A 450,040-nucleotide genomic window follows, 5' to 3' on the forward strand; every position below is an offset into this window, starting at 1 on the left:
GGCAGGAAGTAGTAGACGCCGAGGCAGAATGCCATCAGGCCCCATTTGATCCGGCGGAAAGTACCGGAGACGCTCTGGGGATAGACCTTTTTGCGGGCCGCATAGAGCGGCCCGACGTCGTCCGCGGGCTTCAGTTCGTTCGGATTGACGGTCTTGTTCATCGCCTCGAGCTTCTTCAAAGGTGCGATTGAACCTAGACCCGGCACCGCCGCGCAGGTTGATCCAACGCAAACGGGGGCGCTTTTCTTCACCCCCGCCGGAAGTCGTCGGTCGCGGATCGGCCTATTTGCCGCCGCCGAGCGAGTGGACGTAGACCGCCATCGCCTTGATGGTGGCGGGATCGAGCCGGCCTTCCCAGGCCGGCATCACGCCGGCGCGGCCCTGGCCGATGGTCTCGATCAGGCTCGCCTCGTCGGAGCCGTAGAGCCAGATCTTGTCGGTCAGATCAGGTGCGCCCATCTCCTGGTTGCCCTTGCCGGCGTCGCCGTGGCAGGCGGCGCAATTCTCCGCGAAGATCTTCTGGCCCTTGGCGGCGTCATAGCCGTTGCGGGTCGACAGGCCCGACAGCGACCGCACGTAATTGGCGGCGGTGACGATCTCGTCGCCCTTCAGCACGCCATCCTTGCCGAAGGCGAGCATCTGCCCCTCATGGGTCTTGGCATGGCCCGACCGCACGCCGAACTGGATGGTCTGCATGATCTGGTCGAGCGAGCCGCCCCACAGCCATTCGTCGTCGTTCAGGTTGGGATAGCCCTTGGACCCCGTCGCACCCGTGCCGTGGCACGGCGCGCAATTGTCGCCGAACACCGTCTTGCCCTTGGCGCGCGCAAGCGCGAGCAGAGCCGGATCCTTCTGGATGTCGGCGAGCGAGGCCGTGCCCAGCGCCGCCATCTTGTCACCCCGGATCTTTTCGAGGTTGGCGAGCTCGACCGCGACGTCGGCGCGCGAGGAATAGCCGAACAGGCCGGTGGTGTTGCTTTGGATCAGCGGCCAGGCCGGATAGACGATCCAGTAGCCGATCGACCAGACGATGGTGAGATAGAAGGTGATCACCCACCACCGCGGCAGCGGCGTGTTGAGCTCCTTGATGCCGTCCCACTCGTGTCCGGTCGTGGACTTGCCGGAGACGGAATCGATGTCGCTAGAATGATCGGTCATGGTTTCTCACTCCTCCCGCAAGGGCAGGTGCGCTGCCTTGTCGAACGCAGCCTTGTTACGGGGCCAAAATGCGTAGGCGATGATCGCGAGAAAGATCGCGACGAACACCGGTGTCCAGATCGTCGTCACGAGATCGGACGCAAGATTATGGACGGTCAGGATGGCTTTCATCGTTCATGCCTTCTCAGCGAAGATTGGCTTTCTCGTTGTAGATCTTGAAGTCGACCAGCGTACCGAGCATCTGCAGGTACGCGACCAGCGCGTCCATCTCGGTCGGCGTGCCGGTCTTTCCGTCGAAATTGCGTACGACGGCCTTGGCGTAGCGCTTGGTGAAGGCGTCGGTGCCGGCATTGTCCGGATCGGCCTGGGCCTTCAGGTCGGCGGCGGCATTGGCGAGTTGCTCGTCGCTATAGGGGACGCCGACGGTCCTGAGGGTGCGCATGTCGCCGGCGATCGCATCCGGGTCGATCTCGGCCTTGCTGAGAAACGGATAGCCGGGCATCACGGACTGCGGCACGATCGCGCGCGGGTTGGCCAGATGGGTGACGTGCCACTCGTCGGAATATTTGGCGCCGACACGGGCGAGATCCGGGCCTGTGCGCTTGGAGCCCCACTGGAACGGGTGATCGTACATGCTCTCGGCGGCGAGCGAGAAATGGCCGTAGCGCTCGACCTCGTCGCGCAAGGGCCGGACCATCTGCGAATGGCAGAGATAGCAGCCCTCGCGGACATAGACATTGCGCCCCGCCAGCTCCAGCGGCGTGTAGGGCCTGACCCCATCGACCTTCTCGATCGTGCTCTTGAGGTAGAACAGCGGAGTGATCTCAACGAGACCACCGACCGCGACCACCAGCAGGATGCCGACAATCAGGATGATCGAGTTCTTTTCGAAGATTTGGTGACGTGTCCAGAACGACATTGCTTGAGCTCCTCATTCCGCCGGCTGAAGAGCGACGGGCATCTGGACTTCCTGTTCGCCGACGCGAACCGTCATCCAGAGATTGTAGGCCATGATCAGCGAGCCGATCAGGAACAGGCCGCCGCCTGCGGCGCGGATGATGTAGAAGGGATGCATCGCCTCGACGGTCTCGATGAAGGAATATTCGAGGAAGCCGAGCGAGGTGTAGGCGCGCCACATCAGGCCTTGCAGGATGCCGGAGACCCACATCGCCGAGATGTAGAGGACGATGCCAAGGGTGGCGACCCAGAAGTGCCAGTTGACGAGCTTGAGGCTGTAGAGGCCCTTGCGATTCCAGGCCCACGGCACCAGGCAGTACAGCGCGCCGAAGGAGACGAAGCCGACCCAGCCGAGCGCGCCGGAATGCACGTGGCCGATGGTCCAGTCGGTGTAGTGGCTGAGCGAATTGACCACCTTGATCGACATCATCGGGCCTTCGAAGGTTGACATGCCGTAGAAGGCGACGGAGACCACGAGCATGCGCAGCACGGGATCGGTGCGCAGCTTGTCCCAGGCGCCCGACAGCGTCATCAGGCCGTTGATCATGCCGCCCCAGGAGGGCATCCACAGCATGATCGAGAAGGTCATGCCGAGCGTCTGCGTCCAGTCCGGCAGCGCCGTGTAGTGCAGATGGTGGGGACCTGCCCAGATGTAGAGGAAGATCAGCGCCCAGAAGTGGATGATCGAGAGCCGGTAGGAATAGATCGGCCGCTCGGCACGCTTCGGGATGAAGTAGTACATGATGGCGAGGAAGCCGGCGGTCAGGAAGAAGCCGACCGCGTTGTGGCCGTACCACCACTGGAACATGGCGTCCTGGATGCCGCCCCAGGCGACGTAGGACTTCGAACCGAACACCGAAACGGGCAGCGCCGGGTTGTTGCCGAGATGCAGCACCGCGATCGTCACGATGAAGGCGAGATAGAACCAGTTCGCAACGAAGATGTGCGGCTCCTTGCGCTTGAAGATGGTGGCAAGGAAGACGAGCAGATAGACGACCCAGACGATCGTCAGCCACAGATCGGCGTACCATTCCGGCTCGGCATATTCCTTCGACTGGGTGACGCCGAGCAGATAGCCGGTGCCGGCGATCAGGATGAAGAAGTTGTAGCCGAGCACGACGAACCACGGCGCGAGGTCACCGGCAAGGCGCGCGCGGCAGGACTTCTGCACGACATAGAACGAGGTTGCGATCAAGACGTTGCCGCCGAAGGCGAAGATCACGGCGGAGGTGTGCAGCGGACGCAGGCGGCCGAAGCTGATCCAGGGCAGATCGAAGTTCAGCGCGGGCCAGGCCAGCTGCGAGGCGATGATGAGGCCGACGAGGAATCCGGCAATGCCCCAGAACATCGCCATGAAGGCCGAGAACTTGATCGGCCCCATGCTGTAGTTCGGGCGGCCGTTGATCTCCTGGGCCGGCAGCGCCGCCGGCCGCTCGAAGTAGCGGTTGACGATGAAGAACACCGCAGCGAGGCTCGCCGCCGCGCTGAGCGCAGCGTGGAACGCGAAGGGCGCATCGAGCGCCTTGGCCGAGGCGATCACGCAGAGGAAAGCGGTGACTGCGAATACGACAGCCAAGCCGCTTTCACCGAAGGTCATGGATTTTGAGATGGAGGGCTGGCTCATGCGGATTCTCTCTGAAAGAACACGCTGCCAGAAACCACATCCACCCTCGCGGCGAATTGATTGAAATCAAGATAGATGGATTTCTGTTAATGTGAGCCGATGCAGTGCCAGTTGAAATGCCCTCTCCCCTTGTGGGAGAGGGCAGCGAGAAAGGTGCGGCAAACTCACTTGGGTGAGGGGTTGGTTCCGCACGAAAAGTTTTTTCGTTGAAGCGGACCCCTCATTCGGCGCTTCGCGCCACCTTCTCCCGCAAGGGGAAGAAAGATAGATAACCTCCGTGAAATCACGGAGGTTGGAACAGAAGGATCCAGACGTCACTCCCGCGCCGTCGCCTTGAGCGCCGCAATGACGTCCTCGCGCGCGATGATGCCGGCGAGCTTCTGCGCGCCGTCGAGCACGATGATGCTCCTGATGCGGTGCTCGACCATGATCTGGAGCACGCGCGTCAGCCGCGTGTCGGGGCTGACATAGATGAACTCGGGCGTCATGACGTCGCCGATCTTGCGGCTCATCAGGTCGTCGTAGCGCGGCAACATCTGGCTCGGCGTAAAGGCGAAGCACTTCAGGATGTCGAACTTGGTCACGATGCCGACCACCTGCCCGTCGTCTTCGACCGGATAGGAATTGAAATCGTCGGTCTCGAACATCTCGCTGAGCTGGAACAAATCGAGGCCGCGCTGCACCGTCTTGACGTTGCGCGTCATGTAGCCGTCGACGGTCTGTTCAAGAAATTGGTACACGGCGCGTCCTCCTCGATTCCTCCAACTGGCCAGCCGATGGTCAGTGCGACAGCAGCACGCTGCGGACGGTTTGCGTCACCAGATATTGGGTGACGCCTCCGAGGATCAGTTCGCGAAATCTCGAATGACCATAGGCGCCCGCGACGATCAGGCCCGCGCCGGTGTCGCCGGCGACTTTCTCCAACCGCGCAGCAGGGGTTTCGTTTCCTGCGGCCTCGAGAACCCGCGCAGTCGCGGTGATGCCGTGGCGGCCGAGCCAGGCGGCAACGTCGCTGACACCGGCCATCACGGCCGAACGTTCGTCGCCCCGCTCCGGGATTTCCACGATGGTGACGTCCTTCGCCTTGTGCAGCATCGGCAGCGCGCCCGCCACCGCCCGCCGCGCTTCCGGCGTGTCCTTCCACGCCACCAGCACGCTGCGCAGGTCGAGCCAGTTGGCCCGGTCGGGAACGACGAGCAGCGGGCGGCCGGTCTGCATCACCAGGTCCTTGGGACTCGCCAGCGAGAAAGCATCGGAGAAGGCCGGGCTCTGCCCGCCGCTGACGACGATGTCGGCGCAACGCGCCTGCGCCGTGACGAAGCGGGCCGGATAATCCATCGCGCTGCGCCACTCCGCATGCCCACCGCGATTCTTCACGGCGGCGCGGAATTGCGCTTCGAGCCCGGCCAGCCGCCGCTTGATCGAAGCTTCGCCCTCGTCGATCAGCGCTTGCGCCTCTGCGCCGTCGGTGAAATAGAGCGGCGGGACGAACTGCGCCGCAGCGACCCCGACGATGGCCGCCTCGAATCGTTCGGCGAGCTCGCCTGCGACCTGAAGACGCGCTTCGTTGGGCTGATCGAGCGCCAGGCTGACCATGACGGTGGCGTATGTCATCGGGGATCTCCAGCATTACAGAATTTTTTGAATCCTAGACCTGCTGCCGCGCAACAGGCTGAGCTAGATCAAATCGAGGTCTCTGGCTGCCCACTCTCCCGGAATGGGGAGTCCGGCAGTGGATTCAACGTCCACGCTTGCCTCCGGCCGAGCCTTGGGCGACATTGCCGAAGCGGTAACGGCATCCTGCCGGTCCGCCGAGAATAGGAGCAGAACCTTGGCGCCGACCCGCGGGAACCATCCGGCAGACGATGGTCGGGGCGAGCATTTCCGAGTCCGCATCGAGGGATTCGGGGTCGGCACCTGGGACCTCGACCTGCAGACTCGCGAGCTCGACTGGTCGGACACGGCCAGGCGACTGTTCGGCCTGCAGCCGGACCGGGCCGTCAGCTACGATCTCTTTCTTTCCCTGTTGGAGCCGGGCGATCGGGACCACCTCCTGAAGGCGATCGGGCGCACATCGGAAGGTGGCGGGGGCCTCGACTTGTCCTTCAAGGTCAGCGGCGCGTCCGGAAACGGCCAATGGATCCGGGCCAGGGCCGGCGTGATCCGGGACGATGCGGGCATGCCGCGTCATCTCAGCGGGATATTCCTGGACATCAACGAGGAGAAGCAGCTCGAAGAGGCCCTGCGGTCCCAGGAGAATCATCTTCGCTCGATTCTCGAAACGGTGCCCGATGCCATGATCGTCATCGATTCACGCGGCATCATGCAGCTCTTCAGCAGCGCGGCGGAGCGGCTGTTCGGCTACAGCAAGCAGGAAGCGATCGGCCGGAACGTGAGCATTCTCATGCCGGAGCCCGATCAGTCGCGTCACGACAGCTATCTCACGCGCTATCTCAGGACCAATGATCCGCACATCATCGGCATCGGCCGGATCGTGACGGGCAAACGCCGCGACGGCACGACCTTCCCGATGCACCTGTCCGTCGGGAAGACGCAACGCGCGGGCGAGCCCCATTTCACCGGCTTCGTCCGCGACCTCACCGAGCACCAGCAGACCCAGGCGCGGCTCCAGGAGCTGCAATCCGAGCTCGTGCACGTGTCGCGGCTGACCGCGATGGGCGAGATGGCTTCCGCGCTCGCCCACGAGCTCAACCAGCCGCTGGCGGCGATCAGCAATTACATGAAGGGATCGCGGCGCCTCCTCGCCGGCAGCACCGATCCCAACATGCCGAAGGTCGAAAGCGCGCTGGACCGCGCGGCGGAACAGGCATTGCGCGCCGGCCAGATCATCCGCCGCCTGCGCGACTTCGTCTCCCGCGGCGAATCCGAGAAGCGGGTCGAGAGCCTGTCCAAGCTTATCGAGGAAGCCGGCGCGCTCGGGCTCGCCGGCGCGCGCGAGCAGAACGTGCAGCTCCGCTTCAGCCTCGATCCCGACGCCGACCTCGTTCTCGCCGACCGGGTGCAGATTCAGCAGGTGCTGGTCAACCTGTTTCGCAACGCGCTCGAGGCGATGGCGCAGTCGCAGCGGCGCGAGCTCGTTGTCGCCAACACCCGTGTCGCCGACGGCATGATCGAGGTGGAGGTCTCCGACACCGGCATCGGCTTCCGGGAAGACATCATTCCAAACCTGTTCCAGACCTTCTTCACCACCAAGGACACCGGCATGGGCGTGGGACTCTCCATCAGCCGCTCGATCATCGAGGCCCATGGCGGCCGCATGTGGGCCGAGAGCAACGCAGCGGGCGGAGCGACGTTCCGCTTCACCCTGCCGGCAACCGACGAGAGCTGATCCATGACGACCAAGGGAAATGTTTACGTCATCGACGACGACGCGGCGATGCGGGACTCGCTGAACTTCCTGCTGGATTCCGCCGGCTTCGCCGTCACTTTGTTCGACGACGCGCTCGCCTTTCTCGAAGCCCTGCCCGGCCTCGGTTTCGGCTGCATCGTCTCCGACGTGCGCATGCCCGGCCTCGACGGCATCGAGCTCTTGAAGCGGATGAAGGCGCAGCAAAGCCCGTTTCCGATCGTGATCATGACCGGTCACGGCGACGTGCCGCTGGCGGTCGAGGCGATGAAGCTCGGGGCGGTCGACTTCCTGGAAAAACCATTCGATGACGACCGTCTCACTGCCATGATCGAGTCGGCGCTCCGCCAGGCCGAGCCCGCCGCCAGGAACGAAGCCGTCGCGCAGGACATCGCTGCCCGCGTCGCATCCTTGAGCCCGCGGGAGCGCCAGGTCATGGAGGGGCTGGTCGCGGGCCTCTCCAATAAGCTGATCGCCCGCGAATACGACATCAGCCCGCGGACCATCGAAGTCTACCGGGCCAACGTCATGACCAAGATGCAGGCGAGCAGCCTTTCGGAACTGGTTCGCCTCGCGATGCGCGCCGGCATGCTCAACGATTGAGGCAGGTCAAGGCGGCTTCACGGGGCCATGCTAGCCAGACAGCATGGTTGATGTCAGCCCACATGGTGCGCGGCCATCGTCCTCCCCACAACCCACCGTCTTTGTGGTCGATGATGATGCCGCAGTCCTCGGATCCCTGCGTTTTCTGTTGGAAACCGACGGCTTCGCCGTGCGGACCTTCAGGAGCGGCACGGCGCTGCTCAATCTTGGCGCCGCCCCCGGGCCGGACTGCTACGTCATCGACTACAAGATGCCCGACATCAACGGCATCGATTTGACCGGCCGGCTTCGCAAATCCCACCGCGACGCGCCCGTGATCCTGATCACCGGCTATCCCGACGAGAACATCTCGGCCCGGGCCGCGATGGCGGGCATCAAGGACGTGGTTTTGAAGCCGCTTCTGGATGAAAACCTCGTCAAGTGCATCCGCCACGCGATCAAGGACCGCCCCCGCGCCTGACCTACGGGATTCTACGTAAGGCACCCCCCTTAAGATATCTCGCTAAATTTTCGAGGCACCCGATACCACGTAGGAAAGCGTCATCACAACGGAGATGGCGCAGATGCTGACCCAGACGCTCAACACCCCGGCGATCAACACCCAAATCGGTGGCAAGATTGCCCCTGCCCACCCTGTTACCGACCAGTTCGGCGCGATCGTGGGCCATGTCGGTCTGGTCGCCACCGAGTTCTCCTACGGCAAGGACGAGGAGATCTATGGCGAGGAGGAGGCGGCCGAATATGTCTATCAGGTCGTCACCGGCGCAGTACGCAGCTACAAGCTTCTCTCCGACGGCCGCCGCCAGATCGGCGCCTTCCATCTTCCCGGCGACGTCTTCGGCCTCGAATCCGGTCCCGCTCACCGCCTCGCCGCTGAAGCCATCATCGACACCAGCGTTCGCCTCGTGAAGCGCGCCAGCCTGGAAAAGGCCGCCGGCACCGACGTGCAGGTCGCCCGCAAGCTCTGGGCCATGACCGCCGGCGAGCTGCGCCACGCTGAGGACCACATGCTGCTGCTGGGCCGCAAGACTGCGATGGAGCGCGTCGCGACCTTCCTGCTCGAAATGGACCGCCGCCTCGCCGTCGCCGGCATGATGGCGCTGCCGATGTGCCGCCGCGACATCGGCGACTATCTCGGCCTCACGCTGGAGACCGTGTCGCGCGCGCTGTCGCAGCTTCACGCTCAGGGCATCCTCGGTTTCTCCGGTGCCCGCCAGATCGTGCTGCGCAACCGCCAGCGCCTGCACAATCTCGACGCCTGATGCTTCTTCCTCCCCCCACTTTGGCCGGCTGAATTCGTTTCAGTCGGCCACTTCTTTGGTGGCGGTCAGACCCGTGCGCCGCGTCTCCGGCATCACAAAGAAGATCAGCAGGAGCCCCGCTGCGGCAACGCCGGACAGCCCGATGAATGCGGTGGCATTGCCGAACTTGTCGCTGACATAGCCGCCAAGCACCGTGCTCAGCGACGCGCCGACGCCCGTTGCGGTGCCGACGATCCCCTGCGCCAGGTTGAAATGCCCGCTGCCGAACGCGACGTCGGCGACGATCAGCGGGATCATCACCGCGAAGACCGCCGCGGTGATGCCGTCGAACACCTGCACCAGCACCAACAGATACGGATCGCGCACGGTCGCAAACAACAGGCCGCGAATCGCCAGAGCACCGAATCCGATCAGCAGCAGCGGGCGCCGGCCCCACGCTTGCGCCTTGCGCCCCACCGTCGGCGACAGCAGCGCCACGATCGCTTGCGGAACGACGATGCAAAAGGCGACGAGCACGGTCGCCCATTGGCTCGATCGCGCCGTCACCGCGCTCGCCATCAGCGGCATCATCGCGGCGTTCGCGAGCTGCAGCAGCAGCACGCTGAGCGCGAACACGATGAGCGGGCGCTGCCGGATCAGGTGCCAGATATTGGGATCGCCGCGGTCGGCGGCTTCAGGCGGCAGCTCGCCGTGACAGCGCCTGATGTCGACCTCGTTCTCGCGGATGCGCGACAGAGCGATCAGGGTTGGAATCACGAGCAGGAAGGTGACCAGGAAGACCGAGCGGCTCGATAACAGGTAGCCCGCGGTGCCCATCACCGCCGCCGCGACGCCGTTGCCGAGCGAGGCGAAGCGCGCGTTGCGCCCGAGCCGCTCGCCGATCGCGAGCGGACCGACGAGGCCGAGGCTGATCGCGGCGATCGCCGGCCCGAGCACGCAGCTCGCCATCGCATGCAGCGTGGCGGCGGTCACCACGACGGCGAAGATCGGCATCGCCGCATAGGCCAGCGCGCAGGCGCCGATGGTCGCGATCGCGAGGGCAGCGACGAGGCGCTCCGATTTCGCGGCATCGATGATCGCGCCGCCCGGCATCTGGCCGATCAGGGCGACGATGCCGCCGATCGACAGCACGAACCCGATCTCGACCTGGGTCCATTTCTGCGTCGTCAGATAGACCGCGATGAAGGGACCGAATCCGGTCTGCACGTCGGCGAGGAAGAAGATGAACCAGTCGAGGCCGCGCAGGCTCTGGCGCGACGGCGCCGGAATGCCCGCAGCCGCCGGCTCCGCGACGTTGTCCTGCTCGACGACGCCGCCGCGATCTGCATGATTCGGCTTCCTCGACAACAGCACGGGCGGTCAGCCCTCCCTGCACCTCACTGAATCGCTTGCAGCGGCTGAAGGCTGCCGGACGCGCCGAGCACGACGATCGGCGTGTCCTCCTTGTATTCCGGTGCGGCCGCGACCTGCGCCTTGGTCAATTCCAGCGTGATGCTGTCCTTCTTGTTGGCGATCTTGCCGAAGCGCAGCGCGTTCCAGTCGACGACGATCTTGCGGCTGCCGACGCCGAGGAAGCCGCCGAAATCGATCGCCGCAGCGCGGACATGGCCGGTGCGATCGACGATGACGTCGACGATGCGACCCATGTCCTCGCCGGCGGCGCTGCGAACGTCGCGGCCGAGAACGCCGTGGGCCTCGCTCGCGCCGATGATGGTCACCGATGGCGGCGGCGCGGCGTCCTTGGGCGTGACGGGCACCGTGGAAGCCGGCGGTTGCACATTTGCCGGTGCCTTTGCCTCGCTCGGGGATGCAGGCGGCTCCTCGGCCGCGCGCGATTCGGCGACCGTCAAGCCCGCGACGATCGCCACGCCCAAGACCAACCTTCCGATCGCACGCATGACCTCCTCCTCGCGCCTCTAGCGCGCCAGCACGATCGAGACCTGGATCTGACCGCGCGTGCGCAACACTTCCAGCGCCACGTCGTCGCCGTGACGGCTGACGCGAAGATCGACGCTGGATTCGCCAAGGCGCAGATCGCGCAGGATCACCTCGTTGAGGAACGCCGGCAGATGCGGGTTGCGCAGGCGAATCTCGCCGCGCGCGACGTCGAACTCGAGGCCGAGCGCCGCCTCCAGCAACGTGAACGGCGTCGCGCTGGCCCAGGCCTGCGGCGCGCAGGCGACCGGGTACAGCGTCGGCCCGCGCCGCTTCTCGCGCCGGAAGCCGCAGAACAATTCGGGCAGCCGGCGCAAATCCATGTAGGTCGCGGCGTCGAACAGCCCCTTGAAGACATGCGCCACCGAATGCTTGAGGCCGTAGCGCGCCAGCCCCAGCGCGATCAGCGCGTTGTCGTGCGGCCAGATCGATCCGTCATGGTAGGACATCGGGTTGTAGCGCACCTCGCCTTGCGCGACGGTGCGGATGCCCCAGCCCGAGAAGAAATGCGGCCGCATCAGATCGGCGGCGATGAGACGCGCGCGGTCCTCGCGGACCATGCCGCTGAACAGGATCTGCCCGGCATTCGAGGTCCTGACCTTGCAGGGCCGCTTCTTGCCGTCGAGCGCGAGCGCATAGGTGCCGAGCTCCTCGCACCAGAACGCCTGCTCGAAGCGCTCGGCGAGCGCCCTGGCTTCGGCCTCGAGCTTGCGCACGCGGTCCGGCTTGCCGAGCCGCAGCGCGCAACGCGCCGCGAGCTGCTTAGCGGCAAAGACGTAGCCCTGGACCTCCGCGAGCGCGATATTGCCCTCGGCAAGTCGGCCGTCGGCATGGAAGATCGCGTCATAGGAATCCTTCCAGCCCTGGTTCGCCAGCCCTTTCTCGGTCGCGCGCTGGTATTCGACGAAGCCGTCCTGATCGGGATCGCCCGGACCGTCGATCCAGGCGAGCCCCGCCTCGATCGCGGGCCACAGCTCGATCAACGTGGCCTCGTCGCCGGTGCGCTCGAAATAGCTGCCTGCGAGCAGCACGAACAGCGCGGTCGAATCGACGCTGCCGTAGTAATGCGCGAACGGGACTTCCCCGAGCGCCGCCATCTCGCCGCCGCGCATCTCGTGCAGGATCTTGCCGGGCGCGGCGTCCGCGAGCGGATCGACCGCCGCGGCCTGGAAATGCGCGAGCCGGCGCAGGACGCCCTTGGCAATGCGCGGATCGACCCAGAGCATCTGCAGCGCGGTGATGAGGCCGTCGCGCCCGAACGTCGTCGAGTACCAGGGAATGCCGGCATAGGGATAGCGTCCCTGCGGCGTCTCGGTCATCAGCATGTTGAGGTCGGCCATGGCCTGGCACAGCACCTCGTTGAAGATGTTGTTGGAGGTCTCGATGCTGGCCGCGCCCATGGTCGACTGCCGCATCTCGCGGCGGTGCGCCAGCAGACCCGGGAAGAACCGCACCGGCTTCTCCGTCAGCGGCCGGTTGCAGGACACGGCCACGAACAGCGATTTGGCCTGGTGCGGCTCCAGGTCGAGCTCCCAGGTCGCAGCGTTGACCGAGAGCCGCGTCGGACGCGGATCGAAATGCAGGCCGGTGGTCCGCTCGGCGTCGTCAAGGCCGCGATACTCGAACAGGACGTCGGTCGGCCCGAGCAGCCGGCCGGTTCCGACGCCGCGGCGCGGCCGCCGCTCGCCGCGGACCTCGAACAGATCGGCGAAGTCGTTGCCGAACAGCAGCGTCAGCTCGAAGCTGGTGCGCCGGTCGCCATGGTTCTGCACGCCGATGCGCTGGTAGGCGGTGCCGCGCCACAGGAAGATGGTGCGCACGACGTGCAACAGGTCCTTTTGCAGAACGAGGTTGCCCTGCCGGTAGATGTCCGGATTGGTGAGATCGACGGTCAACGCCGAATTGTCGTCGCGCAGATTCGAGCCGAGCAGCAGCGGCTGGAGATCGTCGAGCACGAGCTCCAGCCGCGCAAGATAGCGCGTGTCGTGATGGAACAGCCCGTCCGGCCCGCCAGCGGACGCGCCGATGTCGCCGTGGCTGTCGAGCACGATGAAGGTGTCGTCGTGCTTGAGCGAACGCCGCGGCCGGGCCGAGGGCCCGGTCATCGGAATGTAGAAGGGCTGTTCCGCGACCTGTTCCGGGGTCCGCGTCACGGAGACGAACTGGGTTACGGCTTCTGCCGACATGAGCTGCTCCCCTGCGCTTGATTCGAAACGCGACCGACTCGAGAACGCGACTGTTGGTTTACGCGGCGGCTTGCGCGAGCCGGCTCATTTCCTGCGTGACCAGCTCACGATACGGCCCGTGACCCTGCATCAGGCGCTCGGGCGAGCCGTCCTCGATGATCTTACCATTCCTCAACACCACGACACGATCGAAATTGCGCAGCGTCGCAAGGCGATGAGCGATCGCGATCACGGTGCGGCCGCGCATCAGGCGGGACAGCGCCTCGCGGATCGCCTCCTCGGATTCGCTGTCGAGCGCGGCGGTCGCCTCGTCCAGCAGCAGGATCGGCGCGTCCTTCAGGAAGGCGCGCGCGATCGCGATGCGCTGGCGCTGGCCGCCCGACATCTTGACGCCGCGGTCGCCGACCATGGTGTCGAGGCCCTCGGGCAGGGTCTCGACGAAGTCGCAGCGCGCTGCGATCGCCGCGCGCAGCACCTCGTCGTCGGTCGCGTTCGGCCGGCCATAGCGGATGTTCTCGCGAATGGAGCGATGAAACAAGGAAATGTCCTGCGGCACGACGGAAATCGCCTCGCGCAGGCTCAGCTGCGTCACCTTCGAGATGTCCTGGCCGTCAATGGTGATATTGCCCTCGTCGACGTCGTAGAAGCGCTGCAGCAGCGTGAACAGCGTCGACTTGCCGCCGCCGGACTGGCCGACCAGTCCGACGCGCTGGCCGGGCTGGAGGCGCAGGCTGAAGCGCTCGAAGATCTTGTCGCTGCCGGGATAGCCGAAGGTGACGTTGTTGTACGCGATGGCCGCACCGCTCTTGACCAGGGGCTCGGCCTCGGGATGATCGCGGAGCTCGTGCGGCACCAGCAGCGTGGCGATCGCCTCTGTCAGACGCGCGACGTGCTGGGTGACGTCGACCAGCGCCACCGCGAGATCGCGCGTCGCGCTCAGGATCGAGATGCCGAGCGTACAGACCAGCACGACGTCGCCGGTCGTCGCTTGGCCCTTCTGCCAGAGCGAGATCGCCCAGGCCATCAGCGCAATGGTCAGAAGCACGGTGATGACGGCATGCAACAGCCGCAGCTTCTCCAGATAACGCAGGCTGCGGCTGCGCGCGGTCAGCTCCTGGTTCACGGTCGCGTCGAACCGCTCATGCTCGTGGCTGATGCCGCAGAAGGCGCGCACCAGCGGCATGTTGCTGATGACGTCGATCATCTCGCCGTCGACCAATGCGGCCTTGTCGGCGAAATCGTCATGCAGCGGCTTGCCGGCCGCGGCCAGACGAAACATCGCAACCACCATGCCGCCCGCGATCGCGATCAGGCCGAGTGCCATGTAGGGACTGACGGTTCCAATCAGGATGATTGCCGCAATTGTGGCAATGCACGGCGGCAACACATTCCAGACGAACATGTTCTCGACGGTGAACACCGCGTTCGAGGTCGCGGTGATGCGGCTCGTCAGCATGCCGGGCATCCGGTCCGAGAAGTAGCTCGGGGCGTGCCCGGTCAGATGACGAAATATGTCACGCCGTAAATCGCCCGTGACCCGGACGAAGGTGAAGCTCGCCGTCCAGCTTGCGATCCGCCACAGGAAGTTGTCGGCGGCAATCAGTGACATGAGCAGAATGAATGCCAGCCATACGCCACCGCCATACGAGGGACCGGCCGACAAGGCGTCAACCAGAGCTTTGACGCCATACTGGGTGCCTACGGAGCAGGCAACGGCCCCCACGACCGCGGTCAGGATCACCAAATGCGACGCGAGACGACGCCGGAGATAGCGCAGGACAAAGGCAAATGGCCTACGCGCGTACCCAGAAAGCTGATCCATATGGCTGTCGCCCCGTTATGCTGATTTTTCGTTTCGTTACTGGTCGAGTGAACATCGACCGCTTCGCCTCGGTTCCCGGGCAATCCCATCACGACATGCGGATGCGGACGATGTGCGAAGATGTAGTGGCAGCATCGCGACGCTCCGCCGACGTGTCGAATATGTAACGTTCGGGGGAAGGAACTTCGCAGGTGCGGGAACGTTCCCTCGTCTGGCATTGCCGGTGCCGTTAAGGCGGGGGTTTCAACTTCATGATCGCAGAGGAGATGGTGAGATGCGCATCGCGCAGGTAGCTCCGTTGACGGAGGCTGTTCCACCCAAGCTGTATGGCGGCACCGAGCGGGTGGTGCATTGGTTGACGGAAGAGCTGGTGGCCCTGGGCCATGACGTGACGCTTTTCGCCAGCGGCGACTCGCGGACATCGGCCAAGCTCGATGCATTATGGCCGCGGGCGCTTCGGCTCGACGGTTCCGTGCGCGATCCCAACGCGCTGCACATGGTGCTACTGGAGCGGGTGCGGCAAAAATGTGACGACGAGGAGTTCGATTTCCTCCACTTCCATCTCGACTATTATCCCTGGTCGTTGTTCCACCGCCAGCCGACCCCGTTCGTGACGACGTTGCACGGCCGGCTCGATCTTCCGGAGCATCAGCCGGTCTTCAACACCTTCACCAAGATGCCGGTCATCTCGATCTCCAATGCGCAGCGGCGGCCGGTGCCGCAGGCGAACTGGGTGACGACGATCCACCACGGCCTGCCGGAGAAGCTGCTCACGCCGAAGCCGGCGAAACAGGAATACCTCGCCGTGCTCGGCCGCATCGCGCCCGAGAAGGGCGTCGATCGCGCCATCAAGATCGCGACCCATTGCGGCATTCCGCTCAAGATCGCGGCCAAGGTCGACCGTGCCGATCAGGATTATTACGACGAGTTGATCCGGCCGATGATCGAGAACAATCCGTTGGTCGATTTCATCGGCGAGATCAGCGATCACGAGAAATCGGATTTCCTCAGCGGCGCGCTCGGCCTCTTGCTGCCGATCGACTGGCCGGAGCCGTTCGGCCTCGTCATGATTGAGGCCATGGCGTGCGGAACGCCGGTCGTCGCCTTCAACCGCGGCTCGGTGCCGGAGATCATCGACGAGGGCCTCACCGGCTTCATCGTCGAGGACGTCATCAGCGCCGCGGGCGTGGTGAACCGGCTTCCGCAACTCGACCGCGCCGCGATCCGCAAGCAGTTCGAAACGCGCTTCACCGCGCGGCGCATGGCCCTGGACTACCTCGCCGCATATCGCAGCCTGACCGAGGCGCAAGCACCGCGGATCAAGCTGGTGAGCAGCGCAGAGTAGACTTTCTACATCGCTGCCGGTCTCTTCCCTTCTCTCCTTGTGGGAGAAGGTGGCGCGAAGCGCCGGATGAGGGGTATGTCTCCGCTCGCAGAACTGTTCGTGAGGAGAGAAACCCCTCACCCGGCTTCGCTTCGCGAAGCCACCCTCTCCCACAAGGGGAGAGGGTACACCTGTCGCACCGCTACATCCCCAATAGCCGCGGCAGCCACAGCGACAGGCCCGGCCAATAGGTCACCACCACGAGGAAGCCCAGCATCGTCAGCAGCCACGGCCACACTGCGACCGTGAGCTCGGTGATCCCCATCTTGGCGATGCCCGAGGCGACGTAGAGATTGAGGCCGACCGGCGGATGGCAAAGGCCGACCTCCATGTTGACCGTCATCAGGATGCCGAAATGGATCGGGTCGATGCCGAGCTTGACCGCGACCGGAAACAGGATCGGCGCCATGATCAGGATGATCGAGGACGGCTCCATCACATTGCCTGCGAGCAGCAGCAGGATGTTGACGAGCAGCAGGAAACCGATCCAGCCCAGGCCCTGGTCGATCATCCATTGCGCCAGCGCCTGCGGCACGTTCTCGTAGGTCATCAGGAACGAGAACAGCACGGCGTTGGTGATGATGTAGAGCAGCATCGCCGAGAGGTTGGCCGACGACAGCAGCACGCGCGGCACGTCGCGCAGCTTCAGATCCTTGTAGATGAACACGGCGACGATGAAGGCGTAGACCGCGCTGACGGCCGCAGCTTCAGTCGGCGTGAACAGGCCGCTGTAGATGCCGCCGATCACGATCACGATCAGGAGGATGCCCCAGATCGACTTGCGGAACGCATCGAGACGCTCCATGAAGGTCGCCTTCGGCATCCGCGGGTAGTCGTTGCGCCAGGCGCGATAGAACGTCGTCATGCCGAGCAGCGTGGCGAGCGCTAGCCCCGGCACGATGCCGGCGATGAAGAGCTTGCCCACCGAGCTGTTAGTGGAGACGGCGTAGAGCACCATCGGGATCGATGGCGGAATCAGAATGCCGAGCGAGCCCGACGTCGTGATCACGCCGGCGCCGAACCGCTTCGGAAAGCCTTGCGCGACCATCGCGGGCAGGATCACTGAGCCGATCGCCACCACGGTCGCCGGCGAGGAGCCGGAGATCGCGGCGAACAGCGCGCAGGCGACCACGCCCGACAGCGCGAGCCCGCCGTACCAATGGCCGACCAGCGAGGTTGCGAAGGTGATCATCCGCCGCGCCACACCGCCATGGGTCAGGAAGTTGCCGGCGAGGATAAAGAACGGGATCGCCATGATCTCGAAATTCTCGATGCCGGTGAACAGCTTCAGCGCCACCGATTCGGTTCGCACGTCGGTCAGCGTGAACATGAAGCTGAGCACGGTCAGACCCAGCGCGATCGAGATCGGCATGCCCGTCAGCATCAGCGAGAGCAGCAGCGCGAACACGATGAAGACGCGCAGGCCCTGCGGCAAGGTGATGACATGGGCCGCATGCGCGAAGCACAGCGCGACGATCAGGACCGGCAGCAGCATCAGGATCCAGCCGAGCGGGCTGCGCTCGTCCCGGACCACCTGGGTGGGCGTGACCGGCGCCGGATGCACCGGATCCGCCTCGACGCCCTCGACGCCCGCCATATCGTGATGCGGCAGCTCGCCGGTGCGGTAGAACGACCAGGCGACCTGCAGGAAGCGGAAGCACATCAGGCCGGAGCCGATCGGAATGGTGAGATACACCACCCACATCGGCGCCTCGAGGTCGTTGGACTGTTGGCCGCTGTGCCACATGTGGCTAACGAAGGCGGCTCCGAAATAGCCCACGATGGCGGTGAACAGCGCGCCGCACAGGAGGCCGAAGGTGATGATGCGGCGGCGCGAGCCGCCCGGCAGGATGTTGACCAGCACGTCGACGCCGACATGGATGCCGGTCCGCACGCCATAGGCGGCGCCGAACTTCGCCATCCAGATGAACATGTAGATGCAGAGCTCCTGCGCCCATGACAAATCGAGGGCGGCAAGCCAGGCGAACGTCGCGCGCGCGGGCACGGCGAGGACGGTGAGGTTGCGGGCTTCCGCCCATTTGGCGAGGTCGATCGACAGCCCGGCGCCGTAACGGTGCACCACCGCGACGAAGATGAGCGACGTCGCAGCCGCGATCATCGTCGCGATCAGCCATTCCTCGAGATGATCGAGAAAACGATTCAGCACACGCAGCAACTTGGTCCCCCCGGATTGGATCATTCAAGCGCAACGGCCGGGAGCGCAATTGCCCCCGACCGTTGGTATTGTTGTTATTGGGCCGCAGCCGTCGGTAACAACGAGAGCTAAGCGCTGCCAAGCTAACGTGATGACCGCCGGATGCGCAAGCCGGCATCCGCGCGAGTCCAAGGCAACGCGTGCTATGCCGCATTGCGGCAGCGCCATCAGCCTTTCCGTTGCGCGACCATGAAGAGGCGCCGGAACGGGAACAGCGTCTGCCCCGCCGCATTCTTCGGATAGGCGCTCGCGACGCGCATCCCGTAGGCGGCTTCGAACGCGGCCTTCTCCTCGCCTTGGAGCACGTCGAGATAGCGCGTCAGCCAGGTGCCCTTGGTCCATTCCTTCACGGGATTGTCGCCTTCGAGCACCTGCAGATATTCGGTCTCCCAGATGTCGATGTTGGCCGACATCGGCGCGAGCAGATCGTGATAGAAGCCCGGCCCTTCCACCGGCGGCGGGGTGACGAGATGCTCCACCTTGGAGCGCCATGGGCCGTCGAGCGCAGTCTCGCCGATCAGCACATGCGAAGGCGCGAGGAAATTGCGCGGCATCTGCACCGCGAGCACGCCCCCGGGCGTCACCTTCTCCATCAACGACGGAAACAGTGCCGCATGATTGGGCAGCCAATGCAGTGCGGCATTGGAATAGATCAAGTCGTACTGCCCAGCGGGACTCCAATGGCCGAGATCCTCATGTGACCATTCCACGTCAGGCGCGGCCTTGCGTCCTGCCGCGACCATCTCCGTCGAGCCCTCGACCCCGGTCACGCGTGCCTCCGGCCAGCGCTCCCTGATCAATTTGGTGACGTTGCCGGCGCCGGCGCCGAGATCGGCGATCGCGCGTGGGGCAAAATCGGGAATCCGCATCAACAGGTCGACGGCGGGCCGGAGCCGATGGCCGGAGAACTTCAGATATTGCTGCGGATCCCAGACCATCCTTCGACGCCTTTTGTTTTTCGTATTTCCTTCGCCAAGGCTTTTGTCCTTAAACAAGGCTCTTGTCCTTCGGCAAGCCTCTTGGTTACCACTGCTCGTCCCGGTCGGGCAATTCGCAAGCCCGCGGGACAGAGCGGCAAACGAACAACAAAAAGCAGGCAGGACCAAGGGAGCGTGCGACCATGGACCTCGGGCTCAAATCGAAAACCGCTGTCATCACCGGCGCGAGCATCGGCATCGGCCGCGCCATCGCCAGGGGCCTCGCCGCCGAAGGCGTGCGCGTCATCGGCGTGGCGCGCCGTACCGATCTCCTCGCCGAGCTGGTGAAGGAGATTGCTACAAGGCAAGTGCACTCCCTCTCCCGCTTGTGAGAGAGGGCTGGGGAATGTTTCCGCAATGGGATAGCCCCGAGAGGAGAAAGCCCTGACCCGCGCCGGAGCCTGTCGTCGGGCGCGCCGTGGGCGCGAGCCGGTGGCGTGACCTCTCCCGCATCCGCCTTCGCCAAGGCTTCGGCTGACAAGAGCGGGAGAGGTTGCACCGAGCCCGTGGCAATCGATTCAACCTAAAGCCATTCCGCTCTAACTGCGCATCCGACAGCCTCATTGTCGCCGGACCTCACGGTTTGACGTAGCTCCAGCCCTGTTCCTGCAGCTCCATGACGCGGACGACACCCGATTTGACCACCGTCGCCTGCGGAATCAGATTGATGTCCTTGTTCTCCGCCTTCCGCATATTTTCCTGGGTGTTGCCGCAGGCTTTGAAGGAGATTTCGGGATTGCTCATCGCGAGCACCTCGATGCGTGGCTTTACCGGCGAGGTATCATCGCGCAGCATATGAAGACCGGGACCAAAGGTGACAATCTCGATTGAGACTGGTTCACCGAGATCGCGGTAATATTGCGCGACATTGGTGGCATTGTTGAGCGTGAGGTTCATCATCGCAGGTTCGTTGGAATTGACCTGCAATATTAGCTGGTGCGGCTTTTTGACGATATCGGGTTTTGTCGCCTGAGCCATCGCCGCCCGTGTCGCAGCGGTTTGCTTGCTCGTGTGAGTCTGCCCCGGCTTGCTCACGTGCATCCGTCTAGTCGGTTGCTTCGGATCGCGTGCCTGATTCTTCTCGCTCATCTGCGGGATCAACTGGTTGTCCTGTTGCGCCTGCGCGCTTGGTTCGACCAGAAGCACCATCGCCAGGCCGCCGATGATTGCTATCGTCAACTTCGGATTGATCATCTCGTGTCTCCCGTTCCTTGACCATCACCTTCCCGGTCTGGCGACGCTATGTGGCCATTTGCATGCAGCCGCCATTCTCTTGCGCACGTTCTCGAATCCGCTGAGCAGGAACTGTCCGTCTTGCACCTGACCAGTGCGGGCGAAAAGGCGCACGACGATGTGACCCTCGTCGGGTAGCGCGTTCAGCAACTTTACGACGTCGCCCCCGAAAGCGACGCCGGAGCCGAATGACGGCGACGCCGCCGCGAGTTGCATCGGCGTGTCCGCATTCAGCCGAAAGGAGATGACGTATTCGTTGGCGCTCCGTGACAGCGCCGGTCCGGCGACCGTGACTTCCGTTCGGCCTTTGCGGCAGTGGATTGCGAGTTGCATCGTGGCTCCATCCGAGCCGCCAACCGAAAAGGTGGTGGCGGTGACGACGGGTGAATAGTCGACCGGCGAGGTGGTCTCGCTGATCAGCCAGCCGCCGTCTGACGCCCGCCGCCCGGGCGGCGGAATCTTACGTGACAGTTCTTGCAGGCATTCCAGCCGGCCCCGCCCTTCCATCGCCGAACAAGCCCGAAGTGATTCGACGGCATCGCCCGTGTCTTGCGCGTAAGCGATTCCGCAGGCTACGTTCAAGGCGACGGCGAACGGAGGAACGGCACTCTTCATGGCCTCGCCTGTACGCTGCGTGCCTTGCGATCCAGCCATTCCTGCGCAGCCGGGAAGCGGGTGAGCCCGGGGACGGACGCCGCGAGATTGATGGACTGCCATTTCGGATCGAAGCCTGGTGCCTGCAGGCGGTCAATCCGCGAGAACAGGTACTCGACGAGGCGCGCCACGCGTTGATAGCGGTTTGAGCGTGGCGGCCAGTTGAATGCAACGAGAGCCGTCGGCACGGCAAGAGTCGAAACCCGCTCACCCTGTTTGATCAGATTGGGATACTCGTTGGCGTTCAAGGTCGCCGGCAGATAATAGTCCTCGAACTTCCTGTCGTAATGGACCGGCAGGAACTTGAATCCAGCTTCCCAGCGGCCTCGCACGAAGGCGTCCACGGGTTTCGACGTGATGAACACGACGGCCGACATCTCCCCCTTGCGCATCTGTTCCAGGGCAAGCTGATGCGGAATGAACGTCTTGTCGACGTCGATGCCGAGGCGGCTGAAGATCAGCGGTCCGGAATAGGCGGCTGCGGTGCCCTGGGTATTGAAGTTCACCTTCTTGCCGGCAAGGTCCTGCAGGCTCGTGATCTCCGGCCGCACGAAGATGTGCAACTCGGACGGAAACAGATTGAGCAGATAAGTGATGCGGCTTTGGATCTGCGGAACCTGAAGCTTGTACTCCTCGAGCGCGTCGGAATTGATGATCGCGGTATCGACACCACGCAGATAGAGCAGCGCATTCAGATTGTCGGTGGCGCCCCGGGTGACGATCGGCAGGAGATGCAGCTCTGCTCCGTCGTCGACGACACGGGCCATTTCTGCCGCGAGGCGGATCGGCGCGCCCTCGAGCAGGCCGCCCGCGAGCCCGACGGTCCAGGCGTTCATCCGGCCCTTTTCGCTCTCCTGAGGGAGCGGCCGTCGGAGCATTTGTGCATCGGCCTTGGCGGATCTTGCGGTTTGTGCTTCCAGGCAAGTCGTTTGAAGCAGCACGGCAATCGGCACCAGCGCGGCGAGCACGAGCGACGAGAGCGACCTTGGCAGCTTGTTCATGTCGTTCCTTTCCGGATTGCCCACCGTCACCACTCTTCCCGGCATGAATGCAAAGCCCACTCTCAGTGATGCAATGCATCCAGTCGTTCCTTGGCTCCGCGGATGCCGCTCCTGTGTGCCTTCGCGTAGAGCTCGCGCGCCTTGGCCGCCTCGCCGCGCGTTCCATAGGCACCCCAAGCCGACAGAACCGCCGGATCATATGTCTCCGCGAGCATGAAGGTCGCCTGCGCACTGTTCTTCTCAGCCGCAAGCTCGAGCACAATCCGCGCTGCACCGATATGGCCCTGATCGAGCAACGCTCTGGCACGCGGGATCAATCGGGCCTCCACCTCGTCCTGGCCTGGATTCGTCGGCGGCTCCGTTGCGGTCACGTTCTGCGCCGTCGACAAGGTCGGGCCGCCGTTTCTTTGCGCCGCCGGGGCGTGCTGATCGATAAGGCGCGATACCGAGGCGATCTCGCTCTCCCTGGCTTCAGTCCTGCTCCGCTCCCGCTCCAGCGACTGTCGCAGTTCGGCGATCTCCCGGTTCGCTGCCTGTCTCTGCTGCGAGGCTGCATCGTTCGCCTCGCGCAGATGCCCGTTCAGCGATTCGATGACGCCGCGCGTTTGCGCAAGCTTGCTCTCCAGCGCGGCAGCATGAGCCTGGGCCTCTTCGAGGGCACGGCGTTGTTGCTCGGCGTTCGCCGTTGCCGACCGCGCGGCGTCCTCTTGTTGCGCGAGGGCTGCGTTCCTTTCGCGCTCCTGCTGCAAGGACTGCCGCAATTCCGCGATCTCCCCGCCCACCGCCTCGCTTTGCTCCGCCGTCGCACCGTCGGCCGTAGCCGATCCGCCAGTCATGCCGGCAAGCTCGCTCGCGAGGGCGGCGGCGCGTGACTGCGCCTCGTAGCGTTCTTGCTCAGCGCTTGCCGCTATCGCCTGCGCGGCGCTCACTCGCTTCGCCAGGACGGCGCTCTTTTCCCGCTCCTGCTGCAGGGACTGCCGCAGTTCAGCGATCTCCCACGCCGCCGCATCCCTCTGCTGTGCGGCCACCTCGTCCGCCTCGCGCGCCTGCGCGATACGAGCCTCTACTTCGCGGCGGGTTCCGGCAAGTTCGTCCGCGAAGGCGGCGCTGCGGGCTCGCTCATTTTGAAGAGACTGCCGCAGCTCCTCCGTGGCAGTTTCCGCTGCATGCGTGCGCTGGACCGCCTCTTCGAGCTCCCTGCGCGCGCCGGCCAGTTCACCGGAGAGCGCGTCACTGCGCCCGTCGGCGTCGAGCCGTGGTGGCGGGCCCGCCGCGCTTGCGGAGACCGCCTGAATCGGGGCCTCGGACATTTCGCTCTGAAGGAGTGCTGGCGATCCGGTCGCGAAGTCAGGCCGCTGGTCGAGGCCGGCGGCGCTCCCGCCGTCTATTCGAGTTGTTTCGGCAGTCGGTTGTGCGTTGAACGGGTCGAAAGCACCGAGCAGGGTCACCCCAGCGAAAATAAGGGCGACCAGAACGACAGCTGCAATGAGCGAACTACCCGTCTCCTCCGGATCGATATCCTCGGTCTCACCCCACCCATGGGTCCGTGAAGAGCGGAGCGCTGAGCCGTCCTTTGCGCCCCATCTGCCCGTCTCGGGCGACCCGTGACCGAGCTCCTCCGCCGCATCTTCTATTCGGGTGCTTTCTCGGTCCCTGGGTGCAGTATCGATTGATTGGCGCATGCATCACGCCTCTCTCAAGAGCAACTCCAATGGAGCGATCGCCCAGCCTGTTCGCATGGTTTCGGCACCCGATCAGAACACGCGTAGATATAATGTGTTGCGGCGCGGCGACACGCCCAAATTAAATATAGCAATTAACTCAAATACATATAATTTTGACCATATTCAAAAGTCAAATTAAATATGCTCGTCGGATACCTCATACATCGCATGGAATATAGGGCTGGCGCCCCGAATCTGCGTATCTGACCATGTTCTCGTCGCGTCTAGGCATGGAGGAATGACCATGCGCATTGCATTGCCGTATTTGGGAATTGGCGTCTGTTTGTCTGTTGCCAGCTGGTTGGTGCTCGGGCTTGTGCTCTAGCAGCGGTTTTCCGTAAGAACTCGGAATCGAACTGGGGTGGTCGCGCAAAATCACCGATCCAACGGCGCTTTGATCTTTGGCATGTTCCGATCGCGGTCGGCGACGTCCCTGCCGCGCGTGTCAATTAAATTTCATGAACCTTTGCTATGGTCATCAACACCCATAGGTTTAAGTCCATTCTGTTTCTTGGCCCAGCTGTTCATTTCCTGACAGTCATAGTTTAGGGCGCGTCATGAGTACTCGTGGTCAGTGCGACCGTATTGCGATTCTGCGTCAACGTGTTTTGTCGCTCAGCTCTCAACTGACGGAGCTTCAGAACCTTCGTACCCGCCTGGAAAAGGCTGAGGAACGACGAATGCGCAAACGTTCAAAAGTTACTGGTAGCTTGGCGATGCGACGCCGATCTTGGCAGTAGGCGAGTCGACAGCCCAAGCCCGCGTTGGGAGCGCCTCAAATTTCGAGGATCGTAACTCCCGGATGCGGGTCCTTCACTTGCCTCATCGCGCCCATGCCCGTTACACACCCAGGCGTGTCCCTTCAGTTGTTCTCGTGCCACCACAGCTGGCTCGAGATCGCCGAAACGGCCCGGCTTGACCGCATGAGTGCGTGCGCTCGTAGTGTTTTGGGCCTCGCGGGTGCGATACATCACGGGAGCGGTGATCCCGGTGGATGGGGGGCTTGCGGCGGTATCAGTTCTAGGAATTCATGCGATGCGTTCGACATTGAAGAGCGTGAGGGTTGGGGTCGGCCTCTTGATGCTCGTTGCCGCAGTTCACTTGACCTCCGCCGCGTTCGGCGAGGACAAGCAGAGCGCCGGCAGTCGAGATGACGCCGCCGCGTTCGATCCCATTCGGTTTGGAGGCAGAACGGATTTCCAGGTCTCAGCCCTCGCCGAAGTCCCGCGGCAGGTGGCGCGCGCGGCACAACGCGAAAACTGCGACGTCGAAAAAGGCATGAAACAGATTCCGCTTCGCTTCTTGGTCGAGAGAGAGCGCCGTCTCGTCCTCGTTTATTGTCAGTGGATCTTGGGAAGTCATCTCGTCTTCGACCTCAAGGACGCGCGCCACCCGAAGCTCGTCGTGTTTCCATTCCTCGCACAGAACACCGGGTTCGGCACCACGCCGCGGCCGGGCCTCATCACCTGGCGAAAGGAGGCCGGTGAGTTCGAGGCTGAGACCGGAACAGACATGTGTCCGAGCTCTCGCCTTCGTCACGTCTACCGCCTTGGAAGGACCGAAGGCGTTACCAGTGGCACCAGCAGCTTCGTGCTCGTCCGCGTGGATGTCACGGCGCGCGGCTGTGGGGGTAACCAGCCGTGGTCGACCGTGTGGCAAGCACCGAACTGGCCGGAGTCGATGATCGTGCGGTGAGGACGAACGTGAGGGATGGCCAGGGTTATCGCACATGACTTGGCCGGTGCGCACGCCTCGTCCTTCGAGACGGCGCTTACGCGCCTCCTCAGAGCTCTCAGGATGAGGCTAATCGGCGTCAGTGTCTCCCGAGACTGCAGCCACACACTCCCTGCTCAGGAGCCCGCCTAAGCGGGCGTCGCGAAGGATGACCACAGGAAAAGGCTATCGGCCCTTCGGTGGATGGCGGGTTGCGGTATCAGGTCCAGGAGCGATGGCTCTCGTCCCAAGGATTGCTGCGCCGCGGAATAGTCGAGGTTACGGCAACGTTGATTTGCGTCAAGCGAGTGGTCGAGTCGTTGCCAGATCGTCGCGCGCTATCGGCGAGCCGACACGTGACTGCAGATATCCGTGTTGATCGTCTGTTGACCGGCGATCGCTTCGCATGGCGACCGGCCTTTGGAGTGCGCGCGGTGAACGTTTGGACGCGTTGGGTGCCCGGGATCGATACGCTTCGGTCCTACGAAGCGGCCTGGCTTCGGCATGATGTCTTCGCAGGTCTCGTGCTGGCGACCATGCTTGTCCCGGTCGGAATTGCCTATGCCGTGGCGTCCGGTCTGCCGGGCATCCACGGCCTCTACGCGACCATCGTCCCGCTTCTGGCCTACGCGATGTTCGGTCCGAGCCGCATCATCGTGCTCGGACCGGACTCGGCGCTGGCAGCTGTCATCCTCGGCGTCATCGTCCCCCTGTCCGGCGGCGATCCGGTCCGCGCCGCAATGCTTGCCGCCATGATGGCGCTCGTTTCGGGAACGGTGCTCATTGTGGCCGGCATCGCACGGTTAGGGTTCGTGACGGAGCTGCTGTCCAAGCCGATACGGTACGGCTACATGAACGGGATCGCGCTGACCGTTTTGATCAGCCAGTTGCCAAAGCTGCTCGGCTTCTCGATCGAAAGCGAAGGACCGCTGAGAGACCTATGGGCGATCGCCGTTGGGATCGGTGATGGCAAGATCAATTGGGCCGCATTCGCAGTCGGACTTGGTACGTTGATCGTCATCCTGCTGCTCAAGGACAGCAAGCGACTGCCGGGAATCCTGATTGCCGTCGTCGGAGCGACCCTTGTCGTCTCACTCCTTGATCTGGGAACTGGTTATGGTGTGAAAGTCTTGGGGCCACTTCCACAAGGTCTGCCGGCCTTCTCCATTCCCAGGATCGGCTATGGCGATCTGATCCCCGTGCTGGCCGGCGGCTGCGCCATCGCTCTGGTCTCGTTCGCCGATACCAGCGTGTTGTCGCGAACCTATGCTGCTCGTCTGGGCGACAAGGTCGATCCGAACCAGGAGATGGTGGGCCTCGGCGCGGCCAATTTGGCGACCGGCTTTTTCCAGGGCTTCCCGATCAGCAGCAGTTCCTCGCGCACGCCCGTTGCCGAAGCCGCCGGCGCCCGCACCCAGCTCACATGTGTCGTCGGCGCGTTTGCGATCGCGTTCCTTCTGTTGGCTGCGCCAAACCTGTTGCAGCACCTACCGAATGCCGCATTGGCCGCCGTGGTGATCGCAGCCGCAATCGGCCTGATCGAGATCAGTGATCTCAAACGAATCTACCGGATCCAGCGCTGGGAATTCTGGTTGACCGTGCTGTGCTTCGTGGGCGTAGCCGTGCTCGGCGCAATTCCCGGAATCGGCCTCGCCATCGCGGTCGCCATTGCCGAGTTTCTGTGGGACGGCTGGCGTCCGCACTCCGCAATTCTCGGGCGGGCGCAGGGCGTCAAGGGCTATCACGACATCACGAGATATCCCGATGCCCGCCTGATACCCGGACTGGTGCTGTTCCGCTGGGACGCGCCGCTGTTCTTCGCCAATGCCGAGTTCTTCAAGGAACGTATTCTGGCCGCGGTCGAGCAATCGCCGACACCCGTGCGCTGGCTGGTCGTCGCCGCCGAACCGGTCACGAGCGTCGACGTCACCGCCTGCGACACAATTGCCGAACTGGACGAGGCGCTCCACGTCAGGGGCATCGAACTTTGCTTTGCCGAGCTGAAGGATCCCGTGAAGGACAAGCTGAAGCGGTTCGGGTTGTATGCGCAGGTCGGCGAAGCGCAGTTCTTTCCGACCATCGGCTCGGCCGTCTCGAGCTACCTCCACATCAACAATGTCGAATGGGAGGACTGGGAGGATCAGGTCGAGGTCGGTCGTCACGTCGGGTCGTGACGAGCCGGCCAGCGCGACAACCAGCGCAGGGCCGCACCTGCGGCCATTTTCGGCGAGCATGGCGGCCAACCGCCAGACCGCCGCCGGCAATAAGCGAGTCATTGCTGAACCGCGGGCGCGCACTTCGTGCCCGGCTTCGGGGAACATGGGCCCAATCCAATCGTTGCCTCCGCTCCACTGGAGGAAAGTTCATGCCCAAGAAATCGCTCGCCGAAATCTCAAAGGAAATGGCCGGCATCGACATCGCCATTCTCTCGACGCACACCGAGAACGGCGAGATTGCCAACCGTCCGATGAGCAACAACGGCGACGTCGCCTACGACGGCACCTCGTACTACTTCACCTACGAACAGGCGCGAACGGTGTCGGACATCCAACGAAATCCCAAGGTAGCGCTCGGATTCTCATCGGAGGCGGGCCTATTCTCGAAGGGAATCTACCTCGCGGTCGAAGGGACTGCCGAGCTGATCCGCGACAAGGCCGCCTTCCAACAGCATTGGACCAGCGACCTCGACAAGTGGTTCGACAACGGAATCGATACGCCGGGCATCGTCCTGATCAAGGTCAAAGCCAAGCGCATCACTTATTGGACGGGCCGCGAAGAGGGTGAGGTCGTGATCTGACCGACGCGGTGATCGTGCGCCGATTCCTCGATTGGTTCTTCAGGAGCCGCGAAACCGGTGCCATCACCATCGCGCAATGGCCCAACCTCATCCTATGGATCGTGATCGTCGCGGGCCTTCTGCTTTGGATCTGGCCTTCCGCGGGAAGAGCCAGCGTCGCCCTGACAATCGTCTTGAAAGGCGGACTGATGATTTGGGGCGCCGACGAGATCATCCGCGGCGTGAATCCTTGGCGGCGCTGTCTCGGCGCTGCGGTCGTCGTCTACGAGCTCAGCACGTTTGTGCCGTAAGGTGGGTTCGACGAAGCACGCCTAACCTTCGTGGTTTGCTGATCCCTGCGCATCGCGCCGCCATGCACCCGGGCTGACGCCGACGATCGCGGCCTGGAGCCGACATTTTCTCGTACGACCAATAGCCTGCCGGAGCGAGATCGAGGGGCACCGAACTTCACCCCTGCCCCGCCGGCGGGACCACGTACAGCGTCAGCGCGAACACGGCATAGATGAAGATCAGCAGGGCGCCGACGAACCAGGCCGAGCGCCCGCTGGCCGTGATGAAGGCCGACGTCACCGTCGCGATCATCATCATGGTGACCGCGCCCGGCCAGAACTGCAGGTCCATCGGCTTCGGCCCCACGACATAGCTGAGCAGCACCAAAGCGGGTGCGACGAACAACGCGATCTGCGAGGCGCTGCCGAGCGCAATGCTGACGGCCATGTCGAGCCGGTCCTTGCGTGCCGCGGCGAAGGCCACCGCGAATTCCGCGGCGGCGCCGACCAGCGAGACGACGATGAAGCCGACGAAGGCCGGGCTCATTCCGAAGGTTTCCGCCGCCTTCTGCACCGATTCCACGAAGATCTCGCTGACCAGCGCGACCAGCACGGTGACGACCAGCAGCGTGCCGACGGCCGTTCCGATCGGCCAGTGCGCCTCCTTGTCGTCATCGCCGTGACCGGCGCTTGCGAACAATTCCTTGTGCGTTCGAAGCGAGAACAACAGGCCGAGCCCGTAAGCTGCGATGAGCAGGACCGAAATGCCGAGGCTGAGCTTGTTGAGGATGCCCCCGCCCTGCGGCAGGTGGTCGAGATCGGCGACCGCCGAAGGCGCAAGCAGCGCGACGGTCGCCATCAGCAACAGGCCGGACGAGAGCCGCGCACCGGCGCGGTTATATTCCTGCACATGATAGCGCAGGCCGCCCAGCAACAGGCAGGCGCCCAGCATGAACACCGCGTTGGTGACGATCGCGCCCGCAATCGAGGCCTTCACCAGCATGTACTGGCCGGCGCGCAGCGCCGTGATGGCGATGATCAGCTCGGTCAGATTGCCGAGCGTTGCATTGAGCAACCCGCCCACGGCATCGCCAGTCTTGGCGGCGACCGCCTCGGTGGCGTGGCTGAGCAGCGCCGCCAGCGGAACGATGGCCAGCACCGCGAGCACGAACAGCAGCGTATGGGAATGTGGCGCCACCGCCTCGGCCACCAGCACGATGGGCACGAAGGCCAGCATCCAGAGCAAAGGGGTATTCCGGATTTCCCTGAGCAAAGTCTGCATGTGGCCGCCCTTCCATCGATGCGCTGATGGGAAGGTCGGGCGGCCGCGCAGGTCGAGTGTTGATCTGTCTCAACGTCGGCGTGGTGGAGGCGGCGCGCGCAGGACGCGCATGCGGCCTGCTCCCGGCCTGATCGCTGCCACGCTGGCATCCTGCCAGTGTTTTGCCCGACGGGTCAACTTGATCACGGCTGCGACCGCCGTTTGCGACACGGCGGGAAAATGCCTTGTCGATCAAAGGGCCTCCTACTGTGCATGGGGTTGTTTTTCGACTTTTCTTTTGGCCTCGCCCTTGCGCCCGCAGCGCAAGCGCGTCGCCCGACCTTCGCGCATACACAGCATGCAAGCTTGCGCCTGTGGAAGCCGGCGCCTCCGTAGTACATGCCGAACGTCCCCCATGGCTACGCCGCCGGAGCAGCGCGCCAACAAAAATGACGATCACGTTACCTGCCGCCGCGCGCGAGCCCGACCATCCCACCGCCGACGGTCTTCCGTCGACGCAGCGGCGCTGGGCGGTTGCCGCGATCTTCACTGCGCTCGCGATGGCCTCGCTCGACACTGCCATTGCCAACATCGCCCTGCCGGCCATCGCCGCCGACCTGCACGTCACGCCGGAGCAGTCGGTCTGGGTCGTCAACGTCTACCAGATCGCGCTGGTGGCGACGCTCTTGCCGCTGGGAGCGCTCGGCGAGATCGTCGGGCACCAGCGCATCTATCTCGGCGGACTGATCCTGTTCACCATTGCCTCGATGTTCTGCGCGGTGGCATGGTCGCTCGACAGCCTGTTGCTGGCGCGCACGCTGCAAGGGCTGGGGGCGAGCGGCATCATGAGCGTCAACACGGCGCTGGTGCGCTTCGCCTATCCCGGCCGCATGCTCGGCCGCGGCTTCGGTCACAACGCGCTGGTGGTCGCGACCGCCTTCACCGTCGGGCCCTCGATCGCCTCCGCCATCCTCGCCTTCGGCCCGTGGCCGTGGCTGTTCGCCGTCAACATCCCCTTCGGCCTCATCGCCATCGGCATCGGCTTTGCCATGCTGCCGAAGACCCCGCGCGCCGATCACGGCTTCGACTTGCTCGGCGCGATCCTGGCCACCGCCTGCCTCGGCCTGTTCATCACCGGCATCGGCAGCGCCGCGCACAATCTGTCGCCATTCGTGGTCGGCATCGAGCTGGTCACAGCCCTCGTGCTCGGCGTGATCCTGACCCGCCGCCACGCCGATCATCCCGCGCCGATGCTGCCGATCGACCTGTTCGCCAGGCCGATGTTCGCGCTGTCGGCGGCAACGGCGGTGTGCTCCTTCGCCGTCCAGGGCCTCGCCTTCGTCTCGCTGCCGTTCTATTTCGAGGATGTGCTCGGCCGCTCGCAGGTCGAGACCGGCTTCTTCATGACGCCCTGGCCGCTGGTGGTCGGCATCATGGCGCCGATCGCAGGCCGCCTCTCCGACCGCCATGCCGTCGGGCTGCTCGGCGGCATCGGCCTCGTCCTGCTGGGTCTCGGCATGGCGCTGCTCGCGACACTGCCGCCCAATCCCGCCATTGCCGACATCATCTGGCGGATGGTGATCTGCGGCATGGGCTTCGGCTTCTTCCAGGCGCCGAACATGAAGGCGGTGATGGCAAGCGCGCCGCCGCACCGCAGCGGCAGCGCCTCCGGCATCGTCGCGACCGCGCGCCTAACTGGGCAGACCACTGGCGCGGCGCTCGCCGCCGCCTGCTTCGCACTCGCTGGCCACGAGGGCGCGACGCTGGCGCTGGCGCTCGGCGCGGGCTTTGCCGCGCTCGGCAGCGTGATGAGCTTCCTGCGGCTCGCCGTGAAGTAAGCTGTCAGGCCGCCGTCACGCCGACAGCCACCGGAGCGACGGTCTCGTTGTCCAGCGCGGCCAGGCGCTCGTCGATCGCCGCGATGACCTTGCGGGAGTACGGGCCGAGATGTGCGTAGGCCGCGATCATCTGCACGGCGATGCGCGCCGATGACGTGTCGCGCTTGGCGCAGTTCAGGAAGGTCTGCCAGAGCGGCCCCCGCGCCTCAGGAAGCGTGGACACCACCTTGTGCACAGTCTCCATGGCTCCGAGCTTGGAGCGGATATCGCCTTCGGCAAGCTCGGAACGCTGCCTCGACCGGTCGAGCAGCGTCATCAGGCGGTCGACACGTGCTGCATAGGCCGCCGGGCTGTAGATGTGTTCCAGCACCCGCTTGTAGTCCGTCAGAATGTCGCGCAACGGGCGGACCGGATCGAAATTGATGCCCGCCGTGCACTGATCGGCGCCAATCGTCGGCGCCACGTCGTGCCCGGAATGCAGCCGGCCTTCGCGCTCCAGCCGGCGCGTGAGCTGCGTGTTGGGCAAGGCATAGAGCAGGCCGACCATGGCGACGGGGATTGCCGCCTCCTCGATGAAGTCGATCATCGCCTCCGCCATCGAGACCTTCTCGTTGTCGAAGCCAACGATGAAGCCCGCGGTGACGAGCATGCCGGCGGCGTAGATCTTGTGGATGCTCTCGGCGATGTTGCGCCGCGTGTTCTGCTTCTTGCGCATCGCGACCAGCGTCGCCGGGTCCGGACTTTCGATGCCGACGAAGATGCCGAAGAAATTGGCCGCACCCATCAGCTCCAACAGCTCCGGGTCGTCGGCGAGATTGACCGAGGCTTCCGTGGAGAATTCGAACGGATAGCCGTGCGTGCGCTGCCATTCGGCGAGCTTCGGCAGGAACTGCCGTAGCGACTTCTTGTTGCCGATGAAATTGTCGTCGACGAAGTCGAGATGACCGCGATAGCCCATCTTGTAGAGCGTCTCGAGCTCGACGAACATCTGCTCGATCGTCTTGGTCCGCGGCACGCGCCCGTAGAGCTCGATGATGTCGCAGAACTCGCAGGTGAAGGGACAGCCGCGCGAATATTGCACACCGAGATAGAGATAGTCCTCGAACTTGAGCAGGTCGAAACGCGGCACCGGCGTCTTGGTGACGTCGGCCTGGAACTTCGGTGCGGTGAAGAGGCCGGATCGCGCGCCGCTCTCCCAGGCCGCGATGAATTCGTTCATGACGCTCTCGGCCTCGCCGAGCACCCGGAAATCGGCCCGTTCATAGATATGGGGGCTCGAGGTGGGGTCGGGTCCGCCGACCACGACCGGCTTGCCGGCAGCGCGGCAGAGCTCGATCAGACGCAAGGTGTCGGCCTGCTGGGGCAACATTCCGCCGGTGAACACGACGTCGGCCCAGGCGAGATCCTCCTCCCCGAACGGCGCGGTGTTGCAATCGATCAGCCGGACGGTCCAGCTCTCGGGCAGCATCGCGGCGACGGTGATCAGGCCCAGGGGGGCGGCCGGGCGCTTGACGCCCAGCACTTTGCAGGATTCGCCGAAGGTCCAGAAGGACTCTGCCGAGAACAGCGGGTAGAGCATCAGTACGTTGCAGGGACTCGGCACGTTCATGGAACTCCTTTTGCGTCGGCGCAGTGTACCAAAGCGCCCGCGACTTGCACCCCGGCAATAGGGACAAACTGTCGCCGCAGCGCAAGCCGCGCGGGGCCCTGGAACCGGCATTCACAGCCGGACGTCGCCTCAAGCCGCGGATTGGCGCCCTCGGAACAAGGCCTCAACCCGAATCGATTGCGAAGGGATGAGCCAAAACGGCGTCCCGGTCCATACCCAGAGCGGGGGCCAAGCGCCCTGGTCGCGCTCGGTTTGTTGATTTGAACCTCGGACTGTTGATTTGAACCGTTCCAGTTTGCCGCACACATTGCGCCCCTGAGTTCAATCGGTGGATTGGGCCAATCAGGGGACTTGCGATGGCAAACCTAACAATCAACGGAAAACCCTTCACGCTCGACGTCGAGCCGGATACGCCGCTGCTTTGGGCAATCCGCGAGAATGCCGGCCTGACCGGCACCAAATACGGTTGCGGCATTGCACAATGCGGTGCCTGCACGGTTCACCTCGATGGCGTTGCGATGCGCTCCTGCGGCATCTCGGTCAGCGAGGCCGAGGGCAAGCAGATCACCACCATCGAGGGGCTCGCCTCGGGCAATACGCTGCACAAGGTGCAGGAGGCCTGGATCGCCCAGGACGTGCCGCAATGCGGCTATTGCCAGAGCGGCATGATCATGGCGGTGGCCGCGCTCTTGAACGAGAAGCCGAAGCCGACCGACGCCGACATCGACGAGGCCATCACGAATATCTGCCGCTGCGGCACCTTCCAGCAGGTGCGCGAGGCGATCCACACGATCGCGAGCGCGTAAGGAAATCCCCACATGAACAAGCATATATCGCCGCGGCTCAACCGCCGCGCCTTCGTCATCGGCACCGCTGCGGTCGGTGCCGGCCTTGCCATCGGCCTCGACCTGCCCTTCGGCGGCCCCGCCGTGGTCCGCGCCGCCGACGGCTCGCCGGAGATCGGCGCCTGGGTCGTGGTCAGGCCCGACGACACCGTGGTGATCCGCATCGCCCGCTCGGAGATGGGTCAGGGCTCGCTGACCGGCCTCGCCCAGCTCGTTGCCGAGGAGCTCGAATGCGACTGGACCAAGGTCACGACCGAATATCCGACCCCCGGCCAGAGCGTCGCCCGCAAGCGTGTCTGGGGCGATTTCTCGACCGGCGGCAGCCGCGGCATCCGCTCCTCGCAGGACTATGTGCGCAAGGGCGGCGCCACCGCGCGCGTGATGTTGATCCAGGCCGCAGCCGACGCATGGAAAGTGCCGGCCTCCGAATGCAGGGCCCAGAACAGCGTCATCACCCATACGCCCTCGGGCCGGACCACGACCTATGGCAAGGTCGCCGAAGCTGCGGCGAAGCTGACGCCGCCGGCGGACGTCAAGCTGAAGGATCCGAAGGACTGGAAGCTGATCGGCAAGGGCGTCAATCGGCTCGACACGGTCGACAAGACCACCGGCGCGATGATCTACGGCGTCGACGTCAAGCTGCCGGGCATGCTGAACGCTGCGATCAAGGACTGCCCGGTGTTCGGCGGCAAGCTGAAGAGCTTTGACGAAGCCAAGATCGCCAACATGAAAGGCGTCAAGAAGGTCGTCAGGGTCGGCGACACCGCCGTCGCGGTCGTCGCCGACACCTGGTGGCACGCCAAGACCGCGCTGGAAGCACTGCCGATCGTCTGGGACGAAGGCGACAACGCAAAAGTCTCCAGCGAGTCGATTGCGAAATGGCTGGCCGAGGGCCTCGACAATGCGCAGCCGGCCTATGTCGGCAACAAGAACGGCGACGCGAAGGCCGCGATTGCCGGCGCCGCCAAGAAGGTCGAGGCCGTCTACTCCTATCCCTACCAGAACCACGCCACGATGGAGCCGATGAATGCCACCGCGCTCTACACGGCCGACAGATGCGAGGTCTGGTGCGGGACGCAGAACGGCGAGGCGGCGTTTGCAGCGGTGCTGGAAGCGTCCGGCCTGCCGGCCGAGAAGTGCGACGTGCACAAGGTGATGTTAGGGGGCGGCTTCGGCCGGCGCGGCCAGACCGACTATGTCCGCCAGGCCGTCATGATCGCCAAGCAGATGCCGGGCACGCCGATCAAGCTGCTGTGGTCGCGCGAAGAGGACATGGCGCACGGCAGGTATCACCCGATCACCCAGTGCAAGATGACCGGCGCGTTCGATGCCAACAACAACCTGATCGCGCTGCACTACCGCCTGTCCGGGCAATCGATCCTGTTCTCGCTCCGCCCCGAAGCGTTGCAGAACGGCATGGATCCCGCGGCATTCCAGGGCGTCGCCCAATCCGGCGAAGCCGCATTCGGCTATTCGGTGCCGAACCTTCTGGTCGAGCATGCGATGCGCAACCCGCACGTCCCGCCCGGCTTCTGGCGCGGCGTCAACGTCAACCACAACGCGATCTACATGGAATGCTTCATGGACGAGCTCGCCCATGCCGCAGGCCAGGACCCCCTCGAATTCCGTCGCAAGCTGATGGGCAACCACCCCAAGCACCTCGCGGTGCTCAATGCGGTGGCCGAGAAGATCGGCTGGACCACGCCGGCGCCGCAAGGCGTCTATCGCGGCATCGCGCAGGTGATGGGCTATGGCAGCTATGTCGCCGGCGCCGCCGAGATCTCGGTGACAGAGGGCAGCAAGATAAAGGTGCATCGCATCGTCGCCTCCACCGATCCGGGCTACGTCGTCAATCCGGCGCAAGTGGAACGGCAGGTCGCCGGCTCCTTCGTCTATGGCCTCTCCGCGCTGTTCTACGGCGGCTGCACGGTCAAGGGAGGCAAGATCGAGGAGACCAACTTCGACACCTACAATTCGATGCGCATCAACGAGATGCCGAAGGTGGAGGCGGTGATGGTGCCGAGCGGCGGGTTCTGGGGCGGCGTCGGCGAGCCGACCATCGGCGTGGCGGCGCCGGCCGTGCTGAATGCGTACTTCGCCGCGACCGGCAAGCGCATTCGCCATGTGCCGCTGCGCGACCAGAACATCACGTTCGCGTAAAGCATGATCCGGAGAAGTGTGGAGCGGGTTTCCGAAAAGATCATGCTCAAAGGACAAATCGCGGCGGCCGTATCGGCCGCCGCAGCATTTTCCGGACAGGTCTCATGAATGCGCCGGTGACGCGGCGGAATGCCGTCCTCGGCATCGCCGTCGCAGCCACATCGCTCGCCGCCCCTTCGATCCTGCGCGCACAATCGGCGGGCCGCGTCGTCGTGGTCGGCGGCGGCTTTGGCGGCGCCGCTTGCGCCCGCGCGCTCAAGCGCGCCGATGCTAAATTGCAGGTCACCCTGATTGAGCCGAACAAGACTTACATCTCCTGTCCCTTCAGCAACGAGGTGATCGCGGGCCTGCGCGAGATCGAGGCGCAGCAGTTCGCCTATGACAAGCTTGCCGCCGGGGGCATCAGCATCGTCACACAGGCTGCGACGAACATCGACACGCAAACACGTCGTGTGACGACGGGCGATGGCACCACGTTCGGCTATGACCGCCTCGTGCTCTCGCCCGGCATCGACTTCCATTTCGAAGCCCTGCCCGGCTACGACGACGCCGCATCGGAGACGATGCCGCACGGCTGGAAGGCCGGCGCGCAAACGCTTTTGCTGCGCCGGCAATTGGAAGCGATGGCGGACGGCGGCACGATCGCCATTGCAATCCCGGCCAATCCTTCCCGGTGCCCGCCAGCGCCCTACGAGCGCGCGAGCCTGATCGCGCATTACCTGAAGTCGAGAAAGCCGCGGTCGAAAGTTCTGATCCTCGATGCCAAGGACGCGTTCTCTCAGCAGCGGCTGTTCGAGAAAGCGTGGAAGGAGCTCTATGGCGACATGATCGAGCGCGTCGCACTGTCGCAAGGCGGCCGCGTCACCTCGGTCGATCCGACGATGCGAACCATCGTCACGGAGTTCGGCAACTACACCCCTGACGTCGCCAACGTCATCCCGCCGCAGCGCGCGGGGCGCATCGCCGCCATCGCGGGCGCTGCGGACGCGACGGGCTGGTGCCCGATCGATCCCGTCACGTTCGAGTCCAAGCTCGTTCCGAACGTCCACGTCGTCGGCGACGCCTGCCTCGGCGGCGGCATTCCCAAATCAGCATCCGCTGCGAGCGCGCAAGGCAGGGCCTGTGCTGGCGCGATCGTGAATCTCTTTGCTGGCCGCGCGCCGGAGACGCCACGCCTGACAGGCGTCTGCTACAACGTCGTCGCGCCCGGTTACGGCTTTTCGCTGGCCGGCAATTACGAGCCCAGGGGCGACATCTTCGCCGAGGTCGAGGGCGGCGCCACCAGCCCGGTCGACGCGCCGCGCGAATTGCGCGCCCGCGAGGCGGACGAGGCCGAGCGCTGGTTTGAAACCATCACGGCGGACACCTTTGGCTAGAGCACCGATCCATATCGCAGCGCTGATCTCTGCCAGCCTCGCCTGCAGCGCGAGCGCGGACGAGCTCGTGCCCTACACAATCGTCGGCGACGGCATTCCCGCCTCGCTCACCGGCTCGACCAGCGATGCCACGCGTGGGCGCGCGCTGGTGCTCGCACGCACGACGACCTGTATGCTCTGCCATTCCGGCCCATTTCCGGAAACGCGGTTCCAGGGCGACCTCGCGCCTGATCTTGCCGGTGCCGGGAACCGGTGGTCCGCGAGCCAGTTGCGGCTTCGACTGGTTGATGCCTCGCGCTTCAATCCGGACACCATCATGCCGTCCTATTATCGCAACGACGGCCTCGTCCGCGTCGGACGCAACTTCGCCGGCAAGCCGATCCTGTCGGCTGCGGAGATCGAGGACATCGTGGCTTTTCTTGCAACGCTTCGGGACTAGGTTTCATGCCAACCACGCGACGACAATTCTTGAACCTCGCCGGAGGCGTGACAGTCGCCGGCACGGTCCCGATCGTGACGCTGCGGCCGCTTCAAGCGACGCCCGCGATGCTCAACGCTGCGATCCGTAACCTCGTCGGCGAAGCCCAGCTTCGCAACGGCAGGATCAGGCTCGACATTCCGCCGCTGGTCGAGAACGGCAATACGGTGCCGATGACGGTCAGCGTTGCAAACCCGATGACGGCGGACGATTACGTCAAGAGCATCCACGTCTTCAACGAGAAGAACCCGCAGCCGAACATCGGCAATTTCTATCTTGGTCCTTCCTCCGGCCGCGCCCAGGTCTCGACCCGGATCCGGCTCGCCGACACCCAGAAGGTGGTCGCGATCGCGCGCCTGTCCGACGACACGTTCTGGCAGGTTGCCGCCGATGTCGTCGTGACGCTGGCGGCCTGCACCGAGGAGATGAACTGATGGCTGCCCTCATCAACGTTCCCTCGAAAGCCAAACGCGGCGAGATCATCGAGATCCGCACGCTGACCTCGCACATCATGGAAACGGGATTCCGCCACACCGCGGACGGCAAGCTCGTGCCGCGCGACATCATCACGAGCTTCATCTGCCGCTACAACGGGGCCGAGGTCTTTCGCGCCGACCTGTTTCCGGCGATCGCGGCGAACCCATATTTATCGTTCTTCACGGTGGCCAAGGAGAGCGGCAAGTTCGAGTTCGAGTGGATCGGCGACAACGGCTATTCGTCCACCGCATCGGCATCGATCACGGTCGAATGATTGTTTGGCGCGCGATAGCGGCGGCGATATTCCTCGTCACGGGCCCAGCCCTGCTCGCCGCAGAGATCCCGCCCGATGCGCGCCGCTCCGGCTATGCCTTCATGGGCCCGGACACCCGGGCGATGCAGGACGACGACACCGCCAATCCCGGCATGCTGTTCGTGCTCGACGGCGAGCAGCTGTGGAAGAAGAAGACCGGCAGCGCCGACAGGGCATGCGCCGATTGTCATGGCGATGCGCGCACCAGCATGAAGGGCGTCGCGGCGCGTTATCCTGCCTTCGACAAGGCCCTCGGCCGTCCCGTCACGCTCGACCAGCGCATCAATCTCTGCCGGGCCATTCATCAGCAGGCGACGCCGCTACCTTACGAGACCCGCGACCTGCTCGCATTGTCCGCCTTCGTCGCCCACCAGTCGCGTGGCAATCCGATCACGGCCGGCGACGATCCGCAACTCAAGCCGTTTGTCGACCAGGGCCGCGACCTCTTCATGCAGCGCGAAGGCCAGCTCAACCTTGCCTGCACCAACTGCCATGACGACAATTTCGACAAGCGCCTCGCGGGCGCTCCGATCACGCAAGGACAGCCGACCGGCTATCCGCTGTATCGACTGGAATGGCAGACGCTGGGCTCGCTGGAGCGACGGCTGCGCAGCTGCATGAGCGGTGTCCGCGCCCAGGCCTATGATTACGGCTCACCCGAGTTGGTCGCACTCGAACTGTACCTGATGTCGCGGGCGCGCGGCCTGCCGATGGAAACGCCGGCGGTACGGCCCTGAAACAGCAACGGCCGGACCATCCGCCCGGCCGTTCCGCAACAATGAAGCCGGGCCTACTCCGCCGGTGCGGCCGACATCTCCGGATGCGCGGCATAGTGTTCGCTGGCGCCGAGCTTGCTGGCCGCGAACAGGCCGGCGGCCATCACGGCGTAGGCCAGCGCGACCGCGGGGGTCACGCCAAAGCCGCCGCCGATGCCGACGGCCTCGCCATGCATGAAGCCGAAATAGGTCAGGATCGCCCCGACCAGCGCAAAGGCGGAGGCCTTCTCGAAATCGCGCTCGATGATGAAGACACCGATAGCGCCGAGGATGAGGCCGCCGAGGATGGAGCCGCCGCCCATGACTTCGAGGCCGTGATAGAACACGCCCTGCTGCGGCAGCGCCGCCACCGCTGCGGTCTTGACCGCGTCGGCCTTGTCGGCCGCCATCCCGCCGACAGTTGCTGCCGCAGTCATGGTCGAGGCCAGCATCGTATCGATCTGGAGCTTGGCCCAGGCGGCAAGGTGCGGGGTCAGTGCCAGCACGATCGCAGGCGCGTGCTTGACCGGCGTGGTCTGGAACGCCTGCGCGCCGATCAGCATGCCGATGTAGAGCAGGATCGGAGAGATCGCGACCACGGGCACCAGCGCCAGCAGCACCGAGATGATGCCGAACCAGGACAGCACCACCACCATGATGCCGGTCGCAGCCGAATAGCCGATTCGGCCGCCCATCGCCTTCCAGCCGGGATGGCCGATATAGACCGCGTTGATGAAAGGATTGCCCATCAGGCAGCCGATCAGGCTGACGACGCCGTCGGCGGTGAGCACGCGCGTGGTCGGATAGTCGTCGCCGGCCGCTTCCGCGCTCTCGACATTGTCCATGGCCTCGACGAGGTCGTAGATGCCGAACGGAATGGCGGTGACCAAGATGATGCCGAGGAATTCGAAGCCGGAGAAGACGTAGCCAAGCGCCGGGATCGGCACCGAGAAGCCGAAATTGGCGAAGGCCGCACCGACGCCCGCGATGCTCAGGCCGCCGAGGCCGAGCCCGAACAGGTTCGAGCCCCAGGCGATGATCATGCCGGCCGCGATTGCGACGAGGCCCGCGGGAATGCCGCGCCAATACTTCACGCCGCCGAACCAGCTCACCAGGATGATGGCGAAGCAGACGAGACCGATCTGCGGCGTCATGTACATCTCTAACGCTGGCCGCATCGAGATGAAGGTGACGGAGACCCCTGCGAGCGTGCCGAGCAGCGCCGCGCGCGGCGTGATCTTGCGGATGAACGGCGCGATGAAGCCGCCGATCATCAGGATGAAGCTCTGGAAGAATACCCAGACGAGGCCCGCCGACCACCCCTTGAGCGGATCGCCGGTCTTGAGCGTGATCGGCAGCATGATCACGAAGGTCACGATGAACATGTGCGGCACGCTGACGCCCGACGGCAGCGCGCAGACGTCGTTGCGGCCGGTCTTCTGGGCCAGGCGATAGGCGAGATAGGCGTAATAGAAGGTGGAGAGACACATCATCAGCCCGAGCGCGGGCAGGATGCGGCCGAACACGAGGCTGTCGGGCATCTTCAGCACGAAGCGCAACAGGCCCGTGAGCACCAAGATGTTGACGAGGATGTTGGTGCCGAAGCCGAACAACGCGTTCCAATCGCCCGACGTCCATAGCGCCGGCTTGAAGTCGGACTTGTTCAGATCAGAACTGCCGGCCGCCCCCGTCAATGTGCTCATGATAGTACCCCTATGTGGTCGAAACCGTCATTGCCTCCAGAACTGCGGCTGAATCCGCGACCCAGCCGAAGATGCCGCCCTGGGCCTTGATCATCTTCAGGCCCATCTCGTGAAACTCGGGGAAGTAGGACGCGCAGCCGTCGGCGATGACGACGCAGCGATAGCCGCGGTCGTTGGCCTCGCGCACCGTGGTGTTGACGCACACTTCCGTGGTGACGCCGCACACGAGCAAATTCTCGATGCCGTATTTCTCCAAGACCTCGCCGAGCTCGGTCGCGTAGAACGCCCCCTTGCCGGGCTTGTCGATGACGATTTCGCTGTCGAGCGGATAGAGCTCGGGAATGATGTCGTGGCCGGCCTCGCCGCGAATGAGGATGCGCCCCATCGGACCGGGATCGCCGATGCGAAGGCTCGGCGCGCCGCGCTCGACCTTGGCCGGCGGCGCGTCGGAGAGATCGGGCAGATGCCCCTCGCGCGTGTGAATGACCAGCATGCCGCTGTCGCGCGCGGCCGTCAGCACCGCGCCGATCGGCTTCACCGCACGCCCGAGCTGGCTGACGTCGTTGCCCAGGGTCTCGCCGAAACCGCCGGGCTCCATGAAGTCGCGCTGCATGTCGATGATGAGAAGCGCGGTGGCGGACCAGTCGAGCGTGATCGGCTCGGGCTCGGCGCTGACGACGCCCTTGGTCGGCTTGGCTGAGTTCAACATGACGGCCCCGCGAGAACTCTCCTGGCCGGGAGTTCTGCAAGCGCCGTGCCATTGTGTACAATTGCGGTTGAGCGCGGGTAGCGAGGGAATTTGTCGTCTGGTCAGAAGGTTACGCCGGCGATCGGCGTCTGCTTATTCCCTGTGCGACGGCTTCGCGCCGTGCATTTGCCTAAGAGATAAGCGGCTTCCTCCGTCATTCCGGGGCGACGCGCCAGCGTCGAGCCCGGAATCCATCGGGCCGCGGTACGCGAGGTGAAATGGATTCCGGGTTCGCGCTACGCGCGCCCCGGAATGACGAGCAGAGGCTACCGCCCCGCCCCATACAACTGCCGATGCTCTTCCTCATACGGGGCGTAAGACTCCTTCAGCGTCGCCATGTTCAGCAGCATGGCCGCCACCATCGCGCCCGCCTTGTCGAACACGCGCGTCTTGACCCAGGCGCTTTCGGTGCGGCGGCTGCCGGAGAGCGCGACGACTTCGCGCTCGACCTCGTATTCCTCGCCCTCGAGGAGCGGACCCTTCAGCAGGCGGATCTCCTGGTCGGCGAACAGGCCGACGGCCGGGCCCTTGGCCGGCAGCGGATCGTCCTTGGAGCGGTACTGGAACAGCACGCTCAGCATCTCCATGGGGATGATGGGCTTGCCCCACGGATTATCCGCGCCCGAATAGTACGGCGAGCTTTCGGTGATGACGGCGAGCTTCTGCCTCAGCGAGAACGGATAGAGGTCGCCCATGTTCTGGTCGAACGCCATGCGCACCGACTGCCGCTTGCTGGTCTGCGCCACCTTCACATCGCGCAAGATCACGGGATCAGTGAGCGGCTTGAGCTCGCCAAGGCGCGCCTCGAGCGCCGTTGCAACCGGCAAATCGCCGACTGATGCCGTGCCGCGCAGCACCTCAGTGCCGTCGCGCTTGACCATCTGGATCTGGCACTGGCGGGTGCCGGGCAATGGCTTCGCCAGGATCGCCTGCACCTCTTCGCCCTCATAGCAGACGCTGCGGTAATGTGCTGAAAGGCAGCCTATCTCGAACCAAGCCTGCCCCCACAGCCGCTCGCCGAGCGGAGCGAACTGGCTGAAATGCGTCGGGCCCTCGATCGTGCCGCCCTTGAAGCCGAGCTTCTGCGCGGTGGCGTCGTCATGGATCGAGGCGTGCGCGTCATAGGTCTGCGCCTGCAGCATCTGGCGTGGCTGACGCCACGGCCCGATCAGGGCCTCGGCCGTCTCCGTGATCTCGGTGTCGAATGCGTTTGCAGTCATGGCGCTCTCCGCGTGCAAGCCATGACTAGCAGGAGCGCCACGGATGCGGCCAGCGATATTGACTTCGCTGGCCCATCCTTTTGACTGTCACAATTCGCATCGCGCAGCCGCGATTCCTCCCGCAGCGCAAACCTCCCGCCGGACGAAAGACGAGGACTTCCGAATGACGCTGTTGCAGGTCGAGCTGGACGACAAATACCGGCTCGAATCGAAGCGGATCTTCCTCTCCGGCACGCAGGCCCTGGTCCGCCTGCCCATGTTGCAGCGCGAACGCGACCGGCTTCAGGGCCTCAACACCGGCGGCTTCATCTCGGGCTATCGCGGTTCCCCGCTCGGCATGTACGACCACGCGTTGTGGCGGGCGAAGTCGCACCTTCAGCAGCACGACATCGCTTTCGTCCCTGGTTTGAACGAGGACCTCGCCGCAACTGCGGTCTGGGGCAGCCAGCAGGTCGGCCTGTTTCCCGGCGCCAAGGTCGATGGCGTGTTCGGCATCTGGTACGGCAAGGGCCCGGGCGTCGACCGCTCGGTCGATGCGCTCAAGCATGCCAATGCCGCCGGCACCTCGCTCAATGGCGGCGTGCTGGCGCTCGCCGGGGACGACCACGGCTGCCAATCCTCGACGCTGGCGCATCAGAGCGAGCAGGTGTTCGCGGCGGCGCTGATTCCCGTGATCAATCCCGCCACGCTGCAGGACTATCTCGATCTCGGCCTCTACGGCTTTGCGCTGTCGCGCTTCTCCGGCTGCTGGGTCGGCTTCAAGGCGATCAGCGAGACGGTGGAGAGCTCGGCCTCGATCTATAGCGACCCCGAACGCATCAAGATCGTGGTGCCCGACGATTTCGAGATGCCGCCCGGCGGCCTCAACATCCGCTGGCCCGATCCGCCGCTGGAGGCGGAGAAGCGCCTGTTCGGACCGAAGATGGCGGCGGTGCAGGCCTTCGCCCGCGCCAATCAGCTCGACCGCATCGTGCTCGATTCCAAGCCCGCGCGGCTCGGCATCGTCGCGACCGGCAAGGCCTATCTCGATCTGCGCCAAGCGCTCGCCGACCTCGGCATCACCGACAAGGACGCGCAGGACCTGGGCCTTCGCATCTACAAGGTTGCCTTGACCTGGCCGCTGGAGGAAAGCGGCGCGAAACGTTTCGCTGAAGGTCTTCAGGACGTGCTGGTGGTCGAGGAGAAGCGCGGCTTCATCGAAGACCAGCTGATGCGGATCCTCTACAACGTCGATGCCTCAAAGCGCCCGACCGTCACCGGCAAGCGCGATGAGCGCGGCGCACCGCTGTTGCCGAGCGAGGGCGAGCTGACGCCGACCATCGTCGCTGGCGCGCTGGTGGCGCGCTTGCGCAAGCTCGGCCATCACAGTCCCGTGCTGGAGCAGCGCCTCGCCAGGCTCGAGGCTTTCGACAACCCGGTGACGACCAGCACGCCGATCAAGCTCGCACGCACGCCGTTCTTCTGCTCGGGCTGCCCGCACAACACCTCGACGCGGGTGCCCGAGGGCAGCCGCGCCATGGCCGGCATCGGCTGCCACGGCATGGCGCTGAGCATGCCGACCCGCCGCACGGATCTGATCTCGCATATGGGCGCCGAGGGCGTGAACTGGATCGGCCAGTCGCCCTTCACGAACGAGAATCACATCTTCCAGAATCTCGGCGACGGCACCTACACGCATTCCGGCCTGCTCGCCCTTCGTGCGGCTTCGGCCGCCGGCATCAACATCACCTACAAGATCCTCTACAACGACGCCGTGGCGATGACCGGCGGCCAGCCCGCCGAAGGCGCCTTCAACGTCGCGCAGATCGCCCATCAAGTCTGGGCCGAAGGCGTCAAGCGGCTTGCGATCGTCTCCGACGATCCCACAAAGTATCCGCAAGGCGGATACTTCCCGCAAGGCGCGACCATCCACCACCGCCGCGAGCTCGATGCCGTGCAGCGCGAGCTGCGCGATATCAAGGGCCTAACGGTCATCATCTACGACCAGACCTGCGCCGCCGAGAAGCGCCGCCGCCGTAAGCGCGGGCTCTATCCCGATCCCGCCAAGCGCGCCTTCATCAACGAGCTCGTTTGCGAAGGTTGCGGCGATTGCTCGCAGGCCTCGAACTGCGTCTCGGTGCAGCCGCTGGAGACCGAATTCGGCCGCAAGCGCCAGATCGACCAGTCGAACTGCAACAAGGACTTTTCCTGCGTCGAGGGCTTTTGCCCGAGCTTCGTCACCGTCCATGGCGGCTCGCTGAAGCGGATGAAGACCTCGGCTGTGGATTCCGGCCAGCTGTTCGCGGATCTGCCGCTGCCGCCGGCGCGTGAGCTGGACGGGCCCTACAACATCCTCGTCACCGGCATCGGCGGCACCGGCGTCATCACCATCGGAGCCCTGCTCGGCATGGCTGCCCATGTCGACGGCCGCGGCTGCTCGGCGCTCGACTTCACCGGCCTGTCGCAGAAGAACGGCGCGGTGATGAGCCATGTCCGCATCGCACGGACGCCGGAAGACATCTCCGCGGTTCGCATCACCACGGGCGGCGCCGACGTCATCCTCGGCTGCGACATGATCGTCTCCGCGGGCCCGACGGCGCTGAGCCGCGCCGAGCGCGGCGTGACCAAGGCCTACATCAACGCCGATCTGCAGCCGACCGCGAGCTTCGTGCAAAACCCCGATCTCGATTTCGAGATGGGCGCAATGCAGACCGTGCTCCGCGACGCTATCGGCGACAACAACCTCGACATCATCGACGCGACAGGCATTGCCGCGGCACTGATGGGCGATTCCATCGCGACCAACCCCTTCATGCTCGGCTTTGCGTTCCAGAAGGGCGCGATCCCGCTGTCGCTGGAAGCCCTGCTTCGCGCCATCGAGATCAACGGCGCCGCGATCGAGATGAACAAGCTCGCCTTCACCTGGGGCCGGCTCGCTGCCCACGACATGTCGCGCGTGCGCAGCGTGCTCCAGTTCAAGGCAATAGCGTCCGCGCCTGCGAAATCGCTCGACGATATCATCGCGACGCGCGCCGAATTCCTGACCTTCTATCAGGACAAGGCCTATGCCGACCGCTACCTCGCAGCCGTCGCGAAGGTGCGCAAGGCGGAGAGCGCGGCTTTGCCCGGGTCAACCGAGCTCACCGAAGCGGTCGCAAAGAACCTGTTCAAGCTGATGTCCTACAAGGACGAATATGAGGTCGCCCGGCTCTACACCGACGGCAGCTTCGCCAAGAAAGTGTCTGAGAAGTTCGACGGCGATTTCACGCTGAAGTACCATTTGGCGCCGCCGATCTTCGCCAAGCGCGACAAGACGACCGGACACCTGCAGAAGCAGGAGTTCGGGAGCTGGATGTTCCACGCCTTCCGCCTGCTCGCCAGGCTCAAGTTCCTGCGCGGCAGCGTGTTCGATCCGTTCGGCCGCACCGAGGAGCGCCGGACTGAGCGGAAATTGATCGCGGATTATCTGGCGATGATCGACCAGCGGATCACAGGGCTGAAGCCGGATCAAATCCCGCTGCTGGCAAGGCTTGCGCGCGTGCCGGAGACCATCCGCGGCTTCGGCCACGTCAAGGAGGCCAACATCAGGCTGGCGGCGGCCGAGACGGCGCGGCTGGAAGCGGAGCTGGAGAACAGCCGCTTTGCCGCCGCGGCGGAGTAGAGGCTAGGCGCCAGCCTCTCTCCGCGTCAGGCACATACACGCTGTCATCGCCAGGTTCAGCGCGCCGGCTTGCGCTCGATCGGGTCGATATCGATCGCCCGGAGGCGGCCGAGGCGCAGCACGTCCATGGCGAGCCGGCGGCCGATCCGGTCGCGGTCGAGCACGCGGATCAGATCGTCGACGCCATTGATCTCGACGCCGTCGAGCCTGATCACGACGTCGCCGGGCAACAGGCCTGCCTTCGCCGCTGGTCCATCCGGCTCGATCTGCATCAGAAGCGCGCCCATCTTGTTCTCGACGCCGGCCAGCACCGCGTGCCGCCGCGGGACCGGCGCGGTCTGCCCGGCGACACCGATATAGGCGCGGCGGACATAGCCGTGGCGGATGATCTCCGACAGCACGAATTGCGCGGTGTTGCTGGCGACCGCAAAACAGATTCCTTGCGCGCCATTGATGATCGCGGTGTTGATGCCGATCACCTCGGCATGCGACGACACCAGCGGCCCGCCGGAATTGCCGGGATTGAGGGCGGCATCGGTCTGGATCACGTCCTCGATGGTGCGCCCGCTCACCGAGCGGATCGAGCGGCCGAGCGCCGAGACCACGCCGGCCGTCACGGTCGATTCGAAGCCGAGCGGATTGCCGATCGCGATCACGAGCTGGCCGCGCCGCAGGCTCTTGGAATTGCCGAGCGCGGCATAGGGCAAGTGCCGCACGCCATTGGCACGCAGCAGCGCCAGATCCGTATCGGGATCAACGCCGAGCACCTGGGCGTCGCCGACATGGCCTTCGACGTCGCGCAGCCGGATCTCCTTCGACGTGCCGACCACATGACTGTTGGTGAGCACGAGCCCATCCGGCGAGATCACGATGCCGGAGCCGAGCCCGCCGCGCTCGCGACCGTTCGACACCTTGGGGCCGGTCTCGACGCGCACGACCGCAGGGCCGACGCGATCGGTGACGTCGATCACAGCATTGGAATAGGCGTCCAGCAGCGCCCGGTCATCGGCCGGGCCAGGCGCCGTCGTCCGCGATGACGGTGCGTCATCGGCGATATCTGAGGTGAAGTCCAACATGGCAAGAGTCCTCGAAGGCTCACACAGATGGTGGCCTGCTCCCGGAGGCGCAAGTGGCCCGCCTGGAGCGCAGCGCCGGGCTGCCCAGATGGCTAGGGCGGGCGCCTCAGCGAGCCACCTCTTGCCTTAACCGGATCGAGCAGCGACCAGTCCCCCTCTGGGAGCACATGGCCCTTGGGGAAAGGCGCGCGCAGCTCGAGCCCCAGCGAGCTCAGTACGCGGTCATTGCGGTAATAGCATTGCAGCACGACACGGACGAGGGTTGCGGCGGCAACGCCGCCGTTCTTCCGAAACTCGTGCACCACCGCGTCGCGTCTGGCGGCATCGAGCTCGGCAAGCGGGCCCCGGGCGAGCCGCGCCAGGTGATCCAGCGCCGCCGCCACCAATTTGGTATCGCGACCGAGCGTTGCCAGCATGTCGGCCTGGATCGCGGGATCGTCGGCGCCCGGCACCTTGTACTCGTCGCTGGCCGGAATGATCATCGCGGCGATGGCGCGGAGATCGTCGCGTTGCCTGCGTGTCAGTTGGTTGTCTGCGGACATCACAGCCTCAATCGAACAAATTGGCGAGGCGCTGCTTCATCTGGTCGGCGATGTAGAGCGCGAGGGCCTGGATGGTGGAGGTCGGGTTCACGCCGCCCGAGGTGACGAAGATGCTGCCGTCGACGATGAAGAGGTTCTTCACGTCGTGCGCGCGGCCCCATTCGTTGACGACGGAACGCTCGGGGTCGGTGCCCATGCGCGCGGTGCCGAGCAGGTGCCAGCCGCCCCAGGGAATCGGCGAGTTGACGCAGATGTCGCTCGCGCCGGCCGTCTCGAGAAACTCGCGGCCGCGCGCCAGCGCGTGCTCCATCATCTTCCGGCTGTTCTCGCTGATGGTGTAGTCGACCTTCGGCGCGGGAATGCCGTGACTGTCCTTCAGCACCGGATCGAGCGTGACACGATTGTGCTCCTCCGGCAGATCCTCACAAATCGCGGAGAAACCTAAGCGATGGCCGTTGAGCTTGCGGAACACGCGGTGGTGATCCTCGCCCCACGGCAAGATGCCCTTTTGCTCGCTCACGACCGCTTCGAACACCGGCCCGGCCCCGCGCACGAACTGAACGCCATAGCCGCGCACGAAACCGCGCGACAGGTCGGTGTCATACCATTGCTTGCTCCACAGGCAGGTCGGCGGCGCGCGGTTGGAGTCAGTCGGCTCCTTCACATAGCCGTAGATCTGCGCATAGGGATGGAACATCAGGTTCTTGCCGACGAGGCCCGACGAATTGGCGAGACCGTTGGGGAAGCGGCCCGATGCCGAGTTGAGCAGCAGCCGCGGCGTGCCGACGCCGTTGCAGGCGATGACGACGACATGCGCGGGCTGAAACTGCTCGATGCCGTCTTTGTCGTAATAGACCACGCCCGAGGCCATGCCGTTCTCATCGGTGGTGATCTCGCGCACCCGGCAATGCGTGCGCAGCTCGACGCCGGCACGGATCGCATGCGGCCAATAGGTGATGTCGGTGGAGGATTTTGCGCCTTGCGCGCAGGCCGGCGTGCAATGGCCGAGATTAATGCAGCGCGCCCGGCCCTCGTAGTCCATCGTCGCGACCGTGGTGTCCGACGGCCACCAGTGCCAGCCGAGCTTGTTCATGGCCTTGGAGATGATGGCGCCGGACAGGCCCATCGGCTGCTGCGGCATCGGCGGATGCGTCAGCGGCGACAGCGGATCGCCTGACAGGCCCGACGTGCCCATCATGCGGTCGTTCTCTTCGAAGAACGGAGTCAATGCCTCGTAGTCGATCGGCCAGTCGTCGGCGACGCCGTCGAGCGTCTTCACCTTGAAATCGGAGGGATGCAGCCGCGGCCAGTGCGCGGTGTACATCACGGTCGAGCCGCCGACCGCGTTGTAGTTCACGACCTTGATCGGAGAGTTGTCGTCGTTGATCGGGTAGTCCTCGGGCCGGCCGCGCACGTTCGGGCTCGACGACCATTCGCCGTAGAACTTGGCCTCCCAGTCGCGGCCCGTGCTGGGATATTCCGCCGGGTTCATCCAGCCGCCCTGCTCCAGGCAGAGGATGTGCATCTTGGTCTCGGCCAGCGACCACGCCACCGCCGCGCCCGAAGCGCCGGCGCCGATGATCAGGACATCCACCGGGTCTTTCATCGCAACCTTGTCCTCCCCCTCGCCGCTTACCGGGCGATTCGGCCTTGCGCGGTCAGCGAGGCCGGCGAAACGATACGGGCAGAGCGCCGGCGGAGTAAAGCGGCGGGGCCGGAATGTCGCACTTCGCGAGGCGCAGACCATTGGTCTCGCCACATCCGGATGCTAGGAACGGGGCGCACGAGCCATCGATAGCGAGACCGTATGTCCTTCCAGAAAATCTTTGCAGCCGCCCGCGCTTTTGCGCTCGTTTCGTTTCTCGCCTTGTCCGGATTTCTGGCCTCGTCCGGACCAGTTTCCGCGCTGACCGGCGCCGCGACGGCCCGTGACGGCAACTCGGTCCAGCTCGGCGACGTCACCTACCGGCTCGACGGCGTCGACGCGCCGGAGCTCGACCAGGTCTGCATCGACAATAAAGCCGATGCCTGGACCTGCGGCATCGAGGCCCGCGACCAGCTCGCGAAGCTCATCAACAAACGAACGGTGCGCTGCGACGATGTCGGGCCCGAGAAGAGCTTTGGCAAGCGGCACCGCGCCATCTGCACGGCCGAAGGCGACAAGGCCAGCCTGAACGAGCAGCTGATCAAGCTCGGCTTTGCCCTCGCACGCGAGCCGATGAAGGCCAACGTCAAGCCGGCAGCCACCGAGGCCAAGACGACGGCGGCGGGGATCTGGAAGGGCTGTTTTGTTGCACCGCAAGATTTCCGCAGCGGCAAGAAGGACGGCGCGCTGCTGGGCACCGCCTGCCGCCCGGACCGCGACAAGGAAATCCGCGCCGTGCTGTTTCCGGAGGAGCTGACCATGCCCCCCAACTGCAGCATCAAGGGCAAGCTCGCGGTGCGCGCCCGCGTCACCGGCAATATCGGCATCTACCATCTGCGGGGATGCCCGAGCTATCCCGCGACCACGACACCGGATCGCTGGTTCTGCTCGGAGGACGACGCCCAGGCGGCCGGCTTCCGCAAGGCCTACAATTGCCGCCGGCCAAGGTGAGCAAGCTCCCTCACGCACCCGTGAGTGGTAATCCGAGACCGTATTGATCCGGAATTGAACTTCGTCGGCGGTTGCTGCATTTGTATGCCAACGCAAGCGCCCTTGCGCGAGCGTTTCCTTGGCAGCAATCCGGCTCCGGCCGATTGTCTTTGCTTGGGCGTTTCCTCCCTAGACTTGGGCCGCTTGTCACAAGCAAGCGGCTCTCTCTTTTTGCGCGGCTGTCACTGCATCCGCATGATCTGGTCCATCGGCGGCATGTTGGCGTTGAGATTCGCCATGATCCAGACCGTGCCGCCGACCACCAGGAACACCACCAGCAGCCCGAAGGCGAGCGCCAGCACGTTGTTGGTGTTATCGGGGCCGGTGGTGATGTGCAGGAAGAACACCAGATGCACGCCCATCTGTGCGATCGCGAGCACGATCAGCGCGACGGGAATCGAGGGCTGCCAGACCAGGTCCGTGCCGGCGATGAAGAACGACGTCGCCGTGAGCAGCAGCGCGAGCACGAGCCCGACGACGTAACCGAGGATCCTTGCGCCGACGCTATGCTCTTCTTCCTCGCCCGGCGCGAGGTCGCGTTTGACCATCCCATGCGTCTGCTCACTCATGGCGCGCTCCCGAGCAGGTACACGACGGAGAACACTGCGACCCAGACGATGTCGAGCGCGTGCCAGAACAGCGCAAAGCACGTCATCCGGCGCAAGATGTCTGCGCGAAAGCCCTTGGCGAACACCTGGGCCATCATGGTGAGAAGCCACAGCACGCCGGCGGAGACGTGAAGGCCATGGCAGCCGACCAGCGAGAAGAACGCGGTCAGGAACGCACTGCGTGACGGGCCATAGCCGCGCGCGATGAGGTCGGCAAATTCGCGAAACTCGAGAACGAGGAATATCAGCCCGAGCACGCAGGTCACGGTCATGCTAAGATAAAACCAGAACCGGTTGCGCACGTCGGCGGCGATGCTGGCCATGCCGCAGGTGAAGCTCGACAACAGCAGGCAGACCGTCTCGATCGCCACGTTCCTCTGCTCGAAGATCTCCGCGCCCTTGGGGCCGCCGGCGGTCTGGCCTGACAGCACCGCATAGGCCGCGAAGAAGCAGGAGAACATCACGATGTCGGAGAGCAGGAAGATCCAGAAGCCGTAGGCGGTCACGATCCGCTTCGGCGCGGGGCCGGGATGCTCGATGACGAGGCCGATATGATGGGGATCGGCATGCGCGTGGCCTGCGGTCGCGGTCATCGCCATCAGACTGCTCCCGCCATGCTGACGAGGTTGCGCCGTTCCTCGATGTTGCTGCGGTCGATGCGGGCGACCTCCTCGGCCGGGATGACGTATTCGTCATGGTCGCGCCAGGCGAACACGACGAAGGTCGCCCAAGCGCCCAAGCCGCCCAGGATCACCATCCACCAGATGTGCCAGATCAGCGCGAATCCCATGATGGTGGCGAAGAAGGCACAGACGAATCCGGTCGGGGAATTCCGGGGCATCTCGATGTCCTGATAATCCGGCGTCTCATGCGCGAGCGATTGCTGCCTCGCGCGCGCCTTCATATCCCAATAGGCGTCCTCGCCGCGCACATCGGGATTGAAGGCGAAGTTGAACACCGGCGGCGGCGACGAGGTTGCCCATTCCAGCGAGCGCCCGTCCCAGGGATCGCCGGTGCGGTCGCGCAACGCCTCGCGATTGCGGATGCTGACGACGAGCTGCACGATCTGACAGATCACCCCGATCGTCAGCACCGCCACGCCGACCGCCGCAACGATCATCCAGGGCCGCCAGGCCGCGACGTCGTAGTGCTGCATGCGCCGGGTCATGCCGAGCATGCCGGCAATGTAGAGCGGCATGAAGGTTATGAAGAAACCGATGAAGGTGAACCAGAACGCGGCCTTGCCCCAGCGTTCGTCGAGACGGAAGCCGAACGCCTTCGGGAACCAGTACTCGAAGCCGGCAAAAACGCCGAACAGCACGCCGCCGATGATCACGTTGTGGAAGTGCGCCACCAGGAACATGCTGTTGTGGAGGATGAAGTCGGCCGGCGGCACCGCGAGCAGCACGCCGGTCAGTCCGCCGATGAGGAACGTCACCATGAAGCCGACCGACCACAACATTGGTGTCGCAAAACGGATGCGGCCGCCATACATCGTGAACAGCCAATTGTAGATCTTCACGCCGGTCGGTATCGCAATGATCATGCTGGCGATGCCGAAGATGGCATTGACGTTGGGACCTGCGCCCATCGTGAAGAAGTGGTGCAGCCAGACCATGAAGGAGACGACACAGATCGCCATGGTCGCGAGCACCATGGAGCGGTAGCCGAACAGCGCCTTGCCGGAGAAGGTCGAGACCACCTCGGAGAAGATGCCGAAGGCCGGCAGCACCAGGATGTAGACCTCGGGATGGCCCCAGGCCCAGATCAGGTTCATGAACATCATGACGTTGCCGCCGGCCTCGTTGGTGAAGAAGTGAAAGCCGAGATAGCGGTCAAGCAGCAGCATCGCGAGCGTCGCGGTGAGGATCGGGAACGCCGCGACGATGAGGAGGTTCGAGGCCAGCGTGGTCCAGCAGAACATCGGCATGCGCAGGTAGTTCATGCCCTTGGTGCGCAGCTTCAGCACGGTGGTGACCAGATTGATGCCGGCCACCAGCGTGCCGACGCCGGAGATCTGCAGCGACCATGCGTAATAGTCGACGCCGACGCCGGGCGAATAGGACAGTTCCGACAGCGGCGGAAAGGCGAGCCATCCGGTGCGCGCGAATTCGCCGACCACGAGCGAGATATTGACCAAGAGCGCGCCGGTCGCCGTCAGCCAGAAGCCGACCGAATTGAGCGTCGGGAAGGCGACGTCGCGCACGCCGAGCTGGAGCGGTACGATGAGGTTCATCAGCCCGATCACGAACGGCATCGCCACGAAGAAGATCATGATGGTGCCGTGCGCGGAGAATATCTGATTGTAGTGCTCCGGCGGCAGATAGCCCTGCGATTGATACGCCACAGCCTGCTGGATCCGCATCATGATGGCGTCGCTGCCGCCGCGCAGCAGCATGACCGAGGCGAGCAGGATGTACATGACACCGATGCGCTTGTGGTCGACGCTGGTGATCCATTCGTGCCAGAGATAGGGCAGATGTCCCTTCACCACGACCCAGCCCAGCACGCCGAGGATCGCGACCAGCACCACCGCGCCGGCCACGAGCGGAATCGGCTGGTCGAGCGGGATGGCCGACCAATCGAGCTTACCGAGCATCATGGCCTCCACTGTGCGATCGGCCTGCTTCGGACGCGAGGGCCGGCCCGGGCCCCGGCGGAATGTGCTGGGTCGCGATCAAATCGAACAGGCGCGGATCGTCGAGGCGGTAGACCGGCCTGCCCTTCTCAATGCCCTGCTGCATCAGCTTCTTGTAGCTGTCCTCGTTCAGCACCGCGTCCGTCTTCGCCGTATTCGCCACCCAGTCCGGGAAGGCGAGCGGCGAGATCACGTTGACGTCGAACATCATGTCCGGGAAACCGTCGCCGGAGAAATGCGCGGACAGGCCCTGAAGCTTGCCTTCGTTGTCGGCGCGCAGGTTCAGCTTCGTCACCATGCCGTTCATGGTGTAGATCATGCTGCCGAGCTGCGGGATGAAGAACGTGTTCATCACGCTCGATGACGTCAGCTGGAAATTCAGCTCGGCGCCGGCCGGCACCGTCAGCGTGTTGACGGTGGCGATGCGCTGGTCCGGATAGATGAACAGCCATTTCCAGTCGAGCGAGACCGCCTGGATCCGCACTGGGCTGCCGGTGCCCGGCACGGGCGCGGCGGGATCGAGCTGGTGCGAGCCGATCCAGGCGACGCCGCCGAGCAGGATCACGGTGAGCGCCGGAATCGACCACACCACCATCTCGACGCGGCCGGAATAGACGAACTCCGGCTGGTAGCGTGCTCTCGGATTCGAGGCGCGAAACCAGAACGCGAAAGCCAGAATCGCGAAAATGGTCGGCACCACGATCACGAGCATGATGAAGACCGAATCGACCAAAATAGTTCTATTGGCCGCAGCCACGGGCCCTTGCGGATCGAGCAGATTCATCGGCAAGCCACTGGTGGTTGGGACGCCCCGAGACTGAGCCTAGCGCGGGAAAGGCTCCGCGACAAACGCTGCGAGGCCGGAACGGTTCCTGGACCGCAACGTCCAGCCATGCGCGATGGACCGGCTGCCACATGCAATTCCGTGCGATGTCAATGACATGAACGCGGAAAGCGCGCTCTTCTCTCCCAGGAGCGCGATTGCTAGTCTGCACGAAAATAATGACAAGGACGGGAGTGAACCGAGATGCGCTTGAAGGACAAGGTCGCGATCGTCGTCGGAGCCGGGCAAAGCCCCGGCGAAGGCATGGGCAACGGCCGCGCCACCGCGCTCACCTTCGCGCGCGAGGGCGCCAAGGTCTTGTGTGTCGACCACCATCTGGAATCGGCGCAGGAGACGGTCACGATGATCACCGCGAAAGGCGGCACGGCGGCGGCCTTCAAGGCGGACGTGACCAAGGCTGCGGACATCAAGGCGATGGTTGCGGACGCGCAATCGCGCTGGGAACGTATCGACGTGCTGCACAACAATGTCGGCGTCAGCCTCGCTGGTGGCGATGCCGAGCTGCTGCAAATAACCGAGGAGGCATTCGATCGCATCGTCGCCATCAATCTGAAGAGCTGCATCCTCGCCGCGAAGGAAGTGATCCCGATCATGCGCGCGCAGAGAAGCGGCGCCATCATCAACATCTCGTCGATGGCCGCGATCACCACCTATCCTTACGTCGCCTACAAGGCGACGAAGTCGGCGATGATCGCCTTCACCGAACAGCTCGCCTACCAGAACGCCGAATACGGCATCCGCGCCAACGTCATCCTGCCCGGCCTGATGAACACGCCGATGGCCGTCGACACCCGCGCCCGCGAATGGCACAAGACCCGCGCCGAGGTCGAAGCCGAACGCGACAGCAAGGTGCCGCTGCGCAGAAAGATGGGTACGGGCTGGGACGTCGCCAACGCCGCGCTGTTCCTGGCGAGCGACGAGGCGAATTTCATCACGGGCGTGACGCTGCCGGTGGATGGCGGTGCGAGCGTGAGGCGAGGATGAGGTGCTCTTCTTCCTTCTCCCCTTGTGGGAGAAGGTGGCGCAAAGCGCCGGATGAGGGGTTCTCTCTACACCTGAGACTGCTCGTGACGATAGATACCCCTCACCCGGCTTCGCGTTCGCGAAGCCACCCTCTCCCACAAGGGGAGAGGGTGCAGCGTCACCGCGGCGCGCTTGTCACCCGCCAGATCGTGCCGTTGCCATCTTCCGAGATCAGCAGCGATCCATCCTTCGCCACCGCCACTCCCACCGGCCTGCCCCACACTTCCGTATCGTTCACGACGAACCCCGTCACGAAATCCTCGTACTCGCCGGTCGGCTTGCCGTCCTTCATGCGGATGCGGATCACCTTGTAGCCGGTGCGTTTCGACCTATTCCAGGAGCCGTGCTGGGCGGCGAAGGCGTCGCCCTGGTATTCGGGCGGAAACTGCGCGCCCTGGTAGAAGGTCATGCCGAGTGAGGCCGAGTGCGGCTGGATCAGCACATCGGGCACCGTCACCTTGTCCTTGAGATCCGGCCGCGCGCCGGCATGGCGCGGGTCTTCATTGCCACCGATATAGAACCACGGCCAGCCGTAGAACGCGCCTTCCTTCACGCTCGTGACGTAATCGGGCACGAGGTCGTCGCCGAGACCGTCGCGCTCATTGGTCGAGCACCAGGGCAGACCGGTCTGCGGCTGGATCGCGAGGCCGACGCAGTTGCGGATACCGGTGGCATGGATCTTTCGCTCCCTGCCGTCAGGGTTGAAGGCCAGCACCGCGCCGCGCTCGAGCTCGCTGGCCCATGTGGCGCCGAGCGGCTGCGTCTTCGCCCACGCCTCCATCCCGCCGGGCGGCGTGCCCATGCCTTCGGCGACGTTGCTGAGCGAACCCACCGACACCAGCATACGCTTGTTGTCGGGCGTGAAGACGATATCGCGGGTGGAATGGCCCCCATCCGGCAGGCTTGCGACAACCGTCTCCGCTTTGCCGCGCGCCTTCACATCGCCGGCCTTGTAGGGAAAGCGAACGACGCTGTCGGTGTTGGCGACATAGACCCATTGCGGATTGTCGCCGTTCGGAAAGAAAGCGATGCCGAACGGCTGCCGCAGGCCGCTGGCGAAGATCTCGTTGGTCGCGACCTTGCCGCCCTCGCCCGCGCGCAGCACCCGAACGGTGCCGGCGCGTGTTTCCGCGACGAACACATCGCCATTCGGCGCCGCGCGGATGATGCGCGGCGCACGCAGGCCTTCGGCGAACAGCTCGATCTTGAAGCCGGCCGGCACCTGGAGCTGGGCTTCCGGCGGACGCGGCACCACGCGCGACGAGCTCGCAACCGATCGCGTGGCGCCGGGCCTGACCAGATCCTGCGGCCGGATCAGCCTGACCGTGCCGGGCTTGTCGGCGCGCCAATCGCCATAGGCGTCCTTGCCCTGCAACACGGGCTCGGCGTGTGCGCCGGCCGCCGCAGCAGCAGCCAGCAGCGCTGCGAGCATCGCCACGAACGTTATCCTGTCGCTCAATTCGTCGTCCTCCGCCTTGGGCGTGTCGTGCGTCAACGCCGATCACCCGCAAAAGGTCTCTCGGCGAGTTTGGCGCCTGCCGAATCCCACGTCAGTTCATGCCCGCACGATGTGCATCAGCCGCAGTCCATCATACTGGAAAATGCGGTTGAACGGTGCGACACATTGTGAGGGCGGCGATCGCCGGTTACGGTCATGGAGGCTGCGGCATCCAGGTCGCGCCGGATGAGGAGATCATGTGGGGATCCGTCATATCAGAATGGGCGAGCCTGCTGCTGCGCTGGCTGCACGTGGTGGCCGCAATCGCCTGGATCGGCAGTTCCTTCTATTTCATCGCCCTCGATCTCAGCCTGAAGCCGAAGGCCGACCTGCCGGGCGGCGTGCAGGGCGAGGCCTGGCAGGTCCATGGCGGCGGCTTCTACAGGATCATGAAGTACCTGGTCGCGCCCAGCCAGATGCCGGACGAGCTGACCTGGTTCAAATGGGAGGCCTACACCACCTGGCTGTCCGGCTTCGCGCTGATGGTGGTGGTGTATTATCTCGAGGCCGACCTGTTCCTGGTCGACAAGTCGATCCTCGACCTCACATCATTCCAGGCCGGACTGTTCAGCTTCTGCAGCCTGGCGCTGGCGTGGCTGCTCTATGAGGCCGCCTGCCGCACCGGGCTCGCCCAGCGCGAACTGCCCTTCGCCATCGGCGGCTATCTGTTCCTGGTCGCACTCACTTACGCCTTCACCCATGTGCTGAGCGGACGCGGCGCCTTCAACCAGATCGGCGCGATCATCGGCACCATCATGGTGGCCAACGTCTTCACGCTGATCATCCCGAACCAGAAGAAGATCGTGGCCAGCCTGATCGCCGGACAGGCGCCTGACCCCAAGCTCGGCAAGGCCAGCAAGGAACGCTCGGTCCACAACAATTACCTGACGCTTCCCGTCGTCGTGCTGATGATCAGCAACCACTATCCCCTGCTCTACGCCACGCGCTTCAACTGGATCATCGTCGCGATCGTCCTGGCGCTCGGGCCGGTGATCCGCCACTTCTTCAACGAGCGTCATGCCGGGCGCCAATCGCCCTGGTGGGTGTGGGGCGTGGCCGCGGCCGGCGTGATTGCGATTCTCCTCCTCTCCGCCGCCGGACCGCGCGAGGTGAAGACGGGCGCATTGTCGGCGCCGGTCACGGCCGCCAATGTCGAGGAGATCGTGATGTCCCGCTGCAGCATGTGCCACGCGGCCGAGCCGGTCTGGGCCGGCATCGTCACCGCACCGAAGGGCATTGTGCTCGACACGCCCGAGCACATCCATCGCAACATTCGCCTGATCGGGCGGGTTGCAGCCTGGTCCAATTCCATGCCGCCCGGCAACATCACCGAGATGACCGGCGAGGAGCGCGCCGTCCTCGCGGCTTACCTCGAGCAGGCGCGCTGAAGCGCGTCGGAGGATGCATCGCGCGGAATGAAATTCCGCATCTCTCGCCGAACTGAAAATGACTTGACGGCCCATCCGGCGTAGACATGGCCGACAGCCGCCGGCGCGGCGCAAAATCAGCTTGCAATCGGGGAATAGCAACAGTGGCCCTCAAGAACGTCATCGGTATCGACCACGCCGTCGTCATGGTGAAGGACCTCGACAAGGCCGCCGAGAACTACAGACAACTCGGCTTCACGGTCTCGCCGCGCGGCACCCACAGCGCGCATATGGGCACCGGCAATTACACCATCATGTTCGACCCCGACTACATGGAGCTGCTCGGCGTGCTCGTGGCAACCGAGCACAATGCGCCGGCCCGCGCCTTCGTCGAGCGGCATGGCGAAGGCATCGAGCGCATCGCTTTCACCGCAGTCGATAGCGCTGCCGGCGCCGAGGAGATCCGTGCACGGGGCCTGGAGCCGATCGGCCCGACCGATTTCGAACGCCCCGTCACGCTGCCAGACGGCACGATCTCGGCGGCGAAATTCCGCACGTTCATGTGGCCGACGGCTGAAGCGCCGGGCGGCGTGCGCATCTTCGCCTGCCAGCACAAGACCCGCGAGACCGTGTGGATCCCCGAGCTGATGACCCACGCCAATGCGGCCAAGCGGATCAAGCAGACGCTGATCGCAACGCCAGAGCCCGCCAAGGAGGCCGCGCATCTCGCCCGCCTGATCGACCGCGAGGCGAAGGCCGACGCGGACGGCGCCGTCATCGTGCCTTCCGGCGGCGATCGCGCCGACTTCGTCTATTTGACGCTGGACCAACTCGCCAAGCGCTATCCCGGCGTGTCGCTGAATGGCCTCTCAGAGCGCGGTGGCGCCGCGCTGGTGCTGGTCAGCGGTGATCTCGCGGCGACCGAGAAGGCGTTGGGGCCAGCCGCGGTGCGGAGCGGAGCTGCGATCTGCGTGCCGCCGGCCAAGGCCAACGGCACCCTGCTCGCCTTCATTGCCGGCTGATTTGAGCCAATTCTTTAACGGGCGTTTACCCGGCGGCTGTAGACTTCCCGGCCATCAAGCCACCGGGGCCAAACGCATGTTCAAAGAGGGATCGCCGATCGCCTATGACGCGCCGGCCGAGCTGAAGAAATGGCCGTCGCTGAAGGGCGAGCGGCAGAAGGATCGCGGGCCGCCCTATCTCGTCTACAACGGCACGCTCGCCGAATGCGTCCGCGAGCTCATGGGCAAGCCGATCAAGGGCATCTCGCTCTACGACATCATGACGACGCCGCAGGCCGCCTTCGATCAAAACGTGCTGTCGCCCGGCGACGCCGCGGAGATCGCGATGCGCAAGGATTTTCCGAAGGACTAGTTCGCGGCACGCTTCGCAGCGGGCGTGCCCTGCCGCTTCGATGAGGATTCCGTCGGCGCATCGAGGAAGACGACGGGCATGCCGCGCTTCACGTTCTCGCCGAGCACACGCGCGTCCCAATTGGTGAGCCGAACGCAGCCGTGCGACGCCGACTTGCTGACCTTGTCGGGCTCTGCCGTTCCGTGGATGCCGTAGCCCTGCGCCGACAGGCCGATCCAGTATGCGCCCACCGGATTGTTCGGACCCGGCTTGATATCGAACGGTCTCTTGGACTTGACGCTCTTGAACTTGTAGTCGGGATTGTAGCGGTAGGTCGGCAGCTCGTGGCCGGCGGTGACCTTCAGCGTTCCCGTTGGCGTCGGGCGATCCGGACTGCCGACTGACGCCGGATAGAACGCCAGCAGAGCGCCGCTTGCGTCGAACGCTTTCAAGGTCCCGTTGGTCTTATCGACTTCGAGCCGGGCAATGCGCGGCAGCTCGCGCCGCGCCGGAACATTGGCAACCACGATCGTCTCTCCGGCCTTGTCGAACGCCTTGCCCGGATTGAGCGCCTTGAGCAGATCCGCGCTCATGTGGAATTTCTCGGCAAGTCCTTCGAGCGGGCTGGTGTAGCTCAGCGCGTCCAGCGACTTCATGTCATCGAGCTTGGCCGGCAGCTTCTTTAAGAACGGTCCCTTCACGTCGGCGTCGGTGATCTTGTAGTCGACGAGGATCGGGCCCTCGCTCGCCGCGGTCAGCTTGTCCCAGAGCTCCGGCGCCACAACCTTGTCGGATGCGATGCCGTTCTGCTCCGCGAACGCCTTGAGCGCCTTCTGCGCGTTCTCGCCGAGCTTGCCGTCAATCTCGCCGGGCGAATAATGCGCGCGATCGAGCAGCACCTGAAGCTTCACCACGGCTGCATTCAGCTTGTCGGTGGCCGGTGGCTTCGCAGGACGCGCAGCGTCATTCACCGCAGCAGGCTCGAGATTGCCTGCGAGCGCCGGAGCGACGAGCCACAGCGACATCACCGCGCCTAGTATCCATCGCATCGTCATCGCGCATCCCACTCGCAAACGGCCCGCAAAAACCGCAGATGGTTTCGCTTCGGGAACACCGTAGTAACACCGAAGGAACCGACGAGATCGCAGCTTTGCCGCAATCGGACGGTTAAGAACTTCCTATCGCCGGCGCATCGCTGGCCGTTCATCCCACAGTTCGAGGTTCTCCCAGCAAATGCGATTTGTCGTCGCGGCTTGCGCCGCGTTTCTGCTTCTGATGTGCGATCTCGATCCGTCGGCATCCCGCCAAGCATCACGTTTCGACACCACTGTTCTCAAGAACAATCATGCCTCGTCACTTGTTCCGGTGGTCGAGCTCTTCGTCGCCAGCGTGCAAGCGATCGAGCTTGCCAACGCGCACGCGGCTTACGAGCAGGTGATCGAGCCACCGCGCGCGGTCGAGCCGTTGGTGCAGGCGGAGCCCTCGCCAACCGAACGATTTTGTCACGCGCTGCGCGAGGCCGCCGAATCCAGCGGCATTCCGGTGCCGTTCTTCGCGCGTCTGATCTGGCAGGAGAGCCGCTTCAAGTCCAACGAGGTCAGCCATGCTGGCGCGCAGGGCGTCGCGCAGTTCATGCCGGGGACGGCCGCCGAGGTCGGGCTCGACGATCCCTTCGATCCGATGAAGGCGCTGCCGGCGTCGGCAAAATTCCTGCGCAAGCTGCGCGACGATTTCGGCAATCTCGGCCTTGCTGCCGCCGCCTACAATGCCGGTCCCGGCCGCATCCAGAAATGGCTTGCCAGGCAGAGCGAGCTGCCGCGCGAAACGCGTGACTATGTCCGGATCATCACCGGCACCAAGGCCGAAGACTGGACCGAACGGTCGGAGGCACTCGCGATCCGCATCGACCTGCCGCGCGAAGCGCCATGCGAAGGCATTGGCAGTCTTTCGAAGGCCAAGGACGTCGCCTGGGTTCCGGTGAACCTGACGCCTTCGGTTGCGAACATCATTCGCAAGGCGGAGCAAGTCGCGGCGCGCGTGACGACGAAGGGCGCCCGCAAGCGGCTCGCCACACTGTTGCGGAAGAATGTCACGGCTCCCGGCAAGGCCCGCAGCATGATCGCGGCACGCGCGGCCGGAAAGAGCGCGAAGGCTCGCGCCGTTCGTCTCGCATCGCGCGAACGGACGTCAGGCTAACGATCGGAGCCGCTCGCTTGCGGCGGCTCCGACCTAAATCGACCTAGTCGATCTCCTCGATCACCCGCCGCTCGCGCGGCTCGATGACATAGGTCCGGGTGTCGCGGTGGATGTAGCGATATTCACGCAAGCCCGGCGCATCGCGGTAGACCGTGGTCGGGAACTCCTCGACCTCGACGCTCTCGGGAAGACGGTCACCGACGCGGACCTCACTGCGCGCCGTGCTGCCGGTGGTCCGCACTTCCTTGCGCCCCTCGGTACGGGTTTTCGCATGCTTGCGGATCACCTCGCGATCGCGATCCGAGAACTTGCTGGCGCTGCGCTCGCGCGTCGTCGTCGTTGTCGCCGTGGACTGGCCTGAGTACGGCAGCACCGTCACGATCTTGTAGGTCGCCGGATCGACCACGACGATCTGATCTTTCACCAGCGCAAAGCTGTAGCCGCGATATTGCGGCACGATCTCGACCACGTCGGGCGGCAGCGTCGAGAGGTGCACGTCGCGCGGCACCACCGTGCCGACGTTCAGCGCGAAATTGACGTTGGTCAGCGGCCGCACGTTGAGGTGCGAGATCGACGCGCTGATCTTGGTCTCCTGCTGCTTGTTGAGGTTGACGTCGGCCTGGGCGGCCGCCTGGTTGCTCGTCGGCGCAGTCGGTGCCTGCTGGGCCTGGTTGGTTCCAGATGCGGCCGGTGCCTGCTGGGCTTGATTGCTGGCCGGCGGCGGATTGGACCGGTCCTGTGCCTGGTTGGTGTTCGCAGCTGGCGGGTTGGCGCTCTGCTGCGTTGCAGGCTGGTTGCCGGCTGCATTGGAATTTGTCGCACCGCTCTGCGACTGCGCAGTCGAGCCCGTATTGGCGGTGCCGGAGCCGGACGATGGTGGGTTGGCCTGCGTGGTCTGGGCCGGCGTTCCCGACGACGGGGATTGCTGCGGTTGCGATGTGGTCTGCTGCTTGTCGGTCGCGCTCGACGGCGAGCTCGTGGATGGCGCGGTGGAGTTCGACTGGGACTGCGGCGTCTGCTGAGACGGCGGATTCGTGCTGGGCGATTGCGCAAACGCGGCGCTCGCCAGCACCACCCCCAATGCGGTGGTTGCCAACAGGCGGATCATGGTTCACTCCCTTTCATCAAATGAACATTGGCTACTAACCTGCGCTAGGACGCGCAGTTCCACTTTTTCCCGAGGGAAGGCCGCGGCTCTTTTTCTGCGGAACCTGCAATGCCATCGAAGAGTGCCGGGATCATCGCCTATCGCAAGCGTGGGAACATCGAGGTGCTCCTGGTCCATCCCGGAGGGCCGTTCTGGCGCAACAAGGATCTCGGCGCATGGTCGATTCCGAAGGGGGAGTACGCGGACGGAGACGACGCAGAGATCGCGGCGCGACGTGAGTTCGCCGAGGAGCTGGGACTGAAGCTTTCCCTGCCGCTGACCCCGCTCGGCCAGGTCAGGCAGCGCGGGGGCAAGCTCGTCACCGCGTTCGCGGCCGAGCTCGATCTCGACGTGCGCAGCATTTGCAGCAACACGTTCGAGATGGAATGGCCGCCGCGCAGCGGCAAGCGGCAGGCCTTTCCGGAAGTCGACCGCGCCGAATGGTTCACGCTCGACGCGGCGCAGGAGAAAATCAATGCAGGACAGCGTCCGCTGCTCGGCCGGCTTACGCTGCTGATCGGCGGATAGCGCGTCGCGCCCTATTCCGCCTTGATGTTCGCGGCCGCGACCACCTCCGCGAGCTCCTTGGTCTCCTTGGCGATCTTCGCGGCGTAGTCGGCCGGGCTGAGCACACTGACGACGCCCTGCGAGCCGAGCTTCTCCTCGGCCGCGGGATCCTTGGCGGCGGCGACGATTTCCCGGTGCAGCGTTTCCAGGATCGGCGCGGGCGTTGCCTTCGGCATGAAGAAGCCGACCCAGAACGAGATGTCGAATCCGGGATAGCCGGCTTCCGCCACGGTCGGCACGTCGGGCAGCGCCGGCAGCCGCTCGGCCGAGGACACCGCCAGCGCGCGCAGCTTGCCGGCCTTGACCAGCGGCACGGCGGAGAGCGGATCGAACACTGCCAGCACCTCCTGCGCGAGAATGCCGACCTCGGCGGCCGAGCCGCCGCGATAGGGCACATGGATCAGCTTGATGCCGGCCTTCTGGCTGAGCAGCTCCATGGCGAGATGGGCGAGATTGCCGTTGCCGCCCGAGCCGTAGGCGAGCGCGCCGGGCGCGGCCTTCGCCGCAGCGACGAGATCGGCCACCGACTTGACGTTCGCCGTCTTGGGATTCTCGGGATTGACGACGAGGACGAGCGGCGCCGAGACCACTGTGGTGAGCGGCGCAAAATCGACTTGCGGATCGTAGCGGATGTCCTTGAACAGCGTCTTGTTCAGCGTGATCGTCGACGAGTTGCAGGCGAGCATGGTGTAGCCGTCCGCATCGGCGCGCGCGACGCCTTCGGCCGCGATCATGCCGTTGGCGCCGGCGCGGTTCTCGACGACGAAGGGCTGGCCGAGCTTGTTGCTCAAGCGGTCGCCAATGATGCGCGCGACGACGTCGACCGGGCCGCCCGCACTGAAGCCGACCATGATCTTGACCGGCCGCGACGGATATTTCTGCGCGAGAGCCTCTGTCGCCGGCGCCAGGGCGCATAGACCTGCGATGACTGCCAGCAGGCGGGCGGTTCGTTGCATTCGTTCTCTCCCAGACCCTCTTGGCGCCGCTTGTGCATGCTTGTTGGTACTGCGCCGTAGAGGTCATGAATAGCGGCCGTGCCGGATTTCGCAATCGCGTTTGAGCGCCAGCATTCCGCCGCGCGGCACGTGCGCGCCGATTCCAATACAAAAGTGCGAAAACAACCCCATGCACAGTAGACCCCCCCCTTTCAGAACAAAGGCTTGCGCAGGGCCGAGGAAATTTTTCGGATTTACGAAATAAATTCTGTCGCGTCGGGCAAAACAGTGCCATAATGCCATCATCGCAACAGTCGCGAGCGTCACGGCCTGCCGGTCCGGACCCGTGCCGACGCGGTTGCGTCTAAACCCTTCATCGACATTCCGAAATCCGCATTCGCGCGCAGCGGCGAACGGCCGTTCGCGCTTGCGCGCTCAAAGGACACATGCCCATGACGACAGCTCTCGAACGCCACATCCCCTCGCCGCTCGCGGCATCCGATCGCAGCGTCCCCGCCGCGACCCCGCGCGTAAAACTCTACAAGCGGCGCATTGCGATCCGCCATCCCGACCCGCACACCGGCGAGCGGCTGCTGGCCGAGGCGCTCGGCGCTGCCGACCGCGACGCGATGCACGGCATATTGAGGCAATTGGTCAAGGCCAGCGTGGTCGGGCAGAAGCCGGATGAGGCCAATCTCGCCTTCATGATCTCGACCATCAGGAGCATCGCGCCGAAGGATTCCATCGAGGCCTTGCTGGTCTCCCAGATGGTGTCGGTGCACATGGCGGCGATGCGCTGTGCCTGCCGTCTCGCCTGCACCGACGATCTGACGCAGCAGGAGGGCATCGCCCGCGCCTTGACCCGGCTCTCCCGCACCTTCGCCGCCCAGGTCGAAGCGCTGAACCGCCACCGCAACAGCGACGAGCGCGCGATCACGGTGCAGAATTTGTCGGTGCAGGACGGCGGACGGGCGATCGTGGGCAACGTCACGCAGCATGCCAGCATGATCATTGCGGAGGCTGGCGCAATGGAGACGACTTCGAATGCAGAAACGGGCGCAGGCCGCGAGGTCCATACGAGTGGCGCCTGCGTATGACCGGCGATCACATCCGTCATACCGATGCAATGCAGTCGAGCCCGCGCTGCGGGGCGCAGACGCGCCGCGGTCTCGCGTGCCGCGCGCCAGCCGTGCACGGCAAGCGCCGCTGCCGCATGCATGGCGGCGCGCCAAGATCGGGCGCTCCGAAGGGCAACCGGAATGCATATCAACATGGAATGTGCACACCGGACGCCCGCGCCGAGCGACACCGGATGAAGGCCTTGCTGGAGGACGCTTGGAAGCTGCTGATCGAGTTGAAATAGATTGCGGCCCAGGAGCGACGCGGATGACGCCATTCCGGCGCGAGACATGACCTCAAGAAAACGAAGCTCTGATGGAGCCTTAAGCCAGAAAGCTCGGTGCCGCAGCCATAGAACTAGGGCCGTGTGCTCGCCGGAGCCACAGGGACAATCTGCAGCCCAGCTGCGTTCAGCGCTTCAGTGATTTGCTTGGCCAGCAGCTTGGCTTCCTCAGTGCCGATTTGAGCGTCGGGAAGCCGCTCGAAGAACGCACAAAGCGTCGTCGCTATGATGGTACTGACCTGGTGCGCATCAACCATTTGCTGCACGCGACATTAAGAATGACTTCACCGGCGCGGCGGTCGCCTGCCGGGCCGTGGCGGGTCATCGCAAGCCGAAGAACGAAAGAATGACGGCGATCACAACGATGAGCCCTATGAGGTAGATCAGACTGTTCATCGCAATTCTCCTTTCCCACGTGATGGGTTGGATTCATTCGAGGGTCGTCGCTGCGTCCCTGGCACTACCTTGCTGAACGGCCAGCTTTTCGAGCTCCACTTCCTTCTCGATGGCCGCCAGAGAGTTGCCGATCTTGTCGACGATCCTGACCAGATCGGCATTGGAGATGCGAAGCCGCCTGCGGACCGACTTGACCTGCTCAGCGTTCGCAAGATCGAGCGTCGTGCGAATGGGCCGTGGCGGTCTTGAGGACAGCATGATCAGGTCTCCCTAACCTAGGTAAGAGAGACGATGTCTCCTTTGTTCCTACGTTCGCCAACGGAAGCTCCCAAGAGCGAAGATGATGCAACCGTCGCGCGCACCGCGGAGACGCCCACAACACTTTATCCCCGCGGCGCAACGCCATGACTCCCTACCAGGCTGAGTGCCGTCTCGAAGGTGGTGCGTTGCAATGCGGCTAGCCTCTCGGCAATGGCATTGCTCGAGAGGTCGAGTACCAGCCCGAGGTCACATTCCGGCATGAGGGGGGCGCGCTGCCGCCATTGGCACCCGCCCCCTCAATCCTGTAACCCACCCTAAAACCTTCTCGGGACGGGACGCTCATGACCAATGCCGACGACGACGCGGGCACCGCCACCCGCGCGCTGATCTTCGCGCTGGTCGCGCTCGCCTGCGGCCACATGCTGTCGACCTTGCTGCGCACCATACCGGCGGTGAGCCTCGACCTGATGGCGGCGGATTTCCACATCGAGCCGCAGGCGCTGGCGAGCCTCACGTCGGTCTACCACTTTGCCTTTGCAGCCTCGCAGATCCCGGTCGGCGCGGCGATGGACCGGTTCGGCGTGCGGCCGGTGTCGCTCGCCCTGCTGGCGGGAACCGTGTTCGGCGCGATGGCCTCGGGGTTTGCGACGGGGCCCGAGAGCTTCGCCGTCGGGCAACTGCTGCTCGGCGTCGCCACCTCGGGCATGCTGATGTGCCCGATGACGCTCGCAGCCAAGCAATTGTCGGCGGCGCGATTCGGATTGTGGTCGGGCGCCATCCTCTCGATCGGCAATATCGGCATGCTGCTGTCGGCGAGCCCGCTCGCTTTCGTGATCGATACTTACGGCTGGCGCGCCGGGTTCTGGATCTCCGCAATCGGCGGCATCCTCGTCGCGCTGGCGGTGTTCGTACTGGTGCCGCACCAGCCGGCCGAGCACAAGGACGAGTCCTCGCCGCTGTCGCAGATGATCGATGTGGTCAGGCTCGGCCTGTCACGGCCGCTGCGCGGCGTGATCGCGCTGGCGATGGTGTCGCTGGCGAGCACGCTGGTGCTGCGCGGCCTGTGGGGAGGACCCTGGCTGATGGAGATCAAGGGCCTGACGCGGATCGAGGCCGGCAACCAGCTCGGCGCGTTCACGCTGGCGATGATCGCAGGCCCGCTGCTCGTCGGCATGATCGACCGCAGGCTCGGCCGCCGCCGCGAGCTGGTCGCCGGCACGCATGCGATCGCGGCGCTACTGCTCGCGCTGATGGCGCTGGGAGCGCCGCACTTTGCCGTTGCATGGCTGTTCGGCGTGAACGTCATGCCGCCCTCCTACGATCTGGCATTGTTCGTGCTCATCGGGCTCTTCACCTCGGCGCAGCCGCTGCTGTTCGGCATGTCCAGGCAACTCGTCGATGCGCAGGTCGCCGGCAAGGCGCTTGCGGCCGTCAATCTCGCCTTCTTTCTCGGCACTGCGCTGATGCAATCCGTCACCGGCGCGGTGGCCGCACTCGCGGGGCTGCCGGCGGTGCTGCTGTTCATGGCGGCGGCACTGGCGGTCGGCGTGCTGATTTTCTTGATCTACACGCAGCGCGTCTGAGCCCCTTGCGAAATGCGGAAGCGCAGGAGATGCTGCGTCGCCATCCGCATCAGGGGAATTCGAGTCCATGCCTGTCGACACCAAAGCCGCCACCGATCGTCTCATGCGCTTCCTCACTGTCGAGGGCGTCACCGGGCAGGAGGCGGCGATCGGGCGGGAGCTCACGGCTGCGCTGAAGGAGAGCGGTGTGCCGGCGAAGGCGATCCGGCTCGATGACGCCAACACGCGCATTCCGGTGCCGACCGAGACCGGCAACCTCATCGTCGACCTGCCCGGCCGCGGCGCGCTGCACAACCATCCACGCATCATGTTCATGACCCACATGGACACGGTGCCGCTGTGCGCCGGTGCGAAGCCAAAGCTGTCCGGGCGCAAGATCGTCAACGACGCCAGGACCGCGCTCGGCGGCGACAATCGCTGCGGCTGCGGCGTGCTGGTGACGCTGGCCGCCGAGCTCCAAAAGCAGAAGCTCGATCATCCGCCGATCACGCTGTTGTTCTGCGTGCGCGAGGAGAGCGGGCTCTATGGCGCGCGGCACGTCAAGCTCGACGAGCTCGGCAAGCCCGTGATGGCGTTCAACTATGACGGCGGCTCGGCCTCTAACGTCGTGATCGGGGCCGTCGGCGCCGACCGCTGGACCGTCGAGATCTTCGGCCGCGCCTCGCATGCCGGCGTCGCACCCGAGCGCGGCATCTCCTCGACCATGATCATGGCGCTGGCGCTTGCGGACGTGAAGGCCGGCGGCTGGTTCGGCAAGGTCGTGAAGGGCAAGAGGCAAGGCACCAGCAATGTCGGCCCGGTCACCGGCGGCGAAGGCCGCCCCGCGGGCGATGCAACCAATGTCGTCACCGACTACGTGCATGTGCGCGGCGAGAGCCGCAGCCACGACGGAAAATTCTTCAAGGAGATCACCAAGGCCTACAAGGCCGCGTTCGAGAAGGCGGCCAAGAAGGTCACCAACGCGCAAGGCAAGTCCGGCAAGGTCAAATTCAAGGCCGAGACCGACTATTATCCGTTCCGCATGAAGGAGAACCTGCCGGTGGTCAAACGCGCGATCGAGGCGGTGTCTGCCGTGGGCGGAACGGCGAACGTGCGCGCCGCCAATGGCGGCCTGGACGCCAACTGGATGGTCCGCCACGGCGTTCCGACCGTGACCTTCGGTGCCGGCCAGAACGAGGCGCACACGGTCGACGAATGGATCAATCTCGACGAATACGACCGCGCCTGCGCGCTGGCGGTGCAGCTCGCGACGATGCGGTGAGATGGCAAACGGCACGTCATAGCGCTTTAACACGGCTCTGATCTAACGGGTCGATCGCGGTTTCCGTGAAGTCCGCACCTGTCCCGTGCTGCCATCGATGGCGAGCACCGTCACGCGGTTCCTCGGCCGCAATCAAACCGAGTCAGGAGCAAACCTCCGCCATCAACTCCAAGTAGATTCAGATCCAAGCGTGACCGCAGTGCGTCTCGCCGAGACCTCCGCTGTTTTCAGAGTCACGCGACTGACATGAAATGGGAGTGATGCGCCATGCGCACGATGCCGAACGACACCCTGATCCTCACCTTTCCGGACTTCAGCCAAACCGCGACCATCGTCGGAGATCCCAACTTCCCGATCGACGGCTGGGGCGGGAACGACACGGTGACGGCAACCATCCTCAACGCGGACGTGTTCGTTACGCTGATCGGCGAAGACACGGTCATGCAGGGCAATTCCCACGGCGGCAACGACACGCTCACGGCGAACGTGGATTATCCCTTCAGCGGCGCCACCATTATGGGCGACGCCGAGACCATGTTGGGCAATGCTGCAGGCGGCAGCGACACGCTCACCGCCGACGCCGGCGGCAATTTCCGCTCCAACATCTCCATTTACGGAGATGCCGGAGGCGACATGTCGGGCAACACGCAAGGCGGCAATGACACGCTGACAGGCGTGACCGGTGGGCGCGCCTTCGAGAACGTGTTCAGCGGCGATGCCGGGGGATCCATGAGCGACAACGCGCATGGCGGCAACGACACGCTGAACGTATTCGAATATGCATACGAAAGCACGGCGACCCTCAGTGGGGATGCCATCGGTGCCATGACCGGCAATACAATCGGTGGCAACGACGACCTCACGCTCGGCATCAGCAGCGGCATGGCGATCGGAGGTGGAACGCTGGCCGGCGATTCGCTCACGTCATTGACCGACAATGCCCAGGGTGGCAACGATACCCTAACCTTCGTGACGAATGGCGGCGAGCCGCCGCCGGCCGTCTACGGCTCCCAGCTGATTGGCGACGCCATGAACATGTCCGGCAGTGCGCGTGGCGGCAATGACATCCTCAATGGCGGAGAGTTCACTGATCATCTCTACGGCGATGCGCGGACTTATGCGCCATCTACCCCTGGCTCTATCACCGGCGGCACGGACACGCTGAACGGCGGCGCGGGTAATGATCAGCTGTGGGGCGGACCGAACAACGATGTTTTCGTCTTCACGGCCGGCTCCGGCAACGACGTCATCAACGACTTCAATCAAGGCAACATCGCGGTCGGCAGCACCGCGGGGGAACTCGACGTGATCAACCTGCACGACTACGGTTTTGCCGACTGGGCGACCCTGTCCGGCCTCATCAGCGATGACAGCTCGGGCAATGCGGTGATTCAGCTCACTGCCAATGATACCATCACCCTGAGCGGAGTGCATGCGGCCTCGCTGGAGGCGACTGACTTCATAGTCTAGCGTAAGGTGGGTTAGCCCCGCGGATTGCGCGAAGCGCAAACCGCTAGGCGTAACCCACCACTGTTCGTATCCGCAGAGACAGAAGAGGTGGGTTACGCCAGCGGACTGCGCTTCGCGCATCCGCTAGCTAACGCACCCTACGAAGAAGAAGAACCAAAGACAGGGAGGCACCATGCCACGCATCGCAAACATCGAGACCGGGCTCTACCGGATCCCCCTCCCCATCACGCTGTCGGACTCCACGCATGGCGACATGACGGCGTTCGAGCTGATCACCTGCCGCATCCGCGATGCCGATGGCGCCGAGGGCGTCGGCTACACCTATACGGTCGGGCGCAACGGCGGGGCTGTGGCCGACATTCTCAAGCGCGAGATCCCGCCGCTGGTCGAAGGACGCGAGGCCGACGATACCGAGGCGATCTGGCATCATGTCTGGTGGGGGCTGCATTATGGCGGGCGCGGCGGGCCGGCGGTGCTGGCGCTCTCGGCACTCGACATCGCGCTGTGGGATCTGAAGGCGCGGCGCGCCAAGCTGCCGCTGTACCGCCTGCTCGGCGGCTTCGATGCGCACGTGCCGTGCTACGCCGGCGGCATCGACCTCGATCTCTCCGTCGATGCGCTGCTCAAGCAGACCGATGGCAACCTCGCCAAGGGTTTTCGCGCCATCAAGATGAAGGTCGGCCGGCCCGACCTCAAGTCCGATGTCGCGCGCATCTCCGCGATGCGGCAGCATCTCGGCGACGGCTTTCCGCTAATGGCGGATGCCAACATGAAATGGACGGTCGAGGAGGCGATCCGCGCCGCGCGCGCCTTCGTGCCGTATGACCTGACCTGGCTGGAGGAGCCGATCATCCCCGACGACGTCGCCGGCCATCTGCGTATCATGCAGGCGGGCGGCGTGCCGATCGCGGCGGGCGAGAATCTGCGCTCGCTGTGGGAGTTCAAGAACTACATCGCCAGTGGCGCGGTGTCCTATCCCGAGCCCGACGTCACCAATTGCGGCGGCGTTTCCGCCTTCATGAAGATCGCGCGGCTGGCGGAGGCGTTCAACCTGCCCGTCACCAGCCATGGCGCGCATGACATCACCGTGCACCTGCTCGCGGCCTGCCCGAACCGATCCTATCTGGAGGCGCACGGCTTCGGGCTCGACAAGTATATCGAGCATCCGCTGGTGCTGAAGGACGGGCTGGCGCTGGCGCCCGATCGGCCGGGTCATGGGATCGGGTTTGACTGGAAGGGGCTGGCGAAGCTGGCGTAACACCCATTGCTCGTCATTCCGGGGCGCGACGAAGTCGCGAACCCGGAATCTATTGGGCCGCGGAGCTCGCTGCACGATTGATTCCGGGTTCGCGCCAAGAGGCGCGCCCCGGAATGACGGAAAAAGCGCACATTGCTGCACGCGAGGCATTCCAAGGCGCAGGGTGCATGGCGGTGATAATCCTTTATGCTGACGGCAACCGACACCTTGCGAAAGACCCCTGCCTTGTCCCCCGAACTGCACCAGAAACTGACCGTGTGGCGCCGGCATCTGCATGCCCACCCGGAGCTGTCGCTCCAGGAGAAAGAGACCTCTGCCTTCGTGCAGGACAAGCTCACAGAGCTCGGCATTCCCTTCGAGGCTGGCATCGGCGGCCACGGCATCGTCGCGACCTTGAGGCGCGGCCACGCGCAGAGGCGGGTCGGCCTGCGTGCCGACATGGATGCGCTGCCGATCACCGAGGATACCGGCCTGCCCTATGCTTCGAAGACATCGGGCGTGATGCATGCGTGCGGCCATGACGGCCATACCGCCGCGCTGCTGGGCGCCGCAGCGCTGCTCGCCACTGATACCGATTGGAGCGGCACGGTCGACTTCATCTTCCAGCCGGCCGAGGAAGGCTTTGGCGGCTCGCGCGCGATGGTCGCGGCCGGGCTGTTCGACCGGTTTCCGATGGAGCGGATATTCGGCTTCCACAACTGGCCGGGCCTTGCCGCCGGCACCATCGCCGTGCACGACGGCGTGGTCATGGCCTCCGGCGGGCGCATCACCATCACGATCGAGGGCCACCCCGGGCACGCCGGCATGCCGCATCTGACGCGTGATCCCGTGGTGGCGGCCGGGCACCTCATCGTCGCGCTGCAATCGGTCACCTCGCGCGGCGTCGATCCGCTCGACACCGCCGTGCTGTCGCTGTGTACGATCGAAGGCGGCACCGCGCCGAACCAGATCGCCGGACGCGTCACCATCCGCGGCACGCTGCGCTACCACCGCGAAGTGGTCAAGGACGTCATCCTCGATGGCATCACGCGTACCTGCGCCGGGATCGCGACCAGCTTCGGCGTCAAGGTCACGCCCGAGATCGTCTGGGGCGTTGGCGTGGTGATCAACACGCCTGATGAGGCCGACCTCGCGCGCATCGCCGCGGAGAAGGTGCAGGCACCGGTACGGCGCGATCTCGCGCCCAGCATGGCCGGCGAGGATTTCGCCCATTATCTGCAGCAGCGGCCCGGCGCCTTCGTCTGGATCGGCAATGGCGAGTTGCGCGACGGCGCCGAGCTGCACGGCCCGCGCTACGATTTCAACGACGCGATCCTGCCCGTGGCTTCACGCTGGATGGCGGAAGTGGCCAAGGCGGCGCTGGCGACGAACTGACTTAGGAGATCTCGCGCGGCAGCTTCCAGTCCGGCCGCGGCGCGAACGTCTCCTCCGTCTCTTCGATGCGCTCGACGTGATAGCCGGCCGGCAGAATGTGGCCGCCCTCCTCGTCCGCAATGGGGACGTCCGTGACGAGGCCCTCGATCAAGGCAGCTTCCCACACTTCCTTCTCGGTCGGAAAGGGATTGCCGATCTGCTTGTTGCCTTCGAACAGCGCGTACATCGGTTCCGGTCCTCGCGTTCACGCTCACGAGAAACGTATCGGCCGCACGGACGTTCCCTCCGGCAAATGGCAACGGATGGTACGTAAAACATGGCGCGCGTTCTGATCGGAACTTCGGGCTGGCACTACGCTTCCTGGCGCGGCCCGTTCTTCCCCGAGGGCGTGACGCTGAAGCAGCAGCTCAGCTACTATGCCGGGCAGTTCGACACCACGGAGCTGAACGGGGTGTTCTACCGCACGCCAACGCCGGAGGCGGTGACGGGATGGCGGGAGCAGACCGGCCGCGATTTCGTGTTCGCCTGGAAGGCGTCGAAATTCATCACGCATTGGAAGCGCCTGTCGGAGCGCTCCGTCAACAGCCTCGAGCTGCTGGAGGACCGCATCTCCAGGCTCGGCGGCAAGGCCGGCCCGATCCTGTTCCAGCTGCCGCCGCAATTCGAGGCGAATGCGGACCGGCTCGCCTCGTTCTTCAAGCTGCTGTCGCGAAAGCGGCGTTACAGTTTCGAATTCCGCCATCCGAGCTGGTATCAGCCGCGCATCCTGCGGATGCTGGCTGAGGAGAACATCTCGCTGTGCCTGTCCGATCATCACGACGCGCCGGCGCCGTGGAAGCGCACGGCGGATTTCGTCTATGTGCGCGGACACGGGCCAAGCGGGCGCTATCACGGGCACTATACCAAGGCCACGCTGGCGCAATGGGCCAAGCGCATCAAGTCGTGGAAGCGGCAGGGCTGCGACGTCTACGTCTATTTCGACAACGACCAGAAGAGCGCCGCACCGGCCGATGCCAAGGCGTTGAAGCAGCTGCTGTGATCTAGATGATGCCCTCTCGCCGAAGCGCCGCGATCTCGTTTGCACCGTAGCCGAGATCGGCGAGGACGCGGTCGGTGTGCTCGCCGAGCGTCGGCGGACGGTGCGCGATCTCGCCCGGCGTTTCCGACAGTCGCACCGCGGCGCGGGCGACCGGCGCCTGCTTCGGCAAGCCCGGATAGTCGACGTCCTGCATGAAGCCGGCGGCGCGGATGTGCGGATGATCCAGCGCCTGTTGCGGCGAGAGCACGGGGCCGGTCGGAATCATCGCGTCGCCTAGCGTGTCGACGGCCTCCTGCGTGGTGCGCTCGGCACACCAGCGCGCCATCCGCTCGCTGATGATGCGGCCATTATTGCCGCGGCTGATGTCGTCGGCAAAGCGCGGATCGTTCAGCCACACCTCCTCCTCGCCCATCAGCCTCGCCCAGCGCTTGAACAGCGGATGACCGGTGACCTGGCACAGCACCCAGCCGTCCTTGGTGCGGTAGATGTCGGCGGGCGCCGCGGTCTGGCCGAGATTGCCCGTCGGCACGCGGTTGACGTCGATGACGGCCTGCTCGATCAGCGTGGCATTGGTAAAGGACAAAGCTGTTGCGAGCAGCGCGCCCTCGACGATCTGGCCGCGGCCGGACTTGCCGCGCTCGATCAGGGCGGCGAGCGTGCCGAACGCGCAGTGCAGCGCAGTGCCGAAATCGACCCAGTTCACCGCGGCGCGGTACGGCGGATCTCCGCTGCCGGTCATGTACACCGAGCCCGACATCACCTGGCCGACGCCGTCGAAGCCGACGCGGTCGGACCACGGGCCCGGCCCGCCGAACGCAGTCGCCGTGGTCAGGATGATGTCCGGCTTGATCGCCTTCAGCGAGTCGTAGTCGAGCTTCATCGCGCGCAGGGTCTGCGGCGGCAGGTTGGCGACCACGACGTCCGCGGTCGCGATCAGGCGGCGCATCACCTCCTGGCCTTCCGCCTTCATCGGATCGAGCGTGATGCCCTTCTTGTTGCGGTTGATCTGGAGGAACAGCGCGCCCTCGCCGCCTTCACCCACCGGCGCGACGAACCGATCCTCGCTGCCGTCGCGCTTCTCGACGCGGATGACCTCGGCCCCGAACTCGGCCAGCAATGTCGCGCAATAGGGCCCGGCGATATAGCGCCCGAAATCGAGCACGCGCACGCCCTCCAAGACTCCTCCCATCGCACCCTTCCCTGTTTTTTTTGCAGATTACAGGGACTGGCCGCCAGGGCAAGTTGGGAAGCGCGCATGCGATTTTCATCGTCACATCGCGAACGCCCCGATGAAGCCGCAGTTCGTGTACCCGCCTTGAGGTTCCCGCTCGCTATTGCTGCGGGGCGGAGCCCTTGCTCCTGTGCATGAACGCCATCATCTCCTCGAAAGTGAGCTTGCCGTCCTTGTCGCGATCCATTGCCTTGAAAATGCGTTCATGGGCGACCTGAAACTCGGGCAGCGAGACGTTCCCGTCTCCATCAGCATCCATCAGCGCGTAGACGATGCGGAAGACGACCGGCGGCTCCATGGCGGCACCGCCCATCGCGCCATGCCCTTTCATTCCTTGTCCCATCATTCCTTGTCCCATCATCCCGCGCCCCATCATTCCCATCATGTCTCCACCGCGCATCGGGCTCTGCCGCTCGGCGGATGGGTTGGCAGGAGAACTCGACTGCGGGGATGCCGGCGTCTGCTCCTGTCCGGGATGATGACCTTGATGGTCCGCTGGCGATTGAGCCAGAGCTGGCTGGCCCAGGATGGCGAGCAGCAACGCTGCAGCAACGGTTCGACCTAGCATGACGCTTCCTCCGGCCTTGATGTCGGTCCGACGAGCTTGCCGAACGTCATCGGAATTATCTTGAGCCAAGTCAAAAAGGCGGCTGGTGGGCCAGGTTTTTCACCCCGCCCCGTGCGGAGGAAGCGGCGCGGTCACCGACGGAAACTCGACGGCCGGAAACTATGCTCTAAGATGCACCGGTTCGTCCCCCAGCGAGAAGTGCACACCCATGCCGCAGCAATTCGATCGGTCCGCAGAAGATCTCGGCAACGCCATCCATTTCGAGCACGTCAACATCCAGGTCCCGGACCAGCGCCTCGCCACGCTGTTCTACGTCGCCGGGCTCGGGCTCACCCGCGATCCCTATCTGATGGTGTCCGACACCAACATGTGGATCAATGCCGGGCGGAGCCAGTTTCATCTGCCGAGCGGCCGGCCGCAGGTGCTGCGCGGACATATTGGCCTCGTCATCGAAGGCCGCGAGGCGCTGCTGGCGCGGCTTGCAACGGTCGCGAAGAAACTCGAGGGCACCGCGTTCGCGTTCAGGGAGCACAACGACCATGTCGAGGCGGTTTGCCCCTGGGGCAACCGCGTGCGCTGCTACGAGCCCGACGCGGCGCGGTTCGGCCGGATCGCGCTCGGCATTCCCTATGTCGAGCTCGACGTGCCGATGGGATCGGCAGCCGGCATCTGCGCCTTCTACCCTGAAGTCATGGGCATGCCCGCGAGCTTGCGGAACGGCGATGGCACTGTGGCCGCCGTGAAGACGGGCCGCAACCAGCATCTGCTGTTTCGCGAGACCGACCGGCCGCAAGCCGACTATGACGGTCACCACGTGCAGATGTACATCACGGACTTCTCCGGCCCCTACCGCAAGCTGCTTGCGCGCAAGCTGATCTCGCGCGAGGACAATCAATACCAGTACCGGTTCTGCGACATCGTCGACCTCGACAGCGGCAAGAAGCTGTTCACGGTCGAGCACGAGGTGCGCTCAGCGACCCATCCGATGTTCATGCGTCCGATGGTCAATCGCAATCCGGCGCTCAACAACCGCAATTACGCGGTCGGCCACGACGAGTCGTCCTGGGCGATGGGGCCGGATCAGTACGAGGGGTAGTCCTCGCGCGGCGCTTCCGTGCGCTTCACGCTACGGCAGATTGTCCCGCAGGAAAATGTCGATGCGGATGCGCTCCTGGTCGGGGCTGATCGGCTCGCCCGAACAATGCGCGAGCAGGACTCGCGCCGCAGACCGCGCCTCATGGCCGGCATCCTGGTTGATGACGGCGTCGAGCGTGCCGCGCACCAGGAACCGCCTGGTGTGCTCGGTCAGCTCATGGGTGATCCAGACCACCTCGCGCGCGCGGCCCGAGGCCTCGAGCGCATCGGCGATGCCGCGGTTTCCGGCGCCGCAGCAATAGATGCCGCGGAGGTCGGCATGGCGGGCGAGCAGCGCGGCCGTGAGGTCCCGGGTGCGGTCGCTGTCGTCGCGCCCCTCGATGACAGGCAGTGCGGACAGGCTCGCATACTCGCTCGACAGGATCTGGTGGAAGCCGAACTGCCGTTCGGTGTGATCGCGCAGCGACAACGATCCCGCAATCACGGCGACGGTGCCCTCGCGTCCGGCAAGGAAGCGTCCCATCAGGGTGGCGGCGGTGCGGCCCGCGGCCGGATTGTCGATCCCGACATAATGCACCCGGGACGAACTCGGCGCGTCCGACACCAGGGTGACCACGGCAACCCCGCGCGCGACGAGCTCGTCGATCGCGGCGCGCACCCGGGGATGATCGAGCGCGATGACGGCGACGCCCCGATAGGCCGGCGAGAGGTTCTCCAGCGCTCGGGCAAGGACATCGGGGTCGAACACGTCGACATGGTGGATGTCGATGAAGCCGCGATGGCCGGCGAGCCAGTCCGCGGTGCGCGCGACCTGCTCGCCGAGGTTGGTCATGAAGCTGTTGCTGCCGGTCGGCAGCACGAAAGCGAAGCGGAAGGTCTGCCCGCGGGCGAGCCGCGCCGCGGCAACATCGGCGCGATAGCCGAGCTTTGCCACCGCGGCCTCGACACGCGCGACGGTCTTGGCGCGGACACCCTCGCGCCGGTTGACGACGCGATCGACGGTGGCGAGCGAAACGCCCGCCGCGCGCGCAACGTCCTCGAGCGTGGCCCGAAGCACCGGCTGGGTCGCGCCTTCAGTCATTCGCGCGCGGCCCACAGCATGCCGCGGGTCATCAACGTCCGGATCTCCGGCACGTCGAGCTCGTAGGCGCGGTGGCCCAGCGAGGAATAGAATACCCTCCCCGCGCCATAGCGCTTCTTCCACACCACCGGCATCACCACGCCCTCGATCCAGGGCGCGTGCTCACCGGTGAAGGTCGTCGTTGCCAGGACCTCGATGGCGGGATCGACATGCATGTAATATTGCTCGGACCGATGCTCGAAGCTCTTCAGACCCGTCATGATCGGATCGTCCGGTTTCGTCAAGTCGACCTTGTAGTCGATGATGTTGCCGGGATGGGCGACCCATTGCCCGCCGCACAGGAACTGGTAATCGACCGATTCGCGGAAGGCATCGCACATGCCGCCATGATGGCCGGCAAGCCCGACGCCGCTGCGCACCGCATCGCAGAGGTTGAGCGCTTCCGCCTTCTCGATCTTGGACATCGTGTAGATCGGTATGATGAGCGACAGATCGTGGATCGCGGGATCGGCAAAGGCTGCCGTCGTGGTTTCGATCCGCACCTCGAAGCCTTCGGCCTTCAGCCAGCCACGGATCATCGACGCGCAGAGATCGGGATCGTGCCCCGGCCACCCACCCCATACAATCATTGCCTTGCGCATGGTCATTCCCTCAATCGATCTGTCCGGTTTCGCGTCCCGCCGGCAGCATCGCCGGGCGCTCGACGCGGCTCTCGATCCCGACGCGGCGGCCCTCGTCGGCGGAAGTCTGGAACGCCTCCATCACCTCCAGCACGTGGAGGGCGAGCGCGCCGCTGGCGCGATGCGGTCGGTCGTTCAGGATCGCGCCAGCCATGTCGGCGACGCCGATCGAGCGGAACTCGCCCTCGACGTGGCCGTGCGTCAGCGGCATCACCTCCCATTCGCCGCCGGTTTTGGCCACCTGAACCTCGCCGCCGAAGCGATTTGGATCCGGCACCAGCATGCTGCCCTTGTCGCCGTAGATCTCGATCGGCGCATGCCGATGTTTCGGCACGTCGAAGCTCATCGTGATCGACACGACCGCCCCGCTTTCGAACTCCAGCGTCCCCGCGACATGGGTCGCGACCTCGACCGGAATCAGCGCGCCGTTCATCGGCTGGCTGGTAACGAGGCGCTCGGTTTTGGGGCGCGCGGTCGAGCCCATCACGCCGGCGACCGGGCCGAGCAATTGCACGAGATCGGTGATGTAGTACGGCCCCATGTCGAGCATCGGCCCGCCGCCGCGCAGGTAATAGAAGCCGGGCGCCGGGTGCCAGCGCTCGTGGCCGGGGCAGCCGAAGAAAACGCTGCCCGCGACGGGCGTGCCGATCGCGCCGTCGTCGATCAGCTTGCGCGCGGTCTGATGGCCGCCGCCAAGGAACGTGTCGGGCGCGCAGCCGACGCGCAGGTTCTTCTGCGCGGCGAGCTCCATGACCTTGCGCGCCTCAGCGACATTGATGCCGAGCGGCTTCTCCGAGTGGACGTGCTTGCCGGCATTCAGCACCGCGAGGCTGACATCGGTGTGGGCGAGCGGCACCGTGAGATTGACGATTATTTCGACGTCGTCGCGCTTCAACAATTGGTCGACCCGCATTCCCGGCAAGCCGAAGGCCGCGCCCTGGCGTTCCGCAATCTCGCTGCGCATGTCGGCGAGCGCCCTGACCTCCATGACCGGAAAGCGCTGGGCCGCCTTGAGATAGGCGGTGCTGATCACCCCGCAGCCGATGATTCCGATGCCGACTTTTCTCATGTTATCTCCTCAGAATACGGCTCATCCCTTGACCGCGCCCGCGGTGAGGCCGGCCACGATGTGCTTCTGCGCCAGCAGGAACAGAATGATCGTGGGCAGGATGGTGAGCGTGATGAAGGCCAGGATCAGGTGCCATTCGGACGAGTATTCGCCCTGATAGACCATGATGCCGAGCGGCCAGGGATACAGCGCGTCGGTGTTCAGCATCACCAGCGGCAGCAGGTAGGCGTTCCAGCTGTTGACGAAGGTGATGGTGCCGACGGTCGCCAGGATCGGACGCGACAAGGGCAGCGTCACATAGCGGAAGAATTTGATGTAGCTGCAGCCGTCGACCAGCGCCGCCTCGAGCAGCTCGTACGGAATGTCCTTGAAGAAACGGCGTAGCAGCAGCACGCTCATGGCGAGGCTGAACGCCACCTGCGGCAGCGCGACGCCGAAATAGGTATCGAGCAGGCCGAGATCGCGCACCTTGATGAACAGAGGCAGCACGGCGGTCGCGGCGGGAAACAGCAGGCCCAGCGTCAGATAGCTGAGTAGCATCGATGAGCCGAAGAACCTGACATGGGCGAAGGTGAACGCGGCCATCGAAGCCGTGATCAGGGTCAGCGCCACCGCCAGCGTCGAGATGACAAGCGAATTGCGCAGGAGCTGCCAGTAGCGCGCCGAGAACAGGATGTCGGCGTAGTTCTGCCATTCCCATTGTGCGGGCAGGCCGAACGGATTGACACGGAGCTCGCCGAGCGACTTGAAGCCGCCGAGCAGGGTCGCGAGCAACGGCACCAGGACGAAGATCGCGACCAGGCCGAGGAACAGCGCCTTGAACAGCGCTGCGGGATCGAACGCGTTTCTGGCCCCGGCACTATTCATCGCGCATGAACCATCGCTTGTAGGTGAAGGCAAAAGTCACGCAGATCGCGAACAGGATGACGCCGATGGCGCTGCCATAGCCGACGCGCATGCGCGAGATGCCATTGTTGTAGAGAAAGCTCACCAACGTGTTGGAGGAATCGGCCGGTCCGCCGCGCGTCAGCGGCATGACGAGATCGAACAGCTGCAGCGATCCGATGATGGCGAAGAACACCGACAGGCGGATCGTCGGATAAAGCAAGGGGATCACGACGTGGCGCAGCGTCTGCGTCCGCGTCGCGCCGTCGATACGGGCGGCCTCGACCAGGTTTTTGTCGAGGCTCTGGAGCGCGGCGATGAACAGCATCATGTGGAAGCCGAAATATTTCCAAACCACCACGATCAGCACCGCCAGCATCGCCGTGTCGGTCGAGGCCAGGAGATGCGGAGGCTCGGCGCCGAACGTGCGCCAGATCGAGGCGACGAGGCCGTAATCGCCGTCATAGACGAAGCTGAAGATCAGCCCGGTTGCGATCTCGGCGAGGATATAGGGCATGAAGAACAGCATGCGCAGCGCCACGGCGCCACGAAACTTTTCGGCCAGCATGAGGGCGAGCGTCAGCGCAAGCGGCAGCTGGATGGCGAGCGAAACGGCGATGATCAGCCCGTTGTTGCGCAGCGCGAGCCAGAAGGCCCGCGTCTCCAGCACGAAGCGGTAATTGTCGAAGCCGATCCAGTTCGTCGGCCTGCCGAACCCGTTCCAGTTGAAGCCCGAGTACCAGGCGGCCTCGCCGATCGGCAGCACCACGAACAGCGTGAACAGCAGCAGCGCGGGCGGCAGGAACAGAATCAGGACAGTGAAGCGGCCATCCCAGCCTGGGCCACGAACCGCGCCACGAGTCCCGACCTGGGGGGCCGCCTCACCGGCAACGCCGATCGGCGACGACATCGCGATCCGTCGCGCCACCGGTCAGTTACCCTGCTTGTACGCCGCTTCGATGGCTTTCGCAGCGTTCTGCGGGCTCATGCTGCCGCCGGCGATCTCCGCGGTGACGTCGTTGACGACGCGACCGACCGACGGGCCGAGGCTCTGGTCATAGAAGTTCTGGTGATAGTTGGACTTGGCCAGATTGGCCGCGATCTGCTTCATGAAGGCGCTGTTGAGGCCGGCCTCGCCGCCCTTGACGACGGGAACGATGAAGTTGCCGGCGGCAAGCCGCGCCTGCACGTCCTTGGAGATAAAGAATTTCAGGAAGTCGGTGGCTTCCTTGGGCGCCCCCTTGGTGATCAACCAGCCGGTGATGCCACCGAGCGTGTCTGACGGCTCACCCTTGCCGCCGGGTACGACCGGAAAATCGAACCAGCCAAGCTTGTCGTCGCTGAGACCAACCTTGTCGGCGGCAAGCGCGCGCTGGGTGTGATAGAAGGACGAGATGGCCAGGATCATCGCGGCCTTGCCGTCGCCGAAATAGCCGACGGCCTGCGGATTCTTGAAGCCGAGGAAGCCGTTCTGGAAGGGCTGCAGATCGACCAGCTGCTTGAACAGCTCACCTGATTTCTGGAAGGTCTCGCCGGCGAACCCGCCATTCTCGCCCTTCAGTGCTGCATCGAAGCCCGGCTTGCCGCCGATGCGCACTGCGAGATGCGTCCAGTAAAAATGCAGCGGCCATTTATCGGCACCGCCAACCACAATCGGCGTCACGCCCGCGGCCCTCAGCGTTTTCACTGCGCCGAGCAGATCGTCCCATGTCTTGATCTTGCTCGCGTCGACATTACCCTTGGCCATCAAGTCCTTGTTGTAGAGGAAGCCGACCTGCGAGAGCGCGGTCGGCAGGCCATAGACCTTGCCGTTGCTGGTGAAAGCCGCGAGCGCTGCCGGTGCGATCGTGTCGCTGTAGCCGCCGCTTTTCACGGAATCGGTGATGTCTGCCAGGACGTCGGCCTCGATCTGGGTCTTCAGCACTCCGCCGGCCCAGCTATAGATGATGTGCGGCCGATCCTTCGATTGCAGGATGGTCGGCAGCTTGGCCTTGTAGGCCTCGTTCTCGAGGAACTGCATCTCGACCTTCACACCTGGGTGCGACGCCTCATAGCTGCGTGCGACCTCCTCCCAGATCTTCACCTGGGCCGGATTGACCTCGATGTGCAGCCATTTGACCGTGGTGTCGGCTGACGCGGAACTGGCCCAAAGCAGGCATGCGGCAGCGGCGAGTCCCAGTTTCCCGAGCAATCTCATCACATCCTCCCGACCGTCTTTTATTCTTTGACGCAATCCTGCCCTCAATTTTTGAGGTGCGCAACACAATTTCTGATCTATGCACCTCACCAATGGAATGGCTATGGTTCGCGAAAGAGTCGACGCGGCCTGCCGCGCCGGCCGCAACAAACGAGGTGCCCATGGCTGCGATCTATTCCGACCTCGCCGGCAAGGTCGTGCTCGTCACCGGTGGCGCAGCCGGAATCGGCGCGGCGATCGTGCGGCGCTTTGCGGAGCAGAAATCCAAGGTGGTGTTCTTCGACATCAAGGTCGAGGAGGGACAGCGCCTGGCGCGCGAGCTATCCGAGCAGGGATTGGCCGCGCATTTCCAGCATGTCGATCTCACCGACATCCCTGCGCTGCGTGCCGGCGTCGTCGCGGCACGCAAGGCTCATGGCCCGATCAACATCCTGATCAACAATGCCGCGCATGACGAGCGGCACAACACCGAGGAGATGACGCCGGACTATTGGGACGACCGCATCGCGGTGAACCTGAAGCACCAGTTCTTCGCATCTCAGGCCGTGTTGCCGGACATGAAGGCGGCCAATGCCGGCGCCATCATCAATTTCGGCTCGGTATCGTGGATCGCAGGACAAGGCGGCATGGCCGCCTACACCGCCAGCAAGTCAGGCGTGATCGGGCTGACGCGCTCGCTGGCGCGCGACTACGGCCCCTACAACATCCGAGTCAATGCGATCGCGCCAGGCTGGATCATGACCGAGCGGCAGCTCGAGAAATGGATGACGCCGGCCGGCGAGATCGAGTTGCAGCAGCGACAATGCCTGAAGCGCCGACTCATGCCGGACGAGGTTGCGAAGTTCACCGTCTTCCTCGCCTCCGACGAGGCGTCCGCCTGCACCGCCCAGCACTATATCGTCGATGGTGGCTGGGTCTGAGATGCCTTGAGGATCCAGTCGGAAAATCTGACCCGGGCGCGGCTGCGCGAAGCTCACGAAGTCAAGGACGCAATGGATCAGGCTGGTTGTGACCGGCTGGCGCCGTGGTCGCGCGTGGCCGACCGATGCCCTCGCTCAAGGTCTTGCCGCTGGCGACATTGACGAAGTGCAGCGAGGCGCAAGCGGGACACCGGACCGGGACGTGCGTGTCCGCGGCGTCGGAGCCTGTGCCGGAAATCCAGTGCTGCACGTTCACGCCCGTGCGGGGGCATTTGAAGATGACGTTGCGCTCCATGCTGGAGATATGCGCCCGTCGCGGCGACCTGGAAATTGCGGGCCAATACTTACGCAGATGTCCTGAACGGATTGACGCGAGCAGCGGTGAAGACATCGCGCAGCGCTTGTAAGCAGGTTGCCGATTGAGAAGCGTTCGGTCGAATACCGCCGCCTCCTTTGAGCTGGATCAAGACATGTTTGCGACGCCGGCGATAGTCTTGTGTCGGCATCGGGAACGCTTTTTCTAGGTCCCCTTTGCCGGAGCGAGCGACGTTTGGATTTCGAGGCCTTCCCGGCGCCGCTTTCACGGAGAGTGCAGAAGACCGCGAACATGGAGTCGGCCGGAGAGCGGCTCCGCCGGAGAGTTCGATGGAACGAAGATCGGCAGCGCGGGTTTGCTGGACGAGTTCAGACCCTGGATGGAAGAGCCACGCGAACAATCGGCCTCGGCGCTCCCATCGAGCCCGAGGCCGATTTTCGTCGAAGCCAGTGCATGGTCTGGACAAGGGAGGATGCCGATCAGGAGAACCGACATGCTTGCCGACATTGACACCGACGATCTCACCGAGGTCGTGCGCTACGCCCTGGAGACGACCCGCGCGACGACGGCCTGCCCGTTCCATCGGGACGTGATCGTCCGCATCGGCGATGACGCCGCCGAGAGTCACGCCTTCGAGCGCGCCAAGCGAATCGTCAGATGCGACGGCGCCGAATGGAACAAGGAGGCTCTCAGGGCCGAGCTCGGCCGCCAGCTCGGCGCAGCCGCCGACGGCCGCTGCCCGAAGTGCGATCCGACCGCCTCGTGCACCTAGCGCGCCGCGATTTGCAAAATGTTGCGGCGCCACGCGTCGGCGACGAGCCATGCAGATCGACCCGCTCCGGCGACTTAACTTGTGTGAAGGCCGCAGATGGAATTGGCACCTAGCCTGAACGACGCGCGTCGTGCATCAGAGGTCAGACTTCCCGTGAAAGTGACAAAGCCGATCGCCTCGATCATGCGCGGGAGTTCCAAGACGGATCCTCCGTCGCCGGACGGGAACGACGAATGTCAGCTGCCGCCATCGGCCGAGAGGCGTCAGGTCGTCGATGAGTACGCCGAAAACTTGCGCAAGATCATCCGAAGACTGCTTGGAAGGCTGAACTGACAGCGCTTGCGGTCGTCCTTGAGCGCTTTGCGGCAAGGGATCAACTTGTCCGGCCCTTTGGCGTGCGATCGTGCTGCCGGTTCGCCTTTCCGGGCGAGCGCTACGGCCAAACCCCGCCGCCCCGACGGGGCAAGGGTGATACGAGCTTGCCCATTGTCTCGATGACAAGGAAGCCGCATGCCTCAGTGCACCCCAACACCGAGCAGGCGCTCGACCATTTTGGGGTCGTCGCGCAAGTGCGAGCATTCACCACTCCAGACCGCTTTGCCGCGTTCAACCACCATGACATGATCGGCAAAGCGCAGCGCTCGTTCGATCTGCTGCTCGACCAAAACGATGGTCATCTCACCAGAACTCGCCAGCGCGGTGATGATTTCCATGATCTGATCGCAGATCACCGGCGCGAGCCCCTCGAGCGGCTCATCCAAGAGGAGAACTGAAGGCCTTCCCAGCAGCGTCCTGGCGAGCGAGAGCATCTGCTGCTCGCCGCCCGATAATTGCGTTCCGAAATGGCGTCGACGTTCGGCCAACCTCGGAAACATCACGTAGACCTCTTCAAGTGCCTCTCGACCTCGATCCTTGAGACCCGCGACCAGGTTTTCCTCCACCGTCAGCGACCGAAATATGTCGCGTGTCTGCGGTACGTAACCGAGACCTCGTTGAGCGCGTATCGATGCCTTGGTATCCGTGAGATCAGCCTCGCCCAGGAATACTTTTCCCCCATGATGGGTCGTCAGACCCATCAGCGATGCGAGCAAAGTCGTCTTGCCGACTCCGTTTCGACCAAGGATGCTGAGACGACCTCCGGGCAACACCTCGAAAGACATCTGATCGATGATACGGGTGGGACCATACCCGGCACTGAGACCTTTGACTTCAAGACGCGTGGCGGGCATCTGCGTAGCTACCTAGATAAGCTCGACGGACTTCCTGATGGTGCGTGACTTCTGCCGGATCGCCCTGGAAGATCAGCTTTCCGTTGGCGAGAACGAGCACACGGCGGGCAAATTTGAACACCAGGTCCATGTCATGCTCGATCATCAAGACCGCGATATCAGATGGCAATCTGTCGATCGCCTCGATGATCTTGGAGGACTCCTCCGACGGAACCCCTGCCGCGGGCTCGTCCAGGAGCAGGACCTTCGGCTCGAGAGCAAGCCCGATTGCCAGGTCAAGAAGGCGCTGCTGACCGTACGCCAGTTGCGAGACCTGCCTGTCGGCCAGATGGGCGATACCGAGCGTTCCAAGGGCCCGCTCCCACTCCCGACGAACGTCCGGCCGATCCATCGGGCAGGAAAACATGCTTCTCGTGAGCCCCTTTCGTTGCATCACGGCGAGCGCGACGTTTTGTGCGACCGTCAGGCTCTTGAAGAGCCTCGTGATCTGAAATGTCCGGATCAAGCCGGCGTCGACGCGATCGGAAATCGGTAGCGCGGTGACATCAACACCAGCGAGGTGGACGGCACCCTGTGAAGGGGTCAAGTCACCGGAGATGACGTTGACGAGCGTGGTTTTGCCCGCGCCGTTCGGGCCAATCAACGCGACCCTTTCTCCCTTCCCGATACTGAAGGAAATATCATCGTTGACCCGCATCCCGCCGAAGGACATCGAAACGTTTCGCAGTTCGAGCAGCGGCCGGCTCACGGGCGCCTCCTCATCACCGAGGCGGTGCGACCAGCAAGCAAGCCTCCAAGGGACACCAGGCCTTTCGGGGCGAACAAAACGACCGCGATCAGCAACGCACCGACCATGGTCATCCAATGGAATGGATTCGCAGCCGAGACGTAGTGCTCGAACACTTGAAAGACGATGGATCCGATCAGCGCGCCCCAGAGACTGCCTGCGCCACCCAGGACCAGCATGACGAGAGCTTCAGCCGACCGCTCAAATCCGATGCTATCCAGTCCCACGACGCCCGTATTGATGGCATTGAGAGCACCACCAATTCCGCCAACAACCCCCGACACGCCATACATCAGCACGAGCCGGGGATACACGCGGGCACCGATCATCCGAGCTCGCAGGCTGTCATCCTTGATTGCCTGACAAAGCAGGCCGAACGGAGAGTGCACGATTCGAAGCAGCACCACGAACACGACCATAAGCACCGCAACGGAGAACACATAGCCGGTGCGACCATACATGTCGAACGCATAGACCCCGAAGACTCGTCCAGGCGAAATGCCGGACAATCCGTCGCTTCCGCCCGTCAGGCTGGACAGTTTGTTGGCCAGCGCCGCGACGAGCTGTCCGACGGCAATGGATAGCACGAGCTGGGGGAGACCCTTGAACCTCGTGACAAGGACGCCTGAGACCAGCCCCATCACGGCACCGGCCACCGCCCCCACGAGCAACAACAGCAGGGGGTCGGAATGTCCGGCAAGGCATGCGTTACCCACGACGTAGGCGCTCACACCGTAGATCGCAGCATGTCCAAGGGTGGCGACACCGCAATACCCCGTGACCAGATCGAGCGACAGCACCAGAAGCGTGATGCTGATCAGTCGCGTCAGAAACGCGAGGTCATCCGGAAAAAGCGTGTAACCGAGCACTCCGAGCGCCAGCGTGATTGCGACAGCGCGCAGCTCAAGCGGCACGGAAAAACGCGGCGGGCTCACGCCATCGACCATGGCTCGATCGGTCACGTCAGTGCCTCCTGCCCAAAAGGCCGTTCGGGAACAGAAACACGACCAGAATGACCGCAAGATAGAAGAAGAACTCACCATATTCGGGTGCAAGATACTTGCCGGTCGTGTCCGCGAGGCCAAGCAATATCGATGCCGCCACGGCGCCCGGGATCGATCCTGCCCCGCCGACCGAGACGACGACAAGGAACGTCACCATATATCTGAGCGCGTAAAAAGGTTCGACGGGCAACAGTTCGGCGCCCACCACGCCCCCGAACGCCGCCAGGCCGACCGCAAGCGCGAAGGTCGCGGAAAAAAGGATCTGCGTCTTGATTCCGAGCGACTCGGCCATGTCACCGTTGTCGACCGCGGCACGCAGCCGGATCCCAAACTCGGTGCGGTCGATCAGTAGCCAGAGCAAGCCCGCGGTGCACACTCCGCAAATCGTCACGAAAATCCGATGAGCCGGGATCATTCGGAAGCCGAGATCGACGGGACCGCTCAGCAGCGGAGGCAGCGGAATGGATTTGGTTGTCGGGCCAAGAATGTAGTTGGCAACGCCAATGATGACGAACGCGATGCCGATCGTGAGCAATATCTGGGTCAGCTCATCGGACTTGCGATAAATCCGGCGGTAGAGAAGAAACTCGAGCGGAAAGGCGATCGCGATGGTGCCGAGGACCGCCAGGACAATCGCGAGTGGATATCCCGCGTTCTTGAGCGCAAAAGACGCGAGATATCCCCCGATCATCGCAAATGCGCCATGAGCGAGGTTCACTACCCTCATCAGGCCCATCATAATGGATAGGCCGATGGAGATGATGAAAAGCACCATGCCGTACGAGAGGGCATCTAGCCCGATGCTGAGACCCGTCCACGCCATTAGTTGAATGCTTCCGCGGCTTTTCGGATCTGGAGCCGCTCGGCAGCCAGCCCGAACAGGTGGATGTGCGCGTCCGTCAAGCCGGGTATCATCCGGTCGCTGGCATCGCGATAGATGCGACCGTTGACGAAGCGAATAGACTGCGACCGACCACTCATTCCGGGCCCTTCTCCGACACGATGAAGAGATCGCTCGCGAGATCTACATCGCGAGCGATCCGCTCTAATTCTTCGCCAGGCCCCAGTCCGGCTGCGCATCGAACGTTTGCAGTTCCTTGTTGAGGAGCTTGCCGTCCTGCTTCACGACTTCGCGCAGATAAACGTTCTGACGAATATGCCGGGTATCCGGGTCGATCGACACGGGGCCACGCGGACTGACCCATTTCATGCCCTTCACGGCCGCAAGGGCTTTGTCCGGGTCCTTTTGGCCGTTGGTGGCCTCAACCATCTTGTAGATGAGCCGAGCACCGTCATAGGCCGCGACCGACGCCATGGTGATGTCGTCAGCCTTGGCGCCAGCCTTGATCAGATCGGCCAGGAAGGCTTTGTTCTCTGAAGACTCATGCGAGACCGCGTAGTGGTAAGTCGACAGGATGCCTACGCCGCTGTCACCGATAGTCGGAAGATCGGGCTCGGTCACGACATCACCCGTGGACAACAACTTCACGCCAGACGCTTTCAGCCCGTTGTCGATATAGGCCTTGACGAACCCCAGGGTTGGTGGACCGGCCGGCAAGAATGTGAAGATCATGTCTGCGCCGGAATCCTTGATCCTTTGCATGATCGGGCCGAAGTCGGTCGTATTGAGCGGCATCCTGATCGATTGGACGATGGTGCCTCCATCTGCCTCGAACGTCTTTTTGAAGGCCGATTCGGCATCGATGCCGGGGCCGTAATCGCTGACGGCGATCGCCACCTTCTTGGCCGCTCTGGCCTTCGCCACCTTCGCCGCGGGGACCGTGTTCTGCCACATCGTAAAGGACGTCCGCACGATGTAGGGGCTCTTCTCGACGATCGCGGACGTCGCGGCGTTCATGACGATCATAGGCACCTTCGCTTCCTCGAGAAGCGGAGCGACGGCCAGGGCGTCCGGAGTGAAGTACAGTCCCGCGATGTACTGAACCTTCTCCTTGACGATCAACTCCTGAGCCAATGATTTCGACTTGGCGGGGTTCGGCGATTCTTCGTCGCGATAGACAAACTCGATCTGATGATCGCCCACTTTCGATCCATGCTTGGCCACCCAGGCGTCAATGCCGTACTTGAAGTTCTGGCCGAACAAGGCATACGGACCGGACATGGTGCCGATGATCCCCACCTTGATGGTGTCGCACTGCGCCGGCGACATCCAGGCAGTGGCAATCGCGACGGCCCCAACAAGTCCAAACCTCAAGCTCATATCTCTCTTCTCCCGCTTCGGTGATGCTGTTTCAGAACATTTCGAAATATTCTCGCTGCTCCCACTCGGTGACCGTCGATTGGAAGCGCTCGATTTCCGCGTTCTTGATGAAAACGTAGTAGTCGACGAATTTCTCTCCCAGAGCCTCGCGGAAGAAGGGGTCATCGCGCAACGCGAACACCGCCTCGCGCAAGGACGTCGGCAGGAGGTTCGCCTTGGTCTCGTAGGGAGTGTCCGCCGACGGACCGGGATCGAGCTGGCGATCAATGCCGTTGAGGCCGGCCAGAATCTGCGACGCCATGTAAAGATAGGGGTTTGCGGCCGGCTCGCCGATCCTGTTTTCGAGCCGGGTGGCTTTATCGTCGGGACCGCCCAGCACGCGGATCATGACGCCCCTGTTGTCGCGTCCCCAGATCGCCCGATCCGGAGCCAGCGAATAGGAACGGTAGCGTTTGTAGCCATTGATCGTCGGCGTCGAGAAGACCGCGGATGCCCTGGCATGCTCCAGCAGCCCGGCCATATAGTGCTTGCCAAGGTTCGACAGGCCGGCCGGTTCGCTGGTCATGAACGCGTTGACGCCGTCTGTTCGGGAGACCAGCGATTGGTGAAGGTGCCACCCCGATGACATCACGTTCGGTATCCGCGGCCGGCACATGAAGGTCGCGTGATAGCCGTGGCGGTTGCAGATCTGCTTCACTGCCGTACGAAACAGCACCATGGTGTCCGCCGGCTCAATGCCGACGGTGGGCTGGAACACGAACTCGCACTGGCTCGGGCCGTATTCCAACTCGATCGACCGAAGCGGCAAGCCCAGCGCCACGATGTTTTGCCTGATCAGCTCGAGCGCAGGCTCCATCTGGTCGTAACGTTGCTCCGTCAGGTGCTGATAGCCCTGCGAAAGCAGGCTGACCTCCGGAGGCTCACCCGGTTGGCCGGGACTGCCGGCGTCCCAAGGCGCCAGTCGGGGATTCTCGACTCTGAAGATGTGGCATTCGACCTCGAGGCCCGCTTTGAAATCATAGCCCCGGTCTTTGAGCTGCCCCAGCACGGATTGATACAGGCCCCTGGAGGCGAAGGGCACGGGTCGTCCATCGGAGAAGTAGAGGTCGCAAAGCACCCACCCGGTTTTTGATGCCCAGGGGAGAAGCTTGAAGGTGGTGGGATCAGCGACCATCAAGATGTCGCCTCCCCCCTGCATCTCGTGCATCCCGAACCCGCCGCCGGCGGTGAAGACGGGAAACACCGTGCGGTGAGAGGTATCTTTCGCGAGCAATGTCGTCGTTATCGAGCAGCCACTCTCGATCGACGAGAGCGCCTCGGAAGCGACCAGCGCCTTGCCGCGCAAGATGCCGTGCTGGTCCGGAAAGGAGAGCCGGATCGTATGCAACTCCTGCTCCTCCGCCATCCGCCGCATGCGGATGGCAGCCTCCTTCTGTTCGGCCGACCAGAGACCGTGCTTTTCGACGAAACTCAACGACATCTCCTTTGCTGAGCTGGGCGGCCTGGCTTATTCGGCGGCGGTCAGGTGAGGCACCTTCTTGGCGAGCTCGGCGGGCACCGGCGCGGCCCAGGGAGCGCCCCGACGACGCTTGACGTCCACTTCCATCCAGTAGGTTTCCCAGCCCTTCGTCGGACCGATGCCGTCCATTGTGGCCGGCCCCTGGATGCTGCGCGCGCTGGCAGCGTCGAGGAACAACAGCGGCTTGCCCCCGGAGGCCACCTTCTCGATCTCCTGGCGAAGCAGCCGGCGGTACTGAATGATCGCCTTGTCGGATTGCCCGAGATGCTCACGCGTCCGGTCCTGAATAGCGCCCATCGACTCGACGGCCCACTGGTCGTGGACGTTGATGTCCGCGCCCATGCCGGTGTAAGTCTCGGTCGCCTGCTCGTGCGGGTCGAAGCCGTAGTCGTTCGACTTGTTCTTCCGCGAGCGGTATTCCGGCAATTCGTAAAGCTCGAGGCGCTGCGCGCGCATTTTCGCCTTGTCGACGGGCGCGGCGTAGCTGGTGAAAATCGCATACCAATAGCAATTCACGTCGTCGACGGGCACGTGCCACTGGGTAATCGTCATCTCCGTGCTCATCGGAATGACGAACGCATGCGGGAATAGCTGGTTGGTGACGCGAACGTGGGTGCGCTGCTCGTCGATTTCTCGCAAGGCGATGAGCCGCAGGCCGTATTCGGTGTGCTCGACGTTGATGATCGGCCGGTCGTACTCGCGCAGGACCTTCGTCATGGGCATTTCCGAGTCGGCCGACGCACCGCGAAACTGCTTGCCATAGGCCGCCGATGTATCCTCATCCTCGAAGAACCGGTGAAGGAACGATGCGTGAGCCGGGTCGATGCCGACTTCCAGCGCCTGCAGCCAATTGCATTCGATCAGGCCCTTGAAGGCGAAGGTGTATTCGTCCGGCGCCGCGAAGCAGTCGATCTCCGGAAACGCGGGCGGCTCGCCTTCACCCAAATACGCCCACAGGATTCCACCCTTCTCCACGACGGGGTAGGACCGCTGCTTGATATTTTTGCAGAGCGAGGAGTTTGCAGGCTCGGCGGGCGTCTCGAGACACTGTCCCGTGACGTCGAACAGCCACCCGTGGAAGGCGCAGCGCAGGCCACCGTTCTCGAGCCGGCCGAAGGCAAGGTCGGCGCCCCGATGCGGGCAGTCGCGATCGAGCAGGCCATAGCGCCCCGTTTCGTCCTTGAACAGAACGAAGTTCTCGCCGAGAAGCTTGACGGCCTTGATGGGGCGCCCCTCCGCGAGTTCGTCGACGAGCGCAGCAGGCTGCCAATACATCCGCATCAGCTTTCCCGCAGGCGCCTTCGGTCCGACGCGGGTAATGAGGTCGTTCTGCTCTTGGCTCATCATGACTTGGATCTCCTCTCTCGGCTTCGAGATGCGTCCTCATGCTATCGGGACGCAGACTAACGCTGAAACACGATCTTGCCGCCGACGATCGTCAGGTCGGCTTTGATGTCTTTGATCTGCTCCTCGGGGACCGTCATGAGGTCCGCCGACAACACGGTCAGGTCCGCGAGTTTTCCGGCCTCGATCGTCCCCTTCTCGTTCTCTTCGAACATATAGTGCGATGCCGCGCTGGTGTAGAGGCGCAGCGCCTGCTCGCGGCTGACGGCTTCGTTCGCTCCATAAACGCGTCCGGCGAGATCCTTGCGGGTTACCATGACGTAGATGTTGATGAAGGGATTGATCGTGTTCACCGGAAAGTCGGTGCCTGCGCCGAGGCTGTTCAGCCCCACCTTCTCGATGAGAGTTTTCGTGGGCACGGCCCGATTGGCGACCGCCGCACCCAGGAAGCGCTCGACGGTGGCCGCCTTGTCCCACATGAAAACGTTCTGGAGGTCGACTCTGACACCGAGGCGTTTCGCGCGCTCCATTTGCTCGGGCACTATCAAGCTTCCATGGATCAGGACGAAACGCCGATCCTTGATCGATTTCTCCTTGTCGGCCGCTTCGAATGCATCAAGGACGTGGTCGATGCCCTTGTCGCCGACGGCATGGACACCCACGCGCCAATTGTGGCGATTGCAAATGGACACCAGATCCTTGAGGCGTTGCGGCGATTGCTGGGCAATGCCGTGGTAGCCATCATGCGAGTCTGGATAGGCCTCGCGCATGAGCGCCGTCTTGAGCGTCATGCCGCCATCGTAAAGGATCTTGATTCCGGCGAACTTCAGCCAGTCATCGCCAAAGCCGGAGGAGGCGCCGTTGCCTCGCATGATGGCCTCCCAGGCCGCGTTCTCGGCGGGGGGTTCCGGGCGCCACATGAGACCGACCCGTAGCGTTGCTTCACCGGCCTGCGCCACGCGCTGCAGGGCCGCGATGTCCCTGGGCGAGGTGGCCCCTTCTACGGCGCTGGTGATCCCGAACGAGTTCAGCACACCTTCCGCGAGCTTGAATTGGCGAAACTCGTCGTCCGCCGTCCACTCCGGAACGGTCTTTTCGACCTGATCGATCGCCGTCTCGACCAGAACGCCGGTCAGGTCACCGGCACTGTCGCGCTCAAACGATCCGCCGCTTGGGTTTGGCGTGGCCTTGGTTACGCCGGCCTTCTCGAGCGCCATCGAATTGGCCATCGAGAAGTGGCCAACGGTCCGGAGATAGACCGGATTGTTCGGCGCGACGCCGTCGATTTCCTGGCGTGTCAGGTAACGCTTTTCCGCGAGCTGTGACGGGGGATGCCAGGCGCTTCCGATGATCCACTCGCCGGGCTTTTTCTTCGCCACGAACTGCTTGATGCTTGCGAGGGCATCCGCAACAGTCTTGGCGCCGCTCATGTTGACGACGTAGTCGGACAGACCGGCAGCCTTGAAATGCGCGTGCGTGTCGATCAGCCCGGGAACGACAGTCTTGCCCTGCAAGTCGATCGTGCGGGTGCGATTTCCGGCCAACGCCTTGATCGTCGCCGCGTCTGCTACGGCCAAGATTCTTCCGTCGCGAACGGCAAGCGCTTCCGCAACCTTTGACTGACCGTCCATGGTGAGAATCTTGCCGTTGATCAAGGCAAGCGAGGGAGCATTGGCCTCCTGCTGCTGGGCAAACGCCGCGCCTGATGTCAGCACCACTCCCACGATCGCTGTCGTCAGCTTCATTGCATCCTGCCCTTTCGTTCGGTAGTCGAACATTAGTTCGATATCGTTCAGAATGACTCCAATGTGACGCGCAAGCAAGCAAAATATTTCCGCATAACTTGCCTAATGGAACCGCAGCGGCGGCCAACAGGTCGGGATTGAGGGTCCGCCAGAACTGCTGTAACCGTTTAACGAACTTTTGTTCTCATATCGAACAAACTTAGGAAACGGAGGTCGGATGCCGCGAGTGAGATTTGTCCAGCAGGACGGCAGCGGAAAATCCATCGAGGTCGGACGCGACGTGAGCGTGATGCTCGCGGCCGTCCGCAACGGTATTCACGGCATCGACGGCGAATGCCTCGATTGCGCGACCTGTCACGTCTACGTCGATGAAGAACAAGCAAGCTCTCTCCCTCAGCCGAGCGAAGAAGAGCTCGAGTTGCTGTCCGCCGTCTCGGGAGAGCGAAAGCCGAACAGTCGGCTGAGTTGCCAGTTGAAGGTGCCCGCCCCTCTCGACGAGCTGGTGGTCCATGTGCCGGCGAGGCAATCATGACAGGGCTGGTCGTCATCGGCGCATCATATGCCGGGGTTCAAGCCGCTCTCACGGCTCGTGACGCCGGCTATTCTCAGCCCATCACCATTGTGTGCGACGAAGAGTGGCTGCCCTATCAGAGGCCGCCGCTATCCAAGGACTTCCTTCTCGGGCGCATCAGCGAGCAAAATCTGATCTTGCGCGACGAGACTTTCTTCGAAGGCAAGCAGATCAATCTCGTTCTTGGGCAGCGCGCCACGCTGCTCGATTTGCACGCGCGACAGGTCACTCTGGCCGGCGGCAACGCTTTGAAGTTTGAAAAACTCCTCTTCGCCACGGGCTCGCGCGCGCGGCGCATCGCGGTTGAGGGCGCGGACTTCGATGGAATTTTCTATCTGCGTTCGGTGACCGATGCGATCGACCTGAAGGCAGGTCTGGCCAATGCTGCGGAGATTGTCATCGTCGGCGGCGGCTTCATAGGGCTGGAAGTTGCGGCCTCCGCGGCAAAGCTGGGCAAGAAGGTCACCGTCGTGGAAGCGAGCAGCCGCCTGCTTGAACGTGCCGTCTCGCCGGTCTTGTCGACCTTTCTTCTTGATACGCATTTGCGGGCTGGCGTCGACGTGATGCTCGACGAAACGGTTGCTTCCTTCAAAGGAAACAATCGAAAAGTTTCCGCTGTCGTGCTGGGCAACGGTGCCGTTGTCCACGCCGACCTGGTGCTGGTGGGGATTGGTGGTGTCGCCAATGACGAGATCGCGCGCTCGGCGGGGCTTAGATGCACGAATGGAATTGTCGTTGACGCGCACGGACAATGCGAAACATCGGACATTTTCGCGGCCGGTGACTGCACCAACCACTTCAACCGCTTTTGCGAAAGCTGGGTGAGATTGGAATCGGTGCAAAACGCCCAGGATCAAGCGAAGGCCGCTGGACTGGCGATCGCCGGCGCTCGAGCGCCCTATGAGAATGTGCCGAGGTTCTGGTCCGACCAATATGACGTCAAGCTGCAGATCGTCGGGCTGGCCGGACGATATGATCGGCAGGCGGTCCGAGGTTCGGTCGACGACGGAAGATTCTCGGTCTTCTACTATCGCCAGGGCCGATTGGTCGCGGTGGACAGCGTCCACCGGCCAGGCGAGCAAATGGCAGCCCGACGCCTGATTGCGGCGGGAATCTCCCCTGCACCGGAGCAAGCCGCAGACCCTTCCTTTGACCTCAAATCCCTGGTGACAGCCGGAGACAAGGCTGGCGCCTAGCGCGCGGATTTGTGATGGTTCTCGCTTTCGAGAGGCCACTGAGAGGGACCGCCCAATAGAATGCCGAGGCTGAAGCGTACGGAAGAAGAGGAAAAGGCGCGGGAGGGCAGCGAGTTCATCGAGACCCTGGATCGGGGTCTTCGCGTGATACAGTCGTTCGGTATCGATCGCCGTCCAATGACCCTCAGCGACCTCTCCAAGAGCGCGAATCTTCCGCGGGCGACGGTGCGCCGGATTCTGATGACCCTCGTAAAATCCGGATTCGTCGCGGGCAACGAGCGGTTGTTTTCGCTAACGCCCAGAGTGCTGCTTTTGGCTTCGGCCTATTTGACGTCGAACCAAATCAGCACCGTGATGCAGCCGTTGATGGACGAGGTCGCCGGCAAGGCCAGGGAGGTCTGCTCCCTTGCGGTCCTGGATGGCGAAGAGGTCGTTTTCATCGCCCGCTCGAGTCCGGCGCGGGTATTTTCGACCGGACTGGACATAGGATATCGGCTGCCGGCTTTCTGCACGTCGGTGGGACGCGTTCTGCTGGGCAGATTGGCAAACGACGAGCTGACGAGAACGGTCGACGGCATGAAGCTGGCGGCTCTGACCCAGTCGACGCTGGTCGACAAATCGGCAGTGATTGCGACGATCATTGCCGACCGCACCAAAGGGTATAGCCTTGTCGATCAGGAAGCCGAAGAGGGCTTTCGGTCGATATCGGTGCCAATTCGCCGCTACGATGGCGCCGTCATCGCGGCCGCAAATATCGGCGCTCATGTCGATCGCATCACGACCGGTGAGATGATCGATCGTTTCCTGCCTCTCCTCAAGGAGATGTCCCTCGCCGCGCAGCCCCTGCTCGTCTGAGAAGCTGCCGCCTTTTGGCGAGCACCCGTCATTTTAGCCGTTTCTTGTAGGCGACCGGGTCCATGTCACGGACATCCACGCTTATGCTGGCCACATCCGGGCATCGCTCTGTCATCGTCCGTCGAAGGCTCGTACTCAGCTCAACCTTCTGGTCGGGCGATCGACCTTCGAGCAAATAGACAGACAGATGCACGAAGCTGTCACGCTTCCCGGCAACCAGGAAATCGTTGTAGACGCACGCCCGCACCTTGACGTCCTCCGCCTTCATGATGCCCGTTCGCCAAGCGGCTTCAAAGAGCGCTTCCATCAAGCCTGCTACGTCGTCGCGAGCGAGCGCCCCTTCCGAATATTCGATCACCAAGTGCGGCATGACGTTGTTCTCGTTTTTAGGTGGCGTTCATGAGATGACCTCACCGTCGTAGACCGTTCGCCCCTCAACGTCGCCATCTTTGTCGCGGCGGGTCATGGTTCGCATGGGGAAGGCCCGGTCGGCGGAATCTTTGCCGAGAAACACCCTGTGCAGCGCAGAGCTGCGCAGCAGCTCCCCAGCCAGGCCGGTTTCGTGGGTGATTTCAGGCGGGGCGGGAGATCTGGCTGGGGCGGGAGGGATCGAACCTCCGAATGGCGGAATCAAAATCCGCTGCCTTACCGCTTGGCTACGCCCCAACAGACGACGAACGGAACGGGCAGAACCGGCACCCGCAGATTCCCGTCGGTCGCAGCCGGTCTATAGGGAGCGGCGCGGCATTTCAACCGCCTGGAGGGGCAAAAAGGGCCCGGCGGCCGACACTCTATGCTGGGCCCCGACGGCCTGCCCGTTCCGGCCAGGCCATCCGGCGTCCCGGCAGTTGAGACCGCTCCCGTTTCATGGGAATACGGCGCCAATATCTGTTCTCGGGGAGTGAGCCATGACCTACCGCGCGCCGATTTCTGACATGCTGCTGTCGCTCAACCATGGCGCGGGCCTCAAGGCCGCCCTGGAGGCCGGCCATTACGGCGATTTCGATGCCGACCTCGCGGCCGCCGTGCTGGAGGAAGCCGGCAAGTTCGCATCCGACGTGCTGGCGCCGCTCAACAAGATCGGCGACGAGCACGGCATCAAGCTCGAGGATGGCAAGGTCACGACCGCGCCGGGCTGGCCTGACGCCTACAAGCGCTGGACCGAGGGCGGCTGGAATGCGGTGTCCGGCCCGGAAGATTTCGGCGGCCAGGGCCTGCCGCTCGCGATCAATGCCGCCTGCACAGAGATCTGGAGCGCGGCCAACGTCGCCTTCGGCCTCTGCCCGCTGCTGACGGCATCGGCGATCGAGGCGCTGGACGCGCATGGTAGCGACGAGCTGAAGACAATCTATCTCGAAAAGCTCGTCTCCGGCGAATGGACCGGAACGATGCAGCTGACCGAGCCGCAGGCCGGCTCAGACGTCGGCGCGCTGCGCACCCGCGCCGAAAAGCAGGCGGACGGCACCTATCGCATCAAGGGGACGAAGATCTTCATCACGTATGGCGAGCACGACATGACCGACAACATCGTGCATTTCGTGCTCGCGCGTCTGCCCGATGCGCCCGCCGGCACCAAAGGCATTTCGCTGTTCCTCGTTCCCAAGTTCATGGTCAACGCGGACGGCTCGCTGGGGCCGCGCAACGACATCTATGCGAGCGGCGTCGAGCACAAGCTCGGCATGCATGCTTCGCCGACCTGCACCATGACCATGGGCGATCATGGCGGCGCGATCGGCTTTTTGATCGGCGAAGAGAACCAGGGCATGCGCTGCATGTTCACGATGATGAACCAGGCCCGCCTCGGCGTCGGCCTGGAGGGCGTCGGCGTCGCCGACCGCGCCTACCAGCAGGCCCTGTCGTATGCGCAGGAGCGCCGCCAAGGCCGCGCGGTAGGCAAGAAAGGCGACGGCTCGGATCCGATCTTCGTGCATCCCGACGTCAAGCGCATGCTGATGCGGATGCGGGCCCAGACCGCGGCCGCCCGCACCATCTGCTATGCGACGGCTGTTGCGATCGACGTCTCGACCCGCGCCAAGTATCCGACGGTGCGCGCTGAAGCCGCCGCACGCGCGGCGCTGCTAACGCCGATGGCCAAGGCCTATTCCACCGATATCGGCAACGAGGTCGCCTATCTCGGCGTGCAGGTGCATGGCGGCATGGGCTTCATCGAGGAGACCGGCGCGGCCCAGCACTACCGCGATGCCCGCATCACCGCGATCTACGAGGGCACCAACGGCATCCAGGCGATCGATCTCGTCACGCGCAAGTTAGCTGCCAATGGCGGCGCATCGGTGTGGGCGCTGCTCGACGAGCTCTCGGCAACGGTCAAGCAGGTGGAGGCCTCCAACGATCCCGCTTTCGGCACCACCGGCACCAAGCTGCGCGAGGCGCTGGAGGCGCTCACGCGCACCAGCAAATGGCTGCTGGAGCGCGTTGCCTCCGCGCCGAACGACGCGCTTGCGGGGGCGACGCCCTATCTGCAGCAATTCGGCTCCACGCTCGGCGGCTGCCTGCTCGCCTCCGAGGCGCTCGCCGCCAAGGCCGAAGGCCTTGGCGACGCGCCACGCTACGTCGCGCTGGCGCGCTTCTTCGCCGAGAACATCGCGGTGCAGGCGGGCGCGCTCGAGCGCACCGTGACCGAGAGCGCAGAATCGGTCGCAGCGGCGGATGCGGCGCTGCTGGGGTAAGGTGAGCGCCGCAAACGCGACATCGTAGCCCGGATGGAGCGTAGCGAAATCCGGGAAAGTCTCACCGCGGATACAGCGGTCCCGGATTGCGCTGCGCTCCATCCGGGCTACAAAGCTGCGACCTGAGCCCTTCTCCCCGGCCGCCACAGCACCACGCCCGCCGCGGCGAGATCGAGCACCACGCAGATCGCAAACGCCGTCGTGTAATTGCCCGTAACGCTCCGCACGAGACCGACGACACCGGGGCCGAAGGCGCTGACGATGCCGCTGATCGAGGTGCCCAAGCCCACCGCGGTCGCGAAGGCCGAAGCACCGATCTCGCGCTGGATGATCAAGGGCGGGAACGTGATCATGTTCCCCATCGAGAAGCCGTAGACGGCGCAGCAGGCCAGCAGCACGGTCGGGCTCGTGCTTTGCAGAGCCACGAACAGCGCAGCCGCCTGGCTCGTCATCGAAACCGCACAGGCGAGCCGGGCATCGAGCCGGTCGACGAACAGGCCGAGCGAGAGGCGCCCGACGATCGCCATCGCCGCCATGATCGTGACGGCAAGCCCTGCGGCGGAGCGGCCGATCAGCGGCTCGAGAAACGTCACCTGGTGGACGATGAAACCCATCTGCGCCAGCAGCGCGAACGCGATCGGCAGCACCATGGTCCAGAACGCCGCGTTGGCGAGCACCGCCTTGCGCGAGCGAACCGGCGCTGAGGAGCCGGAGGAACGTCCGCCCGCTGCAGGCGCCATGCCTGCGGGCCAGCCGATGAAGGTCACGACCGCCGGCAGCACCAGCACCATCATCGCGAGGGTCGCCGCCAGCATCGCGGAACGGAAGCCGATGCTGCCGGTCAGCGACAGCAGCAGCGGGACGAGAATGATGCCGCCGCAAGTCGCGCCGTTGAAGGCAAGGCTGAGCGCAAGCCCGCGCCGCTGCTCGAACCAGGAATTCAGCACGGTCGCGATCACCACCGTGCCCATGCCGGTCCAGCCGACCGACATCAGCGCATAGGCGAGATAAAGCTGCCAGGGCGTCTGCACCAGCGCCAGCAGCACGGTCGAAGCGCCGAGCGCCGACACGCCGCACAGGATCAGCGCGCGCAGCCCGATGCGCTCGAGCAGGTCATCGGTGAAGATGACGAGCACGGAGGTCAGGAGAAACGAGAAGGTGCTGGCCGCGGAGATCAGCGTGCCCGGCCAGCCGTGAGCGCGCTGCAACTCGGCGAGATAGACGCCTTGGCCGTAGAGGCCGAAGCCGAACATGAAGAAGGCCATCAGGAAGCACGCCAGCACGACCCGCCAGCCGCGATAATACGGTGAGGATTCGTCGATCCGGGGGGCGGCAATCATGAATCTGACGGTCTGTCTGAAGCGAACGGGGCCGGATCGTGCCCCACAACCAGCGGTTTTTCAAATGAAACATTGTAGCTAATTGTTGCGGCACGTAGCGGACCTGGCATTCATCGAGCGGCATGGCTCGTGCGATGATGGGATTGTCGGGGGAACGACGCTGCGCGTGCCTCAAAAATGACGACAACAACCTTCGTGAAATCTTCGCGCCGAACGAATAGTCTAACTCCATGCGACATCTTCTCCGCCTGGCTTGCTTCGTCCTCGCTCTCACCGGCACCCTCCCCGCTGCGGCCCAGAGCGCAGCCCCCGTCGAGCTGCGCATTCTCGCGATCAACGATTTCCATGGCCATCTGCGGCCGCCGCCGGGCGGCATCCGCATCAACGACCCCGAGGACAAGTCCAAGAAGGTGACGGTGGCGGCCGGCGGCGCCGAGTACATGGCGACGCTGCTGAAGCAGCTGCGCGAAGGACACAAGAACGCCATCTTCGTCGCCGCAGGCGACCTGATCGGCGCGAGCCCGTTTCTGTCGGCGATGTTTCACGACGAGCCCTCGATCGAGGCGCTCTCGATGATGGGCCTTGCGATCAGCTCGGTCGGCAATCACGAATTCGACGAGGGCAACACCGAGCTTCTGCGCATGCAGAACGGCGGCTGTCATCCCGTCGACGGCTGCCAGGGGCCGCATCCCTTCACGGGCGCCGAATTCCGTTATCTCGCGGCCTCCACCGTCGAGACCGCGACCGGCAAGAGCGTGCTGCCGCCCTACGAGATCAGGGAGTTCGACGGCATCCCCGTCGGCTTCATCGGCCTGACGTTGAAGGAGACCGCCGGCATCGTCTCGCCAGCGGGCATCGCCGGGCTCGAATTCCGCGACGAGGCCGAGACGGTGAACGCGCTGGTGCCGCAGCTGAAGTCGCGCGGCGTCGAAGCGATAGTGGTGCTGATCCACCAGGGCGGCGAGCCCGCCGGCGACTACAATGAATGCCCTGCCATCACGGGACCGATCGTCGACATAGTCAGGAAGTTCAATCCTGCCGTCGACGTCGTCGTCAGCGGCCACACCCATCGCGCCTACATCTGCAATATCGACGGGCGGCTCGTCACTAGCGGCGACAAATACGGCACACTCGTCACCGCGATCGACCTCAAGCTCGATCCTGTGACTCGCGATATCGTCGCCGCCAAGGCCGAGAACGTCATCGTCGCCAATGCTTCGCTGGCCAGGGATCCCGAGCAGACCGCGTTGATCGACGCCTACGACAAGCTCTCCGCGCCGATCGCCAACCGGCCCGCCGGCTCAGTGACGCAGACATTGTCGCGCGTGCCGAACGAGGCCGGCGAAAGCGCGCTCGGCGATATCATCGCCGACGCGCAATTGCTCGCAACGCGCGATGCGAAGGATGGCAGCGCTGTCATCGCGCTCACCAATCCCGGCGGCATCCGCACCGACATCGTTCCGAAGGAGAATGGCGCGATCACGTTCGGCGACGTCTTCGCCAGCCAGCCGTTCCGCAATCGTCTTGTCACCATGACGCTGACGGGCAGCCAGCTCAAGGACTTGCTCGAGCAGCAATGGCTGGACCCGAAGCGGCCGCGGATTCTCCAGGTGTCGAACGGCTTCAGCTATACCTGGGATGCTTCAAAACCGTTCGGCGAGCGCGTCAGCCTGGAGAAGATGACACTCAACGGCAGGCCGATCGAGCCAGGAAGCGGCTACCGCGTCACGCTCAACGATTACCTCGCCGTCGGCGGAGACGGGTTTACCGTCGCCAAACAGGGCACCGCGCCACAATACGGCGGTTACGATGCGGACGCGCTGTTCGCGTTCTTCCGGGCGCACGGGCCGGTCGGTCCGCTGCCGCCCCGGCGCATCCTGCGGGTGAATTGATCCGGATCAAGCGGGCAGCCCTTTGCCATTCCCGGCCAAGCGCTTAGATTGGATTTTGCATTGCGTTTTGGCGCCGGATGCGCCAACGACGGCAAAAGCCCGTTTTCCGTGAGGCCGACCTGATGAGCACGCTTCTCCTTTCCCACAAGGCCTGCCTCGACCATGTCACGCCGCCGGGACACCCTGAGAGGCCGGATCGCCTGCGCGCGGTGGAGGAAGCGTTGTCGCATGAGCGCTTCCAGTTCCTGGCGCGCGAGGAGGCGCCTGAGGGCGATCTCGATCTCGTCACGCTCTGCCACAACGAGCATTACGTCACCGAGCTGCGCCACATCGCGCCCACCAGCGGTCAGGTCTACATCGACGGCGACACCTCGATGTCCCCCGGCACGTGGGAGGCGGTGATGCGCGGCGTCGGCGGCGCGGTTGCGGCGACCGAAGCGGTGATGGCCGGCGAGCATCGCAACGCCTTCGTCGCGGTCCGCCCGCCCGGACATCACGCCGAGATCGGCAAGCCGATGGGCTTCTGCTTCTTCGACAACGTCGCGATCGCCGCGCGCCACGCCCAGCGCAAATACGGCATCAAGCGCGCGGCCATCGTCGACTTCGACGTGCATCACGGCAACGGCACGCAGGACATCTTCTGGTCGGACCCGACCGTGATGTACTGCTCGACGCACCAGATGCCGCTGTTTCCGGGCACCGGCGCCAAAAGCGAGCGCGGCGATCACGACACCATCGTCAATGCGCCGCTCGCCTCCGAGGACGGCGGCCCGGAATTCCGCGTCGCGTTCGAGAATCTGATCCTGCCGCAGCTCGAGAAATTCAGCCCGGAGCTCTTGATCATCTCGGCCGGCTTCGACGCGCATTATCGCGATCCCCTGGCTTCGCTCAACCTGCGCGCGGAGGACTATGCCTGGGTGACGCGCAAGCTGATGGATCTCGCCGACAAGACCGCCGGCGGCCGCATTGTTTCGGTGCTCGAGGGCGGCTATGACCTGCAGGGACTGAAAGAATCTGTTACGGCGCATGTCGGCGCCCTGATGGGCGCTTGACCCACCCGCCACATTACGCCCGTAAAACTCTGCTTTCTCAAAGGTGAAGCGAATCGGGCAATCGGAAACGGATATGGCCGAAAACACTCAAGTCGACGTCTCCAGGCTCACCTTCGAGCGCGCGATCGAGGAACTCGAAACGATCGTGAAGCGGCTCGAGGACGGCAAGGTGCCGCTCGAGGAATCCGTGACGATCTACGAGCGCGGCGAGGCCCTGAAGCGGCGCTGCGAGGAATTGTTGCGCCAGGCCGAGGCGCGCGTCGACAAGATCACCACCGATGCCAGCGGCCAGGCCACCGGCACTGCGCCGCTCGACGTCCAGTAATAAGAGTGCTCTCCCGCTCAGTCTTCTGCCCCCGCAGGGCCGCGCAAGACCGCGACGCAGGTCCGCGTAGAATGTCTTCGCGGTAAGCGTGGCCGCTGCGTCCCTTATCGCAGTGCGCAGCTCCCGGCCGGCATGCGGTTCCCTGGCGGTGGATACGTCCCTGCCTTCGAATCGGGTCGTTGAGAGCTAGAAAAGCCCATACTCGGGCCAAAAAGCCTGCCAAGAACCGAGCAAGGCCGGAACCCCTTACCCCGCCCCGAGGTTAACCACTTCTGGTCCGCGAGTTGCACCTGCATACCCCTAATCGGCCCAGCGGGTTGGCTTCGGCCTAAGCTTTGGTGTAAAGCTGCGCGGAGTGTGGCTTTTTGTAAGCCTTGCGTGGGCACCGATTACCGACGACAAGTGCTTCAAACTGCTGATGAAATTGGCTTGGGACGGACGAAGCCGAACTAAGTGACAGGGATCACAGAGACTGAACCGGAGCACACTTAAGCTTACCTAAGCTTGAAGGCGGGGCCTTGCCCCGTGCAGGTGGCTCCGACGGTTATAGGACTCGCGCTGCGCCGATATTGTGCAAACCCATCGCGCACCGGAATGACCTTCCGGTGCTGACAAATTGGAAATCGCCGTGAACGCATACAGTAAGACGCCGCTTCTCGACACCATCCGGACGCCGGAAGATCTGCGCAAGCTCAAGGTCGAGCAGGTTCGCCAGGTTGCCGACGAGCTGCGGCAGGAGACCATCGATGCCGTCTCGGTGACCGGCGGTCACTTCGGCGCGGGCCTCGGCGTGGTCGAGCTCACCACCGCGATCCATTACGTCTTCGATACGCCGCGCGACCGGCTGATCTGGGACGTCGGCCACCAGGCCTATCCGCACAAGATCCTCACCGGCCGGCGCGACCGCATCCGCACGCTGCGCACCGGCGGCGGCCTGTCCGGCTTCACCAAGCGCAGCGAGAGCGACTACGATCCGTTCGGCGCGGCGCATTCCTCGACCTCGATCTCCGCCGGCCTCGGCATGGCCGTGGCGCGCGACCTCTCCGGCGGCAAGAACAACGTTATCGCCGTGATCGGTGACGGCGCGATGTCGGCCGGCATGGCCTATGAGGCCATGAACAATGCGGGGGCGATGAACTCGCGCCTGATCGTCATTCTCAACGACAACGACATGTCGATCGCGCCGCCGGTCGGCGCCATGAGCGCTTATCTGTCGCGCCTCTATTCCGGCAAGACCTATCGCACGCTGCGCGATGCGGCCAAGCAGATCAACAAGCGCCTGCCCAAGATCCTCGCCAACCGCGCCAATCGCGTCGAGGAATATTCCCGCGGCTTCATGATGGACGGCGGCACGCTGTTCGAGGAGCTCGGCTTCTACTATGTCGGCCCGATCGACGGCCACAACCTCGACCATCTCCTGCCCGTGCTGAAGAACGTCCGCGACATGGAGACCGGTCCGATCCTGGTCCACGTCGTGACGCAGAAGGGCAAGGGCTACGGCCCGGCGGAAGCCTCCGCCGACAAGTATCACGCCGTCGTCAAGTTCGACGTCGCGACCGGTACGCAGGCCAAGGCCAAGCCGAACGCGCCGGCCTATCAGAACGTGTTCGGCCAGAGCCTCGTCAAGGAAGCGCAGAAGGACGACAAGATCGTCGCCATCACCGCGGCGATGCCGTCCGGCACCGGTGTCGACATCTTCAACAAGGCCTTCCCCGACCGCACCTTCGACGTCGGCATCGCCGAGCAGCACGCGGTGACCTTTGCCGCGGGCCTTGCGACCGAAGGCTACAAGCCGTTCTGCGCGATCTACTCGACCTTCCTGCAGCGCGGCTACGACCAGATCGTCCACGACGTCGCGATCCAGAGCCTGCCCGTCCGCTTCGCCATCGATCGCGCCGGCCTCGTCGGCGCCGACGGTGCGACCCATGCCGGCTCGTTCGACAACGCCTATCTCGGCTGCCTGCCCAACATGGTGATCATGGCGGCGGCGGATGAAGCCGAGCTGGTGCACATGGTGGCGACCCAGGTTGCGATCGACGACCGTCCGAGCTCGCTGCGCTATCCGCGCGGCGAAGGCCGCGGCATCGAGATGCCCGAGGTCGGCATTCCGCTCGAGATCGGCAAGGGCCGCGTGATCCGCCAGGGCAGCAAGATCGCGCTGCTCTCCTTCGGCACCCGTCTCGCCGAATGCGAGAAGGCCGCCGACGAGCTCGCCGCCCACGGCCTGTCGACCACGATCGCCGATGCGCGCTTCATGAAGCCGCTCGACACCGAGCTGGTCCTCAAGCTCGCGCGCGACCACGAGATCCTGATCACGATCGAGGAAGGCTCGATCGGCGGCTTCGGCTCGCATGTCGCGCAATACCTGACCGATCAGGGCGTGCTCGACACCGGCATGGTCAAGTTCCGCTCGATGGTGCTGCCCGACGTGTTCCAGGATCACGACACCCCGGCCGCCATGTACGCCCGCGCCGGCCTCGACGCCAAGGGCATCGTCGCCAAGGTGTTCGAGGCGCTCGGCAAGGATGTGAAGACCGAGACGGTCAAGCTGGCTTGATTGTCGCGGCAGACGCTGAACCCCACCTCTCCCGTAGGGAGAGGTCGGATTGCTCCTGGCGATGCGAAGCATCGTCCAGTGCAATCCGGGTGAGGGGCTCAGATCCCACGTGAGAACGTAACCCCTCACCCGCGCCTTCGGCGCGACTTCTCCCCTTGGGAGAGGTTTTGCACCGCCAACGTCGCGGCAACTCCGATGCCTTCTCAATCGGTCGTGCGATGAAAATCTATCTGGCAGGCCCCGACGTGTTCCTGCCGGATGCCGTCGAGATCGGCCGGCGCAAGGTCGATATCTGCGCCGCTCATGGCCTCGCCGGCCTTTACCCCCTCGACAATGCGATCGACCTCACCGCGCGCGACGCTTCGCGGCAGATTTTCTGCGGCAACGAGGCGATGATGGACGATGCCGACGCGATCATCGCCAACCTCACCCCGTTCCGGGGCGCCGGCGCCGATCCCGGCACCGTCTACGAGCTCGGCTACATGGCCGGCCGCCGCAAATTCTGCCTGGCTTATTCCAACGATGGCGCCGTCTATGCCGACCGCCTCAGTCGCTTCATGGACGTCGTGTCCGAGGATGGTCGGCTGGTCGATGCCCAGGGGCTGGCGGTCGAAGATTTCGGCCTCGTCGACAACCTCATGATGATCCATGCGCTGGAGCTGCACGGCTGCCCGCTGGTAACGCCGGCCACTATGCCGACCGACGTCTGGCACGATCTCACCGCGTTCGAGACTTGCGTCCGGATGGCGGCCGCGCGATTGATCGCTACATAAGCTTTTTAGTCGTCCGTCGGAGATCCGATGCCCCCTGCCCGCAAGCGCGCGGATGTATTGCTGGTCGAGCGCGGCCTGTTCGAGAGCCGGGCGCGGGCCCGCGCGGCGATCGAGGCCGGCCTCGTCACGGCCGACGACAAGCAGGTCGCAAAGCCGTCGGAGACGATTGCCGAGGACGCGGTGATCCAGGCCGAGCCGGCGCACCCTTACGTCTCCCGCGGCGGCGTCAAGCTCGCCGGGGCGCTGGAGCGGTACAGAATCGAGATCGAGGACCATGTCTGCCTCGACGTCGGCGCATCCACCGGCGGCTTCACCGAGGTGCTGCTGGCGAACGGCGCGAGCCTGGTGTTCGCCATCGATGTCGGAACCAGCCAGCTGCATCCCTCGCTGCGCGATCATCCCAAGATCGTGTCGATGGAGGAGACCGACATCCGCAGCTATGAGGGCAAGCGCCTGCCGGCGCGGCCCGATGTCGTCGTCATCGACGTCAGCTTCATCTCGCTGAAATCAGTGCTGCCGGTAGCTCTGTCGCTGGCAGCCGCGCCGATGAGCCTGCTGGCGCTGATCAAGCCGCAATTCGAGGCGGAGCGGAAGCACAACAAGAAGGGCATCATCCGCGATGCCGCCGTGCACCGGGAGATCTGCGACGACATCGCAGCCTTCGCGGCTTCGCTCGGCTGCACCGAGATCGAGATATTCCCCTCGCCGATCACGGGCGGCGACGGCAACATCGAATTCTTCCTGGGCGCGCGCCGTGGTTGAGCGCATCACGATCGATCATGTCGGCCATCGCGGCGACGGCGTCTGCCTCGACGCCGGCGAAGCAATCTACGTGCCTTACACGCTCGGCGGCGAGACCGTCGAGGTCGATCACGTCGCAGGCCATCATCCCGACCGCCGCAAGCTGCTGGCAGTTGAAGTCGCCAGCCCGGAACGCGTCGAGCCGTTCTGTCCGCATTTCGGCGTGTGTGGCGGCTGCGCCATCCAGCATTGGGCGAACGAGCCGTATCGGGCCTGGAAGCGCAACATCGTGATCGAAACACTGACTCAGGCCGGCATCGATTGCGAGGTGGCGCCGCTGGTCGACGCCCACGGCGCCGGGCGTCGACGCATCACGCTGCACGGCCGGTTCGGCACGCACGATATCCTCAAGGTCGGCTTTTCGGCTGCGAGCTCGCACGACGTCATCCCGATCCATCGTTGTCCGATCCTCGATCCCGCGCTCGAGGGCGCACTCGATGCCGCCTGGGCACTCGCCGAGCCGCTGACGTCCAAGATGCCGGTGACCAAGCCATTGGACATCCAGGTCACCGCGACCGCCAACGGGCTCGATGTCGACGTGCGCGGCTCGGGCCCGCTGCCGACGGCGCTGGTCACCGCACTGTCGCGCGTCGCCGAGCAGCACCGTCTGGCGCGGCTGACACGGCATGGCGAGCTGGTGCTGCAACGCCTGCCGCCGACGGTGAGGATGGGCCGCGCCGAGGTGACGCTGCCGCCGGGCTCGTTCCTGCAGGCGACGGTGGCGGGCGAGGAGACGCTTGCGGCACTCGTCGCAGAGCGCATCGGCAAGGCCAAGGAGGTGCTCGACCTCTTCTGCGGCGTCGGTCCGTTTGCGCTCAGGCTCGCGGAGAAGGCGCGCGTTGCAGCCTATGACAGCGACGCCGGCGCCATCGCGGCGCTGGCGAAAGCTGCGCGCACGCCTGGCCTGAAGCCGATCAAGTGCGAGCCGCGCGATCTGTTCCGCCGCCCGCTGGTGCCGCAGGAGCTGCGGGACTTCGACGCCGTGGTATTCGACCCGCCGCGCCAGGGCGCGCAGGCGCAGGCTCTGAAGCTTGCGGCGAGCAAGGTGCCGGTCGTGATCGCCGTGTCCTGCAACGCCGCGACCTTTGCCCGCGACGCACGGCTCTTGATCGACGGCGGCTATCGGCTGGAGTCCGTGGTACCGGTCGACCAGTTCCGCCACACGCCGCATGTCGAGCTGGTGGCGCGGTTCAGCCGCTGACGCGGGCTACGCCGAAGCCTCGAATTGCGGCTGCCATCGCAAGAGGTAGGACTGCAGCGAACGCACCGCGATCGCCAGCAGGATGCCGACGAACATCATGACGAAGATGGCCACCATCATCTCGCTGGCATTGGCCCGCGCCTCGGCTTCGATGATGAGCTTGCCGAGACCGCGTTCGGCACCGATGAACTCGCCGACAATGACGCCGATCAGCGCGAAAGAAACGGCCGGCAGGAGCGAGGCAAACACCCAGGCGAGCGCGGACGGGATCACGACCGTGCGCAGCACCGTGAATTCGCTGGCGCCGAGCAGGCGGGCGGCAGCGATCTGGTCACGGTCGACCGCACGCGTTCCTTCGAAGGTATTGAAGAACACCACGAAGAACACGACGAGCCAGGCGGTTGCGATCTTGGAGAGGTCACCGAGGCCAAAGATCAGGATGACGAGCGGGACCAGCGCAATGCGCGGTATGGAGTTGAGCGCCACGATGTAGGGGCTGAACACGCGAGAGAGGAAATCGGAACGGCCGAGCACCAGGCCGGCCGCGATCCCGCTCGCCGAGCCGAACAGAAAGCCCCACCAGGTGTTCTTCAACGTGACGAGTGTGGCAAGCCATAGATTGTTGTCGCTGCCCTTGATACAGGCGGTAAAGCCGGTCGCGTCTGCGAAGCAGCCAAGCCGCAAGAAACTCTGCCAGATCAGCGACGGCTTGGCGACGAAATAGGGATCGAGGATTTTCGGCACGTAGGCCTTCGGCAGCAGCGTCTTGCTCCATTCGAAGCCCCATTGCCAGACGACGAGAACCACTGCGAGAATGGCCAATTGCCAGAACAGGATGACGGTGCGGCTGTTGGACATGATCAGTCGGCCCTGGTGCGGCGGAATTCTTCGCCGAGGGAATGCCAGATGTGGGAATAGAGCCGGGCGAACTCGGCCGTCTCGCGCACGGCCACGGGATCGCGCGGACGCGGAATGGCGACGTCGAAGTCTTCCTTGAGACGCCCGGGGCGCGCCGAGAGCAGGATGATGCGGCTCGCCAGCGTCAAGGCTTCGCCGAGATCGTGCGTCACGAACAGAACGGTCTGCCGCTCGCGTTCCCAGATCTCCAGCAGCGTCTTGTGCATCTCGAGCTTGGTGTGGGTGTCGAGCGCACCGAACGGCTCGTCCATCAGCAGGATCTCCGGCTCCAGGATCAGCGTGCGCATCAAGGCGACACGCTGGCGCATGCCGCCGGACAGCATGCGCGGGAAGCTCTGCGCAAAGCCTGCAAGGCCGGCCTTCTCGACGGCCGTGGCAACGCGCCCGGTGCGCTCGCTCTTTGGCACTCCCGCGATCTCCAGCCCATAGCCGATGTTCTGCTCCACGGTCCGCCACGGAAACAGCGTATCGCGCTGGAAGACGTAGCCGACCCTGGGGTTGACCTCGCCGGTCTCGACCGTGTCCCCGTCAATCAGGATGCGTCCGCCGGAGCGCGGCAACAGCCCCGCGACCATATTGAGAATGGTGCTTTTGCCGCAGCCGGATGGACCGAGCAGCGCGACGAACTCGCCCTGCTTGACCTCGAAGGAAACGTCATCCACCGCCACGAACTCGCGTCCGGACGCGTTGAAGCGCTTGGCAAGACCCTGTACGGCGATGCGCGTGCGCGCAGCCGCTGCTCGACCCTCGTCGCGCGCGAGCGCGAGGCTCTGGCTTGGCGCGGCGATCATTTGTATTTCGCCCTGGCCGCCTGAAGGAAGCTCATGTCGACCGCATCCTCGTACCTGGTCTCGGGAATGTCCGTGCCCTTGCGGTACCAGGGCTTGGCGCCGCGCTCGAACGACGCCTTGTCGATGACGCCGTCATAGGCCCAGGTCGACTTGTCGAAGCCGAGCTCGGCGCTGACGGCATCGGGATCTATCCCTGAAAAATACTTCGGCGTGACCAGCGCCTGCACCTCCGCGAGCGGCGCCGCCTTCACAAAAGCCATCGCCCGGTAGATCGCGTTGATGTAGGCCTGCACCATCGCCTTGTCCTGCTGGACCGTGCCCTGGAGCGTGTAGATCACCAGCACGGGCAACGTCCCGCCGAAATCCTTCTCGAACACGCCAGGCTTCGACGTGTCGTAGATCGTCCGGCCAAAACCCTTCTTCTCGACCTCGACGATCCAGCTCGGCGGCGCCACGATGGCGTCGAACTGCTTGGTCTGCAGCGATGGGAACATCGTGTTGGGCCCGCCGCCCGCAACCCAGTTCACCTTGTTGCCGAGCCCACGCGCTTCGAACACATAGGTGCCGTACACCCAGGTGCCTGACCCGATGGCGGTCGCGGCAACGATCGGCTTGGCGTCGTCGGGGCGCTTGTAATCCGCGAGCTTCTCGACCGAATTGATGCCGCTCTCGTAGAGGTCCTGCCGGACCACGATGTTCGCGTAGGAGCATACCATCTCGGTCGCGAGCAGCATCTTGCAGGGCTTGCCGCGCGCACCGAGCTGGAGCGGATGGCTGGCATCGCCATGCGCGAACAGCGCCTGCCCCGCCGCCAATGTCTGCCGGCCGAACGTACCGGCATTGCCGGTAACGAGCTTGGAATCGAGTCCTTCGTCCTTGAAGTACCCCTTCAGCTCCGCGATCATGCCGATGGCGTAAACCGGCGACACCGGCCCGAAAGCGAGCGAGACCTGCTTGGCCTCCGCACGCAATGGCCCCGGCAGCAGTGACGCGCCGGCCCATGCAGACCCCGCGAACAGCGCCTGGCGTCTCGAAATGCTCATGTGATCCTCCTCCCTTGGTTCTTGTTCAATCGCGCGGTCCGTCAGGACGGCGGGACCTTGATTGTCCCTGCTTGTCGCAGCTGTTCGATCTCATCCGGCGACATCCCGATCTCGCGCAGGATGTCGCCGCTGTGCTCGCCGATACCGGGTGGATCGTAGCGGTTGGACAGCCGCTTTCCGTCCATGGCAATCGGCAACAGCGGTGTCTTGACCTCATTACCGTCAGGCAAACGGATGTCGGTCAGGCCGCCGGATTGGTTGAGATGCGGATCATCGAAGAGATCGCCGGGCTTGTTCACCGGTGCGTAGGGCAGATCGAGCTGCTCGAGCCGCGCGGCGAGATCGGCCTTGTCCCATTGCTTGAAGATATTCGCGATTTCCGGGATCAACCAGCCGCGATGATCGACCCGGCCATTGCTGGTCGCAAAGCGTGGATCGGAGAGCCAGGCTTCGCGATCGAAGGCGCGACAGAACGCTTCCCATTGCTCTTCACCGACGATGGTGACGAACAGTTTTGAGCCATCCCTGGTGTCGAAGAGGTCGTAGACGGGCCACGGGCTGTCCTTGATCGAATAGGGGATCGATGGCTGCCCGCTGACCACCTCGCACATCATCGCCTGGGCCATCAGGAACACGTTGTTCTCATACAGCGCACTCTGGATGTAGCGGCCCCGGCCGGTACGCTGCCGCTCGGCGAGCGCGGCCTGGATCGCGATCACACCGAACATGCCGCCCATGACGTCATTGACCGAGGCGCCAGCGCGCATCGGCCTGTCGGGCAAGCCGGTCATGTAGGCGAGGCCGCCCATCATCTGCACGACTTCGTCGAGCGCCAGGCGGTTCTCGTAAGGACCAGGCAGATAGCCCTTGAGCGAGCAATAGATCAGGCGCGGTGCGAAAGCCGCGACGCTCTCGTAGTCGAGACCAATCCGCTTCAACAGGCCCGGCCGGAAGTTCTCGATCAGCACGTCGCTGTGCTCGAGCAGTCTGCGTGCGATGTCCTGGCCCTGCGCTGTCGACGTGTCCAGAGCGATGCTGCGCTTGTTGCGGCTGTAGGTCGCAAAGAAGCCGGCGGCAGGTCCCTTGAAGGCGCGGGTACGGTCACCCTTGGGCGGCTCGACCTTGATCACGTCGGCACCGAGATCGGCCAGGATCAAGCCGCAGCTCGGCCCCATCACCATCTGACTGAACTCGATGACCCGAAGGCCTGCCAAAGGACGAAGCTCAGATCCCGTCTCACGCACAGCCATGGTCATGCCGCGCTCCGCAGGAGCTTGGGAATTCCGGCCTCGTGCAGATGCCCGGTCAGATGGTCTGCGGGGATGTGGCGGGCGAGAATCTCGCGGGTCTGCATCAGGCGGTCGAGGTCGATGCCGGTGGAGAGCCCCATGCGCTCCAGCATGAACACCAGATCCTCGGTGACGATGTTACCGCGTGCGCCCGGAGCGAAGGGACATCCGCCGAGGCCGGATACGGCGGCATCGAAACGGCGAATGCCCGCTTCAAGGCCGGCGACGGCATTGGCCAGGCCGGCGCCGAGCGTATCGTGCAGATGCAGCCGCAGCGTCATTTGCGACCCGAGCTCGCGCTGCACCGCCCCGACGATCTGCCGGATCGATTTCGGCGTCGCATAACCGACGGTGTCGGCAAGCCCGATCTCGTCGGCACGCGCTTCGGCAAAAGCGCGCGCAACCCGGCACACCGCCGCTTCGCTCACCTCCCCTTCCAGCGAGCAGCCGAAGGAGGTGGAGATCGCCCCCATCAAGCGCGGCCGCTGCCCCAACGGCTGGGCGTCGATCGCAGCGCGGACTGCGCGAAACCCCTCGACCTGCTCGTCGACCGAGCGGCGCACGTTTGCGCGGTTGTGCGTCTCGCTGGCCGAGATGACGAAATAGACGGCGTCGACGCCGGCGCCGATGGCGCGCTCGGCGCCCTTCGGGTTCGGCACCAGCGCACCGATGAGAGTCGATTTGTGCATGAGCGCATGCGCCATCACCGCATCAACGTCGGCGAATTGCGGCACGACCTTCGGCGGGACGAACGACCCGGCATCGATCTCGCGTATGCCCGCGGCGGCGATCATGTCGATCAACGCGCATTTGGCCTCGGTCGGAACGAAGATGTCCAGGTTCTGAAGACCATCGCGGGGCGCGACCTCGCAAATGTGGACATCGGGCTCGCGGGCCATGTGGGTCTCCCTGGGGACGATTGTATATCGTTGCATAAAAGAACAATCCATGAGACAGTCTGTCAAGCCCTAAAACTTGCGTGCACTGCAATGAGCGCCACCGACAGTTCCCGACCGCGCAGCGACAAGAACGGTTCCGAGCGGGCCGAGCAGCTCGCCGGCCTGATCATGGCGCTAGCCCGCCGCGAAGGCATGAAGGCCGGAGACCGCTTGGTCGAACAAAGGCTTGCGGATGCGCTGGATCTTTCACGCGCGCCGATCCGGCTCGGCCTGAAGGCCCTGGAAGCGGCGGGGCTGGCGCGCGGCGAGCCGCATCGCGGCTTCGTGCTGGCGAAGAATCCGACCAGCGGCGCCGCCCAACCGGCGCTCGCGGCCGTCAGGCGCGGCGAGCAGGTTTATACGGCCATCGCAGGGGACGTGCTCGCGAGCCGACTCCCAGCCGACGTCACGGAGGCGGAGCTCTTGCGCCGCTATGATCTGAGCCGCGCGGAGTTGCAGCGGCTGCTGGACCGTATCGCCGCCGAGGGCTGGATCGCACGCCTGCCCGGCTATGGCTGGCGTTTCGCGGAGACGGTCTCGAGCCCCGAAGCGCAGGCGCAGGCCAAGGCGTTTCGCGCGGTGATCGAGCCGGCGGCGATCGCACAGCCCGGCTTTGCGCTGCCCCAGGAGGTGATCACACGCCTGCGTGAGCGCCAACAGCGGGTCTTCGACGGCGAAATCGAGAAGATGACGATTGGCGAGATCTTTCACTCCGGCTGCGAATTCCACGAGGAGATCATCCGCGGAACAGGCAATCCATTCTTCCTCGAAGCGCTCAAGCGTGTGAACTCGATCAGGCGCCTGTTCGCCTATCGCAGCTTCGCCGATCGTGACGGCATGAGGCGGCACGTGCGCGAGCATCTGCGCCTGCTCGACGTTCTGGAAGCGCGGCGCTACAGCGAAGCCGCCGACCTGATGGCCCGCCACCTGCAGCGTCCGCTGGTCGCCGGCGTATCGTGATCCTGCCGACCTTGATTCCGGTCAATCTTCTCGGCGCCGCCTGGCGCTAAGAATGCCTCATCATGGGGTGTGGAGCGGAAGTCCGTGGCCAACCGGCGACAATTCATCACGACCGCGCTCGGGCTTTCTGCGGCAGCGATCGGCAGCCCTTCCGCCGCGCTGGCGGCGATGACCTATGACGAGGCCGTCAGCTCGTCACGGGCTTCGCTGCGACCAGCCCCCAGGGATCGCGAGCTGGTCCGGTTTGCGACGCTTGCGGCCAACAGCCACAACACCCAGCCGTGGATCTTCGCCGTCCGCGGCAATGTCATCACGATTGCGCCTGACGTCGCGCGGCGCTGTCCGGCCGTCGATCCCGACGATCATCATCTCTTCGTCAGTCTCGGCTGTGCCGCCGAAAACCTCATCCTCGCCGCGGCCACGCTGGGCTGGCGCGCCGATCCGGTCGTCGACGGCGATCGCATCGTGATCACGCTCGACGAGGCCGCTCCTGCCGCATCGGCCCTGGCCGATGCAATTCCCGTCAGGCAATGCACCCGCGCGGCCTTCGCCGGCAAGCCTGCCGCGCCCGAGATGCTGCGCCAGCTCGAGAACGCCTGCCGGCAACCCGGCGTCGCTGCGATCCTGATCACCGAGCGTGCCGGGATGGCTGAGGTCGCCGACTATGTGCTCGAAGGCAATTCGGCGCAGATGCGCGACAAGGCCTTCATGCGCGAGCTCGTCGACTGGATCCGCTTCAACGAGGCAGAGGCGGTCGCGACCATGGACGGGTTGTTCGCGCCCGCATCGGGAAATCCTGCGCTGCCGTCCTGGATAGCCCGGCCGCTTCTGAAGCTGTTCTTCACCGAAAGCGGAGAAAACAAGAAATACCGCGAGCAGCTCGACAGCTCGGCCGGTGTCGTCGTGCTTGCTGCCGATCGCAGCGACACCTCGCACTGGATCGCGGTCGGCCGCGCCTGCCAGCGCTTCGGCTTGCAGGCGACCGCACTGGGACTGAAATATTCCTTCGTCAACCAGCCGGTCGAGGTCGCAGCACTGAGGCAGCAATTCGCGACCCGGCTCGGCCTCGGCGAACGACGCCCCGACATCGTAATGCGCTTCGGCACCGGCCCAAGCCTGCCGAAATCGCTGCGGCGTCCACCGGAGCTGGTGATGCGATCTTAGCGTCGCAGGCCGCTCAGCGCCGGCGATTCGCCGGGCAGCATGTTCGATCTGATATCGCTGTCCATGCGGCCCGAATCCTGCTGGGTGTAGCCGACGCCGAACGACAGGCTGACATTTGAGGTCGGCTTGAATTCGACACCCGCAAACCCGCCATAGCCGGGCGCGGCGGTGGAGGTGAGCGGCGCCAGCGAGCTGCCGATGCCGTTGCCGTATTTCAGCGTGTCGAAGCCGGCGAAAAAGGTGACGGGCATGCCGCCGCCGGTCTTCATCTGATAGCCGAATTGCGTGCTGTCATAAGAAAGCGCGCTGAAATTGCCGAGCGAGCCCGCCTGGTTGAAGCCGCTCAATCCGAGATTGCCGCGTTCGCGACCGATGAAGAAGCCGTTCGCAGAGCTCGTACGCCAATCGGCCTCTCCGGCGTTGAAGCCCGCAAAGTTGCCATAGCTGTCGGAGCTCAGGCCGGCAGCGCCGCCAAGGCCGAAAGGCCCGCCGGGAATCCAATATCGCAGCGGCGCCACTTGCGCGTGAACCGGCGCTCCGTCGAGGCAGAACACGGCGAGAGCTGCAAGAGCGCATGAGCGTGCAAGGTCGAACATTCTGGCTACCGTCTGAAACACTGCAAAACTATACTCCTCGACCATCCTCAATGCCAGCGGAGCGACCGCGCCGGCCCTCGCGGCCGCAAGTCTTTCGGGGAACCGCACCTGATGCCGGACGATCCGCTGCTCACCCGCCTAGCATCCGTTGTTGCCGATGTACCTGGCGTTCAAGCTGTTGTGCTCGGCGGCTCTCGCGCGCGGGGCCGCGCGCACGCGGCCTCGGACTACGATATCGGACTCTATTTCAAGTCAGCGCTGGACACCGGACGGTTGCTGGCCGCCGCGAAGACGATCGCGGACGATCCCGCCGCCACGACGGTGACGCCCGTCGGAGAATGGGGGCCCAGGATCGTCGGTGGCGCCTGGCTTTCGGTGGAAGGCCGCAAGGTCGACCTGCTCTACCGCGACGCCGACGCGGTCGAGGCCGTCATGAAATCCTGCGGCGCCGGCGCGGTCACCATGGACTACCAGCCCGGCCATCCGCATGGCTTCTGCTCGGCGATCTGGATGGGCGAGATCGCATATTGTCAGCCGCTGCACGATCCGACCGGCCTGATTGCCCGGCTCAAGTCGATCGCGCTTCCCTATCCGGAGCCACTGCGCAGCGCCCTGATCCGGCGCTTCCAATGGGAAGTCCTGTTCAGTATCGAAAATGCCGAGCTCGCGGCCGCACGCAACGAAAGGACCCATGTCGCGGGCTGCCTCTACAGATCGCTCGCCTGCGTCGCGCAGGTGCTGTTCGCACTGAACGAGCGCTATCTGATCAACGAGAAGGGGGCGCTGCAGGAGGCAGCCAGCTTGCCGCTGACGATTCCGCACCTGGTGGAGCAGTCCGACCGGATCTGGCAACTCGTCGCTGATGGCGGTTTCGCGCAGGCCTGCGCAATCCTGCGGCAGGTCGACCGAGAATTGAAGGCGCTGGCTCACCCCGGCGGAACAGCGCTGTAAAGGGTTATGCGGTCTTGTCGACCGAAGACGACGAATCCGCCGGCGGATATTTCGTCACCGGCACCATGAAGGATTTGGTGCCGACCTGGTAGATGATCTTGCCGTTCTGCCCGTCGTCGCTTGCGATCTGCGTCTGTCCGAACATGATGACGTTCTTGTAGACGAAGCCGGTGCCCTTGCGGGTGACGCCGTCGGTGGTGACGCTGACCTCGGCCTCCTTGCCATTGACGGACAGCACCTTGAAGCTCGCGCTCTTGCCGTTCTCGCTGGAATAGCCGCCCCAGCTTCCCATCAGGCGGCTGTCGGACGCGGGCGGGTCCTGCTTTTGCAGATTTGCAGTCTGCTTGCCGACGCCCCCGAACGAGAACAGCATCACCATGTTCTTGCCGTCCTTGGTGCCGACCGTGACCCCGCCGAAGGTGATGAGCGTGCCCTGAACCTCGCCGAAGCCGCGCTCGGTGCGTCCGTTGTGGGTGTACTCGACCTGCGCCCGGGCGCCGCGGATGTTGACGACCTTGAAGCCGACGGGCTGGTTGTTGCCCACCCAATTGCCCTTCCAGTCACCGAGCAGAGCGCTCTGGCGATACAGCCGCTCGTTGGCGGGCGAAATCTGGCTGGTGCTCGATGTGACGATGGCCATTGGATTGCTCGGACGGGCCTGACAAACCCGCTTTCGCTGGCTTGGGCAGGTCAGGATGCCGGCGGGAACGAACAGTAACGATGCGATTAGGGCCACGCACCCGTTAACGAGCCGTTAAGCGCGCGCGTCGGCCGGGCGGGCAAAAGATCTCAGCCGGAACTGGCGTGATGCCACCGGAGAAAACCGCCCCCTCACCGCCCCCAGCGATCGGACCAGATCTTCTCGCCGATGAGGCAATTGACGCGCGGCTCCTTGTCGGCAACCGGCATCACGGGCCGCTCCGGGGTGCGGCCGGCGATTTCCATCAGCAGCTTGGTGCGGATCGCTTCCTTGAACTTGTCGCGCTCCTTGATCGTGATGACGAAGGACCCCGGCCCTCCGATGACGCAGTCCTCGTAATAAAGATCGAGATTGTCGATATCCATGGTCGAATAGGACGGCTCCTTGACCATGATCGGCAGGCCGTTGATGACGATGCCTTTCTCCAGCGCGGCGTCACGCGCCATCGTGACCGGGCCGCCATTGTTGTTCGGACCGTCGCCGGAAATGTCGATGACGCGGCGCAGGCCGCGATAGGGATCCTCGTCGAACAGCGGCATCGCGAAGTTGATCGCGCCTGATATCGAGGTGCGCGAAGCGCGCCGGATCGGCGTCTTCATGATCTCGGCGGCAACCGCGTCCGCCGTCTCCGGACCATCGATCAGCCGCCAGGGAATGATGATCTTCTGGTCGCTGGAGGCGGCCCACTCGAAATAGGTCACTGCGATGCGGCCGTTCGGGCCGAGCTTCAGCGCCTGCAGGAACTCCTTCGACTGGATCGCCTGTGCATAGCCCTCGCGCTGGATCGCGAGCTCGTCCATGTCCATCGAGTAGGACACGTCGACCGCGAGGATCAGCTCGACATCGACGCTCTGCGCGTCCTTGTCGGCCGCAAGCCGCTGCGGTTGAGTTCTGGGCGATTCGAATTTGGGTCCTGGTGCCGCGATGCCCGCGACGTCCCCTCCGGCGAACATGCCGGCCACCAGCACAGCCCCGATCGAGAACAGCAAACGCATCGCAGTCTCCCGTCGTATGACGCGATGGTGACATGCAATCGGCTTGCCGCAAAGGCCGAAGATCGCTTGTGCTTCACATTCGAGTTAGGAATTCACACGTTACGCAAGTCTGCCGCCATGTTGCCGCGCTTGCGTCGGGAACAGGGGCGATCTCAAGAGCCGTCGTTCCGGGACTCGCGAAGCGAGGGCCCGGAATCCAGCTCCCGGCGGAGGCACGCGACCCCGCCCACTTGTCCGGCACGATTTCCATGCTAGGTTGGTCGCAGATGGGGATGGAGTCCCCCGACAACCGCCCGGCGATCGATGACCTCATGGGCTGATGACTCCTGCTCGAGGAGAGGCAATCTTGGGCCTCTGCCTTTGGCGGGAGCATGGACACACCCGCCGATGGCGGGTTTTTTGTTGCCTGCTGGCGGCCGGCAGGCGAATGCGAGGGGACCACGAAGACGTGACGATGACGACACCGAATGCCGTACGTACCACACTGCCCAGAGGGATCTGGGTGCTCGGCTTTGTCTCGATGTTCATGGACATCTCCTCCGAGATGATCCACGCGCTGCTGCCGGTCTATCTCGTCACCGTGCTCGGCGCCTCCACCCTCACCGTCGGCTTCATCGAGGGCATTGCCGAGGCGACCGCCTCGATCACCAAGATCTTCTCCGGTGCGCTGTCGGACTGGCTCGGCCGCCGCAAGCTGCTCGCCGCGCTCGGCTATGGGCTGGCCGCCTTCACCAAGCCGCTGTTCCCGCTCGCGCCCAGCGTCGGATGGCTGGTAGCGGCGCGCTTCATCGATCGAGTCGGCAAGGGCATTCGCGGCGCGCCGCGCGATGCGCTGATCGCCGATATCGCCCCGGTCGGCCTGCGCGGCGCGAGCTTTGGCCTGCGGCAATCGCTCGACACGATCGGCGCCTTCGTCGGGCCGCTCGTGGCCATCGGCCTGATGTGGTGGACGGCCGACAATTTTACCCTCGTGTTCTGGGTGGCGGTGCTGCCGGCCTTCCTGTCCTTCGGGCTGATCGCGTTCGCGGTGAAGGAGCCGGAGCCCGATCCGAGCCGGAAACGTGCGGAAAATCCGCTCAATCTCGCCGCAATGCGCCAGCTCGGAGCGGTCTATTGGCGCGTCGTCGCCGTGGGCGTCGTGTTCACGCTCGCGCGCTTCAGCGAGGCCTTCCTAATCTTGCGCGCACAGAACATCGGGCTCGACGTGATGTGGGTGCCGGCTGTACTGGTGCTGATGAACGTCGCCTATGCACTGTCGGCCTATCCGGCCGGCGTGCTGTCGGACCGGATCAACCGGACCGGCCTGCTCGCGCTCGGCCTGGTCTTCCTCGCCGCGGCCGACCTCGCGCTGGCGCTGCTCCCGAGCCTTGCGGGCCTCGCGCTCGGAGTCGTGCTGTGGGGACTCCATATGGGACTGACGCAGGGCCTGCTCTCGGCCATGGTCGCCGATGCCGCCCCGCCAAGCCTGCGCGGCACCGCCTTCGGCTATTTCAACCTGTTCACCGGGCTTGCCTTGCTGGCTGCGAGCGTGATCGCGGGTGCGCTGTGGGACGCCTATGGACCGGCGGGAACGTTTCTTGCCGGGCTTGGATTCGCGCTGGTTTCGCTGGTGGGGCTGCTCGCCGTCGGCAAAGGTCTGGCCACCGAGGGCAAGTGAAGCAAATGGCGAAGTGGGGAACGAGACATTGAACATTCAATACATCCTCGCCGTTGCCGGCGGCGGAGCGCTCGGCGCGGTCATACGCTATCTCGTTGCGATCGGGTCGGGCCGCGCGTTCGGTACGGATTTTCCGTGGGGCACGCTGATCGTCAACGTCACCGGATCGTTCCTGATCGGCATTTTTACCGCGCTGTTCGCGACCAAATGGAACCTGCCGCAGGCCGCGCGGATGTTTCTGACGGTCGGAGTTTGTGGCGGATACACGACGTTCTCGACGTTCTCGCTGGATGCCTGGTATCTGATCGAGCGCGGCCAGACATGGGCATCTGCCGCCTACATGATTGCGTCGGTCGTGCTGTCGGTGGGCGCTCTGATCGCCGCATTACAGCTCGTTCGCGCACTTCCGTAACTCGCGCAGGCGCAAGTCGTGCATTCCTGCCCAGCCGCGACGGCATAGTGGCGAGCGGCCGCATATCTTGGAGCGCTCCCCGCTCCTGCGGTATGATGGCTGGTGGCTCATTCGAGCCAGGGCGTTTCGGGACACGATGAACGACACCGTCACCAAACCGAAAACCAGGACCAGGACCAAGGTCGAGCGGCCGAAGCTCCACAAGGTCATCCTGATCAACGACGACTACACGCCGCGTGAATTCGTCACCATGGTGCTGAAGGCCGAATTCCGCATGACCGAGGATCAGGCCTACAAGGTGATGATCACCGCGCACAAGCTGGGCGCCTGCGTGGTGGCCGTATTCACCAAGGACGTCGCCGAAACCAAGGCAACGCGCGCCACCGACGCCGGCCGCGCCAAGGGCTATCCGCTATTGTTCACGACGGAGCCGGAGGAATAGGCTTCATCCTGCGACGATGAATGGCCTTCAGCTCAGTGCACATCGCGCCATCACCACCGGCGTCTCCTCCGCCAGCCCGTAGACGCGCTGCGCCTTGGAAAATCCTGCGATCGGAAACTCGCCGAGCTGGTGCCAATCATGGCGGCAGACATTGGCAAAACCTTCCGAGGCGACGACGGTCCGCCCCAGGCGCCCCGCGATCTTCTCCAGCCTTGCCGCGAGATTGACCGCCGGGCCGATGCAGGTGAAGTCGAGGCGGTTGCCGCCGCCGATATTGCCGTAAAGGATGTTGCCGACATGCAGCGCGACGCCGAAGCGGAAGCGCTCGACGGCCTCGCCCACCGGAAAGGCGAGCGCCTCGACGCTGGCGCGCGAGTCGCGCGCCGCCTCCAGCACCTGCGCGCAGACATGAGCGGCATCGCCGACATATTCGTCGATCGGGAACACGGCGAGCAGGCCGTCGCCCATGAACTTCAGCACCTCGCCGCCATGGTCTCGGATCGCCGTGACTTGGCAGTCGAAATAATGATTGAGGATCTGGACAACCGTCTCGGGCGGCAGCCGGTCCGACAGCGCGGTGAAGCCGCGCAGGTCCGACAGCCAGATCGCCGCCTGCATGGTGTCGTTGTGACCGCGGCGGATCTGGCCGCCGAGGATGCGCGCGCCGGCGCGATTACCGACATAGGTGTCGAGCAGCATCTCGGCGGTGCGGCGCATAGTGATGATCTCGCTGATGCGTGCGAGAGGCGCTATGAGAGCTCGGATGGCTGCGATGTCGTCGTCGCTGAAGCCGCCGGGCTGCCGCGTGATCCAGCTCGTCGCGTGAATGGAGCCGTCGAGAAAAGGCACCGGCACCGCGATATAATCGGTCGCGCCTTCGGCGTGCATGTCCTCGAGGAACGGAAATCGCTTGCTGTCGGGGTCGCCTGCGCGGCCCCTGACCTCGATGCCCTGCTCGAAAACCACGCGAAGCGGGCTGTGGGCGAATTGGGGCGTGTCCAGGATCTCAAAATCGACGCTGCCGATTTCAACTCCCTCGCCCTGCCGCCAGATGAAGTTGCGGCCGAAGACTTCGGGATGCAGCGTGCGGATGAAGATGCCGAACCGCCACAGCGGCAGGCCCGCCGCGATCAGACGTTCGCAGAAATCGGCAATCCCTACGGCCGGCTCCTGAGCCGCCCAAGTGCCGTCGATCAGCCAGTTGGTGATGCGCTGAAGCTCGGAGCTGTTCATGGCCGCATTTGCGGACGAAGTTGCGGGGCCGTCAAGCTGCGCGGTGGACTAGTACCGCGAGTTCAACGCCCGACCTGTCCGCGATCGCGCAGGAAGTGATCGGCCAGCACGCAGGCCATCATGGCCTCGCCGACGGGGACGGCGCGAATGCCGACGCAGGGATCGTGGCGGCCCTTGGTGAATATCTCGGTCTCGGTGCCTTGCCGATCGACGGTGAGACGCGGCTGCAGGATCGACGAGGTCGGCTTCACCGCGAAACGTACCACCACGGGCTGCCCGGTGGAGATACCGCCCAGCACGCCGCCGGCGTGGTTGGAGAGGAAGCGCGTGCCGTCATTGCCGGAGCGCATCTCGTCGGCGTTCTGTTCGCCCGTCAGTTCTGCCGCACCAAAACCGGCGCCGATCTCGACGCCCTTCACCGCGTTGATGGTCATCATCGCGCCCGCCAGATCGGAATCGAGCTTGGCGTAGATCGGCGCGCCGAGACCTGCCGGCACGCCCTCGGCGACGACCTCGATCACGGCGCCGATCGAGGAGCCGCTTTTGCGGATGCCATCGAGATAGGTCTCGAAGAACGCGGCCTTGTCCTTGTCGGGACAGAAGAAGGGATTCTTGGCGACCTCGTCCCAGTCCCACTTGTCGCGGTCGATCTTGTGCGGGCCGATCTGCACCAGGGCGCCTCGCACCTTCACATCCGGCAGCACTTTCCGCGCGATGGCGCCTGCGGCAACGCGCATCGCGGTCTCGCGCGCCGAGGAGCGCCCGCCGCCGCGATAATCGCGCAGGCCGTACTTCGCCTCATAGGTGAAGTCGGCATGACCGGGACGAAACTTGTCCTTGATCTCGGAATAATCCTTCGAGCGCTGGTCGGTGTTCTCGATCAGAAGGCCGATTGGCGTGCCCGTCGTCACCTGAGCGCCGGTCTCGGGATGGGCCATCACGCCGGACAGGATCTTCACCTGGTCCGGCTCCTGGCGCTGGGTGGTGAAGCGCGACTGGCCGGGACGGCGCCGGTCGAGATCCCGCTGGATGTCGGCCTCGGTGAGCGGGATCATCGGCGGGCAGCCGTCAACCACGCAGCCGATCGCCACCCCATGACTCTCGCCGAAGGTTGTGACGCGGAACATGTGGCCGAAAGTGTTGAAGGACATCCGTATCTGGCTCGTAAGTCAGTTCTGACTTGTGTCGTAACTGTCGTAACGCGCCCTGAAATGAGGGTCAAATGCCCGCCACAGTCGTCATGGCCGCGCTTGTCCCGGCCATCCACGTTCTCGTCCGCCGCGAGCGCAAAAGTCCGTGGATGCCCGGGACGAGCCCGGGCATGACGGCGAGGGTGGGGCAACGCGCCGCCCTTAACTGAACTTCTCCAGCCGCCCGTCGCGGAACACGTAGACGGCGCCCTGCTCGATATAGAGCTCGGCGGCGCCGGCGGGGGTCTCTAGCCCCAGGGACACCATCAGGGCCCGGCAGGTCCCGCCATGGGCGACCGCGACGGTGTCGGTCCGGAGCTCGTCGTACCAGGCGCGCACGCGGACCTGCACGTCGGCGTAGGTCTCCCCACCCGCAGGCCCCACGGTCCATTTGTCGGCGAGGCGCCTCGCATAGATGTCCGGATCCTTCGCCTCGCTCTCGGCCAGCGTCAGCCCCTCCCAGGTGCCGTAGCCGATCTCGCGCAGACGATCGTCGAGCGCGTAATCGGCAGGCGGCAGTTCGAGCTTGCCGCGCGCGAGCTCCATGGTCTGGCGCGCACGGCCGAGCGGGCTCGACACGTAAGCCAGCGCGGCCTTGTCGCGCCCGTCGCGCTTGAACAGGTCGGCGAGAATGCCGCCGGCCTGCACGGCCTGGCTGCGGCCGCGCGCGTTCAACGGAATGTCCCTGGTGCCCTGAAGCCTGCCGAGCGCATTCCACTCGGTCTCGCCGTGGCGAAGATAGTAGATCGTAGGCCTGGGCATTTCAGTTAGAGGCTAGTCCTTCCCGCCAAGCGAGATATCAGGCGCATCCGGCCGCTTCATGCCGAGCACGTGATAGCCGGAATCGACGTGGTGCACCTCGCCGGTGACGCCGCGCGAGAGGTCGGAGAGGAAATACAGCGCGCTGCCGCCGACGTCTTCGGTGGAGACGTTGCGCCGCATCGGCGCATTGGTCTCGTTCCACTTCAGGATATAGCGGAAGTCGCCGATGCCGGACGCCGCCAGCGTCTTGATGGGACCTGCCGAGATCGCGTTGACGCGAATGTTCTTCTCGCCGAGATCGGCGGCGAGATAGCGCACGCTGGCTTCCAGCGCCGCCTTGGCCACGCCCATGACGTTGTAGTGCGGCATCCACTTCTCGGCGCCGTAATAGGAGAGCGTGATCAGCGAGCCGCCATCCGTCATCAGCTTCTCGGCGCGCTGCGCCACCGCCGTGAACGAATAGCAGGAGATCAGCATCGACTTCGAAAAATTCTCCTGCGTGGTGTCGACGTAGCGGCCGTCGAGCTGCTCGCCATAGGCGATCGCATGCACGAGGAAGTCGATCTTGCCCCATTTCTCCTTCAGCACAGCGAAGACGGCATCGATGGTCGCGGCATCGGTGACGTCGCAATGGCCGAGCACGAGGCCGCCGATCTCGGCGGCGAGCGGCTCGACGCGCTTCTTCAGCGCATCGCCCTGATAGGTGAAGGCGAGCTCGGCGCCAGCGGCGTGGCATGCCTTGGCGATTCCCCAGGCGATCGAGCGGTTGTTGGCGACGCCGAGGATGACCCCGCGCTTTCCTTGCATCAGACCCGAATTCTGCGCCATTTTTGCACGTCCCGTCGAACTCTCGTTGAGGTCTGGAGGTACACCAGCCCTCCCTCGCGGTACAGCCCTAATCCGCAGCATTAACGCTGTTTCGAGTGCCGGAATAGCCGTTCCGCTTGGGTGTTATGATCGCTATAGGCGCGCGTCGAACGCCAGGGATGTCAGGACCGCAATGAGTGCGTTTCGCCAGAGTGTGGAAGCCATGATCCCGGCGTTGCGCCGCTACGCCCGCGCGCTCACACGCGATGCGGATGCGGCCGACGATCTGGTCCAGGATACGTTGGTACGCGCGCTGCGTTCGGAGCGGCTGTTTCTCGGAGGCGACGTCAGGAGCTGGCTCTATACGATCCTGACCAACCTCAACAAGAACCGGCGGCGCTCGCTGGCAAGGCGGCCGCAATTCATGCCGCTGACGGACAACAACCCCGATGCCAGCGGGACCGAGGCCGAAGGACGCGACATCGAGAAGGCACTGGCTACTCTCGTCGAGGAGCAGCGTTCGGTGCTGCTGCTGGTGATGCTGGAAGGCATGAGCTACCGCGAGGTTGCCGACATCCAGGGCGTGCCGATCGGCACCGTGATGTCGCGCCTGGCGCGCGCAAGAGCCCACGTCAAAGCCTCGCTGGAGGGCGAGCGTACGGCGCTCAGGCGGGTGAAATGATGGCCGGGTCGATGCATCGAACGATCTCCGCCCGCAGCCGGATAGTGAGCTGCGCGAAGCTAACTCGCAGAAGACATTTTGGGCCGCAGAGCCAGAGACGACCGATATGAACGACCGCAAGATTCCAGTAACCGAGGACGAACTGCACGCCTATGTCGACGGCGAGTTGCCGGCCGAGCGACGCGCCGACGTCGAGGCCTTTCTTGCCGCCCACCCCGAGGACGCCGAGCGGGTGCAATCCTGGCGGACGATGGCCGAGATGCTGCACGCCCGTTACGATGCGATTGCCCATGAACGGGTGCCCGCACGGCTCGAGCTCGAGAGGCTGGAGCGCCGCCCGCGGCAATGGTTTTATGGCGCCGCCGCGGCCGTGCTGGTCGCCTTCGTCGCCGGCGGCACCGCCGGTTGGGTGGCGCATGGCGCCGCCAACGCGCCTTCGACCTTCCGGAGCTTTACGGCGGACGCACTCGACGCCCACCGCCTCTATGTCGTCGAGGTCCGCCACCCCGTTGAGGTCGGCGGCAACGAGCGCGATCACTTGCAGGCCTGGCTGACCCGGCGCTGCGGCTGGACCGTGTTCGCGCCGAACCTGGAGGCGAGCGGGCTGAAGCTGGTCGGCGGCCGGCTTCTGCCGGGACCGAACGGTCCGGCGTCGTTCCTGATGTACGAGGGCGCTTCGGGCGAACGGTACACCATCTACAGCGCCAAGACCGAGAATGGTGCAACGCAAATGCGCTACGCCAAGACGGACAAGGACGGCGCGTTGTTCTGGTCCGAGCGCGGCGTCGGCTACGTCGTCAGCGGCAGCAGCGATCGCGAGCGGCTGACCAAGGTGGCGCAGGCCGTCTACGACCAAGCAGAGAAAAACGGCACCTAGACAACCGCGCAAGGCCAGTGCCCAGATTCCGTCATCGAAAATTTGGAATCAGGACATCGACACGTCTCATTATCGCACCGGGTGCTCACGCGATTATGAGTGGCGTTCGATCCGCCGATCGACGCGGGCGGCCTCGATTGGGGTTTTTGGTACCGCGCTGGTCCCCCTCTCGAGGCCGCACCTTTTTATCGGCTGCCCCGCCGGACAGCCGACACGTCGAGACCATGAAGCGCTACCACGCCTCAGGCGTATGATGGGCATCATCTCCAGGACGATGCCGTGGTCCTTTAGGAGAACCCCTTCAGTTCGCTCTCGCCCTAAAGCGCGATGGCTCGCGCTTTAGCTCTTTGTTTGCGCATGATCTTTCCGGAAAACCGCTCCACACTTTTCCGGACATGCTTTAGCCGACACCGCCACGTGGATTGTAGGGGTGTTGGTCCCGCCACTTCTCCATCAATGCTTCAAGCTCGGCGTCGTTCCCGTCCGGTAGCATAATCCTGATGATGACGAAGAGATCTCCGGTTCCGCCGGCTTTCGGCAGGCCCTTGCCCTTGAGGCGGAAGGTCCGGCCGCTGGACGTGTTCTTGGGGACCGAGAGCTCCACGGCATTGCCGAGGGTCGGCACGCGGACCTTGCCGCCGAGCACCGCCTCGTAGAGCGTGACCGGCAGGTCGATCCTGAGGTCTGCGCCCTCGACCTTGAAGAACGGGTGCGGTGCAATGTTGATGGTGATCAGGAGATCGCCGGGCGGATGGCCCTGCGCACTTTCTCCCTGCCCCCGCAGCCTGATCTGCTGGCCCTCGGTGACCCCGGCCGGAATCTTGACGTTGAGCTCCTTGCCAGTCGGCAGCCGCACACGCTTCTCGCCGCCCTTGACCGCCTCTTCCAGCGAGACGCTCATGGCGACGTTGACGTCGAGATCGAGCCCGATGCCGCCAGTGTCGAACTCGAACTGGGCGCCGCCGCCTGCTCCGGGCCGTGCGCCGCGCATCCCGCCGCCGAACATGCTGTTGAGGATGTCCTCGAACGCACCGCCGCCCGGGCCGCCCGCACCGCCGCTTCGGAACGTATAGCTTTCGAACCCGCCAGGGCCCGCGCGGCCGCGAGGACCGCCGCCGCCCGGAAAACCCTGGAAGCGCGGCTTGCCCTCGGCGTCGATCTCGCCCCGGTCAAACTGCTTGCGCTTGTCCTCGTCGCCGAGGATCTCGTTGGCCGAGTTGATCTCGGCGAAGCGTTCGGCAGCCTTCGGATCACCCTTGTTGCTGTCAGGATGGTGCTTCTTGGCCAGCTTGCGATAGGCGCTTTTGATCGCGGCAGCGCTGGCGCTCCGCGGCACCCCCAAGACCTCATAGGGGTCGCGCATTCGTCACGTCTCCTTCAAGAAATCGAATTGTTCAAAGGGCTCCCCGCCCCACCTGCGGGTGATGTGGGAAGAGAGTGGCATTTTTGCAACTAGGAACGCGAGCTGAAGCTCTATCTTTGGAGCATGGTCTGATCGGAAAACCGGTTCCCACGTTTCCGGATCATGCTCAGCTCCGCCACGGCTTTAGCGTATGAATCTCCCAACGGCCACGACCGCTTTGGCAGCCGGCGCCCTGGAGCCAGCTTTCGGTATTGCCGTTGACGTAGCTCGCAAGGAAGTCGCGGCATTTGCGCCCGTCCTCGGCGGCATAGGACTGGGCGATGGGCGTCACCGAGCCGCGCGCCCCTGTCTCCGGATTCTCCCAATGCTGGCTGGAATCCTTGTCGCCCTTGCTGAGGACGTCAGAGGCGGCGTTGCGGGTGAAGGCGAGATCGGTCTCGGTCGGGGGAGCGTCCTTCGCCGGCCGCGCGATCGAGCCGGTGAGGTCGCTGTCCTCGGCCTTGGCATAGGCGCTGCCGTCGTTGCGGGAAAAGCTGCAGCCGCCGGCACCAAGCCCGATCAGAATCATCGTCATGACGAAGCCGGACGGCCGGATCGCCGATAGGCCAACGCGTCCCCATGCCCTATATAGGGCGGTAGCGGACAACAACGCGTTTTGGGCCGCGGGACGCAACTCGGACTCCGGACATGACCGACACGACCTCGATGAAACACCAGACACCCTTAACATCCGGTGATTTCACCGCTGCCGACGAGCCATTTGCGTTGTTCGAGGCCTGGCTGAACGAAGCGGTCAAGAGCGAGCCGAACGATCCGAACGCCATGGCGCTCGCAACGGTCGATCCCGACGGGCTGCCTGATGTGCGCATGGTGCTGATGAAGGGCTTCGATACCGAGGGTTTCGTCTTCTACAGCCACATCGCCAGCCAGAAGGGCCGCGAACTCGCCGCAAATCCTAAGGCAGCGTTACTTTTTCACTGGAAGTCGTTGCGCCGTCAGGTGCGCATCCGCGGCAACGTGACGCCGGTGACCGACGCGGAGGCCGACGCCTATTTCGCGACGCGACCGAAGCAGGCCCAGATCGGCGCCTGGGCGAGCAAGCAATCGCAAGAGCTGGAGAGCCGCTTCGCGTTCGAGCAGGCCATCGCCAAGGTCGCGGCCAAATACGTCATCGGCGAAGTGCCGCGGCCGCCGGGCTGGAGCGGCTGGCGCATCACGCCGGTGCGGATCGAGTTCTGGCACGACCGCCCGTTCCGCCTGCACGACCGCATTGAATTTCGCCGTGACGCGGCCGGCCAACCGTGGTCCAAGACGCGAATGTATCCGTAAGCTTTGGGCCGACCTGAAAGATGTCCATGCCGCATTCGTCCAATGCGCCGCGCCGTACGCTGCTCCTGACCGGAGCCAGCCGCGGCATCGGCCACGCCACCGTGATCCGTTTCTCCTCGGCGGGCTGGCGCGTCATCACCTGCTCGCGGCATCCTTTCCCGGAGGACTGCCCCTGGGACGCAGGGCCGGAGGACCACATCCAGGTCGACCTCGGCGATCCCAAGGACACCGCGCGCGCGATCTCGGAGATCCGCAACCGGCTCGAGGGCGGCACGCTGCATGCGCTGGTCAACAACGCCGCGATCTCGCCGAAGGGCGCCGGCGGCTCGCGGTTGGGCTCGGTCGACACCGACCTCGATACCTGGACCCACGTTTTCCATGTCAACTTTTTCGCGCCGATTATGATGGCGCGGGGGCTGATCGAGGAATTGAAGGCCGCCAAGGGGTCGGTCGTGAACGTCACCTCGATCGCGGGCTCGCGCGTGCACCCCTTCGCAGGCGCGGCCTACGCCACCTCGAAGGCCGCGCTCGCAGCGCTGACGCGCGAGATGGCCTCCGACTTCGGCCGCATCGGCGTCCGCGTCAACGCGATCGCCCCGGGCGAGATCGACACCTCGATCCTGTCGCCGGGCACCGAGAAGATCGTCGAGCAGCAGATCCCGATGCACCGCCTCGGCACGCCCGACGAAGTGGCAAAGATCATCTACGTGCTGTGCACGGACACCAGCTCCTACGTCAACGGCGCCGAGATCCACATCAACGGCGGCCAGCACGTGTAGGCGGGCACTGTCATTGCGAGCGAAAGCGAAGCAATCCAGACTGCCTCCGCAAAGACAGTCTGGATTGCTTCGTCGCGGAGCCTGTCATCCGGCCCGCCGGAGGCGGGACCGGGTGGCTCCTCGCAATGACGGAAGTGGAAATGGCCGCTCAGGGAAGCAAGGCGATCCAGACAACGCCGCCGCAAGACCTGGATCGCCCTTACCTTCCGTTCCTCAATCGAGTCGAATCCGACGTGAGCGCTCGCGCGGCCGCGGAGCGGCCGTGCTGAATGCAGTCGAGCAGTCGTCGTCGTTCTCACCATCGAGCAGCGGAGCACCACAGTGCCGGCACATGCGTGCCGACATCGACGGCGCCTTGCCGCTCGCCAGAACCTGACGGTAGTTCGCCAGATCGATGACGTTGCGGGGCGACGTTATGTGTTTCTCAACCATGGCTGTTCCTCGCGGCTACGCCCTGCTTATCGCAGACAAGTTTCGCGCAAACGTTCAGCCCACCGCTCAAATTTTACCGGAGGAATTGCGGCATGACACACGCGTCACCGCGTCGCCGCAATCCCGATCGATTCTGCGACACGATTCATCGTGTCTATGCGAGCGGCGTAAGGTCTCGGTAGGTATCTTTGCTCGCGCACGATCCTACAGCCACTTCTTCCACTTGAAGATCCAGTAGGGAACGATGGCGGCGATCAGCATCATCACCAGCGCCATCGGGTAACCGTGCACCCATTCGAGTTCCGGCATCACCTTGAAGTTCATGCCGTAGATCGAGGCGATCAGGGTCGGCGGCATCAGGACAACGGCCATGACCGAAAACAGCTTGATGATGTTGTTCTGCTCGAGATTGACGACGCCGAGCATGGCGTCGAGCACGAAGGTGATCTTGCTGGAGAGATAGGAGGCGTGATCGGTCAGCGAGGCGACGTCGCGCTGCATGGTCTTGAGCTGCTCGCGCATGTCCTTCGACCACTTCACGCCCTCGACCACGGCGGACAGGAACGTCACGACGCGGCCGATCGACACCAGGCTCTCGCGAACCTTCGAGGTCAAGTCGCCCTTGCGGCCGATCGAGATCAGAATCTGGGAATATCGCTTTGCGTGGCCGTGGCGCTCGCTCTCCGGCTCGAAGATCTCGTGGGAGACCTGGTCGATCTCCGCGCCGCAGCGCTCCAGAATGTCGGCGCAGCGGTCGATCACGGCGTCCAGGAGCTCCATCAGCACCATCTCGCCGGTGATCGAGGGCGTGCAGGAGCGGGCGAGCTTGGCCTCGACCAGCGCAAAGGGCTTGGGCAGGTCGTAGCGGACCGTCACCAGGCGGTGGTCGCCAAGGATGAAGGTCACCGCGGTGGTCCGGGGCATGTCGGTATCGGAGTGGCACATCAGCGTCGCGGTCATGTAGCGCGCGCCGTTCTCCATATAGAGGCGACTGGAGATCTCGATCTCCTGCATGTCTTCCCGGGTCGGGATGGCGATGCCCGCCAGCCGCTCGACCGCCTTGTCCTCGGCAGCCGAGGGGTTGACGAGGTCGATCCAGACTGCGTTCTCCGGCAGCGCTGTGAGATCCTCGACAACCGCCTTCTTGAGGGAGGTCTCGGAGAGAACGAACACCGAAAACATCAAAAGCTCCAGAGATCCTGCGACAGAACGACAGCCCTTAGCGCGATTCTGACAGGTTCACGATGACAACAACATTAACGGAGCGTTTGCATCTGCGGCGGCCCTAGGGCTCAACTGTGGCGCCGGAGGAACAGTCTGGCGCGTCTTACCAAAAAAACCCGCACGACACCCCCAAATTTGCGGCAGAAAAGCCACAGCTGGGGTCTTACAGCCCTGGAAAACGGCTTCAGCGCTGGAATTGTGGCAGATTTCAACCATAATGGGCTTAACGGAGTCGAGGAACTTGGGCGCTACGCTCAGGTCACTTCCGCACGGTATTGTTTTGATTGGAACCAAACCATGTCGTCGCTGAAAATTATGTTTGGGATTTTGGCCGCTGGCCTGATGCTGTCGGGCTGCATGCAGGCCACGACGCGTTACGAGGCGACGGACACCAAGGCGTTCAAGCCCAAGGACAAAGAACTCCTTGCCAAGGTGAAATACGAGAATACCGCGGTCGCAGAACCGTTCCGCCGCGCCATTGTCGAATTCCACCGCAAGGAAGCGCCGGGCTCGATCGTGGTCGATTCCGACAACCATTACCTCTATTACGTGCTGGAGGGCGGCAAAGCGATCCGCTATGGCATCACTGTCGGCGAAGAGGCCATGGCCTGGTCGGGCATCGCCAAGGTGGCCAGCAAGACCGAGTGGCCAGCCTGGCACCCCACCCCCGGCGAAATCTCGCGCTTGGGCGTGCCGACCTATGTCGCACCCGGACCGGACAATCCGATGGGCTCCCGCGCGCTGTACCTCCATTCTGGGGGCAAGGACACGCTGTTCCGCATCCACGGCACCAACCAGCCGGAATATATCGGCGCCTCGATCTCGTCAGGCTGCATCCGCCTGACCAACGAGGACGCGATCGATCTCTATGATCGCGTCAAACTCGGCACCCTCGTCGTGGTGCTCGAGCCGAAGCACGGCGATTCGCCCTACAAGCCGCGCCTCGCGCTCCAGGGTGGTTCCAGCTCACCCTACTAAGCAGGCCTTGCCCGAGGCTTTTCAAAAGCGCCGGTTTCACCGGCGCTTTTTTGTTGCCGGCTGGTGCGATCGGGCTTTGTTGCCATCCGCCGCCGGCTTGTCCGTAGGTGCAGCAGGCTTTTCCGTCTCACCGCCGTCGGCGCCCTCCTTTGCCTCGGGCTTGGCCGCGACCTCGCGCGGCGGTGCCTCCTCGGGACGCTCCGCCGGCAGCAGCGGTGCGACCTGAGGCAGCGGATCCCACACGTTCCATTGGCAAATCCGGTAGTCGTTGCGTCGCTGCGCGAGATCGAGATGGATGTGGTCCTCGTGGTACCAGTCCGAACCCGGGCCTAGCACGGTGGAAAAGCGAGTGCAGACCGAGTGCAGCACGCGCTCGCGCACCTCGCGCGAGGTGGTGCGGTCGGTCAGGCCGATCGACTGCCCATTGGCGAGCTTGACGGCGCGGATGTCGATGGCATTGGCCTTGCCGTGCTCGGACAGCATCGCGCCGGCCACGCGGTTGCGGCCGCGGCACTCGAAGCTGTCGAAATTGTCGAGCTCGCTGACGGCGGAGCCGAGGCTGGTCGCCAGCGGCGTCATGTCCTTGCGCACCCAATCGGCGAGCGCGGACGCCATGGTGCAGCGGAGGATCGCCGCCGGCTTGACCGTCACCTTGCGCTTGTCCGGCAGCACGATGGCCTCCAGCCGCACCAGATCCTCGCCGCCGCAGGCACCCGGACCGCGGATATCCGGAATGGACGGCGCGATCGCGATCTCCTCGGTCAGCGCCAGCCGACAGGCCGAGGCCTGCTTCTCGGGCGGCGGCGCGGCCTCGGCGGGCTTGTCCGCACTTGGCTTGTCGGGGGACGGCTTGCCGTCTGCCTGCGCCGCCCCCTCATCCGACGCTTTGGGGGCCTCCTCGGGACGCGGCTTCGGCAGCGGAATCCTGGCGGCGCGAACGGTTGCGCGGGGCTTCGGTGCTCCAAGGTTGAAGATATCGAGCGGCGCAGGATATTTCCGCGCCTCTGCCCTTTCGGCGATCAGCAACAGCCCCGCCGCAGCGGTAACCATTGCCGCCCCGGCGGACATATAGCCGCGACAAGACCATTTGCGACGAAAGTCCGGCAGGCTAAAACTCATGGCAATTCTTTGGCCCAACGCTGAGAGCGATAACGCGCCCAGCGACTTCTCGGAGGAACGTCGGAATGCTTGGTTTGATGCAAGATTGGCCCCTGCTCTGCCACCGGATCATCGAACACGCCGCCAGGATTCATGGCAAGCAGGAGGTGGTCACACGCTCGGTCGAGGGACCGATCCATCGCACCAACTACGCCGAGATCCACAAGCGCGCGCTCAAGGTCTCGCAGATGCTGGAGCGCGACGGCATCAAGCTCGGCGATCGCGTCGCAACGATCGCCTGGAACACCTGGCGCCATCTGGAGGTCTGGTACGGCATCATGGGGATCGGCGCCATCTGCCATACCGTCAATCCGCGCCTTTTCCCCGAACAGATCGCCTGGATCATCAATCATGCGCAGGATCGCGTCGTGATGACCGATCTCACCTTCATTCCGATCCTGGAGAAGATCGCGGACAAGCTGCCCAGCGTGGAGCGCTACATCGTGCTCACCGACAAGGCTCACATGCCGGAGACCACGCTGAAGAACGCGGTCGCCTACGAGGACTGGATTGCGCAGGCCGACGGCAAATTCAAATGGAAGGACTTTGACGAGAACACGGCGGCGGCGATGTGCTACACCTCCGGCACGACCGGCGATCCCAAAGGTGTGCTGTATTCGCATCGCTCCAACGTGCTGCACGCGCTGATGGCCAACAACGTCGACGCGCTCGGCACCAGTGCGTCCGAGACAATGCTGCCGGTGGTTCCGCTGTTCCATGCCAACAGCTGGGGCATCGCCTTCTCCGCGCCCTCGCAGGGCACCAAGCTGGTGATGCCGGGCGCCAAGCTCGACGGCGCCTCGGTCTACGAACTGCTCTCGACCGAGAAGGTGACGCACACCGCCGGCGTGCCGACGGTGTGGCTGATGCTGCTCCAGCACATGACCGCCAACAATCTCAAGCTGCCGGATCTGAAGATGGTGATCTGCGGCGGCTCGGCAATGCCGCGCTCGATGATCAAGGCCTTCCTCGACATGGGCTCGAACGTCCGCCACGCCTGGGGCATGACCGAGATGAGCCCGATCGGCACCGTCGCGGCGCTGAAGCCGCCGTTCCAGAATGCGACCGGCGATGCCAGGCTCGACGTGCTGCAGATGCAGGGTTATGCGCCGTTCGCCGTGCAGATGAAGATCACCGACGATGCCGGCAAGGAGCTGCCCTGGGACGGCAAGACCTTTGGCCGCCTCAAGGTCTCCGGGCCCGCCGTCGCCAAGGCCTATTACCGCGTCGATAGCAACATCCTCGACGAGGACGGCTTCTTCGACACCGGCGACGTCTCGACCATCGACGAGGACGGCTATATGCGGATCACCGACCGCTCCAAGGATGTGATCAAGTCCGGCGGCGAGTGGATCTCCTCGATCGACCTCGAAAACCTCGCGGTGGGCCACCCCGCCGTGGCGGAAGCCGCCGTGATCGGCGTGTTCCACCCCAAATGGGACGAGCGGCCGCTGCTGATCGTGCAGCTCAAGCAGGGCCAGCAGGCCACGCGCGAGGACATCCTGAAGTTCATGGAGGGCAAGATCGCCAAATGGTGGATGCCCGACGACGTCGCTTTCGTCGACGGCATTCCGCACACCGCCACCGGCAAGATCCTGAAGACGGCGCTGCGCGACCAGTTTAAGGATTACCGGTTCCCGAACGCGGCGGCGTGACGGGCTGGGTGCGCTCGTCCTTGGAGGGGCGTCCGCGTCCGACTTGTTGAAGCCTCCACGACGTCATGGCCGGGCTTGTCCCGGCCATCCACGCCTTGCCCCACGGTGCAGTGAACGTGGATGGCCGGGACAAGCCCGGGCATGACGGCTTGGGCGTAGCCGGAACCCTTGAATTTGCTCCCGCGCCGTGGTCTCAACGGCGCATCGTCGCGCCAAATCGGCCGGCATCGCCAACCCCGGCAGAGCTCACCCGATGGCCCGCAGGTTTTCCGCTCCCTACCAGTCGGAGCCCGTGTCCAGCCTCGCGAGCTGGGCGCGCAATCTGGCCGTGTTCGCGGTTTTGGCGGTGGTGGTGTCGATCATCGTCGTCCGTTTCGATTTCCTGGAGCCCAAGCCGGCGCTGGCGACGTTCATCGGCGGGCTCGCGATCGCCGGCCTCTCGATCCTGTTCGGGCTCGCCGGCTTTGCCGCAATCTGGCAGAACGGCTCGCGCGGCATGGCGCGCATCCTGCTCGCCTTCCTGATCGACGGGGCGATCCTCGCCTATCCCGCCTATCTGGCCTTTCAATATCGCAAGCTGCCGTCGATCTACGACATCACCACCAATCCGATTGATCCGCCGCGCTTCGATGCGCTGGCGCGCCTGCGCACCGGCGAGGGCACCAACACCGCGGTCTATGCCGGCCTCTATTCGGCGGAGCAGCAGCGCCATTTCTATCCCGAGATCGAGCCCGTCGAGCTCGAGATCTCGGCCGACCGCGCCTATGCGATCGCGCTTCAGCTCGTCCACAAGCGCAAATGGATCGTGATCGACGAGCGCGCACCGCAGCCGCCGCGCCGCATCGGCCGCATCGAGGCGGTGGCGCGCACGCCGATCATGGGTTTCCGCGAGGACGTTTCGATCAGGGTCGTGCCGGATGGCGATGATTCCCGCGTCGATATCCGCTCTGCGTCGCGCAATTTCGACAGCGATCTCGGCAGCAATGCCGCACGCGTCAAGACGTTCATCGACGACCTCAACACCGCCGCCGATGCCGATGCACTCAAGCCGGTGAAGAAGACGCCGGTGACGCCGCCCAAGGCGCCGGCGAAGACGGTGAAGAAGTGACTTGGCGAATGGGGAGTAGCGAATAGCGAATGGAGCCGCCCATTCGCTATTCCCCATTCGCTATTCGCCCCCTAGGCCATCCGATAGGTCCCGCCGATCACGGGATCGCCATCCGTCGCCACCACGCCGCGGGCGACCAGATCTTCCAAATGCGCCAGCACGGAATAGCCGGCAGCTGTCGTCAGGCGCGGATCGATACCGATATAGATCGCGCGGACCATGGTCGGGATGTCGGTCTCGCCCTTGGCGAGGCGGTGCAGGATCGAGGCCTCGCGTGCCTTGCGGTGGCGGATCAGGAAGCGCACGAAGCGCTGGCCCTCGGGAATCTCGGGGCCATGGCCCGAGAAATAGAGATCCTCCTCGCGGGTGGCGAGCCGGTCGAGCGAATCCATGTAGTCGATCATCGAGCCGTCCGGCGGCGCCACGATCGAGGTCGACCAGCCCATCACGTGATCGCCGACGAAGTTGAACTTCCGCTCCGGCCAGGCGAATGCCAGATGGTTGGCCGTGTGGCCGGGCGTCGCGACGGCTTCGAGCCGCCAGCCGTCACCTTCCACGACGTCGCCGTGCGCGAGATTGACGTCCGGGGCAAAATCGCGGTCGGCGCCGGATTCCGGATTGTGCTTCTCGCTCTCGAATCGCGGCCGCGAGGCGCGATGCGGGCCTTCGGCATAGACCGGCGCCGCCGTCGCCTGCTTGATCCGCGCGGTGTTCGGCGAATGGTCGCGATGGGTGTGGGTGACGAAGATGTGCGTCACGGTCTCGCCGCGCACGGCATCGAGCAGCGCCGCCGCATGCGCCGCATCGTCTGGACCGGGATCGATGATCGCGACATTGCCCTTGCCGACGATGTAGCTGACCGTGCCCGTGAAGGTGAACGGGCTCGGATTGTTGCAGAGCACGCGCCGCACGCCGGGGCGGACCTCCTCGACGATGCCGGGCTTCAGCGGAAAGTTGCGGTTGAACGGGATGTCGTCGTTGTCGGACATGGGACTTCCTGTGCCACACTCTCTGCCGTCATACCCCGCGAAGGCGGGGTATCCAGTACGCCGCAGCGCCAGTGACAAAAGCGAAGTCTCTGGGATACTGGATCGCCCGCCTGCGCGGGCGATGACAGTTGAGCAAGCTAGCCGCGGCGGAAAAACACAGTGACTAGAAAAACGCCTGAATGCCCGTGATCGCGCGGCCCAGGATCAGGGCGTGGACGTCGTGGGTGCCCTCGTAGGTGTTGACCGTCTCGAGGTTATGGACGTGGCGCATCACGTGATACTCGATAGAGATGCCGTTGCCGCCGTGCATGTCGCGGGCGGTGCGGGCGATGTCGAGGGCCTTGCCGCAATTGTTGCGCTTCATGATCGAGATCATCTCGGGCGCGAACTTGCCCTCGTCCATCAGGCGGCCGACGCGAAGCGAGCCCTGCAGGCCGAGGGCGATCTCGGTCTCCATGTCGGCGAGCTTCTTCTGCACCAGCTGGGTCGCGGCGAGCGGCTTGCCGAACTGCTTGCGATCGAGCGTGTATTGACGGGCGCGGTGCATGCAGTCCTCGGCGGCGCCAAGCGCACCCCAGGAGATGCCGTAGCGGGCGCGGTTGAGGCAGCCGAACGGGCCCTTGAGGCCGGAGACGTTGGGCAGCAGGGCGTCCTCCGGGACCACGACGCCGTCCATCACGACCTCACCGGTTATGGAGGCGCGCAGCGAGAGCTTGCCGCCGATCTTCGGCGCGGACAGGCCCTTCATGCCCTTCTCCAGCACGAAGCCGCGGATCTGGTTGTCGTGCGCGGCCGACTTGGCCCAGACCACGAAGACGTCGGCGATCGGCGCGTTCGAGATCCACATCTTGCTGCCGGTGAGGCGATAGCCGTCCGACACCTTCTCGGCGCGGGTCTTCATGCCGGCCGGATCGGAGCCGGCATCGGGCTCGGTCAGGCCGAAGCAGCCGACCCACTCGCCGCTGGCGAGCTTGGGCAGGTACTTCTTGCGCTGGTTCTCGTCGCCATAGGCGTAGATCGGGTACATCACCAGCGAGGACTGCACCGAGTTCATCGAGCGATAGCCGGAATCGACCCGCTCGATCTCGCGCGCGACGAGGCCATAGGCGACGTAGCTCGCATTGGCGCAGCCATATTCTTCCGGCAGCGTGATGCCGATCAGGCCGAGCTCGCCCATCTCGTTGAAGATCTCGCGGTCGGTCTTCTCCTCGAGATAGGCCTTGGAGACGCGCGGCAGCAGCTTGTCCTGCGCATAGGCGCGGGCGGTGTCGCGAACCATGCGCTCGTCTTCGGTGAGCTGCTCGTCGAGCAGGAACGGATCGTCCCACTGGAAAGAAGCCGCAGCCGGCTTGTCCTTGGCCTGAGGGCGCACGCTCATGAAACGTCCTTTCGCGTCTGGTTCCGTCGATAATTGCCCGACAAAGTAAAGCGCCGCGGCAACAAGTTCAATTGCATCCTGGCTTGGTCGTTCGGGGTGGCGCTTTCAGCGCGACCGGGAGAAAGACAATGCGTGTCAGCTTTCGAGCTGCTCGTTGGCGACGATCTCGATGCCGAAGCCCGATAGGCCCTTGTAGTCGTGCACCGACGAGGTGAGATGCCGGATCGAAGTCACGCCGAGGTCGCGCAGGATCTGCGCGCCGACGCCGACCTCGCGCCACTGGCGGTTGCGGTCGGCCTCCGTCGACGTCTCGTCCGGCAGCGGCGAAACGGGCACGCCGGCCGCGCCGTCGCGCAGGTAGACCAGCACGCCGCGGCCGGTCTTCTTGAAATGCTCGAGCACGGCGGCCATGCGCTTGTGGCCGGTGAAGGTGTCCTTGACGATGTTCGGCTTGTGAAAGCGCGTCAGCACGTTCTTGCCGTCGCCGACCCCGTTATAGACGAAGGCGACGTGGGCGATGGAATCGAACGGCGAGCGGTAGGCATAGCCCTGCAAGGGACCGATCGGGCTGTCGGTGACGAAGGTCGAGACCCGCTCGATCAGCTTCTCGCGCGCCTGGCGGTAGGCGATCATGTCCGCGATGGTGACGTGCTTGAGCTTGTGCCTGACCGCGAATTGCGCGACCTGCTCGCCCTTCATCACGCTGCCGTCGTCGTTCATGAGCTCGCTGATGACGCCGACCGGCGGCAGGCCGGAAAGCTTGCAGAGGTCGACCGCGGCCTCGGTGTGGCCGGAGCGAAGCAGCACGCCGCCGTCCTTGGCGATCAGCGGGAAGATGTGGCCGGGCCGGGCGAAGTCGTTGGCGCCGACATTGGGATTGGCGAGCGCGCGGCAGCACGAGGCGCGCTCCTCGGCGGAGATGCCGGTGCCGCCGTCGGGCTTGTAGTCGATCGAGACCGTGAACGCGGTGGTGTGCGCGGAATCGTTGTGGGCGACCATCGGATCGAGCCGCAGCCGGCGCGCGTCCTCGGTCGTCACGGGCGCACAGACGATGCCGGAGGTATGGCGGATGATGAAGGCCATCTTCTCGGCGGTGCACAGCGAGGCGGCGACGATCAGATCGCCCTCGCCCTCGCGGTCCTCGTCGTCGGTGACGACCACGAGCTCACCCCGAGCAAAGGCCTGCAAGACTTCCTGAACGCTATCGGGCATTTCCCAATCTCTATCGGTTATGGCCGGGAGGCTTAGCCGGACTTGGGTCGGGGCGCTAGTCTCCCCAGCGCAACCACATATGTCCGAGGGCGGGCCTGCCGATGGGTTTCAGGCTTGCACCGGGCATACCAGCGATATAGGCGCAGATTGCCCGCAAGGAAGGCGGCAAGGTAGGCGGCCCAACGCCGTCAGGGCAGCACCTCGCGGCGCTCGCCGAGGCGCTGATCGAGCTCGGCGCGCTTGTCCGCGAGCAGGCCGGCCTGGGCGGCTTCGATCACGGTAAACAGCTCATGTGCATCGCTGAGCCGGGTCACGGTGACATAGCTGGCGCCGGCCTCGTAGAGCGCGCCGACGTCGGCCAACAGGTCGGCCGTGGCGACGATCAGGGCGGTCGGATTGAGCGCGCGGACGTGACGGACCAGCTTCTCGTTGGTGGCGCCCTTCAGCAGCGAATCCGGCACGCTGAGGATGATCATCTCGGACTTGCCGACGCCGGCATGGAGCAGCGTGTCGGCGCTGCTGATGTCGCCATAGATCACGTGCAGACCACGTGAAAGCAGGGTCTGGTACACATTGGGGTTGAAATCGACCACGGTGATCTGCTCCAGCAGCACCGGTGCCTGCCGTTCGATCTCGGCCAGCAGCGCACTCGCCGCACGGAAAAAGCCGAGGATGACGATGCGGCGGGCCTCGCCATGGCCGCCCCCGTGGCCCTCCTCGGCATGGCCGTTGCCATGGTCGAGATCGCGCAGGCCGATCCGCTTCAAGGGGCCGATCGCCCAACGGGTGATCTCGTCGCTGCGGGTCATCACGAAGGTCGAGAGCACCGCCAGCACCACGAAGGCGAACGAAGCCGCATTCGCCGTCTCGGCTGCGATGTGGCGGTCCGCGACGCCGGTCTGGATCACGACCAGCGAGAACTCGGAGATTTGCGCGAGGTTGAGCGCCGGCAACAGGCTGGCGCGCAGGCCCTGCTTCATCAGATAGAGCGGGGTGAAGGTGGTGACGAGGCGGCTCACCACCGTGAACGCCGCGATCATCAAGGCGAGGCTGATCACCGAGAGGCCGGGCACGGGAATGGTCATGCCGAGCGCGACGAAGAACAGCGTGATGAAGAAGTCGCGCAGCGTGGTGACCTTGGCGGTGACATCGAGCGCATAGGGGAAGGTCGAGAGCGAGACGCCGGCGATCAGCGCACCCATCTCGCGCGACAGCGACAGTTGATAGGCGGTCTCGGCGACGAGAAAGCACCAGGCGAGCGCACCGAGCAGGATCAGCTCGGGCCGCCGGGCGATCTGGTGGAACACGCGCGGCAGCACGTAGCGGCTGACCAGAAGCGCGGCCGTGACCAGCACCGCGACGCGGCCGATCGAGAGCAGGATGACGCTGACCTGCAGATTGGCGAGACTCGGCTGCACCGCCAGGAACAGGATGGCAAAGATGTCCTGGAGCACCAGCACGCCGAGCGTGATGCGGCCCGGCAGCGTATCGAGCTCGCGCTTCTCGTAGAGCACCTTGACGATGATGACCGTGCTCGACAGCGCGCAGGCGACGCAGAGATAGACCGCATCGAAATGCCCACCGCCGAGCGACAGGCCGATGCCGACGAAGAACAGAAGCCCGAGCAGACAGCCGCCCAGCAGCTGGCTGCCCGCCGCGAACAGGATCACCCGCCCGGCCCGAACGATCTTCTTCAGGTCGATCTCGAGCCCGATCATGAACAGCATGAAGATCAGGCCAAGCTCGGAGATGACGCTGATCGATTCCTGCGAATGGACCCAGCCGGCGCCGAATGGACCTATGCAGAAGCCGGCGATAAGGTAGGCCAGGATCAGCGGTTGCCGGGAGAAATGGGCGAGAAGCCCCAGCATCCAGGCGAACAGAATAGAGAGTGTGATATCGCGAATGAGCTCATGCATGCCAAATTGGTCCGTTTTGCCGCACCCTAGAGGTGGGTTGCGGTGCGGCAAGCGAGCAATTCGTCACATGCGGAATGGGCTCTTCGCAGCCATGCTGCTCGCTCCCCTCGCCTTTGCCGTGCCCGCCGCCGCGCAATCCAAGGTCAGTATCGAACAAAACTTTGCCGATTCGCTCACCACGCCGCTGAAGGAGGACCTCGCCGTATCCGGCGGTTTCTACGTGCCCGCCTATTCCAGCGTCGCGATGAGCCAGGGCAAGCTGCGTGTCGACTTCTCGGTGACGCTGAGCGTACACAACGCCTCCGAGACCCAGCCGCTGGTCATCAAACGCATCGCCTATTTCGACACCGCAGGCAAGCAGGTCGAGAGCTATCTGAAGACGCCGGTGGCGTTGAGGCCGCTCGCCACCGTCTCGATCTTCATTCCGACCGACGACGTGCGCGGCGGGACCGGCGCCAATTTTCTGGTCGACTGGGCCGCCACGGGCGAGATCGCAGAACCCGTGGTCGAAGCCTTAATGGTTGGCGGCATCGCCAACACGCATTACGCTTTCATCAGTCAGGGCCGTCCGACCAGGACGGCCGGCAAGAAGTAAGGCGGCCGGTGCAAAGCCGAGCTCAACAAGAACAAAACGAGGAACGCTCCCATGACGTCCAGCTTCGATTTCGCGCCCCTGTTTCCAGCAGGGCTGCCGGCCCCGTCTGCGCGCTGGACGGGCCTTGCCAAATACAGCTTCGTCGGCGGCAACAACGATTCCGAACAGGTGCCGCTCGACGAGCTGATCGAAGCGGCCGACACGGTGCTGCGGCGCGAGGGCCGCTCGCTCGCCACCTACGGTCTGGCGCATGGTCCGCAGGGCTACCTGCCGTTGCGCGAATTCCTGGTGACGAAACTCAAGCGCGACGCCGGCATCAGCTGCACGGTCGACGACCTCCTGATCGTCTCCGGCTCGCTGCAGGCGCTCGACCTCGTCAACGCCACCCTATTGACGCGCGGCGACACCGTGATTTTCGAGCAGGAGAGCTATCAGGGCTCCCTGACACGGCTGGCGCGGCTCGGCGTCAACGTCGTCGGCATTCCCCTCGACCAGGACGGCATGCGCATGGATCTGCTGGCCTCCGCGCTGGCCGACCTGAAGCGCCGCGGCATCCGACCGAAATACATCTACACCATTCCGACGGTGCAGAACCCGACCGGCAGCATCATGCCCGAGAGCCGCCGCACCGAGCTGGTGCGGCTCGCGACCGAGTATGGCGTGCCCATCTTCGAGGACGATTGCTATGCCGACCTCATCTGGTCGGGGCAGCGGCCGCCCGCGATCTACGCGATGAGCGAGAGCGGCGGCGTGATTCATATCGGCTCGTTCTCCAAGTCGATCGCGCCGGCGCTGCGCGTCGGCTTCGTCGTGGCGCCCTGGGAGGTGATGTCGCGGATGCTGGCGCTGAAGACGGATGCTGGCTCCGGTGCGCTGGAGCAGATGGTGCTCGCCACCTATTGCAAGCCGCATTTTTCAACTCACGTGCCGGCCCTGACCAAGGCGCTGCGCACCAAGCTCGACACGCTCATGGAAGCGCTCAACGAGCAGTTCGGGACCGCCGCTGAGTTCGAGGAGCCCAAGGGCGGCATCTTCCTTTGGGTGAAGCTGCCCGACCAGGTCGATACGCTGAAGCTGTATCAGGCCGCGCTCGCCGCCGGCGTCTCGATCAATCCGGGGCCGGAATGGTCGACCAGCAAGGGCCATTCCGCTTCGCGGCTGCGGCTGTGCTTTGCCAGCCCCACGCACCAGCAGATCCGCGATGGCGTCGCCGTGCTAGCCGAAGTCTGCCGCAAGGAGTTTGGCGTGCCCGCCCGCAGCGCCAATGTGGAGAAGCGAGCCTGAGGCCCAGTCCGGACGTCTCCTCACGCCGCCTGTGGCTGACTGCCGTGAATCGCGGAAGCCAGCCGCAGCAACAGGACGATGGAGACGTTGCCTTTGCCGGCCTCGATCTGGGCGATGTAGCGCTCGGAAATCCCCGAGCGCCGGGCGAGCTCCCGGCGCGACAGATCGCAGCGCATGCGTGAGGACCGTAACCGATCGCCCAGCTCGCTCAGAAACGCGGCCTCGGAATAAGGCGGTACGGCACAGCTCCCCGGCAGTACTTCGCCCGCAAAATCCATGACTTGATTCAGCATTGCTCTATCCACGTTCGCCTTCGGGAAACGCCATCTTATCTTCGAACCGCCCCGCCTCATTGACGCGGATCAAATTCGCGGGCGATCGGCAGCCGCCGTGGCAGGGCCGCGCGCGGGATGCTAAACTTTGGAATTGTTCGAGGCGGGGTTTTTCAGGACATGATGCGTTGTTCGGGCCGCTGGATCGCGGCTGCGGTGCTGTGGGTCGCGTTCACCCCCACGGCTGGTGCCGAGACGCTGGCCGTGACCGTGGAGCAATGGGGCCTGCTCGGCTCCTGGGCGGTCGATTGCTCGGGTAGGCCCGACCGCGACCAGGGCGCGCGCTTGACTTACGAAATCCGGAAAGACGGCCGTGTGATGTACCGGCGCGATTTCGGCGAGGCCAGGGACGAGAACGAGGTGGTGTCCGCCACGGTCAATGCCGAGGGCCTGCTCAATGTCATGGTGTACTTCCCCTCGCTGCATCAGGCCCGCGAGTTCGGGTTGCTGTTGCAGAAGGACGGCAGCCTGCGCGCGATCTACAATCGCAGCGAGCGCGGCGAGTACACGATCAGGAACGGCAAATACGTCGCCAGCGGTGCGCCGACGCCCGCGCAGCAGCGCTGCGATTAGCACGCCTTCGTCTGAACATCCGTTCAGAATTCTCTTCCCGCTCCTCCGGAACGTTCGCGCAAATCTGCGGTTTAGATGTGCATTCGTTTGGAGGAGGACATCATGAAGAAGCTTGGTTATGTGGTTGCGGCTCTCGGTGCGCTCGTGATCGCGGCGCCAACGCTCGCAAGTGCGGAGACGGTGGTGATCAAGCGCAGCGGCGGTTATCATCATCATCATCACCACGGCCCGTACGGCGCCCGCGCCGAATTCCGCGGACATCGTCATCATGGCTGGCATCGCCACCATCGCGGCGACAAGGTCGTCGTGATCAAGCGCAGCCATCGCCATCACCACTGGGACTAATGCGCAACGCGACAAGGAAATGGCCCCTCACGGGGCTATTTCTATTGTGTTCTTTTCCTTCTCCCCTTGTGGGAGAAGGTGGCATAGGCGGCCTTCGGCCGCCGTTCTTGAGAACGCCGATAATGCGCATCGGCTATTGCGCCGGATGCGGGGTTGCGTCAGCAAGTGCGAAAGTGAAAGACTCATGCGCGGAGAGAGACCCCTCACCCGTCTCGCCGCTTTGCGGCGAGCCACCCTCTCCCACAGGGGGAGAGGGTACAGAGCGCCTAATCCCATGCTGGCGCGAAGCCTGGATTGACGCAGCGTCTGTCCTTCGCCAGCGCGGCGATCTTCTCGCGATCGGCATCGTCGAGCGTGATCTTCAGCGCGTCGAGATTGGCCTGCTGGCTCTCGCGCCGCGAGGCCTTGGGGATCGCGGCGACGCCGTCCTGGTCGAGCAGCCATTTCAACGCGACCTGCGCGGCGGTGGCATTGTGCCGGGCGCCGATGTCGGCCAGCACCGGATCGCTCGCGAAACGCCCTTGCGCCAGCGGACAATAGGCAACCAGCGGGATCGACCTCGGCTGGAGATAGGCAAGCACCTTCGATTGATCGAGCATGGCGTGATATTCGACCTGGTTGCAGGCGATTGGCGCCTTGATCTCCTCGACCGCGACCTTGAGCAGCGCGGTGGTGAAATTGGCAACGCCGATGGCGCGCGTGCGCCCCTCCTCCTTGAGCGTCATCAGCGTTTCGAACACCGCCCCCCAGTTCGCGGCCTTCGACGGCCAATGCACGAGATAGAGGTCGACATGGTCGAGCCGGAGCTTCTTGAGGCTGGCTTCGAAAGCGCGGCGGATCGCATCGGAGCTGAGGTTCTCGTGCCAGACTTTCGTGGTGACGTGCAACTCGCCACGCGACACGCCGGACGCGGCGATGGCCGCGCCGATCGCCTCCTCGTTGGCGTACATCTCGGCGGTATCGATGTGGCGATAGCCGATCGAAAGCGCGCTCTCGACCGCGGCACGGCAGGCATCGCCCTGCATGCGGAAGGTGCCGAGGCCGAGCTTGGGCATGCTGATGCCCTGTGTTTTCAGATGATCCATGCAACAGGCTCCTGAGCAATTCAGCCCACCGGATCGCGCGGCGATGCCGCGTGAGCAGACTTTTCGGTGATGGAAAAGAAGTGGCGGGACCCCTCACCCTAGCGCGGGAGGAGCACAGCGGCCAATCAAGATCGGGTTAGCAATGCCTCTCCATCGTCATGGCCGGCTTGTCCCGGTCATCCACGCATTGCCACGCGGCACGAAGAACGTGGATGCCCCGGACAAGCCCGGGCATGACGACTGGCGCGCCGCAACCTCACCAATGCTGCGCCACGACCGCGGGTTGCACCTGCGGCTGCGGCACGATGTCGACCGACCAGAGGTCGCGATTGTCGACGTCCTTCAGGGTCACCGTCATCACGCCGCTGTGGCCATCGATGTCGACCCGCCCGAAGAACTGCAAGCCGAAGCAGGGCGCGAGATTCTCGCCTTGCGCAGCGCTGCAGCCATGCTGGTACATCGCGACCGGGCCGAAGGTGTCGTCGAGCTCGCCCGGTCCCCAGCTGCCGGCATGCAGCGGGCCGGAGACGAACTCCCAGAACGGCTCGAAATCCTTAAATTGCGCCTTCTTCGGATCGTAGTAGTGCGCGGCGGTGTAATGCATGTCGGCGGTGAGCCAGACGATGTTGCGGATACCGGCGCGCGTGATGAATGCGAGCAGATCGGCGATCTCGTGCTCACGCCGGTCGGGCGGCCCATCGCCGAGCGCAACGGCATCCAGGCTGATCAGGCCAATCGGCAAGTCGGCCGCGATCACCTTCCAGGTCGCGCGCGAAGCGGCGAGCTCGCGCTTGAGCCAGGCGAGCTGCTCGGCGCCCAGGATCCAGCCGCGGTGATCATCGCCCTTGTTCCAGCTCTCGTCGCGGTAGCTGCGCATGTCGATCATGAAGACGTCGAGCAGCGGGCCATAGGCGATCTTGCGATAGACGCGGCCGTGCCGCGCGCCGATGTCGCGGATTGGCATGAAGTCGAAGAAGGCCCGGCGGGCTCGCGCGACCAGGCGCGGGGTGCCGTCGTCCTCGTGTCCGGACTCGTCATAGGTCCCGATCGGCGACCAGTCGTTGGTCACCTCGTGATCGTCCCATTGCGCGAACATCGGCACCTGCGCATGGAAGGCGCGAAAGTGTTCGTCGAGGTGGTTGTATTTGTAGTTGCCGCGGAACTGCGCCAGGGTGTGCGCCACCTCCGACTTCTCTTCGGTGACGAGGTTGCGCCAGGTCTCGCCGTTCGGCAGCTTCTGTTCGGAAGGGATCGTGCAGTCCGCGTAGATGTGATCGCCACAGTGGATGAAGAAATCCGGATTGTTATCGAGCATGGTGCGATAGCTGCGATAGCCGCCGCGGGAGACGTCGATGCCCCAGCCCTGGCCCGCGGTGTCACCGGACCACAGAAACGAGATCGACTGGCGCGCTGCCGGCGCGGTGCGGAAATGGCCGACGCGGCTTTCGCCGACGAGTCCGGTGGCGATGTCGTCGAAGCGGACGCGGTAGAAGATGTCCTGCCCGGGCGGCAGATCCGCCAGCAGGAGTTTTGCAGTGAGATCGGCAGCGGGCAGCGCATCGCCCGAGGCCGAGGCGATGATGGTCTTGAAGCTCTCGACCGTGGAGCATTCCACCTGCATCCGCGCGGGACGGTCGGCGCGCGCCCAGATCACCGCGGAGCCGCCGGAGACATCGCCGGACTGGATGCCGCCTGCGATCGGCGGCCGATCGGCGGCGCGGCTCAAATGAGGCTTCGCGAGCGCGGCGATGGCGAGACTGGAAGCGGAGCGGACCAGGAACTGCCGCCGGGTCCAGGCGCGCGAGGCGCGGAGCGTTGCCATTCAGGAGACCTTCGTCGAATCGCGACGGAAGGTGCCTGCGCTCCTTGACTGCCAGCTTACGGTTTCTTGACTCCGCGCCTACGGTTTTGCGACGCGGGGATGACGGCTGTGATCACCGCTTCCAGTTGCAAATGCCGCCAGAGCGGCATGGCCAGGTCTGGATGCGGGTGTCCATCGCCTGCGCATCGAGCGGGTTGCCGCGGCGTGCTAGCTTGGCGCGGGCCGCCCCGCGCGACGGTGCGCTTCTGGCATGCGCGCTCTTCGGCTCGGCCACACGAACACGTTCGGCGGCAACCTTCTTCGGCACATCGACCGGCTCAGCACGCGCCTGCGCTTCGTTCGCGCCACGCGCTTCGAGCGGGACCGGCGCGAAGTGCGTCTCCGGCCCGAGACGTTTCGGCGACAGCACCGCCTTGGAGAGATCGAGACCAAGATATTCGCCGGGCTTGTAGTCGTCGGCGCGCGCAACACCGGCCCCTGCGACCACGAGGGCGAAGGCAATTGCGAAGGGAACGCTTTTCAGGACCATGGACGCCTCCTGAAATCGATTTATGAAAGGGGCAATTTACCCCTATCTAGGAGGCGCCGCGCGTAATTCCAGCGGTCAGATGCCGCCGTGGTTAAGAAGTTTGACGGTGTCAGGCGACCTTTCGCGCAGCGTCCGTCCCGTCCAGGAACCCCAGCAGGCGGCTGCGGATGATGGTTTCAGCCTCGCCCATGATGCGATCGATCAGCTCCTTGCAGGACGGGATGTCGTGGATCAGGCCCGCGACCATGCCGCAGCTCCAGGCGCCGGCATCCATCTGGCCGTCCAGCATGATCTTGGGATAGACGCCCGCGACCTGGTCGTGGATGTCGTCGATCGTGAGCTTGGCGCCCTTTTCGCGCTCGATCTCGAGCAGGCGGTCGACATTGGCGTTCTTCAGGACGCGCTCGGTATTGCGCAACGCCCGCATGATCAGGCGGGTATCGAGCTCGGTGGCTGCGACGAGAGCATTCTTGACGTTCTGGTGCACCGGCGCTTCCTTGGTGGCGATGAAGCGCGTGCCCATGTTCATGCCCGCCGCGCCCAGCGAGAGCGCCGCGACCAGGCTGCGACCATCGGCCATGCCGCCGGAGGCGACGAACGGGATCTTCAGCTCTTCCGCCGCACGCGGCAGCAGGATCATGTTGGGAATGTCGTCCTCGCCGGGATGGCCGCCGCACTCAAAGCCGTCGACGCTGACGGCGTCGCAGCCGATGCGCTCGGCCTTCAGCGAGTGACGCACCGATGTGCATTTGTGGATGACCTTGATGCCGGCGGCCTTCAGCGCCGGCATGTAGGCTTCCGGGCTGCGGCCCGCGGTCTCCACCGCCTTGATGCCGCCCTCGACGATGGCTGCGATATATTCCGGATAAGGCGGCGCCGAGAAGGCCGGCAGGAAGGTGAGGTTGACGCCGAACGGCTTGTCCGTCATGTCGCGGCAGCGCGCGATCTCCTTGGCGAGCAGCTCGGGCGTCTTCTGCGTGAGACCGGTGATGATGCCGAGCCCGCCGGCATTGGAGACGGCAGCGGCCAGCTCGGCGAAGCCGACGAAATGCATGCCGCCTTGGATGATCGGGTGCTCGATGCCGAACAGTTCGGTGATCGCGGTCTTCACTGAAAATCCTCCCGGTTTTGCTTGATGTTGAGCTCAGTCTAGCCGGACTTTCTCGCGGCGGTCACCATTTCTCTCCGAAGGGGCGGATCTCCATCTCGAAGGTCCAGGCGCTCTTCGGCTGCTGGTAGAGCTGCCAATAGGCGCTCGCGACCGATGACGGCGGCATCAGGAGATCGGGATTATCGAGCGCATTCGGCCCGAGCGCCTCGAGCCGGCGCTGGCGCACCCATTCGGTGTCGACGCCGGAATCGATGATGAGGTGGGCGACGTGGATGTTCTTCGGCCCGAGCTCGCGCGCCATCGCCTGCGCAACCGCGCGCAGGCCGAACTTGGCGCTGGCGAAGGCGGCATACCCGCTGCCGCCGCGCAGGCTTGCAGTCGCACCCGTGAAAAAGATGTTGCCGCCGCCGCGCGGCAGCATCAGCCGCGCCGCCTCACGGCCCGCGAGGAAGCCGGAATAGCAGGCCATCTCCCACACTTTCCGAAACACGCGCTCGGTGGTGTCGAGGATCGGAAAATTGACGTTGGCGCCGACGTTGAAGATGCAGACTTCGAGCGGTGCATGCTTGTCGGCGTCGTTCAGGAAGGCGATGACCTCATCTTCCTTCCGCGCGTCGAGCGAGCGCGCGTGGATGTCACCACCGGCAGCTTCGATCTCTTGCACCAGCGGCGCCAGCTTATCGCCATTGCGGCGGCCGGCGAAAATCGAGAACCCTTCGGCGGCAAACTTCTTGGCGATCTCGGCGCCGATGAAATCGCCGGCTCCGATGACGGCCGCAGTGGCGTTTCGCTTGGACAAGACCGCCTCCTCCCATGGGCCGCGCTGCGAGCGCGCGGCATTTATGTGCCGGAGGCTATAGTTCAAAAATAGAACTGTCAAACTGAGCGGCTGAATGTTAGCTTCTAGTGAAAATCTCTCTGATCGATCAACTTAGTTCCTTTTTCAGACTGACGACTTGCAGGAACCGCATCATGAAATGGGACACGCTGGAGGAAGAGCCCTGCTCGCTCGCGCGCACCGTCGCCGCGATTGGCGACCGCTGGACGCTGCTGATCCTGCGCGAGTGCTTCCTGCGGGTACGGCGGTTCGAGGCGTTTCAGTCCTCGCTGCAGATCACACGCCATCTGCTCTCGGAGCGGCTGAAGAAGCTGGTCCGCTTCGGCATCCTGCGCCGCGTCCCCTATTCCGAAGCACCGAAGCGTTACGAATACATTCTCACCCAGAAGGGGCTCGACCTCTACCCGATCATCATGGCGATGGTGCATTGGGGCGACGCCCATATGGGCGACGAGCGCGGCCGCCCGCTGCTGCACGAGCACAAGAGCTGCGGCAAGCTGTTCGATCCCGTAATGGTGTGCTCGGAATGCGGCGAGGTGCTGCATGCCAAGCAGGTGCATGTGCATGCGGGCCCGGGGCGGAGAGAAGCGGCGGAGTGAGTGAGGCGCCGCGCCTCTCAAAGCTCAAGCGAAGGGAACACCGTAATAGGAGTTGATGCCGCGCACGGCGGCGTCGTCGCTCCAGTTCCAGTCGGTCTTCTCACCGTATTTCGGCGCGCCTTCCAGATCCTTGGCGGTGATCGCAGTCACGTAACCGCCGAGCTCGGTGTCGTACTTCAGCGACTGCCAGGGCAACGGATAGTGATCATTGCCGAGGCCGAGAAAGCCGCCGAAACCAAGCACCGCATATGAGACCTTGCCGCTGATCTTGTCGATCATGACCCGTTCGATTGAACCGATCTTGTTGCGATCGGCACCGTAGACCGCGGTTCCCTCGACCTTGTCGCTTCCGATCAGCCGGCCCATCTCGTTACGGTCCAGTTCGCTCTGATTGAGCATCGTTATTCTCCACTCGGCCATTTGTGAATCAACCGAAAGGGGTGCGCGATCGTTCCGGCGCGTGTTCCGGAAATGCTTGGGAACATCGCCACAAAGAACCGGTTCTCTGAGGCTATCGAGGCCGCAACAGAGAAAGCCGCCCGCAATGTCCCAGACCGTCTCCGACTTCATCATTCAGCGCCTGCACCTATGGGGCGTGCGCCACATCTTTGGCTATCCGGGCGACGGCATCAACGGCGTGTTCGGTGCGATGAACCGGGCCGACGGCAAGATCGGCTTCGTGCAGGCGCGGCACGAGGAAATGGCGGCATTCATGGCAACCGCCTACGCAAAATTCTCAGGTCAGCTCGGCGTCTGCATTGCGACCTCCGGTCCCGGCGCCTCGCATCTCGTCACCGGGTTGTACGATGCGCTGCTCGATCACCAGCCGGTGCTGGGGATCGTCGGCCAGCAGTCGCGCAACGCCCTCGGCGGTCAATATCAGCAGGAACTCGACCTCCTCTCGATGTTCAAGGACGTCGCCGGCGCCTATGTCATGCAGGCCTCCTCGCCTGCGCAGGTGCGGCACCTGATTGATCGGTCGGTGCGGATCGCACTGGCGCGGCGGACTCCCACCGTCATCATCTTGCCCAACGACTTGCAGGAGGAGAATTACGAGGACCCGCCCCGTGCGCACGGCACGCTGCATTCCGGCGTCGGGTACAGCCCACCTAAAGTCGTCCCTCGTGATGCCGATCTCGACCGCGCCGCGGAGATCCTCAATGCCGGCAAGAAGGTCGCGATGCTCGTCGGCGCCGGAGCGCTCGGTGCAACCGACGAAGTCATCGCGGTCGCCGACCGGCTGTCGGCCGGCTGCGCCAAGGCGCTGCTGGGCAAGGCGGCGCTACCCGACGACCTGCCATGGGTCACCGGCTCGATCGGCCTGCTCGGCACCGAGCCCAGCTACAACATGATGATGGAATGCGACACGCTGCTGATGGTGGGCTCGGCCTTTCCTTACGCCGAATTCCTGCCGAAGGAAGGCAGCGCGCGCGGCGTCCAGATCGACATCGACGCCGGCATGATGTCGATCCGCTTTCCCATGGAGGTCGGCCTCATCGGAGATGCCGCCGAGACGCTGCGCGCATTGCTGCCGCGGCTGAAGCCCAAGAGCGACGGCGCCTGGCGCCAGGGCATTCAGGACGACCTTGCGACCTGGTGGAAGACTTTGGATGGCCGCGCGCATCAGCCCGCCGCGCCAGTCAATCCGCAGCTCGTCGCCTGGGAATTGTCGCCGCGCCTGCCCGACCGCGCCATCATCACCAGCGATTCCGGCTCATGCGCCAACTGGTTCGCCCGCGACCTGAAGATGCGGCGCGGCATGACGGCCTCGCTCTCCGGCGGGCTCGCCTCGATGGGCGCTGCGGTGCCTTACGCGCTCGCGGCCAAATACGCCCAGCCCGACCGCCCCGTGATTGCACTCGTCGGCGATGGCGCCATGCAGATGAACAACATGGCCGAGCTGATCACCGCGGCGAAGTATTGGCGCGACTGGAACGACCCGCGCTTCATCGTCTGCGTCTTCAACAACGAGGACCTCAACCAAGTCACCTGGGAGCAACGCATCATCAACGGTGATCCCAAGTTCGAGGCGTCACAGCGCATTCCCGACGTCTCCTATTCGCGCTTCGCCGAATTGATCGGCCTGCGCGGCATCTTCGTCGACAGCCCACAGCTGCTCGGCTCGGCCTGGGAACAGGCGCTAACAAGCGAGATGCCCGTCGTGCTGGAAGTGAAAACCGATCCCGAGGTGCCGCCGCTGCCGCCGCACATCACCTTGCAGCAGGCGAAGAACTTCTCGCTCGCCCTGATGAAGGGCGACCCGAACGAGAGCGGGATGATCAAGGGAGCAGCGCGGCAGGTGCTGGAATCGATCCTGCCAGGAAAGCAATGAGGCGAGCCATGAGTGATTTCCGCGACATCCGGCACGGCGTCAACGATCCGGTCGACGGTCTCGACGTCAAGCGCCGGATCAGTGACAACCCCACCTCCCACGAGCAGGCGCAGCACCACGCGGACGTACGGGCTGACGCGACCGCCACGGCGGCCGAACCGTTCCTGCCCGAACGGCTTCGACGCAAGCCGACAGATCCCATCAATCCGCGCACCGGACGGAATCGCGCGGATTAGCCGTTAGGAACCTCGGCCCCGGCGGCGTGTTGGTCGCCGCACGTCGCCGGCAAGCGGCCACGCGACCTTTTCGGAAGGATTTGACCATGAAACGCACAATCATCGCTCTTGCCTGCATGATTCTCGCAGGCCCTGCCCTCGCCCAGTCGCTGGGCGAAAAGACCGGCGTGAATTCGGCGCTCGGCGTTGCGCCTGCGACCGCGGACTTCGTGACGCAGGTCGCGATCAGCGACATGTTTGAGATCGAATCGAGCAAGCTCGCCCAGCAGAAGGGCAACGCGGAAGAGAAAGCCTTCGCGCAGCAGATGATCACCGATCACACCAAGACGAGCAACGAGCTCAAGGGACTGGTCGGCAATGGCAAGGTGCAGGCCAAGCTGCCGACGGCGCTCGACAGCTCGCATCAGAGCAAGATCGACAAGCTCAAGAATGCGAGCGGCAAGGATTTCAGCTCGGACTACAATTCCTATCAGGTCAGCGCGCATGAAGATGCCGTGTCGCTGTTCGAGCGCTACGCCAAGGGCGGCGACAATGCCGAGCTCAAGGATTGGGCCGGCAAGACGCTCCCGGCGTTGAAGCACCACCTCGAGATGGCCAAGAACCTCGGCAGGGCGCCGAGCGTCGGCCAATCCAGCAAGTAACGCATTGCTGAAAGGACGCCGGCCCTCCGGCGTCCTTCCTGACGCGCGATGAGAACGTCATCGCGCTGCCGCTGGGCGGTGCCTGCCGGTTGAGCCAGGAACCTTCTTTGTTTCCAGGCTTTACAAAACTGTCATGGAGGAACAGTCGCCGACGGACCGATGGCCCTTGTAACAGTCAAACCCACCCGGATCGATACGGCGATCGCCAACGAGATCGCGCACAATACCAAATCGGGGCTCGAGCATGCCGCCCAGGCCATGACGTGGGCCGCCGACGAGCATGTCCTGGTTGCGCTCGCGGCAGCAGGATGGCTCTACACCCGCTTCCGGCACCCGCAGCAGCGCCCCGTTGCCGATCACGTCCTGATCGTGTCGCTGGCGACGGCCGTGTTACCACATGTCTTGAAATCCGTGTTCGATCAGACGAGGCCCGACCGGCTGACGGTGAGCGGCCATGGGCGCGGTGTTCCCTTTTCGGGACGCGCGCGCGATGCATTTCCCTCAGGTCACGCCGTGCATATGGGCGCCCTTGCCTCGGCCGCGGGCCTGTTGCCGCCGGCCCCGCGCAACCTGGCGCGCTCCTTTGCGGTAGCGCTGTCCCTGACGCGTGTCGCGCTGCTCGCGCACTGGGTCAGCGATGTAGTGGCAGGTTTCATGCTGGGCATCGTTGTCGAGCGCCTGTTCCGGCCGTTCACGATGGCGAAGTCACGGCAGCGGCAGCGCAAGGGCTCGGGGGGACAGCCATGACTGAATATCTCGTGCGCTTCGTCGCCGGCGGCCTGATCGTATCCGTCTTCGCGATCCTCGGTGACATGCTGCGGCCGAAGAGCTTTGCCGGGCTGCTCGGCGCCGCACCGTCGGTGGCGCTTGCCACCCTCGCCATCGCAGTGGTCCAGCACGGCCCGCAATATGCTGCGGCCCAGAGCTGGACGATGATCTATGGCGCCGTCGCGCTCGCCTGCTACAGCGTCGTCGTCTGCCACCTCCTGATGAGGTTCCGTTTCGGCGCGCTTCCAGCCACGATCCTCGCCTTTGCCGCATGGCTCGTTGTCGCCTTCGGCCTGCTCGCCGGTCTGGGAGGTGCCGCCTGATGCTGGTGAAGCTATCGACATCGGCGCTGAAACAGACGCGGTGGTACGAATACGCCATTCGCTTCGTGCTCGGCGGCGGTGCGACGGTGCTCGCGGGCGTTATCGGCTCGAAGTTCGGCCCGTCCGTCGGCGGGCTCTTTCTTGCTCTTCCGGCCATCTTCTGCGCCAGCGCGACGCTGATCGAAAGCCACGAGCGTCACGCCAAGGAGAAGGCCGGCCTGAGCGGGCGGCGTCGCGGACAGAAGGCCGCGGCGCTCGATGCTGCCGGCGCCGCGCTCGGTAGCATCGGCCTCGCCGCGTTCGCCGCTATCTTCCATTTGATCGTCGGGGCAAGCGTCGCGCTCGCTTTTTTCGCCGCGATGACGGTCTGGGCCATCGTGTCCGTGTCGGCCTGGTGGCTCAGGCGCAAGCTTCGCAGTGTCTCCCACAAATCGCGCCGATCAGGCCATTCGCCGTCGGCAACGGGCTCTCGCTTCGCAAAGCCTTAAAGCGCGATGAGATTTGGACGTCATCGCGCTTTAGATTGTTGTTTACGCATGATCTTTGCGGAAAACCGCTTCACACTTTTCCGGATCATGCCCTAGCTCGCTTTCGCTCCCGTCGAAGGCTGCGATTGCGGCGGCTGAAGGCCCGGGCTGTTGGCCCAGCGCTCGACCTCATCAATGATCTTCTGCTGGCTTGGCCGCACCGGCTCGGGCGCTGCGGGTTCTTCGGAAAGCTTGCGAGGTAACCTGACTTCGTCCGTCATGGTTTCTCTCCCTTCCGGGAACAATGCCTTACGGCGGCATGCGTTTCAATAAATTATTGATTTCATTTGATTTCCTACTCACTTGCGGACTTCGTCGGCTTTCGCGGAACTCTCATCAAGTTGGTTCGTTGAGTAAGCTACTCAACCTACTCAATTTGCGTGATCGCCATGAACGACCTTCGCGCCGAGCGCCTTCAGGTCATGCTCTCGCCGGAAGAGTTGGCCGCCATTGACGATTTCCGGTTCAAGCACCGCATGCCGACGCGGGCGGCAGCAGTCCGCGAACTCCTGAAGTTCGGACTGGCCGCTGTGGGCGTCGATGCCGCTGCCGGCGTGAAGTCAAGCAGCTTCGGCGTATTCGGCCGCGGGCCTGAAGGACATACTCAGGGGGATCCGGAGAGCGGCGCCGAATGACGCACGGAAAGCCCCCACCAAAAGCAAACGACCCCGGCACGGTGGGTGCCAGGGCCGTCCTTGGAGATTGCTTCCGGCGCACCGGGGGCATGACTGCCGGAAGCAATCCGTCGACACTTCCCACGGAAATTCGTTCCTGGTGAGAGCTAGCCCGTGGCGTCGCTCGAGCCGTCCGGCATGGCGCCGGACCCCGGCGTCTTGATGTTGTCGTTCAGCTTGGGATCGCGCGTCGCTTCACGCGAGGGGGAGCCTTTCGGATCCGCCTTGTGCACGGATTGCGCACGTTCCTTGTCGCGGGGCTGCACCTCCCCACGCTTGTCCTTGACGATGCCTTGGTCGGAATGGGCCATGATGCGCTCTCGCTTCTGCTGATGTGTCGGAGCGCTTACGCATTGCGGCGTCGAATGTTCCGCTGCCGCAATCAGCTGCGCACAGCATGGACGGCAGATGCGCTCTCGAGATGCACCTGTCGCACCGTCGTCACCGTCGCGAACGCGACGGAGACGTCAAAGGCGAGAATGAGGGAGAGAAGAGCCAGACGTGGAGCCATCGCCAAACCTCCTTCTGCAATTGGAAATCTCCGCGATCGACGTTCCCGGATGATCCCAAATCAGTTGTGCGCCTTCCGTGAGCGGTCTCACATGCAGATTTTTGAAGACGAGCTCACCCGTTCCGCTTTGGAGCTGCATGGACGGGAACGGGCGAAATTTCGCCGTCGAGCCAATCCTGCTCGTTGGCGAGTGCCGTCCAGGCGTCGGCCATGCGCGAATAGCGCTTATGGGCGGGCTGTCCGTCAGCGCGCTCGGCAAGCTGAAGACAATTGTCGGCGTTGTCTCTGAAGACGTCAGACTGTTTCATCTAGAGGACGTGGGGACGGAACTCTTGCGCCGCAACCCGCTTACCGGATCGTAATGGTCGGGGAACTTTCGCATGCGGTTCGTCATTGAAGATCGATGCGAGTTGTCGCCGCAATCATTCTGGCATTGATCAGCGCCTCGGCGCTTGCCGACAGCCTTGACGAACGAAAGCCCGGCGCACGGGCGCCCTCCGCGATCGAGGTGATCAGCGGTGCCTACAATTTCAGCCGGTTTCAACAGGGGCTGCTCGAGAACACCGACCTCAAGGGCAACGCCGAGGTCAAGAACCTCGCCGCCCTGCGCGCCGAGGAAGCGGCTAAGCGCGACAAGAGGCTGAAAGAGGTCCAGGAGGCCATCGGCGCGGAATTGCATGTTGGCAGGGCGACATCCTCGAGCGCGAGCCTCGTCGAGCCCGAAATGTCGGATGGTCCGGCCTACGTCAGAAGTTTCTATGCCGCGCAGATTCCCGAGTATGAATCGATCATCAGCCTGCTCGAACGCTATCTGACGGCGCCCGACAATGCAGCGCTCGCAGCGTTCGCGCGCGAACAGCTTCCGCTGCTGCGCGCGCAGGTCAGGGACGCCGAGCGCACCATGGCGGACAAATAACTCTACTTGGCGTTCGGATGTTGCTGGCTCTGCGGCCGCACGGTGCGGTCGCTCTCCGGCATCTTGTCGCGACCCGCATCGCCGTTGTCGTCCTTGCCGCCGGACGAGGACGTGCCGCTTCCGCTTGGATTCGAGCGGGTGGCCGCTCCGGTGGTCGGCGTGTCCGCCTGCGGGTTGGCGGAGCTTGCGGCGGGGTCGCCCGTCACGGAGCCGCGCCCGCTTGGCGCACCGCCCTGCGCCAGAGCCGACCCCGCGGCAAGCGCCGTGATGGCGATGGCGAAAATTGCTGCCTTCATGTCCGTTCTCCCTGTCTGCACTGGCTAACCGTCAGGCTCGGCGCTCCGTTCCGAAGCAGGGCTGCGGACGTCGGAGGCGTTGACGACCCGCCCCTGCGGCCTTTTTCCTTTCGAGGGGTATGGAACAAACCGGTCGGTCCGTTGTTAACTCGGTCGGGCTGAGCAAAGCGGGTTCCATTTCCTTGCGCCGTACGTTGGCGCTTGATTTCGAATTTGGCTGACGCTCTTATTTCGTCGAACGCGTCTTGCCTCAGATTCGGCCGACGCCTGCGGGGGAAACAGTATGAGCGACCTCGATTCCGGAACTGCATCACGCTCCGGTCGTCGCGTCCCAAAGCCAAAAATCAACGGTACGTCCGAGTCAGATTCCCGAGCGGAACTGCTGCTCGCCCTCCAAGCGATGCGCAGCGGTGACTTTTCGGTGCGCATGAGCGGCGACTATCTCGGTATCGACGGCAAGATCGCCGACACTTTTAACGAAATTATCGCCGCGAACCAGCGCATGGCACAGCAGCTCGAGCTGGTGGGCCAGGTGGTGGGACGCGAAGGCAAGACCCGCCAGCGCGTGAAATTCGGCCTTGCGTCGGGCTCCTGGGCCGACATGGAAGGTTCGGTCAACACGCTGATCGACGACTTGTTGTGGCCGACGCGCGAGGTGACACGCGCGGTTGCCGCTGTCGCCCAGGGCGACCTGCTGCAGACCGTCAAGCTCGACGTCGACGGCCGTCCGCTCCGCGGCGAGTTCTTGCAGTCGGCGACGATCGTCAACACCATGATCAAGCAGCTCGGCGTGTTCACCTCGGAGGTGACGCGCGTGGCGCGCGAGGTCGGCACCGAAGGCAAGCTCGGCGGCCAGGCCCAGGTGCCGGAGGTGACCGGCGTCTGGAAGGACCTCACCGAGAGCGTCAACTCGATGGCGAACAACCTGACCAACCAGGTTCGCAACATCGCCGAGGTGACGATCGCGGTCGCCAACGGCGACCTCTCCAAGAAGATCACGGTCGACGTCCGCGGCGAGATCCTCCAGCTCAAGGAAGCCATCAATACGATGGTGGACCAGCTGCGCTCCTTCGCCTCCGAAGTGACGCGCGTGGCGCGCGAGGTCGGCACCGACGGCAAGCTCGGCGGCCAGGCCATCGTGCCCGGCGTCGCCGGCACCTGGAAGGACCTGACCGACTCCGTCAACGCGATGTGCGGCAACCTGACCGCACAGGTCCGCAACATCGCCAACGTCACCACCGCCGTGGCGCGCGGCGACCTCTCGCGCAAGATCACCGTGGACGTGCGCGGCGAGATCCTGGAGCTGAAGGACACCATCAACACCATGGTGGACCAGCTCAACTCGTTCGCCTCGGAGGTCACGCGCGTCGCGCGCGAGGTTGGCACCGAGGGCAAGCTCGGCGGTCAGGCCCAGGTGCCCGGCGTGGCCGGCACCTGGAAAGACCTCACCGACAACGTCAACTTCATGGCCTCCAACCTGACCGCGCAGGTCCGCAACATCGCCGACGTCGCGACCGCCATCGCGAGCGGCGACTTGTCGAAGAAGATCACGGTGAACGTCTCGGGCGAGATCCTTCAGCTGAAGGAAACGCTCAACACCATGGTCGACCAGCTCAACGCCTTCGCCGGCGAAGTCACGCGCGTCGCCCGCGAGGTCGGCACCGAGGGCCGGCTCGGCGGCCAGGCCAACGTGCTCGGCGTCGCCGGCACCTGGAAGGACCTCACCGAGAGCGTCAACTCGATGGCCTCGAACCTGACCGCGCAGGTCCGCAACATCGCCGAGGTGACCACCGCGGTCGCCGGCGGCGATCTCTCGAAGAAGATCACCGTGGACGTGCGCGGCGAGATCCTCGAGCTGAAGGACACCATCAACACGATGGTGGACCAGCTCAACGCCTTCGCCGGCGAAGTCACGCGCGTGGCGCGCGAGGTCGGCACCGAAGGCAAGCTCGGCGGTCAGGCGGTGGTGCGCGGCGTCGGCGGCACGTGGAAGGACCTCACCGACAGCGTCAACTCGATGGCCTCGAACCTCACGGGCCAGGTCCGCAACATCGCCGAGGTCGCAACCGCGGTGGCGAAGGGCGACTTGTCCAAGAAGATCACGGTGAACGTCTCGGGCGAAATCCTTCAGCTGAAGGAAACGCTCAACACCATGGTCGACCAGCTCAACGCCTTCGCCGGCGAAGTCACGCGCGTGGCGCGCGAGGTCGGCACCGACGGCAAGCTCGGCGGCCAGGCCGACGTGCCCGGCGTCGCCGGCACCTGGAAGGACCTGACCGACTCCGTGAACTCGATGGCGGGCAACCTCACGGCGCAGGTCCGCAACATCGCGGAAGTTGCCACCGCCATCGCCGGCGGCGACCTGTCGCGCAAGATCACCGTGGACGTGCGCGGCGAGATCCTTCAGCTCAAGGACACGCTGAACACCATGGTCGACCAGCTCAACCGCTTCGCGGGCGAGGTGACGCGCGTGGCGCGCGAGGTCGGCACCGAAGGCCGCCTCGGCGGTCAGGCCAACGTGCCCGGCGTCGCCGGCACCTGGAAGGATCTCACCGACAGCGTCAACTCGATGGCGGGTAACCTCACCGCCCAGGTCCGCAACATCGCCGAGGTGACGACCGCGGTGGCGCGCGGCGACCTCTCGCGCAAGATCACCGTCGACGTGAAGGGCGAAATCCTCGAGCTGAAGAACACCATCAACACCATGGTGGACCAGCTCAACGGCTTTGCCGGCGAAGTGACGCGCGTGGCGCGCGAGGTCGGCACCGAAGGCAAGCTCGGCGGCCAGGCCGAGGTGCCCGGCGTCGCCGGCACCTGGAAGGACCTCACCGACAACGTCAACTTCATGGCCTCCAACCTGACGGCGCAGGTCCGCAACATCGCCGAGGTCGCAACCGCCATCGCCGGCGGCGACCTGTCGAAGAAGATCACGGTGGACGTACGCGGCGAGATCCTTCTCCTGAAGGACACGCTGAACACCATGGTCGAGCAGCTCCGCTCCTTCGCCGCCGAAGTCACGCGCGTGGCGCGCGAGGTCGGCACCGAGGGCCGGCTCGGCGGTCAGGCCGTGGTGCCCGGCGTCGGCGGCACCTGGAAGGATCTCACGGACAACGTCAACCTCTTGGCTGCGAACCTCACCACCCAGGTCCGCAACATCGCCGAAGTCACCACGGCGGTCGCGCGCGGCGACCTCTCGCGCAAGATCACCGTCGACGTGAAGGGCGAAATCCTGGAGCTGAAGAACACCATCAACACCATGGTGGACCAGCTCAACGCCTTCGCCGGCGAAGTGACGCGCGTCGCGCGCGAGGTGGGCACGGAAGGAAAGCTGGGCGGCCAGGCGCAAGTGCCCGGCGTCGCCGGCACCTGGAAGGATCTCACCGACACCGTCAACTTCATGGCGGCGAACCTGACCGAGCAGGTGCGCGGCATCGTCAAGGTGGTGACCGCAGTCGCCAACGGCGATCTGAAGCAGAACCTCACGGTGAAGTCGAAGGGCGAGGTCGCGGCGCTCGCCGACACCATCAACAACATGACCGAGACGCTCGCGACCTTTGCCGATCAGGTGACGTCGGTGGCGCGCGAGGTCGGCGTCGAAGGCCGGCTCGGCGGCCAGGCCAACGTGCCCGGCGCTGCCGGCACCTGGAAGGATCTCACCGGCAACGTCAACCTGCTCGCGGCCAACCTGACCTCGCAGGTGCGCGCGATCGCGGAAGTCGCAACTGCGGTGACCAAGGGCGACCTGACGCGGTCAATCCAGGTCGACGCCCGCGGCGAAGTGGCGGAGCTGAAGGACAACATCAACACGATGATCACCAACCTCCGTCTCACGACGGACGTGAATACCGAGCAGGACTGGCTCAAGACCAACCTCGCCAAGTTCACCAACATGCTCCAGGGACAGCGCGATCTCACCACGGTCGGCCGATTGCTGCTCACCGAATTGTCGCCGCTGGTGAACGCCCATACGGGCGTGATCTACCAGGTCGAGAACGAGAACGATCCCCAGCTCCTGCTGCTCGCCTCCTACGCCAGCGACGGCGTCTACCCCTATCAGCCGGTGCTGCAGTTCGGCGAAGGCCTGATCGGCCAATGCGCCTTCGACAAGCGGCCGCGCGTCGTCTCCGACATTCCCTCGGACGTGGTGCCGATCAACTCGGCGCTGTTCCGCGTCGCCCCGAAGAACCTCGTCGTGCTTCCGGTGCTGTTCGAAGGCCAGGTCAAGGCCGTGATCGAGCTCGCCTCGCTGGTCTCCTTCACGACCTCGCAGATGACGTTCCTGGAGCAGCTCACCGACTCCATCGGCATCGTGCTCAATTCGATCGAGGCCACGATGCAGACCGAAGGCCTGCTCAAGCAGTCGCAGCAGCTCGCCGGCGAGCTGCAGACCCAGCAGCGCGAATTGCAGCAGACCAACGACCAGCTCGAGCAGAAGGCGCAGCAGCTCGCCGAGCGCAACGTCGAGGTCGAACGCAAGAACCAGGAAATCGAGCAGGCCCGCCGCGCGCTCGAGGAGAAGGCGACCGAGCTCGCGCTGACGTCGAAGTACAAGTCCGAATTCCTCGCCAATATGAGCCACGAGCTGCGTACGCCGCTGAACTCGATCCTGATCCTCGGACAGCAGCTTAGCGACAATCCCGATGGCAACCTCTCGGCCAAGCAGGTCGAGTTCGCCCGCACCATCCATGGTGCCGGCACCGACCTGCTCAACCTCATCAGCGACATTCTCGATCTCTCCAAGATCGAGTCCGGCACCGTGACGGTCGACGCCGAGGAAATCCTGACGGCGAACCTGCTCGAGACCGTCGGCCGGCCGTTCCGGCACGAGGCGGACAACCGCAACCTGTCGTTCAAGATCGACGTCGATCCGAACCTGCCGCGCAGCATCGTGACCGACTCCAAGCGGCTGCAACAGGTTCTGAAGAATCTGCTCTCCAACGCCTTCAAGTTCACCGCCGACGGCGAAGTGCGCCTGAAAGTCGCCGGCGCAATCGGCGGCTGGGGGTCGGATCATCCGGTGCTGAACTCGGCGCCGGCCGTGATCGCCTTCGAAGTGTCCGACACCGGCATCGGCATTCCCCTGGAGAAGCAGAAGCTGATCTTCGAGGCGTTCCAGCAGGCCGATGCCGGCACCAGCCGCAAATATGGCGGCACCGGCCTCGGCCTTGCGATCAGCCGCGAGCTTGCCAGCCTGCTCGGCGGCGAGATCCACCTGCGCAGCGCGCCGGGCAAGGGCTCGACCTTCACGCTCTATCTGCCCTTGAAATATTCCGGCCCGACCCTCGCGCCGCGGGCGCCGGCGTCACAGCAATACGGCCAGCCGCCGGCGCTGCAGCCTGCCGCGCCTGACCAGCAGCGCGTTATCGAGCAGCTGCCCGACGACCGCCTCAACCTCGAGCCCGGCGACACCATTCTCCTGATCGTCGAGGACGACCCGCATTATGCCCGCGTGCTGGTCGATCTGGCCCGCGACAAGGGCTTCAAGGTCCTGGTCGCCGCGCGCGGCGCCGAGGCCCTCGAGCTCGCCAAGCAATACCAGCCGACGGCCGTCTCGCTCGACGTGTTCCTGCCCGACATGCTCGGCTGGACCGTGCTGAGCCAGCTCAAGCACAATCCGCTCACCCGCCACATCCCGGTCCAGATCATCACGCTCGACGAGGACCGCCAGCATGCGCTGGCGCGCGGCGCCTTCTCCTTCGTCAACAAGCCGACGACGACCGAGGGCGTCTCGGCCGCGCTGACGCAGATCAAGGAATATGCGCGGCCGCGGCGCAAGCGGCTCTTGATCGTCGAGGACAACGAGGCCGAGCGGCTCTCGATCCGCGAGCTGCTGCACCACGACGACATCGAGATCCTGGCCACGGATACCGGGGCAGGCGCGCTCACGACGTTGCGCGAGCAACCCTGCGATTGCGTGGTGCTCGACCTCAGGCTGCCCGACATGAGCGGCTTCGAGGTGCTCGATCAGATCCGCAACGACGAGGCGCTGTCGAACATCCCCGTCGTGGTGTTCACCGGCCGCGAGCTCTCGGCCGAGGAGGATGCGGAACTCCACACCATGGCACGCAGCATCGTGGTCAAGGGCGTGGAATCGCCCGAGCGCCTGCTCGACGAGACCGCGTTGTTCCTGCACCGCGTGATCACGGAGTTGCCGCTCGAGAAGCAGCGCATGCTGGAGAAGCTGAACAGTTCCGACGAGGACCTGATCGGCAAGACCGCCCTGCTCGTCGACGACGATGCCCGCAATATCTTCGCGCTCTCGAGCGTGCTGGAACGACGCGGCATGAAGGTGCTGACGGCCACGACCGGCAGCGAGGCGGTGACCTTGGTCGAATCCAATCCGGAGATCGCGATCGTGCTGATGGACATCATGATGCCGCAGATGGATGGCTACCAGACCATCGGCGTGATCCGCGAGAACCCGGCCTTCGCCCGTCTGCCGATCATCGCGTTGACCGCCAAGGCGATGAAGGGCGACCGGGAGAAATGCCTCGAAGCCGGCGCGTCCGACTACCTCGCCAAACCGGTCAACACCGACCAATTGCTGCTTGCAATCCGCATGTGGCTGCATCGCTGAGTTGGACATGCGTATGGACCAGGAAAAGGTCAACATCCTGCTCGTCGACGACCAGCCGGCCAAGCTGCTCGCCTATGAGGTGATCCTGAAGGATCTCGGCGAGAACCTCGTCATCGCCTCCTCGGGCCGCGAGGCGTTGGAGGTGCTGCTCAAGACCGAGATCGCGGTGATCCTGGTCGACGTCTGCATGCCCGAGCTCGACGGCTTCGAGCTCGCCGCGATGATCCGCGAGCATCCGCGTTTCCAGAAGACCGCCATGATCTTCATCTCGGCGATCCAGGTCAGCGACATCGACCGGCTGCGCGGCTACGAGATGGGCGCGGTCGATTACGTGCCGGTTCCGGTCGTGCCGGAGGTACTGCGCGCCAAGATCAAGGTGTTTGCCGAGCTCTACCGCAAGACGCGCGAGCTCGAACGGCTGAACCACGAGCTCGAGGATCGCGTCCGCGCCCGCACCGCGGAACTGGAGGCTTCCACCGCGAAGCTGCGCGAGAGCGAGCAGCGGCGCAGCATGGCGATCGCGGCAGGCAAGATGGGGTCCTGGGACTGGGACTGGATCAGCGGCGATTGGATGTGGGACGAGGGGCAATACAATATCTTCGGCGTCAGCCCCGACAATTTCGAGATCAATCCGGCCAACGTTCAGGCCCTGCTGCACCCCGACGACGTCGACCAGTTGCGCAAGGCGATCGCCGAGTTCAACAAGGGCACACGCGCCTATGAGACGGAGTTCCGCATCATCCGGCCCGACGGCGAGGTGCGCTGGTGCGTCGGCACGGCGGCCGCAACCACGGACGAGAGCGGGCGCGTGGTGCGCGTCAGCGGCGTGACCGTCGACATCACCGAGCGCAAGCGCGCCGAGGAGCGGCAGAACCTGCTGGCGCGGGAAGTCGATCATCGCGCGAAGAACGCGCTGGCGCTGGCGCAGTCGATCGTGCGCCTCACCCGGGCCGACGAGGTCAAGGCCTATGTCAACGCCGTCGAGGGGCGCATCAATGCGCTGGCGCGCGTGCACACCATCCTGTCGCTGTCGAGCTGGCAAGGCGCCGAGCTCTCCAGGCTGATCGACGAGGAGCTTGCGCCCTACTCGCTGGGCGACCAGATCAAATTGGCAGGGCCCGAAGTTCAGTTGCTGCCGGCGACGGCCCAGACGCTGGCGCTCGCACTGCACGAGCTCTTCACCAACTCGGCAAAGTACGGCGCGCTATCCACGCGAGCGGGGCGGCTCGCGATCGATTGGCAGGTCGACGAGGAGCTGCTCACGCTGAGCTGGGAGGAATCCGGCGGTCCCCTGGTCAAGACCCCGAAATCGCGCGGCTTCGGCACGCGAAGCCTGCTTGCGAGCATCGAGTCCCAGCTTGGCGGACAGGCGCAGTTCGATTGGCGCGCCGAGGGCCTGCTGTGCCGTCTTGAGGTGCCGTTGACACGCAAGACCGCGGCGGCTGCACCAAGCAAGTTCGACACCGCCGGCGCTGCCGAATTGCAACGCGCATCCGGTTAACCTGACGCTGCGCTGCTCATGCGCTGCGCCGTGCGCGGTTCGCGCGCGACGCGCCCTTCGAGCCAGGCTTCCGTTCGGGCGAGATCGCGCAGCGCCCTCGCGTAGCGGCGGGCCGCGCTCCGCTCCGCGCCAAGCGGAAGCTTGCGCGCCTTGCGCAGGATGTCCGCGGCCGCGTTGCGATAGGCCAGCGAGCGGTAAAGAAAGACGACCTTACCCATATCGATGTTCCCGTTTTGCTGGCGCCCATCTTGGCAAGCCCGGCATGAACGCCGGATGAAACGGGCGGTAACAATTCCTTCAGCGGAACGGAACCCGGCGATCACATGCGCGTTGGCGTGGCAGTTCGGGATGCCGTCCCATGCGCACCAAGAAGTCGTCTGAGCTGATCTCTGCCAGCGGCCTTATCAAGCTGATGACGCATGCAATGATGGGCGCAGCGCTCGGCCTCATTTTCAGCCTCACGCTCGTCCTGTCCAATCCAGCCGTCGCCAACCTGCTGAACAATGGCGGAAGCCAGGCCGCGATGGTCTTCGCTCTCACCTTGGTGACGACCTTTGCGATCGGCGCGACGCTCACCGGCGCCGTGTTCATCCTGGCCGAGGACAAGCAAACTTGAAGCGTGCGTGACGCACGGAAGATACTTCGCCGGGAACTCCTGCCGCGACGCGCGGTTTTGCTGCCTGCGTCAATTTAACTCAGGGAGTTCCCCCGCATGAAGACGACCAAGCTCGCTCTCGCCGTAATATTGGCAACCGGCCTTGCCGCCGCGCCGTTTGCCGCCCAGGCCAAATCGCACAAGGCCAAGCATGAATCCTCGATGTCGTCGGCACAGACCACCGGCGCCAACACCAAGTCCTCCAAGGGCGCTGATCCTTCCGGCCAAGGCGGCGCCGGTCCCGGCTCCGATCAGGGCGGCACCATGACCAACACGGGCGGCCTGACCAACACCAAATAGGCGCTCCCAGGAATCATGAAGGGCTCCGCATTGCGGAGCCCTTTGTCTTCTATCTTTGGGTTCGGCACTCGGCGGGTTCGGCACTCGGCCTTCAGTACCCGGCGCCAAGGATCTCAGCGGCGCTCGGCTGCGCGCGCGGAGTTGCCGCCTGTCTTCACGGCACGAAGCCGCACCCGGTCGCGGACGTTCGGCAGTACGTCGCTGCCGCCGGCAGCCTTCCATTCGGCGATCAAGAGATTGATCTTCCGGCGCAGGTCCATCTGCGCCAGGGCCCTTTCCGTGCAGTCGTGATCGCGCTCGACGAGGTCGCGCACCGACGCCTCGACGTCGGCCATCTCAAGCCTCAAGGCTCTGATTTTACGTCGAATTTCATTAATTCTGTTGTCCATGCCTTGTTAGAACAAAATAAGAACATATAGTCAAGTCACGATTTCAGGACGGAGACGCCAGATGCAGGTTCAAGGTAAATACGACGCCAGATTTTTCCTGGGCGAGCAGATGACGCGGGCGCAGGGCCTCAAGCTGAAGCGGCTCAGCGAAGAGGCCTATCAGCCCGGCCAATATGCGCGGGATCTGTCCTTCACCGAGGCCGCCCGGCGCATCCAGGTGCTGGAAGCGGAGATCGAGCTGGCAAACTCCTTCTAGAGCATCGCATCGCGCTTTAGGCCTGCGCCGTTCCACGCTCCCGGAACCATGGCTGTGCAGAATGGTTCTCCCCGCCGAGGGAGAATATGCATGGCACGCAAGGCAAAAAAGCGCCGCTACTCACGCAGCTCGGGAAGCGATGTCGCCACCGAGATGCGGCGTTACAAGAAGGGCACCGCGAAGAGCGGCCGTGGCGGGCGCGGCGGCCGCGTCAAGAACCGCAAGCAGGCCATCGCGATCGGACTGTCGAAGGCACGCAAGAAGGGCAAGAAGGTCCCGAAGAAGGCTTCGAAGCGCAAGAGCGCCAAGAAGACGTCCAAGAAAGCATCCAAGAAAACGTCCGGGACGTCGTCCAAGAAATCGTCGAACAAGAAATCATCGAAGCGCAAATCCAAGCGGTCGCGCTGACCCGCCTCAGATCATGCTCCCCGGCATGAAGCAGCGGATCGAAATCCCGAACGCAGTCTTGACCGGCCACACCATCGTGCGGCCGGCCCGGTTGGGCTCGGTGATGACGGCCTCATCCGGCACATCGATCCACTGTCCGTCGATGCGGACACGGTAGCGCCCGTTGTGCGACTCCCAGTCGAGATCGGCAAGGGCGAAACCGTCCGCGTCCGAGCAGCACGGACCGAGATGGCTGCGCAAACTGTCGAACCATGGCTTCAGAGGAGAATTCGCGTAGCGGCCGTCGTCGCGCCCGAGCGCGTTTCCCCCCGAGAGCACCAATGGCGCCACGAGCAGCGCACTCCTGAGCGAGAGCTTCAATCGATCCATGTCGGCACCGATCACTTGTGAACCACCGGCGAGTTCCACAAAGCGCCGGGAGGCTCGAAGTTCCACGCTTGCAACCCCTCTCAGCGGCGACGTTGGCGCAGAGCACCGAGGCGCCCTGCGAGTGTGATCAGCGAACACGGCTTTTTCGGACGCACCAGGTCATCATCCCTGCCGTTAACGAGAATGTGACCGGCCTGGTGCGGACGTGACGTGTGTGCAAAAGGCGGCCCGAAGGCCGCCTTCCTGGATTGGTAAGGGTCGAGTTGACGTTATGCGAGTGGCACCGCAACGAAGCGGGTGGCCTCCGCGCTTCTGACCTGAAGCAGCACGCTGCGCTTGCCCGACGATTTGGCCTGCGCCAGCTCGGAGCGCACCTCGCCGACATTGCTGACAGCCTTGCCGCCGACATTGAGGATGACGTCGCCGGTCCGGATGCCGCGTTGCGCGGCCGGGCCTTGCGGATCAACCTCGGTGACGACGACGCCGTTCTGGCCTGCGCCCTGGACGTCACCGGCGGGCGCCAGGCTGAGGCCGAGGCGCGGCGTGCCGGCACCCGGCTGTCCGCTGCCCTCGTCGGCATTGCCACTGCCATTGCCCTTGGCCTGCCGCTCGTTCGGCAACTCGCCGAGCGCCAGCGTCACCGTCTTGCTGTCGCCCTTGCGGAAGACATCGAGCTTCACGGACGTGCCCGGCGTCAAGCCGGCGATGGTGCGGGCGAGGTCGCGAGAGTCCTTGATCGTGGTGCCGTTGACGGCGGTGATGACATCGCCCGCCTGGATGCCGGCCTTCGCCGCCGGGCTGCCATCCTGCGGATTGTCGACGATCGCGCCGCGCGCCTCCTTGAGCCCGAGGCTGTCGGCGATATCCGACGTCACCGGCTGCACCTGCACGCCGAGCCAGCCCCGGGTGACCGCGCCCTTGTCCTTCAATTGCGCGACGACGAGCTTGGCGGTCGAAGCCGGGATATCGAAGCCGATGCCGACCGAGCCGCCCGAGGGCGAGAAGATCGCAGTGTTCACGCCGATCACGTTGCCGTTCATGTCGAAGGCCGGGCCGCCGGAATTACCCTTGTTGATCGGCGCGTCGATCTGGATGAAGTCGTCATAGGGACCGTTGCCGATGTCGCGGCCGCTGGCCGAGACGATGCCGGCGGTCACGGTGCCGCCAAGACCGAAGGGATTGCCGACCGCGACCACCCAGTCGCCAATGCGCGGCTTCTGGTCGGAGAACCTGACGAACGGAAAGTCCTTCTTGCCGTCGACCTTGATCAGCGCGAGATCGGTCTTCGGATCGGTGCCGACCACTTTCGCGGTGTAGGTCGTGCCGTCGTCCATCGTCACCTGCACGGACTCGGCGCGATCGACGACGTGATTGTTGGTCACGGCGTAGCCGTCGGCGGAGATGAAAAAGCCGGAGCCTTCGCCCGTGATCATCTGGTGGCGCTGGCGCGGCATGCCGTTCGCGCCGCCCGGAAAGCGGAAACCGAACTGTCGCGAGAACTGGTCGAACGGCGTGTCCTCGTCCGAATCCATCCGGTTCTGCTGCAGCATCGCGCTCTTGTCGTTGTCCTGATCGATTTTGACCCGCACCGAGATCACAGCGGGTTTGACCCTGCTAACGAGATCGCCGAAGCCGGGCGGCGTCGCGGCGGCTTCGGCCGCCTGAGCCGGCGCAATCAAGGAGTTGATGCCGTACGGCGAGGCGCCTGGCGCAACTGCCAGGGCGGCCACGCCCAGCGCGGCCACGGTGCCGAGCAGCGCGAGCCGCCGCGGCCGCAAGATCTTGCGAGACGTGGTGATGTCGGAATTGACGCGATCGTTCATGTCGAAATGTCCATGTTGAGCAGGTGTCGCCTTGCCCGCAACATGGTCGCTGCCACCTTACGGCGTCCCGTCCGCCCGATTAAATCTCGGCAAAGAATGGATGAGCGGGCGCAGCAGGCAATCCGGACGTTTGATACAGCTCAACGCGCCGCCTTCGCGCAGTGAAAAACTGCGACCATCGGATGATGCTCAGCGGAGGCGCGCCATGTACAAAGACATTCTCGTCCACATTCCCACCGAACGTCCCATGCGTCCCGCGATCGAGGGCTCGGTCTCGCTCGCGGCGAAGCTCAACGCGCATCTCGACGCGGTCGCGGTCGGCTATGTCGCCACCAGTACGGCTTACGTCATGGAAGGCGGCGCGGCGGTGGCGGCCGTGTTCGAGCTGGAGCGCGAGCGCGCCGTGGAGCGGGCCGAGGCGGCGCTCGCGGTATTCAAGAGCGAGGCGGCGAACGCCGGCATCGCCTATACCTGCCACGCACTCGGCGCGATCCCGGCAGATGCCGCCGGCTCGCTCGGCGAGATGGCACGGCTGCACGACCTCAGCGTCGTGCTCCAGCCCGATCCGGCGCAAGGCTCGTTCGACAACGACATGCCGAGCGAGATCCTGTTCCGCGCGGGCGGCCCGGTGCTGTTCCTGCCCTACACTTTCCTCGGAGCCTTCAAGGCGAACCGGATCGGCATCTGCTGGGATGGTAGCCGCCTCGCTGCCCGCGCCGTGCGCGACGCAACGACGTTCCTGGCGCGCGCCGCCGAGATCGTGATCATCACGGTGAACGAGACCGAGGCGGTCTCCGGCGAAGCCTCAGCGAGCGGTCTGGCCAGACATCTGGGCCGGCGCGGATTATCGACCCGCACAGTCAGCCTGACCGCCACGCGCGCCGACATTCAGCCGACGATCCTGTCGCTGGCGGCCGACGAGAGTCTCGATCTTCTGGTGATGGGCGGCTACGGCCATTCGCGGTTGCAGGAACGCTTTCTCGGGGGCGTCACCCGCGCCATGCTGGAAGCCATGACGGTCCCGACGCTGATGTCGCATTGATGAGCCGGCTTGGCGCCGTCACGCCGCGACGGGAGCTTCCCATGTCGTGGGCGCGGCGGCGTCCTTGTCGCGATGCACATTGCACGCGTCGAAGTGCGCCTTGAGCTCGATTTCGGCAAGATGTTCGAAATGTTCGGCCTGGCCGAGGAGTTCCCAGTTCTGGAGCGGCCGGTAGGCCGCCTGCTGACGGCAGAGGGACGCCAGCGCCCGGTAGCGACGTACGTTCTCCATGAGACCCTCCCTCGCGTTCACCGGCTTATTGCCCTGATTTGCGTCAGGCCGATGGCGTTTATGCAAAGCATTTGCTGCGCGCTCAACGCGCCTGAACCAAGTTGATTTTCGAGAAGTGCCGGTAAGGATTTTAGTTCCAAACGTCCGCTCGGAACTCTGTGCCAAGTGCTAGGCGTAGAGGCGGCGCTCCACGGCGACGCCCACCAGGTCGAGATAGCGCGCGATCAAGTCGGGACGGCCGACGAGATAGCCTTGCATCTCCTCGCAGGCCTCGCGGGCCAAGAAGGCACGTTGGCTTCCGTCTCCACCCCCTCGGCAATGACCGGGATCTTCAGCGCGTGCGCCAGGCTCAGGACGGCGCGGACAATCTCGGCCGATTGCGGCGTCGCCTCCAGGTTGGAGATGAAACTGCGGTCGATCTTGATCTTGTCGAACGGGAACGACTGCAGATACGACAGCGAGGAATAGCCGGTACCGAAATCGTCCATGGCGATGCGGATGCCGAGCGCCTTCAGCCGCCGCAGCAGATTGAGCGCGCGGGTGAAATCGCCGATCAGCACGCCCTCGGTGATCTCGACCTCGAGCCGCGTCGGCGTCAATCCCGTCTCCAACAGGATCTGATGGATCGAGCGCTCGAGATCGCCCGCCTGAAACTGGACCGGCGACAGATTGACCGCGACCTGCAACGGCCGCGGCCAGGATGCCGCCTCACGGCACGCCTCGCGCAGCACCCATTCACCGATCTCGACGATCAGCCCGTTCTCCTCGGCGAGCGGAATGAACTGGTCCGGCGGCACGAAGCCCCGCGTCGGGTGATTCCATCGCAGCAGCGCCTCGAAGCCGATGACCTCGCCATCCACCCGCGCCTGCGGCTGGAAATAGACGAGGAGCTGGTTCTGCTCCAGCGCCTGCCGCAGGTCGTGCTGCAACAGCCTGCGATCGCGCAGCTCCTGGTCCATCTCGGATTCGAAGCAGCGGACCCGGCTCCTGCCCTCCCGCTTGGCGCGGTAGAGAGCCGAGTCGGCGTTGGCGAGCAGCGTCGCCGCGTTCACGCCATCGTCGGGATAGAACGCGATGCCGACGCTGAGGCCCACGTGGGAGAGATAGTCGTCGACCTCGAGCTCCTTGCCGATCGTCTCGACCAGGCGTTCGGCCAGCGCCAGAACGTCCTCACGGCTGGCGTTGTCGGGCATCAGGATCATGAACTCGTCGCCGCCGATGCGGGCGACGAAGGCGCCTTCGGCTTCCGCGGCAAGCCGGTCGGCGGCCGCCCGCATCAGCATGTCGCCGACGGGGTGACCGAACACGTCGTTGACCTCCTTGAAGCGGTCGAGATCGAGGCTCAGCACAGCGAAACTGGTCGATGCCTCCTGCGCCCGCTCCAGCCGTTCGTCGAGCGCCGCGTTGAAGGCGCTGCGGTTCGGCAGGTCCGTGAGCGCATCATGATGCGCAAGATGGCTGATCCGCTGCCGGGTGGTGACACGCTCCGTGACATCCTCGATTACGCCGACCAGATATTGCGGATCCCCGTTGCCATCCGTGATCAGCATCTTGCGTGAATTGACGATCCGGTCGCGGCCCTTGACGCCGACTTCGAGCAGATGCTCCTCCAGAACCATCGGCATGCCGCTGGCCGCGACGCGTCTATCCTGCTCGTTGACCACGCGGGCCACGTCAGCCGGGAAGATCTGCTCGGGCGTTCGGCCCAGCATCTGTTCGCGCGGCATGCCGTAATAGTCTTCTCCGGCGCGGTTGAGCAGGATGTAGCGCGAACTCTCCGCACATTTCGCGAAGACGGCGATCGGAATGTTAACTCGCGGGTCCGCAGCAGATCCTGCTCGACCTCGTCGCGCGTTTGCGCGCGTACTTCGATCATCCGCTGACGCTCGCGATCACCGGCCTCGTAAGCCGCGCTGACGAACTTGCCCAGCTTGACGAGATCGACCTGTCCGGTGGCATCGGTGGCGCAGCGGAGCTGCTCGGCGAACAGGCGATGCATGCTCATGCCATCACTTTGCGCCGCGTGCGGGCTTCATGCCGCAGTTTCCGTCGTTACGCATCCGCGCTCTCATACCGTTCCTAAACCACAGATTGAGACGCTTGGCATTGCGCGGTCGTTAATCGATTGTCCTTCTCCGGTGCGTTGGTTACCCCGGCCTGAATGAGCCGATCGATTTGGAAGGCATGCTCCGTAGAGATCCGGAGAAAGTGGCGCGCCTTGACACACCGGAGCCACGGCGGTGGGCTGATCCGTAATCTACCGGATGAGCGCACTTTCTTCGGCCCGCTTCGCGGGCGCGGAACTATCTTGCAGCTTCGGAACCCGGCCGGTCTCCGCGGCGATGCGAATAGCCGCGATATTGGCGGCATATTCGCCAGCGCTCTTGCCGCGAAACACGGCGGAGCCCGCGACCAGCGTGTCGGCACCCGCTGCAGCCACGGCCGCGGCATTGTCGCACGTGACACCGCCGTCGACCTCGAGCCGGATCGGCCGCCCGCCGATCATGGTCCTGATCCGCCTGATCTTGTCGATCTGCGATGCGATGAAGGATTGGCCGCCAAAGCCCGGATTGACCGTCATCACCAGCACGAGATCGATACGATCGAGCACATACTCGATCACCGCTTCCGGGGTCGACGGACAAAGGCTGACGCCAGCCTTGCTGCCGAGCGAGCGGATCGCCTGGAGCGAGCGGTCGAGATGCGCCCCCGCTTCGGCGTGCACCGTGATGATGTCCGCTCCGGCCTTTGCGAACGCCTCGAGATAGGGATCTGTCGGCGCGATCATCAAATGCACGTCGAACGGCTTCTTCGAATAGGGACGGACCGCCTTGATGACGTCGGCACCGAAACTGATGTTCGGCACGAAGTGTCCGTCCATGACGTCCCAATGGATCCAGTCGGCCCCAGCGGCGTCGATCGCGGCGACCTCCTCGCCGAGACGCGCGAAATCCGCGGCGAGGATCGATGGAGCGATCATGATCTCCTTCGTCATGGCACTGCACTCCGCGCATCCGCACCGCCGCTGAAGACTCGGCTCGCCAAGACGTCCATGGCATCGATGGTTTCGAGGTCGGCGACATCGAGCATGCGATCGAGATCGGACACCAGCCGATCGGCCTGCCGCAGGCGGATGCGGTCGACGGCGTTGCGGATCGAGCGCGCGTTGGAGAAGAACGGCTGGGTCCGACGCAGCGCGATGTATTTCTCGAACGCCTCGCGCGCCGCGGCCGACAAGCGATAGCCGCGCTCCTTCAGCATCAGCTCGGCTATGACGAGCAGCTCGGCCTCTGCATAGTCAGGGAATTCGATGTGGTGGGCGATGCGCGAGCGGAAGCCGGGATTGGAGGCGAAGAATTTCGTCATCCGCTCGCCATAGCCGGCGAGGATCACGACGAGGTCCTCGCGCTGGTTCTCCATCACCTGGAGCAGGATCTCGATCGATTCCTGACCATAGTCGCGCTCGTTGTCGGGACGATGCAGATAATAGGCCTCGTCGATGAACAGCACGCCGCCCATCGCCTTTTTCAGTATCTCCTTGGTCTTCGGCGCGGTGTGGCCGATATACTGGCCGACGAGATCGTCGCGCGTCACCGAGATCACCTGCCCGCGCCGCACGAAGCCGAGCCTGTGCAGGATCCTGGCCATGCGCAGCGCCACGGTGGTCTTGCCTGTTCCAGGATTGCCGGTGAACGACATGTGCAGGGTTGGCGGCGCGGAGGCCAGCCCCGCACGCTGCCGGATGCGCTCGATCAGCAACAGCGAGGCGATCTGGCGCACGCGATTCTTGACCGGCTTGAGTCCGATCAGCTCCTGATCGAGCTGTAGCAGCGTCTCGGTGATTCCGGCGGCTTCAGCCTCCTTGCGGAGATCGAAATGGGTCTCGCTGTGTTCGGTCGTGGTTGCGTGGGGGACATCGAGCATGGCTACCCTCGAAGAAAAGAGCTTCGCCGCGAGCGAGGCGGCGAAGCAGTGGTCCGCCAGGATGCGGAGCAGGGAGAGCTCCGCGCGGAAGCGGATGACTCAAGCTGGCGCGTGCGCGGCCGGCTTTCGAACCGTGGTGTAGCGGACCGCACGGCCGCCAACCTCCTGCCGCACCAGCTCGAACTCCGTTTCTTGCTTCGGCCGGTTGACCAGGAAGGAGATCCGCACCGATTCCCAGCCGTGGCTGGCATCGAAGCCGCTGATGCGGATGTAGCTGTTACCATAGACCCTGCGGCACTCGGCGAGCTCCATCATCACGCCGGCAGCGTCCTGGAGATCGAACATCGGCAGGCCCCACATCTCCCAATAGGTGTTTCGGGGATGCGGATCGTCGGTGAACTCGATGTTCACCGCCCAGCCATTGGCGAGGCAATACTGCACCTGGCTGGTGATCTGCTCGTCGGTCAGATCCGGCAGGTACGAGAAGCAGCCCTGGGTGATCTTCATCTCAAATCTCCTCAGACGGTTTCTAGCGCCGTCGGCACGAAGTCCGGCGTGTCGGTGGATTGATAGTTGAAAGTGACGTCCTTCCAGACCTCGAGCGCGGCCTTCAGCGGCGTGCAGGTCTGGGCCGCCTTGGCCAAGATTTCCGGGCCCTCGTGGACATAGTCGCGGCCCTCGTTGCGGGCGAGGATCATCGCTTCCAGCGCCACGCGGTTGGCGGTCGCGCCGGCCGCAATGCCCATGGGATGGCCGATGGTGCCGCCGCCGAACTGCAGCACGACGTCCTCGCCTAACAGGTCGAGCAGCTGGTGCATCTGCCCGGCATGGATGCCGCCGGAGGCTACCGGCATCATCTTGTTGAGGCTCGCCCAGGACTGGTCGAAGAACAGGCCATGCTCGAGCTTGGTCGGGTTGAAGTCTTCGCGGCAGACATCGTAGTAGCCGCGTGTGGTGTTGGGATCGCCTTCGAGCTTGCCGACCACCGTGCCGGCGTGGATGTGGTCGACGCCGGCAAGCCGCATCCATTTGGCGATGACGCGGAACGACACGCCATGGCTCTTCTGCCGCGTATAGGTGGAGTGGCCGGCGCGATGCAGATGCAGGATCATGTCGTTGCGCCGCGCCCACTTGGCCATGGACTGGATCGCAGTGTAGCCGATCACGAGGTCGATCATCACGATCACCGAGCCGAGCTCCTTGGCGAACTCCGCACGCTCGTACATGTCCTCCATGGTGGCCGCGGTGACGTTCAGGTAGGTCCCTTTCACCTCGCCGGAGGCGGCCTGCGCGCGGTTCACCGCCTCCATGCAATAAAGGAAGCGATCACGCCAATGCATGAAGGGCTGCGAGTTGATGTTCTCGTCGTCCTTGGTGAAGTCGAGCCCGCCCTTCAGCGCCTCATAGACCACACGGCCGTAATTGCGGCCGGACAGACCGAGCTTCGGCTTCACCGTCGCGCCGAGCAGCGGCCGGCCGAACTTGTCGAGCCGCTCGCGCTCCACCACGATGCCGGTCGCCGGTCCCTGGAACGTCTTCACATAGGCGACGGGAAAGCGCATGTCCTCGAGGCGCAGCGCCTTCAGCGGCTTGAAGCCGAACACGTTGCCGATGATCGAGGCCGAGAGGTTGGCGATCGAGCCCGGCTCGAACAGGTCGAGATCATAGGCGATGTAGGCGAAATACGAGCCGGGTGAGCCCGGAACGGGATCGACGCGATAGCACTTGGCGCGATACTTCTCGGCCGCCGTCAGGCGATCGGTCCACACCACCGTCCAGGTCGCGGTCGAGGATTCGCCGGCAACCGCAGCAGAGGCCTCGATCGGGTCGACGCCCTCCTGCGGCGTCACGCGGAACAGCGCGATGACGTCGGTGTCCTTCGGCGTGTAATCGGGCTCCCAATAGCCCATGCGCTTGTATTCCATCACGCCGGAGCGATAGCGCTCTTTGCCGCGGACCGTGCCTGCATGTGCGTTCATGTCTCTCTCCTGCTCTTTTCTCTGCTCTTTCTGATTGGCTAAGCGGCAACCGGCTCGCGGGCGTCGATGCGCGGATCGAGCTCGCCGGCGCGATAGCGCCGCGCCATCTCGCTCATTGGAATGACCTTGATCTTGCTGGCGTGGCCTGCGGTACCGAACTGCTCGAACCGCTCGCGGCACAATTCGCGCATTGCGTCCATCGCCGGCTTCAGGAACTTGCGCGGATCGAATTCGGAGCGCGCTTCCGCCGCCACCTTCCGGAACACCGCGGTCATCGCCAGCCGGCAATCGGTGTCGATATTGACCTTGCGCACGCCGCTTCGGATGCCGCGAACGATCTCCTCGACCGGCACGCCCCAGGTCTGCGGCATCTCGCCGCCGAACTGGTTGAACATGTCCTGGAGCGGCTGCGGCACCGAGGACGAGCCGTGCATGACCAGATGCGTGTTCGGCAGCCGGCGGTGGATCTCCTCGACCACCCGCATCGCCAGGATATCGCCGTCGGGCTTGCGGCTGAACTTGTAGGCGCCGTGCGAGGTGCCCATCGCGATCGCGAGCGCATCGACCTTGGTTGCACGGACGAAGTCGACGGCCTGGTCCGGATCGGTCAAGAGCTGATCGTGGCCGACCTTGCCCTCGACGCCGTGACCATCCTCCTGCTCGCCGCCGCCGTGCTCGAGCGAACCGAGCACGCCGAGCTCGCCTTCGACGGACGCGCCGACCCAATGAGCGAGATCGACCACGCGGCGCGTGATCGCGACGTTATAGTCATAGTCGGCCGCGGTCTTGGCGTCGGCTTTGAGCGAGCCATCCATCATGACGGAGGTGAAGCCATGGGCGATGGCCGAGGCGCAGGTCGCTTCGTCATTGCCGTGGTCCTGGTGCATGCAGAGCGGAATGTCGGGATAGGTCCGCTCCAGCGCGTCGATCATGTGCGAAAGCATGAGATCGCCGGCATAGCTGCGCGCGCCGCGCGAGGCCTGGATGATGACCGGCGCATCGACCGCGGCCGCCGCCTGCATGATCGCGATGCCCTGCTCCATGTTGTTGATGTTGAACGCCGGCACGGCGTAGCCGTGGCTGGCAGCGTGATCGAGCAATTGGCGAAGGGTGATACGGGCCAAGATTCGTCCTCCTTATTGGCTCTTGCGGGCCATCGCCCGGCGAGCCGCTTCCGCAATGCTTTGCGGTGTGATGCCGAATTCGCGGTACAACACCGGGGCGGGGGCCGAGGCGCCGAAGCCGCGCATGCCGACGAATTCGCCGTCAGCGCCGATCCAGCGATGCCAGTCGCCGGCGACAGCTGCCTCGATGCCGACGCGCGGCGCGGTGCCGAGCACCGAGGCGCGGTAATCATCCGGCTGCTCCTCGAACAGTGCGAAACACGGCGCCGAGACCACGGCGGCGCGAACGTGCTCGGTCGCGAGCAGGCGGGCCGCTTCCAGCGCGATCGAGACTTCCGAGCCGGTTGCAATGAGCGTCACGTCGCGACCGCCATCCGGCGAGACGACGAGATAGGCACCATTCGCGACGCGGTTTCTGCCGCGCCCATCGCTGCGGAATGTCGGCAAGGCCTGCCGCGACAGGCATAGCACTGAGGGGCGATGCTCCGCCGCGAGCGCGCAATCCCAGGCCTCCAGCGTCTCGACGGCATCGGCGGGGCGGAACACCAGCAGGCTCGGAATCACGCGCAGCGCGGTCAGATGCTCGACCGGCTGATGCGTCGGACCATCCTCGCCAAGACCGATGGAGTCGTGCGTCATCACGTGGATGACGCGCAGCCGCATCAAGGCCGCAAGTCGGATCGCCGGCCGGCTGTAGTCGGAGAACGCCAGAAACGTGCCGCCATAGGGAATGAAGCCGCCATGCAGCGCCAGGCCGTTCATCGCTGCGGCCATGCCGTGCTCGCGGATGCCATAGTGGATGTAGTCGCCGGCGAACGCACCACTCTTGACCGGCGCCTGCGCCTTGGCATGCGTCAGGTTCGAATGGGTGAGGTCCGCGGAGCCGCCGACCAGGCCGGGAATTGTTCCTGCGATTCCCTCGAGCACCTGTTGCGAGGCCTGCCGCGTCGCCAGCTTCGGCCGCTCGGATGCAAAGTGCTCACGCAATTTCGCCGCGGCCAGCGCATAGGCGGCGGGCAGAGCCGCGGCTTTGCCCTCGACGAACAGGTCGCGCTGCTCCGGCGTCGCACCTTCGTAACGATCGAGCCAAGCGAGGCGGTCGACCTGCCCGCGCTGCCCGATCATCCGCCAAGCCTTGAGCACCGGGATCGGCACCACGAAAGGCTGATAGTCCCAACCCAGCGTCCGCCGCGCCGCTGCCGTCTGCTCGGTGCCGAGCGGCGCGCCATGCACTTTCTCGGTGCCCTGTCTATCAGGCGCGCCATAGCCGATGATTGTGCGACAGGCGATCAGCGACGGCTTCGCGGTCTCCCGCTCCTCCGCTATCGCCTGCGCCACCGCTTCGGGATCATGTCCGTCGACGCGGCGCACCGACCAGCCGGAGGCAGCGAAGCGCGCGAGCTGGTCGTCCGATGTCGCCAGCGAGGTCGGACCGTCGATGGAGATGCCGTTGTCGTCGAACAGCACGATCAGCCGGCCGAGCCCGAGATGACCGGCCAGCGAGATCGCCTCATGGCTGAGGCCTTCCATCAGGCAGCCATCGCCCGCGATAACATAGGTGAAGTGATCGACGAGCCCATCGCCATGCCGCGCATTCGCCATCCGCTCGGCGAGCGCCATGCCGACCGCGGTCGCAATGCCCTGGCCCAGCGGTCCCGTCGTGGTCTCGACACCAGCCGTGTGGCCATATTCGGGGTGGCCCGGCGTCTTCGAGCCCCACTGGCGAAAGGCCTTGATGTCGTCGAGGCTGATATCGCCGCCGGTGAGATGCAGCAGCGCATAGAGCAGCATCGAGCCGTGCCCCGCCGACAGCACGAAGCGGTCGCGGTCCGGCCAGTTCGGATGCGCCGAGTCGAACTTCAGGAAGCGCGAGAACAGCACAGTCGCGACGTCGGCCATGCCCATGGGCAGCCCGGGATGGCCTGACTGCGCTGCCTCGATGGCGTCGACCGCGAGGAAGCGGACGGCATTGGCGAGATCGTTGTGCGTGACCGCATTGAGGTCGGCTTCGGCATGGACGGAGATGTTCATCGGAGTCTCTCCCTGTTCACTTCAGGCTGCGCTTGCGCTCGATCAGCTGCATGATCAGCGGCGTCAGGATCAGCTGCATGGCCAGGTCCAGCTTCGCGCCCGGGCACACGATCGAATTGGCGCGCGACATCCAGCTCTGCGGCAGCATCGAGAGCAGATAGGGGAAGTCGATACCGCGCGGATTCTTGAAGCGGATCACCACCATCGATTCGTCCGGCGTCGGGATCCAGCGCGCGATGAATGGATTGGAGGTGTCCACGGTCGGGACGCGCTGGAAGTTGATGTCGGTCTCGGTGAATTGCGGGCAGATGTAGTGGATGTAGTCGGGCATCCGCCGCAGGATGGTGTCGGTGACCGCCTCGGTCGAATAGCCGCGTGCGCTGCGGTCGCGGTGCAGCTTCTGGATCCATTCGAGGTTGATGACGGGCACGACGCCGATCTTGAGGTCGGCATAGCGCGCGACGTTCACCTTATCGGTGACTACGGCGCCGTGCAGGCCCTCGTAGAACAGAAGGTCCGAATCCTCCGGCAGCTGCTTCCAGTCGGTGAAGGTGCCTGGTGCCGCACCATGCAGCGCCGATTCCTCGGCGTCGTGGACGTAGTGCCGCGTCACCGCGGTGCCGGTCTCGCCGTAGTCGCGGAAGGCGCGTTCCAGCTCCTCGAACAAATTGGTCTCGGGGCTGAAATGGCTGAAGTGCTTGTTGCCGCGCTCGGCCTCCTTCGCCATCTGCGCACGCATCTCGGCACGGTCGTAGCGGTGGAAGGCGTCGCCCTCGATGTAGACGGCGTTGACCTTCTCGCGGAAAAAGATCTGCTCGAAGGTCTTCTTGACGGAGGTGGTGCCGGCGCCGGAGGAGCCGGTGATGGAGATGATCGGATGCTTCCTGGACATCGGACGCCTCGCTCAGAGCCGGAAGAATCCGCGCCGCGCGAACAGCGGCGCCGAGACGCTGGCAACCAGCAGCGGATCGCAATGCAGCTCCTCGACGCGCCGCACCTCGTTGCTCGAGCCCATGATCAGCGGCACGCGCTGGTGCAGGCTCTGCGCCGATAGATCGAGGATGCGCTCGCGCCCGGTCGAGGCCGAGCCGCCGGCCTGCTCGATGATCATCGCCATCGGGTGTGCTTCGTAGGTCAGGCGTAGGCGGCCGTCGCCGTAGCCGGGCCGCGCATCGGAAGGGTAGAGAAACACGCCGCCACGGGTGAGGATGCGATAGGCCTCCGCGACCAGCGACCCGATCCAGCGCATGTTGAAATCGTGGTTGGCGGGCCCGTCGACGCCGGCGAGGCATTCGTCGATGAAGGCGCGCACCGGCGGATCCCAATGCCGGCGGTTCGAGGCGTTGATCGCGAACTCCTCGCAGGCTTCGGCGATCTGCACGCCGCTGCGCGCGAAGCGGAAGCAGCCCGCCTTGCGATCGAGCGTGAAAATGTCGACGCCGTCGCCGAGCGTCAGCACCAGCGAGGTCTGCGGGCCGTAGGTGACGAAGCCCGCCGCGAGCTGCGCCGAGCCCCGCTGCTGAAAGGCGAGTGAGAGATCATTGGGGGCCGGCAGGATCGAGAAGATCGTGCCGACGGTCATGTTGATGTCGATGTTGGAGGAGCCGTCGAGCGGATCGATCGCGATGCAGATTCGCCCCTGACGATCGACGATCTGGGCCTCACGCATCTCCTCCGACGCCAGCGCCGCGATCGGCAGCCGGCCGAGGCAGCGGCGCAGGATCGCGTCCGCCTGGACGTCGAGGTCGCGTTGGAGATCGCCGTCGCTGTTGCGCCCGGTGGTCAGGCCCGAGGCGTCGGCGAGATCGCCGCTGGCGATGAGATCGGCAATCTCGATCGCTGCGGCCGCGATGGCATCGACCGCGGCTGCCACGGCCAACGCATGCGGCGCGGTCTCAGAGTACCGTTGAAGGTGGTCGTCCAACCTGAGTTGCCCGGTCATCTGCGTCCATCCCCTTGCCGGTGCCGCACCCATTCCCTCCTGGTGGAGGCAGGTCGCGTTCAGTGCCGGCATCAGGAGATTGACAGGAGCGGCTTAATAAGGAAAATTTCTAATTATAATGAGCCTCAAAGAATTTTCTTATAATGGCACCGGCCATGCAGCGGCCCAGCTCCGGCATCTGACGATCCGGCAGCTGCGCTCGCTTGCGGCGCTCTCGGCCAAAGGCAGCGTGACGGCGGCGTCGAGCCATCTCGGGCTGACCCAGCCGGCCGTGACCCAGCAGCTGCGGCAGCTGCAGGACCTGGCCGGCCTGCCCCTGGTGCAGCGAACCGGCGACGGCATGCTGCTGACGGAAGCCGGCAGGGAGGTGCTGGCGCTGGCCGAACGGGTCGAAGCCGCGATCACCGATTGCCAGGGCGCGCTCGACCTGCTCGCGGGGCGGACCGGCGGCACCGTGCATCTCGGCGCGGTCTCGACCGCGAAATATTTCGTGCCGCACGCGATCGCGGCGTTCTCCAAGCGCTACCCCAAGATCGAGATCAAGCTGACCATCGGCAATCGCGAGGAAATCCGCGAGGCCATGCACGGCTACGACCTCGACTTCGCCGTAATGGGTCGGCCACCGGCCGACGTCACCGTCGACGTCCGCCAGCTCGGGCGCAACCCGCACATCATCGTCGCGCGCAAGGGCCATTGGCTGGAGAAGGATTCCGGCCTCAGCCTGACCGATCTCGTGCACGAGACCTTCCTCACCCGCGAGCCCGGCTCGGGCACGCGGACGCTGATGGAGGGCATGTTCCAGAAATCGGATCTCGAGCCGATCATCGGCATGGAGATGAGCAGCAACGAGACCATCAAGCAGGCGGTCATCGCCGGGCTCGGCATCGCCTTCATCTCGGCTCACACCGTGGCGCATGAGCTCGCCGAGGGCCGGCTCGTCGTGCTCGACGTCGCGGGCCTGCCGATCGTGCGGCAATGGTACGTGATCCGCCGCAGCGACAAGGTGCTGCTGCCGCCCGCGCAGGCGATGTTCGATTTCCTCGGCTCGGAAGGCTCGAATTATCTGCCTGATTTGCCCGAGCTAGGCGGACGATAGCCGGCCTTCGCTCAGCTCATCAGCTTCATGGCGAGCGTCGCCGCCAGCACCACGATGATCTGGAGCAGGCGCTCCGTCGTGAAGATGCGGTTGAAGGTGGTCATCGCGTGCCCCGGCCGACGTGAAGAAGAATCTCTCGCCCGTTGCTAGCACAGAAGGATGCGGAGACAACTCCGTAGTTGCCCGTGGCGGTCGCGCCTTCGGCGAGCCGGTTCAGGGCGCGCCGATGGCCGGCGATCAGGCCGCGAGCGGGGCGGTGTGGTCCGTGCGCGAGGCGAAATAGGCTTCCAGCTCCGACAGCGCCCGCGCCTCCCACTCGCTCGCCTGCTCCAGCAGCGACCAGCTCTGGCCCGGGCGGAACGCTGCGGTCTGGCGATAGAGCGATGCGATGCCGCGGTAGCGGCGCACGTTCTCCAGGATGGCGTGACCGTTCATGTCCGAAAACTCCCTCGTCATTCCCGCGGGAGAAACTGCGGCCAAATCTTTTTCGAAAAGTTAGCGGCGCGCGGCAAGTTCGCGGATGGTTGCCGGACTGTTGCTCGGGCGCAACGCGCGCGGCGCGATCTATTGCGGATTCGTTGCCGCGCTCTCGCCCGAAGGCTTCAGCCCGCCGCTTCTGACGATTGTCATCGTCGCGCGGCAGAGATCGGCAAGGCCGATCAGGAGGACGGCAAGAAGACAGAACAGGTTGATGGAATCGGCATGCGCGCTGGTCAGCGCATTGAGCTCGAAGAACGGCGGGATGAATGCCCACCACACCAGCGGCACGGTGAGCAGCGCGGCGAATGCCGCCGCCGGTGCACCCGCCATCAGCGCAAGCACGAACAGGCCGGGCAGGAACGCTGCGAAATAGAACTTTGCGCCGAGCAGGACGCAGATGCCCTGAACCACGGCCGAAACCGCGACGACGGCGAGCCCGAGCAGAAACGCCCCCCACGACCATGGCCGTACCCGCCGTGCGCCAAACAGCCCCGCACGTTTCATCAGCATCCCCCTGCCGCCCGTTAACCAGGTGCGTTGCGACGAAAGTACTACAACCGCAACCAATCCGCGAGATGCAAATTGCGTCATCGCGAGGTCGGTCGCACCGTTCGGGCGACGGCCGCTACTCGGTCAGCGCGTAGAGCAACCCCGCGACGGGCAAAGCAAGGCCAATGGCCGATGCGAGCGTCCAGCCTCCCTGTGCGAACGCCCATGCTCCGACCGCCGAGCCGACCGCGCCGGCGGCGAAGAACGTCGCCATGTAGAGACCATTGAGGCGACTGCGGTGCTCGTGCCCGAGCGCGAAGATGGCGCGGAACCCCAGCACCACATTGCCCTGGACGCCGATATCGATCGCAATCGCGGCCACCACCAGACAGGCGAGGTTCAGCATCGAGCCGGACGCGCCGATGGAGGTCACGAGGAAGCCGGCGGCCGTGAGCAGCATCGCGACCAGCGTCGCGATCCGGCTATGGCCGCGGTCCGCGAGGCGCCCGGCGATCGGTGCTGCGAACACGCCGGCGACGCCGGCCAGCGCGAACAGCGCGATGCCGCGCTGGGAGAAGCCGAACTCGCCGGCGAGCTGGAGCGGCGCCACCGTCCAGAACAGGGTGAAGGCGCCGAACAGGCTCGCCTGGTACAGCGCGCGGCGCCGCAGCAGCGGCGTGGCCCGCACCAGATCCGGCATCGACAGCAGCAATTGGCCGTAATGCATCCGCGTGACCGGCTTGCGCTTCGGCAGCGTCATCCAGAGCACGGCTGCGAGCACGATCATCAGCGCAGCGGAGGCGAAGAACACTGCGTGCCACGACAGCAAGGCGGTGACGAAGCTCGACACCGGACGCGCCAGCATGATGCCGAGCATCAGGCCGGTCGAGACGTTGCCGACGACGCGGCCGCGGATGGCTTCAGGCGCCAGATGCGCCGCATAGGGAATGATGATCTGCACCGCGACGGAGCCGAGGCCGATGAACAGTGCGGCGAGCAGGAACGGCAACGCATGGGTTGCGAACGCCGCGGCGAGCAGCGCCGCGGCGCCGAGCATGATCACCGAGCAGATCAGCGCGCGGTTCTCGACGAGATCGCCGAGCGGCACGATCAGCAGCAGCCCGGTGCCGTAGCCGATCTGCGTCATCGTCACGATCAGCCCGCTAGCTGCATGCGACAGGCCGAGCGCGGCGCTGATTGGGGCGATCAGCGGCTGCGCATAATAGATGTTGGCGGCGACCATGCCACAGGCCGCGGCAAGCACGAAGGTCAGGCGCTGCGACACCGCATCCGGCCCGGGCGCGGTCTCGATCGTGGCATTCATCGTCATTCGCATGGTCTCCAGGTAAGGCGCAGGGAATGGCCATTAGGTAAGGTATAGGGAATAGTCATTCCCTATTCTGACAAAAAATTCAGGCGAGCAGCTTCATTGCGGCGCCGACGAGACGCTCTGCGTCGAGCGGCAGACGCGCCTTGCCGACGACGCGCATTCCCTGCGTGATGCAGAGCATTAGCCGCGCGGTGTCGTCGGCTACGACATGGCGGGGGATCGAGCCATCGGCCTGTCCGGCGCGGATGAGGCCGGCGATGAAGCTCTCGTTGCTCGCGAGCTGTGTGCTGACGCGGGCACCCACGACCGGATCGAGCGCGGACAGCTCGACCGCGCTGCCGACCACGAGGCAGCCGCGCCGCCCCTCGATTCCCCGGGAGTGCTCGACATAGGACAGCAGCACGTTGCGGATTTGCTCGCGGCCGTTTGCACCACGCGCCGCCGCGCTGCGGGTCTGCTGCTGGCGCAGGGCCGTGTAGCGCTCGAAGGCGGCGAGAAACACCGCATGCTTGTCGCGAAACGCCTTGTAGATGCTTCCCGTCGCGAGCCGCATCGCCGCAGTGAGGTCCCCGATCGAGGTGGCATGATAGCCGCGCTCACGAAACACGCGCACGGCGCGGTCGAGCGCGGTGTCCATGTCGAACTCCCGGGGACGGCCGGGCAGACGGGCGGCAGGCCGGGAGCGGCGGGCGGTCTTTTGCATTGCGGGATAATAGGGAATGAACGTTTCCGAATAAACACACGTGGTCGTGAAGAGAATCAATGACGAAGGAGAGAGCGTCACCCCCTCCGCGGCACCGGCGTCCCATCCGCCATGATCGTCACGCCCTTCCGCTCGACGATCATGCCGTAGGCGCGCGGCTGGCGGTGCACGTCGAAATTGAAGGTGGTGCGCTTGTAGGAACTGCAGAGATCGAGATCGCAGCGCGCCAGCGCGATCTCGTCGCCCTTTGTCGTGCAGGCCGCAATGATCTCGCCCGAGGGCGCGATGATGCAGCTGCCGCCGATGTGGTCGACGCCCTCCTCCACACCGGCCTTGGCGACCCCGACCACGAATGTGCCGTTCTGATAGGCGCCGGCCTGCATCACCAGATGATTGTGGAACAGCGAGAGATCGTCATGCTCCGGCGCGGGCGGATTGTGCACGGGCGTGTTGTAGCCGATCAGCACCATCTCGACGCCCTGCAGGCCCATCACGCGATAGGTCTCGCTCCAGCGGCGGTCGTTGCAGATCGCCATGCCGATCACGCCGCCGAAGGCATCGACCACGCCGAAGCCGCTGCCGGGCTCGAAATAGCGCTTCTCCAGATGCTGGAATTCGCGCCACGGTTCGTGCTCGGCATGGCCGGGCAGATGCACCTTGCGATATTTCAGGACGATCGCGCCGCTCTTGTCGACGAGGATGGACGTGTTGTAGCGCCTGACAATCCCGACCTCGAGCGTCAGTTCGGCATAGCCGAGGCAGAAGCCGATGCCGAGCTGGCGGGCGAGATCGAACAGCGCCTGTGTCTCGGCACCCGGCATCTCGCGCTCGAAGAAGCTGTCGATCTCGGCCTGGTCCTCGAAGTACCAGCGCGGAAAGAACGTGGTCAGCGCCAGCTCGGGATAGACGATCAGGTCGCACCCGCAGGCCCGCGCCTCGCGCATCAACGCCATCAGTCGCGCCACCACCGCGGACCTCGACTCGCTCCTCGCAATCGGTCCGAGCTGGCCGGCTGCAATGGTCACAGTTCTCGTCACGCGTCGTTCCTCATCTTTTTCGAGTGCGCCCGGCCAGAGCCTATCACCCGCGCGCACAGGCCGCCTCGGCGCCCCGTACTGAGGGCACAATCAAATTCCGGGCCTGCGGGTATCATCGTGCGGCGCTGGGTGAGCACCAAACAGGAACTTCGTTGCCGATCTGCAACGGTTCCCCGCCGTCTGAAGCCGGACAAAACAAACTCCCATTCCGGCCATGAACCGCTCTCACAAGGCCGTGAGACTATCAGGGGAACGACGATGCGCGCACAACGCGTTTGGAAAGTGAATGGGGCCGCCAGCATCGGGCAGCTTCAATCGAGATTAGACGATCTGAACAAGCGTCTCGGTCAGCTCGAAAACCAGCATCCGGACAGCTGGAAGCTCGAGGAGCTGAGATCGAGCGCGCTCAGCCTGTCGCGGGAGATCGACGACATCCGCTGCGCCGAAGCGACGGCGGCCTTGAGCGAGCTGCTGCGGAAATAGTCGGCCTGCCGATTCGCGCCGGCGCAGGGAACCAAGCGCGGCGGCGGCCATTTCCATGCAAAGCATGGAGCAAGACCATGAGCAGGCAGCTGACGCGCGCCGATCTCGCGCGCGACGTGGCCGGGCCTACGCTGGGTCTGTGCACGGCGGCGGCCTTCACCATCGCGCGCCATTTCTCATTGTGAAGAATTTGACGCTGTGAGGGATTTTGCATGACGTCCGATCCCGAGGAGCAGGTCAGGCTGCAAGGCTACGGCGAGATGACGCTGCGCACCGCGGTCGAGACCTTGATGCTGCTCGCACCGCGTGAGCGGTCCGAGGCCGCGATCTATCGCGTCCGCGACGGCGTGCGCCTCGCGCAAAGCGAGGTCGCCGAGCTCGCATCACACTGGGGTATCCAGCCCGCGCCCAACGTGCGATCGCCGAGACTGGTGCCGGAGCAGCACTGGCAAGACGTCGTCCGCGGCATGGTGCGCGACGCCCCGCTGCCGTCGCTGCTGGTGGCCTTTCTGGTCGGTGTGCTGGTCGCTCGCAGATGATGCGCGCTCGCGATGACGCGCTCACGTCAATGGAAATCGCGGCGTTCCGTGAAACCCGAGGAAACCCTTTTTGCTCGCGAAAACGCGACCGTTCCGCGCGGAACGTCTCGCGGCAGGAGGGATTGGTCCCCCGTTAAGCCTCGAACATGGAGACAACCATGACACGTACGAAACTCGTGAGCGTCGCCGCAACTCTGGCCGCGATTTTGCCGCTCGCAACTGTAAGCCCCAGCCTCGCTGCGGGCCGCGGTCCCGGCCCGTGCACCCCACCGGCTGGAGAAGCAGTCGGCGCCGCCGGGCCCGCCATGAGCGGCGGCCAGTTGATGGCCGGCATCGGCCAATGCCAGCGCATCGGCAGTTGGCACCCTGCCAACACCTACGGTTATTGGGGCCCGGGATACGGCTATGACGGGCCTCGCTGGGGCGCATCAGCCTACGCACCCTACGAAGACTAGGCCCTTCACATCAGAAGATCACAGCGGCGCGGTCGATCACGGCCGCGCCGTTTGCGTTGGAGGGTGGCAAACATGAGGCGGCGCGGCCATCGAGACCTTGATTTGCAGCGGCCCGAAGCATGACGAATAGTCTTAGCAACCGCCTGCCAGAGCAGGATCAATCACTACTGTTCGCTTGCCCGCATCTGCTCGGCAAAAGGACGCAGGGCTTCGGACATGTCGTCGAGGCGTTTCTGCCACTCCGCGCCAGGCAGGAAGGCGATCACCGGCTCGTCGCCGGGCGAACCCGTCAGGTACTCTGGACTACGCAGGCCCTCGGCGATCCCGGCTTCCAGCTTCTTGACGATGTCGTCCGGAACGCCCTTGGGGACCGCGAAGCCGCGTTCCGCCGTCGTCATGACCGGAAAGCCCGCCTCCTCTGCCGTCGGAACGCCCGGCAGCGATGGAAAGCGCTTCTTCGACAGGATCGCGATGACACGAAGTGGCCCCTTGTTGGTGCCATGCAATTCGGGGATCTCGCTGAGGGTGACCATGCCGACGTCCAGATGCCCGCCCAGGAGATCGGTCCGCTGTGCGGCCGTTCCTCTGTAGGAGATCTCGTTGGGCTCGACTTTCGCGGCTGCCGCAAGCATGCGAATGGCCAGATGACCGTTCGTGCCGGCACCATTGTGACCGAAGGTCACCGAGCCCGGCTTGCTGCGCAGTGCGGCAACGACATCCGGCAGATTGCTGAATCTGCTATCGGCAGGCACCACCATGACATTCGGATCTTCGACGACGCGAGCGACCAGCCGGATTTCATCCGTGGTGTATTGGGTTTTGCGGGTCATTGGCAGGAAGTTGTAGCCTGGCACGTTGACGACACCGATCGAATAGCCCTCGGGCGCCGCGCGCGCGATCGACGCAAACGCGATCTCTCCGCCGGCGCCGGGCTTGTTCAGGACGACGAACTTCGCCTTGCCGCCCAGCACACGCTCGACAAAGGGAAGGAGCTTGCGCGCCATGACATCGGTGCCGCCGCCGGGCGCAAAGCCGACGACGACTTCGATCGGCTTGTCGTCGGGCCACGCGGCCCATGCCGACCCGCAGGCCGCGAAGCCAAAAGCCGTAGCGAGCGCGATGATTTTATTGTTCATGATTTCCAGCCCTGTTTTTGTTATTGGCCGATCGCGCCTCAGGCGCGCGATCAGCTTGGGACTCATCTAGCCGTCGGGATGACTGGAGGGCAACCGGCGAGGCACCACGGCCCGGCGCTGATGGTGGCGTTTTTGGTGGGTGTGCTGATGGCGCGGCGGTAGGCCCCTGACCTAGCTCCGCAAGTCGGAACCGCCGGCGCTCCCTTCTGGCAAGCCATGCTACCGCGACAGGCCACCCTGCCCCGCCAAATCGGCCGTGGACCCAATCCCGAAATCGTTGCAAAAAGGCGTCCTGACGCGCCGGCAGCCGGTCTGCCAAGACTCTGGAAAACGTCGACTTTTGGAAGAATGGTCGGAGTGGCAGGATTCGAACCTGCGACCCCTGCGTCCCGAACGCAGTGCTCTACCGGGCTGAGCCACACTCCGACAAGAAGGCGGCTTATAGCGTCGGGCTTGACGCACTGCAAGCGGCCGAGATGAGGAATTTTATCCCTGTGAAGACGGGTGTCGAAACGCTGATATTGCCGGCCGGCGAAGCCGACGCGGAAGCCGCCGCCCGGCGACTTGCGGCCGGCGGGCTGGTCGCGTTTCCGACCGAGACGGTCTACGGGCTCGGGGCGGATGCTGCCAATGCGGTCGCGATCGCCCATCTCTACGCCGCCAAGGGCCGGCCGGCGTTCAATCCGCTGATCGCGCATGTTGCGGATCTCAAAGCCGCGCGGCGGATCGGGCGGTTCGATACGCGCGCGCTGGCGCTTGCGGAGGCGTTCTGGCCGGGGCCGCTGACGCTGGTGGTGCCCATGACCGAGGACTGCCCGGTGGCGGATCTCGCCACGGCTGGCCTCGACACGGTGGCGATCCGCATCCCCGCCCATCCCGTCGCGCAGGCGATCCTGCGCGCCTTCGGCGGCGCCGTGGTGGCGCCCTCGGCCAACATCTCCGGCCACGTCTCGCCGACGCTGGCCGCGCATGTCGAGAGCGACCTTGCCGGGCGGATCGACCTGATCATCGACGGCGGGCCTGTTACGGTCGGCGTTGAATCCACGATTGTCGGCTGCTTCGACGCGCCGATGCTGCTTCGTCCCGGTGGGCTCTCGCGCGAGCGGATCGAGGCTGTGCTGGGCGCGCCGCTGGCGCGGCCGCCGGTGGAGGCTGGCAGCGACGACAGCCAGCCACTGGCCCCGGGCATGCTGGCCTCGCATTATGCGCCGCGCGCCCTTGTGCGGCTCAACGCACGTGAGGTCGCGCCGGGCGAAGCGCTGCTGGCGTTCGGCCCGGAGCGCCTGCCCGGTCTTGACGCCGCCTCGGCCGTCATGAATTTGTCGCCCACCGCCGATCTCGATGAAGCCGCGGCCAATCTGTTCGGCTATCTTCGCAGCCTCGATGCGAAAGCGCCGCGGGCGATTGCAGTGATGCCGATTCCCGAAGATGGTCTGGGCGAGGCGATCAACGACCGGCTGCGCCGCGCCGCGGTGGCGCGTTGAAGCAAGAGACGAGGACATGAACATCAACAAGCCTGCCACCCCGCCGCTTGCGCCCGAATTGATCAAGCAATTCCGCAAGATCGTCGGCGACCGCCACGCCATCACCGACCCGACCGATATCGAGCCTTACGTCACCGAGGAGCGCAATCTGTTCCACGGCCGCTCGCCGCTGGTGCTGCGCCCGGGCTCGACGGCGGAGGTTTCCGCGATCTGCAAGCTCGCCTCCGCGCACAACATCGCGCTGGTGCCGCAGGGCGGCAACACCGGGCTCGTCGGCGGCCAGACGCCGCACAATGGCGAGGTGGTGGTGTCGCTGCGCCGGCTCGACAAGATCCGCGAGGTCGACACCGCGTCCAACACCATGACGGTGGAAGCCGGCGTGGTGCTGCAGATCGCGCAAGCCAAGGCCTCCGAGGTCGACCGGCTGTTTCCGCTGTCGCTCGGCGCGGAAGGCAGCTGCACCATCGGCGGCAACCTCTCGACCAATGCCGGCGGCACCGCGGCGCTCGCCTATGGCGTCGCGCGCGAGATGGCGCTGGGCCTCGAAGTGGTGCTCGCCGATGGGCGCGTGCTCAATTCGCTGTCGAAGCTGAAGAAGGACAACACCGGCTACAATCTGCACAACCTCTTCATCGGCGCCGAAGGCACGCTCGGCATCATCACCGCGGCGACGCTGAAACTGTTTCCGAAGCCGCGGGCGATCGAGACCGCCTTCGTCGGGCTGAAATCGCCGGCGGCGGCGCTGAAGCTGCTCACCATCGCGCAAGGCGAAGCCGCCAATGCGCTGACGAGCTTCGAGCTGCTGTCGGAGCTGGCGGTGGATTTCTCCGTCCGCCACGGCATCGACGTGCGCGATCCGCTCGCAGAGAAGCATTCCTGGTACGTGCTGATGGAATTGTCATCGCCGAGCGAGGATGCCCGCACGCCGCTGGAGACGATCCTCGGCCGTGCCATGGAGGAAGAGATCGTCGACGACGCCGTGGTCGCGGCGAGCCTCGCCCAGCGCGGCGCGTTCTGGAAGCTGCGCGACGAGATGTCGGCGGCGCAGAAGCCGGAAGGCGGCTCGATCAAGCACGACATCTCCGTCCCGGTTGCGGCCGTGCCCGAATTCATCGCGGAAGCCGATGCGGCCGTGGTGAAGCTGATCCCCGGCGCCCGGCCGGTGCCGTTCGGCCATCTCGGCGACGGCAATCTGCATTACAACGTCAGCCAGCCGATCGGCGCCGACACCGCCGATTTCCTCGCGCGCTGGCATGATGTGAACGCGGTGGTGTTCGAGATCGTGCTGCGCATGGGCGGCTCGATCTCGGCCGAGCACGGCATCGGCGTGCTCAAGCGCGACGAGCTCCCCGAGGTGAAGGACAAAACCGCGATCGAGCTGATGCGCTCCATCAAGACGATGCTCGATCCGCTCGGCATCATGAATCCGGGGAAGGTGCTGTGAGCGCTTCCCTTGCGATCGATGCGATCACCGATGCCGACGTCGAGGGCGTGGTCGCGCTGTGGCAGCGCTGCGGCCTGACGCGCCCCTGGAACGACCCGCATGCCGACATCGCACTAGCGCGGCGGCGCGACAATTCCACCGTGCTGGTCGGCCGCGACAATGGCGCGATCGTCGCCACCGTGATGGTCGGCCATGACGGCCATCGCGGCTGGGTCTATTACGTCGCCGTCGATCCCAGCTGTCAGAAGCACGGCTTCGGCCGCATCATCATGGCGGCGGCCGAGGACTGGCTGCGAAGCGCCGGGATTTTGAAGCTGCAGCTCCTGGTCCGTCGCGAGAACGCGCAGGCCAACGCGTTCTATGGCTCGCTCGGCTTCGAGCTGTCGACATCCCTGATGTTCCAGAAGTGGCTCGACGGCCGTGCGACCACGCCAAGCAATTGAGATCGAGGCATGACCCTTTCCGACCGCGTCCGCATCAAGGACGTCCGCGTGCTCTCGGACGGTTGGACCACGCTGAAGACCACGACCTTCGAATACCGGCGCGCAAGTGGCGAGTGGCAGACCCAGCATCGCGAGACCTATGAGCGCGACAACGCTGCCGCCGTGCTGCCATATAATCTCGCGCGACGGACCGTGATCCTGGTGCGCCAGTTCCGCCTTCCGGCCTTCATCCGCGGTTACGACGACCTCTTGATCGAGGCCGCCGCCGGCGTGCTCGACAACGCCGAGCCCGAGGAGCGCATCCGCGCCGAGGCGGAGGAAGAGACCGGCTATCGCCTGCACCATGTCCACAAGGTGTTCGAGGCCTTCATGAGCCCCGGCGCCATCACCGAGAAGCTGCATTTCTTCGTCGCCGAATACGAGCCCGAGATGCGGGTGAGCGACGGCGGCGGCCTGGAGCACGAGGGCGAGGACATCGAGGTGCTGGAGCTGTCCATCGACGAGGCCCTGGCGATGATCGCCGACGGCCGCATCATCGACGCCAAGGCGATCATGCTGCTGCAGTATGTGGCGCTGCATGTGTTCAGGTGACCTTGCGGCTGTTCTTCCTTCTCCCCTTGTGGGAGAAGGTGGCGCGAAGCGCCGGATGAGGGGTTCTCTCCACTTGTGAGATCGTTCGTGAGGATGGATACCCCTCACCCGTCTCGCCGCTATGCGGCGATCCACCCTCTCCCACAAGGGGAGAGGGGAGGAGCGCAGCTCGCTCTATCAAGCCTGCAATTCAGACCTGCGCCGCCGCTCCCCCCCGGTTGAGCAACCGCAAAACTATCTCTAGTCTGTCGTCAACCAACAACCAGGAGACGCGCCATGTCCGCTCCGCGCGACGATGAATTCGGCTTTGCGCCCGACTACGATTCCCCCGTCCCCTACATGCAGCGCACCCGGGATTATTACGCGGCGATCGGCTACACCACGCCGTACCGCTGGGCGCATTACACCGAGGCGCCGTTCCAGCCGCTGAAGAAGCCGTTGTCGCAATCGCGCGTCACCATCATCACCACCGCGGCGCCCTACGATCCGGCCAAGGGCGACCAGGGGCCGGGCGCGGCGTATAATGGCAGCGCGAAGTTTTATCAGGTCTATGACGGCGACACGTCGAAAAAGCACGATCTGCGCATCTCGCACATCGGCTACGACCGTAAGCACACCTCAGCCACCGACAGCGGCACTTGGTTTCCGCTGCCGCAGCTGTTGAAGGCGAGCGCCGCCGGCCGCATCGGCGAAGTGAGCCAGCGCTTCTTCGGCGCGCCGACCAACCGCAGCCATCGCGTGACGCTCGACACCGACGCGCCGGAGATCCTGGCGCGCTGCCTCGCGGACAAGGTCGACGTCGCGGTGCTGGTGCCAAACTGCCCGGTCTGCCACCAGACCACGGCGCTGGTGGCGCGGCACCTGGAGCGCAACGGCATTGCCACCGTGGTCATGGGCTGCGCCAAGGACATCGTCGAGCACGCGGCCGTGCCGCGCTTCCTGTTCTCCGACTTCCCGCTCGGCAATTCCGCCGGCAAGCCGCACGACATCGCGTCGCAGGCCCAGACGCTCGAGCTGGCACTCCGACTGCTGGAGACCGCGAGCGGTCCCCAGACCACGATGCAATCGCCGCTGCGCTGGAACGAGGACGCCTCCTGGAAGCTCGACTACAACAACGTTGCGCAGCTCTCGCCTGAAGAGCTGGCGCGGCGCCGCGCCGAATTCGACAAGCAGAAGGAGATCGCGCGCGGCAACCGCGCCGCCTGACGTCCTCCAACCACAAGCCGAGGGAGAGCGAGGTGACGCGACCGTTCGAGGGCGTGAAGATCCTGGATTTCACGCAAGTGCTGGCCGGCCCCTACGCGAGCTACCAGCTCGCACTGCTAGGCGCCGACGTCATCAAGGTCGAGCGGCGCGAGGGCGAGGACATGCGCCGCACGCCGCTCAGCCGCGAATGGGCCGAGCGCGCTCTGGCGCCGGCATTCCAAGCGGTCAACGGCAACAAGCGCAGCCTGACGCTCGATCTGCAGAAGCCGGAGGCGATCGCGATCGTGAAGAAGCTCGCAGGCCGCGTCGACGTGGTCATGGAGAATTTCCGCCCCGGCGTGATGGACAAGCTCGGCATCGGCTATGAGGCGCTGTCCGCGATCAACCCAAAGCTGATCTATTGCGCGGTGTCGGGTTTCGGCCAGACCGGGCCGGATCGCCTGCGGCCCGGCTATGACGGCAAGATGCAGGCGCTGTCGGGGATCATGGCGATCACCGGCCACCCCGAGACGGGGCCGACGCGCGCGGGCTTTGCCGTGTGCGACGTGCTCTCGGGCGCCACCGCTGCGTTCGGCGTGTCCAGCGCGCTGTACCAGCGCGACCGCACCGGCAAGGGGCAGCTGATCGACGTCTCCATGCTGGAGGCGACGCTGGCGTTTCTCTCGGGCCAGATCGCCGACTGGTCGGTCGCCGGACATCGACAGCAGCTATCGGGCAATCAGGCGGTGAGCCGCCGGACCACGGCGAATTTGTTCAAGTGCGGCGACGGCCATATCCTACTCGCCGTCAACAACGAGAAGCAGTACCGCGCGCTGATGGCTGCGCTCGGCCGCGAGGATACGCTGTCAGATCCGCGCTTTGCCGACTGGTTCTCGCGCAACGAGAACGAGGGCGCGCTGCGCGCCATCATCGAGCAGGCGCTGGCAAAACGGCCGGCACGCGAATGGGAGACAATTCTTGAGGACGCCGGCGCGCCCTGCGCCAGCATCTGGAAGGTCGAGGAGGTCATCGACCATCCCCAAATCAAGGCGCGCGGCGCGATCCAGGAGCTGGACACGGAATACGGCCGCCTGCGCTTTGCCGGCAGCGGCTTCAAGCTGGCCCATGGCGGCGGCAGGCTGGATCGCATGGCGCCGGAGCTGGGCGCGGATACGGACGCGGTGCTGGGCGAGCTGGGATTCGATGCGGGAGAGATCGCGGGGCTGAGAGCGCGGGAGATTGTGTGACGGCAGCGCCTCACACTCAGTCGTCGTCCCGGGGCGCGCGTAGCGCGAACCCGGGACCCATAACCACAGGATCGCGTTTGACGAAGACTCGTGGTGAACAGTTTGCGCCATAACCTCATCCTGTGGCTATGGGTCCCGGATCGGCGCGCGCTTTGGGCGCGCTTGTCCGGGACGACAGCGGAGTGAGTGGCGGCACCGCACCTAGAACAACGACCCCTGCCCGTCATCTGATGACGCTGCCGCAGTCTTCCGCACCGCCTTCTTCGGCTTCGCCGCCTCGGCCTCAGCCTCGATCTCATCCGCGCTGATCGGCAGCACGAGCTGCTCGTCATCATTGGCGACGCGGTTGACGCGGGTGGAGACCGGGTGCCAGGCGAATTCGCCGGCGCGCGGGGGCCTCATCAAGGGCAGGATCGCGTCGATCTCGTCGCCCTTGCTGTCGAGCCAGCGCTCGAAGTCGTGCGGGCTGATGGTGACGGGCACGCGGTCATGCAGCGCGGCGAGATCCTCGCCCGCCGCGGCGGTGACGATCGCGACCGTGTCGAGTTCCTCGCCGTTCGGACCGACCCAGGTCTCGAACACAGCGGCAAAGCCGAGCGGCTCACCGTCGGCACGGTGGATGAAAAAGGGCTGCTTGCGGCCGGTTTGCGTCTTCCACTCGTAATAACCATCGGCCGGAATCAGGCCGCGCCGGCGGCGAATCGCGTTCTTGAACGCAGGCTTCTCCAGCACCGTCTCGGAACGGGCGTTGATCAGGAGCGTGAACCCGCGGGGGTCCTTGACCCAGCCGGGCAGAAGACCCCAGCGCATCAGGCGGAAATGGCGCGCGCCGTTCTCGAGCAGCACCACCGGAATCGGTTGCGTCGGGGCGACATTGTACCGGGGCGGGAAATTCGGCTGCTCGACATAGCCGAACAGTTGCCGCAAAGCCGCGGGGGCCGAAGTTATGACGAAGCGTCCACACATCCTTGGAGGCCTATATAGGGTCCGTTCAGGTCCTTTTAACCCCGAACGTTAACACTGCGGCAGATGAGCTCAACGGCCTCCCAACCCGCGCGGACGCATGTACAGACGGGCCCTGAGGCGACCGCCTGGGCCGAACGGCTGCGCGTGGCCAACATCAATCCGCGGACCGGGCTTGCCACCGACTATCTCAACCATTTCAATGAAGCCGTGATGCTGCTCGAAATGGTGCCGGATATGCCGGAATGCGCCGAAGACTTCCTGACCTGGACGCCGCTGTCTTATGCCGAGCATTTCACGGCGTCGAATTTCAAGGCGCGGGATTTGGCGATCGAAGCCTATGAGAAAGCCGATCCCAACGTGCGTGCCCAGTTCGACCACTTGACGGATACCATGACCTCGATCCTGACCGCGGTCGGCTCGGCCATGCGCGAGGTCGAGAAGGACACGACGCGGGTCCGCCTCGCCGAGCAGGCCACGCTTTGGGTCAAGCCCCTGATCGCAGCCTGCGGCGGCATCATCAATGGCGGGGCGGAAGCCGACGTCGACACCATCATGGCGACTCATCCGGATAGGTGACGCGATTGGCCGCAATCGTCCATCCTGCCCATCCCCAGCTTGCGGTCAGCGCGGCGATCTTCCGCGACGGCAAGGTGCTACTGGTCCGCCGCGCCCGCTCGCCGGCCAAGGGCTTCTATTCGCTGCCGGGTGGCCGGGTCGAGTTCGGCGAATCGCTGCATCAGGCCCTGAGCCGCGAGGTCGACGAGGAAACCGGCCTTTGCATCGAGATCATTGGCCTCGCCGGCTGGCGCGAGGTGCTGCCGGCCGCGGCCGGCGCCGGCCATTACCTGATCATGTCCTTTGCCGCGCGCTGGACGGCCCGGGAGCCGGCGCTGAACGACGAGCTCGACGATCACCGCTGGATCGCCCCTGGCGCCCTGGCAAGCCTCGGCGACCTCAAGCTGACCGGGGGGCTGGAGGAGGTCATCCTGTCCGCTCACCGGCTGCTTGGAGCCTGACCGCCCGCCTTGCGCCAGCCGTCCCGAGGGGGCATACAGCCGCCGATGTCGTCGCGATTTCTGGCCATTTTTGTCCTGATTCTCGCCTGCGCCTCCGTGCCTGCGAGGGCCCAGGACGTGGCGGCGCCGTTTGACGGCGAACTGCAGCGGCTGGCCGAGATCCTCGGCGGCCTGCACTATCTGCGCGGCATCTGCGGGGCCAACGAGGGTAACAAATGGCGCAACGAGATGCAGGCGCTGATCGATGCCGAGACCCCCTCCGGCGAGCGCCGCACCCGCATGATCGCCGGCTTCAACCGCGGCTATAACGGTTTTCAGCAGACCTATCGCAGCTGCACGCCGGCCGCGATGGTGGCGATCCGCCGCTACATCGAGGAAGGCTCGAAGATCTCGCGCGATCTCACGGCGCGCTACGCGAACTAGCTACCCCGTCATTCCGGGGCTCGCGCGCGAGAGCCCGGAATCCATTCATCCACCGTCTCTGATGCCCGATGGATTCCGGGCTCGCGCGAGGCGCGCCCCGGAATGACGGCGCGGTCGACGCATGTGCGGGCCTGGAACCCTGTCATCGACTTTGTTCACCGCCGTTAACCGTTCTTAAAGATGTGGCCTAGCGGTCGTTAACGCCCGTGCTACACCTCTCGCACAGCGCATCGCCGTGGATCGCGCCCCAGCCTGACCGAGTTTCATGAGCCAGCCGATTTCCTACGCCCCCGCCCGCGCGCCGCTGCCCGATCACGAGCAGAAACAGGCCGCACTGAGCTATCTCAACGAGGCCTGGGCCGAGGCGCGTCATGACGGCGTCGACGGCGACTGCCTGGCGCAGGCGAGCCTGTTCGCGGCCCTCGCCGAGCTCGTCGGCACCTATGGCGAGGACGCAGTGGCAAAGTTCGTCGAGGGCTTTCCCGGCCGCATTCGCAACGGCGAATTCTCGGTCGGCATCTGCAGGCAGTAAGCCGTCCTGAAAATGACCCCGCCACGCGGGCGGGGCCAGTTGACGGATGAATGACTTGGCGAAAGGCGTCGCGAAGTCTGCCGCTCTTATCGCACGGAAGCCGTTGCCGGCGGACAAGCATTAGTCTCGCGATGACCGGGAGATGTTCCCGACAGACCCGGGAACGCGCGCCTCAGTCCGTCTCGATCGGCAGCGCCGGATCCCTCGCCCATTCGCCGATCGAAGCGTCGTAGAGCGTCAGCTTGTCGTAGCCGAGCTGCGTCAGCAGCAGGAGGTCGATCGTCGCCGAGATGCCGCCGCCGCAATAAAGAATCACGTTCTTTTCGCGCGTGACGCCCTGGGCGGCGAACTTCGCTTGCGCATCCGCAAGATCCGCCAGCGTCTTGTCGGCATTCACGAGTGTGGCTGCGGGAACGTTGACGCTGCCGGGAACGCGGCCCGGCCGGCCATAGCGGCTCGGCTCGAGGCCGCGGTGAAACTGCGGCCCGAGCGCGTTGACGATGATGGTTGCGGGATCGCCGATCTTCGCCAGCACGGCTTCCTTGTCGACGAAGCAGCCTGGGCGCGGCGCCGCCTTGAAGGCCGTCACCGGATAGCCTTTCGGTGCGCCCGTCTCGGTCGGCCGTCCCTCCTGCTGCCATTTGTCGAAGCCGCCGTCGAGCACGTGGGCATCGACGCCGAGCGCGCGCAGCATCCACCAGAACCGTGTTGCCCACATCATCGTCCCGATGCTGTAGAGCACGATTGTTTTGCCCGCATCGAGGCCGTGGCGGCCGAAGGCGGCCTCCAGCTGGGCGACATCGGGCATCATGAAGAAGTGTTGCGACGAGGCGTCAGAAAACTCGCCTTGCAGGTCGAGGAAATCGGCGCCGGGGATATGGCCGGCGGCGAACGTCTTGTCACCGGGCACCGCGCGATACGGCACGTCGCTGCCCGGCGGGACTGGTTCGTTGTACGTCGTGCAGTCGTAGAGGCGAAGTTTGGGATCGCCGAGCATGGCAGCGAGTTGCTCGGTGGTGATGAGGGCGGTTGGCTGTGACATCCGACTACACTCCCGTTCGAGAGGAAGTGTAGACCGCTCCTCTCGTCATTGCGAGCGCAGCGAAGCAATCCAGAGTCTTTCCGCGGCGACAGACTGGATTGCTTCGCTGCGCTCGCAATGACGTGTGGGGAAGCAGTGTGCATCCCCACACGTCACCCTACTGCTTCAGCGTCTCCAGGAACCGCACCGGCTCGCCCTGCGCGGCCGCCACCAGCTCGCCCTGCCACATCACGCGACGGCCGCGGATAAAGGTGCCGACCGGCCAGCCGGTGACGCGAACGCCATCATAGGGCGTCCAGCCGGCCTTGGACGCCACCCATTTGTTGGTGATGGTCTCGCTGCGCTTCAAATCCACGATGGTGAAGTCGGCATCGTAGCCGGCGGCGATCCGGCCCTTGCAGGCCATGTTGTAGAGGCGCGCGGGACCGGCACTAGTGAGGTCGACGAAACGTGCCAGCGAGAGCCGGCCCGCATTGACGTGATCGAGCATCACAGGCACCAGCGTCTGCACGCCGGTCATGCCGGAAGGCGAAGCGGGATAGGTCTTCTGCTTCTCCTCCAGCGTATGCGGGGCGTGGTCGGAGCCGAGCACGTCGATGATGCCCTGTTCGATGCCGCGCCAAATGCCGGCACGATGATCGGCGCCGCGCACCGGCGGGTTCATCTGCGCCAGCGTGCCGAGCCGCTCGTAGCATTCCGGCGCGACCAGGGTGAGATGGTGCGGCGTCGCCTCGCAGGAGGCGACATCCTTGTGGTCGCGCAGGAACTCGATCTCCTCCTTGGTCGAGATGTGCAGCACGTGAATACGCTTGCCGGTCTCGTGCGCGAGCTTGACGAGGCGCTGCGTCGCCATCAGCGCCGCGGTCTCGTCGCGCCAGACCGGATGCGAGCGCGCATCGCCCTCGATGCGCAGCGATTTGCGCTCGTTGAGGCGGTATTCGTCCTCGGCGTGGAAGGCGGCGCGGCGGCGGATCACCTGGAAAATGCGGCGCAGGCTCTCGTCGTCCTCCACCAAAAGCGCGCCGGTGGACGAGCCGATAAACACCTTGACGCCGGCGCAGCCGGGTGCGCGCTCCAGCACAGGCAGGTCCTGCACGTTCTCGCGGGTGCCGCCGATGAAGAAGGCGAAATCGCAATGCATGCGGTGATGGGCGCGCTTCACCTTGTCGGTGAATTCCGCCTCCGTCACGGTCAGCGGCGAGGTGTTCGGCATCTCGAACACGGCGGTGACGCCGCCCATCACGGCGCTGCGCGAGCCGGTCTCGAGGTCTTCCTTGTGCGTCAGCCCGGGCTCGCGGAAATGCACCTGCGTGTCCATCACGCCGGGCAGGATGTGCAGACCCTTGCAGTCGATCACCTCGGCGGCCGAGCCTTGCGACAGCGGACCGAGCTCGGCGATGCGGCCGCCCGTGATGCCGATATCCCGCACGCCCTCGCCGTCCTGGTTGAAGACGGTGCCACCCTTCAGGATCACATCGAAACGCTGGGTCATTGGGCCTCTCTCATCCTCAGGGCGCAGGGCTCGAGGTCTTGTCGTTTATGCGTTGCGGGCTTACGTTCCGGAGCAACATGTCGCAAGAGATTTTCGCATGAAATCGGCGTTTCTTCCCGACCGGGGCGTGATCAAAGTCGCGGGTGAGGATGCGCGCAACTTCCTCAATGGCCTCGTCACCACCGACCTGGACAGGCTGAAACCTGGTCTGGGGCGATTCGGCGCATTGCTGACGCCGCAGGGCAAGATCATCGTGGATTTCCTGATCACGGAAGCGTCCGCGGGCCACGGCGGCGGGTTCCTGATCGACTGCCCCAAGGCGCTGGCGGACACCCTCGCCACCAAGCTGAAATTCTACAAGCTGCGCGCCAAGGTCACCGTGGACAAGCTCGACCTCGGCGTGCTCGCGGCCTGGGACGGCGAGCCGACGGCGCAGCCCGACCTTGCCTTTGCCGATCCGCGGGCTGAGGGGCTCGGCACCCGCATCCTGGTCCAGGAAGATCTCAAGCAGAAACTGTCCGATCTCATTGGCGCCGAGCTGGTCGATGCAGCCGAGTACGAGGCGCATCGCATTGCGCTCGGCGTGCCGCGCGGCGGGCTCGATTTCATGTACAGCGATGCGTTCCCGCATGAGACCAACATGGACCGCCTCGCCGGCGTCGATTTCGACAAGGGCTGCTATGTCGGCCAGGAGGTCGTCTCGCGCATGCAGCATCGCGGCACCGCGCGCACGCGCAGCGTGAAGGTGCTGCTCGAGGACGCCTCGCCCGAGCCTGGCACAACCATTCTCGCCGGCGACAAGCCGGTCGGCACCATCGGCTCGACGGCCGGCGGCAAGGGCATCGCGCTGGTGCGCATCGATCGTGTCGCCGATGCACTCGATGCAGGCCAGCCGCTCACCGCTGGGGGGCTGGCTTTGACACTCGCTGAACCAGACGTCGTTCGCATTCCAGCCAAGCAGCCGATCGCATGAGCCGCGCTGCCCGCTTGCATCCCGATGGTCTGACCCGCTGCCCCTGGCCGGGCGAAGATCCGCTTTACGTCGCCTATCACGACACCGAATGGGGCGTGCCGGAATACGACGACCGCGCGCTGTACGAGAAGCTGATGCTGGACGGCTTCCAGGCCGGCCTGTCCTGGATCACGATCCTGCGCAAGCGCGACAATTTCCGCAAAGCCTTCGACGATTTCCAGCCGGAGAAGATCGCGCGTTACACGCCCAAGAAGGTTCACGCGCTGATGAACGATGCGGGTATCGTGCGCAACAAGGCCAAGATCGAAGGCGCGATCCTGAGTGCAAAGTCATATCTCGACATCATGGAGAAGGGCCCGGGCTTCTCGAAGCTGCTGTGGGACTTCATGGACGGACGGCCCAAGGTCAACCAGTTCAAGACCACGGCAAGCGTGCCGGCCTCGACGCCGCTCTCGGTGCAGATCTCCAAGGAGCTGTCCTCGCGCGGCTTCAAATTCGTCGGCCCGACCATCGTCTATGCCTTCATGCAGGCGACCGGCATGGTCAACGACCACCTGGTCGACTGCCACTGTCATGCGACTTGCAGCAAGACCCAGCGCAAGCTGCGCCTCAAGGCCAAATGACGGCGAAGAAGGCAGCGCGCAACGAAGAGGTCCGCGCCTGGCAGCGCATGCTGTCGGGCCGGCGGCTCGACCTGCTCGATCCTTCCCCGCTCGACATCGAAATCGGCGACATCGCGCACGGGCTGGCGCGGGTGGCGCGCTGGAACGGACAGACCCTCGGCGCGCACATCTTTTCGGTCGCGCAGCATACGCTGCTGGTAGAGACCGTGCTGCGGCATGAGATACCCCGCGTCGACCAGCGCGTGCGGCTCGCGGCCCTGCTGCATGATGCGCCGGAATATGTGATCGGCGACATGATCTCGCCGTTCAAGGCCGTGCTCGACGGTCATTACAAGGCCGTCGAGAAGCGGCTGCTCGGTGCCATCCATATCCGCTTCGGTTTGCCGCCGGTATTGCCAGATGACATCACGCAGGCCATCAAGGCCGCCGATCGCGGCGCGGCCTATCTCGAGGCGACCGAGCTCGCCGGCTTCAGCGCAAGCGAAGCGCGGCGCCTGTTCGGCAAGGATCCGGGTCTCTCCGACAGCGTCCGACGCGACTATCTGACGCCCTGGACCGCGGCGCGGGCCGAGAAGCAGTTTCTGGAGCGGTTTGGCGCCGTGTTTGCGTAGCATTATTCCTTCGTAGGGTGGGCAAAGCGAAGCGTGCCCACCGAACCAAGCGACATGCGCGCAATTGCGAAATGGTGGGCACGGCGCGATGCGCCTTTGCCCACCTACGAGCGCTCGCTATAATCGGGCGCAAAAAGGTTCGCCATGATCCACGTCTGTTCCCTCGCCGCGCTTCCCGAGACCGTCCGCCTCACCAAGGCCAGTCACGTGCTAACCGTGATGGCCAATGTCGAGCAGGTGGCGCGTCCGGTCTCGGTGCTCCCGGCCAACCACCTCAAGGTGTCGATGGACGACATCACCGAGGAAATGGACGGCTTCGTCGCGCCGTCGGAGACGCATATCGAGCAGGTGCTCAACTTCGTGCGCGGCTGGGACCGCAGCGCCCCGCTGGTGGTGCATTGCTACGCCGGGATCAGCCGCTCCACCGCCAGCGCGTTCGCGGCCGTTTGCGCGCTTAATCCAAATCGCGACGAGATCGAGATCGCCAGGAAGATTCGCGCGGCCTCGCCGATCGCCTCGCCCAATCGGCGCATCGTCGGCCTCGCCGATCGTGCACTCGGACGCAACGGCCGCATGCTGCGCGCGCTCGACGAGATGGGCCCCGGCGCGATGATGGTGGAAGGCCGCCCCTTCGCGATCGAGCTCGAATGACAGCTGGTTGTCACGATGGAGGTGCGCCCCCTCTCCCGCCTGCGGGAGAGGGTTGGGGAGAGGGTATCTCGGCGACGAAGACTCCCCCAGAGGATAGAGCCCCCTCCCGCCTCGCATCTGTCGATGCGACGCGACCTCTCCCGCAAGCGGGAGAGGTGCACCGAGTCCGCGGATGGGCCGTCTTAACCAAGCGGCATTCTGTTCAATTCAACGACACGGCAGCCGCATGAGCGAGACGCTGCTGACGCCAATCGAAATCGGCCTCACCGCCGCTATCGTCGCGATCGAGAACCACGAGCCGTTGATCCTCACTGCGCATAGCAGCGACGGGCTTGCCGGCCTGCCGTTCGGCCCGTTCGACGCGGTGAGCCATCGCACGTTCGAGATCGGCCTGCGCGCTTGGGTCGAGCAACAGGCGGGGCTGCGGCTCGGCTACGTCGAGCAACTTTACACGTTCGGCGATCGCGGCCGTCATGCCGAGGCCGGCGACACCGGCGCCCACATCGTTTCGATCGGCTATCTCGCGCTGACGCGCCCGGCGGGCGGCGAGCTCGCGACAAACGCGGCGAGCTTCGCGCCCTGGTATCGCTTCTTCCCCTGGGAAGACTGGCGGGACCAGCCGCCGGCGATCATCGCCCGCGACATCATCCCTGCGCTGACCGAATGGGCCGAGGAGGAGACGGCGGAGACGATTCGCGCACTGCCGCGGAAGGATCGCGTGCGGTTCTATTTCGGTCTCGACGGCGCACCCTGGGACGAGGAGCGCGTGCTCGACCGCTACGAGTTGCTCTACGAGGCCGGGCTGATCGAGGAGGCCCGCCGCGATGGCCGTCCTGCGGCATTGGCGCGCAAGACGCTTCCCCCGCTCGGGACCTCGATGCGGTTCGACCACCGCCGGATTCTCGCCACGGCAATCGCGCGGCTGCGCGCAAAGCTGAAGTATCGTCCTGTGGTCTTTGAACTTTTGCCGACCGAATTCACACTCACTGAACTGCAGCACACGGTGGAGGCGATCTCCGGCCGGCACCTGCACAAGCAGAATTTCCGCCGCCTGGTCGAGATGGAAGCCCTGGTCGAACCGACCGGGGTGATGTCGACACAGACGGGCGGACGGCCGGCAGCGCTCTACCGCTTCCGCCGCGAGGTGCTCCAGGAGCGGCCCGCGCCGGGCTTGCGCGTTCGCTCCCGGCGCTAGAGCATGATCCGGAAAAGTGCGTTGCGGTTTTCCGGTAAGATCATGCTCAAGAAATTAAGATCCTGATATCAGTGGTATCGGCCCCTGCCCGCCGATTGCCTGGAGGCTTCATGCTCGACGGCCCGTTTGACGTCTTTGCGCTGATCATTGCGATCATCGCCTTCCTGATCGCGATCAAGGCGTCCAGCCAGGCGACCGAGTTGCGCCGCCGGATCAGTTCGCTCGAAGAGATGCTTTACGCGCAGCGGACGGTGCAGCCGCCCCCGCTGATGCCGGCGCAGGCCGAAGCCCCCGCCACGACTGCAGCCGCCGAGCCGCCGCCGCTGGCGCCGGAAACCGAAACGACGCCGCCTCCGCTCGTCACGGAAGAGATTTCGCCGCCCCCGCTTGAGCCGAGCACGGGCGCCACCGCGCCCCCTCCGGTGCCGGAGGCAGCACCCGGCTTCGAGGAGCGGCTCGGCACCCGCTGGGTGGTGTGGATCGGCGGGCTTGCGCTCGCGCTCGGCGGCTTCTTCATGGTGCGCTATTCGATCGAGGCCGGTCTGCTCGGCCCCGGCGTGCGCGTGTTCCTCGGCGGCCTATTCGCCGCTGCGCTGCTTGGCGCCAGCGAATGGACGCGGCGCAAGGAGAGCATTTCGAGCATCGCCGCGCTGCCGATCGCCAACATTCCCGCGATCCTCACCGCGGCCGGCACGGCGGTGGCGTTCGCGACCATCTACGCGGCGTACGCACTCTACGACTTCCTCGTGCCTGCGACAGCCTTCGTGCTGCTCGGCATCGTTGCGATGGGCACGCTGGCCGCAGCGCTCCTGCACGGCCCTGCGCTCGCCGGGCTCGGCGTCGTCGGCGCCTTCGTGACGCCGATCCTCGTCTCCTCCGGCAAGCCGGATTATTGGGCGCTCTACATCTATCTTGCGGTCGTGACGGCCGCGAGTTTCGGGCTCGCCCGCATCAGGCTATGGCGCTGGCTTGCGGTCACGACCATTGCATTCGCGGTGCTCTGGATCTTCCCGGGTCTCGATACCGAACAGGTGCAGGTCGCGCCGCACGCCTTCCATGCCATCGCCGGCTTCGTGCTCGCAGCACTGCTCGTCGTCTGCGGTTTCATGTTCGGACCCAGCATGGAGGACGGCGAGATCGAGCCGGTCTCATCGGGCGCGCTCGGCGCCTATTTGTTCGGCGCGATGCTGGTCGTGCTGTCGAGCGCGCATGCGGATCTCGCGCTGATCGCCTTCACGCTCCTGGTTGGGGGCACGCTGTTCGTCGCCTGGCGCGCACCGGCGGCGACCGGCGCGCTGGGCGCGGCCGCGGCGGCCGTGTTCATCGTGTTCGCCGAATGGGCGGTGCGCGCCAACCCTGATATGCTGGTGCTGCCGGGCGGCCCAATGCCCGGCGTCGGCCCGGTCGCGATTGATAGCGCGGTGACGCTGCATCTGGTGACGGCCGCGATCTTCGCCGCCGGTTTCGGCGTCACGGGCTTTTTCGCGCAAGGCCGCTCGAACTCGGTGATCATTCCCGTGGTGTGGTCGGCAGCGGGCGTCGCGACGCCGATCGCCATCCTGGTTGCGCTCTATGCGCGCATTGCCCATCTCGACCGCTCGATCCCGTTTGCGATCCTCGCCGTGCTGCTCGCTGCGGCCTTTGGCGCCGCGACCGAAGCGCTGATGCGCCGCGAAGAGCGGCCCGGCGTTGCAACCTCGGTCGCGCTGTTCGCGACCGGTACGCTCGGCGCGCTGGCGCTGGCGCTGACCTTCGCCCTGGAGAAGGGCTGGCTTACCATCGCGCTCGCGCTGATGTCGCTCGGCACCGCCTGGATCTCGTTGCAGCGGCCGATTCCGGTGCTGCGCCGGCTGGCTGCGGCCTTCGCTGCGATCGTCACCGCGCGTATCGTCTATGATCCGTGCATCGTCGGCGATGCCGTCGGCACCACGCCGATCTTCAACTGGCTGTTGTGGGGCTATGGCCTGCCGGCCGCCTCGTTCTGGGGCGCGAGCATCTTCCTGCGCCGCCGCGCCGACGATCCGCCGCTGCGCGTGGTCGAGACCGCGGCGATCCTGTTCACCGCGCTGCTCGCCTTCATGGAGATCCGGCACTTTGCGACCGGCGGCCGCATGACCTCGCCGCCCTCGCTGCTCGAGTTCGCGCTGCAAGTCTGTGTCATGCTAGCCATGGCAATCGGCCTGGAGCGCCTGCGGCTGCGCAGCCACAGCATCGTGCACAATGTCGGCGCGGTCGTGCTGACGGCGATCGCCGGCCTCATCAGCGTGTTTGGCCTCCTGATCCTGGAGAACCCGCTGCTGCTCTCCAGCGTCAATGTCGGCGGCCTCGTGTTCAATCTGCTGCTGCTCGGCTATGCGCTGCCGGCGGTGCTGATGCTGCTGCTCTCCTACGCAGTGGCAGGACACCGCAGTGTCGCATATGCAAACACGATTGCGGGTGGTGCCCTGGTGTTCGCGCTCACCTATGTGACGCTGGAGATCCGCCGCTTCTATCACGGCCCGGTCCTGCTCTACGGTGGCACCACGAGCGCCGAGCAATATACCTATTCGATCGGCTGGCTCGCTTTTGGCGTGGCGCTGCTCGGCGTCGGCATCCTGGTCAATTCGGAGCGTGCGCGGCTGGCGTCCGCCGCCGTCATCGCGCTGACGATCTTCAAGGCCTTTGCCGTCGACGTGTGGACGCTGACCGGCGTCTATCGGGCGCTCTCGTTCATGTGCCTTGGCGTCGTGCTGGTCGCGATCGGCTGGCTCTACCAGCGCATCCTGTTCCGGCGGCAGATCGCACCGCCGCCGGCTGCGCCGCAGACGGGCAGCTAGACTGGATCGTCGGGCGGGCACTCCACCTCTCCCCAGCGGGGAGAGGTCAACAACGATCGAGCGGGGTGCCTCTACGCCGCGCGGACCGATTCCAGGAACTGCGCGACCTCGACCTTCAGGCGGGTGCTGTCGGTCGCCAGCGACTTCGCCGCCGACAGCACTTCACTCGAGGCCGAGCCGGTCTCGATCGCACCGCGCTGCACGTTGGTGATGTTGGACGACACTTCCTGCGTGCCGAGCGAGGCCTGCTGAACGTTGCGCGAAATCTCCTGCGTGGCCGCGCCCTGCTCCTCGACGGCGGCGGCGATCGCGGCCGACACCTCGGACAGCCGCTCGATGGTGCCGCCGATCTCCTGGATGGCGTTGACGGATTCTTGCGTCGCCGCCTGGATGCCCGAGACCTGCGCCCCAATTTCGCCGGTCGCTTTCGCGGTCTGCTCGGCCAGTGCCTTGACCTCGGAGGCGACGACGGCAAAGCCGCGGCCGGCTTCGCCCGCGCGCGCCGCCTCGATGGTCGCGTTCAGCGCGAGCAGATTGGTCTGGCCCGCGATGGTGTTGATGAGCTCGACGACGTCGCCGATGCGGGCGGCCGCCTGCGACAGCGCGTTGACGCGCTCGTTGGTCCGCGCCGCCTGCTCGACCGCTTCCGCTGCCATCCGCGCCGAATCCTGCACGCGGCGGCTGATCTCGGTGATAGAGGACGACAGCTCCTCGGAGGCCGAGGCCACCGCCTGGACGTTGGTGGAAGCTTCTTCCGACGCCGCCGCAACGACGGTTGCGAGCTCCTGGCCGCGCTGCGCGGTGCCGCTCAGCGTCGCCGCGGAGGCCTCGAGCTCGGTCGAGGCCGACGACACGGTCTCGACGACCTCCCCAATCATGACCTCGAAATTGCGGGTGATGGCATCGACACGTCGGCCGCGTTCGATCTTGGCCTCGGCGTCGCGCGCCGCCGCAGCGTCGGCCGCCTTCTTGGCGATCAGCGCCTCCTTGAAGATCTGGAGCGCATCCGCCATCGAGCCGATCTCGGTCTTCTCGCCGCGATGCGGCACCTCCACCGCAAGGTCGCCCTCGCCGAGCGACTGCATCGGGCGGATGATCGAAGCGATGCCACGCGAGACGTCGCGCACGAGATAGTAGGCGGCGCCGATCGCGATCACGACGGAGGCCACGATGATCCCGACCAGCACACGGAAGATCGTAGCGTAGCTGTCGGCGGCCTGCTTCGTCTCCAGCTCGGCGCCCTGATTGTTCATTTCGATGCCCTTCTGGAGCAGCGGATCGGCGGCCTGAGCCATCTTCGCGACCTTGGTCTGCAACATCTCGTTGGCATCGGTCGGGAAGCGGCCGACACTCTTGCGCGACAGCGCCATTACATCCTGCACGCCGTTCAGGTACTCGGCCCAGGCCTTGGTCCATTGCTCGTAGAGCGAGCGCTCCTCTGCGCGCGTGATCAGCGGCTCGTAGATCTTGCGGGTCTTCTCGATCCGTTCGCGCAAGCCTGCCAGGCGCTTCTCGGCGGCCTCCTTGCCTTCGGCAGTATCCTGCATCAGGTGCAGACGCAGCGCGACGCGGAGCTCGTTGATGTCAGCACGCATCGAGCCGAGCGCACGCACGCTCGGCAACCAGCCCTGCGCGATCTCGACCGTATGGGCGTTGATGTTCTGCATCGTGCCGATCGCCATCACGCCGACGCCGGCGAGCGAGAGCACGAGGACCGACAGCACGGTCAGCAGCTTGAAGACGATCGACAATTTCGACATCACGACAATCCCGATGATTACCCGGCAACGCGCACATCATCTGCGCCGCAGACGTCACGACGGACGACCCGGGCGAAGGTCAGTTCAACAATGCTGGCTGGTTCTTTTCCCGAAGGATTGCGCGCATAATCGCAAACAGGCGTTAACAGGAGGCTACGTAAAAATACGGCTCGTGCGCAGCGATCGTGGTTCGCTGCAACTCTCTGTTGCAGCCGCACCGGCATCTCCCGTTACGATGCGGACGCAAAGGCACGTGTCAGGCCGCGCGGACGGTATCGAGGAACTTTCCGACTTCGAGCTTCAGCCGGTTGCTGTCGCCGGACAGCGATTGCGCGGCGCCCAACACCTGCGAGGATGCCGAACCGGTCTCACTCGCGCCGCGCTGCACGTCGGTGATGTTGGACGACACCTGATGGGTGCCCGTCGCCGCCTGCTGCACGTTGCGGGAGATCTCCTGCGTTGCGGCCCCCTGCTCTTCCACCGCGGCTGCGATGGTCGAGGAGATCTCCGACAGCTTCTCGATGGTGTGGCTGATGTCCTTGATCGCGCCGACCGAATGCTCGGTGGCGGTCTGGATGCTGGCGATCTGCTGGCCGATCTCGCCGGTCGCCTTCGCCGTCTGCTCGGCAAGCGCCTTGACCTCCGAAGCGACGACGGCAAAGCCGCGGCCTGCCTCGCCGGCGCGCGCGGCCTCGATGGTTGCATTGAGCGCCAGGAGGTTGGTCTGGCCGGCGATGGTGTTGATCAGCTCGACCACGTCGCCGATCCGCGCCGCAGCAGCGGAGAGCTCCCCGACGCGATCGGTCGTGGTGCGAGCCTGGTTCACCGCATCGCCGGCGACGCGGGCGGATTCCTGCACCTGCCGGCTGATCTCGGTGATCGACGACGACAGCTCTTCGGTCGCCGACGCGACCGACTGCACGTTGGTGGACGCTTCCTCGGAAGCGGCAGCAACCATGGTCGTGAGCTCCTGGCCGCGCGCCGCGGTCGCGGTCAGCGTCGAGGCGGAAGCTTCCAGCTCGGTCGCGGCCGAGGACACGGTATCGACGATCTCACCGATCGCGGCTTCGAAGCTGTCAGCCAGCTTGTGCATCTCGGCCTTGCGCTGCGCGGCCGCAATCTGGTCCTGCCTGATCTTGGCTTCGGCGTCCTCGCGCGCCTTCTGCTCCGACACGACCTTGAACTTTTCAACGGCCGCCGCGACGCCGCCGACCTCGTCCTTGCGGCCGAGACCGGGCAGAACCACGGAGAAATCGCCGCCGGCGAGCTTGTCCATGGCGACCGTGAGCGCACGGATCGGCCGCGCGATGGTCAGGAACGACATCAGCCAGGAGCCGACGAGGACGAGCATGGCGAGTGCGCCGACCAGGATCGCGAGCTGCTCGCTCGATCTCATTTGGGCCGCGGCCGCGGAATTCTTCTCCTCGGATTTGTGCCTTGCGTAGTCGGCGATCTGGCCGATCAGCACGTCGAGCTCGCCGGCAATCGGCAGGGTCACCTCGCGTGCGATGCGAACGACGTCTTCATTGAGCTTCGCAGCGCGGGCCGCTCCGTCTGCACCGCTGGCGGCCAGGGCTTCGCCGCGCACGCCGGCGATCTGCTGCGCGGCCTTTTCGTAATTCGCAGCCAGCGATCTCAGTTTCTCCATCCGAGCGCGGTTCTCCGCCTCGTGAGAAAGCTTCAGCATTTCATCGACCAGCGCATTCGTCGATTTTTGCCGGTCGCCCAGATTCTGGACGGCCTTCTGAATGTCAGCCGGGCTATTGGCAAGACGAAGGTCTCGTACCGCGAGCTGCATGCCGCGAACCGCAGCCTCGGCCTTGACTGCGTCGCGCGCGATCTGCTGCTGCGCAAGCGCGCTCTGGCTGCTCTCGCGAATTCCCGCATTGCCGAGCATCTGGCTTGCAATCATGGCCCCAACCAGGAGCACACCGAGCGCCGACGCAATCGCCAGCTTGGTCCCGATCCTCAGATTCTGAACTAGGCTCAACATGGGCATGCTTCCCCCGAAGGAACGCGCAGCCGAGTCATTGTCGGCTTCCCCTGACTGCGCCATTGCCCAAAAAATGAGCTTCTCACATTCCGATTTGGTTAACGAAATCCCTCGCAGAAATACGGACTTTGCACGCTAAATGATTGAGCGCGAAAGGAAACGATCCCGTCATAGTTGTAAATTGCAGCTTCAAGTCGGAGCTAGGACGCTTTACATCCGATGGCCTCGCCGACGAGGCTGATTCGAAAGACCGGCTGCTTGTCCTCATCGAGCAACTCCATGCACCACTCGGCGTTCGGCTTCAGGCCGCGCGCGATGCCGCTGAGCAGATTGGCGCACACCTCGGTCATCTCGGTCCAGGCGGCTGCGCGATCCTCGAACTCGTACGGCAGGTCGGCGGCGCCGGAATAACGGCCGGTGCTGATGCGGAAGAAATAGAGCGACATGGTTGAACCCTTGCGTGGGACCGCCCCCCGGCGCGCGCAAACTGCGGCCCGAACAGCTACCAAGGCATGAAAGCCGCCGTCCGTATGACTACGGCGCAGGCGGCTTGATGTTCGATGATGCCTTCGACGATCAATGGCGCGGGTTGTCTCGCGCAGACGAACTCACTGCGTGGAGCGGCGCAGCTCCAGCGGTCCCTCGTTCTTCGCCGGCTCGGACTTCACCGGCTCGAGCCGGCTGCCCTCGACACGCGGCGTCTCGACGCGCGCGGCTACCTCGGTGGTCGAGGCGGCGACCGTGCCGGTGTGCTCCGGCTTGTGCAGCGAGCGCGGCCGCGCCGCAGCGCGCGCCATCAGCATTTGGTTGCCGCCCTGGTGACGGAAGTCGCAATAGGCGAAGCCCATGCCCGACACCGAGCCGCGGAAGCTGCGATCGTCGGTCTTTTCGAGGTTGAAACAGGGCTCGAACGGAATGCCCTTGATCGAGGCGCAGACGTTCTGGCCGCGGATCTGGAGCGTATTGCCGGGAAGTCGGAGGTGCTTGACCGGGCCCGAGCCCGAGAATTGCACCGCACCGGCGGCGCCGAGATCGTCGAGGATGCGGCCTGCACCGCGGGTGCCGTCGAAACAGGTGAAGGCGAACACCTTGCCGGCCACGAAGCGGCGCGCCTCGTCGGCGTTCATGCTTCCAGCGATGGCCGGCGCAAACGTCGCTGCCGCCGTGACAGCCCCCAACACAATACGCGCAAGCATGCTCAACTCCGAACCAACCCCCGCAGCGGGCGATGCCTTTATCTCTTTACCCGCTGCTTACCATACGAACCATGGCGAGATTGAAGCAGCTTGGTTGGTAAAGTCTGAACGCCGTCAGACAATTTTTACCACGACGCGGCCGCGAACCTGGCCGGCGAGGATTTTCGCGCCCCAGCCCTGAACCTCGCCGAGCGAAATTTCCTCTGTGATTTCAGTCAGTTTGGTCCGATCCAGATCGGAGGCCAACCGCTGCCAGGCGGCCTTCCTTGGCTCGATCGGGCACATCACCGAATCGATGCCGAGAAGGCACACTCCGCGCAAAATAAACGGCGCCACCGAGGACGGCAGGTCCATGCCGGCGGCCAGGCCGCAGGCCGCGATCGCGCCGCCATATTTCGTCATCGAGAGCAGGTTGGCGAGGGTGGTCGAGCCGACGCTGTCGACGCCGCCGGCCCAGCGCTCCTTGGCGAGGGGTTTTGCCGGGGCCGACAATTCATTGCGATCGATGATCTCGGCAGCCCCCAGCTGCTTCAGGTAGTCGGCCTCGGAGGCCCGCCCGGTCGAAGCGATGACGTGGTAGCCGAGCTTCGAGAGCACGGCGATCGCGACCGAGCCGACGCCGCCGGCAGCGCCCGTCACCACGACCGGGCCGCTCTTCGGCGAGATGCCATGCTTCTCCAGCGCCAGCACCGAGAGCATCGCCGTGAAGCCGGCGGTGCCGATCGCCATGGCATCGCGCGCCGATAGCCCTTGCGGAAGAGCGACCAGCCAGTCGCCCTTCACCCGCGCCTTCTCCGCATAGGCGCCGAGATGGGTCTCGCCCATGCCCCAGCCGGTGCAGACGACCTTGTCGCCCGCCTTCCACTGCGGATGCGAGGAGGCTTCGACCGTGCCGGCAAAATCGATGCCGGCGATCATCGGGAAGCGGCGCACCACCGGCGCCTTGCCGGTGAGCGCAAGGCCGTCCTTGTAGTTCAGCGTCGACCATTCGACTCGAACGGTGACGTCGCCCTCCATCAGCTCGGTTTCGTCGAACTGCGCGAGCTGCGCGGTGGTGCCCTTGTCCGCCTTGTCGATCCTGACAGCCTTGAATGTGGCCACGACTGAACTCCCTGACTTTGTTTGTCGGGGATGTTTAGCCGATCAGGCGGGCTGCGCAACCGCCCGCTGAACGGGTTTTTCCACGATCGGAAGATTGATCAGCGCCGAGAGCACGCCGAACAGGATCGAGAGCCACCAGATCGGCGTGTAGGACCCGAACTTCTCGAACACGATGCCGCCGAGCCAGACGCCCAGGAAGCCACCTACCTGATGGCTGACGAAGGCAAAGCCGTAGAGCGTCGCGAGCCAGCGCGTTCCGAACATCAGCGCCACCAGCGCCGAGGTCGGCGGCACCGTCGACAGCCAGGTCAGGCCGGAGATTGCACCGAACGCGATCGCCGAGAACGGCGTGATCGGGAACGAGATGAAAGCGAGGATCGCCAGCGCGCGCGTGAAGTAGATGGCCGAGAGGATGTAGCGCTTGGGAAGGTAGTTCTGGAGATACCCCACGCTCAGCGATCCGATGATGTTGAACAGGCCGATCGCCGCGATCACCCAGCCGCCGGTTTGTGCGGTGATGCCGCGATCGACCAGGAACGCCGGCAGATGCACGGTGATGAAGGCGAGCTGGAAGCCGCAGGTGAAGAAGCCGAGCACCAGGAGCACGTAGGAGCGATGACCGAAAGCTTCGGCAAGCGCCTTGGTGATGGTCTGGTCATCCGCGGGCGTTGCGCTGTTCACGCTTGTCACCGGCGGCGTCGAGAGCGCCAGCGACAGCGGGATGATCAGCAGCATCAGGAAGCCGAATACGGAGAGCGCCTGCTGCCAGCCGAAATTGTCGATCAAGGCAACGCCGATCGGTGCGAACAGGAACTGCCCGAATGAGCCCGCGGCCGTGCCGGCGCCGAGCGCGATGCCGCGCTTCTCCGCGGGCAAGAGCTTGGTGAAGGCCGACAGAACCAGATTGAACGAACAGCCGGCGAGGCCAAAGCCGATCATCACCCCGGCGCCGATGTTGAGCGACAGTGGCGTCGAGGAATAGCGCATCAACAGCAGCCCGCCGGCATAGAGCAGCGCGCCGACGCACATCACCCGGAACAGGCCGAAGCGATCCGCGACCGCACCGGCGAACGGCTGGCCCAGTCCCCACAACAGATTCTGCACGGCGATGGCGAGGCCGAACACGTCACGGCCCCAGCTGAATTCGTGACTCATCGGCTGCACGAAGAAGCCGAGCGCCGAGCGCGGACCGAAACCGAGCATGCCGATGGCACAACCACAGAGGATGATGACGGCCGGGGTACGCCAGTTGGAGGAACGCGAGGCCGGAGCGAGCTCGCCGATCTGTGTCGACATGGTTGTCCTCGTCTTGTCCTTGGCGGAGCCGCAAATCAGCAGCCGCGGGACAGCCCGTTTAATGCATATGCATGAAAATCCCAAGGCCAAAACGATTGCATTCCACGAAGAGCTGACGCGGGAGCATTGCGTTTCAATCTGACCTCGCCTGGCAGGCGCGCAGTGACGGGAATGTGTGGGGCAGGCCCTAGCGGCAAGCAGCGACGCGTGCTATGTTCGATCTACTCAGGTTGAGCATATGCCGACCGCAGCGACGTTCGCCCGGCCTCCTAGGCCGGATTTCTCGGGTCCCATATATTCTCAAACTGAGCATAACGCCACGCATAATTGGCCACACTTGGGAGGCTTCAATGCCGATCACTGCAATTTACGGTCGCGACGACTTTGCCAACCGGCCGCAAGGCCAACCCACCGTCTCCCCGCGCCCCGTCCCGGTGCCTCCGGGACCGACATGGCCGATGCCCTCCCTAGAATGGACGCCGGCGGTCGAACGCGCCACTGCGCCGCTCTATAACCGCGTCAAGCACGTGATCCCGTCGATCGAATGGCCGCTGATGGCGCCGACGATTCACGCGATCAACGAGCTCAAGCGCGCGCGGGGCGCGGTCATCCTCGCCCACAACTACCAGACCCCGGAGATCTTCCACTGCGTCGCCGATATCGGCGGCGACTCGCTCCAGCTCGCGGTCGAAGCCACCAAGGTGAAGGCCGGCATCATCGTCCAATGCGGCGTGCACTTCATGGCGGAGACCTCGAAGCTGCTCAATCCGGACAAGACCGTCTTGATCCCGGATTCGCGTGCGGGCTGCTCGCTCGCCGCCAGCATCACCGGTGCGGACGTGCGGCTGCTGCGGGAGAAGTTCCCCGGCGTGCCTGTTGTCGCCTACGTCAACACCTCGGCGGAGGTGAAGGCCGAGGTCGACATCTGCTGCACGTCCTCGAACGCGGTGCAGGTGGTCGAGAGCCTGAACGCCCCGACCGTGATCTTCCTGCCCGACCGATACCTCGCCACTTACGTGGCGTCGAAGACCTACGTGAAGATCATCGCCTGGAAGGGCGCCTGCGAGGTGCACGAGCGCTTCACGGGCGAGGAGCTGCGGAGCTTTCGCGAAGCCGATCCGTCCGTGCAGATCATCGCGCATCCGGAATGCCCGCCGGACGTGCTGGCGGAAGCCGACTTCACCGGTTCGACCGCGCACATGATCAACTGGGTACGCGCGAAGCGGCCGCGGCGGCTCGTCATGATCACGGAATGCTCGATGGCCGACAATGTCCGGGCCGAGCTGCCCGACGTGGAGATGCTTCGCCCCTGCAATCTCTGCCCGCACATGAAGCGCATCACGCTCGCCAACATCCTGGAAAGCCTGCTGACGCTTGGCGAGGAGGTGACGATCGACCCCGCGCTCGCGGAACGCGCGCGGCACTCGGTCGAGCGCATGATCAATCTGAGAAATTGAGGGCGAGCAACATGCAACACGACATCCACGACCTCGCCAGCACCGACAACGTCGTCATCGTTGGCGGCGGCCTTGCCGGACTGTTCTGCGCGCTCAAGCTCGCGCCGCGGCCAGTGACCTTGATCTCTGCGGCCCCGCTCGGGCACGGTGCTTCCTCGGCATGGGCGCAAGGCGGCATCGCGGCGGCCGTCGCCGAAGGCGATACGCCGGAGGCACACGCTGCCGACACCGTCGCGGTCGGCGGCGGCCTCGTCGACGAAGCCGTTGCGCTCGGCATTGCGCGGGAGGCTGCGCCGCGCATCCACGATCTTCTCGCCTATGGCGTGCCGTTCGACCGCGATCTCGACGGCAGGCTTGCGGTCGGACGCGAAGCTGCGCATTCCGCGAGTCGCATCGTGCATGTGCGCGGCGATGGCGCCGGCGCCGCGATCATCGCGGCCTTGAGCGAGGCCGTGCGCCGCACGCCCTCAATCCGCCTGATGGAAGGGTTCGTCGCCGAAGCACTGCTGACCGAGGACGGCGCGGTCACTGGGCTTCAATTGCGCGAGGCCGGCAATCCTGCGGCACGGCCGCTCGTGCTCGCCTCACGCGCGGTCGTGCTTGCGACAGGTGGGCTCGGCCATCTCTACGCCGTCACCACCAACCCGTCGGAAGCGAGCGGCTCGGGCCTTGCGATCGCCGCCCGCGCCGGCGCCGTGATTGCCGATCCTGAATTCGTGCAGTTCCACCCGACCGCCATCATGGTCGGCCGCGACCCGGCACCGCTCGCCACCGAAGCCCTGCGCGGCGAAGGTGCAACGCTGATCAATGGCAACGGCGAGCGCTTCATGAGCGCCCGCCACCCGCTCGCGGAGCTCGCGCCCCGCGATATCGTGGCCCGCGGCGTGTTCGCCGAGATCGCGGCCGGGCGCGGCGCCTTCCTCGATGCGCGACAGGCGCTGGGCGCGCGTTTCGCGACGAGTTTTCCGACCGTGCATGCGAGCTGCATCGCTGCCGGCATCGATCCCGCGGCGCAGCCGATTCCGATCGCGACGGCCGCGCATTACCACATGGGCGGCATCGCGGTGGACGCGCGCGGTCGCAGCTCGATCGACGGTCTCTGGGCCGCCGGAGAAGTCTCCTCCACGGGCGCGCATGGCGCCAACCGGCTTGCCTCGAATTCCCTGCTCGAAGCCGTCGTCTATGCCGCCCGCATTGCCGACGACATCGCCGGCCGCACCGTGCCCCCGCCGGCACGCCTTCCCGAGTCTTTGGTGACACCACGCGCCGGCACGCCGGATGCTGCGGAGGTGAAGCGGCTGCGCGCAATGATGAGCGCGCATGTCGGCGTGATCCGCGACGGTGATGGGCTTGCGCAAGCCGTGCGCCATTTCGTCAGGCTCGAGCGCGAGGCCGGACGCAGCGTCCTCGGCAACATGGCGATTTCGGCCCTGCTCGTCGCCGCTGCGGCCTGGACGCGGCGCGAAAGCCGCGGTGCGCATTGCCGTTCCGATCATCCGGCCGAGAACCCAGCGCTGGCGCAGAGAACGATGACCACACTCGCCGCGGCGCGCGAGGTCGCGGAGAGCCTCGACGAGCGCCCGCGGCCACGCCTTGCGCAATCCATGATCGCCTGAAGGAGGCCCCATGATCACCCCGACCTCACTGCTCTATCCCGATGCCTTCCTCTCGCCGCTCGCGATCGAGGCGGCCGTTGAGCGCGCGCTCGACGAGGATCTCGGCCGCGCCGGCGACATCACCTCGCTGGCGACGATCCCGGAGGCGACGCGCGCGCAAACCATCCTGGTCGCGCGCCAGTCCGGCGTGATCGCCGGATTGCCGCTGGCGCTCGCGACCTTGCAGAAGCTTTCGCCCGAGATCGAGGTGCGCGCACATGTCCGCGATGCCGCGCGGGTTGCGCGCGGCCAGCACGTGCTGACGATCTCGGGCCCGGCGCGCGCCATTCTCACGGCGGAGCGCACCGCGCTGAACTTCGTCGGCCGGCTGTCGGGCATCGCCACGCTCGCCGCGGACTATGTCGCCCGCACCGAAGGCACCAGGATGCGCATCTGCTGCACGCGCAAGACCACGCCGGGATTGCGGGCGCTGGAGAAATACGCGGTGCGCTGCGGCGGCGGCTTCAACCACCGCTTCGGGCTCGACGATGCGATCCTGATCAAGGACAACCACATTGCGGTGGCCGGCGGCATCCGCCCGGTGCTGGAGCGCGCCCGCGCCCATGCCGGCCATCTCGTCAAGATCGAGATCGAGGTCGACACGCTGGCGCAGCTGCGCGAGGTGCTCGAGAGCGGGATGGCCGATGCGGTGCTGCTCGATAATATGGACCTTGCGACGCTGCGCGAGGCGGTGAGGCTCAACGCGGGCCGCGTCGCGCTGGAGGCGTCCGGCGGCGTCACGCTGGACACGATCGCCGCCATCGCGGCCACCGGCGTCGACTATGCGTCGGCCGGCGCCCTGACGCATTCTGCGCCGAATTTCGATTGTGCGCTGGACATCGAGGCGTGATGGCACCTCTCGCGTCATGGCCGGGCTTGTCCCGGCCATCAACGTCATGCGTTACGAAGAACGTGGATGCCCGGGACAAGCCCGGGCATGACGATCACTTGTAGGCGCTACCGCCGCTCGCCCAACTCCGCGGAGCTCTTGGCTTCCTGCGCGAGCGCGGCGGAGAGCGCGGCGGTTTGCGCCGGCGTGCCCCAGCTCGGCAACTCGCTGCCGTCGCCCCAATTGCGCGGCCGATAGAAGGTGTGCACGCCGGTCTTGTACAGCTTCTTCATCTCGGCGACCCAGGACGGGCGGACCCAATAGGCATGGTAATGCGTGGACTTGCCGACCTCGGGCAGCCAGATCTGTCCGTCGAGCATCGCCTTGGAGATCTTCTTGGCGCGCTCCCACATTTCGGGCTCGCGGATCACGTCGGCATTGTTGTCGCAGGCGAAGGTGAACTGGCAGGCCAGGTGACGGTGCTTGTTCTGGTAGACCGCGCCGCACACGGTGTCGGGATATTTGCCGGAGAAGACGCGGTTCATCACCACTTGCGCCACCGCAATCTGGCCGCGCACGGCTTCGCCGCGGGCCTCGAAATAGACGGCTTCGGCAAGACACTTCTCGGACTTGGCGCGCGACTTGTCGTCGAGCGCGAGTCGCTCCGCCGGCGACTTGCCGCGCTGGTTGTCGGCGTTGACCTCGCCCTTCGGCGCGACGCTCTCGCCGCTCTCGATGTCCTTGGCGATCTCCGCCGTCGGCGGGGTCAGCGAGGCCGTCACCTTCATGTCGGGGTCGGGCATCACGATCAGCGGCTCGGCGCCGGGCTGCCAGCTCTCGATGGTCTCGAGATTGCCGCCCAGCGAGGAGCTGCCGAAGAACAGGCTCGATGTCTTGACGCTGAAAGGATCGCGCGCGGGAACAGCCGGCGCCGTGGCGCGCTTCAGCGCTTCTAGCGGCTGCACCGCGAACGCGCGCGCAGCCTCGCTCGCCTGCGGCGGATTGGAATATTGCGGCAGCGGCGGCGCGCGCATCGCCTCCTGCAGCTCGGGATCGAGCGGGGCCGCGGATTCCGGCGACATCGCCGGCGGCAATGCGGCGGTCTTGGCGCCGAACACCGAGCTGTTCGAGGTCGCGGGATCTTCCTTGGCCGGTGCTGCAGCCGGCGCGGCCGTCTCAGGCGACTGAGTCGGCGGGACGATTGCGAGGCGATCGCCCTTCAGGGCGCGATCGACCTTGGGAAAGTCGGATGCGTGGTAGCGCGGCGGTGCCTGAAGCGCCGGATTGCGGCGGATTGCGCCGGTGACGTCGCCGCCGTCGAGGCTCGCGAGCCGAACCATCGCGCTCTGCGGAACCGAGGTGCCGATGGGGCGGGAAAAACTGTAGGTGGCAAGCTGTATCGAGGACGCAGCGGAGAACACCTGCTTCTGCCACCGCTCGGCGACGCCGGGTTGGCGCGCCAGCAACGAGGCAATGTCCTGATAGCCGGTCTCTCTCGGCATCAATGCGAAGATGCAGAGACCGATGCCGAAGGACGCGAACCGCGCGCCCTTCGGATGGTTACGCAACACAGACATCGATACGCTCACGCTACGCTTACGCTGGTTCGATCGAACTCAGTACATCCGTGCAATTCGATCTTTATTGTGAGTATCCAATTTAGGTTGCCGGGGCGTTAATCGGCGTTGCGCAGGCGGCACACTCAAGCGAATGCAGGTGTTTTCACGGGGCGACGTCGCGCATTGGTAAATGCGGCCTCACGTGAAGCGGTAAACATCGGGTCAACGCGAATGGTGAAGGAACTCTTGCGCCCCGGCGTACCATCACGGGAAGCTGTTGGGGGAGCGCCTGTGCGATGACGACGGTTGCGAGGGGCCAACGCGCCCCTCACTCGGCGATCAGCTTCAACCACTCGTCTTCGGTCAGCACCTTGACGCCGTGCTTGTTGGCGTCCGCGAGCTTCGAGCCGGCGCCGGGGCCCGCGACGACGAGATCGGTCTTTTTCGAAACCGAGCCCGACACCTTGGCCCCGAGCCGCTCGGCCGTCGCCTTGGCTTCATCCCGTGTCATCTTCTCCAGCGAGCCCGTGAACACCACGGTCTTGCCGGCGACGGCCGAATTGCTCTTCGGCTTCTCGGCGTCGACGATCTCGACCTCCTTGGTCAGGCGTTCGACAATGCCGCGATTGTGACTCTCGCCGAAATAATCGGCGATGCTCTTGATCACGGTGTCGCCGATCTGGTCGAGCGCGTCCATGTCCGCGATCGCCTCCTCGTCGCCCTTGCCAACCTTGAGGCAGGCATCATGGAAGGCGTCCCACGAGCCGTAGCCGCGCGCCAGCGCCAGCGCCGTGGTCTCGCCGACATGGCGCATGCCGAGCGCGAAGATGAAGCGCTCCAGCGCGATTCTGCGCCGGCTCTCGATGGCGCCGAACAGGTTGCGCACGGAGGTCGCGCCGTAGCCTTCGATCTCCTCGAGCTTGAGTTTTGCGTTGCGCTTCTCCAGCGTGAAGATGTCGGCGGGCTCCTTCACCCAGCCCTCGTCGAAGAAGTACTGGAGCTGCTTCTCGCCGAGGCCGTCGATGTCGAAGGCCCGCCGCGACACGAACAGCTTCAGATGCTCGATCTTCTGGTAGGGACAGGCGAACTCGCCGGTGCAGCGGGCGCGCGAGCCCTCCTCGCCCGTCGCCGTCTCCTCGCGCACGACGTCGGTGTGCAGCGGACACGGGCACTTCTTCGGGAAGTGGAATTCCCTGGCGCTCTTCGGCCGCTTGTCGAAGACGACGTCGACCACCTGCGGGATGACGTCGCCGGCGCGCTGAATCACCACGGTGTCACCGATCCTGATGTCGCGCCCCTCGCGCAGCACCTCGCCCTTGTTGCCGATGCCCCTGATGTAGTCCTCGTTGTGCAGCGTGACGTTCTGCACGATGACGCCGCCAACGCCGACCGGCTCGAGCTTGCCGACCGGCGTGAACGAGCCGGTGCGGCCGACCTGGATCTCGATGTCCCGCAGCACCGTCATGGCGCGCTCGGCCGGGAATTTGTGCGCGATACCCCAGCGCGGCGTGCGCGAGACGAAGCCGAGCCGCTCCTGCCAGTCGATGCGGTCGATCTTGTAGACGACGCCGTCGATGTCGTAGTCGAGCCGCGCGCGCTGCTCCTCGATCGCATGATGAAAGGCGAGCAGTTCCTCGACCGAGTGACAGAGCTTGGTGAGCGGATTGGTCTTGAAACCGCAGCGCTCGAACCAGCCGATCATGCCGTTCTGCGTGTCTTCCGGCATCGCGCTCATCTGCCCCCAGGCATAGGCGAAGAAGCCGAGGGGACGGGAGGCGGTGATGGTCGGGTCCTTCTGGCGGAGCGAGCCCGCGGCCGAATTGCGCGGATTGGCGAAGATGGTGTCGCCTGCCGCCTTCTGCCGTTCGTTGAGCGCCAGGAACGCCTTCTTGGTCATGTAGACTTCGCCGCGCACCTCGCAGATGTCGGGGATGTTGCGGCCCTTCAGCTTCTGCGGCACGTCTTCGAGCGTGCGGATGTTGGCGGTGACGTCCTCGCCAACCGCACCGTCGCCGCGCGTCGCGGCGGTGACGAGCTCGCCGCCCTCATAGCGCAGCGACATCGAGAGGCCGTCGATCTTCGGCTCGGCGGAGAAGCCGATCTTGTCGTCGTCGAGCTTCAGGAAGCGCACGATGCGGCCGACGAAGTCGCGCACGTCCTCCTCCGCAAAGGCGTTGTCGAGCGACAGCATGGGCACGGCATGCGGGACTTTCTTGAAGCGCCCTGACGGCGCGGCGCCGACCTTCTGCGAGGGCGAGTCCGCGGTGACGAACTCGGGAAAACGCGCCTCGATCGCGTTGAGGCGCTGGCGCAGCGCGTCATATTCGGCGTCGGTGACGGTGGGCGCGTCCTCCTGATAGTAGCGCTCGTTGTGCCCCTCGATCTCGAGGGCGAGCCGCTTATGCTCGACCTTGGCCTGCGCCTTGGTGAGCTCGACGACGTCGCGTAGCGGTGTTGCTTTGGATTTTGCTGCTCTGGCCATGGCGCTTGGATACGACGGAGCGGGCGGGAGGGTAAAGGCTTGTGGAAATCTCGTGCCCCGGACGCAGCGCAGCGCTCCTTCAGCGGTGCGCTGCAGAGCCGGGGCCCATGTCGCGGCAGGCATTCTGGGTCCCGGCTCGCGCTACGCGCGTCCGGGACACAAGCCTAAGCCGTCGCCGCCTTGAGCAGCCGTTCCGCCGCAGCCCTCGCCTCGGCCGTGATCTCGGCGCCCGCGAGCATGCGGGCGATCTCCTCGCGGCGGTGGTCGGCGGCGAGCGCATTGACGCGGGTGGCGACGCGCTTGCCCTTGTCGAGGGCGTCCTTGGAGATGAGCAGGTGCTGGTCGGCGCGGGCGGCGACCTGCGGGGCGTGGGTCACAGCCATGACCTGGACCTTGCCGGCCAGCCGCGCCAGGCGCCCGCCGATGGCGTCCGCAACCGCACCGCCGACGCCGGTGTCGATCTCGTCGAAGACGAGCGTCGGCGCCGAGCCGCGGTCGGACAGGACGACCTTGAGCGCGAGCAGGAAGCGCGACAGCTCGCCGCCGGAAGCGACCTTCATCAAGGGCCCCGGTCTGGTGCCCGGATTGGTCTGCACCCAGAACTCGACGCGATCGAAACCTTGCGGCCCGGGCGCAGCCTCGTCGGTCTCGACCTGGGTCATGAACCTCGCGCGTTCGAGCTTGAGCGGGGCAAGCTCGGCATTGACCGCCTTGTTGAGCTTCTCGGCCGACTTCTGCCGCGCCAGCGACAGCTTCTTGGCGGCCGCCGCATAGCGGCTGTCCGCCTCGATCGCGGCCTGCTCCAGCTTCTTCAAGCGCGAGGCGCCGGCATCGATCAGGACGACGTCGGCGGCGTATTTGGCGGCCAGCGCGGCGAGGCCGTCAACCGGGGTCGAATATTTGCGAGACGCCGCACGCAAAGCAAAAAGCCGTTCCTCGATGCGCTCGAGCTCGGCCGGATCGAAATCAGTTGCGGCCAGCGCCGCCTGGAGATGCTGATCGGCCTCCTCCAGCGCGTTGATCGCCGCGTCGATTGCCTTTACCGCGGGCTCGACCAGCGCCGGCGAGTTGACGCCGCGGCGCTCCAGCCGGCGCACCGCCGCCGAGAGCGCGGCAACCGGCGAATGATTGCCGCCGACCGCCTCCTGCGCCTCGCGCAGGTCGGAGGCGATCTTCTCGCCCTGCATCATGGTGGTGCGGCGGGAAGCCAATGCGGTTTCCTCGCCGTCCTTGGGCGCGAGCTGCTTCAGCTCGTCGGAGGCGTGGCGCAGATAATCGGCCTCGCGCGCCGCGCGCTCCATGGCGGCGCGATGCTCCTCCAGCGCGGTGTTGGCGGTGCGGCGCGCATCCCAGAGCGCTTCGACGGCCGCGACGTCCTTCTCGAGGCCGGCAAAAGCGTCGAGCAGGCGGCGGTGGGTGGCGGCATCGACCAGCGCGCGCTCGTCGTGCTGGCCGTGGATCTCGACCAGGGCGGTGCCGACCGCCTTCAGCGTCTGCACGCTGATCGATTGGTCGTTGATGAAGGCGCGGGTGCGGCCGTCGGCGAGCTGCACGCGCCGGAGAATCATCTCGCCGGTGTCGTCGAGGCCATTCTCGGCCAGTATCTTCGTCGCAGGGTGATTCTTCGGGACATCGAACACGGCCGTGACCTGCCCCTGCTCCGCGCCGTGACGCACGAGGCCGGCGTCGCCGCGGCCGCCGAGCGCCAGCGCAAAGGCATCGAGCAGGATGGATTTGCCCGCACCGGTCTCGCCGGTCAAAACCGCGAGGCCGGAGGCGAATTCGATATCGAGCCGTTCGATCAGGACGATGTCACGGATCGACAGACGCGCCAGCATGGAACCAAATTTCCTAGCCGAGACCCATCTTCTTGAAGGTCCGGCTGATCCAGGACCCCTGATTCTCGCTCGGCTCGAGACCGCCGGATTTTACAAGATTATAGGCGTCCTTGTACCAGCGGCTGTCAGGAAAATTGTGCCCAAGCACCGCCGCCGCGGTCTGCGCTTCGCCAACGATGCCGATCGCCATATAGGCCTCGGTGAGCCGGAACAGCGCCTCCTCGACATGGCGAGTGGTCTGGTACTGGGTCACGACGGTCTTGTAACGATTGATGGCGGCCGTGTAGTCGCGCTTCTGGGCGTAGTAGCGGCCGACATTCATTTCCTTGCCGGCGAGCTGGTCGCGCGCGCCCTCGATCTTGGCCTTGGCCGAGGTCGCATATTCCGAGTTCGGATATTTGCGCACCACCTCTTCCAGCGCAGCGATCGCCTTTTCGGTGCGGGTCTGGTCGCGGCTGATGTCCGGGATCTGGTCGTAATGGGAGGCGGCGATCAGGTATTGCGCATAGGCCGCATCCGGGCTGCCGGGATGCAGCGTGACGTAGCGGGTGGCGGCACCGATGCAACCGTCATAATCGCCGCCCTGATAGGACGCATAGGCCGACATCAGCAGCGACTTGCGGGCCCAGTCGGAATAAGGATGCTGGCGGTCGACCTCTTCGAACTTCTTGTTCGCCGCCTTCATGTCCTTCTTCTCGTTCATGAGGTACAGGCCCTCATTGTAGATCTTGTCGGCGGGCTCCTCGACGAAGGTGTCATCCTTGGCGGTGAACTTGTCCCAGAGCGCGCCCGTGCCGCATCCGGCGAGCGGCAGCGCAAGAACGATGAAGGTGACGGCCTGAATCAGCCCGCGGGCTCGCGACGAGACCGAGAAATATCCGCGCGTCATACGCTGTGCCGACATGAGTTTAAGCCCTGACGCCCTGTGATGCGGTGTCCGCCAGCCCACGAACCCCTCATGGGCGCGAAATGTAACCGTGGTGCCTGCCATGCGACCACGCCGATGTATCCGAAAACGATCGTTAACGAACCGGATAGGGAGGCATTTCGCCCGGATTAAGGCGAACCTGCCGCAATGCTAGCCGATCATGGTTACCAGGAGTTTCCCGGGGGGCCGCCAACCGCGTTCTGAAGGCGGCAGGCCGCGTCAGGACACATCCGGTCCGAAGGCCGCAGCGACCCGGCCGCCGACGATGCCGCGACCGACCTCGCCCACGGCACGCGTGGTGCGGCGGGCAGCCTCGCCCTCGACCACCCGCCAGGCGGTCCGGTCGGCGAGCAGCGCCGTCAGGACGGCGTGGTTGAGCTTGTGGCCGCCACGCACCGAGCGGTAGGCGCCAAGCAGCGGCAGGCCGGCCAGCGAGAGGTCGCCGATCACGTCCAGCACCTTGTGACGGGCGCATTCATCGGCGTAGCGCAGGCCTTCGGTATTGAGCAGCCGCTCGTCATCGAACACGACGGTGTTGTCGAAGGAGGCGCCGAGGGCATAGCCCGCGCTCCACAGCCGCGCGACATCGTTCATCAGGCCGAAGGTCCGAGCCCGGCCGACTTCGCGGCGGAAACCTTCCGGATTGAGGTCGAAGGCGTAAGCCTGCTGGCCGATGACGGGATTGGTGAAATCGATCTCGACCTCGACGCGGAACCCGTTGGTGTGGGGCCTGATCTCGCCGAAGGAGTCGCCGATCTTGACCGAGATCGGCTTCAGAACCTGGATGAAGCGGCGCTGCGCCGGCTGGGTGACGATGCCGGCCTGGTCGATTGCCGCGATGAAGGCGGCGGCGCTGCCGTCCATGATCGGGACTTCGGGACCGTCGATCTCGATGGTAGCGTTGTCGACACCCATTCCCCGCAGTGCAGCAAGGACATGCTCGGCGGTGGACACCAGCGGACCGTTGCGGTCGCCGAGGACGGTGGCAAAGTCAGTCGCAATCACCTGCTCGGCGGTGGCCTGAACTTCGCGGTCACTTCCCTCAAGTCCGGTCCGGACAAAAATAAAACCCGCGTCGACAGGCGCAGGCCCAAGCGTGAGAGTGACAGGAAGACCGGAATGAACGCCCACGCCTGCCACAGAGGCTTGCGCACGAAGCGTTGTTTGCCGGCTAAATTTCATCAGGAACCCGCCCCACTAAGACCCACTGCGACTTATACGAGACCCGCTTGGCCGGCCAGAGCCGACGCTACCGAATCTCCGTATCCCCAAGTCACGGCAAACCATAGTTGCAGCCTCAAACAGCGCCAACTCACGCTTTTTTACCGATTGTTACCCCAAACCTGCCGTATTCGCGCCAAGGCTTAACCAAATTGCGCCGGGTTTCGGGACCGCTATCGGCAGTTCTACTGAACCACCGAAGCCGTAATTAATCATTTAAAATCAGTTGTTTGGCTGCTCAATCCGGACATGCCCGGGACAAAAGGAAAGGTCCCGGCGAGCTCCTCGCCGGGACCTTTTTTTGTCTGCCTTATTGTAACAATCCTCAGGTCGCCTGCCGCCGCAGGAAGGCCGGGATATCAAGATGGTCGTCACCCTGTGGCGCCGGCGCAACAGGCGCGGGGCGGCCATGGACGTCCAGACCCTGCGGCGCGGGACGGCGGGCATACTCCGATACCGGCTCGTTGGACGCGATCTGCTGCGCCACGGTCTTCTGCGGCCTGCGCTCGGGCAGCGGCGGCATGGCGGGACCGGCGGTGCGGGCCGCGACCGGTGGCTCGCTTTCCTCGTCGCGACGGCCGAGGCCGACATTGGCGAGGCGCTGCAGCAGCGACAGGCGGGTCTTCTGCGGGGTCTCCTCCTCAGCCTCGCCGCGGGCCTGCCGAATCTCGGCTTGCGCCGGCATCGGCAGCTCCTCGATTCGCGGCATGCGCGGCGCGCGGGCCGGACGCTCGGCCTGCGGCGGGATGAAGGTATCAGGCGTCATCGGCTCCTGCACCGCGACCGGGGCCATGTCGGCCTCCGGGAACAGGGTCGGCTTCTGCGCGATCGGGCGCACGGTGACGTCGCCATAAGTCTGTGGCGCGGGCGGCTGCGGCACCTCGGAAACGGCAGCGGCGATCGCGGCGAGCGCAGCACGCTCGACGTTCGGACGGGGCGCGGCGGCAGCCGGAGCCGGCGCGGCGGCCGGGGTCTGGGCTTCCAGCTTCTGAGCGCGCTCGGCCAGACGCTGATTGTCGGCACGCAGCCGGGCGGTCAGGTCGGCGAGACGGCTCTCGGCGGCGGCGGCCGGGGCGGCAGCCTGCTGCATCTGCGGTGCCGGGTTGGCGACGGGCGCAGAGGTGGCCTGGCTGTTGCGGGCGATCGCGGCCTGCTCGATGCCGGTGGCGACCACCGAGACGCGGATCAGACCGTCGAGCGCTTCGTCGAAGGTGGCGCCGACGATGATGTTGGCGTCCTGGTCGACTTCCTCGCGGATGCGGGTCGCGGCTTCGTCGACCTCGAACAAAGTGAGGTCCTTGCCGCCGGTGATGGAGATGAGGAGGCCCTTGGCGCCCTTCATCGACGAGTCGTCAATCAGCGGGTTGGCGATCGCGGCTTCCGCGGCGGTCAGCGCGCGCTTGTCGCCGGAGGCTTCGCCGGTGCCCATCATCGCCTTGCCCATCTCGCGCATGACGGCGCGGACGTCGGCGAAGTCGAGGTTGATCAGGCCTTCCTTGACCATCAGGTCGGTGATGCAGGCGACGCCCGAATAGAGCACCTGGTCGGCCATCGCGAAGGCGTCAGCGAAGGTGGTCTTCTCGTTGGCGACCCGGAACAGGTTCTGGTTCGGGATGATCAGGAGCGTATCCACGACCTTGTGCAGCTCGGAGATGCCGGCTTCGGCCGTGCGCATGCGGCGCTGGCCCTCGAAGTGGAACGGCTTGGTCACCACGCCGACGGTGAGGATGCCCATGTCGCGCGCGGTCTTGGCGATGACGGGAGCTGCACCCGTGCCGGTGCCGCCGCCCATGCCTGCGGTGACGAACACCATGTTGGCGCCCGAGAGATGGTCGCGCAGCTCGTCGATCACCTCTTCCGCTGCCGCGGCGCCGACGTTCGGCTGCGAGCCGGCGCCGAGGCCTTGCGTGACGGCCGTGCCCATCTGCACGATGCGCTGCGCTTTCGACATCGTCAGCGCCTGCGCGTCGGTGTTGGCGACCACGAAGTCGACGCCCTGCAGGCCCGCCGTGATCATGTTGTTGACGGCGTTGCCGCCGGCGCCGCCGACGCCGAACACGGTGATCCGGGGCTTCAGTTCGTGAATATCAGGAACATTGATGCTGATGGTCATGGTTGCCTCTCGATCACGCGCGCGTGGGTTCGCCCCGGCCGGTGGCCGCGGGAGTTGGTGAAAATCGAAGATTGCGGAAAGCGGTCATCAGAAGCCCTCGCGTAGCCATCGTCCGACCTTTCCGAAATATCCGCCGGTCCCTGTCTTGATCTGCTGCCGCGTATGCCGCGGTTCGACATGTTCGAGGTGAACATATTGCGGGTAGACCAGAAGTCCGGCCGGCACCGCGAACGCGGCGTTCTTCGCCTCGTTGGGAAGCCGGCCGAAACCGAGCGGACGACCGACCCGCACGGGCCGGCCGAGAATCCGGGTGCCAAGATCGACGAGGCCGGTCAGCTGGGAGGCCCCGCCCGAGAGCACGACGCGGCCGTTCGGCTCTGCGGCGAAGGGCGAATCCTTCAGCTTGTCCCGAACCATTTCGAAGACTTCCTCGGCACGGTGCTTGACGATGTTCGCGATGGTGGCGCGGGAGACGATCTGCGGCAGATCCTGCTCGTCACCGGCTGTCGGCACAGACATCAGCTCACGCGAGTCCGATCCGCCGGTGATGACGGTACCGTATAAGGTCTTGATTCGCTCGGCATCGGCAATGGTCGCCGAGAGTCCGCGCGCAAGATCCATCGTGATGTGTTGCCCGCCGACCGCAAAACCCGCCGCATGCACGAAGCGGCCGCCCGAATAAACGGCAATCGTGGTGGTGCCGGCGCCCATCTCGACGACAGCGGCGCCGAGATCGGCCTCGTCGTCGGTCAGCACCGACAGTCCGGCCACATAGGGGCTGGCTGCCATGGCTTCGACATTGATGTGGCAGCGCTCCACGGCCAGCATCAGGTTCCGCGCCACGGTGGCGTCGCAGGTGACGACGTTCATGTCGACGCCGAACTGGTGCGCGACCATGCCGCGGGGATCGCGGATTCCTTTGACACCATCGAGCGTGTAGCCGACCGGCAGGGCGTGCAGCACGGTCCGGCCTTCGCCGGTGGCGTGGCGCATGCCGGTGGAGGTGACGCGACTGACGTCGGCCGGCGTCACGGCGCCGCCACGAATGTCGGCGGCAGCCTCGACCAGCTGGCCGGCGAGCCGGCCGCCGGAGACCGACAACAGCACGGACTCGACCCGCACCTTGGCCATCTTCTCCGCGAGCCCGACGGCCTGGCGCACCGCCTGCTCGCATTCGCCGAGATCGATCACCGCGCCGGCCTTCATGCCGCGCGCCTGGATCTGGCTGTAGCCGATCAATTCCACCGCATGTGTGCGGCCGCGCAGCGCATCGCTCGGCGGCGACGGCTTCAGCCGCGCGATCATGCAGGCGATCTTGCTGGTGCCGATGTCGAGGCAGGCGACGATGCCGCCGCGCTTGTGCGGCATCGGGCGCGTCTTCGGCGTCTGGGTGCGATCGAGACCGGTCATGCGGAATCCCCGGCCTTCTTTTTCTTCTTGTCCTTGAACAGCTCCTCGCGCGCCTTGGCGGCGTCCTCGGAGAGCTGCACCACCAGCCGGTCCGGCAGGCGCATGTCGACGGCGACGATATCGCGCGAGAACAGCCTGTCCTCCTTGTCGAGCTTCGACAGCATCGCAAGCGCGTTGCCGACGTCCTGCTCGGGCAGGCGAATGTCGAGACCGTCCTTGAGCCGCAGGTTCCAGCGCCGCTCGCCGACGTAGATCGCGGCCTTGGTCACCGAATGGACCTGCGGGTAGCGCGCCAGCAGCGCCAGGAAATCGCGGGCCTGGGTCTCGGCGCCCTTGCCGACCACGAGCGGCAGCGACAGGAAGCGGCGCGAGACATAGGGCTCGAGCACGGCGCCGTCGTCGGCGATGACGGAGAGCCGGCCGGCCTCCTGCCACAGCGCGAACGCCTTGCGCTCGGTGAGCTCGATCATGAGCTGGCCCGGATAGAGCTTCAGCACGGTCGCATCCGCGATCCAGGGATTGGCCTTGAGCTTGTCGCGCACCGCCTCGGCATCGAGGAACAGCAGCGAGGAGCGGCCGCTGACGCCGCCGATCGCGAGGATCTCGTCCTGGGTCAGCTGCTTGCGGCCGTTGATGACGACGGAGGTGATGCGGAAGCCGGCGGAATTGGCCAGCGCATTGCGGGCATCGCTGACCGCGGTGACGAAATCCTGGAGGTGGCCGCCCTTGACAATGCCGAAGCCGCAGCTGCCGATCAACAGCAGCACGGTCATGCTGAGGCCGACCCGGCGCGGCAGATAGCGCTCGACCAGCGCGACCAGGCGCGGCGGCGGCTCGCGCTCGACGGCGGCCTTGGCCTGGGCTTTGGCTTTGGCCTTGTCCCTGGCGGCAGCGCGCGCCTCTTCGCGCTTGACCTGCGCCCACTCGCGCAGAAGCACGACCGCTCCGATAGCGGCCGCCTTCAGGTCAGCTTGGGGCCTCAGCGATCCGAAAAGCGATCGGGTGAGGCGTCCTGCACCATCCATTGCACGAGCTCGTCAACAGTTTGCCCGCGACATCGCGCGGATCCTGGCGAACATGACGTCTCGGACTTGCCGGGCCGGGTGCTGGTCTTCAGCAGAAGAAAACCTCTCCCCTTCAAAGCGTTCGCTGGAGGTGACATCACCCGCGACAGCTCACGCGCCGGCAGCCAAAGCGCCATATGCGCCGCCAGCGTTAACCTTCGGACGTCCTGGTAAACAAAAGGTAAAATTCGTTAACGACCTGCGCATTTTGCCTCGCGATATCTGGCATTTGCGCCGCCATGTCCGGCATTTTACCGGTTTTGGCCACCAAACCGGCCCGTTTCGCCGGTCCGGCCGTTAACCAGTCCTGACTATTTCCGCACGCGCTGGCAGGCGAGCTCGACCAGGCCGCGCAGGAAGTCGACGAACTCGATGCCTTCGGCTTTCAGCGCCTTGGGGTAGAGCGAGGACTTGGTCAGCCCGGGCAGCGTGTTGGTCTCGAGATAGACGAGGCCCTTGTCCGAGACGATGAAGTCAGAGCGGGAATAGCCGGTGCAGGACATTGCGCGATGGGCCAGCATCGCCTGCGCCTGGAGCGCGGCGGTGATCTCGGGTGCGAAGCGGCCGGGGCAGATCTCCTGGGTCGACTTCAGAAGATATTTCGCCGCGTAGTCGAAATTGCCCTCGCCCGGAATGATCTCGATCGGCGGCAGCGAGATGATCGAGCCGTCGGTGCGCTCCAGCACGCCACAGGTCGCCTCCACGCCGGCGATGTAGGGCTCGATGACGTACTCTTCATGCTTCGCTGCGTTGCGGACAGCGACGAGGTCCTGCTTGGCATTGACGAAGATCAGGCCGTAGCTCGACCCGTCGCGCGCGGGCTTTGCGATCAGCCTTCCATACTCGGCGAAAGCCTCGTCGATATCATCGAGCGCAAGATTTTCCGGCGGCGTCACGCCGCCGAGCGCGGCGAAGCGCTTGGCTGCGATCTTGTCGAAGGCCAGATGCGACGACGCCGAGCCCGAGCCGGTGAAGGGCACGCCGCGCGCCTCGCACATCACCTGCAATTCGCCGTTCTCGGCACGCCCGCCGTGCAGGCCGAGCACCAGCACGCGATCCTCAGCCTTGGCCCGGTCGAGCGCCTGCGCGAGCGGGACGCCGCGCGTGCCCGGCTTGAATTCGTCCTCGAACGGGCGGGCATGCTCGAGCAGCTGCTTCGACTGCACGACGTGCACCTTGTCCTCGACGTCCCACCACCAGAGGTCAGCCTCGGGCAGCGCCTGATGCAGCGCCTGGGCTGTGGCAACCGAGACGAGACGCTCGCGGTTGGAGCCGCCGAAGAGGATGGTGATGCGCATGTTCATAGTCTCTCTCGTTCCGTCATTCCGGGGCGCGACGTAGTCGCGAACTACGGTGCGCAATTGCGCACCTGAGAATCCATTCATCCACGAACTCCGCCGCCCTATGGATTCCGGGCTCTCGCTTCGCGAGCCCCGGAATGACGGAAATCATGAAACCCCGATCCGCTTGATTTCCCAGTGTAGCTCGATTCCGGAATTCGCCTTCACGCGTGCACGTACCGTCTCGCCCAGCGTCTCGATGTCGTGCGCGGTGGCCTCGCCGGTGTTGATCAGGAAGTTGCAATGCATCTCCGAGACCTGCGCGCCGCCGACGCGCAGGCCACGGCAGCCGGCGGCGTCGATCAGCTTCCAGGCGGAATGGCCGGGCGGATTCTTGAAGGTCGAGCCGCCGGTTTTCTCGCGGATCGGCTGCGCGGTCTCGCGATGGCTCTGCACCTCCGCCATGCGCGCGCGGATCGCCTCCGCGTCCCTGATCTCGCCGCGAAAGCGCGCGGAGGTGAAGATGATGGAGGGATCGACGCCGCTGCTGCGGTAGACGAACTTCATCTCGACGTTGGAGAAGACGTGCTTGGTGCCGTCGCGCCCGACGCCCCTCGCCTCGACCAGCACGTCCTTGGTCTCGTCGCCATTGGCGCCGGCATTCATGCGCAACGCACCACCGATCGTGCCGGGAATGCCGAAATAGAATTCGAGCCCACTGATATTGGCGGAGGCCGCAACTTCGGCCACGCGCTTGTCGAGCGCAGCCGTGCCGGCGGTGACGATGTCGCCGCTCGCAGTCGCCTCGCCGAAGGCGCGCGGCGCGAGACGAATGACGACGCCGGCAATGCCGCCGTCGCGCACGATCAGATTGGAGCCGACCCCGATGACGTAGACGGGAATGGCGGAGGCGAGATGCGCCAGGAAGTAAGCGAGATCGTCCTCGTCCGCCGGCGTGAACAGCACCTGCGCGGGACCGCCGACGCGAAACCAGGTGAGCTCGGCCAGCGACTGGTTCGCCAGCAGCCGCCCGCGAAGCTCGGGCATCGCGGCTTTGAGTGAAGGGGTGAGGTCGGGAAATCCCACCGCGCTACCCCAGCGCCTTCAACTGGTCCGGCAGCGCATACGCCCATTGCGTGATGTTGCCGGCGCCGAGACACACAACGAGATCGCCGCTCTTGGCGATGCCATGAACGATTTTGGCTAGTTCGCCGGCATTGGGCAGCGGGATCACCTCGCGATGGCCGTGGGCGCGCAGGCCGGCGACGAAATGGTCGCGGTCGATGCCTTCGATCGGCGCCTCGCCGGCAGCATAGACGTCGGCGACGACGACCGCATCGGCATCGTTGAAGCAGGTGCAGAACTCCTCGAACAGCGATTGCAGGCGGGTGTAGCGATGCGGCTGCACCACCGCGATCACCTTGCCGGTGTAAGAATCGCGCGCGGCCTTCAGCACGGCTGCGATCTCCACGGGGTGATGGCCGTAATCATCGATCACGGTGACGCCGTTCCACTCGCCGGTCTTGGTGAAGCGGCGCTTGACGCCGCCGAAGCCGGCCAGCGCCTTGCGGATCGCCTCGTCCGACACGCCGAACTCGTGCGCGACCGCGATCGCCGCCGTCGCATTCGAGGCATTGTGCCGGCCCGGCATCGGCAGCGCGAGATCGGCGATCTCGTGCGTGGTGCCGTTCTTGCGGTCGCGGATCACGACCTTGAACTTCGAGCCGCCGCCGCCGGCGGTGAGATCGACCAGCCGCGCATCGGCCTGCGGATTCTCGCCATAAGTGATGATGCGGCGGTCCTCGATCTTGCCGACGAGGCTCTGCACCACGGGATGATCGATGCACATCACGGCAAAGCCGTAGAACGGCAGGTTCTCGACGAAGTGACGAAACGCGTCCTGCACCGCCTCGAAGGTCTTGAAGTGATCGAGATGCTCGGGGTCGACATTGGTGACGATCGCGACATCGGTCGGCAGCTTCAGGAACGTGCCGTCGCTCTCGTCGGCCTCGACCACCATCCAGTCGCCGGCGCCAAGCCGCGCGTTGGAGCCGTAGGCGTTGATGATGCCGCCGTTGATCACGGTCGGATCGAGCCCGCCGGCGTCGAGCAGCGTGGCGACCATCGTCGTCGTGGTGGTCTTGCCGTGGGTGCCGGCGATGGCGACGCAGCTCTTCAACCGCATCAGCTCGGCCAGCATCTCGGCGCGGCGCACCACGGGAATGCGCCTCTCGCGCGCCGCCATCAGTTCCGGATTGTCGCGCTTGATCGCGGAAGACACGACCACGACCTCGGCGCCGTCGATATTCTCGGCCTTGTGGCCGACCGAGACTTTCGCGCCCTTCTTGCGCAGACGGTCGAGATTGTAATTGTCGGCGGCGTCCGAGCCCTGCACGGCATAGCCGAGATTGGCCAGCACCTCGGCGATGCCGCTCATGCCGATCCCGCCGATCCCGACGAAGTGGATGGGTCCGATCTCGCGCGGCAGTCTCATGTGGTTTCCTTGGGGTCATCGTCCGCGAAGGCGGACGATCCAGTACTCCGCGACGCCAGAGATTCAAATCAACTGCGTCGGATACTGGATGCCCCGCTTTCGCGGGGCATGACAAGTGGCTTTTTTGGCCATTCGGGCCGGAACAGGCGTCAGATTCCCGCGGTCTTCACCACGAGATCCGCCAGCCGCTCGGCCGCATCGAGCCGCCCCGCCCCCTTCGCCGCCGCCGCCATGGCGGCAAGCCGTGCCGGCTCGGCGGCGAAGCCAGAAATTTCGGATGCCAGCCGGTCGGAGCTGAACTCGGTCTGCGGGATGCGGATCGCGCCGTCGACCTTGGCCAGCACGCCGGCATTGGCGAACTGGTCCTGGTCGATCGAGCCCGGCAACGGCACCAGGATGGAGGGGCGACCGATCGCGGCGAGCTCGGCCACGGTCCCCGCACCGGAGCGCGATACCACGAGATGATTGGAGGCAAGCCGCGCCGGCAGATCCGTGAAGAACGGCGCGAGCTCGGCCTTGATCTTGAGCTTGTCGTAGACGGCGCGCACGCGGCTCATGTCCTCTTCGCGCACCTGCTGGGTGAGGACGAGACGGCTCCACAGCGCAGGCTCGAGCCGCTCGATCGCGCTAGGCACGATGTCGGCCATGATGCGCGCGCCCTGGCTGCCGCCGACGACGAGCAGACGCAGCGGACCGTTCGGCTCGGGCGCGGCATACTTCACCGCGGCGGCCGCGAGGATCGCCGGACGCATCGGCGTGCCGACGGTCGTCGTCTTGCCTGCCAGCGCCGGATCGCGATCGAGCACACCGGGCAAGGACGTCGCGATGGCGCGCACGCGGCTCGACAGGAACCGGTTGGCGCGGCCGAGCACGGCGTTGGCGTCGTGGATGATGCCGGGCACGCCGGCGAATTTCGCCGCGACCAGCGGCGGCAGCGTCGGATAGCCCCCGAAGCCGACGACGGCGACGGGCTTCAGCCGCTTGATCAGCGCGTAGGCGGACAGCGTGCCGGCGGCAAGCGTGAGGCCGGCATAGGCCAGCTGAAGCGGATTGCGGCCGCGCGCGGTCTCGCTTCTGACGACGTCGATCATGTCCTTGCTGAATAGCCCGCTATAGCGCAGCGCGCGCTCGTCGGTGACGAGGCGGACGCGATAGCCGCGCCGGATCAATTCGACGCCGAGCGCCTCGGCCGGGAACAGATGGCCGCCGGTGCCGCCCGCGGCGAGAAGAATCAGGGGGGACGTGTCCATAATGAGGGCGTTTTACAGGGTCTTTCTCGTCATTGCGAGCGAAGCGAAGTAATCCAGACCACCTCCGCGGAGACAGCCTGGATCGCTTCGTCGCTTCGCTCCTCGCAAATGACGGCTCACGCGTAACTGCGCATCGCCTCGGCGTGGCCGCTCGCCTCGACCTCGGTGCGCGGGCGCAGCCGCGTCAGCGCCAGCATCATGCCTATGCCATAGGCGAGCGAGACCATCGAGGAGCCGCCATAGGAGATGAAGGGCAGCGTCATGCCCTTGGCGGGGATGAGCTGCAGGTTCACCGACATGTTGATCGCTGCCTGCACGCCGAACAGGATCGCGAGCCCGGAGGCCGCAAAGCGCGAGAACATGTCCTCGTTGGCATAGGCGCGCGACAGCGTGCGCATGACGACGAAGGCGAACAGCGCCAGCATCGCAAGGCACAGGATGATGCCGAACTCTTCGCCCGCGACCGCGAAGACGAAGTCGGTGTGGCTGTCCGGCAGGCTGCGCTTGGCGATGCCCTCGCCCGGTCCGAGCCCGAACCAGCCGCCGTTGTAGAAAGCCTCCATGGCGGTATCGACCTGGAAGGTGTCGCCGGAGGCCGGGTTCATGAAGCGCTTGATGCGCCCCGCGACGTGCGGAACGAACAGATAGGCGCTGAACAGGCCGGCCGCGCCGAGACCTGCGAGGCCGAACACCCAGATCATCCGCATGCCCGCGATGAAGAACAGCGAGCCCCACACCATCAGGACCAGCATGGTCTGGCCGAAATCCGGCTCCATCACCAATAGCGCGACCAGCATCAGCAGCAGCACCACCGCCATCGAGGTCGCCGGCATCTCCGGGCGCCTCGTCGATTCCGCGAACAGCCAGGCCGCGATCACGACGAAGGACGGCTTTGCGATCTCGGAGGCCTGGATGTTGACGCCGAGCAGCGTGATCCAGCGGCGCGAGCCCTTCACCTCCGGGCCGAAGGCGAGCGTGAGCACGATCAGGACGATGCTCGCCGCGAAGATGATCAGCGCCGAGCGGCGGATCGCGCGCGGCGACAGGAAGGACACCCCGAGCAGCACGATGCAGGACGGCACCAGGAACAGCACGTGGCGGCTGAAGAAATGGAAGGCATCGAGCCCGATGCGGGTCGCAACCGGCGGGCTCGCCGCCAGCGACAGGATCACCCCGGTCAGCATCAGCCCCAGGATGGCGCCCATCAGCGGCTTGTCGACGGTCCACCACCACTCGGAAAAGGGGGTGCGTTCTTCACGGGAGAGCATGGGCGGCCGCTTTCGGACAGAGGTCCGTTCATTGGTCGCCGAGGTTGGTTACCGGGAGGTTAAAGGGACGGGTAACTTTTGAGCGAAGCGTTGGTGCCGGGCTACGAACCGGGAGCCCTGACGAATCGATAGGGTATGCCGCCAAACGCCAGAGTGAGAACGCCATCCTCGGCGAATGAGAACTGGGTTCGTTCAACTTGTGGAGCTGAGGGCTGGTCGGTGACAATCGTCGAGCCCTCCACCCGATATCGAAGATTGATGATTTGTCGCTTGTCGTGCTCACGAATTGTGTAGCGCAACCCACCGCTCTCATCGAACTCGAGCAGGACATTTCCCAGGCGGGCTAGCGCCAGTTCATCGGTCTCGTCTACAAGCCAGGCGCCTACCAGAGTCATTATGTCATTCAATCGTTGGTGTCGGTGTCCTCACACCACCGGCTGCACACCCGGCAGCGCCTGCACCAGCTCGCGGAACTTGGTGCCGCGGATCTCGAAATTGCGGTACTGGTCGAACGATGCGCAGGCCGGGGACAGCAGCACGACGGCGTCGGTGAGGCCCGACGCTTCCGCATCGCGGGCCGCGTGTTCGACCGCAACGTCCAGGGTCTGGCTGATCTCATGCCCGACCTGTGTGCCCAGCGTGCCCGAAAACTCCTGCGCAGCTTCGCCGATCAGATAGGCCTTGCGGATGCGCGGGAAGAAGCCGGTCAGGCCAGTGATGCCGCCCGCCTTCGGCTTGCCGCCGGCGATCCAGAAGATCTCCGAAAACGACGACAGCGCATGCGCGGTGGCGTCCGCGTTGGTGCCCTTGGAATCATTGACGAACAGCACGTTGCCGCGGCGCCCGACTTGCTCCATGCGATGCGCCAGGCCCGGAAAGCTGCGCAGGCCGTTCTGCAGCACGTCCTGGCTGATGCCCATGGCGAGCGCGACGGCGGCCGCGCAGGCCGCGTTCTGCGCGTTGTGCTGGCCGCGCAGCGAGCCGATGCCGCCGAGCGCGGCGATCTCGCTGCGGGCGCCGCCCGCGGCGCGCACGATGGTGCCGTGCTCGACGTAAATGCCCGACGCGAGCGGGTTCTTGACCGAGATGCGCACCAGGTTCTTGCCAGCGCGGTCGAGCCGGTCGGCGATGTCGCGGCAAAAGCCGTCATCGACACCGACAATCGAGGTGCCGCCGCCTTGCACGCCGGCCACAAGGCGCTCCTTCACCGCGGCGTAATGCTCGATCGTGCCGTGGCGATCGATATGGTCCTCACTGACATTGAGCAGGATGCCGACGGAGGGATCGAGCGAGGGCGTGAGGTCGATCTGGTAGGACGACATCTCGATGACGTGGACGCGGCCCGTGCGCGGCGGCTCCAGCGACAGGATTGCGGTGCCGATATTGCCGCCCATCTGGGTGTCGTAGCCGGCGACCTTGGTCAGATGCGCAATCAGCGCCGTCGTGGTCGACTTGCCGTTGGTGCCGGTGATGGCGACGAACGGCGCGTCCGGCGCATGGCGGCGCCGCTCACGGCAGAACAGCTCGATGTCGCCGATCACCTCGACGCTTGCCTCGCGCGCCTTCAACACGCTCCAATGCGGCACCGGATGGGTCAGCGGCACGCCGGGCGCGAGCACCAACGCGGCGAACTGCGCCCAGGAGACGTTGCGCAAGTCCGCGGTGATGAAGCCGGCCTGCGCGGCCTTGGCGACGTTCTCGGCATTGTCGTCGGCGGCTATCACGTCGGCGCCGCCGGCCTTCAACGCATGGCAGGAGGCGAGCCCCGAGCCGCCGAGGCCGAACACCGCGACCGTCTTGCCGGCGAAGGACGTGACGGGGATCATCGATCGGTCACCGCAGCTTCAGCGTCGAGAGGCCGGCGAGCGCCAGCATCACCGAGATGATCCAGAATCGGATCACGATCTGCGGCTCGGTCCAGCCCTTCTGCTCGAAGTGATGGTGGATCGGCGCCATCGCGAACACGCGCTTGCCCGTGAGCTTGAAGGACACGACCTGCACGATGACCGAAACCGCCTCGAGCACGAACAATCCGCCGATCACCGCGAGCACGATCTCGTGCTTCACCGCGACCGCGATCGCGCCGAGCATGCCGCCGAGCGCGAGCGAGCCGGTGTCGCCCATGAAGATCGAGGCCGGCGGCGCGTTGAACCAGAGGAAGCCGAGCCCGGCGCCGAGCAACGCGCCGCAGAGCACCGCGAGCTCGCCGGTGCCGGCGACATATTTGATCTGGAGGTAATCGGCGAACACCAAGTTGCCGGTGAGATAGGCGATCATCGCGAAGCTCGCGGTGGCGATCATCACCGGCACGATGGCGAGGCCGTCGAGGCCGTCGGTGAGGTTCACCGCATTGCCGGCGCCGACGATGACGAAGGCGCCGAAGACGACGAAGAACCAGCCGAAATGCAGCACGGTATCCTTCAGGAAGGGAATCGTCAGCGCGGTGGAGGCGGGATCGCGGTTGAGCCGCACCAGCGCATAGCAGGCGACCAGCGCGATCACGGCTTCGATCAAGAGGCGCAGCTTGCCGCCGAACCCGGTCGTGGTCTGCTTGGTCACCTTGAGGTAATCGTCATAGAAGCCGACGAAGCCGAAGCCGAGCGTCACCGCCAGCACGATCCAGACATAGGGGTTGAGCGGATTGGCCCACAGCACGGTGCCGACCGTGAGCCCGGACAGGATCATCAGCCCGCCCATGGTGGGCGTGCCCTTCTTGGAAAGATGCGATTGCGGACCGTCGGTGCGGATCGGCTGGCCCTTGCCCTGACGGATGCGCAAGTGATCGATGATCCAGGGGCCGAACAGGAACACGAACAGCGCGCCGGTCACGATGGCGCCACCGGTGCGGAAGGTGATGTAGCGGAAGACGTTCAGGAAGGTGCGAAAGGCACCGAAGCCCGGAAATGTGTTGGAAAGCTCGATCAGCCAGTAAAACATTCAGACGGTCCTATGGCGCCTTTGCACGTCCAGGTGCTTCACGCGCATTCGCTGGTCTTCGTCATGGGCCGCGCGTTTCGGGAAACGGACGGCTTCCGCCGCAAAGGGTGGGATTCGGGAACGGCGTCTTCCAAGCAGTTTACGCCTTTGCCTGCAAGGCGGCCACCAGCCCCGGCACAAACTTGTTGACCCAGAACATCTTCTTGCTGCCCTTGACAACCACGACGTCGCCTGCCTTCAGCAGATTTGCGACCTCGTCCGGCTTCAGCGTGGCGGGATCGTCGTGCCAGCCAAGACCCTTGCCCGAGGGCAATGCGTCGAACAGGTGGCGCATCAGCGGCCCGACGCAATAGACGCCGTCGATGCCGTCGAGGTGGCTGGCAAGGCCGGTGTGATAGCTCGTTGCGTCCGCACCGAGCTCGAGCATGTCGCCGAGAATCGCGATGCGGCGGCCGCCGCTCATGTTGCGCGCCTGCAGACTTTGCAGCGCCGCGGCCACGCTGGCCGGATTGCCGTTGAAGCTGTCGTCGATCACGGTGATGTCGCCGACCGCCTGCTCGACGCCGCGGCCGGTCATGATGCCGACGCGGTCGAGCTTGACCGCGAGCGTCGCGACGTCGAGATGCGCGGCATGAACCGAGGCGAGCGCTGCCAGCGCATTGTGCACCCGGTGCGGCGCGCCAGGGGTGAGGCTGAAGGCGATCTCCTTCCTGCCGATCGCGGCCACGACCTGCCAGCTCTCGCCGTGCGGCGCGTGCGCGACCTCGTGCACCTCGGCATGCTCGCCGCCGAAGCGCACGACCTTGCCCTTCCACTCGGAAGCCTTGATTCCGGCGGGCAGCACCAGCACGCCGTTCTCGGGCAGTCCGAGCGCGATCGATACCTTCTCGCGCCGGATGGCTTCGAGCGAGCCGAGCTTTTCCAGATGCACCGGCTGGACGTTGACGACGAGCGCGACGGTCGGCTGCGTGAGCTCGCTGAGACGGGCGATCTCGCCCTTCTGGTTCATGCCCATCTCGACGACCCAGAGGCTGGCGTCCCGCCTGGCATTGCACAGCGTCAGCGGCACGCCCCAGAAATTGTTGAAGCTCGAGGGGCTCGCATAGGCGTTCGGATAGGCGGCGATGAATTCCTTGGTGCTGGTCTTGCCGGCGCTGCCGGTGAGCCCGATCACCGGGCCGTTGAAGCGCGCGCGTGCGGCGCGCGCGAGGCCCCAGAGGCCGTCGATCAGCGTGTCCTTGACCACGATCTGGGGGATGCGGATGCCCGCGATCTCGTGCGGCACGATCATCGCCACTGCGCCTGCGGCTTCCGCCTTGTCGGCGAACTCCCAGCCGTCGCGCGCGCTGGCGAAAGCCGAGATGAAGCCGCCGCTCGGCGTGCCGCTCAGCGCAACGAACAGGCTGCCCGGCTTCACCAGCCGACTGTCCTGGGTGACGAAGTCTATTGCCGTGTCCGGGAAAGATCCCGTAACACCAAGCGCGCGCGCGACCTCGGCAACCGTCCATATTGGCCCGCTCATGCAACCCTCGACGCTAGTGCGGCGGCGACCGCCTCGTGATCACTGAAAGGCAGCACCTCGCCGCCGACGATCTGCCCGGTCTCGTGGCCCTTGCCGGCGATGAGCAGCGCATCGCCCTCCTGCAAGTCCTCGATCGCGGCGCGGATCGCCTCGGCGCGGTCGCCGATCTCGCGGGCGCCCATGGCGGCGGCGAGGATCGCGGCGCGGATGGCTTCCGGCTTCTCGCTGCGCGGATTGTCGTCGGTGACGATGACGGCGTCGGCGTTCGCCGCCGCGATCTCGCCCATGATCGGACGCTTGCCGGCATCGCGGTCGCCGCCGGCGCCGAACACGACGACCAGCTTGCGCTTCGCATAAGGCCGCAGCGCCTGCAGCGCCTTCGCGAGCGCATCGGGCTTGTGCGCATAATCGACGAAGATCGGCGCGCCGTTGCGCTCGCCGACGCGCTCGAGCCGGCCCTTGGCGCCTTCGAGATGTTCGAGGCTCGCAAACACGTTTTCAGCATCGCTGCCCGTGCCGATGGCGAGGCCGGCCGACACCAGCGCATTCTCGATCTGGAATTCGCCGACCAGCGGCAGCCGGATCGCGTGAGCCCTGCCGCGATGTTCGACCGTAAGCTTTTGCGAGAAGCCTTCGACTACGGCCTCCGTGAGGCGAATGCCCTCGCCGGCGCCATCGCCGTTGCGGCCGACCGCCATGACGCGCAGGCCGCGCGATGTTGCCGCATCGATCGCCTCCGCCGAGCAATCATGATCGGCCGAGATCACCGCCGCGCCATCAGGCGGCACCAGCTCGCGGAACAGGCGGAGCTTGGCCGCGAGGTAATGCGCAACGGTCGGATGGTAATCCATGTGGTCGCGCGAGAGATTGGTGAAGCCGCCGGCCGAGATCCGCACACCGTCGAGGCGATATTGGTCGAGCCCGTGCGAGGACGCCTCGAACGCGAGATGCGTGACGCCCTCGCGCGCGATCTCGTCCAACTGCCGGTGCAGCACGATCGGATCCGGCGTAGTCAGCGAGCCATAGACGGTGCGCTTCTGCGACACGAGACCGATGGTGCCGATGCTGGCGGAGGCGTGCCCGAGCCGCTCCCAGATCTGGCGTGTGAACGCGGCGACCGAGGTCTTGCCGCTGGTTCCGGTCACCGCGGCGATCGTCGCAGGCTGCGCCGGGAAAAACCTCGCTGCGGCCAGCGCCAGCGCCCGGCGCGGATTGGCGCTCGTGATGAACGGCACCTTGCAGGCGGCCGGCGCATGGTCGCCGACGACCGCCACCGCGCCCGCCGCAATCGCAGCATCGATGAAACGGGCGCCGTCAGTCTTGCTGCCTGCGAGCGCGAAGAAGAGATTGCCCGGCTGGACCACGCGGCTGTCGAGCGCAACGCCGCTCACCTCGAGCGCCGCAGCGGCGGGCTCGATCGCGGCATCATTGCCCTTGACATCCTGACCTAAGAGGTCGCGCAGCTTCATGGTGTTCCAGTCGACATGCCGTGCCGGAAAGCCGAATCCTCCGGGGAAAATCCCGACTCAGCAGCGGCGATGGCCCACCCGGTTGATTACTGGGTTGTCCTGGATGCTGCAAGAATAAGGCGCTCCGCAGGCGGCAGCTCGAACCGCGGCTCGACCCCCAGAAGCGGCGCGATCCGCTCGATCACCTTGCCGCCGGTCGGCACCGCGTTCCAGCCCGAGGTGATGAAACCATGCGTTTCCGGCAGTGCCTGCGGCTCGTCCAGCATGATCAGGACGTGATATTTGGGATCATCGCAGGGCAGGATGGCGGTGAAGGAATTGAGCACGCGCTTCTTGGCGTAGCGGCCGTTGACGACCTTCTCGGACGTGCCGGTCTTGCCGCCGACGTAATAGCCCTTGACGTCCGCCTTTCTCGCCGAACCGACTTCGGCATTGAGCCGCATCAGGAACCGCATCTTGTCGCTGGTCTCCGGCTTGATGACGCGCTTGGCCATCGCCTGGGCTTCGGATTCGCTGCGCTTCAGGAACGTCGGCGGAATCAGATAGCCGCCGTTCACCAGCGCGTTGATGCCCATCACCGCCTGCAGCGGTGCCACCGACAGGCCCTGGCCGAACGCGGCGGTGACCGTGTTCAGCTCGCTCCAGCGCCGCGGCAGCAGCGGCGCCGCACTCTCCGGCAATTCGGTGCGCAGCCGCGTCGTCTGGCCCAGCTTGGCGAGGAACGCCTTGTGCGCCTCGACACCCTGGTTGAGCGCAATCCGTGCCGCCCCGATGTTGGACGAGTAGGTGAACACTTCCTTGGTGTTGATGAAGCGCCCGACCGGATGGCTGTCGTGGATCGTGAACTTGCCGTAATGCAGGTTTCCGCGCGCGTCCCACATCGAGTTCAGATTGATCTTGCCGGAATCGAGCCCCATCGCCAGCGTGAACGCCTTGAAGGTCGAGCCCATCTCGTAGACGCCGGTGGTGAGGCGGTTGATGCGGTCGGGGTCGTGCGCTTCCTTCGGATTGTTGGGATCGAAGTCCGGCAGCGAGACCATCGCCACGATCTCGCCGGTCTTGACGTTTGAGACGATGCCTGACGCGGCCTTGGCGCGGAACTTGTCCTTGGCCTTCAACAGCTCGTCGCGCAGCGCGTGCTCGACGCGCAGATCGACCGCGAGCTCGATCGGCTTCTGCAACCGGTCGGTGGCAAAGCCGGCGCGGTGGAGGTCGGCGAGCCCTTGATTGTCGAGCCACTTCTCGAGGCCGGCGATGCCCTGGTTGTCGATATTGACGAGACCGATGAGGTGAGCGACCTCGTTGCCGGTCGGATAGACGCGCTTGTTCTCGCGCAGGAATCCGATACCGGGAATGCCGAGCTTGTGGACGGCCTGCTGCTGCGCCGGCGTGACCTCGCGCTTGAGCCAGACGAAGCCCTTGCGTGTCCTCAGGCGCTCGCGCACCTCGGCCTCGTCGAGGTCGGGAATGGTCGCGGTGAGGAGCTCGATCGCCTCGTCCTTGTCGATGATGCGGCGCGGCTCGCCGAACAGGCTCGCCGCCTTGACGTCGGTCGCAAGGATGGCGCCGTTGCGATCGACGATGTCGGGCCGCGCGGTCGCAACCACCTCTTGCGCTGCGGCGCGGCGCGCGCTGTGGGCGTCGGCGCCGATCGCGAACATCACGAGCCGCCCGCCGATCAGGGCATAGACCGAAGCGAAGGCGAGCATGGCGAGGCCGACACGCGCGCGCGCCTTCGCGGCGCGATCGACGTTGCGCCCGTAGAGCAGGCTTCGGATCAGCCGCCGCCGCCAAGGTTCACCTGACCGCTCGGTCGACTTTTCGGTAAGTTTTGCAGGCGTTGCCGGGCTCATTGCTTGTCCTCGCGCTGAGGCACGGAGCCCGTCACCGCATCAGGGTCGCTCGCGGCTTCGATGGTCTTGAGCATGGCCCCGATCGGATCGGGCTCGCCCGGCCTGAACATCCGGGGCGGACGCTCCGGCAGGCTCTTCAGCGAATCATATTGCGTGCCGTTGACCGGCTTGAGGTGCAGATGCCGGTCGGACAGGCCCTGCAGCCGATGCGGCGCATCGAGCTTGGCCCATTCGGCCCGCAGCCCTGCGATCGCATCGCGCTGCTCGCGGATTTCCGCACGCAGCCGCAGCACCTTCTCGGTACGCGCCGTGGAGTCCATCTTGATCCGGTAGACATGAGCGGCTGCGAAGATCAGCGCCCCGATGACGAGGAGGTGAATGATGCGCATGCGCTAGCCGCCCCTCATCACGTCGGCGAGCTTCGGCCAGGACGATGCCTCATTGGTCTCATGCGCCGGCGCCGAGCTGCGCTCGGCCGCGCGCAGCTTTGCCGAGCGCGCGCGCGGATTGTGCGCAACTTCGTCCTCGCCGGCGACGACCGGTCGCCGCGTCAGCAGCTGGAAGCTCGGCGCAATTTGCGCGACTTCCGGCAGATGCCGCGAGCCACCGCCGGTCTTCGAACGCTCGGAGAGGAAATTCTTGACGATGCGGTCTTCCAGCGAATGGAACGAGACGACGACGAGGCGGCCGCCGGGCTTGAGCACGCGCTCGGCCGCAGCGAGCGCGGTCTGGAGCTCCTCGAGCTCTTCGTTGACGAAGATGCGCAGCGCCTGGAACGTCCGTGTCGCCGGGTGAATGTCGCCGGGCTTCGATCGCACCACCCTGCCGACGAGATCGGCGAGCGCGCGCGTGGTCGTGAACGGAGTTTCCTGCCGGTCCGCCACGATGGCGCGGGCGATGCGACGCGAATGCCGCTCCTCGCCGAAGAGATAGATGATGTCGGCGAGATCGCCTTCCGAGGCGCGCGCGACGATTTCGGCCGCGGTCGGACCTGTCTGTCCCATCCGCATGTCGAGCGGACCGTCGAGGCGGAAGGAGAAGCCGCGGCCGGCCTGGTCGAGCTGCATCGAGGACACGCCGACATCCATTACGACGCCGTCGACGCCATCGACGCCTTGCGCCGCGCAGACTTCGGCGAGGTTGGAGAAGCGGTCCTCGACCAGCGTCAGCCGGCCCGCGGCGCGTTCGACCAGTTCGGCACCGCCGGCAATCGCGGTGCGGTCGCGATCGATGGCAATCACTCGGGTTCCCGGCACGTCCAGGATCGCGCGGCTATAGCCGCCGGCGCCAAACGTGGCATCGACATAGACGCCGCCCTCGCGCGGGGCGAGATGCGCGATGGCCTCACGGCCAAGAACGGGGATGTGCGGAACCGAACTCATGCGCGACGCCTGCCGGCCGCCGGCCGAGATACCCAAGCGGAATCGAGGCCGAACAAGCCCATAACGCCTCGAATCATTGCGCGTCGCGGCGGTTCCACGACAAAGCCCTCGTCCAGCATGGTTACCGAGCCCGATCGTCCCGGGCCACAAACCCAGTGTTCCCAGCGGAATTTGTCGGGCAGCCATGGGATTTCGAGCCAAAATACGCTTTGGCCGCCTCCGGACGCGGGTCGGCTCTTCATCTCTCAGTAACGGCCCTTAGCGTTAAGAAAGCGTTGCTCGGTTCGTGACAAGTGGAAAAGGTGACGAGGGGAGTGATGCGTCATCCACACACATTGCCAAAATGAATCCGTTAACCGCGCCGCGCGATTGCGCGCGATGAAGGGTAAAGGAATAGTAAAGAGAAGGGCTTGCCCCACTCTCCGTCCATTTGAGCTGCTCATGCCCTCGGGTTCGTCCACGCCTGGATCTGATTCGAAGCGTCACCGCGTTCTCCCGGTTCCCAAGACCGTGGCGGGCCTGCGCACCTTCGAGCCCGATTCCTCGATCGTCTCCGACATCATCCCCTCCCCGAACCATGGCGAGCGCAACAAGGGACGGCAGCCGGACATGATCGTGCTGCACTACACCGGCATGCCCGATGTCGAAGGCGCACTGGCGCGCCTCTGCACCGCCGGCACCGAAGTGTCGGCGCATTATGTCGTGCTGGAGGACGGCCGCATCGTGCAATGCGTGCCTGAGGCCAAGCGTGCCTGGCACGCCGGCGTCTCCTCTTGGGCCGGCGAGGACGACGTCAACTCCTGCTCGATCGGAATCGAGATCATCAATCGCGGCCATGACTGGGGCTATCCGGAGTATCCGCTGCGCCAGATTGCCGCCGTGATCGCGCTGTGCCGCGGCATCATGCTCCGCCGCAAGGTGCCGGCGCACCGGGTGCTCGGCCATTCCGACGTCGCGCCCGCCCGCAAGAAGGATCCCGGCGAGAAATTTCCGTGGCATTCGCTGGCCAATTCCGGCGTCGGCCACTGGGTGACGCCCGCGCCGATCGTCCGCGGCGAGACTCTCATGCTCGGCACCATCAGCGACGCGGTGCTGAGCATGCAGCAGGCGCTCGCAAGGTACGGCTATGGCGTGCCCCTGAACGGCAAGTACGACGCTGCGACAATGGAAGTCGTCACCGCCTTCCAGCGCCATTTCCGCCCGGCGCGGCTGGACGGCGTCGCCGATCACTCGACGCTGTCGACCTTACAGGCGCTGCTGTCGAGCCTGCCGGCGGAAGGAACGCCGGTGGCGTCGAAGTGACGGAGTAGCCGTACACGCCGTCATTGCGAGGAGCTCTTGCGACGAAGCAATCCAGACTGTCTCTACGATGACAGTCTGGATTGCTTCGCGGAGCCTGTCATCGGGCCGCGCTTCGCGCGGACCCGTTGGCTCGCAATGACGGCGTGTGAGGCTCCTACCCCATCTCCCTCATCCTTCGCGCATAGAGCCTTCGCAACGGCTCGAGCTGCGTCGCCACCGTCGCCGCACGATAGGCCTCGCGCGCCTCCTCCGTCCTGCCGAGCCGCCGCAACAGATCCGCGCGCACGGCGGGCAACAGCTCATAGCCGCGAAGCCCGCCGCGCGCGGCGATCGCATCGACGAGATCGAGCGCTCGTGCCGGCCCATCGACCATCGATAGCGCCGCGGCGTGATTGAGCTCGATCACGGGCGACGGATTGATGCGCAGCAGCACCTCGTACAGCCCCGCAATCTGCGGCCAGTCGGTCTCCTCGAAGCTCGGCGCACGCGCATGCAGCGCCGCGATCGCGGCCTGCACCGCATAGGGTTGTGGCCGGCCCGGCACGCGCAGCGCGTGCTCCACCAGCCGCAGCCCCTCGTCGATCTGCGCGCGGTGCCACAGCGAGCGGTCCTGCTCTTCGAGCAGGACGATGTCGCCGGCCGGCGTCTGTCGCCCGGCGCGGCGCGCGTCGTGCAGCAGCATCAGGGCCAGCAGGCCCTTGATGCCGGCGCGGTCGGGCATCAGCCGGTTCAGCAGGCGGCCAAGCCGGATGGCTTCGCTCGCCAGATCAGGCCGCATCAAGTCCGCGCCCTCGGTTGCGACATAGCCTTCGGTGAAGACGAGATAGATCACGGCGAGCACGCCATCGAGCCGCGGCGCCAGCATCTCGCGTTCCGGCACCTCATAGGGGATTCCGGCAAGCCTGATCTTCTGCTTGGCGCGGACGAGCCGTTGCGCCATCGCCTCCTCGCCGACGAGGAAGGCGCGCGCCACCTGCATTGTCGACAGTCCGCACACGGTGCGCAGCGTCAGCGCGACCTGCACCTCGGGCGCGAACGCGGGATGGCAGCAGGTGAAGATCAGCCGCAGCATGTCATCGTCGAGCGTTGCTGTCGGCTCGTCCGGGCCCAGCGCGTTGAGCTCGAGCTCGTGCACCAGCGCCTGCTGCTTGCCGCGGAAGACAGCCTGACGGCGGATGCGATCGATCGCCTTGTGCTTGGCGACGTTGACGAACCAGGCGCGCGGATTGTCGGGGACCTCACACGCCCAGCGTTCCAGCGCGACCGCGAACGCATCCTGCAGCGCGTCCTCGGCGAGATCGAAATCGCCGACGAGACGGATCAGCGTGGCTAGCGCCCGCCCCGCCTCGTCGCGGAAGATTTTGTCGATCTCGCCAGGGGTCATGTCACGCGATCACCCCCTCTCGTCATTCCGGGGCGCGGCAAAGCCGCGAGCCCGGAATCCATAACCACGATTCGGGGATATGGATTCCGGGCCTGCGCCTTGCGGCGCATCCCGGAATGACGAAGGTGAGAGAGCCGTCACTTCTCATAGACCCAGATCGGCCGCACCTCGATCGAGCCGATGCGTGCGCTCGGAATCCGCGCCGCGATCTCGATGGCGGCGTTGAGATCCTTGGCTTCGATCAGGTAATAGCCGCCGAGCTGCTCGCGCGTTTCCGCGAACGGACCATCGGTCGTCAGCGTCTTTCCGTCGCGCACGCGCACCGTTGTCGCGGTCGTGGTCGGCTGCAAGCGGTCGCCGGCCTTGAAATTGCCGTTCTGGATGATGTCTTGCGTGAAGGATTGATACTCGGCCAGGATCTTCTGGCTGGTCGCCGCGTCGATCTTCGCGTACTCGACCTCGTTCTGGTAGATCATCAGCAGATATTGCATTGCTTCACTCCTGTGTTCGGCTGTGTTGCCGACAACCAGTCGAACGGGCGGCGCGCCAAACGACATCTTCAGGATAAAATATTTCGGGCGGGCCGTGCGCGGCGATATCGGCTTGACGAAACCGTCACAAATGCCCCATGCGTTATCAGTCAGTCGGCCGGACGGCCGCTCCGGCAGGTGCCGAAAGGCCGCCGGGGAGGAAAGTCCGGGCTCCCTTGACATGCGGTGCCGGATAACGTCCGGCGGGGGTGACCCCAGGGAAAGTGCCACAGAGAATGAACCGCCCGCCTTCGCCCTTCGGGGCTTCGGCGCGGTAAGGGTGAAAAGGTGCGGTAAGAGCGCACCGCGGGTCCGGCAACGGAGCCGGCATGGCAAACCCCACCGGGAGCAAAACCGAATAGGGACGGCTTAAGCGGGCTGTTCGCGAAAGCGATAACGCCGCGGGGCGATGTCAGGCCCGCCGTCCGGGTAGGTTGCTCGAGGCCATGTGCAAACATGACCCCAGAGGAATGGCCGTCACGTATCGTTCGCGCAAGCGGACGGTGCCCTACAGAACCCGGCTTACAGGCCGGCTGATGTGCGACGAGGGGTTCGGTGCCAACGCATCGGACCCCTCACCATTTTGGCCGATCACCTCGCCAGCCAACCGCCGTCATTCCGGGGCTCGCGAAGCGAGAGCCCGGAATCCATCAGGCGGCCGGCGCGGAGGAGAAATGGATTCTCAGATGCGCAATTGCGCATCGTAGCTCGTGCTGCGCACGCCCCGGAATGACGGCTGCGACCTATGCGACGATCTCGTCCAACACCGCCATCAACGCCTCGGGCGCCGTCACATTCGGCGCGTGGCTGGCGTCGAGCTCGACATAGCGCCAGCCCTTCTCGCTCTTCGTGCGCCTGGCAAACTGCCCGAACACATCGCCGGGCGGAAGGCGCGTGCAGTAGATGTAGCTGCGCGGCATCGCCGGCTCGCCATGTTCGAGCCTCAGGCGCGTCTCGAAGCACTTGATCGGCATCGGGACGCGGCGCGCATTGAGCCAGTCGAGATCGGCCGGCGAGGTGTCCGGCGGCGGCGGGTTCGGCGGGATGCGATAGCCGTCGCCCGAGCTGACTGCCTTGCGCATCGGCTCGCGCCCGCCCTCGTTGAGGTCGAACAGCGACTGGCCGTCACGCGGCACGAAGGCGTCGAGATAGATCAGTTCCGTTACGCGCTCGCGCGCACGGTCGGCGACGCCGGTCGCAACCATGCCGCCATAGCTGTGCCCGAGGAGCACGATGTCGCTGAGATCCTCGAACGCGATGACGTTGAGGATGTCCTGGATATGGGTGTCGAGATCGACCGAAGGATTGGCCAGATGCGCGCGCTCTCCGAGGCCCGTATAGGTCGGCGCCACCAGGCGATGGCCGGCCTGTGCCATCAGCGGGTGCATCTTCTTCCAGGCCCATCCGCCGGACCATGCGCCATGACAGAGCAGGAAGGTCTTCGCGCGCGGGGCCATGGCGTTTCCATCGTTCTTGCTTGGTACGATGGAGTGTAGCGGCCGGCCGCGCAATGTAAACGCCGCCTCAGGTGGCGCGCGTGTCTACCTTGGCCAACACCGGCGCAAGCTCGCCCGCCTCGCGCCGCAGCTTGCCCGCCTCGAAACCATGCATGCCGAGCTGCCATTGCAGGCCGACGATGGCGCCCTTGGTCGGTTGCAGCAGCGCGAGTGAGGCGAACAGCGTCACCGGCAGCCACACCGCGAGCTGCAGCCACTCCGGCGGCGCGTAGGCGGTCTCGACCGCGAGGATTGCCGGCACCACGAGATGGCCGACCACCACCATCACGAGATAGGCGGGAAAATCGTCGGCGCGCTGGTGGAACAGCTCCTCGCCGCAATGGTCGCAAGCCAGCGTCACTTTCAGGAAGCGGCCGAACATGTGCCCTTCTCCGCAATTCGGGCATTTGCCGCTGAAGCCGCGCCACATCGCCTTGGCCAGAGAGACCGCCGCCGGAGAGACAGACATGACCACACCTCTTCCTTTTCGATGATCCATACAATAGTATCTTGCAGCCATACATTCAAAGGTTATGGGGCCAAATTGCATGGAATGGATCCCTACAATCTCGGAGCTTTCGGGCCCGCGCTACCAGCGCATCGTCGACGCCATGGAGGCCGACATTGCCGCCGGCAGGCTGGTGCGTGGTCAGCAGCTGCCGACGCAGCGCGCCCTGGCAAAGGCCCTCGGCATCGACCTCACCACGGTGACGCGCGCCTACACCGAGGCGCGGCGCCGCGGCATCATGGAAGCCAGGGTCGGACAGGGCTCGTTCGTCTCGGAGACCAGCGCGCGGCGCGCGGTTGACCTGCCGCACCCGGTCGCGATCGACCTGTCGATGAACGTGCCGCCGCACCCGCTGGAGGCGCAGCTCGACGAGCGCATCATCGCCGGGCTCGAAGCCCTCCGCGCGCAATCGGGCCTGACGGCGTATCTCAACTACCAGCCGCCCGGCGGCAGCGCGCATGAGCGCGAGGTCGCGGCGCGCTGGATGCGCGCCCGCGTTCCGCATGCACAGGCCGACCGGCTGGTGATCTTTCCCGGCGCTCAGACGATCCTCTTCAACCTGCTCGCCCATCTTGCGCGACCCGGCGACACCGTACTGACCGAAGCGCTCACCTTCCCCGGCATCAAGGCCGCCGCGGCACTGCTCGGTGTCAAGCTCGTCAGTGTCCCCATGGATGAGGACGGCATCCTGCCGGATGCGCTGGCAAAGGCGTGCCGCGTGCATACGCCGAAAGCCGTCTATCTCATTCCGACGCTGCACAATCCGACCACGGCGACGCTTTCCGCCGAGCGGCGCGGCACTATTGCGAAGATCATCCGCGATGCCGGCACCATCCTGATCGAGGACGACGCCTACGGGCTGCTCGACCGCTCGGCCTCGCCCATGGCGAACCTCATTCCGGAGCGGACTTATCTCGCAACGACGCTGTCAAAATGCATCGCGCCGGCGCTGCGTGTTGCCTATCTGGTGACGCCCGACAGCGGCGCCCAGCGGGACATGCGCACCTCCTTGCAGGCGACCGTGCAAATGCCGGCGCCCTTGATGGTCGCGCTGGTGACGCATTGGATCGAAAACGGCATCGCCGATCGCATCATCAGCGCCATCCGCAACGAAGCGGTCGGACGCCAGCAGCTCGCGCAACGCGCACTGAAGGGCTTTCAGTTCCTCGCCAGGCCCGCGGCGCATCATCTCTGGCTGCGGCTGCCGCAGGAGCGGCCCGATCTTGCCGCACATCTGCTGCGGAACGGACTTGCCGTCGTCGCCGGCGATGCCTTCACCGTCGACGGGGCACCGCCGCATGCGGCACGCGTCTCGCTCGGCGCGGCCCGGAACAGATCGGAATTGACGGAGGCGCTGCGCATCCTGATCGGCGCGCTGCAGAAGCCTGCCGACACCAGGCAGATCGTCTAGTCTTTGACGATCGCGGCGCTGGAAAGCCGCAGATCACGCTTGCATGCGGCATGGATTGACCTCGATGCCGGCAGGCATGTTATGCGAGCCGTGCGATCAACCGTTCAGGGTCGCCCCTTGCGACAAGGACAATCCGTTGGAAACGCTCACCTACGTCCTGCTGCTGCTCGGCGCGCTCGCCGGCGGCTTCGTCTCGGGACTGGCCGGTTTCGGCACGGCGCTGATGGCGCTCGGCATCTGGCTCTACGTGCTGCCGCCCTCGCTCGCGGTGCCCCTGGTGCTGATCTGCTCGGTCATCGCGCAGACCTCGACGCTGCCCTCGATGTGGAAGAATTTCGATCTCTCGCTGGTCTGGCCGTTCCTGATCGGTGGACTGATTGGCGTGCCGCTCGGGACCATGATGGTCGCCTCCGCGGACCCGGAGGTGTTCAGGCTGAGCGTCGGCGTGCTGATCCTGATTTTCTCGACGGCGCTCTACTTGAACAAGAGGCCGCTAGCGATCAAATTCGGCGGGCGGATCGCCGACGGCGCGATCGGTTTTGCCGGCGGCATTCTGGGCGGACTTGCCGGATTGTCCGGCCCGCTGCCGATCCTGTGGGCCAACATCCGCGGCTGGAACAAGCACGAGCGGCGCGGCATCTTCCAACTCTTTAACTTCACGGTGCTCGCCACCGCGCTGGTGTTGCAGACGGCATCAGGTCTCGTCGCCCTCAAGGTGGTCTGGCTCGCGGCCGTCGCGTTTCCGGGCACGCTGATCGGCGCATGGGCGGGCGCGCGCGTCTACCATGCGCTGAACGACAAGCATTTCGGCGATGTCGTGCTCGGCCTCTTGTTTCTGTCGGGCCTGACGCTCGTCTGGAACAGCCTTGGCGCGCATTAAAGCGCGCGAACTCGCGGGAGGTCACTTTCGCTACGCGGGAGCACGGGCGGAAGGCGCGACCGGCTTGGCTTCCACCGTCTCCGCGGCCTGGTCCCGCGGCGCGAAGCGCTTGCCGAACTCGCGGCGCAGCAGCCATAGGCTCAAGCCGGCCTGCAGCGTTGTCGCCGCGATCGAAAGATACCAGACGTGCTCGCTGCGGAATCCGGGTCGCGTCGACAGCCAAAGCACCGGCAGCGAATAGGTGAGCACGCGCGTCATCGAGCTCAGCAGCACAGGCTTGGTGTTGCCGAGGCCCTGGAACATGCTCGAGCAGGTGAAGATGAGACCCTGCGCCACCATGTTGAGCGAGATGATCCGCAGGAATAGGTAGGCGATCTCCATCGTCTCCCGGTCGTTGGAGAATCCGGCCAGCAGCAGCTCCGGCTTCAGCTGCGCGAGGATCATGAAGCCGACCGCCACGATGGAGGTGATCAGCACCGATTTGACAAAAGTCTCTCGCACCCGCGCGGCGTCGCCAGCGCCGAAATTCTGGCCGGCGATTGGCCCGGCCGCCAGTGCAACCGCGAGCGCCGGCATCTGGATGAGGGCGAGGACGCGCTGACCGATACCGAAGCCTGCCTGTGCCGCCGCGCCGAAGTCGCGCAGCACGTAGTAGACTACCGCCATGAAGATAAACATCATTGCGAACTCGCCGCCGGCCGGCAGACCGACATTGAGGATGCGCTTGAAGTGGCGTGGTTGCGGACGCCACTGCACCGGATTGAATGCAACGTAGCGCTCGACCTTGCGAAAATACGCCAGCAGCATCAGGACGCCGGCGCCCACCGCGATCGTGCTCGCCAGTCCGGCGCCGGCGACACCGAGCGGATAACCGGTGCCCCAGCCGGAGATCAGGACCGGCGCCAGTGCAATGTTGATGATGACGGCAAGGACCCGCACCAACATGGCGGGGCGCACGATGCCGGTCGCGCTGAGCGCGGAGGCAATGACTTGCATGACGAATTCCAGCGCGAGCGCCGGCATGAACCACAACAGATAAGTGGTCCCCGCCTCGATCGTGGCCTGGTCAGCGGCGATCGAACGCATGTAAAGACGCGACAGCACCGCTCCCGTGACCAGGGTCAGCAGGCCGAACAGCACCGACAGCGCGACCGCCTGATTGAAGATCAGATTGGCGTCCCGCCGGTCCTTGCGTCCCACCGCATGCGCAATCAGCGCCACTGTCCCGACGCCGAGCACCTGTATCAGGCCGTTGACGAGAAAGCCGGCATTTCCCGCGGCGGCCACGCCTGCCACTGCGGCATCACCTAGCCCCGACACGAAGTAGAGATCGACCAGCTGGCAGATCATGATCGAGATCATGCCGGCCATGATCGGAGGCGCCATGCTCAGGATGTGGCTAGCGATGGAGCCGCGCGTCAGGTCTTTCATCTCATTCCATCCCTCGACGCCGTGACGGCGGGACTTCGCCCCGCCGCCGCGCGCCTCACTCCGCTGCTGCGATCTGTCCGAGCTCCACCACCTGACGCTCGAACAGGCCGCGATAGATGCCCCCTTGCTTGGCTGCGAGCACCGTATGCGTGCCCTGCTCGACGATCTCGCCGCGGTCGAACACCAGGATGCGATCGAGGCTCCTCACCGTCGACAGCCGGTGCGCGATCACGATCGAGGTGCGCCCCTTCATCAGCCGCTCCATCGCCTCCTGGATCAGCGCCTCCGATTCCGAATCGAGGCTCGAGGTCGCCTCGTCCAGGATCAGCACCGGCGCATCCGCCAGGAAGGCGCGCGCCAGCGCGACGCGCTGCCGCTCGCCGCCCGACAGCTTGACGCCGCGCTCGCCGACCAGCGTGCCGTAGCCCTTCGGCAGGCGCAGGATGAAGTCATGCGCGTTGGCGAGGCGGGCCGCCTGCTCGATCGCTTCAAGGCTGGCACCGGGCCGGCCATAGGCGATGTTCTCGGCGAGCGTGCGGTGAAACAGGATCGGCTCCTGCTGCACGATCGCGATCTGGCTGCGCAGCGATTGCTGCGTGGCGAGCGCGATATCCTGCCCGTCGATCAGCACGCGGCCGCCGGTGACGTCGTAGAGCCGCTGCACCAGCTTGACGAAGGTGGTCTTGCCGGAGCCGGAGCGGCCGACCAGGCCGACCCGCTCGCCGGCGCGGATCCTGACCGACAAGCCGTCGTACAGCGGCACGCGATGGCCGCCATAGTGGAACGTGACGTCGTCGAACACGATCTCGCCGCCCTCGATCGCGATCGGCCGCGCGTCGGCCGCATCGGCAATGCCGATCGGCTCGTCATGGATCGCCACCAGCTCGTCCATGTCGTTGACCGAGCGCTGGAGGTTGTTGATGTGCATGCCGACGTCGCGCAAATAGGCGTGGATGATGTAGTAGCTGGTCAGCACATAAGTGACGTCGCCGGGCGAGGCGTGACCTGACATCCACAGCAGCACCGATCCGCCGATCACGGACGCGCGCAGGCACAGCAGCAGCGAGAGCTGCGACATCGCCGTGTAATTATAGCGGTACCAGGTCCGCCGCACGCGCACGCGCCAGCGGTTGATGACACCGGCGAGCCGCGTGTCCTCGCGCGACTCCGCGCCGAAGGATTTCACCACGGCATTGCAGGTCAGCGCATCCGCCAACGTGCCGCCGACCTTGGTGTCCCAGGCATTGGAGACGCGGGCCGCCGGCGCGATGTAGCGGGTCGAGAGCACCACCGTGATCGTGACGTAGAAGATCGCCCCGATCGCGATCACCACGCCAAGCGAGGCCCAGTGCATCCCGATCAGGATCATCGAGCCCACCAGCACCAGCAGCGAGGGCGCCAGCGCCATCAGGATGGTGTCGTTGAGCAGGTCGAGCGCCCACATGCCGCGAGTGATCTTCCGCACCGTGGAGCCGGCAAAGGAGTTCGCATGCCAGTCGGTCGAGAAGCGCTGCACGCGGGTGAATGCCTCTTGTGCGACGTCCGACATGGTTTTGAGCGTGAACGGCACGATCGCCTGCAACCCTGCGAGCCGCAGCACCACCGAGGCCGCGCCCAGCGCCACGATGGCGCCGAACGCGACCAGCGCGGCATGGCGCGCATCGGGATCGGACGGTCCGCGGGTCAACGCATCGACCAGATGTCCGGAGAAGACCGGCATGAACAGGTCGGCGACGGTTGCGCCCAACAGGCCGCCGGCCACGACGAGGCCGCGCACCGGCTGCTTCAGCCAGTGCCGGAAGACGAAGGGCAGCACCACGCGAATGGCGGCGGGCTTCTTTGACAGAGCGGTCATGGCATCATCCGGCCGCTTCGCGCGGGCCGGCTCCATCGATGGACGCGAGTCGGCCCAAAGGCCGCGACGGCGTCACGTAAGACTGACTTTGACTTGGGAAACGAAGCGATCGGGACGCTTGGCCAAAACCTTGGCCCAATCGAAGCTGGCGGAAGAGGCCTCTAACAGGCCGCGTACATACCGAGCCAGAACGTGATCGAGGTCATCATCGAGCGCGGGCGTACGATCTGCGATTGCGACGACATCATGCAAATCTCTCCCCGGTTCGAATGAATGAGGTGCGCTTTATAGATGTGTCGCCAGCCGATTGCAACGGGGCTCGCGCGAGATCACGCACGAGTGTTGCAAATTAGTGCGCGTCGCCGGCCGCGCCGAACGGGGAAGCCGGCTTGTTCAGCAGCGCGACCAGCAGGCTGAGACCGAGATAGAACAGCGCCAGCATGAGGAAGACATCGCCGAAGCTCATCACCACGGCCTGACGATGCACGATCTGGCTGAGCTGCTTCATCGCCATCAGCGCGGAATCGCCGAGCCCCTGGAACTTCTGCATCAACATGGTCAGGGTTTCAGTCGCGGTCGCGTTGCCCCAGGTCACCCGCTCCTGCAGGCGGACGATGTGCAGGTCGGTGCGTTCGTTGAGCACGGTGTTGATGACGGCGAGGCCGACCGCGCCGCCGAGATTGCGCATCAGGTTGAACAGTCCGCTCGCGTTCTTCACCTTCTCGGGCGCGAGCGTGCCGAGCGCGATGTTGTTGGTCGGCACCATCGCGAACATCATGCCGATGCCGCGCAGGATTTGCGGCACCAGCAGCTCGTAGAAATCGTATTCGCGCGTGATAAAGGTCATCTGGTAGGAGCCGATCGCGAACACGATGAGGCCGAATGCGATCATGTAGCGCATGTCGACCTTCGCCATGAGCCGGCCGACCAGCGGCGCGACCAGGAACATGGTGATGCCGGAGACGAACATGGTCTCGCCGATCATCAGCGCGCTGTAGCCGCGCACTTCGGCGAGATAGCGCGGGTAGATGTAGGTCAGGCCGTAGAGGCCGATGCCGATGCAGAATTGCAGCGTGCATCCGACGGCGAAATTGCGGTCGGAGAAGGTGCGCAGATTGACGATCGGCTCGGCCGCCGTGAACACGCGCCAGAAGAAGGCGATGGCCGAGAGACCGCTGATCCAGGCGCAGATCGCGACCGACGTGTCCTGCATCCATTGATGTTGCGATCCTTCCTCCAGCACGTATTCCAGCGTGCCGAGGAAGCTCGCCATGAACAGCAGGCCCCACCAGTCGAAGCGGTCGAGCAATTCGAAATGCGGCTCGTCGAAATCGACCAGCGCCAGCACACCTAATGTAATGCCGATGCCGGGCACGACGTTGATGAAGAACAGCCAGTTCCACGACATCAGGTCGGTGATGTAGCCGCCGACCGTCGGCCCGATGGTCGGGGCCAGCGTCGCGACGAGGCCGATGATGGGTCCGACGATGTGGAATTTGGTGCGCGGGAAGACGGTGTAGGCCGAAGCGAACACGGTCGGGATCATGCCGGCGCCGAGAAAGCCCTGCAGCGCACGCCAGAGGATCATCTCCTCGATCGTCGTGGCGAAGCCGCAAAGCAGGCTTGCGGCGGTGAAGCCCGCCGCCGAGATCGCGAACAGCAGCCGCGTGCCGAAGGCGCGCGACAGGAAACCCGACAGCGGGATCGCGATCACCTCGGCGATCAGATAGGCGGTCTGAACCCAGGACACCTCGCTGGAGCTCGCCGACAGCCCGGCCTGGATTTCGCTCAACGAGGCCGAGACGATCTGGATGTCCAGGATCGACATGAACATCCCGAACACCATGATGATGAACGCGAACAGCCGCTTCGGCGCAATGCGCTCCGAAGCGGGATCCGCCATCATGGCAGGTGAAGCGGTGGTGGCGGTGGCCATGTGTCAGCTCGGACTCATCTCACCTCTCCCGCAAGCGGGAGAGGGAGCGCACCTGCATTCGGGGCAGCGGCGCGGCTCATGTCATCGTTCCTACTGCGGATGAACCGCGGTGGGATGGTCGAGGTCGACCTCGCTGTCGGCGTCGGCGGCGCCCTTGTTGGTGTCGACGGTGGCGTAGACCGACATGCCGGCGCGGAGCAGGTTCTGCTTCGCCACCGATTTGGGCACGCGAATGCGGACCGGCACGCGCTGCACGATCTTGGTGAAATTGCCGGTGGCGTTGTCAGGCGGCAGCAGCGTGAATACCGAACCCGCGCCGGCCGCGATGCTGTCGACCACGCCGGAAAACTTGCGCATGCCATAGGCATCGACCTTGATCGTCACCGGCTGTCCCGGGCGGATGCGCTTGAGCTGCGTCTCCTTGAAATTCGCGTCGATATAGACCTCGTCCAGCGGCACGATGTTGCCGAGGCGCTGGCCGACCGCGACGAAGTCGCCGGTGTTGACCAGGCGGTTCGAGAACGTGCCGTTGACCGGCGCGCGCACCGCGGTGAAGCCGAGGTCGCGCTCGGCCTTGGCCAGCGTGGTCTTGAGCTCGGCGAGCTGGGCCTGCGCTTCGGCTTGCTGCGCCTTGGCGACGTCGACATTGCTGACGGCAACCTCATAGGCGGCCTTCGCGGCCTTGACCGCGGCGGCGCCCTGGTCGCGTCCGGCCTCCGAGCTTTCGAAGGTGGCGCGCGAGGCAAAGCCCTTGCTGCTCAGCGCCTGCTGGCGCTCGTAATCGAGGTCGGCGCGCTTGAGGCCCGCTTCCGCGGAGACGAGCTGCGCCTTGGCCTGGGCGACCTGGCTATCGAGTGCGGCGACCTGGCGGCCGATGCGATCGATGGTGGTCTGCTGGGTCGCGATCTTGGTCGCGGCGGCTTGGACCGCGATCCTGTAATCGCCGTCGTCGATGCGGAAGATGATGTCGCCGGCCTGGACGGGCGTGTTGTCGCCGGCGAGGATCGCGGAGATATGGCCGGCAACGCGCGCGCCGAGCATGGTGTTGTTGGCGCGGACATAGGCATCGTCGGTCGAGATGTAGAAGCGGCCGACCAGCGTGTAATAGCCGGCATAGCCCGCAACGGCGAACGCGAGCGCGAGGCCGAGGCCGGTCAGGACGAATTTGCGCTTGCCGGATTTGGGCGCAGCGGCGGCGGGCGCTTCCGCCCCGGGTGCCGGCGGCTTGTCGGTCACCGGACTCTCCGGCGCCTCGCGGGTCGGACGCTTCGCCTCCTCGGCGACATGAGGGCGCAGTTGCTCGGCAGGGAGTGCGGATGCCTCGGAGCCAGGATCGCCGCCCGCCTGGCCCTCCACCGCTTCCTGGCGAAGGACGCGAGCCGTCTGGTCTCTCGATGCGGCCATCCAGGCCTCCCCACAAACGCAACCGAGGGCGCCCGCTGTTGCGGGCGGTCTCCTCGCTACATCTCAAATACCATTGACCGAACGGTTCGGTCAATATAGAGATTATGTCCTGCAGACCTTAATGCCGCGAATCCTTCGTTGGCGTTTCATGGCCCTGATCCGAACCAAAAAGCTTCCGAGACCCTAAACCAATGGTTGTAGCTGGCGGCGAACAATTGCACGTCGTCCCGGACGAGGACAATTCCAAGCGCCGCCAGATTCTGGACGGCGCCCGCAAGGTGTTCATGGATCTTGGCTTCGACGGCGCCAGCATGGGCGAGATCGCCCGCGCCGCGCAGGTCTCCAAGGGCACGCTCTACGTCTATTTCGCCGACAAATTCGCGCTGTTCGAAGCCATCGTCGAACAGGAGGCGCTCCAGCATGGCCAGGTCGTGTTCAGTTTCGATCCCGAGCGCGAGGCCGAGACCACGCTGAAGGAGTTCGGCCTCGCCTATCTTCACCTGGTCTGCCGCCCCGGTGGCGGATCGGCGATCCGCACCGTGATGGCGATCGCCGAGCGCATGCCGGATGTCGGCCGCCGTTACTATGCGCGCGTGCTGGACAAGAGCATCAACCGCCTCTCCAACTATCTCAAGGCCCGTGTCGCCTCGGGCGATCTCGCGATCGACGATTGCGATCTCGCCGCCTCGCAGTTCATGGAGCTCAGCAAGGCCTCGCTGTTCCTGCCCTTCGTGTTCCAGGCGGCGCCCGCGCCGTCGGAACAGCGCATGAGTGCGGTGGTCGAGAGCGCGACGCGGATGTTCCTGGCGGCGTACAAGGCGAAGTAACAGCGCGTTGCACGTGCGAGCCGAGCCGCCCTATATTGCGGCCATGTCTCGAGATCTTCGCCCGCCGGTCGACATCCTCCACTACGAGATCGTCCAGGAACAGGCCTCGGCTCTGGGACGGATGGGCCGCGCCCTCGAACAAAGCCTGTCGCGTTTGCGCGAGTTCGACGCCGCCCACGCCGCGGCCGAATTGCCGGAAGCGATGCAACCGGCTAGGCGCAAGCTGGTGCTGGAAGCCGGCCAGGCGCTTTGGATGTTCGTGGTGCAACGCGAGGCGTCCGGCTTACGCGACAGCCGCCACATCATGCGCACCTACAACGTCCCGGGTGAGGTGCAGCGCTGCATGGGGCTGGCACCCGCGCCGCGGAAGCCGGCCGCGGGGTGAACTCCGGCTCCGCTGAGATCAAATTTCGATTTTTTCCATTGCGCGCCATCCGTGCAGGACACGCCGCCCCTCCCGCGCGAACGCAAAGCAATTGCCGCCGCCGGCGGGCTGATCGTGGATGCGGGCGATCGCATGGCCCGCAATGTGGCAGAACAGCAGCGTGCCGACCGCGCCGTGGCCGACGAACAACACGTCGCCGGGACGATGTCGCGCCAGCACCGCCTCAGCCTCGCGCACGATCCGCGCCTGTGCATCCGCGGCACGCTCCCAGCCGCGCACGCTGAGATGAGGCGCGGCGAAGAACTGGTCGGCGACGGCTTCGAACTCGGCCGGCTTCAGGAAGCCGGTCGCCGAACGGTCGTTCTCGTGCATGGCCTCGCGGATCTCGATCATGAGTCCGAGCCGAGCGGCAACGATCTCGGCGGTCTCGATCGCCTTCCGCTCGCCGCTGGAGACGATCTGCGTCGTGCTTGCGAGCCAGCCTGCATTCGCCAAGGCTTCGGTGCGCGCGCGACCCACCGGGCTCAGGCCCCATTGCGGCACCGGCACATCGGGATCGATTTGCACCTGCGGGTGGGTGAGATAGCGGACGATAGACATTGCCTTTGACGCGATCGTAGCCCGCATGGAGCGAAGCGGAATGCGGGGACAGTTTTTCCCGGATTGCGCTTCGCTCCATCCGGGCTACTGGCAAATCGGGCTATTCGTCGATGTACTCGTCGTCTTCCCGCTTGTGCATCGTGCTCTTGCGAGCACCGAGCGAACCGGTCACCGACGGCTCGCGCCCGCTCGCATAGGGCCTGCGCGATTGCGCGCGCGAGGCGACCTCTTCGCCCGACACCGCGGCCGGCTGGCAGATCAGGCGGCGGCTGGCGCGGCGCATCAGATCGACATGGATGTGATCGTAGTGAAAGACGTTGGAGCCCGGCGCCAGCACGGTCGTGAAATGCGCGCAGGCCCCAGCCTGCACGTCGCGCAGGAAGCCCTGCTCTTCCGGCATGCCGCGCCAGCCGTCCTTGATGGTGATGCGGCGGCCGTCGGCGAGCACGAAGGCGGAAATGTCGAGGGCGTTGCCGAAGGCGTGCTCCGAAATATGGGCCCGCGAATTGCCGTTCATGCCGCGGCAGGAATAGGCGGAGATCTGCTTGATCTCGGCGACGCGCACGCCGAACCAGCGCATCGCCGACGGCTGCACCGTGTCGGCGAGCCAGCGGTCGAGCTCGGACACGATCGGACAGGCGAGCGTCGCGGTCGGCTTGATCGCGACGGGACCGACGCTCGTGACGGGATTACCCTGCGCAGGACCAAGACGCGGCAGCGGCTGCTGCGCCGGCGCCTGCGAGTAAGGCGCCGGACGAGCCGGATAGCTCGGTGTGTTCATGTAGCGCGCCGCCCCCGCGGCATCGGTGCCCTCGGGCGGCAGGTCGATCTCGTCTTCCTGCGCGGCCACGCCGGGGGCGTTGAGCGACATCGGTCCGGTCGAGGTGCCGTAGCCGGTGGGCTGGCGCACCGCGCTCTCGGGATAGTTCGAGGGCTGCGGATAGGACGATGCGGGATATCCCCGGCTCTGCGGATAATTCGACTGCGGCTGCACCGGCCAACGCGGCTGGTTGCCGATGCTGCCGGGCGGGCGCAGCGCCTCGTCGGCAAAGCCATAGGTGCCGGAAGCTTCGCCGATGGCGGCTACCTTGAGCGGAAACTCGGCGCCGCAGCTGCCAGGCCCGGAGATCGGGTCGATGCGGACGATGTCCGCACTTTCCTTGACTGCGCCCGATTTCAGGCATGCGGCTTCTGCCTCGGCCCGCCACGGTTCGCGTTCGGCCTGGAAGAAGCCGCGACCGCAACCCGCTAGCGAAACAAGGACGATGGAGCCGACGAGATACAAACGAACTCCGCGCGTCATGAACGCACGTTCGGTGAATTTACTTAAAGACTCTTCAACGTGTTGATTTCAGTGTTCTTTAACCCTACCGGGCGCGGCGGCACCGGTTGCTGCCGATGACGAGCGACAGCGAGCCTGACTTTTTCGAAAAGAGACTTTCTGTTAACCATGACGGCCGCGGCAATGCGCGCGACCGCGGGAGCGACCTCATGACGTTCGCCGGCAGACTGAGCGTTATCACCGCCTACCTCGCCATGGCCTTCGTCGGCGCCATCGTGCTCGGGATGATTTAGACTCAAAGCACACAGTGACTCTCTTCCCTTCTCCCCTTGTGGGAGAAGGTGGCGCGCGAAAGCGCGACGGATGAGGGGTTCTATCCTCGCGGCACAGTGCTTGTGGAGACAACCCCTCACCCAAGTGAATTCGTGTCGACCAGCGGAGCTGCCCTCTCCCACAAGGGGCGAGGGCACAACAATGCGCATCGCCGCGAGCTACGACCGCGCGCTCCATTGAGGTGACGTCGTGATCAGCTCCTCCCGCGGCGCTTCGACCCGTGTCCAGTCGTTGCCGGAGCACCAGAAGCGGCCGAGCGCGCAGGCTTCGACGTGCAGCTTGCCGGAGCTCTTCAGCGTCATCGTGGCGTAGTAGGTGTTGCCGCTGGAGCGGCTGTAGATGCTGCCGGTCCAGACATTGTGCTTCTTCGGCTTCATGTTGACGAGCACGCTCTCGCCCCGGCTCGTCGCTTCGCTGAGCGCGTAGCCGCACAGCGTAGCTCCACAGCGCTCTATGCGGACCGTGCCCTTGGCGCCGGCGCTCTCCCATTCGCCGAGCGGCGCATGGCCTTCGTCAGCGCCGATCTGCGCCACCGCTGCGGTCTGATTGATCTCGGCGCCCGGGACGATGACCGGCGGCTCGATGCGCGGCGGTTCGAGCGCGGCGGTCTTCGGCTGATCGATGCGCTCCAGATCAACCCGCGGCGGACCGTCGCTCAGCGCCTCCATTCTCGAAATCTCCAAGCTTGGCGCCGGCGGCGGTGCAACGGGCTGCGACGTCGCCGCGGCAAGCACGGGAGGCGCCGGTGCCGGCACCACCACAGCCGCTTGGGGCGGCTTGACCGCTGCCGTCGGACAAGCCGGCTGCGGCGCCTGGACCACCGGCGCGGGCGCCGGCTGCGCGGCTCGTGCCATGCCGACATCGTCCGTCGACCTGAGGCTGCGCCTGGAAGCCACCGTGATACAGGACGCAGATCGGCAATTGCGCGGCGCCTCGACATGGAACCGGTTGCCGCCGATCGAGAACGTGTAGGCGCCGGCCTGCGCCGTCGGCGCGATCGCCAGCAACGTGATCGATGTGGCAAGACAGGTGGCAAGCCAGGTTGCAAGCCGCTGCATCTGCGTTTCCCTCGGTGTCGCGACGACGTTACGCAGCGCAGGCGCGGCTGAATGTGCGCTGCATCACCCAGGCGTTGTTCGCTCGTTGTGACGCCCATCACAGAACGCCCGACCGCCGCGGCTTAGGGTCGAACCACGCTTCATTCACCAGCGACACCAGTCCATATCGGGACCGCGCTATTTTCGGAGGTTGTCATGAACAAGCTCTCCATCGCCGCCACCGCCCTCTTCCTGGCTTCGACCGCCGCCGCGCATGCCGGCAATTCGATCTCGTTCCAGATCGAGGGCCAGCACATCCGCATCGAGACGCCGCGCAACTGCGCTTCGCTCAATTGCGTGACCATCGTCGCGCCGGGCCTGTCGGACAAGCCGATCAAGCTGAACAACATCAACCTCAAGGGTCTTGGCGGCTCCAAGGACGATGACGACGACACCACGCCGGCTCCGGCGCCCACGACGGCGCAACCCACGCCGGCTCCCGTGCAGCAGCAGCCCGTGCCGCAAGCGACTGCGCCGGCACCGCCAGCCGCGCCCGCTGCCCCAGCCGCGACCGCTGCCGCCGCTCCTTCTGTCGGCTTCGACAGCTCGCAGCCTGCTCCTGTTGCTGCGCCTGCCCCTGTTGCCGCTCCCGTCGCCGCGGCTCCCGCGCCGGCTCCGGTGGCTGCCGCGCCCGTGGCCGCAGCGAACTCGCCGATCGGCATCTGGGCGACCGAAGAGAACAAGGGCAATGTCCGCGTCGAGCAGTGTGGCGCCAATCTCTGCGGCTATGCCGAGAAGACCAATGAGCGCATCCTGATCAACATGAAGCCCGAAGGATCGAAGTGGAGCGGCCGCATTCGCGATCCCAACTCCGGCCGCAACTACGACTCCACGATCTCGATGAAAGGTCCGAATACGATGCGCGTGCAAGGCTGCGCCTTCGGCGGCATGTTCTGCGGCGGCCAGACCTGGAAGCGCGTGAGCTGACCCGCGGAGCGCATCGCGAAAAGTAGACAACTCTTCGTCATGCCCGGGCTTGTCCCGGGCATCCACGTTCTTCGTACCGCAATCAAGACGTGGATGGCCGTGCCTTCGCCGCGCCGTAGCGGCTTCGTCCGTGCAGGCGGGACAAGCCCGGCCATGACGGAAGGATAGCTAGCCCCTGCCCCGACGACAGACGTTCATCAACCATTCAGCCACACCCCGTTGACATCGCCCGATCTCGCCTCACGCTCTCACCGGGACTCCTTCGTGACATCAATGCTGGCTTGGCGCCGCCTCGTATTCGCGCTCGCCCTGCTGGCCTTGCCGCTGGCAGGCGCTGGTGTAGCGTGCGCATCCGAGACGATCGAGTTCGCACAGGCGCAACCGCAAGCCCAGCCAACGCCCGCGCCTTCGCCGACGGCGACGCCGGCACCGTCTGCAGACGCACAGCCCCCCGCCGTCGAGCCGATCGGCAACGTCGCGACCGTGACGGGGATCGCGACCGTGATCCGCGACAAGAATTCCTATCCGCTGCGCGTGCGCGACGATATCTATCTCAACGACATCGTGCAGACCTCGTCGAACTCCGCGCTCGGCATCACCTTCAACGACGCCACCACGTTCAACCTCTCGGCCAGCGCGAAGATCACCATCGACAATTACGTCTATGACGACGGCGGCAAGCAAAATTCGGCGATCTTCGACGTCGGCAAGGGCACGGTTGCCTTCGTGGCGGCCGCGGTGGCGAAGACGGGCGACATGAAGATCACGACGCCGACGGCAACGCTCGGCATCCGCGGCACCACCGGGGTCGTCGACGTGCCCGAAGGGGCGGCGGCGAACCGGGCGCGCAACGTCAACATCAAGCTCTATCCCGACGCCGACGGCCGGGTCGGCCACATCGATGTCGAGGAACGCGCGAGCGGCGCGCGGCTCGGCGCGCTGACGCAAGCCGCGAGCGGCTTTGCGATCCGAGCGGGCGCAGCCACGGCCGGCGGCATGCGCTTTGCTGCCGTGCCGATCATAATTCCCGCGCAGCAGATCGCGCGCGACCGCGGCTTCGTCGGCCAGGTGCATCTGGCGCAGACTGCGGGCCGGCAGATCGTCATCGAGCAGCGCGACTTCCGTCGCGCCAATCCGGCTGCGCTCAGCCGCATTCCGCGGCCGGCACAACCGCCGCAGCAGCAACAATTGCGGCCGACGACAACCCCAGGCCGGCAGCCGCAACGACCGAACGTCCAGCCGCGACAGGACAATCGTCCGGGTCAGCAGCAGCCGGGCACGCCGAGCCGGCAGGGACTACAGCAAGGCATGCAGCCGCAGCCCGGCCAGCCGCAAGGTGCCGGCCGTCCACGCGTACCGCAGACCCTGCCGCAGCGTGGTGGACAGATTCAGCCCGGAGGAATCGTGCCGCCGCAACCGGGCGGGACACAGCAAGCAGGTCCGCAGCAGCCATTGCCGCGCACAGGATTGCAACCGGGCCAGCCTCCGGCTCAACAACCAGGTATGCAGCGCCCCGGCGGCTTCCAGCCACGCCTCCCCGCCGCGCAACGTCCCGCAGCGCCGCACAGACCCGCGCCCGCTCCGAAGGAGAAGGAGCGGCGGTAGTCTTCCTTCTCCCCTTGTGGGAGAAGGTGGCGCGAAGCGCCGGATGAGGGGTTCTATCCACTCGCCGGACCCGCTCGTGAGGATAGAGACCCCTCACCCGTCTCGCCGCTATTGCGGCGAGCCACCCTCTCCCACAAGGGGAGAGGGTGCACCTTCAATGCCGCACTGAAATTGCGCGTAAATAACTCACGCCTCGCCGCGCAGCCAGGCCTTCACCTTCCGCAACAGGCCATGCCGCAATTCATCGACGGAAGCTGCTTCCGCTTGTGTCAGCGTCTGCAATGATGCATGGATGTCGTCTTTCGCCAACGGCGACACCGGCTCGGAAACCTGCTCCGGGGCGAACAGAGGCGCCAGCCCTGCCGCCGCGAGCGCGATCGGTCCGATCTGAGTCAGGAAGACGCGTTCGTATTCGCGCGACAGACGGGCGATCGCGTCGTCCAGCGTCAGCCAGTCGACCGCCTTGATGTCGTTCATCAGTTTGCGGACCGGCCCGCCGTCGGCCTCCATCCGCCAGTAATGCACGACCTTGGAGCGCCCGCCGGACTGATAGACCAGCGTGCCCAGAAATTCGTGCACGGCCACGTCGTGGCCGGTCTCCTCCAGCACCTCGCGGTGCGCGGCTTCCCTCGGCGTCTCGCCGTCATCGAGCTTGCCCTTGGGCAGGACCCATTCGTTGCGCTTGCGCTGGCGCACGACTGCAACCAGCGGCACCGGCGCGCGCCGCAACACAATACCACCCGCCGCCATGACCGGCGCCCGCGCCATCGTCACATCCGTATCGATCGAATCGTCCCCGCCCGACGATATAGGCGGCGGGGGCGGCGGATTGAAGGCTACTTTCTCCTGAGCAGCGCTTGACCGGCCCGAATGCGTGTGCCCTCGGCAATGCCGTCGCAGAAGGAGAAATCGCCGGGCGCGAGGATGATGATGGTCGAGCCGTGCTCGAACCAGCCGAGCTCCTCGCCTTTGCTCACGTTGACGTCGCAGGGAAAATTGACCGAGCCGCGCGTCTGCGCGTTCAGCACCATGTCGAGGAAGTGCAAGCGGATGCTCGCGACCAGGATCGCCGCCACCGGGACCAGTGTCACGGCTTCGCCGGTCGACAAATGCGTGCGGATCACCGCGCGCTCGTTCTTGCAGAACAGGCGCTCGACGCGCTTGAGCGCGATCGGGTTGACGTTCCAGACGTCGCCATGGATCAGCGTGACCCGCTCGATGTGCGCGTCATAAGGCGCATGGAAGCGGTGATACATGCTCGACGTCAGCCGCAGCGTAACGAAAGAGCCGTTGCGGTGCTGCTCGACCAGCGCGGAATCGCCGACGAGATCGAGCAGCGAATAGGGCGCGCCCTTGACCTGGAACAGCTCGGTGTCCGCGATTTTCCCGTGAGCGCCGACGATGCCGTCCGAGGGGCTCGCCACCACTGCAGGATCAGGATCGAACGGCCGCAGGCCCGGCTTCAGCTCCCGGGTGAAGCAGTCGTGCAGACTCTTGAACTGCGTCTTGCGCGCCTCCGACAGATCGAGGTCGGAGAACAGCTTCCACAGCGCGATCGAGAAATCCCGCACCAGGGCATTCTCGATCTTGGAGAACCAACCCATGAAGCGGGTCAGCGCCGCGCGGGGGATGCGGTTGGTCAACAGGAAGTTGAGATCTTCCTGCTGGGTGAAAGAGGCGATGAGGGCTTTGACTGTCATGAATCTGTCAGCTCGCAGGTTTAGCGCTTGTTGTCATGGAAACGACACTCCCGATTCTCTCGATGTCCGTGGCCGCCGCAGCGTCCGCTGCCGCCGTCCTCCCGAAGATCAAGGCGCGGGTCGAACTCTCCCGCGCCAAGCACCGCTCGCTGGCCGGGCACTCGAAGATGTCGCGCCGGGTGGCGCGGCTGCTGCCGTTCTACGAGTTCGAGGGTGATCAATACTTCGCCTGCGACGGCGCGCCGGCGAACATCGCAGCGCAACGCAAGGACGCCTTTTTCCGTCTCGCCAGGCTTTACGCCGAGCGCTACCCCCGGGGTCGCGCGATGACGAAGGAAGCGGCGGAGACGATCTCCGACCTGAACTTCACCGAAAGCTACCGCGTGCCGTTCCAGTTCTCGCGTCTCGTCCGCGAGCATCTGGGCACGTCGACCTTCATGGAATCCTCGCGCGGCGTCACCGTCACCGACGTCGACGGCAACACCGCTTACGACCTCACGGGCTCCTACGGCGTCAACATCTTCGGCAACGACTTCTACAAGGAGTGCATCGAGGGCGCCGAGAAGCGCGCGCATGCGCTCGGCCCCGTGCTCGGCCCCTACCATCCCATCATCCTCGAGAATGTGCAGCGGCTCTGCCAAATCTCCGGCCTCGACGAAGTCTCGTTCCACATGTCCGGCACCGAAGCCGTGATGCAGGCGGTGCGGCTGGCGCGCTACCACACCAAGCGCACGCATCTGGTTCGTTTCGCCGGCGCCTATCACGGCTGGTGGGGCGACGTGCAGCCGGGCGTCGGCAATCCCATTCCTGCGCACGAGACCTATACCCTCGCCGAGATGTCGGAGAAGACGCTGCATGTCCTGCGCACGCGCAAGGACATCGCCTGCGTGCTGGTCAACCCGCTGCAGGGGCTGCATCCTAACGCAAACGCGCCCGGGGATTCCTCGCTCGTCGATTCCTCGCGCGGAGGCCATTTCGATCGCGCGGCCTACACCGAATGGCTGAAGAAGCTGCGCGAAGTTTGCAGCGAACGCGGCATCGTCCTGATCTTCGACGAGGTGTTCGTCGGCTTCCGCCTCGCCGCCGGCGGCGCCCAGGAATATTTCGGCGTCAAGGCCGACATGGTGACCTACGGCAAGAGTCTCGCCGGCGGCCTGCCGGTCGGCGTGGTCTGCGGCAAGCGCGAACTGATGCGCCGCTTCCGCGACGACCGCCCCGCCGACATCTGCTTCGCCCGCGGCACCTTCAACTCGCACCCCTACGTCATGACGGCGATGGACGAGTTCTTGAGCCGCCTCGCCAGCCCGAACTTCCGCGCCGTCTATGATGGGCTGGAGGAGACCTGGAACGGGCGCGTGACGAAGCTCAACCAGATGATGCAGGATGCCGACCTGCCGGTGCGCTTCGCCAACTTCTCCTCGATCTGGACGGTGAAATACACCACGCCGTCCCGCTACAATTGGATGCTGCAATATTACCTGCGCACCGAAGGCCTGGCGTTGAGCTGGGTCGGCACCGGACGGCTGATCTTCAGCCTCAACTACACCGACGCCGACTTCACCGAAGTCGCCGACCGCTTCGTCCGCGCCGCGCAGAAGATGAAGGCCGACGGCTTCTGGTGGCACGATGGCGTGCTCACCAACAAGCAGATCAAGCGCCAGATCCTGAAAGAGATGCTGGCCAAGCGCTTCGGGCGCTGAGGCTTTCTGACACTTGGCCCCGATCACCGCTCGCCCTTCTCCCTCGCCCCGCTTGCGGGGAGAGGGTCGGGGTGAGGGGGACCCTCCGCGCGTGCGGTGAGCATTGACGCACGACCATCTGGCAGCATCCCCGCGGAGAGTCCCCCTCACCCGAATTTGCGCTCCGCGCAAATTCGACCTCTCCCCGCACGCGGGGAGAGGTGAAGGAAGCACCGCGTTCGCAGCCCCGAACACGTGGATGCCCGGCACAAGGCCGGGCATGACGTAGCCATCAGACATCGGAGCGTGTCGCGTGCGCCGCGCGCTTCAAGCGTGCTGCTCTTCGAGCACGGGCTCGTCGATGAAGCCCAGCGTGTGCTCGGGATTGAGGTGCAGGCCGGGATCCATCAGCTCGCCGCGCATCAGGGCGAGCGGAGCACCGCGATAGAGCATCAAATCGTGGAAGGGATCGGTCAGGATCTTGGTCATCCAGACGAGGCCGGTCTCGACGTCGCGGATGAAGAACAGATGCACGGTGCGGAACAGCAGGCCGCCGCCGCCGACCACGAGCCAGATCTTCGCCACCTGCCGCATGAAGTCGGTCGCGCTCTGCCAGGGCGTGAAGATGCCGAACAGGGTGGGATCGACGACCAGCACCAGCGGCGACAGCGCCCAGATCGCCATCAGCACCACCTTGCGCTGCAAATTGTAGCCGACCTTGATCTCTTCCTTGTACTCGTGCGTCGCCTGATTGATGTGGTCGTAGGTGTGCGGCTCGAAGAAGAAGTGACCAGCCTGGCGCGAGGTCATCGACACCAGCCAGCCGACCAGCGCCGAGACGACGGGATCGATGAACAGCCAGACATAGGCAAAGAGGAAGCTCAGCGCGCTGACGAAGTGCAGGCTCTGATTGATGCGGCTGTGGTGATAGTAGCGATGGTCGTCCCAGCGCTGGATCCGCAGCTGCTCGAGATAGTTCTTGATCATGCTCATCCCCAAAATGCTTTCGGGTTCAGGATTTACAGAGATTCGATGTAGGCCGTGTGACATCATCATTTTGTCATGTGACGATGTGCAGCGGCGCGATGACGCACGAAAGACGCGTAAGCTCACGCCGCCTTGGCGACGTCGACCTTGCGGAAGCGCACCAGCGAGAAGTGTCCCAGCGGCGGAATCAAGCGGCGCTCGGCAAGCTCGATGCCGTGCGCGCCGGCGAGCCATTTGGCGTAGCGCGACCAGGCGAACTCGGCGGTGCGGAAGCCGAGCGGACGCACCACCGGCTGCAGCTTCTGCTCGATGAAGCGGCGCATGCCGGTGTCGGCGCTGACGCGGGTGAGGATGATCAATTCGCCGCCCGGACGCAGCACGCGGGCGAATTCGTCGAGCGCCTTCTCCGGGTTCGGCACGGCGGTGACGACGTATTGCGCCATCACGACGTCGAAGGAATTATCGGGGAATTCGAGCTTCTCGGCGTCCATCACCGCGAGGCCCTCGACGTTCTTCAGCTTCTGCTCCGTCACGCGGCGCCGCGCCTTGTCCAGCATCGCTTCCGAGATGTCGGTGCCGAAGATGCGCAGGTTCGGCGCGTAGAGCGGCAGCGAGATGCCGGTGCCGACGCCGACCTCGAGCACGCGGCCGCCGATCTTGTTGGTAGCCGCGATCGCCGCCTGCCGGCCCTTGGCGAACACGCCGCCGAACACGAGATCGTAGACCGGCGCCCAGCGGTCATAGGCCTGCTCGACCGTGCCGCGCGTGAGGTCGAGCTGCTGGGTGCCGTCAAGGTTCATGATCTTAGCCATCGATGAGGTTCTCGCTGTGGTTCGAATAAACGGTCAGCCGCGCACCGGCCGCCGCGCCATGCGAGGCGAGGCGCGCAAGGAGCGGCTGGGCTGCAGTGAGGTGAGGTTGCCGACGAACTGGCGCGCGCTGTTCTCCCAGGAGCGCTCCAGCGCGAAGTTGCGGCAGGTCTCGCGTGACATCGTGAGCGCGCGCAGGCAGGCGGTGCGCAGATCGTGGTCGATCGCGCCGATCGGGTGATCGGCAATGACGTCCTTCGGGCCCGTCACCAGAAACGCCGCAACCGGCGTGCCGCAGGCGAGCGCCTCGAGCTGCACCACGCCAAAGGTGTCGGTCAGGCTCGGAAACACGAATACGTCGGCCGCGGCGAGATGCGCGGTGAGATCCGCCCCCTTCTTCTCGCCGAGGAAGACTGCGTCCGGATATTTCTTCTCCAGCGCCGCCTTCTGCGGACCGTCGCCGACCACGACCTTGGTGCCGGGCAGGTCGAGCGAGAGGAACGCTTCGAGATTCTTCTCCACCGCCACGCGCCCCATCGTCAGGAAGATCGGGCGCGGCAGGTCGAGCTGTGCCGGAGCGTCGGGATGAAACAGCCCGGTGTCGACGCCGCGCGTCCAGAAGCCGAGCCGCTTGAAGCCGCGCTCCGACAGCTCCTGCCGCAGCGAGGGCGTCGCCACCATGGTCATGGCGGCGGCATCGTGGAAATGGCGCAGCACCGCATAGCCGACGCCCGCCGGGATGCCGGTCCGCACCGAGACGTATTCCGGAAAGCGGGTCGTGTAGGAGGTGGTGAAGGCGAGCCGGTTGCGGCGGCAATAGGCGCGCGCCGCCCAGCCGATCGGGCCTTCGGTCGCGATATGCAGCGCCTCCGGCGCGGCCTTCTCGATCCGCCGCGCGATCTCCTTCGCCGAAGGCAGCGCAAAGCGCAGGCCCGGATAGGTCGGCAGCGGCCAGGACGGAAAGCCGTCGGGGGTGAGGAAGTCGATCTCGACGTCGAGGGTCTTGGCCGCATTCGCCAGGGAGGTCAGGGTGCGGACCACACCGTTGACCTGGGGATGCCAGGCGTCCGTCGCGATTAATACCCGCATGGGAAAATCCCGAGAGTTTGATGATTCTCAGGCATCGACCATCAACGAAGGATATTTCAGGCGTGTGACGTCACAGAAGTGTCGGCGCGCTGTTTTGTTCGTTAACGAGCCGGCGGGGCCACGAAACTGTCATGAAACAATTCTTGCCGCCGTGAAACCGTTTTCGGTTTTCCGCGCAAATGTCCCGAAACGTTTTGCCGTTAGGAATTCAGGCAACGGAGCACCGCAACGGTGCCGCGGTGAGCAAAACACCGAGCAAACAGGGGCGATCACATGTTCAATCTGGACACGTTCAAGACGTTTTCGCGCGCCGTTGCACTCAGTGCCGTCGCGGTTTCCGCAATCGCATTTGCTGGCGCAGCCAAGGCCGCGCCGGTGCAGATCTTCCCGTTCTTCCAGCCGCTGCCGCCGATGACCGCGCCGCAGCCGCTGCAGCCGTATCAGCCGTCGTATCAGCCCTATCAGGCGCCGACCTACCAGACCGAGCCCGAGGATCAGGACGCGGTCGAGCTGCCGGCCCGCTTCCGCCGCCAGACCGTCTCTTACGCGACGCGCGAAGCGCCGGGCACGATCATCATCGATACGCCCAACACCTATCTCTATTACGTGCTCGGCAACGGCCAGGCATTGCGCTACGGCATCGGCGTCGGCCGCGACGGCTTCACCTGGTCCGGAATCCAGTCGGTGAGCCGCAAGGCCGAGTGGCCGGCCTGGACTCCGCCGCCGGAGATGATCGCCCGCCAGCCCTATCTGCCGCGCCACATGGCCGGCGGCCCCGGCAATCCGCTTGGCGCGCGCGCCATGTATCTCGGGGGCACCATCTACCGTATCCACGGCACCAACGCCCCCGAAACCATCGGCAAGCGCGTCTCGTCCGGCTGCATCCGCATGACCAACGAGGACGTCACCGACCTCTATTCCCGCGTCAACGTCGGCACCAAGGTGATCGTGCTGCCGATGACCGAGCGCCGCGCAGACCTCGGCGCCGCGAGCCGCTGAAGCGACAGGACAACGTAACGCGAACGGCCCCGGAACCCACCGGGGCCGTTTTCGTTTGCCCTGACATCCCGTTGCGCCTGTTGCGGCGCAATCCCCGATGGAGGCGCAAATGCGACCACGAAGGCAACCCTCGCCAAGCCCATGGCTGCACGCCCTCGCCGGCGCCGGAGCACTGACGCTGCTCGTGTCCGCGCCCGCCTCGCTCGCGCAGCAACCCGCGCCTGACGACGCCGGCAAGCAGGCTTTCAACAATTCCTGCCGCACCTGCCATTCCATGAAGGAAGGCGACAATCGCCTCGGTCCCAATCTCAACAAGATCGTCGGACGCAAGGCCGGCTCGCTGCCGGACTACAATTACTCCTCGTCCATGAAAGAAGCCGGCTTCGCCTGGGACCAGGACAAGCTCACCCGCTTCATGGTCAAGCCGGACGAGGTCGTGTCCGGCCACAAGATGCAGCCCTATGGTGGCATCTCGAAGGACGAAGCGGGTAAGGTGGTTGCGTATCTGCAAGCGGCGGGCGGAACGCAATAGAAGGCGCCACCGTGGGGCAATTGGCTTGCGAGGTGCGGCCATCCTTCGAGACGCCCGCCTCCGGCGGGCTCCTCAGGATGAGGGCTGCGTGCGCGGCCTCATCCTTGCAGCAAGCCTGGAACGTCAGTTAGCCTCTTCCTGAGGAGACCGCGAAGCGGTCGTCTCGAAGGACGAGGCGTTCACGATGACAGACGGCGCATACCTCTACATTCTCCAATGCGCGGACGGCAGTTACTAGATCGGCACGACCCGCACCGAGCTCGAGATCAGAGTCGCGCAGCACAACGCCGGCACGTTCGAGGGCTACACAAAGTCTCGTCGACCCGTCACTCTGGTCTTCTCTCAATGGTTCGATCGCATCACCGACGCAATCGAATGCGAGCGCAAGCTCAAGAAATGGAGCCGCGCGAAGAAGGAAGCGTTTATGCGCGGCGACTTCGCCAGGCTGCATGAGCTGGCAAAGCGAGGATCACATCATCCTTCGAGACGCCCGCCTCCGGCGGGCCCTCAGGATGAGGCCTGAGTGCGGGGCAGCTCTCTAGCCGCGGCTCCGATGTCGATTAGCCTCATCCTGAGGAGACCGCGGAGCGGTCGTCTCGAAGGACGAGGCGTTCACACCGGCGGCGCGCTTACCGGCTGACCGCGCCCCGCCATCAGCCTCAGCCACGCCGCGGCGTGGAACGCGCTCATCAAGAGATACATCGGCACCATCCCGCCGAGCAGAGAGCCCTGCCCGGCGCCGCACAGCATCTCCGCGGGCCCACCCCCGGGCAAAGCCGTCAGCACGGCCATGATGGCGAAGGTCGGCGTGGCCGCCAGCCCCAGCCATCTGGCGAGGTGGCGCGCGGCCGCGACGCCGTCGGGGCTGGCGCTGGGGACCGCGCTGACCGGACCGGTCATTTCCGCTCTCCCGCGGCCTCCTCGCGGAAGGCTTTCTCGCCGGCGTCCGAGATCTCCACCCATCGCTTGTCGGGCGCGGCGCCTTCGGTGTAGCTGTCGTGCCAATTCCACCATTTGTAGGTCGGGGTCTGGGGGTAACCTTCCGGCGAATCTTCCCACACCTCCTGGCGGCCGAGCGGGGTGATGTCGAGATAGTTCCAGGTCCCGCCCATCTGCTCGTCACCGCGGCTCTTGACGAAATAGGTGCGGAAGATGCGCGTCCCGTCGCGGTAGAACACATTCGTCCCGTGCCATTCGTCGACGCCGAAATCGGCATCGAAGCTGTCGGTGATGGTGACCCAGGGCATGATCCAGCCCATCCGCTGCTTCAGCCTGACGATGTCGGCTTGCGGCGCGCGCGAGGCGAACACCAGCGTGGTGTCGCGGGCATTCAAGTGCGAGACATGGGCGACCTGGTCGGCCACCATGGAGCAGCCGCGGCAGGCCTGATCGGGCCAGCCGAACACGCCGGGCTCGAAGAAGGCGCGATAGACGATCAGTTGCCGCCGGCCCTGGAACAGGTCGTGCAGACTGAGCTTGCCGCCGGGCCCCTCGAACGCATAGGTTTTGTCGACAGCCATCCACGGCATGCGGCGCCGCTCGGCGGCCAGGGCGTCGCGGGCACGGGTATGCGCCTTCTCCTTCACGAGCAGCTGCAGACGGGCCGCCTCCCAGTCCTGCGGCGACACCACCGGCGGTGTCTGCATGGCGGTCTTTCCGTTGGTTCCTGCTTTTTCTGCTGATGTCATCATGACTCTCCAAAGCTTTTGCTTGACGTCCTGCCAACGATTTCTGGCACCAACCGGCCGCGGTGCGGGAGTAACAAGTGTGGCGGGATTGACATGGAATCGCTGATCACTGCCGCTGCGCGCGCGTTAGAGGCCGGCGATCCGCTCGGCGCCTTGAACCGCGTCGCGCTGCGCAACGATGCGCCGTCGCTGGCGCTGCGCGGCATCGCGATGGCGCAGCTCGGCGATCTCGCCAAGGCCAAGTCGCTACTGCGCACCGCCGCGCGCGCCTTCGGTCCGCGCGAGGCGGTGGCACGCGCAAGATGCCTGGTGGCCGAAGCCGAGATCGCGCTGGTCTCACGCGATCTGAACTGGCCGGTGAAGACGCTCGCGGCGGCACGCGCGACGCTCGAACAGCACGGCGATCTCGTCAATGCCGCCCATGCAGGCCATGTCGAGGCCCGCCGCCTGCTTCTGGTCGGGCGCCTCGACGAGGCCGAGCGCACCCTCGCCGAAGTCCGTCCCGCCATGCTCCCGCCCGCGTCGCAGGTCGTCCGCGAGCTCGTGCTCGCCGGCATCGCCATCAGGCGGCTCAGAACGAACGACGCGCGCACAGCGCTCGGCCGCGCGGCTCACGCAGCGCGCCTTGCAGACATTCCGGCGCTCGTGGCCGAGGTCGACAGCGCGAGCCTGATCCTCGACACGCCGGCAGCGCGCCTGATCGCCCGCGGCAGCGAACATCCGCTGTTGCTGGGAGAGGTCGAACGTCTGGCGACCTCGACGGCGCTTGTCGTGGATACCTTCCATCACGTCGTGCGCAGGCAAGGCGTCGCGGTGTCGTTCGGAACGCGTCCCGTGCTGTTCGCGCTCGTGCGTCTCCTGGCCCAGGCATGGCCAGCGGATGTCTCGCGCGAGACGCTGATATCCGGCGCCTTTCAAGCCAGGCACGCCGACGAATCGCACCGCGCGCGCCTGCGCGTCGAGATCGGACGACTCCGCAGCAAGCTCGCGCCGCTGGCCGATATCAGCGCGACGAAGCAGGGCTTCGTGCTGGCGCCGCGGAAGACGCGCGACGTCCTCGTGCTGGCGCGGCCCGTTGAGGAGAAGCACGCCGCCGTCCTCGCCTTTCTTACCGACGGCGAGCCATGGTCGAGCTCGGCGCTCGCGCTTGCGCTTCGCATCAGTCCGCGCACCGTGCAGCGCGCGCTCGAGGAGCTGGCGCGGTCGGGCAAGGTGCAGTCGTTCGGACACGGACGGGCGCGCCGCTGGATGACGCCGCCCGTTCCGGGTTTCCCGACAGGCTTGTTACTCCCCACGCCGCTCCTGAAGACGTAGGATGGGCGCAAGCATGAGGGATCGAGCACATGAAACGTTCAGCCGCCGAGATCGTCACGGAGTATGGACCCTTTCCAGGCGTCGAGGCCGTGCATGGCGTCACCTATGACGGCACGCGCGTCTGGTTCGCTTCCGGCGACAAGTTGAACGCGCTCGATCCGGCCGACGGCAGGATCGCGCGCTCCATCGACGTCGCCGCGCATGCGGGAACGGCGTTCGACGGACGGCACCTGTTCCAGATCGCCGAGGACCGCATCCAGAAGATCGATGCGGCTTCGGGCAAGGTGCTCGGCACCATTCCGGCGCCGGGCGGCGGCGGCGATTCCGGCCTCGCCTGGGCCGAGGGCTCGCTCTGGGTCGGGCAATATCGCGACCGCAAGATCCATCAGATCGATCCCGAAACGGGGAAGATCCTCCGCACCATCGAGAGCAAGCGCTTCGTGACCGGGGTGACCTGGGTGGACGGCGAGCTCTGGCACGGCACCTGGGAGAACGAACAGAGCGATTTGCGTCGGATCGACCCGGAAACGGGACAAGTGATCGAGCAGATCGACATGCCCGCCGGCACGATCGTGTCAGGCCTGGAATCGGACGGCGGTGACCGCTTCTTCTGCGGCGGAGGCAATCGCGGCAAGGTGAGAGCGGTCCGGCGCCCGCGGCAAAGCTAGAGCATGATCCGGAAAAGTGCGAAGCGGTTTTCCGAAAAGATCATGCTCAAACAACAACCTAAAGCGCGATGACGATTCATCCTAATCGCATCGCGCTTTAGTCCTTGGGTCTGGCGTGACGGCACGCCGACGGCGCGTTCACAATCCATAACCTGTTCGCCCCAATTCCACCCAACGGGTGCGCTCTAGCGCCCTCCTCGCCCGCCCTGTAGAATCCCCGTCGGGGCGACTTGGGGGATTGATGCGTCTGACGTGGAATCTGAAGACTATCCTGATCGGTGTCGCGGTGCTCGCGGCGTCGTTCTTCATCAGCCTGAAGGCGATGGACTTGCTGGCGCCGCGCGCGACGAATTCGGCGCCGCCGGTCGCACAGCTGCCGCCGCTGCCGCCGGCTTCGAAGAGCTCCATCGTGATCGCGCCGGTCGCCATCGCGCTGTCGGCGATCCGCGAGCAGGCCGAGAGGGCCGCGCCGCGCAATTTCGCCGGCAAGGCCGACAACCCGATCTCGCAGATCCTGGAGAATGCCGATATCGGCTGGTCCGCCGTCCGGGGCCCGATGGCGGCAGCCGGCGACAAGGACGTGCTGACGATCTCGACCCCGCTCACCGGCAAGCTCAACGTGACCGGCTCTCTGTCGTCGAAGGCCACAGGCGCGCTCGGCGATGCGCTTGGCAGCGTGCTCGGCGGCGACGCCGCGAAGCGGATCGGCGCGGTCAACATCAAGAACCTGAACGCGAGCGCGGAGATCAAGGGCAACGTCGTCGTCACCTCGCGCCCGAAGCTCGCCGCCGCCTGGTATCTGGAGCCCAATCTCGGCGCCCAGGTCAATCTCGGTGACACCAACCTCAACGTCGCCGGCGCCAAGGTCAACGTGCCCGCGCAGGTCAAGCCGCTGATCGACAAGACCGTCGGCGAGCAGATCAACGCCGTCTCCGAGCGCATCCGCAACGATCCCAGCCTGCGCGAGAATGCCAAGGCGCAATGGATCAAGGCCTGCCGCTCGATCCCGCTGCAAGGATCCAGCGCCTCGGCGGCGCTGCCGCCGCTCTGGCTCGAGATGAAGCCGGTGCGCGCGATCGCGGCGCAGCCGCGCGTCGATGCGCAGGCCGTGACCTTATTGCTCGGCCTCGAAGCCGAGACACGCGTGACCTCGACGCCGACCAAGCCGGACTGTCCGTTCCCCGACAAGATCTCGATCGTGCCGCCGACCGGCACAGGCGTGAGTATCGGCGTGCCGATCGACGTGCCTTTCACCGAGATCAACAAGCTGATCGCAGCGCAGATGGTCGGCCGCACCTATCCGGAGGACGGCTCCGGCCCGGTCGACGTCACCGTCAAGAGCGCCAACGTCATCCCGTCGGGCGACCAACTGCTGATCTCGCTTCTGGTGCGCGCCAAGGAGAAGAAGAGCTGGTTCGGCCTCGGCGCCGAGGCGAATGTGCACATCTGGGGCCGGCCGGTGCTCGACCAGGCGCAACAGACGCTGCGGCTCACCGACATCCAGCTCGCGCTGGAATCCGAGGCCGCGTTCGGCCTATTGGGTGCCGCCGCCCGCGCCGTCGTCCCGCAGATGCAGCAGGCGCTGCTGCAGAGGGCAACCCTGGATCTGAAGCCGATCGCCGCCAACGCCCGCGAGAAGATCGCCGCCGCGATCGCCGATTACCAGAAGAGCGAGGACGGCCTCAAGGTCGAGGCCAGGATCGACAGCCTCACTCTCGCCGACATCGCCTTCGATTCCAAGACCCTGCGCGTGGTCGCGGAAGCCGGCGGCTCGCTGAACGTATTCGTGACGAAGCTGTCGGGGATGTAGCGCGTCCCTGCGCATCGCAGGGCCGTCGCATGTGAGAGCTCTTCCCTGCGGCCATCCTTCGAGACGCCCGCTTGGGCGGGCTCCTCAGGATGAGGGCGGAGTGCGCGGCAGCTGTTGCAACGAGCACGGACGCCGATGAGCCTCATCCTGAGGAGGCGCGCAAGCGCCGTCTCGAAGGACGAGGCGTGCGTGCAGGCGCCGCCACCCGTCAGAGGCGGTTGTCCCGCCACTCGCCGGACCCGCACAATTCCTCGTCGCTTGCGCCGCTGGCATTCTCGCTGCAGGATGCTAATCTCGCACGCGCATTGTAGGGGACAACGCGAGGACAACATGGAAGCCGGCATGGTCACGCCTGCGCCGGCGCTGGTGCGTTTTTCCGGCATTCAAAAGACCTATGATGGCGAGCATCTCGTGGTGAAGAACCTCGACCTCGACATCAGGAAGGGCGAATTCATCACCCTGCTCGGCCCGTCCGGATCGGGCAAGACGACCACGCTGATGATGCTGGCCGGCTTCGAGGTGCCGACCCATGGCGAGATCTACCTCAGCGAGCGGCCGATCAAGAACGTGCCGCCGCACAGGCGCGACATCGGCATGGTGTTCCAGAACTACGCGCTGTTTCCGCACCTGACGATCGCGGAAAACATCGCCTTCCCGCTCTCGGTTCGCAAGTCGAGCAAGGCGGAGACGCAAGAGCGCGTCAGCGCGGCGCTGCGCATGATCAAGATGGAAACTTTTGCGCACCGGCGGCCCGGGCAATTGTCCGGCGGTCAGCAGCAACGCGTGGCGCTGGCCCGCGCGCTGGTGTTCAATCCGCAGCTCGTGCTGATGGACGAGCCCCTGGGCGCACTGGACAAGCGGCTGCGGGAGCAGATGCAGCTGGAGATCAAGCAGCTGCACGAGACGATGGGCATCACGATCGTCTATGTCACCCACGACCAGAGCGAAGCGCTCACGATGTCGGACCGCATCGCCGTATTCAACGACGGCATCGTGCAACAGATCGACCGCCCCGACGCGCTGTATGAGCATCCCGTGAACAGCTTCGTCGCCCACTTCATCGGTGAGAACAATGTGCTCGCCGGCACCGTGGAAACCGTGGAGAGGGATTATTGCCGCGTCGCGCTGGCCGGTGGCAGCACAGTCGCCGCACGGGCGGTCAACGTGTCAGGCGCAGGCGCATCGACCTCTCTGTCGGTGCGGCCGGAGCGTGTCGCAATAATTCCCAATGGCAATTCCAGTGAGGGACCGAACCGGCTGCCGGCAAAAGTGCAGAACACCATCTATCTCGGCGACCACGCGCTGGCCGTGCTAGATGTGGCCGGCAACGCCGAGTTCATGGTCAAGCTTCAGCCGGGAGCGCATCACGGCCTAAGACCTGGCGAAAGCGTGTTCATCACCTTCCGCCCGGAAGACTGCCTCGCCCTCGATCCCGTCTGATCTGCCGGCGACGAAACTGAAACAATCAATGTCAACGCAACTCACATGAAGAAGGAACGAAGACCATGCTGAAGCGCAAGATTGCTCTGGGTTTCGCCGCGGCATTGGGCGCCGGTGTCGCGCTGACCAATGTCGCAGAAGCGCGTGACCTCACTGTCGTCTCGTGGGGCGGCGCGTATCAGGAGGCCCAGAAGAAGGTCTATTTCGAGCCGTTCAAGAAAGCATCCGGCATCGCGATGAACGACGAATCCTGGGACGGCGGCGTCGGCGTGCTGCGCGCCAAGGTGCAGGGAGGCGCCGCCACCTGGGACGTCGTCCAGGTCGAGAGCGATGAGCTCGCGGTCGGCTGCGAGGAAGGCCTGTTCGAGAAACTGGACTATTCCAAGATCGGCGGAGAGGCCGCCTACATCCCGCCGTCGGTCAATCCTTGCGGGGTCGGCGCCATCCTCTACGATTTCGTCCTCGGCTACGACAAGGACAAGCTGAAGGAGGCCCCGAAAGGCTGGGCCGACTTCTTCGACACCAAGAAGATTCCGGGCAAGCGCGCGCTGCGCCAGGGCCCGAAGACCACGCTGGAGATCGCCCTCATGGCCGACGGCGTCGCACCGAAGGACGTCTACAAGGTGCTGGCGACCGACGAAGGCATCGAGCGCGCCTTCAAGAAGCTCGACACTATCAAGGGCGACCTTGTCTGGTGGAAGGCCGGCGCGCAGCCGCCGCAATTGCTCGCCTCCGGCGAGGTGGCGATGACCTCGGTCTACAATGGCCGCATCGACACCGCGAACAAGAACGAGAAGAAGAACTTCGGCATGGTGTGGGACGGCGCGCTCTTCACCCTCGACAGCTGGGTCATCCTGAAGGGGAGCCCGAACAAGGATGCGGCCTACAAGTTCCTGGACTTCGTCGGAAAGGCGGAGAACCAGTCCAAGCTGTCGGAGAACATTGCCTATGGCACTTCGAACAAGGATGCCGCCGGCCGGCTCGCGCCCGCCGTCCTGAAGGACCTGCCGACGGCGCCTGATAACATCAAGAACGCGGTCGAGATCAACGTGGCCTTCTGGCTCGAGAACATCGACCGCCTGACCGAGCGCTTCAACAAATGGGCCGCGAAATAGCGGGAGCAGCTAGAGGTGCGCGCGGACAACTCGCCCGTGGCGCATCCTTCGAGACGCCCGCCTACGGCGGGCCCTCAGGATGAGGTCTGAGTCTGTGGCAGCGACGTTACTGGCACCAATGTCAATGAGCCTCATCCTGAGGAGACCGCGAAGCGGTCGTCTCGAAGGACGAGGCGCTTGCTCAGGCTGCTCCAAGAGGCTTTCTCCATGACAGCAGCGCCCGCGCTCGGCGCCGATAACAAGACTGAGGTGCCGCTCAAACGCCGATTGAGGCGTGCGGAGCGGACACGCCAGGTCAAGGCATTGGCGCTGGTCCTGCCGCTTCTGCTGTTTCTGCTCTTCACCTTCGCAGGTCCCATCGCCGGCATGCTGTGGCGCTCGGTCGAGGACTGGGAGGTGCGTCAGGTCCTGCCGCAAACGGTCGCTGCTCTTGCCAGTTGGGACGGCAAGGACTTGCCGGATGAAAACGCCTATGCGGCGCTTGCAAGCGACATCCTGGCGGCGCGCGCCGCCGGCACCCTTGCGATTGCGGCCAAACGGCTCAACTACGCGCTGAACGGCTTCCGCACGATCCTGACCAGCACAGGACGCAATCTGAAGGCGGTGCCTGAGCCCGGTACGGCCAGGGAGACGCTGGGCAGGATCAACCCCGCCTGGCGCGAACGCGCCACCTGGACCACGATCAAGGACGCCGGCGGCCCGATCACCGGCTTCTACCTGCTCGCCGCGCTCGACCTGACGCGAAACGCCGACGGCGCGATCGTCGCCGCACCACCGGATCAGGCCATCTACCGCGACATTTTCCTCCGCACCTTCCTCATCAGCCTCGCTGTCACGGCCCTCTGCCTGATTCTCGGCTTTCCGGTCGCCTACCTCCTGGCGACGCTGCCGCCCGGCCGGTCGAACCTCTTGATGATCTTCGTGCTGCTGCCGTTCTGGACGTCGCTCCTGGTTCGCACCGGCGCCTGGATCGTCCTGTTGCAGAGCAAGGGCGTCGTGAACGATAGTCTGCTCTGGCTCGGCATCATCGACGCACCCTTGCGCCTGATCTACAACCGCTTCGGCGTCTGCGTTGCCATGACCCACGTTCTGCTGCCGTTCATGATCCTGCCGCTCTACAGCAGCATGAAGGCGATCTCGCCCGCCTACATGCGTGCCGCCGCTTCGCTCGGTGCACCGCCCCTCACCGCCTTCCTACGGATCTACCTTCCGCAGACCCTGCCCGGCATCGGCGCCGGAAGCCTGCTCGTCTTCATCCTGGCGCTCGGCTACTATATCACGCCGGCCCTGGTCGGCGGCGCCGCCGACCAGATGATCAGCTATTTCATCGCCCTCTACACGACCGAGACGGCGAATTGGGGCCTTGCGTCGGCGTTGGGCGCGGTGCTGCTGCTGGCCACCGTTCTGCTCGCTCTCGTCTACGGCAAGCTGGTGCAGAGCCAGCAGGTCACGGGAGGCATGAAGAATTGACCGACAACTCCTTGCGCACGCCCAGCCAGCGCATCGCGTGGACCGCGACCATCGTTGTCTCCACCCTCGTGTTCATCTTCCTGATCGCGCCGATCCTGGCGATCATGCCGCTGTCGTTCAGTTCTGGCTCGTACCTCACCTATCCGCTGCCGGGCCTTTCCTTGCGCTGGTACGACGACTTCATCAATTCGCCGCGATGGATGAACTCGCTCAAGAACAGCATGATCATCGGCATCGCCTCGACGCTGTTGTCCATGGTGCTCGGCACGCTGGCGGCGCTCGGGCTGGCGCAGTGGAAGAGCCGGTTCAAGCCGCTCGTGCTGGCCTTCGTGCTGTCGCCGGTGGTGGTGCCCGGGGTCATCACCGCGGTCGGCCTGTACTTCTTCTTCGCGCCGATCGGGCTGACCGGCAGCTCTCTCGGCCTGATCCTGGCTCACACCGCGCTGGCGACGCCCTTCGTAGTGATCACGGTCGGGGCGACGCTGCAGAGCTTTGACACCAACCTGGCACGCGCCGCCGCCTCGCTCGGCGCCTCGCCAATCTACGCGTTCCGTCGCGTGATCCTGCCGCTGATCCTGCCGGGTCTGGCATCAGGCGCGCTGTTCGCGTTACAACCAGCTTCGACGAGGTGGTGATCGTGCTGTTCATGGCGGGCCCCGAGCAGCGCACCCTGCCGCGCGAGATGTTCAGCGGCATCCGCGAGAACATCAGCCCGACCATCACGGCAGCGGCGGTGATCTTGACGACCGTCTCGGTCATCTTGCTCGCCACCCTGGAGGCCCTGCGCCGGCGCAACGAACGGCTGAAGGGCAGCGGGCGTTGAGGACGCAGGAGGTCGAAGACACGACAGCGCGCCCGGTGAAAACCAGGCGCGCTTCGTTCAGGCAGTTACGCGAGCCGCATTACTCCGTGTACTTGAACTGCGGCATGTTCTTCAGCTCGTCCTTGCTGGCATTGAACACGGCGTGGTCCGGGTACCATTTCGACGCGGACGACGTCGATGCGGTCGCGGCGGGCCTGTCGGTACCGGTCGCAGCGCCGGTCGTCGTGCCGGCGGGCCGGGCGCCGGTGTTCGCGCCGGTACCGGTATAGGCGACGGGCTCGTTGACGAACTTCAGCTTCTCATAGGGCACGGCGACCAGATGCTCGCCCATGCCGAGGAAGCCGCCGACTCCGATCACGGCGATCTTGATGTCACCGTTCTTGTCCATCAGCAGGTCGTTGATCGTGCCGATGTTCTCGTTGGCCTCGTTGTAGACCTTCAGGCCGTCCATCTTCGAGGTGCGCCACTGGCCGGAAGCCGTCGTGGTCGTTGCGGTGGCCGCAGGGGCCGCCTTGTCGGTGGTGGCGGCGGGCGGCGTTTGCGCGATTGCGACGGTCGCAAGTAGCGCGGTACCGGCGAGGCCGGTGACGATCGATTTCATCAACATTGTTGTCCTCTCCTTCACAGAAAACTCGTGCGGAGAAAACCGCTCTGATCGGGCGCAGTTCCGTGCGTGCCGCAATTTCGTCGCGCCATGCGCGAACTGTTCCTGCGTCACTCAGGAACATTTTGCGGTGCACGGTTCCCCGCCGAGGATCATGCGCATTAGGGCAAGGCAGGACCGCGGCGAAGACCGCGCCGACCCGGCGTCGCCGAGGTCAGCTCTTGTAGTCGATCAGGAGCGCGGCGAAGCTCGAATTGCCGGTTGAGCTGCCATTGGCACCGTAGGAGGATGCCGACGATTGCGATTGCTGCAGCGCCTGGAGGAATTGCTGGAGGATCTCGGCGGTGGTCTGGTCCGTCGAGCTGCTGCTCGTCGAATCCGTCGTCGTCAAATCCGAAGAGCCGTCGTCCGGCCGCGGACCGCCTGGTCCACCCGTGAAGGCGGACTGAAACACGCTTTTCAGCTCCTCGGCCTGTTCGGAGGTCAGCGTCCCGTTCGACACTTCGCTCGAGATGAGGTCCTCGATCTTCGACTGCATCTCGTCCTTGGAGGGAGGCGCGCCGCTCGACTGGCCGCTCGATCGGCTCTGCTGGAGCGCCGTGTCGATATCCGTCAGCGCCGTCGAGAGCGCGGACTGGTCCGACGACGAGATCGTGCCGGCGGAGACTTGCGACTGCAATTCCTGCTGAAGCCGTTGCAGTGGCGATTGATAGCTGCCGGCGGAGGCCGCCGAGATCGAGGTCATGATGGCTCCCTTGGTTTTGCGGGTTTCGCCGCGGACCACGCCACGGTATGGTTAACGGCCTTAACGAGAGCTTGCCGCTCGGCGGTGGGGCGATTGCCGTCCGTTGCTGACCGCCCGGTAGAAACAATTCGAAACAAAAATCTTCGCCTTTTGGCCGGAATTTTGGACAAACAAGGTCCATGGCCATTCCCAATCCCAACATCCTGGTCGTCGAGGACGACCGCGAAGCCCGGACGCTGATTGCGAAATATCTGCGCAACAACGCCTGCAACGTCACCGCCGTCGCCGACGGCCGCGAGATGTCGCGCGCTATGGCCGACCACCGCGTCGATCTCATCATCCTCGACGTCATGCTGCCTGGCGAGGACGGCCTAAGCCTGTGCCGTAAGGTGCGCGCCGAAAACCAGACGCCGATCATCATGCTGACCGCGCGCGGCGAGGACGTCGACCGCATCGTCCGCCTCGAGATGGGCGCGGACGATTATCTGCCGAAGCCGTTCAACCCGCGCGAGCTGCTCGCCCGCATCAACGCGGTGCTGCGCCGCCAGGCGGCCGCGCAAGCGGCGAGCTCGGTCGAAGGTGCCTCCACGCTCACCTTCGAAGGCTGGCGCATCGATCTGCGCCTGCGCGAGCTCCGCAATCCCGCAGGCGCGCGCGTCGCGGTGACCAGCGCCGAGTTCGACCTGCTGCGCACGTTCTGCGAGCGGCCCGGCCGCGTGCTGTCGCGCGACAGCCTGCTCGACCTCACGCAGGGGCGCAGCGCCGGCTCCTTCGAGCGATCCATCGACGTGCTCGTCAGCCGCATCCGCCGCAAGATCGAGCCCAATCCGGCCGATCCCACCCTGATCAAGACGGTGCGCTCCGGCGGCTATCTGTTCACGCCACGAACCGAGGTCACGAAAACCGAGGCAGCAAGCGCCGAAGCGACCGCAGTGCCCGTGAGCAGCTGAGGGGGACGACGATGAAGCCGTTCTCGTTTTTCCACCTCAAGGGCATCGGCGGGCAGATCGCCGCGCTGGTGCTGGCCTCGACAGTGGCGCTCCATCTCGTCATCACCACCGCCTTCCTGATTATCCGGCAGGACCGCCCTGATGCCCCGCCGGACCGGGCGCATCAACTGGCCGATGCCGCGCTGCTGCTCGAGGCGGCGGAGGCGAGCGAGCGTCCGCGCCTCGTCACCGATCTCGCGCGCGCCTTCCCCGGGCTCGGCATCGAGATGCTGGCGCCCGGCACGGCCAATCTCGCGGAGAGCGACAGCCTGCATCTGCGCTGGATGCGCCGCCATCTCGGCCGCGCCTACAAGACCGGACGGCTGGCTTCAGGCAGCATCGAGCCCCGTATCGGCGTGCAATTGCCCGACGGCACCGTGATCGCGGGCCATGTCGATGGCGCCCCGCGGCCGTTGTTCTCTGGCGCGCCCTGGCTGATGGCACTGATGAGCGCCTTCATCTGCGTCACCGTGCTCGGCCTGTGGGCGGCGCGCGCGCTGACGAGGCCGCTGTCGTCCTTCGCCGCGGCGGCGGAGAATTTCAGCCTCGACGGCGCCGCCGAGCCGCTGCCCGAGCGCGGCCCGGAGGAGATCCGCGCGGTGGCGCGCGCGCTCAACCGCATGCACGAGCGGATCGTGCGGCTGATGTCGGACCGCACGCGGATGCTGGCCGCGATCAGCCACGATTTGCGCACGCCGATCACGCGGCTGCGCCTGCGCGCCGAGTTCATCGAGGACGAGAGCAACCGCAAGCGCATGCTGATGGATCTCGACCAGATGCGCGCGATGCTGGAATCGGTGCTGTCGCTCTTGCGCGACGACCGCAAGGTCGAGGCGGTGACGCTGGTCGACATCGCCAGCACGCTCCAGCTCGTCGCCGATCAGTTCGGCGACATGGGCCATGTCGTGCACTATGTCGGGCCGGCGTCCGCGACCGCCGCCGCGCGGCCCGACGATCTGCATCGCGGCGTCACCAACCTGGTCGAGAACGCGGTGCGCTTCGGCGCCGAGGTGACGATCCGCCTCGACGTCTCGGACACCATGCTCGTCATCGACGTCGAGGACGACGGGCCCGGCATTTCGGATGCGCGCAAGCAGGAGATGCTGGAGCCGTTCGTGCGCGGCGACGACGCGCGCACCATGGACTACTCCACCGGCTTCGGGCTCGGCCTGTCGATCGCGCGCGCAATCGCGCTCGGCCACGGCGGCGAGCTGTCGCTGCATGACCGCGCCCCGCGCGGCCTGATCGTGCGGATGCGATTGCCGGTCTCGCAGGCGCCGCGCCTTGCCGCCTGATCAAGCCGCGAGCGGCGGGTGCTCGATCGCCTCGTGCGGGAAGATCGCCACCGCCTCGAAGCGGTAATTGCAGGCGTGGCAGGTCCAGAGATAGGAGACGCGGCCTTCGCCCGGCTCGATCCAGTCAGGGAACGGGATCGGTGTGCCACATTGTGCACAAGGGTTCTGCTTGGGAATGTCGTCGATGTCTGCAGGGGTCATGGACGTCTCCCGAGTGCTGGCTTTGACTAGCGATTGTTGGGCGAATGCGCGAAATGGACAGACCCGCTGTCACGTAAGGCGCTCCACCAGCTCCGAGCTTAACCCAGGTTTAAGTCGCAAAAGCGACGAGCCGGCGAAAATCGCCGTTGGTGACATTTCGCCACATCATCGCCGTGTTCCCACGGCCTAACGCGCTGGGGCGCGGGTCCGTTCTGCCGAGGAATACTTCGATGAAAATCTTACGAATTGTCGCGCTGCTCGCGGCCGGATTGACGTTGCCGCAGGCAGCTTGCGCCGGGCAAGCCGAATATGCCGAGATGGTGGCCGCCCATGCCCGCGCCAATGGCGTGCCGGAAGCACTGGTGCATCGTGTCATCATGCGTGAGAGCCGCTATCAGCCGCATGTGGTCGGCCGCGGCGGTACCATCGGGCTGATGCAGATCAAGCTCGCGACCGCCCGCGGGGTCGGCTACACCGGTGATGCCGCCGGCCTGCGCGATCCCAACACCAACCTCACCTACGCCGTGAAATACCTCGCCGGCGCCTACCGCGCCGCCAATGGCGATCACGCGCGAGCCGTGCGTTATTTCGCGGGCGGCTATTACTACGCTGCAAAGCGCCAGCGGCAGGAGGCCGTCCAGGTCGCCAATGCCGGCGAGACCATGGGTCAGGGCACTATGGGCCAACCTTGGCTCGAGCCGAACGGCAATCCGCAGCCGATGTTCGCCGCTCCGACCCACAGGAAGCTCGCCCAGCGCGTCCGTAACGCGCGGGCGCAGGTTCCCGCTCATTGATCTCCGTTATGGCCGGGCTTGTCCCGGCCATCCACGTCTTGCATCTGCGCCAAGAACGTGGATGCCCGGGCCTTCGCCTCGCCGAAGCGGCTTTGGCCGCGCAGGCGGGACAAGCCCGGGCATGACGACTGTTACCGCGTTGACCACCCCATCCTGCTGGCATACATTAGCACCGTTCCGAGGGGTGCTCCGAGGAGGAGCTGAGATACCGCTAAATGGGCAATACCGCCCAGGACCGCGGTGACCCTTTGAACCTGATCCGGGTCATGCCGGCGAAGGGACAGGGATGTTGCAGACCATTAAGCGACCGGATTCACCGGTATCCATCATCGGCGCAGGCATCGCGGGCGCCTGGCAGGCGTTGCTGTTCGCGCAGGCCGGTCATGCCGTCACCTTGCACGAGCGCGGTGACGAGGCGATGACGGAGGCCACCAGCCATTGGGCCGGCGGCATGCTCGCGCCCTATTGCGAGGCCGAAGTCGCCGAGCCCATCATCAGCCGCCTGGGGCTGCGCTCGCTCGATCTCTGGCGGCGCGAGCTGCCCGACACGCCGTTCAACGGCTCGCTGGTCGTCGCCCACCCGCGCGAGCGCAACGATTTCGAGCGGTTTGCGCGCATGACCGAGCATCACCGCCGGCTCGATGCCGCCGGCCTAGCCGCGCTCGAGCCGTCGCTGGAGGGCCGCTTCCGTGACGCGCTCTTCTTCCCCGCCGAGGGCCATGTCGAGCCGCGCCGCGTGCTGCCGCAGCTGCACGAGCGCATCAAGGCTGCCGGCGGCACCATCAAGTTCTGCAGCGACGTCACCGCGAACGAGCTTGACGGCATCGTCATCGACTGCCGCGGCCTTGGTGCCCGCGACGAGCAGAGCGAGCTTCGCGGCGTCAAGGGCGAGATGATCCTGATCGAGACGGACGAGGTGCAGCTGGCGCGCCCGGTGCGGCTGATCCATCCGCGCTGGCCGCTCTACGTGATCCCGCGCGAGAACGGCCTGTTCATGCTGGGCGCGACCTCGATCGAGGCCGAAGACACCGGCGTCAGCGTGCGCTCCGCGCTGGAGCTATTAGGGGCCGCCTACACCGTGCACCCCGCGTTCGGCGAAGCCCGCATCGTCGAATTCGGTTCGGGGCTTCGTCCCGCCTTTCCCGACAATTTGCCGCGCATCGGCATTCGCGATCGCAAGATCAGCGTCAACGGCCTCTACCGCCACGGCTTCCTGATCGCGCCTGCGCTCGCCGAGCTGACGCTCGCCTATGTCGAGCGCGGCCAGATCGACAACGAGGTAGTGCAATGCGCGTGATCGTCAACGGGGAGCAGCGCGAGGTGATTTCGTCCAGCGTGGACGCGCTGCTCGCCGAGCTCGACTACGAAGGCAGCCATTTCGCCATCGCGCTCAATTACGACGTCGTGCCGAAGAGCCGCTGGGCGGAGACGCTGCTGAAAGCCGGCGACGAGATCGAGATCATCACGCCGCGGCAGGGAGGGTGAGGATGGTGATGGCTGTCTATTTGTCGTGCCGGCGCGCGCCCCACACTCCCCTGTCATCGCCCGGCTTGACCGGGCGATCCAGTACGCCGCGGCTTCACGGTTCCAGCCGCACTGCCGCAGCGTACTGGATCCCCGCCTTCGCGGGGATGACAGCTACATCTGGGCTGACACCGTCTTCTAAGGAGACACCTCCCACATGGTGACCTTCTACGGCAAAACCTTCGCCTCCCGCCTGCTGATCGGCAGCGCGCTCTATCCCTCGCCTGCGATCATGCAAGGCGCGATCCGCGCCTCCGGCGCCAACATCGTCACGGTCTCGCTGCGGCGCGAATCTGCCGGCGGCAAGACCGGCGATGCGTTCTGGAAGCTGATCCGCGAGCTCGACGTCACCGTGCTGCCGAACACCGCCGGCTGCCGCACCGTGCGCGAGGCGGTGACGACGGCCAAGCTCGCCCGCGAATTGTTCGGCACAAGCTGGATCAAGCTCGAGGTCATCGCCGACAACGACACGCTGCAGCCCGACGTCGTCGGCCTGGTCGAAGCCGCCGGCATCCTGATCAAGGACGGTTTTGAAGTCTTCCCCTATTGCACCGAGGACCTCTCGGTCGCGAGCCGCCTGGTCGAAACGGGGTGCAAGGTGGTGATGCCGTGGGCCGCGCCGATTGGCAGCGCCAAGGGCATCACCAACCGCGATGCGCTAAAACTGTTGCGCGAGCGGCTGCCCGACATCACGCTGGTGGTCGACGCTGGCCTCGGCGCGCCTTCTCACGCCGCGCAGGCGTTCGAGCTCGGCTATGATGCCGTGCTGCTCAACACCGCCATCGCCAAAGCCGCCGATCCCGTCGCAATGGCGAACGCCTTCCGCCTCGGCTGTGAGGCCGGCCGCACCGCTTACGAGGCCGGGCTGATGAACGCCCGCGACTTCGCCTCGCCCTCCACCCCTGTCGTTGGGACCCCGTTCTGGCATGCCGTATCCTGATCGCTTCTATCCCGTGGTTGATAGCCTGGCCTGGGTCGAACGCCTGACCAAGCTCGGCGTCGGCACCATCCAGCTGCGCGCCAAAGAGCTGAACGACGCCGACGCGCTGCAGATCGTCACCGACGCGCTGGCCATCACCAAGGACACGCAGGCCAAGCTGGTGGTGAACGATTATTGGCGCGCAGCGATCGTTGCGGGTGCACAATACCTGCATCTCGGCCAGGAGGATCTTGCAGACGCAGATCTCGGCGCTATCCGCGAGGCCGGCCTCAAGCTCGGCATCTCCACCCATGACGACGCCGAGCTTGAGACCGCGCTGGCGGCGAAGCCCGACTACGTCGCGCTCGGCCCGATCTTCTTCACGACCCTGAAATCGATGCGCTTCGAGCCGCAGGGCATTCCCAAGATCACCGAATGGAAGCAGCGCATCGGCACCATCCCGCTGGTTGCCATCGGCGGCATCAAGTTCGAGCACGCCGCCGAGATCTTTGCCGCAGGCGCGGATTCGATTGCTGTTGTCTCCGACGTCGCCCAAAACCCCGACCCCGATGCCCGCGTGCGGCAATGGCTCGACGGTTCGAAGGAGGCGGCGTGATGATCGCCCCGCTCCCTCCACTCGTCATTGCGAGGAGCCCTTGCGACGAAGCAATCCAGACTGCTTCCGCGGATGCATTTCTGGATTGCTTCGCTGCGCTCGCAATGACGGAGCAAGAATTCACCAGCGTCGTCTCGGCGCCAATGCAAACGAATTAAACCGGAGGATCCCATGAACATCCGCTCCAACCCTGATAAAACCGTTCCCGCCGTCACCACCGGCCCCCTGCCCTCCTCGCGAAAAATCTTCGCGACACCCGATGCCGCGCCGGATATCCGCGTGCCCTTGCGCGAGATCATCCTGTCCGAAGGCGCGGGCGAGCCGAACCTGCCGGTCTATGACACGTCGGGGCCCTACACCGACCCCTCCGTCACCATCGACGTCAATGCCGGCTTGGCGCGCAACCGCAAGCAATGGGTGCTGGAGCGCGGCGGCGTCGAGGAATATGAGGGCCGGCAGATCAAGCCGGAGGACAATGGTAGCGTCTCCACCGACAAGGCCGCGCGCGCCTTCTCGGCCTATCACAAGCCGCTGCGCGGCCTCGACGGCCACAAGGTGACGCAGCTCGAATTCGCCCGCGCCGGCATCATCACCAAGGAGATGATCTACGTCGCGGAGCGCGAAAACCTCGGGCGCAAGCAGCAACTCGAGCGCGCCGAAGCCGCGCTCGCCGACGGCGAAAGTTTTGGCGCCTCGGTGCCCGCCTTCATCACCCCGGAGTTCGTGCGCTCGGAGATCGCGCGCGGCCGCGCCATCATCCCCTCCAACATCAATCACTCAGAGCTCGAGCCGATGATCATCGGCCGCAACTTCCTGACCAAGATCAACGCCAATATCGGCAACTCGGCGGTGACCTCGTCGGTCGAGGAAGAAGTCGAGAAGATGGTGTGGGCGATCCGCTGGGGCGCCGACACCGTGATGGACCTCTCCACGGGCCGCAACATCCACACCACGCGCGAATGGATCCTGCGCAACTCGCCGGTGCCGATCGGCACCGTGCCGATCTACCAGGCGCTGGAGAAGTGCAACGGCGATCCCGTCAAGCTGACCTGGGAGCTCTACAAGGACACCTTGATTGAGCAGTGCGAGCAGGGCGTCGACTATTTCACCATCCACGCCGGCGTCCGCCTGCAATACATCCACCTCACCGCCAGCCGCGTCACCGGCATCGTCTCCCGCGGCGGCTCGATCATGGCGAAGTGGTGCCTGGCGCATCACAAGGAGAGCTTCCTCTACACCCATTTCGACGAGATCTGCGACCTCATGCGCAAGTATGACGTCTCGTTCTCGCTCGGCGACGGCCTGCGTCCGGGCTCGATCGCCGACGCCAACGACCGCGCGCAGTTTGCGGAGCTGGAGACGCTCGGTGAGCTCACAAAGATCGCATGGGACAAGGGCTGCCAGGTCATGATCGAAGGCCCCGGCCACGTGCCGATGCACAAGATCAAGATCAACATGGATAAGCAGCTCAAGGAGTGCGGCGAGGCGCCGTTCTACACGCTCGGGCCGCTGACCACCGACATCGCGCCGGGCTACGACCACATCACGTCAGGCATTGGAGCAGCCATGATCGGCTGGTTCGGCTGCGCCATGCTCTGCTACGTCACGCCGAAGGAGCATCTCGGCCTGCCCGACCGCAACGACGTCAAGACCGGCGTCATCACCTACAAGATCGCCGCCCACGCCGCCGACCTCGCCAAGGGCCACCCCGCCGCGCAACTGCGCGACGACGCCCTCTCCCGCGCCCGGTTCGAGTTCCGCTGGACCGACCAGTTCAACCTCGGCCTCGATCCTGATACCGCGAAGAACTTCCACGACGAGACCCTGCCGAAAGAAGCCCACAAAGTCGCCCATTTCTGCTCGATGTGCGGCCCAAAGTTCTGCTCGATGAAGATCACCCAGGACGTGCGGGATTACGCGGCGACGCTGAACGATCCGAACTCGGTGGGGATGTCGATGAGCGGGGCGGCTGAGGACGGGATGGCGAAGATGAGCGCGAAGTTCAAGGAGATGGGCGAGAGCTTGTATCTGGATGCGGAGAAGGTGAAGGAGAGTAATCGGGTGTTGTGAGCTTCAACTCTCGAAAAAACGACTAAAAGGCCGGGCCTAAGAGCTCGGCCTTTTTTCAACTAGACAGAACGACAACACAACCTATGATCGCCCCCGACATTCTTTGGGGCAAACCAACCTATGCCGGGTCTAATTGTATTCCTACACGGATTGACAGGTAACGAAAATTCTTGGGGAGCTGTTCCAGAATATCTTCAGAGTGACGATTTCGATGTCACGACTCCAACATATAGCGCCTCAATTAACGGCCTCTCGGATGTTGAAATTAGTGCACAGCGCATACTGACAGAGATACGAACGCGCTTCCCCGATCATAGCCCAATCTGCTTTGCAGGTCACAGCCTCGGGGGCTTAGTCGCCAGGGAGATTTGTAGACACTTACTACTTCAGGGACCTGACGATTTTCTAAACAAGGTGCCAGCCGTCATAACGCTAGGCACACCATTGGAAGGCGCCCGCATCGGAAACTGGTTGCTGCGCAAGCTACCGTTTGTTTCTCCAAAGATCCATCAGATCGCGACTGAAAGCTACGCATTTGGTGAATACCGGCGAGCAATTGCAGCCGCGAAGCAGCGCAAGGTTATGCCAGTCGTCCACGGCCGTACGTTCTCGGAAATAGAACTCTCACTCCGCTTGCTGGACGGACGGCACGCTAAGTTGCGATGGATTGGGCTCGGCGGCATCGTCCCTTTGCTTCAGCATAGGAATGTTTCACGGGAAATTTCTTCAATGGGAGCTGAGACCTTCATCTCGAAGGCGTTGGCGATCATCCGAAATTGCAATCCCAATGCGAAAATACACGCTTTTGGGGCAGGTGGGACTCGCACGTTCCCGGCTCTATACGCTTTTGGTGCCGACTCGGCGGACTCGATCGGCTGGCGGCAAGCAGCTGGCTTCGGCTCAATCTTTCTCCCGATGAAGAGCCAGAGAACGATTAAGTGGAACGAGACTAAGAAGGCACCAAGAAAGCTATTGGACAACGATGATATCTCACAGCTTCGGCAATGCGGATGCCCGATATGCCGCGCAACGAACTCAGTAGATGCTCAGCTTTGGGATTTGCGGAGCGACTTTTACAATCGTTCGATCCATAACGCTTGGACAATTACTCATCAATACGATTACTGGCCACCAACAAGAGCAGCGATGCGACGACTCGTGGCCAACGGAGGCCTTGGCGCGCAGTGGGCGAAAGCGTGTAGTTAATGCCCACCCCGCAGGGCAACAGATCCAATCCCTAGCCCGCTGGGCGGGCGTGGCAAGGTGTAACGGAACGCGGTCCCGGAGCCATTGCTTCCGTTGCAAGCGCTCCAGCATTTCGTGTCTCCGCATCGGAACACACAACGGGTAACCGAATTGTCCGAACCTACCCCCCACCGCCTCCCCGACCAGCTCCGCCCCAACATCCGCCTCGTTTTCGTCGGCACCGCCGCCTCGACCCGCTCGGCCGAGCTCGGGCACTATTACGCCCATCCCGGCAACCGCTTCTGGCGCGCGCTCCATGAGGCCGGGATCACGCCGCGCCGCTATCAGCCGGGCGAGTTCGCATCGCTGATCGCGCTCGGGATCGGCTTCACCGATCTCTGCAAGACGGGCGCCGGGATGGATCACCAGATCGCGGCGGGGACGTTCGACGTGCCGGGCTTCAGGGCGAAGATGGAAAAGTACCGGCCGCGGACGATTGCCTTCACGAGCAAGAAGGCGGCGAGCTTGTTTTACGGCCGGCCGTCGGCTGCGATTGCGCCGGGGCGGCAGGCGCGCGACGGAAGCTGGCCGGAGACATTCGTGCTGCCCTCGCCATCAGGAGCTGCGTCCGGGCATTGGACGCTGGAGCCGTGGCGGGAGTTAGCCAAGTGGATCGCTGCGTAGGGTGGCCTAGACGGTGCGGATGCGCGAAGCGCAGTCCGCCCGTCGTAACCCACCACTTCTGTCGCCGCGGACGCAGCCGTGGTGGGTTACGCCTTCCCCCGTCCCGTGGGGATGGACCGCGTATGGAAACGGCTAACCCACCCTACAAGACGAGTGTCGGAATCCGTCTCCACCAATCGTCCTCCGGACCAAGCGCGACGCACATGGAGCCCCCCATGCCCACCATCACCGCCTTCGAATCCTCCCCCGACCGCGGCAAGGGCCAGGCGCGCGACATGCGTGTCCGCTGGGCGCTGGAAGAGGTCGGCCAACCCTACGACGTTCGCCTCCTCTCCTTCGCCGCAATGAAACAACCTGCGCATCGGGCGCTGCATCCGTTCGGCCAGATCCCGACCTATGAGGACGGCGATCTCACGCTGTTCGAGTCCGGGGCGATCGTGCTCCACATCGCCGAGCGCCATGACGGCTTGCTGCCGAAGGATGCGAACGCGCGCGCCCGCGCGATCGCATGGATGTTCGCTGCGCTGAGCACAATGGAGCCGCCGATCGTCGAGCTCACCATGGCCATGCTGTTCGAGCGCGACAGGAGCTGGTACGCCGAGCGCCTGCCGAGCTTGCAGGAGCGCGTGCGCATCAGGCTCGGCGAATTGTCCCGCCGCGTTGGCAAAACCGACTGGCTCGATGGCGCCTTCAGCGCCGGCGATCTCATGATGGTGACGGTGCTGCGGCGGCTGAATACGTCAGGACTGCTCGACGAATTTCGCGACATCGCCGCCTATGTCGCCCGCGCCGAGGCGCGGCCGGCGTTCAGGCGGGCGTTCGAGGCGCAGCTGGCGGTGTTTCAGGCGGCGTCGCGTTCGTAGGCGGGTCAGCCCACTTCAGCTCAGCTCGGCCAGCTCGCGAGCGAGGTTAGCACGGGCCTGGCGGTCAAAACTCGCGGCGAAGGCCGGATCGGGAAAGATGACCTCGCGTGCCGCGAAGCGGCGTAGCACGCGGGCGCGGCCTGCGCGATACTCGCCCTCGGCGACATGGCTGAACTCCCGGCGGATCGCGGCGGCATAGGCGTCGTAGCGGGCCGGATCGGCGCCGAGAATGCTGAGGTCGATCGAGATCAGGATCGCGCCGAGGCGATCGTCGGCGGGAACGTCGTGCGTTTTCGTCAGGCGGATCAGGCGGCCGACCTCCTGGCGAAGCTCGGCGCGGACGTGCTGCTCGGCAAGCTCCGCGCTGCGCTCCTCGTTGTCCGTCCGCGTCGGATCGTAGACCGCATCGTGCCACCAGATCGCTTCCGACAACGTCTCGCGCTCGGCGACCGAGAGACCATCGATCCGCGCGAGCGCCGCCAGGCAATCCTCGATATGCGCGAGATTGTGATAGTGGCGGCCGGGCGCCGCATAGGCAGCGACCAATTCGTCGCGGGTCATGGGCGAAGTCTCACGTCGTCGATCTTGTCCTTGTTGATGGCCATCGTCATCTCCCGGACCAGAGGATCGCGGTCATCCTATTGCGCAAAAGGCAATTCGCAAATGGCGCTCTGACGTAGCCCGGATGAGCGCAAGCGATATCCGGGGACCCCATTCCCGCATGTCGCTGCGCTCATGCGGGCCACGAGGATTGCATCCGTTTCCACTCCCTAGCATGCTGGCCTCCGTCACCCCGGAGGAGCCCGCCCATGCTGACCCTCTACTCCTACCCAGAACTCTTCGGCGTCGCCGACAACAACGGCTACGGCCTCAAGGTCTATGCGTTTCTCAAGCTCGCGGGCGTGCCGTTCGTGCATGAGCACGTCTTCGATGCCTCTGCCGCGCCGCGCGGGCAGCTGCCTTACATCGTCGACGACAGCGAGACCATCGGCGACAGCGAGACCATCATCGCGCACGCGACTAAGAAATACCGCCTCACGATCGACGCCGGCCTGTCGCAGGCCGCACGCCGCACCGACCATCTCGTCACGCGCATGCTGGACGATCTCTACTGGGTGATGTCCTATTCGCGCTGGAAGGACGAGCGCTTCTATCCGGCATTCCGCGACGCGTTCATTGCGCAGCATCCGCAGATCGACGCTGCCGGCTTCGAGAAGGCCAAGGCCTACAATGCGCAGCGCTATCACTTCCAGGGCATCGGCCGCTACACGCCCGAGCAGGCCTATGCCCGGGGGCTCGCCGATTTGCAGGTGCTGGCGGACATCGTGCCGGCGCAAGGCTTCGTGCACGGCGCGGCGCCGACGAGCGTTGATGCCGGCATCTACGGCTTCATCGCCAACATCTATTACTTTCCGATCCCGACGCCGCTGAAGGCCTTCGTCGATGCGCACGCAAACCTCGTCGCGCATTGCGAGCGGGTGCATGCGATGGTCGAGAAATCGTAGGGTGGGTTAGCTTCGGGCGGCGCGAAGCGCTGTCCGAAGCGTAACCCACCTCCTCTCTTTCCAAGACGGCAGAAATGGTGGGTTACGCCCCGCGGATTCGCTGCGCGGATCCGCAGGGCTAACCCACCCTACGGCACCGTCTTCTACCGCATCGTGATCGCAAGCCCGCTGAGATCCGCATTCGCCATCAACCCCACCTGCGTGCCCGACAGCTCCAGCACTGCGCCCTTCTGGTTGGTCAGCACGATGGCGCGGGCGCCGGAGCCGACGGCGATGCCGGCACCGGCGGCGCCGTAGACGCCGGCAACGTCGGAGGGACGGTTGATGTTGGAGACGCGGCCGCGCAGCACGGTCTTGGATCCCCCGAACACCAGGCCGTAGTCGAGGCCGCCGGTGGAGAGCCCGTACGAGCGGCCGCGGAAGTTGAGCACGCCCGAGCCGCCCGAGCCGCCGATGATCCAGCCCGCCTTGTAGATCGTCAGCGTCACGAAGCCGCTGTCGGCCTGCGCGGTCGTCGAGAGGCCAGCCAGGGCGACGATGGCGACGCACGCGGCGCGGAGGGTGGATGCGAGCTTCATGGGGGTCTCCGGGGGCTGTTTTTTAAAGGAGGGTTCGAATCAGACGGAGCGAATGTACCTGATCGATCGGGGCGGCAACATGATCGGCGGGCGTTTCCGCAAGCAAGGCGGCGGCGAGACTCGCGGAAGGTCCTCATGCTCCGTCATTGCGAGCCAACGGGTCCGCGCGAAGCGCGGCCCGATGGCAGGCTCCGCGAAGCAATCCAGAATCGCTCCGCGGCGGCAGTCTGGATTGCTTCGTCGCAAGGGCTCCTCGCAATGACGGGTGAATGGCCTGCTCTCTCGCCACGCGCAGGCCGCACGCGGGGAGAGGCGAAGATCACCATCGCCATCGTGCCATAATGCCCCTGTTTTGCCCGACGGAGCAACCGAATGCTTCGCGTTTGGCGAATTCTGGAAAACATCAATGATTTCCGTGCGGCGCCTACTGTGCATGGGGTTGTTTTCGCACTTTTGTTTTGAGCATCCCCGCGCCAGCCGCTACGCTCCTGCGTCCGCCCCCGTCCTGAGGTGATCCCATGCCGATCCAGCATTTCGCGCCCCCGCCGCACGTCAAGGCGCCGCCGCTGTCCTTTGCGACGCGGGTTGGCGACCTCCTGTTCGTCTCCGGCATTCCCGGCTTCGATGCCAATGGTGCGCTGCCCGACGGCTTCGAGACGCAGTTCGCCAATGTCGTCGTCAACATCAAGCGCGTGCTGAGCGAGGCCGGCGCCGGCATGCATGATCTCGTCAAGGTCAACGTGCTCCTGACCCGCGCCACGGACGTCGCCGCGATGAACGCGCTCTATGCCGGCGCCTTCGGCCCGCCGCCGTACCCGGCGCGCACGACTTGCGTGGTGCAGGCGCTGCCCGATCCGAAGATGCTGATCGAGATCGAGGCGGTCGCTTCGCTGGCCAAGTAGGAGCCTAGTCAGCTGCGTGTGACCTATCGGGCACGCGTCCAAACCAAATGCGTTGGGCACAGCTGACATGTCCGTGAATGGCGGCCCCCCGGCTTGCAAAGGACCTGCTTTTACCGCACGAATTTTTTCGGTCCCATGTCCCACCACCCATGTCCCACCAGGAGATACTTCATGCGTCGCCTTCTCGCGCTCAGTGCCGTTGCCGGCATCGCTAGTTCCGTGTTCGCCGTGCCCGCCTCCGCGAAGGTCGGCTATTACGTGATCCGCTGGGACAACACCGGCATCTGCCAGGTCTGGAACGAGGACCTGCAGTACAAGCCGTTCCAGTTCGGGGTCTCTACCTACAAGGTCGTCAGCAAGCCGTTCCCGACCTTCCAGCAGGCCTCGGACCTGCAGATCAAGATGCGCACCGAGCGGAAGTGCACGCTCTGAGCCGGACGCGAGAGTAGCGTTTGAAGGGCGGGTCGCGCGGGCGATCCGCCCTTTTGCTTTGAGTGGCCTGAAGCGTTTCCCCGGCCGCCATCAGACCTGTCCCGCGCACATTCTTTGAACCTCGGCGGCGGGTGGAACTACTCACATCTTGTCCGGGGCGCATGCCAAGCGCGTCCCGCACCACCCCTCCCCGTCATTGTCGGGAGGCGCATCACATCATTCATTTGAGGAGCTGATCATGCGTCGTATTTCCATGCTGTGCGCTGCCGCCGGTCTTGCCGTCACCGCGTTCGTCGCCGCGAGCCCGGCCGAAGCCAGCTATCATCTGATCCGCTGGCAGGACACCGGCTTCTGCCAGATCTGGGACGAGAGCATCCCGACCACGCCGTGGCCGGCCGGCTATCACCGCGCCAGCGCTAGCGTGCCGACCTTCGTCGATGCACTCATGGTCAAGGACGCCGCGCTCAAGAGCGGTAGCTGCAAGTGGTAAGGTAATCGATCGGCGGACGAAGAACCGGGCAAGGACGCGGGCGTCCTTGCCCGGTTTGCTTTTCGAAGGCCCGAGACGCTCACGCGTCCTTGTGCGCGCCGGGATGGATCAGGATGTCGCGCGCGGCGGCGAGGTCGATGAAGGCTTCGGCACTGCCGCCCTGGTCGGGATGCAGGCCCTTGGCGGCGCGGCGATAGGCCTGGTTGATGTCCTCGCAGGTGAGTTGCACCGCGAGCGGCAGGCCGAGCATCTTGCGGGCGCGATCCTCGCTGGAAAGCTTCTTCGGCGCGACGTTGCGGCGGCCGAAGCGCGGCGCGGTCAGATCGTGCACGACCTCGAGGACCACGCCGAGACGGCGCTGGGCCGCCAGCGTCACGCTATGATCGTCATTGTCGACGGCCTGGCGCAGCACCGGCAGCGCCTGCTCGGCAGCCTGGCGCAGCGTGACGTCGCTGCTCATCCGCGCGATCTCGGCCACCAGCCGGCCGGCCTCGGCCCAGTCAGGCGCTTGCGCCGACCGCAGGCGTTCCAGAGCGAGTTTCCAGGTTTCGAGCCGTTCCATCATGCGCGCAACGTTTAGCAATCAGGATCAGTATGCCAAGGCCGCCGTTTCCGACCCCTTAATTTCGCGTTAGCGTTTCGTGAAACTTCGAAACGAAAACGGGAGGAAACTGCCATGGCGCTGCTCGCAAACCACATCGCTGTCGTCACCGGCGCCGGTTCCGGAATCGGCCGGGCGATCGCCACCGGCTATGCGCGGGAGGGCGCGCAGGTCGTGCTGCTCGACGTCAACGCCGAGACGGTGGCGGAGGCGGCGCAGGAGATCCGGCAAGCGGGCGGCAAGGCCGAGAGCTTTGCGCTCGACGTTGTCAGGCGCGAGGATTGCTTCGCGCTCGCCAGGCAGATCGCCGACAAGATCGGGCAGGTCTCGATCCTCGTCAACAATGCCGGCATCACCCGCCGCAACGCCTTCACCGCGGAGACCGAGACGGTGGCGAAGGACTGGAACGACATCATCTCGCTCAACCTCAACGGCGTGTTCAACGTGACGCAGGCGTTCCTCGCGCCCTTGCGCGCCAGCAAAGGCCGCATCGTCAATATCGGCTCGATCCAGTCCTTCGTGCATCTGCGCACGCCGAGCTCGGCGGCCTACACCACCTCGAAACACGGCGTGCTCGGCTTCACCAAGGCGCTCGCGGTCGAGCTCGGCAAGGAAGGCGTGCGCGTCAACGCGATCGGCCCCGGCTTCATCGAGACCAACCTCAACGCCAATGCGCGCGCGACCAATCCGGCGCTGGTGCAGGCTTTCATCGATCACACCCCGCTGGCGCGCACCGGCAAGCCCGAGGACATCGTCGGCCCCGCGGTGTTCCTCGCCTCCGATCTGTCGGCCTATGTCACCGGAACCATCGTGATGGTGGACGGCGGCTATCGCACGGTGTGAGGGATGCGAGGCTCGCACCAATCGCGGCGGCATCTGGGCATTCTCAAGATCAATTCGGTGCAGCCCCTCCAATTAACCTTTCATTAACCAAACCGGACCACCGTAGATTCACGGCTTGGGGGTCGTTGGTTCTCGATCCGCTTCCGACGATGGAAGCGGGCGTTGATCGGGAGGTGTTTTGATGACCACTGTTCATGTCGCCGCGTCCGGGCCGGACGCACAATTCCTTGCCCCGAACCAGATCGTTCCGCTTCTGATCGGTGCCACCGTCGACGAGGTCGAGCGTGAGCTCGTGATCCAGACGCTGGCGCGCTGTGACGGCAACCGCACGCGCGCCTCGCGCGTGCTCGGCCTTTCCGTACGCACGCTGCGCAACAAGATCAGGCTCTATGCCGCCTCCGGCATCGACGTGCCCGCCTGTCAGGATTAGCGCACGACATCAATCGGCCAGCGACGGCGCGCTGCGCAGCCACGCGCGATCGATGAGGCGGCCGCTCGCGCCGCCGATTGATGTTGATCAAGCCTGGCACGATGCGCGGGCAGAATTGCTGCTGTCGTCAAACGCCGCTAAGTAGCTTGCTCCAGGTGAAGGGAGCGGTGGCGTGGCAGACGACCAGGGACGACGGCCGGGGCCTCAGGGGCCTCGCGGGCGGCAAGGCGAGCCGGGACGGCCGGGGCCACAGGGGCATCCGGGCCGGCGCGGCCCCGACGGCGCACGCGGCAAGCCCGGGCCGCAGGGCAAGCCGGGCCCGGTCGGGAAGGCCGGGCCGCCCGGCAAGCCCGGTCCGCAAGGCAAACAGGGCGAAGCCGGTCCGCGTGGGCCAGCCGGCGCACCGGGACCTGCCGGGCCGCAGGGACCGGCGGGGCCGCAAGGCCCGCGCGGCGAGCCGGGTCCGCCCGGCCAATTGCCGTCGATCGAGCAGGTGCTGCCCTGGCTCGACCAGCTCTTCGATGCCTGGGACGAACGCCGCCGCCAACGCGAGCGCGAAGCCGCCGAGCGCGAAGCGCTCGAAGCCGCCGTCCAGGAGACCGACGAGGCAATCGTCGATGACGAGGGCGATGACGTCGACGATCACAGGAAGAAAAAGAAAAAGAAGAAGCAGGGCAAGGATAGCCGACGGGTCTAGTCGGGCCGATCCTCGCGCCGCGGCAGCATGCCCATGCGCTCGAATTGCCAGCGCATGGCGCGATACCAGAAATAGCCGACCGCCGCGCCGCACAGGGCGAGGATGATCACGTTCGCGCTCGAGAACGAGCCGCCCCACCACATCATCCACGCGGTCCACAGCAGCGTGAAGACGATGGCACCTGCTTTCAAAGGAAGAAGGGGGCGGCTCATATCGTGCTCCGGGCGATCAAAACCCCGGCCGCCACCATCGCAAGCCGAGGCAGCAGATACCGTGAGCCAGATCACGGAGCACGCTGCCTGACCTCACGTACCGAAGCGCAGCCGCGAACGCTCTTTCGCCTTCTCCGCCTCAACCTCGCGGTCGCGCGCCGGCGCGTTCGTATGCAGCGAGGTCAGGAGTTTTCGCGCCGCCTCGGAGACCTCGGCCACCGCACGATCGAACGCCGCCTCGTTGGCCTGCGACGGCTTGTTGAAACCCGACAGCTTTCGCACGAATTGCAGCGCGCTGGCGTGGATCTCATCCTCCGTCGCCGGCGGCTCGAAGTTGAACAGCGTCTTGATGTTGCGGCACATGCACTTTCTCCCGGCGTTTTCCTTAAGACGAAGGTCCGAGCCGAAATCCTACATCCGCCTTCTCGCTTCTGCGACCAACTTGGTGGATGCGCATCGCCACAAGCTGATCTCGCAGCGCATCATAAGCGGGGGCGCCGGCATCGCATATTATTTGAGCATGCATTGCAGTGACGGCTCAGGCTTAATCCGTGCCAACGATAGGGAAAGACGCGCAGGACAATCGCGCGCCCATGGCACGATACGCGACGAGGAGGATCGCATGCACAGGCTCGCACTGTGCGTTTGGTTGGTTGCGGCGACAGCGCTGGCAAACGTTGCGTTCGCGCGCGACAATGGCCAATACGACCACGTTCCGCCCGACATCCGCGCCTGGTTCAAGAGCGTGATCGCGCCGAACGGGGTTCCCTGCTGCGACATCTCCGACGGCCATCGCACCGAGTATGACGTGCGCAATGGCGCTTATTGGGTGCCGATCGAGGGACAATGGATCGAGGTGCCCGGACGCGCCATCATCCGCGACCAGGGCAATCCGATCGGCCAGGCCGTGGTGTGGTACGTCCACCACCGCGGCTCCATCATCATCAGCTGCTTCGTGCCGGCGGATGCGGTGTAACGCGCCTTGGTAATTTCCATTGGCTGGCGACGGCCCGATCGGGTAGCTTGAAGCCAGCTGAAGCGGAGGCACGCCGTTGACCGATCTTAGCGCCGAAGACCTCGCCACCATCTATGCCAAGCCGAGCCCGCGCGTGATCGCGAAGGCACGGCCCGCGATCGATGCGCATGCGAAGAAATTCATCGAGATGTCGCCATTCTGCGTGCTCGCGACATCGGGAGCGGACGGCAGCGTCGACGCTTCGCCGCGCGGCGGCGGCATCGGCTTCGTCCGCGTCGCCGGCCCCAACCAGCTGCTGATGCCCGACCGCTCCGGCAACAACCGCATCGACAGTTTCCGCAACGTCGTCGAAGGCTCAGGCTTCGTGCATTTGCTGTTCTTCGTGCCGGGCATCGAGGAGACGCTGCGCGTCGGCGGCCGCGGCACGCTGTCGGCCGACCCGGATCTGCTCGCCTCGATGGTGGAATTCGGCAAGCCGCCGCGCGCGGTGCTGAACGTCGCGGTCAGCGAGGTCTATTTCCATTGCGGCAAGGCGCTGATGCGCTCGAATCTGTGGGGGTCGGAGAAGGTGCAGCGCTCGGTGATGCCGAGCATCGTCACGGTCATTCACGAGCAGACCGGCCTCGGCGAACCGGCGAGCCAGGAGGCCGTGGAAGAGCTCTACAAGACGCAGCTGTAGCCGAGAGCGGTTCCGCAAAACGAAACGACGTGCGGCAACACGTGGATGGCCGGGGTCAAGCCCGGCCATGACGATGGAGGGAGCCGGGCCCGAGCTTAGTGCCCCTCGCCCTCGAGCCCGCCGACATGCTTCTGGGTGTAGAGCTCGAGGCCGATGCGGCCGATCAGATCGAGCTGGGTCTCGAGGAAGTCGATGTGGTGCTCCTCGTCGCTCATCAGCTTCTCGAACAGGTCGCGTGTGACATAGTCCTTGGCGCTGTGACAGTAGGTCGCCGCTTCCTGATAGAGCGCCCGCGCGCTCATCTCGGCGGCGAGATCGCACTCGATGATCTCCTTGACGTTCTGGCCGATGCGCAGGGGATCGAGCACCTGCATGTTCGGAAAGCCGTCGAAGAACAGGATCCGCTCGGTGAGCTTGTCGGCGTGCTCCATCTCCTCGATGGATTCCTTGCGCCAGACCTTGGCCATGTCCAGCAGGCCCCAATTGTCGAGGAAGCGGTAATGCAGCCAGTACTGATTGATCGCAGTCAGCTCGTGACGCAGCGCCTTGTTGAGATAGTCGATGACTTTTGCGTCGCCCTGCATGGTTCACTCCAGCTCTTGCAGTCCAAATCGGTCCCAAACCGAGTTTAGAACGCTTCTAAATCACTTTGCGAGCGAGAGCAACCGGCTACGGGAACCCAGCCGGGGAAAAGCTCAGCCGGAATTGCGGAAGTTTTCAGCAGGCCGCGAGGGCGAACTCGGCGGGTTCGGCGGTCTCGTCGTTGGCGGCCACGGTGTGGCTATGCGGGCAGCCGGCGCAGCAGGACTGCGCACAGGGGCCGAGCGCTTCGTCGATGATACTCTTGATCGTCCGGGCGCAGCGCCCGCATTCGGCGCTGCAGCCGAGACAGCCATAGACCTGTTTGGCATGCCGCACGGCGTCGTCGGACTCGGCGACGGCGGCGCGGATATCATCATCGCTCAGCACGTTACAGGAACAAACGATCATGGAAGCGGCAGGCCCTTCGGTGATGCGCCATCATCGATATTTAACAGGCCGGCCGGATGCAAAAGGAAAAACAGGTATTTGAAGCTATTCCAAACTGGCCTGATCAAAGCCTAGAACGGCTCTAAATCAAGCTCTTGCGCTGGATCAAGATTGTAGCCCACTAGTCGCCGCCGCCGCCGCCTCCTCCTCCGCCGTCGCCACCGCCTCCGCAGTCGCCGCCGCTACTGCTGCTATCGCTGCTGGAACAGCTTGCGCCGTCGCCAGAGCTCCCCGAACTGCCGCCGGAAAGCCAGCTTCCCAGCGAGAAGCCGTCATTCGTCCCGGAATAGGTGCTCTCCCCGCTACTCCCTCCGTGGCTGCCGGCGGTAGCGCGGGAGCGCCGTGCGCGGTTCTGGAGATGTGCGATCCAGCCGTAGCCGACCGCGAAAACGATCCCGGCCGCAATCAAAGCATTAACCATCGCGTTGCCCATCATCGTCTCCCGGTGGGACCCATACCAATTGGTCGTCTCCGGCAAAGGTGCCGTTCATTGATCATTCAAGCGGAATATGGAACCTTGCGGCCCAAAGGTTCCCGCGTGTTCGTCTGAAAGGTCAAGCAATGAAGAAGTCGCTCCTGGCGGTCGCTGCCGTCGCCATTCTGGCCCTGACGGCCGGAACGCCGGCCCATGCCCAGCGCGGTGTCGCGGCAGGCGTGGCCGCCGGGATCATCGGCGGCGCCATTGTCGGCGGCGCGCTGGCTTCTCCGTATTATTACGGGCCTAGCTATGGCTACTATGGGCCGGGCTACTACCCGCCGCGCTACTACGCCCCGGGTTCAGGCTATGTTGCCGACGACTATTACGGCGGCTGCGTCTGGCAGAAGCAGCGCTTCTGGGATGGCTATGCCTGGCGCGTCCGTCGCGTCCGAGTCTGCGGCTGAGGCGCGCCAAGCCGGTTCACTACGGATGCGCCGTTCATCTCAGGGCCTGAAAAAGACCGCTTTTTCTCGTCACAGCTCCGTGTGCGTTTACCGTGGATTGACCATTTGCGCGCTTCCTAGCTGCAAGGCCAATTCCATCAGAGTGTGCGTGAACCTTTGAAACCCGGGCGCCTCTAGCAGGAGGAACCCATCTCCCAGGAGAGCCAAGAGCATGAACAAGACTTTAGTTGCCGCCCTCACGGTCGCGACGGTCGCCGGTTCGCTGGTGACCGCCGCTCCGTCCGCGAAGGCCCATGACGGCGTCGGCGCCGGTATCGCAGCCGGCCTGATCGGCGGCGCCATCGTCGGCGGCGCAATCGCCTCCAGCCGTCCGGCCTATGGCGGCCCCGTTTACATCGCCGAGCCCCCGCCGCCCGCGCCCTGCTACTGGCGCCGCGAGCGCTATTGGGACGGCTACGGCTGGGTCAGCCGCCCGGTTCGCGTCTGCTACTGATCTGATCGCCTGGCGCTGCGCGCCGCGATCGGTAAGCCCGGCCGAGAGCATCGGCCGGGCTTTTTGTTTGCGCACGCTAAAGCGCGATGCGGTTAGGATGAAGCGTCATCGCGCTTTAGGTTATTGTTTGAGCATGATCTTTTCGGAAAACCGCTTCACACTTTTCCGGATCATGCTCTATCGCGCCGCCTGGATCGAACGCAGCACCTCTTCGCTCGGCCAGCAATCGAGCTTGAGGCCCGCCGACTTCTGATAGGCGCCAAGCGCCGCACGCGTCTGCATGCCGGCCTTGCCGTCGATCTTGTCCTTGTAGAGCCCGATCCGCGTCAGCTCGCGCTGCATGGTCTCGACGTCCTTGGTGCGCAGCTGTTTCGAGGCCGCCCATGGCGTCGCGAACGGCAGCGGGTTTGTCATGCGGTCGGCAAGGTGGCCGACGAACAGCACGTAGAGATCGGAGAAATTGTATTCCTTGATGACGAAGTAATTCTTCGTGGTCAGGAATGACGGGCCGTAGATGCCTTCGGGCTGGAGCAGCGAGGCCGGCTGCGCCTGCTCGGCGGCGCTGAGCTTTTGGCCGCGTACCGGGACAAAACCCTCGCGCAGCCATTGGCCGATCGGCTTCGTCACCTCCGGCACGCCCGTCGTGCAATCGACCTTCGCCGGCGCCTGCACCTCGTAAGCCCAGCGCACGCCGCTCTGCCAGCCCTTGTTGACGAGCTGCTGCGCAGCCGAGGCCAGCGCATCCGGCACCGAGTGCCAGATGTCGATGCGGCCATCGCCGTCGAAATCGACGCCATGCTTGTAATATTCGGACGGCAGGAACTGGGTGAGGCCGGTCGCGCCGGCCCAGGACGAGCGCATGTCCTTGCGCGTGACGACGCCTTCATCGAGGATCTTGAGCGCGGCAATGAACTCGTTGCGATACTGATCCTTTCGGCGTCCGACATAGGCCTGCGTCGCCAGTACGCGCACCAGATCGTAGGGCAACGTGTGCCGGCCATAGTCTGTCTCGCGGCCCCAGATGGCGAGCATGACGGTCGCCGGCACCCCGGACTTCTTCTCGATCTCGTCCAGCGAGGTACGATGCTTTTGGAGCAGCCGCTGCCCCTCGCCTGCAAGCCGCGCGATCGAGGCTTCCTTGACGTAGTCGGCCGGCACCTGCACGAACTCGGCCTGCGACGGCGCACCCGTTGCCGGCCGCCCGGGCAAGAGCAGATCGGGCAGCTTGTAGTCGGGCTCCAGCCCGCGCGTTTGCGCATCGAACGTTGCGCGCGAAACGCCGGCCTGTTGGGCCTCCGGCCACAACGAGGCGATGAACTGGGTGAAAGCGGCGTCGGCAGCACGGACGGGCGACCAGCTGCAGGCGATGACGATCCCCGCAGCGATGAGCGCCCGTCGCATCATGCCGCCATCACCGCGTCAGCTTCTTGTACTTCACGCGGTGCGGGATGATGCTGTCCTGGCCGAGCCGGCGCATCTTGTCCTTCTCGTAGTCCTGGAAATTGCCTTCGAACCATTCGACGTGGCTCTCGCCCTCGAAGGCGAGGATGTGCGTCGCGATGCGGTCGAGGAACCAGCGATCGTGGCTGATGATGACGGCGCAGCCGGCGAAGTCCTCCAGCGCCTCTTCGAGCGCGCGCAGCGTGTCGACGTCGAGGTCGTTGGTCGGCTCGTCGAGCAGCAGGACGTTGGCGCCGGACTTCAGCATTTTTGCGAGATGGACGCGGTTGCGTTCACCGCCCGAGAGCGCGCCGACCTTCTTCTGCTGGTCCGCGCCCTTGAAGTTGAACGACGAGCAATAGCCGCGCGAGTTGACTTCCTTCTTGCCGAGCAGGATCAGTTCGTTGCCGCCAGAGATCTCCTCCCACACGGTCTTCTTGCCGTCGAGCGCGTCGCGCGACTGGTCGACGTAGCCGAGATGCACGGTCTCGCCGACCGTGATCGTGCCGGAGTCCGGCTTCTCCTGAGCGGTGATCATCCTGAACAACGTGGTCTTGCCGGCGCCGTTGGGACCGATCACGCCGACGATGCCGCCGGGCGGCAGCTTGAAGGTGAGGTTGTCGATCAGGAGACGATCGCCAAAGCCTTTGCTGAGCCCCTCGAAATCGACCACGTTGGCGCCGAGCCGCTCGGCCACTGGAATGATGATTTGCGCGGTCTGGGTCTGCTTCTCGCTCGCCTTCTTCAGCAGCTCCTCATAGCGCTGGTAGCGCGCCTTCGACTTGGCCTGGCGGGCCTTCGGCGACGAGGCGACCCATTCCTGCTCGCGCGCGAGCGTCTTCTGGTGCGCCGCATCCTCGCGGCCCTCCTGCTCCAGACGCTTCTGCTTCTGCACCAGCCAGGACGAGTAATTGCCCTCGTACGGGATGCCGCGGCCGCGATCGAGCTCGAGGATCCAGCCCGTGACGTTGTCGAGGAAGTAGCGGTCGTGGGTGACGATCAGGATCGCACCGGGATAGTTGCGCAGGTGCCCTTCCAGCCACGACACGGATTCCGCGTCGAGATGGTTGGTCGGCTCGTCCAGCAGCAAGAGTTCGGGCTGGTCGAGCAGCAGGCGGCACAGCGCGACGCGGCGGCGCTCACCGCCCGAGAGTTTCGTCACGTCGGCATCATCGGGCGGACAGCGCAGCGCGTCCATGGCCTGGTCGACCTTGCTGTCGAGATCCCACAGGCCCTGGGCCTCGATCTCGTCCTGCAGCTTGGTCATCTCGTCGGCGGTCTCGTCGGAATAATTGACCGCGAGCTCGTTGTAACGGTCCAGGATCGCCTTCTGCTTGGCGACGCCCTGCATGACGTTTTCGCGCACGGTCAGCTTGGAATCGAGCTGCGGCTCCTGCTCGAGATAGCCGACGCGGGCGCCCTCGGCGACCCAGGCCTCGCCGGTGTATTCCTTGTCGAGACCGGCCATGATCTTGAGCAGGGTCGACTTACCCGAGCCGTTGACGCCGAGCACGCCGATCTTGGCGTCCGGGTAGAAGCTCAGATGGATGTTATCGAGCACCTTCCGGGTCGGGTAGCTCTTGGTCAGGCCCTGCATGAAATAGATGAACTGGCGCGCCATCGGTCCCGTGAAACCTTCGATTTGAGGAAATTTGCTTCGCCAGCGATGTAGCGATCCCGCCCCCAAAGGGCAACGTTTTCCGTCCGTTCACCACGGATGAATACGGTCAGGAAACCATCCGGCCACCGATCCGGACAATTGAAACCATCTTTTAATAAATCAGGCCAAAGCTCGGTTTCGCGCGGAAACAGCGCCACCCGCTCAGAACGAACGGGGAGCACAGCGAGGCCGCATCATGGCTCTGATCGAGACCAATTCGCTTCCCATTCCGGCAGGAGCCGGGCGCACTTTCGGGTTCGCCTCGGAGATCAAGGCCTTCTGGAAGCGCTTCTTCGTCACCGCCTTCAATCCCTACCGGCCCGAGCTGCATTACATGCGCGGCCCCGGCCCCGCCTGGCGCGCCAAGCACGGCATGGATGCACCGCTTCGCTTGAAGCCCCGCGACCTCTGAGCGACGATCTCCTATCGGATTTTTGAAGGCGCAGGCTGCTTGCGCGCCGGCGCGATTGCGCGCAAACCATGGCCAGGTTCCGATGACGGCGCCCGCCTGGCGCCTTCACCTCTCGCCATGGATGAACGCTGATGAGCCGGCTGCGCTGCGCAATCCTCGACGACTATTTCAATCTCGCCCTCGACGTCGCCGACTGGCCGAAATTGTCGGATCGCGTCGACGTCACCGTGTTCAGCCATCCCTTCGCCTCCGAGCAGGCCGCAGCCAGTGCGCTCACCGACTTCGAAATCATCTGCGCGATGCGCGAGCGCACGGCGTTTCCCAAGAGCCTGTTCGATCGCCTGCCGAAGCTGAAGCTGCTGCTGACCTCGGGCATGCGCAACGCTGCGATCGACATCGAGGCCGCGAAAGCGCGCGGCATCGCCATCGGCGGCACGCAATATTCCCGCGATCCGACGGCGCCGCTCACGATGGGCCTGATCCTGGAATTGACCCGCGGCATCGGCCGAGAGAACGCGCGCATGCATGCGGGCGAGTCCTGGCAGACATTTGCCGGAGTCGAGATCGAAGGGCTGACGCTCGGCGTCGTCGGGCTCGGCAAGCTCGGCAGCAAGATGGCGGGCATTGCGAAAGCGTTCGGCATGAACGTGATCGCCTGGAGCCCGAACCTGACGCCGGAAAAGTGCGCTTCTGTTGGCGTCGGCTACGCCACCAAGGAGGAGCTGTTCGCCAAGGCCGACATCGTCACCATCCACGTGGTGCTGAGCGAGCGCTCGCGTGGCCTCGTCAGCCGCGCGGATCTTGCGCGGATGAAACCGACGGCCTTCCTGGTCAACACCGCGCGCGGGCCGATCGTGGATGAGCAGGCGCTGCTGGACGCTTTGCAGCAGCGCAAGATCGCAGGCGCCGGCCTGGACGTGTTCTCGGTCGAGCCGCTGCCGGTCGACCATCCCTTCCGCAAGCTCGACAATCTCGTGCTGACGCCGCATCTGGGCTACGCCACCACGGATGGTCTGCGCATCCATTACGGCCAGATGGTCGAGGCGATCGACGCCTTCACCAAAGGCGGCGAGCTGCCGCGGAAGCTGGCCTGAAACGAAAAGGGCGTGCCGACGGCACGCCCTTCGCAATCTCATCGAGTTGAGGCCCTCAGCGCACGGTGACCGGCGCGGGCAGCGGCGGCACAACGGTGGGCTGCGTCCCCGGGACCGGGCCCGCCTGGGCGGACATCGGAGCCGGCCCGGCAGCGCTCTGCGTCGGCGCAGCGGAGGCCGTCGCCGTTCCCGGCGGCGGACCACCCGGCATCACGACAACGCGGGTGCCGACCTTGACGCGCTCGAACAGGTCGGAGACGTCCTCGTTCAGCATGCCGATGCAGCCGGAGGAGACGAACTTGCCGATCGTCGAGGGCTGGTTGGTGCCGTGGATGCGGTAGACGGTCGAACCTAGATACATCGCGCGGGCGCCGAGCGGATTACCCGGGCCGCCGGCCATGAAGCGCGGCAGATAGGGCTGACGCTCGATCATCTCGGTCGGCGGATGCCAATCCGGCCACTCGGCCTTGCGGGTGATCTTCTGCACGCCCGTCCAGGTGAAGCCGTCGCGGCCGACTCGGACGCCGTAGCGGATCGCACGGCCGCCTCCGAGCACGTAATAGAGGTAGGTGTTGGGCGTATCGACCACGAGCGTGCCGGCCGGCTCCTTGGTCTGGAACGCGACCTCCTGACGGCGCAGGTTCGGCGGCAGCTGCACCGGCGCGGCATCGGGCTGCTCCTCGGGCGGCAGCGCGGCCAGGGTCACCGGGCGGCCATCCGTGCCCACGGGCGGCTGTCCGGCCTGGACCGTCCCAGTCGCGGAGGGACCGCCCACAGACTCGGGCGGACGCAGGCCATCGTTGGCGGGCGATTGCTGAGGCGGACGGTCGGCGTAGATCACCGCCGGCGGACCGGCGGGGCGGCCGTAGCGGGGATCGTCGGGCGACATCACGGGGCCCTGCGGCGCGGCCGAATAGACCGGCGGGGCGCCAGCCGGGCGCCCATAGCGCGGATCATCCGGCGACATCACCGGACCTTGGGGTGGGGCGGCCGAATAGACCGGAGGCGCGCCCATCGGACGACCGTAGCGCGGATCGTCGGCCGGACCGGGCGGGGGCAGCGAGGCATGCGGCATCGCCTCGTCGCCTTCGTCGAGCGCGTCGAAATTCGGCATGCGGTCACCGGGCCGATATTCGGCAGGCGCGCCATAGCTTGGCACCTGCTGGATCGGATAGCTCTGAGCCTGAGCGAGCGAGGTTCCCGCCGCAGCGACTGTTGCGGCAGCGCATATCGTCAGAAAGTGTTTGATCATCATCGCTCTTGTATAGTCCCCAAGCCCGACCGGACCGTTAACGGCCAGATGACGGAAGATAGCGGCACATTCAAGACATATCAGGCTTATTTGCGCCGGACTTGCCGATTTGTGATCCGCAAGACTACCGTTGCCCCGTTGCATCACGGGGCTGAAATCGTATCGCGCCTTCGATTGGCGCGATGGTCGGCCGCGATTTTAACGGAACGATGCGGAGACGTTGCGATATGGTCGAATCAGCCTGATTCGCCACCTTTTTGAGCTCCGATCCCGCGTGGCGAACGCGGCAAGCAGTACCGTCACCGCGTTCAGATGGCTCTTGAGCCCCGGCTACTTCCGCCGCCGGGGCGGAAATTCGCAATCGCTCAATGCTTCCCGGCTTTCGCTTCCTGTTTGCCGCGATCCTGCTGTCAACCTCCATCCTGGTGTTCGGCCTAGGGGCCGCCGCTCTGCTCCGGGCGACCCATCAGCAATATGTCAACAACCCCGGCTGGCGGAACGGGCCGCAGGAGCAAATGTTTGCGCAGGCGCCCGAGCCGGCCCAGCCGGTGCTCGCGGTGCTGCGGACCGAGCCGGAGCCACCTGCCGAGACCACGCCATCGCTGCGCGACCAGGTGCCGACCATCGCTCTGCCCCTGAGCGAGCCCGAACAGGTTGCTGCACTGACGACCGAGACCGACGTCCAGCCCGAGGCCGCCGCGCCCCTGGCTGAAGTGCCGGCCATCGAAGCAGCCAAGCCCGAACCGACCGTGACGGCCGCAGCGCCGGCTTCCATCGATACGCTGACCCCCGCCGACACCACGGCCGGGATTCCCGAGGCCCAGCCTGCCGCAATCGCCAGCGAGCCGGAACCAGCTGACCCGACCCTCGCCGCCGCGGCGCTCGATGTCGCCTCCGCAAGGCTCGCTGCGCTGAACGCCGCCACAGCGGCGACGGACGCGCCGGCGAAGGTCAAGGCCGAGAGCAGCAAGGCCGAGAGCACCAAGTCGGACAGCAAGGCGACCAAGCGCAAGGCCAAGGCCAAGAAGCGCCAGCGCGTGGTGCGGCGCCCGCCGCCTCAGCAGCTGCAGCAGCAGCTCGATCCGTTCGGTCAGCAGCAGCCGGCTTTCGCGACAACAACGACCGCACGCACGCGGTGATCTTACTTCTTCACCTCTCCCCGCTTGCGGGGAGAGGTCGGAATACGCGCGTCGCGCGGATTCCGGGTGAGGGGGTACAGGTCCGTCGATAGTCTCATCGTGTGGAGAGAGGCCCCTCACCCCAACCCTCTCCCCGTAAGAACGGGGCGAGGGAGCGCACCGTCATCGTGGCTGCAACCTCAAGCCGGGCCGGTCGCGATGGCCGGGCCGCCGGCCTGGCCCCATTCCGACCACGAGCCGTCATAGAGCGCGGTGTCGGTGATGCCGAGGCGGTAGAGCGCGAGCGTCAGCACGCCGGCCGAGACGCCGGAGCCGCAGCTCGTCACGATCGGCGCATCCAGCTCGACGCCGGCATTGGTGAAGGCGGCGCGGAGCTCGTCGAGCGGCTTCATCTCGCCGGTCGCGGCGTCGAACAGCAGATTGTAGGGCACGTTGCGGGCGCCGGGGATGTGACCGGAGCGGATGCCCGGGCGCGGCTCGGGCGCGCGGCCTTCGAAGCGATCGGCGGCGCGCGCGTCGATCACCTGCTCGTTGCGGCTTTCGACATTGGCGATCAGTTGCTGCATGCTGCGCACGCGGTTTGCGTCATAGCTCGCCGTGAAGGTCGTCGGCTTCGGCTTGACCTCGCCGCTCTCGGTCGCGCGTCCCTCAGTGCGCCACTTCTTCAGACCGCCATTGAGAATGCGCACGTTGCTGTGGCCATAGGACAGGAACATCCACCACGCACGCGGCGCTGCGACCCAGCCGCCGGCATCATAGAGCACGACGGTGTCCGCGTTGGAGATGCCGAGATTGCCGACGTCGCGGCCGAACTGCTCGGCGCTCGGAAACATGTGCGGCAGCGGGTTGGAATGATCCGACACCGCATCGACGTCGAAGAACACGGCGCCCGGCAGATGCGCGGCGAGATAGTCGTCCTTCGGCAGCGGCAGCACGCCCGGCAGCTTGAAGCTGGCGTCGAGGATCTTGACGTTGGCATCGCCGATGTGAGCGGCGAGCCATTCGGTGGAGACGAGGGGGTCGGTGGCGGTGGTCATTGAAGCATTCTCCGTTGGTCATTCCGGGGCGTGCGAAGCACGAGCCCGGAATCCATCGTGCCTCAGACTCTGTGGATCAATGGATTCCGGGCTCACGCTTCGCGTGCCCCGGAATGACGGGTGGAGAGGGCAAGGCCCTCACCCCTTCTTCTTCGGCTCCCACTTCTCCGTGGGCCCGCCGGCATCGCGCCAGGCGGCGTAGCCGCCGGCGATGTGGGCGACGGGCTTGAGGCCCATGTCCTGCGCGGTCTTGGCGGCGAGCGCGGAGCGTAAGCCCCCGGCGCAGTGGAACACGAACTTCTTGTCTTCCTGGAAGATCGGTTTTGCGTACGGGCTCTGCGGGTCGATCCAGAATTCGAGCATGCCGCGGGTGCAGGCGAAGGCGCCGGGGATGCGGCCGTCGCGCTCGATCTCGCGGGGATCGCGGATGTCGACGATGACGACGTCGCCGTTCTTGGAGATCTCGATGGCGTCCTTGGCGGTGAGCGTCTCGATCTCGGCATTGGCCTCGTCGATCAGCGCCTTGATGCCGCGGGTGATGGTCTGGGGCACGTGCTTCTCCCTCTTGTTGTCATTCAGGGGCGCGCGTAGCGCGAGCCCGGAATCTATTCCTCTACATGCACTGCGGCCCGATGGATTCCGGGTTCGCCCTTCGGGCGCCCCGGAATGACGACGGGAGGCATCAATGCGTCAATTCCTTCATCGCGGCTTCCAGCCCCTCGATCGTGATCGGATACATCCGATTGGCGAAGATGCGCTTGATGATGGTGGTGGATTCCGAATAGTCCCAGTGCTTCTGCTGCACCGGGTTCAGCCACACCGTATGCGGATAGGTGCGGATGATGCGGTCGAGCCAGACCGAGCCGGGCTCCTCGTTGACGTGTTCGACCGAGCCGCCGGGCACCATGATCTCGTAAGGCGACATCGAGGCATCGCCGACGAACACGACCTTGTAGTCGTGCGGGTATTTGTGCAGCACGTCCCAGGTCGGCGTGCGGTCGGTGAAGCGGCGCTTGTTCTGCTTCCACACGCCCTCATAGAGGCAATTGTGGAAGTAGAAATACTCCATGTGCTTGAACTCGCTCTTCGCCGCCGAGAACAGCTCCTCGACCTGCTCGATATGCGCATCCATTGAGCCGCCAATGTCGAAGAACACCAAGAGCTTCACCGCGTTGCGCCGCTCGGGGCGCATGTGCACGTCGAGGTAGCCGTGATTGGCGGTCTCGCGAATGGTGGTGTCGAGATCGAGCTCATCGGGCGCGCCGGTGCGCGCGAACTTGCGCAGGCGCCGCAGCGCCACCTTGATGTTGCGGATGCCGAGCTCAACATTGCCGTCGAGATCCCGAAACTCGCGCTTGTCCCACACCTTCACGGCGCGGTTGTTGCGGTTCTTCTCCTGGCCGATGCGCACGCCTTCGGGGTTGTAGCCGTGCGCGCCGAACGGCGAGGTGCCGGCGGTGCCGATCCATTTCGAGCCGCCCTGGTGCCGGCCCTTCTGCTCCTCGAGGCGCTTCTTCAAGGTCTCCATGAGCTTGTCCCAGCCCATGGCCTCGATCTGCTTCTTTTCTTCTTCGGTCAGGTATTTCTCGGCGAGCTTCTTCAGCCACTCCTCGGGGATCTCCGCCTTCTCCATGGCGTCGAGCAGGCTTTCCAGCCCCTTGAACACCGTGCCGAAGACGCGGTCGAACTTGTCGAGATTGCGCTCGTCCTTCACCAGCGAGGCGCGCGACAGGTAATAGAAATTCTCGACCGTATAGTCCGCAAGGTCAGCGTCGAGCGCCTCCATCAGCGTGAGGTATTCGCGCAGCGTCACGGGGACCTGCGCATCGCGCAGAGAGGTGAAGAATTGCAGGAACATGGGTAACAGATTGCCCGTCGGGTGGCGAACGTCAAGGGGCGCAGACCGTCGCGGGACGCTGGACCGGCAGGCTTTTTGCTCTAGAATTGGCGACAATGAGGGGTTGTTTGGGGGACGTTTGCAATGGGAATTCTCGCAGCGCTGATCATCGGTGCCATCGCCGGCTGGCTTGCGGGCAAGATTGTCCATGGGGCGGGATTTGGGCTGATCGGCAACATCGTCGTCGGCATCATCGGCGCGCTGGTGGCGAGCTGGGTTCTGCCACAGCTGCACATCCAGCTGGCAACGGGCACAATCGGCGCCATCGTCGATGCCACGATCGGCGCGGTGATTGTGCTCGTCATCCTTTCGCTGATAAAACGGGTCTGAAAGCCTGACCGAACCAGGAACGGCCGCCTCGAGCGGCCGTTCGCTTGTCGTGACCAGGGCATGAAATTGGCGATGCCCGGCGACGACGACCAACAAGGACGAGCAATGAAGTTTACCGGCACCAAGGACTATGTTGCGACCGACGATCTCAAGGTCGCCGTGAATGCGTCGATCGTGCTCGAGCGTCCGCTCCTGGTGAAGGGCGAGCCCGGCACCGGCAAGACGGTGCTGGCGGAGGAAGTGGCGAAGGCGCTGAACGCGCCGCTTCTGACCTGGCACATCAAGTCCACCACCAAGGCGCAGCAGGGCCTCTACGAATACGACGCGGTGTCGCGCCTGCGCGACAGCCAGCTCGGCGATGCGCGCGTATCCGACATCCGGAACTACATCAAGCGCGGCAAGCTGTGGGACGCCTTCACCAGCGAGCAGCGCCCGGTGCTCCTGATCGACGAGATCGACAAGGCCGACATCGAATTCCCCAACGATCTGCTGCTCGAGCTCGACCGCATGGAATTCCATGTCTACGAGACCGGCGAGACGATCAAGGCGAAGCAGCGCCCGATCATGATGATCACCTCCAACAACGAGAAGGAGCTGCCCGACGCGTTCCTGCGCCGCTGCTTCTTCCACTACATCAAGTTCCCCGACGCCGACACGATGGGCCGCATCATCGACGTGCACTTCCCCGGCATCAAGAAGCGCCTGGTCGAGGAAGCGCTGCGCATCTTCTTTGAGGTGCGCGAGGTCCCGGGCCTGAAGAAGAAGCCGTCGACCTCGGAGCTGCTCGACTGGCTCAAGCTGCTGCTCAACGAGGACATGAGCGCCGAGCAGCTGCGCGAACGCGACCCGCGCAAGCTGATTCCACCACTGCACGGCGCGCTGCTCAAGAACGAGCAGGACGTGCATCTGTTCGAGCGGCTGGCGTTCTTGAGCCGAAGGGAAGTGTAGGCACGCCGTAACGCGTCGCATGGTGCCGTGGGGTGGGCAAAGGCGCATAGCGCCGTGCCCACCATTCCTCCGTGATGGATGCAGATCGTGGGCACGCTTCGCTTTGCCCACCCTACGATATCGAGTGTGTCGCGAGCAGCCTCCCGATCCCGTCATTGCGAGCGCAGCGAAGCAACCAGAATCCCTCCGCGGAAACAGTCTGGATTGCTTCGCTGCGCTCGCAATGACGGAGCAAGGAGCAACGGCGTCGTTCTCCGCTGGCAATTCAATTTGCAGACACAGCTTCGCAGCCTCGCGGCTCATCTCGCCCGAGCTTTGCTTCATTCCGTCGCCCCAAAAGAAAGAGGGCGCAGGGAAGACCGGGTGCCGACGGGCACCCGCGGTCCGCTGCGCGAAAAGCACACGCAGAGAAACCGCACAGCAGCATACAGGTGTCGCCGATCACTCGGCCTTCCCTGCGCGATGGTCGGACGGCTTATGCCGTGCTCTCCCGGGAGCCGAATTCCTTCTGGCCTCCCTCGCCCCGCGAATTGACGATGCCGTCCGCCCGGTTGGGCTCGCGCGCATCTCCGCAAGAGGCTTGACCGTAGCAACGACGGCCAGGACCACACGGTTTTGCCGTACGCAGCTCATCCGGCTTCGCCAAGAGGCTTCGCCGGACTTCAGCGCCGTTCGTCTGCACGCGGCCTCGGGCTCACAGGGACTACCCGCCCTGCCCGCACCCATCGTGCCGACGCTGCCGCGTCCACCGCAACCCGGCCCGCGTTTCGAACGACTCGCGAACCGCCCCTCTTTCGTGAGCCGGGCTGGTTCGATCTATGCCGCAATTCCGAATTTCGGTAAAGCGGAATATTTTATGGAGAGGGGTTGACGGGGTGACGGGGTGTTTTGCCCGACGGGCTACGGGCCGTGAAGCGTCGCCGCCCACTCCAGCGCCGGCAGCACCGTGCCTACGAGCAGACCATATGAGAAGGCCTTTTGAACTGGTGTGGGCCGAGGAAACCATCCTATTCCGCCCATGAAGTACATTATGGCCCAGAGGCCGGCAAGGAGGGTCCAATCGCGCCAGCCCACGCGGAGCAGCAGACCGAGCGGAATAGCGGTGCAGAGAAAGACGATGCCGCAGATGGCAATCTGGCCAACGGATTGCCGCTCAGCGCCGGATTGGGGCATTTGGCGTTTTGCCTATCGGTGAAGCGCGTAGGGCGGATTGGCCGAAGGCGTAACCGCCACGGCTCGTTTTCACATCGAAAGAAACGGTGGGTTACGCCTACGGCCGCGCTTCGCGCCGCCGCTGGCTAACCCACCCTACGAAGATATCACGCCACCGCTGCGTCCGGAATCCTTGCGGCTTCCAGCGGCTGCTTACCGCGGATGAGGTCGGAGGCGCGGTCGGCGATCATCATCGTCGACGCATTCAAATTCGCCGAGATCATGCGCGGCATGACGGAGGCGTCGATGACGCGGAGGCCTTCGAGGCCGTGGACGCGGAGGTGGTCGTCGACGACGGCCCAGGTGGAATCCGCCGGGCCCATGCGGCAGGTGCAGCCGGGGTGGAAGGTGGTGGTGCCGCGTTGGGTGGCGGCGGCTAGGAATTCGTCGTCGGTGTTGACGTTGGGGCCGGGGAAATCCTCGTAGGCGTAATAGGGCGAGAGCGGCGCACTCTTCAAGAGGCGCCGCGCCAGCTTCATGCCGCCGACGATGACGCGGCGGTCGAGCTCGGCGTCGAGATAATTGGTCTGGATGATCGGCGGCGCGAACGGATCGCTGGAGCGGATCCGGACATAGCCGCGGCTCTCGGGACGCTGCTGCCAGGACGCCACGGTCATGCCGGGCTCGTCCTCGAGCTGGCCCTGCACGCCTTCTTTGTAAGAAGCCGGCGTGAAGGTGAGCTGCAGGTCGGAGCTCTCGGCGCTCTCGCCGGAATGCCAGAAGCAATAGACCATGGTCGGCGACAGCGACAGCAGGCCCTTGCGCTGGGTCGCCCATTTCAACGCCTCGATCCACAGCGAGAAGCCGCGGCGGAGCTCGTTGATGGTCTTGATGTCCTTGACGCGCGCCACCGTGCGCGGGGCGTAATGGTCCTGCAGGCCTTCGCCGACCGGTAGCGCGTGACGCACGGCAATGCCGTGCTGCTGCAATAGGTCCGGCGAACCGATACCGGAGAGCTGCAGCAGCTGCGGCGAATTATAGCTGCCGCCGGACAGGATCACCTCCTTGTTGGCGCGCACCTCGACCGGCTGGCCGCCGCGACCGCCCTTCATGTAGCGCACGCCGACCGCGCGCTTGCCCTCGAAGATGATCTCGGTCGCGTGCGCATGCGTATGCACATGCACGTTGGGCCGCTTCATCGCCGGCTTGAGGAACGCGGTCGCGCCGGAGACGCGCAGGCCGTTGTTGATGGTGCGCTGGCAGTAGGAGACGCCTTCCTGGGTCTTGCCGTTGTAATCGGGGTTGCGGGGAATGCCGAGCGAGACCGCGCCTTCCATGAAGGCCTCGCAGAGCGGATCGCGCCAGTTCATGGTGGTGACGATGAGGCTGCCGTCGCGGCCGCGATAGGTGTCCTCGCCCTCGCCGATCCGCTTCTCCAGCCGCCGGAAGTAGGGCAGCACGTCGGCATAGCCCCAGCCGCGATTGCCCATCTGCGCCCAGGTGTCGAAATCCATGCGCTGGCCGCGATTGTAGATGTGGCCGTTGATCGAGGACGAGCCGCCGAGCGTCTTGCCGCGCGGCGCGTAGATGCTGCGCCCGCCGGTCCACGGACCGGGCTCCTGCTGGTAGGCCCAGTTGATGCTCTTCATGTGGAAGGTCTTGATGAAGCCCGCCGGCAGATGGATGTAGGGATGCCAGTCGGACGGGCCCGCCTCGAGCACGCAAACGGAGGTGTTGGGGTCCTCGCTGAGCCGACTGGTGAGCACGCAACCGGCGGAGCCCGCGCCTACGATCACATAATCAAATCTATCCATGGTCCCTCGGCCGCCCCTAGCGCGGCTTGTCGTTGAGTTGGAATTCGAGATGCGCCTGCACCGTCGGCCATTCAGCGGCGGTGATGCTGTAGACGACAGTATCGCGCAAGGTGCCGTTCGGCGCGATCTGGTGGCTGCGCAGGATACCGTCCTGCTTGGCGCCCAGGCGCTCGATGGCGCGGCGGCTCTGGTGGTTGAAGAAGTGCGTGCGGAACTCGACCGCGATGCAGTTCAGCGTCTCGAAGGCATGGCGCAGCAGCAGCAGCTTGCACTGCGTGTTGAGCGGGCCGCGCTGCGCGCTCTTGCCATACCAGGTCGAGCCGATCTCGACGCGGCGGTTGGTGGCATCGATGTTCATGTAGGTGGTCATGCCGACGATCTTGCCGCCGGCATCGAACACGGTGAAGGGCAGCATCGAGCCCGCGGCCTGCAGGCCTAAGCGGCGGTCGATCTCCTTGCCCATGTCCTCCGGCAGCGGGATTGCGGTGTACCACAGCTTCGACAGCTCGCCGTCCTTGACCGCCTCGACCAGCCCTTCGCGATGGTCATGCGACAGCGGCTCGAGACGGGCATGCTGTCCGCGCAGGGTGATGGGATCGGGCCAGGGCATTCTATCGTTCCTTATGATTGTCATTCCGGGGCGGCTTGAAGAGCCGAACCCGGAATCTCGAGATCCCGGGTTCTATGCTCCGCATAGCCCCGGGATGACAATCGCGTTTTACGCGATTGTCACTTGTTCAGAAAATTCAACGGCAATCCGCCGCGCGGCCAGTCCATGGCGATCAGCTCGCCCTTGCCCGACAGCGTGATATAGGCGGTCTTCAGCTCGGGGCCGCCGAAGGCGATGTTGGTGGTGACGCGGTCGCCGGTCGGAACCTGTTCCACCAGGGTGCCGTCGGGCGCGATCACCGAGATGCAGCCGGAGACGAGCGTGGCGACACAGACATTGCCGTTCGCTTCCACCGCGAGCGAGTCGAACATCTGGTAGCCGCCAAGGCCGCAGATCGGCTGGCCGCGCTCGCCGCGATAAATCGGATCGCGCGGCTTGAGCGTGCCCGGCGCCGAGAGCTCATAGGCCCAAAGCCGCCCGGTCGGCGTCTCCGCGATGTAGACCGTATTCTCGTCCGGCGACAGGCCGATGCCGTTCGCCGGCAATACGCCATGCACGATTTCGACGATCTCGCTCATGCCGGGCTTGAGGTAATACATGCCGCCGACATCCATCTCGCGCGCGCGCCGCTTGCCGAGGTCGGAGAACCAGAGGCCGCCGTGCTTGTCGAAGACGAGGTCGTTCGGCCCGCGCAGATCGTGCGCGCCACATTTGGTCACGACGGTCTCGACCTTGCCGGATTGCAGATCGACGCGCTGGATCGCGCCGCCGAGATAATCGTCCGGCTGCGGACCCGGCATGATCATCTTGCCGGCCGGAATCCAGGAGAAGCCGCCATTGTTGCAGACGTAGATCTTGCCGTCGGGTCCGAGCGCGGCGCCATTCGGGCCGCCGGGAATCTTCGCCACGATCTCCTTGCGGCCGTCGGGATAGACGCGCGTCAGGCGCTGTCCCCGGATCTCCACCAGCACCACCGAACCGTCCGGCATCACGACCGGCCCTTCGGGAAATTCGAGGTCGGTGGCGAGAACGCGGACGCTGGACATTGGAGACCCTCCCGGCGGCTTGTTATGGCTTGCACGGGATGTCCGGCTCGGGCCCCCGCAGGCAAGATTTGCCTGCGGTTATGGCAAAGTCGCCGGGGCTTGCCAAGCAAGCGGGACGGTATGCCAGCGTTGCGTGTTACTCTCGCACCGGTATCCAGATTTCAAAGCCGCCATGGCCGGTCGCGGGATCGAATTTCTCGTCATAGCGCTCGAAGTTGGGCGCGTCCGCGGCTTTCAGGCCAGACGCCGGCAGCCATTGATTCCAGATCGTGTTGACGGTGCGCCGGATCGAGGCGACGTGATCCTTGTGCGTGAACACCGCATAGCGCTGCTCCGGAATGCGGATGCGACCGAAGCGGCGCGGCAGGTCGGAGAAATCGGCGACCTCGACGCCGGCAATGTAATCGAAATTGCCGGCATCATCGCCGTTGCAGCAGACGCCGTAGGCGACGTGACCGACCCGCGCGGGGATGTCGGCGACCTCCTGATTGAAGCGCTGCCACAGACCAGGGATCATGGCACCGTTGTCGCAGGAGATGCGCTCGGCGCAACCGGCGACGAGGAAGGCCTTTGCGGTCTCGAAACGCGGTGGGGCAAGATGGTCGAGCATGGTGGAATCCATGAGGATCGGCTCCTGTAGCCTGAGCTGGTTGACGCACGCTGCCGCCCTCACCGCTTCGGGCGTGGTGCCGAATTGGTCGCGGAACGCGCGGGTGAAAGCTTCGTGCGAGCCGTAATCCGCCTCCAGTGCCAGCGACAGGATGTCAGGTGCGCCCTTTGCCAGACTGCGCGCCGCCTCCGTCAGCCGCCGCGCGCGCACGTAGCGCATCACCGGCAGACCGACGGCTGCGGCAAACGCACGCACAATGTGGAACCGCGACACGCCCGAGATCGCAGCGATCTCGTCGAGCGTCATCGGCTCGGCCAGATGGCTCTCGATATACCAGAGCGCGCGCTGGGCTGGATTCATGGCGGTTCAGGCTCTCGTTCGAAGCGCGGTGATGATGCGCCGATCGGCATCACTTTGCTTGATCGGCATTGCTGTCGTTTGCATGAGGATAGCCGGTCAATGGAAGCTGGCAACGCCCCGGTGTTCGTGGCTACACTCGCCGAAACCGCTCACGAGAAAGAGGAACCGGGTCATGGAAATCACCGATGTGCGGGCGCACCATATCCGCATCCCCTATGATGCCGGTGTCGCGAGCTTCCGCCAGGGCGCGTCCGCCATCACCGCACTCGACATGGTCCTCGTCGAGGTCACGACCGATGCCGGGCTGACCGGCTGGGGCGATGCTTTCGCCTATGTCTGCCCGCGCACGACGCGCAGCGCCGTCGAGGAGATGATCGCACCGCAGGCCCGCGGGCTGGAGGTGCCCGATGCGGCCGGCATCCCCGCCGTGATGGAGCAGATCCAGCGCAATTTGCATCTGTTCGGCCGCTACGGCATCACCATGTTCGCGATCTCCGGGCTCGATATCGCATTGTGGGACCTCGCCGCGAAGGTCGCGGGCGTGCCGCTGCACCGCCTGCTGGGCGAGATCAGGCGCACGGCGATCCCGGCTTACGCGAGCCTGCTCCGGATCGGCTCGCCCGACAACATCGCCGCCGAATGCAGGAAGGCGCTCGCGCTCGGCTATGGCGCGATCAAGCTGCACGAGACCACGACGCCTGCGGTGCTTGCCGCGCGCGAAGCGATCGGTCCGAGGATTCCACTGATGGTCGACATGAACTGCCCGCTGACCGGGGACCAGGCGATCGCGTTCGCGGCGACATGCCGCGACGCGCAGCCGATGTTCCTGGAAGAGCCGGTCTGGCCGCCGGAAGACTTCGCCACGCTTGCCGAGGTGCGCAGCAAGAGCGGGCTCGGAATTGCCGCCGGCGAGAATGCCTGCACCGAATATCAATTCCGCCAGATGATGGAAGCGGGCGCGGTCAGCCACGCCCAGCCGTCAGTCATCAAGGTCGGCGGCATCACGGAATTCCTGAAGGTCGCAGGCTTGGCCGATCGGCTCGGCATCAGGATCGTGCCGCACTCGCCTTACTTTGGCCCGGGCCTGCTGGCGACGCTGCATCTGCTCGCGACGCGCGACGACGGGCTGGTCGAGATGTTCTATTTAAAGCGCGAAGCCTGCCTCTGGGGCGGCCGCGCCGATGTCGATGCAAGCGGCCATGTCGCGGTGCCGGCGGGTCCCGGGCTCGGCTACGAGCCCGATCGTGGCGTGATGGAGCGATATCGCGTCGCGTGATCGACGCGCCTATTTCGCAGCATCCTTCGCCGGCGGCGCGTCCTGCTTCTTCTTCAGATCCTCAGTGGTCTTCGCCTGCGCGGCCTGGAGATCGAGAAGCGTCTTCTGCAGGCCGGCGATGGCTGTCTTCAGCGCATCGATCTGGCGATTGGCAACATCCAGCTTTTGCTGATGGTCGAGGCTGAGCTTGGTGATCGTCTTCTGCAGGAAGTCGACATTGCTCTGGAGGCAGCTGGTGCGGCGCTCCATGGTTTTCTCGACCGTGCAGATCTCGATGCCGGGCACGTCCTGCGCGAGCACCGGCAGAGGCGCCAGCGTGGCGAGCAGCAACATTGCGAAACAAATTCCGGCGTTTCGAAGCAGCATGAAAGTTCCTCGGCCAGTCGATCACATCAATGTGCGCTGTTTGCGCGCTGCAGCGTGAGGCTACCACACTCGCACCGCATTCTCGCGTTGAGCTTGGGCCCGTTCCCCTGGGACGGGGAGCAGTGAACCGCATGCGGGAGAAGTGGGCGCTCTCCGCGGCTTTGTTTAGGGGAGATTTTCGGAATGGCAACGCGCGATAGACGTTTGGCGGAATTCGACGGCGCCGGAGAACCACCGCCGGGCCTGCCACTTGAAGTGCTGTGCGAGGATCACAGCGGGACGTATCAACTGCCGTTCGCCTGCCGCTATGTCGAAGGACGCTGGCAAAACCACGAGGCCGGGATTGCGGTGGAAGCAACCGTGATCGGCTGGCGCCTGCCGCGCCTGAAGCAGCGCGGGGCCGCCTGAAGGCGGTGTCTGTTTCAAAATGCGACGGGGCCGCGCTGCGCTTTAACCTTCGGAACGCGGCCCGAACGAATCACGTCCGAATCAGCCGAAGCGCCTTGTACGCACCTGTTCACGGCTAGATCTCGCTGCGGTCCGGCAGGGGCGCACAATATCTGCGCAGCCGGCCGGATCGCAGGCGCCTGTCACCGGGTCCAAAGGTTAATTGTTGCAAAGGCATAGCGCTGCGGTCCGCAGCGGACGGCCGCCGCCCTCGAAACAGGCAGGCCGTGCAACGCCTGCCTAATACTCGACCTCGAGCTCCTCGATCTCGGCCGGCTCCTCCTTCGCCGCCGCGACCCATTCCTGCATCTCGGGCATGGCCATGATGGTGTCGGCATAGGCCTTGAGCGGCGGTGCGAGCTTGACGTCATAGGTCACGAAGCGCGTTACGACGGGAGCGTACATCGCATCCGCCATGGTGCGCTTCTCGCCAAACAGGAAGGGACCGCCCGATTTCTCCAGGCAGTCGCGCCAGATGAACCAGACCCGGTCGATATCGGCCTGCGCCCGCGACCAGATCTTGAAGCCGGGAAAGTGCCCCTTCAGGTTGACCGGCAGCGAGGCGCGCAGCGTGGTGAAGCCGGAATGGATTTCGCCCGAGATCGAGCGGCAATGGGCGCGCTGGATGCGGTCGGCCGGCAACAGGCCGGCGTCCGGCATGACCTCGTTGAGATATTCGGCAATCGCCAGCGTGTCCCAGACCACGGCGCTCTCGTGCCGCAGGCACGGCACCAGGATCGAGGACGACAGCAGCAGGATCTCCGCACGCGCCGACGGATCGTCCGGCGCGGTGACGATCTCCTCGAAATCGAGCCCGGAGAATTTCGTCAGCAGCCAGCCACGCAGCGACCAGGACGAGTAGTTCTTGCTGCTGATGGTCAGTGTCGCCTTCGCCATAGAGCCCTTCCCTCACGCCTGGGCAACGCACCGCCGCGCGTGCGTGCCCGTGATCTGTGCCTACCCGACCGGGGCGCAGCAAGCGACGTGCCAATTTTCCGGGCGGTCCGGCTCCCGTCTGGCTTCGATATTGCATCACGACAGGAGGCAAGTGGGCGCTTCAGTATGATGTCGATGTATTATCAGGCTTTTCAGAACCACATGGACCTGACGGCGCCATGGCGCGCGGGGGCTTCGTCCGCACTCAAATTCCTCAATCTGGTGCCTCAGGGCTCATCGGACCAAGTGGTCGGCCGGCTTTCGGCCGCGCTGGAGCTGATCTCGCGCTCCACCCTCACCTATGACCGTCCCGCCTACGGCATCGACAGCGTCATGGTGGGCAACCGCGACGTCGCGGTCAGCGAGGAGATCGCCTACGCGACGCCGTTCGGCTCGCTGCTGCACTTCAGGAAACACGGCGTGGCCGAGCAGCCGCGCATGCTGCTGGTTGCGCCGATGTCCGGACACTTCGCCACGCTCCTGCGCGGCACCGTGAAGACGCTGCTGCAGGACCACGACGTCTACATCACCGACTGGCACAATCCGCGCGACATCCCGCGCAGCGAGGGCCGCTTCGGGCTCGACGACTACACCGAGCACCTGATCGACTTCCTCGGGCAGCTCGGGCCGCGCCCGCACATGGTGGCGATCTGCCAGCCGTCCGTCTCCGCGCTCGCGGCCGCCGCGATCATGTGCGAGGACAACCATCCCTCGCGCCCGGCGACGCTGACGCTGATGGCCGGCCCGATCGACACACGGATCCAGCCGACCAGGGTCAACGAATTCGCCAAGAGCAAGCCGATCGAATGGTTCGAGCGCAATCTGATCAACTACGTGCCGGTGCAGTGCCGCGGCGCTCTGCGCAAGGTGTATCCCGGCTTCGTGCAGCTCACCGCCTTCGTCTCGATGAATCTCGAGCGCCACATCAAGCAGCATCTCGACCTCGCCAACCACATCGCCAAGGGCGAGAAGGAGAAGGCCGCGACCATCAAGACCTTCTACGACGAATATTTCGCCGTGATGGATCTGCCGGCCGAATTCTACATCGAGACCGTGCGCGACGTGTTCCAGGAGCATCTCCTGCCGCAAGGCAAGCTGATGCATCGCGGCCGTCCGGTGAACACCAGGGCGGTCAGCCGCATGGGGCTGATGACGGTCGAGGGCGAGAAGGACGACATCTGCTCGATCGGCCAGACGCTCGCCGCCCAGGACCTCTGCACCGGCGTACGCGCCTATCGCCGCGTCCACCACATGCAGGCCGGCGTCGGCCATTACGGCGTGTTCTCCGGCAAGCGCTGGAACAACGAGATCTATCCGCTGCTGCGGGATTTCGTGCACGTGAATTCGTGAGGCGCACGCCGGGGCGCACGAGAGCTACTCTTCAAGCTCGTATCGCGCTGGGCCACGCGATGATTTGCCCTGACATCACAAGGCGGTTGCGCCCGCTCTCCTTGGCGGCGTAGAGCGCCTTATCCGCGGCCGCTATCAACGACGTGAAATCAGCATTATCGCCGAACGACATATGTGTGGCGCCACCAATACTGAGGGTGACCTGCTTGGATGGCGGGTTGAGCGCGTGCAGGATGCCGAGGTCTTGAATCGCTTGCCGGATTCGCTCGCCGACCTGCTCGCACCCTCCCGTGTCCGTATTTGGTAGCAGCAAGGCGAATTCCTCACCACCATACCGAGCGGCCAAGTCTGCTGGCCGCCGGGCCTGTTCTGCCAGGACCCCGGCGACCGAGCGGAGACATGCATCGCCCGCCTGATGCCCGTACTGATCATTGAAACTCTTGAAATGATCGACATCCATCAGCAACAGTGACAGAGGCCTTCCTTCGCGCCTGGCTCGGTCCCATTCCGCCTCTAGCCGCTCGTCGAAGTGTCTGCGGTTTGCCAAGTCCGTCAGGCCATCCGAACTGGCGAGAGCCGCCAGCTTATCTTCCAGGTCCTTACGTTCGGTCATGTCGCGCGAGATCGCCACCACGCCGTTGATGTCTCCACTCTGCGCACTCCTGGCGACGCGCAGCGCGGTTTCGATCCAGACCTCGCCTTTCTCGCGATGCCGAGTGCGATAAGTGATTCTCGCCTCCTCGGCTTCGCCGTTCATCAACGCGGAGATCGTCTCCTCAACCCGCGCCAGATCCGCCGGATTTATGCCGGCGAGGGCCGACGTATCCACCAATTCGTTCGGAGCCCAGCCGAGGACTCGCGCGCTGGACGGCGACGTATAGAGAATCCGTCCATCGACCGCTATACGCATGACCATGTCTCCCGACTGCTCCGCGAGGAGACGAAAATCCGCCTCCTTGGCGATCAGAGCAGCGGCCATCTTCTGCCGCATGTGCAACTGGCGCACCAGCCAAACCCCCGCAACAGCGAGCCCTCCTATCAGTCCCAGCACCGCAACCACGCGCGTCAGCGCCGCTTTGCGCCAGGGGGCCAAGACGTCGTCTTCCGATTCCGTCGCAACCACGACAACAGGGTAGCGACTGCTGAGTTGATAAAAGCTCAGACGCCGAACGCCGTCGAGAGGCGACGTGAAGTAGTAGACGTCCGCACTTGGCCGCTCGCGGAAATTCCTAAAAAGCGGTGCATTCGACAGATCGCGACCCGTATATCCGTTGTCCGGGCTACGCGCGAGGACAACGCCCTTCGCGGTCGCCAGTGCAATTGAGCCGTTCTGGCCAACGTCGAATCCGCGATAGAATTGCAAAAAATAGTCGACATCGATCGTGGTAAGAGCCACTCCGGCAAAACTGCCGTCAGGATGATCGAAGCGCCTTGACGCAGTGATGATCCATTGCCCCCCCGATCTGCTCCTCACTGGACCCCCAATGAAGGTTCCTCGCTCAGCCACGGCGCGATGATGCTGGAAATACTCGCGGTCGCTGTTGTTGAGGCCGGCGAAATCCACGGGCTCGCTGGTTGCGAGCCAGCGGCCGGTCTCGTCATAGACGAACACAGCTCGAATCCGGTTCGCGGCTTTGCGCCGGGAAAGAAAGGTCTGAATCTTCGCGATCGCCGCCGGGCTGGTCCCCTCGAGTTCGAGTTGGCCGACCAACACATTGAGAACGGTGTCCGCGAGTTCGAACGTATCGTCCGCGTGTTGCGTCACCGACCGGGCCAGATTGGCCACGTCTGTTTCCGAGCCCTTCAGCAGCGTCTGTCGCTGGGACCACTCCCGCCAGCCGCTGAGCGCGAAAATCGCCAAGCAAGCGACCGCCACGAACGCGGAGGCCCAGAGCGTCAGACGCCCCTTCCGAAGATCGCTGCGGTGATCGATCAAGAGATGCTCCCTGCACCCTCAACCCCGTAAACGCCTTGGGCTAAAGGATGGTTGCTCGTTCCGCTTGTGATTTTTTGGAGAACACCGGAAGGAGATTGACGGCATCGATGAGCGGCTTGACCGTCGATCGATAGCGCATGGACTGGTCCGGCGAGAAGGACAACACAGCAATCAACTCGGCGCGACGGCTTCGATTACTGTGCCGGCCACTCGGCCAAAGCCAGGTTCAGTAAAACTCGTCGGATGCAGGCTTCGAGCTCCGGCAAGAAGTGCAAAATCGTCTGTCCGCGGTTGAGGCCGAATGACCATGCTCTCTGCCGGCAGACGCTCGGTCGGCGAGATCGACGCGGGCTTCGCGCCGCCTGCAACAATGTGGGGCAACGGTGCGGCCATCAACCAGATGTTCTTAAGCATCGCCCTATTCACCGAGCACGCGACGACACCTTTCCGCTTCAGACGGGCGACGGTAAAGAGCTTGCGGATCAGCAGGTCTCGTTCAAGCGACTGCGGCAATTTGAACTGCACCCCGATGAGCCGGCCCCTTTGTTGCGCAATCACCGCATCGACCCATCCGACCTGCATGATGTGCACGCGCAGCGGTTCTCCGGCGCGAGGACAGTCAATACCGGAGCCAAGCAGAACGCCGGCGCCAGAGAGGGAGATGTTGCTCACGCGTCCAGAAAGCTGCTCGCCGGTCGCGGTCTGGATCAAGATAGTTTCGTCGATGTCGAAACGCTCCTCGGTACGTCCCATCCGCGCCTGCAGCGAGGTCATGCAGACGAAGAAAAGCACGACGATGTTCACGACCGACCAGAAGGCGACCATCGGTAGAGCGGCCGGATGATCGATGATGCGCCATTCCGGGATCGTGTTCAGAACCACACCGACAACCGTCAACGCCATCAAGACCGCCGACGGCCAGAATATCTCCGCAGCGTAACTTGCGCGCCGCGCGGCAGCGCCCTTCGGCGTCACCCTGAACGCATGTCCCGCCGGCTTGACGAGAGTCCCCAGCACCGTCGGCAATATCTTGAAGCTCTGGATCGTCGCCGACACCTGAGCGGCGAGCGGAAAATGCACGTGCGGCGCGAACCAGGAGATGCCGCCGTTGAGCGCCAGGATCGCGGGGAACAAGTAGTAGAACACCGATTCGGGGGTGACATCGACGACAGGCGCCAAGCCGGTCCACATGAACACGATCGGAACCACCACGACCATGAGCGCCCGCAAGCCCAATGAGAGCCAATGCGTCGGAAAGAAGAGGAGCCGATGCATCAAGCCCAGTCCGGGGCCGAGCGGACCGGCGGCGAGGTACAGCGTCTGAATCGCGCCACGCGCCCAGCGTTGCCGCTGCACGAAAAAGGCATCAAGGCTTTCCGGCGCCAGTCCAATCGCCAGCGGTTCGCAGAGATAGCGGGTGACGTATCCCTTGCGCAGCAGGACGAGCGTCAGCAGGATGTCTTCCGTAATGGACTGGGTCGGCAAGGCATCGCCTACCGCGCGGAGTGCTGCGCGACGCGTGACGGAGTTGGACCCACAACAAAAGGCACCATCCCAGCCGTCGCGCGCGGGCATGATGGAATCGAAGAAGAACCGTTGCTCGTCCGGCAGTCCCCTGTGCAGGCCGAGATTCGCCTGCATCGGGTCCTCATTGTAGAAGGCGTGCGGGATCTGAACGATTCCGACCTTTGGATCAGCGAAGAAGCCCATCGTGCGCATCAGGAAATTGCGCTGCGGCACGAAATCCGCATCAAAGATCGCGAAGAACTCGCCGCTCGTCTTGGTCAGGGCATGATTGATATTGCCGGCCTTGGCATTCAAATTGTCGGCGCGCGTGAGATAGCCGGCGCCCTTTTGCGTGCAGAGTGCCCTGAGCCAAGGCCTGCGACCATCATCCAAGATCCACACCTGGACGTTCGGATAGTCCAGGCACAGCGCGCCGGTGATCGTCTTTTCCAGCACCTCGAATGGCTCGTCGTAGGTCGGAATAAAGACGTCGACCGAGGGCAGCTCATCATCCGGCAGGCTGCGAAGCCGACGCTCGTGCTGATCTGCTTCGCTTCGGCGATCGGTCCTGCGAAGGAACGTCAGATAGAGAATGAACTGATCTGTGAAAGTCAGAAGCTCGACGAACAGACAGAACCAGATCCAGCCGACCTGATACCAGGTCCCGCTTGCCGGCAGCACTGTGGTGAAAATACGCCATTCGAGATAGTGGGCCACCACAAGCCAAACCACAACAAAGACCGCAAGACGCGCCCAAGGGCGCGCGACCGGAAAGGTCGGCGCCAACAGATACATCGCAGCAAAGATGCCCAGCATCGGCGCGAACAGCTGAGAGAGAGGCAGAGTCATGGCTTGCATGGAACATCTCGCTCACAGGAGCGATTGGTCGAGTTCCAGGCGAGCGGTCAGCCATTTCAACTTCGAGCTGACCAATCGTAGCAGGCCGTCGGCTCTGCGCTCGAAGCGCACCTCAGCCAATCGTCCGATATCGCAGGAGCCGTTGCGGTCGGCCGACGTCTCATTGGGCGGAAGCGATATCTCAATGGTAATGTTGCCCGGATCAGGCCGCGGCACCCGAGCCGCAAGCAGCCGATCATCGCCGTACGCGGCCGATCCGCGGACCTGCCGGATCTGGCCGCTCTTCCATTCGCGACTCCCAATCAGACGGACGGTAGCCGCATCTCCAGCCTTGATCTTCTCGAAATCGCGCTCGGGTAGTTCAACGACGATAAACCGGCGTTTGCAATCTGCGAAATCGAAGACCGACTGCCCTTCCGTGACCATCGAGCCCGGGCTGGCCGCGACCGACCAGACCACATGGGCTGCGGGCAAGGACAGATCGTAGTGATCGAGACGATCAAGTCGAGTGCGTTCCTCTGCAATTTCCGCGGCCAACTGCGCGGCACGTGAGCTGTTCTGCAACAGGTCTGTCTCGAGCTCCTGGCGGCGGAGGACAAGCCGCTCGCGCTGCTGCTGAGAATAGGGCACGTCGTTGGCATCGCCACGAAGATAAATGCCCTTGTCGGCCGCCCCCAATTCCGTCTTGAGGCGCCGCAGGCGTTCATCGGCCATCTGGCACCGCGTTGCGGTTGCCTCCTGCGAGGCCTGGGCCTCACCGGAGCGGATCTGCGAACTGATGCCGAGCTTCACGAGCCTCTCCATCCGGCCCGCGACATCGTTCCGCTGCCGCGCCTCAGCGAGACAGCCGCCTTTTTCAACTTCCGTTTCACCTATCTCGTGGCGCAGGCGCGCTACCATCCCCGAACGATAGTCCTCGCTTCGCTCGCGGAGCTTGCGATCGAGCTCGGCGATTTCCTCGAGTTGCCGGCGTGCGAGCTCGGCGCGTTTGGTGGACATGGCCAGCTGCTGATCAAGGTCCATGAGGTGCCGGCGATCCGGCGAACGCGCCTCGACCAGCGGCACCATCCGGGTGTGCTCGAAATATTCGCCCTTGCGGGGAAGATCTGACGAGAGCTGACCCGCCATCGGCGCAGTCACCCGCATGAGCTCGGCATTGACATAGGCGGAGGGCGCGACTCGGTAGGTCACATACGGCAACAGGGCCCATCCGCTGAGAGCGATGATCCCGAGCGCCAGGGACCGCCGAGCGATCCGGCTGCGAATGAAACGTTCGACATGCAGGCGAACCACGACTGGATCTCCAAATGGGCTTTGGTCGCTCCGCCTGCCCTTGCGAAGGCAAGCCTATCACCGCATGGCCCAGGTGTTGGCATGAAGCCTGCGCCTTGAGACAATGAGCAATCCGACAACAGCTGCTTGCCGAAATCAGGATTCGCCGCCGCAGCAGACTCCCCCTCGCAACCACGAGAAGCATATCTAGCTTTCACCACAGCAGGTTAAGACGTGTCAAAACCGGAGAACTACGGCTCGGGAATCGAGAACAAGATGCCGACCTATTCTGGCTTGAAGTCGGCGCGGCGCTTGTACTGATCGAATGGCGGCGCGGCTAACGCCCATTCCTAAGCAGCTCTTTCGCTTCCGCGAATTCGGGAAGACCATGCTCCGCCTCGAATTGAGCGACCACGGGCGCAAGCACTTCGGATAGCGTACGCGCTCGGCCATTTGTCTTGTACAGGCGTGCAAGTTCAAGAGCGCTGCGCAGCTCAAAGGTCTTGGTCTGCTGATGTTGTGCGATGTCCAGCGCCCGCTTGAGGGCGTCTTCGGCACTGGATTCGTCCGAAGGATTATGGCGCGATAAGAGTTTACCGCGGACACGATGCAGCTCGGCATCAAGCCAATGCTGGCCGGATTGTCCCGTCCCGGCGATCAATTCGTCCAGGATTTCCAGCCCGGTCTCGACGTCGCCTAAATCTGCAATCGCCAGGGCGACATGCATCCCCCAGAACGGTTCGCAGAGGTAGCAATCGTTCTCGTGCAGGAAGGTCCAGCCGTGACGCATGTCCGCCAGTCCGGTCATTCGGTCTCCCGCACGCCACTTGGCGAGGCCGTTCAGGTAGGTGCCGGCGGCCACGTACAGCGGCATCGTGTGGTCGCGCGCGAGACCGAGCGCCAGGATCGTCTCTGTCTGCTGCAACATGCCCCCGCATACTCCGTCGAACACCGCGCGATGAACCAGCGCATTGGCCTGGGACAGCGCCCGTTTTTCTCCCGGAGTACCCACCGCTTCCGCGGCGAGCTTGCGCGCACGAGCGATGTCGCCAAGCGGCCAGAGCACCAAAGCGAGAAATCGCATGATCACGAACGGGAGATCCAGCGCCGAAGCCCTGAAGGTCGCGGGATCCGGTTCGGCCCGATAGATCGCCAGCGCCCGCTCAAGATGCGTACGCGCGTTCAAATACTCGCCGGCGAACCAGCAGGTCACGCCCCCAGTCCAATGGGCCACGACGGCGGCCACCGGCGAGTCCGGCCGTCGCTCAGCGGCGCTCCTGATGGCATCCGCCAACTCCCGCATCGGAGCAAGTTCGCCATGGGTCAGGCAGGCATTGAAGAGGCCGGAATGGACCGGCGCAAGTTCAACGGGATCATCGATACCGGCTGCGAATTGTCGCGCGCGCGTCCATGCGGCGACCGTTTCCGGAGCGCTGTGGCCGAGGCTGCCCCGCAAGGCACGGCCATATGCGATTTGAAGATGCAGCCTGCTCATCATCCGGTGGGGCTCGCCAGGCAATTGATCGGCGATCGCGATGGCCTTGCCGAGATGCGCGATCGCCTCGGAATAGGCCGAGCGTTTCAACGCCTGCTGGCCCGCCTTGCGCCACCATTCGAGGGCGATCTCGCTCAGCCCCGCCTCGGTGAAGTGGTGCGCGAGAACTTCCGGCTCGGTCTCGGCGACGATTGGAAACTTGTCGCGCAGGACATCGCCAATCCGTGTGTGAAGCACCTGCCGTTTGCTCTTGAGCAGGCTCTCGTAGGCCGCTTCTTGAACAAGGGCATGCTTGAAACTGTAATTTGCTTCGGGCGGTGTCCCACGACGCAGCAGCAGTTCGGCCTCTTCAAGTTGTCCCAGCGCCGCGCCCAGCGTCAGATCGTCGCGTCCCGCCACGGTTTTCAGCAGCGCGTACGAGAAGTCGCGGCCAATGGCGGCTCCTATCTGGGCCACCTCCTTGACCGGAGCGAGCCGATCAAGCCGCGCCATCAGCGAATCCTGCAGCGTCGCAGGGATAGCAAGCGGCGGCAGCGGATTATTCAGGCGGTAGCGCCCGGCATCCTCAACGAGCAGCCCGGACTCCAGCACCATCTTGGTCAATTCCTCGACGAATAGCGGAATGCCATCGGTCTTGTCGATGATCTGCTCCATCATCTCGCGTGGCAGCTGGCGACCGACGACAATCTGCTCGACGAGCGCGCGCGTGTCCTGCCGATCGAGCCGGTCGAGCCGCAACAGACTGACGTTGGCGAGGCCCGACCAGGAGGGCTCGAACTCCGGCCGGGACGTCAAGAGCACAAGTATCGGCAGTCCCCTGATCCGATCGACCGCGAGATCGAACAGTTCAAGTGTCGTGGCGTCGGCCCAATGCATATCCTCGCAGATGATCAGCAGCGGCTGGCCTCGCGCCAGTCCCTCAAGCTGATCGAGAAGGGCGGCAAAAGTCTGCCGCCGCTGCTGCGCCGGGCTCAAGCCGAGGGGCGGGCAATGGTCGCCGGTGGGAATCGAAAGCAGAGCCGCAATGAGCGGTGTTGCCCGGGCGACCTGCTGGGTTCCTATTGCGAGCATTGCCTCGAGCTTGTCGAGTTTTTGATCCGCCGTGTCGTGCGAGCGAATTCCGGCGGCGCGCTCGAGCTGCGCGACGAAGGGATGAAGCGCACTATTGGTGTGGTAAGGCGAACACTGATATCGCACGCGACGGTGCAACCCCAACGAGGGGCTTTCCGACAGCGTTGCCACAATACGGGACTTGCCGATGCCCGCTTCGCCGGAAATCAATACGAACTGGCCCCGCCCCTGCCATGCCTCCCGCTGGCGCGAGAGGATGAACTCGATCTCGTTCTTGCGGCCGACAAAACCGATCGAGCGCGCGGCACGAACTGCCTCGAAGCGACTCTCGGATGCAGTCGCGCCTTCCACCGCCCAGACCGCGATGGGGTCTGCCATTCCCTTGACCTCCCGACGGCCGAGATTGCGCAGGGAGAACAGATCGCCAAGCAGCCGGCGCGTCGATGAAGCAACGACGACGACCCCCGGCTCCGCCAGACTCTGGAGCCGGGCGGCGAGGTTTGGTGTGTCGCCGATGGTTGCGTGCTCCTCCGACGCATCTCCGCTGATGAGGTCGCCGACCACCACAAGTCCGGTCGCAATTGCGATCCGCAGTTCAGCTCGTTCGTCGGTCCCTGTCTTGAGCTGGCGTATCGCGGAGATCATGTCGAGGCCGGCGCGCACCGCGCGCTCGGCATCATCTTCGTGGGCGCGCGGATAGCCGAAATAGACGAGTATTCCATCGCCGACGAATCTGGCTATCCTGCCATCATAAGCAGCAATCACGCTCGCGCAGGCAGCGCGATAGGCCCGGATCACCTCCCACATATCCTCGGGATCGAGACGCGCCGAGAGCGCAGTCGAGCCGACCAGATCGCAAAACATGACCGTGAGATGACGCCGCTCGGCGTCCTGAGGAGGAGCGGGAGATGCGATCAACGCTGCCGGATCGAGGTCAGCGATAGCACGCAGCATCTTGCGGCGATGGCCGAGCAGGACTCCGAGCTTATCGAAGTCCTCTTCCATCAGTTCGGGAAGGACGCCTATGTCGATCCCATTTTGGGCAAAGCGCTCCGCGTATTGCGCAAGCCCCAGCTTCTCGAGCCACTCCGCAATCTGCATTGGCTCCACCGATCGTGTGGTTAGCGGTTAGCAGAAATTTTGGACCACGGCGCGCGGGGACAATATACCAACGTTACCATTATGGCACGTCATGTTTGTTGCGCGACCACCTAGGCTTCTCAATCCCGATATCGCATTGAACCAGTGAGCTGCGCGAGGCGAACGGCTTCGCACCTAAACATCGTCGGCACGCAGCATTGGACGGCAGAGGTTGCGATGAGTCTCGTCGCAGTCGTTCCGAACCAGAAACTGAGGCTTGTGCCAAGCGGATATTTTTCGCGACCGCAGCTCCTTCATTGCTCGCCGATAGGCGCTTCATAGTTGCGAGCCATCGTGCCCGCCGCAACCTGAAGCGAAGAACCGACCACCCAGCAGCCGGCAACAAAGCCGATCAGGCCGTTCGGCAGATTTTGATCAAGGACAAGAATGCTGACGGACAGAGTCGCAGCGATTGCCGCACCGAACGTGCCAGCCGCACTCATAATCTCGACCGGCTCGGAACCGTTCCATTCTTCCGAGATGCTCGATGTCGACCTCTGTGCGCCATGGCCAGCCATATCAATTCCGACGTAATAGCCGACAGCTCCGTAGAGCATTGTTATCAGGACGATCCAGCCGCTTTCGAATAGTCCGGCTTTCTGACGTAACAGGGCCGCCCCAACATAGAGGCCGCCAGATGCACCAACGGCGGCCAGCCCGATTCTTTCAAGAAGATGAGCCGATTTGATCAGACTGGAACGGGGGATCCGAAGATTGCCGACCCGCCTTGTTGCGGAGAAGGCGTTGGAAATTGCGCTGCTTATCTTCATAGGAGCTCCTTCTGAGTAAGTAGCAGCCTACCGGCCGACCCCGAACAGAAGCTGCGTGAGTTGCGCGATGCCCTTTCATTCCAATTTCTGAAGAATCTTTGCTGAGTGATGGGACTGGCTTTGCTCGTGAGCGAGACGGAACCAATCCAAAGCTGCGAGCATGTGGCTGCGCAGGCATTGCATCTCACCCGTGTTTCAAATGATCCGGGTGCGGCAATTTTCGTTGCGAGAGTGGTAATTCAGAAAGAGAGCGAGCGCGTATGAAGCGGTTCACACACGGTCCTCCCTGTCGCTCTATTCGGTCACAATTTCCGAAGGACGCATCTCATTTCGCGATAATGGACGGCGAACATGCTGGATCTGCAACGCGCGGTTGGTCAGCACGCTGCCCGCGTCTGGCCGAAATCAAAGATACGCGCTTGGTTTCGTGAAGCTCGCAGCCTCAGGCCGACCATTCCTCGCCCCACATCTGCACGACGTGACCGGGCGACACTTCGCGATAACGCCGCACGGGGGGCTGATAATCCGGCGCGCGGACCGGGCTTCTGATCTCGTCGTTGGAGGTTGGACGCGGCGTGCCGCGGCGTGACGGATCGGGCACCGGCACGGCGGCCATCAGCTTTTTGGTGTAGGGGTGCTGGGGGTTGCCGAACACCGACGCGCGCGGGCCGATCTCGACGATCTCGCCGAGAAACATCACGGCGACGCGGTGGCTCATGCGCTCGACCACGGCGATGTCGTGGGAAATAAAGAGATAGGCGAGGCCCATGCTGGCCTGGAGGTCGAGCATCAGGTTCACGACCTGCGCCTTGACCGAGACGTCGAGCGCGGAGACGGCTTCGTCCGCGACGATCAGTTTCGGGCCGAGTGCGAGCGCGCGCGCGATGCAGATGCGCTGCCGCTGGCCGCCGGAGAATTCGTGCGGGAAGCGCGCGGCCATGTCAGCGGAGAGGCCGACGCGGACGAGCAGGTCGGCGACCTTGTCGCGCGCCTGCGACGCCGTTGCCAGTCCGTTGGCAAGCAAAGGCGCAGCGATCGCCGTTCCCACCGACATGCGCGGATTGAGGCTCGCGAACGGATCCTGAAACACGATCTGCATGTGCTTGCGGACATCGCGCAAAGCCCGGCCGTTCATGGCCAGCACATCCTGGCCGTCGATCAGGACGGTGCCGCTGTCCGGCTGCGTCAGCTTCAGGATGGAGCGGCCGGTGGTCGACTTGCCGCAGCCGGATTCGCCGACCAGCGCCAGCGTCTCGCCGGCGCGCAAGGTGAAGGAGACGTTCTCGACCGCATGGACGCGGCCCGAGACCTTGCCGAACAGGCCCGAGCGGATCGGAAAGCGCGTCGTGAGGTTTGAGACTTCCAGCAGAGGCCGCTCGGCGGGCGAGACGGTATCGGGCGTCTCGGCCGGTTCGTCCGACGTGCCCGTCACCTTGTCGACGATCGGAAACCGCATCGGCCGCATCCGCCCGTCCATCGAGCCGAGCCGCGGCACCGCCGCGAGCAGCGCGCGCGTATAGGGATCCGCAGGCGCGGCAAAAATGCGCGCGGTGGCGTCCGTCTCCACCGCCTGCCCGCCATACATCACCACGGTGCGGTCCGCGATCTCGGCGACCACGCCCATGTCGTGGGTGATGAAGAGGATCGACATGCCCTCCTCCTGCTGAAGTTCTTTGAGCAGTTCCAGGATCTGGGCCTGGATGGTGACGTCGAGCGCGGTGGTCGGCTCGTCCGCGATCAGAAGCTTCGGCTTGCAGGCCAGCGCCATCGCGATCATCACGCGCTGGCGCATGCCGCCGGAGAAGCGATGCGGGTGCTCGTGGAAGCGCGACGCCGCCGCAGGGATGCGGACGCGATCGAGCAGGCGGACGGTCTCCGCCTCCGCCGCCGCGCGCGACAGGCCGCGATGCTGGATCAGCGCCTCCGCGATCTGGAAGCCGATGGTGAGCACCGGATTGAGGCTCGTCATCGGCTCCTGGAAGATCATGGCGACGTCATTGCCGCGGATATCCTTCATATCAGCCTCGGGCAGCGCGAGCAGATCGCGCCCCGCCAGCATGACGCGGCCCTCGACCCGGCCGATCTCGCTCGGAATGAGCCGCATGATCGACAGCGCGGTGACGCTCTTGCCCGAGCCGGACTCGCCGACGATCGCGACGGTTTCGCGGGCTGCGATGTCGAACGAGACCTTGCGAACGACGGGAATCCATTGCCGCTCGAGCATGAAGGAGGTGGTGAGGCCGGAGACCGAAAGCACGGAGGACTGTGCTTCGGCAACGGCCTGATCAGATCTTCTTCTGTCGATGCTCATGCGATTGCCCTAATAGCCCCGCCTGCGATCGACCAGCCCCGGCAGCTCCTCGCCGCGGCGGTGACGCGCGATGACGTCGAGCACGAAATCGACGGCCGTATCGGGCGTGGTCATGCTGGCGTTGTGCGGCGTCAGCAGGATACGCGGATGGCTCCAGAACGGGTGGCCTACCGGCAGCGGCTCGGGATCGGTGACGTCGAGCACCGCACCTGATAGCGCGCCGCTGTCCAGGGCTGCGAGGAGATCGGCCTCGACGAGATGCGGGCCGCGTCCGACATTGACGAGCCCTGCCCCGCGCGGCAGGCGCGCGAACAGCTCGGCATTGAGAATGCCGCGCGTTTGATCCGTCAGCGGCAGCAGGCAGACGAGAATGTCGGCCTGCGCCAGAAATTCTGGCAAGGCATCGGCCCCCGCATAGCAGGTGACGCCTTCGATCTCGCGCGGCGAACGATTCCACCCAAGAAGCGGAAAGCCGAACGTCTTGAGCCGTTCCAGCACGGCCTGGCCGAGCTGGCCGAGCCCCATCACGCCGACGTGCCGGCGCCTGGCCGGCGTGATCCGGATCTCGCGCCAGACCTGCTGCCTCTGCTGGCTGATGAAATCGAGGAGATCGCGATGCAGGGCAAGCACGGCCATGGTGACGTATTCGACCATGGTCTCGGCAATGCCGGGCTCCAGCATGCGGACCAGCGGGATGTGCGCCGGGACTGTCGTGGTGTCGAACTGATCGACGCCCGCGCCCACCGAGAAGACCAGCTCGAGATTGGGAAAGGTCGTCGTGATGTCATCCGGCGGCACCCAGGCCACGAGATAGCGCACCGCGGCCGGATCGCCGATGTCGGGCCAGAGCCGGAACGGCACATCAGGCGCGCGCTCCGCGAAGAAGAGCGCCCACTCGGCGCCGCGCACCATATTGGCCTTGTAGAGAACCGTCATGCCGGCCTCAGAACGGGCTGACCGGCGCGAGCCGGCGGCCGTCGATCATGCGCTTGTGGCTGTAGGCGGCCGGATCGACAAGCGGCGTCGCGCCGGTCACGAGGTCGGCGGCGAGCTTGCCGGCGGCGGGACCGATGCCGAAACCGTGGCCGGAGAAGCCGGTCGCGAGGAAGAAACCCGGCAGCGCATCGACCGGTGAGATCACCGGTATCGTATCGGGCGTGCAGTCGATGGTGCCGCCCCAGGCTTCGGCGATCTCGATGTCCTTCAATTCCGGATTCGACTTGATCAGCGCCGCCAGCGCCGCATTGACCAGCGACATGTCGGGCGCGGGATCGCGCACGCGCTCGGCCTCGAACGGCGATGGCTTGTCGAAACTCCAGCTGGTGCCGCGCATGAGCTGATCGAAGAACGATTTGCCGAACGAAAGCTTCAATCCGTTCTTGCGATGCTGATAGGTCGGCCAGAACGTGCGCGCGTAACGGAACAGGTCCGGCGACAGCTCGACCGTGCCGCGGTTGCGCAGCGCCAGCGTGAAGCCGCCGTCGAGGCGGCGGCGGATGCAGTAGAAATCGGTGCCGAGCGCGCCGGAGGTGATCTCCGGTCCCGGCGTGGTCCGGCACGCGGTGGCGTTGACGAGTCCGATCGGCAGCTCGATGCCGTGGCGGCGGCAGAACAGCGACGACCACGCGCCGCCCGCCAGCAGCACGGATTGCGTGCGGATGGTGCCCTTCTCGGTGACGACGGCGCTGACCCTCCCGCCCGTCGTCTCCAGCCCGCGCGCGGCGCAGCCCTGGTGGATGGTGACGCCGTGCTTGCGTGCGGCGGTGGCGAGCGCAGGGACGGCCATCGACGGCTCGGCGCGGCCATCGCTCGGCGTGTGCAGGCCGCCGACCCATGTGTCGGCGTTGCCGGGCATGCGCTCGGCGACCTCGGCCGGCGTCAGCACGGTGGAGTGAACCTGCATCTCGCGCGCGACCGCGGCCCAGCGCTCCCAGCTGGCGAGTTCGTCCTTGCTCTTGGTCAGGAACAACACCCCGGTTCGCCGGAAGCCGGCATCGACGCCGGCATCGTTCTGCATGTCCTCCCACAGAAGCAGCGCCTCGCGCGCGAGCGGGATCTCCTCGCGTGCGCGGCCTTGCTGGCGGCACCAGCCCCAATTGCGGCTCGACTGCTCGCCGCCGACATGGCCCTTCTCGACCAGCGCGACGGAGTGCCCCTTCTTCGCCAGATGATAGGCGGCCGAGACGCCGATGACGCCGCCGCCGATGACGACGACATCTACCTGCGCCGGCAGGCGTTCGTCGCTGTTGATGCGGTTGAGCGGCGGGGACATGGGGCACTCCTGGAGTTCAGTTCGAGTTCTTGCGCGTCAGAGGTCTTGCGCGTCACGGGATGTTCATTCGCGGATCGAGCGCATCGCGCAGGCCGTCACCGAGAAAGTTGAAGCTGGTCACCGCGAGCGTGATGGCGACGCCCGGCGCGATCGCGAGCCAGGGCGCGCTGGTGAGATAGATCTGCGCATTGTTGAGCATGTTGCCCCAGCTCGCCGCCGGCGGCTGGATGCCGTAGCCGAGATAGCTGACATAGGATTCGAGCAGGATCGCCTTGGCGACGTTGAGCGTCGCGGCAACGACGATCGGCGCGATCGCGTTGGGCACGAGCTCGCGGAACATGATGCGCAGGTTCGAGGAGCCGAACGCGAGCGCGGCGACCGCAAACTCACGCTCGCGCAGCGAACGCACCTGGGCTTCGACCACGCGGGCCACCGCCATCCAGGCCGTGGCGGCGATCAATATGGTGGTGGTGACGAGACCGGGCTCGGTCAGCGCTGCGAGGGCCAGCAGCAGGAAGATGGTCGGAAAGCACAGCACGGCGTCGACGAGCCGCATCAACACCGCGCCGACCGCGCCGCCATAGAACCCGGCAAAGGCGCCGACGACAATGCCGACCGCCATCGCGATCACCATCGCGACGATGCCGATCGAGAGCGAGACCCGCCCGCCCATCATCAACCGTGCCAGCACGTCGCGGCCGAGCTCGTCGGTGCCGAGAATATGCGCGCCGGAGAGCGGCGGCGCGAACCGCTTCATGATGTCGATGTAGGTGTCGTCGAACGGCAGCAGGTAGGGGCCGAACGTCGAACCGAGCACGAGCACGAGGATGATCAAGGCGCCCGCGAGCGCCAACCGATGCCGGCGAAAGCGCCGCCACGCGGCCTGGCCGGGCGCGAGCTGAACGGTGGAGAAGGCTGCGGTCGCCATCGCTTCAGCCCACCCGGATGCGCGGATCGACGACGGCATAGAGGATGTCTGCCAGCAGCGAGCCGATCAGCACCATCGTCGCCGAGAACATCAGGATGCCCATCACCACGGGATAGTCGCGGTAACCAATCGAATCCAGGAACAGGCGGCCCATGCCCGGCCAGGTGAACACGGTCTCCGCCACCAGCGCACCGCCCAGCAGCGTCGGAAACTGCAGGCCGGCGACCGTGATCATCGGCAGCAGCGCGTTGCGAAGCGCGTGCACCGTGAGAATGCGCCATTCCGGCATGCCCTTGGCGCGTGCAGTGCGGATGTAGTCCTGGTTGATGACCTCGAGCATCGAGGAGCGCATGAAACGGCCCCACATCGCGGTCTCGACCAGCGCCAGCACCATGGCCGGCGCGATCAGATGATGCAGCAGGTCGAGGAAGGAGCCGTCGCCAATGGTATGCCGGTTGCCCGCCGGCAGCCAGCCGAGCTTGACCGAGAAGACGTAGATGGTGACGAGGCCGAACCAGAAGGTCGGGATCGACAGCGCGATCATGGCACCGACGGTGGCGAGCGTATCGAACAGCGAGTAGCGGCGTAGCGCGCCAAGGATGCCGATCCAGCAGCCGAGCAGCACCGCGATGATGGTCGCCGTCGCCATCAGCTCCAGCGTGGCGCCGAGATGCGAGGAGATCACCGACAGCACCGCCTCGCCGTCGCGATACGACTTGCCCCAATCACCCCGCACCATGCGGCCGAACCAGTCGAGATATTGGACCGGCAGCGGACGATCGAGGCCGAGCTGCCTGGTGACGCGGTCGAGATCCTCCTGCGTCATCTGGCTTGAGACGGCAAACTGCGACAGCGGCCCGCCGGGCGCCAGATGCAGGATGGCGAAGCCGATCCCCGAGACGATCACGAGCAGCATGATCGCCTGCGCCAGGCGATTGACGACGTAGCGGGCCATCTCAGGCGATCCGACCAGCCCGAGACATCAGGCCCAATACCATTCGCGCATGTTCCAGCTGTTGATCGACATGTTGATGTTGGGACGGAAGCCTTGCAGCCCCTCCTTGATGCCCTCGGCGATGAAGCCCTGGAACAGCGGCAGGATGGCGAGGTCGTTGCGGATCAGCTTTTGCAGCTCGCCATAGGTGGCCTTGCGTTGCGCCAGGTCGAATTGCTTGGCGCCTTCAGACAACAGCCGGTCGGCCTGCGCGCTTTGATATTGATAAGTGTTGAAGCCGCGGCCGCCCTTGGCGGGAATGGCGCCGGAGCCGAAGCGCGGCGTCACGTCGGGGTCGCTGCCCAGCATGAAGTTCACGCCGACGATCACTGAATTGAACTTCGATTGCTGCCAGAAGTCGCCCCAGATCACGGCCGCCGGCATGTTGCTGACGCGCATCGCCGCGCCAATGGCCCGCCAGTCCTGGATCAGGAGCTGCTGGCACTGTTCGCGCACGGCACTGCCCGCCGTCGTCGAGTTGGTGAATTCGAGCTTGACGCCGCCCTTCTCGCGAATGCCGCCGGAGCCGCGAACCCAGCCCGCGGCGTCGAGCAGCGCGTTGGCCTTGGCAGGATCGTATTTGTGCTGCGGCAGACCCTGCTGGAACGACCAGGCCTGCTGCGGCACGAAGCTCTCGGTCTGCGTCGGCAGACCGTAATAGAGCGCGTCGATGATCGCCTGCTTGTTGATGCCGAGATAGAGCGCCTCGCGCACGGCACGATCAGTGAAAGGGCCAAAATCCAGGTTCGGCGCGATATGCTCTACCGAGGAGGTCGAAGAGACGAAGATCTTGCGGCCCTTCAGCGTCTTTGCCTCCTGCACGAAGTTCGGCAGGATGCCTTGCAAGCCGGTGTAGTCGACCTGACCGGTGCGGAACTGGGTGTAGAGCACGGTGAGATCAGGGATGTATTTGAAGACCACGCGTTCGAGGTACGGCCCCTTGCCATGATAGCCGGTGTGGGCGTTCAGCTGGATATGGTCGCCGGGCACGCGCTCGCCCCAGCGAAACGGGCCGGTCCCGACAGGCGCACTGTGGAACGGTGAGGCATTCGGATCGGACACCTTCTCCAGGATGTGCTTGGGCACGATGAAGGTGAACGACGCCAGGATCGACATATAGGGCGAATAGGGCGCTTCCATTCGCCAGTGGATCTCGTCGGACGCCACGACGGTGATGTCCTTGACGAGGCTATGGCCGACCCGGCTGCGCGCACGGAATGCGGGATTGTTGATCAGCTCGATGGAGAATTTGACATCCTCCGCCGTGAACGGCGTGCCGTCGTGCCACTTCACGTTATTGCGCAGCTTGATCTTCCAGGTCAGGCCATCGGCGGAGAGGCCGCCATTCTCGATGGTCGGGACTTCGCGGGCGAGGTCGGGGACGAACTTGCCATCGGGCTCGATGTACCAGAGCGGCGAGAACACCTGCCACCAGATGCCCTGATCGACCTCGATGCCCGGCATCAAGGGATGAAAGACGGTCGGCTCTTGCGACAGCGCCGCAATCACTTGGCCACGCGGCTTGCCCGGCGGATTGGTGGGACGTTCGGTCTGCGCGGAAGCGTTCCCTGAAAGCGTCCAGCCTGCGGCCGCGCCCGCGCCGAGCTGGAAGAATTGACGGCGATTCGGAATGCCGAGATGTCCTGCCCCAACGCCGAACTTGCCGGTGTCGTCCGCCATGACCCACTCTCCGTTTCCGCACGCGGCACCGTCTCCCGCGCCCCCGAGACCCCGGCAAAGGGACAGGAGTGGGCTTTAGTGCTTCTAAATTTTCTCCCAAAAGTTCATCATGACTAAATACAGCTGTCAATCGCATTGCTAGAATGCGCCAGCTTTTCACTCTGACTGAAGGCACGGGCTCGATACCCGACGCTGAGATGATGCATGGGAGAGCCACATGGATGGTCGCGGCGATACCAACGGCAGCAAGGACGCTTCGGCGATCGAAGCTGACGATGCGGTCGACCAGCGCTTGGGTGAAACCGTGCGGCTGCTGCGGCAGCGCGCTGGCCTGTCGATCCAGGACGTCGCCAACAAGACCGGCCTGTCGACCGGCATGATCAGCCAGCTCGAACGTGCGCGCGCCATGCCGTCGATCCGCACGCTGCGCCTGCTCAGCATCGCGCTCGACGTTCCCATCTCCTATTTCTTCGAGAGCAGCGATCCTGCCGAAGCGCCGCGCTACACCGTGCGCAAGAACGCCAGGCGGCTGCTGCGGCTCACCGCCACCGGCGTCGTCAAGGAAGCGCTGACCCCGGAAGGCAAAGGCCAGCTCGAGCTCTACGAGCTCACGCTCAACCCCGGCGCCTCCTCCGGCACCGACTTCCTGCAGCACACCGGCGAGAAGGCGGGCTACATCCTCTCGGGCAGCCTGCGGCTGTGGCTCGACAACCAGGCCCATGTGCTGGAAGCCGGCGACAGCTTTCGTTTTCCGAGCATCGTGCCGCACATGTTCGACAACCCGACCCAGCAGGTGGCGCGCGTGATCTGGGTGACGACGCTGCGCCAGACCGACTCGCCGACGGGTTGAGTCCGGCATCAAGGTCTGGCGAGACGGATCTAGCTCATCCTTCGCCGCAGCGTGGCTGACGGCGTCTCGCCGAATTTCTCGCGGTAGGCGCCGGCCATGCGGCCGAGATGGGTGAAGCCGAGATCGAAGGCCATCTCGGTGATGGAAACATCGGGTGCGGCTTGCGCGAGGCGCGCATTGAGGCCGGCGAGGCGAATGTCGAGCAGCATCTGCGAGATCGACACGCCGAAGTGACGGCGGAAGCCGAGCTGCAGCGCGCGGATGCCGATGCCGGAGGCGCAGGCGAGCTGCGCAAGATCGAGCGGCTCGCCGGCATGGTCGGCAAGGTGATCGCGCGCGGCGCGCAAGGCGCGCGGCAAACGCTCGGCCTGCCCCGAAAACGTCTGAATCGCATCCGACAGGCCATGCCGCTGCCGGTTGAGCAGATGATCGAGCAGCGCTTCGCGCCAATCGGCCATCGCGGCCGGCGAGAGCCGGCCTGATGGCCCGAGGCGCTCGGCGAGCGTCATCAGCTCGGCGAGCCTCGTCTGCAGGGCCCGCCCGGACGGCGCATCCAGCTCGATCACCGGATCGAACTCGACCACCCCGGTCGCCCTGCCCGACAAGGCCGCGGCACGCTGCTCGACCATGCGGCGATCGAGCAGCAGGATCGCCTGCGCACAATCGCTCCACATCATCCGGGTCGGAATCGTCGGCGACAGCAGCGACGCGATCCGGTCCGGGGCCGCATCGAGCTCACGACGACCGGCACGAATGCGGGCGCTGCCAGCAAGCGGGACCTGCACCAGGAAGAAGCGCTCGAGGCAGCCCGGATCGATGCTGACCGCTCCGCCATAGGCGACGTAGTTGATGGAGAAACCGTCGAACGCCGCGCAATTGTGCCGGGCAGAGAAGCCGGCCGCGCGCGCCTGTGTCGGCTTCAGATCGTGCGGACAGAAGATGCGCCCGATCTGCTCGGCCGCCTCGTCGACGTCATCAGTGGTGACACGGGCGAACGCCGCAAGCCGTTCGGCTGCAGAGGCTGTTGCGCTCATTTCCAGCTCGGCTGCGGACATCGTCGACCATGCTTCGCGCCCGGAATTCCTTTAAGCCTATAATAGTTCCGCGGGGGCGAAAAGGGCCGGAGCTCGCAAATTCGTCGTGCTGCATGGCAATAGGTTCATCCGGATTCGTTTAGCGGATAGACAGGCGGTCCGTCCTCGGACGATGCTCCGTCCCCGCCGGAATCCATGAGGAGCAAGCCATGACTGCACTCGAAAAAGGCATCACCGCGAACGGGAAAGGCTACGGCGGCAAGAGCTGGAACATCCTTGGCCAGGTCTATTTCCCCAAGGCCGTCACCGACTCCACTTTCGCGTTCGAGACCAACAGCGATCCCGGCCAGTTCGTGCCGGTGCATATCCATCCGACCCAGGACGAGTTCATCCTGGTGCAGGAAGGCACGCTCGATCTCAAGCTCGACGGTCAATGGGTCAAGGCCAATGCCGGCGACCTCGTGCGCATGCCACGCGGCATCCCGCACGGCTATTTCAACAAGTCCGACAAGCCGTGCCGCGCGCTGTTCTGGGTCTCACCGATGCAGAAGCTGGAGGCGCTGTTCAACCAGCTGCACAATCTGACCGACCCGGCCGAGGTCGTGCGCATCTCGGCGCTGCATGAGGTCGACTTCCTGCCGCCCGAGGCCAACGACTAGCCGTCGCCGCTTCCTCCGCTTGCATCTGCTTGCAGCCCCGGCCGGCCGCGCCTTGTGGCCGAACGCGGCCGCTTGCGCGCCAAACACATCGAGCAAACCCATGGTCAGCCCAAAACATGTCTGCGTGATCGGCGCCGGCGTCTCCGGCCTTGCCGCCGCGAAAGCATTCTCCACCCGAGGCCACCGCGTCACGATCGTCGAGCGCAGCTCAGATCTCGGCGGCGTCTGGGAGCCGGCGCGCTCCTACCCCGAGGTGCAGACCCAGAGCCCGAAGGAGCTCTACCGCTACACCGACCGCGCCATGCCGGATGCCTATCCGGAATGGCCGACCGGGCCGCAGGTCCACGCCTACCTCGCCGACTATGCCAAGAGTTTTGGCCTCGAGCGCATGCTGCGGCTCAACACCGAAGTCGCCGGCATGGCGCGCCGTGGCGACGGCAGGTCGGGATGGACGCTTGCCTTGAAGGACAGGAACGGCACGACCACGAACGAGGATTTCGATTTCGTCGCGGTCTGCACCGGGCAATTCAACGAGCCACGCGAGCTGCATTGCCCCGGCGAGGACGGCTTTCTGGCGCAGGGCGGCCAGATCCTGCACTCGTCGAAATACGGCGATCCGACCCTGGCGAAGGAACGCCGCGTCGTCGTGCTCGGCGGCTCGAAGTCCGCAACTGACATCGCCGTGAATGCGGTGAAGTCAGGCGCGCGCGAGGTCACCATCGTGATGCGTGAGCCGGTCTGGCGCATTCCCTATTTCATCGGCGGTCTCGTGAACTTCAAGCGCATCCTCTACATCCGCGCGCAGGAGGAGATGTTTCCGGGTTGGGGCATCAGCACGATGGGACGGCTCGCGCACCGCCTCGCCGCGCCGCTGGTCTGGGCCAATTGGCGCGGGCTGGAGAGCCTGTTGAAGGCGCAGCTCAAGCTCGGCCGCTGCAACATGGTGCCGAAGGAGCGCATCGAGGACGGCGTCAACTGCTCGGTGCCCATCGCAACGCCGGGCTTCTACCCGATGGTCGCCGACGGCCGCATCAAGGCCGTGTTCGGCACGTTCGACCATTATGAGGGCGACAGCATCGTGATGAGTGGTGGCGAGCGCGTGGGCGCCGACGTCGCCGTGCTCGCGATCGGCTACAAGCTCGGCGTGCCGTTCCTGCCCGAGGCCTACCGGCAGAAACTGGTCGATGCCGACGGGCAGTACCGGCTCTATCGCCTGATCGCCAATCCGGATCTGCCCGAGCTCGGCTTCGTCGGCTTCAACTCCTCGTTCTGCACCGTGCTCTGCGCCGACCTCGCGGCGAACTGGCTGGTGCGTTATGCCGACGGCCAGCTCGCGAACCAGCCGACGGCACAGGCGATGCGCGACAACATCGAGATGATGCTGCACTTCAAGCGCGTCGAGCGGCCGGCCGCGGGCGTCTATGGCGGCCTCTGCGTCGCCCCTTATCACTACCGCCATTTCGACGAGCTGATGGCCGATATCGGCGCGAAAAACCAGAAGCGCGGCGGACTCGCGGGCCGCTTCCAGCCGCCGGATGCGGATGCTTACGCCAAGTTCCTGGCGACGGCGCCGGACTACCGGGCGGCGTGAAAGGAGAATTGCGGCGGCTCGCCTCCGACGTCTACGCTGGCCATCGAATCGACGGGAACCAGCCATAGGATCGGCCATGGGATCGAGACGACTTGCCGCCGCGGCCATTGCGGCTGTTGCCATCTTCGGCGCGGTGCCCACCGTTGCGCAGAAGGCGGCGCCGACGCCACAGCAATCGGAGGCGCTCGCGGCTTACGAGCGCGCGCTCGGCGACTTCAAATCCATCCTCACTGAGCGGCGGCGCCAGATCGAGGCGAAGGAGCCGCTGCCGAACCTGCCGGGACAGGCGCTCTATCTCGCGCGCGTCGCTGTGATCAGCAGCTACAAGGACCTCACCGACGTCATGCCGTCGCGGATCGGCCGGCCGAACAAGTTCGAGATTCCTCCGGCCTATTTCGATGCCGAGATCGAGCCGCTGGTCGAGGAATACGGCAGGCTGTTCGACCTCATGGAGGCGCCGCCTGCCAACGCGCAGAGCTCGCCGACGCCGTTCGAGGACGTCGTCGATCTTGCGGTCGCGATTGCGCGCGCCAAGGGCCTCGCTCCCGAACACGCCGAAGCTGCCGGGCGGATCAGCCTCGGGCTGTTCTTTGCGGAGACCAACGGCAAGCAGAATGTCCGCAATGCACGCTCGAACACCTATATGGGCAGCTTCCAGACCGGCCCCTCCGAAGACCGCAACGGCCGGCGGAAATGGGAGAAGATCAAGGGCGACGTAGCTGCGATCGACCCGGGCTTGAGCGCGCGAGACGACAAGGAGGAGGCGCGTGCCCGCGGCACCGATCAGCGCTTCAACCACTGGACCAACGTCCGCAACGGGTTGATGAACGCGCACTCCGATCTGTTCCGCGAGATTCCGGGTATCGTCAAGACGCTGCCTGATACGATCGACCAGATGAAGCTTTTCCAGCTGATCCAGATCGTTCCAACCCCGACGCGGTCCGCGCTCAAATCGGGCGATCTCCTGAATTACCGGGTGTCAAGCCCCAGAATCATGGGATACCTGCGCAACAACAGCATCTTTGCCTTCGGACGGGCCGACCGGGCGAAAACCTCGGCGAGCTACCGCGAAATCTTCGCCGCGATGTGGCTGTTCAACCGGAAGTTCGAGAAAGCGATGGCGAAATTCGCCGAGATCAGGACACGCTGAGAAAGCGGGTTGCAACTGCCAGCGCAGGTTGTAGTCTCGCGGTGGCATCGATCACGCGGACCTTTCCATGCGCATTCTCGTTCTCGGCGGCAGCCAGTTTCTCGGCCGGGCGATCGCAAGCCATGCCTGCGCTGGCGGGCATGACGTGACCTGCGCGGCCCGCGGCCTTGCGGGGCCGATTGCCGCCGGCGCCCGCTTCCTGCGGATCGACCGCGACGTGGCCGACGGACTTGCGCCGCTCGCGGGTGAGACATTCGACGCCGTGGTCGATGTCTCGCGTCATCCCGGCCAGGTCCGTCGCGCAGTCGCCGCGCTGAAGCGGCCGGGCGTGCATTGGACCTTCGTCTCGACGATCAGCGTTTATGCGGACAACCGCATCCCGGGGCAACGCGCCGACTCCGCGCCGCTGCGCGAGCCTGTTGCGGGAGAGATCGAGCACAGCACCGAGGCGATCTACGGCGCAGCCAAGGTCGCCTGCGAACAGGCGGTCGGCGATGATGCCTTCATCTGCCGCGCCGGACTGATCGCAGGCCCCGAGGACCCGACCGGACGGTTCGCCTATTGGCCGGCGCGGCTTGCGCGCGGCGGCGAGGTGCTGGCGCCGGGATCGCCGGAGGATGCGGTCCAGTTCATCGACGTGCGCGATCTCGCGCAATGGATCGTGCAAGCGGCAGAGAGCGCTCTCGTCGGCATCTATGACGGGATTGGGCCGATCCGCACGCGCGGCGGATTCCTGAGCGAATGCGCATCCGCGCTGAACGCGTCCTGCACCTTCACTTGGATCGATCGCGCCTTTCTGGAAGCGCATGACGTCAGGCGTTGGGCGGGCCCGCGGTCCTTACCGATGTGGCTGCCATTGCCTGATTACGCCGGCTTCCTGACGCGCGATACCTCGCCGGCACGCGCGGCCGGATTGACCTCGCGACCGCCGGGAGACACCGCGCGCGATACGCTTGATTGGCTCAACGCCGTCAACGGGCCCGTCGTCGGTCTCACTGCCGAAGACGAGAAGGATGTGCTCGCGGCGTGGCATGCGCGCCAGCTCTAGGTGCGGACGGGCCAATCGTTCGCCGGTGAAAAGCGCCTTGTCGTGACAAATCTGTCAAAGGCCACACTGCCGTTTTCGGTGCAAGACCCGTGACCGCCATGGCTATGGTGTTCCACGACTGCCCGTTTGTTGGTAGCCTGCCGCACCGACAGACAGCAATCGGGGACCACCGAATGAGCCGCGCAAATCCCCCATCTCCCGCACGACGCAATGGAGCAGCGAGGAAACATATCGGTCGGGCACTCGCCGCAACCGCGGCATTGGCTGTGCTCGCCGGCTGCGAGGACAAGAACACGTTCGTGGCGCCGCCGCCGCCCAAGGTCGACGTCGCGACGCCGGTGCAGCGTCCGGTGACGCGCTACATCGAGGCGACCGGCAACACGGCACCGATCAAGAGCGTCGATCTCGTCGCGCGCGTGCAGGGCTTTCTGCAAACGATCGACTATCAGGACGGCACATTCGTGAAGCAGGGCACCCAGCTGTTCACGATCGAGCCTGAGACCTACAAGCTCAAGCTCGAGCAGGCGCAGGCGGCCGAAGTCGGCGCGCAGGCCTCGCTCCGGCAGGCGGAGGCCGACTACAAGCGACAGGCCGAGCTGGTGCAGCGCCAGGCGGTCTCGCAAGCCACGCTCGACACCTCGACCTCGAACCGCGACAACGCCCAGGCCAATCTGCAGCAGGCCCAGGCCAACACCAAGCTCGCCGAAGTCAATTACGGCTACACCAAGGTCACGGCACCGTTCGACGGCATCGTCAGCGCGCACATGGTCTCGATCGGCGAGCTCGTCGGCGTCTCCTCGCCGACCCAGCTCGCCACCATCGTGGCGATGGACCCGATCTATGTGAACTTCACCGTCAACGAGCAGGACGTGCTGCGCATCCGCGCCGAGGCGACCCGTCGCGGACTGACGCCCGCGGACATGAAGCACTTCCCGATTCAAGTGGGGCTGCAGACCGATACCGGCTACCCTCATGAGGGCAAGCTCGACTACGTCTCGCCGACCCTCAACCAGTCGACCGGCACGCTGGCCGTGCGCGGCCTCGTTCCCAACGACAAGCGGGTGCTGCTGCCTGGCTATTTCGTCCGGGTCCGCGTGCCCTTCGACCAGGAGAAGAGCGCCCTGCTCGTTCCCGACACCGCGCTCGGCAGCGACCAGGGCGGCCGCTATCTCCTCGTCGTCAACAGCGACAACGTCGTCGAGCAGCGCAAGGTACAGATCGGCCCGGTCGACAACGGCCTGCGCGTGATCGAGAGCGGCCTGAAGCCAGAGGATCGCGTCGTGACCGCGGGGCTCTTGCGCGTCATCCCGGGCCAGAAGATCGACCCGCAGGTGACGAAGATCGAGCAGACGCAGGCCTCGAGCAAGTAGGGGCTGCCAGCCATGATCTCAAAGTTCTTCATCGAGCGGCCGGTCCTCTCGAACGTCATCGCGCTGTTGATGATCCTGATCGGCGGCGTCGCGCTGTTCAATCTGGCCATCGCGCAATATCCCGACGTGGTGCCACCGACCGTGCAGGTCACCACGCGCTATCCCGGCGCCAGCGCCAAGACCGTGATCGATACCGTGGCGCTGCCGATCGAGCAGCAGGTCAACGGCGTCGAGGACATGCTCTACATGCAGTCCTACAGCGGCTCCGACGGCACCTACACGCTGACCGTGACCTTCAAGATCGGCACCGACCTCAACTTCGCGCAGGTGCTGGTGCAGAACCGCGTCTCCAGCGCATTGTCGCAATTGCCGCAAGCCGTGCAGAACCAGGGCGTCACCGTGCAGAAGCGGTCGACCTCGATCCTGCTGTTCGTGACGCTCACCTCGCCGGATGCGAGGTACGACAGCCTCTACTTGAGCAACTACGCCACCATCAACATCCGCGACGAGCTCTCGCGCCTGCCCGGCGTCGGCAACGTCACCGTATTCGGCGCCGGGCAATACTCGATGCGGATCTGGCTCGATCCCAACAAGCTGCAGGTGCGTGGCCTGGTGCCGCAGGACGTGATCCAGGCGATCCAGCAGCAGAGCCAGCAGGTCGCCGCCGGTCAGGTCGGCGCGCCGCCGACGCCGCCGGGACAAGCGTTCCAGTACACGCTGAACGTCAACGGACGGCTCGACGACGCCGGCCAGTTCGAGAACATCATCGTCAAGACGGGCACGAGCGGCGACGTCACGCGGGTGCGCGACGTCGGCTGGGTCGAACTCGGCGCGCAGACCTACAGCCAGATCTTCTCGCTCAACAAGCAGCCCGCGGTCGGCATCGGCGTGTTCCAGTCGCCGGGCGCCAACGCGCTGCAGGTCGAGCAGGCCGTCGAGAGGAAGATGGCGGAGCTCGCCAAGCGCTTCCCCGAAGGCATCAAGTACGACACGCCGTTCGACACCACCAAGTTCGTCGAGGCCTCGGTGCACGAGGTCTATATGACCCTGATCGAGGCCGGCCTGCTGGTGCTGGTCGTGATCCTCATCTTCCTGCAGGACTGGCGCGCGATGCTAGTGCCGGCGACGACCGTGCCTGTCACCATCATCGGCGCCTTCGCCGCGATGGCGGCACTCGGCTTCACCATCAACATGTCGACGCTGTTTGCGATCGTGCTCGCGATCGGCATCGTGGTCGACGACGCCATCGTCGTGGTCGAGGGCGCCGCCCACAACATCGAACAGGGCATGAACGGCCACGACGCCGCGATCCGCGCGATGGACCAGCTGTTCGCGCCGATCGTCGGCATCACGCTGGTGCTGATCTCGGTGTTCCTGCCCGCTTCGTTCCTCGCCGGACTGACCGGGCGCATCTACTCGCAATTCGCGCTGGTGATCGCCGCGACCGCCCTGCTCTCCGCCATCAACGCCGCGACCTTGAAGCCGACGCAATGCGCGCTGTGGCTGCGGCCGGCCGTGCCGCCGGAGCAGCGCAATTTCTTCTATCGGGGCTTCAATGCGGTCTACAACCGCGTCGAGCGCGGCTACACAAGGCTGATCACGTTCCTCGTGAAGCACGCCACCATCTCGGTCGCGTTCGCACTGCTGATCATCGCCGCCAGCGGCTATGGCCTGTCGCGGGTGCCGACCGGCTTCCTGCCGATCGAGGACCAGGGCTATCTGATCGCCGCGGTGCAGCTGCCCGACGGCGCCGCGCTGGAGCGGACGCAGGCCGTGCTCGACAAAGCGAGCGGGCTGATCAAGGACACGCCCGGCGTGGCGCAGGTCATCACCATCGCCGGCATCTCCGCGCTCGACAACAGCGCCAGCCTCGCCAATGCCGGTGTCGCCTACATCATCCTGAAGGATTGGGACGCGCGTAAAGGGCCCGGTGAGGATCTGCGCTCGCTGGTCTTTGGCCTGAACGACAAGCTCGCTGATATCATGGAGGCGCGCACCATCGTGTTGCCGCCGCCGCCGATCCAGGGCATCGGCAACGCCGCCGGCTTCTCGATGCAGGTCGAGCTGCGCGACGGCAACAGCGATTTCGCCAAGCTGCAGGCCATCACCGGCGCGATGGTCACCAACGCTCAAAGCCAGAGCGCGCTGCAGCGCGTGCAGTCCTCGTTCCGCTCCTCGGTGCCGCAATTCAACGTCGAGATCGACCGCGTCAAGACTCAGACGCTTCATGTCACCACGGATCAGGTGTTCTCGGCACTGTCTACCTATCTCGGCTCTTCCTATGTCAACCAGTTCAACAAGTTCGGCCGCGTGTTCCAGGTCTATACGCAAGCCGATCCCGCCTTCCGCGTCACCGAGCGCGACATCGCCAACATGCAGGTGCGCAACTCGAATGGCGACATGATCCCGCTCGGCACCGTCGCAAAGATCACGCCGGCCACCGGCCCGTCGCTGATCAGCCTCTACAATCTCTATCCGTCCTCGACCGTGATCGGCCTGCCGGCGCAGGGCTATTCGTCGGGCCAATCGCTGAAGCTGATGGAGGAAATCGCGGACAAGACGTTGCCGCCCGGCACCGGCTATGAATGGACCGCGATGTCGTATCAGGAGAAGGCGGTCTCGAACCAGATCTACTGGGTGTTCGGCCTCGCCATGCTGCTGGTCTATCTCGTGCTCGCCGGCCAGTACGAGAGCTGGTACGCGCCGATCTCGGTGATTCTCGCCGTGCCGCTGTCGCTGCTCGGGCCGATGCTGATCCTCTCCGCCCTCAAGATCGACAACAATCTCTATTGCCAGATCGGCTTGATCCTGCTCATCGCGCTGTCCGCCAAGAACGCCATCCTGATCGTCGAGGTCGGGCTCGAGCTGCACGGTCGCGACGGCAAGCCGATCATCGAATCCGCGATCGAGGCGGCGCGCGCCCGCTTCCGGCCGATCCTGATGACCTCGTTCGCCTTCATCCTCGGCGTCGTCCCGCTGGTGCTCGCCACCGGCGCCGGCGCCAGCGCGCGCAAGTCGATCGGCATCACCGTGTTCTCGGGCATGCTGGCCTCGACCTGCCTTGCGGTGCTGTTCGTGCCGGCCTTCTTCGTCGTGGTGCAGCATTTCGAGAACTGGCGGTCGTCGAAGAAGAAGCCGCAGGCGGTGGCGGAGGTGAAGCCCTAACCCTGCTCCGACGGCGCCTGCCGCGCCTCGCCGCTCGAGACCAGGAGCACCGAGACCTTCGACTGTCGCAGCACTGCATCGGCGACGCCGCCGAAGGAGAGATGGTCGGCCTGGATCCGGTCAACGCCCATGACGACGAGGTCGACGTCGGTGGTGTCGATCTCGCGCAGAATCGCCGCCTCCGGCGCGCGGTTCACGCGCAGGGTCGTGGTGATGTCGACGTCGTAGCGGGCGGCGAGATCGCTGGTGTCCTTGAGGATGCCTGTCTCCTGGCTCAACCCGCGCGAGCGACCGTGCTGCGCACCCTTGTCGCGCGTCGTCGCTACATAGACCACCCGGAGCGAACCTGAGCCGGCCTGCGCCAGCGCCACGGCGACCTCGGCACCGCGCTTGGAGACGGCGCTGCCGGACACGGGAACGAGGATGTTGAGCGCCTCGGGCATCGGCTGTTTCAGGTGCTTGCCCTTGGCGGCCACGATCGCAAGCGGTCCTTCGAACTTCGCGGCAATATCCTCGACCTTGCGATCGAAACGGTCCTTGGTGGCGGCGACCTTGGCGATGCCGACGACCAGGAGATCGAAGCCCTTGCGCGCCTCGTCGGCAATGGTCTCGCCAAGCTCCGCGCGCCTGGTGCGGCTGATGACATCGACGCTGCCGGCATCGTTGTCGCTGTTGGCGGAGACGGTTTCGGCCGCCTTCTTCACCACGGCTTCGTGGCTCACTTCCTCGCCGCGCCTCTTCTCTTGTTCCTCGGCGCGCTTGCCGATATGCAGCACCGTGATCGGCAGGCCGCGCATGCCGGCGATCAGTCCGGCGACATGCGCGGCGAAGGTGGCGTTGACGCTCTCGTCCACCGCGAGCAAGGGACGTTCGAGATTGGCGACGAAGCCGCGCCTCTCGAACTCCTCGCGCTCCAACCGCTCCTTCTCCTCCGCGCTCATCGGCAGCCTGGCCAGCGCCGCGCGCAGCATCGGCGGCATCGCCATGGTGGTCACGATCGCCATCGTCACGATCATCGTGAACAGGTTCTGGCTGAGCACGCCGATCGACAGGCCAATGGTCGCGATGATGACCTCGGTCGAGCCGCGCGCGTTCATGCCGCTGGCGAGGGCCAGCGACTCCCTCCCGTTCAACCCGCCCACGGTGCCGCCGACGAACGCGCCACCGAACTTGCCGACGCTGGCGATCACGACGAGCAGGCCGGTGAGCATCAGGAGGTCGGGATCGCGCAGCACCGTGAGATCGGCGCTGAGCCCGGCGAGACCGAAGAACACCGGCATGAAGAAGCTTGAGATCAGCCCGCGCAGGCGCTCGTCGATCTGCCGCGTCAGGATCGGCGATTCCCCGACCAGGATGCCGGCGACGAAGGCACCTAATACGGTGTGGACGCCGATCAGATGCGTGATCATCGACATGACGCTCATCAGCAGCAGGATCACGGAGATGACCGCGGCCGCGCTGACGAGATTGTCGTTGGCCCAGCGGATCAGCTGGAATACCAGGCGGCGGCCGATGGTGAAGCTGACCGCGAGGAAGGCGAGCGTTCCCAGCACCGACTTGGTCACGGAAGCGATGTCGAGCGAGCCTTGCGAAGCGAGGCTGAAAATGACGGCGATGATGATCCAGCCGATGGTGTCGTCGATCACGGCGGTCGCGACGATGATCTGCCCAACGTTGCGGCGCATGAAGTTCATCTCGCGCACGACGACCGCGACGATCTTCACCGAGGAGATCGACAGCGCCGTGCCCATGAACAGCGACGCCACCAGGCGCTCCTGCGGATTGGGCAGCAGCGCATCCGGCAGGAACTCGCCGAGTGCGAAGCCGCAGGCGAACGGCACGACCATGCCAGCGATCGATATCGCGATCGCGGCCCTGCCCACCTTCCGGACCAGCTTGAGGTCGGTTTCCATGCCGGTCAGCAGCAAAAGCAGCAGGATGCCGAACTGGGCGATGCCGGCGATCATCGCCTTCTGCTCGGGCGTGTTGGGAAAGATCGCGGCTTGCGCCTCGGGCCAAATCCAGCCGAGCAATGACGGCCCCAGGATGATGCCGGCGAGCAGCTCGCCGATCACTGAGGGTTGGCCGACGCGCATCATGATCTCGCCGAGGCCGCGACCCACCGCGATTAGCAGGACGATCTGCGCCACCAGCAGGAATTCGGACGGGCCGGCCGATTTGCCCGCTTCGGCGCCGGCCGCATTGGTGGTGAGGATGAGCGCCGCGGGGACGAGGCCGACCGGCCGGAGCAAGGTCCACAGCATGCAGGCGTCATTTCCCCTTTACCCGGCCCCGCTGTCGGGGCCACGGGGATAGAACCCGCGGGAGGCGGCGGGAGTTCCTGCCGCGCACGACGGGACGGAGGGGGCAAAAACGCCAAACGCGAAAACAACCCCATGCACAGTAGGGATGCCGTTGAAAACTTTCAAAAAGTTCGGCTTTGCCGAAACGGCTTGCTCCGTCGGGCAAAACACTGGCAGAATGGCATCGTGGGTGGCATGGCGAGGGTGCCTCCTCATTCTCCGTCATTCCGAGCGCAGCGACTTGTCCGCCGAAGCCTTGGCGAAGGCGGAAGCAATCCAGAATTTTTCCGCGGCGGCAATTTGGATTGCTTCGTCGCAAGGGCTCCTCGCAATGACGGTGGAGAGAGTCTCCCTCACACCACCTGCGGTGTCCTGATCTCGCGCGGCAGGATCAGCGCGGCGGCGATCGCGAGCAGGCAGAGGGCGGCGAAGGCGTGCAGCATGGTGACGAAGCCGCCCCGCTCATAGAGCCAGGCGACCAGACCGACGGAGGCACCGGCCGCGGTGAAACCGACGAAATAGCGCACGGCATAGGCGCGCGAACGCCACTCTTCCGTGGTGTATTTGCCGACCATGGCGTCGTTGACCGTCACCTGCCCGAACGCACCCATGACGATGCCGATCGAAACGACGATCAGCGGCAGGTTGGACAGGCTCGCGGCCAGATACAGGAATGGCGCCAGCATGAAGGAAAGTGGCAGCGCCACCGTCTTCAGGGAGTAGCGGTCGAGCAGCCGGCCGATCGTGTACTGCGTCATCGCGCCGAACACGTAGACGCCGGCGGCGATGACACCTAACAGCGCCGGGCTCTTGGTCAGGTCCGCAAGGCGCTCGGCGAACAGCTTTGGCAGCGCCACGGTGACGGCGTTGAAGGTCGTGGAGATCGCGATCACCACGATCAGCAGCGCCAGGATCACGCGCCACATGTCCTGCCTGGCCACCCGCGCCTGCGCCGCCGCTTGCTTCGAGCCCTTGCGGTCCTCGTGCACGACGCTCAGCGCGAAGGCGATGCCGATCAGGACCGTAACCGCGCCAGGAACGATGAACGCAAAACGCCAGCCGAGATATTGGCCGATCACGCCGGTGACCAGGGCCGACGACGCCACGCCGAGATTGCCCCAGACGCCATTGATGCCCATCTCGCGGCCGAGCCGGTCGGCGTAGGACACGATCATGGCGGTGCCGACGGGATGATAGATCGACGCAAAGATGCCGATCGCAAGCAGCGCCGCGCCGAGCTGCACGGGGGTCTGCACGAAGCCGACCGCGATCATCGAAAGGCCGATGCCGACGAAGAAGATCAGCATCATGTGGCGGCGGCTCCAGCGATCGCCCAGCCAGCCGGTGAGCAGCGAGCCGGCGCCGAAGGCAACGAAGCCCGGCGTCGCGTAGGGCAAGAGTTCCGAATAGGCCATGCCGAGCGCCGGGCCCATGATGATGACAGCGGCGGCGAAGATCAGCATCGAATAATGGTCGATGAAATGACCTGCGTTGACGAAACCGATGACCCGACTGGGGCTGTTCATTCCCGAATCCTCTCCTGCTCCGAAATGAGTTATATGTCCTCCCCATGACGGGATGCTGCCAATGACTGTCTTGGAAACGCCAATCCTGCGGGAGGTCCGGAGCAACCACCGCTCGCCCGCGGGCGTGCACCTGGTCGCCCGCGACTATCCCAAGGGGATGCGGATCGATCTGCACATGCACCGCGAGGCGCAGCTGATCTATGCGGCAAAGGGCACGATGCAGGTGACGACGCCCGCCGGACGCTGGCTGGTGCCGCCGGACCGCGCGGTCTGGGTGCCGGCCGGGCTCGAGCATGCCATCGACCTGCTGGCCGACATCGAGATGCGCACGCTGTATTTCGACCTGTCCTGGCTGAAGCGCGAGCAGCGCTATGACGGCCTGACCAGGGAATTCGTGGTGCGGGTGTCGCCGCTGCTCAATCAGGCGATTCTCGCGCTGTTCGACGGGCGCAACACCGAAGAGCGCACCGAGCTCCTGGTGCGCCTGGTGATGCTGGAATTGCACCAGGCCGAGGATTCCGCGACCTTCGTGCCGCTGCCGCGCGAAGCGCGCTGCCGCCGCGCGGCGATGATCGTGCTCGACGATCCCACCGGCCTGCACGACATCGACACGCTGGCGCGCGCGGTCGGAACCTCCGCGCGTACGCTGTCGCGGCTGTTTTCGAGCGAGACGCAGCTGAGCTTCAAGAGCTGGTGCCAGCGCGCGAGGATTGCGGCGGCGATCGAGCGGATATCGACGGATGCGAGCGTGTCGGTGAAGCAGCTCGCGACCCAGCTCGGCTATGCCAGCGTGCCGGCGTTCTCGGCCGCATTCCGCCAGGTGACGGGTCGGACGCCGACGGAGTTTGCAGCACACGCGGTGTCGTCGCCCGGCTTGACCGGGCGACCCAGTACGCCGAGACGGCTCGGCTAGAATCGAGAAGCTGCGGCGTACTGGATGCCCCGGTCAAGCCGGGGCATGACAGCGCGTTGGAATGAGCACTGCCCGGCATATCATCGACCCGTTCCGGCATGCCCTCATTCTCCAAACGCACGGCGGAGCGAAAGATGCCGCATTCGCCTGCTTGATTGTGATCGGCTTGCACCCAAATCCCGTGTAAGCTTGCCGCATCGCACAGACCTGATACGAAAGCCCCGATGGCCAACGCCTTCTTCTCCGACCTGCTTGCCACCATCTCCGAGCGCGGCCGCACGTTGCTTCGCCGGGGGGACGCCGCCGATACCAAGCATGATGCCGACGGACTGCTCGAGCTCTGCGATGCGCTGCTGTCGGGCCGGGGCGAAGCCTCGGGCACGGCGATGGCGCGCGAGGTGCTCGACATCTACCGGGAGCTGGACGCTGCGGGACGCCGCGCCTTCTTCGAGGGATTGGTGCGCGATTTCGGTCCCGACCGGGAGCGCCTGTCCAAGGCGATCGAGACATGGCGGGCCGCGCCCAGCGACGAGGACGCAAGCTCGCTGCACTTCGCTTCCGAGCCGCGCCGGCAGGAGCTGATCCGGCGGCTCAACCGCGCGCCCGGCGGTACCGGCGATCTCGTCAACATGCGCGCCGATCTGCTCGGCATGATGAACGGGCACACCGATCTCGCCGCGCTCGACCGCGACGTCTCGCATCTTCTTTCTTCGTGGTTCAATAGGGGGTTTCTCGTGCTGCGCAGGATCGACTGGTCGACGCCGGCCAACATCCTCGAAAAGATCATCCGTTATGAGGCCGTGCACGAGATCTCGGACTGGGATGATCTGCGCCGCCGCATCGATCCGGTCGACCGGCGCTGCTACGCCTTCTTCCATCCTGCGATGGTGGACGAGCCCTTGATCTTCGTCGAGGTGGCGCTGACCGAGACGATCCCCGGCGCGATCCAGCCCCTGCTCGCAGTCGACCGCCAGCACCTGCAGATCGAGCGCGCGCGCACCGCCGTGTTCTATTCGATCTCCAACACCCAGCGCGGCCTGGGCGGCATCTCCTTCGGCAGCTTCCTGATCAAGCAGGTGGTGGAAGAGCTGCGCCGCGAGTTGCCGAAGCTCGACACCTTCGTCACGCTGTCGCCGGTGCCGGGCTTCATGGCCTGGGTTAAGCAGGACAAGGATCTGCCGCTGTCGGACGAGGACCGCGAGGTGCTGAGGCGCCTCGACGATCCCAGATGGTTCGAGAGCCCGGAGACGGCGGCGCTGCTCCGCGCCGTGCTGGAGCCGCTCGCGGCGCACTATTTCCTCAAGGCGCGCACGCCGAAGGGCAAGCTGATCGATTCCGTCGCCCGCTTCCATCTCGGCAACGGCGCTCGGCTGGAGCGCATCAACTGGCTGGGCGACCTCTCGCCCAAGGGAATGCGCGAGTCCGCCGGCGTCATGGTCAACTACCTCTACCGCCTCGACGACATCGAGAAGAACCACGAGGCCTATGCCAATGACGGCGAGGTCGTGGCGTCGAGCGCGGTGAAGAAGCTGCTGAAGGGCGAAGGGCGAAGGCTGCTGGATATGCGGCTGTCGTAGGGGGCGGACACTTACCACATCGTCATTGCGAGCACAGCGAAGCAATGCCGCCGTGGAAAGATTCTGGATTGCTTCGCTGCGCTCGCAATGACGGAGTATGTGGTGACAGCTTGCGAAACCCAACGACCGCCCGCTGCAGGCTCGGACAACCACGGATGACTTCGGCTCTCTCCACCGTCATTGCGAGGAGCCCTTGCGACGAAGCAATCCAGGCTGCTGCCGCGGAAAGATCCTGGATTGCTTCGCTACGCTCGCAATGACGGAGGACGTGGCAGCGGCTCGCCGAGTAGCCGCAGATCTCCTGCCGGTCAGATCAGCGTCGCGTACAAATCGTCCCAATTCGGATTGAGGCTCTCAATGAGCGCAAGCTTCTTCGCCCGGCTGCCACCTTTGATCTGCTTCTCGCGCACAATCGCGTCGGACATGGTCGCGTGCAGCTCGTACCAGACGAGGAGCTTGCAGCCGTACTTCGATGAAAAACCCTTTACCAGTCCTTCGCGATGCTCGCGCGGCGGATTGGAGGTGACGCCCGTGTAGATCGTTCCGTTGCGACGATTGGCGAACATGTACACGCAGGGTTGCTTCATAATCGTACTCGGCTGAGGACAGCTTCTACAATAGCACAACCAGGAGATGACTATGAGGCTTTCGCCAGCGTCATTGCGAGGAGCCGTTGCGACGAAGCAATCCAGACTGCCGAAGCGGAAAGACCCTGGATTGCTTCGCTGCGCTCGCAATGACGGAGTGTGTGGCGACAGCTCGCGCAATTCGGCACATTGGGCTGCGGGCCAGACGCCCGCGAGCGGCCAGTGGCTCCTCCACCGTCATTGCGAGGAGCTCTTGCGACGAAGCAATCCAGACTGCCGTAGCGGAAAGATTCTGGATTGCTTCGCTGCGCTCGCAATGACGGAGTGTGTGGCGACAGCTCGCGCAATTCGGCACATTGGGCTGCGGGCCAGACGCCCGCGAGCGGCAGTGGCCCCTCCACCGTCATTGCGAGGAGCTCTTGCGACGAAGCAATCCAGACTGCCTCCGCGGAAAGATTCTGGATTGCTTCGCTGCGCTCGCAATGACGGAGTGTGTGGCGCGGACGTCGCGCTCCAACGATACTCCTACTCCGCCAGCGCCTGCATCTCCTTGTAGAGATCGGACTTGCCTTCGAAGCCGATGCCTGCAAGCTCGGGCATGGTGATGTGGCCGTTCTCGACGCGGACGCCGTCGGGGAAGCCGCCATAGGGCTGGAACAGGTCGGGATAGCTTTCGTTGCCGCCTAAGCCGAGGCCGGCGGCGATGTTGAGCGACATCTGGTGGCCGCCGTGCGGGATGCAGCGGCTCGGCGACCAGCCGTGGGTCTTCAGCACCTCCAGCGTGCGCTGGTATTCGCACAGGCCATAGGACAAGGCGCAATCGAATTGCAGCCAGTCGCGGTCGGGGCGCATGCCGCCGTAGCGGATCAGATTGCGGGCGTCCTGATGGCTGAACAGGTTCTCGCCCGTCGCCATCGGGCCCGGATAGAATTCGGCGAGCGCGGCCTGCAGCGCGTAGTCGAGAGGATCGCCGGCTTCCTCGTACCAGAACAAGGGATAGTCGCGCAGCATCTTGGCGTAGGCGATGGCGGTCTCCAGGTTGAAGCGGCCGTTAGCATCGACGGCGAGCTGCGCGTCCTTGCCGATTTCCTTCAGCACTGCCTCGATGCGCCTGCGGTCCTCGTCGATATCAGCGCCGCCGATCTTCATCTTGACGACATTGTAGCCACGATCGAGATAGCCGCGCATCTCGGCCCGCAGCATCGAGAGATCCTTGCCGGGATAATAATAGCCGCCCGCGGCGTAGACGAAGACGCGCGGATTGGCTTTGACGCCGTGGCGTTCGGCGAGCAGACGGAACAGCGGCTTGCCCGCGATCTTCGCCACCGCGTCCCACACCGCCATGTCGATGGTGCCGACCGCGACCGAGCGCTCGCCGTGGCCGCCCGGCTTCTCGTTGGTCATCATCGCGGCCCAGACCTTGTCGGGGTCGAGATTGTCGCCGGTGCTATCCAGCAGCGACTTGGGATCAGCTTCCGTGATGCGCGCGGCAAAGCGCTCGCGGATCAGGCCGCCCTGCCCGTAACGGCCGTTGGAGTTGAAGCCGTAGCCGACGACGCGCTTGCCGTCACGGACGACATCGGTGACGACGGCGACGAGGCTGGTCGTCATCTTCGTGAAGTCGATATAGGCGTTGCGGATCGGCGAAGAGATCGGCTTTGTAATTTCGCGGACGTCGACGATGCGGACGGACATGGGGTGGGCCTTCAGTGGTTATTATCGTCATTGCGAGGAGCGAAGCGACGAAGCAATCCAGACTGCCTCGGCGGAAAGATCCTGGATTGCTTCGCTGCGCTCGCAATGACGAGGAGAGAGTGCGCGCTCCTCGCAATGACGAGGAGCGAACGGCGCGCGCTCAGGTCAAGCCTATTTCTTATCCCTGAAATACGGCTCCACCGGACCGTGCACCTTGATGGTCAGCGGGTTGCCGTGGCGGTCCTTGGCGTTCCCTGCGGTGACGCGGACCCAGCCTTCGCTGATGCAGTACTCCTCGACATTGGTCTTCTCGATGCCCTTGAAGCGGATGCCGACGTCGCGCGACAGGATCTCCGCGTTGTAATAGGGGCTGTTCGGGTCGACCGACAGGCGGTCCGGAAATTCGTCGCTCATGATTGTCTCGCTCACAACAGTGTTTCGATTTGATTGCGCAATCCTTCGGGCCGGGCGGTCGGCGCGTAGCGCGCGACCACGCGGCCCTCACGGTTCACCAGGAATTTGGTGAAATTCCATTTGATGGCGGCGCCGAGAAGCCCGGATTGCTGGCGTTTCAGGTACTCGTACAGAGGATGCGCCTTCGGCCCGTTGACGTCGATCTTCTCGAACAGGGGAAAGGTGACGTCGTAATGGGTCGAGCAGAATTCCTGGATCTCGCTCGCCTGCCCCGGTTCCTGCGTGCCGAACTGGTTGCAGGGAAAGCCGAGCACCGAGAAGCCGCGCGGAGAGAGGTCGCGATGGAGATCCTCGAGGCCGCGATATTGCGGCGTGAAACCGCATTTGCTCGCGGTGTTGACGATCAAGAGCACCTGCCCCTCGAAACGCCGCAGGGCGACCTCCTCGCCGGCCAGCGAGTTGGCCTTGAAGTCGTAGATGGCGGTCATCGCTAGCCCACGGGATCGATCGGCGATGGCGGCACGCCGCCGGCCTCGATCGCTTCGCCCGCGAGCAGGCACAGATCCTCGCGATAGCGGCCAGAGACGATGTGCACGCCGACCGGCGCCCTGCCGACGAGACCTGTGGAGACCACGAGGCCCGGCAATCCCATGAAGGGAATCGCGATCTGCGGCAGCTGCGCTTCCCAGACCCGCTTGAAGGAATCCTCGTCCTTGCGATCGAGATGGTCGGGGAACGGCAATTCGCCGGAGACCGGCGTCAGCAGCACGGCGTATTTTTCGAAGAACAGCATCCAGTCGCGGGTCAGCGTGGCTCGCCGGGTCAGCGCCTTGGCGTAATTGGCCTGATCCATCGGCGTGACCCTGGCGCGGTTGCCGCGCAGGCAGGCCAGTGCGCCGGGATCGCCCTCGCGCTCGGCCATCTCCAGCTGCGCCTCATAGCCGTCACCGAGCCAGAGCTTGATCTGCCATTCCACCGCTTCGCGCATCGGCGGCGTGTCCTCGATCACATCGACGGTCCAGCCGGCGCGCTCCAGCCGCTTGCCGGCATCGCTCACCGCGGCCTTCACCTCCGGTGCGGTGGCAAGCCCACCCGGATTGAGGCACAGCGCAGCGCGCTTGTCCCGTGCCGGTCCTTGCAGCGGCACCGGCGCGAACCAGGGATCGCGGATGTCGCGGGCCGACATCGCTTCAAGCGAGATGCGCAAATCGTTGACCGTGCGCGCCAGCGGGCCCGAGACCGCCATGATCTGCGGACCGATCGGGCGCTCCGGCAGCGCCGGGTTGAAGGCGGGAATGCGTCCGAGCGTCGGGCGCAGACCGTGCACGCCGCAGGCATAGGCGGGATAACGGATCGAGCCGGCGATGTCGGTGCCGTGCGCGATGTGGCCGATGCCGGCCGCGACCGCCGAGCCGGCGCCGCCGGACGAGCCGCCCGGCGTCAGCGAAGCGTCGCGGGGGTTCTTGGTGTCGCCGTGGATGAGATTGGTGGTGAACCAGCGGTAGGAGAAGGCCGGGCAATTGGTGCGGCCGAGCAGGATGGCGCCCGATTTCCGGAAATTGGCGACCACCGGATTGTCCTCGCGCGCGATCAGGTCGCGCTGCAGCTTGAGGCCGTTGGTGGTGGCAAAGCCTTCCTGGTCGACATTGGCCTTGATGGTGACGGGCACGCCCGCGAGGACGCCGGGGTCCTCGCCCCGGCTAATTGCGGCATCGACGGCATCGGCCTGCTTGAGCACGTCATCCGGCCGGTGGTCGATCACCGCGTTGAGCTGGGGATTGACGGCATCGAGCCGCGCGAGACCGGCCTTGGCGGCCTCCCTGGCGGAGACTTTTTTGGACCTGACGAGGGTGGCGAGGTCGGCGGCCGACAGGCGCCAGAGATCTTGCATGGCTTGCTCCGTATGACAGGCGTCTTTTAGCGCCGGGAACGCGGCAAAGCCATGCGGATTTCGCGGGGGTGAAAGGCGGGTTTTGCGCCGGGCGTTGCCTCATTCTCCGTCATTGCGAGGAGCCCTTGCGACGAAGCAATCCAGGCTGCCTCCGGGGGAGGGATTCTGGATTGCTTCGCTACGCTCGCAATGACGTGGAGAGAGCGGTGAGCCCGTTACCCTACCGCGTCCGGCTAATGCCTCGTCGCGGACTGGTCCGGCATGTCGAGCAGCGCTTCGGTGAAGGGAAACTCCAGCACGATCTCGCCGTCGTCGTCGGTGACCTCGATGACGGCCTCCAGCAGCGCCGGCTGGGTTCCTTCCGACTTCACGACCTCGAGGATCATCTGGCGCGCGACCTCCCAGGCGCGATCGGGGTTGCGCAGGTCCTCGCCGTCAGGATCCACGATCAGTTCGTCTCCGATGCGGGTGTTGAAGAAATATCTGGGCATGCCTGATCCAATGGGGTCGTCTGTCGCCGATGAGAAGCCGGTCCATACTCACAACTGGTTTATCCCGACAGGGATCACGACCTATCGGCAATTTTGCGTATCTGATCCGCTCATCTTTGCGGCCGCAATACGCCATCTTTGCAGTGCAACAATTCCCGCAGCCTACTACCTAGGTCGGGAAAATTTCACTGGCGAACTTTGCCGTCCGCACTAATTTGTCCAATGGGCGGATACGTCCGAATTCGCGAAAATGGAGAGCCAAATGGCCTGGAAAGCCCCTAAGATCGTCGAAGTGCCCTGCGGCATGGAAATCAATATGTATGTGAGCGCCACCCGCAAGTAAGCGGCTGGTGGAAACGCGTTCTGCGCAGGTGGTTCTTTCGGTCACGATACGTTTCCGGCAGAGAGAAACCTTTTCCGAAACTGTCTCGGCCTGAGATCCACCTCGCCAATTCGCCTCCAGGAGACGGATCATGCTTCGCGTCGTCGTCCTGGGCGCCGGGGCCGGCGGCGGAGTTCCGCAGTGGAATTGCGGCTGCGAAGGCTGCCGCGCGGCTCGTGCGAAGGGACAAGAGCTGTTTCGAACCCAGGCTTCGGTCGCCTTCAGTGGCGACGGCGAGCACTGGTTCCTGATCAACGCCTCCCCCGATCTTCGCCAGCAATTGAACGCCACGCCGCAGCTGCACCCAAAGGTGGGCGCGCTGCGCCACACGCCGATCGCGGGCGTGATCTTGACCAACAGCGAAGTCGATGCGGTGGCCGGCCTGCTGTCGATGCGCGAAGGCTCGCCCTTCACGATCTATGCGCACGAGAAGGTGCTGGCGATCCTCAGCTCCAACAGCATCTTCAACGTGCTGAACGAGAAGAACGTGCGACGCCAGCCGATTGCTCTCCGCGAGCCGTTCGAGCCGCGGCTGCCCGACGGTGCGCGCTCAGGGCTCGAGGTGCTGCCCTTTGCCGTGCCGGGCAAGTCGGCGTGGTATCTCGAAGGCAAGGCGCATCCGGGCGGCGAGAGCGGCGACGGCGACACGCTGGGCCTGAAGATCACCGACAAGGCCACGGGCAAGTTCTTCTACTTCATCGCGGCCTGCGCCGAGGTGACCGACGCGCTCAAGGCCGAGATCGACGGCGCTTCACTGGTGTTCTTCGACGGCACCGTCTGGCGCGACGACGAGATGATCAGGGCTGGCCTCGGCCACAAGACCGGCAAGAGCATGGGCCATGTCGCCATGTCCGGCGAGGACGGCGCCATCGCCCGGCTGGCCGATCTCAATATCGACAGGAAGCTGTTTCTGCATATCAATAACTCGAATCCGGCGCTGCTGCCCGGCTCGCCCGAGCGCAAGCTCACTGAGGAGGCGGGCTGGCAGATACCCGCGGATGGAACGGAGATCGTGCTGTGAACGCCGCATCACTGACTGGAATGACCGCACTCTCGATCGGCAAGGACTTGAAGCTCAACTCCGCCGAGGAGCTGGAGGCAACGCTGCGCCACATCGGCGCCACGCGTTATCACAGCCTGCACCCGTTCCATAAGCTGCTGCATGGCGGCAAGCTGAACAAGGGCCAGGTGCAGGCGTGGGCGCTCAACCGCTACTATTACCAGAGCACCATTCCGATCAAGGACGCGGTGGTGATCTCCCGCTTCCGCGACCGCGCCACGCGGCTGGAATGGCGCCATCGCATCGAAGACCATGACGGCGACGTCGGCAGCGAAGGCGGCATCGAGCGCTGGATCAAGCTGACCGAAGGGCTCGGGCTCGACACCGCTTACGTCGAATCCACCGAAGGCATCTTGCCGGCGACGCGCTTCGCGGTGGAAGCTTATGTGCACTTCTGCCGCGAAAAAAGCCCGCTGGAGGCGATCGCCTCCTCACTGACCGAGCTGTTCGCGCCCAACCTGCATGAGGAGCGCATCGCCGGCATGTTGGAGCACTACGACTTCGTCAACCCGGATATCATGAGCTACTTCAAGCGCCGCCTGACCCAGGCGCCGCGCGACGCCAATTTCGCGCTCGATTATGTCAAGAGGCACGCCACGACGCCGGAGCAGCGCGCGCAGGTCTGCAACGCGCTGATCTTCAAGACCAACGTGCTGTGGGTGCAGCTGGATGCGCTCCAGCATGCCTATGTCGAGGGCCACATTCCGCCGGGCGCGTTCGTGCCCAAAGCGAGCTGAGGATTAAAGCAATGGCCGGGCCGCGAAACATCAGCGTCAGCGAGGCAAGCCGCCCCGTGCTGCCGCGGCATGCCAAGCTGAAATATGACGAGACCCGCAAGGTCTGGGTGATCCTGGCGCCGGAGCGGGTGCTAGCGCCGGACGAGATCGCGGTCGAGGTCTTGCAACTCTGCAACGGCGAGCGCAATGTCGGCGACGTCGCCGATCAGCTCGTCGCAAAGTACGCAGCGCCGCGCGAGGCGATCCTGGCCGACGTCATCGCCATGCTACAGGATCTCGCCGACAAGGGCTTTCTCACCGAGATCAGGGAGAAGACGTCATGAGCGACGTGACCATCCCGCCCAGCGACAGCCTCGCGGTGCTGGAGAAGCAGCGCTCGACGGCGGAGACGTTCGGCATTCCGCTCGCGGTGCTGCTCGAGATCACCCATCGCTGCCCGCTGCAATGTCCCTATTGCTCCAACCCGGTCGAGCTCGACCGCTCCGGCAAGGAGCTGACGACGGACGAGTGGAAAAAAGTGCTGAGCGAGCTCGCCGAGATCGGCGTGCTCCAGGTGCATTTCTCCGGTGGCGAGCCGACGGCGCGGAAAGATCTCGTCGAGCTGGTCAAGCATGCCAGCGACGCCGGGCTCTACACCAATCTCATCACCTCGGCCGTGCTGCTGACGCGCGAGAGGCTCAGCGATCTCGCAGATGCCGGGCTCTGCCATGTGCAGATCTCGTTCCAGGGCATCGAGGACGGCCTCGCAGATCGCGTTGCCGGCTACAAAGGCGGCCACCGCAAGAAGCTCGAAGTCGCGAAATGGACGCGCGAGCTCGACTTGCCGCTCACCGTGAACGCGGTGATGCACCGGCAGAACCTGCACCAGCTGCCCGACATCATCCAGATGGCGCTCGATCTCGATGCCGACCGGCTCGAGGTCGCCAATGTGCAATATTACGGCTGGGCGCTGAAGAATCGCGCCGCGCTAATGCCGACCGTGGCGCAGCTCGATGAGTGTACCCGCCTCGTTGAGGAGGCGCGCGAGCGGCTGAAGGGCCGACTGACGATCGACTACGTGGTGCCGGATTATTACGCGCTGCGGCCGAAGAAGTGCATGGGCGGCTGGGGCCGGCAGTTCTTCAACATCTCGCCCGCCGGCAAGGTGCTGCCCTGCCATGCCGCCGAGAGCATCACCGGGCTCGATTTCGAATCGGTGCGCTCCAACCATTCGATCGCCTGGATCTGGCAGAACTCGGAGGCCTTCAACCGCTATCGCGGCACCGGCTGGATGAAGGAGCCGTGCAAGTCTTGCGAGTTCCGCGAGATCGATTTCGGCGGCTGCCGCTGCCAGGCCTTTGCACTGACCGGAGACGCCGCCAATACCGACCCGGCCTGCGCGCTGTCGCCGCTGCACGAGACCATCTTCAAGCAGGCGGAAGCCGAAGCCGAGGGCGACACCAGCCGCTTCCTCTATCGCAACTTTGCCGGCGGCACCCTGGAATCCGAGAATGACGCCTGACGCCGACGCGGGCTCAGCGGCCAAACGCACTGATCCCTTTGCGCCGCTGACCTCCGATATGCTCGACGTCGGCGACGGCCATGAGCTCTATGTCGAGAGCGTCGGCCGCAGCGACGGCATCCCCGCGGTCTATCTGCATGGCGGGCCCGGCAGCGGCTGCCAGCCCGACCATCGCCGGCTGTTCGATCCCGACCGCTTCTGCGCCGTGCTGTTCGACCAGCGCGGCTGCGGCCGCAGCCGGCCCAAGGGATCACGCGAGCACAACACCACACAGCATCTGATCGCGGACATGGAAACGATCCGCGAAAAGTTTGGCTTCGAACGCTGGATGGTGGTCGGCGGCTCCTGGGGCGCGACGCTGGCGCTGGCTTATGCAGAGGCGCATCCCGAGCACGTCTCCGGCATAGCGCTGCGCGCGACGTTTCTCGGCACGCGGGCCGAGGTCGAGACGGCCTTCACCTCGCGCCTATCGCAATTCCATCCGGCGCTGTACGAGGATTTCCTCAGCGTGCTGCCGCCAGAGGAGCGCGAGCGGCCGGTGGACGCCTATTGGCGCCGCATCCTCGATGCCGACCCTGCCGTGCATGGCCCGGCGGCGAAGGCCTGGCACGACACCGAACGCGCTCTATCCGAGCACAAGCCGGCACGGACGCGGCTCGACCTCGCCGGGCTGAACGTCTGGCGCACATTGCCGGCGACGCCGTTCATGGAAGCGCATTATTTCATCAACGACAGCTTCATGAACGAGGACCAGCTGCTGCGGAACGCGGGCCGGCTCGACGGCATTCCCGGCATGATCGTGCAGGGTCGCTATGATCTGTTGTGTGCTCCCGCGACAGCGCAGGCCCTTGCGAAAGTATGGCCCGGTTCCGAGCTTCGCATCGTGGAAGAAGCCGGGCATTCGCTCTATGATGGCGGCGTGAGGGACGCGGTCATGAAGTCGATCGCGGACCTTGCGTCGAAGATCGGGCGATGAGAGGACAAGAAGAATGCCGCTCGCCGGAAAGGGCATGCTGCTGACGTCGATGAACATCGACGCTGCGGACGAGGCCGATTTCAACCGCTGGTACGATCGCGAGCATCTGGAAGAGCGTGTCGCAATCGACGGATTTCTCGAAGCGCGGCGCTATGTCGCGCATGCCGCCAACCCCAAATATCTCTCGCTGTACTCGACCGAAACGCTCGGCGTGCTCGACAGCCCCGCCTACCGGGCGCGCCTCGCCGACCAGACCGAATGGTCGCGGCGATCCATGGCGCGCTTCAGGGACATGCTGCGCGTGGTCGCGCGCATCACAATCAGCAAGGGTACTGGCCGCGGCGCGTCGCTCGGCCTGGTGCGGCTGCGGCCGACGCCCGACAACGCCGGTGCGTGGCGTGATGCGCTGCAAGAAAAGCTGGCGCCGCAGGACCGCGACGGCATCATCTCGATGCACCTGCTCGAAAGCGAGCCGGAATTGTCGGGCGCAACGGCGGGAATTCCGGCGGTGCGCAACGAGGGCGCGCGCGACTGGTTCGTGCTGATCGACGGCACGCATGTCAATGCGGTCTCCGCCGTCATCGCAGAGCGCTTCACCGGCCCGGCTGCGGCGCCCTTCCCGCTCCCCATCTCCGTCGGCACCTACTGCCTGATGTGGGACCTCGCCAAGAGCGATGTCGCGCGCGGCTGAACGGCATCCGCATCGCAGCATATTGCACCGCACGCATCTCGTGCGCCGCGCGTTAATGCCGTGCACGCGTAGCTCCCATGAAAGCGGTGACGCGCGCAAATTTGCCGTTGTACTTCGGAACGGTTCTAATAAGCTAACCCAATGACGTCATTCAGAAACCAGATCGAAGCGCGTTAAGCGCTCGCCAAGCTCAAACAAAAAAGGCCGCGGGGTCTTCGGGCCTGCGCGGACAGGGTAGGAATGAAACCGACCGACATCGCGGCCCCCGACTACTTTCACAAAGTGGTCGATTGCCAATGGGCCTGTCCTGCGCACACCCCGGTTCCCGAATACATCCGATTGATCGCCCAAGGCCGCTACAGCGATGCCTACATGATCAATTGGAAATCGAACGTATTTCCCGGCATTCTGGGACGCACCTGCGATCGTCCCTGCGAGCCGGCGTGCCGGCGCGGACGCGTGGAGGAAAATCCTGTCGCGATCTGCCGCCTCAAGCGTGTTGCAGCGGATTTCAAGGACGACATCAGGCAGCGGCTGCCGAAGCCCGGGCCGAAGAACGGCAAGCGCGTTGCGCTGGTCGGCGGCGGTCCCGCTTCGCTGACGGTGGCACGCGATCTCGCGCCGCTCGGCTATCACTGCACCGTGTTCGATGCCGACCCGGAAGCCGGCGGCATGATGCGCACGCAGATCCCGAAATTCCGCCTGCCCAATTCCGTGATCGACGAGGAGACCGGCTACATCCTCAATCTCGGCGTCGAGTTCAAAGGCGGTCACCGCATCGACAGCATGAAGGCGCTGCTCGCCGAGAAATACGACGCCATCTTCGTCGGCTCCGGCGCGCCGCGCGGCCGCGAGCTCGAGCTTCCCGGCCGGAAAGAGGCAGCCGCCAACATCCATATCGGCATCGAATGGCTGGCCAACGTGTCGTTCGGCCATGTCGACAAAATCGGCAAGCGCGTCATCGTGCTCGGCGGCGGCAACACCGCGATGGATTGCTGCCGCACCGCACGCCGGCTCGGCGGCGAGAAAGTCACGGTGGTCGTGCGTTCCGGCTTCGACGAGATGAAGGCCTCGCCCTGGGAGAAGGAGGACGCGATCCACGAGGATATCCCGATCCTCAACTACATGGTCCCGGTGGCCTTCAAGCATGTCGCCGGCAAGCTGATCGGCGTCACCTTCCAGCACGTCAAAGCCGAATACGACGCCAAAGGCCGCCGCAACCTCGTGCCTTCGGGCGATCCCGATCAGACCATTCCCTGCGACGACGTGCTGGTCGCGGTCGGTCAGGAGAACGCCTTCCCCTGGATCGAGCAGGATTGCGGCATCGAGTTCGACAAATGGCACATGCCGAAGGTCGATCCGAAGACCTTCGCCTCGACCAACCCGAAAGTGTTCTTCGGCGGCGATGCCGCGTTCGGCCCGAAGAACATCATCTGGGCGGTCGCGCACGGCCATGACGCCGCGCTGTCGATCCACAAGATGCTCTCGGGCGAAGCGGTCGACGAGCGGCCGCTGCCGGAGGTGCAGATCTCCTCGCAGAAGATGGGCATCCACGAATGGAGCTATGACAACGACATCTCGCCCGACAAGCGCTACAAGGTGCCGCATCGCGACAAGGTCGTTGCGCTGAAGGACATCCGCGCCGAGGTCGAGCTCGGCTATGATGTCAAGCTGGCGCTCGGCGAAGCGCATCGCTGCCTGAACTGCGACGTGCAGACCGTGTTCTCGACCTCGCTCTGCATCGAGTGCGACGCCTGCGCCGACATCTGCCCGATGGATTGCATCACCTTCACCGCCAACGGCGAGGAAAGCGATCTGCGCCAGCGCCTGAAGGCGCCCTCCGCGCATCCGGACCAGGACCTCTACGTCTCCTCGGACCTGAAGACCGGGCGGGTGATGGTGAAGGACGAGGATGTCTGCCTGCATTGCGGGCTGTGCGCCGAGCGCTGTCCCACCGGCGCCTGGGACATGCAGAAATATTTCATCGAGATGACCCACGCAGGTTCGACATGTCCGACAAAAAGCCGATCAGCAGCGTAAACGACTTCGTCGTCCGCTTCGCCAACGTCAACGGCTCGGGCTCGGCCAGCGCCAACGAGATGTTCGCGCGCGCGATCCTGCGCCACGGCGTGCCTGTCAGCCCACGCAACATCTTCCCCTCCAACATCCAGGGCCTGCCGACCTGGTACGAGGTGCGCGTGACGGAAGCCGGCCATCTCGGCGCACGCGGCGGCGTCGACATGATGGTGGCGATGAATCCGCAGACCTGGGACAAGGACGTCGCCGGCATCGAGCCCGGCGGCTACCTGTTCTACGATTCCACCAAGCCGATGCCGTCGACCAAATTCCGCGACGACATCACAGTGATCGGCGTGCCGCTGACTGCGATCACCAACTCGACCTATACCGATCCGCGTCAGCGACAGCTGTTCAAGAACATCATCTATTTGGGCGCGCTCAGCGCGTTGCTCGACATGGACCCCAAGCTGATCGAGCAGCTGATCGGCGATCAGTACAAAGGCAAGGAGAAGCTGCTCTCCTCCAACGTCCATGCGCTGCATCTCGGCCGCGACTGGGCGCTGCAGAACCTGAAATGTCCGATTGGGCTGCGCGTGAAGAAGTCCGACAAGGTCGGCGACCGCATCTTCATCGAGGGCAACAGCGCCGCCGCGCTCGGCGCGGTCTATGGTGGCGCCACCGTGTGTGCCTGGTATCCGATCACGCCGTCCTCGTCGGTGGCCGAGGCTTTCACCGCCCATTGCAAGAAGTACCGGCACGATCCTGAAACGGGCAAGGCGAAATACGCGATCGTGCAGGGCGAGGACGAGCTCGCGTCGATCGGCATCGTGATCGGCGCGTCCTGGAACGGCGCCCGCGCCTTCACGGCGACCTCCGGCCCCGGCATCTCACTGATGACGGAGTTCATCGGCCTCTCGTACTTTGCCGAGATTCCGGCCGTGATCATGAACATCCAGCGCGCCGGGCCCTCCACGGGCATGCCGACCCGCACCCAGCAATGCGACATCATCGCCTGCGCCTATGCCTCGCATGGCGACACCAAGCATGTGCTGCTGTTCCCCGAGGACCCGGCCGAGGCCTTCGAGTTCGCGGCCGCCGCCTTCGATCTCGCCGAGCGGCTGCAGACGACGATCTTCCTGATGCTCGATCTCGACATCGGCATGAACCACCGGCTCTGCCGCCCGCTGAAGTGGGACGATGCCAGGCAATATGACCGCGGCAAGGTGATGACGGCGGCGATGCTGGAGGAAGGCCGCGACTTCGGCCGCTATCTCGACGTCGACGGCGACGGCATTCCCTACCGCACCTATCCCGGCACGCATCCGACCAAGGGCTCCTACTTCACCCGCGGCACGTCGCGGGACCGCTATGCGCGCTACTCCGAGGAAGGCACGGTCTACGCCGACAACATGCAGCGCCTGATGCGCAAGTTCGAGACCGCGCAGGACCTGGTGCCGCGTCCGCTGCAGGCCAATGCGGAACGGCCGACCAAATATGGCGTGATATATTTCGGCTCGACCTCGCCGGCGATGGACGAGGCGATCGGCCTGCTGGAAGCGCGCGGGCATCAGCTCGACCGTCTGCGCATCCGCGCCTTCCCGTTCCATTCCAGCGTGGCCAGCTTCCTCGCCGAGCACGATTTCGTATACGTCGTCGAGCAGAACCGCGACAGCCAGCTGCGCCAGCTCATCGTCAACGAGAACGGCATCGATCCCGTCCGGCTGGTGCCGATCGTGCATTACGACGGCACGCCGATCACTGCTCGCTTCATCGCCAAGGCCATTGGCGACCACCAGGACCACCTCAAGGTGACCCCGCTCCGCAAGGCCGTTTCATGACTTACATCGCAAAACCGAAATTCCATCATCCGGGTCTGAAGAAGAACGCGCTCGGCTACACGCATCGCGACTATGAGGGCAAGATCTCGACGCTATGCGCGGGCTGCGGCCATGATTCGATCACGGCCTCGATCATCGAGGCGTGCTACGAGCTCTCGATCGAGCCGCATCGGGTGGCGAAGATCTCCGGCATCGGCTGCTCGTCGAAGACGCCGGACTATTTCCTCGGCAATTCGCACGGCTTCAATTCCGTGCACGGCCGCATGCCATCCGTGCTGACAGGCGCCAATCTCGCCAACCGCGATCTGATCTATCTCGGCGTCTCCGGCGACGGCGATTCCGCCTCGATCGGTTTCGGGCAGTTCGCGCACTCGATCCGCCGCGGCGTCAACATGACCTATATCGTCGAGAACAACGGCGTTTACGGCCTGACCAAGGGTCAGTTCTCGGCCACCGCCGACCGCGGCTCGAAGAGCAAGAAGGGCGTCACCAACACCGACAACGCCATCGACCTCGTCGCCATCGCGCTGCAGTTAGGGGCCACCTTCGTGGCGCGCTCGTTCTCCGGCGACAAGAGCCAGCTGGTGCCGCTGATCGCCGCCGCGATCGGCCACAAGGGCGCGTCCTTCATCGACGTGATCAGCCCCTGCATCGCCTTCAACAACCATGCCGGCTCGACCAAGAGCTTCGACTATGTCCGCGAGCACAATGACGCCGTGAACCGGCTGGATGTGCTGGTCGGCCGCGACCCGATTGCGGTGGACTACGCGCCCGGCACGGTGCAGGTGGTCGAGCAGCACGACGGCAGCAAGATCGCGCTGCGCAAGATCGATGCGGATTACGATCCGCACGACCGCCTGGGCGCCCAGACCTTCCTAGCAAGGCACGCCGCCAAGGGCCAGATCGTCACCGGTCTTCTGTACGTCGACCCTGAGGCCGAAGACCTGCACGAGCATCTCAACACGGTCGAGACGCCGCTCAACGCGCTGGAGGCGGACACGCTCTGCCCGGGCTCGGCGGTGCTGGACAAGATCAACGCCAGCCTGCGGTGATCATCTTCGCGCTGATGCCGCCGGCCTGACGCGTATCGTGATCTTCTCCGACACGACGGGTGGTTCGAACGGATAGTGCTTGGCGTCGCCAAGCACCAGTTGCAGCGTGTGCGTGCCCGGCGGAAGCTCGAGAAACGTTTCGGTTTGTCCGGCTCCGAAATGCAGATGGGACTTGTCCTGCGGAATCGGCTCCTTGGCATCAATGGGGTCTTTCACATCGATCAACAGATGATGGTGGCCGGCATTGTGGTAGTCGTCACCGGCATGCGTCACGCCCATGTTGCGCAGGCCGAACCGGACCCAAAACCCACCACGGATCTTCTGGCCGTCATACGGCGAGATGAAATAAAGCTTGGCGTCCTTTGGCGCAGTTTTGCCTTGCGGATAGGCCGCGCCGGGGAGCAATGCGATGGCGGCCGCGAGCGCGATACAGGAAACGATCTTCATCAAATTGACTCCAGTACCTACGGACTGAGCGCGATCCGGAATCCATGCGTGGGGTAACGGACGCCGGTGTCGTATCCACCGCGGTTTGACGGCCGCACATATCTCGAATCGTTCTTCCAGGAGCCTGAGCGCAGGACATGAGAGCCGCAGTCAGGGCTAGTCCACGCCGAGCCGTCGCTGGGCGCGCCCTGATAGGTCCGGTGCCAGCAGTCTGCGACCCACTGATCGATGCCGCCGCCCATGTCGTAAAGCCCGAATGGATTGGGCTTGAAACTGCCGACCTTGGCCGGCTGCTCGGCCGCAAGTTCACCGCAATCCTTGCAGCCGGCCATGCCCGGCTGCAGCTTGTCGCCCCACCAATATTTGGTCTGTGTCCCGCCGCGTGCCGCATATTCCCATTCGGCTTCGCTCGGAAGCCGGTAGGGCTTCTTTGTCGCCTGCGCGAGCCAGGCGACATATTGCTGCGCATCGGTCCAGCTCACATTGCTGACCGGGGCATCGTCCTTGCCAGTGGCCGTGAATCCGCACGCCTTGGCGGCAGCGCATTCGTTCCACTCCTGCACCGTTACCGGATATTTTCCGATCGAGAACGGCTTGATCGTGACCTGATGGACGGGTCGTTCGGTCGGATCGTCATTGCTTCCCATCGCGAAGCTGCCGCCACGAATGGCGATCATTTCGGGTTCCCGGACCGGCGTCACCGATGGACTGGATGCCGGAGACGGTGAAGGCGATGCTGCGGGCGGTGGCACCGTTGTGGGCAACGGAGAAGCCGCGGGTGCGGCTTGTGGCGCCGGTGCTGCCGGGCTCGGTAATGACGGAACGGATTGCGGCGTCGGCGAAGCCAACGGCGCCGCGATCGGGGGAGCGGCAGCCTGTTGCCCCACCTGGCTGCGGTGCTGCACCAGCACGTACCAAAGCACGTAGCCGGCAATCACCAGCAATGCCGTGATCAGAAGAAAGAGCAGGACGTTCTCGCGCCGGCTTCTTGTCTTGCCGACGGCATCAGCGTCCGGCAGCACACGATACACGCGCACCGGATCGGTGATGTTCTTGACCTTGCGGTCGCCGAGTGACTCATAACCGCACACGATCTTGTGTTTGATCTGCTCGTAGATCGCGCCGGATATGAAGACCTGCCCCGGCTCCGCGATGCCCTCGATACGCGTGGCGATGTTGACGCCGTCACCATATATGTCGTCCGGCTCCACGATGACGTCACCGAGATTGACTCCGATCCGATATTCGAGCCGGGAATGCTTGGGAATCGAGGCGTTGCGGCCGACGAGATTCTGCTGGATGACGATGCTGCATCGAACGGCTTCCACGGGACTGTCGAAAACGGCGATGAAGCCGTCGCCGGTCGTCTTCACCAGACTTCCATGGTGCTCGATGATGCTGGGCTGGATGATGTCGCGCTCGATCCGCTTGACGCGGGCGTGCGTGCCTTCCTCGTCGGCCTGCATCATGCGGCTGTACGAGGCGATGTCACCGACGATGATCGCGGCAAGGCGACGAGGCATTCCGCTGTGCGGCGGCGGCTCGTCGTGATTTCCGGGTCTGAAGTTGCGAATTTCGCCCATGCGGGGGACTCCACAAACTTGCAAGGCAGCCCCAGCCTACGAGCGCCAAAAGGCGGTCGTCTGTGAAGGCTACCACATTGACGAACCGAGACAATGTCGCGGCACGCACCGACGTTCGGGTTCCCGGCAATCAAGTCGTCACACCCCTTGAACCTTCTTGATCGGAGCGGTGACTAAGTCCCGCCGTGGCCGCTGCCCGACAACGAGCGACGTGCGGCGGTTGAACGCGCTCCACTTCGCCTGCGACCAATGGCAGACCGGCCCGCGGATGGCGGGCGGATGCCCATCAGGCGCTCGGTGCGACCATGAAGCTTGCCCTTGTCCTTCCGCTTGTTCTTCCCCTTGCCTTCGCTGCATTGACCGGCGCTGCCCGCGCCGAGGAAGTCGACGATATCCGCGAGGCCAGTAAGGCCGAGGCCGAGACCTTCAATACGCGGATGTATGCGAAGCCTCCCGGCGACAAGGCCTATGCCTGCTTCGTCCGCCGCTACGATGCCGACCATCTGGCGCGGCATCCGAAGCAGAAGGTCGCCGCGATGAAGCTGCTGATCTCCGCGGAATTCGACAAGGAGGACAAGGAGCTTCACCATTCCTTCCGCCTTGGCTTCAGGTACCGTCACCGCAGCGGCGATTTCGACTCCAGCGGCTCGTGCAACCACGCCGTATTCACCAGGAGCGGCGACGAGGTCCGCCTCGGCTGCGGCGTCGACTGCGATGGCGGCGGCATCGGCGTTGCGCTCTCCAAGGACGACAAGTCCGCGATCGTCCGGCTCGAACGTGTCAGGGTCTGGCAGAACAACAAGCCGGACGATGACGCCGAGCATTCGCTGACCGCCGGCGCCGACGACAAGATTTTCCGCCTCGACCGCGCCGACAATCGCGAGTGCGCCTCGCTGGTGACCGACCGCAAGGAACTCGCGGCGCTGCGCCACAAATGATATGCCTGCGTAAATTCGGACTTCGTCGAGGAGATCGCCATGAACCGTCGGAACATCCTGTGGAGCGCCGTCTCGGCACTCGGTGCGGCGCTTGGCGTCTCCAGCGCGAAAGCCACCACCGCCACCGCGCCGTCGAACAAGCTCAAGGTGGCCTATCACCTCAGCGACGCCGAGAAGGTCCATTTCGTGCTCGGCAATATCCAGAACCACATCGACGGCGTCGGCGGCCCCGAGCACGTGACGATCGCGCTGGTGATCCACGGCCCGGCGCTGAAGGCGTTTCACTCGGCGCAGGCCAACCCCGACGTCAGCAAGCGCGTCGGTGACTTCTCCCAGGGCGGCATCGAGCTCGCCGCCTGCGGCAACACGATGAAAGCGCAGAACGTGACGCTGAGCGAGCTGCTGCCGGGTTTCATCAACGCCGAGAAGGGCGGCGTGGTGCGGCTCGCCGAGCTGCAGTCGCAGGGGTATCTGTATTTGCGGCCGTAGGCGGGCACGGCGATGGCTGGCGCAGCCCTTTCCGCGTCATTGCGAGGAGCCCTTGCGACGAAGCAATCCAGACAGCCTCCGCGGACAGATTCTGGATTGCTTCGCTGCGCTCGCAATGACGGGGAGTATGGCGGCGCCGCAGCCCTCGTCGTACTTGACTTACCCATAACTCCACAGTTATGTGTCTATCCATAACCTCCCGGTTATGGATTTTTCATGACTCCCACCCCCGACCTTCTGTTCAGGACGCTCGCCGATCCCACCCGGCGAGCGATCTTCGAGCGGCTGTGCCGTGAGGGGGAGCAGACGGTCGGGGCGCTGACGGCACGATCCGGCGTGTCGCAGCCGGCGGTGTCGAAACATCTTGGCGCCCTGAAGCAGGCGGGCCTGGTTCGCGACCGGCACGAAGGACGGCAGACCCATTACAGCGCGCAGCCCGGTGCGCTCAATCCGCTGATCGACTGGACCGGCCAGATGGCCGGGTTCTGGCAGAAAAGGTTAGATGCCCTCGACGATCTCCTGAAGAGGATGGACCAATGAACGCCCCCGCCGAGACGCGCTCCGTCGTGATCGAGCGCGAATTTGCCTATCCCGCCGAGCGGCTCTGGCGCGCGCTGACGCAGCCGCATCTGATCGAGGAATGGCTGATGAAGAACGACTTCAAGCCGGTCGTCGGCCATCGCTTCAATCTGCGCGGCGAATGGGGCGGCGTGCTGGACTGCGAGGTGCTCACCATCGAGCCGCAGAGGACGCTGGCCTACACCTGGAATTTCTCGCACGAGGACGCCGCGTTCGATCTCAAGAGCATCGTCACCTTCACACTGACGCCGACGAGCGCCGGCACCCATCTGCGCGTCGAGCAGGCGGGCTTCCGCCCGACGCAGAAACAGGCGTTCGGCGGCGCGCATGCCGGCTGGAAGCAGTTTTTGGCCAAGCTGGACGATTTGCTGGCGCGGGCGAGCTAGCTCCACCACCCATTCCGATCATTCTCAAAGGAGGTCCCAATGAGCACGCCTATGTGGATTCGGCAGATTCATCGCTGGCTGTCGATGGCTTTCACGCTTGCCGTCATCGCCAACATCGTGGCGATGACGATGCAAGTCGAGGCCGTGTGGATCGGCTTCCTGGCGCTGGTGCCGCTGATTCCGCTGCTCGCGACCGGGCTCTATCTGTTCGCGCTGCCTTATCGCGGCCGCAGCAACGCGTGAACGAGGCCATGATGAAGAAGCCCGTGGCGGCGAAGACGAGCAGCGCGAAGCAAGCAGGTACCGCCTCGCCATCCAAGCTGATCGACGGCCGGATCAAGGAGCTCGGCGACTGGCGCGGCGAGATGCTGGGGCGGGTTCGCGCGCTGATCAAGGAGGCCGACCCTGATGTCGTCGAAGAGTGGAAATGGCGCGGTGTTCCAGTCTGGGAGCACGACGGCATCATCTGCACCGGCGAGACCTACAAGGAGGTCGTGAAGCTGACCTTCGCCAAGGGCGCCGCGCTGGCGGATCCCGCAGGTCTCTTCAATTCCAGCCTCGACGGCAATGTGCGCCGCGCGATCGATATTCGCGAGGGCGAAACGATCAACGAGAAGGCGTTGAAGGCGCTGATCCGCGCGGCGGTCGAGCTGAATGCGAGCAAGAAGAAGCCGGGAAAGCGATCAGCCTCGTAGACGCGATGGGCCGCCACAAGTGCCTTCCTTCTCCCCTTGCGGGAGAAGGTGGCGCGAAGCGCCGGATGAGGGGTCTCCATCGGCACGGGAGAGTGCGGAGAGATACCCCTCACCCCAGTGAGCTTATGTCTGCCGGCGTCGCTGCCCTCTCCCGCAAGGGGCGAGGGCACATCAATGCGCATCTCGCGTGGTGCCCCATGTAGGCAGTCCCCGTCACGCCACCGCCGCCGCGATCGGGCGGGGGCTGACGACGTATTCGCGCAGCACCTTGTCGTTGGCATCGACCTCGATCAGTGCGACGTCGTAGGTCCAGAGATCGGCCAGGTGCTGGAGCACGCGCTTGGCGTCGGTCTCGTTGAGCTGCGAGCCCTTGATGACGTGGTGATGCAGGATCAGGCGGCGGTCGCCGGAGAGATCGACGTCGACCACCTCGATATTGGCGTCGATGAAGCCGACATCGTGCTGCCGCGCCAGCTCGCGGCGGACGCGGCGGAAGCCGCGCTCGTCGTGGATGGCGTCGACCCGGATGCCGGCGCGCTCTTCGGGATCGTCGTGCAGGTGGAACATGCGGAAGTGCCGCATCAATTTCGGGCTCAGGAATTGGCCGATGAAGCTCTCATCGCGGTAATTGGCCCAGACGTCGCGCAGCACGCCCATGACGTCGCCCTTGCCGGCGATGTCGGGAAACCACTCGCGGTCCTCGTCTTCGGGATTGCTGACGATGCGCTCGATGTCCTGCATCACGGCAAAACCGAGTGCGTAAGGATTGAAGCCCGAGAAGCGCGGGTCGTCGAATTCGGGCTGGAACACCACATTGGTGTGCGACCCCAGAAATTCGAGGAAGTTGCCGTCGCTGATGCGACCCTGCTCATGCAGCTTGGTCATGATGCGATAATGGACGTAGGTCGCCGTCCCCTCGTTCATGACCTTGGTCTGGCTCTGCGGATAGAAATATTGCGCGATGTGGCGAACGATGCGGAGCAGCTCGCGCTGCCAGGGCGCCAGCCGCGGCGCGCTCTTCTCCAGGAAATAGAGCAAATTCTCCTGCGGCAGGCCGAGCAGCTTGCGGCGGCGCTCGATGCTGAGCGTGGAGCGGCTCTTGGCGGCGCCCTTCGGCACGGTGCGCCAGAGATCGTTGAAGACCTCCTCCTCGTGCTGGCGGCGACGCCCTGCCCGCTTCTCCTCGGCGCGCAGATCGAGCTTCTTCTTGCCGGGATAACGGTCGATGCCGTGCGACATCAGCGCGTGCGCGGCGTCGAGCGTGCGCTCGACCTCGATGCGGCCGTAGCGATCCTCGCACTGCATGACGTAGTTCTTGGCGAAGTCGAGATAGTCCAGGATGCCGTCGGCATCGGTCCATTGCTTGAACAGATAATTGTTCTTGAAGAAATGGTTGTGGCCGAAGGCGGCGTGCGCGATCACCAGCGTCTGCATCGTCGCCGTGTTCTCCTCCATCAGATAGGATATGCAGGGCGAGGAGTTGATGACGATCTCGTAGGCCAGCCCCATCAGGCCCTTGCGGTAGGACGCCTCATGGAACGCGAAGTGCTTGCCGAACGACCAGTGCTTGTAGAACAGGGGCATGCCGACCGACGAATAGGCGTCCAGCATCTGCTCGGCGGTGATGACCTCGATCTGGTTCGGATAGACGTCGAGGCCGAGATCCTTCAGCGCCACCTCCTCGCAGGCATCGGTGATGCGCTGCAAGGTGTGGAAATCCCAATCGGCGCCTTCGAACAAACGTTCCTTCATGGAGCGGCCTTCTCCTGGGCAGTGTCGCGGCGCTGGAACAGATCGTGGAATACCGGGAAGATCTCGCTGCGCTCCGAGACCTTGCGCATCGAGAGCGGGGCGCCGCTGTTGCGCAGGCGTTCGTAGAGGCTCCAGAGCGAGGAGTCGGAGAGATCGAAGGCGCTGCCGCCGGCCTCGCCGACCTCGAGATAGGCGAAGAACTGGCAGACCGGCAGGATCTTCTCGGTCAGGAGGAGCCCCGTGAGCTCGCCGTCGGAATAGGAATTGTCGCCGTCGGAAGCCTGCGCGGCGTAGATGTTCCAGTCCGACGGGTTGAAGCGCTCGCGCACGATCTCGTGCATCGCCTGCAGCGCGCTGGAGACCAGCGTGCCGCCCGAGGCCGGACCGTAGAAGAAGGTCTGCTCGTCGACCTCCTCGGCGCGGTCGGTGTGGCGGATGAACACGATCTCGACGTGCTTGTAGCGCCGCTTCAGGAACACGTAGAGCAGCATGTAGAAGCGCTTGGCGAGATCCTTCATGTGCTCGGACATCGAGCCGGAGACGTCCATCAGGCAGAACATCACGGCCTGCGCGACGGGCTTGGGCACCGTCTCGAAGCGCCGGTAGCGGATGTCGAGCGGATCGATGAAGGGGATGCGCTTGGACTTCGCCTTCAGCGTTTCGAGCCGGGCCACGAGAGCCGCGCGATCGTCCTCGTCGGTGCAGGCTTCGATCGCGGCTTCCAGCTCCTCGATCTCGTCCTTGCGCGGACGCTTGAGCGCGATGCGGCGGGCGAGCGCGAGCTTCACCGTCCGGCTCACCGAGATGTTGGCGGGCGAGCCGGTCATGGTGTAGCCGGCGCGCTGGATGCCTTCGCTCTCGGTCTGTGCGATCTTGCGCTTGGCGAGATCCGGAAGCTCGAGGTCGTCGAGGAATAGATCGACGAACTCATCGCGGCTCAGCACGAAGCGGAAGGCGTCCTCGCTGTCGCCTTCGCCGGGACCGGAATCCTTGGCGCTGCCCTGGCCGGAGCGCTGGAGATAGTCGCCTTCGATGAACTTCTTGTTGCCGGGCAGGACCATGTCGCGCGTCCCGCCTTCACGGCGGAAACGCGGCTCGTGCATGCCGTCGAGTGGAATCGTGACCTCACCCCCCTCCAGGACGTCCTTGATGTCGCGTTCCTGCGAGGTCTTCTTGACGGCGCCCTGCACCAGGGATTTGGCCCGACGCAAGAACCGCTGGCGGTTCTCAAGACTCTTGCCGCCTGGATTCAGGCGCCTGTCAATAATGTGAATGGGCACTTTACCATTCGCCTCCCATCCGCCTCAACCGGCCTGCTTCACGCGCATGTACCATTCGACGAGCCGGCGAACCTGACGTTCGGTATAGCCGCGCTCCACCATGCGTGCGACGAACTCGCCGTGCTTCTTCTCCGTCTCGCCGTCCTTCTTCGAACCGAAGGAGATGACCGGAAGCAGGTCCTCGACCTGGGAGAATATCCGCTTTTCGATCACATCGCGAATCTTCTCGTAGGAGGTCCAGGTCGGGTTTTTGCCGCCGTTCTGGGCCCGGGAGCGTAACGAGAATTTGACGACCTCGTTGCGGAAGTCCTTGGGGTTGGCGATGCCCGCCGGCTTCTCGATTTTCGTCAGCTCCTGGTTCAAAAGCTCGCGATCGAGCAGCTGGCCGGTATCGGGATCCTTGAAGTCCTGGTCCTCGATCCAGGCGTCGGCATAGTCGACGTAGCGATCGAACAGGTTCTGCCCATAATCCGAGTAGGATTCGAGATAAGCCTTCTGGATCTCGTTGCCGATGAACTCGGCGTAGCGCGGCGCGAGCTCGGCCTTGATGAACTCGAGATAGCGTTTCTCGGTCTCCTCAGGCAGCTGCTCGCGGCGGATCGCCTGCTCCAACGCGTACATCAGATGCACGGCGTCGGCAGCCACCTCCTGCGGATCGTGGTTGAACGTCGCAGCCAGGATCTTGAAGGCGAATCGGGTCGAGGCGCCATCCATGCCCTCGTCGACACCGGCGGCGTCGCGATATTCTTGGACGCTGCGCGCCTTCGGATCGGATTCCTTCAGGCTCTCGCCGTCGTAGACCCGCATCTTGGCGAACAGGGTGGAGTTCTCGTGCTTGCGCAGGCGCGACATCACCGAGAACCGCGCCAACGTCTCCAGCGTCGACGGCGCGCAAGGAGCCGAGGCGAGCTCGGAGCCCTGGATCAGCTTCTCGTAGATCTTCTGCTCCTCGGTGACCCTGAGGCAGTAGGGCACCTTGATGACGCAGATGCGGTCGATGAAGGCTTCGTTGTTCTTGTTGGCCTTGAAGCTCGCCCACTCGGCTTCGTTCGAGTGCGCCAGGATGATGCCGGTGAACGGGATCGCGCCGATATTCTCGGTGCCGATATAATTGCCTTCCTGGGTTGCGGTCAGCAACGGGTGCAGCATCTTGATCGGCGCCTTGAACATCTCGACGAACTCGAGCACGCCCTGATTGGCGCGGTTGAGGCCGCCGGAATAGCTGTAGGCGTCGGGATCGTTCTGGGCGTAGGTCTCGAGCTTGCGGATGTCGACCTTGCCGACCAGCGAGGAGATGTCCTGGTTGTTCTCGTCACCGGGCTCGGTCTTGGCGATCGCGATCTGGCGCAGCCGCGACGGCTGGATCTTGGCGACCCGAAACTGGGAAATGTCGCCGCCGAACGCTTCCAGCCGCTTGTAGCACCACGGGCTCATCAGGCCGGTGAGGCGACGGCGCGGAATGCCGTACTTCTCCTCCAGCATCGGACCGAGCTGATCGGGATCGAACAGGCTGAGCGGGCTCTCGAACACGGGCGAGAGCTCGTCGCCGGCCTTGAGCACGTAGATCGGCTGCACTTCCATCAGCGACTTGAGCCGCTCGGCGAGCGAGGACTTGCCGCCGCCGACCGGGCCGAGCAAATAGAGGATCTGCTTGCGCTCTTCGAGACCTTGCGCCGCATGGCGGAAGAAACCGACGATGCGCTCGATGGTTTCTTCCATGCCGTAGAAGCCGGCGAAGGCTGGATAGGTGCGGATGGTGCGGTTCAAAAAAATACGGCCAAGGCGAGGGTCCTTGGCCGTGTCAATCGTCTGAGGCTCACCGATCGCCGCTAGCAGTCGTTCAGCCGCGTTCGCGTATTTCATGGGATCGCTTCGACACGATTCCAGATATTCCGCCATCGACATGTCGTGCTGGCTTCTCGCCTCGAACGACCGAGCGAAAGCGTTGAATAGAGAATCGTTGTACATGATCCCTCTCCGCGTGAGTTCCGCTACAAGCTGAAACGAAAGCAGTTACCGGACCGTTCCTCAGGCCGTTTCGAATCAGCGTGAGCACATGACAATCATTGGACACCCTGGTGCCAACTCGACGCAACGCACAACGTAGGCACTCCATGAGTTACGAACAGGCACCTGCCTGTTATTTGTGCGAATCTCTGTCTATTCTGGCTCATTTCCAGAAAATGTCACTCGGTCGCCACATCCGGGCGTTCCCGGGGATGGCCCCATCCGGCGGTGCAGCATAGCGATCGGGGAGCGGCGATCTTATGACGCTTGTACGGCGAAGCCTTGCGGTCCCCGTTCATCTTCCTGCTGCAATGCGGTGTGCTGGCAGCCTGTACGTCGCGGCAACGCGCAGCACCGTGTCACAGTCGCTGCCAGGCCAGGCCCACCCCGACGGATGACAACGCGATCGTTCTGCGCGTAGCGCCGGCTCGGGATGCTGCGGAGCTCTTCGCATGTCCGGTGTCGGCCTCAGCACGATCATTTCGTGACCGCGGCAATCTTCGAGCAAGATCTCCGCCATCGAACCCCGTGGCAGAAATTCAATGTCGATGCGGAGATCGCGGATGCGTAGGAGTGGATGACGACGACATGCCCGTTGGGGCAGCGAAGCGCTCAGATCGGCCGGATGGCGAACGACCTTTACGCAACAGTGAGCGTGACCGCGGGGATCGCCATGATCGCGACGGAGTTACACTGGAGGGTATGACTCCCGCACCCTTGATTGGTTCCCTCCCGGGTGCATGTAGGCTAGAGGATAGCGCGTCAGGACCTTCGCGAAAACCCCTCGTCCGCAGGCTTGGAGATAAATAGGCATCATGAATCCCGTCAAAGAACTGGAAAAGCACGGACAGGCGGTCTGGCTCGACTTCCTGGCCCGCGGTTTCATCGCCAAGGGCGACCTGAAGCGGCTGATCGACACCGACGGCGTCAAGGGCGTCACCTCCAACCCGTCGATCTTCGAGAAGGCGATCGGCAGCTCGGACGAATATGACGCTCCGATCGGCAAGGCGCTGAAGCGCGGCGACCGCAATGTGGCCGACCTGTTCGAGGCCGTCGCGATCGAGGACATCCAGAACGCCGCCGACGTGCTGCGCCCGGTCTATGACCGCCTCAAGGGCGGCGACGGCTATGTCAGCCTGGAGGTCTCCCCCTATCTCGCAATGGACACATCAGGCACGGTCGCGGAGGCGCGGCGGCTCTGGAAGGACGTCGGTCGCAAGAACCTGATGGTGAAGGTGCCGGCGACGCCGGAGGGCCTGCCGGCGATCGAGCAGCTGATCAGCGAGGGCATCAGCATCAATATCACGCTGCTGTTCTCCAAGGCCGTCTATCTCGAGGTGGCCGAGGCCTACATCGCCGGTCTGGAGACCTACGTCGCCGGCGGCGGCGATCCGTCGCATGTGGCCAGCGTCGCCAGCTTCTTCGTCAGCCGGATCGATTCGGTGGTCGACAAGCAGCTGGACGAGAAGATCGCCCGCGCCAACGATCCGTCCGAGAAGGAACGTCTCGCCGCGCTCAAGGGCAAGGTGGCGATCGCCAACGCCAAGCTCGCCTATCAGGACTACAAGCGCCTGTTCGCAGGCCCGCGCTGGGAGAAGCTCGCCGCCAAGGGCGCCAAGCCGCAGCGCATGCTGTGGGCCTCCACCGGCACCAAGAACAAGGACTACAGCGACGTCCTCTATGTCGAGGAGCTGATCGGCCCCGACACCATCAACACCGTGCCGCCGGCAACGCTGGATGCGTTCCGCGACCACGGCAAGCCGCGCGACAGCCTGGAGGAGAACGTCGAGGACGCGAAGCGCGTGCTGGAGGAGCTGGAGCGCTCCGGCATCTCGCTCGATGCGATTGCCGAGGAGCTGGTCAAGGACGGCGTCAAGCTGTTTGCGGATGCCGCCGACAAGCTCTACGGCGCCGTCGCCCACAAGCGCGCCGTCGTGCTCGGGCCCGCACTCGACCGCCAGCAGCTCTCGCTGGGCGACGGGCTCGGCAAGGCGCTGGCCAAGACCACTGAGGAATGGCGGGCGTCGGCCAAGATCCGCAGGCTGTGGCAGCGCGACAAGTCGGTCTGGACCAGTGCGGACGAGGACAAATGGCTGGGCTGGCTCGACAGCCCGCACCAGGCCGACATTGCCGATTACGAGGACTATGCGGGCCGCGTGAAGGGCCAGAAATTCTCCGACGCCGTCGTGCTCGGCATGGGCGGTTCCAGCCTCGGCCCCGAGGTGCTGGCGGAGACCTTCGGCAAGAAGCCCGGCTTCCCCAAGCTGCACGTGCTCGACTCCACCGATCCGGCACAAGTGCGGGCGATGGAGGCGAAGATCGACATCGCCAACACCGTCTTCATCGTCTCCAGCAAGTCCGGCGGCACCACCGAGCCGAACGCGATGAAGGACTATTTCCACAAGCAGGTTGCCAAGGCGGTGGGTGCAAAGGTGAAGACCGGCCATCGCTTCATCGCGGTGACCGACCCCGGCTCGTCGCTGGAGAAGGCGGCGAAGAGCCTTCATTACGCCCGCATCTTCCATGGCGAGCCCTCGATCGGCGGACGCTATTCGGTGCTCTCGCCCTTCGGCTTGGTGCCGGCGGCAACCGCGGGCATCGACGTCAAGAGCTTCGTCAAGCATGCGCTGGCGATGGCCCGCTCCTGTGGCCCCGATGTGCCGCCGTCCGAAAACCCGGGCGTGCAGCTCGGCCTTGCCATGGGTCTCGCCGGGCTCGAAGGCCGCGACAAGGTGACGATCCTGGCGTCGAAGAAGATCGCCGATTTCGGCGCCTGGGCCGAGCAGCTGATCGCGGAATCGACCGGCAAGGAGGGCAAGGGCCTGATCCCGATCGAGGGCGAGCCGCTGGGCGATCCCTCCGTCTACGGCAACGACCGCTTCTTCATCGACATCCGCGTTGAAGGCGAAGCGGACGCCGCACACGATTCCCAGCTTGCCGCGATCGAGGCGGCGGGTCACCCCGTGGTGCGCATCGTCATGAAGTCGATCGAGCATCTCGGCCAGGAATTCTTCCGCTTCGAGATGGCAACCGCCGTGGCCGGCAGCATTCTCGGCATCAACCCGTTCGACCAGCCGGACGTCGAAGCAGCCAAGATCAAGACCCGCGAGCTCACCGCCGCGTTCGAGAAGGCCGGCAAGCTGCCGGCGGAAGAGCCGGTGGTCAGCACCAAGGAAGCCGATCTCTACACCGACGAGGCCAACGCCACGGCGCTACGCGCCGCCGGCGCCAATGGCGATCTCGGCTCCTGGCTGAAGGCACATCTGTCGCGATCCAACGACGGAGACTACGTCGCCCTGCTCGGCTACATCGCGCGCGACAAGGCCACGATCGACGCGCTTCAGGCCATGCGCCTCGAGGTGCGCGAGAAGCGGCATGTCGCGACCTGCGCCGAGTTCGGCCCGCGCTTCTTGCACTCGACGGGACAGGCCTACAAGGGCGGGCCCGACAGCGGCGTCTTCCTCCAGATCACCGCCGATGACGCCAAGGACCTGCCTGTGCCGGGCCAGAAGGCGAGCTTCGGCGTGATCAAGGCGGCGCAGGCGCGCGGCGATTTCGACGTGCTGACGGAACGCGGCCGGCGTGCGCTGCGGGTGCACCTGAAGGGTGGGCTCAAGAAAGGCCTCGCCGCGCTCAATGCAGCGCTCAACGACGCGCTGAACTAAAGGAATAATGCAGATGCAACTCGGCATGATCGGCCTCGGCCGAATGGGCGGCAACATCGTTCGCCGCCTGATGCGCCACGGGCATTCGACGGTGGTCTACGACAAGGACGCCAAGGCCGTCGCCGGTCTTGCCGCCGACGGCGCGGTCGGCTCGGCGACGCTGGAAGAGTTCGTCGCCAAGCTCGAGCGGCCGCGCACGGCCTGGGTGATGCTGCCGGCAGGACGCATCACCGAGACCACAATCGAGACGATCGCCGCCGTGATGCAGGAAGGCGACGTCATCATCGACGGCGGCAACACCTTCTGGCAGGACGACGTCCGCCGCGGCAAGGCGCTGAAGGCGCGCGGCATCCATTATGTCGATGTCGGCACGTCAGGCGGCGTCTGGGGGCTCGACCGCGGTTACTGCATGATGATCGGCGGCGAGAAGCAGGTGGTCGACCGGCTCGATCCGATCTTCGCGGCGCTCGCGCCGGGCGCCGGCGACATTCCGCGCACGCCGGGGCGCCAGGGCCGCGATCCCCGCGTCGAGCAAGGCTACATCCACGCCGGGCCCGTCGGCGCAGGCCATTTCGTCAAGATGATCCACAACGGCATCGAGTACGGCCTGATGCAGGCCTATGCCGAAGGTTTCGACATCCTCAGGAATGCCAATATCGAGGCTTTGCCGGCAGATCATCGCTACGATTTCGATCTCGCCGACATCGCTGAAGTGTGGCGGCGTGGCAGCGTGATTCCGTCCTGGCTGCTCGACCTCACCTCGACCGCCCTCGCCGACAGTCCGCAACTGTCGGAATATTCCGGCTTCGTGGAGGATTCCGGCGAAGGCCGCTGGACCGTGAATGCGGCGGTCGACGAGGCCGTGCCGGCCGAGGTTTTGACCGCGGCGCTCTACACACGTTTCCGGTCCCGCAAAGAACACACCTTCGCCGAAAAAATTCTTTCGGCGATGCGTGCAGGGTTCGGCGGGCACAAGGAGCCGACGCAGCCGGGCGCGGCGAAGCCGAAGTAACGCGTAAACCAAGCGAAGGCCGACCAACCGTGACAAAAGACCCGCAGCCAAAGCGCAAGCCGGACAATTGCGCCTTCGTCATCTTCGGCGTCACCGGCGATCTCACCCATCGCCTGGTGATGCCCTCGCTCTACAACCTGGCCGCCGAGCATCTTCTGCCGGAGAAATTCTGCGTCGTCGGCGTCGCCCGCAGGGGCCAGTCGGATGAGGAGCTTCGCGACAGCCTGCTGAAGGGCTTGCGGCAATTCGCGACGCGCCCGGTGGACGACGACATCGCGACGAGGCTTTTGGAATGCGTGACCTTCGTCGAGGCCGACGCAAAGGATCCGCCCTCCTTCGACCGCCTGCGCCAGCATCTGGATTCGCTGGAATGCGCGCAGGACACCGGCGGCAACCGGCTGTTCTATCTGGCAACGCCGCCGGCCGCGTTCGCGCCGACCGCGCGGGAGCTCGGCCGCACCGGCATGATGAGGGAGAACGGCGCCTGGCGGCGGCTCGTGATCGAAAAGCCGTTCGGCACCGATCTGGCCTCGGCCCGCGCGCTGAATGCCGAACTCTTGAAGATCATGGACGAGCACCAGATCTACCGGATTGATCATTATCTCGGCAAGGAAACGGTGCAGAACATCCTGGTGCTGCGCTTTGCCAACGGCATGTTCGAGCCCATCTGGAATCGCAACCACATCGACCACATCCAGATCACCGTGGAAGAGAAGCTCGGGGTCGGCCACCGCGGCGGCTTCTATGATGCCACCGGCGCGCTGCGCGACATGGTGCCGAACCACCTGTTCCAGCTGATGTCGCTGGTCGCGATGGAGCCTCCCGCCCGCTTCGACGCACATTCCGTACGCTCCGAGAAGGCGGACGTGCTGACATCGATCCAGCTGCCCAGCCGGGAGGACGCACTGAAGAATTCGGTGCGCGCGCAATATCTCGCGGGCCGCAGCGGCGACGACGAGATCACGGACTATCGCAAGACCGCGGACGTCAAGCCCGACAGCACCACCGAGACCTTTGTCGCGCTCAAGCTGATGATCGACAATTGGCGCTGGGCAGGCGTGCCGTTCTACTTGCGCACCGGCAAGGCGCTCGGCCACAAGCGCACCGAAGTCGCGATCAAGTTCAAGCAGGCCCCGCTGTCGATGTTCTCAGGGACGGACGTCGACCGCCTGTCGCAGAACTTCCTCACCATCGGCATCGCGCCGACTGAGACCATCGAGCTGCAGTTCAACGCCAAGATCCCGGGGCCGAGCATCACCATCGACGGCGTCGAGATGAAGTTCCGCTATGGCGACTATTTCCGCGCCGATCCCTCGACCGGCTATGAGACGCTGATCTACGACTGCATGATCGGCGACAACATCCTGTTCCAGCGCGCCGACGGCATCGAGGCCGGCTGGCAGGCCGTGCAGCCGTTCCTGGACGCCTGGAAGAGCGCGGGCAGCAACGGCATCGAAACCTATGAAGCCGGCAGCGAAGGCCCTGCCTGCGCCGACGAGTTGCTCCGGCGCGACGGGCGAAGCTGGCGGAAGTTCTCGTGATGGCTCAGGCCGAGCAGCCGAAGCTGATCGTCGAGGCCGATGCCGAAGCTCTCGCCCGCGCCGCGGCCGAACGCGTGCTGGCGCGGATCGCGGCCAATCCCGGCCGGATTGCAATCTGCCTCACCGGCGGCTCCAGCCCGAGGACGCTGTATCAGTTGCTCAGCAGCGAGGCCTGGCGCGGCAGGATTCCGTGGGAGCGCGTGCACTGGTTCATCGGCGACGAGCGTTTCGTGCCCGACAGCGATCCCCTCAACAACATGGCGGTCGCCCGCGCGACCTTTCTCGATCGCCACGCGCCCGCCGGCCATATTCACCCGATCCCGACCACAGCCGACAATCCCGATGCCGCTGCGGAAGCCTATGCGCGTGAGCTGCAGGCCTTCTATGGCGGAGACCAGCTCGATCCCGCACGTCCGCTGTTCGATCTCGTCCTGATGGGCGCAGGACCGGACGGCCACACCGCCTCGCTGTTTCCCGGTTACCCCGAGATCGAGGAGACCCGACGCTGGGTCGTCGGCGTTCCCAAGGCGAACGTTGCGCCGTTCGTGCCGCGGGTCTCGCTCACCCTGCCCGCTTTGGCCTCCTGCCGCGAGATGCTGTTCGAGATTGCCGGGCACGACAAGCGGCCGATCTTGACGCGCCTCTGCAATGGCGAGAATCTGCCGGCCTTGCGCGCGCGCTCGAACGGCGAGACCGTCTGGCTGGTCGACAAGGCCGCGCTTCCGGAGGACATTCGTGGGCCGCGCTGAAGCACCCTGTGCATTGATCGTGATGGGCGTGTCGGGCTCGGGCAAGAGCACGGTCGCGAAGGCGCTCGGCGAGCGCCTCGGCTGGCGGTTCGAGGACGGCGACAGCTTCCATCCCGCCAGCAATGTCGAGAAGATGCGGGCCGGACATCCCCTCACCGACGAAGACCGCTGGCCCTGGCTGAATGCCATCGCCGACGAAATCGCGCGGGTCTGCGGCCGCGGCGAGCACGTCATCATCGCCTGCTCGGCGCTGAAGCACGCCTATCGAGACGTGCTGCTGCGCGGACGCGATGACGTCCGCTTCGTGTTCCTGAAGGGCACCAAGGAGCTGATCGCCGAACGGCTCGCGCAGCGCAAAGGGCACTTCATGCCGCCCGGACTGCTCGCCAGCCAGTTCGAGACGCTGGAGCCGCCGGAGCCGGGCGAGCACGTCATCACCGTCTCGATCGACGAGACCGTCGAGGCGATCGTAGACGGCATCGTGCGGCAGCTCAAACTGGGCGGCGCAACACCCAAGGTTCTGCCATGACCCAAATCTCACTCGTGGTCTCCGACGTCGACGGCACGCTGCTGACCAAGGACAAGACGCTGACGGAGCGCGCGAAGAACGCCGTGCAGCGGCTGCACCAGGCTGGCATCGGTTTCACCATCACCTCCAGCCGTCCGGCGATCGGCATGCGCTTCTTGATCGAGCCGCTGGCGCTGTGGCTGCCGGTTGGGCCGTTCAACGGCTCCTCGATCGTCGATCCCGAGATGCGGCCGGTCGAGCAGCACCTGATTCCAGCGCGCGCGGCCGAGCGCACCTTGCAGATCCTCCGCGACTACGGCGCCGACGTCTGGCTGTTCACCACCGACAAATGGCTGATCGACAATCCCAGCGGCAGCTACGTCGCGCACGAGCGGCACACGATCCGCTCCGATCCGACGATCGTGACTGACTTCTCGCCCTATCTTGCCAGCGCCTGTAAGATCGTCGGCGCCAGCGCCGACGCCGCCCGGCTCGAGGCGTGCGAGAAGGTGATGCAGGAAGCCCTCGGCAGCGCAGCGACCGCGGTGCGCTCGCAGACCTATTATCTCGACATCACCCCGCCGGGCTTCAACAAGGGCACGTTCGTGCAAGCGATGGCCAGGCGCCTCGGCATCTCGACCGACGCGGTCGCCACCATCGGCGACATGCAGAACGACCTCGCCATGTTCCGCGTCAGCGGCACCTCGATCGCCATGGGCAACGCCGCCGACAACGTCAAGGACGAGGCGACGCACGTCACTGCGACCAACGAGCAGGACGGCTTTGCCGAGGCGATGGAGATGATCTTGACGCGGAATGGGGTGGGCTGAGCGATCGTCCATGCGGTGCGCGACCTTGGAAATTCAACGGCTGACTTTTCTGGATGACGGCGCGCAGCTGTGCCGACAGGCACTGACATCGGATCGATTAGACGAACTCAGGGCAACTCTGCGCCATTTGCCGCCCGATCATGCCGGACTGAGGTTAAGAGGCATCGACGGTCTCGCGCCCTTCCTTGCCGCCAGCGGACATGTCGGAAGCTGTGCTGCGTCGGTGCTTGGGAAGGCATGCCGCCCGGTCAGGGCCATCCTGTTCGACAAGACGGCCGCGACGAACTGGGCCCTCGGCTGGCATCAGGACCGCACCATCGCGGTGAAGGAGCGCATTCTGGTCGATGGCTTCGACATGTGGAGCATCAAGAGCGGCATGCAGCATGTCGAGCCACCCTTTGCGTTGCTGTCAGGCATGGTGACCCTGAGGGTTCATATCGATCCGGTCCCGGCTAGCAATGCGCCGTTGCTGATCGCGCCCGGATCGCACAAGCTTGGACGGATCCCGGAAGACGAGGTGCGGGACGTCGTTCGACGTTGCGGCACGGTTGCGTGTCTGGCTGATGCCGGCGACATCTGGCTGTACGCAACGCCGATTCTCCACGCTTCTGACGCCGCCACCTCCCCAATGCATCGCCGCGTCCTGCAAGTCGACTTTGCCGTCAGCGAGCTTCCGGGCGGTCTGGAGTGGCTTGGGGTCTAAAGCGGAGTGGCTTTAGGTCGAATCGATTGCCGCGGCTCGTTCACCTCTCCCCCTTGCGGGAGAGGTCGGCGCGTAGCGGCGGGTGAGGGTTCTCTCCTCTTGGGGGTTCGCCCAGCGGAGACACCCTCTCCCCAACCCTCTCCCGCAAGCGGGAGAGGGAGCGCACCGTGCTCGTGGCGGCAAAAGCGCCTGACGGCGCTTCCTACTACTTCGACCGCTGCACTGCCGGCTTCTCGCTGCCCTGCCTTGCCGCCGATAAATTGTGCGCCGTGTTGATCAGCGCGATGTGGGTCAGCGCCTGCGGGAAATTGCCGGTCTGGCGGCGGGCCACGGAATCGTATTCTTCGGCCAGTAGCCCGACGTCGTTGGCGATGCCGACCACGCGGTCAAGCAGAACTTGCGCCTTGTCGAGATCGCCCGACAGCACGTAGGCATCGGCGAGCCATAGCGTGCACGCCAGGAAGGCGCCTTCGAGCGGCGGCTGGTCCGGGGGCAGCTCGCGCGGGTCGTGCCGCAGCACGAAACCGTCGCGCATCAGGCATTTTTCGGCCGCGGCGATGGTGCCGCGGATGCGCGGGTCGTCCGCCGGCAGGAACCCGACGGCGGGCAGCAGCAGCACGCTGGCGTCGAGCATCTTCGAGCCGTAGGATTCGACGAACGAATTCTCCTCCGCATCGAATCCCCTGTTGCAGACATCGCGATGGATGGCCTCGCGTAGCGCGCGCCAGTGCAGCAGCGGCGCCTTGAAGCCGAAGGTCTCGGCGCTCTTGATGCCGCGGTCGAAGGCGACCCAGGTCATCACCTTGGAAAACACATAGTGCTTGGGCTGGCCGCGCCGCTCCCAGATGCCGTGGTCGGGCCGGTCCCAGACTTCGGCCAGATGATTGAGCACGGCGCATTCCAGCGCCCAGGTCGTCTCGTCGTCGAGCTTGAGCCTCGCCATGCGCGACTGGTGGAAGGCGTCGATCAACTCGCCGTAGACATCGAGCTGGAGCTGCGCGTGGGCGGCATTGCCGACGCGCACCGGCTGCGCACCCTCATAACCGTCGAGCCAGCCCGCCTCCCATTCCAGGAGGCGCCGCTGGCCCCAGATGCCGTACATGATCTGCATGTTCGCCGGGGAGCCGGCGGCCGCGCGCAGCAGCCAATTGTGCCAGGCCAGGGCTTCCTCGGTGTAACCCGAGTTCATCAGCGCCAGCAGCGTGAAGGTGGCATCGCGCAGCCAGCAGAAGCGATAGTCCCAGTTCCTGCTGCCTCCGAGCTTCTCCGGCAAGGAGGTGGTGGGTGCCGCGACGATGCCGCCGGTCGGCGCGAAGGTCAGCGCCTTCAGCGTGATCAGCGAGCGCAGGACCAGCTCCTGATAGTCGCCGTCACGGGTGCAATGGCCGCACCAGTCCTCCCAGAATTTTTCGGTCTCCTGGAGCGCCAGCTCCGCATCGATCGGCGCAGGCGGGGCGAGATGCGAGGGACCGTAAGTCAGCACGAATGGCACGGTCTCGCCTTCCTTCACCTCGAAGTCCGAGACGGTGGTCAGATCCTCGCCGCGGGTCTCGACCGGCGTGCGCAGCACCGTCATGTCCTGGCCGGCGATGGCCATCAAGGAATGGTCGATCCGCCGCACCCAGGGAATATCCGCGCCGAAGCCGAAGCGGATGACGAGCTCCATCCGCATCTTCACGGTGCCACGGATGCCGCGGACCAGCCGCACGATGTCGGACGCCTTGCCGCGCAGCGGCATGAAATCGATCAGCGCGACGGTGCCGTTCTTCGTCTCGAACCGCGTTTCGAGGATGAGGGTGTTGCCGAGATAGCGCCGCGAGATGGAGGTTGCGCCCTCGCTCGGCGCGATCAGCCAGCGGCCGTTTTTGTGCGTACCGAGGATGGCGGCAAAGCATGCGTCGGAATCGAAGGCCGGCCAGCACAGCCAGTCGATCGAGCCGTTGCGCCCGACCAGCGCCGCGGTCTCGCAATCGCCGATCAGCGCATAGTCCTCGATCCTCTGAGCCAATGTCGTGCGAGCCTGGCAAGTCCCGGCGGCTCAATTCCCGCCGGGCAATGAACGTTCCCGTGTCGCAGCCTTCAAAGCTGCGAGATCGATCTTGGACGCGATCTTGTCGAGCGCGACCGGCAGGCGCTGGCGCCAGTTCGGATGCTCGTCGATCGTGCCGGGAATGTTGGGCTGGTCGATCACGCCGAGCAGATCCTCCATCGACACCGCGAGCAGCCGCGACGGCGTGCGCGACAGGAAGGCCAGCACAGAGTAGAGATCATTGGCGCTGATGCCGTTCTGGCGCAGGATCTCGTCGAGCCTGCCCAGCGCATCCCAGCGCGCCTGGTCGTTCTCGCCGGGATCGAGCCCGAGCGAGCGCTTCATCTTGAGATCGCTGAAGGAGCGCCAGCCGGCATAGGTCGACAGGTCATGCGTGTTCAGCGTCACCAGCGCATTGGGCCGGTAATGGTCGACATTGCGGAAATGCCCGGCATCGTCGCGCTCGAACATCATGACGAGATAGGACCAGATGCCGAAATCCTGCATCATCTCGCGAAAGCCTTCCGGCACGGTGCCGAGATCCTCGCCGATCACAATGCATTTATAGGCCGCGCTCTCGCGCGCTACGGCGGCCAGCAGTGCCTCGAACGGCATCTGCACATAGGCGCCGTTGTCGGGCTTGAAGCCGCGCGGCACGAGATAGAGCCGTTTCAGGCCGAGCACGTGATCGAGCCTGATGGCGCCGGCATGGCGCATCGACGCCGCGAGCATGTCGGCGAACGGGACGAAGGATTGCGCTTCCAGCCCACCGGCATTGAAGCCGGCAAGGCCCCAATCCTGGCCGATCGTGTTGAGCACGTCGGGCGGCGCACCGACCGCGAGATGACGCGAGATCGCCGTCTGCTCGTTCCAGGCATCGAAGCCGTTGGACTGCACGCCGACGGCGACGTCGAGATAGAGCCCGACCCGCATGCCGAGCTGGCTGGCCAGCTCCTTGGCCGCATGCAGCTGGCTGTCGGCGGTCCATTGCGCGAATTCGACGAACTCGACCTCGCGCTTGTCGGGACCATTGCGCAGCTCGGCGCATTTCGCCTCGTCCGGCCGCTGCCATTCTTGCGGCCATTCCCACCAAGGTCCGGTGAAACGATGCCGCAGCACCTCGAAACAGGCAAAGCGGGACAACAGCGGCGCGCGCTCCGCACGGAAGGCGTCAAACGCCCTGCGACGCGCCTCGCTCGCGCTTGTCACGAAGCTGTTAAAGGCGGCGCGCAGGCCCAGCCATTTCAGCGCCGCCATGTCGGTATAAGGGACGCGGTCGCCCTCGCGCAGACGGGCGGCCGTTGCGGCCGCGTCGGGCACGAGGTCGGCCGAAAATTCAGGGATCGCCTCGACGTCGATATAGAGCGGGTTGAGGAAAAGCCGGCTGTTCGGCGAATAGGGGCTGCAATCGGCCGGGTGATCGTCGAACAGGACATGCAGCGGATTGAGCCCGACGCCGTCGGCCCCGAGCTGCTTGGCGAGCCGGACCAGGCCCGCGAGATCGGTGAAATCGCCGATGCCCCAATTGCGGTCGGAGCGGACGCTGTAGAGCTGCACGGCGAGCAGCCAGCCGCGGTCGAAATCGCCGCCGAAACAGCGCTCGGGCGCCACGATCATCGGCACGTCTTCGCTCGCACCTTCGGCATCGGTCAGCGTCAGGCGGTGATACCCGAGCGCCAGGCCCGCCGGCCAGGCGATCACCGGCTCCCGCGTCTCGCCTGCCGCGATCACATTGCCGTTGCCGGCGATTTTCCATTGCAGCGGCGGCGCGCCAACCGACGCCAATTCCGTGCGCGGGCGTCCGAGCGCACGGACCACGACCGGCCCGCTGACGAAGCGATAGACCCGCTTCTCCGGCAGGGCGTCGAGGATGGATTTGAGGGCCTCGGGCGCGGTGACCCGCAGCTTGCCGAGGGCATCGATGAATTCGGATTGAACGCCCTTGATCCGGGCTTGAGCTAAAAGATCCATTCGGCACGCAGCTTGCAGGCCATGGTTTGGCCAGGGGCATCGATTTTAACGAGATCACGGAAGAGGTTAGTCAGGGGTAACTCGCAAACTGCGCTTGCCGTTCCCAAGGGAACCAATGACACACAAGCGGCTTTCTATCATGGTACCAAGCGTGGGTTCCCGACAAGGGAAACGGGCTCCTGCTTTCTTGTCAATGGCATCACCGTGAACAAGACAATTCAAACTGTCGAGAGTGCCGCGGCCGGCAGCGCTTTCCTGATCGAGGACGTCTATCCCGCGATCGACGGCGGCCGTTTCGCCGTGAAGCGGATCGCGGGCGAGCCGGTCGAGGTCTGGGCCGACATCTACCGCGATGGCGAGGCAGTGATCTCAGCCGCGCTGATCTGGCGAGGAGAGCAGGAGCGCGAATGGCGGAGCGAGCCGATGACCCATCACGGCAATGACCGCTGGTCCGGCGCGTTCACGCCCCCCGAGCCCGGCCAATATGTCTACGCGATCGAAGCCTGGACCGACGAGTTCGCCACGTGGTCGCACGCCGCCGCGCGAAAGCGGCGCACCGGGGCCGATGTCAGCCTCGATGCGATCGAGGGCGCCGGGCTTTTGACCAAGGCGCATGGCGCGCGGCAGGACGCCGCAGCTATCATCATCAGGCAGTGCGAAGATTACCTGAGGAACGGCGACATCACCTCGCTGCTCGCGACCGAGCTCGGCGAAGCCATGGCCGAGAGCCAGTCGCGGCCGGACCTGACGCGTTCGCCATTCTTCCCGCTGACTGCCGACCGCGACAAGGCCCGCTTCAGCACCTGGTATCAGATGATGCCGCGCAGCCAGAGCGCATTGCCGGGCCGGCATGGCACGCTGCGCGACTGCATCGCGCGCGTGCCTGACATCGCCGCGATGGGCTTCGACGTGCTCTACTTCACGCCGATCCACCCGATCGGCAAGACCAGCCGCAAGGGCCGCAACAATGCGCCGGTGGCCCGTGAAGGTGATCCCGGCTCGCCCTATGCGATCGGCTCGGCCGAGGGCGGCCACGATGCGCTGCATCCGGAGCTCGGCACGATCGAGGACTTCCGCGCGTTGGTCGCCACATGTCTTGAATATGGGCTCGAGCTTGCGCTGGACTTCGCGGTGCAGTGCTCGCCGGATCATCCCTGGCTGACGCAGCATCCGGAATGGTTCAAATGGCGGCCCGACCGCTCGGTGAAGACGGCGGACGGCCCCTATTCCGACATCGTTATCCCCGACTTCAATTCGGTCGATCGCGTCGGGCTGTGGAATGCGTTTCGCGACGCCATGCTGTTCTGGATCGACAAGGGTGTAACCATCTTCGCCATCGACAATCACGACACCGCGCCGCTCGCGTTCTGGGAGTGGCTGATCCGCGACATAAGCCGCCGTCATCCCGACGTGATCCTGTTCTCCAAGACCTATGCACGGCCAAAGCTGATGAAGGGCCTCGCCAAGCTCGGCTTTTCGCAGTCCTTCACATACTTTCCCTGGCGCACGGAAAAGTGGGAGCTGGAGCAATATCTCGGCGAGCTGACGCGCTATCCCGAACCCGATTTCTACCGTCCGAACATGTTCGTCAACACGCCTGACCTGTTGCCCTTTCACCTGCAGAGCGGAGAGGCCTGGGCCTTCAAGTCGCGGATCGCACTGGCTGCAACGCTCTCGGGCAATTACGGCATCTACAGCGGATTCGAGCTGCTGGAGCATGAGGCCATTCCCGGCCGCGAAGAATATCTGGATTCCGAGAAGTACCAGATCAGGCAGCGGGACTGGGATCGTCCCGGCAACATCAAATCGTACATCGCCGCGCTCAACCGCATCCGCAACGAGAACGCGGCGCTCCAGCAGACCGCGAATTTGCGCTTTCTCGCCATCGAAGACGGCCAGACGATCGCCTTCGCCAAGGAGGCGGCCGATCCGGCCAACATTGTCGTCGTCGTGATCGCGCTGTCGCGCCGTGAGCGAGAATGCTGGCTGCCGCTCGGCGATCTCACCGTTGACGCCGGCGGGCTGCGTCACCATGTGACGGCACTCGAAAACCTCCTCACCGGCGAACAGTCCCGCATCGAATGGGGCGGCATCAAGTTGCGTATCGATCCCGACCGCGATCCGGCACTTCTGTTCCGCTGCCTGGCGTAAGGGGTCACGCCATGAATGTTCTGTCTTCCGTCGATACCAAGAAGGCTGAGGCTGCCGAGGTCGTAGATGAGCTCTGGTATAAGGACGCCATCATCTACCAGCTCCACGTCAAAGCCTTCGCCGACAGCAACAATGACGGCGTCGGCGACTTCGCCGGGCTGACCGAGCGACTGCCCTATCTGCAGGAGCTCGGCGTCACCGCGCTGTGGCTGCTGCCGTTCTACCCTTCGCCCGGCCGCGACGACGGCTACGACATCGCCGATTACGGCGCGGTCAATCCCGATTTCGGGACGATGAAGGACTTCAAGCGGTTCATCCAGGAAGCGCAGAAGCGGGGCTTGCGCGTCATCACCGAGCTCGTGGTCAACCACACCTCGGACCAGCACAAATGGTTCAAGCGCGCGCGCCGCAGCCATCCGGGCTCGAGCGCGCGCAACTGGTACGTCTGGAGCGACACGGACCAGAAGTACCAGGGCACGCGCATCATCTTCACCGACACGGAGAAGTCGAACTGGACCTGGGATCCGGAGGCCGGCGCGTTCTACTGGCACCGCTTCTTCTCGCACCAGCCGGACCTCAATTTCGACAATCCGCGCGTGGTCAGTGCCATCATCCAGGTGATGAAGCGCTGGCTCGATGCCGGTGTCGACGGCTTCCGGTTAGATGCGATTCCCTATCTGTGCGAGCGCGAGGGCACCTCGAACGAAAACCTGCCCGAGACGCATGCGATCATCAAGCGCCTGCGCCAGGAGCTGGACGCGTATTCCAAGGGCAAGCTGCTGCTGGCCGAGGCCAATCAATGGCCGGAGGACGTGCAGGAATATTTCGGCCGTGGCGACGAGTGCCACATGGCCTATCACTTCCCGCTGATGCCGCGCATCTACATGGCGATCGCCCAGGAAGACCGCTTCCCGATCACCGACATCCTGCGCCAGACGCCGGATATCCCGGCGAGCTGCCAATGGGCGCTGTTCCTGCGCAATCACGACGAGCTCACGCTGGAGATGGTCACCGACGTCGAGCGCGACTATCTCTGGACCACCTACGCCAACGATCCCCGCGCGCGCATCAATGTCGGCATCCGCCGGCGCCTTGCGCCGCTGATGGACAACGACCGGCGCAAGATCGAGCTGATGAACTCGCTCCTGCTGTCCTTCCCGGGCACGCCGATCATCTATTACGGCGACGAGATCGGGATGGGCGACAACATCTATCTCGGCGACCGCAACGGCGTCCGCACGCCGATGCAGTGGAGCCCGGACCGCAACGGCGGCTTCTCGCGCTGCGACCCCGCCCGCCTCTACGCGCCGCTGATCATGGATCCCGTTTACGGCTATGAATCCGTCAACGTGGAGGCGCAGTCGCGCAGCCTGTCCTCGCTGCTCAGCGCCACCAAGCGGCTGATCTCGGTGCGGAAGTCGACGCTCGCCTTCGGCCGCGGCACCATGACCTTCATCCGCCCGGCCAACCGCGCCGTGCTCGCCTATGTCCGCCAATACCGCGACGAGGTGATCCTCTGCGTCGCCAATCTGTCGCGCGCCGCGCAGGCCACCGAGCTCGACCTGTCGCCGTGGAAGGACCGCATCCCGCAGGAGATGCTCGGCCGCACGCGCTTTCCCGCCATCGGCGAATTGCCCTACATGATCACGCTGGGGCCGTACGGCTTCTACTGGTTCCAGCTGCAGGAGCGCGACAAGTCCGAGCCGGTGGTGCCGCGCGCGGTGCCGGAATTCGAGACGCTGGTCGTGCCGGTGAACTCGAACTGGGTCTCGCTCGCCCGCGAGCGCGGCGTGTTCGAGCGCGACGTGCTGCCGGGCTTCCTGTCACGGACGCGCTGGTATCCCGAGAACAATCCCAAGCACATCCGGACCACGCTGACCTCCGCGGTACCGTTCAGCGACATCGGCGACAACAGACCCTGGATCGCGTTCTTCGAGACGACGCGGGACGAGGTGACGACGCGGTACGTGATGCCCATGCAGATCGAATGGGTGCGTTTCGACCGCGAGCGCTTCAACCCGAAGGCGCTCGCCGCCGTCCGCCAGGGCGCACGCGAAGGCACGCTCCTCGACGTCGCGACCGAGCAGATCTTCATCGGTCTGTTCTTACGAGGGCTGTCGCAAAACCTGGTGGTGGACGAGAACAATCTGCGGCTCGAGTTCAAGGCGACCAGCCGTTTCGCCGACTACACCATCAAGGAGCCCGAACGCATCCGCGCCATCGAACAGTCGAACAGTACCGCGCTGGTCGACAACAAGTACGTTGCCAAGATTTATCGGCGGCTGGAGAGCGGCATCAGCCCCGAGATCGAGATCGGCTACTATCTCACCGAGGTCGCCCGCTTTGCCAACACGCCGGCACTGCTCGGCAGCGTCGAGCTGGTCGACGGCAACCAGCGCAGCGCGCTCGGCGTGCTGCATGCCTATGTCGAGAACCAGGGCGACGGCTGGACCGTGACGACCGGATATCTCGACCGCTATATCGACGAGCAGCGCGTGGCGCCCGCCGATGAGATGCCGCGCGAAACCCAGGAGCAGGCGCCCTATCTGCATTTCATCGCGCAGATCGGCCGGCGGCTCGCCGAGCTGCATGTCGCTCTCACCGCGGCAGAGCCCGCCGATCTCGCCCCGGAGCCGATCGACTCCGCCCAGATCAAGGCTGCGCTCTCCGACCTCAAGGCGCGTGCCGAGCGGATTCTCGAGCTGCTTGCCGACAGCCGCGACGGGCTGCGGGAGATGGACCGGCCCCTGATCGACCGGCTCATCGCTGCACGCGCGGACCTGTTCGACCGCCTCAATGCGCTCTTGCCATCCGAGATCGGCGGCTTGAACATCCGTCATCATGGCGACTTCCGGCTCGGGCAAACTCTGATCGTGAAGGACGATATCTTCATCATCGACTTCGACGGCGATCCGCGTGTGCCGCTGGCCAACAAGCGCCGCAAGGCGCCGGCCGCGCGCGACGTCGCCGGCCTGATCCATTCCATCGACCTTTCTGTGAACGTGGCGCTGAGCCGCGCGCTCACGGGTGCTTCCGACGAGCAGGACCGGCTCGCGGCCGCCCTCGACGAATGGCGCGAGCGCGCCACCGCGACCTTCCTGTCCGCCTACCGCGAAGCCATGACCGATCGGAGGCTGTGGCCGGACGATCGGTCCTGCGCGGAAGGCCTGTTGAGATTTTTCCTGCTGGATCGAGCGTTCCACGACGTAGAGTACGAGCTGTCCCGCCGGCCTGAGGGGCTGCATGCGCCGCTGACCGGACTGCTTCGCATTCTGTCAAGTGCCGAGAGCGAAGCCCATGCCTAAACTGCCTGCAGAAGCCTATGCGATCATCGAAGGCCGCCACTCCGACCCCTTCCACTATCTCGGGCTGCATCCCGAGGGCGGAAAGAGCGTTGTCCGCGCGTTTCTGCCCGAGGCCACCAATGTCGAGGCAGTCGGCGACCATGGCGAGGTCGCGCCGCTCGATCGCGTCCACGATTCCGGCCTGTTCATCGGCGCCCTGCCCAACGGCTCGAAGCACTACCAGCTGCGCGCGAAGTTCGGCAACGACGTGGTCGAGTTCGAGGATGCCTACCGTTTTCCGCCGATCCTGACCGATTTCGACCTCTATTTGCTCGGCGAAGGCACCCATCAGCGCCTCTACGACAAGCTCGGCGCGCATCCGATGCGGCTCGAGGGCGTCGACGGCATCGGCTTCGTGGTGCTCGCGCCGAACGCGCGGCGCGTCTCCGTGGTCGGCGACTTCAACTACTGGGACGGGCGACGCCATCCGATGCGGGTGCGCGGCAACGGCTATTGGGAATTGTTCATCCCGCATGCGAAGGCCGGCGATCACTACAAGTTTGAAATCGTCGGACCGCATGGTCATCTGCTGCCGCTGAAATCCGATCCGATGGCATTTGCCAGCGAGCTGCGGCCGAAGACGGCCTCGATCGTGTTCGACGAAGCGCGCCTGCCGCGACCGCGCCCGGCGCCTGAAGGCATCAACGCATTGTCGGCGCCGATGTCGATCTACGAGGTGCATCTCGGCTCGTGGCGGCGCAAGGACAACAATGAATGGCTGACCTATCGCGAGCTGGCCGAGCAGCTGCCGGCCTATGCCCGCGACATGGGCTTCACCCATCTCGAATTCCTGCCCGTGAACGAGCATCCGTTCGATGGCTCCTGGGGCTATCAGCCGACCGGCCTCTATGCGCCGACCAGCCGTTTCGGCGGCCCCGAGGATTTTGCGGCGCTGATCGATGCCTGCCACCGCGAAGGCATCGGGGTGCTGCTCGACTGGGTGCCGGGCCACTTCCCCGACGATCCGCACGGGCTCGGCCATTTCGACGGCACCGCGCTCTATGAGCACGCCAACCCGCTCCAGGGCCGCCACCTCGACTGGGGCACGCTGATCTACAATTACGGCCGCACCGAAGTGACGAACTTCCTGGTGTCGAATGCGCTGTTCTGGATGGAGCGTTACGCCATCGACGGCCTGCGCGTCGATGCGGTCGCGTCCATGCTCTATCTCGACTACAGCCGGCCGCCCGACGCCTGGATCCCGAACCAATATGGCGGGCGGGAGAACATCGAGGCGATCAACTTCCTGCGCCGCTTCAACACGGAAGTGTTCGCCCGCTTCCCGCAGGCAACCACCGCCGCCGAGGAGTCCACCGCCTGGCCCCAAGTCTCGCGCCCGGTCGAGTTCGGCGGGCTCGGCTTCGGCTACAAGTGGAACATGGGCTGGATGCACGACACGCTGAACTACATCAGCAAGGATCCGATCCACCGCAAGCATCACCACGGCGAGATCCTGTTCGGCCTGCATTATGCGTTCTCGGAGAACTTCATCCTGCCGCTGTCGCATGATGAGGTCGTGCACGGCAAGCGCTCGATCCTCGGCCGCATGCCCGGCGACGAGTGGCAGCGCTTTGCCAATTTGCGCGCCTATTACAGCTTCATGTTCGGCCATCCCGGCAAGAAGCTCTTGTTCATGGGCGCCGAGATCGCGCAGAGCCGCGAATGGAATCACGACCAGTCGCTCGACTGGCATCTGCTCGAATACAAGGTCCATTCCGGCGTCCAGGCCTTGATCCGCGACCTCAACCGGCTCTATCGCGCGGTTCCGGCGCTGCACCAGATGGATTGCGAGCAGGCCGGCTTCGAATGGCTGATCACCGATGATGCCAACCGCAACGTCTTCGCCTGGCTGCGCAAGGGATTCGACGAGCACGCGCGGTGTGTCGTCATCATCAACTTCTCGCCTAACGTCTACCAGAACTATCGCGTTCGCGTGCCCTTCGGCGGCAAGTGGAAGGAAGTTCTCAACTCCGATTCCGCCCATTACGGCGGCAGCAATGTCGGCAATGTCGGCGAGGTCCATGCCGAGGGCGGCGAGCTGCGCCTCACCATTCCGCCGCTGGCTGCGATCTTTCTCGTTCCGGAAAGCTGATCGATGCGCCTGACTGCCGGATCGCCCGCACGGCTCGGCGCAAGCTGGGACGGACGCGGTACCAATTTCGCGCTGTTCTCCGCCAACGCGCAGAAGGTCGAGCTCTGCCTGTTCGACACCCAAGGCCGCCGCGAGCTCGAGCGCATCGAGCTGCCCGAGAAGACGGAGGATGTCTGGCACGGCTATCTCAACGACGTCGCGCCGGGCCAGCTCTACGGCTTTCGCGTGCACGGCCCCTACGAGCCCGAGCACGGCCATCGCTTCAACGCCAACAAGCTGCTGCTCGACCCCTACGCCAAGCGGCTTGCCGGGCGCCTGGTCTGGAGCGATGCGCATTTCGCCTACCGCACCGGAAGCCCGCGCGAGGACCTGTCGTTCGACCGGCGCGACAATGCGCGCGGCATGCCCAAGGCCGTCGTGGTCGACGAGACCTTCAACTGGGGCCGCCGCGAGATCCGGCCGAATATTCCCTGGGAAGACACGATCATCTACGAGGCCCACGTCAAGGGCCTGACCCAGAAGCGCGAGGACGTGCCGCCGAATCTGCGCGGCACCTATGGCGGCTTGTCTTCACCGGCAATGATCGAGCACCTGAAGAAGCTCGGCGTCACCACGGTCGAGCTTCTGCCGGTGCACAGCTTCGTCGACGACCGCATCCTGGTGGAAAAGAAGCTCGCCAATTACTGGGGCTACAACACGCTGTCGTTCTTTGCGCCCGAGCCACGCTACGCCCAGGACAACGCGCTCGATTCCTTCCGCACCACGGTGGCGCGGCTGCACGATGCCGGCATCGAGGTGATGCTCGACGTCGTCTACAACCACACCGCCGAGGGAAATCATCTCGGTCCGACGCTGTGCTATCGCGGCATCGACAACGCCTCCTATTATTGGCTGAACCGCGAGAACCCGCGCTATTACGACGACTTCACCGGCTGCGGCTCGTCGGTGAACCTCGCCCATCCCCGCGTGCTGCAGATGGTGATGGATTCCTTGCGCTACTGGGTCGAGGTCTGCCATGTCGACGGCTTCCGCTTCGACCTCGCCACCACGCTGGCGCGCGGGCCGAACGGTTTCGATCGCGGCAGCTCGTTCCTGACCGCGGTACGGCAGGACCCGGTGCTGGCGACGGTCAAGCTCGTCGCCGAGCCGTGGGACCTCGGCCTCGGCGGCTACCAGGTCGGAGCCTTTCCCTCGCAATGGTCGGAATGGAACGACCGCTATCGCAGCGCCATGCGCCGCTACTGGAGCGGTGAAGGCAGCCTGATCGGCGACATCTCGAGCCGCATGACCGCATCGTCCGATCTGTTCAACCACGACGGAAGGCGGCCGCGCGCCAGCATCAATCACATCACCGTCCACGACGGCTTCACGCTCGCCGACCTCTTCAGCTACAACGAGAAGCACAACGAGGCCAACGGCGAGGACAATCGCGACGGCTCCAACGACAATCACAGCAACAATTGCGGCGTCGAGGGCCCGACCGACGATCCTGGCATCATCAGCCTGCGCCGCCAGCTGCGCAAGAACGTGCTGGCCTGCCTGATGCTGGCCCAGGGCGTTCCGCTGATCCTCGCCGGCGACGAGGTCGGCAACTCGCAATCCGGCAACAACAACGCCTATTGCCAGGACAACGAGGTCGGCTGGGTCGGCTGGGACAATCTCGGCAAGGACGGCGACGACATGATCGACTTCGTCGCCCAGCTCGCCGACATCCGCCGCCGTTTCTCACAGTTGCGCAGCCATCGCTGGCTCGACGGCCGCCCCAAGGACGGCGTCTCCTACGGCGCATTGTGGCTGACGCCCGCCGGCAACGAGATGACGGAGAGTGACTGGACATTCCCGGATGGGCGGTTTCTCTCCTATGTGATGGGCCCGATGGAACCGGGCGGCGCTGCGATCTTTATCGTACTGAACGCCGCTCCCGAAGAGATCGCATTCAAATTGCCCAAAATGACCGAATACAAGAGCTGGCAGCAGCTGCTGAACACGACCGATGCCAAGCTGAATACGATCGACTTCCTGCCCGGGAGCGACAGCAAGGCGCCGCCGCGCTCCGTGCTCGCCTTCGCAGGCGCACTATGAGGCCATCCTTCGGGGCGAGGCCGACCAAGGACGGCGTGTCGTTCCGGCTGTGGGCGCCGGCCGCGCGCCGCGTCGATCTCCTGCTCGACCGCAGGCACGCGATGCAGCGCCGGCAGGATGGCTGGTTCGTCGCCGAGATCGCCGGCTTGTCATCTGGCAGCAAGTACAAGTTCAGGATCGACGACGACATCGACGTGCCGGATCCCGCTTCGGCCTTCCAGCCCGACGACGTGTTCGGCCCGAGCGAGGTGATCGATCACGATGCCTTCGTCTGGCGCGCACGCGATTGGCGCGGCCGTCCCTGGGAAGAGACGGTGCTGATCGAAACCCATGTCGGCACCTTCACACAGGACGGCACCTACCGCGCCATGATCGACAAGCTCGATCACCTCGCCGCGACCGGCATCAATGCGCTGGAATTGATGCCGCTCGCCGATTTCGCAGGCCGCCGCGGCTGGGGCTATGACGGCGTGCTGTGGTACGCGCCGGACAGCGCCTATGGCCGGCCCGAAGACCTGAAGACGCTGATCGACGAGGCGCATCTGCGCGGGCTGATGGTGTTCCTCGACGTCGTCTACAATCATTTCGGTCCGGAAGGAAACTACCTCGGCCGCTATGCGCCGACCTTCTTCACCGATGCGCACACGCCGTGGGGCAGCGCGATCGATTATCGCGTGCCGCAGGTGCGAGCCTTCGCCGTGGAGAACGCGCTGTCCTGGCTCGGCGACTACCGCTTCGACGGCCTCAGGCTCGACGCCGCCAACCACATCATGGCTGTCCCGGGCGAGCAGTCCATGCTGCAAGACCTCAGCGTTGCCACCGGCGAGCTCGCCAAGGCCACGGGACGTCACATCCATCTCGTGCTGGAGAACGGCGACAACCGCGCCAGCCTGCTCGATGCCGCGCAGGATCCGCCGAACGGCAAATATCGCGGGCAGTGGAACGACGACTATCATCACGTCTGGCACGTGATGCTGACCGGCGAGCATGCCGGCTACTATGGCGATTACCAGACGCCGCGCATGGATCTGGCGCGCGCGCTCGCCTCCGGCTTCGTCTATCAGGGCGAGATCTCGGAATTCTGGGGCAAGAAGCCGCGCGGCGAGCCGAGCGGCCAGCTGCCGCCGGCGACCTTCGTCAATTTCCTGCAGAACCACGACCAGATCGGCAATCGCCCGCTGGGCGAGCGGCTGGAAAGCCTGGCATCGCCACAGCAGATCGAGGCCGCGCTCGCGGTCACCCTGCTCGCGCCGATGGTGCCGATGCTGTTTCAGGGCGAGGAATGGGCCTCGACGGCCCCCTTCCCGTTCTTTTGCGATTTCCAGGGCGAACTCGCCGATGCCGTGCGCAAGGGACGCAAGCGCGAATATGCCTGGGCTTACGAGAAATACGGCGAGGAGGTGCCCGATCCGCTCGATCCGGCAACGCTGCAATCGGCCGTGCTCGACTGGACCGGCCGCACGCCGCAACAGGATGCGCGGCTCGCGCTGGTGCGTGAGTTGCTCGGCGTCCGTCGCAAGCAGATCGTGCCGCGGCTGAAGGGCGCAAGCTTCGGTGATGCCGAGGCGGCCGACAACGGCATCGTCACCGCACATTGGCGCATGGGCGACGGCACCACGTTGCGTCTTGTCGCCAATCTGTCGGATCACGAGATCACCTCCAGCGTCAGCGCGGGCACGCCGATCTGGGGCGGCGGCGCCGGCGAGCGGCTCACGCCCTGGTCGGTGGTCTGGCGCCTCGGAGGTTAGAATGCCTCCCGCCATTCCGCTCGCGACCTACCGGCTCCAGCTCACCGCGGATTTCGATTTCGACGAGGCCGCCGCGGTCGTTCCGTATCTCAAGGCGCTGGGCATCACGCATCTTTACGCCTCGCCGGTGATGAAGGCCCGCAAAGGCTCGACCCATGGCTACGACACGGTCGATCACGGCCAGTTCAATCCCGAGCTCGGCGGCGAGGCCGGCTTTACGCGGCTGAGCCAGGCGCTTCAGCACCACGATCTCGGGCTGATCATCGATTTCGTTCCCAACCATGTCGGCGTGCATTTTGCCGACAATCCGTGGTGGCTCGACGTGCTGGAATGGGGCCAGGCCTCGCCGCACGCGGCGTCCTTCGACATCGACTGGGACCAGCTGGCCTACCGCGCTCGCGGCGGCGTGCTGCTGCCGATCCTCGGCTCGTCCTACGGCGAGGCGCTGGAGCGCGGCGATATCGAGCTGCGCTACGACCCGGACGAAGGGACTTTTTCCGCCTGGTATTTCGAGCACCGCTTACCGATCGCGCCGGAGCGCTATGGCGAGATGCTGCGGATCGTCGTCAAGGAGGCGGACACGGCGGAAACGGAGCCCGGCAAGCACCTGCTGTCGCTCGCGACCCGCTACTCGGGGCTGCGGCGCCCCAATCGCAAGGAAGCTCCCGGCTTCAAGTCCGAGCTCAAGGAGATCGCAGGCGCCGCCGACATCATCAAGCGCGGCCTTGCCGCCTATCGCGCCGGCAAGGACCGCCCGGCACAGACGCTGACGCTGCATCATCTCCTGGAGCGCCAGCACTACAAGCTCGGGCATTGGCGGCTTGCGTCCAGCGACATCAATTATCGCCGCTTCTTCGACGTCAACGGCCTCGCCGGCCTGCGCGTCGAGGACGCGAGCACGTTTGCCGCTACGCACCGGCTGGTGAAGCAGCTCATCGCCGACGGCAAATTGCAGGGAATCCGGCTCGATCACATCGACGGCCTGCGTGACCCGGCCCAGTATTGCCAGCGATTGCGCCGCCTGGTGCGCGACGCGCAGGGCAACGCAAAGCCCTTCTACACCGTGATCGAAAAGATCCTATGCGAGCACGAGCGCCTGCCGCATTTCGCCGGCGTCCAGGGCACCACGGGCTATGAATGGATGAATGTCATCACCCACGTGCTGGTCGATCCCAGGGGACTGGAGGCGCTGGACGAGACCTGGCGGCAGATCAGCAACCGGCCGCCGCGGCTTGTGCCTTACGTCAAGGACGCCAAGCGGCGGGTGCTGGAGACGCTGCTCACCAGCGAGTTCACCGTGCTGACGCGCCTGCTCGCGCGCATCGCCAACGGCCATTATTCGACGCGTGACTTCTCGGCCGACAGCCTGCGGCAGGCGCTCGAGCTCTATGTGCTGCATTTCCCGGTCTATCGTACCTACCTGACGCATAGTGGCCCGACCGCAGCGGACCGCAAGCTGATCGACGACACCATCGCGCGCGCCCGCCGCGACTGGTTCGCCGCCGACGAAGGCATCTTCGACTTCCTGCGCGATGCCTTGACCATGGACCTGCTCAAGCCGGGCCGCCCGCCGCACAGCGCCCCGCGCGTGCGCCGCTTCGCGCTGAAGGTGCAGCAATTCACCGGCCCGATGATGGCAAAGTCGCTGGAGGACACCGCGTTCTATCAATTCCACCGGCTGCTGGCGCTGAACGAGGTCGGCGGCGACCCCGCCAGCACCGGCCTCAGCATTCCCGCCTTCCACCAGGCCATGCAGGCCCGCGCCAGGGAATGGCCGCAAGGCATGACGGCAACCGCCACCCACGACACCAAGCGTGGTGAGGATGCGCGCACGCGCATCGCATCGCTCAGCGAGATTCCCGGTGAATGGACCAGCGCAGTGGCGCGCTGGAAGGTGCTGAACGCGCCGCACCTCACGCTGCACGGCAATTTCCGCGCGCCGTCGGCAACGTTTGAATACATGCTCTACCAGACCCTGCTCGGCGCCTGGCCGCTTCAAGCGCCGGCCGATGCCGCCTTCATCGAGCGCATCCAGGCCTATGCCCTCAAGGCCGCGCGCGAGGGCAAGGAGGAGACGAGCTGGCTCAACCCTCATGAAGCGTATGAGAACGGGATCCGCGATTTCATCGCGAAGATCCTCGACCCCGACCAGTCCGCGGAATTCCTTCAGGCCTTGCAGACGCTGGCGCGCCGCGTCGCGCTGCTCGGCACGTTGAACTCGCTGAGCCAGCTCACGCTCAAGGCGACGCTTCCGGGCGTGCCGGACTTCTATCAAGGCACCGAATTCTGGGACCTGTCGCTGGTCGATCCCGACAACCGCCGCCCGGTCGACTTCGCCGCGCGCCACGCGGCGCTGCCATCACTGGAAGCGCTGGACTGGAGCGGCCTGATCAAGAGCTGGCCGGACGGCAGCCTCAAGCTGGCCTGGACGCGGCATCTGCTCAAGCTGCGCAACGAGCTTGCCGACGTCTTCGCGCAGGGCGACTACCAGCCGCTGGAAGTACGGGGCGCCCATGCCGATCATGTCATCGCCTTCGCGCGTCGTCATGGCCGCGCCGCCGCGATCGTCGTGGTCGGGCGTCAGTTCGCGCCGTTCACCCAAGCAGGCCGGGAATGGCCCGCACCGGAAGCTATTGACGCCACTATCGACACCACGGGCTATGTCGTGCCCGGCCTTGCCGGCAACGACTTGCCGCTCGCGCAGGCCTTCCGCGATTGTCCTGCCTTCGTCGTCGCAGGCCGAACGGCGAATGCCGTCAGGGCGGCGCGGCAGCGCGTGCGCGCCTGAAGTCACTTTCCCCCGTCTTTGGTCAGCAGCAATTGGCCGCGCTTCCTGATCGTCGCCTGCGCCATCTCGGCAAAGCGCTGCAACAGCCAGGGCAGCACCACCTCGACCCGGACCTGATCGTCGCCGACATGGACCTGCCCCGTCGCGACCTGGCCGAGCGCGCGGACGCGGAAGGCCAGAGTGTCGCCGCTCCAGCTTTCCTCCTCGACCTGCATCACGGGAATGCTCGCCGCGGCGCGGCCAAGCCCCGTCTTGAGCCGGCGCACCGCCTCCTCACGGCCGAGACGATGCGGAATCGAGACGACGAGCGGTGCTGACATGGGTCCTGCCTTTCTGACTGACGTCACATAGTCATGTCGCGTCCACCAACAAAGGTTCCATGCAAGTTGATCCCCCGGCCGTGTTTCAAAGCCGGAACTTTACAACCTGCGGCAAGTTGCTCCCGCACAACGGGACAGGTTGCAATGACCCTTCTTACGAAGGGCTGGAGGAGATTCGCATGTCAATCGGCACGATCATTCTGATCATCTTGATCATCGCCCTGCTCGGCGGCTTCAGCGGCATCGGCGGCGGGCCGTTCTATGGCACCGGCTATTACGGCGGCGGCGGCCTCGGGCTTGTCATCGTCATTCTGCTGATCCTGATCCTGATGGGAAGGATCTAGTACTGGCTCCGTAGGGTGGGCTAAGGCGCAACGCGCCGAGCCCACCACTTCGCTCGAACGAAACAAGGTGGTGGGCACGCTCCGCTTTGCCCACCCTACGACACCCGCCTTCCCCGCAACAGCGGCAGACCTACTTCACCTTCCCCGCCAGCTTCTTCATCGCGGCCTTGATCGACACGGCTGCATCCTCATACCCCTCCCATGCCTTCGATCGCGCCAGCAGGGCCGGCACGGTGCGCAGCGTATAGCGCTTGGGATCGAGGTCGCTCTTCACCTGCGCCCAGGTCACCGGCATCGAGACCGTGGCCCCGGCGCGCGCTCGGGGCGACAACGGGGCCACCGCCGTCGACATGCGGTCGTTGCGCAGATAATCCAGGAAGATCTTTCCCTTGCGCAGCTTCTTCGACATGTTGAGCAGATAGCGCTCGGAATCGTCGTCCGCCATCCACTGGCAGACGCCTTGGGCAAACGCCTTGGCCTCCTTCCAGCTCACCTTGTCGCGCGCGCCATGGAGCAGCGGCACCACGACGTGAAGGCCCTTGCCGCCGGTGGTCTTGCAGAAGCTCTCCATGCCGATATCAGCGAGCCGCTGCCGCATCTCCTTGGCCGCCTCGACAACGTCGGGAAAGTCCACGTCAGGGGCGGGATCGAGATCGAACACCAGGCGGCCCGGGGTGTCATAGGCATAGGGCGCGCAATTCCAGGGATGCAGCTCGACGCCGCCGATCTGCGCCACCGCGGCGAGCCCCTCGATCCGGTCGATCTGAAGATACGGCTTGCGGTCGCCGGAGACCCGCGCGAGCTCCAGAAGGTTCGACGTTCCCTGCATCGCATGGCGCTGAAAGAAGCATTCGCCCTTGATGCCGTCGGGCGCGCGGATCAGCGAGCACGGCCGGCCCTTGAGATGCACGATCAACCATTCGCCGACAGCTTCGAGGTAGCGGGCAAGGTCCAGCTTGGTGACGGCGCCACCATCGCCGTCATCCGGCCAGAGCTCCTTGTCCGGCTTGGAGATGACGACACCCATGACCTCGGCATTTTGAGCGGCCTGCTTCGAGCGCCCGCCCGCCTTGGTGCGCGCCGTCTTCCTGGCCCGGGGCTCGGCGAGCTCGGTGTCGACGGGCGTCTCGGCCTCGACCTCATCCGCCGCCTTGTCCTGCCGCAAGCCCTTGAAGGCCGCCTGGCGAATATTGCCGTCGGCCGTGAAGCCCGCGAACTCGATTTCGGCGACGAGCTCCGGCTTCAGCCAATGCACGTCCCGCGTCTTCTTCGGCGCGTTCTTGCCGCCGAACGGGCTTTCCTTGCTCTCAATCGCCTTCAGCGCCGGCATGATGCGCTTGACTTTATCAGCGCCAAAGCCGGTACCGACCATGCCGACGAAGGCGAGATGATCGCCGCGCTGCACGCCTGCCATCAGCGAGCGGAATTTGCCGTTGGTGGTCTTGTAGCCGCCGATCACCACCTCGTGGCCGGCGCGGCATTTCGACTTGACCCAGCTCTCGGTGCGCCCGGAACGATACGGCGCGTTCAGCTTCTTCGACACCACCCCTTCGAGCTCGAGCTTGCAGGCCGATTGCAGCACCGCATCGCCGCCGCTCTCGAAATGCTCGACATAGCGGATCTGAGTCGATTTCCGCTTGCGCGCTTCCAGCAGCTTCTTGAGCTGCGCCTTGCGCTCCCCAAGCGGCAGCCGACGGTAGTCCTGCCCTTCCGCGAAGAGCAGATCGAAGGCGAAGAAGATCAGGTCGTCGGTCTTGCCATCGGACAGCGCAGCTTGCAGCGAGGAGAAGTTCGGCGCGCCGTTATGGTCGAGCGCGACGATCTCGCCGTCGATCATCACGTCCGGCAGCGCGGCGGCTTCCTCGGCGATGGAGGCGAACTTGCTGGTCCAGTCGAGACCCTTGCGCGTCTTCAGCGCCGCCTCGCCGTCCTCGACCCGGAGCTGGACGCGATAGCCGTCGAATTTGATTTCGTGGCACCAGCCCTCGTCTCCGGGCGGCCGCTCGACCAGCGTGCAGAGCTGCGGCGCAACGAAATCCGGCATCTCAGACACCGTCTTAGCCCTCGTCGCGGTCGCGGCAGTTTTCTTCGCCGCTTTGCCGCCCTTCAACGCGGTGCGCGGCGACGGCTTCACCGTCCGCCCTTTCGTCTCTTCCGCGCGGTTGGACTGCCAGACCGCGTCGGCCTTGCCCTTGGTCCCCTTCGCCAGCATGAACGGCTTCGGCGCGCGGCCCTTTCCCTCCGCGATCTGTTCCATCGCCCGGCCCGAGGCGACGGACTTGTCCTGCTCGAGAATATCGTTGTCCGCGCCTTCGCGGACATACTCGTCACGATGCTTGATCAAGAGCCAGTTGGTCCGCTTCTCGCCGCCGCGGTTGCGCATCCGCACCAAGACCCAGCTTCCCTGCAGCTTGTCGCCATGGAGCGTGAACTTCAGGTCGCCTTTCTTGAAGCCGGCTTCCGGATCGTCCGATTCCCAGGTGCCGCGGTCCCACAACATCACGGTGCCGCCGCCGTACTGGCCTTCCGGAATCGTGCCTTCGAAATCGCCGTAATCGAGCGGATGGTCCTCGACTTCGACGGCCAGCCGCTTGTCGTGGGGATCAAGCGAAGGCCCCTTCGTCACCGCCCAGGACTTGAACACGCCGTCGAATTCGAGCCGGAGGTCGTAGTGCAGCCGGGTCGCATCATGCTTCTGGATGACGAAGCGCCGCTGTTTCGATGGCGCCACGGCGGTCTTGCCCGAAGGCTCCGGCGTCTTCTCGAAGTCCCGCTTCTGTCGGTAGGTGGAGAGTTTCTGCAGCACGTCCAGTCCCGCTTCTCGTTCGGCACTTGAAGCCTATCACGGCGAAAGTCCCGCCCGGAACCAAAACCCGATGGGACGGTTGGGGTTCCAAAACGCCTTGAAAACGCTGGAGAATGGAATGGCCCCGCGCGCCTACTGGAAGGGAACGTTGAAGCTGTCGCTGGTCAGTTGCCCGGTCGTGCTCTATCCGGCGACCACCGCGGCCGAGAAGACGCGGTTTCACCTGATCAACCGCGAGACCGGGAACCGGCTCAAGCAGCAGATGATCGATTCCGAGACCGGCGACGTCGTCGAGAGCGACCAGAAGGGCCGCGGCTACGAAGTGCGCAAGGGCAAATACGTCGAGATCGAACCGGAGGAGCTCGAGGCAGTCCAGATCGAGAGCAATCACACCATCGACATCGAGAGCTTCGTGCCGCGCGAGGAGATCGACCAGCGCTTCCTCAACCACCCCTACTACATCGCCCCCGACGGCAAGGCCGCGGTCGACGCCTTCGCGGTGATCCGCGACGCCATGAAGGACCAGGAGCGCGTGGCGCTCGCTAAGATCGTTCTGACCAATCGCGAGCACGTCATGGCGATCGAGCCGCGCGGCAAGGGCCTGCTCGGCACCACGCTGCGCTTCCCTTACGAGCTGCGCGAGGAGGACCAGTTCTTCGACGACATCAAGAGCCCGAAGATCACCAAGGACATGGTCGAGCTCGCCGGCCACATCCTGCAGACCAAGGCGGCGCATTTCGATCCCAGCAAGTTCAAGGACGAATACGAGGACGCGTTGAAGGCCCTGGTGAAGCGCAAGGCCAGCGGCAAGAAGATCGAGCTGCCCGAGCCCGAGGAACGGCCGAGCAACGTCGTCAGCCTGATGGACGCTCTGAAGCAGAGCCTGAAGGGACGCGGCGGGAAGAAGTCGGCGGCGAAGTCGCACGCGCGGCGCGCGACCGGACGGCACCGCAGCGCGAAGAAGGCGCACCGGTCGACGGCAAGGCACAGGAAGGCGGGTTAGTTCGTCATTCCGGGGCGATGCGAAGCATCGAGCCCGGAATCCATCGTGCCAAGCGCGACGGGCAGAGAAATGGATTCCGGGCCCGCGCCAACGGGCGCGTCCCGGAATGACAGCCGGGGTCTATTCCCCCGCCTTCAGCCGATACCCGATCCCCGTCTCCGTCAGCACGTATTGCGGCTGCTCCGGATCGGCTTCGATCTTCTGGCGAAGCTGGCGGACATAGACGCGCAGATATTGCGCGTCGGTCAATTCGTCCCACAGCTCCTTCAGCAGGAAGCGGTGGGTGAGCACCTTGCCGGCGTGCTGCACCAGCACCCGCAACAGATCGTATTCCTTCGGCGAGAGCTTCACCTCGCGATCCCCGACCTTGACGATGCGACGAACGAGATCGACCGAGAGATCGCCGGTGCGGAACACCGGACGCTCGCCCTTGACCTGAAGCTGGTGGCGCAGCGCGGCGCGCAGGCGCGCCAGCAGCTCCTCCATGCCGAACGGCTTGGTGAGATAATCGTCGGCGCCGAGATCGAGCGCCTGGACCTTGCCGGCTTCGTCGCCGCGGCTCGACAGCACCACGATCGGCACGCCGTCGTTGCGGGCGCGGATGGTGCGGAGCAGCTCATGGCCCTGAACGTCGGGCAGGCCGAGATCCAGGATGATCAGCGCCGGCTCCTCGCCAAGTTTCTCCAGCGCCGTCTTGCCGTTCGGCGCTTCCAGGATTTCGTAGCCCTGGGTCGTCAGCCCCATTCGCAGCAATTTGCGGATCGGCGGCTCGTCGTCGATGACCAGGACCTTGATCGGAGCAGCGCTCATGCGGCGGTATCCAATGCGTGGCTCTCTGCCGGAACCGGCAGGCGAATGGTGAGGACCGCGCCGCTCCGCTCGCTGCGATTGGCGGCGGAGATCGTGCCGCGCATCGCCTCGACGAAGCCGCGCGAGATGGCAAGCCCGAGCCCGGTGCCGGGACGGACGTGATCGCCCTTCTGCACGCGATAGAACTTGTCGAACACGCTCTCGAGCTCGTCCGGTGGAATGCCGGCGCCCTCGTCGGCGACCTCGAGCACGACATGAGCGCTGTCGCGCCGGCCGCGGATCGAGATCGTGGTTTCGGGGGGCGCGTATTTCGCGGCATTGTCAAGCAGGTTGAACAGCACCTGCTCGAACAGCACGGCGTCGAGCTGGAGCATCGGCAGATCGGCGGCCAGCACCAGCTCGACCTTGTGGCGGCTGAGGATCTTGCTGGCGCGCCGGAGCGCGCTGCCGACGATCTCGCTGAGATCGTGCAGCGCTGTGTTGGGCACGATGGCGCCGGATTCGAGCTTGGTCATGTCGAGCAGATTGGCGATGAAGCGGTTGAGCCGCTCGGATTCGTCGATCACGGTGGCGAGCAAATCGCGCTTCTCGGTGTCCGAGAGCGCGCCGGCGAGATCGCGCATGGTGGAGGCCGCCCCTAACACCGAGGCGAGCGGCGTCTTCAGATCGTGCGAGATCGAGGTCAACAGCGCCGAGCGCAGCCGCTCGGATTCGACGGTGCGCTTGACGCGGTCCATGTCCTCGACCAGCAGCACACGCTCGATCGCGAGCGCGCCCTGGTCGACCAGCGCATCGAGCAGCCGCCGCTGGTCCGGCGTCAGCAGCGGGCCGGTACGATCGTTGTCGATGCCGATCACACCGATCGGGCCCCGCCCGGTGCGCATCGGCAGAAACAGCCGCTTGGCGCCCGGCAAGGTATCCGAGCCGCGACCGGCGGGACGATCGTTGCTCCAGGCCCAGTTGGCGGCGGCAAGATCGGCCTGGTCAAGCTCGTCCTCGGGCGGATAGCCTGATTTCACCGTCAGCAGGCCTTCATCCGGCAACAGCAGCACCACGCGGACCTTCAGCATCAATGCGGTCTGGTAGGCACTGGCCCACAAGACGTCGTCCAGCGTGGCAGTACCGGCGAGCTTGCGGCTGAAGGCATAGAGCTGCTCGGTCATCCTGATCCGGCCGATCGCGGTGTCGGCCTGGATGCGCACGCGCGCCGCGACATTGGAGACGATCATCGCCACCACCATGAACAGCACGAAAGCGGCGACATTGGTCGGGTCGGTGATCGTGAAGGTGTAGATCGGCGGGATGAAGAAGAAATTGTAGCAGAGCGAAGCCGCCACCGTGGCCAGCAGCGAGGGCCACAGGCCGTAGCGCACGGCAACCGCGACGACCGAGGTCAGCAGCACGAGATCGACGTTCTCGATGCCGAAATAGGGCTGGATCAGCTTGGCAGCGCCGAGACCCACAAGCACGATCCCAAGCGCCTTGAGAAAAGGCAAAGGATCGAACGGCTCGGATCGTGCGGCGGTCTGCACCGCCATCTTGGGCGCGGCCTCTCCGGAAAGCTCGTTGCCGGGAATGACGTGAACGCTGATATTGCCCGCACGCCGTACCAGGTCGTGCACGACCGAGCCGCGCGTCATCTCGAACCAGCGCGAGCGCGTCGACTTGCCGATCACGATCTGGGTGACGTTGTTGCTTTGCGCGAAATTGATGACGTCGTCGGCGATGCGGCGGCCGACGGCGGGAATGGTCAGCGCCTCGCCGCCGAGCGCTTCCGCGAGCCGCAGCGTGTCGGCCAGCCGATCCCGCTCCTCGTCGGACAAGTGCAGCGATCGCCGCGTCTCGATCGAAATCGCGGTGAACGGCGCATGCAGCCGGTCGGCCAGCCGCTTGGTGTAGCGCACGAGGCCGGCCGCGCGCGGGTCCTCGCTGACGCAGACCAGGATGCGCTCACCCGCGGCCCAGGGCCCGGGAATCGCATTGGCCTGCATGTGGTTGAGCAGCTGCTCGTCGACCCGCTCGGCGGTGCGGCGCAAAGCGAGCTCGCGGAGCGCAGTCAGGTTGCCCGGCGAGAAATAATGCTCCAGCGCCCGCTCGGCCTGCTTGGGCACATAGACCTTGCCCTCCTTCAGGCGCTGGATCAGGTCGTCTGGCGTGAGGTCGATCAACTCGATCGCGTCGGCGCGGTCGAACACCGAATCCGGCACGGTCTCGCGCACGCGGACATGGGTGATCTGGGCGACGACGTCGTTCAGGCTTTCGATGTGCTGGATGTTGACGGCGGTGTAGACGTCGATGCCCTGGGAGAGCAGCTCCTCGACGTCCATGTAGCGCTTGGGATGGCGGCTGCCTGCCGCATTGGTGTGGGCAAGTTCATCGACCAGCGCAATCTGCGGCCGACGCGCAATCACCGCATCGAGATCCATCTCCTCGACGATCTGGCCGCGGTAGTCCAGCCTCTTGCGCGGGACCACTTCGAGGCCGCGCACCAGCGCCTCGGTCTCGGCACGGCCATGGGTCTCGACGAAACCGACCACGACATCGATGCCGGCCTTGCGCTTGGCCTGGGCGCTTTGCAGCATCTCGTAGGTCTTGCCGACGCCGGGAGCGGCGCCGACGAAGATCTTCAGCCTGCCGCTCGCACCCTCCTCCCGGCGCGCCGCTTCCAGCAGGGCCTCCGGTGACGGACGTTGTTCGGGATCGCGGCGCTCTCGGACCATCTTGCCAGTATAATCATCCGTACATTGCCAGCCTAGACGGCTACTTCGCGGCGATCCGATCGAGCGCGAGGTTCAGCGCCAGAACGTTGACCCTGGGCTCGCCGAGGAAGCCGAGCAGACGGCCTTCGGTGTTGGCGTCCACGAGCTGCCTGACCTGACCGTCCGGCAGATTGCGCGCCTTCGCGACGCGCGGCACCTGGAATTGCGCGGCTTCCGGCGAAATGTCGGGGTCGAGGCCGCTGGCCGACGTCGTCACCAGGTCGACCGGCACCGAGGCGTTCGGATTCTCGCGCCTGAGCTTGTCCACATCTTCCTTCAGCCGGTCGGCCAGCGCCCTGCTGGTCGGACCGAGATTGGAGCCGCCCGAATTGGCGGCGTTGTAGGGCGCGGGCACCGTCTTGGTCGAATCGTTCGGGTCCGGCGCCAGCGTCGCCGAGGGGCGGCCGTGGAAATATTTGTCGTCCTTGAACGCCTGTCCGATCAGGGCGGAGCCGATCACCTTGCCGTCTCTCTCGATCAGGCTGCCTTGCGCCTGCACGGGAAACAGCGCGCCGGCAATGCCGGTCATGGCGAGCGGGTAGGCAAGGCCGGTGATGGCGGTGAGCGCCAGCAAGAGGACGATGGCGGGGCGGATTTCTCTGAGCATGTTGGGTCTCCTGTTTCTTCCGTCATTGCGAGCGAAGCGAAGCAATCCAGGGTCTTTCCACCGAGGCAGTCTGGATTGCTTTGTCGCTTTGCTCCTCGCAATGACGAATTCAAGCCAAGTGCAAGGCGGTCACCGCGAGGTCGATCGCCTTGATGCCGATGAAAGGAATGACGATGCCGCCGAGCCCGTAGATCAGGAGGTTGCGGCGGAGCAGCGCGCCGGCACCGACCGCGCGATAGGCGACGCCCTTCAGCGCGAGCGGGATCAGCGCGATGATGACCAGCGCGTTGAAGATGATCGCCGACAGGATGGCGCTCTGCGGGCTCGACAGGTTCATGACGTTGAGCACGTTGAGCTGGGGGTAGAACGCCAGGAACATCGCCGGGATGATCGCAAAGTACTTGGCAACGTCGTTGGCGATCGAGAATGTCGTCAGCGCACCGCGCGTCATCAGGAGCTGCTTGCCGATCTCGACCACCTCGATCAGCTTGGTCGGGTTGGAGTCGAGGTCGACCATGTTGCCGGCCTCGCGGGCGGCCTGCGTGCCGGTGTTCATGGCGACGCCGACATCGGCCTGGGCGAGCGCCGGCGCGTCGTTGGTGCCGTCGCCGCACATCGCCACCAGCTTGCCCTTGGCCTGCTCGTCGCGGATCAGCTTGAGCTTGTCCTCGGGCGTTGCCTGCGCCAGGAAGTCGTCGACGCCGGCTTCCGCGGCGATGGCCGCCGCCGTCATCGGGTTGTCGCCGGTGATCATGATGGTGCGGATACCCATGCGGCGGAGCTCGGCGAAGCGCTCGCGGATCCCGCCCTTGACGATGTCCTTGAGCTGGACGATGCCGAACAGCTTGCCGTCCTTGGCGACCGCCAGCGGCGTGCCGCCAGACTTCGACACGTCATCGGCAATGGCCTGGATCTCGCGGCCCGGCTCGGAAAGTGCGGCAGGCTGCATGGACCGCGCCGCGTTGCCGGAAGCAACCGCGGTCGGCGCGCCGCCGCCGACATAGTTCAGCATGGCATCGACCGCGCCCTTGCGCACCGACGAGCCGCCGGCATCGACGCCGCTCATGCGGGTCTGCGCCGTGAACGGCACGAAGGTCGCGCCCAATTCGGCCATGTCGCGGCCGCGGATGCCGTACTTCTCCTTGGCCAGCACGACGATGGAGCGGCCTTCCGGCGTCTCGTCCGCAAGCGAAGCGAGCTGGGCGGCGTCCGCCAGCTCCTGCTCGGTGACGCCGCGCACGGGACGGAACGCGGTCGCCTGCCGGTTGCCGAGCGTGATGGTGCCGGTCTTGTCGAGCAGCAGCGTGTCGACATCGCCGGCGGCCTCGACCGCGCGGCCCGACATCGCCAGCACGTTGAAACGCACCAGGCGGTCCATGCCGGCGATGCCGATCGCCGACAACAGCGCGCCGATCGTGGTCGGGATCAGCGTCACGAACAGAGCGACCAGCACGACCACCGAGATCGAGCCGCCGGCATAGGCGGCGTAGCTCGGGATCGTCACGGTGGCGAACACGAAGATGATGGTGAGGCCGGCGAGCAGGATGTTGAGCGCGATCTCGTTCGGCGTCTTCTGCCGTTCGGCGCCCTCGACCAGCTTGATCATGCGGTCGATGAAGGTCGAGCCCTGCGCTGCCGTGATGCGCACGCGGATCCAGTCGGACAGCACCTGCGTGCCGCCCGTTACCGCCGAACGGTCGCCGCCGGATTCGCGGATCACGGGCGCGGATTCGCCGGTGATGGCGGCCTCGTTGACGGAGGCGACACCCTCTATCACTTCGCCGTCGGAAGGAATGGTGTCGCCAGCCTCGACCAGCACGAGATCGCCGACCTTCAGGCTCGTGCCCGATACCAGCTTGTAGTCCCGGCCTGCGCCGCTCAGGAGCTTGGCCTGGCTCTCGGTGCGGGTCTTTCGCAGCGTCTCGGCCTGCGCCTTGCCGCGGCCTTCGGCCACCGCTTCGGCGAGATTGGCGAACAGCACAGTGAACCACAGCCAGAGGATAATCTGGAAGGTGAAGCCGAGGCCCGCGCCGCCCGTGACGACATCGCGGAGGAAGATCACGGTGGTGAGCGCGGCCACGATCTCAACCACGAACATCACAGGGTTCTTCACCATCAGCCGCGGGTCGAGCTTGGTGAAGGAGGCCCGGATCGCGGGGACCACGATCCTGGGATCGAGCATCGCCGACATCGGGGGGCGCTTTTGCAGTTTCATCGTATCCATGGAGGTCACTCCAACAACCAGATTCAGAACACTTGCCCGGCGTTCATCGCGAGATGCTCGACGATGGGACCGAGTGCGAGCGCCGGGAAGAAGGTCAGGCCACCGATGATCAGGATCACGCCGACCACGAGGCCGACGAACAGCCCGCCGGTGGTCGGGAAGGTGCCCGCCGACGGCGGTACCGACTTCTTGGCCGCGAGCGAGCCCGCAATCGCCATCGCCGGAACGATCATGAAGAAGCGGCCGACGAACATCGCGCTGGCGAGCGTGAGGTTGTAGAAGAACGTGTTGCCGGTGAGGCCTGCGAAGGCCGAACCGTTATTCCCGGTGGCCGACGTGAAGGCGTAGAGCACCTCGGTGAAGCCGTGCGGGCCGGCATTCGCCATCGAGGCGACCGCCGCCGGATAGACCACGCCGACCGCGGTCCAGCCGAGATACATCAGCGGCAGCACCAGGATCGCGAGCATCGCCATCTTGACCTCGCGGGCCTCGATCTTCTTGCCGACATATTCCGGCGTGCGGCCAACCATCAGGCCTGCGACGAAGATCGAGAGCACGACGAACAGCAGCATCCCGTAAAGGCCGGCGCCGACGCCGCCGACGATGATCTCCCCTAACTGCATGTTGATCAGCGGGACCATTCCGCCGAGCGCGGTGAAGCTGTCATGCATGGCGTTGACCGCGCCGCAGGATGCGGCCGTCGTGATCACGGCGAACAGCGAGGAGGCGACGATGCCGAAGCGGACCTCCTTGCCCTCCATGTTGCCGCCGGTCAGGCCCAGAGCGTGGAGCGTCGAGGTGCCATTCGCCTCCGCCCAATAGGTGACGGCGACACCTGCGACGAACAGCACGCCCATCACGGCCAGGATCGCCCAACCCTGGCGCTGGTTGCCGACCATGCGGCCGAACACGTTGGTCAGCGCCGCGCCGAGAGCGAAGATCGACAGCATCTGCACGAAGTTCGACAGCGCGGTCGGGTTCTCGAAGGGATGGGCGGCATTGACGTTGAAGAAGCCGCCGCCATTGGTACCCAGCATCTTGATCGCGACCTGCGAGGCGACCGGGCCGACCGCGATGGTCTGCCTGGCGCCCTCGAGCGTGGTCGCCTCGACGTAGTCGCCGAGCGTCTGCGGGATGCCCTGGGAGACCAGGAAGAGCGTGTAGACGACGCAGATCGGCAGCAGGACGTAGAGCGTGGTGCGAGTGACATCGACCCAGAAATTGCCGACGGTTCGCATCGAGGCGCGGGAGAAGCCGCGGATCAGGGCGACCGCCAGCGCGATGCCGGTGGCGGCCGACAGGAAATTCTGGTGCGTCAGGCCGAGCATCTGGACGAGATAGGACAGCGTGCTCTCGCCGCCGTAGTTCTGCCAGTTGGTGTTGGTGATGAAGGAGATCGCGGTGTTGAAGGACAGATCCTCGGCGACCGCCGATTGGCCGGCCGGGTTGAACGGCAGCACGGCCTGCAGCCGCATCAGGCCGTAGATGATGAGAAAGCCGCCGACATGGAACAGCAGCATTGCGACCGTGTAGGTCAGCCAATGCTGCTCGCGCTTCTCGTCGACGCCGGAGATCCAATAGATGCCGGTCTCGATCGGGCGCAGGACGGGCGACAGCAAGGTGCGCTCGCCGCCAAACACGCGCGTCATGTACCAGCCGAGCGGCTTGGTCAGCGCGACCACGATCGCGCAGTAGAGAATGATCTGGAACCAACCGATCACAGTCATGGCAATAACCCTTCAGGCATTGTGTCCGGCGCAACAGCGGCAGGAGCAGCGCGAGCAGGCCCGCGACGAGCGCAGCGTCGGCCAGCAGCAATTTTGCGAGCAGCAGCACGGCGTCAGAACCGCTCGGGCCGCAGCAGCGCATAGGTGAGATAGATCAGGAGGCCGAACGAGACGGCGCCGGCGAGCGCATAATCGAAGATCATGGTCCGCTCCCTCACAGCCGTTCGCAGGCATAGGTGTAGCCGATCGCGAGGGCAAAGAAGAAGAAGCCCAGCGCCAGCATCAAAAGGTCCATCATGGCGATACTCCTTTAGGAGAGACCTGAGGTGCCACTGTGCCCATAGGTTTTCGAGATGAGACCTATGGCAACGTTATAGGAATCTCATAAAGGCCGGCCGTCCCGGCGCGGGGCTATCGCATCTAAAAGCTTCTCCCGCGGCCATCCTTCGAGACGCCCGCTTGGCGCGGGCTCCTCAGGATGAGGACAGAATGCGTGGCTGCAGTTTCAAAGGGCACTGACGCCGATGAGCCTCATCCTGAGGAGGCGCGTCAGCGCCGTCTCGAAGGACGAGGCGTGCGCACCGACCGAGATGATCCGTCCACTTATGGAATCCCTATATCTCGCGCCCGATCCCCATCTCGTTTTCAAATGGGCTTCCCGCCATCTTGGCGAGGCCGGCCGACTGACCGACGCCAATTCCAGGAGGCCTGACATGTCCGCTCTCCACCCGCGCGATCTCCCCTCGCTCGCCGAGCGGCTGCGCAAGGCACATGCAATGACGCGGCCGCTGATGCTCGACATCATCGGTCGCGCCTGCCGGCACATGCCTTCGCTCGGAGACAAGCGCACCGCACGCGCCATGCGCCTGGTCGATGCGGAAGCCTGGGCCGATGCGGCGCTGGCGCTGCTGGAGCTCGAGCTGCCGATGTGGCAGGTCCGCCGCATCGCCTACGATGACGGCGAATGGCATTGCGCGCTGTCGCGCGAGCGCGAGTTGCCGGACTGGCTCGATGCCGCGGTCGAGGCGCGCCATGCCGACCTCGCGCTCGCCCTGCTGTCGGCGTTCCTCGAAGTCCAGACGCTGGCCATCGAAGCATCGCGGCCGAGCGTTCCTTCCGTCCGCCCCATGCCGGATCCGCTTTACGAGCCGATCGCCTGCCACAATTCCCGCTAGACGCATCGGAAAGGACACGAGAAGTGCCGACGCCGACTCTCGACTTTGAACGCCCCCGCCTGAGGGCTGAACAGCAGATGCGCAGATCGAAGCTGCGCAAAGCTCGACTGGCGCGTATCGCCCTGCATGGGTTGGCCATGCTCTCGATAGGCAGCGTGCTCACCGCGCTGATCGCGCTGAGAACCGCAATCCATATCTGGCATCTCCCCGCCTGACCGGGATTGCAGATGTCACGACCTTGCGGGGCCTAGCTCCTCACCTCCGCCTCGATCAGGCGCGCCAGCTCCGACGCGGCGACCTCGATCGGCCGACCGCTGCGCTCGACGCGGGCCTGGATCAGCGCGCCCTGAAGCGCCGACGTGCAGAGCACGGCCAGCGCCTCCGCCCGCGGCCTGGCAAACCCGTCGGCGACCAGCTTGTCGCGCAGGATCGATAGCCGCGCTGCATAGGCCTTGCGACCGGCCTCCGACACGGCGCGCTCGCGCGGCGCCAGCTCGAGCAGCACGGTCGTGATCGGGCAGCCGTTGCGGAAGCCGGAGCCCTGCATCCAGCCTGCCAGCAGTCTGGCGTGCGCGCGCAAGAGCTCGCCGGTCGAGCCGCACTCTGCCGCGAGCTCGGCGACCGTCGCCGCGACGCGGCGGCCCGCCTCCTCCACCGCCGCCACCGCGATCGAGGATTTTCCATCCGGAAAGTAATGATAGAGCGACCCCTTCGGCGCTCCGCTGACGTCGACGATGTCGTTGAGGCCGGTGCGGGCAAATCCCTGGCGGCGGAATAGCGTCACCGCGGCATTGATGATGGGCTGACGGTGCTTCGGCACGGCCGGCATGGCGCCTCTCCTCGAGCGGAAATTATATTGATTGGTCTACATCAGCCTCCGACAGTCAAGGCATGACAATTGACGAGGAGAGGCAGATGCCTGCGAAAGTGACCTATGAACTGAACGACGGCGTGGCGCGGATCGGGCTCGACGACGGCAAGGTCAACGTGATGTCGGCCGCGATGCTGGGCGAGATTGGCGCCGCCTTCGACCGCGCCGAGACGGAGGCGGAGATCGTGGTGCTGCGCTCGGGCCGGCCGGGCATCTTTTCCGCGGGCTTCGATTTGAAAGTGTTCGCCTCGGGCGATGCCGCCAGGAGCCTCGAGATGGTCCGGGCCGGCGCCGAGCTCGCGCTGCGGCTGATGTCGTTTCCGCATCCAACCATCGGCGTGATGGAGGGCCATGCTTACCCGATGGGCACGTTCCTGCTGCTCGCCTGCGACGTCAGGCTCGGCGCGCGCGGAGCGCATCGCCTGGGGCTGAACGAGGTGGCGATCGGCATCGCGCCGCCCAGCTTTGCCATCGAGCTCGCGCGCAGCCGGCTGCATCCGGCCTGGCTCAGCCGTACTGTCACGCTGGGCGAGATGTACGAGCCCGAGGAGGCGCAGGCAGCCGGCTTCCTCGACCGCGTGGTGGCGCCGGAGATGGTCGACACCACGATCGAGACGATCATCACCGGCCTGCGCGCCATCCATAAGCCGTCGCTTGCCACCGCGAAGCGGCGCCTGCGCCAGGGAGCCATGGACGCCATGCGCGCGGCGATCGACCGCGAGCTGACCATGGCTGCCTATGAGGCAAGCAACCGAGCGCGCAGCGCGGTCGCACTGCCCGGGCGAGGCCGCCATCCCGCGGAAAAAGGCCTTGCCTAAAACTACCTGGCCGATCTGGCGCAGTTTCACGGAACCGTGTAGAGCGGTTTCATGAGCACAAGCAGCGTCAACGTCGTCGCCCACCCCCTGGTCCAGCACAAGCTCTCCCTGATGCGGGAGAAGGACCGCTCGACCAAGAGCTTTCGCGAGATCCTCAACGAGATCGGGATGCTGCTCGGCTACGAGGTGACGCGCGACCTGCCGCTGGAGCTGGTCGAGATCGAGACGCCGATCGCCGCCATGCAGGCGCCGAAGATCGCCGGCAAGAAGCTCACGCTGGCGCCGATCCTGCGCGCCGGCGTTGGCTTCCTCGACGGCATGCTGGCGCTGATGCCCTCTGCGCGCATCGCCCATATCGGGCTCTACCGCGACCCCGAGACGCTGCAGGCTGTGGAATATTACTTCAAGGCGCCGCAGGATCTGTCGGACCGCACCGTGATCCTGATGGATCCGATGCTGGCGACCGGCAACTCGGCCTGCGCCGGTGCGTCCCTGCTCAAGGCGCGCGGCGCCCGCGACATCCGCTTCGTCTGCCTGCTGGCCGCGCCCGAGGGCATCGCCAAGTTCCAGAGCGAGCATCCCGACGTGCCGATCTGGACCGCCGCCATCGATGAACGGCTCAACGACCACGGCTATATCGTGCCGGGCCTGGGCGATGCCGGCGACCGGATGTTCGGCACCAAGTAGACAGGTTTTCGCGACCAGGTTAGTCCGATGGCCATGAGTGCCAACGATTTTTCGCTGCAATCGCTGCTCCGGATCGAGACCGCCGCCGACCCTGCCCTGGTCTTCGACGGCAAGGCTGTCTCTCGCGCGGAATTCTCGGCGAAGATCGAGCAGACCGCCGCCTGGCTTGCCGCGCAAGGCATCGGCAAGGGCGACGTCGTCGCGGTCTGGCTGGTCAACCGGGTCGAATGGCTCGCGCTGCTGTTCGCCGCGGCACGGCTCGGCGCGGTCGTCGCCGCCGTCAATACGCGCTACCGCAGCGCAGAGGTCGCGCACCTGCTGAAACTATCAGGCGCGAAGCTCATGGTGGTCGAGGCGGCATTCCGCGCGATCGACTTTGCCGCCATCCTCGCCGATGTCACCGAGGCCGAGGTGCCCGCGCTGCAACGGCTTGCTGTGGTCGGCGCCGATGCGATCCCGGCGCGCTGGCCCTGCGTGCGGTTCGATGCGTTCGAGACGCCTTACCCGCTGGCTCCGCCGCCCCAGGATGATGTCGACCTGCCCGTGCTGCTCTACACCACGTCGGGCACCACCAAGGGGCCGAAGCTGGTCGCGCATTCGCAAGCGACGCTGGCGACGCACGCCGCCTCCGTCGCCCAGGCGCTCCAGCTCGACCACCGCCGTCATTCGCTGCTGGCGATGCTGCCGTTCTGCGGCACGTTCGGCATGACGAGCCTGCTCGGCTTCCTCGCAGCCGGCGCAACCATTCATGTGCTCGATGCCTTCGAGGCGGCGACGGCGCTGAAGATCCTCAGCACGCAGGGGATCACGCATTCGTTCGGCTCGGACGAGATGTTCCGGCGCATCCTTGCGCTCACCGATGCGCCGCGCCCGTTCCCGCATCTCGAAGTCTGCGGCTTCGCTGCGTTCCAGCCCGGCTGGCGCGAGCTGGCCGCCGAGGCCGAAGCGCGCGGCATGAAGCTGTTCGGCCTCTACGGCTCGAGCGAGGTGCAGGCGCTGTTCTCGATTGGGCGCCTCAGTGATGCCTTTGCCGATCGGATCGAGGGCGGCGGCTCGCCGATGTCGCCGAAGGCGAAAGTCCGCGTGCGCGATGTCGAGACCGGAGAACTTGCGGCCAGCGGCGTCTCCGGGGAGATCGAGATCAGCGCGCCCTCGCGCTTCCTCGGCTATTTCAACAATCCCGAAGCGACGCGCGAGGCGATCAGCCCCGACGGCTTCTTCCGCACCGGCGACATCGGCCGGCTGCGCGGCGACGGGTCGTTCGTCTACGAGACCCGCGCCGGCGATGCGATGCGGCTCGGCGGCTTCCTGGTCGCGCCCGGGGAGATCGAGGACGAGCTCAAATCCTGCGCCGGCGTCGCCGACGCCCAGGTCGTCGCGGTCGATCTCAAAGGCCAGGCGCGCTGCGTCGCCTTCGTGATCCCGACAAACGAGCCGCCCATGCAGGAGACGCTGATCGCGCGTCTGCGCGAGCGGCTTGCCGGCTACAAGGTGCCGGCGCGGATCTATGTCGTGGACGCCTTCCCAGTCACCGACAGCGCCAACGGCGTGAAGATCCAGCGCGCCAGGCTTCGCGCCATGGCGATGGAACGGATCGCCGCGGAATAGACTCGCTCAGTACGACTTGTTCAGTACGATTTGGCGAGCCCCAGCACCTTTTCCGCGATGAAGCTGAGCGCGAGCTGCGGGCTGACCGGCGCGATGCGCGGGATCAGCACCTCGCGCAAATAGCGCTCGACGTGGAATTCCTTGGCGTAGCCGAAGCCGCCATGGGTCATCACCGCCTGCTCGCAGGCCGAGAAGCCCGCTTCTCCAGCCAGATACTTCGCCGCGTTCGCCGCTGCGCCGCACGGCATGCCCTTGTCGTATTGCCAGGCCGCCGACATCACCATCAGCCAGGCCGCCTCGAGCTCGACCCAGTTCACCGCGAGCGGATGCTGGATGCCTTGGTTCTTGCCGATCGGACGATTGAACACGATTCGCGTCTTGGCGTATTCGGTCGCGCGCGACAGCGCGAGCTTGCCGAGGCCGACGGCTTCCGCGGCAATCAGGATGCGCTCGGGGTTCATGCCTTCGAGGATGTACTCGAAGCCTTTCCCCTCCTCGCCGATGCGATCGTCCATCGGGATCTCGAAGTCCTCGAAGAACAGCTCGTTGGAATCGACGATCTTGCGGCCCATCTTCTCGATCTCGTGGACCTTGATTCTGTTGCGGTCGAAATCGGTGTAGAACAGGCTGAGGCCGTGGGTCGGCGAGCGCACCTCCTCCAGCGGCGTGGTGCGCGCCAGCAGCAAAATCTTGTGCGCGACCTGCGCCGTCGAGATCCACACCTTCTGACCATTGACGATGTAGCGGTCGTTCTTGGCGACCGCGCGGGTCTTGAGCTGGGTCGTGTTGAGGCCGGTGTTCGGCTCGGTGACAGCGAAGCACGCCTTTTCGCGGCCCTCGACCATCGGCGGCAGCATGCGCCTGCGCTGCTCCTCGGTGCCGAACACGACGACGGGGTTGAGCCCGAACACGTTGATGTGCACCGCCGAGGCACCGGACATGCCGGCGCCCGACTCGGCGATGGTGCGCATCATGATCGCAGCTTCGGTGATGCCGAGCCCGGAGCCGCCATATTCTTCCGGCACGCAGATGCCGAGCCAGCCGGCATCCGCCAGCGCCTTATGGAAGTCGTGCGGGAAGCCGCCGTCGTGGTCCTTCTTCAGCCAATAGGCGTCGGGAAAGCCTTCGCAGATCTTGGCGATGGCGTCGCGAATGGCTTCCTGCTGATCGGTGAGCGCGAAATCCATGGTCTTGACCTCCCTTCGCGTTCTTTAGCTCGAAAAACCGCAGGCAGATACGTGAATTTGCCCGCGAAGTGTGCCAACCATGCATGGGGTCATGCGGCGCGACATTATGCGCGCGACGTTATTTCGTGAGGAGGAAACCGCGATGGCCGGACTATATTTCGAGGACTTTTCCGTGGGCCAGGAGTTCAGGCATCCGCTGACCCGGACCGTCACGGAGATGGACAACACCCTATTCAGCCTGCTGACGCTCAACCCGCAGCCCCTACACATCGACGCGCATTTCGCCGCGAAGACCGAGTTCGGCCAGCGCATTTTCAACAGCCTTTACACCCTCGGCATCATGATCGGCATGACGGTCTATGATACGACCTTGGGCACCACCGTCGCCAATCTCGGCATGACCGACGTCACCTTTCCGAAGCCGGTCTTCCATGGCGACACGTTGCGGGCCACGACAAAGGTGCTCTCGGTGCGGGAATCCAGATCGCGGCCCAAGGCCGGCATCGTCGAGTTCGAGCACCATGCCCTCAACCAGAACGACGAGATCGTCGGCAAATGCCGCCGCATGGCGATGATGCACAAGAGGCCGGTCTGATGCGTTCGATGCTGTTCGTGCCGGGCGATTCCCCGCGCAAATTCGAGAAGGCGAGCGAAGGCAAGGCCGACGCGCTGATCATCGACCTCGAGGATTCCGTCGTCGCCGAGAAGAAGGCGGAGGCGCGTGAGCTCACGCTCTCGATGCTGAAGAGCCGCCCCGGCGCGCATCAGCTCTATGTCCGTGTCAACGCGCTCGACACCGGACTGACGCTGGCCGATCTCGCCGCGATCATGCCGGGCAGGCCTGACGGCATCGTGCTGCCGAAATCGCAAGGGGGCGACGACGTGCGTCAGGTCGCGACCTGGCTCGAGGCTTTGGAAGCCGCGTCCGGAATCGCGATCGGTTCGACCCGCATCGTCTGCGTCGCGACGGAGACCGCCGGCTCGATCTTCGGGCTCGGCAGCTACAAGGGCTGCTCCCCTCGCCTCACTGGGCTGATGTGGGGCGCGGAGGATCTCTCCGCCTCGCTCGGCGCCACCGAGAAGGCGAGCGGCGGCGTGTTCCACAGCCCCTATCGCCTGGCGCGCGATCTCTGCCTGATGGCGGCGGCCGCGGCCGAGGTCGCGCCGATCGACACTGTCTACACCGACATCGACAATCTCGCCGGCCTCGAGCAGGAGACGCGCGCGGCGCGGCGCGACGGCTTTTCGGCCAAGGCGCTGATCCACCCCAAGCATGTCGACATCGTCAACGCGGCCTTCGCACCGACGGAGGCCGAGCGCGCCTGGGCGGAGAAGGTGATCGCGGCGTTCGCGAGCAATCCCAATTCCGGCACGCTGCGGCTCGACGGCCAGATGATCGACAAGCCGCACCTTCGCGCCGCGAAGAAAATTCTCGGCGAGGCCTAGATCGGGCGTAGGCTGCGGCTTGGAGCTGCCGGCCTCAGTCGAATCCCTGAACGGGTGGTGCCGGGGAATGCGCCGGCGCGGCAGGGGCGGCTTGAACCGGCGGAGCCTGGACCGGCGGCGGAGCCGGATTGCCGGCAGCTCTCATCTGGCCGTTGGCGGCCATCGCCTCGCGCGTGCGCGACGGGCTGCCGGTCGCGGCGGCGCGACGTGGCGGCGGCTGCCGGTGCCTGGCCGACTGCGAGCCTCGCAGGCCCCAGGACCGGGCGATCGAAGGTCCGGCCGTGTAGCCGATCAAGGCGCCGGCGACCGCACCGACCGGCCCCAGCACGACCGCACCCGAGACCGCACCAAGCGCCGCATCGCCCGCGCGCTCCTGCGCGAGCGCGCTCGCGGGCACGCAAGCCAGCATTGCGACAGCTATGATCAGTGCCTTGGTCATCGGAGCGCCTCCCTCGCGAAGATCACTCCTGCTCAAATATGGCCATACGAGGTTCGCTTGCCGGCCAACAAAAGGCAATCGCGCGAACATCTTGACACCGCTCGCTCGCTGATTATTTTTTCGCCGAGAAGAGAGATCTTCTCATCCTCGCACAACCAAAGGATCTAACGCGACCGTCTGGAGAGACGACGATGCTCGATGAGAATCTGGCCCGCATTCGTGCGCACCGCAACAACATCCACCGCTACCGGCGCCTGCTGAAGACCAGGTTGTCGCAGCTGGAGCGCCAGTTCATCGAGAGGCGCCTAGCCGAAGAGCAATCGGCGCTCGATGGCCTGACCGCCACCACCTTTCCCGTCAGCTTCCGCGCCGCCAAAGCGCCGGCGAACGCGTTGGGGATGGCGCAATGAACAGCCAACGCGACCTGCTCATCCGCGGCAGCGAGAAGGTCATCGGCCATTACGAGCTGCTTCTTGCCAGCGCCAAGAGCGAGCATGAGCGCGAGCTCTATCGCCAGCGCATCGAACGCGAGCGGCGGCTGATCCGCGACCTGCAAGGCGGATGGGACAACCGCGCCGCCTGAGCCGGGAGATCACGCCTCCCCGGCACCGTCGCAGGGAGGGCTATCGCATTTGAGAGCTCTCCCCTGCGGCCATCCTTCGAGACGCCCGCTTGAGGCGGGCTCCTCAGGATGAGGACGGAGTGTGTGGCTGCAGTTTCAAGAGGCACTGACGCTGATGAGCCTCATCCTGAGGAGGCGCGTAAGCGCCGTCTCGAAGGACGAGGCGTGCGCAACGACCGCCATCACAAGTCATATGCCATAGCCCTGCCGTCGCAGGGACGAACCGCTTCCGCGGTTCGTCCCTGTGCATTCGTTTCAGCGGACGAGGCGGTTGGGGCCTGCGAGCGCGCTGCTCGGCTCGGCTGCGGGCGCCACTCTCACGGTGGCGGTGAACGGCGCACCGTTGCGCAGCAGCGTGAGCTTCACGTCCTCGCCGATCCGCGCCAGGCCGATCGTGTTGCGGAGCTGGGCGGCAGTGCGGATCGGGCGGTCGTCGGCGCCGGTCACGACATCGCCCTTGCGCAGGCCGGCCTTCTCTGCGGGCGAATCCGCCGCGATCTCGGCGATGACGGCGCCCTGATTCAATCCCTTGTTGACCGACGGATGCAGGTCCTTCAGCGAAATGCCGATGCGGCCGCGCTCGACCCGGCCGCTCACGATGATCTGCTCCATCACCTTGCGCGCCATGTTGACCGGAATGGCAAAGCCGATGCCGACATTGCCGCCCGCGGGCGAGATGATCGCCGAGTTGATACCGACGAGCTCGCCGCGCAGGCTGACCAGCGCGCCGCCGGAATTGCCGGGATTGATCGCCGCGTCGGTCTGGATGAAATCCTCATAGCCCTGCTTGCCGAGGCCGGTGCGGCCCAGCGCGCTGACGAGCCCCGAGGTCACGGTCTGGCCGAGGCCGAAGGGATTGCCGATCGCGAGGACGAAATCGCCGACATCGAGCCCGTCGCTGTCGCCGAAGGCAAGCGCCTTGAGCCCGACCGGGTTCTGAACCTGGAGCACCGCGACATCCGTGGGCGGATCACGGCCGATCACCTTGGCGGAGAACTGCCGGCCGTCCTTGGTCGTGATCTGAACGGCGGATGTGCCCTCGACCACGTGATTGTTGGTCAGCACATAGCCGCGCTGGGCGTCGACGATCACCCCGGAGCCGGTCGCATTGACCTCCTTCTCGATCTGCCGGGGAACGTCGAAGAACTCGCGAAACAGCGGATCGCGATAGAGCGGATTGTCCTCGCGCACGCGGCCGTGCACGGAGATGTTGACCACGGCGGGCGTCACCTGGCGCACCAGCGGCGCCAGGGTCGGCACCGGGCCGCCGGTCTTCACATCCGGGATCTGGCCGGCGGCAGGCTGCGACGCCGTGAGCGTCAGCATCAGCAAGGCCAGGAACAGCAGACGCACAGCATTCATCATCGTCACCCTGCCGCTTGTGTTGTGGGGAGTTTCGAAACCTTCGTGGCTTCAGCCTTCGTCGCCTGACGCGACGATCCAGCCTTGCAGGGCCAGAAGCGGGACAGTCCAGGCTGCCGCGGCCTGACCGAGCAGCACGAGAGCGAGGACGGTGGGCGTGACTATCATGCCGCCTGCCCTTCTGCGGCGGCCCATGGCCGCCGCAGCCGCATCGGCACGCCGCCGCCCCGCGGCGGATCATCATTGTCATTGTCGCCGTCGAGCTTGCGCAAGGCGGCCAGAATGTCGGCGAGCCGGACCGTGTGGCTCATGCCGGGAATCTCGCGCAAGGCGGGACAGGATTCGACCGCATACATGTCCGATGCCCAGGACGACAGGATGACGCGCTTCTCGGGCGACGAGAGCTCCTCGGCATTCAGGACGTCGGCAGGCGAGTCGTAGTGGGCGGCAGGATGAAACAGCGGATTGAGAGTGCCGGAACTGGTATTCACGTTGGTCATCGATGGGTCTCCCACATGCTCCTTTCCAGGGGGACGGCTTGTTGACGATGAGACGGCGGCGCCACATCGCCGCCGTCTCACCTGACGTTAGTGCGTATTGATCGCGATGCGCTTGACGCCTTCGCGTGCCTTCTCCGATTTCGGCAGCGACACGGTCAGGACGCCATTCCTAAACGACGCCTCTGCCTTGTCCTCCTCGACACCCTCCAGCGGAATCTGCCGTTCGAAGGCGCCGTAATAGCACTCGGTGAAGAACCTGCCTTCGCCCTTGCGCTCCGCCTTCTTCTCGCCGCGGACGGTCAGCACGCCATTGGCGATCTCGACCTGAACGTCCTTCTCCGTCAGGCCGGGAAGCTCGGCCGAGACGGTCAGCGTCTTGTCGGTCTCGCTGAGCTCGACCTTCGGCCAGCCGAAACGGCCCTCCATCAGCGGCGACAGGCTGGTCGCCCCGAAGCCGCGGAAGACATCGTCGAACAGACGGTTCATCTCGCGGTGAAGCGTCAGGAACGGATCGAAATTGTCGCGCGCCGGCGCAAGCTCCTGGTTTTTCGACCAGGGAATGAGATCACGAAAAGCCATGGTACCCTCCTTCATGCATCGGAAAGCGCGGCCCGCGCACGCGCGCGCCGCGTTCCGCTACCTGTTCGATCGAGCGATCAGGCTGCTTTCTTCTGCTCGATCTGCGTTGCCGCAGGAGCGCCGCCCGCGATCGGAATGCGACGCGGCTTCATGGCTTCCGGAACCTCGCGGACGAGGTCGATGATCAGGAGCCCGTCCTGGAACGAGGCCTGCTTCACCTGGACATAGTCGGCGAGGTTGAACACGCGCCGGAACGGACGCGCGGCGATGCCCTGGTACAAATATTCCCGCGCGGCGGTCTCTGGCTTCCTGCCCTCGATGGTGAGCGCGTTCTGTTCGGCCATCACGGTGATGTCGCTGACGCCGAAGCCTGCCACCGCAAGGCTGATCCGGTAGTGGTCTTCGCCGGAACGCTCGATGTTGTAGGGGGGATAATTGTCCTCGGTCGCCTGGCGCAGCGTGCTGTCGACGAGGTCGGCCAGGTGGTCGAAGCCGATGGTGGAGCGCCACAGCGGCGCAAAGTCAAAGCTGGTCCTCATAACCAAGTCCTCCTGAGAGCAAGATGGATACGAAGGAGCGCAAGGCGGGATTTCAGACGGGTCCGAAAGACCAACCCGGCGCCCGTGCCGGACCCGGTTGGCATCCGACACACCGCTCTCGCGGCGAAAAACGACTTAGAAAACCGCAAACCGGTTTCAAGAGGGGCCAACGGATTTTTTTTCGACCCCATCGATGGTCCGCCGAGCCCGGACGCACTCGGCGGCAACGGCAAGGTAAAAAAGGGGTTAAATGGGCGGGTCGAGGGTAAGGCCAGGTTGCCTCCGCGCGTCTGGCCCCGGGGCAACGCGCATGACGAACCAGGCGGCAGCACACCGCAGACCAGGGACCCGACCGCGTCCGGCCGGTCGCACGGCCGGCGCGATTGCCCTGCTGGCCGCCGCAACCACCTTTGCGGCGCAGGCCGACGACATTGCCATCTCGCCTGCCGGGCTAAAGACGCTCGGAACGATCGATGCGCGCTTTCAATCCTACAACATCGAGATGGTGGAGGTGACCGGCGGACGGTTCTGGAAGCCTTATCCGCGAACCGCACGTGGCTTCGACGAACGGGATCGTTACAGCGCGCGGCCGCCGATCGATCTTGCCAATGCGCGACTGCGCCTGCTCGCCGCCGCGTTGTCGCCGGCCTATCTGCGCGTGAGCGGCACCTGGGCCAATGCGACGTTCTTCGCCGAGACGCCGGGAGAGCCACCGCCGGGATTCAACACGGTGCTCAGCCGAGCGCAGTGGCGCGGCGTCGTGGAGTTCGCGCATGCCGTCGATGCGGAGATCGTCACCTCCTTTGCGATCAGTCCCGGCAGCCGCGATGACCACGGCATATGGAAGCCGGATCAGGCGCAGCATCTGGTCGACACCACGCGCGCTCTGGGTGGGCGCATCGCCGCCGCCGAATTCATGAACGAGCCGACGCTCGCAGCGACGGGCGGTGCACCGGCGGGCTATGACGCGGCCGCGTATGGCCGCGACTTCAAGGTCTTTCGCGAGTGGATGCGGCGCGCCGCACCGGAGACGCTGATCCTCGGTCCCGGCTCGGTCGGCGATGCACCATCGCCGTCCGGAGCGGGGCTCACCACGCGGGACCTGCTTGCCGCATCCGGTCCCGGCGTCGATCGATTCTCCTATCACCATTACAACACGATCTCACCGCGCTGCGGCGGGCACGACGATCCGGCGCAGGCCCTCTCGGAGCAATGGCTGGCGCGCACGGATACGACACTCCGGACCTACCAGGCGCTGCGCAACGCATTCGAGCCGGGCAAGCCGATCTGGCTGACCGAGACGGCTGATGCCGCCTGCGGCGGCGGCTTATGGGACCGGACTTTTCTGGACACGTTCCGCTATCTCGACCAGCTCGGACGCCTGGCGAAGGCCGGCGTCCAAGTGGT

423 protein-coding genes, 2 tRNA genes, 1 other RNA gene, 3 pseudogenes and 2 riboswitches (2 of these 431 cut by a window edge) are annotated in these 450,040 nt (G+C 64.9%); of the genes and pseudogenes, 205 read left to right on the forward strand and 224 right to left on the reverse strand.

Annotation, left to right across the window (positions count from 1 at the left end):
• From ccoG to GA0061099_RS02280, 7 genes are all read right to left on the reverse strand, one after another.
• A protein-coding gene (ccoG, locus tag GA0061099_RS02250; protein ID WP_036025971.1) for a cytochrome c oxidase accessory protein CcoG crosses the window boundary here: on the reverse strand, nt 1-161 show its start. Its footprint begins 1,306 nt before the window's first position; the window shows 161 of its 1,467 coding nt (coding positions 1-161); it begins with the start codon at nt 159-161; its stop codon lies beyond the left edge, outside the window.
• 121 nt (nt 162-282) lie between these two features.
• Nucleotides 283-1,158, reverse strand: a complete 876-nt coding sequence (ccoP, locus tag GA0061099_RS02255; protein ID WP_036025941.1) for a cytochrome-c oxidase, cbb3-type subunit III — start codon at nt 1,156-1,158, stop codon at nt 283-285.
• Between the two features lie 6 nt (nt 1,159-1,164).
• Nucleotides 1,165-1,329, reverse strand: a complete 165-nt coding sequence (locus GA0061099_RS02260; protein WP_025034779.1) for a cbb3-type cytochrome oxidase subunit 3 — start codon at nt 1,327-1,329, stop codon at nt 1,165-1,167.
• Nucleotides 1,330-1,342: 13 nt separating this feature from the next.
• Nucleotides 1,343-2,077 (reverse strand): cytochrome-c oxidase, cbb3-type subunit II, encoded by a 735-nt coding sequence (ccoO, locus tag GA0061099_RS02265; protein WP_036025943.1) that lies wholly within the window; start codon nt 2,075-2,077, stop codon nt 1,343-1,345.
• Between the two features lie 12 nt (nt 2,078-2,089).
• Nucleotides 2,090-3,739 (reverse strand): cytochrome-c oxidase, cbb3-type subunit I, encoded by a 1,650-nt coding sequence (ccoN, locus tag GA0061099_RS02270; RefSeq protein ID WP_036025944.1) that lies wholly within the window; start codon nt 3,737-3,739, stop codon nt 2,090-2,092.
• A 314-nt stretch (nt 3,740-4,053) separates the two neighbouring features.
• Nucleotides 4,054-4,479, reverse strand: coding sequence for a CBS domain-containing protein (locus GA0061099_RS02275; protein WP_036004405.1), 426 nt, complete (start codon nt 4,477-4,479; stop codon nt 4,054-4,056).
• Between the two features lie 40 nt (nt 4,480-4,519).
• Nucleotides 4,520-5,353, reverse strand: a complete 834-nt coding sequence (locus GA0061099_RS02280) for a universal stress protein (RefSeq protein ID WP_036004402.1) — start codon at nt 5,351-5,353, stop codon at nt 4,520-4,522.
• Between the two features lie 217 nt (nt 5,354-5,570).
• Here GA0061099_RS02280 and fixL point away from each other — a divergent pair, with 217 nt between their 5' ends.
• The 4 genes from fixL (at nt 5,571) to GA0061099_RS02300 (ending at nt 8,971) form a co-directional block, all read left to right on the forward strand.
• Nucleotides 5,571-7,088 (forward strand): sensor protein FixL, encoded by a 1,518-nt coding sequence (gene fixL, locus GA0061099_RS02285; RefSeq protein ID WP_074447512.1) that lies wholly within the window; start codon nt 5,571-5,573, stop codon nt 7,086-7,088.
• A 3-nt stretch (nt 7,089-7,091) separates the two neighbouring features.
• The gene (gene fixJ / locus GA0061099_RS02290; RefSeq protein ID WP_036025946.1) at nt 7,092-7,709 is read left to right on the forward strand and encodes a response regulator FixJ; all 618 of its coding nucleotides are present in this window, start codon (nt 7,092-7,094) and stop codon (nt 7,707-7,709) included.
• 43 nt (nt 7,710-7,752) lie between these two features.
• Nucleotides 7,753-8,169: a response regulator transcription factor gene (locus GA0061099_RS02295; RefSeq protein WP_036025947.1), complete on the forward strand. Its 417-nt coding sequence runs from the start codon at nt 7,753-7,755 to the stop codon at nt 8,167-8,169.
• Between the two features lie 103 nt (nt 8,170-8,272).
• Nucleotides 8,273-8,971, forward strand: coding sequence for a helix-turn-helix domain-containing protein (locus GA0061099_RS02300; protein WP_036025973.1), 699 nt, complete (start codon nt 8,273-8,275; stop codon nt 8,969-8,971).
• Nucleotides 8,972-9,010: 39 nt separating this feature from the next.
• Here GA0061099_RS02300 and GA0061099_RS02305 read toward each other — a convergent pair whose 3' ends face one another.
• From GA0061099_RS02305 to GA0061099_RS02320, 4 genes are read right to left on the reverse strand one after another with little or no spacing between them, the layout of a single operon-like run.
• A complete protein-coding gene (locus tag GA0061099_RS02305) occupies nt 9,011-10,324 on the reverse strand; it encodes an MFS transporter (RefSeq protein WP_036025948.1) in 1,314 nt (437 codons plus the stop codon).
• 23 nt (nt 10,325-10,347) lie between these two features.
• Nucleotides 10,348-10,869 (reverse strand): PRC-barrel domain-containing protein, encoded by a 522-nt coding sequence (locus GA0061099_RS02310; protein WP_036025949.1) that lies wholly within the window; start codon nt 10,867-10,869, stop codon nt 10,348-10,350.
• 18 nt (nt 10,870-10,887) lie between these two features.
• Nucleotides 10,888-13,092: an amylo-alpha-1,6-glucosidase gene (locus GA0061099_RS02315; RefSeq protein ID WP_036025951.1), complete on the reverse strand. Its 2,205-nt coding sequence runs from the start codon at nt 13,090-13,092 to the stop codon at nt 10,888-10,890.
• Nucleotides 13,093-13,150: 58 nt separating this feature from the next.
• The gene (locus GA0061099_RS02320; RefSeq protein ID WP_036025953.1) at nt 13,151-14,914 is read right to left on the reverse strand and encodes an ABC transporter ATP-binding protein; all 1,764 of its coding nucleotides are present in this window, start codon (nt 14,912-14,914) and stop codon (nt 13,151-13,153) included.
• Nucleotides 14,915-15,188: 274 nt separating this feature from the next.
• On the opposite strand from GA0061099_RS02320, the gene GA0061099_RS02325 reads away from it, so the two are divergent.
• The gene (locus GA0061099_RS02325) at nt 15,189-16,259 is read left to right on the forward strand and encodes a glycosyltransferase family 4 protein (protein WP_036004379.1); all 1,071 of its coding nucleotides are present in this window, start codon (nt 15,189-15,191) and stop codon (nt 16,257-16,259) included.
• A 181-nt stretch (nt 16,260-16,440) separates the two neighbouring features.
• Here GA0061099_RS02325 and GA0061099_RS42965 read toward each other — a convergent pair whose 3' ends face one another.
• The 3 genes and pseudogenes from GA0061099_RS42965 to GA0061099_RS02335 form a co-directional block, all read right to left on the reverse strand.
• Nucleotides 16,441-17,721: a TRAP transporter large permease gene (locus tag GA0061099_RS42965; RefSeq protein ID WP_036025977.1), complete on the reverse strand. Its 1,281-nt coding sequence runs from the start codon at nt 17,719-17,721 to the stop codon at nt 16,441-16,443.
• 216 nt (nt 17,722-17,937) lie between these two features.
• Nucleotides 17,938-18,498: pseudogene (locus GA0061099_RS42970) on the reverse strand (TRAP transporter small permease); the annotation flags it as partial.
• A 182-nt stretch (nt 18,499-18,680) separates the two neighbouring features.
• Entirely contained in the window at nt 18,681-19,451 is a 771-nt protein-coding gene (locus GA0061099_RS02335) for a methyltransferase domain-containing protein (RefSeq protein WP_036025954.1), read from the reverse strand.
• A 182-nt stretch (nt 19,452-19,633) separates the two neighbouring features.
• Between GA0061099_RS02335 and GA0061099_RS02340 the strand changes: the two are divergent.
• Nucleotides 19,634-19,792, forward strand: a pseudogene (locus GA0061099_RS02340) (SDR family NAD(P)-dependent oxidoreductase); the annotation flags it as partial.
• A 274-nt stretch (nt 19,793-20,066) separates the two neighbouring features.
• Here GA0061099_RS02340 and GA0061099_RS02345 read toward each other — a convergent pair.
• The 4 genes from GA0061099_RS02345 to GA0061099_RS02360 form a co-directional block, all read right to left on the reverse strand.
• Nucleotides 20,067-20,684: a DsrE family protein gene (locus tag GA0061099_RS02345; protein WP_074447513.1), complete on the reverse strand. Its 618-nt coding sequence runs from the start codon at nt 20,682-20,684 to the stop codon at nt 20,067-20,069.
• A 24-nt stretch (nt 20,685-20,708) separates the two neighbouring features.
• Nucleotides 20,709-21,338 carry a hypothetical protein gene (locus GA0061099_RS02350; RefSeq protein ID WP_074447514.1) on the reverse strand — a complete coding sequence of 210 codons (630 nt, stop codon included), beginning with the start codon at nt 21,336-21,338 and terminating at the stop codon, nt 20,709-20,711.
• Entirely contained in the window at nt 21,335-22,378 is a 1,044-nt protein-coding gene (locus GA0061099_RS02355; RefSeq protein ID WP_141697548.1) for a TAXI family TRAP transporter solute-binding subunit, read from the reverse strand. Before GA0061099_RS02355 ends, GA0061099_RS02350 begins: the two co-directional genes overlap by 4 nt.
• Nucleotides 22,379-22,440: 62 nt before the next feature.
• Complete coding sequence (locus GA0061099_RS02360) at nt 22,441-23,688, reverse strand: coiled-coil domain-containing protein (protein ID WP_141697549.1); 1,248 nt, start codon at nt 23,686-23,688, stop codon at nt 22,441-22,443.
• Between the two features lie 1,491 nt (nt 23,689-25,179).
• Between GA0061099_RS02360 and GA0061099_RS02365 the strand changes: the two genes are divergently transcribed.
• From GA0061099_RS02365 to GA0061099_RS02380, 4 genes are all read left to right on the forward strand, one after another.
• Nucleotides 25,180-25,797 (forward strand): hypothetical protein, encoded by a 618-nt coding sequence (locus tag GA0061099_RS02365; protein ID WP_141697550.1) that lies wholly within the window; start codon nt 25,180-25,182, stop codon nt 25,795-25,797.
• Nucleotides 25,798-26,249: 452 nt separating this feature from the next.
• Entirely contained in the window at nt 26,250-27,989 is a 1,740-nt protein-coding gene (locus tag GA0061099_RS02370; protein WP_036025984.1) for a SulP family inorganic anion transporter, read from the forward strand.
• Nucleotides 27,990-28,180: 191 nt separating this feature from the next.
• Entirely contained in the window at nt 28,181-28,612 is a 432-nt protein-coding gene (locus tag GA0061099_RS02375; RefSeq protein WP_036004340.1) for a pyridoxamine 5'-phosphate oxidase family protein, read from the forward strand.
• 14 nt (nt 28,613-28,626) lie between these two features.
• Entirely contained in the window at nt 28,627-28,902 is a 276-nt protein-coding gene (locus tag GA0061099_RS02380) for a hypothetical protein (protein WP_036025987.1), read from the forward strand.
• A 157-nt stretch (nt 28,903-29,059) separates the two neighbouring features.
• On the opposite strand, the gene cax is transcribed toward GA0061099_RS02380, so the two are convergent.
• Nucleotides 29,060-30,163, reverse strand: a complete 1,104-nt coding sequence (cax, locus tag GA0061099_RS02385; protein WP_036025958.1) for a calcium/proton exchanger — start codon at nt 30,161-30,163, stop codon at nt 29,060-29,062.
• 428 nt (nt 30,164-30,591) lie between these two features.
• Here cax and GA0061099_RS02390 point away from each other — a divergent pair, with 428 nt between their 5' ends.
• Complete coding sequence (locus GA0061099_RS02390) at nt 30,592-31,980, forward strand: MFS transporter (protein ID WP_074447515.1); 1,389 nt, start codon at nt 30,592-30,594, stop codon at nt 31,978-31,980.
• Between the two features lie 4 nt (nt 31,981-31,984).
• Here GA0061099_RS02390 and GA0061099_RS02395 read toward each other — a convergent pair whose 3' ends face one another.
• Nucleotides 31,985-33,589 carry a B12-binding domain-containing radical SAM protein gene (locus GA0061099_RS02395; RefSeq protein WP_074447516.1) on the reverse strand — a complete coding sequence of 535 codons (1,605 nt, stop codon included), beginning with the start codon at nt 33,587-33,589 and terminating at the stop codon, nt 31,985-31,987.
• A 356-nt stretch (nt 33,590-33,945) separates the two neighbouring features.
• Here GA0061099_RS02395 and GA0061099_RS02400 point away from each other — a divergent pair, with 356 nt between their 5' ends.
• The 7 genes from GA0061099_RS02400 (at nt 33,946) to soxA (ending at nt 39,975) form a co-directional block, all read left to right on the forward strand.
• Nucleotides 33,946-34,395: a (2Fe-2S)-binding protein gene (locus tag GA0061099_RS02400; protein ID WP_036004329.1), complete on the forward strand. Its 450-nt coding sequence runs from the start codon at nt 33,946-33,948 to the stop codon at nt 34,393-34,395.
• Between the two features lie 12 nt (nt 34,396-34,407).
• Entirely contained in the window at nt 34,408-36,594 is a 2,187-nt protein-coding gene (locus GA0061099_RS02405; RefSeq protein WP_074447517.1) for a xanthine dehydrogenase family protein molybdopterin-binding subunit, read from the forward strand.
• 104 nt (nt 36,595-36,698) lie between these two features.
• Complete coding sequence (locus GA0061099_RS02410; protein ID WP_036025992.1) at nt 36,699-37,970, forward strand: NAD(P)/FAD-dependent oxidoreductase; 1,272 nt, start codon at nt 36,699-36,701, stop codon at nt 37,968-37,970.
• Entirely contained in the window at nt 37,963-38,409 is a 447-nt protein-coding gene (gene soxX / locus GA0061099_RS02415) for a sulfur oxidation c-type cytochrome SoxX (protein WP_036025993.1), read from the forward strand. The genes GA0061099_RS02410 and soxX overlap by 8 nt, the downstream gene beginning before the upstream one ends.
• A 5-nt stretch (nt 38,410-38,414) precedes the next feature.
• A complete protein-coding gene (locus GA0061099_RS02420) occupies nt 38,415-38,882 on the forward strand; it encodes a SoxY-related AACIE arm protein (protein WP_036025995.1) in 468 nt (155 codons plus the stop codon).
• Nucleotides 38,882-39,199 (forward strand): thiosulfate oxidation carrier complex protein SoxZ, encoded by a 318-nt coding sequence (gene soxZ / locus GA0061099_RS02425; protein WP_036025996.1) that lies wholly within the window; start codon nt 38,882-38,884, stop codon nt 39,197-39,199. Before GA0061099_RS02420 ends, soxZ begins: the two co-directional genes overlap by 1 nt.
• The gene (gene soxA / locus GA0061099_RS02430) at nt 39,196-39,975 is read left to right on the forward strand and encodes a sulfur oxidation c-type cytochrome SoxA (protein ID WP_036025997.1); all 780 of its coding nucleotides are present in this window, start codon (nt 39,196-39,198) and stop codon (nt 39,973-39,975) included. Before soxZ ends, soxA begins: the two co-directional genes overlap by 4 nt.
• 53 nt (nt 39,976-40,028) lie before the next feature.
• Here the strand turns inward: soxA and GA0061099_RS02435 are convergent, their stop codons facing one another.
• The 3 genes from GA0061099_RS02435 to GA0061099_RS02445 form a co-directional block, all read right to left on the reverse strand.
• A complete protein-coding gene (locus GA0061099_RS02435; protein WP_036025998.1) occupies nt 40,029-41,696 on the reverse strand; it encodes a hypothetical protein in 1,668 nt (555 codons plus the stop codon).
• Between the two features lie 10 nt (nt 41,697-41,706).
• Nucleotides 41,707-42,405, reverse strand: coding sequence for a cysteine hydrolase family protein (locus tag GA0061099_RS02440; protein WP_036026000.1), 699 nt, complete (start codon nt 42,403-42,405; stop codon nt 41,707-41,709).
• 305 nt (nt 42,406-42,710) lie between these two features.
• Complete coding sequence (locus tag GA0061099_RS02445) at nt 42,711-43,664, reverse strand: hypothetical protein (protein WP_036026001.1); 954 nt, start codon at nt 43,662-43,664, stop codon at nt 42,711-42,713.
• Between the two features lie 163 nt (nt 43,665-43,827).
• On the opposite strand from GA0061099_RS02445, the gene GA0061099_RS02450 reads away from it, so the two are divergent.
• On the forward strand, nt 43,828-47,304 hold the full coding sequence (locus GA0061099_RS02450; protein WP_074447518.1) for an indolepyruvate ferredoxin oxidoreductase family protein: 3,477 nt from the start codon (nt 43,828-43,830) through the stop codon (nt 47,302-47,304).
• 56 nt (nt 47,305-47,360) lie between these two features.
• On the opposite strand, the gene GA0061099_RS02455 is transcribed toward GA0061099_RS02450, so the two are convergent.
• From GA0061099_RS02455 to GA0061099_RS02465, 3 genes are all read right to left on the reverse strand, one after another.
• Nucleotides 47,361-48,380: a S1C family serine protease gene (locus GA0061099_RS02455; protein ID WP_036026003.1), complete on the reverse strand. Its 1,020-nt coding sequence runs from the start codon at nt 48,378-48,380 to the stop codon at nt 47,361-47,363.
• 92 nt (nt 48,381-48,472) lie between these two features.
• Nucleotides 48,473-48,922, reverse strand: a complete 450-nt coding sequence (locus GA0061099_RS02460) for a gluconate 2-dehydrogenase subunit 3 family protein (protein ID WP_036026004.1) — start codon at nt 48,920-48,922, stop codon at nt 48,473-48,475.
• 7 nt (nt 48,923-48,929) lie between these two features.
• Nucleotides 48,930-50,528: a GMC family oxidoreductase gene (locus GA0061099_RS02465; protein WP_036026006.1), complete on the reverse strand. Its 1,599-nt coding sequence runs from the start codon at nt 50,526-50,528 to the stop codon at nt 48,930-48,932.
• Between the two features lie 201 nt (nt 50,529-50,729).
• On the opposite strand from GA0061099_RS02465, the gene GA0061099_RS02470 reads away from it, so the two are divergent.
• Complete coding sequence (locus GA0061099_RS02470; protein WP_036026008.1) at nt 50,730-51,518, forward strand: thermonuclease family protein; 789 nt, start codon at nt 50,730-50,732, stop codon at nt 51,516-51,518.
• A 221-nt stretch (nt 51,519-51,739) separates the two neighbouring features.
• On the opposite strand, the gene cyoD is transcribed toward GA0061099_RS02470, so the two are convergent.
• The 4 genes from cyoD to GA0061099_RS02490 are packed head-to-tail and all read right to left on the reverse strand — an operon-like array spanning nt 51,740 to nt 55,536.
• Entirely contained in the window at nt 51,740-52,126 is a 387-nt protein-coding gene (gene cyoD / locus GA0061099_RS02475; RefSeq protein ID WP_036026014.1) for a cytochrome o ubiquinol oxidase subunit IV, read from the reverse strand.
• The gene (locus tag GA0061099_RS02480) at nt 52,123-52,764 is read right to left on the reverse strand and encodes a cytochrome (ubi)quinol oxidase subunit III (protein ID WP_036026017.1); all 642 of its coding nucleotides are present in this window, start codon (nt 52,762-52,764) and stop codon (nt 52,123-52,125) included. The genes cyoD and GA0061099_RS02480 overlap by 4 nt, the downstream gene beginning before the upstream one ends.
• Nucleotides 52,764-54,764 carry a cytochrome o ubiquinol oxidase subunit I gene (cyoB, locus tag GA0061099_RS02485; protein ID WP_036026035.1) on the reverse strand — a complete coding sequence of 667 codons (2,001 nt, stop codon included), beginning with the start codon at nt 54,762-54,764 and terminating at the stop codon, nt 52,764-52,766. Before cyoB ends, GA0061099_RS02480 begins: the two co-directional genes overlap by 1 nt.
• On the reverse strand, nt 54,754-55,536 hold the full coding sequence (locus GA0061099_RS02490; protein WP_245311226.1) for a cytochrome ubiquinol oxidase subunit II family protein: 783 nt from the start codon (nt 55,534-55,536) through the stop codon (nt 54,754-54,756). The genes cyoB and GA0061099_RS02490 overlap by 11 nt, the downstream gene beginning before the upstream one ends.
• 294 nt (nt 55,537-55,830) lie before the next feature.
• Between GA0061099_RS02490 and GA0061099_RS02495 the strand changes: the two genes are divergently transcribed.
• Nucleotides 55,831-56,631, forward strand: coding sequence for an SDR family NAD(P)-dependent oxidoreductase (locus GA0061099_RS02495; RefSeq protein WP_036026021.1), 801 nt, complete (start codon nt 55,831-55,833; stop codon nt 56,629-56,631).
• A gap of 157 nt (nt 56,632-56,788) precedes the next feature.
• Here the strand turns inward: GA0061099_RS02495 and GA0061099_RS02500 are convergent, their stop codons facing one another.
• Nucleotides 56,789-58,102 carry a PQQ-dependent sugar dehydrogenase gene (locus GA0061099_RS02500; protein WP_036026038.1) on the reverse strand — a complete coding sequence of 438 codons (1,314 nt, stop codon included), beginning with the start codon at nt 58,100-58,102 and terminating at the stop codon, nt 56,789-56,791.
• Nucleotides 58,103-58,365: 263 nt separating this feature from the next.
• Here GA0061099_RS02500 and GA0061099_RS02505 point away from each other — a divergent pair, with 263 nt between their 5' ends.
• The 3 genes from GA0061099_RS02505 (at nt 58,366) to GA0061099_RS02515 (ending at nt 60,909) form a co-directional block, all read left to right on the forward strand.
• Nucleotides 58,366-59,556, forward strand: coding sequence for a urate hydroxylase PuuD (locus GA0061099_RS02505; protein ID WP_036026042.1), 1,191 nt, complete (start codon nt 58,366-58,368; stop codon nt 59,554-59,556).
• Between the two features lie 143 nt (nt 59,557-59,699).
• Complete coding sequence (locus tag GA0061099_RS02510) at nt 59,700-60,557, forward strand: VOC family protein (protein ID WP_036026022.1); 858 nt, start codon at nt 59,700-59,702, stop codon at nt 60,555-60,557.
• A 76-nt stretch (nt 60,558-60,633) separates the two neighbouring features.
• Nucleotides 60,634-60,909, forward strand: a complete 276-nt coding sequence (locus tag GA0061099_RS02515) for a hypothetical protein (RefSeq protein WP_036004252.1) — start codon at nt 60,634-60,636, stop codon at nt 60,907-60,909.
• Here GA0061099_RS02515 and GA0061099_RS02520 read toward each other — a convergent pair.
• The gene (locus GA0061099_RS02520; RefSeq protein WP_036026025.1) at nt 60,906-61,943 is read right to left on the reverse strand and encodes a L,D-transpeptidase family protein; all 1,038 of its coding nucleotides are present in this window, start codon (nt 61,941-61,943) and stop codon (nt 60,906-60,908) included. The genes GA0061099_RS02515 and GA0061099_RS02520 overlap by 4 nt on opposite strands.
• 178 nt (nt 61,944-62,121) lie before the next feature.
• Between GA0061099_RS02520 and GA0061099_RS02525 the strand changes: the two genes are divergently transcribed.
• Entirely contained in the window at nt 62,122-63,084 is a 963-nt protein-coding gene (locus tag GA0061099_RS02525) for a lytic transglycosylase domain-containing protein (protein WP_074447519.1), read from the forward strand.
• A gap of 43 nt (nt 63,085-63,127) precedes the next feature.
• On the opposite strand, the gene GA0061099_RS02530 is transcribed toward GA0061099_RS02525, so the two are convergent.
• A complete protein-coding gene (locus GA0061099_RS02530) occupies nt 63,128-64,192 on the reverse strand; it encodes a DUF1236 domain-containing protein (protein ID WP_036026029.1) in 1,065 nt (354 codons plus the stop codon).
• 108 nt (nt 64,193-64,300) lie between these two features.
• Here GA0061099_RS02530 and GA0061099_RS02535 point away from each other — a divergent pair, with 108 nt between their 5' ends.
• Nucleotides 64,301-64,759, forward strand: a complete 459-nt coding sequence (locus GA0061099_RS02535) for an NUDIX hydrolase (protein WP_036026031.1) — start codon at nt 64,301-64,303, stop codon at nt 64,757-64,759.
• A gap of 11 nt (nt 64,760-64,770) precedes the next feature.
• On the opposite strand, the gene GA0061099_RS02540 is transcribed toward GA0061099_RS02535, so the two are convergent.
• Both GA0061099_RS02540 and GA0061099_RS39730 read right to left on the reverse strand, forming a co-directional pair.
• On the reverse strand, nt 64,771-65,754 hold the full coding sequence (locus tag GA0061099_RS02540) for a Bug family tripartite tricarboxylate transporter substrate binding protein (RefSeq protein WP_074447520.1): 984 nt from the start codon (nt 65,752-65,754) through the stop codon (nt 64,771-64,773).
• Nucleotides 65,755-65,817: 63 nt separating this feature from the next.
• On the reverse strand, nt 65,818-66,060 hold the full coding sequence (locus GA0061099_RS39730; protein WP_141697551.1) for a hypothetical protein: 243 nt from the start codon (nt 66,058-66,060) through the stop codon (nt 65,818-65,820).
• A 125-nt stretch (nt 66,061-66,185) separates the two neighbouring features.
• On the opposite strand from GA0061099_RS39730, the gene GA0061099_RS02545 reads away from it, so the two are divergent.
• The gene (locus GA0061099_RS02545; protein WP_036026057.1) at nt 66,186-66,830 is read left to right on the forward strand and encodes a hypothetical protein; all 645 of its coding nucleotides are present in this window, start codon (nt 66,186-66,188) and stop codon (nt 66,828-66,830) included.
• The gene (locus GA0061099_RS02550) at nt 66,827-67,096 is read left to right on the forward strand and encodes an HGGxSTG domain-containing protein (RefSeq protein ID WP_036026046.1); all 270 of its coding nucleotides are present in this window, start codon (nt 66,827-66,829) and stop codon (nt 67,094-67,096) included. Before GA0061099_RS02545 ends, GA0061099_RS02550 begins: the two co-directional genes overlap by 4 nt.
• 113 nt (nt 67,097-67,209) lie before the next feature.
• Here GA0061099_RS02550 and GA0061099_RS02555 read toward each other — a convergent pair whose 3' ends face one another.
• Together GA0061099_RS02555 and GA0061099_RS02560 are read right to left on the reverse strand one after the other, a co-directional pair.
• On the reverse strand, nt 67,210-67,392 hold the full coding sequence (locus GA0061099_RS02555; protein ID WP_036026048.1) for a hypothetical protein: 183 nt from the start codon (nt 67,390-67,392) through the stop codon (nt 67,210-67,212).
• A 172-nt stretch (nt 67,393-67,564) separates the two neighbouring features.
• Nucleotides 67,565-67,789, reverse strand: coding sequence for a DUF3606 domain-containing protein (locus GA0061099_RS02560; RefSeq protein WP_036026050.1), 225 nt, complete (start codon nt 67,787-67,789; stop codon nt 67,565-67,567).
• A 344-nt stretch (nt 67,790-68,133) separates the two neighbouring features.
• Between GA0061099_RS02560 and GA0061099_RS02565 the strand changes: the two genes are divergently transcribed.
• From GA0061099_RS02565 to GA0061099_RS02585, 5 genes are all read left to right on the forward strand, one after another.
• Nucleotides 68,134-69,375 carry an MFS transporter gene (locus GA0061099_RS02565; protein WP_036026052.1) on the forward strand — a complete coding sequence of 414 codons (1,242 nt, stop codon included), beginning with the start codon at nt 68,134-68,136 and terminating at the stop codon, nt 69,373-69,375.
• A 67-nt stretch (nt 69,376-69,442) separates the two neighbouring features.
• A complete protein-coding gene (locus tag GA0061099_RS02570; RefSeq protein ID WP_036026053.1) occupies nt 69,443-70,636 on the forward strand; it encodes a M20/M25/M40 family metallo-hydrolase in 1,194 nt (397 codons plus the stop codon).
• Between the two features lie 267 nt (nt 70,637-70,903).
• A complete protein-coding gene (locus GA0061099_RS02575; RefSeq protein ID WP_074447521.1) occupies nt 70,904-72,106 on the forward strand; it encodes a calcium-binding protein in 1,203 nt (400 codons plus the stop codon).
• A 172-nt stretch (nt 72,107-72,278) separates the two neighbouring features.
• Nucleotides 72,279-73,364 carry a mandelate racemase/muconate lactonizing enzyme family protein gene (locus GA0061099_RS02580; RefSeq protein ID WP_036026062.1) on the forward strand — a complete coding sequence of 362 codons (1,086 nt, stop codon included), beginning with the start codon at nt 72,279-72,281 and terminating at the stop codon, nt 73,362-73,364.
• Between the two features lie 225 nt (nt 73,365-73,589).
• Nucleotides 73,590-74,738 carry an amidohydrolase gene (locus tag GA0061099_RS02585; RefSeq protein ID WP_036026105.1) on the forward strand — a complete coding sequence of 383 codons (1,149 nt, stop codon included), beginning with the start codon at nt 73,590-73,592 and terminating at the stop codon, nt 74,736-74,738.
• A gap of 1 nt (nt 74,739) precedes the next feature.
• On the opposite strand, the gene GA0061099_RS02590 is transcribed toward GA0061099_RS02585, so the two are convergent.
• Nucleotides 74,740-74,964, reverse strand: coding sequence for a hypothetical protein (locus GA0061099_RS02590; RefSeq protein ID WP_036026065.1), 225 nt, complete (start codon nt 74,962-74,964; stop codon nt 74,740-74,742).
• 90 nt (nt 74,965-75,054) lie between these two features.
• Between GA0061099_RS02590 and GA0061099_RS02595 the strand changes: the two genes are divergently transcribed.
• Nucleotides 75,055-75,777 (forward strand): DUF72 domain-containing protein, encoded by a 723-nt coding sequence (locus tag GA0061099_RS02595; RefSeq protein ID WP_036026067.1) that lies wholly within the window; start codon nt 75,055-75,057, stop codon nt 75,775-75,777.
• 1 nt (nt 75,778) lies between these two features.
• Here GA0061099_RS02595 and GA0061099_RS02600 read toward each other — a convergent pair whose 3' ends face one another.
• Nucleotides 75,779-76,966 (reverse strand): CaiB/BaiF CoA transferase family protein, encoded by a 1,188-nt coding sequence (locus tag GA0061099_RS02600; protein WP_036026069.1) that lies wholly within the window; start codon nt 76,964-76,966, stop codon nt 75,779-75,781.
• Nucleotides 76,967-77,108: 142 nt separating this feature from the next.
• Nucleotides 77,109-77,576: an EF-hand domain-containing protein gene (locus GA0061099_RS41815; protein ID WP_036004194.1), complete on the reverse strand. Its 468-nt coding sequence runs from the start codon at nt 77,574-77,576 to the stop codon at nt 77,109-77,111.
• A gap of 208 nt (nt 77,577-77,784) precedes the next feature.
• Here GA0061099_RS41815 and GA0061099_RS02610 point away from each other — a divergent pair, with 208 nt between their 5' ends.
• Nucleotides 77,785-78,672, forward strand: coding sequence for a VOC family protein (locus GA0061099_RS02610; protein ID WP_036026071.1), 888 nt, complete (start codon nt 77,785-77,787; stop codon nt 78,670-78,672).
• 30 nt (nt 78,673-78,702) lie between these two features.
• Here GA0061099_RS02610 and GA0061099_RS02615 read toward each other — a convergent pair whose 3' ends face one another.
• The 6 genes from GA0061099_RS02615 to GA0061099_RS02640 are packed head-to-tail and all read right to left on the reverse strand — an operon-like array spanning nt 78,703 to nt 84,583.
• Nucleotides 78,703-79,752 carry a LacI family DNA-binding transcriptional regulator gene (locus GA0061099_RS02615; RefSeq protein ID WP_036026106.1) on the reverse strand — a complete coding sequence of 350 codons (1,050 nt, stop codon included), beginning with the start codon at nt 79,750-79,752 and terminating at the stop codon, nt 78,703-78,705.
• The gene (locus GA0061099_RS02620; protein WP_036004213.1) at nt 79,749-80,393 is read right to left on the reverse strand and encodes a ThuA domain-containing protein; all 645 of its coding nucleotides are present in this window, start codon (nt 80,391-80,393) and stop codon (nt 79,749-79,751) included. The genes GA0061099_RS02615 and GA0061099_RS02620 overlap by 4 nt, the downstream gene beginning before the upstream one ends.
• 10 nt (nt 80,394-80,403) lie before the next feature.
• Nucleotides 80,404-81,501 (reverse strand): Gfo/Idh/MocA family protein, encoded by a 1,098-nt coding sequence (locus GA0061099_RS02625; RefSeq protein WP_036026073.1) that lies wholly within the window; start codon nt 81,499-81,501, stop codon nt 80,404-80,406.
• Nucleotides 81,502-81,522: 21 nt separating this feature from the next.
• The gene (locus tag GA0061099_RS02630; protein ID WP_036026076.1) at nt 81,523-82,368 is read right to left on the reverse strand and encodes a carbohydrate ABC transporter permease; all 846 of its coding nucleotides are present in this window, start codon (nt 82,366-82,368) and stop codon (nt 81,523-81,525) included.
• Nucleotides 82,361-83,314 carry a carbohydrate ABC transporter permease gene (locus GA0061099_RS02635; protein WP_036004167.1) on the reverse strand — a complete coding sequence of 318 codons (954 nt, stop codon included), beginning with the start codon at nt 83,312-83,314 and terminating at the stop codon, nt 82,361-82,363. Before GA0061099_RS02635 ends, GA0061099_RS02630 begins: the two co-directional genes overlap by 8 nt.
• A 3-nt stretch (nt 83,315-83,317) precedes the next feature.
• Nucleotides 83,318-84,583, reverse strand: a complete 1,266-nt coding sequence (locus GA0061099_RS02640; RefSeq protein WP_036026078.1) for an extracellular solute-binding protein — start codon at nt 84,581-84,583, stop codon at nt 83,318-83,320.
• Between the two features lie 161 nt (nt 84,584-84,744).
• Between GA0061099_RS02640 and GA0061099_RS02645 the strand changes: the two genes are divergently transcribed.
• Together GA0061099_RS02645 and GA0061099_RS02655 are read left to right on the forward strand one after the other, a co-directional pair.
• A complete protein-coding gene (locus tag GA0061099_RS02645; RefSeq protein ID WP_036026107.1) occupies nt 84,745-85,503 on the forward strand; it encodes an SDR family NAD(P)-dependent oxidoreductase in 759 nt (252 codons plus the stop codon).
• Nucleotides 85,504-86,312: 809 nt separating this feature from the next.
• Nucleotides 86,313-86,591, forward strand: coding sequence for a hypothetical protein (locus tag GA0061099_RS02655; RefSeq protein WP_036026108.1), 279 nt, complete (start codon nt 86,313-86,315; stop codon nt 86,589-86,591).
• A gap of 515 nt (nt 86,592-87,106) precedes the next feature.
• Here the strand turns inward: GA0061099_RS02655 and GA0061099_RS02665 are convergent.
• The 9 genes from GA0061099_RS02665 to GA0061099_RS02700 form a co-directional block, all read right to left on the reverse strand.
• Nucleotides 87,107-87,820, reverse strand: coding sequence for an ABC transporter ATP-binding protein (locus GA0061099_RS02665; RefSeq protein WP_036026081.1), 714 nt, complete (start codon nt 87,818-87,820; stop codon nt 87,107-87,109).
• The gene (locus GA0061099_RS02670; protein ID WP_036004179.1) at nt 87,801-88,532 is read right to left on the reverse strand and encodes an ABC transporter ATP-binding protein; all 732 of its coding nucleotides are present in this window, start codon (nt 88,530-88,532) and stop codon (nt 87,801-87,803) included. Before GA0061099_RS02670 ends, GA0061099_RS02665 begins: the two co-directional genes overlap by 20 nt.
• Nucleotides 88,533-88,564: 32 nt before the next feature.
• Entirely contained in the window at nt 88,565-89,554 is a 990-nt protein-coding gene (locus GA0061099_RS02675; RefSeq protein ID WP_036026083.1) for a branched-chain amino acid ABC transporter permease, read from the reverse strand.
• 16 nt (nt 89,555-89,570) lie between these two features.
• Nucleotides 89,571-90,434: a branched-chain amino acid ABC transporter permease gene (locus GA0061099_RS02680; protein ID WP_036026084.1), complete on the reverse strand. Its 864-nt coding sequence runs from the start codon at nt 90,432-90,434 to the stop codon at nt 89,571-89,573.
• Nucleotides 90,434-90,592, reverse strand: a complete 159-nt coding sequence (locus tag GA0061099_RS41015; protein ID WP_157783994.1) for a hypothetical protein — start codon at nt 90,590-90,592, stop codon at nt 90,434-90,436. The genes GA0061099_RS02680 and GA0061099_RS41015 overlap by 1 nt, the downstream gene beginning before the upstream one ends.
• Nucleotides 90,593-90,656: 64 nt before the next feature.
• Nucleotides 90,657-91,832 (reverse strand): ABC transporter substrate-binding protein, encoded by a 1,176-nt coding sequence (locus tag GA0061099_RS02685; RefSeq protein ID WP_036026086.1) that lies wholly within the window; start codon nt 91,830-91,832, stop codon nt 90,657-90,659.
• 31 nt (nt 91,833-91,863) lie between these two features.
• The gene (locus GA0061099_RS02690) at nt 91,864-93,306 is read right to left on the reverse strand and encodes a glutamine synthetase family protein (protein WP_036026109.1); all 1,443 of its coding nucleotides are present in this window, start codon (nt 93,304-93,306) and stop codon (nt 91,864-91,866) included.
• A gap of 33 nt (nt 93,307-93,339) precedes the next feature.
• Complete coding sequence (locus tag GA0061099_RS02695; RefSeq protein WP_036026089.1) at nt 93,340-94,698, reverse strand: aromatic ring-hydroxylating dioxygenase subunit alpha; 1,359 nt, start codon at nt 94,696-94,698, stop codon at nt 93,340-93,342.
• Between the two features lie 56 nt (nt 94,699-94,754).
• Nucleotides 94,755-96,440 carry an amidohydrolase gene (locus GA0061099_RS02700; protein ID WP_036026111.1) on the reverse strand — a complete coding sequence of 562 codons (1,686 nt, stop codon included), beginning with the start codon at nt 96,438-96,440 and terminating at the stop codon, nt 94,755-94,757.
• A gap of 217 nt (nt 96,441-96,657) precedes the next feature.
• On the opposite strand from GA0061099_RS02700, the gene GA0061099_RS02705 reads away from it, so the two are divergent.
• Genes GA0061099_RS02705 through GA0061099_RS02715 form a run of 3 tightly spaced genes read left to right on the forward strand, consistent with a single transcriptional unit; the run spans nt 96,658 to nt 99,062 of the window.
• A complete protein-coding gene (locus GA0061099_RS02705) occupies nt 96,658-96,972 on the forward strand; it encodes a 2Fe-2S iron-sulfur cluster-binding protein (protein ID WP_074447522.1) in 315 nt (104 codons plus the stop codon).
• Nucleotides 96,969-98,207, forward strand: coding sequence for an NAD(P)/FAD-dependent oxidoreductase (locus tag GA0061099_RS02710; protein WP_036026092.1), 1,239 nt, complete (start codon nt 96,969-96,971; stop codon nt 98,205-98,207). The genes GA0061099_RS02705 and GA0061099_RS02710 overlap by 4 nt, the downstream gene beginning before the upstream one ends.
• Before the next feature lie 60 nt (nt 98,208-98,267).
• A complete protein-coding gene (locus tag GA0061099_RS02715) occupies nt 98,268-99,062 on the forward strand; it encodes an IclR family transcriptional regulator domain-containing protein (protein ID WP_036026095.1) in 795 nt (264 codons plus the stop codon).
• 28 nt (nt 99,063-99,090) lie between these two features.
• Here the strand turns inward: GA0061099_RS02715 and GA0061099_RS02720 are convergent, their stop codons facing one another.
• The gene (locus GA0061099_RS02720) at nt 99,091-99,432 is read right to left on the reverse strand and encodes a 5-carboxymethyl-2-hydroxymuconate Delta-isomerase (protein ID WP_036026098.1); all 342 of its coding nucleotides are present in this window, start codon (nt 99,430-99,432) and stop codon (nt 99,091-99,093) included.
• 221 nt (nt 99,433-99,653) lie between these two features.
• Nucleotides 99,654-99,728: transfer RNA gene (locus GA0061099_RS02725), tRNA-Gln, on the reverse strand.
• A 242-nt stretch (nt 99,729-99,970) separates the two neighbouring features.
• On the opposite strand from GA0061099_RS02725, the gene GA0061099_RS02730 reads away from it, so the two are divergent.
• Nucleotides 99,971-101,749: an acyl-CoA dehydrogenase family protein gene (locus tag GA0061099_RS02730; protein ID WP_036026100.1), complete on the forward strand. Its 1,779-nt coding sequence runs from the start codon at nt 99,971-99,973 to the stop codon at nt 101,747-101,749.
• A gap of 107 nt (nt 101,750-101,856) precedes the next feature.
• On the opposite strand, the gene GA0061099_RS02735 is transcribed toward GA0061099_RS02730, so the two are convergent.
• A complete protein-coding gene (locus GA0061099_RS02735) occupies nt 101,857-103,089 on the reverse strand; it encodes an MFS transporter (protein WP_036026102.1) in 1,233 nt (410 codons plus the stop codon).
• Between the two features lie 230 nt (nt 103,090-103,319).
• Here GA0061099_RS02735 and GA0061099_RS02740 point away from each other — a divergent pair, with 230 nt between their 5' ends.
• From GA0061099_RS02740 to GA0061099_RS02770, 7 genes are all read left to right on the forward strand, one after another.
• A complete protein-coding gene (locus GA0061099_RS02740) occupies nt 103,320-104,981 on the forward strand; it encodes a bifunctional metallophosphatase/5'-nucleotidase (RefSeq protein WP_074447523.1) in 1,662 nt (553 codons plus the stop codon).
• 122 nt (nt 104,982-105,103) lie between these two features.
• A complete protein-coding gene (locus GA0061099_RS02745; protein ID WP_036026127.1) occupies nt 105,104-106,033 on the forward strand; it encodes a histone deacetylase family protein in 930 nt (309 codons plus the stop codon).
• A 73-nt stretch (nt 106,034-106,106) separates the two neighbouring features.
• The gene (locus tag GA0061099_RS02750) at nt 106,107-106,358 is read left to right on the forward strand and encodes an exodeoxyribonuclease VII small subunit (RefSeq protein ID WP_008132970.1); all 252 of its coding nucleotides are present in this window, start codon (nt 106,107-106,109) and stop codon (nt 106,356-106,358) included.
• Between the two features lie 628 nt (nt 106,359-106,986).
• Nucleotides 106,987-108,915 (forward strand): 1-deoxy-D-xylulose-5-phosphate synthase, encoded by a 1,929-nt coding sequence (dxs, locus tag GA0061099_RS02755; protein ID WP_036004129.1) that lies wholly within the window; start codon nt 106,987-106,989, stop codon nt 108,913-108,915.
• 218 nt (nt 108,916-109,133) lie between these two features.
• Nucleotides 109,134-109,688 carry a nucleoside 2-deoxyribosyltransferase gene (locus tag GA0061099_RS02760; protein ID WP_036026115.1) on the forward strand — a complete coding sequence of 185 codons (555 nt, stop codon included), beginning with the start codon at nt 109,134-109,136 and terminating at the stop codon, nt 109,686-109,688.
• A gap of 27 nt (nt 109,689-109,715) precedes the next feature.
• Nucleotides 109,716-110,450, forward strand: a complete 735-nt coding sequence (locus tag GA0061099_RS02765) for a TlyA family RNA methyltransferase (protein ID WP_036026116.1) — start codon at nt 109,716-109,718, stop codon at nt 110,448-110,450.
• Nucleotides 110,443-111,690 (forward strand): class I SAM-dependent RNA methyltransferase, encoded by a 1,248-nt coding sequence (locus GA0061099_RS02770; RefSeq protein ID WP_074447524.1) that lies wholly within the window; start codon nt 110,443-110,445, stop codon nt 111,688-111,690. Before GA0061099_RS02765 ends, GA0061099_RS02770 begins: the two co-directional genes overlap by 8 nt.
• Before the next feature lie 6 nt (nt 111,691-111,696).
• On the opposite strand, the gene GA0061099_RS02775 is transcribed toward GA0061099_RS02770, so the two are convergent.
• Genes GA0061099_RS02775 through GA0061099_RS02795 form a run of 5 tightly spaced genes read right to left on the reverse strand, consistent with a single transcriptional unit; the run spans nt 111,697 to nt 116,630 of the window.
• Nucleotides 111,697-112,548 (reverse strand): ABC transporter permease, encoded by an 852-nt coding sequence (locus GA0061099_RS02775; protein WP_036004112.1) that lies wholly within the window; start codon nt 112,546-112,548, stop codon nt 111,697-111,699.
• 2 nt (nt 112,549-112,550) lie between these two features.
• Nucleotides 112,551-113,399 (reverse strand): ABC transporter ATP-binding protein, encoded by an 849-nt coding sequence (locus GA0061099_RS02780; protein ID WP_036026119.1) that lies wholly within the window; start codon nt 113,397-113,399, stop codon nt 112,551-112,553.
• Complete coding sequence (locus GA0061099_RS02785; protein ID WP_036026121.1) at nt 113,396-114,442, reverse strand: ABC transporter substrate-binding protein; 1,047 nt, start codon at nt 114,440-114,442, stop codon at nt 113,396-113,398. The genes GA0061099_RS02780 and GA0061099_RS02785 overlap by 4 nt, the downstream gene beginning before the upstream one ends.
• A gap of 41 nt (nt 114,443-114,483) precedes the next feature.
• Complete coding sequence (locus GA0061099_RS02790) at nt 114,484-115,698, reverse strand: CaiB/BaiF CoA transferase family protein (RefSeq protein ID WP_050995965.1); 1,215 nt, start codon at nt 115,696-115,698, stop codon at nt 114,484-114,486.
• The gene (locus GA0061099_RS02795) at nt 115,695-116,630 is read right to left on the reverse strand and encodes a hydroxymethylglutaryl-CoA lyase (RefSeq protein ID WP_036004099.1); all 936 of its coding nucleotides are present in this window, start codon (nt 116,628-116,630) and stop codon (nt 115,695-115,697) included. Before GA0061099_RS02795 ends, GA0061099_RS02790 begins: the two co-directional genes overlap by 4 nt.
• 90 nt (nt 116,631-116,720) lie before the next feature.
• Between GA0061099_RS02795 and GA0061099_RS02800 the strand changes: the two genes are divergently transcribed.
• Together GA0061099_RS02800 and GA0061099_RS02805 are read left to right on the forward strand one after the other, a co-directional pair.
• Nucleotides 116,721-117,629 carry a GntR family transcriptional regulator gene (locus tag GA0061099_RS02800; RefSeq protein WP_051056869.1) on the forward strand — a complete coding sequence of 303 codons (909 nt, stop codon included), beginning with the start codon at nt 116,721-116,723 and terminating at the stop codon, nt 117,627-117,629.
• A gap of 84 nt (nt 117,630-117,713) precedes the next feature.
• Nucleotides 117,714-118,793 (forward strand): Acg family FMN-binding oxidoreductase, encoded by a 1,080-nt coding sequence (locus GA0061099_RS02805; protein WP_167361643.1) that lies wholly within the window; start codon nt 117,714-117,716, stop codon nt 118,791-118,793.
• Here GA0061099_RS02805 and GA0061099_RS02810 read toward each other — a convergent pair.
• The gene (locus tag GA0061099_RS02810) at nt 118,790-119,389 is read right to left on the reverse strand and encodes a hypothetical protein (RefSeq protein ID WP_036026134.1); all 600 of its coding nucleotides are present in this window, start codon (nt 119,387-119,389) and stop codon (nt 118,790-118,792) included. The two genes, GA0061099_RS02805 and GA0061099_RS02810, sit on opposite strands and share 4 nt — an antisense overlap.
• Nucleotides 119,390-119,500: 111 nt before the next feature.
• Here GA0061099_RS02810 and GA0061099_RS02815 point away from each other — a divergent pair, with 111 nt between their 5' ends.
• Nucleotides 119,501-120,340: a nucleotidyltransferase domain-containing protein gene (locus tag GA0061099_RS02815; protein WP_036026135.1), complete on the forward strand. Its 840-nt coding sequence runs from the start codon at nt 119,501-119,503 to the stop codon at nt 120,338-120,340.
• A 4-nt stretch (nt 120,341-120,344) separates the two neighbouring features.
• Here GA0061099_RS02815 and GA0061099_RS02820 read toward each other — a convergent pair whose 3' ends face one another.
• Both GA0061099_RS02820 and GA0061099_RS02825 read right to left on the reverse strand, forming a co-directional pair.
• A complete protein-coding gene (locus tag GA0061099_RS02820; RefSeq protein WP_036004087.1) occupies nt 120,345-120,980 on the reverse strand; it encodes a hypothetical protein in 636 nt (211 codons plus the stop codon).
• A 191-nt stretch (nt 120,981-121,171) separates the two neighbouring features.
• Nucleotides 121,172-122,035 (reverse strand): DUF1194 domain-containing protein, encoded by an 864-nt coding sequence (locus GA0061099_RS02825; RefSeq protein ID WP_036004084.1) that lies wholly within the window; start codon nt 122,033-122,035, stop codon nt 121,172-121,174.
• A 259-nt stretch (nt 122,036-122,294) separates the two neighbouring features.
• Nucleotides 122,295-122,371, forward strand: a riboswitch (Fluoride riboswitch).
• Nucleotides 122,372-122,489: 118 nt separating this feature from the next.
• On the opposite strand from GA0061099_RS02825, the gene GA0061099_RS02830 reads away from it, so the two are divergent.
• The 3 genes from GA0061099_RS02830 to clpS all read left to right on the forward strand — a co-directional run bounded on the left by GA0061099_RS02830 (nt 122,490) and on the right by clpS (nt 124,546).
• Nucleotides 122,490-123,692 carry an MFS transporter gene (locus tag GA0061099_RS02830; protein ID WP_057027003.1) on the forward strand — a complete coding sequence of 401 codons (1,203 nt, stop codon included), beginning with the start codon at nt 122,490-122,492 and terminating at the stop codon, nt 123,690-123,692.
• 28 nt (nt 123,693-123,720) lie between these two features.
• Complete coding sequence (gene crcB / locus GA0061099_RS02835; RefSeq protein WP_036026142.1) at nt 123,721-124,104, forward strand: fluoride efflux transporter CrcB; 384 nt, start codon at nt 123,721-123,723, stop codon at nt 124,102-124,104.
• A 136-nt stretch (nt 124,105-124,240) separates the two neighbouring features.
• On the forward strand, nt 124,241-124,546 hold the full coding sequence (gene clpS, locus GA0061099_RS02840; protein WP_036004073.1) for an ATP-dependent Clp protease adapter ClpS: 306 nt from the start codon (nt 124,241-124,243) through the stop codon (nt 124,544-124,546).
• Between the two features lie 27 nt (nt 124,547-124,573).
• Here clpS and GA0061099_RS02845 read toward each other — a convergent pair whose 3' ends face one another.
• The 4 genes from GA0061099_RS02845 to fabI all read right to left on the reverse strand — a co-directional run bounded on the left by GA0061099_RS02845 (nt 124,574) and on the right by fabI (nt 128,559).
• The gene (locus GA0061099_RS02845) at nt 124,574-125,779 is read right to left on the reverse strand and encodes an adenylate/guanylate cyclase domain-containing protein (protein WP_036026144.1); all 1,206 of its coding nucleotides are present in this window, start codon (nt 125,777-125,779) and stop codon (nt 124,574-124,576) included.
• Between the two features lie 62 nt (nt 125,780-125,841).
• Nucleotides 125,842-126,930 carry a chorismate synthase gene (gene aroC / locus GA0061099_RS02850; protein ID WP_036026145.1) on the reverse strand — a complete coding sequence of 363 codons (1,089 nt, stop codon included), beginning with the start codon at nt 126,928-126,930 and terminating at the stop codon, nt 125,842-125,844.
• A 201-nt stretch (nt 126,931-127,131) separates the two neighbouring features.
• The gene (locus GA0061099_RS02855; protein ID WP_074447525.1) at nt 127,132-127,731 is read right to left on the reverse strand and encodes a histidine phosphatase family protein; all 600 of its coding nucleotides are present in this window, start codon (nt 127,729-127,731) and stop codon (nt 127,132-127,134) included.
• 12 nt (nt 127,732-127,743) lie between these two features.
• Nucleotides 127,744-128,559, reverse strand: coding sequence for an enoyl-ACP reductase FabI (gene fabI / locus GA0061099_RS02860; RefSeq protein ID WP_018648668.1), 816 nt, complete (start codon nt 128,557-128,559; stop codon nt 127,744-127,746).
• Between the two features lie 172 nt (nt 128,560-128,731).
• Here fabI and GA0061099_RS02865 point away from each other — a divergent pair, with 172 nt between their 5' ends.
• Together GA0061099_RS02865 and GA0061099_RS02870 are read left to right on the forward strand one after the other, a co-directional pair.
• Nucleotides 128,732-129,220: an RNA polymerase sigma factor gene (locus tag GA0061099_RS02865; RefSeq protein WP_036004059.1), complete on the forward strand. Its 489-nt coding sequence runs from the start codon at nt 128,732-128,734 to the stop codon at nt 129,218-129,220.
• A gap of 106 nt (nt 129,221-129,326) precedes the next feature.
• Nucleotides 129,327-130,097 (forward strand): anti-sigma factor family protein, encoded by a 771-nt coding sequence (locus GA0061099_RS02870; RefSeq protein ID WP_036031043.1) that lies wholly within the window; start codon nt 129,327-129,329, stop codon nt 130,095-130,097.
• A 400-nt stretch (nt 130,098-130,497) separates the two neighbouring features.
• On the opposite strand, the gene GA0061099_RS02875 is transcribed toward GA0061099_RS02870, so the two are convergent.
• Together GA0061099_RS02875 and GA0061099_RS02880 are read right to left on the reverse strand one after the other, a co-directional pair.
• Nucleotides 130,498-131,460: a DnaJ C-terminal domain-containing protein gene (locus GA0061099_RS02875; RefSeq protein ID WP_036031040.1), complete on the reverse strand. Its 963-nt coding sequence runs from the start codon at nt 131,458-131,460 to the stop codon at nt 130,498-130,500.
• A 166-nt stretch (nt 131,461-131,626) separates the two neighbouring features.
• Nucleotides 131,627-132,034, reverse strand: a complete 408-nt coding sequence (locus GA0061099_RS02880) for an RT0821/Lpp0805 family surface protein (RefSeq protein WP_036004044.1) — start codon at nt 132,032-132,034, stop codon at nt 131,627-131,629.
• 113 nt (nt 132,035-132,147) lie between these two features.
• Here GA0061099_RS02880 and pdxH point away from each other — a divergent pair, with 113 nt between their 5' ends.
• Nucleotides 132,148-132,789, forward strand: coding sequence for a pyridoxamine 5'-phosphate oxidase (pdxH, locus tag GA0061099_RS02885; RefSeq protein ID WP_036004041.1), 642 nt, complete (start codon nt 132,148-132,150; stop codon nt 132,787-132,789).
• A gap of 26 nt (nt 132,790-132,815) precedes the next feature.
• Nucleotides 132,816-133,568 (forward strand): SDR family NAD(P)-dependent oxidoreductase, encoded by a 753-nt coding sequence (locus GA0061099_RS02890; RefSeq protein ID WP_036004050.1) that lies wholly within the window; start codon nt 132,816-132,818, stop codon nt 133,566-133,568.
• Between the two features lie 213 nt (nt 133,569-133,781).
• Here the strand turns inward: GA0061099_RS02890 and GA0061099_RS02895 are convergent, their stop codons facing one another.
• Together GA0061099_RS02895 and GA0061099_RS02900 are read right to left on the reverse strand one after the other, a co-directional pair.
• Nucleotides 133,782-134,000, reverse strand: a complete 219-nt coding sequence (locus tag GA0061099_RS02895) for a hypothetical protein (RefSeq protein WP_035696491.1) — start codon at nt 133,998-134,000, stop codon at nt 133,782-133,784.
• Nucleotides 134,001-134,204: 204 nt separating this feature from the next.
• On the reverse strand, nt 134,205-135,182 hold the full coding sequence (locus GA0061099_RS02900; protein WP_036004038.1) for a magnesium transporter CorA family protein: 978 nt from the start codon (nt 135,180-135,182) through the stop codon (nt 134,205-134,207).
• Between the two features lie 339 nt (nt 135,183-135,521).
• Between GA0061099_RS02900 and GA0061099_RS02905 the strand changes: the two genes are divergently transcribed.
• Nucleotides 135,522-136,202 carry a L,D-transpeptidase gene (locus GA0061099_RS02905; protein ID WP_036031037.1) on the forward strand — a complete coding sequence of 227 codons (681 nt, stop codon included), beginning with the start codon at nt 135,522-135,524 and terminating at the stop codon, nt 136,200-136,202.
• Nucleotides 136,203-136,238: 36 nt separating this feature from the next.
• On the opposite strand, the gene GA0061099_RS02910 is transcribed toward GA0061099_RS02905, so the two are convergent.
• Nucleotides 136,239-137,321 carry an extensin family protein gene (locus GA0061099_RS02910; RefSeq protein WP_036031034.1) on the reverse strand — a complete coding sequence of 361 codons (1,083 nt, stop codon included), beginning with the start codon at nt 137,319-137,321 and terminating at the stop codon, nt 136,239-136,241.
• Nucleotides 137,322-137,386: 65 nt separating this feature from the next.
• Between GA0061099_RS02910 and GA0061099_RS02915 the strand changes: the two genes are divergently transcribed.
• The gene (locus GA0061099_RS02915; RefSeq protein WP_036004029.1) at nt 137,387-139,015 is read left to right on the forward strand and encodes a fatty-acid--CoA ligase; all 1,629 of its coding nucleotides are present in this window, start codon (nt 137,387-137,389) and stop codon (nt 139,013-139,015) included.
• Between the two features lie 253 nt (nt 139,016-139,268).
• Nucleotides 139,269-140,123, forward strand: coding sequence for a DUF1499 domain-containing protein (locus GA0061099_RS02920; protein ID WP_036004020.1), 855 nt, complete (start codon nt 139,269-139,271; stop codon nt 140,121-140,123).
• 71 nt (nt 140,124-140,194) lie between these two features.
• Here GA0061099_RS02920 and GA0061099_RS02925 read toward each other — a convergent pair whose 3' ends face one another.
• The 4 genes from GA0061099_RS02925 to GA0061099_RS02940 all read right to left on the reverse strand — a co-directional run bounded on the left by GA0061099_RS02925 (nt 140,195) and on the right by GA0061099_RS02940 (nt 145,621).
• Entirely contained in the window at nt 140,195-141,112 is a 918-nt protein-coding gene (locus GA0061099_RS02925; RefSeq protein WP_036031031.1) for an MBL fold metallo-hydrolase, read from the reverse strand.
• Nucleotides 141,113-141,275: 163 nt separating this feature from the next.
• Entirely contained in the window at nt 141,276-142,490 is a 1,215-nt protein-coding gene (locus GA0061099_RS02930; protein ID WP_036004014.1) for an acyl-CoA dehydrogenase, read from the reverse strand.
• A gap of 135 nt (nt 142,491-142,625) precedes the next feature.
• A complete protein-coding gene (gene ribB / locus GA0061099_RS02935; RefSeq protein WP_036004011.1) occupies nt 142,626-143,702 on the reverse strand; it encodes a 3,4-dihydroxy-2-butanone-4-phosphate synthase in 1,077 nt (358 codons plus the stop codon).
• Between the two features lie 188 nt (nt 143,703-143,890).
• Nucleotides 143,891-145,621, reverse strand: a complete 1,731-nt coding sequence (locus GA0061099_RS02940) for a cation:proton antiporter (RefSeq protein WP_036004008.1) — start codon at nt 145,619-145,621, stop codon at nt 143,891-143,893.
• Nucleotides 145,622-145,688: 67 nt separating this feature from the next.
• On the opposite strand from GA0061099_RS02940, the gene GA0061099_RS02945 reads away from it, so the two are divergent.
• Together GA0061099_RS02945 and GA0061099_RS02950 are read left to right on the forward strand one after the other, a co-directional pair.
• Complete coding sequence (locus tag GA0061099_RS02945) at nt 145,689-146,216, forward strand: DUF3124 domain-containing protein (protein ID WP_036004005.1); 528 nt, start codon at nt 145,689-145,691, stop codon at nt 146,214-146,216.
• Nucleotides 146,217-146,267: 51 nt separating this feature from the next.
• Nucleotides 146,268-147,500: an aminotransferase-like domain-containing protein gene (locus GA0061099_RS02950; protein ID WP_036031027.1), complete on the forward strand. Its 1,233-nt coding sequence runs from the start codon at nt 146,268-146,270 to the stop codon at nt 147,498-147,500.
• 20 nt (nt 147,501-147,520) lie between these two features.
• Here GA0061099_RS02950 and GA0061099_RS02955 read toward each other — a convergent pair whose 3' ends face one another.
• A complete protein-coding gene (locus GA0061099_RS02955) occupies nt 147,521-147,793 on the reverse strand; it encodes a helix-turn-helix domain-containing protein (RefSeq protein WP_036031024.1) in 273 nt (90 codons plus the stop codon).
• Nucleotides 147,794-147,952: 159 nt separating this feature from the next.
• Here GA0061099_RS02955 and GA0061099_RS02960 point away from each other — a divergent pair, with 159 nt between their 5' ends.
• Complete coding sequence (locus GA0061099_RS02960) at nt 147,953-148,405, forward strand: hypothetical protein (RefSeq protein WP_074447526.1); 453 nt, start codon at nt 147,953-147,955, stop codon at nt 148,403-148,405.
• Between the two features lie 102 nt (nt 148,406-148,507).
• The gene (locus GA0061099_RS02965; RefSeq protein ID WP_036031049.1) at nt 148,508-148,750 is read left to right on the forward strand and encodes a hypothetical protein; all 243 of its coding nucleotides are present in this window, start codon (nt 148,508-148,510) and stop codon (nt 148,748-148,750) included.
• A 266-nt stretch (nt 148,751-149,016) separates the two neighbouring features.
• Here GA0061099_RS02965 and GA0061099_RS02970 read toward each other — a convergent pair whose 3' ends face one another.
• The 5 genes from GA0061099_RS02970 to GA0061099_RS02990 all read right to left on the reverse strand — a co-directional run bounded on the left by GA0061099_RS02970 (nt 149,017) and on the right by GA0061099_RS02990 (nt 154,096).
• A complete protein-coding gene (locus GA0061099_RS02970) occupies nt 149,017-149,835 on the reverse strand; it encodes an aldo/keto reductase (RefSeq protein ID WP_036031019.1) in 819 nt (272 codons plus the stop codon).
• A gap of 256 nt (nt 149,836-150,091) precedes the next feature.
• A complete protein-coding gene (locus tag GA0061099_RS02975; RefSeq protein ID WP_036031016.1) occupies nt 150,092-151,657 on the reverse strand; it encodes an alkaline phosphatase D family protein in 1,566 nt (521 codons plus the stop codon).
• 112 nt (nt 151,658-151,769) lie between these two features.
• Nucleotides 151,770-152,186 (reverse strand): hypothetical protein, encoded by a 417-nt coding sequence (locus GA0061099_RS02980; RefSeq protein ID WP_036031014.1) that lies wholly within the window; start codon nt 152,184-152,186, stop codon nt 151,770-151,772.
• A gap of 109 nt (nt 152,187-152,295) precedes the next feature.
• Nucleotides 152,296-153,297 (reverse strand): NAD(P)H-dependent flavin oxidoreductase, encoded by a 1,002-nt coding sequence (locus tag GA0061099_RS02985; protein ID WP_036031011.1) that lies wholly within the window; start codon nt 153,295-153,297, stop codon nt 152,296-152,298.
• Between the two features lie 61 nt (nt 153,298-153,358).
• A complete protein-coding gene (locus tag GA0061099_RS02990; RefSeq protein ID WP_036031046.1) occupies nt 153,359-154,096 on the reverse strand; it encodes an SDR family oxidoreductase in 738 nt (245 codons plus the stop codon).
• A gap of 173 nt (nt 154,097-154,269) precedes the next feature.
• Here GA0061099_RS02990 and GA0061099_RS02995 point away from each other — a divergent pair, with 173 nt between their 5' ends.
• Nucleotides 154,270-154,734, forward strand: a complete 465-nt coding sequence (locus tag GA0061099_RS02995) for a winged helix-turn-helix transcriptional regulator (RefSeq protein ID WP_036031008.1) — start codon at nt 154,270-154,272, stop codon at nt 154,732-154,734.
• Between the two features lie 24 nt (nt 154,735-154,758).
• On the opposite strand, the gene GA0061099_RS03000 is transcribed toward GA0061099_RS02995, so the two are convergent.
• The gene (locus tag GA0061099_RS03000; RefSeq protein WP_036003959.1) at nt 154,759-155,133 is read right to left on the reverse strand and encodes a PRC-barrel domain-containing protein; all 375 of its coding nucleotides are present in this window, start codon (nt 155,131-155,133) and stop codon (nt 154,759-154,761) included.
• A gap of 145 nt (nt 155,134-155,278) precedes the next feature.
• Here GA0061099_RS03000 and GA0061099_RS03005 point away from each other — a divergent pair, with 145 nt between their 5' ends.
• The 6 genes from GA0061099_RS03005 to GA0061099_RS03030 all read left to right on the forward strand — a co-directional run bounded on the left by GA0061099_RS03005 (nt 155,279) and on the right by GA0061099_RS03030 (nt 159,522).
• On the forward strand, nt 155,279-157,066 hold the full coding sequence (locus GA0061099_RS03005) for a thiamine pyrophosphate-requiring protein (RefSeq protein ID WP_036031005.1): 1,788 nt from the start codon (nt 155,279-155,281) through the stop codon (nt 157,064-157,066).
• 8 nt (nt 157,067-157,074) lie between these two features.
• On the forward strand, nt 157,075-157,302 hold the full coding sequence (locus GA0061099_RS03010) for a hypothetical protein (RefSeq protein ID WP_036003954.1): 228 nt from the start codon (nt 157,075-157,077) through the stop codon (nt 157,300-157,302).
• Nucleotides 157,303-157,388: 86 nt separating this feature from the next.
• Entirely contained in the window at nt 157,389-157,943 is a 555-nt protein-coding gene (locus GA0061099_RS03015) for a DUF4142 domain-containing protein (protein WP_036003951.1), read from the forward strand.
• 159 nt (nt 157,944-158,102) lie between these two features.
• Complete coding sequence (locus GA0061099_RS03020; protein WP_036031002.1) at nt 158,103-158,690, forward strand: phosphatase PAP2 family protein; 588 nt, start codon at nt 158,103-158,105, stop codon at nt 158,688-158,690.
• Entirely contained in the window at nt 158,687-159,034 is a 348-nt protein-coding gene (locus GA0061099_RS03025; RefSeq protein ID WP_036030998.1) for a DUF3147 family protein, read from the forward strand. The genes GA0061099_RS03020 and GA0061099_RS03025 overlap by 4 nt, the downstream gene beginning before the upstream one ends.
• Nucleotides 159,034-159,522 (forward strand): DUF3147 family protein, encoded by a 489-nt coding sequence (locus tag GA0061099_RS03030; protein ID WP_036030995.1) that lies wholly within the window; start codon nt 159,034-159,036, stop codon nt 159,520-159,522. Before GA0061099_RS03025 ends, GA0061099_RS03030 begins: the two co-directional genes overlap by 1 nt.
• Nucleotides 159,523-159,614: 92 nt before the next feature.
• On the opposite strand, the gene GA0061099_RS41020 is transcribed toward GA0061099_RS03030, so the two are convergent.
• On the reverse strand, nt 159,615-159,782 hold the full coding sequence (locus GA0061099_RS41020; protein ID WP_167361644.1) for a hypothetical protein: 168 nt from the start codon (nt 159,780-159,782) through the stop codon (nt 159,615-159,617).
• Nucleotides 159,783-159,950: 168 nt separating this feature from the next.
• Here GA0061099_RS41020 and GA0061099_RS03035 point away from each other — a divergent pair, with 168 nt between their 5' ends.
• On the forward strand, nt 159,951-160,196 hold the full coding sequence (locus GA0061099_RS03035) for a hypothetical protein (protein WP_036003940.1): 246 nt from the start codon (nt 159,951-159,953) through the stop codon (nt 160,194-160,196).
• 146 nt (nt 160,197-160,342) lie between these two features.
• On the opposite strand, the gene GA0061099_RS03040 is transcribed toward GA0061099_RS03035, so the two are convergent.
• The 3 genes from GA0061099_RS03040 to GA0061099_RS03045 form a co-directional block, all read right to left on the reverse strand.
• A complete protein-coding gene (locus GA0061099_RS03040) occupies nt 160,343-160,546 on the reverse strand; it encodes a hypothetical protein (protein ID WP_036003938.1) in 204 nt (67 codons plus the stop codon).
• Nucleotides 160,547-160,617: 71 nt separating this feature from the next.
• Nucleotides 160,618-160,746, reverse strand: coding sequence for a hypothetical protein (locus GA0061099_RS42710; RefSeq protein WP_276325026.1), 129 nt, complete (start codon nt 160,744-160,746; stop codon nt 160,618-160,620).
• 113 nt (nt 160,747-160,859) lie between these two features.
• On the reverse strand, nt 160,860-161,054 hold the full coding sequence (locus GA0061099_RS03045; protein WP_074447527.1) for a hypothetical protein: 195 nt from the start codon (nt 161,052-161,054) through the stop codon (nt 160,860-160,862).
• A 95-nt stretch (nt 161,055-161,149) separates the two neighbouring features.
• On the opposite strand from GA0061099_RS03045, the gene GA0061099_RS03050 reads away from it, so the two are divergent.
• Nucleotides 161,150-161,662, forward strand: a complete 513-nt coding sequence (locus tag GA0061099_RS03050; RefSeq protein WP_036030990.1) for a DUF4142 domain-containing protein — start codon at nt 161,150-161,152, stop codon at nt 161,660-161,662.
• A 2-nt stretch (nt 161,663-161,664) separates the two neighbouring features.
• Here the strand turns inward: GA0061099_RS03050 and GA0061099_RS41025 are convergent, their stop codons facing one another.
• Entirely contained in the window at nt 161,665-161,958 is a 294-nt protein-coding gene (locus tag GA0061099_RS41025; RefSeq protein ID WP_036030987.1) for a hypothetical protein, read from the reverse strand.
• A gap of 283 nt (nt 161,959-162,241) precedes the next feature.
• On the opposite strand from GA0061099_RS41025, the gene GA0061099_RS03060 reads away from it, so the two are divergent.
• Both GA0061099_RS03060 and GA0061099_RS03065 read left to right on the forward strand, forming a co-directional pair.
• Complete coding sequence (locus tag GA0061099_RS03060; protein WP_074447528.1) at nt 162,242-168,535, forward strand: HAMP domain-containing protein; 6,294 nt, start codon at nt 162,242-162,244, stop codon at nt 168,533-168,535.
• A 13-nt stretch (nt 168,536-168,548) separates the two neighbouring features.
• On the forward strand, nt 168,549-170,036 hold the full coding sequence (locus GA0061099_RS03065; protein ID WP_036003924.1) for an HWE histidine kinase domain-containing protein: 1,488 nt from the start codon (nt 168,549-168,551) through the stop codon (nt 170,034-170,036).
• On the opposite strand, the gene GA0061099_RS03070 is transcribed toward GA0061099_RS03065, so the two are convergent.
• On the reverse strand, nt 170,033-170,254 hold the full coding sequence (locus tag GA0061099_RS03070) for a hypothetical protein (RefSeq protein ID WP_036029983.1): 222 nt from the start codon (nt 170,252-170,254) through the stop codon (nt 170,033-170,035). The two genes, GA0061099_RS03065 and GA0061099_RS03070, sit on opposite strands and share 4 nt — an antisense overlap.
• Before the next feature lie 140 nt (nt 170,255-170,394).
• Here GA0061099_RS03070 and GA0061099_RS03075 point away from each other — a divergent pair, with 140 nt between their 5' ends.
• Together GA0061099_RS03075 and GA0061099_RS03080 are read left to right on the forward strand one after the other, a co-directional pair.
• Nucleotides 170,395-170,652, forward strand: a complete 258-nt coding sequence (locus GA0061099_RS03075) for a hypothetical protein (protein WP_036029986.1) — start codon at nt 170,395-170,397, stop codon at nt 170,650-170,652.
• Nucleotides 170,653-170,748: 96 nt separating this feature from the next.
• Nucleotides 170,749-170,991, forward strand: a complete 243-nt coding sequence (locus tag GA0061099_RS03080; protein WP_036029989.1) for a hypothetical protein — start codon at nt 170,749-170,751, stop codon at nt 170,989-170,991.
• A 113-nt stretch (nt 170,992-171,104) separates the two neighbouring features.
• Here GA0061099_RS03080 and GA0061099_RS03085 read toward each other — a convergent pair whose 3' ends face one another.
• Nucleotides 171,105-171,326 carry a hypothetical protein gene (locus GA0061099_RS03085; protein ID WP_036003912.1) on the reverse strand — a complete coding sequence of 74 codons (222 nt, stop codon included), beginning with the start codon at nt 171,324-171,326 and terminating at the stop codon, nt 171,105-171,107.
• Nucleotides 171,327-171,441: 115 nt separating this feature from the next.
• Between GA0061099_RS03085 and GA0061099_RS03090 the strand changes: the two genes are divergently transcribed.
• Together GA0061099_RS03090 and GA0061099_RS03095 are read left to right on the forward strand one after the other, a co-directional pair.
• Nucleotides 171,442-171,636 carry a DUF3072 domain-containing protein gene (locus tag GA0061099_RS03090; protein ID WP_036003909.1) on the forward strand — a complete coding sequence of 65 codons (195 nt, stop codon included), beginning with the start codon at nt 171,442-171,444 and terminating at the stop codon, nt 171,634-171,636.
• Nucleotides 171,637-171,726: 90 nt separating this feature from the next.
• Complete coding sequence (locus GA0061099_RS03095) at nt 171,727-172,044, forward strand: DUF6496 domain-containing protein (RefSeq protein ID WP_036003905.1); 318 nt, start codon at nt 171,727-171,729, stop codon at nt 172,042-172,044.
• Between the two features lie 6 nt (nt 172,045-172,050).
• On the opposite strand, the gene GA0061099_RS03100 is transcribed toward GA0061099_RS03095, so the two are convergent.
• Complete coding sequence (locus GA0061099_RS03100) at nt 172,051-172,413, reverse strand: hypothetical protein (protein WP_036003965.1); 363 nt, start codon at nt 172,411-172,413, stop codon at nt 172,051-172,053.
• 269 nt (nt 172,414-172,682) lie between these two features.
• On the reverse strand, nt 172,683-174,236 hold the full coding sequence (locus GA0061099_RS03105) for a Do family serine endopeptidase (RefSeq protein ID WP_074447529.1): 1,554 nt from the start codon (nt 174,234-174,236) through the stop codon (nt 172,683-172,685).
• A 205-nt stretch (nt 174,237-174,441) separates the two neighbouring features.
• Between GA0061099_RS03105 and GA0061099_RS03110 the strand changes: the two genes are divergently transcribed.
• Nucleotides 174,442-175,278, forward strand: coding sequence for a universal stress protein (locus GA0061099_RS03110; protein WP_036029999.1), 837 nt, complete (start codon nt 174,442-174,444; stop codon nt 175,276-175,278).
• Nucleotides 175,279-175,296: 18 nt separating this feature from the next.
• Here the strand turns inward: GA0061099_RS03110 and GA0061099_RS03115 are convergent, their stop codons facing one another.
• Together GA0061099_RS03115 and GA0061099_RS03120 are read right to left on the reverse strand one after the other, a co-directional pair.
• Entirely contained in the window at nt 175,297-175,509 is a 213-nt protein-coding gene (locus tag GA0061099_RS03115; protein ID WP_036003891.1) for a hypothetical protein, read from the reverse strand.
• 224 nt (nt 175,510-175,733) lie between these two features.
• Nucleotides 175,734-177,317, reverse strand: coding sequence for a putative bifunctional diguanylate cyclase/phosphodiesterase (locus GA0061099_RS03120; RefSeq protein ID WP_420886517.1), 1,584 nt, complete (start codon nt 177,315-177,317; stop codon nt 175,734-175,736).
• A 47-nt stretch (nt 177,318-177,364) separates the two neighbouring features.
• On the opposite strand from GA0061099_RS03120, the gene GA0061099_RS43075 reads away from it, so the two are divergent.
• On the forward strand, nt 177,365-177,592 hold the full coding sequence (locus GA0061099_RS43075) for a hypothetical protein (protein WP_420886516.1): 228 nt from the start codon (nt 177,365-177,367) through the stop codon (nt 177,590-177,592).
• 174 nt (nt 177,593-177,766) lie between these two features.
• Here GA0061099_RS43075 and rpe read toward each other — a convergent pair whose 3' ends face one another.
• The 8 genes from rpe to GA0061099_RS03160 all read right to left on the reverse strand — a co-directional run bounded on the left by rpe (nt 177,767) and on the right by GA0061099_RS03160 (nt 186,509).
• The gene (rpe, locus tag GA0061099_RS03125; protein WP_036030002.1) at nt 177,767-178,504 is read right to left on the reverse strand and encodes a ribulose-phosphate 3-epimerase; all 738 of its coding nucleotides are present in this window, start codon (nt 178,502-178,504) and stop codon (nt 177,767-177,769) included.
• Entirely contained in the window at nt 178,501-179,433 is a 933-nt protein-coding gene (cbbX, locus tag GA0061099_RS03130) for a CbbX protein (protein WP_036030005.1), read from the reverse strand. Before cbbX ends, rpe begins: the two co-directional genes overlap by 4 nt.
• Nucleotides 179,434-179,532: 99 nt before the next feature.
• A complete protein-coding gene (locus tag GA0061099_RS03135) occupies nt 179,533-179,940 on the reverse strand; it encodes a ribulose bisphosphate carboxylase small subunit (protein ID WP_036030009.1) in 408 nt (135 codons plus the stop codon).
• Nucleotides 179,941-179,951: 11 nt separating this feature from the next.
• Entirely contained in the window at nt 179,952-181,412 is a 1,461-nt protein-coding gene (locus GA0061099_RS03140; RefSeq protein ID WP_036003865.1) for a form I ribulose bisphosphate carboxylase large subunit, read from the reverse strand.
• A 38-nt stretch (nt 181,413-181,450) separates the two neighbouring features.
• The gene (gene fba / locus GA0061099_RS03145; RefSeq protein WP_036030012.1) at nt 181,451-182,536 is read right to left on the reverse strand and encodes a class II fructose-bisphosphate aldolase; all 1,086 of its coding nucleotides are present in this window, start codon (nt 182,534-182,536) and stop codon (nt 181,451-181,453) included.
• A gap of 12 nt (nt 182,537-182,548) precedes the next feature.
• Nucleotides 182,549-184,567 (reverse strand): transketolase, encoded by a 2,019-nt coding sequence (gene tkt, locus GA0061099_RS03150; RefSeq protein ID WP_036030015.1) that lies wholly within the window; start codon nt 184,565-184,567, stop codon nt 182,549-182,551.
• 16 nt (nt 184,568-184,583) lie between these two features.
• The gene (locus GA0061099_RS03155) at nt 184,584-185,459 is read right to left on the reverse strand and encodes a phosphoribulokinase (protein ID WP_036003856.1); all 876 of its coding nucleotides are present in this window, start codon (nt 185,457-185,459) and stop codon (nt 184,584-184,586) included.
• 12 nt (nt 185,460-185,471) lie between these two features.
• A complete protein-coding gene (locus tag GA0061099_RS03160) occupies nt 185,472-186,509 on the reverse strand; it encodes a class 1 fructose-bisphosphatase (RefSeq protein WP_036030016.1) in 1,038 nt (345 codons plus the stop codon).
• Between the two features lie 118 nt (nt 186,510-186,627).
• Here GA0061099_RS03160 and GA0061099_RS03165 point away from each other — a divergent pair, with 118 nt between their 5' ends.
• Nucleotides 186,628-187,605: a LysR family transcriptional regulator gene (locus GA0061099_RS03165; protein WP_036030020.1), complete on the forward strand. Its 978-nt coding sequence runs from the start codon at nt 186,628-186,630 to the stop codon at nt 187,603-187,605.
• Nucleotides 187,606-187,842: 237 nt separating this feature from the next.
• Here the strand turns inward: GA0061099_RS03165 and GA0061099_RS03170 are convergent, their stop codons facing one another.
• From GA0061099_RS03170 to GA0061099_RS03190, 5 genes are all read right to left on the reverse strand, one after another.
• Nucleotides 187,843-188,040, reverse strand: coding sequence for a hypothetical protein (locus GA0061099_RS03170; protein WP_036003876.1), 198 nt, complete (start codon nt 188,038-188,040; stop codon nt 187,843-187,845).
• A 129-nt stretch (nt 188,041-188,169) separates the two neighbouring features.
• Nucleotides 188,170-188,589 (reverse strand): hypothetical protein, encoded by a 420-nt coding sequence (locus tag GA0061099_RS03175; protein ID WP_036003874.1) that lies wholly within the window; start codon nt 188,587-188,589, stop codon nt 188,170-188,172.
• 121 nt (nt 188,590-188,710) lie between these two features.
• A complete protein-coding gene (locus tag GA0061099_RS03180) occupies nt 188,711-189,904 on the reverse strand; it encodes an MFS transporter (RefSeq protein ID WP_036030024.1) in 1,194 nt (397 codons plus the stop codon).
• Between the two features lie 82 nt (nt 189,905-189,986).
• Nucleotides 189,987-190,607, reverse strand: coding sequence for a TetR/AcrR family transcriptional regulator (locus tag GA0061099_RS03185; protein WP_036030028.1), 621 nt, complete (start codon nt 190,605-190,607; stop codon nt 189,987-189,989).
• A gap of 77 nt (nt 190,608-190,684) precedes the next feature.
• Complete coding sequence (locus GA0061099_RS03190; protein WP_036003839.1) at nt 190,685-191,644, reverse strand: N-carbamoyl-D-amino-acid hydrolase; 960 nt, start codon at nt 191,642-191,644, stop codon at nt 190,685-190,687.
• Between the two features lie 129 nt (nt 191,645-191,773).
• Between GA0061099_RS03190 and GA0061099_RS42010 the strand changes: the two genes are divergently transcribed.
• The 3 genes from GA0061099_RS42010 to GA0061099_RS39740 all read left to right on the forward strand — a co-directional run bounded on the left by GA0061099_RS42010 (nt 191,774) and on the right by GA0061099_RS39740 (nt 193,121).
• Nucleotides 191,774-192,127 carry a hypothetical protein gene (locus GA0061099_RS42010; protein WP_225112605.1) on the forward strand — a complete coding sequence of 118 codons (354 nt, stop codon included), beginning with the start codon at nt 191,774-191,776 and terminating at the stop codon, nt 192,125-192,127.
• A gap of 212 nt (nt 192,128-192,339) precedes the next feature.
• Nucleotides 192,340-192,666 carry a hypothetical protein gene (locus GA0061099_RS03200; protein WP_036003836.1) on the forward strand — a complete coding sequence of 109 codons (327 nt, stop codon included), beginning with the start codon at nt 192,340-192,342 and terminating at the stop codon, nt 192,664-192,666.
• Nucleotides 192,667-192,824: 158 nt separating this feature from the next.
• The gene (locus GA0061099_RS39740) at nt 192,825-193,121 is read left to right on the forward strand and encodes a hypothetical protein (RefSeq protein WP_100213453.1); all 297 of its coding nucleotides are present in this window, start codon (nt 192,825-192,827) and stop codon (nt 193,119-193,121) included.
• Between the two features lie 164 nt (nt 193,122-193,285).
• Here the strand turns inward: GA0061099_RS39740 and GA0061099_RS03205 are convergent, their stop codons facing one another.
• Nucleotides 193,286-194,323 (reverse strand): tripartite tricarboxylate transporter substrate binding protein, encoded by a 1,038-nt coding sequence (locus GA0061099_RS03205; protein WP_085972408.1) that lies wholly within the window; start codon nt 194,321-194,323, stop codon nt 193,286-193,288.
• Nucleotides 194,324-194,606: 283 nt separating this feature from the next.
• Nucleotides 194,607-194,683: transfer RNA gene (locus tag GA0061099_RS03210), tRNA-Pro, on the reverse strand.
• Nucleotides 194,684-194,733: 50 nt separating this feature from the next.
• Here GA0061099_RS03210 and GA0061099_RS03215 point away from each other — a divergent pair.
• The 6 genes from GA0061099_RS03215 (at nt 194,734) to GA0061099_RS03240 (ending at nt 200,651) form a co-directional block, all read left to right on the forward strand.
• The gene (locus GA0061099_RS03215; RefSeq protein WP_157786027.1) at nt 194,734-195,741 is read left to right on the forward strand and encodes an L-threonylcarbamoyladenylate synthase; all 1,008 of its coding nucleotides are present in this window, start codon (nt 194,734-194,736) and stop codon (nt 195,739-195,741) included.
• Between the two features lie 16 nt (nt 195,742-195,757).
• Nucleotides 195,758-197,185 carry an FAD-binding oxidoreductase gene (locus GA0061099_RS03220; RefSeq protein ID WP_036028343.1) on the forward strand — a complete coding sequence of 476 codons (1,428 nt, stop codon included), beginning with the start codon at nt 195,758-195,760 and terminating at the stop codon, nt 197,183-197,185.
• Nucleotides 197,182-197,628: a GNAT family acetyltransferase gene (locus GA0061099_RS03225; protein ID WP_036028283.1), complete on the forward strand. Its 447-nt coding sequence runs from the start codon at nt 197,182-197,184 to the stop codon at nt 197,626-197,628. Before GA0061099_RS03220 ends, GA0061099_RS03225 begins: the two co-directional genes overlap by 4 nt.
• Nucleotides 197,629-197,637: 9 nt before the next feature.
• On the forward strand, nt 197,638-198,219 hold the full coding sequence (locus GA0061099_RS03230) for an NUDIX hydrolase (protein ID WP_036028286.1): 582 nt from the start codon (nt 197,638-197,640) through the stop codon (nt 198,217-198,219).
• Nucleotides 198,220-198,495: 276 nt separating this feature from the next.
• Nucleotides 198,496-199,425 carry a glycine/sarcosine/betaine reductase selenoprotein B family protein gene (locus GA0061099_RS03235; protein WP_036028288.1) on the forward strand — a complete coding sequence of 310 codons (930 nt, stop codon included), beginning with the start codon at nt 198,496-198,498 and terminating at the stop codon, nt 199,423-199,425.
• Nucleotides 199,426-199,457: 32 nt separating this feature from the next.
• Nucleotides 199,458-200,651, forward strand: a complete 1,194-nt coding sequence (locus GA0061099_RS03240; protein WP_036028291.1) for a CaiB/BaiF CoA transferase family protein — start codon at nt 199,458-199,460, stop codon at nt 200,649-200,651.
• Nucleotides 200,652-200,852: 201 nt separating this feature from the next.
• Here GA0061099_RS03240 and GA0061099_RS03245 read toward each other — a convergent pair whose 3' ends face one another.
• On the reverse strand, nt 200,853-201,617 hold the full coding sequence (locus GA0061099_RS03245) for an SOS response-associated peptidase (protein ID WP_036028292.1): 765 nt from the start codon (nt 201,615-201,617) through the stop codon (nt 200,853-200,855).
• A gap of 63 nt (nt 201,618-201,680) precedes the next feature.
• Here GA0061099_RS03245 and GA0061099_RS03250 point away from each other — a divergent pair, with 63 nt between their 5' ends.
• The 4 genes from GA0061099_RS03250 (at nt 201,681) to GA0061099_RS03265 (ending at nt 203,588) form a co-directional block, all read left to right on the forward strand.
• The gene (locus GA0061099_RS03250; protein WP_074447530.1) at nt 201,681-202,193 is read left to right on the forward strand and encodes a hypothetical protein; all 513 of its coding nucleotides are present in this window, start codon (nt 201,681-201,683) and stop codon (nt 202,191-202,193) included.
• 5 nt (nt 202,194-202,198) lie between these two features.
• Complete coding sequence (locus GA0061099_RS03255; protein WP_036003648.1) at nt 202,199-202,633, forward strand: NUDIX hydrolase; 435 nt, start codon at nt 202,199-202,201, stop codon at nt 202,631-202,633.
• A gap of 45 nt (nt 202,634-202,678) precedes the next feature.
• Entirely contained in the window at nt 202,679-203,056 is a 378-nt protein-coding gene (locus GA0061099_RS03260) for a TIGR02301 family protein (protein ID WP_036003646.1), read from the forward strand.
• Between the two features lie 265 nt (nt 203,057-203,321).
• Complete coding sequence (locus GA0061099_RS03265; protein WP_036003643.1) at nt 203,322-203,588, forward strand: hypothetical protein; 267 nt, start codon at nt 203,322-203,324, stop codon at nt 203,586-203,588.
• Nucleotides 203,589-203,760: 172 nt separating this feature from the next.
• On the opposite strand, the gene GA0061099_RS03270 is transcribed toward GA0061099_RS03265, so the two are convergent.
• Complete coding sequence (locus GA0061099_RS03270) at nt 203,761-204,630, reverse strand: sulfurtransferase (protein ID WP_036028297.1); 870 nt, start codon at nt 204,628-204,630, stop codon at nt 203,761-203,763.
• Nucleotides 204,631-204,787: 157 nt separating this feature from the next.
• Entirely contained in the window at nt 204,788-206,122 is a 1,335-nt protein-coding gene (locus GA0061099_RS03275) for a dihydroorotase (protein WP_036028299.1), read from the reverse strand.
• 97 nt (nt 206,123-206,219) lie between these two features.
• Here GA0061099_RS03275 and ygfZ point away from each other — a divergent pair, with 97 nt between their 5' ends.
• The 6 genes from ygfZ to GA0061099_RS03305 all read left to right on the forward strand — a co-directional run bounded on the left by ygfZ (nt 206,220) and on the right by GA0061099_RS03305 (nt 212,991).
• On the forward strand, nt 206,220-207,095 hold the full coding sequence (gene ygfZ / locus GA0061099_RS03280) for a CAF17-like 4Fe-4S cluster assembly/insertion protein YgfZ (RefSeq protein WP_036028301.1): 876 nt from the start codon (nt 206,220-206,222) through the stop codon (nt 207,093-207,095).
• Nucleotides 207,092-207,718, forward strand: a complete 627-nt coding sequence (locus GA0061099_RS03285) for a DNA-3-methyladenine glycosylase I (protein WP_036003631.1) — start codon at nt 207,092-207,094, stop codon at nt 207,716-207,718. Before ygfZ ends, GA0061099_RS03285 begins: the two co-directional genes overlap by 4 nt.
• Nucleotides 207,715-208,329, forward strand: a complete 615-nt coding sequence (locus tag GA0061099_RS03290; protein ID WP_036028303.1) for a YfbR-like 5'-deoxynucleotidase — start codon at nt 207,715-207,717, stop codon at nt 208,327-208,329. Before GA0061099_RS03285 ends, GA0061099_RS03290 begins: the two co-directional genes overlap by 4 nt.
• 144 nt (nt 208,330-208,473) lie before the next feature.
• On the forward strand, nt 208,474-208,980 hold the full coding sequence (locus tag GA0061099_RS03295) for a tyrosine phosphatase family protein (protein WP_036028306.1): 507 nt from the start codon (nt 208,474-208,476) through the stop codon (nt 208,978-208,980).
• Nucleotides 208,981-209,206: 226 nt separating this feature from the next.
• Complete coding sequence (locus GA0061099_RS03300) at nt 209,207-210,175, forward strand: NUDIX hydrolase (protein ID WP_036028309.1); 969 nt, start codon at nt 209,207-209,209, stop codon at nt 210,173-210,175.
• 110 nt (nt 210,176-210,285) lie between these two features.
• Nucleotides 210,286-212,991: a DUF2339 domain-containing protein gene (locus tag GA0061099_RS03305; protein ID WP_036028311.1), complete on the forward strand. Its 2,706-nt coding sequence runs from the start codon at nt 210,286-210,288 to the stop codon at nt 212,989-212,991.
• Nucleotides 212,992-213,062: 71 nt separating this feature from the next.
• Here the strand turns inward: GA0061099_RS03305 and GA0061099_RS03310 are convergent, their stop codons facing one another.
• The 6 genes from GA0061099_RS03310 to GA0061099_RS03335 all read right to left on the reverse strand — a co-directional run bounded on the left by GA0061099_RS03310 (nt 213,063) and on the right by GA0061099_RS03335 (nt 220,337).
• A complete protein-coding gene (locus GA0061099_RS03310; protein WP_036038279.1) occupies nt 213,063-214,751 on the reverse strand; it encodes a methyl-accepting chemotaxis protein in 1,689 nt (562 codons plus the stop codon).
• Between the two features lie 256 nt (nt 214,752-215,007).
• Nucleotides 215,008-216,744 carry a methyl-accepting chemotaxis protein gene (locus GA0061099_RS03315; protein ID WP_050996044.1) on the reverse strand — a complete coding sequence of 579 codons (1,737 nt, stop codon included), beginning with the start codon at nt 216,742-216,744 and terminating at the stop codon, nt 215,008-215,010.
• Nucleotides 216,745-216,944: 200 nt separating this feature from the next.
• Complete coding sequence (locus GA0061099_RS03320) at nt 216,945-217,190, reverse strand: DUF6894 family protein (protein ID WP_036003604.1); 246 nt, start codon at nt 217,188-217,190, stop codon at nt 216,945-216,947.
• 162 nt (nt 217,191-217,352) lie between these two features.
• A complete protein-coding gene (locus GA0061099_RS03325) occupies nt 217,353-217,940 on the reverse strand; it encodes a hypothetical protein (RefSeq protein ID WP_036028315.1) in 588 nt (195 codons plus the stop codon).
• A 114-nt stretch (nt 217,941-218,054) separates the two neighbouring features.
• Nucleotides 218,055-219,041: an acrylyl-CoA reductase (NADPH) gene (gene acuI / locus GA0061099_RS03330; protein WP_036028317.1), complete on the reverse strand. Its 987-nt coding sequence runs from the start codon at nt 219,039-219,041 to the stop codon at nt 218,055-218,057.
• 42 nt (nt 219,042-219,083) lie between these two features.
• Nucleotides 219,084-220,337 (reverse strand): MFS transporter, encoded by a 1,254-nt coding sequence (locus GA0061099_RS03335; RefSeq protein WP_036028320.1) that lies wholly within the window; start codon nt 220,335-220,337, stop codon nt 219,084-219,086.
• A 350-nt stretch (nt 220,338-220,687) separates the two neighbouring features.
• On the opposite strand from GA0061099_RS03335, the gene nadA reads away from it, so the two are divergent.
• The 3 genes from nadA to nadC are packed head-to-tail and all read left to right on the forward strand — an operon-like array spanning nt 220,688 to nt 224,299.
• Entirely contained in the window at nt 220,688-221,794 is a 1,107-nt protein-coding gene (nadA, locus tag GA0061099_RS03340; RefSeq protein WP_036028322.1) for a quinolinate synthase NadA, read from the forward strand.
• An 11-nt stretch (nt 221,795-221,805) separates the two neighbouring features.
• Complete coding sequence (locus GA0061099_RS03345) at nt 221,806-223,410, forward strand: L-aspartate oxidase (protein WP_036028327.1); 1,605 nt, start codon at nt 221,806-221,808, stop codon at nt 223,408-223,410.
• A 10-nt stretch (nt 223,411-223,420) separates the two neighbouring features.
• Nucleotides 223,421-224,299 (forward strand): carboxylating nicotinate-nucleotide diphosphorylase, encoded by an 879-nt coding sequence (gene nadC, locus GA0061099_RS03350; RefSeq protein WP_036028328.1) that lies wholly within the window; start codon nt 223,421-223,423, stop codon nt 224,297-224,299.
• A gap of 107 nt (nt 224,300-224,406) precedes the next feature.
• Here nadC and GA0061099_RS03355 read toward each other — a convergent pair whose 3' ends face one another.
• From GA0061099_RS03355 to rsmH, 21 genes are all read right to left on the reverse strand, one after another.
• Complete coding sequence (locus tag GA0061099_RS03355; RefSeq protein WP_036028330.1) at nt 224,407-225,855, reverse strand: cell wall hydrolase; 1,449 nt, start codon at nt 225,853-225,855, stop codon at nt 224,407-224,409.
• A gap of 310 nt (nt 225,856-226,165) precedes the next feature.
• Entirely contained in the window at nt 226,166-228,319 is a 2,154-nt protein-coding gene (gene ligA / locus GA0061099_RS03360) for an NAD-dependent DNA ligase LigA (protein WP_074447531.1), read from the reverse strand.
• Nucleotides 228,320-228,483: 164 nt separating this feature from the next.
• Nucleotides 228,484-230,157, reverse strand: a complete 1,674-nt coding sequence (gene recN / locus GA0061099_RS03365; RefSeq protein WP_036003579.1) for a DNA repair protein RecN — start codon at nt 230,155-230,157, stop codon at nt 228,484-228,486.
• A 13-nt stretch (nt 230,158-230,170) separates the two neighbouring features.
• The gene (locus tag GA0061099_RS03370) at nt 230,171-231,061 is read right to left on the reverse strand and encodes an outer membrane protein assembly factor BamD (protein ID WP_036028334.1); all 891 of its coding nucleotides are present in this window, start codon (nt 231,059-231,061) and stop codon (nt 230,171-230,173) included.
• A 243-nt stretch (nt 231,062-231,304) separates the two neighbouring features.
• A complete protein-coding gene (gene lpxC, locus GA0061099_RS03375; protein WP_036028336.1) occupies nt 231,305-232,267 on the reverse strand; it encodes a UDP-3-O-acyl-N-acetylglucosamine deacetylase in 963 nt (320 codons plus the stop codon).
• A gap of 364 nt (nt 232,268-232,631) precedes the next feature.
• A complete protein-coding gene (ftsZ, locus tag GA0061099_RS03380) occupies nt 232,632-234,419 on the reverse strand; it encodes a cell division protein FtsZ (RefSeq protein ID WP_074447532.1) in 1,788 nt (595 codons plus the stop codon).
• An 87-nt stretch (nt 234,420-234,506) separates the two neighbouring features.
• Nucleotides 234,507-235,829, reverse strand: coding sequence for a cell division protein FtsA (gene ftsA, locus GA0061099_RS03385; RefSeq protein WP_036003557.1), 1,323 nt, complete (start codon nt 235,827-235,829; stop codon nt 234,507-234,509).
• On the reverse strand, nt 235,826-236,854 hold the full coding sequence (locus GA0061099_RS03390; protein ID WP_036028353.1) for a cell division protein FtsQ/DivIB: 1,029 nt from the start codon (nt 236,852-236,854) through the stop codon (nt 235,826-235,828). Before GA0061099_RS03390 ends, ftsA begins: the two co-directional genes overlap by 4 nt.
• 350 nt (nt 236,855-237,204) lie before the next feature.
• Nucleotides 237,205-238,191, reverse strand: coding sequence for a D-alanine--D-alanine ligase family protein (locus GA0061099_RS03395; protein WP_036028358.1), 987 nt, complete (start codon nt 238,189-238,191; stop codon nt 237,205-237,207).
• 150 nt (nt 238,192-238,341) lie between these two features.
• A complete protein-coding gene (gene murB / locus GA0061099_RS03400) occupies nt 238,342-239,259 on the reverse strand; it encodes a UDP-N-acetylmuramate dehydrogenase (protein WP_036028355.1) in 918 nt (305 codons plus the stop codon).
• A 4-nt stretch (nt 239,260-239,263) separates the two neighbouring features.
• Entirely contained in the window at nt 239,264-240,667 is a 1,404-nt protein-coding gene (murC, locus tag GA0061099_RS03405) for a UDP-N-acetylmuramate--L-alanine ligase (RefSeq protein WP_036003548.1), read from the reverse strand.
• Nucleotides 240,668-240,816: 149 nt separating this feature from the next.
• Entirely contained in the window at nt 240,817-241,917 is a 1,101-nt protein-coding gene (gene murG / locus GA0061099_RS03410; protein WP_074447533.1) for an undecaprenyldiphospho-muramoylpentapeptide beta-N-acetylglucosaminyltransferase, read from the reverse strand.
• A 116-nt stretch (nt 241,918-242,033) separates the two neighbouring features.
• A complete protein-coding gene (ftsW, locus tag GA0061099_RS03415) occupies nt 242,034-243,185 on the reverse strand; it encodes a putative lipid II flippase FtsW (protein WP_036003534.1) in 1,152 nt (383 codons plus the stop codon).
• Nucleotides 243,186-243,286: 101 nt separating this feature from the next.
• On the reverse strand, nt 243,287-243,580 hold the full coding sequence (locus GA0061099_RS03420) for a hypothetical protein (protein WP_036003531.1): 294 nt from the start codon (nt 243,578-243,580) through the stop codon (nt 243,287-243,289).
• Nucleotides 243,581-243,610: 30 nt separating this feature from the next.
• Entirely contained in the window at nt 243,611-245,011 is a 1,401-nt protein-coding gene (gene murD / locus GA0061099_RS03425; protein WP_036028364.1) for a UDP-N-acetylmuramoyl-L-alanine--D-glutamate ligase, read from the reverse strand.
• Nucleotides 245,012-245,018: 7 nt separating this feature from the next.
• Nucleotides 245,019-246,122, reverse strand: a complete 1,104-nt coding sequence (gene mraY / locus GA0061099_RS03430; RefSeq protein ID WP_036003524.1) for a phospho-N-acetylmuramoyl-pentapeptide-transferase — start codon at nt 246,120-246,122, stop codon at nt 245,019-245,021.
• 139 nt (nt 246,123-246,261) lie between these two features.
• Complete coding sequence (locus GA0061099_RS03435; RefSeq protein ID WP_074447534.1) at nt 246,262-247,644, reverse strand: UDP-N-acetylmuramoyl-tripeptide--D-alanyl-D-alanine ligase; 1,383 nt, start codon at nt 247,642-247,644, stop codon at nt 246,262-246,264.
• Entirely contained in the window at nt 247,641-249,113 is a 1,473-nt protein-coding gene (locus GA0061099_RS03440) for a UDP-N-acetylmuramoyl-L-alanyl-D-glutamate--2,6-diaminopimelate ligase (RefSeq protein ID WP_036028372.1), read from the reverse strand. Before GA0061099_RS03440 ends, GA0061099_RS03435 begins: the two co-directional genes overlap by 4 nt.
• A gap of 86 nt (nt 249,114-249,199) precedes the next feature.
• Nucleotides 249,200-250,966, reverse strand: a complete 1,767-nt coding sequence (locus GA0061099_RS03445; protein ID WP_036003486.1) for a peptidoglycan D,D-transpeptidase FtsI family protein — start codon at nt 250,964-250,966, stop codon at nt 249,200-249,202.
• Nucleotides 250,963-251,355 (reverse strand): cell division protein FtsL, encoded by a 393-nt coding sequence (gene ftsL, locus GA0061099_RS03450; protein ID WP_036028375.1) that lies wholly within the window; start codon nt 251,353-251,355, stop codon nt 250,963-250,965. Before ftsL ends, GA0061099_RS03445 begins: the two co-directional genes overlap by 4 nt.
• Before the next feature lie 3 nt (nt 251,356-251,358).
• Nucleotides 251,359-252,348 (reverse strand): 16S rRNA (cytosine(1402)-N(4))-methyltransferase RsmH, encoded by a 990-nt coding sequence (gene rsmH, locus GA0061099_RS03455; RefSeq protein WP_036028388.1) that lies wholly within the window; start codon nt 252,346-252,348, stop codon nt 251,359-251,361.
• Nucleotides 252,349-252,789: 441 nt separating this feature from the next.
• Here rsmH and GA0061099_RS03460 point away from each other — a divergent pair, with 441 nt between their 5' ends.
• A complete protein-coding gene (locus GA0061099_RS03460; protein WP_193375204.1) occupies nt 252,790-253,650 on the forward strand; it encodes an N-acetylmuramoyl-L-alanine amidase in 861 nt (286 codons plus the stop codon).
• 154 nt (nt 253,651-253,804) lie between these two features.
• On the opposite strand, the gene GA0061099_RS03465 is transcribed toward GA0061099_RS03460, so the two are convergent.
• The gene (locus GA0061099_RS03465) at nt 253,805-255,034 is read right to left on the reverse strand and encodes an RNA polymerase sigma factor (protein WP_036028378.1); all 1,230 of its coding nucleotides are present in this window, start codon (nt 255,032-255,034) and stop codon (nt 253,805-253,807) included.
• A 137-nt stretch (nt 255,035-255,171) separates the two neighbouring features.
• On the reverse strand, nt 255,172-255,525 hold the full coding sequence (locus tag GA0061099_RS03470; protein WP_074447535.1) for a YciI family protein: 354 nt from the start codon (nt 255,523-255,525) through the stop codon (nt 255,172-255,174).
• A gap of 149 nt (nt 255,526-255,674) precedes the next feature.
• On the opposite strand from GA0061099_RS03470, the gene rnpB reads away from it, so the two are divergent.
• An RNA gene (rnpB, locus tag GA0061099_RS03475) (RNase P RNA component class A) lies at nt 255,675-256,105 on the forward strand.
• Between the two features lie 202 nt (nt 256,106-256,307).
• Here rnpB and GA0061099_RS03480 read toward each other — a convergent pair.
• Nucleotides 256,308-257,021 (reverse strand): alpha/beta fold hydrolase, encoded by a 714-nt coding sequence (locus GA0061099_RS03480; protein ID WP_036028380.1) that lies wholly within the window; start codon nt 257,019-257,021, stop codon nt 256,308-256,310.
• A 67-nt stretch (nt 257,022-257,088) separates the two neighbouring features.
• Complete coding sequence (locus tag GA0061099_RS03485) at nt 257,089-257,529, reverse strand: DUF983 domain-containing protein (protein WP_036028382.1); 441 nt, start codon at nt 257,527-257,529, stop codon at nt 257,089-257,091.
• A gap of 79 nt (nt 257,530-257,608) precedes the next feature.
• Here GA0061099_RS03485 and GA0061099_RS03490 point away from each other — a divergent pair, with 79 nt between their 5' ends.
• Nucleotides 257,609-258,979 (forward strand): aminotransferase-like domain-containing protein, encoded by a 1,371-nt coding sequence (locus tag GA0061099_RS03490; protein WP_074447536.1) that lies wholly within the window; start codon nt 257,609-257,611, stop codon nt 258,977-258,979.
• A gap of 136 nt (nt 258,980-259,115) precedes the next feature.
• A complete protein-coding gene (locus GA0061099_RS03495; protein WP_036028402.1) occupies nt 259,116-259,859 on the forward strand; it encodes a sulfite exporter TauE/SafE family protein in 744 nt (247 codons plus the stop codon).
• A gap of 30 nt (nt 259,860-259,889) precedes the next feature.
• Here GA0061099_RS03495 and GA0061099_RS03500 read toward each other — a convergent pair whose 3' ends face one another.
• The 4 genes from GA0061099_RS03500 to GA0061099_RS03515 all read right to left on the reverse strand — a co-directional run bounded on the left by GA0061099_RS03500 (nt 259,890) and on the right by GA0061099_RS03515 (nt 266,485).
• Entirely contained in the window at nt 259,890-261,290 is a 1,401-nt protein-coding gene (locus GA0061099_RS03500) for an MATE family efflux transporter (RefSeq protein WP_036028397.1), read from the reverse strand.
• Nucleotides 261,291-261,345: 55 nt separating this feature from the next.
• Nucleotides 261,346-263,145: an ABC transporter ATP-binding protein gene (locus tag GA0061099_RS03505; RefSeq protein WP_036003502.1), complete on the reverse strand. Its 1,800-nt coding sequence runs from the start codon at nt 263,143-263,145 to the stop codon at nt 261,346-261,348.
• A 349-nt stretch (nt 263,146-263,494) separates the two neighbouring features.
• Nucleotides 263,495-265,081, reverse strand: coding sequence for a DHA2 family efflux MFS transporter permease subunit (locus GA0061099_RS03510; protein WP_057026936.1), 1,587 nt, complete (start codon nt 265,079-265,081; stop codon nt 263,495-263,497).
• A 90-nt stretch (nt 265,082-265,171) separates the two neighbouring features.
• Nucleotides 265,172-266,485 carry an HlyD family secretion protein gene (locus GA0061099_RS03515; RefSeq protein WP_036028410.1) on the reverse strand — a complete coding sequence of 438 codons (1,314 nt, stop codon included), beginning with the start codon at nt 266,483-266,485 and terminating at the stop codon, nt 265,172-265,174.
• A 191-nt stretch (nt 266,486-266,676) separates the two neighbouring features.
• On the opposite strand from GA0061099_RS03515, the gene GA0061099_RS03520 reads away from it, so the two are divergent.
• Together GA0061099_RS03520 and GA0061099_RS03525 are read left to right on the forward strand one after the other, a co-directional pair.
• Entirely contained in the window at nt 266,677-267,312 is a 636-nt protein-coding gene (locus GA0061099_RS03520) for a TetR/AcrR family transcriptional regulator (protein WP_036028412.1), read from the forward strand.
• A 43-nt stretch (nt 267,313-267,355) separates the two neighbouring features.
• Complete coding sequence (locus GA0061099_RS03525; RefSeq protein WP_036028416.1) at nt 267,356-267,697, forward strand: DUF6665 family protein; 342 nt, start codon at nt 267,356-267,358, stop codon at nt 267,695-267,697.
• 18 nt (nt 267,698-267,715) lie between these two features.
• Here GA0061099_RS03525 and GA0061099_RS03530 read toward each other — a convergent pair whose 3' ends face one another.
• A complete protein-coding gene (locus GA0061099_RS03530; RefSeq protein WP_036028417.1) occupies nt 267,716-268,297 on the reverse strand; it encodes a histidine phosphatase family protein in 582 nt (193 codons plus the stop codon).
• A 100-nt stretch (nt 268,298-268,397) separates the two neighbouring features.
• Complete coding sequence (locus GA0061099_RS03535) at nt 268,398-269,600, reverse strand: extensin family protein (protein ID WP_036028419.1); 1,203 nt, start codon at nt 269,598-269,600, stop codon at nt 268,398-268,400.
• 95 nt (nt 269,601-269,695) lie between these two features.
• Here GA0061099_RS03535 and GA0061099_RS41030 point away from each other — a divergent pair, with 95 nt between their 5' ends.
• Nucleotides 269,696-269,872: a hypothetical protein gene (locus GA0061099_RS41030; RefSeq protein ID WP_157783985.1), complete on the forward strand. Its 177-nt coding sequence runs from the start codon at nt 269,696-269,698 to the stop codon at nt 269,870-269,872.
• 198 nt (nt 269,873-270,070) lie between these two features.
• Here the strand turns inward: GA0061099_RS41030 and GA0061099_RS03540 are convergent, their stop codons facing one another.
• A complete protein-coding gene (locus GA0061099_RS03540) occupies nt 270,071-270,970 on the reverse strand; it encodes a DUF2147 domain-containing protein (RefSeq protein WP_036028423.1) in 900 nt (299 codons plus the stop codon).
• A gap of 195 nt (nt 270,971-271,165) precedes the next feature.
• On the opposite strand from GA0061099_RS03540, the gene GA0061099_RS03545 reads away from it, so the two are divergent.
• Nucleotides 271,166-271,936 (forward strand): DUF2147 domain-containing protein, encoded by a 771-nt coding sequence (locus GA0061099_RS03545; RefSeq protein WP_036028424.1) that lies wholly within the window; start codon nt 271,166-271,168, stop codon nt 271,934-271,936.
• Between the two features lie 273 nt (nt 271,937-272,209).
• On the forward strand, nt 272,210-273,541 hold the full coding sequence (locus GA0061099_RS03550; RefSeq protein ID WP_036028426.1) for a FecR family protein: 1,332 nt from the start codon (nt 272,210-272,212) through the stop codon (nt 273,539-273,541).
• 186 nt (nt 273,542-273,727) lie between these two features.
• On the opposite strand, the gene GA0061099_RS03555 is transcribed toward GA0061099_RS03550, so the two are convergent.
• Nucleotides 273,728-274,309: an NUDIX hydrolase gene (locus tag GA0061099_RS03555; protein WP_036028428.1), complete on the reverse strand. Its 582-nt coding sequence runs from the start codon at nt 274,307-274,309 to the stop codon at nt 273,728-273,730.
• Nucleotides 274,310-274,377: 68 nt separating this feature from the next.
• Nucleotides 274,378-275,241 (reverse strand): archaetidylserine decarboxylase, encoded by an 864-nt coding sequence (gene asd / locus GA0061099_RS03560; protein ID WP_036028430.1) that lies wholly within the window; start codon nt 275,239-275,241, stop codon nt 274,378-274,380.
• Between the two features lie 35 nt (nt 275,242-275,276).
• Between asd and GA0061099_RS03565 the strand changes: the two genes are divergently transcribed.
• Nucleotides 275,277-276,941: an aminotransferase class III-fold pyridoxal phosphate-dependent enzyme gene (locus GA0061099_RS03565; RefSeq protein ID WP_036028433.1), complete on the forward strand. Its 1,665-nt coding sequence runs from the start codon at nt 275,277-275,279 to the stop codon at nt 276,939-276,941.
• Between the two features lie 306 nt (nt 276,942-277,247).
• Here the strand turns inward: GA0061099_RS03565 and GA0061099_RS03570 are convergent, their stop codons facing one another.
• From GA0061099_RS03570 to GA0061099_RS03580, 3 genes are all read right to left on the reverse strand, one after another.
• Entirely contained in the window at nt 277,248-277,907 is a 660-nt protein-coding gene (locus GA0061099_RS03570) for a membrane protein (RefSeq protein ID WP_025034507.1), read from the reverse strand.
• A 122-nt stretch (nt 277,908-278,029) separates the two neighbouring features.
• Entirely contained in the window at nt 278,030-278,719 is a 690-nt protein-coding gene (locus tag GA0061099_RS03575) for a class I SAM-dependent methyltransferase (RefSeq protein WP_036003432.1), read from the reverse strand.
• A gap of 33 nt (nt 278,720-278,752) precedes the next feature.
• Nucleotides 278,753-279,805 (reverse strand): glycosyltransferase family 4 protein, encoded by a 1,053-nt coding sequence (locus GA0061099_RS03580; protein ID WP_074447537.1) that lies wholly within the window; start codon nt 279,803-279,805, stop codon nt 278,753-278,755.
• Nucleotides 279,806-280,078: 273 nt separating this feature from the next.
• On the opposite strand from GA0061099_RS03580, the gene GA0061099_RS03585 reads away from it, so the two are divergent.
• From GA0061099_RS03585 to GA0061099_RS03595, 3 genes are all read left to right on the forward strand, one after another.
• Nucleotides 280,079-280,804: a L,D-transpeptidase gene (locus GA0061099_RS03585; RefSeq protein WP_036003416.1), complete on the forward strand. Its 726-nt coding sequence runs from the start codon at nt 280,079-280,081 to the stop codon at nt 280,802-280,804.
• A 97-nt stretch (nt 280,805-280,901) separates the two neighbouring features.
• Nucleotides 280,902-281,336 (forward strand): c-type cytochrome, encoded by a 435-nt coding sequence (locus GA0061099_RS03590; protein ID WP_036028446.1) that lies wholly within the window; start codon nt 280,902-280,904, stop codon nt 281,334-281,336.
• 238 nt (nt 281,337-281,574) lie between these two features.
• Nucleotides 281,575-281,859: a GIY-YIG nuclease family protein gene (locus GA0061099_RS03595; protein ID WP_225155732.1), complete on the forward strand. Its 285-nt coding sequence runs from the start codon at nt 281,575-281,577 to the stop codon at nt 281,857-281,859.
• Between the two features lie 89 nt (nt 281,860-281,948).
• On the opposite strand, the gene GA0061099_RS03600 is transcribed toward GA0061099_RS03595, so the two are convergent.
• Together GA0061099_RS03600 and GA0061099_RS03605 are read right to left on the reverse strand one after the other, a co-directional pair.
• Nucleotides 281,949-282,236 carry a hypothetical protein gene (locus GA0061099_RS03600; RefSeq protein WP_036028447.1) on the reverse strand — a complete coding sequence of 96 codons (288 nt, stop codon included), beginning with the start codon at nt 282,234-282,236 and terminating at the stop codon, nt 281,949-281,951.
• Nucleotides 282,233-283,027 carry a DUF899 domain-containing protein gene (locus GA0061099_RS03605; RefSeq protein ID WP_036028450.1) on the reverse strand — a complete coding sequence of 265 codons (795 nt, stop codon included), beginning with the start codon at nt 283,025-283,027 and terminating at the stop codon, nt 282,233-282,235. The genes GA0061099_RS03600 and GA0061099_RS03605 overlap by 4 nt, the downstream gene beginning before the upstream one ends.
• Before the next feature lie 90 nt (nt 283,028-283,117).
• Between GA0061099_RS03605 and GA0061099_RS03610 the strand changes: the two genes are divergently transcribed.
• The 7 genes and pseudogenes from GA0061099_RS03610 (at nt 283,118) to GA0061099_RS03640 (ending at nt 291,664) form a co-directional block, all read left to right on the forward strand.
• Nucleotides 283,118-284,338: a hypothetical protein gene (locus tag GA0061099_RS03610; RefSeq protein WP_036028452.1), complete on the forward strand. Its 1,221-nt coding sequence runs from the start codon at nt 283,118-283,120 to the stop codon at nt 284,336-284,338.
• Between the two features lie 29 nt (nt 284,339-284,367).
• The gene (locus tag GA0061099_RS03615; RefSeq protein ID WP_036028454.1) at nt 284,368-285,006 is read left to right on the forward strand and encodes a Vgb family protein; all 639 of its coding nucleotides are present in this window, start codon (nt 284,368-284,370) and stop codon (nt 285,004-285,006) included.
• A 241-nt stretch (nt 285,007-285,247) separates the two neighbouring features.
• A complete protein-coding gene (locus GA0061099_RS03620) occupies nt 285,248-286,816 on the forward strand; it encodes a DUF4403 family protein (RefSeq protein ID WP_036028457.1) in 1,569 nt (522 codons plus the stop codon).
• 330 nt (nt 286,817-287,146) lie between these two features.
• Complete coding sequence (locus tag GA0061099_RS03625) at nt 287,147-288,256, forward strand: ABC transporter ATP-binding protein (protein WP_036028460.1); 1,110 nt, start codon at nt 287,147-287,149, stop codon at nt 288,254-288,256.
• Between the two features lie 65 nt (nt 288,257-288,321).
• Complete coding sequence (locus GA0061099_RS03630; protein ID WP_036013275.1) at nt 288,322-289,371, forward strand: ABC transporter substrate-binding protein; 1,050 nt, start codon at nt 288,322-288,324, stop codon at nt 289,369-289,371.
• Nucleotides 289,372-289,578: 207 nt separating this feature from the next.
• Complete coding sequence (locus GA0061099_RS03635) at nt 289,579-290,841, forward strand: ABC transporter permease (RefSeq protein WP_036028463.1); 1,263 nt, start codon at nt 289,579-289,581, stop codon at nt 290,839-290,841.
• Nucleotides 290,838-291,664 (forward strand): annotated as a pseudogene (locus GA0061099_RS03640) (ABC transporter permease). Before GA0061099_RS03635 ends, GA0061099_RS03640 begins: the two are co-directional and overlap by 4 nt.
• Before the next feature lie 79 nt (nt 291,665-291,743).
• Here the strand turns inward: GA0061099_RS03640 and GA0061099_RS03645 are convergent.
• Both GA0061099_RS03645 and GA0061099_RS03650 read right to left on the reverse strand, forming a co-directional pair.
• A complete protein-coding gene (locus GA0061099_RS03645; protein ID WP_036028465.1) occupies nt 291,744-292,271 on the reverse strand; it encodes a PRC-barrel domain-containing protein in 528 nt (175 codons plus the stop codon).
• A gap of 211 nt (nt 292,272-292,482) precedes the next feature.
• Nucleotides 292,483-293,013, reverse strand: coding sequence for a hypothetical protein (locus tag GA0061099_RS03650; protein WP_036028484.1), 531 nt, complete (start codon nt 293,011-293,013; stop codon nt 292,483-292,485).
• A 179-nt stretch (nt 293,014-293,192) separates the two neighbouring features.
• On the opposite strand from GA0061099_RS03650, the gene GA0061099_RS03655 reads away from it, so the two are divergent.
• On the forward strand, nt 293,193-293,963 hold the full coding sequence (locus tag GA0061099_RS03655) for a response regulator (RefSeq protein ID WP_036028467.1): 771 nt from the start codon (nt 293,193-293,195) through the stop codon (nt 293,961-293,963).
• Between the two features lie 11 nt (nt 293,964-293,974).
• On the forward strand, nt 293,975-295,297 hold the full coding sequence (locus GA0061099_RS03660) for an ATP-binding protein (RefSeq protein WP_036028470.1): 1,323 nt from the start codon (nt 293,975-293,977) through the stop codon (nt 295,295-295,297).
• Here GA0061099_RS03660 and GA0061099_RS03665 read toward each other — a convergent pair whose 3' ends face one another.
• Entirely contained in the window at nt 295,298-295,498 is a 201-nt protein-coding gene (locus GA0061099_RS03665) for a hypothetical protein (protein WP_036013259.1), read from the reverse strand.
• A 230-nt stretch (nt 295,499-295,728) separates the two neighbouring features.
• Here GA0061099_RS03665 and GA0061099_RS03670 point away from each other — a divergent pair, with 230 nt between their 5' ends.
• The 9 genes from GA0061099_RS03670 (at nt 295,729) to GA0061099_RS03710 (ending at nt 304,153) form a co-directional block, all read left to right on the forward strand.
• Nucleotides 295,729-296,292: a lytic transglycosylase domain-containing protein gene (locus GA0061099_RS03670; RefSeq protein WP_036028473.1), complete on the forward strand. Its 564-nt coding sequence runs from the start codon at nt 295,729-295,731 to the stop codon at nt 296,290-296,292.
• Nucleotides 296,293-296,462: 170 nt separating this feature from the next.
• Nucleotides 296,463-296,591, forward strand: a riboswitch (TPP riboswitch).
• Entirely contained in the window at nt 296,579-297,589 is a 1,011-nt protein-coding gene (locus GA0061099_RS03675) for an FAD-dependent oxidoreductase (RefSeq protein ID WP_036028476.1), read from the forward strand. It overlaps the preceding riboswitch by 13 nt.
• Nucleotides 297,580-297,777, forward strand: a complete 198-nt coding sequence (gene thiS, locus GA0061099_RS03680; RefSeq protein ID WP_036028477.1) for a sulfur carrier protein ThiS — start codon at nt 297,580-297,582, stop codon at nt 297,775-297,777. The genes GA0061099_RS03675 and thiS overlap by 10 nt, the downstream gene beginning before the upstream one ends.
• A 196-nt stretch (nt 297,778-297,973) precedes the next feature.
• Complete coding sequence (locus GA0061099_RS03685) at nt 297,974-298,756, forward strand: thiazole synthase (protein WP_036028480.1); 783 nt, start codon at nt 297,974-297,976, stop codon at nt 298,754-298,756.
• Nucleotides 298,743-299,351, forward strand: coding sequence for a thiamine phosphate synthase (locus GA0061099_RS03690; protein ID WP_036028481.1), 609 nt, complete (start codon nt 298,743-298,745; stop codon nt 299,349-299,351). The genes GA0061099_RS03685 and GA0061099_RS03690 overlap by 14 nt, the downstream gene beginning before the upstream one ends.
• 171 nt (nt 299,352-299,522) lie before the next feature.
• Entirely contained in the window at nt 299,523-301,421 is a 1,899-nt protein-coding gene (thiC, locus tag GA0061099_RS03695; RefSeq protein ID WP_074447538.1) for a phosphomethylpyrimidine synthase ThiC, read from the forward strand.
• A gap of 120 nt (nt 301,422-301,541) precedes the next feature.
• Nucleotides 301,542-302,627: an alpha/beta fold hydrolase gene (locus GA0061099_RS03700; protein WP_074447539.1), complete on the forward strand. Its 1,086-nt coding sequence runs from the start codon at nt 301,542-301,544 to the stop codon at nt 302,625-302,627.
• A 150-nt stretch (nt 302,628-302,777) separates the two neighbouring features.
• A complete protein-coding gene (locus GA0061099_RS03705; RefSeq protein ID WP_036028489.1) occupies nt 302,778-303,290 on the forward strand; it encodes a mismatch-specific DNA-glycosylase in 513 nt (170 codons plus the stop codon).
• A 215-nt stretch (nt 303,291-303,505) separates the two neighbouring features.
• Nucleotides 303,506-304,153 (forward strand): glutathione S-transferase family protein, encoded by a 648-nt coding sequence (locus tag GA0061099_RS03710; protein WP_036028556.1) that lies wholly within the window; start codon nt 303,506-303,508, stop codon nt 304,151-304,153.
• 15 nt (nt 304,154-304,168) lie between these two features.
• On the opposite strand, the gene GA0061099_RS03715 is transcribed toward GA0061099_RS03710, so the two are convergent.
• Nucleotides 304,169-304,714, reverse strand: a complete 546-nt coding sequence (locus GA0061099_RS03715; protein WP_036028492.1) for an HD domain-containing protein — start codon at nt 304,712-304,714, stop codon at nt 304,169-304,171.
• 248 nt (nt 304,715-304,962) lie between these two features.
• On the opposite strand from GA0061099_RS03715, the gene GA0061099_RS03720 reads away from it, so the two are divergent.
• Nucleotides 304,963-305,658 (forward strand): glutathione S-transferase family protein, encoded by a 696-nt coding sequence (locus GA0061099_RS03720; RefSeq protein WP_036028493.1) that lies wholly within the window; start codon nt 304,963-304,965, stop codon nt 305,656-305,658.
• Between the two features lie 143 nt (nt 305,659-305,801).
• On the opposite strand, the gene GA0061099_RS03725 is transcribed toward GA0061099_RS03720, so the two are convergent.
• The gene (locus tag GA0061099_RS03725; RefSeq protein ID WP_036013234.1) at nt 305,802-306,236 is read right to left on the reverse strand and encodes a hypothetical protein; all 435 of its coding nucleotides are present in this window, start codon (nt 306,234-306,236) and stop codon (nt 305,802-305,804) included.
• 518 nt (nt 306,237-306,754) lie between these two features.
• Between GA0061099_RS03725 and GA0061099_RS03735 the strand changes: the two genes are divergently transcribed.
• The 3 genes from GA0061099_RS03735 (at nt 306,755) to GA0061099_RS03745 (ending at nt 308,060) form a co-directional block, all read left to right on the forward strand.
• Nucleotides 306,755-307,138 carry a RidA family protein gene (locus tag GA0061099_RS03735; protein ID WP_036028496.1) on the forward strand — a complete coding sequence of 128 codons (384 nt, stop codon included), beginning with the start codon at nt 306,755-306,757 and terminating at the stop codon, nt 307,136-307,138.
• 171 nt (nt 307,139-307,309) lie between these two features.
• Nucleotides 307,310-307,570 carry a hypothetical protein gene (locus GA0061099_RS03740; RefSeq protein ID WP_036013227.1) on the forward strand — a complete coding sequence of 87 codons (261 nt, stop codon included), beginning with the start codon at nt 307,310-307,312 and terminating at the stop codon, nt 307,568-307,570.
• 238 nt (nt 307,571-307,808) lie between these two features.
• Nucleotides 307,809-308,060, forward strand: a complete 252-nt coding sequence (locus GA0061099_RS03745) for a hypothetical protein (protein ID WP_036013225.1) — start codon at nt 307,809-307,811, stop codon at nt 308,058-308,060.
• Between the two features lie 79 nt (nt 308,061-308,139).
• Here the strand turns inward: GA0061099_RS03745 and GA0061099_RS03750 are convergent, their stop codons facing one another.
• Nucleotides 308,140-308,625: a molecular chaperone DnaJ gene (locus GA0061099_RS03750; RefSeq protein WP_036028497.1), complete on the reverse strand. Its 486-nt coding sequence runs from the start codon at nt 308,623-308,625 to the stop codon at nt 308,140-308,142.
• Between the two features lie 111 nt (nt 308,626-308,736).
• On the opposite strand from GA0061099_RS03750, the gene GA0061099_RS03755 reads away from it, so the two are divergent.
• From GA0061099_RS03755 to GA0061099_RS03765, 3 genes are all read left to right on the forward strand, one after another.
• Entirely contained in the window at nt 308,737-309,504 is a 768-nt protein-coding gene (locus GA0061099_RS03755; protein WP_036028499.1) for an SDR family NAD(P)-dependent oxidoreductase, read from the forward strand.
• Between the two features lie 181 nt (nt 309,505-309,685).
• Nucleotides 309,686-309,934 (forward strand): helix-turn-helix domain-containing protein, encoded by a 249-nt coding sequence (locus tag GA0061099_RS03760; RefSeq protein WP_036013218.1) that lies wholly within the window; start codon nt 309,686-309,688, stop codon nt 309,932-309,934.
• A gap of 172 nt (nt 309,935-310,106) precedes the next feature.
• The gene (locus tag GA0061099_RS03765; RefSeq protein ID WP_036013214.1) at nt 310,107-310,631 is read left to right on the forward strand and encodes a collagen-like triple helix repeat-containing protein; all 525 of its coding nucleotides are present in this window, start codon (nt 310,107-310,109) and stop codon (nt 310,629-310,631) included.
• Here the strand turns inward: GA0061099_RS03765 and GA0061099_RS03770 are convergent.
• The gene (locus GA0061099_RS03770) at nt 310,628-310,843 is read right to left on the reverse strand and encodes a hypothetical protein (protein ID WP_036028500.1); all 216 of its coding nucleotides are present in this window, start codon (nt 310,841-310,843) and stop codon (nt 310,628-310,630) included. The two genes, GA0061099_RS03765 and GA0061099_RS03770, sit on opposite strands and share 4 nt — an antisense overlap.
• Nucleotides 310,844-310,936: 93 nt before the next feature.
• On the reverse strand, nt 310,937-311,206 hold the full coding sequence (locus GA0061099_RS03775; RefSeq protein WP_036013210.1) for a DUF2277 domain-containing protein: 270 nt from the start codon (nt 311,204-311,206) through the stop codon (nt 310,937-310,939).
• A 259-nt stretch (nt 311,207-311,465) separates the two neighbouring features.
• On the opposite strand from GA0061099_RS03775, the gene GA0061099_RS03780 reads away from it, so the two are divergent.
• Both GA0061099_RS03780 and GA0061099_RS03785 read left to right on the forward strand, forming a co-directional pair.
• Nucleotides 311,466-311,819: a hypothetical protein gene (locus tag GA0061099_RS03780; protein ID WP_036028558.1), complete on the forward strand. Its 354-nt coding sequence runs from the start codon at nt 311,466-311,468 to the stop codon at nt 311,817-311,819.
• 76 nt (nt 311,820-311,895) lie between these two features.
• Nucleotides 311,896-312,498, forward strand: a complete 603-nt coding sequence (locus GA0061099_RS03785) for an MSMEG_1061 family FMN-dependent PPOX-type flavoprotein (protein WP_036028502.1) — start codon at nt 311,896-311,898, stop codon at nt 312,496-312,498.
• 95 nt (nt 312,499-312,593) lie between these two features.
• Here GA0061099_RS03785 and bfr read toward each other — a convergent pair whose 3' ends face one another.
• Both bfr and GA0061099_RS03795 read right to left on the reverse strand, forming a co-directional pair.
• The gene (bfr, locus tag GA0061099_RS03790) at nt 312,594-313,082 is read right to left on the reverse strand and encodes a bacterioferritin (protein WP_036013205.1); all 489 of its coding nucleotides are present in this window, start codon (nt 313,080-313,082) and stop codon (nt 312,594-312,596) included.
• Between the two features lie 133 nt (nt 313,083-313,215).
• Nucleotides 313,216-313,488, reverse strand: coding sequence for a (2Fe-2S)-binding protein (locus GA0061099_RS03795; RefSeq protein WP_036013202.1), 273 nt, complete (start codon nt 313,486-313,488; stop codon nt 313,216-313,218).
• Between the two features lie 600 nt (nt 313,489-314,088).
• On the opposite strand from GA0061099_RS03795, the gene GA0061099_RS03805 reads away from it, so the two are divergent.
• Together GA0061099_RS03805 and GA0061099_RS03810 are read left to right on the forward strand one after the other, a co-directional pair.
• Nucleotides 314,089-314,409 carry a hypothetical protein gene (locus GA0061099_RS03805; protein WP_036028505.1) on the forward strand — a complete coding sequence of 107 codons (321 nt, stop codon included), beginning with the start codon at nt 314,089-314,091 and terminating at the stop codon, nt 314,407-314,409.
• Between the two features lie 211 nt (nt 314,410-314,620).
• A complete protein-coding gene (locus GA0061099_RS03810; RefSeq protein WP_036013199.1) occupies nt 314,621-314,902 on the forward strand; it encodes a hypothetical protein in 282 nt (93 codons plus the stop codon).
• 177 nt (nt 314,903-315,079) lie between these two features.
• Here GA0061099_RS03810 and GA0061099_RS03815 read toward each other — a convergent pair whose 3' ends face one another.
• Nucleotides 315,080-316,306, reverse strand: coding sequence for a lytic murein transglycosylase (locus GA0061099_RS03815; RefSeq protein WP_036028508.1), 1,227 nt, complete (start codon nt 316,304-316,306; stop codon nt 315,080-315,082).
• 7 nt (nt 316,307-316,313) lie between these two features.
• Nucleotides 316,314-317,963: an energy-dependent translational throttle protein EttA gene (gene ettA, locus GA0061099_RS03820; RefSeq protein WP_036028509.1), complete on the reverse strand. Its 1,650-nt coding sequence runs from the start codon at nt 317,961-317,963 to the stop codon at nt 316,314-316,316.
• A 235-nt stretch (nt 317,964-318,198) separates the two neighbouring features.
• Between ettA and GA0061099_RS03825 the strand changes: the two genes are divergently transcribed.
• Both GA0061099_RS03825 and GA0061099_RS03830 read left to right on the forward strand, forming a co-directional pair.
• Nucleotides 318,199-318,414, forward strand: coding sequence for a hypothetical protein (locus tag GA0061099_RS03825; RefSeq protein WP_036028511.1), 216 nt, complete (start codon nt 318,199-318,201; stop codon nt 318,412-318,414).
• A 131-nt stretch (nt 318,415-318,545) separates the two neighbouring features.
• Complete coding sequence (locus tag GA0061099_RS03830) at nt 318,546-319,508, forward strand: D-2-hydroxyacid dehydrogenase family protein (protein WP_036028514.1); 963 nt, start codon at nt 318,546-318,548, stop codon at nt 319,506-319,508.
• A gap of 55 nt (nt 319,509-319,563) precedes the next feature.
• Here the strand turns inward: GA0061099_RS03830 and GA0061099_RS03835 are convergent, their stop codons facing one another.
• On the reverse strand, nt 319,564-320,760 hold the full coding sequence (locus GA0061099_RS03835) for a L,D-transpeptidase family protein (RefSeq protein ID WP_036028560.1): 1,197 nt from the start codon (nt 320,758-320,760) through the stop codon (nt 319,564-319,566).
• Between the two features lie 368 nt (nt 320,761-321,128).
• Here GA0061099_RS03835 and GA0061099_RS03840 point away from each other — a divergent pair, with 368 nt between their 5' ends.
• The gene (locus GA0061099_RS03840; RefSeq protein WP_050996045.1) at nt 321,129-321,899 is read left to right on the forward strand and encodes a hypothetical protein; all 771 of its coding nucleotides are present in this window, start codon (nt 321,129-321,131) and stop codon (nt 321,897-321,899) included.
• 179 nt (nt 321,900-322,078) lie between these two features.
• Here GA0061099_RS03840 and sseA read toward each other — a convergent pair whose 3' ends face one another.
• From sseA to GA0061099_RS03855, 3 genes are all read right to left on the reverse strand, one after another.
• Nucleotides 322,079-322,936, reverse strand: coding sequence for a 3-mercaptopyruvate sulfurtransferase (gene sseA / locus GA0061099_RS03845; protein WP_036028518.1), 858 nt, complete (start codon nt 322,934-322,936; stop codon nt 322,079-322,081).
• A 138-nt stretch (nt 322,937-323,074) separates the two neighbouring features.
• A complete protein-coding gene (locus GA0061099_RS03850) occupies nt 323,075-323,488 on the reverse strand; it encodes a rhodanese-like domain-containing protein (RefSeq protein WP_028179894.1) in 414 nt (137 codons plus the stop codon).
• Between the two features lie 130 nt (nt 323,489-323,618).
• Nucleotides 323,619-324,794 carry a vWA domain-containing protein gene (locus GA0061099_RS03855; RefSeq protein ID WP_036028524.1) on the reverse strand — a complete coding sequence of 392 codons (1,176 nt, stop codon included), beginning with the start codon at nt 324,792-324,794 and terminating at the stop codon, nt 323,619-323,621.
• A 123-nt stretch (nt 324,795-324,917) separates the two neighbouring features.
• Here GA0061099_RS03855 and GA0061099_RS03860 point away from each other — a divergent pair, with 123 nt between their 5' ends.
• Together GA0061099_RS03860 and GA0061099_RS03865 are read left to right on the forward strand one after the other, a co-directional pair.
• Complete coding sequence (locus tag GA0061099_RS03860; RefSeq protein WP_036028526.1) at nt 324,918-325,163, forward strand: GlsB/YeaQ/YmgE family stress response membrane protein; 246 nt, start codon at nt 324,918-324,920, stop codon at nt 325,161-325,163.
• A 105-nt stretch (nt 325,164-325,268) separates the two neighbouring features.
• Nucleotides 325,269-326,111 (forward strand): AAA family ATPase, encoded by an 843-nt coding sequence (locus tag GA0061099_RS03865; RefSeq protein ID WP_036013181.1) that lies wholly within the window; start codon nt 325,269-325,271, stop codon nt 326,109-326,111.
• Between the two features lie 1,319 nt (nt 326,112-327,430).
• Here the strand turns inward: GA0061099_RS03865 and GA0061099_RS03875 are convergent.
• The 4 genes from GA0061099_RS03875 to GA0061099_RS03895 form a co-directional block, all read right to left on the reverse strand.
• Nucleotides 327,431-329,077, reverse strand: coding sequence for a GMC family oxidoreductase (locus GA0061099_RS03875; RefSeq protein ID WP_036028528.1), 1,647 nt, complete (start codon nt 329,075-329,077; stop codon nt 327,431-327,433).
• 16 nt (nt 329,078-329,093) lie between these two features.
• On the reverse strand, nt 329,094-329,687 hold the full coding sequence (locus tag GA0061099_RS03880; RefSeq protein ID WP_036028531.1) for a GNAT family N-acetyltransferase: 594 nt from the start codon (nt 329,685-329,687) through the stop codon (nt 329,094-329,096).
• A 119-nt stretch (nt 329,688-329,806) separates the two neighbouring features.
• Entirely contained in the window at nt 329,807-330,733 is a 927-nt protein-coding gene (locus GA0061099_RS03890; protein ID WP_036013170.1) for an SMP-30/gluconolactonase/LRE family protein, read from the reverse strand.
• A 136-nt stretch (nt 330,734-330,869) separates the two neighbouring features.
• On the reverse strand, nt 330,870-331,703 hold the full coding sequence (locus GA0061099_RS03895; protein ID WP_036013167.1) for an AraC family transcriptional regulator: 834 nt from the start codon (nt 331,701-331,703) through the stop codon (nt 330,870-330,872).
• Nucleotides 331,704-331,875: 172 nt separating this feature from the next.
• On the opposite strand from GA0061099_RS03895, the gene GA0061099_RS03900 reads away from it, so the two are divergent.
• Complete coding sequence (locus GA0061099_RS03900; protein WP_036028533.1) at nt 331,876-332,979, forward strand: mandelate racemase/muconate lactonizing enzyme family protein; 1,104 nt, start codon at nt 331,876-331,878, stop codon at nt 332,977-332,979.
• Between the two features lie 9 nt (nt 332,980-332,988).
• On the opposite strand, the gene GA0061099_RS03905 is transcribed toward GA0061099_RS03900, so the two are convergent.
• Nucleotides 332,989-333,345, reverse strand: coding sequence for a hypothetical protein (locus GA0061099_RS03905; protein ID WP_036028535.1), 357 nt, complete (start codon nt 333,343-333,345; stop codon nt 332,989-332,991).
• A 183-nt stretch (nt 333,346-333,528) separates the two neighbouring features.
• Between GA0061099_RS03905 and GA0061099_RS03910 the strand changes: the two genes are divergently transcribed.
• The gene (locus GA0061099_RS03910) at nt 333,529-333,753 is read left to right on the forward strand and encodes a hypothetical protein (protein ID WP_036028537.1); all 225 of its coding nucleotides are present in this window, start codon (nt 333,529-333,531) and stop codon (nt 333,751-333,753) included.
• A 279-nt stretch (nt 333,754-334,032) separates the two neighbouring features.
• Here the strand turns inward: GA0061099_RS03910 and GA0061099_RS03915 are convergent, their stop codons facing one another.
• Nucleotides 334,033-334,689: a glutathione S-transferase family protein gene (locus tag GA0061099_RS03915; RefSeq protein ID WP_036013147.1), complete on the reverse strand. Its 657-nt coding sequence runs from the start codon at nt 334,687-334,689 to the stop codon at nt 334,033-334,035.
• Between the two features lie 165 nt (nt 334,690-334,854).
• Here GA0061099_RS03915 and GA0061099_RS03920 point away from each other — a divergent pair, with 165 nt between their 5' ends.
• A complete protein-coding gene (locus GA0061099_RS03920) occupies nt 334,855-336,078 on the forward strand; it encodes a polyhydroxyalkanoate depolymerase (protein WP_081492994.1) in 1,224 nt (407 codons plus the stop codon).
• A gap of 31 nt (nt 336,079-336,109) precedes the next feature.
• Here the strand turns inward: GA0061099_RS03920 and GA0061099_RS03925 are convergent, their stop codons facing one another.
• The 11 genes from GA0061099_RS03925 to GA0061099_RS03975 all read right to left on the reverse strand — a co-directional run bounded on the left by GA0061099_RS03925 (nt 336,110) and on the right by GA0061099_RS03975 (nt 354,311).
• Nucleotides 336,110-338,014, reverse strand: coding sequence for a diguanylate cyclase domain-containing protein (locus GA0061099_RS03925; protein WP_074447542.1), 1,905 nt, complete (start codon nt 338,012-338,014; stop codon nt 336,110-336,112).
• 171 nt (nt 338,015-338,185) lie between these two features.
• A complete protein-coding gene (locus GA0061099_RS03930) occupies nt 338,186-340,378 on the reverse strand; it encodes a glycosyltransferase (RefSeq protein WP_036028542.1) in 2,193 nt (730 codons plus the stop codon).
• A 12-nt stretch (nt 340,379-340,390) separates the two neighbouring features.
• Nucleotides 340,391-341,671, reverse strand: coding sequence for an HlyD family secretion protein (locus tag GA0061099_RS03935; RefSeq protein ID WP_244429374.1), 1,281 nt, complete (start codon nt 341,669-341,671; stop codon nt 340,391-340,393).
• A gap of 316 nt (nt 341,672-341,987) precedes the next feature.
• Nucleotides 341,988-345,317 (reverse strand): adenylate/guanylate cyclase domain-containing protein, encoded by a 3,330-nt coding sequence (locus GA0061099_RS03940; RefSeq protein ID WP_036028545.1) that lies wholly within the window; start codon nt 345,315-345,317, stop codon nt 341,988-341,990.
• Between the two features lie 293 nt (nt 345,318-345,610).
• Nucleotides 345,611-346,126, reverse strand: a complete 516-nt coding sequence (locus GA0061099_RS03945; protein WP_036028547.1) for a hypothetical protein — start codon at nt 346,124-346,126, stop codon at nt 345,611-345,613.
• A 442-nt stretch (nt 346,127-346,568) separates the two neighbouring features.
• A complete protein-coding gene (locus tag GA0061099_RS03950; RefSeq protein ID WP_085972359.1) occupies nt 346,569-348,437 on the reverse strand; it encodes an ABC transporter ATP-binding protein in 1,869 nt (622 codons plus the stop codon).
• Nucleotides 348,438-348,446: 9 nt separating this feature from the next.
• Entirely contained in the window at nt 348,447-349,373 is a 927-nt protein-coding gene (locus tag GA0061099_RS03955; protein WP_036028548.1) for a 2-hydroxyacid dehydrogenase, read from the reverse strand.
• Between the two features lie 7 nt (nt 349,374-349,380).
• Nucleotides 349,381-350,709 carry an NAD(P)/FAD-dependent oxidoreductase gene (locus GA0061099_RS03960; protein WP_036013132.1) on the reverse strand — a complete coding sequence of 443 codons (1,329 nt, stop codon included), beginning with the start codon at nt 350,707-350,709 and terminating at the stop codon, nt 349,381-349,383.
• Between the two features lie 52 nt (nt 350,710-350,761).
• Nucleotides 350,762-351,637 carry an ABC transporter permease gene (locus tag GA0061099_RS03965; protein ID WP_074447543.1) on the reverse strand — a complete coding sequence of 292 codons (876 nt, stop codon included), beginning with the start codon at nt 351,635-351,637 and terminating at the stop codon, nt 350,762-350,764.
• A 4-nt stretch (nt 351,638-351,641) separates the two neighbouring features.
• Entirely contained in the window at nt 351,642-352,592 is a 951-nt protein-coding gene (locus tag GA0061099_RS03970; protein ID WP_036028549.1) for an ABC transporter permease, read from the reverse strand.
• A 27-nt stretch (nt 352,593-352,619) separates the two neighbouring features.
• Complete coding sequence (locus GA0061099_RS03975; protein ID WP_036028552.1) at nt 352,620-354,311, reverse strand: peptide ABC transporter substrate-binding protein; 1,692 nt, start codon at nt 354,309-354,311, stop codon at nt 352,620-352,622.
• A 217-nt stretch (nt 354,312-354,528) separates the two neighbouring features.
• Here GA0061099_RS03975 and GA0061099_RS03980 point away from each other — a divergent pair, with 217 nt between their 5' ends.
• Nucleotides 354,529-355,161, forward strand: a complete 633-nt coding sequence (locus tag GA0061099_RS03980; RefSeq protein ID WP_074447544.1) for a cupin domain-containing protein — start codon at nt 354,529-354,531, stop codon at nt 355,159-355,161.
• Between the two features lie 29 nt (nt 355,162-355,190).
• On the opposite strand, the gene GA0061099_RS03985 is transcribed toward GA0061099_RS03980, so the two are convergent.
• Nucleotides 355,191-356,216, reverse strand: a complete 1,026-nt coding sequence (locus tag GA0061099_RS03985) for an AraC family transcriptional regulator (protein WP_050996011.1) — start codon at nt 356,214-356,216, stop codon at nt 355,191-355,193.
• Nucleotides 356,217-356,404: 188 nt separating this feature from the next.
• Here GA0061099_RS03985 and GA0061099_RS03990 point away from each other — a divergent pair, with 188 nt between their 5' ends.
• The 6 genes from GA0061099_RS03990 (at nt 356,405) to GA0061099_RS04015 (ending at nt 365,178) form a co-directional block, all read left to right on the forward strand.
• Entirely contained in the window at nt 356,405-356,854 is a 450-nt protein-coding gene (locus GA0061099_RS03990; protein WP_036027225.1) for a cupin domain-containing protein, read from the forward strand.
• Nucleotides 356,855-356,954: 100 nt separating this feature from the next.
• Entirely contained in the window at nt 356,955-358,445 is a 1,491-nt protein-coding gene (locus GA0061099_RS03995; protein ID WP_036027227.1) for a flavin-containing monooxygenase, read from the forward strand.
• A gap of 76 nt (nt 358,446-358,521) precedes the next feature.
• On the forward strand, nt 358,522-359,595 hold the full coding sequence (locus tag GA0061099_RS04000) for a hypothetical protein (RefSeq protein WP_036027229.1): 1,074 nt from the start codon (nt 358,522-358,524) through the stop codon (nt 359,593-359,595).
• Between the two features lie 67 nt (nt 359,596-359,662).
• Entirely contained in the window at nt 359,663-360,643 is a 981-nt protein-coding gene (locus tag GA0061099_RS04005) for an NAD-dependent epimerase/dehydratase family protein (RefSeq protein WP_036027231.1), read from the forward strand.
• Nucleotides 360,644-360,816: 173 nt separating this feature from the next.
• A complete protein-coding gene (locus tag GA0061099_RS04010) occupies nt 360,817-362,013 on the forward strand; it encodes an efflux RND transporter periplasmic adaptor subunit (RefSeq protein ID WP_036027233.1) in 1,197 nt (398 codons plus the stop codon).
• A gap of 12 nt (nt 362,014-362,025) precedes the next feature.
• Nucleotides 362,026-365,178: an efflux RND transporter permease subunit gene (locus GA0061099_RS04015; RefSeq protein WP_036027235.1), complete on the forward strand. Its 3,153-nt coding sequence runs from the start codon at nt 362,026-362,028 to the stop codon at nt 365,176-365,178.
• Here the strand turns inward: GA0061099_RS04015 and GA0061099_RS04020 are convergent.
• Together GA0061099_RS04020 and GA0061099_RS04025 are read right to left on the reverse strand one after the other, a co-directional pair.
• A complete protein-coding gene (locus tag GA0061099_RS04020) occupies nt 365,175-367,442 on the reverse strand; it encodes a cation:proton antiporter domain-containing protein (RefSeq protein ID WP_074447545.1) in 2,268 nt (755 codons plus the stop codon). The two genes, GA0061099_RS04015 and GA0061099_RS04020, sit on opposite strands and share 4 nt — an antisense overlap.
• A 392-nt stretch (nt 367,443-367,834) precedes the next feature.
• The gene (locus GA0061099_RS04025; RefSeq protein WP_036027240.1) at nt 367,835-369,007 is read right to left on the reverse strand and encodes an MFS transporter; all 1,173 of its coding nucleotides are present in this window, start codon (nt 369,005-369,007) and stop codon (nt 367,835-367,837) included.
• A gap of 61 nt (nt 369,008-369,068) precedes the next feature.
• Between GA0061099_RS04025 and GA0061099_RS04030 the strand changes: the two genes are divergently transcribed.
• Together GA0061099_RS04030 and GA0061099_RS04035 are read left to right on the forward strand one after the other, a co-directional pair.
• The gene (locus GA0061099_RS04030; RefSeq protein WP_036027245.1) at nt 369,069-369,920 is read left to right on the forward strand and encodes an AraC family transcriptional regulator; all 852 of its coding nucleotides are present in this window, start codon (nt 369,069-369,071) and stop codon (nt 369,918-369,920) included.
• Between the two features lie 224 nt (nt 369,921-370,144).
• Nucleotides 370,145-371,497, forward strand: coding sequence for a malonyl-CoA decarboxylase (locus GA0061099_RS04035; protein ID WP_036027242.1), 1,353 nt, complete (start codon nt 370,145-370,147; stop codon nt 371,495-371,497).
• Between the two features lie 308 nt (nt 371,498-371,805).
• Here GA0061099_RS04035 and GA0061099_RS04040 read toward each other — a convergent pair whose 3' ends face one another.
• The 6 genes from GA0061099_RS04040 to GA0061099_RS04070 form a co-directional block, all read right to left on the reverse strand.
• Complete coding sequence (locus GA0061099_RS04040; RefSeq protein ID WP_036027248.1) at nt 371,806-372,084, reverse strand: GIY-YIG nuclease family protein; 279 nt, start codon at nt 372,082-372,084, stop codon at nt 371,806-371,808.
• Nucleotides 372,085-372,609: 525 nt separating this feature from the next.
• Nucleotides 372,610-373,779 (reverse strand): D(-)-tartrate dehydratase, encoded by a 1,170-nt coding sequence (gene tarD / locus GA0061099_RS04050; protein ID WP_036027252.1) that lies wholly within the window; start codon nt 373,777-373,779, stop codon nt 372,610-372,612.
• Nucleotides 373,780-373,950: 171 nt separating this feature from the next.
• Complete coding sequence (locus GA0061099_RS04055; protein WP_036007363.1) at nt 373,951-374,193, reverse strand: DUF3297 family protein; 243 nt, start codon at nt 374,191-374,193, stop codon at nt 373,951-373,953.
• Nucleotides 374,194-374,204: 11 nt separating this feature from the next.
• Nucleotides 374,205-374,681, reverse strand: coding sequence for a glutathione peroxidase (locus GA0061099_RS04060; RefSeq protein WP_036027254.1), 477 nt, complete (start codon nt 374,679-374,681; stop codon nt 374,205-374,207).
• A 2-nt stretch (nt 374,682-374,683) separates the two neighbouring features.
• Nucleotides 374,684-376,084, reverse strand: coding sequence for an amidase family protein (locus tag GA0061099_RS04065; RefSeq protein WP_036027256.1), 1,401 nt, complete (start codon nt 376,082-376,084; stop codon nt 374,684-374,686).
• A gap of 233 nt (nt 376,085-376,317) precedes the next feature.
• Nucleotides 376,318-376,575 (reverse strand): DUF6894 family protein, encoded by a 258-nt coding sequence (locus GA0061099_RS04070; RefSeq protein ID WP_036027258.1) that lies wholly within the window; start codon nt 376,573-376,575, stop codon nt 376,318-376,320.
• A gap of 262 nt (nt 376,576-376,837) precedes the next feature.
• On the opposite strand from GA0061099_RS04070, the gene pqqA reads away from it, so the two are divergent.
• The 10 genes from pqqA to GA0061099_RS04120 all read left to right on the forward strand — a co-directional run bounded on the left by pqqA (nt 376,838) and on the right by GA0061099_RS04120 (nt 386,831).
• The gene (gene pqqA / locus GA0061099_RS04075) at nt 376,838-376,918 is read left to right on the forward strand and encodes a pyrroloquinoline quinone precursor peptide PqqA (protein ID WP_007595659.1); all 81 of its coding nucleotides are present in this window, start codon (nt 376,838-376,840) and stop codon (nt 376,916-376,918) included.
• Nucleotides 376,919-377,048: 130 nt separating this feature from the next.
• Nucleotides 377,049-377,978: a pyrroloquinoline quinone biosynthesis protein PqqB gene (pqqB, locus tag GA0061099_RS04080; protein ID WP_036007351.1), complete on the forward strand. Its 930-nt coding sequence runs from the start codon at nt 377,049-377,051 to the stop codon at nt 377,976-377,978.
• Nucleotides 377,979-377,998: 20 nt separating this feature from the next.
• Nucleotides 377,999-378,754, forward strand: a complete 756-nt coding sequence (pqqC, locus tag GA0061099_RS04085; protein WP_249786867.1) for a pyrroloquinoline-quinone synthase PqqC — start codon at nt 377,999-378,001, stop codon at nt 378,752-378,754.
• An 11-nt stretch (nt 378,755-378,765) separates the two neighbouring features.
• Nucleotides 378,766-379,077, forward strand: coding sequence for a pyrroloquinoline quinone biosynthesis peptide chaperone PqqD (gene pqqD / locus GA0061099_RS04090; RefSeq protein ID WP_036027261.1), 312 nt, complete (start codon nt 378,766-378,768; stop codon nt 379,075-379,077).
• Entirely contained in the window at nt 379,074-380,255 is a 1,182-nt protein-coding gene (gene pqqE / locus GA0061099_RS04095) for a pyrroloquinoline quinone biosynthesis protein PqqE (RefSeq protein WP_074447547.1), read from the forward strand. Before pqqD ends, pqqE begins: the two co-directional genes overlap by 4 nt.
• The gene (gene pip, locus GA0061099_RS04100; RefSeq protein WP_036027268.1) at nt 380,245-381,231 is read left to right on the forward strand and encodes a prolyl aminopeptidase; all 987 of its coding nucleotides are present in this window, start codon (nt 380,245-380,247) and stop codon (nt 381,229-381,231) included. Before pqqE ends, pip begins: the two co-directional genes overlap by 11 nt.
• A 13-nt stretch (nt 381,232-381,244) precedes the next feature.
• Nucleotides 381,245-381,922, forward strand: a complete 678-nt coding sequence (locus tag GA0061099_RS04105) for a DUF4286 family protein (RefSeq protein ID WP_036027271.1) — start codon at nt 381,245-381,247, stop codon at nt 381,920-381,922.
• A gap of 240 nt (nt 381,923-382,162) precedes the next feature.
• Nucleotides 382,163-383,962: an FAD-dependent oxidoreductase gene (locus GA0061099_RS04110; protein WP_036027274.1), complete on the forward strand. Its 1,800-nt coding sequence runs from the start codon at nt 382,163-382,165 to the stop codon at nt 383,960-383,962.
• Nucleotides 383,932-385,779, forward strand: a complete 1,848-nt coding sequence (locus GA0061099_RS04115) for a 2-oxoacid:acceptor oxidoreductase subunit alpha (protein ID WP_036027277.1) — start codon at nt 383,932-383,934, stop codon at nt 385,777-385,779. Before GA0061099_RS04110 ends, GA0061099_RS04115 begins: the two co-directional genes overlap by 31 nt.
• A complete protein-coding gene (locus GA0061099_RS04120; RefSeq protein WP_036027279.1) occupies nt 385,776-386,831 on the forward strand; it encodes a 2-oxoacid:ferredoxin oxidoreductase subunit beta in 1,056 nt (351 codons plus the stop codon). The genes GA0061099_RS04115 and GA0061099_RS04120 overlap by 4 nt, the downstream gene beginning before the upstream one ends.
• Here the strand turns inward: GA0061099_RS04120 and GA0061099_RS04125 are convergent, their stop codons facing one another.
• Together GA0061099_RS04125 and GA0061099_RS04130 are read right to left on the reverse strand one after the other, a co-directional pair.
• Nucleotides 386,832-387,278: a DUF4399 domain-containing protein gene (locus GA0061099_RS04125; RefSeq protein ID WP_036007306.1), complete on the reverse strand. Its 447-nt coding sequence runs from the start codon at nt 387,276-387,278 to the stop codon at nt 386,832-386,834.
• Between the two features lie 17 nt (nt 387,279-387,295).
• A complete protein-coding gene (locus GA0061099_RS04130) occupies nt 387,296-388,861 on the reverse strand; it encodes an SUMF1/EgtB/PvdO family nonheme iron enzyme (protein ID WP_074447548.1) in 1,566 nt (521 codons plus the stop codon).
• Between the two features lie 305 nt (nt 388,862-389,166).
• On the opposite strand from GA0061099_RS04130, the gene GA0061099_RS04135 reads away from it, so the two are divergent.
• The 6 genes from GA0061099_RS04135 to GA0061099_RS04160 all read left to right on the forward strand — a co-directional run bounded on the left by GA0061099_RS04135 (nt 389,167) and on the right by GA0061099_RS04160 (nt 391,948).
• A complete protein-coding gene (locus GA0061099_RS04135) occupies nt 389,167-389,799 on the forward strand; it encodes a hypothetical protein (protein WP_036027283.1) in 633 nt (210 codons plus the stop codon).
• A 39-nt stretch (nt 389,800-389,838) separates the two neighbouring features.
• Entirely contained in the window at nt 389,839-390,288 is a 450-nt protein-coding gene (locus tag GA0061099_RS04140) for a DsrE family protein (protein ID WP_036027284.1), read from the forward strand.
• 216 nt (nt 390,289-390,504) lie between these two features.
• A complete protein-coding gene (locus GA0061099_RS04145; RefSeq protein WP_036027285.1) occupies nt 390,505-390,828 on the forward strand; it encodes an ArsR/SmtB family transcription factor in 324 nt (107 codons plus the stop codon).
• Entirely contained in the window at nt 390,825-391,253 is a 429-nt protein-coding gene (locus GA0061099_RS04150) for an SRPBCC family protein (RefSeq protein WP_036007293.1), read from the forward strand. Before GA0061099_RS04145 ends, GA0061099_RS04150 begins: the two co-directional genes overlap by 4 nt.
• Before the next feature lie 39 nt (nt 391,254-391,292).
• Nucleotides 391,293-391,496, forward strand: coding sequence for a hypothetical protein (locus tag GA0061099_RS04155; protein WP_036007290.1), 204 nt, complete (start codon nt 391,293-391,295; stop codon nt 391,494-391,496).
• An 11-nt stretch (nt 391,497-391,507) separates the two neighbouring features.
• On the forward strand, nt 391,508-391,948 hold the full coding sequence (locus GA0061099_RS04160) for a DUF1801 domain-containing protein (RefSeq protein WP_036027326.1): 441 nt from the start codon (nt 391,508-391,510) through the stop codon (nt 391,946-391,948).
• A 213-nt stretch (nt 391,949-392,161) separates the two neighbouring features.
• On the opposite strand, the gene GA0061099_RS04165 is transcribed toward GA0061099_RS04160, so the two are convergent.
• From GA0061099_RS04165 to GA0061099_RS04175, 3 genes are read right to left on the reverse strand one after another with little or no spacing between them, the layout of a single operon-like run.
• The gene (locus GA0061099_RS04165) at nt 392,162-393,700 is read right to left on the reverse strand and encodes a SpoVR family protein (RefSeq protein ID WP_036007288.1); all 1,539 of its coding nucleotides are present in this window, start codon (nt 393,698-393,700) and stop codon (nt 392,162-392,164) included.
• A complete protein-coding gene (locus tag GA0061099_RS04170; protein WP_193375195.1) occupies nt 393,697-394,974 on the reverse strand; it encodes a YeaH/YhbH family protein in 1,278 nt (425 codons plus the stop codon). The genes GA0061099_RS04165 and GA0061099_RS04170 overlap by 4 nt, the downstream gene beginning before the upstream one ends.
• Before the next feature lie 30 nt (nt 394,975-395,004).
• On the reverse strand, nt 395,005-396,948 hold the full coding sequence (locus GA0061099_RS04175; protein ID WP_036007284.1) for a PrkA family serine protein kinase: 1,944 nt from the start codon (nt 396,946-396,948) through the stop codon (nt 395,005-395,007).
• An 854-nt stretch (nt 396,949-397,802) separates the two neighbouring features.
• On the opposite strand from GA0061099_RS04175, the gene GA0061099_RS04180 reads away from it, so the two are divergent.
• From GA0061099_RS04180 to GA0061099_RS04210, 7 genes are read left to right on the forward strand one after another with little or no spacing between them, the layout of a single operon-like run.
• Nucleotides 397,803-400,652, forward strand: a complete 2,850-nt coding sequence (locus GA0061099_RS04180; RefSeq protein WP_036027288.1) for a bifunctional transaldolase/phosoglucose isomerase — start codon at nt 397,803-397,805, stop codon at nt 400,650-400,652.
• Nucleotides 400,653-400,665: 13 nt separating this feature from the next.
• Complete coding sequence (gnd, locus tag GA0061099_RS04185; protein WP_036027327.1) at nt 400,666-401,664, forward strand: phosphogluconate dehydrogenase (NAD(+)-dependent, decarboxylating); 999 nt, start codon at nt 400,666-400,668, stop codon at nt 401,662-401,664.
• Nucleotides 401,665-401,693: 29 nt separating this feature from the next.
• A complete protein-coding gene (gene zwf, locus GA0061099_RS04190; protein WP_036027290.1) occupies nt 401,694-403,205 on the forward strand; it encodes a glucose-6-phosphate dehydrogenase in 1,512 nt (503 codons plus the stop codon).
• Nucleotides 403,205-403,954 (forward strand): 6-phosphogluconolactonase, encoded by a 750-nt coding sequence (pgl, locus tag GA0061099_RS04195; protein WP_036027292.1) that lies wholly within the window; start codon nt 403,205-403,207, stop codon nt 403,952-403,954. The genes zwf and pgl overlap by 1 nt, the downstream gene beginning before the upstream one ends.
• A gap of 22 nt (nt 403,955-403,976) precedes the next feature.
• Nucleotides 403,977-404,483: a gluconokinase gene (locus tag GA0061099_RS04200; protein ID WP_050996012.1), complete on the forward strand. Its 507-nt coding sequence runs from the start codon at nt 403,977-403,979 to the stop codon at nt 404,481-404,483.
• The gene (locus GA0061099_RS04205) at nt 404,480-405,292 is read left to right on the forward strand and encodes a Cof-type HAD-IIB family hydrolase (protein WP_036027295.1); all 813 of its coding nucleotides are present in this window, start codon (nt 404,480-404,482) and stop codon (nt 405,290-405,292) included. The genes GA0061099_RS04200 and GA0061099_RS04205 overlap by 4 nt, the downstream gene beginning before the upstream one ends.
• Before the next feature lie 25 nt (nt 405,293-405,317).
• Complete coding sequence (locus GA0061099_RS04210) at nt 405,318-405,995, forward strand: phytanoyl-CoA dioxygenase family protein (RefSeq protein ID WP_081492969.1); 678 nt, start codon at nt 405,318-405,320, stop codon at nt 405,993-405,995.
• A 205-nt stretch (nt 405,996-406,200) separates the two neighbouring features.
• Here GA0061099_RS04210 and GA0061099_RS04215 read toward each other — a convergent pair whose 3' ends face one another.
• Nucleotides 406,201-408,003, reverse strand: coding sequence for a glycoside hydrolase family 15 protein (locus GA0061099_RS04215; protein ID WP_036027298.1), 1,803 nt, complete (start codon nt 408,001-408,003; stop codon nt 406,201-406,203).
• Nucleotides 408,004-408,033: 30 nt separating this feature from the next.
• Nucleotides 408,034-409,995 carry a 4-alpha-glucanotransferase gene (gene malQ, locus GA0061099_RS04220; protein WP_036027299.1) on the reverse strand — a complete coding sequence of 654 codons (1,962 nt, stop codon included), beginning with the start codon at nt 409,993-409,995 and terminating at the stop codon, nt 408,034-408,036.
• A 204-nt stretch (nt 409,996-410,199) separates the two neighbouring features.
• Here malQ and GA0061099_RS04225 point away from each other — a divergent pair, with 204 nt between their 5' ends.
• The 6 genes from GA0061099_RS04225 to treY are packed head-to-tail and all read left to right on the forward strand — an operon-like array spanning nt 410,200 to nt 424,200.
• Nucleotides 410,200-412,146: a maltotransferase domain-containing protein gene (locus GA0061099_RS04225; RefSeq protein ID WP_036027301.1), complete on the forward strand. Its 1,947-nt coding sequence runs from the start codon at nt 410,200-410,202 to the stop codon at nt 412,144-412,146.
• An 11-nt stretch (nt 412,147-412,157) separates the two neighbouring features.
• Nucleotides 412,158-415,451: a maltose alpha-D-glucosyltransferase gene (treS, locus tag GA0061099_RS04230; RefSeq protein WP_036027304.1), complete on the forward strand. Its 3,294-nt coding sequence runs from the start codon at nt 412,158-412,160 to the stop codon at nt 415,449-415,451.
• Nucleotides 415,444-417,582: a 1,4-alpha-glucan branching protein GlgB gene (gene glgB, locus GA0061099_RS04235; protein ID WP_036027305.1), complete on the forward strand. Its 2,139-nt coding sequence runs from the start codon at nt 415,444-415,446 to the stop codon at nt 417,580-417,582. The genes treS and glgB overlap by 8 nt, the downstream gene beginning before the upstream one ends.
• A gap of 3 nt (nt 417,583-417,585) precedes the next feature.
• Entirely contained in the window at nt 417,586-419,664 is a 2,079-nt protein-coding gene (glgX, locus tag GA0061099_RS04240) for a glycogen debranching protein GlgX (protein ID WP_036027307.1), read from the forward strand.
• Nucleotides 419,661-421,412, forward strand: coding sequence for a malto-oligosyltrehalose trehalohydrolase (gene treZ, locus GA0061099_RS04245; RefSeq protein WP_036027309.1), 1,752 nt, complete (start codon nt 419,661-419,663; stop codon nt 421,410-421,412). Before glgX ends, treZ begins: the two co-directional genes overlap by 4 nt.
• 1 nt (nt 421,413) lies before the next feature.
• Nucleotides 421,414-424,200, forward strand: a complete 2,787-nt coding sequence (gene treY / locus GA0061099_RS04250; protein WP_036027312.1) for a malto-oligosyltrehalose synthase — start codon at nt 421,414-421,416, stop codon at nt 424,198-424,200.
• Nucleotides 424,201-424,202: 2 nt separating this feature from the next.
• Here treY and GA0061099_RS04255 read toward each other — a convergent pair whose 3' ends face one another.
• On the reverse strand, nt 424,203-424,520 hold the full coding sequence (locus tag GA0061099_RS04255; protein WP_036027316.1) for a polyhydroxyalkanoic acid system family protein: 318 nt from the start codon (nt 424,518-424,520) through the stop codon (nt 424,203-424,205).
• 179 nt (nt 424,521-424,699) lie between these two features.
• Between GA0061099_RS04255 and GA0061099_RS04260 the strand changes: the two genes are divergently transcribed.
• Nucleotides 424,700-424,864, forward strand: coding sequence for a DUF3309 family protein (locus GA0061099_RS04260; RefSeq protein WP_009798696.1), 165 nt, complete (start codon nt 424,700-424,702; stop codon nt 424,862-424,864).
• Nucleotides 424,865-424,994: 130 nt separating this feature from the next.
• Here GA0061099_RS04260 and ligD read toward each other — a convergent pair whose 3' ends face one another.
• Entirely contained in the window at nt 424,995-427,670 is a 2,676-nt protein-coding gene (gene ligD / locus GA0061099_RS04265; RefSeq protein ID WP_036027318.1) for a DNA ligase D, read from the reverse strand.
• Nucleotides 427,671-427,788: 118 nt separating this feature from the next.
• Between ligD and ku the strand changes: the two genes are divergently transcribed.
• Nucleotides 427,789-428,673 carry a non-homologous end joining protein Ku gene (gene ku, locus GA0061099_RS04270; protein ID WP_036027319.1) on the forward strand — a complete coding sequence of 295 codons (885 nt, stop codon included), beginning with the start codon at nt 427,789-427,791 and terminating at the stop codon, nt 428,671-428,673.
• Between the two features lie 120 nt (nt 428,674-428,793).
• Here ku and GA0061099_RS04275 read toward each other — a convergent pair whose 3' ends face one another.
• From GA0061099_RS04275 to GA0061099_RS04300, 6 genes are all read right to left on the reverse strand, one after another.
• Nucleotides 428,794-429,483, reverse strand: a complete 690-nt coding sequence (locus GA0061099_RS04275) for a response regulator transcription factor (protein WP_036027320.1) — start codon at nt 429,481-429,483, stop codon at nt 428,794-428,796.
• Nucleotides 429,480-432,203, reverse strand: a complete 2,724-nt coding sequence (locus GA0061099_RS04280) for a sensor histidine kinase (RefSeq protein WP_036027321.1) — start codon at nt 432,201-432,203, stop codon at nt 429,480-429,482. Before GA0061099_RS04280 ends, GA0061099_RS04275 begins: the two co-directional genes overlap by 4 nt.
• 40 nt (nt 432,204-432,243) lie before the next feature.
• Nucleotides 432,244-432,849 (reverse strand): K(+)-transporting ATPase subunit C, encoded by a 606-nt coding sequence (locus GA0061099_RS04285; RefSeq protein WP_036027322.1) that lies wholly within the window; start codon nt 432,847-432,849, stop codon nt 432,244-432,246.
• Between the two features lie 109 nt (nt 432,850-432,958).
• A complete protein-coding gene (gene kdpB, locus GA0061099_RS04290) occupies nt 432,959-435,073 on the reverse strand; it encodes a potassium-transporting ATPase subunit KdpB (RefSeq protein ID WP_036027323.1) in 2,115 nt (704 codons plus the stop codon).
• 23 nt (nt 435,074-435,096) lie between these two features.
• A complete protein-coding gene (gene kdpA, locus GA0061099_RS04295) occupies nt 435,097-436,800 on the reverse strand; it encodes a potassium-transporting ATPase subunit KdpA (protein WP_074447549.1) in 1,704 nt (567 codons plus the stop codon).
• A 113-nt stretch (nt 436,801-436,913) separates the two neighbouring features.
• Nucleotides 436,914-437,003, reverse strand: a complete 90-nt coding sequence (locus GA0061099_RS04300; RefSeq protein WP_035698142.1) for a K(+)-transporting ATPase subunit F — start codon at nt 437,001-437,003, stop codon at nt 436,914-436,916.
• 510 nt (nt 437,004-437,513) lie between these two features.
• Between GA0061099_RS04300 and GA0061099_RS04305 the strand changes: the two genes are divergently transcribed.
• Nucleotides 437,514-437,975: a hypothetical protein gene (locus GA0061099_RS04305; RefSeq protein WP_036027350.1), complete on the forward strand. Its 462-nt coding sequence runs from the start codon at nt 437,514-437,516 to the stop codon at nt 437,973-437,975.
• 23 nt (nt 437,976-437,998) lie between these two features.
• Nucleotides 437,999-438,190 (forward strand): hypothetical protein, encoded by a 192-nt coding sequence (locus tag GA0061099_RS04310; protein WP_036027337.1) that lies wholly within the window; start codon nt 437,999-438,001, stop codon nt 438,188-438,190.
• A 32-nt stretch (nt 438,191-438,222) separates the two neighbouring features.
• Here the strand turns inward: GA0061099_RS04310 and GA0061099_RS04315 are convergent, their stop codons facing one another.
• On the reverse strand, nt 438,223-438,804 hold the full coding sequence (locus tag GA0061099_RS04315; RefSeq protein WP_036027340.1) for a TetR/AcrR family transcriptional regulator: 582 nt from the start codon (nt 438,802-438,804) through the stop codon (nt 438,223-438,225).
• A gap of 86 nt (nt 438,805-438,890) precedes the next feature.
• Between GA0061099_RS04315 and GA0061099_RS04320 the strand changes: the two genes are divergently transcribed.
• The 3 genes from GA0061099_RS04320 to GA0061099_RS04330 are packed head-to-tail and all read left to right on the forward strand — an operon-like array spanning nt 438,891 to nt 441,959.
• Entirely contained in the window at nt 438,891-439,664 is a 774-nt protein-coding gene (locus tag GA0061099_RS04320) for a crotonase/enoyl-CoA hydratase family protein (RefSeq protein ID WP_050996013.1), read from the forward strand.
• A gap of 51 nt (nt 439,665-439,715) precedes the next feature.
• The gene (gene upp / locus GA0061099_RS04325) at nt 439,716-440,351 is read left to right on the forward strand and encodes a uracil phosphoribosyltransferase (protein ID WP_036027342.1); all 636 of its coding nucleotides are present in this window, start codon (nt 439,716-439,718) and stop codon (nt 440,349-440,351) included.
• Nucleotides 440,352-440,384: 33 nt separating this feature from the next.
• Nucleotides 440,385-441,959: an AMP-binding protein gene (locus tag GA0061099_RS04330; protein ID WP_036027355.1), complete on the forward strand. Its 1,575-nt coding sequence runs from the start codon at nt 440,385-440,387 to the stop codon at nt 441,957-441,959.
• A 20-nt stretch (nt 441,960-441,979) separates the two neighbouring features.
• Here GA0061099_RS04330 and GA0061099_RS04335 read toward each other — a convergent pair whose 3' ends face one another.
• On the reverse strand, nt 441,980-443,146 hold the full coding sequence (locus GA0061099_RS04335; RefSeq protein ID WP_036027344.1) for an acyl-CoA dehydrogenase family protein: 1,167 nt from the start codon (nt 443,144-443,146) through the stop codon (nt 441,980-441,982).
• Between the two features lie 106 nt (nt 443,147-443,252).
• Between GA0061099_RS04335 and GA0061099_RS04340 the strand changes: the two genes are divergently transcribed.
• Both GA0061099_RS04340 and GA0061099_RS04345 read left to right on the forward strand, forming a co-directional pair.
• On the forward strand, nt 443,253-443,741 hold the full coding sequence (locus GA0061099_RS04340) for a MaoC family dehydratase (protein ID WP_420886519.1): 489 nt from the start codon (nt 443,253-443,255) through the stop codon (nt 443,739-443,741).
• Nucleotides 443,741-444,592 carry an HpcH/HpaI aldolase/citrate lyase family protein gene (locus tag GA0061099_RS04345; RefSeq protein ID WP_036027346.1) on the forward strand — a complete coding sequence of 284 codons (852 nt, stop codon included), beginning with the start codon at nt 443,741-443,743 and terminating at the stop codon, nt 444,590-444,592. Before GA0061099_RS04340 ends, GA0061099_RS04345 begins: the two co-directional genes overlap by 1 nt.
• 34 nt (nt 444,593-444,626) lie before the next feature.
• Here the strand turns inward: GA0061099_RS04345 and GA0061099_RS04350 are convergent, their stop codons facing one another.
• A complete protein-coding gene (locus GA0061099_RS04350; protein WP_074447550.1) occupies nt 444,627-445,031 on the reverse strand; it encodes a hypothetical protein in 405 nt (134 codons plus the stop codon).
• A gap of 191 nt (nt 445,032-445,222) precedes the next feature.
• Here GA0061099_RS04350 and GA0061099_RS04355 point away from each other — a divergent pair, with 191 nt between their 5' ends.
• A complete protein-coding gene (locus GA0061099_RS04355) occupies nt 445,223-445,441 on the forward strand; it encodes a hypothetical protein (protein WP_050996014.1) in 219 nt (72 codons plus the stop codon).
• Nucleotides 445,438-445,614, forward strand: coding sequence for a hypothetical protein (locus GA0061099_RS41035; RefSeq protein ID WP_167361646.1), 177 nt, complete (start codon nt 445,438-445,440; stop codon nt 445,612-445,614). The genes GA0061099_RS04355 and GA0061099_RS41035 overlap by 4 nt, the downstream gene beginning before the upstream one ends.
• Before the next feature lie 294 nt (nt 445,615-445,908).
• Here GA0061099_RS41035 and GA0061099_RS04360 read toward each other — a convergent pair whose 3' ends face one another.
• The 4 genes from GA0061099_RS04360 to GA0061099_RS04375 all read right to left on the reverse strand — a co-directional run bounded on the left by GA0061099_RS04360 (nt 445,909) and on the right by GA0061099_RS04375 (nt 448,633).
• Nucleotides 445,909-447,015: a trypsin-like peptidase domain-containing protein gene (locus GA0061099_RS04360; protein WP_081492970.1), complete on the reverse strand. Its 1,107-nt coding sequence runs from the start codon at nt 447,013-447,015 to the stop codon at nt 445,909-445,911.
• A gap of 164 nt (nt 447,016-447,179) precedes the next feature.
• Entirely contained in the window at nt 447,180-447,515 is a 336-nt protein-coding gene (locus GA0061099_RS04365) for a hypothetical protein (protein WP_074447551.1), read from the reverse strand.
• Nucleotides 447,516-447,602: 87 nt separating this feature from the next.
• Nucleotides 447,603-448,094 carry an Hsp20/alpha crystallin family protein gene (locus tag GA0061099_RS04370; RefSeq protein WP_036027388.1) on the reverse strand — a complete coding sequence of 164 codons (492 nt, stop codon included), beginning with the start codon at nt 448,092-448,094 and terminating at the stop codon, nt 447,603-447,605.
• A 77-nt stretch (nt 448,095-448,171) separates the two neighbouring features.
• On the reverse strand, nt 448,172-448,633 hold the full coding sequence (locus GA0061099_RS04375; protein WP_036027364.1) for an Hsp20 family protein: 462 nt from the start codon (nt 448,631-448,633) through the stop codon (nt 448,172-448,174).
• 310 nt (nt 448,634-448,943) lie between these two features.
• On the opposite strand from GA0061099_RS04375, the gene GA0061099_RS04380 reads away from it, so the two are divergent.
• Nucleotides 448,944-450,040 carry the 5' portion of a glycosyl hydrolase family 79 N-terminal domain-containing protein gene (locus GA0061099_RS04380; protein ID WP_050996015.1) on the forward strand. The gene runs 466 nt beyond the window's last position, so 1,097 of the gene's 1,563 nt are visible here — the first part of the coding sequence; it begins with the start codon at nt 448,944-448,946; its stop codon lies beyond the right edge, outside the window.

The sequence above is a fragment of the Bradyrhizobium yuanmingense genome (assembly GCF_900094575.1).
GTDB classification, from domain to species: Bacteria; Pseudomonadota; Alphaproteobacteria; order Rhizobiales; family Xanthobacteraceae; genus Bradyrhizobium; species Bradyrhizobium yuanmingense.

Coding starts and splice junctions, on each gene's coding strand:
- GA0061099_RS03045 (WP_074447527.1), bottom strand. CDS start 161,054: ATGAAACAGTCTGACGTCTTCAGAGACAACGCCGACAATTGTCTTCAG.
- GA0061099_RS02600 (WP_036026069.1), bottom strand. CDS start 76,966: ATGGGAGGAGTCTTGGAGGGCGTGCGCGTGCTCGATTTCGGGCGCTAT.
- GA0061099_RS02955 (WP_036031024.1), bottom strand. CDS start 147,793: ATGCTGAATCAAGTCATGGATTTTGCGGGCGAAGTACTGCCGGGGAGC.
- GA0061099_RS03585 (WP_036003416.1), top strand. CDS start 280,079: ATGTTCAATCTGGACACGTTCAAGACGTTTTCGCGCGCCGTTGCACTC.
- GA0061099_RS02300 (WP_036025973.1), top strand. CDS start 8,273: ATGCTGACCCAGACGCTCAACACCCCGGCGATCAACACCCAAATCGGT.
- GA0061099_RS02700 (WP_036026111.1), bottom strand. CDS start 96,440: ATGAAGCTGACGACAGCGATCGTGGGAGTGGTGCTGACATCAGGCGCG.
- lpxC (WP_036028336.1), bottom strand. CDS start 232,267: ATGAAATTTAGCCGGCAAACAACGCTTCGTGCGCAAGCCTCTGTGGCA.
- ku (WP_036027319.1), top strand. CDS start 427,789: ATGGCCCCGCGCGCCTACTGGAAGGGAACGTTGAAGCTGTCGCTGGTC.
- GA0061099_RS39740 (WP_100213453.1), top strand. CDS start 192,825: ATGACACGTACGAAACTCGTGAGCGTCGCCGCAACTCTGGCCGCGATT.
- GA0061099_RS04025 (WP_036027240.1), bottom strand. CDS start 369,007: ATGAACAGCCCCAGTCGGGTCATCGGTTTCGTCAACGCAGGTCATTTC.
- thiC (WP_074447538.1), top strand. CDS start 299,523: ATGAACATCCGCTCCAACCCTGATAAAACCGTTCCCGCCGTCACCACC.
- GA0061099_RS03685 (WP_036028480.1), top strand. CDS start 297,974: ATGGTGACCTTCTACGGCAAAACCTTCGCCTCCCGCCTGCTGATCGGC.
- GA0061099_RS03810 (WP_036013199.1), top strand. CDS start 314,621: ATGAACAAGACTTTAGTTGCCGCCCTCACGGTCGCGACGGTCGCCGGT.
- GA0061099_RS03650 (WP_036028484.1), bottom strand. CDS start 293,013: ATGACCTCGATCTCGGCGGCCTCCGCCGGCAGCTATCAATCGCCACTG.
- GA0061099_RS03980 (WP_074447544.1), top strand. CDS start 354,529: ATGGATGGTCGCGGCGATACCAACGGCAGCAAGGACGCTTCGGCGATC.
- GA0061099_RS03135 (WP_036030009.1), bottom strand. CDS start 179,940: ATGAAGATCACCCAGGGCTGCTTCTCGTACCTGCCGGATCTGACCGAC.
- GA0061099_RS03530 (WP_036028417.1), bottom strand. CDS start 268,297: ATGTCTATCGTCCGCTATCTCACCCACCCGCAGGTGCAAATCGATCCC.
- GA0061099_RS02595 (WP_036026067.1), top strand. CDS start 75,055: ATGGCGCGCGTTCTGATCGGAACTTCGGGCTGGCACTACGCTTCCTGG.
- GA0061099_RS03860 (WP_036028526.1), top strand. CDS start 324,918: ATGGGAATTCTCGCAGCGCTGATCATCGGTGCCATCGCCGGCTGGCTT.
- GA0061099_RS04300 (WP_035698142.1), bottom strand. CDS start 437,003: ATGATCTTCGATTATGCGCTCGCCGGCGCCGTCTCGTTCGGCCTCCTG.
- GA0061099_RS03250 (WP_074447530.1), top strand. CDS start 201,681: ATGAGCTCAACGGCCTCCCAACCCGCGCGGACGCATGTACAGACGGGC.
- GA0061099_RS03900 (WP_036028533.1), top strand. CDS start 331,876: ATGGAAATCACCGATGTGCGGGCGCACCATATCCGCATCCCCTATGAT.
- GA0061099_RS03420 (WP_036003531.1), bottom strand. CDS start 243,580: ATGACTCTGGTAGGCGCCTGGCTTGTAGACGAGACCGATGAACTGGCG.
- GA0061099_RS03175 (WP_036003874.1), bottom strand. CDS start 188,589: ATGAAACGTGCGGGGCTGTTTGGCGCACGGCGGGTACGGCCATGGTCG.
- GA0061099_RS02320 (WP_036025953.1), bottom strand. CDS start 14,914: ATGGATCAGCTTTCTGGGTACGCGCGTAGGCCATTTGCCTTTGTCCTG.
- ccoN (WP_036025944.1), bottom strand. CDS start 3,739: ATGAGCCAGCCCTCCATCTCAAAATCCATGACCTTCGGTGAAAGCGGC.
- GA0061099_RS02730 (WP_036026100.1), top strand. CDS start 99,971: ATGACCTACCGCGCGCCGATTTCTGACATGCTGCTGTCGCTCAACCAT.
- GA0061099_RS04040 (WP_036027248.1), bottom strand. CDS start 372,084: ATGAAGCAACCCTGCGTGTACATGTTCGCCAATCGTCGCAACGGAACG.
- GA0061099_RS02715 (WP_036026095.1), top strand. CDS start 98,268: ATGCCGAGGCTGAAGCGTACGGAAGAAGAGGAAAAGGCGCGGGAGGGC.
- GA0061099_RS02520 (WP_036026025.1), bottom strand. CDS start 61,943: ATGACGATGCGATGGATACTAGGCGCGGTGATGTCGCTGTGGCTCGTC.
- GA0061099_RS03995 (WP_036027227.1), top strand. CDS start 356,955: ATGGTCAGCCCAAAACATGTCTGCGTGATCGGCGCCGGCGTCTCCGGC.
- GA0061099_RS41035 (WP_167361646.1), top strand. CDS start 445,438: ATGAACAGCCAACGCGACCTGCTCATCCGCGGCAGCGAGAAGGTCATC.
- malQ (WP_036027299.1), bottom strand. CDS start 409,995: ATGGATCTTTTAGCTCAAGCCCGGATCAAGGGCGTTCAATCCGAATTC.
- GA0061099_RS03140 (WP_036003865.1), bottom strand. CDS start 181,412: ATGAACGCACATGCAGGCACGGTCCGCGGCAAAGAGCGCTATCGCTCC.
- GA0061099_RS03200 (WP_036003836.1), top strand. CDS start 192,340: ATGACGTCCGATCCCGAGGAGCAGGTCAGGCTGCAAGGCTACGGCGAG.
- GA0061099_RS03180 (WP_036030024.1), bottom strand. CDS start 189,904: ATGACGATGAATGCCACGATCGAGACCGCGCCCGGGCCGGATGCGGTG.
- GA0061099_RS03275 (WP_036028299.1), bottom strand. CDS start 206,122: ATGACCCAGCGTTTCGATGTGATCCTGAAGGGTGGCACCGTCTTCAAC.
- GA0061099_RS02785 (WP_036026121.1), bottom strand. CDS start 114,442: ATGAGCATTTCGAGACGCCAGGCGCTGTTCGCGGGGTCTGCATGGGCC.
- GA0061099_RS02535 (WP_036026031.1), top strand. CDS start 64,301: ATGCCATCGAAGAGTGCCGGGATCATCGCCTATCGCAAGCGTGGGAAC.
- GA0061099_RS03070 (WP_036029983.1), bottom strand. CDS start 170,254: ATGGGTAAGGTCGTCTTTCTTTACCGCTCGCTGGCCTATCGCAACGCG.
- treY (WP_036027312.1), top strand. CDS start 421,414: ATGCCTCCCGCCATTCCGCTCGCGACCTACCGGCTCCAGCTCACCGCG.
- GA0061099_RS02570 (WP_036026053.1), top strand. CDS start 69,443: ATGCCTGTCGACACCAAAGCCGCCACCGATCGTCTCATGCGCTTCCTC.
- GA0061099_RS03335 (WP_036028320.1), bottom strand. CDS start 220,337: ATGTCGACACAGATCGGCGAGCTCGCTCCGGCCTCGCGTTCCTCCAAC.
- GA0061099_RS03875 (WP_036028528.1), bottom strand. CDS start 329,077: ATGGATAGATTTGATTATGTGATCGTAGGCGCGGGCTCCGCCGGTTGC.
- GA0061099_RS41025 (WP_036030987.1), bottom strand. CDS start 161,958: ATGAAGGCAGCAATTTTCGCCATCGCCATCACGGCGCTTGCCGCGGGG.
- GA0061099_RS02790 (WP_050995965.1), bottom strand. CDS start 115,698: ATGACCATGGCTGTGCGTGAGACGGGATCTGAGCTTCGTCCTTTGGCA.
- GA0061099_RS41815 (WP_036004194.1), bottom strand. CDS start 77,576: ATGCTAGGTCGAACCGTTGCTGCAGCGTTGCTGCTCGCCATCCTGGGC.
- GA0061099_RS02820 (WP_036004087.1), bottom strand. CDS start 120,980: ATGGCCATCGTCACATCGAGCACCAGCCAGATTTCGCCCGCCAACGAG.
- GA0061099_RS03625 (WP_036028460.1), top strand. CDS start 287,147: ATGGAAGCCGGCATGGTCACGCCTGCGCCGGCGCTGGTGCGTTTTTCC.
- thiS (WP_036028477.1), top strand. CDS start 297,580: ATGCGCGTGATCGTCAACGGGGAGCAGCGCGAGGTGATTTCGTCCAGC.
- GA0061099_RS02355 (WP_141697548.1), bottom strand. CDS start 22,378: ATGAACAAGCTGCCAAGGTCGCTCTCGTCGCTCGTGCTCGCCGCGCTG.
- GA0061099_RS03880 (WP_036028531.1), bottom strand. CDS start 329,687: ATGCCCTGGCCCGATCCCATCACCCTGCGCGGACAGCATGCCCGTCTC.
- GA0061099_RS03975 (WP_036028552.1), bottom strand. CDS start 354,311: ATGGCGGACGACACCGGCAAGTTCGGCGTTGGGGCAGGACATCTCGGC.
- GA0061099_RS03890 (WP_036013170.1), bottom strand. CDS start 330,733: ATGTCCAGCGTCCGCGTTCTCGCCACCGACCTCGAATTTCCCGAAGGG.
- kdpB (WP_036027323.1), bottom strand. CDS start 435,073: ATGGATACGATGAAACTGCAAAAGCGCCCCCCGATGTCGGCGATGCTC.
- GA0061099_RS03040 (WP_036003938.1), bottom strand. CDS start 160,546: ATGGCCCATTCCGACCAAGGCATCGTCAAGGACAAGCGTGGGGAGGTG.
- GA0061099_RS04125 (WP_036007306.1), bottom strand. CDS start 387,278: ATGAAGATCGTTTCCTGTATCGCGCTCGCGGCCGCCATCGCATTGCTC.
- GA0061099_RS02550 (WP_036026046.1), top strand. CDS start 66,827: ATGACCGGCGATCACATCCGTCATACCGATGCAATGCAGTCGAGCCCG.
- GA0061099_RS04370 (WP_036027388.1), bottom strand. CDS start 448,094: ATGGCTTTTCGTGATCTCATTCCCTGGTCGAAAAACCAGGAGCTTGCG.
- aroC (WP_036026145.1), bottom strand. CDS start 126,930: ATGTCCTTCAACACTTTCGGCCACATGTTCCGCGTCACAACCTTCGGC.
- GA0061099_RS04275 (WP_036027320.1), bottom strand. CDS start 429,483: ATGAGCGCTGCTCCGATCAAGGTCCTGGTCATCGACGACGAGCCGCCG.
- GA0061099_RS03155 (WP_036003856.1), bottom strand. CDS start 185,459: ATGTCCAGGAAGCATCCGATCATCTCCATCACCGGCTCCTCCGGCGCC.
- GA0061099_RS03205 (WP_085972408.1), bottom strand. CDS start 194,323: ATGAGTCCCAAGCTGATCGCGCGCCTGAGGCGCGATCGGCCAATAACA.
- GA0061099_RS03665 (WP_036013259.1), bottom strand. CDS start 295,498: ATGACCCCTGCAGACATCGACGACATTCCCAAGCAGAACCCTTGTGCA.
- GA0061099_RS03565 (WP_036028433.1), top strand. CDS start 275,277: ATGGAAACGACACTCCCGATTCTCTCGATGTCCGTGGCCGCCGCAGCG.
- GA0061099_RS03645 (WP_036028465.1), bottom strand. CDS start 292,271: ATGTTGATGAAATCGATCGTCACCGGCCTCGCCGGTACCGCGCTACTT.
- GA0061099_RS02950 (WP_036031027.1), top strand. CDS start 146,268: ATGACGTCCAGCTTCGATTTCGCGCCCCTGTTTCCAGCAGGGCTGCCG.
- asd (WP_036028430.1), bottom strand. CDS start 275,241: ATGACAGTCAAAGCCCTCATCGCCTCTTTCACCCAGCAGGAAGATCTC.
- GA0061099_RS02980 (WP_036031014.1), bottom strand. CDS start 152,186: ATGGTCCTGAAAAGCGTTCCCTTCGCAATTGCCTTCGCCCTCGTGGTC.
- GA0061099_RS04140 (WP_036027284.1), top strand. CDS start 389,839: ATGAACCGTCGGAACATCCTGTGGAGCGCCGTCTCGGCACTCGGTGCG.
- GA0061099_RS03115 (WP_036003891.1), bottom strand. CDS start 175,509: ATGGAGAACGTACGTCGCTACCGGGCGCTGGCGTCCCTCTGCCGTCAG.
- GA0061099_RS02760 (WP_036026115.1), top strand. CDS start 109,134: ATGAAAATCTATCTGGCAGGCCCCGACGTGTTCCTGCCGGATGCCGTC.
- GA0061099_RS03065 (WP_036003924.1), top strand. CDS start 168,549: ATGGACCAGGAAAAGGTCAACATCCTGCTCGTCGACGACCAGCCGGCC.
- GA0061099_RS04030 (WP_036027245.1), top strand. CDS start 369,069: ATGACTGTCTTGGAAACGCCAATCCTGCGGGAGGTCCGGAGCAACCAC.
- GA0061099_RS03620 (WP_036028457.1), top strand. CDS start 285,248: ATGCGTCTGACGTGGAATCTGAAGACTATCCTGATCGGTGTCGCGGTG.
- GA0061099_RS02545 (WP_036026057.1), top strand. CDS start 66,186: ATGACGACAGCTCTCGAACGCCACATCCCCTCGCCGCTCGCGGCATCC.
- recN (WP_036003579.1), bottom strand. CDS start 230,157: ATGCTGGCGCGTCTGTCGATCCGTGACATCGTCCTGATCGAACGGCTC.
- GA0061099_RS03865 (WP_036013181.1), top strand. CDS start 325,269: ATGAAGTTTACCGGCACCAAGGACTATGTTGCGACCGACGATCTCAAG.
- GA0061099_RS02540 (WP_074447520.1), bottom strand. CDS start 65,754: ATGCAACGAACCGCCCGCCTGCTGGCAGTCATCGCAGGTCTATGCGCC.
- murG (WP_074447533.1), bottom strand. CDS start 241,917: ATGGACACGTCCCCCCTGATTCTTCTCGCCGCGGGCGGCACCGGCGGC.
- GA0061099_RS02405 (WP_074447517.1), top strand. CDS start 34,408: ATGAACAAGCATATATCGCCGCGGCTCAACCGCCGCGCCTTCGTCATC.
- GA0061099_RS02815 (WP_036026135.1), top strand. CDS start 119,501: ATGCCGGACGATCCGCTGCTCACCCGCCTAGCATCCGTTGTTGCCGAT.
- GA0061099_RS03110 (WP_036029999.1), top strand. CDS start 174,442: ATGTACAAAGACATTCTCGTCCACATTCCCACCGAACGTCCCATGCGT.
- GA0061099_RS02500 (WP_036026038.1), bottom strand. CDS start 58,102: ATGCTCGCAGCGCTGCTGGCTGCTGCTGCGGCGGCCGGCGCACACGCC.
- GA0061099_RS04205 (WP_036027295.1), top strand. CDS start 404,480: ATGACCCAAATCTCACTCGTGGTCTCCGACGTCGACGGCACGCTGCTG.
- ftsZ (WP_074447532.1), bottom strand. CDS start 234,419: ATGACCATCAGCATCAATGTTCCTGATATTCACGAACTGAAGCCCCGG.
- GA0061099_RS03215 (WP_157786027.1), top strand. CDS start 194,734: ATGAGGAATTTTATCCCTGTGAAGACGGGTGTCGAAACGCTGATATTG.
- GA0061099_RS04035 (WP_036027242.1), top strand. CDS start 370,145: ATGGCCAACGCCTTCTTCTCCGACCTGCTTGCCACCATCTCCGAGCGC.
- pdxH (WP_036004041.1), top strand. CDS start 132,148: ATGACCGACACGACCTCGATGAAACACCAGACACCCTTAACATCCGGT.
- pqqA (WP_007595659.1), top strand. CDS start 376,838: ATGGCCTGGAAAGCCCCTAAGATCGTCGAAGTGCCCTGCGGCATGGAA.
- GA0061099_RS41020 (WP_167361644.1), bottom strand. CDS start 159,782: ATGACGGACGAAGTCAGGTTACCTCGCAAGCTTTCCGAAGAACCCGCA.
- GA0061099_RS03220 (WP_036028343.1), top strand. CDS start 195,758: ATGAACATCAACAAGCCTGCCACCCCGCCGCTTGCGCCCGAATTGATC.
- GA0061099_RS04255 (WP_036027316.1), bottom strand. CDS start 424,520: ATGTCAGCACCGCTCGTCGTCTCGATTCCGCATCGTCTCGGCCGTGAG.
- GA0061099_RS03610 (WP_036028452.1), top strand. CDS start 283,118: ATGGAATCGCTGATCACTGCCGCTGCGCGCGCGTTAGAGGCCGGCGAT.
- kdpA (WP_074447549.1), bottom strand. CDS start 436,800: ATGACTGTGATCGGTTGGTTCCAGATCATTCTCTACTGCGCGATCGTG.
- GA0061099_RS03235 (WP_036028288.1), top strand. CDS start 198,496: ATGTCCGCTCCGCGCGACGATGAATTCGGCTTTGCGCCCGACTACGAT.
- GA0061099_RS02450 (WP_074447518.1), top strand. CDS start 43,828: ATGACGCTGTTGCAGGTCGAGCTGGACGACAAATACCGGCTCGAATCG.
- GA0061099_RS03580 (WP_074447537.1), bottom strand. CDS start 279,805: ATGCGGGTATTAATCGCGACGGACGCCTGGCATCCCCAGGTCAACGGT.
- GA0061099_RS02910 (WP_036031034.1), bottom strand. CDS start 137,321: ATGAGTTTTAGCCTGCCGGACTTTCGTCGCAAATGGTCTTGTCGCGGC.
- GA0061099_RS04365 (WP_074447551.1), bottom strand. CDS start 447,515: ATGACCAACGTGAATACCAGTTCCGGCACTCTCAATCCGCTGTTTCAT.
- GA0061099_RS03910 (WP_036028537.1), top strand. CDS start 333,529: ATGGCAACGCGCGATAGACGTTTGGCGGAATTCGACGGCGCCGGAGAA.
- GA0061099_RS03770 (WP_036028500.1), bottom strand. CDS start 310,843: ATGAGCCGCCCCCTTCTTCCTTTGAAAGCAGGTGCCATCGTCTTCACG.
- GA0061099_RS02620 (WP_036004213.1), bottom strand. CDS start 80,393: ATGCGCAAGGCAATGATTGTATGGGGTGGGTGGCCGGGGCACGATCCC.
- GA0061099_RS02575 (WP_074447521.1), top strand. CDS start 70,904: ATGCGCACGATGCCGAACGACACCCTGATCCTCACCTTTCCGGACTTC.
- GA0061099_RS03515 (WP_036028410.1), bottom strand. CDS start 266,485: ATGGCCGCATCGAGAGACCAGACGGCTCGCGTCCTTCGCCAGGAAGCG.
- GA0061099_RS02465 (WP_036026006.1), bottom strand. CDS start 50,528: ATGAAAGACCCGGTGGATGTCCTGATCATCGGCGCCGGCGCTTCGGGC.
- GA0061099_RS02460 (WP_036026004.1), bottom strand. CDS start 48,922: ATGTCCGCAGACAACCAACTGACACGCAGGCAACGCGACGATCTCCGC.
- GA0061099_RS02590 (WP_036026065.1), bottom strand. CDS start 74,964: ATGTACGCGCTGTTCGAAGGCAACAAGCAGATCGGCAATCCCTTTCCG.
- GA0061099_RS04335 (WP_036027344.1), bottom strand. CDS start 443,146: ATGGATTTCGCGCTCACCGATCAGCAGGAAGCCATTCGCGACGCCATC.
- rsmH (WP_036028388.1), bottom strand. CDS start 252,348: ATGAGTTCGGTTCCGCACATCCCCGTTCTTGGCCGTGAGGCCATCGCG.
- GA0061099_RS02830 (WP_057027003.1), top strand. CDS start 122,490: ATGACGACACCGAATGCCGTACGTACCACACTGCCCAGAGGGATCTGG.
- GA0061099_RS02745 (WP_036026127.1), top strand. CDS start 105,104: ATGAGCACGCTTCTCCTTTCCCACAAGGCCTGCCTCGACCATGTCACG.
- ccoP (WP_036025941.1), bottom strand. CDS start 1,158: ATGACCGATCATTCTAGCGACATCGATTCCGTCTCCGGCAAGTCCACG.
- GA0061099_RS03300 (WP_036028309.1), top strand. CDS start 209,207: ATGAGCGAGACGCTGCTGACGCCAATCGAAATCGGCCTCACCGCCGCT.
- GA0061099_RS03960 (WP_036013132.1), bottom strand. CDS start 350,709: ATGTCCCCGCCGCTCAACCGCATCAACAGCGACGAACGCCTGCCGGCG.
- GA0061099_RS03160 (WP_036030016.1), bottom strand. CDS start 186,509: ATGACCGGGCAACTCAGGTTGGACGACCACCTTCAACGGTACTCTGAG.
- GA0061099_RS03320 (WP_036003604.1), bottom strand. CDS start 217,190: ATGTCGCTCTATTTCTTCCGCATCAGCACCGGCCGTTATTCCGGCGCC.
- GA0061099_RS03315 (WP_050996044.1), bottom strand. CDS start 216,744: ATGTTGAGCCTAGTTCAGAATCTGAGGATCGGGACCAAGCTGGCGATT.
- GA0061099_RS02315 (WP_036025951.1), bottom strand. CDS start 13,092: ATGTCGGCAGAAGCCGTAACCCAGTTCGTCTCCGTGACGCGGACCCCG.
- pip (WP_036027268.1), top strand. CDS start 380,245: ATGACGCCTGACGCCGACGCGGGCTCAGCGGCCAAACGCACTGATCCC.
- GA0061099_RS02905 (WP_036031037.1), top strand. CDS start 135,522: ATGTCGTCGCTGAAAATTATGTTTGGGATTTTGGCCGCTGGCCTGATG.
- GA0061099_RS02975 (WP_036031016.1), bottom strand. CDS start 151,657: ATGGCAACGCTCCGCGCCTCGCGCGCCTGGACCCGGCGGCAGTTCCTG.
- pqqD (WP_036027261.1), top strand. CDS start 378,766: ATGGCCGGGCCGCGAAACATCAGCGTCAGCGAGGCAAGCCGCCCCGTG.
- GA0061099_RS03100 (WP_036003965.1), bottom strand. CDS start 172,413: ATGGATCGATTGAAGCTCTCGCTCAGGAGTGCGCTGCTCGTGGCGCCA.
- GA0061099_RS03290 (WP_036028303.1), top strand. CDS start 207,715: ATGACGGCGAAGAAGGCAGCGCGCAACGAAGAGGTCCGCGCCTGGCAG.
- GA0061099_RS02915 (WP_036004029.1), top strand. CDS start 137,387: ATGCTTGGTTTGATGCAAGATTGGCCCCTGCTCTGCCACCGGATCATC.
- GA0061099_RS02280 (WP_036004402.1), bottom strand. CDS start 5,353: ATGACATACGCCACCGTCATGGTCAGCCTGGCGCTCGATCAGCCCAAC.
- pqqB (WP_036007351.1), top strand. CDS start 377,049: ATGCTTCGCGTCGTCGTCCTGGGCGCCGGGGCCGGCGGCGGAGTTCCG.
- GA0061099_RS03655 (WP_036028467.1), top strand. CDS start 293,193: ATGGCCATTCCCAATCCCAACATCCTGGTCGTCGAGGACGACCGCGAA.
- GA0061099_RS03630 (WP_036013275.1), top strand. CDS start 288,322: ATGCTGAAGCGCAAGATTGCTCTGGGTTTCGCCGCGGCATTGGGCGCC.
- GA0061099_RS02530 (WP_036026029.1), bottom strand. CDS start 64,192: ATGATCCGCCTGTTGGCAACCACCGCATTGGGGGTGGTGCTGGCGAGC.
- GA0061099_RS03480 (WP_036028380.1), bottom strand. CDS start 257,021: ATGGCCCCGCGCGCGAAGACCTTCCTGCTCTGTCATGGCGCATGGTCC.
- GA0061099_RS03505 (WP_036003502.1), bottom strand. CDS start 263,145: ATGACCGCTCTGTCAAAGAAGCCCGCCGCCATTCGCGTGGTGCTGCCC.
- GA0061099_RS02630 (WP_036026076.1), bottom strand. CDS start 82,368: ATGAATAGTGCCGGGGCCAGAAACGCGTTCGATCCCGCAGCGCTGTTC.
- bfr (WP_036013205.1), bottom strand. CDS start 313,082: ATGCAGGGCGACGCAAAAGTCATCGACTATCTCAACAAGGCGCTGCGT.
- GA0061099_RS02410 (WP_036025992.1), top strand. CDS start 36,699: ATGAATGCGCCGGTGACGCGGCGGAATGCCGTCCTCGGCATCGCCGTC.
- treZ (WP_036027309.1), top strand. CDS start 419,661: ATGAGGCCATCCTTCGGGGCGAGGCCGACCAAGGACGGCGTGTCGTTC.
- GA0061099_RS02480 (WP_036026017.1), bottom strand. CDS start 52,764: ATGGCGATGACCGCGACCGCAGGCCACGCGCATGCCGATCCCCATCAT.
- GA0061099_RS02750 (WP_008132970.1), top strand. CDS start 106,107: ATGGCCGAAAACACTCAAGTCGACGTCTCCAGGCTCACCTTCGAGCGC.
- GA0061099_RS03245 (WP_036028292.1), bottom strand. CDS start 201,617: ATGTGTGGACGCTTCGTCATAACTTCGGCCCCCGCGGCTTTGCGGCAA.
- GA0061099_RS04285 (WP_036027322.1), bottom strand. CDS start 432,849: ATGCTCAGAGAAATCCGCCCCGCCATCGTCCTCTTGCTGGCGCTCACC.
- GA0061099_RS03060 (WP_074447528.1), top strand. CDS start 162,242: ATGAGCGACCTCGATTCCGGAACTGCATCACGCTCCGGTCGTCGCGTC.
- GA0061099_RS03940 (WP_036028545.1), bottom strand. CDS start 345,317: ATGCAGATTGCGGAGTGGCTCGAGAAGCTGGGGCTTGCGCAATACGCG.
- GA0061099_RS03710 (WP_036028556.1), top strand. CDS start 303,506: ATGCCCACCATCACCGCCTTCGAATCCTCCCCCGACCGCGGCAAGGGC.
- GA0061099_RS03780 (WP_036028558.1), top strand. CDS start 311,466: ATGCACAGGCTCGCACTGTGCGTTTGGTTGGTTGCGGCGACAGCGCTG.
- GA0061099_RS03725 (WP_036013234.1), bottom strand. CDS start 306,236: ATGAAGCTCGCATCCACCCTCCGCGCCGCGTGCGTCGCCATCGTCGCC.
- fabI (WP_018648668.1), bottom strand. CDS start 128,559: ATGGCGCAGAATTCGGGTCTGATGCAAGGAAAGCGCGGGGTCATCCTC.
- sseA (WP_036028518.1), bottom strand. CDS start 322,936: ATGACCACCGCCACCGACCCCCTCGTCTCCACCGAATGGCTCGCCGCT.
- GA0061099_RS03295 (WP_036028306.1), top strand. CDS start 208,474: ATGATCCACGTCTGTTCCCTCGCCGCGCTTCCCGAGACCGTCCGCCTC.
- GA0061099_RS02455 (WP_036026003.1), bottom strand. CDS start 48,380: ATGTTGGACTTCACCTCAGATATCGCCGATGACGCACCGTCATCGCGG.
- GA0061099_RS02505 (WP_036026042.1), top strand. CDS start 58,366: ATGTGGGGATCCGTCATATCAGAATGGGCGAGCCTGCTGCTGCGCTGG.
- GA0061099_RS04305 (WP_036027350.1), top strand. CDS start 437,514: ATGTCCGCTCTCCACCCGCGCGATCTCCCCTCGCTCGCCGAGCGGCTG.
- GA0061099_RS02775 (WP_036004112.1), bottom strand. CDS start 112,548: ATGTCCAACAGCCGCACCGTCATCCTGTTCTGGCAATTGGCCATTCTC.
- GA0061099_RS03615 (WP_036028454.1), top strand. CDS start 284,368: ATGAAACGTTCAGCCGCCGAGATCGTCACGGAGTATGGACCCTTTCCA.
- tkt (WP_036030015.1), bottom strand. CDS start 184,567: ATGAACATCTCCGTCCATGCCGAAGCCGACCTCAATGCGGTCACGCAC.
- GA0061099_RS02655 (WP_036026108.1), top strand. CDS start 86,313: ATGCTTGCCGACATTGACACCGACGATCTCACCGAGGTCGTGCGCTAC.
- upp (WP_036027342.1), top strand. CDS start 439,716: ATGAGCACAAGCAGCGTCAACGTCGTCGCCCACCCCCTGGTCCAGCAC.
- GA0061099_RS03085 (WP_036003912.1), bottom strand. CDS start 171,326: ATGGCCGACGTCGAGGCGTCGGTGCGCGACCTCGTCGAGCGCGATCAC.
- GA0061099_RS03010 (WP_036003954.1), top strand. CDS start 157,075: ATGAGTGATTTCCGCGACATCCGGCACGGCGTCAACGATCCGGTCGAC.
- GA0061099_RS02890 (WP_036004050.1), top strand. CDS start 132,816: ATGCCGCATTCGTCCAATGCGCCGCGCCGTACGCTGCTCCTGACCGGA.
- ribB (WP_036004011.1), bottom strand. CDS start 143,702: ATGCCCGATAGCGTTCAGGAAGTCTTGCAGGCCTTTGCTCGGGGTGAG.
- GA0061099_RS03025 (WP_036030998.1), top strand. CDS start 158,687: ATGACTGAATATCTCGTGCGCTTCGTCGCCGGCGGCCTGATCGTATCC.
- GA0061099_RS03305 (WP_036028311.1), top strand. CDS start 210,286: ATGCTCGACGGCCCGTTTGACGTCTTTGCGCTGATCATTGCGATCATC.
- GA0061099_RS02665 (WP_036026081.1), bottom strand. CDS start 87,820: ATGCCCGCCACGCGTCTTGAAGTCAAAGGTCTCAGTGCCGGGTATGGT.
- GA0061099_RS03390 (WP_036028353.1), bottom strand. CDS start 236,854: ATGGATGGTGCAGGACGCCTCACCCGATCGCTTTTCGGATCGCTGAGG.
- tarD (WP_036027252.1), bottom strand. CDS start 373,779: ATGTCCGTCCGCATCGTCGACGTCCGCGAAATTACAAAGCCGATCTCT.
- ftsA (WP_036003557.1), bottom strand. CDS start 235,829: ATGACCGGTCTCGATCGCACCCAGACGCCGAAGACGCGCCCGATGCCG.
- GA0061099_RS03030 (WP_036030995.1), top strand. CDS start 159,034: ATGCTGGTGAAGCTATCGACATCGGCGCTGAAACAGACGCGGTGGTAC.
- GA0061099_RS03050 (WP_036030990.1), top strand. CDS start 161,150: ATGCGAGTTGTCGCCGCAATCATTCTGGCATTGATCAGCGCCTCGGCG.
- GA0061099_RS02310 (WP_036025949.1), bottom strand. CDS start 10,869: ATGCGTGCGATCGGAAGGTTGGTCTTGGGCGTGGCGATCGTCGCGGGC.
- GA0061099_RS04360 (WP_081492970.1), bottom strand. CDS start 447,015: ATGAATGCTGTGCGTCTGCTGTTCCTGGCCTTGCTGATGCTGACGCTC.
- GA0061099_RS02925 (WP_036031031.1), bottom strand. CDS start 141,112: ATGTCCGACAACGACGACATCCCGTTCAACCGCAACTTTCCGCTGAAG.
- GA0061099_RS04055 (WP_036007363.1), bottom strand. CDS start 374,193: ATGAGCGACGAATTTCCGGACCGCCTGTCGGTCGACCCGAACAGCCCC.
- GA0061099_RS03185 (WP_036030028.1), bottom strand. CDS start 190,607: ATGCAAAAGACCGCCCGCCGCTCCCGGCCTGCCGCCCGTCTGCCCGGC.
- GA0061099_RS04155 (WP_036007290.1), top strand. CDS start 391,293: ATGAGCACGCCTATGTGGATTCGGCAGATTCATCGCTGGCTGTCGATG.
- GA0061099_RS02375 (WP_036004340.1), top strand. CDS start 28,181: ATGCCCAAGAAATCGCTCGCCGAAATCTCAAAGGAAATGGCCGGCATC.
- GA0061099_RS02350 (WP_074447514.1), bottom strand. CDS start 21,338: ATGAAGAGTGCCGTTCCTCCGTTCGCCGTCGCCTTGAACGTAGCCTGC.
- GA0061099_RS03090 (WP_036003909.1), top strand. CDS start 171,442: ATGCAGGTTCAAGGTAAATACGACGCCAGATTTTTCCTGGGCGAGCAG.
- nadA (WP_036028322.1), top strand. CDS start 220,688: ATGCCGATCACTGCAATTTACGGTCGCGACGACTTTGCCAACCGGCCG.
- GA0061099_RS03270 (WP_036028297.1), bottom strand. CDS start 204,630: ATGTCACAGCCAACCGCCCTCATCACCACCGAGCAACTCGCTGCCATG.
- GA0061099_RS02420 (WP_036025995.1), top strand. CDS start 38,415: ATGCCAACCACGCGACGACAATTCTTGAACCTCGCCGGAGGCGTGACA.
- GA0061099_RS02670 (WP_036004179.1), bottom strand. CDS start 88,532: ATGTCCTTCGGCGGGATGCGGGTCAACGATGATATTTCCTTCAGTATC.
- GA0061099_RS04060 (WP_036027254.1), bottom strand. CDS start 374,681: ATGACCGCCATCTACGACTTCAAGGCCAACTCGCTGGCCGGCGAGGAG.
- GA0061099_RS03080 (WP_036029989.1), top strand. CDS start 170,749: ATGAAGACGACCAAGCTCGCTCTCGCCGTAATATTGGCAACCGGCCTT.
- GA0061099_RS03815 (WP_036028508.1), bottom strand. CDS start 316,306: ATGATGCGACGGGCGCTCATCGCTGCGGGGATCGTCATCGCCTGCAGC.
- GA0061099_RS02965 (WP_036031049.1), top strand. CDS start 148,508: ATGAAGAAGCTTGGTTATGTGGTTGCGGCTCTCGGTGCGCTCGTGATC.
- mraY (WP_036003524.1), bottom strand. CDS start 246,122: ATGTTTTACTGGCTGATCGAGCTTTCCAACACATTTCCGGGCTTCGGT.
- GA0061099_RS03835 (WP_036028560.1), bottom strand. CDS start 320,760: ATGATCAAACACTTTCTGACGATATGCGCTGCCGCAACAGTCGCTGCG.
- GA0061099_RS03265 (WP_036003643.1), top strand. CDS start 203,322: ATGAGCCAGCCGATTTCCTACGCCCCCGCCCGCGCGCCGCTGCCCGAT.
- GA0061099_RS02810 (WP_036026134.1), bottom strand. CDS start 119,389: ATGTTCGACCTTGCACGCTCATGCGCTCTTGCAGCTCTCGCCGTGTTC.
- GA0061099_RS03015 (WP_036003951.1), top strand. CDS start 157,389: ATGAAACGCACAATCATCGCTCTTGCCTGCATGATTCTCGCAGGCCCT.
- GA0061099_RS02565 (WP_036026052.1), top strand. CDS start 68,134: ATGACCAATGCCGACGACGACGCGGGCACCGCCACCCGCGCGCTGATC.
- GA0061099_RS03020 (WP_036031002.1), top strand. CDS start 158,103: ATGGCCCTTGTAACAGTCAAACCCACCCGGATCGATACGGCGATCGCC.
- GA0061099_RS03895 (WP_036013167.1), bottom strand. CDS start 331,703: ATGAATCCAGCCCAGCGCGCGCTCTGGTATATCGAGAGCCATCTGGCC.
- nadC (WP_036028328.1), top strand. CDS start 223,421: ATGATCACCCCGACCTCACTGCTCTATCCCGATGCCTTCCTCTCGCCG.
- GA0061099_RS03170 (WP_036003876.1), bottom strand. CDS start 188,040: ATGAACGGTCACGCCATCCTGGAGAACGTGCGCCGCTACCGCGGCATC.
- GA0061099_RS02580 (WP_036026062.1), top strand. CDS start 72,279: ATGCCACGCATCGCAAACATCGAGACCGGGCTCTACCGGATCCCCCTC.
- GA0061099_RS03325 (WP_036028315.1), bottom strand. CDS start 217,940: ATGCTTGCGCGTATTGTGTTGGGGGCTGTCACGGCGGCAGCGACGTTT.
- GA0061099_RS03575 (WP_036003432.1), bottom strand. CDS start 278,719: ATGGCTAAGATCATGAACCTTGACGGCACCCAGCAGCTCGACCTCACG.
- GA0061099_RS03795 (WP_036013202.1), bottom strand. CDS start 313,488: ATGATCGTTTGTTCCTGTAACGTGCTGAGCGATGATGATATCCGCGCC.
- murD (WP_036028364.1), bottom strand. CDS start 245,011: ATGATCCCCGTCACGTCCTTCGCCGGCAAGACGGTCGCGGTGTTCGGC.
- GA0061099_RS04350 (WP_074447550.1), bottom strand. CDS start 445,031: ATGACCAAGGCACTGATCATAGCTGTCGCAATGCTGGCTTGCGTGCCC.
- GA0061099_RS03985 (WP_050996011.1), bottom strand. CDS start 356,216: ATGTCCGCAGCCGAGCTGGAAATGAGCGCAACAGCCTCTGCAGCCGAA.
- GA0061099_RS02525 (WP_074447519.1), top strand. CDS start 62,122: ATGCGATTTGTCGTCGCGGCTTGCGCCGCGTTTCTGCTTCTGATGTGC.
- cyoB (WP_036026035.1), bottom strand. CDS start 54,764: ATGCTCGGTAAGCTCGATTGGTCGGCCATCCCGCTCGACCAGCCGATT.
- GA0061099_RS03805 (WP_036028505.1), top strand. CDS start 314,089: ATGAAGAAGTCGCTCCTGGCGGTCGCTGCCGTCGCCATTCTGGCCCTG.
- GA0061099_RS03775 (WP_036013210.1), bottom strand. CDS start 311,206: ATGTGCCGCAACATCAAGACGCTGTTCAACTTCGAGCCGCCGGCGACG.
- GA0061099_RS02395 (WP_074447516.1), bottom strand. CDS start 33,589: ATGAACGTGCCGAGTCCCTGCAACGTACTGATGCTCTACCCGCTGTTC.
- glgX (WP_036027307.1), top strand. CDS start 417,586: ATGCGCCTGACTGCCGGATCGCCCGCACGGCTCGGCGCAAGCTGGGAC.
- treS (WP_036027304.1), top strand. CDS start 412,158: ATGAATGTTCTGTCTTCCGTCGATACCAAGAAGGCTGAGGCTGCCGAG.
- GA0061099_RS03470 (WP_074447535.1), bottom strand. CDS start 255,525: ATGCAATATCTGCTGATGATCTACCAGAACGAGGTCGAGTACGCGAAG.
- clpS (WP_036004073.1), top strand. CDS start 124,241: ATGAACGACACCGTCACCAAACCGAAAACCAGGACCAGGACCAAGGTC.
- GA0061099_RS02390 (WP_074447515.1), top strand. CDS start 30,592: ATGACGATCACGTTACCTGCCGCCGCGCGCGAGCCCGACCATCCCACC.
- GA0061099_RS03660 (WP_036028470.1), top strand. CDS start 293,975: ATGAAGCCGTTCTCGTTTTTCCACCTCAAGGGCATCGGCGGGCAGATC.
- GA0061099_RS03600 (WP_036028447.1), bottom strand. CDS start 282,236: ATGACCGGTCCGGTCAGCGCGGTCCCCAGCGCCAGCCCCGACGGCGTC.
- GA0061099_RS02515 (WP_036004252.1), top strand. CDS start 60,634: ATGTTCAAAGAGGGATCGCCGATCGCCTATGACGCGCCGGCCGAGCTG.
- GA0061099_RS04345 (WP_036027346.1), top strand. CDS start 443,741: ATGCGTTCGATGCTGTTCGTGCCGGGCGATTCCCCGCGCAAATTCGAG.
- GA0061099_RS02900 (WP_036004038.1), bottom strand. CDS start 135,182: ATGTTTTCGGTGTTCGTTCTCTCCGAGACCTCCCTCAAGAAGGCGGTT.
- fixJ (WP_036025946.1), top strand. CDS start 7,092: ATGACGACCAAGGGAAATGTTTACGTCATCGACGACGACGCGGCGATG.
- GA0061099_RS02780 (WP_036026119.1), bottom strand. CDS start 113,399: ATGATCGCCGCGCCAAGCCAGAGCCTCGCGCTCGCGCGCGACGAGGGT.
- rpe (WP_036030002.1), bottom strand. CDS start 178,504: ATGACGAAGGAGATCATGATCGCTCCATCGATCCTCGCCGCGGATTTC.
- pqqC (WP_249786867.1), top strand. CDS start 377,999: ATGACCGCACTCTCGATCGGCAAGGACTTGAAGCTCAACTCCGCCGAG.
- GA0061099_RS04150 (WP_036007293.1), top strand. CDS start 390,825: ATGAACGCCCCCGCCGAGACGCGCTCCGTCGTGATCGAGCGCGAATTT.
- ygfZ (WP_036028301.1), top strand. CDS start 206,220: ATGAAATCGGCGTTTCTTCCCGACCGGGGCGTGATCAAAGTCGCGGGT.
- GA0061099_RS02470 (WP_036026008.1), top strand. CDS start 50,730: ATGTCCTTCCAGAAAATCTTTGCAGCCGCCCGCGCTTTTGCGCTCGTT.
- GA0061099_RS03605 (WP_036028450.1), bottom strand. CDS start 283,027: ATGATGACATCAGCAGAAAAAGCAGGAACCAACGGAAAGACCGCCATG.
- GA0061099_RS04120 (WP_036027279.1), top strand. CDS start 385,776: ATGACTTACATCGCAAAACCGAAATTCCATCATCCGGGTCTGAAGAAG.
- GA0061099_RS02740 (WP_074447523.1), top strand. CDS start 103,320: ATGCGACATCTTCTCCGCCTGGCTTGCTTCGTCCTCGCTCTCACCGGC.
- GA0061099_RS03285 (WP_036003631.1), top strand. CDS start 207,092: ATGAGCCGCGCTGCCCGCTTGCATCCCGATGGTCTGACCCGCTGCCCC.
- GA0061099_RS03525 (WP_036028416.1), top strand. CDS start 267,356: ATGTCTCGAGATCTTCGCCCGCCGGTCGACATCCTCCACTACGAGATC.
- GA0061099_RS04280 (WP_036027321.1), bottom strand. CDS start 432,203: ATGGTCCGAGAGCGCCGCGATCCCGAACAACGTCCGTCACCGGAGGCC.
- GA0061099_RS04340 (WP_420886519.1), top strand. CDS start 443,253: ATGCGCGCGACGTTATTTCGTGAGGAGGAAACCGCGATGGCCGGACTA.
- GA0061099_RS04130 (WP_074447548.1), bottom strand. CDS start 388,861: ATGGGCGAAATTCGCAACTTCAGACCCGGAAATCACGACGAGCCGCCG.
- GA0061099_RS02435 (WP_036025998.1), bottom strand. CDS start 41,696: ATGAGCACATTGACGGGGGCGGCCGGCAGTTCTGATCTGAACAAGTCC.
- GA0061099_RS02610 (WP_036026071.1), top strand. CDS start 77,785: ATGCCGCAGCAATTCGATCGGTCCGCAGAAGATCTCGGCAACGCCATC.
- GA0061099_RS03690 (WP_036028481.1), top strand. CDS start 298,743: ATGCCGTATCCTGATCGCTTCTATCCCGTGGTTGATAGCCTGGCCTGG.
- GA0061099_RS03435 (WP_074447534.1), bottom strand. CDS start 247,644: ATGAGCGGGCCAATATGGACGGTTGCCGAGGTCGCGCGCGCGCTTGGT.
- cbbX (WP_036030005.1), bottom strand. CDS start 179,433: ATGCTCGATGTCCCCCACGCAACCACGACCGAACACAGCGAGACCCAT.
- GA0061099_RS03570 (WP_025034507.1), bottom strand. CDS start 277,907: ATGATCAAGAACTATCTCGAGCAGCTGCGGATCCAGCGCTGGGACGAC.
- GA0061099_RS02345 (WP_074447513.1), bottom strand. CDS start 20,684: ATGATCAATCCGAAGTTGACGATAGCAATCATCGGCGGCCTGGCGATG.
- GA0061099_RS04175 (WP_036007284.1), bottom strand. CDS start 396,948: ATGTACAACGATTCTCTATTCAACGCTTTCGCTCGGTCGTTCGAGGCG.
- GA0061099_RS03990 (WP_036027225.1), top strand. CDS start 356,405: ATGACTGCACTCGAAAAAGGCATCACCGCGAACGGGAAAGGCTACGGC.
- GA0061099_RS03755 (WP_036028499.1), top strand. CDS start 308,737: ATGGCGCTGCTCGCAAACCACATCGCTGTCGTCACCGGCGCCGGTTCC.
- pgl (WP_036027292.1), top strand. CDS start 403,205: ATGGCTCAGGCCGAGCAGCCGAAGCTGATCGTCGAGGCCGATGCCGAA.
- GA0061099_RS04320 (WP_050996013.1), top strand. CDS start 438,891: ATGCCTGCGAAAGTGACCTATGAACTGAACGACGGCGTGGCGCGGATC.
- GA0061099_RS03545 (WP_036028424.1), top strand. CDS start 271,166: ATGAACAAGCTCTCCATCGCCGCCACCGCCCTCTTCCTGGCTTCGACC.
- glgB (WP_036027305.1), top strand. CDS start 415,444: ATGCCTAAACTGCCTGCAGAAGCCTATGCGATCATCGAAGGCCGCCAC.
- GA0061099_RS02995 (WP_036031008.1), top strand. CDS start 154,270: ATGAAATGGGACACGCTGGAGGAAGAGCCCTGCTCGCTCGCGCGCACC.
- GA0061099_RS02680 (WP_036026084.1), bottom strand. CDS start 90,434: ATGGCGTGGACGGGTCTCAGCATCGGGCTAGATGCCCTCTCGTACGGC.
- GA0061099_RS03635 (WP_036028463.1), top strand. CDS start 289,579: ATGACAGCAGCGCCCGCGCTCGGCGCCGATAACAAGACTGAGGTGCCG.
- GA0061099_RS03945 (WP_036028547.1), bottom strand. CDS start 346,126: ATGAAGATAAGCAGCGCAATTTCCAACGCCTTCTCCGCAACAAGGCGG.
- GA0061099_RS02625 (WP_036026073.1), bottom strand. CDS start 81,501: ATGAGAAAAGTCGGCATCGGAATCATCGGCTGCGGGGTGATCAGCACC.
- GA0061099_RS03550 (WP_036028426.1), top strand. CDS start 272,210: ATGCTGGCTTGGCGCCGCCTCGTATTCGCGCTCGCCCTGCTGGCCTTG.
- GA0061099_RS03745 (WP_036013225.1), top strand. CDS start 307,809: ATGCGTCGTATTTCCATGCTGTGCGCTGCCGCCGGTCTTGCCGTCACC.
- GA0061099_RS02440 (WP_036026000.1), bottom strand. CDS start 42,405: ATGTTGAACTCAGCCAAGCCGACCAAGGGCGTCGTCAGCGCCGAGCCC.
- GA0061099_RS41030 (WP_157783985.1), top strand. CDS start 269,696: ATGACGAGCGACAGCGAGCCTGACTTTTTCGAAAAGAGACTTTCTGTT.
- gnd (WP_036027327.1), top strand. CDS start 400,666: ATGCAACTCGGCATGATCGGCCTCGGCCGAATGGGCGGCAACATCGTT.
- ftsW (WP_036003534.1), bottom strand. CDS start 243,185: ATGCTCTCCCGTGAAGAACGCACCCCCTTTTCCGAGTGGTGGTGGACC.
- GA0061099_RS04010 (WP_036027233.1), top strand. CDS start 360,817: ATGAGCCGCGCAAATCCCCCATCTCCCGCACGACGCAATGGAGCAGCG.
- GA0061099_RS03510 (WP_057026936.1), bottom strand. CDS start 265,081: ATGGCCACCGCCACCACCGCTTCACCTGCCATGATGGCGGATCCCGCT.
- GA0061099_RS03760 (WP_036013218.1), top strand. CDS start 309,686: ATGACCACTGTTCATGTCGCCGCGTCCGGGCCGGACGCACAATTCCTT.
- GA0061099_RS04105 (WP_036027271.1), top strand. CDS start 381,245: ATGCCGCTCGCCGGAAAGGGCATGCTGCTGACGTCGATGAACATCGAC.
- GA0061099_RS03395 (WP_036028358.1), bottom strand. CDS start 238,191: ATGCGCATCACCATCCTCTTCGGCGGCTCCAACCGCGAGCGTCTCGTC.
- GA0061099_RS41015 (WP_157783994.1), bottom strand. CDS start 90,592: ATGAGTGGTCGGTCGCAGTCTATTCGCTTCGTCAACGGTCGCATCTAT.
- GA0061099_RS03965 (WP_074447543.1), bottom strand. CDS start 351,637: ATGGCGACCGCAGCCTTCTCCACCGTTCAGCTCGCGCCCGGCCAGGCC.
- ftsL (WP_036028375.1), bottom strand. CDS start 251,355: ATGCGCATCATTCACCTCCTCGTCATCGGGGCGCTGATCTTCGCAGCC.
- GA0061099_RS02940 (WP_036004008.1), bottom strand. CDS start 145,621: ATGCATGAGCTCATTCGCGATATCACACTCTCTATTCTGTTCGCCTGG.
- GA0061099_RS02800 (WP_051056869.1), top strand. CDS start 116,721: ATGAGCGCCACCGACAGTTCCCGACCGCGCAGCGACAAGAACGGTTCC.
- GA0061099_RS03000 (WP_036003959.1), bottom strand. CDS start 155,133: ATGCTCAATCAGAGCGAACTGGACCGTAACGAGATGGGCCGGCTGATC.
- GA0061099_RS03465 (WP_036028378.1), bottom strand. CDS start 255,034: ATGACCCCTGGCGAGATCGACAAAATCTTCCGCGACGAGGCGGGGCGG.
- GA0061099_RS04315 (WP_036027340.1), bottom strand. CDS start 438,804: ATGCCGGCCGTGCCGAAGCACCGTCAGCCCATCATCAATGCCGCGGTG.
- GA0061099_RS03485 (WP_036028382.1), bottom strand. CDS start 257,529: ATGTCTGTCTCTCCGGCGGCGGTCTCTCTGGCCAAGGCGATGTGGCGC.
- GA0061099_RS02675 (WP_036026083.1), bottom strand. CDS start 89,554: ATGGTCGATGGCGTGAGCCCGCCGCGTTTTTCCGTGCCGCTTGAGCTG.
- GA0061099_RS42710 (WP_276325026.1), bottom strand. CDS start 160,746: ATGGCTCCACGTCTGGCTCTTCTCTCCCTCATTCTCGCCTTTGACGTC.
- GA0061099_RS02970 (WP_036031019.1), bottom strand. CDS start 149,835: ATGGATCATCTGAAAACACAGGGCATCAGCATGCCCAAGCTCGGCCTC.
- GA0061099_RS04375 (WP_036027364.1), bottom strand. CDS start 448,633: ATGAGGACCAGCTTTGACTTTGCGCCGCTGTGGCGCTCCACCATCGGC.
- GA0061099_RS03165 (WP_036030020.1), top strand. CDS start 186,628: ATGAGCCTCAAAGAATTTTCTTATAATGGCACCGGCCATGCAGCGGCC.
- GA0061099_RS03905 (WP_036028535.1), bottom strand. CDS start 333,345: ATGCTGCTTCGAAACGCCGGAATTTGTTTCGCAATGTTGCTGCTCGCC.
- GA0061099_RS03445 (WP_036003486.1), bottom strand. CDS start 250,966: ATGAGCCCGGCAACGCCTGCAAAACTTACCGAAAAGTCGACCGAGCGG.
- GA0061099_RS04070 (WP_036027258.1), bottom strand. CDS start 376,575: ATGCCCAGATATTTCTTCAACACCCGCATCGGAGACGAACTGATCGTG.
- GA0061099_RS03005 (WP_036031005.1), top strand. CDS start 155,279: ATGTCCCAGACCGTCTCCGACTTCATCATTCAGCGCCTGCACCTATGG.
- cyoD (WP_036026014.1), bottom strand. CDS start 52,126: ATGAGTGAGCAGACGCATGGGATGGTCAAACGCGACCTCGCGCCGGGC.
- GA0061099_RS02645 (WP_036026107.1), top strand. CDS start 84,745: ATGGCTGCGATCTATTCCGACCTCGCCGGCAAGGTCGTGCTCGTCACC.
- GA0061099_RS03930 (WP_036028542.1), bottom strand. CDS start 340,378: ATGCAAGCCATGACTCTGCCTCTCTCTCAGCTGTTCGCGCCGATGCTG.
- GA0061099_RS03490 (WP_074447536.1), top strand. CDS start 257,609: ATGGAATGGATCCCTACAATCTCGGAGCTTTCGGGCCCGCGCTACCAG.
- GA0061099_RS02795 (WP_036004099.1), bottom strand. CDS start 116,630: ATGGCCCGCGAGCCCGATGTCCACATTTGCGAGGTCGCGCCCCGCGAT.
- GA0061099_RS02735 (WP_036026102.1), bottom strand. CDS start 103,089: ATGATTGCCGCCCCCCGGATCGACGAATCCTCACCGTATTATCGCGGC.
- GA0061099_RS03830 (WP_036028514.1), top strand. CDS start 318,546: ATGAGCCGGCTGCGCTGCGCAATCCTCGACGACTATTTCAATCTCGCC.
- GA0061099_RS04160 (WP_036027326.1), top strand. CDS start 391,508: ATGAAGAAGCCCGTGGCGGCGAAGACGAGCAGCGCGAAGCAAGCAGGT.
- GA0061099_RS03230 (WP_036028286.1), top strand. CDS start 197,638: ATGACCCTTTCCGACCGCGTCCGCATCAAGGACGTCCGCGTGCTCTCG.
- cax (WP_036025958.1), bottom strand. CDS start 30,163: ATGCAGACTTTGCTCAGGGAAATCCGGAATACCCCTTTGCTCTGGATG.
- GA0061099_RS04180 (WP_036027288.1), top strand. CDS start 397,803: ATGAATCCCGTCAAAGAACTGGAAAAGCACGGACAGGCGGTCTGGCTC.
- GA0061099_RS02695 (WP_036026089.1), bottom strand. CDS start 94,698: ATGATGAGCCAAGAGCAGAACGACCTCATTACCCGCGTCGGACCGAAG.
- GA0061099_RS02920 (WP_036004020.1), top strand. CDS start 139,269: ATGGCCCGCAGGTTTTCCGCTCCCTACCAGTCGGAGCCCGTGTCCAGC.
- GA0061099_RS04065 (WP_036027256.1), bottom strand. CDS start 376,084: ATGCAAGATCTCTGGCGCCTGTCGGCCGCCGACCTCGCCACCCTCGTC.
- GA0061099_RS02335 (WP_036025954.1), bottom strand. CDS start 19,451: ATGGTCTGGGATCCGCAGCAATATCTGAAGTTCTCCGGCCATCGGCTC.
- GA0061099_RS02295 (WP_036025947.1), top strand. CDS start 7,753: ATGGTTGATGTCAGCCCACATGGTGCGCGGCCATCGTCCTCCCCACAA.
- GA0061099_RS02560 (WP_036026050.1), bottom strand. CDS start 67,789: ATGCTGTCCTCAAGACCGCCACGGCCCATTCGCACGACGCTCGATCTT.
- GA0061099_RS02705 (WP_074447522.1), top strand. CDS start 96,658: ATGCCGCGAGTGAGATTTGTCCAGCAGGACGGCAGCGGAAAATCCATC.
- GA0061099_RS02495 (WP_036026021.1), top strand. CDS start 55,831: ATGCGCTTGAAGGACAAGGTCGCGATCGTCGTCGGAGCCGGGCAAAGC.
- GA0061099_RS04110 (WP_036027274.1), top strand. CDS start 382,163: ATGAAACCGACCGACATCGCGGCCCCCGACTACTTTCACAAAGTGGTC.
- GA0061099_RS03500 (WP_036028397.1), bottom strand. CDS start 261,290: ATGAAAGACCTGACGCGCGGCTCCATCGCTAGCCACATCCTGAGCATG.
- GA0061099_RS03095 (WP_036003905.1), top strand. CDS start 171,727: ATGGCACGCAAGGCAAAAAAGCGCCGCTACTCACGCAGCTCGGGAAGC.
- GA0061099_RS02400 (WP_036004329.1), top strand. CDS start 33,946: ATGGCAAACCTAACAATCAACGGAAAACCCTTCACGCTCGACGTCGAG.
- GA0061099_RS03735 (WP_036028496.1), top strand. CDS start 306,755: ATGCCGATCCAGCATTTCGCGCCCCCGCCGCACGTCAAGGCGCCGCCG.
- GA0061099_RS04135 (WP_036027283.1), top strand. CDS start 389,167: ATGAAGCTTGCCCTTGTCCTTCCGCTTGTTCTTCCCCTTGCCTTCGCT.
- GA0061099_RS03345 (WP_036028327.1), top strand. CDS start 221,806: ATGCAACACGACATCCACGACCTCGCCAGCACCGACAACGTCGTCATC.
- murC (WP_036003548.1), bottom strand. CDS start 240,667: ATGAGACTGCCGCGCGAGATCGGACCCATCCACTTCGTCGGGATCGGC.
- GA0061099_RS03555 (WP_036028428.1), bottom strand. CDS start 274,309: ATGGCGCGGGCGCCGGTCATGGCGGCGGGTGGTATTGTGTTGCGGCGC.
- ccoO (WP_036025943.1), bottom strand. CDS start 2,077: ATGTCGTTCTGGACACGTCACCAAATCTTCGAAAAGAACTCGATCATC.
- ettA (WP_036028509.1), bottom strand. CDS start 317,963: ATGGCGCGCCAGTTCATCTATTTCATGCAGGGCCTGACCAAGAGCTAC.
- GA0061099_RS03075 (WP_036029986.1), top strand. CDS start 170,395: ATGCGCACCAAGAAGTCGTCTGAGCTGATCTCTGCCAGCGGCCTTATC.
- GA0061099_RS03740 (WP_036013227.1), top strand. CDS start 307,310: ATGCGTCGCCTTCTCGCGCTCAGTGCCGTTGCCGGCATCGCTAGTTCC.
- GA0061099_RS03915 (WP_036013147.1), bottom strand. CDS start 334,689: ATGGCGAAGGCGACACTGACCATCAGCAGCAAGAACTACTCGTCCTGG.
- pqqE (WP_074447547.1), top strand. CDS start 379,074: ATGAGCGACGTGACCATCCCGCCCAGCGACAGCCTCGCGGTGCTGGAG.
- GA0061099_RS02865 (WP_036004059.1), top strand. CDS start 128,732: ATGAGTGCGTTTCGCCAGAGTGTGGAAGCCATGATCCCGGCGTTGCGC.
- GA0061099_RS03840 (WP_050996045.1), top strand. CDS start 321,129: ATGCTTCCCGGCTTTCGCTTCCTGTTTGCCGCGATCCTGCTGTCAACC.
- GA0061099_RS03720 (WP_036028493.1), top strand. CDS start 304,963: ATGCTGACCCTCTACTCCTACCCAGAACTCTTCGGCGTCGCCGACAAC.
- GA0061099_RS02825 (WP_036004084.1), bottom strand. CDS start 122,035: ATGCGTTTGCTGTTCTCGATCGGGGCTGTGCTGGTGGCCGGCATGTTC.
- GA0061099_RS02960 (WP_074447526.1), top strand. CDS start 147,953: ATGATGCGTTGTTCGGGCCGCTGGATCGCGGCTGCGGTGCTGTGGGTC.
- GA0061099_RS03105 (WP_074447529.1), bottom strand. CDS start 174,236: ATGAACGATCGCGTCAATTCCGACATCACCACGTCTCGCAAGATCTTG.
- GA0061099_RS02640 (WP_036026078.1), bottom strand. CDS start 84,583: ATGAGATTGCTCGGGAAACTGGGACTCGCCGCTGCCGCATGCCTGCTT.
- GA0061099_RS03440 (WP_036028372.1), bottom strand. CDS start 249,113: ATGAAGCTGCGCGACCTCTTAGGTCAGGATGTCAAGGGCAATGATGCC.
- GA0061099_RS03855 (WP_036028524.1), bottom strand. CDS start 324,794: ATGTTCCTGCAATTCTTCACCTCTCTGCGCGATGCGCAGGTCCCCGTG.
- GA0061099_RS03670 (WP_036028473.1), top strand. CDS start 295,729: ATGAAAATCTTACGAATTGTCGCGCTGCTCGCGGCCGGATTGACGTTG.
- GA0061099_RS03590 (WP_036028446.1), top strand. CDS start 280,902: ATGGAGGCGCAAATGCGACCACGAAGGCAACCCTCGCCAAGCCCATGG.
- GA0061099_RS03955 (WP_036028548.1), bottom strand. CDS start 349,373: ATGACGGTTCTCTACAAGGCCAATATGGTGCGCGGCGCCGAGTGGGCG.
- GA0061099_RS04355 (WP_050996014.1), top strand. CDS start 445,223: ATGCTCGATGAGAATCTGGCCCGCATTCGTGCGCACCGCAACAACATC.
- GA0061099_RS02325 (WP_036004379.1), top strand. CDS start 15,189: ATGCGCATCGCGCAGGTAGCTCCGTTGACGGAGGCTGTTCCACCCAAG.
- GA0061099_RS02555 (WP_036026048.1), bottom strand. CDS start 67,392: ATGGTTGATGCGCACCAGGTCAGTACCATCATAGCGACGACGCTTTGT.
- GA0061099_RS03355 (WP_036028330.1), bottom strand. CDS start 225,855: ATGTCTGTGTTGCGTAACCATCCGAAGGGCGCGCGGTTCGCGTCCTTC.
- GA0061099_RS02870 (WP_036031043.1), top strand. CDS start 129,327: ATGAACGACCGCAAGATTCCAGTAACCGAGGACGAACTGCACGCCTAT.
- GA0061099_RS03700 (WP_074447539.1), top strand. CDS start 301,542: ATGCCGGGTCTAATTGTATTCCTACACGGATTGACAGGTAACGAAAAT.
- GA0061099_RS03825 (WP_036028511.1), top strand. CDS start 318,199: ATGGCTCTGATCGAGACCAATTCGCTTCCCATTCCGGCAGGAGCCGGG.
- GA0061099_RS02895 (WP_035696491.1), bottom strand. CDS start 134,000: ATGGTTGAGAAACACATAACGTCGCCCCGCAACGTCATCGATCTGGCG.
- GA0061099_RS02260 (WP_025034779.1), bottom strand. CDS start 1,329: ATGAAAGCCATCCTGACCGTCCATAATCTTGCGTCCGATCTCGTGACG.
- GA0061099_RS02765 (WP_036026116.1), top strand. CDS start 109,716: ATGCCCCCTGCCCGCAAGCGCGCGGATGTATTGCTGGTCGAGCGCGGC.
- GA0061099_RS03950 (WP_085972359.1), bottom strand. CDS start 348,437: ATGAGCATCGACAGAAGAAGATCTGATCAGGCCGTTGCCGAAGCACAG.
- GA0061099_RS02615 (WP_036026106.1), bottom strand. CDS start 79,752: ATGACTGAAGGCGCGACCCAGCCGGTGCTTCGGGCCACGCTCGAGGAC.
- GA0061099_RS04165 (WP_036007288.1), bottom strand. CDS start 393,700: ATGAAGGAACGTTTGTTCGAAGGCGCCGATTGGGATTTCCACACCTTG.
- GA0061099_RS02685 (WP_036026086.1), bottom strand. CDS start 91,832: ATGAGCTTGAGGTTTGGACTTGTTGGGGCCGTCGCGATTGCCACTGCC.
- GA0061099_RS02845 (WP_036026144.1), bottom strand. CDS start 125,779: ATGAACAGCTCCGAGCTTCAGCGCATCACCAACTGGCTGATCGACGGC.
- GA0061099_RS03920 (WP_081492994.1), top strand. CDS start 334,855: ATGATGTCGATGTATTATCAGGCTTTTCAGAACCACATGGACCTGACG.
- GA0061099_RS03750 (WP_036028497.1), bottom strand. CDS start 308,625: ATGATGGAACGGCTCGAAACCTGGAAACTCGCTCTGGAACGCCTGCGG.
- GA0061099_RS03260 (WP_036003646.1), top strand. CDS start 202,679: ATGTCGTCGCGATTTCTGGCCATTTTTGTCCTGATTCTCGCCTGCGCC.
- GA0061099_RS04200 (WP_050996012.1), top strand. CDS start 403,977: ATGGGCGTGTCGGGCTCGGGCAAGAGCACGGTCGCGAAGGCGCTCGGC.
- ligA (WP_074447531.1), bottom strand. CDS start 228,319: ATGGCCAGAGCAGCAAAATCCAAAGCAACACCGCTACGCGACGTCGTC.
- GA0061099_RS02360 (WP_141697549.1), bottom strand. CDS start 23,688: ATGTCCGAGGCCCCGATTCAGGCGGTCTCCGCAAGCGCGGCGGGCCCG.
- GA0061099_RS03540 (WP_036028423.1), bottom strand. CDS start 270,970: ATGCAGCGGCTTGCAACCTGGCTTGCCACCTGTCTTGCCACATCGATC.
- GA0061099_RS04015 (WP_036027235.1), top strand. CDS start 362,026: ATGATCTCAAAGTTCTTCATCGAGCGGCCGGTCCTCTCGAACGTCATC.
- GA0061099_RS03715 (WP_036028492.1), bottom strand. CDS start 304,714: ATGACCCGCGACGAATTGGTCGCTGCCTATGCGGCGCCCGGCCGCCAC.
- GA0061099_RS04115 (WP_036027277.1), top strand. CDS start 383,932: ATGTCCGACAAAAAGCCGATCAGCAGCGTAAACGACTTCGTCGTCCGC.
- GA0061099_RS03520 (WP_036028412.1), top strand. CDS start 266,677: ATGGTTGTAGCTGGCGGCGAACAATTGCACGTCGTCCCGGACGAGGAC.
- GA0061099_RS04145 (WP_036027285.1), top strand. CDS start 390,505: ATGACTCCCACCCCCGACCTTCTGTTCAGGACGCTCGCCGATCCCACC.
- GA0061099_RS03310 (WP_036038279.1), bottom strand. CDS start 214,751: ATGTCGAAATTGTCGATCGTCTTCAAGCTGCTGACCGTGCTGTCGGTC.
- GA0061099_RS02445 (WP_036026001.1), bottom strand. CDS start 43,664: ATGACTGCAAACGCATTCGACACCGAGATCACGGAGACGGCCGAGGCC.
- GA0061099_RS02880 (WP_036004044.1), bottom strand. CDS start 132,034: ATGACGATGATTCTGATCGGGCTTGGTGCCGGCGGCTGCAGCTTTTCC.
- soxA (WP_036025997.1), top strand. CDS start 39,196: ATGATTGTTTGGCGCGCGATAGCGGCGGCGATATTCCTCGTCACGGGC.
- GA0061099_RS02875 (WP_036031040.1), bottom strand. CDS start 131,460: ATGCGCGACCCCTATGAGGTCTTGGGGGTGCCGCGGAGCGCCAGCGCT.
- GA0061099_RS02720 (WP_036026098.1), bottom strand. CDS start 99,432: ATGCCGCACTTGGTGATCGAATATTCGGAAGGGGCGCTCGCTCGCGAC.
- GA0061099_RS03970 (WP_036028549.1), bottom strand. CDS start 352,592: ATGGCCCGCTACGTCGTCAATCGCCTGGCGCAGGCGATCATGCTGCTC.
- GA0061099_RS04330 (WP_036027355.1), top strand. CDS start 440,385: ATGAGTGCCAACGATTTTTCGCTGCAATCGCTGCTCCGGATCGAGACC.
- GA0061099_RS03035 (WP_036003940.1), top strand. CDS start 159,951: ATGAACGACCTTCGCGCCGAGCGCCTTCAGGTCATGCTCTCGCCGGAA.
- GA0061099_RS04005 (WP_036027231.1), top strand. CDS start 359,663: ATGCGCATTCTCGTTCTCGGCGGCAGCCAGTTTCTCGGCCGGGCGATC.
- GA0061099_RS03460 (WP_193375204.1), top strand. CDS start 252,790: ATGCCCTCGGGTTCGTCCACGCCTGGATCTGATTCGAAGCGTCACCGC.
- GA0061099_RS04260 (WP_009798696.1), top strand. CDS start 424,700: ATGTCAATCGGCACGATCATTCTGATCATCTTGATCATCGCCCTGCTC.
- GA0061099_RS02710 (WP_036026092.1), top strand. CDS start 96,969: ATGACAGGGCTGGTCGTCATCGGCGCATCATATGCCGGGGTTCAAGCC.
- soxZ (WP_036025996.1), top strand. CDS start 38,882: ATGGCTGCCCTCATCAACGTTCCCTCGAAAGCCAAACGCGGCGAGATC.
- GA0061099_RS03675 (WP_036028476.1), top strand. CDS start 296,579: ATGTTGCAGACCATTAAGCGACCGGATTCACCGGTATCCATCATCGGC.
- GA0061099_RS02945 (WP_036004005.1), top strand. CDS start 145,689: ATGCGGAATGGGCTCTTCGCAGCCATGCTGCTCGCTCCCCTCGCCTTT.
- GA0061099_RS03535 (WP_036028419.1), bottom strand. CDS start 269,600: ATGACGCGCGGAGTTCGTTTGTATCTCGTCGGCTCCATCGTCCTTGTT.
- GA0061099_RS02930 (WP_036004014.1), bottom strand. CDS start 142,490: ATGAGCGTGCGCCCTCAGGCCAAGGACAAGCCGGCTGCGGCTTCTTTC.
- GA0061099_RS02855 (WP_074447525.1), bottom strand. CDS start 127,731: ATGCCCAGGCCTACGATCTACTATCTTCGCCACGGCGAGACCGAGTGG.
- GA0061099_RS04020 (WP_074447545.1), bottom strand. CDS start 367,442: ATGCTGTGGACCTTGCTCCGGCCGGTCGGCCTCGTCCCCGCGGCGCTC.
- GA0061099_RS03370 (WP_036028334.1), bottom strand. CDS start 231,061: ATGTCGGCACAGCGTATGACGCGCGGATATTTCTCGGTCTCGTCGCGA.
- GA0061099_RS04000 (WP_036027229.1), top strand. CDS start 358,522: ATGGGATCGAGACGACTTGCCGCCGCGGCCATTGCGGCTGTTGCCATC.